The sequence below is a fragment of the Microbacterium testaceum StLB037 genome (genome assembly GCF_008763945.1).
Taxonomy (GTDB): Bacteria; Actinomycetota; Actinomycetes; order Actinomycetales; family Microbacteriaceae; genus Microbacterium; species Microbacterium testaceum_G.
Window position 1 is genome coordinate 855,547 of record NZ_VTQH01000001.1, and the last position, 451,202, is coordinate 1,306,748.

At 70.5% G+C, this 451,202-nt stretch carries 418 protein-coding genes, 7 tRNA genes and 3 pseudogenes (2 of these 428 only partly in view); 220 read left to right on the forward strand and 208 right to left on the reverse strand.

All coding sequences use genetic code 11. The annotated features are described in order from the left end of the window. The 3 genes from F9B98_RS04020 to F9B98_RS04030 all read right to left on the reverse strand — a co-directional run. Positions 1 to 943 carry the 5' end (the start) of a DNA-directed RNA polymerase subunit beta gene (locus F9B98_RS04020; protein ID WP_150953163.1) on the reverse strand. 2,555 nt of this gene lie to the left of the window's left edge, so 943 of the gene's 3,498 nt are visible here — the first part of the coding sequence; it begins with the start codon at positions 941 to 943; its stop codon lies off the left edge, out of view. Between the two features lie 272 nt (positions 944 to 1,215). Continuing rightward, on the reverse strand, positions 1,216 to 2,796 hold the full coding sequence (locus F9B98_RS04025) for an urea amidolyase family protein (RefSeq protein WP_191966734.1): 1,581 nt from the start codon (positions 2,794 to 2,796) through the stop codon (positions 1,216 to 1,218). Between the two features lie 11 nt (positions 2,797 to 2,807). Beyond that, the gene (locus tag F9B98_RS04030; RefSeq protein WP_150953166.1) at positions 2,808 to 3,560 is read right to left on the reverse strand and encodes a 5-oxoprolinase subunit PxpA; all 753 of its coding nucleotides are present in this window, start codon (positions 3,558 to 3,560) and stop codon (positions 2,808 to 2,810) included. Positions 3,561 to 3,601: 41 nt separating this feature from the next. Between F9B98_RS04030 and F9B98_RS04035 the strand changes: the two genes are divergently transcribed. From F9B98_RS04035 to F9B98_RS04045, 3 genes are all read left to right on the forward strand, one after another. Beyond that, entirely contained in the window at positions 3,602 to 4,468 is an 867-nt protein-coding gene (locus tag F9B98_RS04035) for a spermidine synthase (RefSeq protein WP_150953169.1), read from the forward strand. Between the two features lie 93 nt (positions 4,469 to 4,561). Beyond that, positions 4,562 to 5,089 carry a hypothetical protein gene (locus F9B98_RS04040; RefSeq protein WP_150955846.1) on the forward strand — a complete coding sequence of 176 codons (528 nt, stop codon included), beginning with the start codon at positions 4,562 to 4,564 and terminating at the stop codon, positions 5,087 to 5,089. 30 nt (positions 5,090 to 5,119) lie between these two features. Then, positions 5,120 to 5,608, forward strand: a complete 489-nt coding sequence (locus tag F9B98_RS04045; RefSeq protein WP_150953172.1) for a SprT-like domain-containing protein — start codon at positions 5,120 to 5,122, stop codon at positions 5,606 to 5,608. A gap of 186 nt (positions 5,609 to 5,794) precedes the next feature. Here F9B98_RS04045 and F9B98_RS04055 read toward each other — a convergent pair whose 3' ends face one another. Beyond that, on the reverse strand, positions 5,795 to 6,409 hold the full coding sequence (locus F9B98_RS04055) for a 2-phosphosulfolactate phosphatase (protein ID WP_150953174.1): 615 nt from the start codon (positions 6,407 to 6,409) through the stop codon (positions 5,795 to 5,797). An 81-nt stretch (positions 6,410 to 6,490) separates the two neighbouring features. Between F9B98_RS04055 and F9B98_RS04060 the strand changes: the two genes are divergently transcribed. After that, positions 6,491 to 6,991, forward strand: a complete 501-nt coding sequence (locus F9B98_RS04060; protein WP_150953176.1) for a hypothetical protein — start codon at positions 6,491 to 6,493, stop codon at positions 6,989 to 6,991. Between the two features lie 23 nt (positions 6,992 to 7,014). Here the strand turns inward: F9B98_RS04060 and F9B98_RS04065 are convergent, their stop codons facing one another. From F9B98_RS04065 to F9B98_RS04075, 3 genes are all read right to left on the reverse strand, one after another. Then, positions 7,015 to 7,665 carry a response regulator gene (locus F9B98_RS04065; protein ID WP_150953179.1) on the reverse strand — a complete coding sequence of 217 codons (651 nt, stop codon included), beginning with the start codon at positions 7,663 to 7,665 and terminating at the stop codon, positions 7,015 to 7,017. Continuing rightward, on the reverse strand, positions 7,662 to 8,879 hold the full coding sequence (locus tag F9B98_RS04070) for a sensor histidine kinase (protein ID WP_150953182.1): 1,218 nt from the start codon (positions 8,877 to 8,879) through the stop codon (positions 7,662 to 7,664). Before F9B98_RS04070 ends, F9B98_RS04065 begins: the two co-directional genes overlap by 4 nt. A gap of 101 nt (positions 8,880 to 8,980) precedes the next feature. Beyond that, positions 8,981 to 9,469 carry an Lrp/AsnC family transcriptional regulator gene (locus tag F9B98_RS04075; RefSeq protein ID WP_150953185.1) on the reverse strand — a complete coding sequence of 163 codons (489 nt, stop codon included), beginning with the start codon at positions 9,467 to 9,469 and terminating at the stop codon, positions 8,981 to 8,983. Between the two features lie 108 nt (positions 9,470 to 9,577). On the opposite strand from F9B98_RS04075, the gene F9B98_RS04080 reads away from it, so the two are divergent. Continuing rightward, a complete protein-coding gene (locus F9B98_RS04080) occupies positions 9,578 to 10,975 on the forward strand; it encodes a DUF6421 family protein (RefSeq protein ID WP_150953188.1) in 1,398 nt (465 codons plus the stop codon). 8 nt (positions 10,976 to 10,983) lie between these two features. Then, positions 10,984 to 11,697, forward strand: coding sequence for an SDR family NAD(P)-dependent oxidoreductase (locus tag F9B98_RS04085; RefSeq protein WP_150953191.1), 714 nt, complete (start codon positions 10,984 to 10,986; stop codon positions 11,695 to 11,697). Here F9B98_RS04085 and F9B98_RS04090 read toward each other — a convergent pair. After that, entirely contained in the window at positions 11,694 to 13,097 is a 1,404-nt protein-coding gene (locus tag F9B98_RS04090; RefSeq protein WP_150953195.1) for an MFS transporter, read from the reverse strand. The genes F9B98_RS04085 and F9B98_RS04090 overlap by 4 nt on opposite strands. Positions 13,098 to 13,364: 267 nt before the next feature. Then, entirely contained in the window at positions 13,365 to 16,547 is a 3,183-nt protein-coding gene (locus tag F9B98_RS04095; RefSeq protein WP_225310210.1) for a DEAD/DEAH box helicase, read from the reverse strand. Between the two features lie 120 nt (positions 16,548 to 16,667). Here F9B98_RS04095 and F9B98_RS04100 point away from each other — a divergent pair, with 120 nt between their 5' ends. Further along, positions 16,668 to 17,735: a threonine aldolase family protein gene (locus tag F9B98_RS04100; protein ID WP_150953199.1), complete on the forward strand. Its 1,068-nt coding sequence runs from the start codon at positions 16,668 to 16,670 to the stop codon at positions 17,733 to 17,735. A gap of 61 nt (positions 17,736 to 17,796) precedes the next feature. Here F9B98_RS04100 and F9B98_RS04105 read toward each other — a convergent pair whose 3' ends face one another. Both F9B98_RS04105 and F9B98_RS04110 read right to left on the reverse strand, forming a co-directional pair. Next, positions 17,797 to 19,719 carry a M3 family metallopeptidase gene (locus F9B98_RS04105; protein ID WP_150953204.1) on the reverse strand — a complete coding sequence of 641 codons (1,923 nt, stop codon included), beginning with the start codon at positions 19,717 to 19,719 and terminating at the stop codon, positions 17,797 to 17,799. Between the two features lie 80 nt (positions 19,720 to 19,799). Further along, entirely contained in the window at positions 19,800 to 20,414 is a 615-nt protein-coding gene (locus F9B98_RS04110) for an NUDIX hydrolase family protein (protein ID WP_150953207.1), read from the reverse strand. Between the two features lie 97 nt (positions 20,415 to 20,511). Between F9B98_RS04110 and F9B98_RS04115 the strand changes: the two genes are divergently transcribed. The 5 genes from F9B98_RS04115 (at position 20,512) to F9B98_RS04135 (ending at position 29,267) form a co-directional block, all read left to right on the forward strand. After that, entirely contained in the window at positions 20,512 to 21,180 is a 669-nt protein-coding gene (locus tag F9B98_RS04115; RefSeq protein ID WP_150953210.1) for an alpha/beta hydrolase, read from the forward strand. A 149-nt stretch (positions 21,181 to 21,329) separates the two neighbouring features. Then, on the forward strand, positions 21,330 to 22,973 hold the full coding sequence (locus tag F9B98_RS04120; protein ID WP_150953214.1) for an ABC-F family ATP-binding cassette domain-containing protein: 1,644 nt from the start codon (positions 21,330 to 21,332) through the stop codon (positions 22,971 to 22,973). Between the two features lie 91 nt (positions 22,974 to 23,064). Beyond that, positions 23,065 to 27,747 (forward strand): ATP-dependent helicase, encoded by a 4,683-nt coding sequence (locus F9B98_RS04125; protein ID WP_150953218.1) that lies wholly within the window; start codon positions 23,065 to 23,067, stop codon positions 27,745 to 27,747. After that, positions 27,740 to 28,516 carry a DNA-formamidopyrimidine glycosylase family protein gene (locus tag F9B98_RS04130; protein WP_150953221.1) on the forward strand — a complete coding sequence of 259 codons (777 nt, stop codon included), beginning with the start codon at positions 27,740 to 27,742 and terminating at the stop codon, positions 28,514 to 28,516. The genes F9B98_RS04125 and F9B98_RS04130 overlap by 8 nt, the downstream gene beginning before the upstream one ends. A gap of 343 nt (positions 28,517 to 28,859) precedes the next feature. Continuing rightward, positions 28,860 to 29,267 carry a transferase gene (locus F9B98_RS04135; protein WP_103207095.1) on the forward strand — a complete coding sequence of 136 codons (408 nt, stop codon included), beginning with the start codon at positions 28,860 to 28,862 and terminating at the stop codon, positions 29,265 to 29,267. Between the two features lie 233 nt (positions 29,268 to 29,500). Here the strand turns inward: F9B98_RS04135 and F9B98_RS04140 are convergent, their stop codons facing one another. After that, on the reverse strand, positions 29,501 to 29,890 hold the full coding sequence (locus F9B98_RS04140; protein WP_150953224.1) for a DUF1304 domain-containing protein: 390 nt from the start codon (positions 29,888 to 29,890) through the stop codon (positions 29,501 to 29,503). A 35-nt stretch (positions 29,891 to 29,925) separates the two neighbouring features. On the opposite strand from F9B98_RS04140, the gene F9B98_RS04145 reads away from it, so the two are divergent. The 4 genes from F9B98_RS04145 to F9B98_RS04160 all read left to right on the forward strand — a co-directional run bounded on the left by F9B98_RS04145 (position 29,926) and on the right by F9B98_RS04160 (position 33,503). Beyond that, entirely contained in the window at positions 29,926 to 30,654 is a 729-nt protein-coding gene (locus F9B98_RS04145) for a LysR substrate-binding domain-containing protein (protein ID WP_150953227.1), read from the forward strand. A 77-nt stretch (positions 30,655 to 30,731) separates the two neighbouring features. Continuing rightward, a complete protein-coding gene (locus F9B98_RS04150; protein WP_150953230.1) occupies positions 30,732 to 31,460 on the forward strand; it encodes a glutamine amidotransferase-related protein in 729 nt (242 codons plus the stop codon). 110 nt (positions 31,461 to 31,570) lie between these two features. Next, complete coding sequence (locus F9B98_RS04155; RefSeq protein ID WP_150953233.1) at positions 31,571 to 32,386, forward strand: tryptophan-rich sensory protein; 816 nt, start codon at positions 31,571 to 31,573, stop codon at positions 32,384 to 32,386. Between the two features lie 70 nt (positions 32,387 to 32,456). Then, positions 32,457 to 33,503: a sodium:calcium antiporter gene (locus F9B98_RS04160; protein ID WP_150953236.1), complete on the forward strand. Its 1,047-nt coding sequence runs from the start codon at positions 32,457 to 32,459 to the stop codon at positions 33,501 to 33,503. An 8-nt stretch (positions 33,504 to 33,511) separates the two neighbouring features. Here F9B98_RS04160 and F9B98_RS04165 read toward each other — a convergent pair whose 3' ends face one another. Together F9B98_RS04165 and F9B98_RS04170 are read right to left on the reverse strand one after the other, a co-directional pair. Then, entirely contained in the window at positions 33,512 to 33,697 is a 186-nt protein-coding gene (locus tag F9B98_RS04165; protein ID WP_150953239.1) for a hypothetical protein, read from the reverse strand. Positions 33,698 to 33,759: 62 nt separating this feature from the next. Further along, positions 33,760 to 35,904: an alpha-galactosidase gene (locus F9B98_RS04170; protein WP_150953242.1), complete on the reverse strand. Its 2,145-nt coding sequence runs from the start codon at positions 35,902 to 35,904 to the stop codon at positions 33,760 to 33,762. A 58-nt stretch (positions 35,905 to 35,962) separates the two neighbouring features. Here F9B98_RS04170 and F9B98_RS04175 point away from each other — a divergent pair, with 58 nt between their 5' ends. Beyond that, entirely contained in the window at positions 35,963 to 37,081 is a 1,119-nt protein-coding gene (locus F9B98_RS04175) for an ROK family transcriptional regulator (protein ID WP_150953247.1), read from the forward strand. A 50-nt stretch (positions 37,082 to 37,131) separates the two neighbouring features. Here F9B98_RS04175 and treZ read toward each other — a convergent pair whose 3' ends face one another. From treZ to F9B98_RS15855, 7 genes are all read right to left on the reverse strand, one after another. Next, entirely contained in the window at positions 37,132 to 38,883 is a 1,752-nt protein-coding gene (gene treZ, locus F9B98_RS04180; protein WP_150953250.1) for a malto-oligosyltrehalose trehalohydrolase, read from the reverse strand. Positions 38,884 to 38,974: 91 nt separating this feature from the next. After that, entirely contained in the window at positions 38,975 to 41,356 is a 2,382-nt protein-coding gene (treY, locus tag F9B98_RS04185) for a malto-oligosyltrehalose synthase (protein ID WP_150955852.1), read from the reverse strand. Between the two features lie 5 nt (positions 41,357 to 41,361). Further along, complete coding sequence (gene glgX, locus F9B98_RS04190; RefSeq protein WP_225310211.1) at positions 41,362 to 43,584, reverse strand: glycogen debranching protein GlgX; 2,223 nt, start codon at positions 43,582 to 43,584, stop codon at positions 41,362 to 41,364. An 81-nt stretch (positions 43,585 to 43,665) separates the two neighbouring features. Continuing rightward, the gene (locus F9B98_RS04195; RefSeq protein ID WP_150953253.1) at positions 43,666 to 44,154 is read right to left on the reverse strand and encodes a glutaminase; all 489 of its coding nucleotides are present in this window, start codon (positions 44,152 to 44,154) and stop codon (positions 43,666 to 43,668) included. Beyond that, positions 44,151 to 45,005 carry a transposase gene (locus F9B98_RS04200; protein WP_150953257.1) on the reverse strand — a complete coding sequence of 285 codons (855 nt, stop codon included), beginning with the start codon at positions 45,003 to 45,005 and terminating at the stop codon, positions 44,151 to 44,153. The genes F9B98_RS04195 and F9B98_RS04200 overlap by 4 nt, the downstream gene beginning before the upstream one ends. A gap of 21 nt (positions 45,006 to 45,026) precedes the next feature. Beyond that, on the reverse strand, positions 45,027 to 45,704 hold the full coding sequence (locus tag F9B98_RS04205; protein ID WP_150953261.1) for a GTP pyrophosphokinase family protein: 678 nt from the start codon (positions 45,702 to 45,704) through the stop codon (positions 45,027 to 45,029). A gap of 43 nt (positions 45,705 to 45,747) precedes the next feature. Next, the gene (locus tag F9B98_RS15855) at positions 45,748 to 45,891 is read right to left on the reverse strand and encodes a hypothetical protein (RefSeq protein ID WP_191966663.1); all 144 of its coding nucleotides are present in this window, start codon (positions 45,889 to 45,891) and stop codon (positions 45,748 to 45,750) included. 118 nt (positions 45,892 to 46,009) lie between these two features. On the opposite strand from F9B98_RS15855, the gene F9B98_RS04210 reads away from it, so the two are divergent. Then, positions 46,010 to 46,336, forward strand: coding sequence for a hypothetical protein (locus tag F9B98_RS04210; protein WP_150953265.1), 327 nt, complete (start codon positions 46,010 to 46,012; stop codon positions 46,334 to 46,336). A 3-nt stretch (positions 46,337 to 46,339) separates the two neighbouring features. On the opposite strand, the gene F9B98_RS04215 is transcribed toward F9B98_RS04210, so the two are convergent. Continuing rightward, positions 46,340 to 46,657 (reverse strand): ATP-dependent DNA ligase, encoded by a 318-nt coding sequence (locus F9B98_RS04215; protein ID WP_150953268.1) that lies wholly within the window; start codon positions 46,655 to 46,657, stop codon positions 46,340 to 46,342. A gap of 113 nt (positions 46,658 to 46,770) precedes the next feature. Here F9B98_RS04215 and F9B98_RS04220 point away from each other — a divergent pair, with 113 nt between their 5' ends. Beyond that, entirely contained in the window at positions 46,771 to 47,082 is a 312-nt protein-coding gene (locus tag F9B98_RS04220; protein WP_150953272.1) for a hypothetical protein, read from the forward strand. Here F9B98_RS04220 and F9B98_RS04225 read toward each other — a convergent pair whose 3' ends face one another. After that, positions 47,083 to 47,619: a MarR family winged helix-turn-helix transcriptional regulator gene (locus F9B98_RS04225; RefSeq protein WP_150953275.1), complete on the reverse strand. Its 537-nt coding sequence runs from the start codon at positions 47,617 to 47,619 to the stop codon at positions 47,083 to 47,085. Between the two features lie 135 nt (positions 47,620 to 47,754). On the opposite strand from F9B98_RS04225, the gene F9B98_RS04230 reads away from it, so the two are divergent. Next, complete coding sequence (locus F9B98_RS04230) at positions 47,755 to 48,243, forward strand: MarR family winged helix-turn-helix transcriptional regulator (protein WP_150953280.1); 489 nt, start codon at positions 47,755 to 47,757, stop codon at positions 48,241 to 48,243. A gap of 27 nt (positions 48,244 to 48,270) precedes the next feature. On the opposite strand, the gene F9B98_RS04235 is transcribed toward F9B98_RS04230, so the two are convergent. Beyond that, a complete protein-coding gene (locus tag F9B98_RS04235) occupies positions 48,271 to 48,510 on the reverse strand; it encodes a DUF3072 domain-containing protein (RefSeq protein WP_115915964.1) in 240 nt (79 codons plus the stop codon). A 78-nt stretch (positions 48,511 to 48,588) separates the two neighbouring features. On the opposite strand from F9B98_RS04235, the gene F9B98_RS04240 reads away from it, so the two are divergent. Both F9B98_RS04240 and F9B98_RS04245 read left to right on the forward strand, forming a co-directional pair. Next, on the forward strand, positions 48,589 to 49,554 hold the full coding sequence (locus F9B98_RS04240; RefSeq protein WP_150953284.1) for an alpha/beta fold hydrolase: 966 nt from the start codon (positions 48,589 to 48,591) through the stop codon (positions 49,552 to 49,554). A 98-nt stretch (positions 49,555 to 49,652) separates the two neighbouring features. After that, positions 49,653 to 50,756, forward strand: a complete 1,104-nt coding sequence (locus F9B98_RS04245; RefSeq protein ID WP_150953287.1) for an FUSC family protein — start codon at positions 49,653 to 49,655, stop codon at positions 50,754 to 50,756. A gap of 27 nt (positions 50,757 to 50,783) precedes the next feature. Here F9B98_RS04245 and F9B98_RS04250 read toward each other — a convergent pair whose 3' ends face one another. The 5 genes from F9B98_RS04250 to F9B98_RS04270 form a co-directional block, all read right to left on the reverse strand. Beyond that, entirely contained in the window at positions 50,784 to 52,025 is a 1,242-nt protein-coding gene (locus F9B98_RS04250) for an ADP-dependent glucokinase/phosphofructokinase (RefSeq protein WP_150953290.1), read from the reverse strand. 19 nt (positions 52,026 to 52,044) lie between these two features. Beyond that, positions 52,045 to 52,908 (reverse strand): ketose-bisphosphate aldolase, encoded by an 864-nt coding sequence (locus F9B98_RS04255; RefSeq protein WP_150953294.1) that lies wholly within the window; start codon positions 52,906 to 52,908, stop codon positions 52,045 to 52,047. A 35-nt stretch (positions 52,909 to 52,943) separates the two neighbouring features. After that, positions 52,944 to 53,843, reverse strand: coding sequence for a carbohydrate ABC transporter permease (locus F9B98_RS04260; RefSeq protein WP_225310212.1), 900 nt, complete (start codon positions 53,841 to 53,843; stop codon positions 52,944 to 52,946). Positions 53,844 to 53,845: 2 nt separating this feature from the next. Further along, positions 53,846 to 54,775, reverse strand: coding sequence for a carbohydrate ABC transporter permease (locus F9B98_RS04265; RefSeq protein ID WP_150953297.1), 930 nt, complete (start codon positions 54,773 to 54,775; stop codon positions 53,846 to 53,848). A gap of 73 nt (positions 54,776 to 54,848) precedes the next feature. Further along, on the reverse strand, positions 54,849 to 56,141 hold the full coding sequence (locus F9B98_RS04270) for an ABC transporter substrate-binding protein (protein WP_150953300.1): 1,293 nt from the start codon (positions 56,139 to 56,141) through the stop codon (positions 54,849 to 54,851). 233 nt (positions 56,142 to 56,374) lie between these two features. On the opposite strand from F9B98_RS04270, the gene F9B98_RS04275 reads away from it, so the two are divergent. Then, a complete protein-coding gene (locus F9B98_RS04275; RefSeq protein WP_150953303.1) occupies positions 56,375 to 57,181 on the forward strand; it encodes a DeoR/GlpR family DNA-binding transcription regulator in 807 nt (268 codons plus the stop codon). Here the strand turns inward: F9B98_RS04275 and F9B98_RS04280 are convergent, their stop codons facing one another. Beyond that, positions 57,182 to 58,306, reverse strand: coding sequence for a PQQ-dependent sugar dehydrogenase (locus F9B98_RS04280; protein ID WP_150953307.1), 1,125 nt, complete (start codon positions 58,304 to 58,306; stop codon positions 57,182 to 57,184). A 269-nt stretch (positions 58,307 to 58,575) separates the two neighbouring features. Here F9B98_RS04280 and F9B98_RS04285 point away from each other — a divergent pair, with 269 nt between their 5' ends. Genes F9B98_RS04285 through F9B98_RS04295 form a run of 3 tightly spaced genes read left to right on the forward strand, consistent with a single transcriptional unit; the run spans position 58,576 to position 61,872 of the window. Further along, on the forward strand, positions 58,576 to 59,232 hold the full coding sequence (locus F9B98_RS04285; RefSeq protein ID WP_150953309.1) for a hypothetical protein: 657 nt from the start codon (positions 58,576 to 58,578) through the stop codon (positions 59,230 to 59,232). A 16-nt stretch (positions 59,233 to 59,248) separates the two neighbouring features. Further along, the gene (locus F9B98_RS04290; RefSeq protein WP_150953312.1) at positions 59,249 to 60,958 is read left to right on the forward strand and encodes a LamG-like jellyroll fold domain-containing protein; all 1,710 of its coding nucleotides are present in this window, start codon (positions 59,249 to 59,251) and stop codon (positions 60,956 to 60,958) included. A gap of 44 nt (positions 60,959 to 61,002) precedes the next feature. Continuing rightward, positions 61,003 to 61,872 (forward strand): LamG domain-containing protein, encoded by an 870-nt coding sequence (locus tag F9B98_RS04295; protein ID WP_150953317.1) that lies wholly within the window; start codon positions 61,003 to 61,005, stop codon positions 61,870 to 61,872. A gap of 54 nt (positions 61,873 to 61,926) precedes the next feature. Here the strand turns inward: F9B98_RS04295 and F9B98_RS04300 are convergent, their stop codons facing one another. The 3 genes from F9B98_RS04300 to F9B98_RS04310 form a co-directional block, all read right to left on the reverse strand. Further along, on the reverse strand, positions 61,927 to 62,730 hold the full coding sequence (locus F9B98_RS04300) for a DUF1206 domain-containing protein (RefSeq protein ID WP_150953320.1): 804 nt from the start codon (positions 62,728 to 62,730) through the stop codon (positions 61,927 to 61,929). Between the two features lie 9 nt (positions 62,731 to 62,739). After that, positions 62,740 to 63,426, reverse strand: coding sequence for a phosphatase PAP2 family protein (locus tag F9B98_RS04305; RefSeq protein ID WP_150953324.1), 687 nt, complete (start codon positions 63,424 to 63,426; stop codon positions 62,740 to 62,742). A 69-nt stretch (positions 63,427 to 63,495) separates the two neighbouring features. Further along, a complete protein-coding gene (locus F9B98_RS04310; protein WP_225310213.1) occupies positions 63,496 to 64,176 on the reverse strand; it encodes a TetR/AcrR family transcriptional regulator in 681 nt (226 codons plus the stop codon). Positions 64,177 to 64,206: 30 nt separating this feature from the next. Between F9B98_RS04310 and F9B98_RS04315 the strand changes: the two are divergent. The 3 genes and pseudogenes from F9B98_RS04315 to F9B98_RS04325 all read left to right on the forward strand — a co-directional run. Next, a pseudogene (locus tag F9B98_RS04315) lies at positions 64,207 to 65,880 on the forward strand (amidase); the annotation flags it as partial. Positions 65,881 to 66,255: 375 nt separating this feature from the next. Beyond that, positions 66,256 to 69,114, forward strand: a complete 2,859-nt coding sequence (locus tag F9B98_RS04320; RefSeq protein ID WP_150953327.1) for an aminotransferase — start codon at positions 66,256 to 66,258, stop codon at positions 69,112 to 69,114. A gap of 26 nt (positions 69,115 to 69,140) precedes the next feature. Next, positions 69,141 to 70,169 (forward strand): agmatine/peptidylarginine deiminase, encoded by a 1,029-nt coding sequence (locus tag F9B98_RS04325; RefSeq protein ID WP_225310214.1) that lies wholly within the window; start codon positions 69,141 to 69,143, stop codon positions 70,167 to 70,169. Between the two features lie 323 nt (positions 70,170 to 70,492). Here F9B98_RS04325 and F9B98_RS04335 read toward each other — a convergent pair whose 3' ends face one another. The 6 genes from F9B98_RS04335 to F9B98_RS04360 form a co-directional block, all read right to left on the reverse strand. Continuing rightward, on the reverse strand, positions 70,493 to 71,665 hold the full coding sequence (locus tag F9B98_RS04335) for an ABC transporter ATP-binding protein (RefSeq protein WP_225310215.1): 1,173 nt from the start codon (positions 71,663 to 71,665) through the stop codon (positions 70,493 to 70,495). After that, a complete protein-coding gene (locus F9B98_RS04340; RefSeq protein WP_150953330.1) occupies positions 71,643 to 73,388 on the reverse strand; it encodes an ABC transporter permease in 1,746 nt (581 codons plus the stop codon). Before F9B98_RS04340 ends, F9B98_RS04335 begins: the two co-directional genes overlap by 23 nt. A gap of 15 nt (positions 73,389 to 73,403) precedes the next feature. Continuing rightward, positions 73,404 to 74,405 (reverse strand): ABC transporter substrate-binding protein, encoded by a 1,002-nt coding sequence (locus tag F9B98_RS04345; RefSeq protein ID WP_225310216.1) that lies wholly within the window; start codon positions 74,403 to 74,405, stop codon positions 73,404 to 73,406. A gap of 149 nt (positions 74,406 to 74,554) precedes the next feature. Continuing rightward, positions 74,555 to 75,247, reverse strand: coding sequence for a response regulator transcription factor (locus F9B98_RS04350; protein ID WP_150953336.1), 693 nt, complete (start codon positions 75,245 to 75,247; stop codon positions 74,555 to 74,557). After that, positions 75,244 to 76,212: a sensor histidine kinase gene (locus F9B98_RS04355; RefSeq protein ID WP_150953339.1), complete on the reverse strand. Its 969-nt coding sequence runs from the start codon at positions 76,210 to 76,212 to the stop codon at positions 75,244 to 75,246. The genes F9B98_RS04350 and F9B98_RS04355 overlap by 4 nt, the downstream gene beginning before the upstream one ends. Before the next feature lie 97 nt (positions 76,213 to 76,309). Continuing rightward, positions 76,310 to 76,399, reverse strand: a tRNA-Ser gene (locus F9B98_RS04360). Between the two features lie 336 nt (positions 76,400 to 76,735). On the opposite strand from F9B98_RS04360, the gene F9B98_RS04365 reads away from it, so the two are divergent. Next, on the forward strand, positions 76,736 to 77,689 hold the full coding sequence (locus F9B98_RS04365; RefSeq protein WP_150953343.1) for an L-lactate dehydrogenase: 954 nt from the start codon (positions 76,736 to 76,738) through the stop codon (positions 77,687 to 77,689). A gap of 167 nt (positions 77,690 to 77,856) precedes the next feature. Then, entirely contained in the window at positions 77,857 to 79,224 is a 1,368-nt protein-coding gene (gene radA, locus F9B98_RS04370) for a DNA repair protein RadA (protein WP_150953346.1), read from the forward strand. Between the two features lie 369 nt (positions 79,225 to 79,593). On the opposite strand, the gene F9B98_RS04375 is transcribed toward radA, so the two are convergent. From F9B98_RS04375 to F9B98_RS04400, 6 genes are all read right to left on the reverse strand, one after another. Next, positions 79,594 to 80,004 (reverse strand): dehydrogenase, encoded by a 411-nt coding sequence (locus tag F9B98_RS04375; RefSeq protein ID WP_150953349.1) that lies wholly within the window; start codon positions 80,002 to 80,004, stop codon positions 79,594 to 79,596. A gap of 185 nt (positions 80,005 to 80,189) precedes the next feature. Next, on the reverse strand, positions 80,190 to 80,906 hold the full coding sequence (locus tag F9B98_RS04380; protein WP_150953351.1) for a FadR/GntR family transcriptional regulator: 717 nt from the start codon (positions 80,904 to 80,906) through the stop codon (positions 80,190 to 80,192). A gap of 23 nt (positions 80,907 to 80,929) precedes the next feature. After that, positions 80,930 to 81,709 carry a 3-oxoacyl-ACP reductase gene (locus F9B98_RS04385; protein WP_150953354.1) on the reverse strand — a complete coding sequence of 260 codons (780 nt, stop codon included), beginning with the start codon at positions 81,707 to 81,709 and terminating at the stop codon, positions 80,930 to 80,932. 131 nt (positions 81,710 to 81,840) lie between these two features. Next, the gene (locus tag F9B98_RS04390; RefSeq protein ID WP_150953357.1) at positions 81,841 to 83,196 is read right to left on the reverse strand and encodes an aldehyde dehydrogenase family protein; all 1,356 of its coding nucleotides are present in this window, start codon (positions 83,194 to 83,196) and stop codon (positions 81,841 to 81,843) included. Further along, positions 83,193 to 83,969 carry a gamma-glutamyl-gamma-aminobutyrate hydrolase family protein gene (locus F9B98_RS04395; RefSeq protein ID WP_150953360.1) on the reverse strand — a complete coding sequence of 259 codons (777 nt, stop codon included), beginning with the start codon at positions 83,967 to 83,969 and terminating at the stop codon, positions 83,193 to 83,195. Before F9B98_RS04395 ends, F9B98_RS04390 begins: the two co-directional genes overlap by 4 nt. Further along, on the reverse strand, positions 83,950 to 85,305 hold the full coding sequence (locus F9B98_RS04400) for a glutamine synthetase family protein (protein ID WP_150953363.1): 1,356 nt from the start codon (positions 85,303 to 85,305) through the stop codon (positions 83,950 to 83,952). Before F9B98_RS04400 ends, F9B98_RS04395 begins: the two co-directional genes overlap by 20 nt. 146 nt (positions 85,306 to 85,451) lie before the next feature. Between F9B98_RS04400 and F9B98_RS04405 the strand changes: the two genes are divergently transcribed. Continuing rightward, the gene (locus F9B98_RS04405; RefSeq protein WP_150953366.1) at positions 85,452 to 86,990 is read left to right on the forward strand and encodes an amino acid permease; all 1,539 of its coding nucleotides are present in this window, start codon (positions 85,452 to 85,454) and stop codon (positions 86,988 to 86,990) included. A gap of 52 nt (positions 86,991 to 87,042) precedes the next feature. Here F9B98_RS04405 and F9B98_RS04410 read toward each other — a convergent pair whose 3' ends face one another. From F9B98_RS04410 to F9B98_RS04420, 3 genes are all read right to left on the reverse strand, one after another. Then, complete coding sequence (locus F9B98_RS04410; protein WP_191966664.1) at positions 87,043 to 87,717, reverse strand: hypothetical protein; 675 nt, start codon at positions 87,715 to 87,717, stop codon at positions 87,043 to 87,045. A gap of 60 nt (positions 87,718 to 87,777) precedes the next feature. Continuing rightward, positions 87,778 to 88,287, reverse strand: coding sequence for an amino-acid N-acetyltransferase (locus tag F9B98_RS04415; protein WP_150953369.1), 510 nt, complete (start codon positions 88,285 to 88,287; stop codon positions 87,778 to 87,780). 71 nt (positions 88,288 to 88,358) lie between these two features. Continuing rightward, positions 88,359 to 90,884 (reverse strand): ATP-dependent Clp protease ATP-binding subunit, encoded by a 2,526-nt coding sequence (locus F9B98_RS04420; protein WP_150953372.1) that lies wholly within the window; start codon positions 90,882 to 90,884, stop codon positions 88,359 to 88,361. Between the two features lie 190 nt (positions 90,885 to 91,074). On the opposite strand from F9B98_RS04420, the gene F9B98_RS04425 reads away from it, so the two are divergent. Further along, positions 91,075 to 91,701 carry a hypothetical protein gene (locus F9B98_RS04425; RefSeq protein WP_150953375.1) on the forward strand — a complete coding sequence of 209 codons (627 nt, stop codon included), beginning with the start codon at positions 91,075 to 91,077 and terminating at the stop codon, positions 91,699 to 91,701. Beyond that, positions 91,698 to 91,931 (forward strand): helix-turn-helix domain-containing protein, encoded by a 234-nt coding sequence (locus F9B98_RS04430; RefSeq protein ID WP_150953379.1) that lies wholly within the window; start codon positions 91,698 to 91,700, stop codon positions 91,929 to 91,931. Before F9B98_RS04425 ends, F9B98_RS04430 begins: the two co-directional genes overlap by 4 nt. A 21-nt stretch (positions 91,932 to 91,952) precedes the next feature. Here the strand turns inward: F9B98_RS04430 and F9B98_RS04435 are convergent, their stop codons facing one another. From F9B98_RS04435 to F9B98_RS04445, 3 genes are all read right to left on the reverse strand, one after another. Further along, the gene (locus tag F9B98_RS04435; RefSeq protein ID WP_150953382.1) at positions 91,953 to 92,681 is read right to left on the reverse strand and encodes a hypothetical protein; all 729 of its coding nucleotides are present in this window, start codon (positions 92,679 to 92,681) and stop codon (positions 91,953 to 91,955) included. A 73-nt stretch (positions 92,682 to 92,754) separates the two neighbouring features. Then, positions 92,755 to 94,221, reverse strand: coding sequence for a cardiolipin synthase (gene cls / locus F9B98_RS04440; RefSeq protein WP_150953385.1), 1,467 nt, complete (start codon positions 94,219 to 94,221; stop codon positions 92,755 to 92,757). A gap of 64 nt (positions 94,222 to 94,285) precedes the next feature. Beyond that, complete coding sequence (locus F9B98_RS04445) at positions 94,286 to 94,483, reverse strand: hypothetical protein (RefSeq protein ID WP_150953388.1); 198 nt, start codon at positions 94,481 to 94,483, stop codon at positions 94,286 to 94,288. Positions 94,484 to 94,617: 134 nt separating this feature from the next. On the opposite strand from F9B98_RS04445, the gene F9B98_RS04450 reads away from it, so the two are divergent. After that, complete coding sequence (locus F9B98_RS04450) at positions 94,618 to 95,781, forward strand: DUF4192 family protein (protein ID WP_191966665.1); 1,164 nt, start codon at positions 94,618 to 94,620, stop codon at positions 95,779 to 95,781. Here F9B98_RS04450 and lysS read toward each other — a convergent pair. From lysS to tilS, 13 genes are all read right to left on the reverse strand, one after another. Next, positions 95,732 to 97,252: a lysine--tRNA ligase gene (gene lysS / locus F9B98_RS04455; protein WP_150953394.1), complete on the reverse strand. Its 1,521-nt coding sequence runs from the start codon at positions 97,250 to 97,252 to the stop codon at positions 95,732 to 95,734. The two genes, F9B98_RS04450 and lysS, sit on opposite strands and share 50 nt — an antisense overlap. 78 nt (positions 97,253 to 97,330) lie before the next feature. Next, positions 97,331 to 98,185: a pantoate--beta-alanine ligase gene (gene panC / locus F9B98_RS04460; RefSeq protein ID WP_150953397.1), complete on the reverse strand. Its 855-nt coding sequence runs from the start codon at positions 98,183 to 98,185 to the stop codon at positions 97,331 to 97,333. Continuing rightward, positions 98,182 to 98,904, reverse strand: coding sequence for a DUF2520 domain-containing protein (locus tag F9B98_RS04465; protein WP_150953400.1), 723 nt, complete (start codon positions 98,902 to 98,904; stop codon positions 98,182 to 98,184). The genes panC and F9B98_RS04465 overlap by 4 nt, the downstream gene beginning before the upstream one ends. Next, on the reverse strand, positions 98,901 to 100,484 hold the full coding sequence (locus F9B98_RS04470; RefSeq protein WP_150953403.1) for a PH domain-containing protein: 1,584 nt from the start codon (positions 100,482 to 100,484) through the stop codon (positions 98,901 to 98,903). Before F9B98_RS04470 ends, F9B98_RS04465 begins: the two co-directional genes overlap by 4 nt. Next, a complete protein-coding gene (locus F9B98_RS04475; protein ID WP_150953406.1) occupies positions 100,481 to 101,098 on the reverse strand; it encodes a PH domain-containing protein in 618 nt (205 codons plus the stop codon). Before F9B98_RS04475 ends, F9B98_RS04470 begins: the two co-directional genes overlap by 4 nt. Continuing rightward, positions 101,052 to 101,537 (reverse strand): DUF3180 domain-containing protein, encoded by a 486-nt coding sequence (locus F9B98_RS04480; RefSeq protein WP_150953411.1) that lies wholly within the window; start codon positions 101,535 to 101,537, stop codon positions 101,052 to 101,054. The genes F9B98_RS04475 and F9B98_RS04480 overlap by 47 nt, the downstream gene beginning before the upstream one ends. Next, positions 101,534 to 102,061 (reverse strand): 2-amino-4-hydroxy-6-hydroxymethyldihydropteridine diphosphokinase, encoded by a 528-nt coding sequence (gene folK / locus F9B98_RS04485; RefSeq protein WP_150953414.1) that lies wholly within the window; start codon positions 102,059 to 102,061, stop codon positions 101,534 to 101,536. The genes F9B98_RS04480 and folK overlap by 4 nt, the downstream gene beginning before the upstream one ends. Then, positions 102,058 to 102,423, reverse strand: coding sequence for a dihydroneopterin aldolase (folB, locus tag F9B98_RS04490; RefSeq protein ID WP_150953417.1), 366 nt, complete (start codon positions 102,421 to 102,423; stop codon positions 102,058 to 102,060). The genes folK and folB overlap by 4 nt, the downstream gene beginning before the upstream one ends. After that, positions 102,423 to 103,214 (reverse strand): dihydropteroate synthase, encoded by a 792-nt coding sequence (folP, locus tag F9B98_RS04495; protein ID WP_150953421.1) that lies wholly within the window; start codon positions 103,212 to 103,214, stop codon positions 102,423 to 102,425. Before folP ends, folB begins: the two co-directional genes overlap by 1 nt. Then, on the reverse strand, positions 103,211 to 103,798 hold the full coding sequence (gene folE / locus F9B98_RS04500) for a GTP cyclohydrolase I (RefSeq protein WP_150953424.1): 588 nt from the start codon (positions 103,796 to 103,798) through the stop codon (positions 103,211 to 103,213). Before folE ends, folP begins: the two co-directional genes overlap by 4 nt. 6 nt (positions 103,799 to 103,804) lie before the next feature. Continuing rightward, complete coding sequence (gene ftsH / locus F9B98_RS04505; protein WP_150953426.1) at positions 103,805 to 105,808, reverse strand: ATP-dependent zinc metalloprotease FtsH; 2,004 nt, start codon at positions 105,806 to 105,808, stop codon at positions 103,805 to 103,807. A 147-nt stretch (positions 105,809 to 105,955) separates the two neighbouring features. Beyond that, entirely contained in the window at positions 105,956 to 106,507 is a 552-nt protein-coding gene (hpt, locus tag F9B98_RS04510) for a hypoxanthine phosphoribosyltransferase (RefSeq protein ID WP_150953429.1), read from the reverse strand. 36 nt (positions 106,508 to 106,543) lie between these two features. After that, positions 106,544 to 107,542: a tRNA lysidine(34) synthetase TilS gene (gene tilS, locus F9B98_RS04515; RefSeq protein WP_150953433.1), complete on the reverse strand. Its 999-nt coding sequence runs from the start codon at positions 107,540 to 107,542 to the stop codon at positions 106,544 to 106,546. 90 nt (positions 107,543 to 107,632) lie between these two features. Here tilS and F9B98_RS04520 point away from each other — a divergent pair, with 90 nt between their 5' ends. Then, positions 107,633 to 108,166 carry an inorganic diphosphatase gene (locus tag F9B98_RS04520; protein ID WP_013584174.1) on the forward strand — a complete coding sequence of 178 codons (534 nt, stop codon included), beginning with the start codon at positions 107,633 to 107,635 and terminating at the stop codon, positions 108,164 to 108,166. A 57-nt stretch (positions 108,167 to 108,223) separates the two neighbouring features. Here F9B98_RS04520 and F9B98_RS04525 read toward each other — a convergent pair whose 3' ends face one another. Continuing rightward, positions 108,224 to 109,663, reverse strand: coding sequence for a M23 family metallopeptidase (locus F9B98_RS04525; protein WP_150953436.1), 1,440 nt, complete (start codon positions 109,661 to 109,663; stop codon positions 108,224 to 108,226). A gap of 214 nt (positions 109,664 to 109,877) precedes the next feature. On the opposite strand from F9B98_RS04525, the gene F9B98_RS04530 reads away from it, so the two are divergent. The 4 genes from F9B98_RS04530 (at position 109,878) to F9B98_RS04545 (ending at position 112,605) form a co-directional block, all read left to right on the forward strand. Next, positions 109,878 to 109,950, forward strand: a tRNA-Glu gene (locus F9B98_RS04530). Positions 109,951 to 109,980: 30 nt separating this feature from the next. Next, positions 109,981 to 110,054 (forward strand) — tRNA-Asp (locus tag F9B98_RS04535). Positions 110,055 to 110,118: 64 nt separating this feature from the next. Then, positions 110,119 to 110,191, forward strand: a tRNA-Phe gene (locus tag F9B98_RS04540). A 350-nt stretch (positions 110,192 to 110,541) separates the two neighbouring features. Beyond that, positions 110,542 to 112,605 (forward strand): MDR family MFS transporter, encoded by a 2,064-nt coding sequence (locus F9B98_RS04545; protein ID WP_191966666.1) that lies wholly within the window; start codon positions 110,542 to 110,544, stop codon positions 112,603 to 112,605. Positions 112,606 to 112,681: 76 nt separating this feature from the next. Here F9B98_RS04545 and F9B98_RS04550 read toward each other — a convergent pair whose 3' ends face one another. The 3 genes from F9B98_RS04550 to F9B98_RS04560 all read right to left on the reverse strand — a co-directional run bounded on the left by F9B98_RS04550 (position 112,682) and on the right by F9B98_RS04560 (position 116,560). Beyond that, positions 112,682 to 114,265: an AMP-binding protein gene (locus F9B98_RS04550; protein WP_150953439.1), complete on the reverse strand. Its 1,584-nt coding sequence runs from the start codon at positions 114,263 to 114,265 to the stop codon at positions 112,682 to 112,684. A 103-nt stretch (positions 114,266 to 114,368) separates the two neighbouring features. Continuing rightward, complete coding sequence (gene chrA / locus F9B98_RS04555; RefSeq protein ID WP_225310217.1) at positions 114,369 to 115,544, reverse strand: chromate efflux transporter; 1,176 nt, start codon at positions 115,542 to 115,544, stop codon at positions 114,369 to 114,371. A gap of 59 nt (positions 115,545 to 115,603) precedes the next feature. Then, on the reverse strand, positions 115,604 to 116,560 hold the full coding sequence (locus F9B98_RS04560) for a Gfo/Idh/MocA family protein (RefSeq protein WP_150953445.1): 957 nt from the start codon (positions 116,558 to 116,560) through the stop codon (positions 115,604 to 115,606). A 113-nt stretch (positions 116,561 to 116,673) separates the two neighbouring features. On the opposite strand from F9B98_RS04560, the gene F9B98_RS04565 reads away from it, so the two are divergent. From F9B98_RS04565 to F9B98_RS04600, 8 genes are all read left to right on the forward strand, one after another. Then, positions 116,674 to 117,834 carry a polysaccharide deacetylase family protein gene (locus F9B98_RS04565; RefSeq protein WP_150953448.1) on the forward strand — a complete coding sequence of 387 codons (1,161 nt, stop codon included), beginning with the start codon at positions 116,674 to 116,676 and terminating at the stop codon, positions 117,832 to 117,834. A gap of 175 nt (positions 117,835 to 118,009) precedes the next feature. Further along, positions 118,010 to 119,137: a glycosyltransferase gene (locus tag F9B98_RS04570; RefSeq protein ID WP_150953453.1), complete on the forward strand. Its 1,128-nt coding sequence runs from the start codon at positions 118,010 to 118,012 to the stop codon at positions 119,135 to 119,137. 41 nt (positions 119,138 to 119,178) lie between these two features. After that, complete coding sequence (locus tag F9B98_RS04575) at positions 119,179 to 119,436, forward strand: glutaredoxin family protein (RefSeq protein ID WP_150953456.1); 258 nt, start codon at positions 119,179 to 119,181, stop codon at positions 119,434 to 119,436. 10 nt (positions 119,437 to 119,446) lie between these two features. Continuing rightward, positions 119,447 to 120,385 carry a hypothetical protein gene (locus tag F9B98_RS04580; RefSeq protein ID WP_150953460.1) on the forward strand — a complete coding sequence of 313 codons (939 nt, stop codon included), beginning with the start codon at positions 119,447 to 119,449 and terminating at the stop codon, positions 120,383 to 120,385. Between the two features lie 91 nt (positions 120,386 to 120,476). Continuing rightward, positions 120,477 to 121,661, forward strand: coding sequence for a kynureninase (locus F9B98_RS04585; protein WP_150955900.1), 1,185 nt, complete (start codon positions 120,477 to 120,479; stop codon positions 121,659 to 121,661). 62 nt (positions 121,662 to 121,723) lie between these two features. Next, positions 121,724 to 123,472 carry a cation:proton antiporter gene (locus F9B98_RS04590; RefSeq protein WP_225310218.1) on the forward strand — a complete coding sequence of 583 codons (1,749 nt, stop codon included), beginning with the start codon at positions 121,724 to 121,726 and terminating at the stop codon, positions 123,470 to 123,472. A 94-nt stretch (positions 123,473 to 123,566) separates the two neighbouring features. Next, the gene (locus F9B98_RS04595) at positions 123,567 to 124,319 is read left to right on the forward strand and encodes an SDR family NAD(P)-dependent oxidoreductase (RefSeq protein ID WP_150953463.1); all 753 of its coding nucleotides are present in this window, start codon (positions 123,567 to 123,569) and stop codon (positions 124,317 to 124,319) included. 257 nt (positions 124,320 to 124,576) lie between these two features. Further along, positions 124,577 to 125,053, forward strand: coding sequence for a dehydrogenase (locus F9B98_RS04600; protein WP_150953466.1), 477 nt, complete (start codon positions 124,577 to 124,579; stop codon positions 125,051 to 125,053). Positions 125,054 to 125,079: 26 nt separating this feature from the next. Here F9B98_RS04600 and F9B98_RS04605 read toward each other — a convergent pair whose 3' ends face one another. The 8 genes from F9B98_RS04605 to F9B98_RS04640 form a co-directional block, all read right to left on the reverse strand. After that, positions 125,080 to 127,443 carry an ATP-binding cassette domain-containing protein gene (locus tag F9B98_RS04605; protein ID WP_150953469.1) on the reverse strand — a complete coding sequence of 788 codons (2,364 nt, stop codon included), beginning with the start codon at positions 127,441 to 127,443 and terminating at the stop codon, positions 125,080 to 125,082. Positions 127,444 to 127,664: 221 nt separating this feature from the next. After that, entirely contained in the window at positions 127,665 to 129,212 is a 1,548-nt protein-coding gene (locus F9B98_RS04610; protein ID WP_150953472.1) for a DEAD/DEAH box helicase, read from the reverse strand. A 217-nt stretch (positions 129,213 to 129,429) separates the two neighbouring features. Next, positions 129,430 to 130,005, reverse strand: coding sequence for a DNA-3-methyladenine glycosylase I (locus F9B98_RS04615; protein WP_150953475.1), 576 nt, complete (start codon positions 130,003 to 130,005; stop codon positions 129,430 to 129,432). A gap of 97 nt (positions 130,006 to 130,102) precedes the next feature. Further along, positions 130,103 to 132,205, reverse strand: coding sequence for an acyl-CoA dehydrogenase (locus F9B98_RS04620; protein WP_150953481.1), 2,103 nt, complete (start codon positions 132,203 to 132,205; stop codon positions 130,103 to 130,105). Positions 132,206 to 132,453: 248 nt separating this feature from the next. After that, positions 132,454 to 134,493 carry a DNA helicase RecQ gene (gene recQ, locus F9B98_RS04625; protein ID WP_150953484.1) on the reverse strand — a complete coding sequence of 680 codons (2,040 nt, stop codon included), beginning with the start codon at positions 134,491 to 134,493 and terminating at the stop codon, positions 132,454 to 132,456. 95 nt (positions 134,494 to 134,588) lie between these two features. Beyond that, complete coding sequence (gene eccCa / locus F9B98_RS04630) at positions 134,589 to 138,593, reverse strand: type VII secretion protein EccCa (protein WP_191966750.1); 4,005 nt, start codon at positions 138,591 to 138,593, stop codon at positions 134,589 to 134,591. Then, positions 138,590 to 139,597 carry an RDD family protein gene (locus F9B98_RS04635; protein ID WP_150953491.1) on the reverse strand — a complete coding sequence of 336 codons (1,008 nt, stop codon included), beginning with the start codon at positions 139,595 to 139,597 and terminating at the stop codon, positions 138,590 to 138,592. The genes eccCa and F9B98_RS04635 overlap by 4 nt, the downstream gene beginning before the upstream one ends. Next, the gene (locus tag F9B98_RS04640) at positions 139,594 to 140,958 is read right to left on the reverse strand and encodes a hypothetical protein (protein ID WP_150953495.1); all 1,365 of its coding nucleotides are present in this window, start codon (positions 140,956 to 140,958) and stop codon (positions 139,594 to 139,596) included. The genes F9B98_RS04635 and F9B98_RS04640 overlap by 4 nt, the downstream gene beginning before the upstream one ends. 289 nt (positions 140,959 to 141,247) lie before the next feature. Here F9B98_RS04640 and F9B98_RS04645 point away from each other — a divergent pair, with 289 nt between their 5' ends. The 10 genes from F9B98_RS04645 to F9B98_RS04685 all read left to right on the forward strand — a co-directional run bounded on the left by F9B98_RS04645 (position 141,248) and on the right by F9B98_RS04685 (position 149,827). After that, positions 141,248 to 141,559, forward strand: coding sequence for a WXG100 family type VII secretion target (locus F9B98_RS04645; protein ID WP_055831852.1), 312 nt, complete (start codon positions 141,248 to 141,250; stop codon positions 141,557 to 141,559). A 29-nt stretch (positions 141,560 to 141,588) separates the two neighbouring features. Continuing rightward, positions 141,589 to 141,876, forward strand: a complete 288-nt coding sequence (locus F9B98_RS04650; protein WP_225310219.1) for a WXG100 family type VII secretion target — start codon at positions 141,589 to 141,591, stop codon at positions 141,874 to 141,876. 130 nt (positions 141,877 to 142,006) lie between these two features. Next, on the forward strand, positions 142,007 to 142,393 hold the full coding sequence (locus tag F9B98_RS15860) for a hypothetical protein (protein WP_191966668.1): 387 nt from the start codon (positions 142,007 to 142,009) through the stop codon (positions 142,391 to 142,393). An 11-nt stretch (positions 142,394 to 142,404) separates the two neighbouring features. Continuing rightward, a complete protein-coding gene (locus F9B98_RS04655; protein ID WP_191966669.1) occupies positions 142,405 to 143,706 on the forward strand; it encodes a S8 family peptidase in 1,302 nt (433 codons plus the stop codon). Then, the gene (locus F9B98_RS04660) at positions 143,703 to 145,109 is read left to right on the forward strand and encodes a hypothetical protein (protein WP_150953502.1); all 1,407 of its coding nucleotides are present in this window, start codon (positions 143,703 to 143,705) and stop codon (positions 145,107 to 145,109) included. Before F9B98_RS04655 ends, F9B98_RS04660 begins: the two co-directional genes overlap by 4 nt. Before the next feature lie 45 nt (positions 145,110 to 145,154). Further along, positions 145,155 to 145,475, forward strand: coding sequence for a WXG100 family type VII secretion target (locus tag F9B98_RS04665; RefSeq protein WP_150953507.1), 321 nt, complete (start codon positions 145,155 to 145,157; stop codon positions 145,473 to 145,475). Then, positions 145,472 to 145,759 carry a WXG100 family type VII secretion target gene (locus F9B98_RS04670; protein WP_150953511.1) on the forward strand — a complete coding sequence of 96 codons (288 nt, stop codon included), beginning with the start codon at positions 145,472 to 145,474 and terminating at the stop codon, positions 145,757 to 145,759. The genes F9B98_RS04665 and F9B98_RS04670 overlap by 4 nt, the downstream gene beginning before the upstream one ends. Before the next feature lie 76 nt (positions 145,760 to 145,835). Then, on the forward strand, positions 145,836 to 147,170 hold the full coding sequence (gene eccD, locus F9B98_RS04675; protein ID WP_150953515.1) for a type VII secretion integral membrane protein EccD: 1,335 nt from the start codon (positions 145,836 to 145,838) through the stop codon (positions 147,168 to 147,170). Positions 147,171 to 147,173: 3 nt separating this feature from the next. After that, complete coding sequence (gene eccB / locus F9B98_RS04680) at positions 147,174 to 148,502, forward strand: type VII secretion protein EccB (protein ID WP_150953518.1); 1,329 nt, start codon at positions 147,174 to 147,176, stop codon at positions 148,500 to 148,502. After that, a complete protein-coding gene (locus F9B98_RS04685) occupies positions 148,499 to 149,827 on the forward strand; it encodes a S8 family serine peptidase (protein WP_150953521.1) in 1,329 nt (442 codons plus the stop codon). The genes eccB and F9B98_RS04685 overlap by 4 nt, the downstream gene beginning before the upstream one ends. 39 nt (positions 149,828 to 149,866) lie before the next feature. On the opposite strand, the gene F9B98_RS15865 is transcribed toward F9B98_RS04685, so the two are convergent. Next, complete coding sequence (locus tag F9B98_RS15865) at positions 149,867 to 151,123, reverse strand: FHA domain-containing protein (RefSeq protein WP_191966670.1); 1,257 nt, start codon at positions 151,121 to 151,123, stop codon at positions 149,867 to 149,869. 52 nt (positions 151,124 to 151,175) lie between these two features. Continuing rightward, on the reverse strand, positions 151,176 to 151,370 hold the full coding sequence (locus tag F9B98_RS04700; protein WP_150953524.1) for a hypothetical protein: 195 nt from the start codon (positions 151,368 to 151,370) through the stop codon (positions 151,176 to 151,178). A 25-nt stretch (positions 151,371 to 151,395) separates the two neighbouring features. Here F9B98_RS04700 and F9B98_RS04705 point away from each other — a divergent pair, with 25 nt between their 5' ends. The 3 genes from F9B98_RS04705 (at position 151,396) to F9B98_RS04715 (ending at position 153,358) form a co-directional block, all read left to right on the forward strand. Beyond that, positions 151,396 to 151,917, forward strand: a complete 522-nt coding sequence (locus tag F9B98_RS04705) for a CGNR zinc finger domain-containing protein (protein ID WP_150953527.1) — start codon at positions 151,396 to 151,398, stop codon at positions 151,915 to 151,917. Between the two features lie 86 nt (positions 151,918 to 152,003). Further along, entirely contained in the window at positions 152,004 to 152,342 is a 339-nt protein-coding gene (locus F9B98_RS04710) for a GNAT family N-acetyltransferase (RefSeq protein WP_150953530.1), read from the forward strand. Then, a complete protein-coding gene (locus F9B98_RS04715; RefSeq protein WP_150953533.1) occupies positions 152,339 to 153,358 on the forward strand; it encodes a pirin family protein in 1,020 nt (339 codons plus the stop codon). Before F9B98_RS04710 ends, F9B98_RS04715 begins: the two co-directional genes overlap by 4 nt. Before the next feature lie 227 nt (positions 153,359 to 153,585). On the opposite strand, the gene F9B98_RS04720 is transcribed toward F9B98_RS04715, so the two are convergent. The 3 genes from F9B98_RS04720 to F9B98_RS04730 form a co-directional block, all read right to left on the reverse strand. Next, positions 153,586 to 154,986 carry a hypothetical protein gene (locus tag F9B98_RS04720; protein ID WP_150953536.1) on the reverse strand — a complete coding sequence of 467 codons (1,401 nt, stop codon included), beginning with the start codon at positions 154,984 to 154,986 and terminating at the stop codon, positions 153,586 to 153,588. A 326-nt stretch (positions 154,987 to 155,312) separates the two neighbouring features. Beyond that, complete coding sequence (locus tag F9B98_RS04725; RefSeq protein WP_191966671.1) at positions 155,313 to 158,813, reverse strand: S8 family serine peptidase; 3,501 nt, start codon at positions 158,811 to 158,813, stop codon at positions 155,313 to 155,315. A 221-nt stretch (positions 158,814 to 159,034) separates the two neighbouring features. Next, entirely contained in the window at positions 159,035 to 160,159 is a 1,125-nt protein-coding gene (locus F9B98_RS04730; RefSeq protein WP_150953542.1) for a M15 family metallopeptidase, read from the reverse strand. A gap of 131 nt (positions 160,160 to 160,290) precedes the next feature. On the opposite strand from F9B98_RS04730, the gene F9B98_RS04735 reads away from it, so the two are divergent. Beyond that, complete coding sequence (locus F9B98_RS04735; protein WP_150953545.1) at positions 160,291 to 161,394, forward strand: Rv2578c family radical SAM protein; 1,104 nt, start codon at positions 160,291 to 160,293, stop codon at positions 161,392 to 161,394. Positions 161,395 to 161,487: 93 nt separating this feature from the next. Here the strand turns inward: F9B98_RS04735 and F9B98_RS04740 are convergent, their stop codons facing one another. Together F9B98_RS04740 and F9B98_RS04745 are read right to left on the reverse strand one after the other, a co-directional pair. Then, positions 161,488 to 161,934: a hypothetical protein gene (locus F9B98_RS04740; RefSeq protein ID WP_150953548.1), complete on the reverse strand. Its 447-nt coding sequence runs from the start codon at positions 161,932 to 161,934 to the stop codon at positions 161,488 to 161,490. A 101-nt stretch (positions 161,935 to 162,035) separates the two neighbouring features. Then, positions 162,036 to 164,192 carry a DEAD/DEAH box helicase gene (locus F9B98_RS04745; RefSeq protein WP_150953551.1) on the reverse strand — a complete coding sequence of 719 codons (2,157 nt, stop codon included), beginning with the start codon at positions 164,190 to 164,192 and terminating at the stop codon, positions 162,036 to 162,038. Positions 164,193 to 164,571: 379 nt separating this feature from the next. On the opposite strand from F9B98_RS04745, the gene F9B98_RS04750 reads away from it, so the two are divergent. From F9B98_RS04750 to F9B98_RS16085, 3 genes and pseudogenes are all read left to right on the forward strand, one after another. Then, the gene (locus F9B98_RS04750; protein WP_150953554.1) at positions 164,572 to 165,204 is read left to right on the forward strand and encodes an antibiotic biosynthesis monooxygenase; all 633 of its coding nucleotides are present in this window, start codon (positions 164,572 to 164,574) and stop codon (positions 165,202 to 165,204) included. Beyond that, complete coding sequence (locus F9B98_RS04755) at positions 165,201 to 166,103, forward strand: aldose 1-epimerase family protein (RefSeq protein WP_150953557.1); 903 nt, start codon at positions 165,201 to 165,203, stop codon at positions 166,101 to 166,103. Before F9B98_RS04750 ends, F9B98_RS04755 begins: the two co-directional genes overlap by 4 nt. A gap of 244 nt (positions 166,104 to 166,347) precedes the next feature. Beyond that, positions 166,348 to 166,926 (forward strand): annotated as a pseudogene (locus F9B98_RS16085) (hypothetical protein); the annotation flags it as partial. 430 nt (positions 166,927 to 167,356) lie between these two features. On the opposite strand, the gene F9B98_RS04760 reads toward F9B98_RS16085, so the two are convergent. The 3 genes from F9B98_RS04760 to F9B98_RS04770 all read right to left on the reverse strand — a co-directional run bounded on the left by F9B98_RS04760 (position 167,357) and on the right by F9B98_RS04770 (position 171,346). Further along, complete coding sequence (locus F9B98_RS04760; RefSeq protein WP_150953561.1) at positions 167,357 to 170,518, reverse strand: efflux RND transporter permease subunit; 3,162 nt, start codon at positions 170,516 to 170,518, stop codon at positions 167,357 to 167,359. Positions 170,519 to 170,615: 97 nt separating this feature from the next. Beyond that, positions 170,616 to 170,981 carry a fluoride efflux transporter CrcB gene (gene crcB, locus F9B98_RS04765; RefSeq protein ID WP_150953564.1) on the reverse strand — a complete coding sequence of 122 codons (366 nt, stop codon included), beginning with the start codon at positions 170,979 to 170,981 and terminating at the stop codon, positions 170,616 to 170,618. Continuing rightward, a complete protein-coding gene (locus F9B98_RS04770) occupies positions 170,978 to 171,346 on the reverse strand; it encodes a fluoride efflux transporter FluC (RefSeq protein ID WP_225310220.1) in 369 nt (122 codons plus the stop codon). The genes crcB and F9B98_RS04770 overlap by 4 nt, the downstream gene beginning before the upstream one ends. 151 nt (positions 171,347 to 171,497) lie before the next feature. Here F9B98_RS04770 and F9B98_RS04775 point away from each other — a divergent pair, with 151 nt between their 5' ends. The 3 genes from F9B98_RS04775 to F9B98_RS04780 are packed head-to-tail and all read left to right on the forward strand — an operon-like array spanning position 171,498 to position 172,530. Continuing rightward, positions 171,498 to 171,968 carry a transporter substrate-binding domain-containing protein gene (locus tag F9B98_RS04775; protein ID WP_225310221.1) on the forward strand — a complete coding sequence of 157 codons (471 nt, stop codon included), beginning with the start codon at positions 171,498 to 171,500 and terminating at the stop codon, positions 171,966 to 171,968. Next, entirely contained in the window at positions 171,965 to 172,087 is a 123-nt protein-coding gene (locus F9B98_RS16220) for a hypothetical protein (RefSeq protein ID WP_263641777.1), read from the forward strand. The genes F9B98_RS04775 and F9B98_RS16220 overlap by 4 nt, the downstream gene beginning before the upstream one ends. Next, complete coding sequence (locus tag F9B98_RS04780; protein ID WP_191966672.1) at positions 172,084 to 172,530, forward strand: hypothetical protein; 447 nt, start codon at positions 172,084 to 172,086, stop codon at positions 172,528 to 172,530. Before F9B98_RS16220 ends, F9B98_RS04780 begins: the two co-directional genes overlap by 4 nt. Here the strand turns inward: F9B98_RS04780 and F9B98_RS04785 are convergent. Together F9B98_RS04785 and F9B98_RS04790 are read right to left on the reverse strand one after the other, a co-directional pair. Then, positions 172,505 to 173,470, reverse strand: a complete 966-nt coding sequence (locus F9B98_RS04785) for a DNA topoisomerase IB (RefSeq protein ID WP_150953573.1) — start codon at positions 173,468 to 173,470, stop codon at positions 172,505 to 172,507. The genes F9B98_RS04780 and F9B98_RS04785 overlap by 26 nt on opposite strands. A 4-nt stretch (positions 173,471 to 173,474) precedes the next feature. Further along, positions 173,475 to 173,744, reverse strand: a complete 270-nt coding sequence (locus tag F9B98_RS04790) for a Rho termination factor N-terminal domain-containing protein (RefSeq protein ID WP_150953576.1) — start codon at positions 173,742 to 173,744, stop codon at positions 173,475 to 173,477. A 174-nt stretch (positions 173,745 to 173,918) separates the two neighbouring features. Here F9B98_RS04790 and F9B98_RS04795 point away from each other — a divergent pair, with 174 nt between their 5' ends. Both F9B98_RS04795 and F9B98_RS04800 read left to right on the forward strand, forming a co-directional pair. Further along, the gene (locus tag F9B98_RS04795; RefSeq protein WP_150953579.1) at positions 173,919 to 174,764 is read left to right on the forward strand and encodes a DUF4097 family beta strand repeat-containing protein; all 846 of its coding nucleotides are present in this window, start codon (positions 173,919 to 173,921) and stop codon (positions 174,762 to 174,764) included. Beyond that, entirely contained in the window at positions 174,764 to 175,375 is a 612-nt protein-coding gene (locus F9B98_RS04800) for a PadR family transcriptional regulator (RefSeq protein WP_150953582.1), read from the forward strand. The genes F9B98_RS04795 and F9B98_RS04800 overlap by 1 nt, the downstream gene beginning before the upstream one ends. A 4-nt stretch (positions 175,376 to 175,379) precedes the next feature. On the opposite strand, the gene F9B98_RS04805 is transcribed toward F9B98_RS04800, so the two are convergent. After that, positions 175,380 to 175,895, reverse strand: coding sequence for a universal stress protein (locus tag F9B98_RS04805; RefSeq protein WP_150953585.1), 516 nt, complete (start codon positions 175,893 to 175,895; stop codon positions 175,380 to 175,382). A gap of 163 nt (positions 175,896 to 176,058) precedes the next feature. On the opposite strand from F9B98_RS04805, the gene F9B98_RS04810 reads away from it, so the two are divergent. After that, positions 176,059 to 176,241 carry a DUF3073 domain-containing protein gene (locus tag F9B98_RS04810; RefSeq protein WP_056225789.1) on the forward strand — a complete coding sequence of 61 codons (183 nt, stop codon included), beginning with the start codon at positions 176,059 to 176,061 and terminating at the stop codon, positions 176,239 to 176,241. A 134-nt stretch (positions 176,242 to 176,375) separates the two neighbouring features. On the opposite strand, the gene F9B98_RS04815 is transcribed toward F9B98_RS04810, so the two are convergent. From F9B98_RS04815 to purM, 4 genes are all read right to left on the reverse strand, one after another. Further along, positions 176,376 to 177,740 (reverse strand): hypothetical protein, encoded by a 1,365-nt coding sequence (locus F9B98_RS04815; RefSeq protein ID WP_150953588.1) that lies wholly within the window; start codon positions 177,738 to 177,740, stop codon positions 176,376 to 176,378. Positions 177,741 to 177,950: 210 nt separating this feature from the next. Beyond that, positions 177,951 to 179,168: a CynX/NimT family MFS transporter gene (locus F9B98_RS04820; RefSeq protein ID WP_150953591.1), complete on the reverse strand. Its 1,218-nt coding sequence runs from the start codon at positions 179,166 to 179,168 to the stop codon at positions 177,951 to 177,953. Continuing rightward, the gene (purF, locus tag F9B98_RS04825) at positions 179,165 to 180,640 is read right to left on the reverse strand and encodes an amidophosphoribosyltransferase (protein WP_150953594.1); all 1,476 of its coding nucleotides are present in this window, start codon (positions 180,638 to 180,640) and stop codon (positions 179,165 to 179,167) included. Before purF ends, F9B98_RS04820 begins: the two co-directional genes overlap by 4 nt. Before the next feature lie 6 nt (positions 180,641 to 180,646). Beyond that, complete coding sequence (gene purM / locus F9B98_RS04830; protein WP_150953597.1) at positions 180,647 to 181,789, reverse strand: phosphoribosylformylglycinamidine cyclo-ligase; 1,143 nt, start codon at positions 181,787 to 181,789, stop codon at positions 180,647 to 180,649. A gap of 93 nt (positions 181,790 to 181,882) precedes the next feature. Between purM and F9B98_RS04835 the strand changes: the two genes are divergently transcribed. Next, positions 181,883 to 182,494, forward strand: a complete 612-nt coding sequence (locus F9B98_RS04835) for a zinc-binding alcohol dehydrogenase (RefSeq protein WP_150953600.1) — start codon at positions 181,883 to 181,885, stop codon at positions 182,492 to 182,494. A gap of 95 nt (positions 182,495 to 182,589) precedes the next feature. On the opposite strand, the gene F9B98_RS04840 is transcribed toward F9B98_RS04835, so the two are convergent. Together F9B98_RS04840 and F9B98_RS04845 are read right to left on the reverse strand one after the other, a co-directional pair. Continuing rightward, positions 182,590 to 182,925, reverse strand: a complete 336-nt coding sequence (locus F9B98_RS04840; protein WP_150953603.1) for a potassium transporter Trk — start codon at positions 182,923 to 182,925, stop codon at positions 182,590 to 182,592. 292 nt (positions 182,926 to 183,217) lie between these two features. After that, positions 183,218 to 184,186, reverse strand: a complete 969-nt coding sequence (locus F9B98_RS04845) for a LacI family DNA-binding transcriptional regulator (RefSeq protein WP_150953606.1) — start codon at positions 184,184 to 184,186, stop codon at positions 183,218 to 183,220. Positions 184,187 to 184,334: 148 nt separating this feature from the next. Here F9B98_RS04845 and F9B98_RS04850 point away from each other — a divergent pair, with 148 nt between their 5' ends. The 6 genes from F9B98_RS04850 to F9B98_RS04875 all read left to right on the forward strand — a co-directional run bounded on the left by F9B98_RS04850 (position 184,335) and on the right by F9B98_RS04875 (position 191,357). Then, positions 184,335 to 185,816, forward strand: a complete 1,482-nt coding sequence (locus F9B98_RS04850; protein WP_150953609.1) for a mannitol dehydrogenase family protein — start codon at positions 184,335 to 184,337, stop codon at positions 185,814 to 185,816. Positions 185,817 to 185,860: 44 nt separating this feature from the next. After that, the gene (locus tag F9B98_RS04855) at positions 185,861 to 186,865 is read left to right on the forward strand and encodes an L-idonate 5-dehydrogenase (RefSeq protein ID WP_150953612.1); all 1,005 of its coding nucleotides are present in this window, start codon (positions 185,861 to 185,863) and stop codon (positions 186,863 to 186,865) included. A 67-nt stretch (positions 186,866 to 186,932) separates the two neighbouring features. Continuing rightward, the gene (locus F9B98_RS04860; protein WP_150953617.1) at positions 186,933 to 188,333 is read left to right on the forward strand and encodes an MFS transporter; all 1,401 of its coding nucleotides are present in this window, start codon (positions 186,933 to 186,935) and stop codon (positions 188,331 to 188,333) included. Positions 188,334 to 188,573: 240 nt separating this feature from the next. Beyond that, entirely contained in the window at positions 188,574 to 189,800 is a 1,227-nt protein-coding gene (manD, locus tag F9B98_RS04865; RefSeq protein ID WP_150953620.1) for a D-mannonate dehydratase ManD, read from the forward strand. Continuing rightward, positions 189,790 to 190,428 carry a bifunctional 4-hydroxy-2-oxoglutarate aldolase/2-dehydro-3-deoxy-phosphogluconate aldolase gene (locus F9B98_RS04870; RefSeq protein ID WP_150953623.1) on the forward strand — a complete coding sequence of 213 codons (639 nt, stop codon included), beginning with the start codon at positions 189,790 to 189,792 and terminating at the stop codon, positions 190,426 to 190,428. Before manD ends, F9B98_RS04870 begins: the two co-directional genes overlap by 11 nt. Beyond that, positions 190,425 to 191,357: a sugar kinase gene (locus F9B98_RS04875; RefSeq protein WP_150953626.1), complete on the forward strand. Its 933-nt coding sequence runs from the start codon at positions 190,425 to 190,427 to the stop codon at positions 191,355 to 191,357. The genes F9B98_RS04870 and F9B98_RS04875 overlap by 4 nt, the downstream gene beginning before the upstream one ends. 128 nt (positions 191,358 to 191,485) lie before the next feature. Here F9B98_RS04875 and F9B98_RS04880 read toward each other — a convergent pair whose 3' ends face one another. Further along, a complete protein-coding gene (locus tag F9B98_RS04880) occupies positions 191,486 to 191,842 on the reverse strand; it encodes a sterol carrier family protein (protein WP_056225751.1) in 357 nt (118 codons plus the stop codon). A 397-nt stretch (positions 191,843 to 192,239) separates the two neighbouring features. On the opposite strand from F9B98_RS04880, the gene purD reads away from it, so the two are divergent. From purD to F9B98_RS04900, 4 genes are read left to right on the forward strand one after another with little or no spacing between them, the layout of a single operon-like run. Then, entirely contained in the window at positions 192,240 to 193,511 is a 1,272-nt protein-coding gene (purD, locus tag F9B98_RS04885) for a phosphoribosylamine--glycine ligase (RefSeq protein ID WP_150953630.1), read from the forward strand. 55 nt (positions 193,512 to 193,566) lie between these two features. Then, positions 193,567 to 193,908 carry a hypothetical protein gene (locus F9B98_RS04890; protein WP_150953632.1) on the forward strand — a complete coding sequence of 114 codons (342 nt, stop codon included), beginning with the start codon at positions 193,567 to 193,569 and terminating at the stop codon, positions 193,906 to 193,908. A gap of 9 nt (positions 193,909 to 193,917) precedes the next feature. Then, positions 193,918 to 194,508 carry a class I SAM-dependent methyltransferase gene (locus tag F9B98_RS04895; protein WP_150953634.1) on the forward strand — a complete coding sequence of 197 codons (591 nt, stop codon included), beginning with the start codon at positions 193,918 to 193,920 and terminating at the stop codon, positions 194,506 to 194,508. Beyond that, on the forward strand, positions 194,508 to 195,014 hold the full coding sequence (locus F9B98_RS04900) for a hypothetical protein (protein ID WP_150953637.1): 507 nt from the start codon (positions 194,508 to 194,510) through the stop codon (positions 195,012 to 195,014). Before F9B98_RS04895 ends, F9B98_RS04900 begins: the two co-directional genes overlap by 1 nt. 299 nt (positions 195,015 to 195,313) lie before the next feature. Here F9B98_RS04900 and F9B98_RS04905 read toward each other — a convergent pair whose 3' ends face one another. The 3 genes from F9B98_RS04905 to F9B98_RS04915 form a co-directional block, all read right to left on the reverse strand. Further along, positions 195,314 to 196,888, reverse strand: coding sequence for an MFS transporter (locus F9B98_RS04905; protein WP_150953640.1), 1,575 nt, complete (start codon positions 196,886 to 196,888; stop codon positions 195,314 to 195,316). Continuing rightward, positions 196,885 to 197,508: a PadR family transcriptional regulator gene (locus tag F9B98_RS04910; RefSeq protein WP_150953643.1), complete on the reverse strand. Its 624-nt coding sequence runs from the start codon at positions 197,506 to 197,508 to the stop codon at positions 196,885 to 196,887. Before F9B98_RS04910 ends, F9B98_RS04905 begins: the two co-directional genes overlap by 4 nt. A gap of 151 nt (positions 197,509 to 197,659) precedes the next feature. Further along, positions 197,660 to 199,405, reverse strand: a complete 1,746-nt coding sequence (locus F9B98_RS04915; RefSeq protein ID WP_225310222.1) for a BCCT family transporter — start codon at positions 199,403 to 199,405, stop codon at positions 197,660 to 197,662. Between the two features lie 78 nt (positions 199,406 to 199,483). On the opposite strand from F9B98_RS04915, the gene F9B98_RS04920 reads away from it, so the two are divergent. The 10 genes from F9B98_RS04920 to nhaA all read left to right on the forward strand — a co-directional run bounded on the left by F9B98_RS04920 (position 199,484) and on the right by nhaA (position 210,429). Then, entirely contained in the window at positions 199,484 to 200,446 is a 963-nt protein-coding gene (locus F9B98_RS04920; protein WP_150955908.1) for a phosphoribosylaminoimidazolesuccinocarboxamide synthase, read from the forward strand. A gap of 178 nt (positions 200,447 to 200,624) precedes the next feature. Continuing rightward, positions 200,625 to 201,962 (forward strand): uracil-xanthine permease family protein, encoded by a 1,338-nt coding sequence (locus tag F9B98_RS04925; RefSeq protein ID WP_150953646.1) that lies wholly within the window; start codon positions 200,625 to 200,627, stop codon positions 201,960 to 201,962. A 317-nt stretch (positions 201,963 to 202,279) separates the two neighbouring features. Next, positions 202,280 to 203,332: a LacI family DNA-binding transcriptional regulator gene (locus F9B98_RS04930; RefSeq protein ID WP_150953650.1), complete on the forward strand. Its 1,053-nt coding sequence runs from the start codon at positions 202,280 to 202,282 to the stop codon at positions 203,330 to 203,332. Between the two features lie 61 nt (positions 203,333 to 203,393). After that, complete coding sequence (locus tag F9B98_RS04935) at positions 203,394 to 204,686, forward strand: extracellular solute-binding protein (protein ID WP_225310223.1); 1,293 nt, start codon at positions 203,394 to 203,396, stop codon at positions 204,684 to 204,686. Positions 204,687 to 204,747: 61 nt separating this feature from the next. Further along, positions 204,748 to 205,689 (forward strand): carbohydrate ABC transporter permease, encoded by a 942-nt coding sequence (locus tag F9B98_RS04940; RefSeq protein ID WP_150953659.1) that lies wholly within the window; start codon positions 204,748 to 204,750, stop codon positions 205,687 to 205,689. A gap of 1 nt (position 205,690) precedes the next feature. Continuing rightward, the gene (locus F9B98_RS04945) at positions 205,691 to 206,644 is read left to right on the forward strand and encodes a carbohydrate ABC transporter permease (RefSeq protein ID WP_150953662.1); all 954 of its coding nucleotides are present in this window, start codon (positions 205,691 to 205,693) and stop codon (positions 206,642 to 206,644) included. After that, a complete protein-coding gene (locus F9B98_RS04950; protein ID WP_150953665.1) occupies positions 206,641 to 207,582 on the forward strand; it encodes a PfkB family carbohydrate kinase in 942 nt (313 codons plus the stop codon). The genes F9B98_RS04945 and F9B98_RS04950 overlap by 4 nt, the downstream gene beginning before the upstream one ends. 1 nt (position 207,583) lies before the next feature. Then, positions 207,584 to 208,555, forward strand: coding sequence for a glycoside hydrolase family 68 protein (locus F9B98_RS04955; protein ID WP_150953670.1), 972 nt, complete (start codon positions 207,584 to 207,586; stop codon positions 208,553 to 208,555). A gap of 196 nt (positions 208,556 to 208,751) precedes the next feature. Further along, positions 208,752 to 208,979, forward strand: a complete 228-nt coding sequence (locus F9B98_RS04960) for a hypothetical protein (protein ID WP_150953673.1) — start codon at positions 208,752 to 208,754, stop codon at positions 208,977 to 208,979. Positions 208,980 to 209,097: 118 nt separating this feature from the next. Next, positions 209,098 to 210,429, forward strand: coding sequence for a Na+/H+ antiporter NhaA (gene nhaA / locus F9B98_RS04965; protein WP_150953675.1), 1,332 nt, complete (start codon positions 209,098 to 209,100; stop codon positions 210,427 to 210,429). 218 nt (positions 210,430 to 210,647) lie between these two features. Here the strand turns inward: nhaA and F9B98_RS04970 are convergent, their stop codons facing one another. Together F9B98_RS04970 and F9B98_RS16090 are read right to left on the reverse strand one after the other, a co-directional pair. Next, on the reverse strand, positions 210,648 to 213,224 hold the full coding sequence (locus F9B98_RS04970) for a bifunctional lysylphosphatidylglycerol flippase/synthetase MprF (RefSeq protein ID WP_191966673.1): 2,577 nt from the start codon (positions 213,222 to 213,224) through the stop codon (positions 210,648 to 210,650). 83 nt (positions 213,225 to 213,307) lie between these two features. After that, a complete protein-coding gene (locus F9B98_RS16090) occupies positions 213,308 to 213,748 on the reverse strand; it encodes a cation:proton antiporter (protein ID WP_225310224.1) in 441 nt (146 codons plus the stop codon). 378 nt (positions 213,749 to 214,126) lie between these two features. Between F9B98_RS16090 and F9B98_RS04980 the strand changes: the two genes are divergently transcribed. Both F9B98_RS04980 and F9B98_RS04985 read left to right on the forward strand, forming a co-directional pair. Continuing rightward, positions 214,127 to 214,801, forward strand: coding sequence for a response regulator (locus F9B98_RS04980; protein WP_150953682.1), 675 nt, complete (start codon positions 214,127 to 214,129; stop codon positions 214,799 to 214,801). After that, positions 214,798 to 215,877 (forward strand): sensor histidine kinase, encoded by a 1,080-nt coding sequence (locus tag F9B98_RS04985; protein WP_150953685.1) that lies wholly within the window; start codon positions 214,798 to 214,800, stop codon positions 215,875 to 215,877. The genes F9B98_RS04980 and F9B98_RS04985 overlap by 4 nt, the downstream gene beginning before the upstream one ends. 81 nt (positions 215,878 to 215,958) lie before the next feature. Here the strand turns inward: F9B98_RS04985 and F9B98_RS04990 are convergent, their stop codons facing one another. From F9B98_RS04990 to F9B98_RS05015, 6 genes are all read right to left on the reverse strand, one after another. Then, a complete protein-coding gene (locus F9B98_RS04990) occupies positions 215,959 to 216,972 on the reverse strand; it encodes a LacI family DNA-binding transcriptional regulator (RefSeq protein WP_150953688.1) in 1,014 nt (337 codons plus the stop codon). Positions 216,973 to 217,129: 157 nt separating this feature from the next. Then, positions 217,130 to 218,791: an HNH endonuclease signature motif containing protein gene (locus F9B98_RS04995; RefSeq protein WP_150953691.1), complete on the reverse strand. Its 1,662-nt coding sequence runs from the start codon at positions 218,789 to 218,791 to the stop codon at positions 217,130 to 217,132. Between the two features lie 309 nt (positions 218,792 to 219,100). Continuing rightward, complete coding sequence (locus F9B98_RS05000; RefSeq protein WP_150953694.1) at positions 219,101 to 220,555, reverse strand: glycoside hydrolase family 1 protein; 1,455 nt, start codon at positions 220,553 to 220,555, stop codon at positions 219,101 to 219,103. 29 nt (positions 220,556 to 220,584) lie between these two features. Continuing rightward, a complete protein-coding gene (locus F9B98_RS05005) occupies positions 220,585 to 221,490 on the reverse strand; it encodes a carbohydrate ABC transporter permease (protein ID WP_150953698.1) in 906 nt (301 codons plus the stop codon). Then, positions 221,487 to 222,575, reverse strand: a complete 1,089-nt coding sequence (locus F9B98_RS05010; protein WP_225310225.1) for a carbohydrate ABC transporter permease — start codon at positions 222,573 to 222,575, stop codon at positions 221,487 to 221,489. Before F9B98_RS05010 ends, F9B98_RS05005 begins: the two co-directional genes overlap by 4 nt. Positions 222,576 to 222,650: 75 nt before the next feature. Further along, positions 222,651 to 223,925, reverse strand: a complete 1,275-nt coding sequence (locus F9B98_RS05015) for an ABC transporter substrate-binding protein (protein WP_150953704.1) — start codon at positions 223,923 to 223,925, stop codon at positions 222,651 to 222,653. A gap of 244 nt (positions 223,926 to 224,169) precedes the next feature. On the opposite strand from F9B98_RS05015, the gene purS reads away from it, so the two are divergent. The 7 genes from purS to F9B98_RS05050 all read left to right on the forward strand — a co-directional run bounded on the left by purS (position 224,170) and on the right by F9B98_RS05050 (position 230,385). Further along, on the forward strand, positions 224,170 to 224,418 hold the full coding sequence (gene purS, locus F9B98_RS05020; protein WP_056225673.1) for a phosphoribosylformylglycinamidine synthase subunit PurS: 249 nt from the start codon (positions 224,170 to 224,172) through the stop codon (positions 224,416 to 224,418). Continuing rightward, on the forward strand, positions 224,415 to 225,122 hold the full coding sequence (purQ, locus tag F9B98_RS05025; RefSeq protein WP_150953707.1) for a phosphoribosylformylglycinamidine synthase subunit PurQ: 708 nt from the start codon (positions 224,415 to 224,417) through the stop codon (positions 225,120 to 225,122). The genes purS and purQ overlap by 4 nt, the downstream gene beginning before the upstream one ends. 86 nt (positions 225,123 to 225,208) lie before the next feature. Beyond that, positions 225,209 to 226,651, forward strand: coding sequence for a LuxR C-terminal-related transcriptional regulator (locus F9B98_RS05030; RefSeq protein ID WP_150953710.1), 1,443 nt, complete (start codon positions 225,209 to 225,211; stop codon positions 226,649 to 226,651). Between the two features lie 32 nt (positions 226,652 to 226,683). Further along, on the forward strand, positions 226,684 to 227,388 hold the full coding sequence (locus tag F9B98_RS05035) for a GntR family transcriptional regulator (protein ID WP_150953713.1): 705 nt from the start codon (positions 226,684 to 226,686) through the stop codon (positions 227,386 to 227,388). Positions 227,389 to 227,489: 101 nt separating this feature from the next. Further along, positions 227,490 to 227,984, forward strand: coding sequence for an ureidoglycolate lyase (locus tag F9B98_RS05040; protein WP_150953715.1), 495 nt, complete (start codon positions 227,490 to 227,492; stop codon positions 227,982 to 227,984). 2 nt (positions 227,985 to 227,986) lie between these two features. After that, positions 227,987 to 229,459, forward strand: coding sequence for an FAD-dependent oxidoreductase (locus F9B98_RS05045; protein ID WP_225310283.1), 1,473 nt, complete (start codon positions 227,987 to 227,989; stop codon positions 229,457 to 229,459). Further along, on the forward strand, positions 229,456 to 230,385 hold the full coding sequence (locus F9B98_RS05050) for a 2-hydroxyacid dehydrogenase (RefSeq protein WP_225310226.1): 930 nt from the start codon (positions 229,456 to 229,458) through the stop codon (positions 230,383 to 230,385). The genes F9B98_RS05045 and F9B98_RS05050 overlap by 4 nt, the downstream gene beginning before the upstream one ends. Positions 230,386 to 230,418: 33 nt before the next feature. On the opposite strand, the gene F9B98_RS05055 is transcribed toward F9B98_RS05050, so the two are convergent. The 6 genes from F9B98_RS05055 to F9B98_RS05080 form a co-directional block, all read right to left on the reverse strand. After that, positions 230,419 to 231,219 (reverse strand): lytic transglycosylase domain-containing protein, encoded by an 801-nt coding sequence (locus F9B98_RS05055; RefSeq protein WP_150953719.1) that lies wholly within the window; start codon positions 231,217 to 231,219, stop codon positions 230,419 to 230,421. Positions 231,220 to 231,318: 99 nt separating this feature from the next. Next, positions 231,319 to 232,530: an ROK family protein gene (locus tag F9B98_RS05060; protein WP_150953722.1), complete on the reverse strand. Its 1,212-nt coding sequence runs from the start codon at positions 232,528 to 232,530 to the stop codon at positions 231,319 to 231,321. A 135-nt stretch (positions 232,531 to 232,665) separates the two neighbouring features. Further along, on the reverse strand, positions 232,666 to 233,886 hold the full coding sequence (gene mmsB / locus F9B98_RS05065) for a multiple monosaccharide ABC transporter permease (RefSeq protein WP_150953725.1): 1,221 nt from the start codon (positions 233,884 to 233,886) through the stop codon (positions 232,666 to 232,668). A gap of 5 nt (positions 233,887 to 233,891) precedes the next feature. After that, complete coding sequence (gene mmsA, locus F9B98_RS05070; RefSeq protein WP_056225647.1) at positions 233,892 to 235,421, reverse strand: multiple monosaccharide ABC transporter ATP-binding protein; 1,530 nt, start codon at positions 235,419 to 235,421, stop codon at positions 233,892 to 233,894. Positions 235,422 to 235,552: 131 nt separating this feature from the next. After that, complete coding sequence (chvE, locus tag F9B98_RS05075; RefSeq protein WP_150953728.1) at positions 235,553 to 236,674, reverse strand: multiple monosaccharide ABC transporter substrate-binding protein; 1,122 nt, start codon at positions 236,672 to 236,674, stop codon at positions 235,553 to 235,555. 216 nt (positions 236,675 to 236,890) lie between these two features. Beyond that, on the reverse strand, positions 236,891 to 237,460 hold the full coding sequence (locus F9B98_RS05080; protein ID WP_150953731.1) for an NTP transferase domain-containing protein: 570 nt from the start codon (positions 237,458 to 237,460) through the stop codon (positions 236,891 to 236,893). Between the two features lie 51 nt (positions 237,461 to 237,511). On the opposite strand from F9B98_RS05080, the gene F9B98_RS05085 reads away from it, so the two are divergent. Genes F9B98_RS05085 through F9B98_RS05100 form a run of 4 tightly spaced genes read left to right on the forward strand, consistent with a single transcriptional unit; the run spans position 237,512 to position 241,342 of the window. Then, positions 237,512 to 238,480: an XdhC family protein gene (locus F9B98_RS05085; protein WP_150953736.1), complete on the forward strand. Its 969-nt coding sequence runs from the start codon at positions 237,512 to 237,514 to the stop codon at positions 238,478 to 238,480. After that, positions 238,477 to 239,775 carry an amidohydrolase family protein gene (locus F9B98_RS05090; protein WP_150953739.1) on the forward strand — a complete coding sequence of 433 codons (1,299 nt, stop codon included), beginning with the start codon at positions 238,477 to 238,479 and terminating at the stop codon, positions 239,773 to 239,775. Before F9B98_RS05085 ends, F9B98_RS05090 begins: the two co-directional genes overlap by 4 nt. Continuing rightward, on the forward strand, positions 239,772 to 240,398 hold the full coding sequence (locus F9B98_RS05095; RefSeq protein WP_150953742.1) for a helix-turn-helix domain-containing protein: 627 nt from the start codon (positions 239,772 to 239,774) through the stop codon (positions 240,396 to 240,398). The genes F9B98_RS05090 and F9B98_RS05095 overlap by 4 nt, the downstream gene beginning before the upstream one ends. Beyond that, positions 240,395 to 241,342, forward strand: coding sequence for a PDR/VanB family oxidoreductase (locus F9B98_RS05100; protein WP_150953746.1), 948 nt, complete (start codon positions 240,395 to 240,397; stop codon positions 241,340 to 241,342). The genes F9B98_RS05095 and F9B98_RS05100 overlap by 4 nt, the downstream gene beginning before the upstream one ends. Here the strand turns inward: F9B98_RS05100 and F9B98_RS05105 are convergent. Then, positions 241,326 to 242,582: an MFS transporter gene (locus F9B98_RS05105; RefSeq protein ID WP_150953749.1), complete on the reverse strand. Its 1,257-nt coding sequence runs from the start codon at positions 242,580 to 242,582 to the stop codon at positions 241,326 to 241,328. The genes F9B98_RS05100 and F9B98_RS05105 overlap by 17 nt on opposite strands. 386 nt (positions 242,583 to 242,968) lie before the next feature. Between F9B98_RS05105 and F9B98_RS05110 the strand changes: the two genes are divergently transcribed. From F9B98_RS05110 to F9B98_RS05140, 7 genes are all read left to right on the forward strand, one after another. Next, a complete protein-coding gene (locus F9B98_RS05110; RefSeq protein WP_150953752.1) occupies positions 242,969 to 244,219 on the forward strand; it encodes an amidohydrolase family protein in 1,251 nt (416 codons plus the stop codon). A gap of 27 nt (positions 244,220 to 244,246) precedes the next feature. Next, entirely contained in the window at positions 244,247 to 245,023 is a 777-nt protein-coding gene (locus F9B98_RS05115; protein ID WP_225310227.1) for an ABC transporter ATP-binding protein, read from the forward strand. Next, positions 245,020 to 245,910, forward strand: coding sequence for an ABC transporter permease (locus tag F9B98_RS05120; protein WP_150953755.1), 891 nt, complete (start codon positions 245,020 to 245,022; stop codon positions 245,908 to 245,910). Before F9B98_RS05115 ends, F9B98_RS05120 begins: the two co-directional genes overlap by 4 nt. Before the next feature lie 119 nt (positions 245,911 to 246,029). Beyond that, positions 246,030 to 247,205, forward strand: coding sequence for an ABC transporter substrate-binding protein (locus F9B98_RS05125; RefSeq protein WP_150953759.1), 1,176 nt, complete (start codon positions 246,030 to 246,032; stop codon positions 247,203 to 247,205). A gap of 237 nt (positions 247,206 to 247,442) precedes the next feature. Next, positions 247,443 to 248,774, forward strand: coding sequence for an FAD-binding oxidoreductase (locus F9B98_RS05130; RefSeq protein WP_150953762.1), 1,332 nt, complete (start codon positions 247,443 to 247,445; stop codon positions 248,772 to 248,774). Then, the gene (locus F9B98_RS05135) at positions 248,771 to 249,550 is read left to right on the forward strand and encodes a creatininase family protein (RefSeq protein WP_150953765.1); all 780 of its coding nucleotides are present in this window, start codon (positions 248,771 to 248,773) and stop codon (positions 249,548 to 249,550) included. Before F9B98_RS05130 ends, F9B98_RS05135 begins: the two co-directional genes overlap by 4 nt. A gap of 136 nt (positions 249,551 to 249,686) precedes the next feature. Continuing rightward, positions 249,687 to 250,907 (forward strand): MFS transporter, encoded by a 1,221-nt coding sequence (locus F9B98_RS05140; protein ID WP_191966675.1) that lies wholly within the window; start codon positions 249,687 to 249,689, stop codon positions 250,905 to 250,907. A 169-nt stretch (positions 250,908 to 251,076) separates the two neighbouring features. On the opposite strand, the gene F9B98_RS05145 is transcribed toward F9B98_RS05140, so the two are convergent. Both F9B98_RS05145 and F9B98_RS05150 read right to left on the reverse strand, forming a co-directional pair. Next, a complete protein-coding gene (locus F9B98_RS05145) occupies positions 251,077 to 252,453 on the reverse strand; it encodes an amidohydrolase family protein (protein ID WP_150953771.1) in 1,377 nt (458 codons plus the stop codon). Positions 252,454 to 252,619: 166 nt separating this feature from the next. Then, a complete protein-coding gene (locus tag F9B98_RS05150; protein ID WP_191966676.1) occupies positions 252,620 to 253,564 on the reverse strand; it encodes an alpha/beta hydrolase in 945 nt (314 codons plus the stop codon). 172 nt (positions 253,565 to 253,736) lie between these two features. On the opposite strand from F9B98_RS05150, the gene F9B98_RS05155 reads away from it, so the two are divergent. Further along, positions 253,737 to 254,444 carry an SDR family NAD(P)-dependent oxidoreductase gene (locus F9B98_RS05155; RefSeq protein WP_150953776.1) on the forward strand — a complete coding sequence of 236 codons (708 nt, stop codon included), beginning with the start codon at positions 253,737 to 253,739 and terminating at the stop codon, positions 254,442 to 254,444. 144 nt (positions 254,445 to 254,588) lie between these two features. Here the strand turns inward: F9B98_RS05155 and F9B98_RS05160 are convergent, their stop codons facing one another. Further along, positions 254,589 to 255,611 carry a methylenetetrahydrofolate reductase C-terminal domain-containing protein gene (locus F9B98_RS05160; protein ID WP_150953779.1) on the reverse strand — a complete coding sequence of 341 codons (1,023 nt, stop codon included), beginning with the start codon at positions 255,609 to 255,611 and terminating at the stop codon, positions 254,589 to 254,591. Positions 255,612 to 255,720: 109 nt separating this feature from the next. Here F9B98_RS05160 and F9B98_RS05165 point away from each other — a divergent pair, with 109 nt between their 5' ends. Genes F9B98_RS05165 through F9B98_RS05175 form a run of 3 tightly spaced genes read left to right on the forward strand, consistent with a single transcriptional unit; the run spans position 255,721 to position 260,048 of the window. Next, positions 255,721 to 256,335: a pyridoxal 5'-phosphate synthase gene (locus F9B98_RS05165; protein WP_150953782.1), complete on the forward strand. Its 615-nt coding sequence runs from the start codon at positions 255,721 to 255,723 to the stop codon at positions 256,333 to 256,335. A gap of 3 nt (positions 256,336 to 256,338) precedes the next feature. After that, positions 256,339 to 257,172 carry an FAD binding domain-containing protein gene (locus F9B98_RS05170; RefSeq protein WP_150953785.1) on the forward strand — a complete coding sequence of 278 codons (834 nt, stop codon included), beginning with the start codon at positions 256,339 to 256,341 and terminating at the stop codon, positions 257,170 to 257,172. Then, positions 257,169 to 260,048 (forward strand): molybdopterin-dependent oxidoreductase, encoded by a 2,880-nt coding sequence (locus F9B98_RS05175; RefSeq protein WP_150953789.1) that lies wholly within the window; start codon positions 257,169 to 257,171, stop codon positions 260,046 to 260,048. The genes F9B98_RS05170 and F9B98_RS05175 overlap by 4 nt, the downstream gene beginning before the upstream one ends. Positions 260,049 to 260,404: 356 nt before the next feature. On the opposite strand, the gene F9B98_RS05180 is transcribed toward F9B98_RS05175, so the two are convergent. The 7 genes from F9B98_RS05180 to F9B98_RS05210 all read right to left on the reverse strand — a co-directional run bounded on the left by F9B98_RS05180 (position 260,405) and on the right by F9B98_RS05210 (position 269,808). Next, positions 260,405 to 261,688: an allantoate amidohydrolase gene (locus F9B98_RS05180; protein WP_150953792.1), complete on the reverse strand. Its 1,284-nt coding sequence runs from the start codon at positions 261,686 to 261,688 to the stop codon at positions 260,405 to 260,407. 118 nt (positions 261,689 to 261,806) lie between these two features. Beyond that, positions 261,807 to 263,039: a pyridoxal-phosphate-dependent aminotransferase family protein gene (locus F9B98_RS05185; RefSeq protein ID WP_150953795.1), complete on the reverse strand. Its 1,233-nt coding sequence runs from the start codon at positions 263,037 to 263,039 to the stop codon at positions 261,807 to 261,809. After that, positions 263,039 to 264,703, reverse strand: a complete 1,665-nt coding sequence (locus tag F9B98_RS05190) for an AtzH-like domain-containing protein (RefSeq protein ID WP_225310228.1) — start codon at positions 264,701 to 264,703, stop codon at positions 263,039 to 263,041. Before F9B98_RS05190 ends, F9B98_RS05185 begins: the two co-directional genes overlap by 1 nt. Beyond that, complete coding sequence (locus F9B98_RS05195; protein ID WP_150953797.1) at positions 264,700 to 265,830, reverse strand: acetamidase/formamidase family protein; 1,131 nt, start codon at positions 265,828 to 265,830, stop codon at positions 264,700 to 264,702. The genes F9B98_RS05190 and F9B98_RS05195 overlap by 4 nt, the downstream gene beginning before the upstream one ends. Further along, complete coding sequence (gene allB, locus F9B98_RS05200; RefSeq protein ID WP_150953802.1) at positions 265,827 to 267,161, reverse strand: allantoinase AllB; 1,335 nt, start codon at positions 267,159 to 267,161, stop codon at positions 265,827 to 265,829. The genes F9B98_RS05195 and allB overlap by 4 nt, the downstream gene beginning before the upstream one ends. 50 nt (positions 267,162 to 267,211) lie before the next feature. Then, on the reverse strand, positions 267,212 to 268,048 hold the full coding sequence (locus F9B98_RS05205; RefSeq protein WP_150953805.1) for an aspartate/glutamate racemase family protein: 837 nt from the start codon (positions 268,046 to 268,048) through the stop codon (positions 267,212 to 267,214). Further along, positions 268,045 to 269,808: an NCS1 family nucleobase:cation symporter-1 gene (locus F9B98_RS05210; RefSeq protein ID WP_150953808.1), complete on the reverse strand. Its 1,764-nt coding sequence runs from the start codon at positions 269,806 to 269,808 to the stop codon at positions 268,045 to 268,047. Before F9B98_RS05210 ends, F9B98_RS05205 begins: the two co-directional genes overlap by 4 nt. Before the next feature lie 159 nt (positions 269,809 to 269,967). Here F9B98_RS05210 and F9B98_RS05215 point away from each other — a divergent pair, with 159 nt between their 5' ends. From F9B98_RS05215 to F9B98_RS05260, 10 genes and pseudogenes are all read left to right on the forward strand, one after another. Continuing rightward, positions 269,968 to 270,624, forward strand: a complete 657-nt coding sequence (locus F9B98_RS05215) for a helix-turn-helix domain-containing protein (RefSeq protein WP_150953811.1) — start codon at positions 269,968 to 269,970, stop codon at positions 270,622 to 270,624. 212 nt (positions 270,625 to 270,836) lie between these two features. Next, positions 270,837 to 271,364: a 2-oxo-4-hydroxy-4-carboxy-5-ureidoimidazoline decarboxylase gene (uraD, locus tag F9B98_RS05220; protein WP_150953814.1), complete on the forward strand. Its 528-nt coding sequence runs from the start codon at positions 270,837 to 270,839 to the stop codon at positions 271,362 to 271,364. Beyond that, positions 271,361 to 271,681 (forward strand): hydroxyisourate hydrolase, encoded by a 321-nt coding sequence (gene uraH, locus F9B98_RS05225; protein ID WP_150953817.1) that lies wholly within the window; start codon positions 271,361 to 271,363, stop codon positions 271,679 to 271,681. The genes uraD and uraH overlap by 4 nt, the downstream gene beginning before the upstream one ends. Positions 271,682 to 271,689: 8 nt before the next feature. Beyond that, entirely contained in the window at positions 271,690 to 272,874 is a 1,185-nt protein-coding gene (gene hpxO / locus F9B98_RS05230) for an FAD-dependent urate hydroxylase HpxO (RefSeq protein WP_150953820.1), read from the forward strand. A gap of 247 nt (positions 272,875 to 273,121) precedes the next feature. Next, positions 273,122 to 273,472 carry a carboxymuconolactone decarboxylase family protein gene (locus tag F9B98_RS05235; RefSeq protein ID WP_150953823.1) on the forward strand — a complete coding sequence of 117 codons (351 nt, stop codon included), beginning with the start codon at positions 273,122 to 273,124 and terminating at the stop codon, positions 273,470 to 273,472. Then, positions 273,414 to 274,472: pseudogene (locus tag F9B98_RS05240) on the forward strand (M20/M25/M40 family metallo-hydrolase); the annotation flags it as partial. The gene F9B98_RS05235 and the pseudogene F9B98_RS05240, both read left to right, overlap by 59 nt. Before the next feature lie 546 nt (positions 274,473 to 275,018). Next, on the forward strand, positions 275,019 to 276,062 hold the full coding sequence (locus tag F9B98_RS05245) for an amino acid ABC transporter permease (RefSeq protein ID WP_150953826.1): 1,044 nt from the start codon (positions 275,019 to 275,021) through the stop codon (positions 276,060 to 276,062). Next, entirely contained in the window at positions 276,059 to 276,841 is a 783-nt protein-coding gene (locus F9B98_RS05250; protein ID WP_150953829.1) for an amino acid ABC transporter ATP-binding protein, read from the forward strand. Before F9B98_RS05245 ends, F9B98_RS05250 begins: the two co-directional genes overlap by 4 nt. Before the next feature lie 117 nt (positions 276,842 to 276,958). Continuing rightward, the gene (locus tag F9B98_RS05255; RefSeq protein WP_150953832.1) at positions 276,959 to 277,939 is read left to right on the forward strand and encodes an ABC transporter substrate-binding protein; all 981 of its coding nucleotides are present in this window, start codon (positions 276,959 to 276,961) and stop codon (positions 277,937 to 277,939) included. A 67-nt stretch (positions 277,940 to 278,006) separates the two neighbouring features. Next, on the forward strand, positions 278,007 to 278,510 hold the full coding sequence (locus F9B98_RS05260) for a GNAT family N-acetyltransferase (protein WP_150953836.1): 504 nt from the start codon (positions 278,007 to 278,009) through the stop codon (positions 278,508 to 278,510). On the opposite strand, the gene F9B98_RS05265 is transcribed toward F9B98_RS05260, so the two are convergent. The 3 genes from F9B98_RS05265 to F9B98_RS05275 form a co-directional block, all read right to left on the reverse strand. Beyond that, positions 278,476 to 279,822 carry an APC family permease gene (locus tag F9B98_RS05265; protein ID WP_150953839.1) on the reverse strand — a complete coding sequence of 449 codons (1,347 nt, stop codon included), beginning with the start codon at positions 279,820 to 279,822 and terminating at the stop codon, positions 278,476 to 278,478. The genes F9B98_RS05260 and F9B98_RS05265 overlap by 35 nt on opposite strands. A gap of 267 nt (positions 279,823 to 280,089) precedes the next feature. Beyond that, entirely contained in the window at positions 280,090 to 280,599 is a 510-nt protein-coding gene (locus F9B98_RS05270; protein ID WP_150953842.1) for a GNAT family N-acetyltransferase, read from the reverse strand. Further along, positions 280,596 to 281,432, reverse strand: coding sequence for a DUF1684 domain-containing protein (locus tag F9B98_RS05275; RefSeq protein ID WP_150953845.1), 837 nt, complete (start codon positions 281,430 to 281,432; stop codon positions 280,596 to 280,598). The genes F9B98_RS05270 and F9B98_RS05275 overlap by 4 nt, the downstream gene beginning before the upstream one ends. Positions 281,433 to 281,571: 139 nt before the next feature. Between F9B98_RS05275 and F9B98_RS05280 the strand changes: the two genes are divergently transcribed. Then, positions 281,572 to 282,588 carry an LLM class flavin-dependent oxidoreductase gene (locus tag F9B98_RS05280; protein ID WP_150953848.1) on the forward strand — a complete coding sequence of 339 codons (1,017 nt, stop codon included), beginning with the start codon at positions 281,572 to 281,574 and terminating at the stop codon, positions 282,586 to 282,588. Between the two features lie 346 nt (positions 282,589 to 282,934). Here the strand turns inward: F9B98_RS05280 and F9B98_RS05285 are convergent, their stop codons facing one another. Genes F9B98_RS05285 through F9B98_RS05310 form a run of 6 tightly spaced genes read right to left on the reverse strand, consistent with a single transcriptional unit; the run spans position 282,935 to position 290,776 of the window. Then, positions 282,935 to 284,131, reverse strand: a complete 1,197-nt coding sequence (locus F9B98_RS05285; RefSeq protein WP_150953852.1) for a PLP-dependent aminotransferase family protein — start codon at positions 284,129 to 284,131, stop codon at positions 282,935 to 282,937. Then, a complete protein-coding gene (locus tag F9B98_RS05290) occupies positions 284,128 to 285,780 on the reverse strand; it encodes a dipeptide ABC transporter ATP-binding protein (protein WP_150953855.1) in 1,653 nt (550 codons plus the stop codon). The genes F9B98_RS05285 and F9B98_RS05290 overlap by 4 nt, the downstream gene beginning before the upstream one ends. Beyond that, a complete protein-coding gene (locus F9B98_RS05295) occupies positions 285,777 to 286,625 on the reverse strand; it encodes an ABC transporter permease (protein WP_150953858.1) in 849 nt (282 codons plus the stop codon). Before F9B98_RS05295 ends, F9B98_RS05290 begins: the two co-directional genes overlap by 4 nt. After that, positions 286,622 to 287,638 carry an ABC transporter permease gene (locus F9B98_RS05300; protein WP_150953861.1) on the reverse strand — a complete coding sequence of 339 codons (1,017 nt, stop codon included), beginning with the start codon at positions 287,636 to 287,638 and terminating at the stop codon, positions 286,622 to 286,624. The genes F9B98_RS05295 and F9B98_RS05300 overlap by 4 nt, the downstream gene beginning before the upstream one ends. Positions 287,639 to 287,681: 43 nt before the next feature. Continuing rightward, entirely contained in the window at positions 287,682 to 289,334 is a 1,653-nt protein-coding gene (locus tag F9B98_RS05305; RefSeq protein WP_150953864.1) for an ABC transporter substrate-binding protein, read from the reverse strand. A 26-nt stretch (positions 289,335 to 289,360) separates the two neighbouring features. Further along, on the reverse strand, positions 289,361 to 290,776 hold the full coding sequence (locus F9B98_RS05310; protein ID WP_150953866.1) for an FAD-binding oxidoreductase: 1,416 nt from the start codon (positions 290,774 to 290,776) through the stop codon (positions 289,361 to 289,363). Positions 290,777 to 291,052: 276 nt separating this feature from the next. Between F9B98_RS05310 and F9B98_RS05315 the strand changes: the two genes are divergently transcribed. From F9B98_RS05315 to F9B98_RS05330, 4 genes are all read left to right on the forward strand, one after another. Beyond that, positions 291,053 to 292,234, forward strand: coding sequence for an LLM class flavin-dependent oxidoreductase (locus tag F9B98_RS05315; RefSeq protein ID WP_150953871.1), 1,182 nt, complete (start codon positions 291,053 to 291,055; stop codon positions 292,232 to 292,234). Further along, on the forward strand, positions 292,231 to 293,583 hold the full coding sequence (locus tag F9B98_RS05320) for an NtaA/DmoA family FMN-dependent monooxygenase (protein WP_150953874.1): 1,353 nt from the start codon (positions 292,231 to 292,233) through the stop codon (positions 293,581 to 293,583). The genes F9B98_RS05315 and F9B98_RS05320 overlap by 4 nt, the downstream gene beginning before the upstream one ends. Continuing rightward, the gene (locus F9B98_RS05325) at positions 293,580 to 295,457 is read left to right on the forward strand and encodes an FAD/NAD(P)-binding protein (RefSeq protein ID WP_150953877.1); all 1,878 of its coding nucleotides are present in this window, start codon (positions 293,580 to 293,582) and stop codon (positions 295,455 to 295,457) included. Before F9B98_RS05320 ends, F9B98_RS05325 begins: the two co-directional genes overlap by 4 nt. A 66-nt stretch (positions 295,458 to 295,523) precedes the next feature. After that, positions 295,524 to 296,249, forward strand: a complete 726-nt coding sequence (locus F9B98_RS05330) for a GNAT family N-acetyltransferase (protein ID WP_150953881.1) — start codon at positions 295,524 to 295,526, stop codon at positions 296,247 to 296,249. 6 nt (positions 296,250 to 296,255) lie between these two features. Here the strand turns inward: F9B98_RS05330 and F9B98_RS05335 are convergent, their stop codons facing one another. Next, entirely contained in the window at positions 296,256 to 297,113 is an 858-nt protein-coding gene (locus F9B98_RS05335) for a PhzF family phenazine biosynthesis protein (RefSeq protein WP_150953885.1), read from the reverse strand. Beyond that, a complete protein-coding gene (locus F9B98_RS05340; RefSeq protein WP_150953888.1) occupies positions 297,110 to 297,625 on the reverse strand; it encodes a MarR family winged helix-turn-helix transcriptional regulator in 516 nt (171 codons plus the stop codon). The genes F9B98_RS05335 and F9B98_RS05340 overlap by 4 nt, the downstream gene beginning before the upstream one ends. Before the next feature lie 65 nt (positions 297,626 to 297,690). On the opposite strand from F9B98_RS05340, the gene F9B98_RS05345 reads away from it, so the two are divergent. Further along, positions 297,691 to 298,914: an FAD-dependent monooxygenase gene (locus F9B98_RS05345; protein ID WP_150953891.1), complete on the forward strand. Its 1,224-nt coding sequence runs from the start codon at positions 297,691 to 297,693 to the stop codon at positions 298,912 to 298,914. Between the two features lie 206 nt (positions 298,915 to 299,120). Here F9B98_RS05345 and F9B98_RS05350 read toward each other — a convergent pair whose 3' ends face one another. Next, positions 299,121 to 299,645 (reverse strand): adenine phosphoribosyltransferase, encoded by a 525-nt coding sequence (locus F9B98_RS05350; RefSeq protein ID WP_150953894.1) that lies wholly within the window; start codon positions 299,643 to 299,645, stop codon positions 299,121 to 299,123. A 161-nt stretch (positions 299,646 to 299,806) separates the two neighbouring features. Between F9B98_RS05350 and F9B98_RS05355 the strand changes: the two genes are divergently transcribed. Both F9B98_RS05355 and F9B98_RS05360 read left to right on the forward strand, forming a co-directional pair. Next, entirely contained in the window at positions 299,807 to 301,486 is a 1,680-nt protein-coding gene (locus F9B98_RS05355; protein ID WP_150953897.1) for a glycoside hydrolase family 13 protein, read from the forward strand. 26 nt (positions 301,487 to 301,512) lie between these two features. After that, positions 301,513 to 302,514 carry a LacI family DNA-binding transcriptional regulator gene (locus tag F9B98_RS05360; protein WP_150953900.1) on the forward strand — a complete coding sequence of 334 codons (1,002 nt, stop codon included), beginning with the start codon at positions 301,513 to 301,515 and terminating at the stop codon, positions 302,512 to 302,514. A gap of 70 nt (positions 302,515 to 302,584) precedes the next feature. Here the strand turns inward: F9B98_RS05360 and F9B98_RS05365 are convergent, their stop codons facing one another. Beyond that, positions 302,585 to 303,715, reverse strand: coding sequence for a DUF4190 domain-containing protein (locus tag F9B98_RS05365; RefSeq protein ID WP_150953902.1), 1,131 nt, complete (start codon positions 303,713 to 303,715; stop codon positions 302,585 to 302,587). A 79-nt stretch (positions 303,716 to 303,794) separates the two neighbouring features. Then, on the reverse strand, positions 303,795 to 304,988 hold the full coding sequence (locus tag F9B98_RS05370; protein WP_150953905.1) for an NAD(P)/FAD-dependent oxidoreductase: 1,194 nt from the start codon (positions 304,986 to 304,988) through the stop codon (positions 303,795 to 303,797). Positions 304,989 to 305,243: 255 nt separating this feature from the next. Between F9B98_RS05370 and F9B98_RS05375 the strand changes: the two genes are divergently transcribed. Both F9B98_RS05375 and F9B98_RS05380 read left to right on the forward strand, forming a co-directional pair. Then, positions 305,244 to 306,458 carry an amidohydrolase gene (locus F9B98_RS05375; RefSeq protein ID WP_150953908.1) on the forward strand — a complete coding sequence of 405 codons (1,215 nt, stop codon included), beginning with the start codon at positions 305,244 to 305,246 and terminating at the stop codon, positions 306,456 to 306,458. A gap of 127 nt (positions 306,459 to 306,585) precedes the next feature. Beyond that, positions 306,586 to 307,080, forward strand: coding sequence for a hypothetical protein (locus F9B98_RS05380; protein WP_150953912.1), 495 nt, complete (start codon positions 306,586 to 306,588; stop codon positions 307,078 to 307,080). A 98-nt stretch (positions 307,081 to 307,178) separates the two neighbouring features. On the opposite strand, the gene F9B98_RS05385 is transcribed toward F9B98_RS05380, so the two are convergent. From F9B98_RS05385 to F9B98_RS05395, 3 genes are read right to left on the reverse strand one after another with little or no spacing between them, the layout of a single operon-like run. Continuing rightward, positions 307,179 to 308,087, reverse strand: a complete 909-nt coding sequence (locus F9B98_RS05385) for a carbohydrate ABC transporter permease (RefSeq protein WP_225310230.1) — start codon at positions 308,085 to 308,087, stop codon at positions 307,179 to 307,181. Beyond that, the gene (locus F9B98_RS05390; RefSeq protein ID WP_225310231.1) at positions 308,084 to 309,013 is read right to left on the reverse strand and encodes a carbohydrate ABC transporter permease; all 930 of its coding nucleotides are present in this window, start codon (positions 309,011 to 309,013) and stop codon (positions 308,084 to 308,086) included. Before F9B98_RS05390 ends, F9B98_RS05385 begins: the two co-directional genes overlap by 4 nt. After that, positions 309,006 to 310,307 (reverse strand): ABC transporter substrate-binding protein, encoded by a 1,302-nt coding sequence (locus F9B98_RS05395; protein ID WP_150953915.1) that lies wholly within the window; start codon positions 310,305 to 310,307, stop codon positions 309,006 to 309,008. Before F9B98_RS05395 ends, F9B98_RS05390 begins: the two co-directional genes overlap by 8 nt. A 184-nt stretch (positions 310,308 to 310,491) precedes the next feature. On the opposite strand from F9B98_RS05395, the gene F9B98_RS05400 reads away from it, so the two are divergent. Next, positions 310,492 to 311,367: a neutral zinc metallopeptidase gene (locus F9B98_RS05400; protein ID WP_150953918.1), complete on the forward strand. Its 876-nt coding sequence runs from the start codon at positions 310,492 to 310,494 to the stop codon at positions 311,365 to 311,367. Between the two features lie 103 nt (positions 311,368 to 311,470). On the opposite strand, the gene F9B98_RS05405 is transcribed toward F9B98_RS05400, so the two are convergent. From F9B98_RS05405 to F9B98_RS05420, 4 genes are all read right to left on the reverse strand, one after another. Continuing rightward, on the reverse strand, positions 311,471 to 312,079 hold the full coding sequence (locus tag F9B98_RS05405) for a copper resistance protein CopC (protein ID WP_150953922.1): 609 nt from the start codon (positions 312,077 to 312,079) through the stop codon (positions 311,471 to 311,473). A 2-nt stretch (positions 312,080 to 312,081) separates the two neighbouring features. Beyond that, positions 312,082 to 312,825, reverse strand: a complete 744-nt coding sequence (locus F9B98_RS05410) for a YcnI family protein (protein WP_150953925.1) — start codon at positions 312,823 to 312,825, stop codon at positions 312,082 to 312,084. A gap of 66 nt (positions 312,826 to 312,891) precedes the next feature. Then, on the reverse strand, positions 312,892 to 313,482 hold the full coding sequence (locus tag F9B98_RS05415) for a hypothetical protein (RefSeq protein WP_150953928.1): 591 nt from the start codon (positions 313,480 to 313,482) through the stop codon (positions 312,892 to 312,894). 307 nt (positions 313,483 to 313,789) lie between these two features. Next, complete coding sequence (locus F9B98_RS05420; RefSeq protein ID WP_150953931.1) at positions 313,790 to 315,046, reverse strand: wax ester/triacylglycerol synthase domain-containing protein; 1,257 nt, start codon at positions 315,044 to 315,046, stop codon at positions 313,790 to 313,792. Positions 315,047 to 315,090: 44 nt separating this feature from the next. On the opposite strand from F9B98_RS05420, the gene F9B98_RS05425 reads away from it, so the two are divergent. Continuing rightward, positions 315,091 to 315,675 carry a GNAT family N-acetyltransferase gene (locus F9B98_RS05425; RefSeq protein ID WP_150953934.1) on the forward strand — a complete coding sequence of 195 codons (585 nt, stop codon included), beginning with the start codon at positions 315,091 to 315,093 and terminating at the stop codon, positions 315,673 to 315,675. Positions 315,676 to 315,756: 81 nt separating this feature from the next. Here the strand turns inward: F9B98_RS05425 and F9B98_RS05430 are convergent, their stop codons facing one another. Further along, positions 315,757 to 316,848, reverse strand: coding sequence for a VanZ family protein (locus tag F9B98_RS05430; protein ID WP_225310232.1), 1,092 nt, complete (start codon positions 316,846 to 316,848; stop codon positions 315,757 to 315,759). Positions 316,849 to 316,892: 44 nt separating this feature from the next. Here F9B98_RS05430 and F9B98_RS05435 point away from each other — a divergent pair, with 44 nt between their 5' ends. Both F9B98_RS05435 and F9B98_RS05440 read left to right on the forward strand, forming a co-directional pair. Further along, positions 316,893 to 317,741 carry a serine hydrolase domain-containing protein gene (locus F9B98_RS05435; RefSeq protein ID WP_150953937.1) on the forward strand — a complete coding sequence of 283 codons (849 nt, stop codon included), beginning with the start codon at positions 316,893 to 316,895 and terminating at the stop codon, positions 317,739 to 317,741. A 100-nt stretch (positions 317,742 to 317,841) separates the two neighbouring features. Further along, positions 317,842 to 319,920, forward strand: coding sequence for an APC family permease (locus F9B98_RS05440; protein WP_150953940.1), 2,079 nt, complete (start codon positions 317,842 to 317,844; stop codon positions 319,918 to 319,920). A gap of 35 nt (positions 319,921 to 319,955) precedes the next feature. On the opposite strand, the gene arfB is transcribed toward F9B98_RS05440, so the two are convergent. Next, on the reverse strand, positions 319,956 to 320,384 hold the full coding sequence (gene arfB, locus F9B98_RS05445) for an alternative ribosome rescue aminoacyl-tRNA hydrolase ArfB (RefSeq protein WP_150953944.1): 429 nt from the start codon (positions 320,382 to 320,384) through the stop codon (positions 319,956 to 319,958). A 396-nt stretch (positions 320,385 to 320,780) separates the two neighbouring features. Here arfB and F9B98_RS15870 point away from each other — a divergent pair, with 396 nt between their 5' ends. The 8 genes from F9B98_RS15870 to F9B98_RS05475 are packed head-to-tail and all read left to right on the forward strand — an operon-like array spanning position 320,781 to position 328,779. Further along, complete coding sequence (locus F9B98_RS15870) at positions 320,781 to 320,921, forward strand: hypothetical protein (protein ID WP_191966677.1); 141 nt, start codon at positions 320,781 to 320,783, stop codon at positions 320,919 to 320,921. After that, positions 320,918 to 321,007, forward strand: coding sequence for a K(+)-transporting ATPase subunit F (gene kdpF / locus F9B98_RS05450; protein ID WP_103211052.1), 90 nt, complete (start codon positions 320,918 to 320,920; stop codon positions 321,005 to 321,007). Before F9B98_RS15870 ends, kdpF begins: the two co-directional genes overlap by 4 nt. Positions 321,008 to 321,010: 3 nt before the next feature. Next, a complete protein-coding gene (gene kdpA / locus F9B98_RS05455; protein WP_150953947.1) occupies positions 321,011 to 322,693 on the forward strand; it encodes a potassium-transporting ATPase subunit KdpA in 1,683 nt (560 codons plus the stop codon). 2 nt (positions 322,694 to 322,695) lie between these two features. Further along, positions 322,696 to 324,828: a potassium-transporting ATPase subunit KdpB gene (gene kdpB / locus F9B98_RS05460; RefSeq protein ID WP_150953950.1), complete on the forward strand. Its 2,133-nt coding sequence runs from the start codon at positions 322,696 to 322,698 to the stop codon at positions 324,826 to 324,828. Between the two features lie 11 nt (positions 324,829 to 324,839). Next, positions 324,840 to 325,424 carry a potassium-transporting ATPase subunit KdpC gene (gene kdpC / locus F9B98_RS05465; protein WP_150953953.1) on the forward strand — a complete coding sequence of 195 codons (585 nt, stop codon included), beginning with the start codon at positions 324,840 to 324,842 and terminating at the stop codon, positions 325,422 to 325,424. A gap of 18 nt (positions 325,425 to 325,442) precedes the next feature. After that, positions 325,443 to 325,592, forward strand: coding sequence for a hypothetical protein (locus F9B98_RS15875; RefSeq protein WP_191966678.1), 150 nt, complete (start codon positions 325,443 to 325,445; stop codon positions 325,590 to 325,592). Continuing rightward, complete coding sequence (locus tag F9B98_RS05470) at positions 325,589 to 328,111, forward strand: ATP-binding protein (RefSeq protein ID WP_150953956.1); 2,523 nt, start codon at positions 325,589 to 325,591, stop codon at positions 328,109 to 328,111. Before F9B98_RS15875 ends, F9B98_RS05470 begins: the two co-directional genes overlap by 4 nt. After that, positions 328,108 to 328,779, forward strand: coding sequence for a response regulator (locus F9B98_RS05475; RefSeq protein WP_150953959.1), 672 nt, complete (start codon positions 328,108 to 328,110; stop codon positions 328,777 to 328,779). The genes F9B98_RS05470 and F9B98_RS05475 overlap by 4 nt, the downstream gene beginning before the upstream one ends. Before the next feature lie 270 nt (positions 328,780 to 329,049). On the opposite strand, the gene F9B98_RS05480 is transcribed toward F9B98_RS05475, so the two are convergent. After that, a complete protein-coding gene (locus F9B98_RS05480; RefSeq protein WP_150953962.1) occupies positions 329,050 to 329,526 on the reverse strand; it encodes a hypothetical protein in 477 nt (158 codons plus the stop codon). 215 nt (positions 329,527 to 329,741) lie between these two features. On the opposite strand from F9B98_RS05480, the gene F9B98_RS05485 reads away from it, so the two are divergent. The 3 genes from F9B98_RS05485 to F9B98_RS05495 all read left to right on the forward strand — a co-directional run bounded on the left by F9B98_RS05485 (position 329,742) and on the right by F9B98_RS05495 (position 332,117). Then, the gene (locus F9B98_RS05485; protein ID WP_150953965.1) at positions 329,742 to 330,983 is read left to right on the forward strand and encodes an aminotransferase class V-fold PLP-dependent enzyme; all 1,242 of its coding nucleotides are present in this window, start codon (positions 329,742 to 329,744) and stop codon (positions 330,981 to 330,983) included. Further along, complete coding sequence (sufU, locus tag F9B98_RS05490; protein ID WP_150953968.1) at positions 330,980 to 331,435, forward strand: Fe-S cluster assembly sulfur transfer protein SufU; 456 nt, start codon at positions 330,980 to 330,982, stop codon at positions 331,433 to 331,435. Before F9B98_RS05485 ends, sufU begins: the two co-directional genes overlap by 4 nt. A gap of 238 nt (positions 331,436 to 331,673) precedes the next feature. Next, positions 331,674 to 332,117: a hypothetical protein gene (locus tag F9B98_RS05495; protein ID WP_150953972.1), complete on the forward strand. Its 444-nt coding sequence runs from the start codon at positions 331,674 to 331,676 to the stop codon at positions 332,115 to 332,117. A 131-nt stretch (positions 332,118 to 332,248) separates the two neighbouring features. Here F9B98_RS05495 and F9B98_RS05500 read toward each other — a convergent pair whose 3' ends face one another. Together F9B98_RS05500 and F9B98_RS05505 are read right to left on the reverse strand one after the other, a co-directional pair. Further along, complete coding sequence (locus F9B98_RS05500) at positions 332,249 to 333,226, reverse strand: SRPBCC family protein (protein ID WP_150953975.1); 978 nt, start codon at positions 333,224 to 333,226, stop codon at positions 332,249 to 332,251. Between the two features lie 18 nt (positions 333,227 to 333,244). Then, positions 333,245 to 333,619: an ArsR/SmtB family transcription factor gene (locus F9B98_RS05505; RefSeq protein ID WP_150953978.1), complete on the reverse strand. Its 375-nt coding sequence runs from the start codon at positions 333,617 to 333,619 to the stop codon at positions 333,245 to 333,247. 299 nt (positions 333,620 to 333,918) lie between these two features. Here F9B98_RS05505 and F9B98_RS05510 point away from each other — a divergent pair, with 299 nt between their 5' ends. From F9B98_RS05510 to F9B98_RS05540, 7 genes are all read left to right on the forward strand, one after another. Beyond that, complete coding sequence (locus F9B98_RS05510; protein WP_150953981.1) at positions 333,919 to 334,182, forward strand: hypothetical protein; 264 nt, start codon at positions 333,919 to 333,921, stop codon at positions 334,180 to 334,182. Beyond that, positions 334,179 to 335,531 (forward strand): putative T7SS-secreted protein, encoded by a 1,353-nt coding sequence (locus tag F9B98_RS05515; protein ID WP_150953984.1) that lies wholly within the window; start codon positions 334,179 to 334,181, stop codon positions 335,529 to 335,531. Before F9B98_RS05510 ends, F9B98_RS05515 begins: the two co-directional genes overlap by 4 nt. A gap of 169 nt (positions 335,532 to 335,700) precedes the next feature. Then, positions 335,701 to 335,961, forward strand: a complete 261-nt coding sequence (locus F9B98_RS05520) for a hypothetical protein (RefSeq protein WP_150953987.1) — start codon at positions 335,701 to 335,703, stop codon at positions 335,959 to 335,961. An 83-nt stretch (positions 335,962 to 336,044) separates the two neighbouring features. Next, on the forward strand, positions 336,045 to 336,464 hold the full coding sequence (locus F9B98_RS05525; RefSeq protein ID WP_150953990.1) for a hypothetical protein: 420 nt from the start codon (positions 336,045 to 336,047) through the stop codon (positions 336,462 to 336,464). A 15-nt stretch (positions 336,465 to 336,479) separates the two neighbouring features. Beyond that, positions 336,480 to 336,764, forward strand: a complete 285-nt coding sequence (locus F9B98_RS05530) for a WXG100 family type VII secretion target (RefSeq protein WP_150953993.1) — start codon at positions 336,480 to 336,482, stop codon at positions 336,762 to 336,764. 134 nt (positions 336,765 to 336,898) lie between these two features. After that, positions 336,899 to 337,318: a hypothetical protein gene (locus F9B98_RS05535; protein ID WP_150953996.1), complete on the forward strand. Its 420-nt coding sequence runs from the start codon at positions 336,899 to 336,901 to the stop codon at positions 337,316 to 337,318. A 33-nt stretch (positions 337,319 to 337,351) separates the two neighbouring features. Then, positions 337,352 to 337,582: a hypothetical protein gene (locus F9B98_RS05540; RefSeq protein WP_150953999.1), complete on the forward strand. Its 231-nt coding sequence runs from the start codon at positions 337,352 to 337,354 to the stop codon at positions 337,580 to 337,582. Between the two features lie 126 nt (positions 337,583 to 337,708). Here F9B98_RS05540 and F9B98_RS05545 read toward each other — a convergent pair whose 3' ends face one another. Together F9B98_RS05545 and F9B98_RS05550 are read right to left on the reverse strand one after the other, a co-directional pair. After that, positions 337,709 to 338,782 (reverse strand): DUF4241 domain-containing protein, encoded by a 1,074-nt coding sequence (locus tag F9B98_RS05545; RefSeq protein WP_150954001.1) that lies wholly within the window; start codon positions 338,780 to 338,782, stop codon positions 337,709 to 337,711. A 9-nt stretch (positions 338,783 to 338,791) separates the two neighbouring features. Beyond that, complete coding sequence (locus F9B98_RS05550; RefSeq protein ID WP_150954004.1) at positions 338,792 to 339,541, reverse strand: DUF429 domain-containing protein; 750 nt, start codon at positions 339,539 to 339,541, stop codon at positions 338,792 to 338,794. 83 nt (positions 339,542 to 339,624) lie between these two features. On the opposite strand from F9B98_RS05550, the gene F9B98_RS05555 reads away from it, so the two are divergent. Beyond that, positions 339,625 to 339,996 carry a hypothetical protein gene (locus F9B98_RS05555; protein ID WP_150954008.1) on the forward strand — a complete coding sequence of 124 codons (372 nt, stop codon included), beginning with the start codon at positions 339,625 to 339,627 and terminating at the stop codon, positions 339,994 to 339,996. A gap of 4 nt (positions 339,997 to 340,000) precedes the next feature. Here the strand turns inward: F9B98_RS05555 and F9B98_RS05560 are convergent, their stop codons facing one another. Continuing rightward, on the reverse strand, positions 340,001 to 341,083 hold the full coding sequence (locus tag F9B98_RS05560) for a citrate/2-methylcitrate synthase (protein ID WP_150954011.1): 1,083 nt from the start codon (positions 341,081 to 341,083) through the stop codon (positions 340,001 to 340,003). Between the two features lie 52 nt (positions 341,084 to 341,135). Here F9B98_RS05560 and F9B98_RS05565 point away from each other — a divergent pair, with 52 nt between their 5' ends. Genes F9B98_RS05565 through F9B98_RS05575 form a run of 3 tightly spaced genes read left to right on the forward strand, consistent with a single transcriptional unit; the run spans position 341,136 to position 343,017 of the window. Further along, complete coding sequence (locus tag F9B98_RS05565; RefSeq protein WP_191966679.1) at positions 341,136 to 342,317, forward strand: citrate synthase; 1,182 nt, start codon at positions 341,136 to 341,138, stop codon at positions 342,315 to 342,317. Between the two features lie 38 nt (positions 342,318 to 342,355). After that, positions 342,356 to 342,607: a type II toxin-antitoxin system Phd/YefM family antitoxin gene (locus F9B98_RS05570; RefSeq protein ID WP_150954017.1), complete on the forward strand. Its 252-nt coding sequence runs from the start codon at positions 342,356 to 342,358 to the stop codon at positions 342,605 to 342,607. Next, positions 342,604 to 343,017, forward strand: coding sequence for a type II toxin-antitoxin system VapC family toxin (locus tag F9B98_RS05575; RefSeq protein WP_225310233.1), 414 nt, complete (start codon positions 342,604 to 342,606; stop codon positions 343,015 to 343,017). Before F9B98_RS05570 ends, F9B98_RS05575 begins: the two co-directional genes overlap by 4 nt. An 83-nt stretch (positions 343,018 to 343,100) precedes the next feature. Here F9B98_RS05575 and F9B98_RS16265 read toward each other — a convergent pair whose 3' ends face one another. After that, positions 343,101 to 343,226 carry an LPXTG cell wall anchor domain-containing protein gene (locus F9B98_RS16265; protein WP_225310284.1) on the reverse strand — a complete coding sequence of 42 codons (126 nt, stop codon included), beginning with the start codon at positions 343,224 to 343,226 and terminating at the stop codon, positions 343,101 to 343,103. Between the two features lie 4 nt (positions 343,227 to 343,230). Here F9B98_RS16265 and F9B98_RS16225 point away from each other — a divergent pair, with 4 nt between their 5' ends. Both F9B98_RS16225 and F9B98_RS05585 read left to right on the forward strand, forming a co-directional pair. After that, entirely contained in the window at positions 343,231 to 343,353 is a 123-nt protein-coding gene (locus tag F9B98_RS16225; protein ID WP_263641778.1) for a hypothetical protein, read from the forward strand. Positions 343,354 to 343,397: 44 nt separating this feature from the next. Further along, positions 343,398 to 343,757, forward strand: a complete 360-nt coding sequence (locus tag F9B98_RS05585) for a hypothetical protein (protein WP_150954023.1) — start codon at positions 343,398 to 343,400, stop codon at positions 343,755 to 343,757. Between the two features lie 82 nt (positions 343,758 to 343,839). Here F9B98_RS05585 and F9B98_RS05590 read toward each other — a convergent pair whose 3' ends face one another. Genes F9B98_RS05590 through F9B98_RS05600 form a run of 3 tightly spaced genes read right to left on the reverse strand, consistent with a single transcriptional unit; the run spans position 343,840 to position 346,368 of the window. Then, positions 343,840 to 344,667 carry an NTP transferase domain-containing protein gene (locus tag F9B98_RS05590; protein ID WP_225310234.1) on the reverse strand — a complete coding sequence of 276 codons (828 nt, stop codon included), beginning with the start codon at positions 344,665 to 344,667 and terminating at the stop codon, positions 343,840 to 343,842. Continuing rightward, complete coding sequence (gene glp / locus F9B98_RS05595) at positions 344,664 to 345,860, reverse strand: gephyrin-like molybdotransferase Glp (protein ID WP_150954029.1); 1,197 nt, start codon at positions 345,858 to 345,860, stop codon at positions 344,664 to 344,666. Before glp ends, F9B98_RS05590 begins: the two co-directional genes overlap by 4 nt. A gap of 49 nt (positions 345,861 to 345,909) precedes the next feature. Further along, entirely contained in the window at positions 345,910 to 346,368 is a 459-nt protein-coding gene (locus tag F9B98_RS05600; RefSeq protein ID WP_150954033.1) for a GNAT family N-acetyltransferase, read from the reverse strand. Between the two features lie 125 nt (positions 346,369 to 346,493). On the opposite strand from F9B98_RS05600, the gene F9B98_RS05605 reads away from it, so the two are divergent. The 4 genes from F9B98_RS05605 (at position 346,494) to F9B98_RS05620 (ending at position 350,555) form a co-directional block, all read left to right on the forward strand. Then, on the forward strand, positions 346,494 to 346,988 hold the full coding sequence (locus F9B98_RS05605; RefSeq protein WP_150954036.1) for a DUF1990 family protein: 495 nt from the start codon (positions 346,494 to 346,496) through the stop codon (positions 346,986 to 346,988). A 263-nt stretch (positions 346,989 to 347,251) separates the two neighbouring features. After that, positions 347,252 to 348,229: a carbohydrate ABC transporter permease gene (locus F9B98_RS05610; RefSeq protein ID WP_412177024.1), complete on the forward strand. Its 978-nt coding sequence runs from the start codon at positions 347,252 to 347,254 to the stop codon at positions 348,227 to 348,229. Continuing rightward, entirely contained in the window at positions 348,229 to 349,164 is a 936-nt protein-coding gene (locus F9B98_RS05615; protein ID WP_150955936.1) for a carbohydrate ABC transporter permease, read from the forward strand. Before F9B98_RS05610 ends, F9B98_RS05615 begins: the two co-directional genes overlap by 1 nt. A 29-nt stretch (positions 349,165 to 349,193) precedes the next feature. Continuing rightward, on the forward strand, positions 349,194 to 350,555 hold the full coding sequence (locus tag F9B98_RS05620; RefSeq protein ID WP_150954039.1) for an ABC transporter substrate-binding protein: 1,362 nt from the start codon (positions 349,194 to 349,196) through the stop codon (positions 350,553 to 350,555). Between the two features lie 255 nt (positions 350,556 to 350,810). Here F9B98_RS05620 and F9B98_RS05625 read toward each other — a convergent pair whose 3' ends face one another. The 6 genes from F9B98_RS05625 to F9B98_RS05650 are packed head-to-tail and all read right to left on the reverse strand — an operon-like array spanning position 350,811 to position 353,947. After that, positions 350,811 to 351,710, reverse strand: a complete 900-nt coding sequence (locus tag F9B98_RS05625; RefSeq protein ID WP_150954043.1) for an Asp23/Gls24 family envelope stress response protein — start codon at positions 351,708 to 351,710, stop codon at positions 350,811 to 350,813. Positions 351,711 to 351,728: 18 nt separating this feature from the next. Next, positions 351,729 to 352,316: a hypothetical protein gene (locus F9B98_RS05630; protein ID WP_150954047.1), complete on the reverse strand. Its 588-nt coding sequence runs from the start codon at positions 352,314 to 352,316 to the stop codon at positions 351,729 to 351,731. Further along, entirely contained in the window at positions 352,316 to 352,894 is a 579-nt protein-coding gene (locus F9B98_RS05635; protein ID WP_150954052.1) for a DNA/RNA endonuclease G, read from the reverse strand. Before F9B98_RS05635 ends, F9B98_RS05630 begins: the two co-directional genes overlap by 1 nt. Then, on the reverse strand, positions 352,894 to 353,286 hold the full coding sequence (locus F9B98_RS05640; protein ID WP_150954055.1) for a hypothetical protein: 393 nt from the start codon (positions 353,284 to 353,286) through the stop codon (positions 352,894 to 352,896). Before F9B98_RS05640 ends, F9B98_RS05635 begins: the two co-directional genes overlap by 1 nt. Next, complete coding sequence (locus F9B98_RS05645; RefSeq protein WP_056225276.1) at positions 353,283 to 353,471, reverse strand: DUF2273 domain-containing protein; 189 nt, start codon at positions 353,469 to 353,471, stop codon at positions 353,283 to 353,285. Before F9B98_RS05645 ends, F9B98_RS05640 begins: the two co-directional genes overlap by 4 nt. Next, a complete protein-coding gene (locus tag F9B98_RS05650) occupies positions 353,468 to 353,947 on the reverse strand; it encodes an Asp23/Gls24 family envelope stress response protein (RefSeq protein ID WP_150954058.1) in 480 nt (159 codons plus the stop codon). Before F9B98_RS05650 ends, F9B98_RS05645 begins: the two co-directional genes overlap by 4 nt. A 311-nt stretch (positions 353,948 to 354,258) precedes the next feature. Here F9B98_RS05650 and fdhD point away from each other — a divergent pair, with 311 nt between their 5' ends. After that, entirely contained in the window at positions 354,259 to 355,149 is an 891-nt protein-coding gene (gene fdhD, locus F9B98_RS05655) for a formate dehydrogenase accessory sulfurtransferase FdhD (RefSeq protein ID WP_150954062.1), read from the forward strand. A gap of 60 nt (positions 355,150 to 355,209) precedes the next feature. Next, the gene (locus F9B98_RS05660) at positions 355,210 to 357,531 is read left to right on the forward strand and encodes an FdhF/YdeP family oxidoreductase (RefSeq protein WP_150954065.1); all 2,322 of its coding nucleotides are present in this window, start codon (positions 355,210 to 355,212) and stop codon (positions 357,529 to 357,531) included. A 159-nt stretch (positions 357,532 to 357,690) separates the two neighbouring features. Here the strand turns inward: F9B98_RS05660 and F9B98_RS05665 are convergent, their stop codons facing one another. Together F9B98_RS05665 and F9B98_RS05670 are read right to left on the reverse strand one after the other, a co-directional pair. After that, entirely contained in the window at positions 357,691 to 358,521 is an 831-nt protein-coding gene (locus tag F9B98_RS05665) for a hypothetical protein (RefSeq protein ID WP_150954069.1), read from the reverse strand. 41 nt (positions 358,522 to 358,562) lie between these two features. Then, positions 358,563 to 359,552, reverse strand: a complete 990-nt coding sequence (locus F9B98_RS05670; protein ID WP_150954073.1) for a glycerate kinase — start codon at positions 359,550 to 359,552, stop codon at positions 358,563 to 358,565. Between the two features lie 226 nt (positions 359,553 to 359,778). Between F9B98_RS05670 and purL the strand changes: the two genes are divergently transcribed. Continuing rightward, positions 359,779 to 362,181 carry a phosphoribosylformylglycinamidine synthase subunit PurL gene (purL, locus tag F9B98_RS05675; RefSeq protein WP_412177025.1) on the forward strand — a complete coding sequence of 801 codons (2,403 nt, stop codon included), beginning with the start codon at positions 359,779 to 359,781 and terminating at the stop codon, positions 362,179 to 362,181. Positions 362,182 to 362,308: 127 nt separating this feature from the next. After that, positions 362,309 to 362,446, forward strand: coding sequence for a hypothetical protein (locus F9B98_RS15880; RefSeq protein ID WP_176776550.1), 138 nt, complete (start codon positions 362,309 to 362,311; stop codon positions 362,444 to 362,446). Between the two features lie 71 nt (positions 362,447 to 362,517). Here the strand turns inward: F9B98_RS15880 and F9B98_RS15885 are convergent, their stop codons facing one another. Beyond that, entirely contained in the window at positions 362,518 to 363,588 is a 1,071-nt protein-coding gene (locus F9B98_RS15885; RefSeq protein ID WP_191966682.1) for an epoxide hydrolase family protein, read from the reverse strand. 150 nt (positions 363,589 to 363,738) lie between these two features. Between F9B98_RS15885 and F9B98_RS15890 the strand changes: the two genes are divergently transcribed. Both F9B98_RS15890 and F9B98_RS05685 read left to right on the forward strand, forming a co-directional pair. Beyond that, the gene (locus F9B98_RS15890) at positions 363,739 to 364,731 is read left to right on the forward strand and encodes a hypothetical protein (protein WP_191966683.1); all 993 of its coding nucleotides are present in this window, start codon (positions 363,739 to 363,741) and stop codon (positions 364,729 to 364,731) included. A gap of 33 nt (positions 364,732 to 364,764) precedes the next feature. Continuing rightward, complete coding sequence (locus tag F9B98_RS05685) at positions 364,765 to 365,502, forward strand: hypothetical protein (protein ID WP_150954084.1); 738 nt, start codon at positions 364,765 to 364,767, stop codon at positions 365,500 to 365,502. 188 nt (positions 365,503 to 365,690) lie between these two features. Here F9B98_RS05685 and F9B98_RS05690 read toward each other — a convergent pair whose 3' ends face one another. Continuing rightward, on the reverse strand, positions 365,691 to 365,951 hold the full coding sequence (locus F9B98_RS05690; protein ID WP_150954087.1) for a DUF3253 domain-containing protein: 261 nt from the start codon (positions 365,949 to 365,951) through the stop codon (positions 365,691 to 365,693). Between the two features lie 47 nt (positions 365,952 to 365,998). Here F9B98_RS05690 and F9B98_RS05695 point away from each other — a divergent pair, with 47 nt between their 5' ends. Then, positions 365,999 to 366,730, forward strand: coding sequence for a YqjF family protein (locus F9B98_RS05695; RefSeq protein ID WP_150954091.1), 732 nt, complete (start codon positions 365,999 to 366,001; stop codon positions 366,728 to 366,730). Positions 366,731 to 366,866: 136 nt separating this feature from the next. On the opposite strand, the gene F9B98_RS05700 is transcribed toward F9B98_RS05695, so the two are convergent. The 4 genes from F9B98_RS05700 to F9B98_RS05715 all read right to left on the reverse strand — a co-directional run bounded on the left by F9B98_RS05700 (position 366,867) and on the right by F9B98_RS05715 (position 370,904). Further along, on the reverse strand, positions 366,867 to 367,772 hold the full coding sequence (locus F9B98_RS05700) for a glycine betaine ABC transporter substrate-binding protein (protein WP_150954096.1): 906 nt from the start codon (positions 367,770 to 367,772) through the stop codon (positions 366,867 to 366,869). Between the two features lie 133 nt (positions 367,773 to 367,905). Beyond that, entirely contained in the window at positions 367,906 to 368,910 is a 1,005-nt protein-coding gene (locus tag F9B98_RS05705) for an ABC transporter permease (protein WP_150954099.1), read from the reverse strand. After that, a complete protein-coding gene (locus F9B98_RS05710; RefSeq protein ID WP_150954101.1) occupies positions 368,910 to 370,223 on the reverse strand; it encodes a quaternary amine ABC transporter ATP-binding protein in 1,314 nt (437 codons plus the stop codon). Before F9B98_RS05710 ends, F9B98_RS05705 begins: the two co-directional genes overlap by 1 nt. Positions 370,224 to 370,598: 375 nt before the next feature. Continuing rightward, the gene (locus F9B98_RS05715) at positions 370,599 to 370,904 is read right to left on the reverse strand and encodes a chorismate mutase (protein WP_150954104.1); all 306 of its coding nucleotides are present in this window, start codon (positions 370,902 to 370,904) and stop codon (positions 370,599 to 370,601) included. 80 nt (positions 370,905 to 370,984) lie between these two features. Here F9B98_RS05715 and F9B98_RS05720 point away from each other — a divergent pair, with 80 nt between their 5' ends. Then, on the forward strand, positions 370,985 to 372,109 hold the full coding sequence (locus F9B98_RS05720) for an AI-2E family transporter (protein WP_225310235.1): 1,125 nt from the start codon (positions 370,985 to 370,987) through the stop codon (positions 372,107 to 372,109). Positions 372,110 to 372,123: 14 nt separating this feature from the next. On the opposite strand, the gene F9B98_RS05725 is transcribed toward F9B98_RS05720, so the two are convergent. Further along, positions 372,124 to 373,326 (reverse strand): lactonase family protein, encoded by a 1,203-nt coding sequence (locus F9B98_RS05725; protein WP_150954107.1) that lies wholly within the window; start codon positions 373,324 to 373,326, stop codon positions 372,124 to 372,126. After that, the gene (locus F9B98_RS05730) at positions 373,326 to 374,612 is read right to left on the reverse strand and encodes an adenylosuccinate synthase (protein WP_150954110.1); all 1,287 of its coding nucleotides are present in this window, start codon (positions 374,610 to 374,612) and stop codon (positions 373,326 to 373,328) included. The genes F9B98_RS05725 and F9B98_RS05730 overlap by 1 nt, the downstream gene beginning before the upstream one ends. A 444-nt stretch (positions 374,613 to 375,056) precedes the next feature. On the opposite strand from F9B98_RS05730, the gene F9B98_RS05735 reads away from it, so the two are divergent. From F9B98_RS05735 to F9B98_RS05745, 3 genes are read left to right on the forward strand one after another with little or no spacing between them, the layout of a single operon-like run. Beyond that, positions 375,057 to 376,079, forward strand: a complete 1,023-nt coding sequence (locus tag F9B98_RS05735; protein WP_150954114.1) for a zinc-dependent alcohol dehydrogenase — start codon at positions 375,057 to 375,059, stop codon at positions 376,077 to 376,079. Continuing rightward, entirely contained in the window at positions 376,076 to 376,837 is a 762-nt protein-coding gene (locus tag F9B98_RS05740) for an SDR family oxidoreductase (RefSeq protein ID WP_150954117.1), read from the forward strand. The genes F9B98_RS05735 and F9B98_RS05740 overlap by 4 nt, the downstream gene beginning before the upstream one ends. Continuing rightward, positions 376,834 to 377,481, forward strand: a complete 648-nt coding sequence (locus F9B98_RS05745) for a bifunctional 4-hydroxy-2-oxoglutarate aldolase/2-dehydro-3-deoxy-phosphogluconate aldolase (protein WP_191966684.1) — start codon at positions 376,834 to 376,836, stop codon at positions 377,479 to 377,481. Before F9B98_RS05740 ends, F9B98_RS05745 begins: the two co-directional genes overlap by 4 nt. 3 nt (positions 377,482 to 377,484) lie before the next feature. On the opposite strand, the gene F9B98_RS05750 is transcribed toward F9B98_RS05745, so the two are convergent. Then, complete coding sequence (locus tag F9B98_RS05750; protein ID WP_150954122.1) at positions 377,485 to 378,330, reverse strand: amidohydrolase family protein; 846 nt, start codon at positions 378,328 to 378,330, stop codon at positions 377,485 to 377,487. Beyond that, positions 378,327 to 379,316, reverse strand: coding sequence for an aldo/keto reductase (locus F9B98_RS05755; protein WP_150954124.1), 990 nt, complete (start codon positions 379,314 to 379,316; stop codon positions 378,327 to 378,329). Before F9B98_RS05755 ends, F9B98_RS05750 begins: the two co-directional genes overlap by 4 nt. Before the next feature lie 43 nt (positions 379,317 to 379,359). On the opposite strand from F9B98_RS05755, the gene F9B98_RS05760 reads away from it, so the two are divergent. Beyond that, a complete protein-coding gene (locus tag F9B98_RS05760; protein ID WP_225310236.1) occupies positions 379,360 to 379,689 on the forward strand; it encodes an L-rhamnose mutarotase in 330 nt (109 codons plus the stop codon). 1 nt (position 379,690) lies between these two features. Here F9B98_RS05760 and F9B98_RS05765 read toward each other — a convergent pair whose 3' ends face one another. The 5 genes from F9B98_RS05765 to F9B98_RS05785 form a co-directional block, all read right to left on the reverse strand. Then, complete coding sequence (locus F9B98_RS05765) at positions 379,691 to 380,449, reverse strand: FadR/GntR family transcriptional regulator (RefSeq protein WP_150954127.1); 759 nt, start codon at positions 380,447 to 380,449, stop codon at positions 379,691 to 379,693. Positions 380,450 to 380,459: 10 nt separating this feature from the next. Beyond that, complete coding sequence (locus F9B98_RS05770; RefSeq protein WP_150954130.1) at positions 380,460 to 381,623, reverse strand: mandelate racemase/muconate lactonizing enzyme family protein; 1,164 nt, start codon at positions 381,621 to 381,623, stop codon at positions 380,460 to 380,462. A gap of 31 nt (positions 381,624 to 381,654) precedes the next feature. Further along, positions 381,655 to 382,545, reverse strand: a complete 891-nt coding sequence (locus F9B98_RS05775; RefSeq protein ID WP_144783526.1) for a carbohydrate ABC transporter permease — start codon at positions 382,543 to 382,545, stop codon at positions 381,655 to 381,657. Then, a complete protein-coding gene (locus tag F9B98_RS05780; RefSeq protein WP_225310237.1) occupies positions 382,532 to 383,365 on the reverse strand; it encodes a carbohydrate ABC transporter permease in 834 nt (277 codons plus the stop codon). The genes F9B98_RS05775 and F9B98_RS05780 overlap by 14 nt, the downstream gene beginning before the upstream one ends. A gap of 113 nt (positions 383,366 to 383,478) precedes the next feature. Continuing rightward, positions 383,479 to 384,846: an ABC transporter substrate-binding protein gene (locus tag F9B98_RS05785; protein WP_150954136.1), complete on the reverse strand. Its 1,368-nt coding sequence runs from the start codon at positions 384,844 to 384,846 to the stop codon at positions 383,479 to 383,481. A gap of 121 nt (positions 384,847 to 384,967) precedes the next feature. Here F9B98_RS05785 and F9B98_RS05790 point away from each other — a divergent pair, with 121 nt between their 5' ends. From F9B98_RS05790 to F9B98_RS05820, 7 genes are all read left to right on the forward strand, one after another. Next, positions 384,968 to 385,915: a sugar kinase gene (locus F9B98_RS05790; RefSeq protein WP_150954139.1), complete on the forward strand. Its 948-nt coding sequence runs from the start codon at positions 384,968 to 384,970 to the stop codon at positions 385,913 to 385,915. Between the two features lie 53 nt (positions 385,916 to 385,968). After that, positions 385,969 to 386,694: a Pr6Pr family membrane protein gene (locus tag F9B98_RS05795; protein ID WP_191966685.1), complete on the forward strand. Its 726-nt coding sequence runs from the start codon at positions 385,969 to 385,971 to the stop codon at positions 386,692 to 386,694. Positions 386,695 to 386,725: 31 nt separating this feature from the next. Continuing rightward, positions 386,726 to 387,403 (forward strand): peptidylprolyl isomerase, encoded by a 678-nt coding sequence (locus tag F9B98_RS16105; RefSeq protein ID WP_318527701.1) that lies wholly within the window; start codon positions 386,726 to 386,728, stop codon positions 387,401 to 387,403. An 80-nt stretch (positions 387,404 to 387,483) separates the two neighbouring features. Next, complete coding sequence (gene argG / locus F9B98_RS05805; protein WP_150954142.1) at positions 387,484 to 388,926, forward strand: argininosuccinate synthase; 1,443 nt, start codon at positions 387,484 to 387,486, stop codon at positions 388,924 to 388,926. Positions 388,927 to 389,266: 340 nt separating this feature from the next. After that, entirely contained in the window at positions 389,267 to 389,872 is a 606-nt protein-coding gene (locus tag F9B98_RS05810) for a TetR/AcrR family transcriptional regulator (RefSeq protein WP_150954145.1), read from the forward strand. Further along, complete coding sequence (locus F9B98_RS05815; RefSeq protein WP_150954149.1) at positions 389,869 to 390,483, forward strand: hypothetical protein; 615 nt, start codon at positions 389,869 to 389,871, stop codon at positions 390,481 to 390,483. The genes F9B98_RS05810 and F9B98_RS05815 overlap by 4 nt, the downstream gene beginning before the upstream one ends. Further along, positions 390,480 to 392,417, forward strand: a complete 1,938-nt coding sequence (locus F9B98_RS05820; protein WP_150954153.1) for a YhgE/Pip domain-containing protein — start codon at positions 390,480 to 390,482, stop codon at positions 392,415 to 392,417. Before F9B98_RS05815 ends, F9B98_RS05820 begins: the two co-directional genes overlap by 4 nt. A gap of 104 nt (positions 392,418 to 392,521) precedes the next feature. Here F9B98_RS05820 and F9B98_RS05825 read toward each other — a convergent pair whose 3' ends face one another. Next, complete coding sequence (locus F9B98_RS05825; RefSeq protein WP_225310238.1) at positions 392,522 to 393,961, reverse strand: sensor histidine kinase; 1,440 nt, start codon at positions 393,959 to 393,961, stop codon at positions 392,522 to 392,524. Continuing rightward, positions 393,961 to 394,683, reverse strand: coding sequence for a response regulator transcription factor (locus F9B98_RS05830; protein WP_318527702.1), 723 nt, complete (start codon positions 394,681 to 394,683; stop codon positions 393,961 to 393,963). Before F9B98_RS05830 ends, F9B98_RS05825 begins: the two co-directional genes overlap by 1 nt. Before the next feature lie 133 nt (positions 394,684 to 394,816). Between F9B98_RS05830 and F9B98_RS05835 the strand changes: the two genes are divergently transcribed. The 3 genes from F9B98_RS05835 to F9B98_RS05845 all read left to right on the forward strand — a co-directional run bounded on the left by F9B98_RS05835 (position 394,817) and on the right by F9B98_RS05845 (position 397,809). After that, positions 394,817 to 396,313 carry an ABC transporter permease gene (locus F9B98_RS05835; RefSeq protein WP_150954161.1) on the forward strand — a complete coding sequence of 499 codons (1,497 nt, stop codon included), beginning with the start codon at positions 394,817 to 394,819 and terminating at the stop codon, positions 396,311 to 396,313. A 33-nt stretch (positions 396,314 to 396,346) separates the two neighbouring features. Continuing rightward, a complete protein-coding gene (locus F9B98_RS05840) occupies positions 396,347 to 397,048 on the forward strand; it encodes an ABC transporter ATP-binding protein (protein WP_150954164.1) in 702 nt (233 codons plus the stop codon). Positions 397,049 to 397,266: 218 nt separating this feature from the next. Continuing rightward, a complete protein-coding gene (locus F9B98_RS05845) occupies positions 397,267 to 397,809 on the forward strand; it encodes an SRPBCC family protein (RefSeq protein WP_150954167.1) in 543 nt (180 codons plus the stop codon). A 7-nt stretch (positions 397,810 to 397,816) separates the two neighbouring features. Here the strand turns inward: F9B98_RS05845 and mnhG are convergent, their stop codons facing one another. The 7 genes from mnhG to F9B98_RS05880 all read right to left on the reverse strand — a co-directional run bounded on the left by mnhG (position 397,817) and on the right by F9B98_RS05880 (position 405,284). Further along, positions 397,817 to 398,197: a monovalent cation/H(+) antiporter subunit G gene (gene mnhG, locus F9B98_RS05850; RefSeq protein ID WP_150954171.1), complete on the reverse strand. Its 381-nt coding sequence runs from the start codon at positions 398,195 to 398,197 to the stop codon at positions 397,817 to 397,819. Continuing rightward, positions 398,194 to 398,460 carry a monovalent cation/H+ antiporter complex subunit F gene (locus F9B98_RS05855; RefSeq protein ID WP_150954175.1) on the reverse strand — a complete coding sequence of 89 codons (267 nt, stop codon included), beginning with the start codon at positions 398,458 to 398,460 and terminating at the stop codon, positions 398,194 to 398,196. Before F9B98_RS05855 ends, mnhG begins: the two co-directional genes overlap by 4 nt. After that, positions 398,457 to 399,071, reverse strand: coding sequence for a Na+/H+ antiporter subunit E (locus tag F9B98_RS05860; RefSeq protein ID WP_150954179.1), 615 nt, complete (start codon positions 399,069 to 399,071; stop codon positions 398,457 to 398,459). The genes F9B98_RS05855 and F9B98_RS05860 overlap by 4 nt, the downstream gene beginning before the upstream one ends. Further along, on the reverse strand, positions 399,068 to 400,624 hold the full coding sequence (locus tag F9B98_RS05865; protein WP_150954182.1) for a Na+/H+ antiporter subunit D: 1,557 nt from the start codon (positions 400,622 to 400,624) through the stop codon (positions 399,068 to 399,070). Before F9B98_RS05865 ends, F9B98_RS05860 begins: the two co-directional genes overlap by 4 nt. Beyond that, a complete protein-coding gene (locus tag F9B98_RS05870; RefSeq protein ID WP_150954186.1) occupies positions 400,621 to 401,214 on the reverse strand; it encodes a Na(+)/H(+) antiporter subunit C in 594 nt (197 codons plus the stop codon). Before F9B98_RS05870 ends, F9B98_RS05865 begins: the two co-directional genes overlap by 4 nt. Beyond that, positions 401,211 to 404,138, reverse strand: a complete 2,928-nt coding sequence (locus F9B98_RS05875) for a Na+/H+ antiporter subunit A (RefSeq protein WP_150954188.1) — start codon at positions 404,136 to 404,138, stop codon at positions 401,211 to 401,213. The genes F9B98_RS05870 and F9B98_RS05875 overlap by 4 nt, the downstream gene beginning before the upstream one ends. A gap of 96 nt (positions 404,139 to 404,234) precedes the next feature. Continuing rightward, entirely contained in the window at positions 404,235 to 405,284 is a 1,050-nt protein-coding gene (locus F9B98_RS05880; RefSeq protein WP_150954192.1) for a LacI family DNA-binding transcriptional regulator, read from the reverse strand. 77 nt (positions 405,285 to 405,361) lie between these two features. Here F9B98_RS05880 and F9B98_RS05885 point away from each other — a divergent pair, with 77 nt between their 5' ends. Genes F9B98_RS05885 through F9B98_RS05905 form a run of 5 tightly spaced genes read left to right on the forward strand, consistent with a single transcriptional unit; the run spans position 405,362 to position 411,359 of the window. Continuing rightward, entirely contained in the window at positions 405,362 to 406,618 is a 1,257-nt protein-coding gene (locus F9B98_RS05885; RefSeq protein WP_150954195.1) for an MFS transporter, read from the forward strand. Positions 406,619 to 406,627: 9 nt separating this feature from the next. Continuing rightward, complete coding sequence (gene nucS / locus F9B98_RS05890; RefSeq protein WP_150954199.1) at positions 406,628 to 407,326, forward strand: endonuclease NucS; 699 nt, start codon at positions 406,628 to 406,630, stop codon at positions 407,324 to 407,326. A 43-nt stretch (positions 407,327 to 407,369) separates the two neighbouring features. Continuing rightward, the gene (locus tag F9B98_RS05895; RefSeq protein WP_150954202.1) at positions 407,370 to 408,074 is read left to right on the forward strand and encodes an HAD hydrolase-like protein; all 705 of its coding nucleotides are present in this window, start codon (positions 407,370 to 407,372) and stop codon (positions 408,072 to 408,074) included. Continuing rightward, positions 408,067 to 409,257, forward strand: a complete 1,191-nt coding sequence (locus F9B98_RS05900; RefSeq protein ID WP_150954205.1) for a hypothetical protein — start codon at positions 408,067 to 408,069, stop codon at positions 409,255 to 409,257. Before F9B98_RS05895 ends, F9B98_RS05900 begins: the two co-directional genes overlap by 8 nt. Positions 409,258 to 409,295: 38 nt before the next feature. Further along, entirely contained in the window at positions 409,296 to 411,359 is a 2,064-nt protein-coding gene (locus tag F9B98_RS05905; RefSeq protein ID WP_150954209.1) for a bifunctional lysylphosphatidylglycerol flippase/synthetase MprF, read from the forward strand. A 57-nt stretch (positions 411,360 to 411,416) separates the two neighbouring features. On the opposite strand, the gene F9B98_RS05910 is transcribed toward F9B98_RS05905, so the two are convergent. Continuing rightward, positions 411,417 to 411,623, reverse strand: coding sequence for a cold-shock protein (locus F9B98_RS05910; protein WP_150954212.1), 207 nt, complete (start codon positions 411,621 to 411,623; stop codon positions 411,417 to 411,419). A gap of 320 nt (positions 411,624 to 411,943) precedes the next feature. Here F9B98_RS05910 and F9B98_RS15895 point away from each other — a divergent pair, with 320 nt between their 5' ends. The 5 genes from F9B98_RS15895 (at position 411,944) to F9B98_RS05935 (ending at position 415,559) form a co-directional block, all read left to right on the forward strand. After that, positions 411,944 to 412,552, forward strand: coding sequence for a GntR family transcriptional regulator (locus F9B98_RS15895; protein ID WP_191966686.1), 609 nt, complete (start codon positions 411,944 to 411,946; stop codon positions 412,550 to 412,552). A 48-nt stretch (positions 412,553 to 412,600) separates the two neighbouring features. After that, the gene (locus F9B98_RS05920; RefSeq protein ID WP_150954215.1) at positions 412,601 to 413,029 is read left to right on the forward strand and encodes a GNAT family N-acetyltransferase; all 429 of its coding nucleotides are present in this window, start codon (positions 412,601 to 412,603) and stop codon (positions 413,027 to 413,029) included. Positions 413,030 to 413,033: 4 nt separating this feature from the next. Beyond that, complete coding sequence (locus tag F9B98_RS05925; RefSeq protein ID WP_150954218.1) at positions 413,034 to 414,338, forward strand: sensor histidine kinase; 1,305 nt, start codon at positions 413,034 to 413,036, stop codon at positions 414,336 to 414,338. Then, positions 414,335 to 415,030 (forward strand): response regulator, encoded by a 696-nt coding sequence (locus F9B98_RS05930; protein WP_150954221.1) that lies wholly within the window; start codon positions 414,335 to 414,337, stop codon positions 415,028 to 415,030. The genes F9B98_RS05925 and F9B98_RS05930 overlap by 4 nt, the downstream gene beginning before the upstream one ends. 196 nt (positions 415,031 to 415,226) lie before the next feature. Further along, entirely contained in the window at positions 415,227 to 415,559 is a 333-nt protein-coding gene (locus F9B98_RS05935; RefSeq protein WP_150954225.1) for a hypothetical protein, read from the forward strand. Here F9B98_RS05935 and F9B98_RS05940 read toward each other — a convergent pair. Together F9B98_RS05940 and F9B98_RS05945 are read right to left on the reverse strand one after the other, a co-directional pair. Further along, complete coding sequence (locus tag F9B98_RS05940) at positions 415,546 to 416,544, reverse strand: endonuclease/exonuclease/phosphatase family protein (protein ID WP_150954228.1); 999 nt, start codon at positions 416,542 to 416,544, stop codon at positions 415,546 to 415,548. The genes F9B98_RS05935 and F9B98_RS05940 overlap by 14 nt on opposite strands. Before the next feature lie 83 nt (positions 416,545 to 416,627). Beyond that, complete coding sequence (locus F9B98_RS05945) at positions 416,628 to 416,894, reverse strand: GlsB/YeaQ/YmgE family stress response membrane protein (RefSeq protein WP_144783590.1); 267 nt, start codon at positions 416,892 to 416,894, stop codon at positions 416,628 to 416,630. Between the two features lie 176 nt (positions 416,895 to 417,070). On the opposite strand from F9B98_RS05945, the gene F9B98_RS05950 reads away from it, so the two are divergent. Further along, positions 417,071 to 417,994 carry a DUF368 domain-containing protein gene (locus F9B98_RS05950; protein WP_150954231.1) on the forward strand — a complete coding sequence of 308 codons (924 nt, stop codon included), beginning with the start codon at positions 417,071 to 417,073 and terminating at the stop codon, positions 417,992 to 417,994. A gap of 195 nt (positions 417,995 to 418,189) precedes the next feature. Next, positions 418,190 to 418,465 (forward strand): hypothetical protein, encoded by a 276-nt coding sequence (locus F9B98_RS05955; RefSeq protein ID WP_150954235.1) that lies wholly within the window; start codon positions 418,190 to 418,192, stop codon positions 418,463 to 418,465. Positions 418,466 to 418,575: 110 nt separating this feature from the next. Here F9B98_RS05955 and F9B98_RS05960 read toward each other — a convergent pair. Further along, positions 418,576 to 418,659 (reverse strand) — tRNA-Leu (locus F9B98_RS05960). A gap of 153 nt (positions 418,660 to 418,812) precedes the next feature. Between F9B98_RS05960 and F9B98_RS05965 the strand changes: the two genes are divergently transcribed. Genes F9B98_RS05965 through pknB form a run of 7 tightly spaced genes read left to right on the forward strand, consistent with a single transcriptional unit; the run spans position 418,813 to position 427,745 of the window. Beyond that, entirely contained in the window at positions 418,813 to 419,550 is a 738-nt protein-coding gene (locus tag F9B98_RS05965; RefSeq protein WP_150954238.1) for an FhaA domain-containing protein, read from the forward strand. After that, complete coding sequence (locus F9B98_RS05970; protein ID WP_150954241.1) at positions 419,547 to 420,086, forward strand: FHA domain-containing protein; 540 nt, start codon at positions 419,547 to 419,549, stop codon at positions 420,084 to 420,086. Before F9B98_RS05965 ends, F9B98_RS05970 begins: the two co-directional genes overlap by 4 nt. A gap of 9 nt (positions 420,087 to 420,095) precedes the next feature. After that, a complete protein-coding gene (locus tag F9B98_RS05975) occupies positions 420,096 to 421,334 on the forward strand; it encodes a PP2C family protein-serine/threonine phosphatase (protein WP_150954244.1) in 1,239 nt (412 codons plus the stop codon). Further along, entirely contained in the window at positions 421,331 to 422,734 is a 1,404-nt protein-coding gene (locus F9B98_RS05980) for an FtsW/RodA/SpoVE family cell cycle protein (RefSeq protein ID WP_150954247.1), read from the forward strand. Before F9B98_RS05975 ends, F9B98_RS05980 begins: the two co-directional genes overlap by 4 nt. A 49-nt stretch (positions 422,735 to 422,783) precedes the next feature. Next, positions 422,784 to 424,238 carry a peptidoglycan D,D-transpeptidase FtsI family protein gene (locus tag F9B98_RS05985; RefSeq protein ID WP_150954250.1) on the forward strand — a complete coding sequence of 485 codons (1,455 nt, stop codon included), beginning with the start codon at positions 422,784 to 422,786 and terminating at the stop codon, positions 424,236 to 424,238. Continuing rightward, entirely contained in the window at positions 424,235 to 426,013 is a 1,779-nt protein-coding gene (locus tag F9B98_RS05990; protein ID WP_150954253.1) for a serine/threonine-protein kinase, read from the forward strand. The genes F9B98_RS05985 and F9B98_RS05990 overlap by 4 nt, the downstream gene beginning before the upstream one ends. 31 nt (positions 426,014 to 426,044) lie before the next feature. Then, a complete protein-coding gene (gene pknB, locus F9B98_RS05995; protein ID WP_150954256.1) occupies positions 426,045 to 427,745 on the forward strand; it encodes a Stk1 family PASTA domain-containing Ser/Thr kinase in 1,701 nt (566 codons plus the stop codon). Here the strand turns inward: pknB and F9B98_RS06000 are convergent. From F9B98_RS06000 to F9B98_RS06005, 3 genes are read right to left on the reverse strand one after another with little or no spacing between them, the layout of a single operon-like run. Next, positions 427,717 to 428,373 (reverse strand): anthranilate synthase component II, encoded by a 657-nt coding sequence (locus tag F9B98_RS06000; protein WP_150954259.1) that lies wholly within the window; start codon positions 428,371 to 428,373, stop codon positions 427,717 to 427,719. The genes pknB and F9B98_RS06000 overlap by 29 nt on opposite strands. Further along, positions 428,370 to 428,525 carry a hypothetical protein gene (locus tag F9B98_RS15900; RefSeq protein ID WP_191966687.1) on the reverse strand — a complete coding sequence of 52 codons (156 nt, stop codon included), beginning with the start codon at positions 428,523 to 428,525 and terminating at the stop codon, positions 428,370 to 428,372. Before F9B98_RS15900 ends, F9B98_RS06000 begins: the two co-directional genes overlap by 4 nt. After that, on the reverse strand, positions 428,525 to 429,322 hold the full coding sequence (locus tag F9B98_RS06005; RefSeq protein WP_225310239.1) for a class E sortase: 798 nt from the start codon (positions 429,320 to 429,322) through the stop codon (positions 428,525 to 428,527). The genes F9B98_RS15900 and F9B98_RS06005 overlap by 1 nt, the downstream gene beginning before the upstream one ends. A gap of 55 nt (positions 429,323 to 429,377) precedes the next feature. Here F9B98_RS06005 and F9B98_RS06010 point away from each other — a divergent pair, with 55 nt between their 5' ends. Further along, positions 429,378 to 429,617: a cell division protein CrgA gene (locus F9B98_RS06010; RefSeq protein ID WP_074694504.1), complete on the forward strand. Its 240-nt coding sequence runs from the start codon at positions 429,378 to 429,380 to the stop codon at positions 429,615 to 429,617. Between the two features lie 51 nt (positions 429,618 to 429,668). Here the strand turns inward: F9B98_RS06010 and F9B98_RS06015 are convergent, their stop codons facing one another. Then, positions 429,669 to 430,595, reverse strand: coding sequence for a rhomboid family intramembrane serine protease (locus F9B98_RS06015; protein ID WP_225310240.1), 927 nt, complete (start codon positions 430,593 to 430,595; stop codon positions 429,669 to 429,671). A gap of 18 nt (positions 430,596 to 430,613) precedes the next feature. Continuing rightward, positions 430,614 to 431,171, reverse strand: a complete 558-nt coding sequence (locus F9B98_RS06020; protein ID WP_150954265.1) for a peptidylprolyl isomerase — start codon at positions 431,169 to 431,171, stop codon at positions 430,614 to 430,616. Positions 431,172 to 431,271: 100 nt separating this feature from the next. Here F9B98_RS06020 and F9B98_RS06025 point away from each other — a divergent pair, with 100 nt between their 5' ends. Both F9B98_RS06025 and F9B98_RS06030 read left to right on the forward strand, forming a co-directional pair. Then, positions 431,272 to 431,844 (forward strand): hypothetical protein, encoded by a 573-nt coding sequence (locus F9B98_RS06025; RefSeq protein WP_056225083.1) that lies wholly within the window; start codon positions 431,272 to 431,274, stop codon positions 431,842 to 431,844. Further along, positions 431,841 to 432,314: an aminoacyl-tRNA deacylase gene (locus F9B98_RS06030; protein WP_150954268.1), complete on the forward strand. Its 474-nt coding sequence runs from the start codon at positions 431,841 to 431,843 to the stop codon at positions 432,312 to 432,314. Before F9B98_RS06025 ends, F9B98_RS06030 begins: the two co-directional genes overlap by 4 nt. Positions 432,315 to 432,317: 3 nt before the next feature. Here the strand turns inward: F9B98_RS06030 and F9B98_RS06035 are convergent, their stop codons facing one another. After that, a complete protein-coding gene (locus F9B98_RS06035) occupies positions 432,318 to 432,749 on the reverse strand; it encodes an NUDIX hydrolase (RefSeq protein ID WP_150954271.1) in 432 nt (143 codons plus the stop codon). Positions 432,750 to 432,825: 76 nt separating this feature from the next. On the opposite strand from F9B98_RS06035, the gene F9B98_RS06040 reads away from it, so the two are divergent. Further along, the gene (locus F9B98_RS06040) at positions 432,826 to 434,085 is read left to right on the forward strand and encodes an acyltransferase family protein (RefSeq protein ID WP_150954274.1); all 1,260 of its coding nucleotides are present in this window, start codon (positions 432,826 to 432,828) and stop codon (positions 434,083 to 434,085) included. A gap of 59 nt (positions 434,086 to 434,144) precedes the next feature. Here the strand turns inward: F9B98_RS06040 and F9B98_RS06045 are convergent. From F9B98_RS06045 to dnaA, 9 genes are all read right to left on the reverse strand, one after another. Further along, a tRNA-Ala gene (locus F9B98_RS06045) sits at positions 434,145 to 434,217 on the reverse strand. 13 nt (positions 434,218 to 434,230) lie between these two features. Further along, positions 434,231 to 434,304, reverse strand: a tRNA-Ile gene (locus F9B98_RS06050). Positions 434,305 to 434,369: 65 nt separating this feature from the next. Further along, complete coding sequence (locus F9B98_RS06055) at positions 434,370 to 434,771, reverse strand: DUF3566 domain-containing protein (protein WP_150954277.1); 402 nt, start codon at positions 434,769 to 434,771, stop codon at positions 434,370 to 434,372. Beyond that, positions 434,768 to 437,398, reverse strand: a complete 2,631-nt coding sequence (gene gyrA, locus F9B98_RS06060) for a DNA gyrase subunit A (protein WP_150954280.1) — start codon at positions 437,396 to 437,398, stop codon at positions 434,768 to 434,770. Before gyrA ends, F9B98_RS06055 begins: the two co-directional genes overlap by 4 nt. 48 nt (positions 437,399 to 437,446) lie before the next feature. After that, positions 437,447 to 439,486, reverse strand: coding sequence for a DNA topoisomerase (ATP-hydrolyzing) subunit B (gene gyrB, locus F9B98_RS06065; RefSeq protein WP_150954283.1), 2,040 nt, complete (start codon positions 439,484 to 439,486; stop codon positions 437,447 to 437,449). A gap of 119 nt (positions 439,487 to 439,605) precedes the next feature. Continuing rightward, a complete protein-coding gene (locus F9B98_RS06070) occupies positions 439,606 to 440,094 on the reverse strand; it encodes a DUF721 domain-containing protein (RefSeq protein ID WP_150954285.1) in 489 nt (162 codons plus the stop codon). Further along, a complete protein-coding gene (gene recF / locus F9B98_RS06075; RefSeq protein ID WP_150954286.1) occupies positions 440,087 to 441,241 on the reverse strand; it encodes a DNA replication/repair protein RecF in 1,155 nt (384 codons plus the stop codon). Before recF ends, F9B98_RS06070 begins: the two co-directional genes overlap by 8 nt. 46 nt (positions 441,242 to 441,287) lie before the next feature. Further along, positions 441,288 to 442,439, reverse strand: a complete 1,152-nt coding sequence (dnaN, locus tag F9B98_RS06080) for a DNA polymerase III subunit beta (protein ID WP_150954287.1) — start codon at positions 442,437 to 442,439, stop codon at positions 441,288 to 441,290. Positions 442,440 to 442,890: 451 nt separating this feature from the next. Further along, complete coding sequence (gene dnaA, locus F9B98_RS06085; RefSeq protein WP_412177026.1) at positions 442,891 to 444,612, reverse strand: chromosomal replication initiator protein DnaA; 1,722 nt, start codon at positions 444,610 to 444,612, stop codon at positions 442,891 to 442,893. Between dnaA and rpmH the strand changes: the two genes are divergently transcribed. The 7 genes from rpmH to F9B98_RS06120 all read left to right on the forward strand — a co-directional run. Then, positions 444,611 to 444,748, forward strand: coding sequence for a 50S ribosomal protein L34 (gene rpmH, locus F9B98_RS06090; protein ID WP_013584598.1), 138 nt, complete (start codon positions 444,611 to 444,613; stop codon positions 444,746 to 444,748). The genes dnaA and rpmH overlap by 2 nt on opposite strands. A gap of 8 nt (positions 444,749 to 444,756) precedes the next feature. Continuing rightward, complete coding sequence (gene rnpA / locus F9B98_RS06095; protein ID WP_150954294.1) at positions 444,757 to 445,095, forward strand: ribonuclease P protein component; 339 nt, start codon at positions 444,757 to 444,759, stop codon at positions 445,093 to 445,095. Beyond that, a complete protein-coding gene (yidD, locus tag F9B98_RS06100) occupies positions 445,092 to 445,448 on the forward strand; it encodes a membrane protein insertion efficiency factor YidD (protein WP_150954298.1) in 357 nt (118 codons plus the stop codon). Before rnpA ends, yidD begins: the two co-directional genes overlap by 4 nt. A gap of 2 nt (positions 445,449 to 445,450) precedes the next feature. Next, entirely contained in the window at positions 445,451 to 446,524 is a 1,074-nt protein-coding gene (gene yidC / locus F9B98_RS06105; protein ID WP_191966688.1) for a membrane protein insertase YidC, read from the forward strand. A gap of 15 nt (positions 446,525 to 446,539) precedes the next feature. Continuing rightward, on the forward strand, positions 446,540 to 447,043 hold the full coding sequence (locus F9B98_RS06110) for a protein jag (RefSeq protein WP_150954303.1): 504 nt from the start codon (positions 446,540 to 446,542) through the stop codon (positions 447,041 to 447,043). 8 nt (positions 447,044 to 447,051) lie between these two features. Continuing rightward, entirely contained in the window at positions 447,052 to 447,681 is a 630-nt protein-coding gene (gene rsmG / locus F9B98_RS06115) for a 16S rRNA (guanine(527)-N(7))-methyltransferase RsmG (RefSeq protein WP_150954304.1), read from the forward strand. 3,342 nt (positions 447,682 to 451,023) lie between these two features. After that, positions 451,024 to 451,202 carry the beginning of an AAA family ATPase gene (locus F9B98_RS06120; protein ID WP_318527703.1) on the forward strand. 748 nt of this gene lie beyond the right edge of the window, so the window shows 179 of its 927 coding nt (coding positions 1-179); its start codon is at positions 451,024 to 451,026; the stop codon falls past the right edge of the window.

Consider the following 451,202-nt stretch of genomic DNA (forward strand, 5'->3'; position numbering starts at 1 on the left):
TCAGCGGCTTGTCGAGACCGAGCTTCTGGTTGATCTTGTAGCGCCCCACCTTGGCCAGGTCGTAGCGCTTGGCGTTGAAGTAGAAGTTGTCGAGCAGCGCGCGCGCGGCCTCGGCGGCGACCTGCTCGCCCGGACGGAGCTTGCGGTAGATGTCGCGGAGGGCGTCTTCCTTCGTGAGGATCGTGTCCTTGGACAGAGTCTCTTCGATGGAGTCGAAGCCGGAGAACTCGGCGAGGATGTCTTCGCTGGTCAGGCCGAGGGCCTTGAGGAAGACGGTGACCGACTGCTTGCGCTTGCGGTCGATGCGCACGCCGACCTGGTCGCGCTTGTCGATCTCGAACTCGAGCCAGGCACCGCGCGAGGGGATGACGCGCGCCGACACGATGTCCTTGTCGGAGGTCTTGTCGGGCGTCTTGTCGAAGTAGACACCGGGCGAACGCACGAGCTGCGACACGACGACGCGCTCGGTGCCGTTGATGATGAACGTGCCCTTGTTGGTCTGGAGCGGGAAGTCGCCCATGAAGACCGTCTGGGTCTTGATCTCACCGGTCTGGTGGTTCATGAACTCGGCCTCGACGTACAGCGGGGCGGCGTAGGTCTTGCCGCGCTCCTTGCACTCTTCGATCGAGTACTTCTCGGGCTCGAGGTAGGGGTTCGTGAACGAGAGCTGCATGGTCTCGCTCAGGTCCTCGATGGGGGAGATCTCCTCGAAGATCTCCTCGAGTCCGCTGATCTCGGGGACGTCGGTGCGACCGGCGGCCTGAGCCTCGGCGACGCGCGCCTTCCATGCGTCGTTACCGACGAGCCAGTCGAACGACTCGGTCTGCAGCGCGAGCAGATCGGGAACGGTCAGCTTGTCGGAGATCTTCGCGAACGAGAGGCGAGATGCGCCGCGTCCGCTCTTCGGGGTGGTGGTGGTGGATGCGTTGCTCGCAGCAGCCAAGGGAATAACCTCCAGAAGCCCGGGCGAGGGGCTCGTGATTCCTTGTCGTCAGGTGGAGTGCGTTCCTGCCCCGAAAACCTGCTCGCCGCACACCGCGATGAAGCGGGGACGGGCAGGCTCAGCCGACCACCATATGAGGGCAGGGGGAATCGAGGAGCGCAAAGTCCAAGCATACGCGGGAGGACTCGCCGTGTCCAGTCCAATTCTTGACGCGTTCTCGGACCTGCGGTATAACCGCGTGCGCCCGTCCAGAATTCCGGGCGCCGCCCCGTTCACACCCGGCGAAATCGCACCCGATCACCCGGCCGCACCTGCGCGAGCGCGTCGAGGACGGCATCCGGGATCACCCCGATCACGGGGTATCCCCCGGTCACCGGACCGTCGGCGAGCAGGATCACCGGGCGCCCGTGCGGAGGGACCTGGAGGGCGCCCGGGCGCATGCCTTCGCTGGGGAGCTCGTCAGGGCGCGTGCGCTCGAGGACCGGGCCGTCGAGTCGGATGCCGACGCGGTCGATGTCGGTCGTCACGGTCCAGGTCGCATCGATCAAAGCATCGACGGCGGCGGGGGCGAACCAGTCCGCCCGCGGTCCGGGCCGCAGCCCCACCTCGAGCACGACCGGGGGGATCGACCACGGGAACCCGTCCACCACGGGCACGACACCGGTCGCCGCTCCCGCGTGCACGAGCTCGCCCGCGCGCAGGGGCGCAGGACCCAGCCCGGCGAGCACGTCGGTGGAGCGCGAGCCGAGCGCGGGCTCGGCGGCCACTCCCCCGCGAACGGCGAGGATCAGCCGCAGGCCCGCGCGGGCGGGGTCGATCGTCAGCTCCGCCCCCTTCGTGAGCCGCACCGGCGCGTAGGCCGAGACGCCGCGCCCGTCGACGCGCACCTCGGCCAGGGCACCGGTCACGGCGATCCAGCAGTCGTCTTCGGCCCGCGCCGAGAACGCCCCGAGCGTGATCTCGAGGGCCGCCGCCGACTCGTCGTTTCCGACGAGACGATTCGCGATGCGCAGGGCACCGCGATCCAGTGCACCCGAACGCGCCACCCCCAGCGCCGCCCGACCGGATCGACCGAGGTCCTGCACCGTGACGAGGGGTCCCGGGGCGACGATGCGCAGAGCGGGGCGCGACTCCCCGACGGGAGGGAGGACACGGGGCGAGGAACCGGAACGGGGCGGCGGTGTCGTGGCATCCGCTCGCCCGATCGTCCGAGTCGACTCATGAGGCCCCTGCCGCCCGGCGCCGCGCACGCGGTCGCGAAGCGGCACGAAACGCACGCGGGTGCGGGGCGGCAGCAGCACGGGGTCGGCGGCCTGGGGGTCGAACAGGGCCGCGTCCGTCGACCCGATCAGCCGCCAGCCGCCCGGGGTGTCGCGGGGATAGGCGCCGCTGAAGGCCCCCGCGAGACCCACGGATCCGGCGGGCACGCGTAGACGGGGGCGGTCGAGTCGAGGGACGTCGAACGGCCAGTCCGCGCTCACGAGGTAGGCGAAGCCCGGCGCGAACCCGGTGAAGGCCACCGTCCACTCCGCGGCGCGGTGGCGGGAGACGAGCTCGTCGACGGGGATGCCGAGCAGCTGGGCCGTGTCGTCGAGGTCGGCGCCATGGTAGCGCGTCGCGATCTCGACGAGGGGGCCGGGGGCGGCGGCATCCGAGTCTCTGATGGCGGTCGTCCGGACCCACGCGGCGACCGCCGCGGCCGAGGTGCGCTGCGGATCGAAGGCGACCAGCACGGTGCGCGCGGCGGGGACGAGGTCGTCGACGCCGTCGGGCGGATCCGCGGCGAGTGCGGCGTGCACGCGCACGGCCGCGGCGAGGTCGGCGACCTCGGCCAGCAGGGCCGTGTCGCCCATCGTCCGCAGCGTCACCACGGAGCGCGCACCTCGACGCCCGCGTGGTCCAGGGCCGCTCGCACGGCCCGCGCCATCGCGACGGCGGCGGGGGTGTCCCCGTGCAGGCACAGCGAGGCGGCCTCGACGGCGACGCGCGTGCCCTCGACCGTGTCGACCTCGCCCTCCCGCACCAGGCGGAGCGCACGGGCGGCGACGAGCTCGGGGTCGTGGATCAGATCACCCGGCGCTCCGCGCGGGACGAGGCCTCCCCGCGCGGTGTACCCGCGGTCGAGGAAGGCCTCGTGCACGAACGGAAGACCGGCGGATGCCGCGGCCTCGGCGATCGCGCCGGCGAGGCCGAGCACCGGCAGGGCGCGTCCGAGCCGTGCGGAGTGGTCCGCCACCGCCGCCGCGACCGCCTCGGCCTGCCGGGGATCGGCGGTGACCGCGTGGTACAGCGCGCCGTGCGGCTTGACGTAGCGCAGGTCGGCTCCGGCCGCGACGAGGGCAGACAGCTGAGCGGTCACGCTCGCATTCAGCTCCGCGGGCTCGGGCGAACGGGCGACGCGACCGAAGTTCGCGCGGTCGTCGTACGAGGGGTGGGCGCCGACGGCGACCCCGTGGCGCGCCGCTGTCTCGACCGACGCGCGCATCGAAGCGGCATCCCCCGCATGCCCGCCACAGGCGATGTTGGCGCTGGAGATCACCGCGAACAGGGCGTCGTCGTCGGCCGTCGGCACCCCGTCGACGGTCTCGCCCAGGTCGGCGTTGAGATCCACCCGCATGCGGCCACGGTACCGCCGCGCGGAGGGCCTAGCGTGGGGATATGGCCCGCATGCGCATCGAACCCGACGACGCCCCCACCGCGCGGTTGTCGGACGGCTCCCTCGCGCGCGTCTCGCCCTCGGGCTTCGTCTCGGGTTGGGAGCTCGTGGTCGACGGTACGCCGCAGTCGCACGTCGACCTCGACGACCCCACGCACCTGCACTTCGAGTACGTGGCGCGTATGGGCGCCGTGATCGATCGACTCCGGATGCCGGGACAGCCCCTCACAGCGGTCCACCTCGGCGCGGGCGCCCTCACGCTGCCGCGCTACGTCGAGGCGACCCGGCCCGGCTCGCGTCAGCAGGTCATCGAGCTCGAACCGGCGCTGTGGGACCTCGTGCGCGAGAACCTCCCCCTGCCGCGCGGCGCTTCGGTGCGCGTGCGCATCGGCGACGCCCGGGCGGGCCTGTCGAAGCTGCCCGCGGGGCTCACCGGCGCCGTCGACCTGCTCGTGAGCGACGTCTACTCCGGCGCTCAGACTCCCGCGCACCTCACGACCGTGGAGTTCTACCGCGAGGCGGCGGCGCTGCTCGCTCCCGAGGGCGTGCTCCTGGTCAACGTCTCCGACGGGCCGGGGCTCGCCTTCGCCCGCCGCCAGGTCGCCACGATCCGCGAGGTGCTGCCCGAGGTCATCGTCCTCGCCGAGGTGCAGGTGCTGAAGGGACGCCGCTTCGGCAACCTCGTCGTGGCCGCCTCCGCCGCCCCGCTCCCGGTCGAGTGGCTCCCGCGGCTGATGGCGGCCGGACCCCACCCGGCGAAGGTGGCGCAGGGCGCCGAGATCGAGGAGTTCATGCGCGGCTCGCGGGCGGCCACCGACGCCGATGCGACCGCGTCGCCCAAGCCCTCGGCATCCCTCTTCGAGAGATGATCCCGGCGTCTTCGCCCGCCGACCGCGTGGCGCTGCGGCGCTGACCGCCCGCTCGGCGCACACTGGAAGTCCTGCCGGACGAGAGGAGCGATGGTGAGCTACATCCACGGGTACGACCCCGACACCTTGCGCGAGGTCACCGACTCCCGCGAGTGCGCGGAGCGGCTCGAGGAGATCGGCTCCCAGCGCAGCCTGCACGCCCTGCTCGAGCGGGTGTGGTTGCTGAAGGTCCTCGACCGCTTCGACGAGGCCCTCGCCATCTCGGAGCAGTCGGTGCGCGTGGCCCGCATGGCCGGCACCCGGCGCGACCTGCTGCGCGCGCGCATCCTGCACGCCACGATCATGCAGTGCCGCGGGGCCTACGCCGCCGCCGAGCAGGAGCTCACCATGTGCGCCGAAGAGGCCGAGGGCCAGGGCTGGGCGAGCATCGCCGCCTTCGCGCTGCAGCACCGCGGCAAGGTGCACTACGACGAGGGCGACTACGACGCCGCCCGCCGCGACTTCAAGCAGGCGTTGTTCCTGCGCCAGAACGCCGGCGCCACCGACGCGCAGCTCGAGTCGACCCTGCTGGCGATCGACGCCGCCGAGCGTCGGCGCACGCGCGAGGTCGTCGCGAGCTGAGTGTCGTAGGTCCGTTCTAGGCTTCCGCTCATGTCCGACCTGCAGCGCGTCCGCATCTGGGCCGAGGCGTTGATCGCCCTTCACCTCGACGAATCGTGGACGTTCGCCTTCGACAACGCCAAGCGACGCGCGGGCCTGTGCGACTACGGCCGCAGGCGCATCAGCGTCTCGCGCTACCTGTCAGCGCGCTACGACGACGACACCAACCACCAGACGCTGCTGCACGAGGTCGCCCACGCCGTCGCGGGGGCCGCCGCCGGGCACGGGCCGGCGTGGAAGCGCACGGCGCGCGAGCTCGGGTACGTCGGCGGCACGACCCACGCCGGCGAGACCGCCACCGAACTCGCCCCGTGGGTGGGAACCTGCCCCGCGGGCCACGTCGCCTACCGGCACCGCCGCGCGACGCGGCCGACCTCGTGCGCGAAGTGCGCGCCGACGTTCGACCCGCGCTTCGCCCTGTCGTGGGTGCATCGCGACATCAGCCGCGCCACGCGCCTCGCGGCGTCGACCCCCCGGTAGTCGAGGTCTGGGGTCGGCCCGCGTGCACCGCCCCGTTCGGGCGCATCGCCCCGTTCGGGCGCGTCGCCCTGTCCGGGCGCATCACCCCGTTCGGGTGCACCTCCCCGTTCGTGTGTACCTCCCCGTTCGGGCGCGTCGCCCGTTCGAGCGCGTCGCCCGTTCGGGCGCACCGCCCAGCTCAGGCGCTCAGGCCGCGACGATCGCCCCGTCCCGGACGATCGGGACGACGGATGCCGCATCGCGCGCGGCCGCGGCGAGCACCGCCTCGCGCGCCCCGTCGGCGGCGAGCTCGCGGCCCGTTCCGCTGGCCGTGAGGAGGTGTCGCACCGCCCCGCCCAGGGCTCGGAAGCCCTCGCCCGCCACGGCGGCGTCGGGAGAGGCGTGATCGATCCCCAGGTCGCCGAGAGCGGCGACGACGGCGCCCGCGCCCAGGAGATCGTCGACCGCGAAGCGGAGGCCGTGTACGTCGGTGTGTCCCGCGGCGATGACGGAGATGCTGGTGCGCTCCCCGCGGGCCCGCTGCACCTCGAGCACGTGCGCGGCGACCGCGGCGGCATTGCGCACGCCGCCGAGGACGACGTGGGCGCCCGCGCGCGCGGCGGCGAGGACGAGCTCCTCGGCCGGGTCGCCGGGCAGGGGAAGCGTCCCGCCGTGTTCGGCGGCGTCGATCGCGCGCATCGACAGACCCAGCGTCTGCACGACGATCACGACGTGGGCCGGGGCCACGCGCTGCAGCCCCGACAGGCCCCAGTCCAGACGCACCTGGTAGTCGGACTGGGCGAGGGCGGGAGCGGATGGCATCCCTCGATCGTAAATCGCCCGGCACCGACACCCCGCGTCAAGCCGTGCCCGCCGATCGCCGGGGTCGGGCACGATCGACGCATGCGCATTCTGCTGAAGTTCGTCGTCGACTGCGATCCGGACGCCGCCTGGCGTGCCCTGCACTCCCCGCGGGCCGTGGCGGAGCTGTACGGCCCCCTGCTCGACGTCGAGGGGCTCGGCGAGATGCCGACCTCGTTCGAATCGGGCGACGACGTTCCGGTGCAGATGAGCGTCGCGGGGCTGCTGCCGGTCGGGCGCCAGTTGATCTCGGTCGCCGACCGCGAGACCACCGACGACCACGGCCGCGTACGCGTGTTCCGGGACTGGGGCGTGCCGCTGACCGGACCGCTCTCGGTCCTCGACGTCTGGGACCACCAGATGGCGGTGTCGGAGGCCCCGGGCGAGCCCGGACGCACGCTGTGGCGCGAGCGTCTCACGATCGGCGGAGCCGCGGCCCCGGCGCTCTGGCCCGCCCTGTGGGCGACGTGGCAGTGGCGTGCGGCGCGCATCAAGGCGCTCGCCCCGACCTGGGCGCACGACCCCGAGGACGACGCCAGCTGACGGGCGGGCGCGGGCGCTGACCCTCAGACGAGACCGTGCCGGTAGGCGAAGACGACCAGTTGCACGCGATCGCGCAGCGCGAGCTTGGTGAGGATGCGGCTGATGTGCGTCTTGACCGTCGCCTCGGAGAGGAACTCGCGCTCGGCGATCTCGGCGTTGCTGAGTCCCGCCGCAGCCAGGGCGAAGATCTCGCGCTCGCGGTCGGTGAGGGAACCGTAGGCAGCCGGCACCGGCTCCCCCGCCCCGCCGTCGGCGATGTGGGCGAAGAGCTCCCGCGTGGCCTCGGCGGCGATGACCGCCGACCCGGCGTGGACCGTCCGCACGGCCGAGAGGAGGAACTCGGGCTCGGAGTCCTTGAGGAGGAACCCGCTCGCCCCACCCTGGATCGCTCGGGCCGCGGCCTCGTCGAGGTCGAAGGTCGTGAGCACCACCACGCGCGGAGCGTCGGGCTCGCGCAGGATCTCGGCGGTGGCCGCGAGGCCGTCCATGACGGGCATGCGCACGTCCATGAGCACCAGGTCGGGCCGCGTCGCGCGCACGACCTCGACGCCCTCGCGTCCGTCCGAGGCCTCCCCCACGACCTCGAGGTCGGACTGGGAGTCGATCACCATCCGGATGCCGGCGCGGAACAGGGCCTGATCGTCGACGAGGACGATGCGGACGGGGGCGGTCATGACGACGGCTCCTCTCGCGGGTCGGGACGGTGCACCGTGCGGGCGTCCAGCGGCGCGCCGATCGGAAGGGTCGCGCGGACGACGAACTCACCGTACTCCGGACCCGCGGTGAGGTGCCCGCCGACGAGCTGAGCGCGCTCGCGCATGCCGATGAGTCCGTGTCCGCCGGACGCCGGCGACGGCAGGACGGGAGGGGATGCCGTGGCCCGGGCGTTTCGCACCGAGACCACGACGCGGTCGGGCCACCACCCCAGGTGCACGCGCACGCGCGGATCGACGCCGTGGCGCAGAGCGTTCGTCAGCGCCTCCTGCATGATGCGGTACACCGCGAGCTGGATGGCCGCGGGGGGTTCGCCGGGAGGCAGGGGATCGACCTCGACCTCGAGCGCGACCCCTGCCGCCCGCATCCGGTGGAACAGGGCGTCGAGGTCGGCGAGCGTGGGCTGCGGTCCCTCGGCCTGCGAGTGGCGCAACTGCGTGAGCAGCAGCCGCACGTCGGCGAGCGCCGCGCGTGCGGTCGCCGAGATCGTCGTGAGCGCCTCGGAGGTGGCCTGGGGATCGGATGCCGCGGCGTACCGCGCCCCGTCGGCTTGGGCGATGACGACCGCCAGCGAGTGGGCCACGACGTCGTGCATGTCACGCGCGATGCGCACGCGCTCCTGTTCGGCGATGGTCTCGGCCTCGGCGACGCGTTGAGCCCGACTGTTCGCGGCCGCCCGCATCGCCGTGCGCACGAGGGCGCCGCACACCCACGCGAGCATGAGGGCGAACCCCGCCGCGAGGAACAGCGCGATCACGGCGAACCACTCGTTGCCGTTCGGCGGAGCCTGCAAACCGCGACCCACCAGGTAGGTCGGCACCAGCGCCGCTCCCACGATCGCCGAGACGAAGCCGAACCAGAACACGCGTCGGGAGCCGTACGCCGCGGTGGTGTAGAGCACGGCGAAGATCGCGAGGTCGGACGGCGAGGGCTGCCGGCCGGAGGCCATCTGCACGAGAGCGGCCACCCAGGCGGCCGTCAGGGCGAGGGCCGGTTGGAGCCGTCGGAGCGCGACGGCGCCCGCGAAGGAGATCGCGACGAGAAACGCGACGACGTTGTCGATGGGGGTGGCGCTCGCGACGAGCTCGACGGCGATGGCCACCAGGAAGAAGACGACGGCGATGCCGAGGTCGGTGACCAGTTGATAGCGCGTGAGCGGGCGGAGAGCGAACATCACGGCCACGCTACGCGGGGCCACGGCGGCGCGGCATCCGTCGGGGGATGTATCCGCATCGGCCGTTGGGCGCAGGCGGGAGCGACGGGGGCCGTGGCGGATCAGGCCGGGAAGTCGGCGGGCTCGATCGGGCGCGCTTCGAAGAAGGTCTGCAGCACCACGGTCGTTCGAGTATTCACCTGGGCTGCGGCGCGGATGTCGCGGATCAGCTCCTCGAGGTCGCGCGGGGTGGGCACGCGGACGAAGAGCATGTACGCCGCCTCGCCCGCGATCGAGTGGCAGGCCTCGATCGGGGTCAGGTGGGCGAGGAGCTCGGGGGCGTTGTCGGGCTGGGCAGGGTCGAGGGGCGTGATCTCGACGAAGGCGGCGAGCGGGCGCCCGAGGGCCTCGGCGTCGAGGACGGGCCGGTATCCCTTCACGATGCCGCGCGCCTCCAGCCGGCGGAGCCGCGACTGCACCGCCGACACCGACAGGCCGACGCGCTCGGAGAGGTGGGAGAGCGTCGCGCGCGCGTCGAGGGAGATCTCGCGCACGATCGCCGCGTCGACGGAGTCCTCGAGGCGGGGGGCGCGGGCGGGGGCCTCGGTCATGCGCTCGACAGTACCAGCGAGCTCCCCCGCGGCCCTGGCGCACCCCGTAAGTTTTCCGTTAGTCTGCACGTTCAGCAGGAATATTTACAGCTTCGAATGGAGGATGCCATGACCATCGCCACGCCCACCCGTGCCACCGACGATCTGATCGGCGGCCACGGCGTCGACACGGTCGAGCAGACCCCCGCCTGGGCGCAGCTCAAGAACGCCGCCACCGCCCTCCAGTCGCTGCAGTCCAAAGACGGCTCCATCGAGGACACCGCCGCGGCGACTCCCCTGATCGACGACGTGGTCGCCGCCATCGAGGCCCTCGCACCCCTCTTCCCCCACGACGAGGCGTACCTCTCGGCATCCGTCGCCGACTTCCGCCGCTGGCGCGACGAGGGCCTCGGCGTGCCCGACTTCCTCGACTCCCTCGTGGCGTTCCAGCCTCAGGAGCACCGGGTCGACGGCATCCGTCATCTCGTCGTCTTCCCGATGTACACGCAGAACGGCTCCAGCGCCCGGCACGTCGAGGCCGTGCTGGTCGAGGCGATCTGGCCCGACTTCATCGCGCGCCTCGAGACCGAGTACACCAACCGGCTGTTCGTCTCGCTGCGCCTGATCGACTTCACCTCGGGATACGACACCAACTCGGCCGTGCTCTTCCCCGAGACCGTGGCGATGCGCGAGATCCCGACCTTCACGTGGGGCGCGATCTTCCAGGACCGCGAAGCCGCCCGGTACCGGCGCGTGACCCGCGCCGCCGCCGACATCACGAAGCTCGAGCTCCCCGACGCCGCCGCCCGCATGCTCGACGACCAGGCGCTCACGGAGCGGACGTTCGTCATGTGGGACCTCATTCACGACCGCACGCACATGCGCGGCGACCTGCCGTTCGACCCGTTCATGATCAAGCAGCGGATGCCGTTCTTCCTCTACTCGCTCGAGGAGCTGCGGTGCGACCTCACCGCCTTCCGAGAGTGCGTCTCGCTGCAGGCGCGCCTGTCCGCGCGCGACGACCTCGACGCCGCCGAGAAGGCGATGCTCGAGCACGCCGAGCTCGTGCAGTACGCCGTCATCTTCGACCGCATCTTCCGCTTCGCGATCACCGGCTCGCGCGTTCGCAACTACGACGGCCTCGGCGGCCAGCTGCTGTTCGCGTGGCTGCACCAGCGCCGCGTGCTGCACTGGACCGACACCTCGCTCGCCTTCGACTGGGACGAGGTGCCCGCCGCGGTCATCGCCCTCGCGGACGCGATCGACGAGCTGTACTGGCGCTCGATCGACCGCCCGAAGGTCGCTCACTGGCTCGCCGCGTACGACCTGGTGCGCGGGGTCGTCACGCCCCACCCCGCCTCGGCGTGGGCGCGCGGGCTGCCGGACGAGGTGCTCGCCGGCCTGCCCAAGGGCTACACCGACGCGGTGCTCGACGACGAGTTCCCGCTGTCGATGTTCTTCGAGGCGCTCGAGAAGAAGATGCGGCCCGTGATCGCGTCGACCGAGGGTATCCGCGGGACCGACTGACGACCCCGATGAGCAACACGACCATGGACTCCGCGGCCGCGCCCGGCGAGCTCGTGCGCGAGCGGCTCGTCCTGCTCGCGGGTGGCACGAGTGCGGCGGGCCGCGCGTGCGCTCGCGCGCTCGTGGCCGCCGGAGCGCGCGTGGTCGTGGTGGGCTCGCACGCCGGACGGCTGCGCGAAAGCGGCGAGAACGCGCCCGGGGCGGCGACCGAGCTGTGCGACCTCACCGACCCGGTTGCCGTCATCGCCCTGCGCGAGCGCGTGCACGCCGCGCACGGTCCGGTCGACGGGATCGTCCACCTCGTGGGCGGCTGGCGCGGCGGAGGCGGGCTGGCGGGCCAGAGCGACGAGGACTTCGACGTGCTGCTGCGCTCATTCACGGCCCTGCGTCACGTCAGCCGCGTCTTCGACGACGACCTTGGATCCTCGGATGTCGGTCGACTGGCGATCGTGTCGTCGACCGCCGTCGTCCGCCCCCTCGCCGGCGGCGCGAACTACGCCGCCGTGAAGGCCGCGAGCGAGGCGTGGACGCGTGCCGTCGCCCAGGGGTATTCGAAGGCGGCGCGCGACGCGGGGCGTCGGGTCACCGCCGCCGGCGTGGTCTTCCGCGTGAAGAGTCTGGACGGTCTCGAGGAGGCCTTGGCATCCGCCGTCGTCGCTCTGTGGGACGACGACGCCACCGCGTGGAACGACACGGTCATCGAGATCAGCGCGGGCGGTTAGGCGGGCTTCGTCTTCGCGTCCGCCTCTGCGGGCGCCGAGACGTCGGCGTTGACCTCGGCCGTCCGGTACTGCCGCGAGAGCGTCCGGTAGGAGCGGGTGAGGAACGCGAGCGAGGCCGCGATCACCATCACGACGCCCGAGATCGCGAAGACCAGGGCGATGCCGCGCGAGTCGCCCTCGCCGAGCAGCCAGCCCCAGGTCGCCCGCCCGCTCTCGCCGTTCATGTACGGGATGATGACGAATTGCGCGATCGGGGCGATGAGGAACGACGTGACGGGTGCGGCGGCCGACTCGAACGCCGCCGCGAAGCCGAAGACGCGCCCCTGGGTCTCGAAGGGGACGACCTTCTGGATGACGGTCTGCTCCGCCGCCTCGACGGGTGGGATCAGGGCCATGTACACCCAGATGCCGAGCGCGTAGAGCCACCACCACTCGCGCAGGGTGAAGAGCGCCCCGAGCACACCCATCGCGATGACGATCCAGAGCATCGTGCGGATGGGGTTCTTGCCGAGGCCGAACTTCGCGACGAGGCCTCCGCCGATGATGAAACCGGTCGCCGTGACACCGAGGACGACGCCCCAGATCTGCACGTCGAACATCTCGAGCCCGTACGGGTCCATGAGCGCCATGTAGACGCCGCCGATGAGGTTGTTGAACGTCGAGAAGACGATCAGCGCGAACAGCCCCGGCGCACGGCGAACGGCTCGGACGGCGCCGCGCAGGTCGACGACGGGGCCGGGCGTCTCGCCGGCGGCGGGACGCTCTTCGGGGATCCGGATGGTCAGCAGGTGCACGAGCGCGAGAGCCGTCAGGACGAGGGCGATCGCCAGCGTCCACCCCATTCCGAGAAACCCGACGGACAGACCGCTGAAGACGCTCGTCACGACGAAGGCGAGGCCCTGCACCGTGCCGACGAGTCCGTTCGCGTGGGCGTGACGCTCGACGGGGACGAGGAGGGTGACGGTCGTCGACAGGGCGATGTTGCGGAGGTTCTCGATCACGGCCCCGGCCAGGACGATGCCCGAGAACAGCCAGAACCACGGCTCCCCGAGATCGAGCAGGGTGGCCTCGGGGAACGCCAGCCAGAGCGCCCCCGCCAGCAGGAACGCCACGAGCGTCACGAACCCGGAGACGACCATCACCCGGTGCTTGCGGTGGCGGTCGATGAGCGAGCCGAAGACCATCGCGAAGACGGCGAGCAGAAGCATGTAGGCGCCGCCGACGATGCCGGTGGCGAGGACGGAGCGGGTCTCGAGGTAGACCCAGAACGTGAGGGCGAACCAGAGGAAGCTCGTGGTCACGTTGGCCGCGGCCGTGTTGACGAGCACCGCCAGGAAGGTGCGGTGCCCCGCGGACGCGACCGCGGCGGGCGGTGCTGCGGAGGCCGGACTCTCGGACATAGCGCCACGGTAGACCGGGGCTCCGACATTGACCAGGGCCGGGTCAGGGACCCTGGGGGGGCGGGTGCCCGGGGCTGGTCGGGTGCCCGGGGCTGGTCGGGTGCCCGGGGCGGGTCGAGTGCCCGAGCGGGGCGGGTCGGGTGCCCGGGGCGGGTCGAGTGCCCGGGTGGACCGTGGGCCGAAGGTCGGGGTCCCTGAGCCGAGGGCCGGTGGGCTGACGGCTGGCGTCTGGCGGCCCGGGGTGTCCATGCCCCGAGACTCAGCCGGTCAGTCGATGAGGCTCCGGATGTCGGCCGCCGTCAGACGCGTCGCCCCGCCGAAGGCCTCCCCCTCTCCCCCGTCGAGCACGCGAGAGAACAGATCGGCCTTCGCCTCGCGGAGGGCCACCACCTTCTGCTCGATGGTGTCGGCGGCGACGAGGCGGTAGACGATCACCGGTCGGGTCTGCCCGATCCGGTGGGCGCGATCGATGGCCTGGTCTTCGACGGCGGGGTTCCACCACGGGTCGAGCAGCACCACGTAGTCGGCCTCGACGAGGTTGAGCCCGACCCCACCCGCCTTCAGCGAGATGAAGAACGCCGGGTCGTCGCCGTCCCGGAAGCGGTCGATCTCGGACTGACGGTGCGTGGTGGCGCCGTCGAGATAGCCCGAGGCCAGCCCCGCCTCGGTGCATCTGTCACGCGCCGCGCGCAAGAACCGGGTGAACTGGCTCAGCACCAGGACGCGGTGCCCCTCGGCGGCGGCCTCGGCGACCAGGTCGACCAGGGCATCGAGCTTGGCGGAGGGTGCCTCGCCCTCGTCGACGAGCGCGGGGTCCAGCGCGAGCTGGCGCAGCATCGTCAGCGAGCGGAAGATGGCGAAGCGGTTGCCGTCGGCGTCGTCGAGGAGCCCGAGCAGCCGTTGACGCTCGCGATGGAAGCGCCGGTCGTACAGCTTGCGGTGAGCGGGATGGAGGGTCACCTCGACCACGGTCTCCTGCTTGGAGGGCAGCTCGGCGGCGACGAGCTCTTTCGTTCGCCGGAGCAGGAAGGGACGGATGCGGCGGCGCAGCAGATCGAGCCGGGCGTTGTCGGACTGCTTCTCGATCGGCGTCCGGTACATCGCCGTGAACGACTCCCGCGTTCCCAGGAGCCCCGGAGCCACGAGAGACATGAGCGCCCAGAGCTCGAGGAGGTTGTTCTCCATCGGAGTACCGGTGATGACGAGCGTGAACGGCACCGACAGCGCCCGCGCCGCGCGATAGCCTCGCGACGACGGGTTCTTGATCTGCTGGGCCTCGTCGAGAACGAGTCCCGACCACGCGACATCGGCGTACTGCTCCTGCTCCAGGCGGAACAGGGCGTAGCTGGTCACCACCACGTGTGCGCCGGCGGCTGCATCGGCGATCGGGCCCGCTCGCCGCGCCTGCGTCGACGTGACCGTCGTCACCCGGAGTCCCGGTGCGAAGGCCGCGCACTCGCGCGCCCAGTTGCCGACCACGCTGGTCGGCGCGACGATGAGGAACGGCGCCATCCCGGGGTCGTCCTCTCGGGCGGCCTCCATCATCGCGATCGCCTGCACGGTCTTGCCCAGCCCCATGTCGTCGGCGAGCACGCCGCCCAGACCCTGCGTCCGGAGGAAGTGCAGCCAGTCCAGACCGGAACGTTGATAGTCGCGCAGCGTCGCACGCAGCCCCACCGGCGGAGCGATGGGGGCGAGCGACGCCTCATCGGTGAGGCCGCGGACGCGCAGCCACCACTCCGCCTCGTGCGCGGCGAGCAACCCGAGTTCTTCGAGGTCGTCCCAGAGGCCGATGTTGTAGCGGTTGAGCTTCAGTTCGCCGTCCGGTCGATCGGCGAGCGTGCGCGCCTCGTCGATGACAGCGCGCAAGCGGTCGAAGGCCGGGGTGTCGAGGCGGACGTACGACCCATCACCCAGGAAGAGTGCACGGTGGCCGACGACGAGAGCCGTATACAGGTCGGCGAAGTCCACTTCGGCGTCACCCACCGTGACGCGCGCGTGCAGGTCGAACCAGTCGCTGCCGTCGTCGTCTCCGGTTCGCAGCTCGACGGAGGCCGGCTCGGTGGCCGCACGGTACGACTCGCCCCCCTCCGCGATCCGCACCCGGACGTGGTCGAGATCGCGCAGGCGCGGCACGGCCTCGACGACGAAGATCGCGGCATCGGCCGGAGCCAGCGGCCGGGGCGGGGTGGTGCCCGACGCGGACGGCTGCGGCAGCTCCACACCCAGCGCAGCCGATAGGCGCGACGCGGCATCCCATATCGCGGCCTCGTGCGCCTCGTCGCGCCGACCGTTCGTCGACGTTCGATCCCAGCGCGCCGTCACGAACGCCTGCGCCCCCCGGTGCTCGACAGCGAGCTCGAGAATCGGGCGGGGCGGCGGCGGCAGCTCGATCGTCCCCTTCGGCGAGACCACGGGCGCCTCCAGCTGGAGCCGGGGCAGGTAGTCGCGGAAGAAGGTGTCGGAGGCGGCGTCCACGGACAGCGCCCCCGTCCGCGCCAGTAGCCCTCGCAGAGCTCCCGTGACCGGAGCGGCGAGGCGGGCCAGCGTGAAGCGTTCGTCGTCACCGTCTCTGTCGGACACGTAGGCCAGCGCCACGGCGGGGTCACCCACCACCCACGAGGGCGAGGAGGAGATGTCGTCGTCGATGCCCTCGACGATCCCCCGGAGGTGCAGCGCCGAGCCACGGCGATCGATGGCGACGGCGGCGGTCTTCGCCGTCTCGAGGACGTGGACGGGGTGATGAGCGCCCGAGCCCGCGACCAGCGGCACGCCCGCCGCCATGACGGCCTCGAGCTGCATCCAGAGCGAATGGGGCGGCACGGCGGAGAGCGGCATCCACTCGTCGGAGAGGAACGCCCCGTTCCCGGAGCGGCCGAGACGGCCCAGGCTGTCGAGGGCCGCGCGCGCCCGCGTGTCGGCGGAGAGCGACGACAGGCCCGACCACCCGGCGCGCCCCTTGATCCAGGTGCCGCGGGTGCCCTTCATCCCGGGGCGCGCGGTCAGGGTCAAAGCGGTGCTGCGCCCGTGACCACCGCCGCGGCGGATGGCGAGGAACAGGCACAGCTCGGCCTCGGGCTCGTGCTCGATCCGCGCACCCACGGCGAGCAGCTCGTCCAACGATCGCTGCCACTCGGGGCGCGGGGGCCGACCCGCCGAGATCAGGCGATCGATGAGCACGACGGCTGCCGCGCAGCAGTGCTCGCACTCCGGGCCCCGCCCGCAGGAGCACCACCCCGACACGCGCGTGAAGTCGGTGGGGACCCGCAGTTCGAGATGCTCATAGCCCGCCGCGCCGAAAGACTGCGCCGAGACGACGACGACGCCGTCGAAGCTCTTCACGTCACCGACCTCGACCGAGCCGTAGACCAGGAGCCGATCCGCGCGCGTCATCGCCGCCGGAGAGAAGATCTCGCCGGCGATGCTGAGCGCCTCGGGGTCGATGTGCATTCCGCCATTCTTCCCGGCCCCACCGACACTCGAGGGCCCAGGCGGGGCCGGATGGGGACAACCCGCCGTGATCCGCGGGTGGGGAGGAGGGGCGAGTCCGACGGTCGTTACGCTGGAACGGTGACCACCCTCCACGACTCCTCGGTGCGCGGCTTCGCCTCCGACAACTACTCCGGCATCCACCCCGATGTCCTCGCCGCGATCTCCGCCGCCAATGACGGCCACCAGGTCGCGTATGGCGAAGACGTCTACACCGCCCGCCTCCAGGAGCTGTTCGTCTCGCTTCTCGGCGACGGCGTCGAGGCCTACCCGGTCTTCAACGGAACGGGCGCCAACGTCGTCGGCCTGCAGTCGATGCTCCCCCGCTGGGGCGCCGTGATCTCGGCATCCACCGCTCATATCAACGTCGATGAGGGCGGCGCGCCCGAGCGGGTGGGCGGGATCAAGCTGCTCACCGTTCCCACCGACGACGGCAAGCTCACCCCCGAGCTCGTCGATCGCGAAGCGTGGGGCTGGGGCGATGAGCACCGCGCCCAGCCGCTCGTCGTCTCGATCACCCAGTCGACCGAACTGGGCACGCTGTACAGCGTCGAGGAGATCCGCGAGCTCGCCGCCCACGCCCACGGACACGGCATGCGCCTGCACATGGACGGCGCGCGCATCTCGAACGCCGCCGCGGCCCTCGACGTCCCGCTGCGCACCTTCACCCGCGATGCCGGCGTGGACGTGCTCAGCTTCGGAGGCACCAAGAACGGCGCGATGATCGGCGAAGCCATCGTGGTGCTCGACCCCGAGGCGTCCACGGGGCTGACCTACCTGCGCAAGCTCGACATGCAGCTCTCCAGCAAGATGCGCTTCGTGTCCGCTCAGCTAGTCGCACTGCTCGAGAACGATCTCTGGCTGCGCAACGCCCGCCACTCCAACGCCATGGCTCAGCGTCTGCGCGCCGGTATCGAGGCGGGTCTCACCGACGGCTCGATCCAGGGCGTCGAGTTCACCCAGCCCACGCAGGCGAACGGTGTCTTCGCGACGCTTCCCGTCGGCGTCGCCGATCGGCTCCGCGAGAGCTTCCGCTTCTACGACTGGGACGAGCTGCGGCGCGAGGTGCGCTGGATGTGCTCTTTCGACACCACCGAGGCCGACATCGACGCGTTCGTCCAGGCGGTCGCGCGCGAGACGACCGCCTGACGCACCGCGAGGCGAGAGGGTCGCGGCATCCTGATCGGGATGCCGCGGCCCTCTCTTCTCATCAGGCGCCGGCGAGCCAGGCCCGGTAGGCGTCGAAGGTGGACTCCCGGCCCAGGAACGACTCCACGAGGTCGCGGGCGTCGCGGGTGCCGCCCGGCTCGAGGATCTCGCGCCGGTAGCGCGTGGCCGCCTCGACGTCGAACAGGTCGTCGCCGAAGGCGGAGAGCAGATCGCGCGCGATCACGAGGCTCCACTGGTACGTGTAGTAGCAGGCGCCGTAGCCGGTGAGGTGCCCGAAGCCGGCGTAGGAGTGCGAGCCGTCGAGCGGAGTGACGGGGCTGGCGGCGCGGTAGTAGCCGTCCACGGCGGCGGCGAGGTCGGCGGGCCGGTCGACGTGCAGGCGGTACGAGGTCGTCGCGTGCCCGAGCTGACGCGTGACCTCGAGGGCCCGGCCGAACGCGTCGGCCGTCCGCATGCGCGCGACGAGGTCGGCGGGGATCGGCTCACCCTCGTCGTTCACGGCGAAGGCGGCGAGCGCCTCGGCGTCCCACGCCCATTCCTCGAGCAGCTGGCTGGGCGCCTCGACGAAGTCCCACTCCGTCGCCACGCCCGTCCACCGCGCCCAGCTCTGATGGCCGCCGAGGATGTCGTGCACGAGGTGTCCGAACTCGTGGAAGAACGTCACCACCTCGTCGTGCTCGAGGAGACCGCGGGAGAAGTTGCAGAGCAGCACCGACTCGGGAAGCGACCGCCCGGAGATACCGGGGGCGAGACCGAAGCAGGCCGCGTGGTTGTACTTGCCGTCACGGGGGTGGAGGTCGAGGTGGATGCGGCCGAGTCGCTCCTCGCCGCGGACGACGTCGTAGGTGCGGACGTCGTCGTGCCACGAGGGCGCGTCGACCGGAACGTAGCGCACGTCGAGCAGACGCCCGGTCGTGTCGAGCACCCCATCGAGCACGCGGTCGAAGCGGAAGTACGACCGCACGAGCTGCGCGTCGACGTCGCACTCCTCGCGCTTGAGCGCGCCGAGGATGTACCAGAAGTCGGCGATCGTCACCGCCTCTGCACCGGGGTCGTCTCGTCGCAGACGGTCGAGCACGCGCGCGTACTCCTGAGCCGCCGCCGGGGCGACCGCCTCGGCCACGCGGTCGAGGAACGCGCGCACCGCGGCGCTCGACCCGATCATGCGCGTCTCGGTCTCGTAGTCCGCCCAATCGCCGTATCCGAGCAGGGCTGCGCGCTGGGCCCGCACCGACAGCAGCTCGGCGAGCACGGCTTCGTTGACGGGCCACGCGAGGTCGTTGTACGCGCCCATCAGCGCGTGACGCACGGACCGGTCGCGAGCGTATTCCCGTACCGGCATGAGGTCGGTGTACTCGGTCGTCAGCGCGACCATCCCGTCCTCGTCGGCCGGGTGCTCCGCGAGGAAGTCCGCGGGGAGGCCGTCGAGCGCGTACCCGGGGACGCGGACCTCCCGCCGACCCTCGCGGATGTTCCGGGAGAACGTCAACGACAGCTCGGTGTCGCGGTCGGTCAGCTCGCGAACGCGTTCCCGGTCGGCATCCGGGAGGTCCACACCTCCCCGACGGAAGTCGCGACGGACCTGCTCGAGGAAGCGCTGCTCGTCGGGGGCGAGCCCGGACGGATCGGCGTCCGCGAAAACCTTCCACAGACCGCGGTCGAGGAGTCGGCGGGACTGCACCGCGTCGACGGCCTGCGCCTGCTTCTCGGCCGCATCGCGCACCTCGGCATCGGGGTGCGACTCGCTGACGAGGTGCGAGGGCGCCGCGGCCTCGGCGAGCGCGACGTCCGCCTCGTTCCACAGCTCCAGTCGTTCGCGCAGGGACAGGTCGGGTTCGTCGACGAGACGGGCGTCGATCGCGGCGACGCGCTCGAGGCGTTCCGCGGGCCGCTCGGCGGCGAACGTCTTCCAGCCGTCGAGATCGCGAGGGAGGGACAGGGGTTCCAGGGGAGGATGCGCCATGCCTCGACCCTAGGCAGGGCCGCCGACACCGGCAACGGTGCGGGGGATGATTCCGCTGGGACCCGGGTCGGGGAGGAGGCTCAGCGCAGCGCGCCCACCGAAGCCAGCGCCTGGCGGATGAGGGTGCCGCGGCCTCCCTCCATCTCATCGGAGAGGGCATCGGATGCCGCTTCCTCGGGCGACAGCCACGTCACTTCGAGCGCGTCCTGGCGCGGCTCGCAGGTGCCGGTCACCGGGACCACGAACGCCAGGGCGACCGCGTGCTGTCGGTCGTCGTGGAAGGCGCTGACCCCGGGGAGCGGGAAGTACTCCGCCACCGTGAACGGGGTGGGCGACGGCGGCAGCAGCGGGAACGCCATGGGCCCCAGATCGTTCTCGAGGTGGCGGAAGAGCGCGTCGCGCACCGTCTCGCCGTAGCGCACGCGCCCCGAGACGAGCGTGCGGGTCATCTCGCCGAGGGGTGTCGCCCGCAGCAGGATGCCGACCTGGGTCACGGCTCCCATGCCGTCGGTGCGCACGGGCAGCGCCTCGACGTAGAGCATGGGCAGCCGGCGCCGCGCCTCGGCGAGCTCGACCTCGCTCAGCCAGCCCGGGTTGGGATGGGGACCCCCCGGGGTCCCTGAGAAGGACGCGGAGAGCGGCTCGCGCTCATCGCCGTTGTCGCCGGGTTCGGGATCGGGAGTGCGCACGGGCATGCTCCCTGTATATCAACGGTCCGCCCCGGATGCCGCGTGTCCGGCGCCTCGGCGTCGTTCCGGTCGCGATGTCGGAGGCCTTTGCGACAATGGCCGCATGAGCGCTCACCCGTCCCTCGATCCGTCCGTCGTCCGGTGGTCCGCCCCTCCCGCCGAGCGCGCCGGACGGCCGGTCCTGGTGATGCTGCACGGCTACGGGTCCGACGAGAACGACCTCTTCGGGCTGGTCCCGTATCTCCCCGAGGCGTTCGTCGTCGCGAGCGTTCGCGCTCCGCTCGCTCCGCCGTGGCCCACGCCGGGGGCGTCCTGGTACCCCATCGAGGGCCTCGACGGCCGCGACCCCGGGACGATCACCCTCGCCGCACACGCCGTCCTGGCCTGGATCCGCGAGGAGGTCGGTGCGGAGCCCGTCGGTCTGCTCGGTTTCTCCCAGGGCGGTGCGGTCGCCCTCCAGACCCTGCGCGTCGACCCCGAGGCCGTCTCGTTCGTCGTCGTGCTGGCCGGCTACGCCGCCTCCGGCGAACTCCCCGGCGACGCGGTTCTCGCCGAGCGTCGCCCGCCCGTGTTCTGGGGGCGCGGGGCCGCCGACGACGTCATCCCGACGACGCTCGTCGACGTCACGGCGCAGTGGCTCCCCGCCCACAGCGAGCTGAGCGGTCGCGTCTACCCCGGGCTGACCCATTCGGTCTCGCACGACGAGCTCGACGACGTCCGCGCCTTCCTCGACGCGCGTCTCGGCGAGCGGGCCCGACCCGCGACGAGCTGAGGAGGGTACCGCGACGGCCCGTCATGGGCTATCGTGGGCACCCCTGTCCCCGAGAACGAGGTCTCCTCCGGTGAAGAACGTCGACGCTTCCGCGCCCCTGTCCGCGCGCTGACCCGTCGACCCGCCGTCTTCTCGGCCTCCCTCCGCTGATGCGGACGGGTCCGGTGTCCGCGCACCCGCGTCATCGGAGTCTTCTCGTGTCATCCCTTCCTTCTTCTCTGCTGTTCGACCGCGTCCGGCTCGTCTGGCCCGACGGCACCGTCGCGCTCGACGACGTGTCGGGGGCGATCGGCGTCGGCCGCACGGGCCTCGTCGGTCGCAACGGAGCCGGCAAATCCACCTTGCTCCGCGTCGCCTCCGGGCTCATCGCGCCCACCTCCGGTCAGGTCTCGGCCTCGGGCGACGTCGCGATGCTCCCCCAACGTCTGGCCGTGGATCCGAGACGGTCCGTGGCCTCGCTGCTCGGGCTCGAGGAGTCGCTTCATGCGCTGCGGGCGATCGAGTCCGGCGACGTCGATCCGCGTCACTTCGACGCGGTCGGCGACGACTGGGACGTCGAGGCGAGGGCGCACGCCCTCCTCGCCGAAGCGGGCCTTCCCGCAGGCGCCCTCGACCGCACGGTCGCTCAGGTGTCGGGCGGGGAGGCGATGGTGCTCGCTCTGCTCGGTCTGCGCGACGCGAGAGCGGCCGTGACCCTCCTCGACGAGCCGACGAACGACCTCGACCGCGAGGCGCGTGCGCGCGTCGGCGAGCTCGTGCGGTCGTGGCCGGGTGCCCTCGTCGTCGTCAGTCACGACATCGGCCTCCTGGAGCTGACGGATGCCACGGCCGAGCTCTACGACCACACGCTGGAGGTCGTCGGCGGGCCCTACAGCGCGTGGCGCGCCCACCGCGACGCGGAGCAGGAGGCGGCGCTGCGCGCGGAACGCGACGCCGCGCAGGCCTTCCGCCGAGAGCGCCGAGAGCGCATCCAGGCGCAGGACACGCTGGCCACCCGCGCCCGCGTCGCGCACAAGGCGCAGGTCGAGAAACGCGTGCCGAAGATGTTCGCGGGGCTTCGAGCGAACTCCGCCCAGGTCAGCGCGGGTCGCCTGCGGACCGAGATGCGCGGCAAAGAGGAGGCGGCGCGCTCCGCGTTGACGAACGCCTCCGCGCGCGTCCGCGACGACGACGTCGTCCGCATCGACCTGCCCGACCCGGGCAATGCCGCCGGGCGTCGCATCCTCACGATCGGCGACGACGAGCGCGAGTGGATCGTCACCGGCCGCGAACGCGTCGCGCTGGTCGGGCCGAACGGCGCCGGCAAGACGACCCTGCTCGAGCGTCTCGTGCGCGGCGGCGAGTCCTCGGCATCCATTCGCTCCCGGACGTTCGTCGATCGGCTCGGCTATCTGCCGCAGCGCCTCGACGGACTGGACGACGACCGGTCCGTGCTCGCGAACCTCGAGGAGGCGGCGCCCGGCGTGCCGACGTCGGAGCTGCGCGACCGGCTGGCGCGGTTCCTGCTGCGCGGAGACACCGTCGCGCGGCCGGTGGCGTCGTTGTCGGGTGGCGAGCGCTTCCGCGTGGCGCTCGCCCGGCTGCTCTTCGCCGATCCGCCCCCGCAGCTGCTCGTGCTCGACGAACCGACGAACAATCTCGACCTCGACACGGTGGATCAACTCGTCGGGGCGGTACGGGCGTACCGGGGTGCGGTGCTCGTCGTGAGCCACGACGACGCCTTCCTCGCGCGGCTGGGACTCGATCTGCGACTCGAGCTGAGGGAGGGCGGGTTCCGTGAGGAGCCGCTGTGAGGCCGCGGCGACCGGGGATGGACGGGCTCGTTCCGCGGCGGGCGAACGTCAACCCCGACCCGATGTCGGAGGTCCGGGAGAGGATGTCGGCATGGCCGACGTGCTGGAGAGATTCGGTCCTGCGACGCAGGACTGGTTCCGTGGTGCCTTCTCGGCGCCGACCAATGCGCAGAAGGGCGCGTGGGAATCCGTGTCGTCGGGGCGCAACGCCCTCGTGGTCGCGCCCACCGGTTCGGGCAAGACCCTCTCGGCGTTCCTTTTCGCGATCGACCGCGTGTTCGGCGAGAAGGGCCCGGAGATTCCGGATGCCGCGCCCCCGGCGCGCGGAAAGCGTTCGGCACCGAAGGCACCCAAGGCACCCCCCACCACGACCCGCATCCTCTACATCTCGCCCTTGAAGGCCCTCGGCGTCGACGTCGAACGCAACCTGCGCTCGCCCCTCGTCGGCATCGGGCAGTCCGCTCGCCGCCTCGGTATCGATGTGCCGTCCGTGACGGTGGGCGTTCGTTCGGGCGACACCAGTTCGAGCGACCGTCGCAAGCTCGTCACCGCTCCCCCCGACATCCTCATCACCACGCCCGAGTCGCTCTACCTCATGCTCACCAGCCAGGCGGCCGAGACGCTGCGCGGCGTGCACACGGTGATCATCGACGAGGTGCACGCGGTCGCGGCCACCAAGCGCGGCGCGCACCTGGCGGTGAGCCTCGAGCGGCTCGACGCCCTGCTCGACGAACCGGCGCAACGCATCGGCCTCTCGGCGACGGTGCGGCCGATCGACGAGGTCGCCCGCTTCCTCGGCGGAGCGCAGCCGGTCGACATCGTCGCCCCCAAGGCGACGAAGGCCTTCGACCTCTCGGTCGTGGTGCCGATCGACGACATGCTCAACCCGCCGCCTCCCCCGGGGTCGCCGGCGCCCGACGAGACCGGCGACGGCGAGTGGTTCTCGGAGCGCCCCGAGAGCACCGAGATGGCCGGGTCGGTCTGGCCGCACGTCGAAGAAGCCATCGTCGACCGCATCCTCGAACGGCGCTCGACGATCGTGTTCGCGAACTCCCGGCGTCTGGCCGAACGACTGACCGGCCGGCTCAACGAGATCTATGCCGAACGGCAGGGCATCGACGTGCCCGAGCCGACCGTGCCCGCGGCCACCATGGCGCAGGCGGGCTCCTCGGCCGGGGTCGCCGCTATCCTCGCGAAGGCCCATCACGGCTCGGTGTCGAAAGAACAGCGCGCCCAGGTCGAAGACGAGTTGAAGTCGGGCGCGCTGCGGTGCGTCGTCGCGACCAGCAGCCTCGAGCTCGGCATCGACATGGGCTCGGTCGACCTCGTCATCCAGGTCGAGTCGCCGCCGAGCGCGGCATCCGGTCTCCAACGCGTGGGTCGCGCCGGCCACCAGGTGGGCGAGGTGAGCCGGGCGGCGCTCTTCCCCAAGCACCGCAGCGACGTGCTGCACACCGCCGTGGTCACCGAGCGGATGCTCGCCGGGCGCATCGAGGCGATCTCGGTGCCGCAGAACCCGCTCGACATCCTGGCCCAGCAGACGGTCGCGGCCAGCGCCCTGGGGTCGATCGACGTCGAGGAGTGGTTCGAGACGGTCAAGCGCAGCGCGCCGTTCCGCTCGCTGCCTCGATCCGCCTACGAGGCCACCCTCGATCTGCTCGCCGGGCGCTACCCCTCCGACGAGTTCGCCGAGCTGCGTCCCCGCCTGGTGTGGGATCGCGACGCCGGCACTCTCACGGGTCGACCCGGCGCGCAGCGCGTCGCCGTCACCAGCGGCGGCACCATCCCCGACCGCGGCCTCTTCGGCGTCTTCGTCGCGGGCGAGTCGCAGAACGCCCGCGTCGGCGAGCTCGACGAAGAGATGGTCTACGAGTCGCGCGTGAACGACGTGTTCACCCTCGGCACCACGAGCTGGCGCATCGTGGAGATCACCCACGACCGCGTGAACGTGCTCCCCGCCTTCGGTCAGCCCGGCAAGCTGCCGTTCTGGCACGGCGACGGCATCGGTCGCCCGGCCGAACTCGGCGAAGCCCTGGGCAAGTTCTCGCGCGACATCGCGGGTGCGGACCGCTCGAAGGCGGAGGAACGCCTTCGCGAATCGGGCCTCGACGACAACGCCATCACCAACCTCCTCGCCTACCTCGCCGAGCAGCGCGAGGCCACCGGCAGCCTGCCCACCGACAAGACGCTGACCGTCGAGCGCAGCCGCGACGAGGTCGGCGACTGGCGCATCATCCTGCACTCGCCCTACGGCATGCAGGTGCACTCGCCGTGGGCTCTGGCGGTGAACGCCCGCATCCGCGAGCGCCTCGGCGTCGAGGGCGCGGCGGTCGCGAGCGACGACGGCATCATCGCCCGCGTTCCGGATGCCGCGGCCGAGCCGCCCGGAGCCGATCTCTTCGTCTTCGAAGCCGACGAGCTCGAGCAGATCGTCACCGACGAGGTGGGCGGATCCGCCCTGTTCGCCTCGCGTTTCCGCGAGTGCGCGGCCAGAGCCCTGCTCCTCCCGCGGCTCAACCCCAACCGCCGTTCCCCGCTGTGGCAGCAGCGCCAGCGCTCGGCTCAGCTGCTCGAGGTCGCCAAGCGGCATCCGGCCTTCCCGATCATCCTCGAGACGCTCCGCGAGGTCCTTCAAGACGTCTACGACCTCCCCGCGTTGCTCCGCCTGACGCGGCAGATCGGCGAGCGCAAGATCCGCCTCGTCGAAATCACGACCTCCCAACCCTCGCCCTACGCGCGCGACCTCCTCTTCGGTTACGTCGGCGCGTTCATGTACGAGGGCGACTCCCCCCTCGCCGAACGGCGCGCGGCGGCGCTCTCGGTCGACCCGGCCCTGCTGAGCGAGCTGCTCGGCAAGGTCGAGATGCGCGAGCTGCTCGATCCCGACGTGATCGCCCAGTTCGAGCGGGAAGCGCAACGCCTCGACCCCGACCGCAAGGCCCGAGGCGTCGAGGGCGTGGCCGACCTTCTCCGCATCCTCGGGCCCCTCGATGCGACCGAGGTGGCCGCCCGACTCGACACCGAGGGAGATGCGCTCGTCGAGGCCGAGCACCACCTCGCCACCCTCGTCGACGACCGTCGCGCCATCCGGGTGACGATCGCCGGCGTCTCGCGCACGGCCGGTATCGAAGACGCCGGGCGCCTGCGCGACGCCCTGGGCGCCGCTCTTCCGGTCGGCATTCCGAATGCCTTCCTCGAGCCCTTCCCCGATCCGCTCGGCGATCTGGTCGCGCGGTTCGCCCGCACCCACGCTCCGTTCACGACCGACGCCATCGCCGAGCGCCTCGGCGTCGGGGTCGCCGTGGCCCGGCTGACGCTGCAGCGCCTCGAGTCCCAGGGACGTCTGGCGAGCGGATTCTTCCTCCCCGAGGCCTCCGGCGGGAGCCGCGGCGACGAGACCGAGTGGTGCGATGTCGAAGTGCTGCGCCGTTTGCGCATGCGCTCCCTCGCGGCCATCCGGGGCAGCGTCGAGCCGGTCCCGCCGGCCGCCTACGCGCGCTTCCTCCCCGTCTGGCAGCACCTCGGCCGCCCTCTCGAGGGCATCGACGGGGTACTCGCCGTGATCGAGCAGCTCGCCGGCGTGCCCATCCCCGCGAGCGCCTGGGAGTCGCTCATCCTCCCGTCGCGCGTGGCTGACTACACCCCCGCCCTGCTCGACGAGCTCACCGCCACCGGCGAGGTGGTCTGGTCCGGTCACGGCACGCTGCCCGGTCGGGACGGGTGGATCGCGCTGCATCCGGCCGAGGCGGCGCCGTTCACGCTCCAAGATCCCGAGGAGGCCGACGATCCCGCCCCCGATTCCCTCGAGGCGCGCATCCTCGCGGCACTCGAGGGCGGCGGCGCCTACTTCGCCGCGCAGCTGAAGCAGCTCGCGGGTGCCGAGAACGAGCAGTCCGTCAACGACGCGCTGTGGGCCCTCACCTGGGCGGGGCGAGTCACGAACGACACCTTCGCCCCCGTCCGCACCCTGCTGAGCGGCGGCGGTCAGTCGCACCGCGTCGCCCGTCGCGCCCCCCGCGCCCGGATGTACCGTGGCGCCACCATGCCGCGTGCCACGTCGGCGCCGCGCCCGCCGTCCCTGGGCGGTCGGTGGTCGCTGCTCCCCGACCGCGAGGACGACCCGGCCGCCCGCGCGACCGCCACCGCGAGCCTCCTCCTCGACCGGTACGGAGTGGTCACGCGCGGCGCGGTGCAGTCCGAGGGCGTGCCGGGCGGCTTCGCCCAGGTGTACCGCATCCTCGCCGGATTCGAGGAGGCCGGGCACTGTCGACGCGGGTACGTGATCGAGAAGCTCGGCGCCGCGCAGTTCGCGGCCTCGGCCACCGTCGACCGTCTGCGCGAGTTCGCCGCGGTCGCCGACCCGCCTCCCCTGCGCACGATGACGCTCGCAGCGACCGACCCGGCCAACCCCTACGGTGCCGCTCTCGGGTGGCCCGCGATCGAGGGGGTGACGCACCGGCCGGGCCGCAAGGCCGGCGGTCTCGTCGTGCTCGTCGACGGCGAGCTCACGCTCTACCTCGAGCGCGGCGGCCGCAGCGCCCTCGCCTTCACCGATGACGAGGCCGCGCTGCAGGCGGCGGCCCGCCACCTCGCCGAGACGGCGAAGAAGAGGCGGCTCGAGACCCTCACGGTCGAACAGGTGAACGGGGAGTTCGTCTACGGCACCGCGGTGGGACGCGCCCTCCGCGAGGGCGGTTTCGTCGAGTCACCCAAGGGCCTGACGCTGCGCAAGCTCACCGCCGGCGACACCCTCCGCGAGGCCGCCCGTGCCTGAGGGAGATACCGTCTACCGCGCGGCCGCCAAACTGTCGGCGGCCCTGGCGGGCAAGGTGGTCACGCGCTTCGACATCCGTGTGCCCGGGAGCGCCACCGCCGACCTGCGCGGCGAGACGGTGCACGAAGTCGCCGCGCGCGGAAAACACCTGTTGCACCGCATCGGCGGCTACACCCTGCACTCCCACCTCAAGATGGAGGGCCGGTGGGACGTCTACCGCCCGGGCGAGCGCTGGCGACGCCCCGCGTTCAAGGCACGCGCGATCGTCGGGGTCGCGGGAGCCGACGCGGTCGGCTTCGACCTCGCCATGGTCGAGGTGCTGCGCACGAGCGACGAGCACACCGTGATCGGGCACCTGGGCCCCGACCTGCTCGCCGACGACTGGGATGAAGACGAGGCGGTGCGTCGGGTCTCCGTCGACGACCGGGCCGCCCACGTGGCCCTCCTCGATCAGCGCAACGTTGCGGGCTTCGGCAACGTGTACGCGAACGAGCTGCTCTTCGTCCGGGGCATCGCGCCGACCACACCGGCCACCGAGATCGACGCCCGCGCGACGATCGCGCTCGGCGAGCGCATGATCCGTGCCAACCTGCCACGACCCGAGCGCACCTTCACCGGCGACAGCCGGCCCGGCCGTCGCTTCTGGGTCTACGGACGAGAGGGCGCGCCGTGCCGTCGCTGCGGCACCCCGATCCGCGCGACCTCGCTGGGCGCCTCGGCCACGAGCGAGCGCAACGTCTACTGGTGCCCCACCTGCCAGCCCGGCTGATCAGCCGCACACGCGCCTCGTGCACCGGCCCCGCCGCGACCGCCTCACCGCGCGACGCCGAACCAACGGTTCCGGTCGTGCGCTGCGCGCGGCATCCCATCCCTTCCGGACAGTCCCGCGGAACCGACCCTTTCCATCCCGCGTGTCAACCCGCCCGCCACCGCTCGCGCGGCATGCGAGAACTGGGGGACAACTCCACGCCGCACCCCGTGAGTCGCCTTTCCTCGACATCGAGGAAACCGATCCCGGTAACGGCGACGAAGAACCATTCGAGGGAATGAACGCCATTCCCGACCCGTTGTGATACATGTCGGCTCAACCCGATGGCCGACCGGAGGGGATCGTGGGAAAGAACTACATCGACATCGAAAACGACCACGGCGAGACGCTGCGCTACCGCAAGCACGTCAACGGTCGCGGACTCGTCGCGCACGGCGCGAAGGTCCACCCGTCGGCGCTGGTCGAGAACGGCGCCTACGTCGAACCCGGCGTGCAGATCGCCGCGGGTGTTCGTGTCGGCCGCGGTGCCTGGATCGAATCGGACGCCGTGATCGGACCGGAGGCCCACATCGAGCCGCACGCGCATATCTGCGCCGGCGCGGTGATCGGTGCGGGCGCTCACATCGGCGTCCGCACGCAGGTCGGCCACAACGCCCGCATCGCGATGGGTTCGCTCATCGGCGACGATGAGATCATCAACGACGGCGAAGCCGTCGCCACCGACCGACGGGGCTTGCGCTTGGCCGCGTGAGCATTTCGCCCGACATAAACGGCCCGCACGACTCCCCGGAGCGTGCGGGTTTTCGTTTGCGCGGGCGCCTCCCGCGGCGGCGAGAGCACACGATCCGGACGAGAGCACCCGCTATGTCGCGTGCCCTCGTCAGCGACGTGTGGTCTCGCGGCAGACCGTGCGCCCGGCGGACCGTGCCACCGGCGACCCGCCCCACCCGGGCGGAGGCGACCCGGCGGAACCGGAGGTGCCGCTCAGGCGAAGATCGCCAGGACCAGCCCGATCAAGGGGAGCGTGCCCTGGATGCTCGCCGGGCGCAGGTACTTCGCCCCCGAGGTGACGAGCACGAGGGCCGCCGCCAGCATCGACCCCAGCGAGAAGATCAGCAGCGTGCGACCGGCGACATCGCCGATACCGTTCACGATCCAGAACCCGATGCCGATGAACGCGCCGACGGCGAGGAACAGGTTGTAGAAGCCCTGGTTGTACGCCATCGGTCGCGTGGCATCCGCCGTCTGCTGATCGGCGATGCCGAAGACCTTCCACGTCTTCGGCTGCGTCCAGCGCACGCTCTCGAGCACGAAGATGTACACGTGGAGCAGGGCCGCGAGCCCCGCGAAGACGAGTGCCAGGATGCCGATCATGCCTCCCACGCTAGCGCCGCGGCTAGCCTGGAGCCATGGCGAAAGGCAGCGGGTCCCGCGGGCGCGGCGGAGCACCTCGACGGACAGGCCAAGGCAAGCCCGCCGCAGCGAACCGTCCGCGCACCGCGAAGCCGAAGCCCCCGGCCCCACGTCCGGCCCCGGCGCCTCCGGAGGAACCGCGCGAATTCGTCCTCGGCGCGATCCCCGGAGCGACCCCCGGCAAGTGGATCGGCCTGTGGCGCGAGCGCATGCCGCACGTCGCCCTCGAACTCCGCGAGATCGCCGTCGCCACCCAGGTCGCGGCGCTCGACGAGGTCGACGCGGCGCTCATCCGCCTTCCCGCCGCCACCTCCGACGAGGTGCACGTCATCCCCCTCTACGAGGAGGAGCCCGTCGTGGTCATGTCGACCGACTCCGCCCTGACCGCCGCCGACGAGCTCGAGATCGCCGATCTGCGGGGCGAGGTCGTCATCGCCGCCGCCGACGACGTCCTGCACCTTTCGATCCCGGATGCCGTACCCCCGGCGTTCGCGCCACCCGCCGACACCGCCGAGGCGATCGCGACGGTCGCTGCGGGGGTCGGTGTCGTCATCGTCCCGATGTCGCTGGCCCGCGCCCACCAGCGCCGCGACGTCGAATATCGCGTCCTGCGCGACGGCCCGCGCTCCACCGTGGCCCTCGCCTGGCTCCGCGATCGCACGACCCCCGACGTCGAGGCGTTCGTGGGCGTCGTACGCGGTCGCACGCTGCGATCCTCGCGCTGACGGGAATGCGCGGGGCCCGCGTTTCGCCCCGTGTCACCCCCCGGCTGCGAGAAGCGGCCCGCGCGTAGACTTTTCGGATGACCGGTTCTCTGCTCTATGTCTGCGTTCGCCCGCAGCGGGAGGCGGCCGTGGCCGAGTGGGCCTCGTTCCGCGACGGTCTGGGCGTGCGCGACGAAGATCTGGTCCACCACGATCTCGTCCGCGAGCCGCTTCCGGCGGATCTCGACCGGTACGCCGCCGTGGTCGTCGGCGGCAGCCCCTTCAACGTCACCGATCCCCACAAGACCGACGAACAGCGCCGCCTCGAGCGGGATCTCGAACGCGTGGCGGGCGCGGCCATGGAAGGTCGCACGAACGCGCTGTTCACGTGCTTCGGCATCGGCGTCGTCACACGTCTGCTCGGCGGTCGGGTGAGCCTGCTGCACCCCGAGGGCACCGGCCCCACCGACATCGTGCTCACCGACGCGGGCCGCGGCGACGAGCTCTTCGGCATCCTGGAACCGCGCTTCGAGGCACTGACCGCGCACAAGGAAGGCACGGCGAGCGTGCCGCCGGGCGCCGTCCTGCTCGCCGAGAACGACGCGTGCCCCGTCCAGGCCTACCGCGCCGGCTCCGGGTTGTGGGCGACGCAGTTCCACCCCGAGCCCACCACCGACGCCTTCGTGGCGCGCATGGTCGTGTACCGCGACGCGGGGTACTTCGACGCCGATGCGTTCGACGAGGTGTCGGCGCACGTGCGCACCGCCTCGGTCGAGCAGCCCACGCGCCTGCTGCGCGCGTTCGCCGCCCGCTCCGTCGCCGCCTGAGTCGTACCGCCCGGCACACGGTGCCGAGCGCCGTCGCCTGACCGTGCGTCCCGGCGAGGCGATGTCAACCCCGGTCGTCGAATTTACCTAGCTTTTCTAGTGTTCTATCCATGAACGCAACAGCTCAGTGGCGGGGAAGCGACCTCGCTCGTCAGATCGTCGTCCTCTCCACGGTGTCGTTCATGCTGATCGCCGCCGTGATCGGGGCCGGAGCCTTCGGCAACTCCGCGGTGCAGGACCAGCAGGGCGGCGCCCTCAACACCGACGGCTCGTACCTCGCCCCGGCGGGCCCTGCCTTCTCGATCTGGTCGGTCATCTACCTCGGCCTCATCGCCTACGCGATCTGGCAGGCGCTCCCCGGCCAGCGCACGAATCCGCGGCAGCGCGCGCTCGGCTGGCTCATCGCCCTGACGATGACCCTCAACGGCCTCTGGCTCGTCGCGGCCCGATTCGGCACGCTGTTCCTGACCGTCGTCGTGATCGTGCTGCTGCTGGCGGCCCTGGGCTGGACGTTCCGGGTGGCGGTCGCGACCCGCGAGCCTCGCGGGGGCATCGTCGACTCCGTCCTCATCGACGGCGTCACCGGCCTGCACCTCGGCTGGGTCACCCTGGCCACCGTCGCCAACACGGCGGCCTGGCTCACGACCATCGTTCCGGCGGAGTGGGAGAATGCGGCGGATGCCATCGGCATCGCCGTCCTGATCGTGGTGGCCCTCATCGGACTGGCGATCGCGTGGCGGAGCTCCTGGCGCGTCACCCCCGCGATCGCGCTCGCCTGGGGCCTGAGCTGGCTGGCCGTCGAACGTTTCACCGGGGAGCCGCAGAGCGCGCCGATCGGTGCGACCGCGATCGTGGTGGCCGCGATCGTCCTCCTGCCGCCCGTGATCGTCAGCGTGCTCCGCCTGCTGCGCCCGAGCGTCGACTGATCGCCTAGGTCCTCGGCATCCCTCCCGCAAGAGGGACGGATGCCGGGGACCGCAGGAGTGTAATCGAGCGGTGGACTCGTTGCCCTTCGCCCTGCTCGTCGTCATCTTCGTCGCCGCGGCGGCCGTGGTGTGGGTCGCGGGGATCCAGCTGTCGAAGGCCACCGACGTCCTCGATGCGCGCCTTCACCTGGGCAGCGCGCTCGGCGGCCTGATCGTGCTCGCCGTGGCGACCAACCTCCCCGAGATCGCGATCACCGTGTCGGCCGCGGTGTCGGGGAATCTCGAGGTGGCGGTCGGCAACATCCTCGGTGGCATCGCCCTGCAGACCGTGGTGCTCGTCATCCTCGACGCGTTCGGCAAGCGGGGGCGCGGCGTGAAGCCGCTCACCTACCGCGCGGCATCGCTCACCCTCGTTCTCGAGGGGGTGGTCGTCGTCGCGGTGCTCGCCGTCGTCATCGCCGGAAGCCAGCTGCCCGACGGGCTCGAGGTGCTGCGGCTGACCCCCGACGTCGTGCTCATCGCCGCCCTGTGGATCGTCGGCCTGGTCCTGGTGCAACGCGCGGGGAAGCACCTGCCCTGGCACGAGGACGGGCGTGCTCCGGACGCGAGCCCGAAGCCGTCGAAGACGGGCGGCGGCTCGAAGATGAGCACCCGCAAGGCGGCGATCGTCTTCTCGGTCTCGGCCCTGGCAACGCTGGTGGCCGGTGTCGTCCTCGAGCGCGCAGGAGACGCGGCATCTTCGCAGATCGGCCTCTCGGGGGTGCTGTTCGGAGCCACCGTGCTTGCCCTCGCGACCTCGCTCCCCGAGATCTCCACGGGCCTGCAGGCGATCCGACAGGGCGATGACAACCTCGCGATCAGCGACATCTTCGGCGGCAACGCCTTCCTGCCCGTCCTCTTCCTTCTCGCGACGGTCATCTCGGGCGTGGCCGTGCTGCCGCAGGCCGACGGGGCCGACATCTACCTGACCGCGCTGGCAGCCCTGCTGACCCTCGTGTACGTGGTCGGCCTGATCTTCCGCCCGCGACGGCGGATCCTCGGAATGGGCATCGACTCCTTCGTCGTGCTCGTCCTCTACGCCCTGGGCATCGCGGGGCTCTTCGCCGTCTCGGGCTGAGCGCCGACCTACGAGCGGCCGAGGTCGATCTGCCGCTGGATCTCCTCGCGCGCGCGTCCGAGCTCGCTGTCGGGCCGGTGCCGGGGCGACCCCCACCCTCCCGCCGAGCGCCGGACCGCGGCGAGGACCACGACGGCCGCGGCGATCACCACGAGGCCGCTGGTCGAGAGGGCAGCGACGAGTCCGGCATCCATGGTGCACTCCTTCGTAGGGTGCGTTCCACGCTCCCATCCTCAGCGCGAGCGGTCAACCCGGGTCACGCCGTCAGCTCCACCACCACCGCCTGCTGCGGGTTCTGCACGGGCGGACGGATCCCGGATGCCGCGAGCTGACGCCCCGTGAGGACGGTGTCGTGGTCCGCCCACGGCAGCGGCGACTGCGCGGGCTCCTGCACCAGGCCGCCCGGGGTCACCAGGCGCACCCGGTACGAGCGGTCGGGGTCGAGGCCCGGCAGGCGCACGCGTGCGGCGGGAGAGGCGATGAGCGTCTGCGTCTGCGCGATCGTGAAGAAGGCGCGGTTGCGGTCGGCCGAGACGACCCCGCGGACGTCGAGACCGGGATCGACCACGTCGACGTTCACGAGCCGCCCGGTGGCGACCAGCGGGCGCACGCGCCGGGCGAGAGCGACCCACTGCCCCACGGTGGCGCGATCGTAATCGTCGAGCGTGGTGAGATCCCACTCGATGCCGAAGTGGCCGAACAACGCGACGGCCCCGCTGAAGGCGAGCGAGACGGTGCGACCCGTGGAGTGCACGTGCGGGGTGGTCAGGTGCATGCCCATCATCTCGGGCGGGACGACCAGAGCGGTGTAGCGCTGCGTCTCGAGCCGCTCGACGGGATCGAGGCAGTCGCTCGTCCAGATGCGATCGGTCCGGTCGAGGATGCCCAGGTCGACCCGCGCCCCACCCGAGGCGCAGCTCTCGATCTCCAGACCCGGGAACGTGGCCTTGAGCTCGTCGATCAGCCGGTAGACGGCGAGCGTGTGCGCGTGGACCGCCGAGCCTCCGCCCGGTCCGGTCGCGGCATCCACGAGGTCGCGGTTGTGGTCCCACTTCACGTAGGCGATCGGGTACGCCCGCAGCACCTCCGTCATCCGTTCCAGGATGTAGGCGTACGCACCCGGGTGCGAGAGGTTCAGCACCTGCTGCTGGCGGGCCGAGGGCGGCAGCTCCTCGCGGCCGCGCAGGATCCACTCGGGGTGCGCGCGGGCGACGTCGCTGTCGGGATTGACCATCTCGGGCTCGAACCACAGCCCGAACTCCATGCCGAGGCCCACCACGTGATCGGCGAGTGGACTCAGCCCCTCGGGCCACACCCCCTCGTCGACGAACCAGTCGCCGAGTCCGGCCGTGTCGTCGCGCCGACCGCGGAACCATCCGTCGTCGAGCACGAACCGCTCGACACCGATCTCGGCGGCGACGTCGGCCAGTTGCCGCAGCTTCGGCAGACGGTGGTCGAAGTACACCGCCTCCCACGTGTTCAGCGTGATCGGACGGGGCCGCTCGGGGTGCTGCGGACGCGCCCGCCAGGTGTCGTGGAACCGCGCGGCGAGCTGGTCGAGACCGTCGCCCCACGAGCCATAGACGAGCGGAGTGGAGACCTCGGCGCCCGGCGCCAGCACGATATCGCCCCACGCGGCCATCTCGCCACCGGCGAGCAGGGCCTGCCCCAGCGGCAGCCGCTCGGCGAACACGTGCTGGTTACCGCTCCAGGCGACGTGGATGCCGTGCACCAGGCCCGCCTCGAACCCGAAGCCGGGGCGCCCGGCGGCGAGCAGCAGGGTCGCGTCAGCACCCGGACGACCGCGGCGGCTCTCGCGCAGGTGCGTGCCGAAGGTGAAGGCGTGGCGCTGCGACGAGCGCTCGCGCAGGTGCCGGCCGGTCGTGTCGAGGATCTCGGTGGCCTCCCACGGCAGCGGGAAGGTCGGCTGCAGCGTCGAGACGACGAGGTCGTCGGACCCGTCGTTGAGGACGGTGAGCTGCTGCGAGAACAGGCCCGCGGCATCCACCCGCAGCTCGGCGCGCAGGCGCAGAGCGCGCTGCTCGTCGACGAGGTGCAGCGTCAGCGCATCGGAGGAGGAGTCGACGGATGCCAGGGAGAAGACCGTTCCCTGCACGACGCCGCCGCGCCCGCCCTCGTACGCCGGAGCCCCGGGCCAGCCCGCCGCCGCGGTCGGCACGACCGTGAGTCGGGGCGTCCGGTCGATGCCCCCGGACACGCGCTGCGGACGGGCCGCCACGACCATGGACGACAGCGCGTCCTCGTCGAGGGCGCCGAGGTCGGGCCCCCAGTGGATGATGGCGGGCGCGGGCTGCGCGGTGAGGTCGACGACGACACTCGTGCCGCCCGCTCGGAGGTGCGCCGCCGAAGCGGCCTCGGGTGCGACGACGGTCTGCGACATGACATTATTTCTACCACGGAACAAATGTCTGCAGCCCGGGGCGACGAAGGGAGGCGCGATGCTCACCGAGAGCGAGGCCGCCGTCGCCCGCGCCGTGCTCACCCACGGCCCCCTCTCGCGCAGCGCCCTCTCCGCTCGCCTGCGCCTGTCGCCCCCGAGCCTCACCCGCCTGACCCGGCCCCTCGTGGACGCGGGCATTCTCGTCGAGCTCGACGAAGACGGCGACGGCTCGGTCGGCCGCCCCTCGCGCCCCCTCGACATCTCCCCCGCAGCCGGGACGTTCGTCGGCGTCAAGCTCACGGGCGACCACCTCTACCTCGTCGCTACCGACATCCGCGCCGCGGTCCGCGGGCGATCGGATCGGCCGCTCGCCGCCTCGACCCCGGGGGCGGTCGTCGACGCGATCACCGCATCCGTCGCCGACCTCGAGCCGAGCGACGTCCGCGGTCTCGGGGTGAGCCTGGGCGGCCACGTCGCGGCCGGGGTCGCGGTCGATGCCCCGTTCCTCGGCTGGAGGGATGTCTCCCTCGCCGACCAGCTCGCGGCGCGCCTCGGCATCCCGGTCACCCTCGAGAACGACGTCGTCGCCCTCGCCGAGGCCGAGCGCTGGTTCGGCGTGGGGCGCGACCTGCCGGGCTTCGCGATCGTGACCGTCGGCGCGGGGGTCGGCTTCGGACTGGTCGTCGACGGACGCACCGTGCGCACCCCCGACGCCGGCGCGGGCACCGTCGGTCACCTCCCCCTCGTCCCGAGCGGGCCCTCGTGTCCCGAGGGACACCGCGGGTGTGCGGCCGCCCTGCTGACCACGACCGCGATCTCGGCTCGGGTCTCACAAGCCCACGGCCGGCGCGTCGGGTACGACGAAGCCGTCTCACTCGCCCGTGACGGCGACCCCGCCGCCCGGAAGGTGATGGATGCCGCGGGCGATGCCCTGGGAAACCTGTGCGCCCTCGCCGCCAACCTGACGCTGCAGTCCGACATCGTGCTCGCCGGGGAGGGCGTCGAGGCCTTCGAGCTGGTCCGCGATCGGGTCGAGCGGTCTCTCGCGCGCGGCCGCGAGCGCTCGGCATCCACCGTCTCGATCCACCCCGACCGCTCGGGTTTCTCCGCGTGGGCGCGGGGAGCCGCGGCGGTGGCGATCCAGGCCGCGATGGGGCGCATCTCGCTCGACGGATGAACGACGAACGGCCCCGTCCCTCGCGGGATCGGGGCCGTTCGTTCATCTGCTCAGAGCGCCGGACCCACGATCGCGCTCGCGCCCGCGGGCACCGTCACCTCGGACCCGTCGAGCACGACGCCCTCGGCCGTGGCCAGCAGAACGCGGGTGCCAGCTGCCACGGACGCCATGGTCTCGGCATCCGAGAGGTTGACGATCACGACGAGATCGCGACGCCGGAGTTCGTAGACCCGCCCGCCCTCGGCCTCGCGGGCGGCGGCCGAGAGTCCTTCTCGCGAGGGGTCGGTCAGTTCGGAGCGTTCGCGACGCAGCTTGGCCAGCTCACGGTAGAGGCCGAGCAGCTGGGCGTGATCGCCCTCGCCGACCTCGTCCCAGTCGAGCTTGGAGTTCTCGAAGGTCGAGGGGTCCTGCGGGTCGGGAACGGTCGACTCGTCCCAGCCCATCTTCTCGAACTCCGCGATGCGCCCCTCGGCGGTGGCCTTGCCGAGCTCGGGCTCGGGGTGCGAGGTGAAGAACTGCCAGGGCGTGGTGGCGCCCCACTCCTCGCCCATGAACAGCATCGGCGTGCCGGGAGCGGTGAGCGTGAGCACGGCGGCCGCGGCGAGGTGGTCGTAGTCGAGCGTCTGCGAGAGACGGTCGCCCGCGGCGCGGTTGCCGATCTGGTCGTGGTCCTGCGCGAAGGTCACCAGGCGCCAGTTCGGCACGTCCTCGGGGATGGGCTTGCCGTGCTTCTCCTCGCGGAACGACGAGTACGTGCCGTCGTGGAAGAACCCGCCCTCGCTGACCTTCCGGAACGCGTCGAGGTCGGCGAAGTCCTCGTAGTATCCGATCGTCTCGCCGGTCAGGGCGACGTGCGCGGTGTGGTGCCAGTCGTCCGACCACTGGGCGGTCAGGCCGTAGCCGCCGGCCTCGCGCGGGAGGATGAGCTTCGGGTCGTTCATGTCGCTCTCGGCGATGGTCGTGAGCGGCACGCCGCGGTGCGCCGACAGGGCGTCGGTGCGCTCGGCGATCTCTTGCAGCACGTGCGGCTCGCGGTGGTCGAGCAGCGCGTGCACGGCATCCAGGCGCAGCCCGTCGACGTGGTAGTCGCTCATCCACATCAGCGCGTTCTCGACGATGTAGGCGCGCACGGCGTCTTCGTCGAGGTTGACCGAGTCGCCCCAGGTGTTGCGGCTGCCCTCGCGGAGGTACGCGCCGAACTCGGGCAGGTAGTTGCCCGAGGGTCCGAGGTGGTTGTAGACGACGTCCTGGATCACGGCGAGACCCGCCGCGTGGGCCGCGTCGACGAAGCGCTGGTAGGCCTCGGGCCCGCCGTACGCCTCGTGCACGGTGTACCAGAGGACCCCGTCGTAGCCCCAGTTCCAGGTGCCGTTGAAGCCGTTCACCGGGAGCAGTTCGACGTGCGTGATCCCCAGGTCGACGAGGTGGTCGAGGCGGCCGATCGCGGCATCCAGGGTCCCCTCGGGGGTGAACGTGCCGAGGTGCAGCTCGTAGATCAGACCGCCCGCGAGCTGCTTGCCCGTCCACGCGGAGTCGTTCCAGGCGTAGACCGAGGGGTCGAACCACGCCGACGCCTCGTGCACGCCGCCGGGCTGGCGCCGCGAGCGCGGGTCGGGGCGCAGCTCGTCGCCGTCGCCGAGCACGAAGCCGTACCGCTCGCCGTCGGCGAGGTCGACGGGAGCGGTCCACCACCCGTCGGCGGCGGAGGCCATCTCGATGTCCTCGACGACCGTGTCGCCGCTGTCGTCGAGCCGGCGCAGCCGCACGCGCTCTGCCTTCGGTGCCCAGACGTCGATGCTCATGTGCGTTCTTCCTTCGCGTGAGGTGCCAAGATGTGTCGCTTCGGACGCGCGTGAGGCGACGAATTCTGGCGTCTCACGCGCGAGAGACGGGTCAGGAGATCAGCAGAGCGACCGGGTAGGTCGCCAGCAGGTCGGCGAGGCGGGTCGGACCGCCCTGGTACTGCTTGCCCGTGAGCACGTCGATGACGAGCGTGTCGGGAAGCAGCAGCACGGTGTCACGCCATCCGCCCGCGGTGCGCAGTCCGTGGGGCAGCCGCGTCGCGACCGCCGACACCCCACCGCGATCGAACGCGACGACATGATCGGATGCCACTCCGGCGGCCTCCAGCGGACGGTACACGTCCAGCGGCACGTCGTTTCGCACCCGCAGCGCGCGAGAGGTCACGAGCAGCTTCGCGGCACCGGTTCCGTCGATGCGCGGGCGCACGGCATCCGTCCCGTCGATCGAGGCGAGCAGGCGACGACGCTCGGCGAAGTCCACCGGCCGACGGTTGTCGGGGTCGACCAGGGACTGCTCCCAGAGCTCGGAGCCCTGGTAGACGTCCGGGACGCCCGCGCCGAGGATCTGCAGCAGCTTGGCCGAGAGGCCGTTCGACCAGCCGTCGGGCGAGATCTCGTCGACGAACGCGCGCACGCGCTCGGCAGCGGGACCGGTTGCCGCGTCGACGACCGCGTGCATGCGCTCTTCGAAGGCCTCGTCCTGCTCCCACCAGCCGGTGACCTCCGACGCCTCGCGCGCCGCCTTCTCGGCGTAGGCGTGCAGGCGTTCCCGGTAGTCCTTCAGACCCTCGGGGGTGGATGCCGATGCCGGCCACGCCCCGACGATGGCCTGCCACAGCAGGGCGTCGAAGGGACCGTGACCGGTCGAGGCGATGCCGCGGAACTCCTCGAGCCGCGCGGCCCACTTCTCGGGGATCTCGGCGAGCACGGCGATGCGGGCGCGGGTGTCCTCGCCGCGCTTGGTGTCGTGCGTCGACAGCGTCGTCATCGCGGTGGGCCACGACGCGTGACGCAGCGCCTGCGCGGTGTGGAAGCCCGCGACGTCGAGGGAGAACTCCCCCGGGTCGCCGCCCACCTCGGTGAGCGAGCCCAGGCGCGTGTAGCGGTAGAACGCCGTGTCTTCGACGCCCTTGGCCATCACGGGTCCGGTCGTCTGCTGGAAGCGCCAGGCGACCTCGAGGCTCGTGTCGGCGAGCACCGGGACGAGCTTCTCGATGACATCGCCCAGCTCGGGGCGACGCACCTCGGCCTCGCCCGCGGCGGCGTCGAGGTGCCGACGGCCGGCGGGAAGGTAGGAGCGGTACACCGGGAAGCAGGCGAGGATCTCGGCGAGCGCGTCCTGCAGGACGTCGGCCTCGAACTCGGTGCGCAGCGCTTCGGGGAGTCCGCGCACCAGGCGACGGATCTCCGAGACCTGGATCGAGTCGGCGATCTTGCGCTTGGTGTCGTGGATCAGGTCGTGCCAGCCGGTGAGCGGTGCGAGACCGGTGTCGGCACGCAGGCGCGCGTCGAGGGCGTCGAGCGCCGCCTCGCCCGCGGGGTCGGTCAGCACGCGGTCGATCTCGGCGAGGGCGTCGTAGCCGGTCGTGCCGGCCGTCTTCCACCACGAGGGCAGTGCCTCGCCGTGCTCGAGGATCTTCTCGCCGAGCACGTAGCCGACCTCGCCCTCGCCCGCTTCTTCCAGCGCGAGCGCAAGTCGGTCGAGGTAGCCGCCCGGATCGACGAGCCCGTCGGGGTGGTCCACGCGCAGGCCGTCGGCGAGGCCCTCGCGCACCCAGCGCAGGATCTCGGTGTGCGTGGCGTCGAACACCTCGGGAAGCTCGACGCGCACGCCCGCGAGGGTCGTCACGGCGAAGAACCGACGGTAGTTGAGCTCGTCCGCCTCGTCCTGCCAGAACCGCAGCTCGAAGTTCTGCGCCTCGAGCAGAGCGCGGACGTCCGAGGTACCCGTGCCGGGGGCCACCGGGAAGGCGTGGTCGTAGTAGCGCACCAGCCCGTCGGGGGCGTCGTCAGCCGGGGTGGGGTCGTACGAGATCTCGTCGATGACCGCGTCGAGGTGGTCGCCGAGCACCGGCACGCGCACCTTGCCGGCACCGAACTCCCAATCGATGTCGAAGTCCTCGGCGTGCGCCGAGGCACGGCCCTGGCGCAGCACGTCCCACCACCACGCGTTCGTGCGCGGTTCCGAGACGCCCATGTGGTTCGGCACGATGTCGATCAGGATGCCGAGCCCCTGGGCCCGAGCAGCCTCGGCGAACCGGTCGAGACCGTCGGCGCCGCCGCGGGCCGGGTCGACGCGCGTGACGTCGACGACGTCGTACCCGTGGTCCGATCCGGGCGTGGCCTCGAGGATCGGCGAAAGGTATGCCCACGAGACCCCGAGGTCACGGAGATACCCCGTGACCTCGGCGGCGTCGTCGAGGGTGAACGATTCGCGGATCTGCAGGCGGTAGGTCGAAAGCGGATGCCGCATCTCGGTCACAGCTCCGGCTTGGGTGCCTGGCCGGGCAGGTCGTCGGTGCCGACCACCTGGATCTGCGCCGTGAGCGAGGCCGCGACCGAGTGGTCGACCTCGGGCTCGGGCAGGTGGTGCTCGCGCAGCACGATGAGCGACTTCGGCTCGAGCGGCAGCGTCTCGCCGGGGTTGAGCGGCTCGGTGTTCGCGCGCTCGCCCGCGGTGTCGACGTACGCGTCCCACTTGGGCGCGTACTCGAAGTCGGGAAGCTGGAAGTCGACCTGATCGTCGCCCGCGTTGAACAACACGAGGAAGTGGTCGTCGCTGATCGACTCGCCGCGGCGGTCGCGCTCGCGGATGCCCTGACCGTTGAGGAAGACCCCCACCGCCAGGCCGAAGCCGTTGTCCCAGTCCTCGGGCTGCATGAGCGATCCGTCGGGACGCAGCCACACCACGTCGGGGATCGGCGCGCCCTCCTCCATCTTCACGGGGCGGCCGTCGAAGAACCGGCTGCGACGGAAGGTGGGGTGCTGCTTGCGCAGACGGGCGAGGGCCGCGGTGAACTCGATGAGCGGGGTGTCGATGTTCGACCAGTCGACCCACGTGATCTCGTTGTCCTGCGCGTAGCCGTTGTTGTTGCCGCCCTGCGTGCGACCGAGTTCGTCGCCGTGCAGCAGCATCGGCACGCCCTGGCTCAGCAGCAGCGTCGCGATGAAGTTGCGCTGCTGCTGCGCGCGCCGCTTGAGCACCTCGGGGTCGTCGGTGGGACCTTCGACGCCCATGTTGCTCGAGCGGTTGTGCGATTCACCGTCGTTGTTGTCTTCGCCGTTGGCCTCGTTGTGCTTCTCGTTGTACGACACGAGGTCGCGCAGCGTGAAGCCGTCGTGGGCGGTGACGAAGTTGATGGATGCCACGGGGAAGCGACCTGAGTGCTCGTACAGGTCCGCTGAGCCGGTGAGGCGCGAGGCGAATTCGCCGAGGGCCTGGGGCTCTCCGCGCCAGAAGTCGCGGACGGTGTCGCGGTACTTGCCGTTCCACTCGGTCCACTGGGGCGGGAAGTTTCCGACCTGGTAGCCGCCGGGGCCCACGTCCCAGGGTTCTGCGATGAGCTTGACCTGCGAGACGATCGGGTCCTGCTGCACGAGCTCGAAAAACGCCGCGAGACGGTCGACCTCGTAGAACTCACGGGCGAGGGTCGAGGCGAGGTCGAAGCGGAAGCCGTCGACGTGCATCTCGAGCACCCAGTAGCGCAGCGAGTCCATGATCAGCTGCAGCGTGTGCGGGTTGCCCACGTTCATGCTGTTACCGGTGCCGGTGTAGTCGGTGTAGTAGCGCTTGTCGTCATCTTCGAGGCGGTAGTAGGCCTCGTTGTCGATGCCGCGCATCGACAGGGTCGGGCCCATGTGGTTGCCCTCGGCGGTGTGGTTGTAGACCACGTCGAGGATGACCTCGATGCCGGCGGCGTGCAGAGCCTTGACCATGGCCTTGAACTCCTGCACCTGCTGACCGTGATCGCCGGTCGAGGAGTAGGTGTTCTGCGGGGCGAGGAACGCGATGGTGTTGTAGCCCCAGTAGTTCGACAGCCCCTTCTCCTCCAGAGTGGAGTCGTTGACGAACTGGTGCACGGGCATGAGCTCGATGGCGGTGACGCCGAGCTTCTTGAGGTGTTCGATGACGGCGGGGTGGGCGATGCCGGCGTAAGTGCCGCGCAGCTCCTCGGGGACGTCGGGGTGCAGCTGGGTGAGGCCGCGCACGTGGGCCTCATAGATGAACGACTCGGCGTAGGGGATCTTCGGCTGACGGTCGCCCGACCAATCGAAGAACGGGTTGATGACCACGCCCTTCATCATGTGCGCGGCGGAGTCCTCGTCGTTGAACGAGTCGGGGTCGCCGAACTCGTAGCTGAAGACGGCCTGCCCCCAGTCGACCTGACCCTCGACGGCCTTGGCGTAGGGGTCGAGGAGCAGCTTCGCGGGGTTGAAGCGCTTGCCGTTCGCCGGGTCGTACTCGCCGTGCACGCGATAGCCGTACCGCTGCCCCGGTTGGATGTTGGGGAGATAGGCGTGCCAGACGAAGGCGTCGACGTCGATGAGCTCGAAGCACGTCTCCGTTCCGTCCTCGTCGAAGAGGCAGAGCTCTACCTTTTCCGCTCCTTCACTGAACAGGGCGAAATTCGTCCCGTTCCCGTCGTAAGTGGCCCCGAGGGGATAACTGGATCCTGGCCATACCTGCTGCACGTCGCTCACGATAGACCAGCGTCGTTTCCGCGAACGGCCGCCGTCATCGCTGTTGACAGTCCACCCTCCCCCGACTATGCGCGCGGGTCTCTATGCGCGTTCGGGGGGATGCCGCAGGAGCTCGATGCGCTCGTCGAGGTAGCGGCCGAGCGGCATGAGACCCCCGGCGCTGCTCCACCGCACCAGGAGCTCGCCGCCACGGACGGCCACGGGCGTCGACGAGGGGCCGACCGCGGCCGGGTCGATGCTCTCCCACCCGATGTGGATCGTCTCGCCCTCAGGCACTCCGCCCCGCGCCGCCGCGGCCGAGAGTTCGGCGCGGCGACGCTGCGACTCCGCGGCGAACCCCCGCCGGACCTCGGGGCGCGAGCGCACGATGTCACCGGTCGCGAGCAGGGCGTCGTCGGTCAGCAGCAGGGCCCCCAGGTGCCAGGCGGTGCCGCGCGGCGCGATCCGGGCCGCCCGGGGGATGCCGAGGAGTCGGCGTCCCTCGTGCAACTCGCCGAGCCGCTCGCGCGGGACGCCGGTCAGGCGGGCGCGAGCCTCGTCGAGGAGAGCGGAGAGGGCGGAATCGCTCATCGGTCGGATCCTCCGTCGCGTGCGGCTTCAGCCCGCTCGACGGCTTCCGCGGCGGCCCGCACGGCCTCGCGCGCACGGGTCTGCTCCCTCATCCGCTCGGCGAGTGCGCCGTCGGCTGCGTCGGCGTCCTTCTCGGCCCGCTCCAGATCGGCGCGGAGGCCGTTCACGCGCTCTCGAGCGCGCGTGGCCCGCTCGCTCGCCGTGTCCACGCGACGATCCGCGGCCGCGTTCTCGCGCTCGGCGTCGGCCTTCGCCCGCTCCGCCTCCCGCACGGCCCGTTCCGCGGCCTTGCGCGCGCGACGTGCGGCGAGGTCGTCGCGCGGGGTCTCGGGCAGCGTGAGCGTGTCGGGAACGGAGCCCGCCACCGCCTCCGCCAGTGCCCCCTGCGGCAGACCCGCCGGGTCGATCGCCGACACCAGGCGCCCGGTCAAGACGGCGGCGGCGGCCGCGGCGTCGACGACCGCGGCGTTGACGGTCTTCTCGACGGCGTCCGTCACCGCGGGACTCAGCGGGTTCCCCGCGGCGGCGGCCAGTTCTCCCGCCCGGCGCGCGAGGGCCGCGACCAGCTGCCGCCGTTGACGACCCAGTCGCCCGAGCTCCGCGGCATCCAGGTCGTCCTGCGCCTCGTGCAGTGCGCGCGAGAGCTCGACCGCTTCACCGAGCTGGCCGTCGCGCACCAGCAGGTTGACCGCCCACGCGGCCACCGTCGGTTTGCGCAGCTTCGCGACCTTGCGTCCGACGAGGCCGCCCTCGGCTGCGGCGCGCTCGTTGCGGGCAGCGGTGAACCGCGACGGGGGAAGGACGAACAGTTCGGCGGCGACCTCGTCCACGCGGGCGTCGTCGTCGCTCATCCCTCCATTGTGTCGTCCTCGTCAGAGCGAGACCACTCCGGGGTACGCGCCCCGGATCTCCCGGTGCAGGCGCTCCATCCGGGTGTCGAGCTCCGCGGCGGTGTCGGCGGCGTTCTTCAGCTCGGCGAGAAGGTCCTCCGGCACGAGGCGATCGTATTTGTAGTAGATCTTGTGCTCGAGGCTCGCCCAGAAATCCATCGCGATCGTGCGGAACTGCACCTCGACGGGCACGTCGACCCGGCCGGTCGAGAGGAACACCGGCACCTCCACGATCACGTGCAGGCTCTTGTAGCCGTTCGCCTTCGGGTGCGCGATGTAGTCCTTGACGTCGCGCACGGTGATGTCGTCCTGTCGGGTCAACAGGTTCGAGAGCCGGTACGCGTCGTCGATGAAACTGCACGTGACGCGGATGCCGGCGACGTCGGTGATGGCGGCGCGGATAGAGTCGAAATCCGTCTCGATGCCCTTGCGGCGGACCTTGTCGACCAGGCTGTCCGGCGACTTGACCCGACTCGAGACATGCTCGATGGGGTTGTACGCGTGCATCTCCTGGAACTCTTCCCGCAGGATCGAGATCTTCGTCTCCACCTCGGCGAGCCCGAACCGGTACTCCATGAGGAACCGCTGGAACTCGTCGCGCATGGCCCGCAGGGCCGCGCTCGAGACCGTGATCTGCTGCTCGTCCAGCGGGTCCGACATGGTGCCGACGATAACGAAGACGACTACGAGCCCGCTGGGAGCGTCACTTTCGCGGGGGCTCGGTCGCGGCCCGCGGGACCAGCTCGCCGTCGACGACGTCGATGGCGACGAGGTCTCGGAACACGTCCGGCAGATCGTCCGGGTCGTTCCACGATTCAGGATGCCGAGGTGTGGGGGGATTGATCACGGCGCCCTCCTTCCGTGCAGTGCCCCCACTGTGACAGGCGTCGTCGCCACGCCCGGTGGACTTGACACCTGGAATTCAGCGGCGTATCCCCGACACGCTCTGGCGTATCGTGGGCCGCATGGGGACCATTCACTACGGCGGAAGCGGCACGACCGTCCACATCGAGGACCGCGCCCTCGCGCACCTCAAAGTCGTCATCTCGACGAAGCTGCGCCGCGGCGAAAGCTTCACGCTTTCGTGGCGGCACCGCGACGACGAGGAGCGCGGGCGCAGCACGCTGTGGCTGCACCCCGCGATCCCGCTGCGCTTCGTCTTCGACGACAGCGAGCCGACCACGCTGAGCCGTGAATGGATCGAACGGCTCGCCGACTCGGCGAATTCGTCGGGCGGCATCATGCTCGTTCCCGAAGACATCGCCCCGGTCGAGCAGACGGAGAAGAGGTGAGCCTCAGCCCTCGTCGACGAGGGCGTCTTCGCTCGGCTCGGGCGTGATGGCCAGACCGTTGGGGCCCGAGGCCGCCAGCATGAGGTCCTCGACCCAGACGCGGTTGATGCGGGGCTGACGGCTGCCGTAGAAGTGGAACTGGATCGGCACCGAGGGGTGCATCCAGAAACTGCGGCGACCGCTGCCGTCGCCGACCTCGACGTCGAACATGAACGACTCGGAGCGCCGAAGCTTGTTCATCACGACGATGCGCAGGTGCGCAAGCGTGCGGTCATCGATGTCGACCGCGTTGGCAACGGTGTCGTAGATGAATCTACCCATGCCGACGAGCCTATCCGAGGAACGCACGTTCAGCCGCTTTCCGGGATGCCACGTCCTCGCATGCGAAATCAACCCCCGCCGAGCACGCGTCGGCGCGCGACTAGCGTGCTGGTGTGGGAACGCTCTACTACGGCGACGTCGCGACGCCGATCGAGATCGAAGACCGGGCTCTGGCGCACGTGAAGGTGGTCATCGCGACCAAGCTCCGCCGCGGCGAGAGCTTCACTCTGTCGTGGGTCCACGGACCCGACCAGGAAGTGGGGCGCAGCACCGTGTGGCTGCACCCGTCGATCCCCCTCCGGTTCGTCTTCGACGAGCCCGAGCCGGCGCTGCTCAGTCGCGCGTGGATCGAGGCGCTCGCGACCTCGGCGAACTCGTCGGGAGGGTTGCTGCTCGTCGACGAGCCGGAGTCGTCCGGCTCCTGATCACGCCTCCGCCGGGGCGTCGACCTCGGACTCCCCCGGGTGCGGGTCGACCTGGTCCACGGCATCCTGCAGCCGACCGAGGCACGCGATGACCGCGGCACTCTCTTCCGGAGTCATGTCCGCGACGGCGGCCATCATGCGGGTGTGCATCGAGCCGAGCGTGGCGCGAACCTCGTCGTCGCTCGCGGCGGTGGCGACGATGAAGATGCTCCGGCGGTCGGTGGGGTGCGGCACCCGCGTCACGTGGCCCGTCTTCTCGAGGCGGTCCACGATGGCGGTGGTCGACGCCGTCGAGACGCCGAGGTACCGGGTGAGTTCGCTGGGAGAGACCTGCCGCTTCTGGCCCGCCGCCTTGATGAGGTAGCGCAGGACGAGGAGTTCGTTCTCACCCATCGACATCGATTCGCGCGTGCGGCGGCGCATCGCGACCTCGGCGGCCCGGTACACGCGAAACGCCTGCAGGACGTCCACCGCGCGTCGCCGACGATCCTCGTCGCTCGCGCCGTACCAGTAGCGCGACTCGGCCCCTGTCTCCACCTGGGCATCCTATGTCAGGCCGCACGTCCAGCCCCCTGCCGGGCCGGTCGACGGGCGGGTAGCATCTAGGTAGAACGGCTATCTACTTGATCGGGATGAAAGACAGTAGCGAACCGAGAGACCTGAGGAGGCGAGATGGGCGAGGCGACTTCCGCGGACGACGTGGTCAGAGCTCTCAACGACCTCACCGACTCCGGCGTCGCGTCCGAGCGCGTGGCTCTGCACTCCCTCGGCATCGGCCCCAACGATGCGAAGGTGCTGCGCTTCCTGCTGCAGCGGACACCCGACGACGAGCCCGTCACGCCCCGGCTGCTCGCGTCGATGCTGGGGATCTCGTCCGCGGCGACCACCGCTCTGATCGACCGGTTGGCCGATGCGGGCTGGGTCGAGCGCGAACCCTATCCGGGAGACCGGCGATCGATCGTGGTGCGTGAGACGGTTCACGCCGACTCCCCCGCCCGCCGCATCCTGGCCGTGCGCAGCGATTCCGCCGCGGCGGCGGCTCACCGCCTCGGCCCGGCGGAGAGGCGGATCGTCGCCGACTTCCTGACGGACATCGCGCGCAGCGAGAAGCGCGGGATCGACGAGATGTCCGCAGACGACGAGGCGCCCCGCGGGTCCTGACGTGCAGGCCGCGGGACGCCCCGGGAGTCACTCGGTCGCGCGGCCGGTCTCGTTCTGCAGGCGGTCGATCTGCTCGGACGCCTCGGCCTTGGTCAGATCGGCGGGGATCTCCTCACCCGCCTCGCGCGCGAGCGTGTCGAGGTAGCTGCGCTGCGGGGCGGTCATCGGCTCGTCGCCGGTCACCCAGTCGGAGGGGTCTTTCTCGGCGGGGTTGTCGCCCTCGCGGACGGCACCCAGGGTCTCTTCTTCGCGGGAGGTATCGCTCATGAGGGAAGGCTAGGCCGCACCTCCGACACGGGAACCGGGATTGACAGCCCGCTCAGGCGGGTAGGGCATCCTGGTTCGATGCCCGAAGACTCGCGCCCCGCCGACGTCGCCGTCGACACCTTCCGCCGGGGGCGCTCCCGCACGCGCGTGACCCGCATGTCCACGGGCGCCCGGAACGGACGCCCCTTCGTCCTCATCGCCGGGATCGGCGTCGCGTCGACCTACTTCGAGTTCCTCGCCCCTCTGCTCGCCGAGAGGGGCGATGTCTACGCCCTCGACCTTCCCGGGTTCGGCGGGGTCCCGGCATCCGGAGAATCTCCCACCGCCGCGTACTTCGCCGACCAGGTCGAGGGTGTGCTCGACCACTACGGGCTGGAGGACCCCGTGCTCATCGGACACTCGATGGGCACTCAGGTGGTCGCCGAGGTCCTCGCCCGGCGCCCCGCCCTCGCGCACGCGGTGATGGTGAGTCCGGTCGTCGACGAGGCGGAATCGACGGCGATCGTGCAGGGCGTCCGGTTCGTCCAGTCGACGGTGCGGGAGTCGATGCACATCGCCCTGCTCGCGGTGTCGGCGTATCTGCTGTGCGGATTCCTCTACTTCTTCGAAGCCCTGCCGCACATGCTGCGCTACCGGATCTCGGACCGGATCGGGGCGGGGCATGCGTCGCTCCTGCTCATCCGCGGCGAGTTCGATCGCCCCTCGCCCCGCCGCCTGCACTCGCGCCTGGTCACCCGTGCCCGCCACGCCCGGCGGTGGGAGATCGAGGGTGCCGCGCACTGCGTCGTCAACAGCCACGCCGTCGGGGTCGCTCGCCTCGTCCTGCGCCACATCGACGACGAGCTGCCGGCGAGGGGACGGATGCCGGCGGCCCAGGCCGCGGTCCCTCCCGCCCGGCACGCCGACGTGACCATGGTGCTGGGGGCCATGGCCAGCCGCCTGGCGGAGTGGATCAGCGCCGCCCGCAAAGACGAGACCGGAGTCGAGCGCGCCAAGGCCCGCCACGCCCGCGTCCTGTGGGACGCCTACCGCCCCGGTCGCTGAGACCTAACCCCGCCGAGCCGTCGGAGCAACCCCCGCGACGGCTCGAGCGTCGGCGTCGAGCATGAGAGGGTGTCGACTCGCCCGCGCACCCCCCGCTCATGACCCTCCCCGCCGCTCTCGATCCCCGCCGCTGGTGGTCGGACGCGATCACCGCCGACCGGCTGCTGCTGGCCGCCAAGACCGCCGCAGCCGCCGCCCTCGCCTGGTATCTCGCTCCTTTCGTGCCTCTCGCGCAGAGCGAGTACTCGTACTACGCCCCGCTCGGCGTGCTCGTGAGCATGTACCCCACCGTCGCGCGCTCGGCCTCGAGCGGCGTGCAGGCCGTCGTCGGGCTCGCCCTCGGCATCGGACTGGGCCTCGCGAGCCTCGCCGTGGTGGGTACGGGCGTGTCCCGCATCGTCGCCGTCGCGGCCGTCATCCTCATCGGGGTGCTCCTCGCGGGCGTGCGCGCGCTGGGCGTCGGCCGCGACTGGGTGGCGATCGCGGGGCTCTTCGTGCTCCTACTCGGCGGTGCCGACCCCGACGGCTACTCGGTGTCGTATCTGGTCACGATGGCGTTCGGTGTGGTGGTGGGAGTCGTCGTGAACCTCGTCGTCGTCCCTCCGCTCAGGGTGAAGAAGGCCGACGACCGCCTGAGTCAGCTCCGCGACGCGCTCGGCGAGGCTCTCCGGGCCATGTCCTCCTCCCTCGCCGGCCGCTCCTTCGACCCCGAGGCGGCCGACCGGGCCGCCGCCGCGCTCGAGGGCACGCTCGTCGACGTGCGGGAAGAGGTCGAGCTCGCCGACGAGAGCCGCCGGTACAACCCGCGCGGCCGCCGCGTGAAGACCCCGCGCGACCTGGGGCGCCGCCGCTTGGACGCCCTGACCGGCACGGCGGACGCCACCCGCGAACTCGCCGCGGCGCTGGCGAGGCTCACCGCCGGCCCCGACGTCGACACCCGCCTTCCCGCCGACGTCCGCCGAATCCTCGCCGACGCGATCGACGCGGTCTCGCGGCTGGTGACCACCCCGCCCGAGCCCGAGGCCACCGCGGGCCAGGTGCGCGAGGCGGAGACCGCCCTCACCCGCTACACCGAGAGCCTGCGCGCCCTCGACGCGCACGAAGAGCCCCTCGACGCGTGGGAGGCCGCGGTGAGCCTCCGTCGCGTGATCGCGGCGTGCGGACCGTTCTCGGATCCGGATGCCGATACCGCGGCGCGCTGACCGTCTCGACGCTGCGGCAGGGCGAGGTCAGCGCGCCCGGCCGCCCACCGCATCGAGTGCTCGATCCAATGCGACCTCCGTGGCCCGCCGCGCGGCGGCCGGGACCGCGGCGAGGAAGCCGCCGACGAAGGTATCGCCCAGGCCGATCGTGGTGGGGTGGGCGGTGTCGACGACGTACGCCGGCACCCCGACGGCCCCGGTTCCGCTCAGGGCGTCCACCACCACGGTCCCCCCGGCGTGGCGCGGAAGCTTCGCGGTGACGTCGAGGTCGCCCGCGGTGCACGCGTCGCCGAGTCGATACCGGGTCGCCGCCGTGCGCACCGCGCTCTCGAGGCTCGACGCGTGCCGGGCCGCCGCGGGCCCCACGGCGAGCGCCCAGTACTTCGTGTGCACGACGAGCGCCCGTGCGGGGATGAGCCGGTGCGCCTCGGCGAGGGCCGTGGCGACGTCGGCGGCCGACAGCAGGTCCACGGGCCGCCCCAGGTACTCCTGCAGTTCGTCCTCGTTCATGCCGTAGACGTCGATGCGATCGAGCAGTCGTGCGCGCACGTGGGTCGAGAGCTCGCGGTGGTAGAAGCCCGCGTCCTCGTAGTACACCAGGGCATCGGCGGGAAGACGCCGCATGGCCGCGACGAGATCGTCGAGCCGGGCCTCGAGCAGGTCGGCATCCTGCATGGTGTTGAACCCCGACACGAGGAAAGCGGCGGCCCCCTCGAGAGCGTCGCCGAGCCCGTCGGCGATCGCCATCTCGCGATTGGGCGCATCGTTGGCGAAGATCAGGCGATTGGATGCCGGTGCCCTGACCTCTCCGTCGACGAGGCGCACCGTCGCCCCCTCGGGGTACTGCACGATGAGATGCGGATCGAGGGTGTCCCGCGTGGCCGACGAGACGACCCGCATCGAGGCCGGGAGCAGTCGCCGCACGTTGTCGTCGATGCTGACGAGATGCTGCACGGTGGGAACGCCGATGCGGTCGAGGGCGATCCCCGCGCGCACGCCCGTTCCCCCGAGCGTGACCGTGGTGTCGAAGTGCGCCGCGAAGGTCTCGACGATCTCCGAGGTCAGGACGAAGCGCTCGCCTCCCCCGCCCGAGGCGAGGAAGGCGAGCACCGTCACCACGAGCGCACGCTCGTCGATGATGGGCGTCGTGATGGTCAACTCGTCGAGACGGATGCCGTGCTCCGCGGCCAGGGCCGTGAGCACCTCGGCATCCCATCGGATCTCGTAGTCGACGGTTCCGCCGAGTCCGAGGACGAGGTCTTCCGCCATGGCGCTGTTCTCCGTCCGCTCAGTACAGGTCGGCCTTGCCGGCGGCGCCGAACAGGTCGATCTTCTCCGCGGCCGTGACCTTCATCGCGGCGATGCACTCGGGCTGGATCGCGTTGGGCTCGCGCAGGCGCCGGTCGGTGCCGAGCACCTCGCGCATGCGGTCATGGTAGGCCACCTTGATGTCGCTGGAGATGTTGATCTTGTTCACGCCCAGCTCGACCGCCCGGCTCAGCTCACCGTCGGGGTTGCTCGACCCGCCGTGCAGCACGAGCGGGATGCCGACGGCGGCCTTGATCTGCTCGAGCAGGTCGTGGCGCAGCTCGGGGTTCTTCTCGGCCGGGTACAGGCCGTGCGAGGTGCCGATGGCGATCGCGAGGCTGTCCACCCCGGTCTGCTCGACGAAGCGCACCGCGTCGTCGACGTTGGTGTAGATGATCTCGGCCGCGCCCGACTCGCCGTAGCTGTCGTTCGCACCGATCGTGCCGAGCTCGCCCTCGACCTGGACGCCCGCGGCGTGGGCGGCTTCGACGACCTTGCGCGTGAGCGCCACGTTCTGATCGAAGGGCTCGAGCGAGGCGTCGATCATGACCGAGGTGAAGCCCGCCTGGATGGCCTGCACGATCTGCTCGTACGTTCCGCCGTGGTCCCAGTGGATGGCGACGGGCACGCTCGAGCGGTGCGCGCGAGCGTGCATCGCCGGGATGAGGTCGGTCGTGATGTGCGAGACCTCGTCGGGGTGGATCGCGATGATGACCGGGGCGTTCTTCTCCTCGCTGATGTCCATGATCCCGGTGAACATCGCCCAATCGCTGATGTTGAAGGCCGGGATGGCGAAGCTGTGGGCGTTGGCCACGTCGAGGATGGACTTGCCGGTGTAGAGCACGGATTTCTCCTTGTTCGGGGTTGGGTAGGCGGGAGTCAGCTCTTCACCGAGCCGGCGGTGAGGCCGCTGATGAAGAAGCGTTGGAAGAAGAGGAAGAGCACCAGCACCGGGATCGAGCCGAGGATGCTCATCGCCATGATCTGGTTCCACTCGTAGGAGTGCTGACCCATGAGCAGCTGGATGCCGATCGGGACCGTGCGCATGTCGATGGTGCGCGTGAGGGTCAGCGCGAAGAGGAACTCGTTCCACGCGATCATGAACGTGTAGATGCCGACCGAGACGATCCCGGGGATCGAGATCGGCACGAGCACGCGCCACAGGGCCGTGAAGGAGCCGGCGCCGTCGACGCGGACGGCCTCGTCGAGCTCCTTCGGCAGGGTGTTGAAGTACCCCGTCATCATGATGATCGCGTAGGGCAGCGTGAACACCATGTAGGTGAAGATGAGGCCCGGGTAGGTGTTGTACAGGCCGAGTCCCACCATCAGCCCGAAGTACGGGATGAGCAGCGTGATGGGCGGGACGGCCTGGACGCTCACGATGATGACGTTGACGACGCGCTTGCCGCGGAATTCGAAGCGGCTGAAGGCGTAGGCCGCCTGGATGGCGACCAGCAGCGTCAGGATCGTCACCGCCCCCGCCACGACGTAGCTGTTGATGAAGAAGCGCACCGTTTCGGGGTTTGTGAAGATCGACACGTACGCGTCGAACGAAAAGGTGTCGGTGATGAGGCGCGGCGGCAGCTCGAAGATCTGCGTGTTCGACTTGAACGAGCTCGAGAGCATCCACAGCACGGGGCCGGCGGCGAAGACCGCGCCGAGGAGCAGACCGACGAGGACGCCGACCTTGGCGACCCGGCGACGGGCGACCGTGCTGCTGACGCGGGGGCGCGCGGTGGTGCTGCTGACGCGCGAGCGCGCGGTGGTGGTCGAGGCCATGGTCAGTCCCTCGCCTTCTGGTGGCGGACGTAGAGCACCGCGATGATCATCGACATCGCCAGGACCAGCACCGCCGAGGTGGAGGCCATCGAGAAGTCGTACTTCGCGAACGCGAGCTTGTAGGTGAAGGTGCTGAGCATCTCGGTGACGTCGATCGGGCCGCCGCCGGTGGTCAGCCAGATGAGCGCGAACTGCTGCGAGGTCCAGATGAGGTCGAGCAGCACGAGGCTGACGATGATCGGGCGCAGCTGCGGGATGGTGACGTTCCAGAAGCGCTGGACGGGGCTCGCGCCGTCGACGGTCGCCGCCTCGTACAGGTCGCTCGGAATGCCCTGAAGACCCGCGAGCAGGCTCACCATGAAGAAGGGATAGCCGGCCCAGATGTTGATGAAGGTGACCGTCCCCAGAGCGAGCTGCGGCGAGGCGAGCCACTCGATGTTCGTGTTCAGCAGGAAGTTGACGATGCCGTTGGGGGCGAGCAGCATGCGCCACAGCACCGCGATGACGGCGACCGTGAACAACCACGGCAGCACGTACAGGCCGCGGAAGATCGCCCGGGGCACGGCCCCGATGAGGCGGCTGTTGAGCAGGAGGGCGAACGACAGACCGAGGACGAGGTGAGCGGCGACGCTCGTGAGGGTGAAGAAGAGGGTGTTGCCCGTCGCCTTCCAGAACCCGGAGTCGGTGAGGATCGCGACGTAGTTGTCGACGCCCACGACCTCGGGGCTCTTGTTGAGGATGACGTTGTCCTGGAAGGAGTACCCGATCACCATGACGATGGGGACGATCATCAGGACGAACAACAGGATCAGGGTCGGCGAGAGGAAGGCGTAGGCCTCGCCGGCCCTGCGGAGTTGGCGGGTGCGGCGGGAGGCCGGTCGTCCGGTGACGATCACCTCGGTGTCGGGGGGAGTGAGGGTGCGCATGGTCATGATGTGCGGCTTTCGCTGGGCGGGATGCCGCACCGCGCTCGGGGGCGGTGCGGCATCCCGGTTCGAGGTCGGATCAGAACTCCGACGTCCATTCGTCCTGCGTCTTCGTGAGGGCGTCGCTCATCGACTGCTGACCGTCGAGCGCGGACTGGAACTGCGTGCCGAACTGGCGCATCAGCTCCTCGGCGACCGGGAGGCCGGTGAACTCGTTCGCCGGGTAGCCCTCCTTGTAGATGTCGAAGGCCGTCTTGAACAGCTCGTCGTCCTCGACGAAGGTCGGCACGCTCTCGGTGTTGCCCGGGAAGGCCTTGGCCATGGTCGACAGTTCGCTGTTGACGTCCTTGCTCATCAGGAACTGCACGAGCTTGAAGGCAGCGTCCTTGTGCTCGGAGTTCTCGGCGACGCCGATGCCCCAGGAGGCGTAAGGGATGCCGCGCTGACCGGAGAAGCCGTCCTCGGCGGGAACGGCCGAGATCGAGAATTTCAGGTCGGGGTTCGACTCGCGGATGAGGTTGATGTGCGCGAGGGAGTCGATCATCATGCCGACGCGACCGTTGGTGAACTCCTCGACCTTGTCCTGCTCCTTCATCGTGAACGACCCGGGGGCGATCACGCCGTCCTTCCAGAGCTGCTGGATGTAAGCCGTCGCCGACGACACGTCGGAGTTGGTCAGGTCGGGCTGGCCGTCCTTGAGCATCGAGCCACCCGAAGCCCACACCCACGACATGACGTCGTTCTGCACGCCGTTGGGCGCTTCGAGCGAGAGCGGGAGGACCCAGCCCGACACGTCGCCGCCGAGGGCCTTGATCTTCTTCGCCGCGTCGGCGAACTCGGTGCGCGTCGACGGCGGGGCCGAGACTCCCGCCTGCGAGAGCAGGCCGTCGTTCGTGAACATCGGGTAGACGAAGTTGACCACCGGGATCATGTACGTGCTGCCGTCGACCTTGATCTGGCTCGCCAGCTGGCTCTCGTCGTATCCCGACGAGCTCATCAGCTCGGACAGGTCGGCGATGACACCCTGCTTCGCGAAGTCGCTGACCCAGGCGCCGTCGAGCCCCACCACGTCGGGCATGGTGCCCGAGGCCGCTCCGGCGAAGAGCTGCTCCTTGGTCGAGGCGTAGGGCCCGCTCACCAGGTCGACCTTGATGCCGGGGTTCTCCTTCTCGAACTGGTCCATGAGTCCGCGGAACTGGCCGTCGCCCAGTTCGGGCTCCCACCACTGCGCGAACTCGATCGTGACGTCCCCGTCCGCGGAGGTGCCTCCTCCGCTCGACGAGCACCCCGCCATCGCCAGGAGGGTCGTGGCCGCTGCTGCGACACCGACGAGCTTGATGGCGTTCCGACGCCGGCGCCCGCTGTTGTCCATCGTTTCTCCTCGTTGAGATCTGCCGCATTTCGCGCTGTTCTGCGCGTTCTTGCGTCTTTCAGCATGAGTATGCGCTTACGTGCGACACACCGCAAGGGTGCGATGCAGATTCGTGACAATTGCGGCACGCAGGCGCGTGGAAAAACGCAAGCATCGCGCTGTGGATGCTGTTCTTTGCCGATTTCGCACAAATTCCGGAGACGATCCTGCGGCTCTGTGCTAGAGATGACGGCATGGACGCATCCACAGCCACGGTGAAGCGGCGCCTCCCGGCCGGGCGCAAGGCCGAGCTCGCCGCCTACGTCGCCGAGTCGGGTCAGGTGACCGTGGTCGATCTCGCCTCGCACTTCGGCGTCTCGATCGACACCGTCCGACGCGACCTGGACCAGTTGGACCGGGAGGGCATCGTCGTGCGCACGCACGGGGGAGCCGTGAGCGCGATGTCGGTGCCCGGACGCGACCGCGGGCTCGATGTGCGCCTGCAGATGCAGATCACCGAGAAAGAGCGCATCGCCGCGCTGGCCGTCGATCTCATCGAGGACGGCTCGGTGCTCATGCTCAATGCCGGAACGACGACGCTCGCCGTCGCCCGCGCTCTGCGCAACCACCGCGACCTCACGATCGCCACGAACAACCTGCGCATCCCCGCCGAGATCTCCCCCTCGGTGTTCCGCGACCTCTTCATCTTCGGCGGCGCCGTCCGCACGATCACGCAGGCGACGACGGGCCCGGTCACCCTCGCGATGAACTCCCACTCCCCCGAGGTCGACATCCGGTGCGACTACGCGCTCATCGCCGTCGGCGCCGTCGATGCCTCGGGCTTCTCCACGAGCAACCTCGGCGACGCGACGATGATGACCGAGATGATCCAGAAGGCCGACCGCACGGCGATCCTCGCCGACTCGTCGAAGCTCGATCGGCGCCTGTTCGCGCAGATCGCTCCTCTCGAGAAGGCGGACTACCTCATCACCGACGCCGCCCCCTCCCCCGACCTGGCAGCGGCTCTCGCGGAGGCGGGGGTCACCGTCGTCACCCCCTGATCACGACGCGGCCAGCTCCACACGCAGAATCCGGTCCGAGTCTCCACCGCCGCGGTCCGTGTCGCTCGTGACGAGCCAGAGGGCGCCGTCGGGCGCCAGGACCGCGTCGCGCAGCCGCCCGTACTCCCCCGCGAAGAACTCCCGCGCGGCTCCCGGATCGGCCGTCGATACCGCGCGGAGGCGTTCGCCGCGCAGGTTCGCGATCAGCACGGAGCCTTCGACCACGGCGAGACCGCTCGGACTCGCGTCCGCGGGCGCCCACTGCGCCACGGGATCCGTGTAGCGATCGTCGCCGCCGATCCCCTCGACGTCGGGCCACCCGTAATTCGCCCCCGGCTCGATCACGTTCAGCTCGTCCCATGTGTTCTGTCCGAACTCCGACGCCCACATCACGCCCTCGGCATCCCACCCGATCCCCTGGGGGTTGCGGTGGCCGAGGGTCCAGACGGGGGAGCCGGGGAACGGGTTGTCGGCGGGCACGTCGCCCTCGGCCGTGACGCGGAGGATCTTGCCGCCGAGGGAGTCGGCATCCTGGGAATTCTCCCGCTCGGCAGCGTCACCGGTCGTGACGTACAGCATGCCGTCGGGCCCGAAGGCGAGGCGCCCGCCGTTGTGCGTGCGGGCGGACGGGATGCCGGCGACCACCGTCTCCTCCGCGCCGAGGGAGTACGTGCCCGGCGCGCCTTCCAGGGGGAACCGGACGACCCGGTTGCCGTCGGAGGTCGTGGCGTAGGCGTAGAGGTGGGTGTCGTCCGTCGCGATCCCCAGCAGACCACCCTCGCCCCCGACGCGGACGTCGTCGACCTCGCCGACCACGCGCGTCTCGGTCCCGACGATCTCGAGGATTTCCCCGGTGTCGCGCTGGCTGACGAAGGCCGTGTCGCCGCGGAAGGCGACGGACCACGGGGTGGTCAGCCCCGTCGCGACGGGCTGAGGATCACCGGAGGGGAAGACGGCGGCCGCGCGCTCCGGCTCGCCCGGTGACGCCGCGGGAGCCGATGCGGACGGCGAGGGCGAACCGATCGACTCGACCTCGGGCGCACATCCCGCGAGAGCGGCCATCGACAGGGCCAGGAGGGCGCTCGCGCCGGCACGGCGCGGGTGGACGGGTGCGGTGCGGTTCATGCGGTCTCCTTCGACGGAACTCCCGGACTACCCGGCGAACCTGCGTGTCCGCCGGGGGTTGCTCGACTCGAAGGGCGATTCTCAGCCCCCGACGGGTGAACCACAGGGCGAAAGGGTAGCTCTCACCAGCCCCGACGGGTGCCCGGAGTGACGCGGATCACGCCCCTCACCCGCAGAATTCCGCGGCAATCGCCGCACGCGAGCCCGACGTCGGTCGATATACCAGACGCGTCCGTCCACCTTCGGCGGAACCCTCTCAAAGGAGCATCATGTCCGCACCCACTTCGCCGAAGCCGACCCGTCGGCGTCGGTTGGCCCTGCCGGTCGTCCTGGCCGGCAGCATCGCCTCGCTCGTCCTCGCGCTCGGGCTCTCGCCCACCGTCGCCGCGTTCACCGCGTCGATTCAGAACACCGTCGACACCGCCGGTGCCGGCGCGCTGACCATGCAGGAAGCCGATTCGAGCGGCAACGTCGTCTGCAACAGCACCGACGGATCCAGCGGCATCTCGAGCAACACCGCCACCTGCTCCACGATCAACAAGTACGGCGGGAATCTCGCCATGTACCCCGGTCAGACGGTGACGACGAACGTGACCATCAAGAACACCGGATCGATCGACGCGAAGTCGTTCACCCTGACGCCGGGCACCTGCGCGCAGTCCGCGACCAGCACGACCTACGGATCGGCGACGGACCTGTGCTCGCAGATGACCCTCGTCGTCAAGACCGGCAGCACCACGCTCTACTCGGGAACGGTCGCCGGCTTCACCGCGGCCGTGGACATCCTCAACAAGACCAGCACCACCTCGGTGGCCTCCGGCACGACGACCTCTTTCAGCTTCGCCGTCACCCTGCCGTCGACGGTCGGTCCGACCTACTCGAACCTGAAGGTCTCGCAGCCGCTGACCTGGCAGTTCACCTCCTGAGATCCCGACCGGCGCCGTGACTGAACTCCGGGAAGCCCCCGCCCATCGAGGCCGTCGCGGCGCCACCCTTCTGGCAGCGGTCGTGATCGCGCTCGTCGCGATCGCGGCCGCTGCCGCCCTTTGGATCACCGGAGCACGCCTGTTCGTCGTCGAGACGCCGAGCATGGCCGAGACCGCTCCCGTCGGCTCCCTCGTCGTGACGGAGCCGCGGACCCACTACGCCGTCGGCGATGTCGTCACCTACACGCACAACGACCGCACGATCACCCACCGCATCGTCGAGGCCGATGGAGACGTCTTCCACACCCGCGGCGATCTCAACGGAGCCGCCGACGCCTGGGACGTGCACCCCGACCAGATCGTCGGGGCCGCCGCCGTCATCCTCCCCGGCCTCGGTTTCCTGCTCAAGGCCCTGCCCTGGCTGATCCTCGGCGCCATCGTCGTCGAGGTCCTGACGCGCGTCCGCCCGCACCGTCGCACGTGGGTGTGGGCGGTGCGCCTGAACGGCTGGGCCGTGGTGACCACGGCGCTGACCCTGTGGCTCCGCCCCTGGTTCAACATGGTGCTGGTGCTGCTCGACTCCCGCGCCGACGACAGCGGTTCCGGCGCCCTCATGCACGTGGTGAACACCGGCATCCTGCCCATCCTCGTCGATACCACGCGCCTCGTCAGCGGGGAGCAGGCCACCGTGCTATCGACCCATCAGCTGGCGTCGGGCGCCTACGCGCTGACCCCGATCCCCGACCCCGACCTGCCGGCGCGGATCCTTCTCATCGTCCTGTGCCTCCTCCCTTTCCTCGGCTCGCTGCTCGTTCGCGAGCCCGATGCGGTACCGGAGGGCGGGGTGCGGGTGCGGCCCGACCGCCGTGCCCGAACGGTGCTCCTCCCGCTCGCGATCCTCACGGCGCTCGCCGTCATCGCCCTCACCTCGATCACGTCGACGCACGCGGCCTTCACCGCGTCGATCCGCAACAGCGCGGACACCGCCGGTGCGATGAATCAGAATTGCCGATTCGCCGTCACCCGAATCACCGCGGCGAACCCTTCCGATGTGTACGCGGCCTTCGCGTTGTCGGGCACCTCGACCACGTCGGAGACCGACATCTCGGGCAACGGACGCACGGGGACGTGGCGCAAGCCCCCGACGACATCGACATCGGTGGGCTGCCGCCACGATACGCCGGCGCAGTCCGTCACCTTCGACGGGTCGCAGTGCCTCTATGTCCCGGGTCTCGTGAACGACCCGAACACGTTCTCCCTCGAAGCGTGGTTCTCGACCACGACGGCGCCGAACGGCAAGATCGTCGGGTTCGGCACCTCGCCCGCTCCCGAGCAGGAGGATCACTGGGACCGGCACATCTACATCGACTCAGCGGGACGCCTCGTCTACGGCAACTTCCCCGACCAGTTCGCGCTCATTTCGACCCCCGCGGGCAAGAACTACGCGGACGGCGCGTGGCACGCGGTGGTCGGCACGCTGTCGAGCTCCGGCATGCGGTTCTACGTCGACGGCACCCTCGTCGGAACCGACAACACGATCCGCGGCCAGACGTACGACGGCTACTGGAAATTCGGATGCGGAAAGACGGACTTCTGGATGGGTCAGACGACGCCGTCGAACACAGCCCCGGCCTTCTTCACCGGCCAGATCCAGTACGGCACGATCTACACCCGCGTTCTCACCGCGACCGAGGTGAAGAACCACTGGTTGTCGGGCACGTGGTGACGCGTCGTTCGAGCCGCGCCGGCCCGGTCGTGTCGACAAACGGGGTGCGAGCGGCGTCGGACCGTCGCCCCTGGTCGACCCTTCTCCTCGTCGTCCTGACCACGCTCGCGGTCGTCGCGCTCCCCTCGACGACCCCGACGCAGGCGACCTTCACGGCGACGATCGCCAACGGGACCGTTACCGCGGGGGCCCTGGCCCAGAACTGCCGCTTCGCCGTCACGCGCATCGCCGCGACCGACCCCGCCGACCTCTTCGCGGCGTACGCGATCTCGGGGACATCCGCCGCATCCGAAGCGGACATCTCGGGCAACGGTCGCGAGGGGATCTGGCGGAACCCCCCGACCACCTCGACCTCGGTGGCCTGCGCGCACGACACCCCGCTGCGGTCCGTGGTGTTCGACGGCGCGCAGTGCCTCTCCGCGCCCGAGCGCATCCGCGCGCCCGACACGTTCTCGATCGAGACGTGGTTCTCCACCACGACGGCGCCGAACGGCCGGATCGTGGGCTTCGGCGACGACCTGGATCCCGCTCGAGAGGGCGGCTACGACCGACACATCTACATGGACGCGTCCGGGCGCCTCTACTTCGGTATCTCAGACGGTGGTTTCGTGGTCATCGCGACCCCCTCGGGAACGAGTTACGCCGACGGCACATGGCACGCGGTGGTCGGCACGCTCTCAAGCCAGGGGATGCGCTTCTACGTCGACGGCGCGCTGGTGGGAACGAGAGGCGACACCACCGCCGCAGGCTACAACGGGTACTGGAAGTTCGGCTGCGGAAAGACCCGCTATTGGCCGAACACGCCGAGCGACGCCCCGCAGTTCTTCACCGGTCGCCTGCAATACGGCGCCGTCTACGACCGCGCGCTCACCGCCACCGAGGTGGAGGACCATTGGTCGTCCGCCGCCTGGTGAGACGAGCGCGCGTCACGACGCACCCCGTGCGGCGGTACCCGGCGTGAGCGGCCGTCACATCCGGGCGTAGCGCGCCCGGGCGAAGCAGAAGAGTCCGTAGACGACGAGCCCCGCACCCACGAGCCACAACACGATCTGACCGAAGGGCAGACGCGCGAGCGAGCGCAGCGCCGAGTCGATGCCGCCGGCTGCGCTGGGGTCATGCGCGAAGGCCGCGACGATGAACAGCACGCCCGCGACTCCCACCGCGATTCCCTTCGCGATGTACCCGATCATCCCGAACGTGCGGATGCCCCGTCCCGTCGTCCCGCCCGGGCTCGAGATGTTCCTCATGAAGGCCTTCGTGATGCCGCGGACGACGAAGGCGACGCCGATCACCGCCACCGCGAGACCGACGACGACCAGCAGCACGATCCCCCCGGGAAGGGCGAGCAGCTGTGCGCTCAGGGTGCGCGACGACTCCGAGGAGTCGGAGTGTCCTCCTCGGACGATCGTGAACGCGGTGACGGCGATCGCCCCGTAGGCGACGGCGGTTCCCACGTACTTCGCCCGGTGCGCCCAGCGCTTCTTCTCGTCGGGGTCGCGTTCGGCGACGGCATCCGCGATCTGCCAGACGGCGAGGGCGATGAGCCCCACGATGATGACCCAGAGCAGCACCATGCCCGCCGGGGCCTCGGCCACCTGCTGCAGGGCGCCACTCTGGTCGGCGCTGTCGCCGCCGCTGCCGGTCGCGATGGACACCGCGATCACCCCGATCAGCAGGTGGAGCAGTCCCAGGACCACGTACCCCACGCGCGCGGCGGCGCGGAAGGCGGTCGAGTCCTGGGCTTTGTCGGCGGCGATGGAAGCGCTGGTCATCGGGGAACCCTAGCGCTCGGCCGACGCGGCGACCAGGCGTTGCGCTCGGCGGGCGCGCCACACTTCGATGAATGCCCAGACGAGGGTCGCGACCGCCACGCCCTCGAGAAAGCCCGCCGTGACGTCGCTCAACCAGTGGGCGTGCAGGTAGGTGCGGCTCCACATCATGAGCAGCACCCAGACGGCGCCCGCCGCCCAGATCCAGCCGCGGCGCAGGATCAGCGCGAGGGTCACCGCGATGGTGGTCGCCACGGCGGTGTGCCCGGAGGGGAACGAGGTCGCCTGGGTCTCGGCGAGCGAATCCATCGGGCGGGCTCGGGCGATGACAGCCGCGAGCGGCGCCCCGATGAGGACGACGAGGGCGATGGATGCCGCGACGTTCAGGGCGTCCCACGGTCTCTTGACCAGCAGGAAGACGATGGTGGTGGAGATGCCGATGACGATCATGCCGACGGTGCCGCCCACGGTCGCCGGGATCCACGCCACGATGACCGCGACCGGGTCGGCGAGCGCGGCCATGGCGTCGTCCCACCACTGATCGAACGCCAGCGGAGCGCCCCCGTCGAGGTCGACGGCGAGACGCAGCACGACGAAGAGCACGGTCGCGACGACTCCGGCGATCAGCGCGATCGGGCGTCTCGCGTCGGTCCGCGGTCGGTCGGGCAGGATCGCGGGCTCGTCGGTGGTGGCATCCATTCGGGAATCGTCCCAGGTCGCGCGCGCCACGAGGGAGGACTTGCCCCGAGGCCGGAAGGAGGTTCGGCGTCAGCGGGGCCGTGCCGAGGCGATGAGCATGTCGAGCCCCAGCTCGAAGGCGCGGGTGGCCACGGGGTCGTCGGGGTTTTCGTCGCCCAGCGTCTCGAAGGCCGCCGCGAAGCGCGGGAACGCTTCCTCCTGTCCCGTCGGATCGAACACGACGGGCGGTCCGGACATGTCGAGGACGCTGCCGAGGATGAACGACTCGAAGGCGGTCAGCAGCGGGATCACCTCGCGCGGCGTCCACCCGGCCCTCTCCGCCGCGGCCGCGAAGTCCTCGTACTGCGCCAGGAGCACCGGCGCCGAGGCGCGCTCGGTCATCAGAAGGGGCACCACCCGCGCGTGGACGGCGAAGGCTCGGCGGTACGAGCGCGCCCAGGCGCGTAGCGCGTCCTCCCAGGGCAGCTCTCGCAGGGGAGCGGAGTCGATGTGCGCCGAGACGAGCGCGCGCACGTCCTCGACCATCGCGGCACGGTTCGGAACGTGGTTGTACAGCGACGCCGGATTGACGCCCAGGCGCGCGGCGACGCGGCGCACGCTCGCGCCGTCGGGACCGTGCCGGTCGACCAGAGCGAGTGCCGTCCGGGCGATCAGGTCGCGGCTGAGCAGCGGTGTGTGCGGTCTGGCGATGGCGGTCTCCCCGGGTCGGTGCGAGCCTACGCGCGCGGGCCGCGGAATCCACTCTCGCACACGTAAAACAAACGGTGTATGTTTACCGCCATGATCCCCGAGGCCTTCACCGTCGTCGACGCCGACGTCTCCGCTCTGCGCGCCGCCCTCGACTCCGGCACCGTCACGAGCGTCGAGCTCGTGGCCCGCTACCTCAACCGCATCGCGGCCTACGACCGATCCGGCATCCGCCTCAACGCCGTCCCCGTGCTGAACCCGCGCGTCTTCGCCGAGGCCCGTGACGCCGACCGGCGCCGCGCACGGGGCGAGGTGCGGGGGCCGCTCGACGGCATCCCGTTCACCGCGAAAGACAGCTACCGCGTCAGCGGGCTCACCGTCGCCTCGGGCTCGCCCGCGTTCGCCGAGCTCGTCGCCGGCGACGACGCCTTCGCCGTCGAGCGACTGCGCGCAGCCGGGGCGGTGGTCCTCGGCCTGACGAACATGCCCCCGATGGCCGCCGGCGGCATGCAGCGCGGGGTTTACGGCCGCGCCGAATCGCCCTACAACGGCGACTTCCTCTCTTCCGCCTTCGGGTCGGGGTCGTCCAACGGCTCGGGCACCGCCACCGCGGCCAGCTTCGCCGCGTTCGGCCTCGGCGAGGAGACGTGGTCGTCGGGTCGCGCCCCCGCCTCGCACAACGCGCTCGTGGCCTACACGCCCTCGCGCGGCGTGATCTCGGTGCGCGGCAACTGGCCGCTCGTGCCGACCATGGACGTGGTCGTGCCGCACACCCGTTCCACGGACGACCTGCGCGTCGTGCTCGACGTCATCGTCGCCGACGACCCGGTGACCGACGGCGACCTCTGGCGCTCCCAGCCGTGGATCGAGCTGCCGCGCCCCTCCGAGGTGCGCCCCGACTCCTTCGCCGAGCTCGAACCGCTCCCTCTGGAGGGGGTGCGTCTCGCCGTGCCGCGCATCTACGTCAACGGCGACCCCGACAACGCCTCCCCCATCGTCACGCGCGACAGCATCATGCGCCTGTGGACCGACATGCGAGCCGACCTCGAGGCCGCGGGCGCCGAGGTCTTCGAGACCGACTTCCCCGTCGTCGACCGGTACGAGAAACTGCACCCCGGCGACGAGGACTTCCTCGACCGCGGCTTCGTGACCCGCGAATTCCTCGACGACGAGGTGGGAGACCTCGCGGTGTGGGCGATGGATGCCTTCCTCCGCCACAACGGCGACCTGGCTCTGAACCGCCTCGCCGACGTCGAGGCCGACCGCATCTTCCCCCACCCCCCGGGCGCCCTCCCCGACCGGTACGGCATCTGGCACTACGACATCTCCTACGACATCGGCGCGTACGTGACGCGCGCGCAGGAGTGGGAGCCCGACTGGCGCGACGTGCCCAGCCTCGAGGCGGGGCTGCGCGGGCTGGAGCACACGCGACGCGTCGATTTCGAGGAGTGGATGGATGCCGCCGGCTTCGACGCCGTGATCTTCCCCACGCAGTCCGACGTGGGTCCCGCCGACGCCGACGTGAACCCCGCATCGGCCGACGTCGCGTGGCGCAACGGCGTGTGGGTGTCCAACGGCAATCTCGTCCCCCGCCACCTCGGCATCCCGACCGTCACCGTCCCGATGGGGACGATGGACGACACCGGGATGCCGGTGGGCCTGACCATCGCCGGCCCGGCGTACAGCGACACCCGGCTCGTGCAGCTGGGTTCGGCCGTGACCGCCCTCGGCGAGCGCCGCACGACGCCGCCCCGCACCCCGGCCCTTCCGGACGAGACCGTCTTCGCCGAGGCGCGCCCGGTCGGTGCGGGCGAGCTGAGGGTGGTCGTCGACACCGTCGAGACCGAGATCGAGGGCGACGAGACCGTGGTGCGGTTCACTGCGACGCTCTCCGGCGGGACCGCGCACGACCACGCCGCGTACGTCGACGGCATGCGCGTCGAGACGATCCTCGACGGTGACCGCCTCAGCGCCGCGGCGCGCGTGGCGACCGCGGCCCACCGAGACGCGGCGAGCCCGTGGATCGCCCCGTACGGCCCCCTCGTCGTCGTGGTCGTCCGCGACGAGGCCGGTGCCGTCGCCGGCGACGTCGCCACCACTGACGCGTCCCCCTTCTGACACCCGAGTCCCCGAGGAACACCCATGACCGAGGTCTTCGACTACTTCACGCAGGTCGACCTGCCCACCCCGACCCTCGGCGACGACGAGGTGCGCCGCCTGTTCGGCGAGACCTTCGGCGTCGCAGTCGAGCTGCGCGCCCTCGGCAGCCAGCAGGACCAGAACTTCCGCGTGTTCCCCGAGGGCTCGAACGAGCCGCTCGGCGTGCTGAAGCTCAGCAATCCGGTGTTCAGCGAGGCCGAGATCGAGATGCAGGATGCCGCGGCCGCCGCCGTCGCCGCCCGCAGCCCGCACCTGCGCATCCCGAAGCTCGTCGCGGGCCCCCGCGGCGAGATGTCGACGTGGTGGGAGTCGTCGCAGGGCCGCATCCACGCCCGCGTGATCGAGAACATCTCCGGCCGCACCCTGAATGGCTCGGGCTATCTCTCCCCCGCCGTCGTCGCGGCGATGGGCGCCTTGTCGGGAGCGGTGAGTAGCGCCCTCGCCGACTTCACCCACCCCGCGAGCGGCCGCGTGCTGCAGTGGGACCTCCGCCACGCGGGCCGCGTGATCGACACGCTGCTGCCCGCGGAGCCCGATGCCGAGGTGCGCGCGATCGTGCAGCGCGCCTCGGACGCCGCCCGCACCGCCCTCGCACCCGTGCACGAGACCCTGCCGGTCCAAGCCGGCCACTTCGACGTGACCGACGACAACGTGCTGCGCGCCGACGGGTCCCTCGTCCCCGACGCCATCATCGACTTCGGCGACGTGTGCTCCTCGTGGCGGGTCGGCGAGATCGCCACCACCGTGTCGTCGGTGCTGCACCACGACGGCGCCTCCCCCGAGTCGGCCCTGCCCGCCATCCGGGCCTTCGACGACCTGCGGCACCTCACCGACGACGAGATCACCGCGCTCTGGCCGCTCGTCATCCTGCGCGGCGCCGTGCTCGTGCTCAGCGGTCGCGCACAGGTGCGCCTCGACGAGGACAACGCCTACGCCACCGACGGACTCGACCGCGAGTTCCGCATCCTCGTGCAGGCGGCATCCGTTCCCCTCCCTGTGATCACCGCCGCCACGCGAGCTGCCCTCGGCCGCCCCGCCACGGATGAGCCCGCGTGGACGGCCGCCCCCGTGCTGACCGCGACCGGTCATGTCGAGCTCGACGCCTCGACCGAGTCACCGCTGAACGATGCCGGGGCGTGGCTCGACGCCGCCACCCTCGACGCCGCCGCCCTCGACGCGCTCGACGCCGGCGCCGCGACGGTGACCGTCCCGGCCTGGCGGGCCCGGCTCGCGGGGACGACCGACCCGCTGCCCTCGACCGCCGCGTCCATCCCCACCGGGGTGGCCGTGTGGCTCGCGGAGCCGACGCCGCTCGCTCCCGGCGAGACGCACCGCTCGGGCGACGATCTGGTGTGGACCTCGGGCCGCGACTCCGTGACGATCACGGGTCCCGTCGATCCGGCATCCGGTGTTCTGCCCGCCCGCACCCCCTTGGTGGTGCGACGGGGCATCGACGGGGCGACTCCGCCGATGCGCGCCACGCCCGCCCTCGCCGCGGCCTGGCGCGAGGTGGCCGGAGACCCGGGTGCGGCTCTCGGCGTGCCCGCGGCGGCGCCGATCGACGACGACGTGCTCGAGCGTCGCCACGAGGTGCTCGCCGAGGTGCAGGAGCACTATTACGCCGCTCCCCCGCGCATCGAGCGCGGATGGCGCGAGCACCTGATCGATGTGAACGGCCGCGTCTACCTCGACATGGTCAACAACGTCGCCTCGGTGGGACACGCCCACCCGCACGTCGTCGCGGCGGGGTCGCGGCAGATGAACCTGCTGAACACCAACTCGCGGTTCCACTACCGCGCGATCACCGACTACGCCGACCGGATCGCGGCGACCCTTCCCGAGGGCTTCGACACGGTGTTCTTCGTCAACTCCGGCTCCGAGGCCACCGACCTCGCGATCCGCCTGGCGATGGCCGCGACCGGTCGCCCCGACATCGTCGCGATGCGCGAGGCGTACCACGGCTGGACCTACGCCAGCGATGCGGTGTCGACCTCGATCGCGGACAATCCGAACGCGCTCGCCACCCGGCCCGACTGGGTGCACACCGTCGACGCGGCCAACTCCTTCCGCGGGAAGTACCGGGGGACGGATGCCGGGAACTATGCGCCCGAAGCCGTCGCGGTGATCGACGAGCTCGCGGCATCCGGTCGTCCTCCGGCGGGCATGATCGCCGAGACGTACTTCGGCAACGCGGGCGGGGTGGCTTTGCCCGACGGCTACCTCACCGCGGTGTACGCCGCGATCCGCCGCCACGGGGGTCTTGCGATCGCCGACGAGGTGCAGGTCGGCTACGGCCGGCTCGGCGAGTGGTTCTGGGGCTTTCAGCAGCAGGGCGCCGTGCCCGACATCGTCGCCGTCGCCAAGTCGATCGGTGGCGGGCAGCCCGTCGGAGCCGTCATCACGCGCCGCGAGGTCGCCGACCGTTACCGCGCCGGCGGCTACTTCTTCTCATCCACCGGCGGCTCCCCCGTCTCCGCGGCCATCGGCATGGCCGTGCTCGACGTCATCGAGCAGGAGGGTCTGCAAGAAAACGCGCGGGTCGTCGGCGGGCACCTCAAGCGGCACCTCGAGGAACTCGGCGACAGGCACGAGATCATCGGCACCGTGCACGGTTCGGGGCTGTACCTCGGCGTGGAGTTCGTCCGCGACCGAGAGACCCTCGAACCCGCGACCGCCGAGACCGCCGCGATCTGCGACCGTCTGCTCGAGCTCGGCGTGATCATGCAACCGACCGGCGATTTCCAGAACGTCCTCAAGATCAAGCCGCCGCTGGTGATCACGCGCGCCTCGGTCGACGTGTTCGTCGACGCCCTCGACCGCGTCCTGACGACCGGTTTCTGACCCACCCGCCCGAGAAGGAGCACACCATGTGGCGCATGCCCGCCGAATCCACCCCGCACGAGCGCACATGGATGGCGTTCCCGCGCGAAGGCCTGACGCTCGGCGAGGGAGCGGAGTACCGCGAACAGGGGTATCAGGCCTGGACCGACGTCGCCCACGCGGTTGAGGAGTTCGAACCGGTGACCATGGTCGTCGACCCCACCGAGGTGACCCGGGCCCGCCGCATGCTCTCCTCCGCCATCGAGATCGTCGAAGCGCCCCTCGACGAGTTCTGGATGCGCGATATGGGGCCCACCTTCGTCACCGACCCCGACCGCCCGGGGACCCTCGGCGCCGTCGACTGGATCTTCAACGGGTGGGGAGCTCCCGACTGGGCCGAATGGCAGAAGTCCGCCGGCATCGCCCGCGTCGTCGCGGAACACCTGGGGGCCGAGCGCATCGACTCGCTCCTGGTGGCCGAAGGGGGCGGCCTGCACGTCGATGGCACCGGCACGGTCCTGCTCACCGAGACCGTGCAGCTCGACCCGCGCCGCAACCCCTTCGCCGACCGCGCGCGCGTCGAGGCCGAGATGGCCCGGACGATCGGAGCGACGGATGCCATCTGGCTCTCGCGCGGCCTGAGCCGCGATTACGACGACTTCGGCACCAACGGGCACGTCGACATCGTGGCCACCTTCGCCTCGCCCGAACACGTGCTCATCCACGAGCAGACGAACCCCGCCCACCCCGACTTCGAGGTGTCGGAGCTCGTGCGGCGCGAACTCGAAGCCGCGTTCGCCGAGCGGGGCCGCAGCGTCGCGATCAGCGGCATCCCGGCCCCGTCCGCTCTGCGTGACGACGAGGGATGGCTCGACTGGAGCTACATCAACCACCTCGTCACCAACGACGGCGTCGTGCTGTGCGGATTCGGAGACGCCGCAGCCGACGCGCGCGCCCGCGAGATCGTCGCCGACGCCTACCCGGGGCGACGCGTGGTCATGGTCGACGCCCGACCCATCTTCGACCGCGGCGGTGGCATCCACTGCATCACGCAGCAGCAGCCGCGGGTCGACTGAGACCAGCCGCGCGAGGAACGGATCCTCGGCGTTTTCCGCAGCGTCGATGAGGCGGGCGGTTCGCCCACGCCGGCGATGACGACGCTCCCCGTGAGCCGCCACGATCACCGTCCATGCGACTCGGACGGCGCCGTCACCACCGCCGAGGTCAACGCGGCCTCGAAGGGCTGACCCCGCGCGAGGTCCTCTCGAGCCCGCAGCACGAGAGGACGCGGGCTTTCCTGTCGAAGGTGTTGTAGCGGGAACGACGACGCGCTTCCGACGCGCACGGAGGGGGCGGGCCGAATCGTCGGCTCGCCCCCCTCAGCGATGCGTTCGTCGCGTCAGACGGAACGATCCGACCCCTTGGGGAGGAGCCACCCGCGGTCGGATGCGATGCTCACCCGCACGAAGTCCATGGGTCGCAGGATCTCGTCGACGGCGGGATCCGACACCGAAGCGATGATGCTGCCCGATTCGGTTTCGATCTCGTACTCGACGCTGTCGCCGTGGAAGATCGTGTTCAGCACCCGACCCACGTCGCCGTTGATCTCCGACGCGGACACTCGTGCGGACAGCCGCACCGATTCGGGACGGATCATCAGCAGCACGTCGCTGTCGAGGCCGACGTCGGGATGGCAGGCGGTGTCCAGCTCCTGCCCGAGGGCGACCACGCGCGTGCGGCCGTCGCGAGGGGCGCTCAGGACCGTGGCATCGAGGAAGGTGGCCCGCCCGATGAAGTCGGCGACGAACACGGATGCCGGTCGGCGGTACACCATGTCGGGGGTATCGATCTGCTCGATGCGCCCGCGGTTCATGACGACGACGCGGTCCGACAGTGTCATCGCCTCGTCCTGATCGTGCGTGACGAAGATGCTCGTGATCCCCAGGCGACGCTGCAGACGGCGGATCTCGTTGCGCATCAGCACGCGCAGCTTCGCGTCGAGGTTCGACAGCGGCTCATCGAAGAGGAGCACCTTCGGACGCATCACGAGCGCGCGTGCGAGAGCGACGCGCTGCTGCTGACCGCCCGAGAGCTGGTGAGGGGCGCGGTCGGCGTAGTTCATGAGGTTCATGATCGTCAGCACGGTGTCCACCTCCTCTTTCAGACGGGTCGCGGGCATGCGCTTGAGTTTGAGTCCGTACGCCACGTTCTCGCGCACGCTCAGGTGAGGGAACAGGGCGTAGGACTGGAAGACCATCGACATGGGACGGTGATTCGGTGCGACGCGGATCATGTCCGCGCCATCGAGCTCCAGCGACCCCGAGGTGGGCTCCTCGAAACCGGCGATCATACGCAGGGTCGACGTCTTACCGCAGCCCGACGGTCCGAGCAGGGTGATCAGCTCACCCGGCTCGATCTCGAGGCTGATCGCGTCGACAGCGGGTGCGTCGTCTTTCGACGCACCGTACCGCTTGGTCAGGTCGGTCAGGACGATGCGTCCGGATGCCGCGGGGTCCAGGCCCACGGCGGCAGCCAGAGCATCGGTGTCGTCAACGACTGTGTGTGCGACCACGGAAGATCACCTTTCGAACGAGGAAGTTGATGAGGAGGATGAGCGCCAGCACGATGACGATGAGCACCGTGCAGTAGGCGAACGCGTTGCCGAAGCGACCCGAGTCGACCTCGGCGAGGATCTGCGACGTCATGATCTTCAGACCCGGGGTCGTCAGGAACACGATGGGCGACAGGGTGGTCATCGATCGCGCGAACGCGAACGTCAGACCGGTCAGGAGCGCCGACTGGATAAGCGGAAGTGTCACCGTGCGGAACGTCGTGCCCGACCCTGCCCCGAGGGATGTGGAGGCCTCCTCGATGGCCGGATCGATCTGGCTGAGCGCCGAGATGCCCGCGCGCTGACCCGACGGCAGTGACCGCACGATGTAGACCATCACGATCGCGACCCCGCCGGCGAAGGCAGCCCCACCACCGGCGAGCGCCGGCAGGATCTGGACGCCGAAGACCGTGGTCGGTGTGAGATAGCAGAGGGCGTACCCGATGCCGAGCACGGTCCCCGGCACCGCGAGCCCCAGCATGCCGACGAAGTCCAGCAGACCCGCCGTGCGCTTGAGTTTGCGCACCACCAACCAGGCGATGAGCATCCCCAGGACGCCGGCGATGGGGGCGGCGATGAGCGCGAGCGTCGCGGTGTCGGTCATCGCTTTGGAGCCGATGCCCGTCAGCACGAAGGTGAAGTGGTCCAGCGTGAACTCGTTGTTCACCCCGGGGACTTTCACGAACCCTCCGAGCAGCACCGTCAGGTAGATGGTGATGATGAGTGCGCTGATGCCGAAGACCAGCGCGAGCACCGGAACGCGCACGCTCGACGCCGTGATGAGCTCGCTGTGGCCCGTGGGCTTGCCCGTCACCGTGACCACGCTGCGCTTCGACATCCAATACCGCTGGACGAGGAACACCAGCAGCGCGGGGACGAGGATGGTCAGCGCGTACGCCGCACCGGCTCCCGTGTCGAAGTCGCCCGTCACGGCGAGATAGGCGCGGGTGGACAGCACGGTGTAATCGCCGCCCAGGACCAGGGGGTTCGCCAGGTCGGCGATTCCTTCGACGAACAGCAGCAGGAAGGACCCGGCGAAGCCCGGTGCCAGCATCGGGATGGTCACCGAGAAGAAGACCCGGAGTTTGCTCGCCCCGAGGCCCGCCGCCGCTTCATCGAGGCTCGGGTCGAGGCTCTGCAGCATCCCCCGGAAGTTCATGTAGGCCACGGGGAAGAACGACAGCGACAGCACCAGGACGAGCCCGGGCAGCCCGTAGATGTCACCCTTTATCCCGAACAGGCCCGCGCTGATCGCTCCGTTACGCCCGAAGAGGGTGATGACGGCCGTGGCGACGGCGAACGGGGGCGCCACGATGGGCACCATGGCGAGAAGATGCAGCGCCCGCTTGCCGCGGAAGGCGAGGCGTACCTGGGCGTAGGCGAAGAGGAACCCGATCAGGGTGCCCACGACGCCGACGATCAGCCCGAGGACGACCGTGTTGACCACGATGCGCTGGTTGACGGGGTCGGTGGCGAGGCGACCCAGCACCGCCAGGCCGTTCGGACCGACCGCCGCGGTGATGAGCGTACCGACGGGGTAGCAGATGAGCAGGAGGAGAATCGCTGCCACGACCACCGCGATGGCGATGACCGGTCGGTCGGCGCGTCCGCGGCGGCGCGAGCGGGGAGGGGCTGCGGCGGACGTGGTGTGCGCGCCCACCGCAGCGTCGAGAGATGTCGTCATGTCGGTGCCGGGCCTCTACTCCTTCGGAGCGGGGGCCACCTCCGCGTCGAAACGCTGCGTCAACTGGTTGCGCGCCTCACCGGCCGCCTCGATGTCGAAGTGCAGCAGGTTCAGCTTCGACAGATCCACCATGTCGTCGGTGATCGTCGCGTCCGGGTTCGTGGGCACGCTGTAGCTTCCGACCGTCGCGGCGAGATCCTGCGCCTCGGCCGTCAGAGTCCAGTCGATGAACGCCTTGGCTCCCTCGGGGTTACGAGCGTTCTTGATCAGCGACACGGCGCCGACCTCGTACCCGGCCCCCTCCTTCGGGAAGGTGGTGGTGAGGTTGGTGAAACCTTCATTGATGAACTTCTGGCAGTCCTGAGCGAAGATGATCCCCGTCGCGACCTCGCCTCGCCCGGCCATCTGACCGGGAGCGCTGCCGCTCTTGCTGTACTGCAGGATGTTCGAGTGCAGCTTGCGGAAGTATCCGAGGGCTTCGTCCTGGTCGCCGCCGTCCAGGTCGACCTGCGACCAGAGCGCCGCGTAGGCGGTTCCCGAGGTGCCCGGGTGGGCCATCGCGATGTTGCTGCGGAACTTCGGGTCGAGGAGGTCCGCCCACGACGCGGGAGCGGACGCACCGATCTCCTTCAGGATGTCGGTGTTGGAGCAGAAGCTCAGTGCACCCACGTACACACCGGTCCAGAGACCGTCGGGGTCCTTGTACTCGGCGGGGATGGCGTCGGCGTTCGGGGAGTCGTACGCCTCGATGAAACCGGCCTGCTCTGCGGCGAGGTGCCCTTCGGCTCCCCCTCCGAACCAGGCGTCGAATTCGGGGGTGTCACCGGTCGCCGTCAGGCGGGCGACAGCCTCGCCGCCGCTGAGTCGGACGTAATTGGCGGCGTAACCGGTTGCGGCGGTGAACTGGGCCGCAACGACCTGGCACCAGTCTTCCTGCGGGCTGCAGATGAAGGTGACGGGGTCTTTGCCGCTGCCGTCACCGCCCGCGGACGTCGCGCAGCCGGAGAGAGCGAGCATGCCGACAGCCGCTGTGGCGGCGGCTGCGTAGATTCGGCGATCCATCGTAGAGAACTCCTTTGTTTTCGGGATGTGCTCACACTAGGAATCGCGCGGGGTTCAGAACGTGACGAAGCGGTGACGCTCGGTGACAGTCGCGTCACCGAACCTCACTCGGTACGCAGGAGGTAGCCGGCTCCTCGGACGGCCTCGATCACCGCCGAGCTTCCCGGAACCGTGGAGTCGAGCTTGTGCCGGAGTCGATAGATGGCCGCCTTGATCATCTCCCGGCTGCCCAGCCGGTCGGACTCCCCCCACCCCAGCAGGAGGAGCTGACCGAAGTCGAGCACGACGCCGGGACGCGCCACGAGCGCGCTGAGCAGTTTGAACTCGTTGATCGTGAGCGCGATGCTCTTCGCGTCGATGACGGCGCCGTGATTCGTCGGGTCGAGCGTGATCACTCCGGCCGCCGTCGGCGCGCTCAGTAACGCGTCGTTGCGCCTGACGAGACGTTGAGCCCGCAGCGCGAGCTCGCGCGGATGGTAGGGCTTGGCGACGTAGTCGTCGGCATCCGCTTCGAGACCGGCGATACGGTCGGCGGCCTCCCCCTTCGCGGTCACCAGGATGACGGGGATGTCCCATTGGGCTTTGATCCGCCGGCAGAGGGTGATGCCGGAGACACCGGGGAGCATCACGTCGAGGAGGACCAGATCGGGCCTCACCTGGGAGAGCCGTTGCCAGACCACCTCGGCCGACACGAAGGCCTCGGTGCGGAAACCCTGCGTCTCGAGCGCGAAGGTGGCGATATCGAGCATCGCGCGTTCGTCGTCGACGACGAAGGCGAGGGGGCCGTTCTCTGTCATGCCGCCCCCATCGCGATACCCCGCGGGCGACCTCTCGCGCGCCATCGTCCGAGCGACGGGTGTGCGCGCCGCCCCTCATCCGGCGGGTTCAGGGGCAAGGCCAGCATCATCGTCGTTCCCTTGCCGGTGATCGTGTCGACGTAGATGCGTCCCCCGTGCAGCTTCACGAACTGCTGAGAGATGAAGAGCCCGATGCCCGTGCCGTTTCCGAGCGGGCGCCCGCTGACGAACCGCCGGAACAGCTGCTCCCGCTGGGCCTCGGTCATGCCCGTCCCGCTGTCGCTGACGGAGATGAGTACCTCGTCCTCCCCGGGGGCGATGCGGACCTCGACCTCACCGCTCGCAGCGATGCTGGTGGCGGCGTTGTTGATGAGGTTGATGATGACCTGGCGCACGAGTTGCGCATCGACCGGCGCACTCACCGGGGCACCCGGCGCGACGAGGACGATCGTCGCGTCGGAGATCTGCGAGAGTTCCTCGACGACGTCCCTGACGAGGACGCGCAGATCGACCACGGCACGATCGAGGGTGAACAGCCCCGCCTCCAAGCGGGCTCGAATCAACATCTGCTCGGCGAACGTGTGCATGCGCACGGCGTTGTCGCCGATGCGACGCACGAATTTGCGTTGCGCAGGTGTCAGGGTGCCCGCGCTTTCCTCGGCGAGGAGTTCGGCGGCCCCCTGGATGATGGCGAGGGGCGTTCGGATCTCGTGGCTGAGCACCGCGGCCTGGTCGGCGCGCCGCGAGTCGAGGTCGGCGAACTCCGACAATCGACGCCGATCCCGACGTCGCTCGACGACGAGCACGACGATGATGATGACCATCGAGACCGACGCCCCCACCACGCAGGCCTCGCCCCAGGCGGGCTCGTCCAGAAGATGCAGCACGACGGCGCCGACGATCGCGGCGAGCGTGGCAGCGCCCGAGCCGACGAGCAGCCCGGTCTCCCCGGTGAGACCCTTCATGGTTCGAGCCTACGTCCGCAGGGATCTCCGCGCCCCCAGGATGCCGCTGCGGAAACGCGAGAACGGCGCCCCGTGAGGGACGCCGTTCTCGGTGATCTGGCGGTGACGGTGGGATTTGAACCCACGGTAGGGGTGAACCTACACAACATTTCGAGTGTTGCACCTTCGGCCGCTCGGACACGTCACCGCCGAACAGCTTACGACAGAGTTGCGGATGCCGCGAATCGGCGCCGCTCCACGGCCCGCGCGTCCGCCGGTCGGCGCGTGCTGCGCTCCGTATATACCGCGGGTCCGCCCCGGCCCCCGGCCCCGCCCGAGCCTCGCGACCCTGAATTCTCCGGAGCCCGGCCCGGGGACCCGGCCCCGCAAACCGTGGGCCCATCCCACCGCCCCGACCCGGGGGCAGTCCGAAGCCCGGGGGTTCCGCGCTCCGTCCGCGCGAGCCGGGAGCCCGCGGCATCCGTTCATCCACCGTCGAATAACCCCGCTGGAAGGTGCCCGCGCCCGCTGCCAGGATCGAGCCATGAGCGTGATCGAGAACTCGAAGCTGACGGTCGTGGGGGCCGGGAGCGTGGGCGCGAGCGTCGCGTACGCGGCCCTCATCCGCGGGTCGGCGCGGCACGTCGCCCTCTACGACATCGCCGCCGAGAAGGTCGAGGCCGAGGTGCTCGACCTCGCCCACGGCACGCAGTTCACGGGGTCGAGCGACATCACGGGCGGCGCCGACGTCGCGGTCGCCGAGGGCTCGCACGTCGTCGTCATCACCGCCGGCGCCAAGCAGAACCCCGGCCAGACGCGCACCGAGCTCGCCGCAACGAACGCCCGCATCATCGGCGACATGATGCCGAAGCTCCTCGAGGTCGCCCCGAACGCCGTGTACGTCATCGTCACGAACCCGTGCGACGTGCTCACCGTCCTCGCTCAGCAGGCGACGGGGCTGCCGGCATCCCGCATCTTCGCCTCCGGAACCGTGCTCGACACCTCGCGCCTGCGGTGGAAGATCGCCCAGCGCGCCGGGGTCGCGACCTCGAGCGTGCACGCCTGGATCGTCGGCGAGCACGGCGACACCGAGTTCCCGCTGTGGTCGACGGCGACGATCGGCTCCGTCCCCATCACGCATTTCGAGCTGCCCGATGGCACCCGCTTCGACAAGGCCGAGCTCGACGCGATCGCGGTCGACGTGCGCGACGCTGCCTACAAGGTCATCAAGGGCAAGGGCGCGACCAACTACGCGATCGGCCTGTCGAGCACTCGGATCGTCGAGGCGATCCTGCGCGACGAGCACGCGATCCTCCCGGTCAGTACGGTGCTCGACGACTTCCACGGCATCGGCGGCACCGCGCTGTCGGTCCCCTCGATCGTCTCGGCGCGCGGGGCCGTGCCCCTGCCCGCGACCCCGTTCTCGACCGAGGAGCTGACGCTGCTGCGTCGTTCCGCCGACGCCCTGACGACGGTCGCCGAGTCGTTGCGCGGCTGAGCCACCGGCCCCCACCGCTGCGATAAACGCGGGCTGCACCGAGAAACGCCCTCCGAGAGCGTTTTCCAGTGCAGAGGGCGTTTATCGGAGGTGCGGTGGCCTCGGTTCGATTCCGGATGCCGGGACCCCGACGCGGCGATGTCAGAGGCCCCGCGTAGCCTGGGCGCATGGCATCCCGACGTCCCGCTGCAGCCCCCGCGCCCTACCGGTGCACCGAGTGCGGATGGACGACGCTGAAGTGGGTCGGACGCTGCGGCGAGTGCCAATCCTGGGGAACCGTGGTCGAGGCGGCGGAGCAGACGGGCATCGTCCGCTCGATCACGCCGGTCGTTCCGGGGGCCGGGCGCGTCGCCCGCCGCATCACCGAGATCGACACGCAAGACGCCCCGCGCCGCACGAGCGGGGTCGGCGAGTTCGACCGCGTGCTGGGCGGCGGCATCGTCCCCGGCGCCGCCATCCTGCTCAGCGGCGAGCCGGGCGTGGGCAAGTCGACGCTGCTGCTCGAGGTCGCGGCCCAGAGCGCGCGCGCCGGGCGACGCGTGCTGTACGCGAGTGGGGAAGAATCCGCGGCCCAGGTGCGGCTGCGCGCCGAGCGCACCGGCGCCCTGCACGACGAGCTCTTCCTCGCGGCCGAGACCGATCTCGCCACCATCCTCGGCCACATCGACCAGGTCGAGCCGGGCCTGCTCATCGTCGACTCGGTGCAGACGGTGTCGTCGGCGCACAGCGACGGCGCGGCCGGTCAGCCCGCGCAGGTGCGCGAGGTGGCATCCGCCCTCATCCGTGTCGGGAAAGAACGGGGCCTGCCGATCATCATCGTCGGCCACGTCACGAAAGACGGCTCGATCGCCGGTCCCCGCATCCTCGAGCACCTCGTCGACGTCGTCTGCCACTTCGAGGGCGACCGCCAGACGTCGCTGCGCTTCGTCCGCGCGCTGAAGAACCGCTTCGGCCCCACCGACGAGGTCGGCTGCTTCGACATGACCGGCACGGGCATCGCCGAGGTCGCCGACCCGAGCGCGCTGTTCCTCGGTCACGGCGAACCCGAACCCGGCACCTGCGTCACCATAGCGATGGAGGGGCGGCGCGCCCTTCCCGTCGAGATCCAGGCGCTGGCCGTGCGCCAGACCGCCCCCAACCCGCGCCGCATCGTCAACGGCGTCGACTCGTCGCGCGTCGCGATGGTGCTCGCGGTGCTCGAGAGCCGAATGGGGCTGACCCTGTCCGACCGCGATGTCTACGTCTCGACGGTCGGCGGCGTGCGCCTCGTCGAACCCGCGGCCGACCTCGCCATCGCGATCGCCGTCGCGAACGCCGTGAAGAACCGCAAGGTCTCGAAGCGTCTCGCCGCCATCGGCGAACTCACGCTCACCGGTGAGATCCGCAACGTCACCCAGGCCGCCCAGCGCGCGTCCGAGGCCAAGCGCCTCGGCTATCACACGGTGCTCGACGCCTCGTCCCGCAAGCTCGCGCAGGCCCTCAACGAGCTGCAGGTGCGGGGCATGCCGCGCGACGACAGCGAACCGGGGTTCTGACGGAGGCCACCCGCACCCCCGAGCTGATCAGGGACGGGATCGTCGGCGCGGGCTGAGCCCGAGGTCAGATACGCGGGCCGAGGCCGGGGGTCTGCCGCGCGGGCTGAGGCACGGGTAAGCGGCACGGACTGAGCCCGGGGTCAGCGGCACGGATCGAGGCCGGGATCGTCGGCGCGGGCTGAGCCCGGGGTCAGCGTCCCGGAGGAGCCGACCGGCGACGGCGGTGCGGGGAGGTCATTCCCAGCACGGCGGGGATGACAAGTCCGGCGGCGCACACGGCACCGGCGATCAGGTACTCCATGGCCCCGAGTCTTGCACGCGTCGCCCGCACACGCGAGTCCGAACGCGCACCCGGAACCTTCCCGCGCCTCAGGCGTCGAGCGCGGCGATCAGGTCGGCTGGCGATGCCTGGATGGGGTGCGGCCCGGCGATGTCGATGAACACCGTGGTGATGGCATCCTGATGCGTTCCGAGGAACGTCCGCAGCCACTGCGGAGACTGCAGGGCCACGTGGGGCGGCAGTGTCTCGGGCTTGTGGGCCGCATCGCTGAACAGCAGAAGGGCCACCTGCCCGGTGTTCGGGTCGCGGTAGGTCCACACCTCGCCGACGCTGAGCGGGTTGTCGGCGTCTCCCGCCGTCATCAGGGGCACGACCGTCGGCCCGTGGCGCAGAGCGAAGGCGATCGCGGCCATGTCCTGCGTCTGCAGGGCATCCGTCAGCGCGGTGTTCTTGAAGTCCATGTCGAGCTTCTTCCCCTTGCGCTTCTTGCCTGCGGCCATCCTCCGAGCCTAATCGCGGCGGGCGCCCCGGCCGCATCGAGAGTTCGGGGCGGATCCCGTCGTTCGGGGCGGACATCCCCCGCCCCAGAGTGCAGGATCCGCCCCAAACCTCGCTCCCCACCGGGCCGCGCGCCTGGGGGCCTCTCACACGGCGCCAGAAACACCCGGCCGAACCGCGGCAAGCTTTACGCCAAGAACCCCCGCAGCAACGCCTCCGACCCGGCGAGGTGGTCGCGCATCGCCGCGTGGGCGGCATCCGGCCTCCCGGCGAGGATCGCCGACACCACCGCGGCGTGCTGCGCGGTCGAGTGCTCGATGTTGCGCGGCAGCAGGGGGAAGGTGTCGAGCCAGGCGTTCACGCGCGCGCGGTTGTCGGCTACGAGGGGAGGGAGCGAGGGGATGCCGGCGAGCTCCGCGATCGTCAGGTGCAGGAGCGTGTCGAGTCGGCGGTAGTCCTCCCCGTCGGCGAGCGCGGCCGCTTCGTGTCGCGCCCACAACACGTCGCGCTCCTCGGCGGACAGCGACCGCGCGGCCGCCGCCCACGCCGCCCCGGGCTCGAGCACTCCCCGCAGGGCGATGACGTCCGCGAGCTCGGCGGCCGAGACCACCGCCGGTTCCGACGGCCGGGGCACGGGGTCGACGACGAAGGTGCCGCCGTAGCGACCTCGCCGGGTCTCGAGCCACCCGGCATCCGAGAGCTCCCGCAGAGCCTCGCGGACTGTGTCGCGGCTCACCCCGTACAGCGCGGCGAGCTCGCGTTCGGCGGGAAGCGACTCCCCCGGCGCGACGAGCCCGAGGCGCACGGTCTGCACGATGCGGGCCGTGGTGTCTTCGAGCGCGTTCCCGCTGCGAACGGGTCGATAGACGGCCCGCCGCAGGTCGTCCAGGGGCGCCTCGCTCACCCTCTCAGCCTGTCACGTCACGCTCAGAGCGGGGTCACGTAGGCGTTGGTGATCCCCCCGTCCACCACGAACGCCGTCGCGGTGATGAAGGACGCGTCGTCGGATGCCAGGAAGGCCACGGCCGCGGCCATCTCCTCCGGCTCCGCGAAGCGGCCCATCGGCACGTGCACGAGGCGGCGCTGCGCGCGCTCGGGGTCCTTGGCGAAGAGCTCCTGCAGGAGCGGGGTGTTGACCGGTCCCGGGCACAGCGCGTTGACGCGGATCCCCTGGCGCGCGAACTGCACGCCGAGCTCGCGGGTCATCGCGAGCACACCGCCCTTCGACGCGGTGTACGAGATCTGCGAGGTCGCCGAGCCCAGCAGCGCGACGAACGAGGCGGTGTTGATGATGGACCCACGACCGGCCGGCACCATGTGCCGCAGAGCCGCGCGCGAGCACAGGTACACGCTCTTGAGGTTCACGTCCTGCACTCTGTCCCAGGCGGGGAGCTCGGTCGTCTCGATCGAGTCGTCGTCGGCGGGCGAGATGCCGGCGTTGTTGAAGGCGATGTCGACGCCGCCGAGCTCGGCGGCGACACCGTCGAAGAGGGCGTTCACGGAGTCCTCGTCGGCGACGTTCACCTGGCGGAAGACACCGCCCACCTCGGTGGCGGCGGCCGTGCCGGTGGTCTCGTCGAGGTCGGCGATCACGACGCGCGCGCCCTCCGCCGCGAACCGGCGGGCGGTGGCGAGGCCGATGCCGCTCGCTCCTCCCGTGACGATGGCGACGCGATCGCGCAGACGCTGGGTGAGGTCGATGGTCATGGTGCGGTGGTTCCTTTCACGCCGAACCGTGTCCCACTTATGGCTGGTTCAGAGCCTCTGAAGAAGCGAGAAGTGGGACGAGGGGTGTCATAACGGGGACGAGGGGGCAGGGGCAGAGGAGGGCGGGGCGGTCACTCGGTGGCGTAGAAGACGTTCTTCGTCTCGGTGAAGTGCTCGGCGGCATCCGGACCCAGCTCGCGACCGAGGCCCGAGGCCTTCATGCCACCGAAGGGCGTGGAGTAGCGCACCGACGAGTGCGAGTTCACCGACAGCACGCCGCTGCGCACACCGCGGGAGACCCGGATGCCGCGGCCCAGACTCTCGGTCCAGATCGAGCCGGCGAGACCGTAGGCGGTGTCGTTGGCGAGGCGGATGGCATCCGCTTCATCGTCGAACGGCAGCACGGCCAGCACGGGACCGAAGACCTCGTCGCGCGCGATCCGGTCGCCCGGCTGCGCGAGCACCACGGCGGGGGCGAACCAGAAGCCGTCCCCCTCGGGCGCCGATCCGCGGAACGCGACGTCGGCCCCGTCGAGGAATCCCTGGACGGAGGAGCGGTGGGATGCCGAGATGAGCGGCCCCATCTGGGTGTCTTCATTCATCGGGTCACCGACCTTCCACGACGCGACCGCCGGCTCGAGCATCTCGAGGAAGCGGTCGAAGACGCTCCGCTGCACGAGGAGGCGGCTGCGCGCACAGCAGTCCTGACCGGCGTTGTCGAACACCGAGCCGGGTACGCCCCCGGCGGCCTTCTCGAGGTCGGCGTCGGCGAAGACGATATTGGCGCTCTTGCCGCCGAGCTCGAGGGTCACGGGCTTGAGCAACTGCGCGCAGCCGGCCGCCACCTCGGTGCCGACCTCGGTCGATCCGGTGAAGACGACCTTGTGCACGTCGGGATGTGAGACGAAGCGCTGACCCACGACCGAACCCGAGCCCACGATCGCCTGGAACAGGCCCCGCGGGAGCCCCGCCTCGAGCGCGAGCTCCCCGAGCCGCACGGCGGTGAGCGGGGTGAGCTCCGCAGGCTTGAGCACCACGGCGTTGCCCGCCGCGAGCGCGGGGGCGAAGCCCCACGCTGCGATGGTCATGGGGAAGTTCCACGGCACGATGATCCCGACGACGCCGTAGGGCTCGTGGTAGGTCACATCCAGGCCGCCGGCGACCGGGATCTGCGACCCGATCAGGCGCTCGGGCGAACCGGCGTAATAGTTCAGCACCTGGGCGACGTGCTGGGCCTCCCACCGCGCGGAGCCGATCGGGTGCCCGGAGTTCTGCACCTCGAGAGCGGCGAGCTCCTCGACGTGCGTCTCGACCACCCGGGCGAAGGCGCGCAGCGCATCGGCCCGGGCGACCGGGGCCAGGGCGGCCCACGCGCGCTGCGCGCGGACGGCGTCGGCGACGGCGGCATCCACCTGCGCGATGTCCGCCCTCTCCAGGGTGGTGATCGGCGCCCCGGTCGACGGGTTCGTGACGGTGAAGGTGCTCATACGGTGACTTCCTGGTGCTCGGGGGAATGTGAGGCGCGGTGTCGCGCGGCGGCGGCGACGAGCCCGAGGAAGAGCCGCCGATCCTCGGCGTTCTCCTCCGGATGCCACTGCACGGCGACCAGGTAGTCGTCGCCGTCCACCTCGACCGCCTGCACGAGCCCGTCGTCGGTCCGCGCGGTGACCCGCAGGCCGTCGGCGACGCGGTCGACGCCCTGATGGTGGTAGCTGTGGACGGTGAGCGGCCCAGCCCCGACCAGACCGGCCAGCCGGGTGTCGGCATCCACCTCCACCGTGTTCTCGGCGAAGACGCCGCCACCGATCCGGTAGCGCTCGGTGCCGAGCGCCTCGGGCAGGTGCTGGTGCAGCGTGCCGCCCATCGCGACGTTGATGAGCTGCAGTCCCCGGCAGATGCCGAAGACCGGGATGCCGCGCTCCCGCGCCCCGGCGAGCAACGCGATCTCCCACGCGTCCCGGTCGGCGCGAGCGGGGTCGGTCAGTGGGTGGCGTTCGGCACCGTAGAGCTCGGGCTGCACGTCGAGACCGCCGGTGAGGATGAGCCCGTCGAGGCCCTCCAGCACCGCGTCGGCGGCCTGCTCGGGCCGCGGCTGCGGGGGCAGCAGCACGGCGGTGGCGCCCGAGGCGGTCACGGCGTCGAAGTACTGCTGCGGCAGGAACGAGGCGCGCACATCCCACACGCCCTGCTTCGCGCGCTCGAGGTAGGTGGTGAGCCCCACCACGGGGGTCCTGCTCGGATCAGAGGCGCTCGAAACCACGCACCCGCTCCCAATCGGTCACGGCGGCGTCGAAGGCCTCGACCTCGATGCGCGCCTGGTTCAGGTAGTGCTCGACGACCTCGTCACCGAAGGCCGCGCGGGCGATGCTCGACTCGGAGAAGAGACGGGCGGCCTCGCGCAGGGTCGTCGGCAGGGTGTCGACGCCCGCGGCGTAGGCGTTGCCGGTGAGCGGTGCGGGCAGCTCCAGCTCGTTCTCGATCCCGTACAAGCCCCCCGCGATGATCGCCGAGATCGCCAGATACGGGTTCACGTCTCCCCCGGGCACGCGGTTCTCCACCCGCAGCGAGGAGCCGTGACCGACCACGCGCAGGGCGCACGTGCGGTTGTCGACGCCCCAGGCGACACCGGTCGGGGCGAACGATCCCTTCGCGTACCGCTTGTACGAGTTGATCGTGGGCGCGTACAGCAGCGTGAATTCGCGCAGGGTGGCCAGGATGCCGGCGATCCAGTGCCCCATCAGGGGGCTGAACCCGTGCTCGCCGTCACCCGCCATGACCGCCGCGCCGTCGTCGCCGCGCACGGAGAGGTGGATGTGGCAGCTGTTGCCCTCGCGCTCGTTGAACTTCGCCATGAACGTCAGCGACTTGCCGTGCCGGTCGGCGATCTCCTTGGCCCCGTTCTTGTAGAGCGTGTGATTGTCCGCGGTCTCGAGTGCCTCGGCATAGCGGAAGGCGATCTCCTGCTGGCCGAAGTTGCACTCGCCCTTCACGCCCTCGCAGTACATGCCCGCTCCGTCCATGCCGAGGCGGATGTCGCGCAGCAGCGGCTCGAGCCGGGTGGTGGCGAGAAGGTTGTAGTCGACGTTGTAGTCGGTCGAGGGCGTCAGCTGCGTGTACCCCTTCGCCCAGGCGTCGCGGAACGAGTCGTCGAAGACGATGAACTCCAGCTCCGTCCCGGCGTAGGCGGTGAGCCCGCGCTCGGCGAGCCGTGCACGCTGCGCGTTCAGGATTCCGCGGGGCGACTGCGCGACGTGCGCGCGGTCTTCCCACGCGAGGTCGGCGAAGACGAGCGCCGTTCCGGGCTGCCAGGGAATCGTGCGGAGGGTCTCGAGATCGGGGACGAGCAGCATGTCGCCGTAGCCCTTCTCCCAACTCGACATCGCGTAGCCGTCGACGGTGTTGAGGTCGACGTCGACCGAGAGCAGGTAGTTGCACGCCTCGGCTCCGTGCCCGCGCACCTCGTCGCGCCAGAAACGCGCGGCGACGCGCTTGCCGACGAGCCGCCCCTGCGCGTCGGGAAAGGCGACGACCACGGTGTCGATCTCGCCCGCCTCGATCGCGGCGTCCAGTTCTTCGCTGCTGAGATTGCCCGCCATGGTCTCCCTCTCGCGGTGTCCACGCCCCCTCGAGCGCAGGACGTAACGAGGAACTTACACGTCAAAGGTAGACAGGTCGACCAATAGAAGGCCATGATTTCCCGCAAGGCGACCCCGAAGCCTGTCCGCACCCGTCTGGAGGTCCCATGTCCACCTCGAGCAACTCCCATAAAAAGGTCGCCGGAGCCACCTATACCGCCACCGACGCCACGTACTTTGAGAAACGCACACTGAAACGCTCGGCCGGCGTGTGGGGTCTGTGGGGTCTCGCCGTCGCCGCCGTCATCTCGGGCGACTTCTCCGGCTGGAACTTCGGCATCGGCTTCGCCGGCTTCGGCGGCATGCTCATCGCCTTCGTCATCCTCGTGGTGATGTACTACGGCCTCACCTTCTCAATCGGAGAGATGGCCGCCGCGATGCCCCACACCGGCGGCGCATACTCGTTCGCACGCTCCGCGATGGGCCCGTGGGGAGGCCTCGCGACCGGCCTCGCCGAGACGATCGAATACGTCGCCACCACCGCCGTCGTCGTCTACTTCTCGGGGCAGTACGCCGACTCGGCGCTCGAGCTGCTGACCGGGGTGAGTCTTCCCGCCTTCGTCTGGTGGATCATCCTCTACGCGCTGTTCATCGCCCTCAACGCCGCCGGGGCGAACATCTCCTTCGGCTTCGCCATCGTCGTGTCGATCATCTCGATCGGCATCATCGTGGTCTTCGGCGCGATGTCTCTCTTCACCGGTGCCTTCGACTGGGGCTCGCTGTGGAACATCGCCCCCACCGACGGCAACACCGAGTTCCTCCCCTTCGGCGTCGGGTCGATCCTCCTGGCGCTCCCCTTCGCGATGTGGTTCTTCCTCGGCATCGAGGAACTCCCCCTCGCCGCCGAGGAATCGCACGACCCGGCCCGCGACATCCCGCGCGCCGGCCTGTGGGCACGCGGCACCCTCATCGTCACGGGCCTCATCGTGCTGTTCCTCAACACCGGTGTCCTCGGCGCGGAAGAGACCGGCGGCTCGCTCGAGCCCCTCCTCGACGGCTTCCGCGCGATGGTCGGCGACCAGGCCGCGGCCCTGCTGTCTCTCCTCGCGCTCGTCGGGCTCCTGGCATCCCTGATGGGGATCATGTTCGCCTACGGGCGCAACATGTACTCGCTCTCGCGCGCCGGGTACTACCCCCGCTGGCTGTCGCTCACCGGAGCGCGCAAGACCCCCTGGGTGGCGCTCGTCTTCGGAGCCCTGCTCGGCTTCGTCGCCCTGGTCGTCGTGCAGGCGGCCGGTGGAGACTCCAGTCCCGCGGGTGCGATCGTGCTGAACATCGCCGTCTGGGGTGCCGTGCTGGCGTACTTCCTGCAGATGGTCGCCTTCATCGTGCTGCGGCGGAAGTTCCCGAACGCGGTGCGCCCGTACAAGAGCCCGTGGGGCCTGTTCGGCGCCTACTCGGCCGCCGTCATCGCCGCGGTCGTTTTCTTCGGACTGCTTTTCAACCCGACGTACCTGCTCGCCATCGTGGCGATCATCGTCGTCTACGCCGTGATCTTCATCGCCTTCGCCGTCTACGGACGCCACCGTCTCGTGCTCTCCCCCGAGGAGGAGTACGCCCTGTCGGGCGGGCTGCACGGCGACCCCCAGAAGGAGGGCTACGACGCCATGGAGGGCGAGGTGTTCGGGAAGAACCCCCGGTCCTGAGACCGGGAACGACGAGGGGCGGATGCCAACCGGCATCCGCCCCTCGTGACGTTCAGCGCAGGATGAACGACGCGGTGCCGGACGAGGGGATGCCGCCGATCGACACGCTCAAGTGGTACGTCGATCCGCCGCCGGGAGCATAGGGCCGTTCGCCGCCGCACGAACTCACCGAGGAGCGCGTACGGTCCCAGGTGAGGGGCGCGGAGCTGGTGACGACCTGCCCCGCGGCCAGCGTCACCTCCATGTCGCTCGGCTCGGACTGGCAGTCCGTCGAGCGCCACCAGACGTCCGACCCGCTCGTCACGGTGAACGACTGCGCGCTGGTGCCGACGTTCATCGTGCACGGGTTCGCGCTGGTGTTGGTGAGCTTGATCGAGAGCTGGGGGTTCTCGCCCTGTCCGTACTCGCTCTTGTCCGACAGCGCCTCGACGGTGATGTCGCCCGCCGTGCACTCGACGGGCCCGGCGGGAGCGGTCGGCGTCGGCGAGGCGGAGGGTGCTGCGGAAGCGGGCGCGGACGCCGCGGGTGCGGTCGTCGACGCCGCGACGGCGGAGCTGCTCGCGGCGGGGGCGGGGGTCGCCTCGGCGGTGGGAGCGGCACGCCACGGGGGAGCCGCCACGAGCCACACGACGAGGCCGATCACCAGCAGCGCGAGGAGCCCTGCAGCGAGACGACGACGACGGTAGACCGCCGGGGACTGCCTCCGCCTACGGGGGGCATCGGTCATGCTTCCAGGGTAGGCGGCGCGGCTGGACGCTCGCGCCACGGCACGCTCAGCGGCGCGAGCTCACAGCTGCTTCAACATCCGGGTGTTGCCGAGCGTGTTCGGCTTGACGTGCGCCAGATCGAGGAACTCGGCGACGCCCTCGTCGGGGCTGCGCACGAGTTGCGAGTACACGTCGGGGTCGACGACCTGCTCGCCGATCTCGGCGAAGCCGCGACGGGTGAAGAAATCGACCTCGAAGGTCAGGCAGAACAGCCGGGAGACACCGAGCTCGCGCGCGCGGTCCTCGAGCGTCTCGACGATCGCGCGTCCGACCCCGTGGTGCAGCCAGTCGTCGTGGACGATGAGCGTGCGGATCTCGCCGAGGTCCTCCCACATCACGTGCAGCGCACCGCACCCGATGACCACGCCGTCGGCCTCGGCCACGACGAACTGCTGCACCGAGCCGTAGAGCACGACGAGGTCTTTGCCCAGCAGGATGCGCTTCTGCACGAACGGCTCGAGCAGTTCGTGGATGCGTCGGACGTCGGCGGTTCCGGCGGGGCGGACGACGAACGGCGCGGGAGAGGTCATCGTCCCAGCGTACGCCGCAACGACGAAGGGCCCGGATGCCGTGGCATCCGGGCCATTCGTTCGCTACGCGATCAGTTACCCGCGAGAGTGTCGGGGGTGGCGGCGATCTCGCCCGCCGTTCCGACGCCGATCGCGACCTTCTCGCCACGCGGGCTGGTCTCGAACGAGAACTGTCCGTTCTCGACGCCGACCTTCACGTGGTCGCCCGACTCGAGCTCTCCGTGCAGGATCTTCTCGCTGAGACGGTCCTCGACCTCGCGCTGCATGGCGCGACGCAGGGGACGAGCACCGAGGGTCGGGTCGAAGCCGATCTCGATGAGCTTGTCCTTGGCGTCGTCCGACAGCTCGACGGTCATGTCGCGGTCGAGCAGACGATCGGCCAGACGCTTCACGAACAGGCCGACGATCTGACGGAGTTCGTCCTTGTTCAGCTGCGGGAAGACGATCACGTCGTCGACGCGGTTGAGGAACTCGGGCTTGAAGTGCCGCTTGAGCTCTTCGTCGACCTTGCCCTTCATCCGCTCGTACGAGGTCTGCGCGCTGCCCTCGACTTGGAAACCGACCGGGCCACCGGCGATCGCCGACGAACCGAGGTTCGTCGTCATGATGATCACGGTGTTCTTGAAGTCGATGACGCGACCCTGACCGTCGGTCAGGCGACCCTCTTCGAGGATCTGCAGCAGCGAGTTGAAGATGTCGGGGTGAGCCTTCTCGATCTCGTCGAAGAGGACGACCGAGAACGGCTTGCGGCGCACCTTCTCGGTGAGCTGCCCACCCTCTTCGAAGCCGACGAACCCGGGAGGGGCACCGAACAGACGCGAGACGGTGTGCTTCTCGCCGAACTCCGACATGTCGAGGGAGATCAGCGCACCCTCGTCGTCGAAGAGGAACTCGGCGAGCGCCTTGGCGAGCTCGGTCTTTCCGACACCCGTGGGGCCGGCGAAGATGAACGAGCCGCTCGGACGCTTGGGGTCCTTCAGACCCGCACGCTGACGACGGATCGTGCGCGAGAGGGCCGCGATCGCCTCTTCCTGGCCGATGACCCGCTGGTGCAGGGCCTTCTCCATGAACATGAGCCGGCTGGACTCCTCCTCGGTGAGCTTGAACACCGGGATGCCGGTCGCCTGGGCGAGCACCTCGGCGATCAGGCCCTCGTCGACCACCGCGTGGGAGGCGACGTCACCCGAGCGCCACTGCTTCTCGAGGCGCAGACGCTCGGCGAGCAGCGACTTCTCCTCGTCGCGCAGAGCCGCGGCCTTCTCGAAGTCCTGGTCCTCGGAGGCCTGCTCTTTCTGCTCGCGGACCTTCGCGATCTTCTCGTCGAACTCGCGCAGCTCGGGCGGCGACGACAGGATCGACAGACGCAGGCGGGCGCCGGCCTCGTCGATCAGGTCGATGGCCTTGTCGGGCAGGAAGCGGTCGGAGATGTAGCGGTCGGCGAGGTTCGCGGCGGCGACGATCGCACCGTCGGTGATCTGCACCTTGTGGTGCGCCTCGTAGCGGTCGCGCAGCCCCTTCAGGATGTTGATCGCGTGGGGCAGGCTCGGCTCGGCGACCTGGATCGGCTGGAAGCGGCGCTCGAGAGCGGCATCCTTCTCGAAGTGCTTGCGGTACTCGTCGAGCGTGGTGGCACCGATGGTCTGGAGCTCACCGCGGGCGAGGAGGGGCTTGAGGATGGATGCCGCGTCGATCGCACCCTCGGCGGCTCCGGCACCCACGAGGGTGTGGATCTCGTCGATGAAGACGATGATGTCGCCGCGCGTGCGGATCTCCTTCGTGACCTTCTTGAGCCGCTCTTCGAAGTCACCGCGGTAGCGGGAACCGGCGATGAGCGAGCCGAGGTCGAGAGAGTAGACCTGCTTGTCCTTGAGCGTCTCGGGCACATCGCCCTTGACGATGGCCTGCGCCAGGCCCTCGACGACGGCGGTCTTTCCGACGCCGGGCTCGCCGATGAGGACGGGGTTGTTCTTCGAGCGGCGCGACAGGATCTGCATCACGCGCTCGATCTCCTTCTCGCGCCCGATGACGGGGTCGAGCTTGTTGTCGCGCGCGGCCTGCGTGAGGTTGCGTCCGAACTGGTCGAGAACGGCCGAGCCGCCCTGCGCTCCCGACGACTGCTGCTCGCCGGCGCCGGTCGCAACGCCCGCGGGCTCCTTGCCCTGGTAGCCCGAGAGCAGCTGGATGACCTGCTGGCGGACCTTGTTGAGGTCGGCGCCGAGCTTGACCAGCACCTGCGCGGCGACGCCCTCGCCCTCGCGGATCAGACCGAGCAGGATGTGCTCGGTGCCGATGTAGTTGTGGCCCAGCTGCAGCGCTTCGCGCAGAGACAGCTCGAGCACCTTCTTCGCACGGGGCGTGAAGGGGATGTGGCCGGTCGGCTGCTGCTGCCCCTGGCCGATGATGTCCTGCACCTGCTCGCGGACGGCGTCGAGCGAGATGCCCAGCGACTCCAGCGCCTTGGCAGCAACACCCTCACCCTCGTGGATGAGGCCCAGGAGGATGTGCTCGGTTCCGATGTAGTTGTGGTTGAGCATCTTCGCCTCTTCTTGGGCGAGTACAACCACACGACGAGCACGGTCGGTGAATCTCTCGAACATCCTCAGTCCCTCCAAAAATGGGCTGACAGGCACGCCTCCGCGCGCCGTACATCGAGAGTAACCAGCGGTCGCAGGCCTGAGCCCCGTGTTCGCCGTGGGCATACCGCCGTGACGTCCGGTCTTGCGTAACACATCGATAGTCGTTAGTTTATCGATAACCGATAATAACGATCATCGATAAGGAGCGATCATGGCATCCCCCCGCCCCGCCTCGCGCGTCCTCTCCCGCGCCGACACGTTCGGCTTCGTGCTGTTCCTGATCGGCGGTGTCGCGATCGCCGTCGCCGCCGTCGTACAGGCAGTGGGAGACATCGCGCGCGCTCTCCCCAACCGTGACATCACGCTCTCGGCTCCGTTCCTCGCCACCGAGGCGCAGGCGCCCTTGGGCCCCGACGGAACACCGGTGACCGTCACCGTAGACACCGCGTCCGTGACGGTCGAGTCCCTCCAACCCGCCGCCCTCGGTGCGCTCGTCATCAGTCACGCGCTGTTCGCCGTGGCGATGGTGACGGTGGTGACTTTGCTGCTCATCCTCTGCTTCGGCATCCTCCGCGGCCGGATCTTCTCCCGTCGTCACACGGCGCTCGTGACCGCCGCGGGCATCGTCGCCATCGCGGGGATGTACCTCGTGCCGTTCTTCCACAACATGGCGGTCAACGGAGCCCTCGCGCTCCTGTCCGGAGGGACCTACGATCGCGGCGTCATCGGAACCGTCGATCTCTTGAGCATCTTCGCCGTCGCCTTCGTCGTCGCACTCGCCGGCACGGTGTTCGCCATCGGCGACCGCCTGCGACGGGACACCGAGGGTCTCGTATGACCCCCGCTACCACGGACGACGGCCCCACGGGCATCCATTGCCGTCTCGATGAGCTGCTCGAGGCCCGCGGCATGACGCTCACCCGCCTCAGCGAGCTCGTCGGGGTCTCGGTCGTGAACCTCTCGGTGTTGAAGAACGACCGCGCCCGGGCGATTCGTTACTCGACGCTGTCAGCGATCTGCCGGGCCCTCGAGTGCGAGGTCGGCGACCTCCTCGTCGTCGAGCACTGACGCCCGCCCCGACGACCGGCGTCAGCGCGTGCCGAGCACGGGGATGGGCGCGTCGGTGGTGACGCCGCCGCCGGAGAGCACGAGCGACGCCGCACCCGAGCCCGCCTCGCGTCCGATGTCGGCGAGGGTGACGCGCGGGCCCATGTCCATCGTGCAGACCTGGTCGGCCGGCGGCGTGGCGAACTGGACGGCGACTTCGGATCCGGCCGCGGTGACCGCCTCGACCGAGGGGACGCACGACGAGCTGCCGTAGGTCACGATCGCGACGAGCGAATCGTTCACCCAACCGGCCGACGGTGTGAACTCGGCGGGGGTCGCGGGAACGGGGTCGAGCCCGGAGAGGAGCGCCCTCCCCTCCACCTCCCCCGTCACCGCGACGGCGAGGTCGGTGCTCGGCTCGACGCCCGCTGGGAGGCTGACGAGGGTCGCCCTCGGTGCCATGTCACGTGTGCAGTTCTCCCGCGGCGATGCGGCGAGGTCGACGGTGATCGTCGTGCCGGACGCGCTCGGCTCCCCGCTCACGACCGGCGGACACGTGGAGCTCCCGGTCGTGACGACGGCGACGGATCGGCCACCGTCCACCCACGCCGCCCCGATCTCGGCGGAGAGCGTCGAGCCCGTGGCATCCGGCGTCGAGGAGGCTCCGCCCGAAGAAGGCGCAGACGCTCCCGTGGCGCATCCGGTGAGGGCGCCGGCGGCGAGGAGCCCGGCGCCGATCAGGCCGAGCACGGTCAGGCGGTGACGGGTCATGAGAACCTCCGGGGCGAGTCGCGATCCATGATGTCGGAGATACCTGGATGCCGGCGGCGAGCGCCGCGAGGCGTCACTGCAGGGCGGACGTGAGGCGGGCCAGGTTGTCGAGGATGGTCGACCGCAGGGGCTGCCGACGCCACTCCTCGATCGTGAGCTGGCGGCTCAGCGTGCGGTAGTGGTCTTCGACCTGACGCATGTCGCGGACGAACTCCTCACCGCGGACGAGCAGCGACACCTCGAGGTTGAGACCGAACGAGCGCATGTCCATGTTGCTCGAACCGATGACGGCGACCTCGTCGTCGATGGTGACGCTCTTGCTGTGCAGGATGTACGGCTTGCGGTACATCCAGATGACGACGCCGGCGTGCAGCAGCGCCTCGTAGTAGCTCCGCTGGGCGTGATAGACCATCGCCTGATCGCCCTCTTCTGAGACGAAGAGCTCCACGTGGACGCCCCGCTGACACGCGGTGGTGATGGCGAGCAGCAGGGCCTCGTCGGGGACGAAGTAGGGGCTGACGATGATGATGCGCTCTTTCGCGGCGAACAGCAGCCCGAGGAACAGCTTCAGGTTGTTCTGGAAGTCGAACCCGGGGCCCGAGGGGACGACCTGGCAGTCGAGGTCTCCGGGACCGGAGGTCACGCTGAACAGGTCGATCTCGTCGCGGAGGGTCTCATCGGTCTCGCTGTACCAGTCCGAGAGGAACACCGCGTTGATGCTCGCGACCACGGGGCCCTCGACCCGCACCATCAGATCGACCCAGTGCAGGCCCCGACGGATGTTCTTGCGGAGGTTGTACGAGGAGTCCGTGACGTTCTGCGAACCCATGTAGGCGACGTCGCCGTCGATCACGAGGAGCTTGCGGTGGTTGCGCAGATCGGGCCGCTGGTAGCGACCGCGCAGGGGTTGAACGGGCAGCATGAGGTGCCAGTGCGCGCCCATCGCGTCGAGGCGGCGGAGGGTCTGCTTGTAGAACGGCTTTCCCCGGTTCGCCCAGTGATCGAGCAGAACGCGCACCACGACGCCGCGCTCCGCGGCCTCCTCGAGGGCCCGGAAGAAGTTGTCGGTCGACTCGTCGGTCTGCAGGATGTAGAACTCGACGTGCACGTAGCGCTCGGCCGTGCGGATGGCCTCGGCCATGGCATCCAGGCTTCGCTGGTAATCGGCGATCAGCGTGGCGGCGTTGTCTCCCGCGATCGGCATGGCACCGAGGTTGCGGTTGAGCTGGACGAGCGCGCGGAACCACTGCGGAGCGTGGGGACGGAGGGTGCCGAAGTCGAGCGACGCGCTGGTGTCGTGGATGTACTGGTTGATCGCTGCCTGCTTGCGTCGCCGTTTGCGCGGGAGGCGCGGGTTGCCGATCAGGAGGAAGAGGAAGACCCCGACGAAGGGGATGAAGTAGATCGCCAGCAACCAGGCCATCGCCGCCGTCGGACGACGGTTACGCGGGACGATGATGATCGCCGCGATGCGCACCACGAGATCGACGACGAAGAGCGTGATGACGAGCCAGCTCGCGTCGAACGTGGCGTTGAGCACGGGTCCTCCTGGACGGGTTGTGGACCCAGCGTAGCGACGGCCTCCGACAGAGGCCGGGGACTTGTCAGGCCGCGGGACCCTCGCCCGAGCGCGCGACCGGCGGGAGACCGCGCTTGGCGCGCTCCTCCGCTTCGATGCGGGAGTAGACCTTGCGCTCGGTGCGGTCCATGCGGATGACGTTGCGAAGGATGAAGAAGAACACCACGGACACCACGAGGGTCGGCAGAATCGCCCACAGCATCGCGGTCCAGGTCTCGTCCATGGTTTCGAGGATACCCGCGCAGTCTGAGCGTGCGATCCGCGGAGGCTCCTCCCCAGCAGACCGAAGCCGGGATTCATCCACCATCGAGCTATCCGGCGCCGCGGGAGATGCGCCCCCTCCGCGACGCTCATGCCATGACTCCCACCGTCGTCTCCGTCACCTCGTCCGCCGCGTTCCTCGCCCTCGTCCCGAGACTGCTCGAATGCACCCCGCGCAGGAGCCTCGTGCTCGTGCCCTTCGCTGAAACCCGGTCGCTCGGGGCGATGCGCGTCGATCTTCCGCCCGCTGACGAGTCCACCTCGCACGAGAGCATCGCCTCGACCGTGATCGGCATGGCCTGCAAGGTCACACGGACGGATGCCGTGGCGATCGTCGTCTACACCGACGACGTTCTCGCCGACCTGCCGGCCCTCCCGCACCGCCCCCTGGTCGACGCGGCCATCGCCCGTGCGGACATCTGCGGGCTCCGGGTCGTCGACGCCCTCGTCGTGGGTGCGGACGGGTGGGACAGCTATCTGTCCCCCTCGTCGTCGATGCCGCATGCGCTGAGCCAGATCAGCGAGTCCGCACCGGACGACCCCGCCTTCACGCTCGCCGACGACCAGTTCGCGGCTGCGCAACTGCCGATCATCGACGCCGATACGTCGCTGCGCGTGGCGAGGTCGTTGCAGAAGATCGAGCGCGTCCTCGGCGGCGCTCACGAGCGGCGTCCGCTCCCCCAGCTGAAGCGCGCGGCTGCCGCCGATGCCGCCGCCGCGGCGATGGCGGATCCGCCCGTCCTGCTCGAGGACGCCCTGGCCTCGGCGCCGTCCGATCTCGACGCCGCGCAGCTCGCCTCCGTCGGGTTCTGTCTCGCCCGACCCGCGCTGCGCGACGTGGCGCTGATGCAGTGGGTGGCCGACCTCGTCACCGGCGATGCCGTGCTACACGCGCAGACGGCGTTCCACCGCGGGAAGCCGTTTCCCGAGGACCTCGCCCGACCGATGTGGGGAGAGGGAGCGCAGCCCGACCCCGACCGCCTGCGCCGCGCCCTCGAGCTCTGCCGTCACGTCGCCGCGGCCGTGCCTCGAGATCGTCGCCCGGGCGCGCTGTCAGCGTGCGCGTGGCTCGCCTGGGCGGGCGGACGATCCTCTCACGCCGCCGCCTACGCCGAAGCGGCCCTCGAGATCGACGCGAACCACGGTCTGAGCGCGATCGTGCTCGACGTCATCGACGCCGGTCGGCTCCCCGACTGGGTGTTCGATCGCCCTACTTCACGAGCGGGAACAGGATCGTCTCCCGAATTCCCAGGCCGGTGATCGCCATCAGCAGACGGTCGATGCCCATGCCCATGCCGCCGGTGGGGGGCATGCCGTGCTCGAGGGCGCGCAGGAACTCCTCGTCGATGGGCATGGCCTCGACGTCGCCCCGGGCGGCGAGTTTCGCCTGCTCGGTGAAGCGATGACGTTGGATGACCGGGTCGACCAGCTCGGAGTAGCCGGTCGCGAGCTCGAAACCCCGCACGTAGAGATCCCACTTCTCGACCACGCCGGCGATCGAGCGGTGCTCGCGCACGAGAGGGCTGGTGTCCACGGGGAAGTCCATGACGAACGTGGGACGTGTCAGGCCGCTCTTGACGAAGTGCTCCCACAGCTCCTCGACCCATTTGCCATGGGTCTCGTGCGGAGGGGCGTCGACCCCGGCCTCGGCTCCGAGTGCCCGCAGGTCGTCGAGCGGTGTCTCGGGGGTGATGGTCCGGCCCGATGCCGCAGACAGCGAGTCGTACATCGAGATGCGGTCCCACTCGCCGCCCAGGTCGTACTCGGTGCCGTCGGCCCACGTGACCGTCGTCGATCCGGCCACCGCGACGGCGGCGTTCTGGATCAGCGTCTGCGTGAGATCGGCGATCCCGTTGTAGTCGGTGTAGGCCTGGTAGGCCTCGAGCATCGCGAACTCGGGGCTGTGCGTGGTGTCCGCGCCCTCGTTGCGGAAGTTGCGGTTGATCTCGTACACGCGGTCGATCCCGCCGACCACGGCGCGCTTCAGGTACAGCTCGGGGGCGATGCGCAGGAAGAGCTCCGTGTCGAAGGCGTTCGAGTGCGTCGTGAAGGGGCGAGCGCTCGCCCCGCCGTGCTGCACCTGGAGCATCGGGGTCTCGACCTCGACGAAATCGCGCTCGGTGAACGTGCGTCGCAGGCTCGCGTTCACCTTGGCCCGGGCGAGCACGGTCTCTCGCGCCCGGTCGCGCACGATGAGGTCGAGGAAGCGGCTGCGGACGCGGCTCTCCTCGCTGAGCTCGGTGTGGAGGTTGGGCAGCGGCAGCACCGCCTTGGCCGCGATCGACCACTCGGACACCATGATCGACAGCTCGCCGCGCCGGCTCGAGATGACCTCACCCGAGACGAAGACGTGGTCGCCCAGGTCGACGAGCTCCTTCCACGTCTGCAGCGACTCCTCGCCCACGCTCGCCAGCGAGACCATCGCCTGGATGCGGCTGCCGTCGCCGGACTGCAGCGAGGCGAAGCAGAGCTTGCCCGTGTTGCGGCTGAAAACCACCCGACCGGCGACGCCCGCCGTCTCGCCGGTCTCGGCGCCGGCCTCGAGGTCGCCGAAACGAGCACGCAGCTCGGGGATGGTGGTCGTGACCGGCACGGACACCGGATACGGGCCGCCCGCGGCGTCGGAGCGATCCGCGAGCAGGCGCTCGCGCTTGGCCAGGCGTACCGCCTTCTGTTCGAAGACCTCGTCTTCGGTCGGTTCGGCGGCGTCGTTCGCGGGCGCGTCGGTCATCAGGGAGGCTCCTCGGGGTCTCCTCCAGTCTATTCGCCGTCCTCCGCGACCCCGTGGCCGCAGCCGGGTCGCCCCGGCTCAGCGCAACGAGATCTCCGCGTTGTCGATGAAGCGGTGGCCCCCGACGGTGGCGGCGATGAGCGCGAAGGCGCGGCCCCGGTGTCCGTCGTCGACGGGCAGGAAGGTCTCGGGGTCGACCACGCTCAGGTACTCGAGCGTGATGCGCGGCTCGCCCATGAGCGCCGACTGGGCCGCCGCGATGCACGCGTCGACACCCAGATCGGCGTTGGAGGCCGCGGCCTCGAGCGCTCGCGGCAGCGCCCCCGCCGCGCGGCGGTCGGCGCCGTCGAGCAGGGCGACCCGGCTCGACACGGGAAGGCCGTCGTCGGTACGCACGGTCGGAACGGTCGCCACGTCGATGGCGAAGTCGAGGTCGCGCACCATGCGGCGCACGAGGAAGATGCGCTGGAGGTCGCGCTCGCCGTACACCGCGACGTCCGGTCGCACCAGGTGGAAGAGCTTCGCCTCGACGGTGAGCACCCCGTCGAAATAGAACGGACGCACCCGCCCCTCGTAGCGCAGACCGATATCCCCCGCCGAGACGCGCGTGGTGGCCGTTCCCGCGGGAAGGAACTCCTCGGCCGTGGGAGCGAAGACGACGTCCACACCGAGATCGGCGAGCACGCGCGCATCGGCCTCGGGCGAGCGGGGATAGGCGGCGGTGTCGTCCGGCGTGCGGAAGCGCAGCGGATTGACGAAGGTCGACACCACCACCGTGTCGGCGCGGTCGCGGGCCTCACGGATGAGGTCGACGTGGCCGTCGTGCAGGGCGCCCAGGGTCGAGACCAGGGCGACGCGCGGGCCGGCGTCCGAACGATCTGCGCCTCGGATCTCCCCGAGTCGGGTGCGCAGATCCTGCAGGGTGCGGATCATCCGTCGATCGTAGCGGGGCCGTCGAGCTCGCTGCGGCGCCCGCCCTCGACCAGCGCCTGGTCGACGCTCGATCGCACGAGCGCCGAGAGGTACGCACCCGGATTCTCGATGCCGACGCGCTCCAGCAGAGCGGACGATTGCCGAACGATCGAGCGCGAGAACTCCGTCGCCGTCGAGATGGCCTCGGCGTACATTGCGCGGTCGTCCTCCGCGATCACCAGGGGCTCGCACCCGAGCTCGACCGCGAGCGCCTGCGCGATGGGCAGCACCGGCGCGGGGGCGGTCACGGCGGCGTACGACTGGGCCAGCTGCCGCAGGTCGATCGACGAGACTCCCGTGAACGCCATCGCGGGGTGGATGGCGAGAGGGATCGCGCCCCGTCGGGCCGCCGGTTCCAAGACGCGCGCACCGTATGCGGGGTCGGTGTGCAGCACCAGCTGGCCGGGCTGCCAGGAGCCGACCTCGGCGAGGCCGGAGACGAGCCCGGGGAGCTGGTCGTGCGGCACCGCGACGACCACGAGCTCGCTGCGTCGAACGACCTCGTCGGCGGTGAGCACGGGCAGCCCCGGCAGGATCGCCTCGACGCGATCATCGTCGGAACCCGACGTGATGCCTGTCAGTGCATGGCCCGCGCCCGCGAGAGCCGCAGCGATCACCGGGCCGACGCGTCCGGCCCCGATAACCCCGACACCGAGGCGCCCGTCACGCTCGCCGCTCATCCGGCCCACCGATGGGTGCGGTCGATCGCCGCCGCGTCGACACCGGCGCGCGCCGTCCGCTCGAAGAGGTCGAGGGCGTCGTCGCGGTCGAGAACGCCCAGCGAGGTCTGGACGTTGCCGGCGATCACGTGGGCGACGAGACCGGCCGTTCCCGTGGCCCGGGCCACGGGCCCCTGACGCAGCCCGATCGACTGCAGTCGCGCGAGGGGGACGACGCTCAGGGAGCGCCACACCCATCCGCGGCGCAGCAGCAGGGCGTCGGCGGTGAGCAGCGCGCCGTTGCGGCGCCAGGAGAGCGGCCGCAACCATCGAGCCCGCCTCGGGGTCGTCACGTAGGGATCATCGTCCACCGGACCCAGGATGCCGTCGCGGAACACGAGTGTCCATTCCTCGGCCGACAGCCCGGGGGCGAGGATGCGCAGGACGCGTTCGACGTCGGCGCGCGTTCCGATCGGAAGCACCGCGGCGAGCTGGTCGTTGCTGGTGTCGGTCGAGGACCGTCCCGACAGGCGGTTCACCGAGATCGTCCACCAGCCGAAGGGCCGCCACATGAGGGGTTGGCGCACCTCGATCGCGTGCACGCGACCCGGCGGCACGACCTCCGACACGGTCGTGAACAGTCCGAACGTCACCCGGACCCCGTCCACGGTCGGAGCGATGGAATAGCGCAGCCCCTGGGCGATCGACCGCACGTAGTACGCGCCGAAGGCGAGGAACATCGGGACGACCGTGAACAGCAGCCAGAGCGTCGACAGCGACGCCGCGACGACGATCCCCGCGACGAAGGCGACGAGGACCAGGCTCGATCCGCTCAGGACACGGGATGCCACGAGCCGGCCGAACGGGATGCGCACGATGCTCTCGGGCTCGGCGTCGGAGAGGTCCTCGCCGTCCACGAGGCCCTGCAGGCCCGAGCCGACCGCGTCCGCTGCCTGACGGGCGAGCGAGGCGCGCACGCCCGGCTCCACCCGGCCCTCCGCGAGACGGCGACCGGATGCCAGCCGCAGGATGTCGCCGCGGATGGCCTCGGCATCCTTCCCGGACAGGTATTCGAGCTTGACGTTGGCATCCAGGCCCGCTCCGACCACCTCGAGCTTGGCGAGCCCCAGCAGGCGCGCGACCATCGGCCGCGTCAGGTTGACCCCCTGCACGCGGTCGAGAGGAGCCCGGCGATGCGTGCGGAACAGCACGCCGGAGCGCACCTCGACGTCGTCCTCACCGATGCGCAGGGTGTGGAAGCGCCACGACAACCGGAACAACACGAGCAGCACGACGAGCACGACGAGCGCCGCCCCGCCGGCGAGCAGGATGAGGTTGTTCGCGAGGAGGAAGTCGACGGGGTCCGGGGGAAGCTCTCCCGGGGGCAGCTCGCTGAAGACGGGGAAGACCCACTCGACGAGACGTTCCCGCAGGTTCGCCACGATCACCCCGATGATCACGAGCAAGGTCAGCCCGCCGCGCAGGAGCGGCGTCAGCGGGTGGAGGCGGTGCCACTCGCCGTCGCTGTACGGCGAGCGGACGACCGGGCGCGCGCGAAGCGGCGCGTCTCCGGGCTCGCCGGCGGGGTCCGTGTCGGTCACAGCCCGGTCCGACGGGTCTCGGCCACGGCGACGAGCGTGTCGCGCAGGTGCTCGGCCGCCTCCTGCGTAAGTCCGGGGATCGTCACGCCCGTCGAGGCCGCGGCGGTCACGAGCTTGAGCTGCGCGATGCCGAAGCCGCGGTCGAGGGGACCGTGGGTGATGTCGACGAGCTGCATGCGCCCGTACGGCACGGCCACGACTCGCTGCCAGAGGATCCCGCGGCGGAAGACCAGATCGTCCCGACGCAGCTGATACCCGAAGGACCGGGCTTGGCGGGGTGTGATGACGAGACCAACGGCGACGACGAGCAGGATGACCCCCGCGGGGATCCACTGCCACTGCACGCCCGTGATCGCCTGGGCGACGATCGCGGCGGCCAGCACGAGCACGAACACCGCGCCCTGCGAGATCAGCTGAACCCGGACGTAGGCGCGAGCGAGCTGGTACCAGGTTCCATCGCCCAGAGGCAGGCGGCGCGGGGAACGCGCCTCGAGGACGCGGTCGTAGGTCCGTTCGCCGAGGACGGCGTGGTCGTCCGCCCGCTGCCCGCCCGCGTCGCCCGGGTCGTCAGACCCCGACGGGTCCTGCGGGGGTGTTCCCTGGGGCGTCGTCATCGTCGTCCTTCCGGATGGTGCAGAGCTGCTCGGCCACGAGCCCCGCGACGACGAGGATGACAGCGCACACGAGCGTCGCGATGATCGTTCCCATCGAGCCTATCGAGGGCACTACCGGCCGGCTCACCAGGAAGGCCAGCAGACCGCCCGCGAATCCCGCCGCTGCCGCGCCGAGGATCGACGACGCCTTCGCCAGCATGGCGATGCGCAGGGCCCGGAACGGGTCGATCCGCCGCGGGCTCCGGCCGCGCGTCGCGCGGAAGATCGGAACCGCGAGCACCACGATGATCGCGCCGAGCAGCGCGAGGATCGTCGGCAGGCTCGCGGCCGGCGCGAAGGTCGCCCGCCCCATCGCGGTGAGCGAGGAGTCGAGCAGGAACCCGAGCACGAGCCCCACGATGACGGCGATCGACAGGATGCCGGCTCCCGTGCGCTTCACGCGGCCCCCTCCCTCAGTCGGGCGAGCAGGTCGGCGACCCGGCCCCGACCCGGGATCTCGGCCCCCGGGTCGACCGACAGCCACGGCGCGAGCACGAACTCCCTCTCGTGCGCGCGGGGATGCGGGACGACGAGGTCGTCTCGCGTGATGATCTCGTCGCCATAGGCGATCAGGTCGAGATCGAGGGTCCGATCGCCCCAGCGCTCGCGGCGCACACGGCCGTGCCGCGCTTCGATCCGATGCAGCGACGCGAGCAGCTCCCCGGGAGCGAGCCGCGTCTCGAGCAGCGCGACGGCGTTGAGGTAGCGGGGCGCGTCCTCGTCCTCGCCGTCGAGCGTCACGGCGACGGTCTCGATCGGGGCGGACACGCGGACGTCTTCCGTGAGAGACAGACGCCGCAGCTCGTCGACCGCCGCGGCCAGCGTCTCGTGCCGATCACCGAGGTTGGCCCCCAGCGCCACGACGGCGTGCACGGGCGCGGAACGCGGGGCGGCGTCGAGGCCGTGCGCCAACCGCACGTTCACGAACGCGACCTCGAGATCGTCACGGCCACATCGCCGAACGGGACGGTGATCGGCGCCTGCGGCTTGTGCACCGTGATGGTGACGGCGTCGACGCGACCGTCGGCGAGGACCGCGTCCGCCAACCGCTGCGCCAGCGTCTCGAGCAGATCGACCGGGTCGCCCTCGACGATCTCGACGAGGCGCTCGGCGAGTTCGCCGTAGTGGACCGTGTCGACGACGTCGTCGGTCTCGGCGGCGCGCCGCAGCGACAGCGACAGCGTCGCGTCGACCACGAACTCCTGCCCGTCGCGCTTCTCGTCGGGGTAGACCCCGTGGTACCCCACGGCCCGCACCCCCGTCAGCGTGATCCGATCGGCATCCATCAGGCCTCCCAAGCGCGGGCGACGGCGAGCGCGTCGCGGGTGGTCGGTACATCGTGCACGCGGACGGCCCACGCGCCGGAGCGCGCGGACAGGGCGCTCGTGACAGCGGTGGCGAGGTCGCGCCGGGCGAGGTCGGCGTCCTCGCCGATCACCTCGCCGAGGAACCGTTTCCGACTCGTCCCCACGAGCACACGCAGCCCGAGCTCGACGAACTCGGGCAGCGCGCGCAGCGTCTGCCAGTTCTGCGCCCCGCGTTTGCCGAAGCCGATGCCGGGGTCGATGATCAGGCGTGACCGCTCGAACCCCGCGGAGACGGCCGATTCGACCCGCTCGGCGAGCTCGGCCGAAACCTCGCGCGCGAGGTCGACGTAGTCCGCCCGGGCGTACATCTCGGTCGACGGCCCGCGCCAGTGGCCGAGGGCGAGGTCGGCGTCGGTCTCGGCCACGGCCGCGAGCATGTCGGGGTCGGCGAGCCCGCCGGAGACATCGTTCACGAGCCGCGCGCCCGCCCGCACCGCGGCGACCGCCGTGGCGGCGTTCATGGTGTCGATGCTCACGAACGAGCCCTCGGATGCCAGCGCCTCGACGACCGGCAGCACTCTCCGCTGCTCGACGCGCGGCGCCACCCGCTCCGCGCCGGGCCGGGTGGACTCCCCGCCGACGTCGAGGATCTCGGCGCCCTGCTCGCGCAGGAGGCGGGCGTGGGCGAGGGCCACGTCGGGGTCGAGGTAGCGCCCGCCGTCGCTGAACGAGTCGGGCGTGACGTTGACGATCCCCATGATGAGGGTCACGCGCGCGCCCCGATCAAGGCCACGAGCTCGGCACGCGCGACCGGGTCGCCGTAGACGCCGCGGGCGGCGATCGTCACGGTCGAGGCGTCGAGCTGCCGCCCCCCGCGCATCGTGACGCACTCGTGCACGGCGTCGAGCACCACGAGCACCCCGCGCGCGTCGAGCGACGTGGCGATGACATCGGCGATCTGCTCGCCGAGGCGCTCCTGCACCTGCGGACGCGCGGCGAGGATGTCGATCACCCGCGGAAGGGCGCCGAGGCCCACGACCTCTTCGCCCGGGAGGTACGCCACATGCGCACGCCCGCGGAACGGCAGCAGGTGGTGTTCGCACATCGACCGGAAGGCGATGTCCCGCAGCATCACGGCCCCGGAGGGGAGGGTGTCGGGCGCCGGCCCGCGCGAGACCGAGATGGTGTGCTGCAGCGGGGCCGCGGCATCCTGCTTCACTCCTGCGAAGAACTCGGCCCAGGAGTCGGCGACGCGCGTCGGGGTCTGGCGGAGCCCGGGGCGATCGGGGTCCTCCCCGATCGCCTCCAGGAGCTCTCGCACCAGGACGGCGACGCGTTCACGATCGACGGCCACGGCGCCTCAGGCGGTGGCCGGGCGCGTCTGTCCGCTCGGACGGGGCTGCGCCTTCGTCGCGGCCTGCGCCTCCGCCTCGGCGGATGCCGCGATGCCGGCGGGCTGCGAACGGCGGGGCACCTCGACGGGCGGCTGCGACGACACCGGGCGGTCACCCGACGACAGCCACTGCGGGCGCGGAGTCAGGCGCTTGACGTCGGTGAAGATCTCGGCCAGCTCGTTGTGGTCGAGGGTCTCCTTCTCGAGCAGCGCGAGCGCGAGGCGGTCGAGCACGTCGCGGTTGTCGTTGATGACCTGGTACGCCTCGTTGTGCGCCTGCTCGATGAGCGCGCGCACCTGGGCATCGACGCGCTCGGCGATGCGCTCCGAGAAGTCGCGGCCGTGGCCCATGTCGCGGCCCATGAAGACCTCGCCCGACGAGCCGCCCAGCTTGACCGGGCCGACCTCGTTGGTCATGCCGTACTCGGTGACCATCTTCCGGGCGATGCTCGTGGCCTTCTCGATGTCGTTCGACGCGCCCGTGGTCGGGTCGTGGAAGACGATCTCCTCGGCGACGCGGCCGCCCATGGCGTAGGTCAGCTGGTCCTGCAGCTCGTTGCGGGTGACGGAGTACTTGTCGTCGAGCGGCAGCACCATCGTGTAGCCGAGGGCCTTGCCGCGCGGGAGGATCGTGACCTTGGTGACGGGGTCGGTGTGGTTCATCGCCGCCGCCGCGAGCGCGTGTCCGCCCTCGTGGTAGGCCGTGATGAGCTTCTCTTTGTCCTTCATGACGCGGGTGCGACGCTGAGGACCCGCGATCACGCGGTCGATGGCCTCGTCGAGGGCGCGGTTGTCGATCAGCTGCGCGTTCGAGCGGGCCGTCAGCAGCGCGGCCTCGTTGAGCACGTTCGCGAGATCGGCACCGGTGAACCCGGGGGTCTTACGCGCGACGACCTCGAGGTCGACGGAGTCCGAGAGCGGCTTGCCGCGACCGTGCACCTCGAGGATGCGCTGGCGACCCTTGAGGTCGGGAGCGTCGACGCCGATCTGGCGGTCGAAGCGGCCCGGGCGCAGCAGAGCGGGGTCGAGGATGTCGGGGCGGTTGGTCGCCGCGATCACGATGACGTTGACCTTGGGGTCGAAGCCGTCCATCTCGACGAGCATCTGGTTCAGAGTCTGCTCGCGCTCGTCGTGACCGCCGCCCATTCCGGCGCCGCGGTGGCGACCGACGGCGTCGATCTCGTCGATGAAGATGATGGCCGGGGAGCTCTCCTTGGCCTGGTTGAACAGGTCGCGCACACGGCTCGCGCCGACACCGACGAACATCTCGACGAAGTCCGAACCCGAGATCGAGTAGAACGGCACCCCGGCCTCACCGGCGACGGCGCGGGCGAGCAGGGTCTTACCGGTACCGGGAGGGCCGTACAGCAACACGCCCTTCGGGATGCGGGCGCCGACCTCTTCGAACTTCTTCGGGTCCTTGAGGAACTCCTTGATCTCGTCGAGCTCCTCGATCGCCTCGTCGGAGCCGGCGACGTCCTGGAAGGTGACGGTGGGCGTCTCTTTGGTCACGAGCTTGGCGCGCGACTTGCCGAACTGCATCACCTTGCTGCCGCCGCCCTGGGCGCTCGAGAGCAACCACCAGAAGAGCAGACCCAGGAGCAGGATCGGGATCATGAGCCCGAGCAGGCTGTCGAACCAGCTGGCCTTGGGAACGACGTCGTTGAAGCCGTCCGAGGGGTTGGCCGCATCGATCGCGCTGGCGACCTCGTTCGCACGGGCCTGGCTGAAGTAGAACTGCACGTCGTTCGCGCCCTCGAAGGGCTGCGACAGCTTCAGGTCGACGCGCTGATCCGGATCGTTCGTCACGACCTGGCTGACGGTGCCGCCCTTGAGCAGGTCGAGGCCCTCTTTGGTCGAGATCTGACGGGCACCGCTGAGGTTGGAGATCAGTGAGAAACCGATGACCAGAAGCAGACCGACCAGCAGAACGTAGATGATCGGATTTCGCGTGATCTTCTTGAAATTCATGGTGGGCGAGCCCAGCCCTTTCGTGTGCTCCGCAGAAATGCGGTCGCATCAGGCTAACGCGCGACGACTATGCCGGGCCTGTGCGTTCGTCATGGGCGTACAAGGCTCCGGATGCCACCCGCCCGCAGCCGCGACGACGCCGCGCGGTCAGGAGTAGACGTGCGGCGCCAGCACGGCCACGTCACGGAGGTTGCGGTAGCGCTCGGCGTAGTCGAGGCCGTACCCGATGACGAAGTCGTTGGGGATGTCGAACCCGACGTACCGGCAGTCGACCTCGACCTTCATCGCGTCGGGCTTGCGCAGCAGCGCGAGCACCTCGACGGACTCCGCGCCACGCGAGGCGAAGTTCTCGAGCAACCAGCTGAGGGTGAGGCCGGAGTCGATGATGTCCTCGACGATCAGCACGTGCTTGCCCGTGATGTCGGTGTCGAGGTCTTTGCGGATCTGCACGACACCGCTCGAGCGGGTCGATGCGCCGTACGACGACACGGCCATCCAGTCCATCGACACGTGGATGGGAAGGTGACGCGCGAAGTCGGCCATGACCATGACCGCGCCCTTCAGCACGCCCACGAGGACGACGTCGCGTCCCTCGTAGTCGGCGGCCACCTGCGTCGCGAGTTCCGCGAGCTTCCCGTGGATCTGCTCCTCCGTGAGGAGGACTTCGCTGATGTCGTCGGAGATGTCGGCCGCGCGCATTCGGAAAGTCTACGTCGGTCGGATGGATCGGTCGGATCAGGATGCCGTCCGCGCGACGACCTCGATGCGCGCGCCGACCCGGCGGGCCAGGCATCCGGGCAGGTCGATGGGCCCCTGCCCCCTCCAATCGGTGGCCAGGCGCGTGACCTCGAGGGTCTGCGCGCGGGAGAGCGAGACGCCGAACTCGCTGTCGACGACGTAGCGGACGATCCTGTTGCGTAGGGCCGCGGGGTTCGCGGCGAGAGCGGCGACCGAGATCGAGATCCCCGCTTCGGCGTGCTCAACGATGTCTTCGATGGTCTCGTCGATCATGCTCTGGAACGCCTCGGCATCCTCTCGGAGCTGCTCGGCCGTGCGGGCGAGAGCCTCGGCGACCCCCGGTCCGAGCTCGGACTCCAGCATCGGCATCACCCGGTCGCGCACGCGCACGCGGGAGTACGCGGGGTCGACGTTGTGCGGATCGTGCCACGGCTCCAGCCCCTCCGCGGTGCAGGCAGCGACGGTCGTGCGCCGACGCACCGACAGCAGGGGGCGCGTCCACACCGGACCCGTGGCATCCCGTCTCTCGGCGGGCATGCCGGCGAGGCTCAATCCTCCGGACCCGCGCGCGAGACCGAGCAGCACGGTTTCAGCCTGGTCGTCGAGCGTGTGTCCGAGCAAGACGACGTCGGCCCCGATCTCGGCCGCCGCCGCCGCCAGGCCGGCGTACCGGGCCGCCCGCGCGGCCGCCTCAGGCCCATCGCTCGCGCCCACCTCGACGCGTACGACGCGGGCGTCGAGACCGAGACCGCGTGCCGTCTCCGCGGCGGCGGAGGCTACGGCATCCGACCCCTTCTGCAGACCGTGGTCGATCACGACGGCTTCGGCCCGGATGCCGGCTCGCGCGGACTCGAAGGCCGTCGCCGCCGCGAGCGCCAACGAATCAGGTCCGCCCGAGAGCGCGATCACGACGGGGCCCTCCACGCGCTCGAGGACGGCGCGGACCGCTCGGCGCACCTCGGCGACGGAGGGGTCGAGTCCGGGGCGGTGATTCATCCCCCCACGCTAGCGGGGCCGCGACATCGGCCGCCGACCGCGCCCGACTAGGCTGGGCCGCGGAAATCCACAGATCTAAGGAGCACGAGTATGGGCGCGTACGACGCCGTCATCGAGATCCCCCGCGGCAGCCGCGTGAAGTACGAGGTCGACCACGGCACCGGCCGTGTCTACCTCGACCGCATCCTCTACACGGTGTTCGGCTACCCCGCCAACTACGGCTTCTTCGAGAACACCCTCGGCGAGGACGGCGACCCGCTCGACGTGCTCGTCCTGCTCGATCGCGAGCTGCACCCCGGCATCCTCGCCAAGGTGCGCCCCGTGGGCGTGCTCAAGATGAGCGACGAGGCCGGTGGCGACGACAAGGTCGTGGCCGTGCTCGCGAAGGATCCCCGGTGGGACCACATCCAGGACGTCGGCGACATCGACGAGTGGACCAAGAAGGAGATCACCCACTTCTTCGAGCACTACAAGGACCTCGAGCCTAACAAGTGGGTCAAGGTCGACGAGTGGGCGGATGCCGCCGAGGCCGAGCGCCTGGTGGGCGAGGCGTTCACGCGCTTCGACGAGCACGACGCGCAGACCAAGACGCAGGGTTCGGGCGAGGCGCCCAACACCCTCTGATCTTCTGCAGACGAAAAACCCCCGGTCCATCGACCGGGGGTTTTGTCGTGGGCTCGCTCAGACCGAGACGCCGCGGGCCCGCAGCCAGGGCGCGGGGTCCGTGGTGCCGCCGCCGGGAGGGTAGACCTCGAAGTGCAGGTGGCAGCCGAAGGAGTTGCCGGTCTGACCGGTTGCGGCGATCTGCTCACCGGCCGAGACGCGCTGACCGTATGACACGTAGATGCCGCCGTTGACGATGTGGCCGTAGCCCGTGCCCGATCCGTCATCGTGCTGGATGCGAATGTAGTTCCCGAACCCGCCGTTGACGCCCGCGTAGGTCACGCGACCGGCGGCCGCGGCGTAGATGGGCGACCAGCAGCTCGCGCCGAAATCGAGGCCGAGGTGCCAGGTGCTCGCGCAGTAGCTGGAGTTGCACTGACCGGACCGGGGGCCGTAGCCCGACGACGTGTACGCCGACGAGGGGCGCGCCCAGCCGGAGCCGCCGACGCTTCCGCCGCCACCGCCTCCGCCGCCGCCTCCGCCGCCTCCGCCGCCTCCGCCACCGCCGCCTCCGCTGTTCTGGGCGTCGCGGGCTGCCTGCTCGCGACGCGCACGCTCGGCGGCGTCACGGGCGGCGGCTTCTTCGCGCGCCTTGCGCTCGCGCTCCTCGCGCGCCTTGCGCTCGGCCTCGACACCCGCCTGGTACTCGGCGACGGTCTTGGCCGTGGTGTCCTGCAGGGCGGCCAGCTGCGCCTCGAGCACGGCCTGGTTGGCCTGCTGCGCGGCGAGGGCTTCTTGCGCCGCCTGGGCGGCCTGCTGGGCCGCGGCCATCTTGTCTTCGGCGATCTTGCGCAGACGGTCGCGCTCGGCGGCGGCATCCGTCGCCTGGTTGCTGAGGTTCTTCGCGTTGTCGCGCGCCGCGACGGCCGCGGCGTACACCGACTTGTTGCGCTCGAGCAGCTTGTCCATCGTGCCGAGACGAGCGAGAAGGTCGTCTGCGGACGCAGCGGAGCCCGAGAAGAAGAGGTCGAGCGAGGTGTCGTCACCGCCGGAGCGGTACAGCTGCGCGGCGACCTTGCCGGCCTTGCTCGCCGCCTCGGTCGCCTTCGCGGCCTCCGAATCGGCCTGCTGCTGGATGAGCTGAGCGCGGTAGTCGGCGTCCTGGTAGGCCTGCTGCGCGGCGAAGTACTCGTCGGACCGGGCCTGCACCTCGGCCTGCGTGCGGGCGACCTCGGACTGCAGGCCCTGGATCAGTCCCTGGATGCGCGAGATCTCGCCGGCCTTGGCGGCCTCGTTGGCCTTGGCGGCTTGCACGTCGTCCCACGAGGGGTAGTCGGCGGCCATGGCGGGCGAGGCGAAGCCCGTCGACACCGCGCCGAAAGCGCCGAGCGCGACAGCACCGAGGGCGCCGTACTTCAGGGCACTGCGCCGATCGAAGGTCGGCCACAGGCGCCGCTGCTCCGTCGCCGAGGGCGCGCAGCCGCAGTCGTCTGTCTCGTCAGAGGGTACGAGCGTCACGGGACTACCTCATCTCACCGGGTCGCAACTCGGCTAACAGTAGCAACACGAGTCACACGCACAACAGGGCGAGTTCCCGCTGTCGCGGCCCATCCTGCGCCCTCGACACGCGCGGGCGCAGCACGCCACGCCCCGAATTGGCAATCTCGCTCGTTGTGAAGTAGGCTCGGTCGTCGGCAAGCGAGGATGAAATCGCGAGGTTTCAGGCTCATCCGGCCCCATCGTTTAGCGGCCTAGGACGCCGCCCTTTCACGGCGGTAGCACGGGTTCGAATCCCGTTGGGGTCACTTTCCGGTGAAGTACAATTGAACATGCATGGCCCTGTAGCGCAGTTGGTTAGCGTGCCGCCCTGTCACGGCGGAGGTCGCGGGTTCAAGTCCCGTCAGGGTCGCTCCACAGCGACGGGCCTTCTTTCGAGAAGGCCCTTCGTCTAGGAAGCGGCAGACATGCCGCTCGGCTCTGTAGCTCAGTTGGTAGAGCGCACGACTGAAAATCGTGAGGTCACGGGATCGACGCCCGTCGGAGCCACGGTCCCTCATGAGGCTTCTACTCATGGGGGACTTTTTCGTTCCCGGATGCCGCTCTGCGTCGGCATCCCCTCCCCTCCCCCGCCTCATGGCCCGGGGTCTCGCGCCGCGCCGAGAACAGGACGCGCGCCGAGAACAGGCCGTTCCACGCGAAATCCCCCTGTCCCCGTGGCATCCCCCTGTTCTCATGACGGCCGGAACCCGCCGCCGACGGACCGGCACATAGCGTCTGCACAGCGGAAGTGGTTTCGGACACTGTCGGACAGCGCTACTATTTGTTGACTTTCAGCAAATACCTGGCGCCCGACTGAGCTTCCGAGCCGTCCGCCAGGCCTTCTCGAAGAGGCCCCGATGTCCGACATCACCACTCGCACCCGGCGCGCCCATACGGCCGCCACCGACACGGTCATGACCCACCGCATGATCATGTTCGTGATCTTCGGTCTCATGGCCGGCATGTTCCTCTCCGCCCTCGACCAGACCGTCGTCGGCACCTCGATCCGCACGATCGGCGACGACCTGCAGGGCCTGAGCCTGCAGGCCTGGGTCACCACGGCCTACCTCATCGTGTCGACGATCTCGACGCCCATCTACGGCAAGCTCTCCGACATCTTCGGTCGGCGCCCGCTGTTCCTGATCGCCATCCTGATCTTCATCATCGGGTCGGTGCTGGCGAGCTTCTCGACCTCGATGGTCGAGCTCGCGGCCTTCCGCGCCATCCAGGGCCTTGGCGCCGGTGGCCTGATGTCGATGCCGTTGGCGATCATGGGCGACATCCTCGCCCCGCGCGAGCGCGCGAAGTACCAGGGGTACTTCCTCGCCGTCTTCGGCATCTCGAGCGTCATCGGCCCGCTCGTCGGCGGCCTGTTCGCCGGCGCGAGCGAGATCCTCTTCATCACCGGATGGCGCTGGGTCTTCCTCATCAACGTGCCGATCGGCATCGTCGCGCTGGGTGTCGTCTGGCGCTTCCTGCACATTCCGAAGCAGCCGCGCCATTCCGTGCGCATCGACTGGTGGGGTGCCACCACGGTCATCGTCGCGCTCGTCCCGCTGCTGCTCGTGGCCGAACAGGGCCGCGAGTGGGGCTGGGGCTCGCCGATCGCGATCGCCTGCTACGTCGTCGGAGCCCTCGGCGTCGCGGCCTTCGTCATCGTCGAGACCCTGATGAAGGACGACGCGCTCATCCCGCTGAAGCTCTTCCGGTCGCCGACCTTCTCGATGGCCACCATCATCGGCGTGCTCGTCGGCTTCGGCATGTTCGGCGCGATGCTGACCCTGCCGCTGTACCTGCAGCTCGTGCTCGGCTCGACGCCCACGCAGAGCGGGTTCGAGATGCTGCCGATGATCCTCGGCCTCATGATCGCCTCGATCACGAGCGGACAGATCATCGCCCGCACCGGGCGATACCGCATGTTCCCGATCCTCGGCACCGCGCTCATGTCGGTCGGCTTCTTCCTGCTGACCTTCCTGAAGTACGACAGCCCCTACTGGCACGTCGCGATCGCGATGCTCGTGATCGGTCTGGGCCTCGGTCAGCTGATGCAGACGCTGACCATCGCGAGCCAGAACTCGGTGGGCCTGCGCGACATGGGCGTGGCCACGAGCGGCTCGACGTTCTTCCGCCAGATCGGTGGAACGCTGGGCACCGCGGTGCTGCTGTCGCTGCTGTTCACGCTCGTGCCGACCAACATCGTCGGCTCGTTCTCCGACCGCTCCACGCTCACCGATGCGCTCGACGCCGCCCTCGATCCCACGGTGTCGTCGGCCCCCGCGAACGAGAAGATCATGTCGACGATCTACGCACCGATCGTCACCCAGGCGACCCAGGCGACGACGCAGCAGCTTCAGCAGGGAGTGCAGCAGGCGACGGATGCCGCGACCCAGGCTGTCGCCGCGCAGGTCGCCGCGGGGCAGATCCCCGCCTCGGCGCAGGCTCAAGCGACGCAGGCCGCCGTGACGCGGGCCGTTCAGGGCGCCGCGACGCAGATCCAACAGCAGGTGCCCGTCGCGCGAGTGGCGGCGGACGGGACGGTCACGCTCGACTTCTCGAACGCGACCGAGCGCGCCGCGTACGTGGACACGGTGGCGACCGCCCTCGAGGACCGCTTCGCCGCGGGGGACGAGAACGCCTCGGTCGGCAGCTCGACCCTCGACGACACCTCGTTCCTGGTCGGCGCCGACCCGCGGTTGACCAAGCCGATCCTCGTCGGCTTCAACTCCTCGTCGACGACCGTCTACTGGACCGCGATGGGCGTGGTGCTGCTCGCCTTCGTGCTGTCGCTGTTCTTCCGCACCCCGCCCCTGCGATCGAAGTCGGCTCTCCAGGAGGCCGCCGACGAACGCCGAGGCAAGGACAAGGAAGAAGAGGACGCGGATGCGGCCGCGGCTCAGACCGGAGCACTGATCGCGCCCTGACACCGGTTCGCCCGCGAGGAGGGCGGGGTCGTCTTCGGACGCCCCGCCCTTCGTGCTTCCCGGCGCGGGCGCCGCCTCAGGCGGTCTCGCGCGCCCGCAGGTCCTTGCGCAGGATCTTGCCCGAGGTGGATTTCGGGATGATGTCGATGAACTCGACCCGGCGCACCTTCTTGTGCGGCGCCACCTCCCCGGCGACGAAGGCCATCACGTCGGCGGCGCTCAGACCGGAGTCGGGGGCCGCCACGACGAACGCCTTCGGGATCTCCTCCCCGTCGTCGGCGCGCACGCCGATGACCGCGGCATCCTGAATCTGCGGGTGAGACAGCAGCAGGGCCTCGAGCTCCGCGGGGGCGATCTGGTAGCCGTGGTACTTGATGAGCTCCTTGAGGCGATCGACGATCGTGAAGAACCCGTCGACATGGTGCACGCCGATGTCTCCGGTGTGGAGGAAGCCGTCGGCATCCAGCGTCTCGGCGGTCGCGTCGGGGCGGTTCAGGTAGCCGAGCATGACGTTCGGCCCGCGCACCCAGATCTCTCCGGGGGCGGTGAACCCGTCGTCGCCGTGCTCCTCGAGGTCGGCCCCGGTCTCGGGGTCGACGAGCCGGGCGTCGCACCCCGGCAGCAGCACGCCGACCGAGCTGACGGGCATGTCGGAGTCCGCCGGGATCGCGTGCGAGACGGGGCTCAGTTCGCTCATTCCGTAGCCCTGGAAGAAGCGGGCGCCGATGCGCCGGCCCGCGGTCTCGGCCGTCTCGCCGTCGAGCGGAGCCGCGCCGGAGAACACGCTGTGGACGCTCGAGAGGTCGAACTGATCGACCGCCGGGTGCTTCGCGAGGGCGACGGCGATGGGCGGGGCGATGAAGAGGAAGGTGCAGCGTTGGTCCTGCACGATCCGCAGGAACTCCATCAGGTCGAAGCGCGGCATGGTGACGAGCGTCGCCCGCTGACGCAAAGCGAGGTTCAGCAGCACGGTCATGCCGTAGATGTGGAAGAAGGGCAGCACGGCGAGCACGCGATCATCGGGACCGATCTCGATCACCGGCCGGCACTGGTGCACATTCGCGACGAGGTTGCGGTGCGAGAGCATGACGCCCTTGGGAACGCCCGTGGTCCCCGACGAATACGGCAGCACGGCGACGTGGGTGGCGGGGTCGAAACGCACCTCGGGAGGGGTGCGCCCCTCCGCGAGCAACGAGCGGAGGTCGGGGTGCCCCTCCGCCCCGTCGAGGACGATCACGTGGTCGTCCGGAATGCCCACGGCCTGCGCCGCCTGGTGCGCCTGCGACAGCAGCGGCGTCACGGTCACGAGCCAGGTGGCCGCGGCATCCCTCAGCTGTTTCTCGATCTCGCCCGCGGTGTAGAGGGAGTTGACGGTCGTCACGATGGAGCCCGCTCGCAGGATGCCATGGAACACCGTCGCGAAAGCGGGCACGTTCGGGCAGAGCATCGCGACGACCGTCTCGGTGTCGGCACCGCGGGCGGCGAGGGCCCCCGCGAAGGCGTCGACCTGGGCGCGCAGGGCACCGTAGGTCGTCTCGGCGCCGCTGGCCGGATCGACCAGCGCGACGCGACCGAGGTCGGACTCTTCGAGCGAGCCGAACAGATAGTCGTAGATGCTCTGGTCGGGGATCTCGATGCTCGGGTACGGGCTCTGGAACACGGTTCTCTCCCTCGAAAACGCCGGCGGCTTCGTCGCCGTGCGCTCATCCTGGCATCGGTGGGACGCGGTGTCATCCCGGACGGCATCGGCTCTCGGCGCCCGCTCAGGTGAGTGCGAGCACCACTCCCCCGGCGGCGCCCACGAGCACGACGGCCCACGCCGGTACGCGGAACGCCGTGAGCAGGACGAAGCCGACCACGGCGAGCAGGAACGCTCCCGCGCTGGTCACCGCCGTAGTGAAGACCGGGGTGTACAGGGCGGCCCCCAGGATGCCGACGACCGCGGCGCCCGCGCCCCGCATCGCGGCCCGCACCCGGGGCCTGTCGCGCACGGCGTCCCAGAACGGCAGCACCGCGACGAGCACGAGGTATCCGGGGGCGAAGATCGCGGCGAGCGCGAGCGCCGCACCCGCGATACCGCCGGGGCCGACGGAGGACAGCGCGCCCAGGTAGGCCGAGAACGTGAAGAGCGGGCCGGGCACGGCCTGGGCCGCCCCGTACCCGCTGAGGAAGGCCTCGGGCGACACCCACCCGGTCTCGACCACGCCGGCCTGCAGCAGGGGGAGCACGACGTGTCCGCCGCCGAACACGAGGGCGCCCGAGCGGAAGAAAGCGTCGACGAGGGAGACATCCGCCGACCCGGTCACCGCAGCCAGGATCGGGAGCCCCCCGAGTCCCCCGGCGAAGAGGACGAGACACGTCACCGCGACCCCGCGCGGAACACCGAACGCCGGCAGTGCGGGCGCGAAGGGTTCCGGCGCAGCGCCGAGGAGCAGCAGCCCGCCGAGCACGCCCACGGCGAGCGCGCCGAGCTGGCCCGGCGCTCCCGGCAGAAGGAGCGCGAGCGCGAGACCCGCGACGGCGAGACCCGCGCGCGGGGCGTCGGGGGTGAGGGTGCGGGCCATGCCCCACACCGCCTGGGCGACGATGGCCACCGCCACGATCTGCAGGCCCGACAGTACGCCCGCGGCGATCGGGCCCCCGAGCAGGGACGCTCCGCCCGCGAACGCGACGAGCAGGACGGCCGAGGGCAGGGTGAAGGCGACGAAGGCGGCGAGCGCCCCCAGGATCCCGGCGCGCTGGAGCCCCATCGCGAAGCCGACCTGGCTCGACGCGGGGCCGGGAAGGAACTGGCAGAGGGCGACGAGGTCGGCGTAGGCGCGGTCGTCCATCCACTTCCGCCGCACGACGAGGTCGTCACGGAAGTAGCCGAGGTGCGCCACCGGGCCGCCGAACGAGGTGACGCCCAGGCGTAGGAAGGCGAGGAAGACCTCGCTCACTCGACCAGACCTCTGCACCCGCCCATCCTTCCCCCGCGGGGGAAACGGCGGGTGAATCGTCACGCCGTGTCAGAGCGCAGCAGCTCGTCCACGAGCGTCAGAGTGAGGCCCGTGAGGTGCTGGTCCTCGGCGATGTCGGCGCCGGCCACGGCGTCGCGGAATCGCTCGACCTCGCCCACCATCGGGTTCGACGGGGCTTCGACCTCGACCACCTCGACCTCGCCGTCGCGCGGCGTCAGGGTCAGCCGTCGGGGAGCGTCGATCGCGTCGATGGACAACGACGCGTCCTCGCCCTGGAGCTCGCTCGGCAGGGACGTGTCGGTGATCTTCGACCATGCGATGTCGGCGACGAAGCCGTCGTAGGCCGCGAGCGCGCTGCCGAGCCCGTCGGTTCCCGACGCGATGCCCACGCGCACGCCGTCGATCGAGCGCGGGGCGCCGAAGAGCCGGACCAGGGCGTGCAGCGGGTACACCCCGAGGTCGCGCAGGGCGCTTCCGCCCAGGGCCGGGTCGAAGATGTTCGTCTGCTCGCCCGCGAGCACGTGGTCGTACCGCGCGGAACGCTTCTCGTACCGGAACGAGACGCGGCGCAGCGTTCCCAGACGCGGCAGCAGACCTCGAACCGTCTCGAGCCCGGGGTCGTAGCCCGAGCGCATCGCCTCGAGCAGCACCACACCTCGTTCGCGGGCATGCGAGACCGCGGCATCCCACTCCCCCGCCGACAGCACGGCGGGCTTCTCCACGAACACCGGGATGCCGGCATCCACCGCCTCCCGTATCTGCTCCGCATGCAGTGCGTTGGGGCTGGCGAGGTACACCGCGTCGACGTCGTCCGCGGCAAGCAGGTCGGCGAGCCCGACGGCGGTGTGCGGTGCCCCGATCGTGTCGGCGAACGCCCTCGCCCGCTCCGCGTCGCGGGATGCCACCCGCGTCACCTCGACGCCCTCGACGACGGCGACCGCCTCGGCGAAGCGCTCTGAGATGGAACTGGTGCCGATGATTCCGATGCCGGTCATGGATTCATCTTCGCAAAGCGGCGCGCCGTCACGGGGTGCGCGATACGTCCCACGGGAGCGGGAAACGTGCCGATAGGATCGCGCCGATCCACTCGCCCGAAGCCCGAGGCCCCATGAACATCACCCGCGCCGAGCACCGTCGTCGCGCCTCTCGCCGTGTCCGTCGTCGTCGCACGATCAGCGCCGCCATCGCGGTCGCGCTCATCGGCGTCGGTGTCGCCGCGGTGGCGTGGACCCGCGTTCCCCCGTCGTCTCCCGAGGTCGCCGAGACCACCGCGAGCGCCACCCCCTCGCCGACGCCGACGCCGACCCCGACCCCCACGCCCCTCACCCCGGCCCAGTCCCTGCTCGCCTCCTCCTCCGACCCGAACACGTGCGCGGTGTCGTTCGCCGGCGACGGGATCACCCTCGACCCGCAGCTGCAGGCGCAGGGCGCGCGCTACCAGAACCTACCGATCCCCCACGCCGAGGGCCGCGTCTTCGCCGGGTGGTACGAGGCGGCGTCCGATGCGACCGCCCTGACGCAGAGCGCCCGGCGCAACGGCGCCGACCTCGTCTCGTGCACCGACCGGCAGCGGACGCTCCACGCGGGGTGGACGACACCCGAGGCGAATAAGGCCGAGGCCGCCGGCATCCCGATCCTGATGTACCACCAGTTCACGCGGAACCCGCAGGGCGAGGACAACTGGCTGCGGCTGAACTATGCCTACATCGGCGATTTCGACGCGCAGATGGCCCACATCCAGCAGTCGGACTTCTACCTCCCGACCTGGGACGAGCTCAGCGCGTTCATCGACGGGAAGCTCTTCCTGCCGAAGCACTCGGTGGTCATCACCGACGACGACGCCGACAGCACGTGGCTCGAGCTGGCCGCCCCGATCGTGAACGACCGGAAGCTGCTGACCACCTCGTTCGTGATCACGTCGGCGCGCACCGAGGGCACCCCCAATCCCTTCGTCCTGCAGCGCTCGCACACGCACGACATGCACCGCGCCGGCGCGAACGGCAAGGGGCGGATGGTCAACGACGACGCCGACACGATCGCGGCGGATCTCGATCGCTCGGCGCAGATCCTGGGCGCGAAAGAGGTCGTCGCCTACCCCTACGGTCACTACAACGACACGACCAAGGAGGGCGTGCGCCGGGCGGGATTCGAACTCGCCCGGACGATCGAGCACGGGTACGTGCGCATCGGCACCGATAAACTCGCTCTGCCCGTCATCCGTGTGGACTACGGAATGACGGTCGACGATCTCAAGAAAGAGATCGGCTGACCTCCGACAACCGGAGAATACCGAGAGGGAATGCCCGCGTCATGCGGCATGTCCTAGGGCCCACTGAGGTGGGCATCCGTGATCTCTCAGGTAAGTACGCCAGACTTTGAGATCGGGCACGCGTCGGCCGGTCTGCGCTGTTCATTTCTGTCTTACCGAGAAAACGCGAGCACCTATGGACCTTTCCGTCATCGTTCCGACCTTCAACGAGGGTCCGAACGTCGCCGAGCTCGTCCGACGGACCACGCAGGCGTTGCTCGGACGGACGGTGGAGGTCATCTTCGTCGACGACTCCACCGACGACACCCCCGACATCATCCGGGCCGTGGCTGCGGCATCCGAGATCCCGGTGCGTCTGATCCACCGCGACAACCCGGTGGGCGGTCTGGGCGGGGCCGTGGTCGAGGGCATCCGCGCCGCGGAGTCCGACCGGTGCGTCGTGATGGACGGCGACCTGCAGCACCCGCCGGAGGTCATCGCCGACATGCTCGCCCGGGCGGAGGTCGGCGATGCCGATGTCGTCGTCGCCTCCCGCTACGTCGCCGGCGGCACCTCGGACGGTCTCGCCAACGCCGTGCGCACCACCGTGTCGCGCGCGTCGACGCTGCTGACCAAGGCGATGTTCCCGCGCAAGCTCGCCAACTGCACCGACCCGATGACGGGGTTCTTCCTCGTGGACCGTCGCGCTCTCGAGATCGAGACGCTGCAGCCGCGCGGCTTCAAGATCCTGCTCGAGATCCTCGCCCGCAAGCAGATGCGCGTGGCCGAGGTCCCCTTCTCGTTCGCACCCCGCTTCGCGGGTGAGTCGAAGGCGTCGTTCAGCCAGGGCATGCGCTTCCTGCTGCAGCTGACGATGCTCCGCTTCGGGCGCATGTCGGCGTTCGCCGTCGTCGGCGGGCTCGGCGCCCTGGCCAACCTCGCGATCATGTGGGGACTGCAGGCGTTCGGGATGCAGTACCTGATCGCCGCGGTCGTCGCGAGCATCGTGACGATCATCGCGAACTTCATCGCCCTCGAATATCTCGTGTTCGCCGACATGCGCGCCGAGTCCGGGCTCATGCGGCACCGCTTCATCAAGTCGTTCACCTTCAACGGCGTCGAGGCGATCATCCGCATCCCCGTGATCTGGGTTCTCGTCAGCCAGGCGCACATGCCCAGCGTCATCGCCGCGGCCCTGACCCTGATCGCCGCGTTCGTGGTGCGCTTCGTGTTCCACGCGCTCGTGGTCTACGCCCCCAAGAAGAGCCGCGTCGGCAAGGCCGTCCGCTCCATCGAGCCCCTCGAAGACGAAGTCACCGCCTGAGCCACGGCGCCGCCCGGCGCCTCCCGGCGTACGCTGGAGGCATGTCCTCCGACGCACCCATCCGTATGTTCGGCGCCGACTGGTGTCGCGATTGCCTCCGCACCAAGAAGCAGCTCGACGAGCTCGGCATCGACTACGAGTACATCGACCTCGTTGCCGACCCTGCCGCAGCCGACGTCGCCAAAGAGATCTCCGGCCGCACGAGCATCCCCGTGGTCGTCTACCCGGATTCCAGCCACCACGTCGAGCCGTCGAACGCCGACGTCGAGAGCAAGCTCCGCGAGCTGTCGCTGATCTGATCGCGACGGCGTGACCCTCTCCGCCGCGTGGCCCGTGCGTCGCGCGCTCACCGCTGAGACGGGGAGCGCGCTGCCCGCGTTCGTCGATCATCACGTGCACCTGCACCTGATCGATTCCGCGACTTTGCCGCGTCGAGGGATCGCCGCCGTCGTCGACCTCGGCGGCGATCCCTTCGCCCTCGCTCGACGATCCGACGGCCTTCCGCGCATCTCGTTCGCCGGGGCCTTCCTCACCGTTCCCGGTGGCTACCCCGACGGTCGGTCGTGGGCACCCGCGGCGATCGTGCGATTCGTCACCGATGCCTCGCGGCATCCGGGAATCGACGGCGGGGTCCGCACCGCGGTGGATGAGCAGGCGGATGCCGGGGCCTCGGTCATCAAGATCGCCCTCCACGCCGACGCCGGGCCGGTGATGACGGACGAGACCCTCGCCGCCGTGATCGCCTCGGCCGCCGAGCGGGGCTTGCCGGTCGTCGCGCACGCGCAGGGACCCGGGCAGGTGGACCGCGCGATCGAGGCGGGCGTGTCCGTACTCGCGCACACGCCGTTCGACGCTCCCGTCTCGCGGCGCACCGTCGCGCGCGCCGTCGCCGCGGGCCAGGCGTGGATCTCGACGCTCGACATCCACCGCGGCGCCGACCGGGAGCGCGCCATCGCCAATCTCCGCGCCTTCGCCGCCCGGGGCGGGCGTGTGCTGTACGGGACCGATCTGGGCAACGGCTCCCTCCCCGTGGGCGTGAACCGGCGCGAGCTGCTCGCGCTCACCGCGGCAGGCGTACGCGGTGACGCCCTCGTGTCCGCGCTCACCGACCCGTGGCCCCGCTCGAGTCCCCTCGACGCCGTGTCGACCTTCGTCGCCGGCGCCGCCCCCACCGATGACGACGACGTCGCGACCTGGCTGAGCCGGGCGAGCGTCGTCCCGACCGAGGAGTTGACCCGTGTCGACTGACCCCTCCCCCGATTTCGGCTCCGTCGATCGTCTCGAGGTTCCGCACCACTCCTTCGCGGCCGAGGCGCAGCGACTCGACGACACCGACCCCCTGGCCCCTCACCGCGATGCGTTCGTGGGCAGCGACAGCTCGCTGGTCTACTTCGACGGCAACTCCCTGGGCCGACCGCCCCGCGCCACCGCTGACCGGCTCGCGCGCTTCGCCACCGAAGAGTGGGGCGGCCGCCTCATCCGCGGGTGGGACGAAGCGTGGATGGAGCTGCCGTTCGCGATCGGCGACCGGATCGGGGCTTTGGCGCTCGGCGCAGCATCCGGTCAGACGGTCATCGGCGACTCGACCACCGTGCTGCTGTACAAGATGCTGCGTGCGGCCCTCGACGCGCAGACGAACCGCGACCCGGAGCGCATCGAGATCGTCGTCGGTCGCGACGACTTCCCCACCGACCGCTACCTCGTCGAGGGGATCGCCGCCGAACGCGGAGCGCGAGTCGTCTGGATCGACGTCGACACGACACGGGGAGTGGATGCCGACCTGCTCCGCGCCGCGGTCGGCCCGCGCACCGCGGTCGTGCTGCTGAGCCACGTCTCGTACCGCTCGGGCTTCCTCGCCGACGGCGCCGACCTCACCGCGATCGCCCACCGCGCCGGGGCGCTCGTGCTGTGGGACCTGTGCCACTCGGCGGGCTCCGTGCCCGTCGAGCTCGACGCCTGGGGGGCCGACCTCGCCGTCGGCTGCACGTACAAATACCTCAACGGCGGGCCCGGGTCGCCCGCCTTCGCCTACGTCGCCGCGCGTCACCACGCCGGCCTGACGCAGCCCGTGCAGGGGTGGATGGGCGCCGCCGACGTCTTCTCGATGGGTCCGCAGTACCTCCCGGCCGAAGGGATGCGCCGCTTCCTGTCGGGCACTCCGCCGGTGTTGGCGATGATCGCCATGCAGGACACCCTCGACCTTCTCGAGAGCGCCGGGATCGCGCAGGTGCGCGCCAAGTCGGTCGCCCTCACCGAATTCGCGGTGCGGGTGGCCGACGGCATCCTGAGTCCGCTCGGTGTCCGGCTCGCCTCCCCGCGCGACGCGGCGGAGCGGGGCGGGCACGTCACGCTCTCGCACCCCGCCATGCGCGCCGTGACCGCTCGCCTGTGGAAAGACGACGTCATCCCCGACTACCGCGACCCGCACGGACTGCGCATCGGCCTCTCGCCGCTGTCGACCAGCTTCGCCGAGACCTGGACGGGGATGCAGGCCGTGGCCGAGGCGGTGCGCGCCGAGGGCTGAGATCCAGCGGCTTGCTGGCTCGCTGAGGGGGACCGCCGCGCGCGGAGGGCTAGCCTCGAGACGTGATCGATCCCCTCATCCTCGTGCTCGCCGGGGTGGTGGTCGTCGCTCTCGCCACGGTGATCGGGCCGCGCTTCAACGTCGCCGGCCCCCTGGTCCTGCTCGCGATCGGCGCCGGGGTGAGCCTGCTGCCCTTCGTCGCTCCCTTCTCGGTGAACCCCGAGGTCATCCTCGTCGGGGTGCTCCCGCCGCTGCTGTACTCGGCGGCGGTGCAGCTGCCGGCCATCGAGTTCCGCCGCGACTTCGCGCCCATCGCCGGGCTCTCGGTGCTGCTCGTCGTGTTCAGTTCGCTCGTTCTCGGCGTCTTCTTCTGGGCCGTCATCCCCGACCTCGACCTCGCTCTCGCGATCGCCCTGGGCGCCATCCTCAGTCCCACGGATGCCGTGGCCACCTCGATCGCCAAGCGCTTGGGCATCTCCTCGCGCGTGGTGACGATGCTGGAGGGCGAGAGCCTGCTCAACGACGCGACGGCCCTGGTGCTGCTGCGCACGGCCGTGGCCGCCGTGGCATCCGGATTCGCGTTCGGCGACGCTCTCGCCGACTTCGCCTGGGCCGTCGTCATCGCGCTCGTGCTGGGCGCGGCCATCGGATGGGCGAACCTGCGCGTACGCGAGCGCGTGTCGAACTCCGCCGCGAACACGGCCCTGAGTTTCACGATCCCCTTCCTCGCGTACCTGCCGACCGAGCACCTCGGCGGCTCGGGACTCGTCGCCGCGGTGGTCGCGGGCATCGTCACCGGGCAGGGCGCCGCACGGCGCTTCACGCCCGAGCAGCGCATCAGCGACCGGCTGAACTGGCGCACGGTCGAGCTCATCCTCGAGGGCGGGGTCTTCCTCGTGTTCGGCCTCGAGCTGAAGGACATCGTCGGTGCGAACCTCAAGGAGCACGAGGGCCTGTGGCACGGAACGTGGCTGGCGCTCTCGGCCCTGGGGATCGTCCTGCTCGTGCGCGCCCTCTACGTCACGGGGCTGATCGGGCTGCAGGCCGGGCGCAGCCATCGTCACGACCGTCGTCAAGGGCGCATCGAGGGGGCGCAGCAGCGCCTCGACCGCTTCGAAGAGGCGTACCGCGAAGCGCCCGAGCAGTTCGGTGAACGCGGCGCCGACCCCGTGCGAACCGAGCGGCGCATCGGCTGGATGCGCACGCGCATCTCGCGCACTTTGGCCGACCTCGACTACTACCGCGACTCCCCGCTGACCGCTCGGCACGGCACCGTGATCGTGTGGGCCGGCATGAGGGGGGTCGTGACCCTGGCTGCGGCGCAGACCCTTCCGGAGATCACCCCGCAACGCCCGCTGCTCATCTTCGTCGCGTTCCTCGTGGCGCTGTTCAGCCTGGTCCTCCAGGGCGCGACGCTTCCGGCCGTCGTGCGGGGCGTCGGCCTCGCCGGCGACGGCGGCGAGGGACCCACGCGCGACGAGCAGAGGGCGTTGAATGCCGAGCTCCGGGATGCCGCGAGCTCGGCGGTGCAATCCGGATCGCTGTCTCGGCGCAGCGGCGAGCCGTTCCCGGCCGACCTCATCGAGCGGGCGGGAGCCCGCCTCGTGCAACCTCCGGACGACGACGAGGACACGACCGCACGGGTGCACGATCTGCTCGAGCTGCGACTCGCCTCGATCGAGGCGATGCGCGAGCGCCTCGGCGATCTGAGCCGCGACGGGCGCTTCAGCACCGCGGCGCTTCGACACGCTCTCGCCGAGCTCGACGCCGATCAGCTCAGCCTCGAATTGCGCCTCGACGGCGGCGACTGAGGCGGAATACCGCGGCGACCGTGGGCGTTTTCATTCACGCGCATGCGGTCGCCGCGAAAGCCGGGGCGACTCGACGGCGGGAGAGAAGGACCCCATGAGCAGGTTCGATCAGAAGGTCGCCCTCGTCACCGGCGGAGGCAGCGGAATCGGAGCCGCGATCGCGCGGCAGCTCGGCGCGGAAGGCGCCTCGGTGGTCGTCACCGACATCAACCTCGAGGCCGCCGAGCGCGTCGCCCAGGAGATCACCGCCGCGGGAGGCGCCGCCACCCCCTTCGCCCAGAACACCGCGAAATGGGAGGACTCCGAGGCAGCGGTGGACTTCGCGAAGAAGACCTTCGGCGGCCTGCACCTCGCCGTGAACAACGCCGGCATCGGCGCTGCACCCCAGAACATCGGCGACTACGACATCGCGGCGTGGGATCGCGTGCGCTCCGTCGACCTCGACGGCGTCTTCTACGGCCTGCGGTTCCAGCTCCCCGCGATCGTCGCCTCCGGGGGCGGGGCGGTCGTGAACATGGCATCCGTGCTGGGTTCCGTCGGCATCGCCCAGAACGCCGCGTACGTCGCGAGCAAGCACGCGCTGATCGGCCTGACGAAGGTCGCGGCCCTCGAGTACACCGCCCAGGGCGTCCGCACGAACGCCGTCGGCCCCGGCTTCATCGACACTCCCCTGGTCCGCTCGAGCCTGTCGCCCGAGGCGCTGACCCACCTCGAGAACGAGCACGCGACGGGCCGCCTCGGCACCGACGCCGAGGTCGCCGCTCTCACGCTGTTCCTGCTGAGCGATGAGGCGTCGTTCATCTCGGGCAGCTACCACCTGGTCGACGGCGGGTACTCCGCCCACTGACTCGGCTCTTGCGGGCCCGTCGCGCGCGTCGCGGCGGGCCCGCCGTGTTTGCCGCAGTCTGGCGCCCCGCGGCAGGCGCGTTGGGGGGTCAGTGCGCCTACCGGGGACCATGTCCCACTCTCGGCTGCCTGAGGGCACCCCGGACGGCGCTTTCTGGGACATCCCCCGACAGGAGTGGGACGCGGGAGTCAGGGGCGGCGGGGCCCGGCGGGGGGGGATTCGCAGGGTCGTGCGGCACAATGGACGCGGAGGTCTCCATGAGCGATTCGATCCCGACGCTGCCGTCATCCGTGGATGCCGCCGGGACCCATCCGGTGCCGCTCGCGCACGACGCGGCCGACTGCCCGAAGTGCTTCACCGAGCTGCAGAGCGACCGTGATTGGTGGCGCGCGCGTCCCGCTGGTTCGCGTTTAGTCGGACTCGTGGTCTCTCGCCCGGACATGGCGACGGTCAAGCAGCAGCGCGACGACCTCACGCGCTTCGGCGTTCCGATCGAGGGGTTCCGCCACCCCGCGCCCGAAACGCTCGAAGGGTGGGCCAACCGGCTCGACCGCTTCTTCGGGACGCTGACCCGGGGCGACGTGCTCGTGGTCGCCAGCGTGCACGCGCTCGGACTCACCCGCGAAGACGAGACCCGCGCCGTCGCCGACCTGCGTCGACGCGGAGTGATCGTCAAGGTGCTGTCGCACGGCGATCGCCACCTGCACGACGCGACGCTCCCCTCACGCGGCTGAGGCGCTCGCTCTCCGCCCGCCGCCGGTCAAGGCGCGAGCGCCCGTCGCCGGTCAGGCCCCACGTAGCGCGCCAGGTGCTCCCCCGTCAGGGTCGAGCGCTCCGCGACCAGTTCGGCCGGGGTCCCTTCGAACACGATGGCACCCCCGTCGCGACCAGCGCCGGGCCCCAGGTCGATGATCCAGTCGGCGTGCGCCATCACCGCCTGGTGGTGCTCGATCACGACGACGGTGTTGCCGGCATCCACCAACTGATCCAGCAGACGCAGCAGGGTGTCGACATCGGCGAGGTGCAGACCGGTCGTGGGTTCGTCGAGGACGTAGACGGCGCCCGCTTTGGCCATCGAGATGGCGAGCTTGAGCCGCTGCCGTTCTCCGCCCGACAGAGTGCTCAGCGATTGGCCGAGCGTGAGGTAGCCGAGACCGACGTCACGGAGGCGGCTGAGAACGGCCACGGCCGGCCCCTTCGTGAGGAACTCTCCCGCTTCGACGACCGACATCGCGAGGACCTCGGCGATGTTCTTGCCGTCGAGCGTGTACTCGAGGACGTCGTCGGAGAAGCCCGTGCCCGCGCAGAGCTCGCACACCGTCTCGACCGTCGACTGGAACCCCAGCTGCGTCACGATCACCCCGAGGCCGCGGCACGCGGGGCACGCGCCCTCGCTGTTCGCGCTGAAGAGGGCGGGCTTGACGCCATTCGCCTTGGCGAAGGCGGCCCGGACCGCGTCGAGGATACCGGTGTAGGTGGCCGGGCTGCTGCGCCGCGATCCCTTGATCGCGGTCTGATCGACGACGACCACGTCGTCGAAGGCGGGCAGGTTGCCGTGGATGAGTGACGACTTGCCCGACCCGGCGACGCCGGTCACCACGGTCAGGACCCCGCGGGGGACGTCGACGTCGACGGCGCGGAGGTTGTGCTGCGTCGCCCCGCGGATCGGCATGGCCCCGGTGGCGGAGCGCACGGTGTCCTTCAGTCGCGCCCGGTGATCGAGGAAACGACCCGTCAGCGTCTCGGATGCGCGGAGACCCGCCACATCGCCCTCGAATTGAACGGTGCCGCCCTCGCGCCCGGCGCGCGGGCCCAGGTCGACGACGTGGTCGGCGATCTCGATCACCTCGGGCTTGTGCTCCACGACGAGCACGGTGTTGCCCTTGTCGCGCAGCTGCAGCAGCGTCTCGTTCATGCGCTGGATGTCGTGCGGGTGCAACCCCGCGGTCGGCTCGTCGAAGACGTAGGTGATGTCGCTGAGGCTCGAGCCGAGGTGGCGGATCATCTTCGTCCGCTGCGCCTCTCCTCCCGACAGCGTCCCGCTCGCGCGATCGAGGGAGAGGTAGCCCAGACCGATGTGCACGAAGGCGTCGAGCGTCTCGCGCAGTCCCTGGACGAGGGGAGCGACCGTCGGGTCGTCGACCGTGCGCACCCAGGCGGCGAGATCGGTGATCTGCATGGCCGCGGCATCCGCGATGTTGACCTCGCCGATGCGCGACGAACGCGCGCCTTCGTTGAGTCGCGTTCCCCCGCACGCCGGACAGGCGACGAAGGTGACGGCGCGATCGACGAACGCGCGGATGTGCGGCTGCAGCGCGTCGCGGTCTTTCTGCAGCATGCTCTTAGTGACCTTGGGGACGAGACCCTCGTAGGTCATGTTCGTGTTCGCGATGCGCACCTTGGTCTGCTCTTTGTAGAGGAAGTCCTGTCGCTCCTGCTCAGTGAACTCGCCCACAGGCTTGTCGGCGTCGACGAAGCCCGACTCGCTGAACACGCGCACCATCCACCCGTCGGCGGTGTAGCCGGGGACGAGGATGGCGCCGGCGTTGAGCGACCGCGTCGGGTCCACGAGCTGGTCGAGGTCGATGTCGCTGACCTGGCCGAGGCCCTCGCACTCGGGACACATCCCGCCGGTGATCTCGAACGACCGGCGCTCCTTCTGCCCCTTCTTCGCCCCTGTCGCGATCGTGACCGCCCCCGCCCCCGAGACGGACGGGACGTTGAACGAGAACGCCTGCGACGAGCCCACGTGCGGTTGCCCGAGCCGGCTGAAGAGCACCCGCAGCATGGCGTGCACATCGGTCGCGGTGCCGACGGTGGAGCGGGCGTTGGCGGCCATGCGCTCCTGATCGACCCGGATGGTGGCGCTGAGGTTCTCGAGCGCGTCGACATCGGGCCGCGACAGCTCGCCCATGAACTGCTGCACGAAGGTCGGGTACGTCTCGTTGATGAGACGCTGCGATTCGGCCGCGATCGTGCCGAATACGAGCGACGACTTGCCCGACCCGCTGACCCCGGTGAACACCGTCAATCGACGCTTCGGCACGTCGAGATCGACGTTCTGCAGGTTGTTCTCGCGCGCACCGCGCACGCGGATGACGTCATGGGTGTCGGGACCGTTCATGCGCTGCTCCTCGGGTCGTCCCCCAGTGTGGCGGAGACCTCCGACATCCGCGAGACGTCGAGGGGCAGCGCGTGCACGACGGCGGAGCGTTTCGGCGGCGCGCCGCTCGGAGGCCGTCGGCGACGGCGTGCCGCGCACGGCATCCGCGGCCGTGTTCGGCGCGACCCCTGAAACGCCGGTGCCCCCGCAGACGGATCTGCGGGGGCACCGATGCGATGGACTCAGCCCTGCGCGCGGCGGTTCGTGCGAGGGTTGCGCGCGCCGACGACCATGCCCGTCGTCGGAGTTCCGGATGCCGAGCGGCCCGCGCCCTGCGTACGCGAGGCGCCCGCACCGGCACGCTGTCCGCCGCCGGCGCCCTGGCCGCGGCCGGCACCCGAGCGCTGGCCCTGGCCGCGACCGCCCTGGGGCGCGTGACCCGCTACGGCGGGCGCATCGGCGGACTGGCCGCTGCCGCCGCGGCCGCGACGACGGCGGCCGCCACCGGCCGACGCGGCATCCCCACCCTGCGCGCGCTCGGCGCGCTTGCGCTGAGCGTTCGCGCCCTGCGAGCGTCCGCCACCCTGGGGCTGCGCGACGACCGGCTCGGGCTTGACGTAAGGGGCGACCTCGCCGACCAGGGCGACGACCTCGGGCGAGGTCGGGGTCACCGGCGTGGGCGTGGCCGAGATCTTGGCCTTGCGCAGGATGTCGAGGGTGTCGCGACGCTGCTCGGGCAGCATGATCGTGACGACATCGCCGGCGGTGCCGGCACGGGCGGTACGGCCCGAGCGGTGCAGGTACGCCTTGTGCTCGACGGGCGGGTCGACGTGCACGACCAGCTCGACGCCGTCGACGTGCACGCCGCGCGCGGCCACGTCGGTGGCGACGAGCACCTTGGCGCGGCCGTCGCCGAAGGCGGCGAGGTTGCGGTCGCGCTGCGGCTGCGAAAGGTTGCCGTGCAGGTCGACCGAGGGGATGCCGGCCGCGGTGAGCGCCTTCGCGAGCTTCTTGGCCTGGTGCTTGGTGCGCATGAACAGGATGCGGCGCGCGGTGCCCGAGGCGAGCGTCTGAACGAGCTCCTTCTTGGCGTCGGCGTCGGCGGGGGCGAAGACGTGGTGGGTCATCGCGGCGACGTGCGAGTGCGCCTCGTCGACCGAGTGCAGCACCTCGTTGCGGAGGAACCGCTTGACGAGCTTGTCCACGCCGTTGTCGAGGGTGGCCGAGAACAGCAGGCGCTGACCGCCGGCGGGCGTGCGAGACAGCAGACGCGTCACGCCGGGGAGGAAGCCGAGGTCGGCCATGTGGTCGGCCTCGTCGAGCACGGTGATCTCGACGTCGTCGAGGCTCGCGTGGCCCTGGCCGATGAGGTCTTCGAGGCGACCGGGGCACGCGACGAGGATGTCGACGCCGCCGTTGAACGCATCGACCTGACGCTTCTGATTGACGCCGCCGTAGACGGTGGTGGTGACCAGGCCGTAGGCGGCCGCGAGGGGCTTGATGACCTCGTCGATCTGGTTGGCCAGCTCGCGGGTCGGTGCGAGCACGAGCGCGCGGGGCTTGCGGCCGCGGCGACGGTCGTTCTTGCCGGCGAGGCGGGCGACGAGGGGCAGCGAGAAGGCGAGGGTCTTACCCGAGCCGGTCTTTCCGCGGCCGAGCACATCGCGACCGGCGAGCGTGTCGGGCAGGGTGTCGGCCTGGATGGGGAACGCGTCGTTCTTGCCCTGCGAGGCGAGAACGTCGACGAGGGGTGCGGGCACGCCGAGGTCGGCGAAAGTCTGGGACGTCATGAATACTCCAGCCGCGGCGCGGGCGCACACGGCGATTCGGGATGCCGCGATGCTGCGGCTGCAAGGGCGAAGGCGCCGGGTGGCGCATCCGTTCGCCGTGAAGGTCAAAGGCCCGAGAAGAAGGGGCCGGTGCGTTCGACGACGCGGGGAGCGAAAGCTCCTGGGTCGAGTCTACCGGTGCGAGGCTCCCCGGAGCGCCACGACCGCGTGGAGAGGGTCAGGACGCGGTCGCCCGCCAGCACCCGGCCACGTGATCGTCGACCATTCCGGAGGACTGCATGAGCGCGTACATCGTGGTGGGCCCGACGAAGCGGAAGCCGCGTCGACGCAGCTCTTTGCTCATCGCGGTCGACTCCGGCGTCACGGCCGGTACCTCGGCGAACGTTGCCGGCGGCTCGTGTGACGCGGGAGCGAACGACCACAGCAGGGCGTCGAGCTCGCCCTCGCCCATGCCCGCCACGATGCCGGCGTTGCCGATCACGGCCTCGATCTTTCCGCGGTGGCGGATGATGCCGGCATCCTGGAGCAATCGCTCGACGTCGTCGGGGCCGAACCGCGCCACGGCCGTCGGCTCGAAGCCGTGGAAGACCTCGCGGAAGCGCGGACGCTTGCGCAGGATCGTGATCCAGGCGAGACCGGCCTGAAAGCCCTCGAGGCTGAGCTTCTCGAACAGCGGGCGGTCGCCGCGCAGCGTCGTTCCCCACTCTTCATCGTGGTAACGCTGGTACTCCGCGTCGGCACCGGCCCACGCGCAGCGGAGGACGCCGTCCGAACCGGTGAATAGGTCGCTCATGTCTCCAGGCTAGAGCGGGGCTCCGACATCGGACGGACCGCGCCCGAGCGCGAAGCGGACGGCGGCGCCCCCCTCCTGCCGCCGCCCGCCTCGCGCGTCACTTCGCGGGCTTCTTCTCCGGAACCGGAGCGGTGCCCGCTGCCCTCTGGGCCGCGTAGTAGGCGGCCGCTTCGTTCTGACGGTCGTCCTCCACGCCCGACGCGATCGAGGCGCGGACGTGCTCGGGGCCGTAGCCGAACGCGTCGACGAGGTCCTGCGCGTGGGGACGGAGCCGCGCGCAGAGCCGGTCGATGTAGCTCGACACGGCCGCGCCGCGCTGCGTCGACAGGCGCCCGTTGATCAGGTACCAGGCGAGGTGCTTCTCGATCAGCTGCAGACCGAACAGGTCGCGCAGCCAGGTGAGCACCTTCAGCGTGTCGCGGTCGGTGACGCGATTGACGGCGTCGGTGAACGCCTCCCACTGAAGCAGCTCGCCGTGGGCGCGCGCCGCCTCGATCAGCTGCGCCTGGTTCTCGTTGAACAGTGCGGCCGCGTCTTCACGCGACAGCTTGGATGCCGGACGCAGGCGCCCCGCGATGTCGGCGATCATCTGCTGGACGCGGCCGGCGAGCAGCTCGTGCTGCTGATCGGCGCGCAGCCCCTTCTCCACCGACCGCGCGGTCGAGCCGAAGTCGCTCACGGCCTGGCCCAGCTGGCGCATGCCCGCACCGTGGAAGAGCTTGCCCGCCGTCTGACCGACGGCGAAGGCGGCGAGCTGCTTGGCATCCTTGCCCTTGAACTGCTTGGCGTAATCGGCGAGCAGACGCTTGCCGACGAGCTGGAGCAGGATGTTGTTGTCGCCCTCGAAGGTGACGTAGATGTCGAGGTCGGCGCGCAGGCCCACGAGACGGTTCTCGAAGAGGAAGCCCTGTCCGCCGCACGCCTCGCGCGATTCCTGCAGGGTGTCGAGGGCGTGCCACGTCGACAGCGGCTTGAGCGCGGCGGCGAGCGTTTCGAGGTCTTCGCGGTCGGCATCCGTGTCGAGGCGTCCGCTGAAGACGCCGTCGAACTTCTGCAGGAACTCGTCGTGCGCGAAGATCTCGGCGTAGGTCGTCGCCAGGCGCGGGAGCAGACGGCGCTGGTGCTTGCCGTAGTCGAGCAGGGTCACCTCGGGGGTGCCGGCGCCGGAGTCGAACTGGCGACGCTGGTTTCCGTAGGTGATCGCGATGATGAGGCCGATGGCCGACGCCCACGCGGCGGCGCCGTCGAGCGAGACCCGACCCTGCACGAGGGTGCCGAGCATCGTGAAGAAACGGCGGCCGGGGCTGGCGATCTCGCTCGAGTAGGTGCCGTCGGGGGCGACGTCGCCGTAGCGGTTGAGGAGGTTCGTGCGGGGCACGCGGACGTGGTCGAAGTGCAGACGGCCGTTGTCGATGCCGTTCAGACCACCTTTGAGACCGTCGTCCTCTCCGCCGATGCCGGGGAGGAAGTTGCCCTCGTCGTCACGCAGGGGCACGTAGAAGCAGTGCACGCCGTGGTTGACGTTGTCGGTGATGAGCTGGGCGAACACCGTCGCGGCCTTGCCGTGCACCGCCGCGTTGCCGAGGTAGTCCTTCCACGCTCCGCGGAAGGGCGTGTGGATGACGAACTCCTCGGTCTCGGGGTCGTAGGTCGCCGTCGTGCCGATCGCCGAGACATCCGAGCCGTGACCGGTCTCGGTCATCGCGAAGGCACCGGGGATCTCGAGGCTCATGATGCCGGGGAGCCACTTGTCGTGGTGCTCACGCGTGCCCAGCTGCAGCACGGCGGACCCGAACAGGCCCCACTGCACGCCCGACTTGATCTGCAGGCTGGGGTCGGCGGCGACGAGCTCCTCGAAGCCGGCGATGTTCGCACCGTTGTTCTCTTCGCCGCCCAGGTGCTTGGGGAAGGCGCGGTGAACGGCCTTGTTCTGCACGAGAAGGTGCAGCTGGCTGAGGGTGCGCTCGCGGTGCGCGTCCATGCCCAGGCTGTCGTCGCGCCACAGCGCGGGGTCTTTGATCATCTCGCGCGCCTGGCGGCGGGTATCGCCCCAGGTGCCGAGCAGCAGGTCGGTGACCCGCTCGACGTCGATGCGGGCTTCGGACGCCTCCGCCGCGGTGTGGGCGGCGGTCGGGGCGCCCCCGACGGGGGTACGCGTGCTCGTGGCGGGCGTGGTGGGACGGACGGCGGCGTCGGTCATTCTCGGCACCTTTCGACGTTGTAAAGGACTCTCTCCACGGTAGGTGTCCCACAACGTCAACCCAAACAGCCTGTGCGATCCACACAATGCTCGCTCGGCCCGTCTCGCCAGGTCGTTGTGGGTGGTCAACATTCCCGTGAGCGCGCTGAGCGCGGGCCGGGGCAGAGGCGCGGGTCGGTCGCGGGGTGGCGGGCCGGGGCGGTCGCGGGATGGCGGGCCGGGGTGGTCGCGCCGGGTCGCGCGGCGCGTCAGTTCGCGGCGACCACCGTCAGGATGCCGTCGCCGTAGGCCTCGCGCTTCTTGGCGCCGATGCCGGTGATGCCGTCGAGGTCGCCCACCGAGCTCGGGCGTGCGGCGGCGATCGCGCGCAGGGTGGCGTCTCCGAACACGATGTACGCGGGCACCCCCTGCTCGCGGGCCTTCTCGGCGCGCCAGGCGCGCAGCGCCTCGAAAAGGTCGCGGTCGCCCGCGGCCACGTCGTCGGCGCTGCTCTTGCGCGCGCGATTCGAGCCCCCGCCTCCGCCCGTGCGCCCGAGGGCGTCGCGACGCAGTGGCACCGGGGTCTCGCCGCGGAGGACCCCGGCGGATGCCTCGCTCAGCGCGAGCGTGCCGTACTCGCCCTGGGCGACGATGATCCCGCGAGCGAGGAGCTGACGGATGACGCTTCGCCAGTCCTGATCCGACAGGTCGGCGCCGAGGCCGTAGGTGCTGAGCCGGTCGTGACCCTGCTGCGCGATGCGCTCGGTCTTGGCCCCGCGCAGGATGTCGATCAGGTGCCCGGCCCCGAAGGCCTGGCCGCGCTCGCGCTGGAGCCGCACGATGGTCGACAGCAGTTTCTGGGCGGCGATGAGTCCATCCCAGGTGTCGGGCGGAGTGAGGCACGTGTCGCAGTTTCCGCACGGCTCGGAGCGCTGCCCGAAGTAGTCGAGGAGGTTCTGCCGGCGGCATCCGACCGTCTCGCACAGGGCGAGCATGGCGTCGAGATGCTGCCCGAGACGCATCTTGTACGAGCGGTCGCCCGGCGACTGGTCGATCATGCGGCGCTGTTGGACGACGTCGCCGAGCCCGTACGCCATCCACACGGTCGAGGGATCGCCGTCGCGGCCGGCACGACCCGTCTCTTGGTAGTAGCCCTCGACCGACTTCGGCAGGTCGATGTGCGCGACGAAACGCACGTCGGGTTTGTCGATGCCCATGCCGAAGGCGATCGTGGCGACCATGATGACGCCGTCGTCGCGCAGGAACCGAGACTGATTCGCCGCGCGCACCGACGCGTCGAGACCCGCGTGATACGGCAGGGCGTCGAGGCCCTGCGCGCTGAGGTAGGCCGCCGTCTGCTCGACGCTCTTGCGACTCAGGGCGTAGACGATGCCCGCCGACCCCTCGGGCTGCGAGCGGATGAACTGCACGAGCTGCCGCCGCGGGTCGACTTTGGCGTCGATGCGGTACTGGATGTTGGGGCGGTCGAAGCTCGCCACGAACCCGCGGGCATCGCGCAGGCGCAGACGCTCGACGATCTCTTGAGCGGTGGCCGGTGTGGCGGTCGCCGTGAGCGCCATGCGCGGGACGTCGGGGAAACGATCGGCGAGGTCGCCGAGGGCGAGGTAATCGGGGCGGAAGTCGTGCCCCCACTGCGACACGCAGTGCGCCTCGTCGATGGCGATCACGCTGAGGCGGCCGCGGGCGAGGAAGGAGAGTGTCTGCGCGCCGTTCAGACGCTCGGGCGCGACGTAGAGCAGGTCGAGCTCACCCGCGAGATACGCCTGCTCGACGGCCTGCCGTTCGGCCGGCGCCTGCGTGGAGTTGAGATAGCCCGCGCGCACGCCGTTGGCGATGAGGGCCTCGACCTGGTCGTGCATGAGCGCGATCAGGGGGCTGACGACCAGCCCCGTGCCGGGCCGCACGAGGGCGGGGACCTGATAGGTGACGCTCTTGCCGCCACCGGTGGGCATGAGCACGACGGCGTCTCCGCCGTTCACGACATGCTGCACGATCTCGGCTTGATCGCCCCGGAAGGCGTCGTACCCGTAGACCTCGTGCAGCACCTCGCGGGGATCGCGCCCCGTGAAGTCGCGCACGGCGGGTAGCTCTCGCGCTGTGCCGGTCACCGCGGCGGCGCGCGCGAACGACGATGACGGGTCGACGGGCGGCGGGGGCGCGTCGAAGTCCTCGGGCGGCGCGAACTGATCGGGGTCCCAGTCGGCGCCGGCGTACGGGTCTTCGGGAAGGTCGTACGGCTCGGGCGGCGCGTCGGCGTACGACTCGGATGCGGCGCCGGGATAAGTCACCCCTCAACGGTAACCCGGGCCACCGACACGCACACCGCCCCGGCATCCATCGGGGGAAACCGGGGCGGGAAGGGCTCCTGGGGAGGAACCGCGGCTCAGTGCGACGGCGGCGAGAACACCAGCTGCGCGGCGAGCAGGCCGTGCTCGCGGCTGACGATCTGCGCCCGGCCGGGGGCCGCCCGCTCGGGCTTCACACGGCCGATGAGCGCCCCTTCTTCCGGATTTCCGCCGAGCAGGATGCCGGTGACGCCCAGGTCGGTGAAGCGCTGGATGATCGGGTCGTACGCCGCGCGGCTCGCTCCACCCGAACGACGGGTCAGGATGACGTGCAGGCCGAGGTCGCCGGCCTGCGCGAGCAACGGCTGCAGCACCGCGATGGGGTTTCCCTGGCTGGTGGCGACGAGGTCGTAGTCGTCGATGAGGATGAACCCTTCGGCGCCCTTCCACCAGCTACGCTCGCGCAGCTGGGTCGGCGTGACGTCGGGCCCGGGGATGCGCGTCGAGAAGTACTGCGCCAGGTCGTTCATGCCGCCCGTGGCCAGGTCGTGCGAGGTGAGGTACGCACCCAGGTAGTCGTCGGGGATCTCGCCGAGCAGCGCGCGGCGGTAGTCGACGACGAAGATCTTCGCCTCGGCGGGCGTGTAGAGCCGCTGGATCTCTTTGGCCACGCCGCGCAGGAAGGACGACTTGCCCATCCCCGAGTCGCCGTAGACGAACAGGTGCGGTTCGACGCGGGGGTCGATGCCGAAGGGCGACAGCTGCGCTTCTTCGATACCGAGCAGCATCCGGCGATCGCCCGGCTCGGTGAGAACGCGCACCTCGTCGAGCGAGATGTTCTCGGGCAGCAGGCGGAGCTTCGGCCCCGGCTGTCCGTGCCACGCGTTCGCGACCTTGCCGATCATGTCGGCGACCCCGTCCGCGATGGTCGCGGGATCGTCCGACCCGTCGATGCGCGGCACCGACGTGAGCATCTGCAGCTTCGACACGGCGAGACCTCGACCGGGCTGACCCACGGGGACGTTGGCCGCCTGCTTGCGGTCGACGTCCGAGTCGGTCGGGTCGCCCAGGCGCAGCTCGAGGCGCGTCTGGATGAGGTCTTTCAGGTTGGCGCGGATCTCGAGCCACCGGTTCGCGGTGACCACCACGTGCACGCCGAAGCTGAGACCGCGCGCGGCGATCGTCTGCACGCGCGCTTCGAGCGGCTCGAACTCCGACCTCAGCGTCGACCAGCCGTCGACGATGAGGAACACGTCGCCGAAGCCGTCGTCGAGACGCCCCTCACGGCGGCGTGAGCGATACGTGTCGATCGAGTCGACGGCGTTGCGGCGGAAGTACTGCTCGCGCGCGTCCAGCACGGCCTCGACCTCGGCGATCGCGCGGCGCACGGCCTCGGGCTCGGTGCGCGTGGCGACCCCCGAGACGTGCGGATGCCGCTGCATCGCGGTGAAGCCGCCGCCGCCGAAGTCGAGCACGAAGAACTGGAACTCCTGCGGGGTCCCGGTGAGCGCCAGAGCCGAGACGAGGGTGCGCGCGAGGGTCGACTTGCCGCTCAGCGGCGAACCGACGATCGCCACGTGGCCGGCGGCACCCCCGAGCGAGACGGTGAGGTGGTCGCGGCGCTGCTCGAGCGGGATGTCGACGACACCGATCGGCACCGTGAGGCCGCCGACGTCGCGCCAGCGACGCGAGACGAGCCCCAGGGCCGGATCCTCGGCGAGGTCGGGCATGAGTTCGTCGAGCGGCGCGGGGTCGGCGAGCGGAGGGAGCCACACCTGATGCGCCTCGGGCCCGCGATCCTTCATGCGGTCGACGGCGATCTGGAAGGTCGAGCGCTTGTCGGTCGCCGGGGTCGCCATCGCCGAGGGATTGGCATCCGTCGACTCTTCGGCAGGGTCGTCGTCGGGCTGCGCCAGGGCGGTGAAGACCTCGACGCGCGCGGGGCCCGTCGCCCCCGAGTCGGGGTCGTTCGCGAGGAGCCGGGCATTGCCCTTCGGGCGCCCCGAGACGTACGCCGCGCGGAACTGCACGAGGTTCTCGGTGTCGCTCTTGAGGAAGCCCACACCGGGCTCCTGCGGAAGCGTGTACGCGTCCGGCGTGCCGATGATCGTGCGCGATTCGGCGGCCGAGAAGGTGCGCAGACCGATCCGGTATGACAGGTACGTGTCGAGACCGCGCAGCTTCCCCTCTTCGAGACGCTGGGATGCCAGGAGCAGGTGCACGTGCAGCGAACGACCGACGCGACCGATGTTCAGGAAGCTGTCGACGAACTCGGGCTTGGCGGTCAGCAGCTCGGAGAACTCGTCCACGACGACGAGGAGGGCGGGCAGCGGCGCGAGATCCGACCGGCCGCCGAGGCGAGCGGTCTCGTACTCGCCGACGTTGGCGAAGTTGCCCGCGGCGCGCAGCAGTTCCTGGCGCCGCACGACCTCGCCCTGCAGGGCGTCCTGGAAGCGGTCGACGAGCGCGAGCTCGCTGCCGAGGTTGGTGATGACCGCCGACACATGCGGCATCTCGGCCATCCCGGCGAACGTCGCGCCACCCTTGAAGTCGACGAGCACGAAGTTGAGCTGCTCGGGAGAGTGCGTCATCGCGAGCGCGAGCACCAGCGTGCGCAACACCTCGGACTTGCCCGACCCGGTCGCACCGACCATGACACCGTGCGGGCCCATGCCCTGCGACGCGGACTCCTTCAGGTCGAGGATGAGCGGGGTGCCCGAGGGCTCCTGACCGATCGGGACGCGCAGGCGGTCGCGCTCGAGGCGGCGCGTCCACGCCTGATCGAAGTTCACCGTCCGCACGTCGGGCAGCCCCAGGAGCTCGGTGAGCTCCAGCTGCCCCTGCGTGGTCGGCGCGTCGACGACCACCATGGGCGCCGGCCGCAGCGGCATGAGCCGACGGGCCGTGGCCTCGGCTTCGGCGACGGTCATGGCATCCGGGAGGAAGGTCTGTGCGCGACCGGCTCCGTCGATGAATTCGGCAGGGGCGACGACCGGCTTCGACTCGGCGCGACGGCCCCGCGCGACGACGGGCGCCTCGGCGAGCGCGACGCGCGCCACGTGGGGGTCGTCGAGTTCGTCCCAGCGCGTGGGCAGATCGATCACGGTGACGCCCTGCGCCCCCTCGAGCCCGACGAGCGGGCTGTTGGTCGGGGTCTCGACGCCGTCGACGATCAGCACGACGTGCGGGGTCACGCCGCCGCCGGGGGTGAACCGCGGTCGGGTGGACAGCTGCGGGGGCAGCATGTCGACGAGTTCGTCGAGGGATGCCGAGATCATGCGCGCGGGTCCGAGTCGGTCCTGCACGCGCGACGACATGGCATGCGGAAGCCACTTCGCCCAGTCCCAGGACGGCATCTGCGCGGGACCGGCGAGGATCGCGATGATGACGTCCTCGGGGTCGTGCAGCGTCGCCGCCGAGGCCACGAGCGAGCGCGCGAGGCTGCGGACGGCCTCTTCGTCGGAGCCGACGAGCTCGATGCGCGCGTAGTCGCCGAGGGGGAAGCCCAGCGGCAGGTCGCGCTGCATCTCGTGGGTCAGCATGAACCGGTGCGCGGCCGAGGCGGCGACCGGGTCGAGTTGCGCGAGGGGCGGGAGCTCCGGCGCCTCGAGGGTCAGACTCAGCGGCTGGTCCGTCACGCCGATGCGGGCGAGCAGGAACGTCTCATCGCCGGGCTGGCGCTCCCAGACGCGCGATCGCTCCTCGGCGATGAAGGGGAGGGCGGCGGGGGCCGGCATGATCCACCCGCCGTGGCGACGCTGCTTGCGCGCGGCCACGCGCACGGTGTCGCGGAGGTCGGAGAGGTAGGCGAGGTACTCGCGTCGGTTGCCGAGCACCTGCGCGTTGCGCTGAGCGCGCTGGCGCCATCCGTTGACCGCGACGAAGCCGAGCGACGACAGCAGGAACATCCCGCCGATGAGGAAGCCCGTGGGCCCGCTGTTCGAGATGGTCACCATCACGATCGCCCCCACGCTGCCGAGCATCGGCAGGAGAGAGGTCAGGATGCCGCTGCCGCCCTCGTTCGGCACGAGCTCGGGCGGCGGCTGGAGCACGATCCGCCCGTTGGGAAGCGACGGCGGGGCGATGCGCGGACCCGTGCTCACACCGGACCTCCGATCAGACGACTCAGGGTGAAGACGCGTTCGCTGAGGCGCACACGCGTGCCGTCCTCGAGCAGGGTGCGGGAACCGGGGCGCAGGACGTGGACGGTGCCGTCGTCGTCGATCAGCTCGGATCCGTTCGTCGACCCCGTGTCGGTGACCCATGCCGTCTCGCCGTCGTGCTCGAGGCGCAGGTGCGTCTTCGAGATCAGGCGGTCGGGATCGTCGACCGGGATCAGGATGTCGTCCGGGTGGTCGGCGACGGGGGCCCGGCCGAAGTTGACGGCGGCCGGCAGGTCGAACTGCTCGCGCTGACCGGTGTCGAAGACCACGAGCAGTTGCGCGCGGCCGACGCCCGGGGTGCGGGCGGGGGCCGCCGGCGAGGGCGCGACCGCTTCGGGCGCGATCGCCGCGGGGCGCTCCCCCGCGACGACGGGCGCATCGATCGCGACGATGGGGGCGTCCCAGGCGGGCGCGAGGGGCAGGGCCGCCGCCGACGAATCCATGCGCAACGGTTCGCGGACGGCAGCGGTGCGCTGGACGGTGGGTTCCGACAGGGCGCGGGGTTCAGTGGCATCCGGAGTCTGCTTTCCGCGGGGCACGGACAGCAGGACGGTCCCCGCAGCACGATCGGCCCAGGAGCGCCGCCGGCCCGAGGCGTCGAACGCCGCCGAGGCGACGACGACCCAGGCACCCGCGAGGAGGACGAAGCCACCCAGCACCACGAGGAGTCCGCGAACGAACGCCCGGCCCGCGCCCGGGACCACGGGCTCCTCGACGCGCGAGGTGCGCAACCCGAAGAGCAGCGACCCGGGGGTGGCTCCGCGTCGCGCCTGCAGGATCCACAGGCCGAGCAGGGCTTCCGCGGCGACCGCGACCCCCAGCACGGGAGACGCGAGAAGGGATGCCACGCCGGAGGCGATCACCACGAGGGCCGCGTCGACACTGAAGGCTCCGACGCGCACCCCCACCGTCGCGGGCACGCCGAACGGCGTCAGCTGCGTCATGTCGCCATCATCGCACGCGCGATCTCCACTGCTCCGGCGGCGAGCATGCCCGCCGGAAGAGACAGCGCCGTAGCCAGCGCCTCGAAGATGTCGCCGGTGCGCGACCAGCCGAGCGATCGCAGGCCGCGACCGACCGGCACCACGAGCAGGGCCGAGCCCAGGGCGATGACGAGCAGGATCCCGGCGGACACGACGAGCATCTCGGGCGAGACCCGCGGCAGGAGCGCCACGAGCACGGCGACGATGACGGCCACGGCTCCCGCTCGCTCGACCCACCGCAGGAAGGGCACCGTGCTGCGGCGCGAGCCCAGCAGAAGAGCCAGAACCACCGTGGTGGCGAGGGCGATGCGGCCTCCGAGGACGACCGGGTTGTCGGTGTCGAAACTCGGCAGCGCGGTGAGGGCGCTGGCGGCCCCGGCGGAGATCAACAGCACGACCCCGATCGTGAGGCGCGCGGTGGAGCGCTCGACCAGCGCGTCGGCGTCGTCGGCTTCGATGGTGCGGACCTCGTCGGGGAGGTGCTGCCGCACTGTCCAGCGCGTGCTTTGGAAACGGCCGTAGTCGATGAAGGTTCCGGGGGCGACGTCGACGAGGCTGGACTGCAGCACGCGCTGAGCGACCGGCACGAGGCCGAGGGTCACGGCCGCCGGGGCCGAGGGGTCGAGGTGCATCAGCAGCGACAGTCCCCACACCGCGGCGAGCACGAGGAGGACGATGGTCGCCGTTCGGCTCTGCGCGCGGAGGGTCTCGGTCGCCCCCACCACGCCGATGACGCCCGCGACGATCGCGCCGGCGAGGAGTCCGGTGAAGACGGCCACCAGCGAGCCCGAGGCGGGAAGGGGCGGAACGACGGCGACCCCGCCGCCGAAGGCCAGGGCGATCACGCCCACCACGGGGGCGAGGATCGCGGTGCGTGATCGGGCGCGCGTGGCGAAGACGGAACCGGCGATAGCCGCCCCGAGCAGAGCCAGCACCGCGACGGGGCCGAGAGCGGCCGAGGGCAGGGCGTCTCCGTCGGCCAGACGGAGGAGGGCCAGGATGCCACCCCCCGCCGCGAGCACCCACGAGACGGCCGATACGCGCACCGCGTTCGGGGCGGCGGCGGCACGGGCCACCGCGTCGGGGAGCGAGGCGCCCGGGTCGACGAGCACGAGCACGACACCGTCGTCGAGAGAGGACATCGACGTCGTCCGATCGATCTCACGGCCGGCGATGCCCACCACCCGCGTACCGCGGACGGCGTCGGAGCCGGCGGCGCGCAGCACGTCGTCGACGCGAGCGCGGAGAGGAACGACCAGGTCGAGTCGGGAATCGCCGTCGATCAGCGCGACGCGTCGCCCCTGCATCACATCCGCGCTCAACGGTCCCCCTCGTGCTCGCGCCTACCGGCGCGCCGGCCGCAACCGCACCAGCGTAGCCGCCTTCCACGGCCGGGCGGAGTCCTTTACGCGCGTCACCGGGGATAAAGATGAGAGTTTTGTCATCTTTCAAATCGGGCTATTGGCTTGAACCGGGGGAAGGCATTACGTATGTTCGATCTCCGGTGGGGGCTCCGGTTTCTCGCCGACGCCGTGTGCGGGTCCGTGATTCCCGTGCGCTTATTCGATCCGCAACGCCCGGGCGCGCCCGGAGGAACATCGAGGAGACACAGTGGCAGATCTCATCGCAGCCCAGGAGGGTGCGCTTCGTCGAGGGGCCGAAGCGGTCAACACCGCGAAGTCGGGCATCGACGAGCAGGTGCGCAAGGTTCGCACCGAGCTCGACCAGGTGGCCGGTTTCTGGACCGGTGCCGCAGCCGGCTCGTACACGCAGCTCATGCAGCGTTGGAACGAAGAGACCACCAAGCTCAACAACGTGCTCGTCACGCTCGAGGACGCCCTCCGCGGCACCGAGCGCGACCAGGCCGCGTCCGAAGAGTCGCACCAGCAGACCATCGGCAACCTGGGCTCCCTGCTCGGCTGACCCCGCTCGACACGAAAGAAGGAACTCTCATGCAGTCCATGTCCGTTCGTCCCGAGCAGGTCATCGCGCTCTCGGGTCAGATCCGCAACGGTGCCTCCGGCATCCGCACCCGCCTCGACGAGCTCGAGTCGCAGGTCAACGCCCTCCGCTCCTCGTGGGATGGTGAGGCGCAGACCGCTTACGACCAGGCTCAGGCCCAGTGGACCCAGTCCATCACCCGCCTGAACGAGCTCCTGCAGCAGATCGCCGGCAAGACCGACGAGATCGCTCAGGGCTACACCTCGACCGACAAGTCCGCCGCCGGCCGCTTCGTCTGAGTCGCCTCGAGCCGGCGGTCGCTGAGGCGGCCGCCGGCTCTTGCGGCCCGTTCGGGCCGCCCCACATCTCTTTCGGCGGCGTCAGCCGTCTGACCGCACCCTCTCGATCGCGAAGAAACGAGTGATCCTCATGGCCAACGTGATCCGTCTCGACGGCGACCTTGCCAACTACAACGCGCAGTTGGTCAACTCGGTCTCCGACGACCTCCCCTCGCCGGCTGCGGTTAGCCAGGTGGACGGGCCGTCGCAGGGAGCGGCGGCTGCGGAGTTCATCGGACACCTTCGGACACGAGCTCAAGAGCTCGCCGCCGAGGTCGCAGCGGTGCAGGAATACGTCCGGAAGAACGCTCAGGCCCTCACCACCGCGGTCGCGACTTTGCGCGAACGGGACGAGCTGAGCGCGACGGAGGCGGCGCAGACCACATCCTTGATCGAGACCGCCTCCGCGCCGGTCGCCGGCGCCTCGGCAACCGGCGGCGCGGCGGGAGTTCGCGGCGCACTGGGTGTGCCCCAGTGATCAGGTCGGTCGTGGTGCGTGTCCTGGCAGTTCCGACGCTGATCCTTTGCCTCGTCGGCGGTTCCGCGGTTGCGGCCACCGCCGCCTCCACCGCTTCTGCGACAGGACAGCAGAATCTCGACTACTGGTGGGGACAGTACGGCGTCGACCAAGCGCACGCGGCGGGGCTCACCGGCAGCGGCGTCAAGGTCGCTGTCCTGGAGGACCAGGTCAATCCCGACCTTCCCGTCTTTCAGGGCACTAAGTTTCGCGTGTCCACAACTCCCGTATGCGTGAACAATCCGACGGTGGTGACGTCCGATGCCAACGAGGCTGCGGTGCACGGCTCGACCATGGCTGCTTACGTCATCGGAAACGGCACGGGGGCGGGTGCCGTGCGGGGAATCGCACCCGATGCCGACCTCACGTTCTACGGTTACGGTGCAGACGACGGTCCCGAGTGCGAAACCGCTGATGGGAACAAGCTGACGAACTTCGGCGCCGGAGTCAAGATGGCCGTCGACGACGGCGCGAAGATCATCTACACGGCCGTCGGTGGCTCGGCGAGACAAGACGACGCTCCCGCGATCGCCTACGCCCTTGCACGCGGAGCAATCGTCATCTCCGCCTCCATCAATCCGCTTCTGCTTGGTGCGCGAGAGGGTGACCAGGGCGCGTTCAACGGCGTGGTATCCACAGCCGCCATCGACCGCGACGGCAACCTGCAACAACTCGATGGCGCCCCGTTCGTCGTTCCGCAAACCACCGTGGTGGCGGCGGGTTTCGGCCTGCCGACTGTCGGGAAGACGGGGGATTGGCAGACGGGAAGTACCGGAACGGGGTCGTCATTCGCGGCACCGATCGTCGCGGGGATGCTGGCGCTTGCAGCGCAGAAGACCCCGGAAGCCTCCGGGAGCCAGCTTCTTCAGGCCCTGATTTCCACGACGAATGCCGGGCAGCACACCCCATCACGGACGGATGATGGTTATGGCTATGGGGCCGCGTGGTTGTCGACTCTCCTGTCCGTGGATCCGCTCACTCTCCCGGACTCGAACCCCCTCATGGACAAGGCGTTCGGGTTCGGAGCGCCCACCGCGGAGCAGATCGCCACGGCGCAAGCCAACGGTTACAGCCCCGAAAAGCGCGCGAGCTCCGCAGATCAGCTTCGCGAGCAGAACGATGCCGCCGCGTCCGGAACGCCCCAGCTCGACGTGTCGTCGATCGTCCTGTGGGTGATCCTCGGCCTGGCGGTGCTTGTCGTCGCCGCGATCGTCGTCACTGTTCTCATCATCACCAGTCAGCGTCGGAAGGCGCGGAAGGAGCAGGCAGCATGACCGGCCCCTGGGAAGAAAGTCTCCGCGAGTTGGCCGAGCCCCCCGTTCGATGGGGACTCACCTCGCATGCCGAACTGAACGAAGCGCTTTTGACCCTGAAGAAGGTCGTCGAACGGGTGGGCTACGAAACCGGGATCGCCGGCCTTTCAGGCGACGCCGCCAGCGAAGCGTTTACCCACACGGCTGGAGAGATTCAGAAGCAGATCGATTACATCACCGGCCCGCTGACCGAGCGCGTCGAGGACGCGAACCGCGTCCGGGATGACGCCCGAGCCGCGCTAGCGGCGCTGCCAGCGGGAAGTATGAACGGTCAGCAAGAAATGGTCGTTCGTGGGGCCGCCATGGGGACGACGTTCATGCTGGGTCCCATCTCATTCTTGGCAGGGGAAGGCGCCGTCGGACTCGCCAACTCCTACCTTGCACAACGCAGAGAAGACGCCGCGAAGGCGGCCATGACGACAGCCGCAGACAATCTGGACCAAGTCGAGGTCGCGAGTCCTCCCAAATTCGCGCCTCGCTCCTTCACTGACACCGGTGGAGGTGAAGACGGCGGCGGCCAGGGCGGCAGCACCGGGGGCGGGGGCGGCGGTGGTCGCTCCGGTGGCCGCAGTATCGAGCAATACCCTCAATGGAATCCGAACCCCACCGTGACGAACCCCGGTGGCAACGACAGCGGAGAGCCACAGCCCGAGTACCACACTCTGCCGTTGCCGACCGAGATCGGGCCGCGACCGCATGGCCCGATCCACGGCGACCTCCCCATCGTCGACCTCGACAACATCAAGCCCGAGCCCACTCCGGACGGCTCGATCATCGGCACTCCGACCCTGCCCGGGGCCATCCCCTCGGCGCCCGGAGGAGGCCTTCTCGGGGGTTCCGGCGGCGCGGGAGCGGGCATCGGCTCGGGTCTCGGCGCGGGTCTGATCGCCGGCGGCGGCGGTGCGGCCGCACTCGGCAGCATTGCGCGTGGCGCGGGCGCTCCGGGCGGCAGCCTGTTCAGCGGCGCCGGCGGAACGGCGACTTCCGGTGCCGCAGGTCGCTCGGGTGGCCTGCTCGGCAAGACCGCCGCTGCCGGATCTGGTCTCGGCACTCGTGGCGTCGGCGGAATGGGCGGTGCTGCCGGAGGCGGCGCGCCCGCACAATCGACGGCGAAGGGTGCCGGGATGCGAGCCGGTGGCGTCGGTGGCGGAGGCTCGGCTGGCGGCGCAGCCGCTGGCGGCGGAGCTCGCGGTGCCGGTGCCGGCAGCCGTGGCGTCGGCGGAATGGGCGGGCCCGGCTCTCGCTCCGACCGTCGCGACGAGGCATCCCGCGGGCTCGGCGGTCCCATCGCTCCTCGCATGGAGGACGATGAAGAGATCGGCCCCCGCTCCGAGAACGCCCAAGCCGGCGGACGCGACGAGTGACCTCGTCCCCCGACGAACTGAACAGGTCCCCTAGGAGAGAACGACATGTCTGACCGCATTTCCGCGGAAGAGGGAGCCCTCGCCCGGGGCTCCGAGGTGGTGAACGGCGCTCACGCCGACATCGCCGACAGCACCAGACGGGTGCTCGCGGAACTCGATGAGTTGCGCGGCAACTGGTCGGGCGACGCAGCACGCTCCTACGGCATCCTTGTCGAGGAATGGACGGCGGGGGCGCGGAAGCTGAACGACGTGCTCATCACTCTCAGCGCCGCGCTCCAGGCCACGGCCCGCGACCAAGAATCCGTCGAAGAAGAACATCGCACGACCATCCACGGTCTCGGAACGATGCTGGGAGGCCCGTCATGAGCGACTTCCGCGTCACACCTGAGTCGCTGCACGCTGCGGCTGCTCGACTCCGCTCCGAGAGTGCGCGCATCGACGCCACCCTCGGCGGTCTCGACAGCGAGGTCGCTCGACTGCGGGGACAGTGGGAGGGTGCCGCACAGGCGGCGTACAACAACGCGCAGCAGCAGTGGAGCGCCACGCTCGAGCAGATGCGCGGCGTGCTCCAGCGCATCTCGAACGCGACCGACTCGATCGCCGACGACTACGTCAGCGCCGATCGCGCGTCGGCGGCGCGTTTCCACTGAATTGCGACCCCTGCCCCACCGATAGGATTTCGGGGTCTGACCGCAGGGGCTTCGGTCCAGAAAGAGGGGGCCGCGGATGGCTGACGTCATGAATGCGACACGGGCGCTGTTGCGGTTGTCCGTGCAGAGCGAAGGGCGCCGACTCGACATCGCGATCCCCGCGCAGGTGCCCGTGATCGAGTTCCTGCCGGGCTTCGCCCGGTCGCTCGGTGTACTCGACCCGTCGATGACCTCGGCGGGCTACGCGCTTCAGCGGTCCGACGGCACCAGCGTCGACCCCTCGCGCGGGGCCGCCGCTCAGGGCATCGTCGACGGCGAAGTCCTCACCCTCGTCCGCGGCGGGCTCGTGGCACAGCCGCGGGTCTACGACGACATCGTCGAGGCCGTCATCGACGCCACCACCCAGCAGAACCGCCCGTGGACCACGCGCGATAATGCGCGCACCGCCCTGGCCGTCAGTCTCGCGCTCCTCGGCGTCTGCGCCGTCCTCCTGCTCGCTGCCGGCCGCACCCTGCCGTTCGGCGCTCTCGTCGCCGGCGGCGGCACCGTCGTGCTGCTCGTCGTCTCGGCCGTCGTGTCGCGGCTCGGTCAGCGCGAGGCGGGCCAGGGACTCGGCATGGCGGCATCCGTCTTCGCTGCCGTCGCCGGCTTCCTCGCGATCCCCGCCTCTCTCGACATGTGGGGTGCGCCCCTGGCGGCAGCCGGCGGGGGAGCCTTCGTCACCGCCGGCATCTCGCTCGCCCTCACTCGCGACCGTGCCGAGCTGCAGCTCGCGCCCCTGGTGGCCGGAGGCGTCGTCGGCGTCGCGGGCACCCTCGCCGCTTTCTTCCCCGCAGCCGCCGTGTGGACCCTGATGGTCGGCGTCGTCGCAACACTCGGGGGCGCGCTGCCCTGGCTCGCTCTCGGAACGACGCGGCTGCGCGTCGTCTCTCCGCAGAGCGATGCCGAGATGTTCGCCGACCCCCAGCCGATCGACGCCGACGACATCGCGGCCCGTGTCGCTCAGGGCAGGCGCATCCTCATCGGCCTTCGCCTCGCTCTCGCCGTCGCGGTTCTCGTCGCCACTCCTCTCGTCGCGGCGCAGAACGCCACGGGTGCCCTGGTCTGCGCTCTCGCATTCGCCGGGATGATGTTCCCCTCGCGCCAGACCTTCGCCCGTTCCGGAGTGCTGACCGTGATGGCGACCGGCATCGTGGGCCTCGTCGTGGCCGGCGTCGTCGCGTCGCTCGCTCAGCCCGGCCTGCGCGTCGGCATCCTGATCGTGCTCGCTGTCGCCACCGTCAGCGTCGTCACCGTCACGCTGCTCGCGCCCAAAACCCGCCTCCGGCTCATCCGCCTCGCCGACACCGCCGAACTGCTCGTGCTGGCCGCTCTCCTGCCCCTCGCCGTCATCTCGTCCGGTCTGGCCTGACGCATGGCGACAAAGGGCGATCTGATCGAGGCGCAGAACTTCTCGCGCCGCCGCCTCCTCACCGCCTTCGTCAGCGGTGCCCCCGGGGGGAAAGAACTGCAGCCGAGCTCGCCGCTGCGCGCCGTGATCGCCGCGATCGCCCTCACCGTGATCGTCATCCTCGTCGGGGTGTTCTACGGCCTCATCCGGCCGGGCCTGCCGACCGGATGGGAGAACGGCAAGCTCGTGCTCGTCTCCGACACGGGGGCCCGCTTCGTCACCGTCGAGGGGGTGCTTCACCCCGTGATCAACACGGCGAGCGCACGCCTGCTGTTGCCGGCGAACGAGTACGGCGTGATCTCCACCGATTCGACGACGCTCGACGGAACCCCCGTCGGCGACACCCTCGGCATCACCGGCGCGCCCGATGAACTGCCCCCCTCGTCGGGGCTGGTCAATACGGGCTGGAGCGCCTGCGTGTCGGACGACGCCGGTCTCGACGTCCGCATCTCCCCCTCGACCGGCCCGACCCCCGCCACCGACCGCGCGGTCGTCGTGTCGGTCGACGGCATCCTGCACGTGGTGCAGGGCGGCCGCAGTTTCGCCGTCTCGAGCGAGGTCGCCGACGCCGTGCTGCGCGCGGCGGGCATCTCGTCACTGTCTCCCGTGACCGTCCCGGCATCCTGGCTCGATCTGTTCACCGCCGGAACGGCGCTCACCCCCATCACCCTGCAGAACTACGGCCAGCCCGTCGCCAACACCTCGCTGCGCGTCGGTCAGGTGGTGCGCCAGGCCGGAGCCCCTGAAGACGAGCGGTTCCTCGTGCAGACCGGGGGCGTCCTCGAGTCGCTGTCCCCCCTGGCCTGGCAGCTGTACCAGCTGGGCAGCGGTGGCGCGCTGAAGGGTCAGGTCACCGAGGTGACCGCGGACGAGATCCGCAGCCTCCCCACGGCCACGCAGGGCCTCGGCGACGAGTGGCCCCGCGTCGGTTTCGAGACGGTTCCCGCCGGCCAGCGCCCCTGCGCCGTCCTCGTCGGCGGCGACGGGCAGGCGACGACGACCCTGGCGACGCAGCCGACCTCGGCGGCCGTGACCGCCGGAGTGCGCGTCGACCCGAGCCACGGCGCCCTCGTGCGCGCCGGCGGTCGCGGCGATCAGAACACGAGCATCCTCACGCTGGTGGATGCCACGGGCACGGCGTTCCCTCTCCCGGGTGCGACCGACGACACCGTCGCGCGCCTCGGGTACTCGACCGGCGATGTGGGCTCGATCCCCGACGGGTGGACGGCGCTGCTTCGAACCGGCCCGTCCCTCAGTGAGAGCGCCGCGCAGCAGACGCCGGAGACGAAGTGACCCCGCGCTCGCGCGTGGCTCGCCTGATCGTCCTCGCGACCACGGCGGCGACGCTGTTGATCGGCGTCACCTCCCCCGCCTCCGCGGCCGGGCCCGCGGCCGGTGTGCGGACGGCGACCTCCGGCAACCAATGCGCGGCCGACACGCGCATCCCCGAGACGCCCGCGGCCCTCACCTCGCTGCAGAGCACAGCGGCGTGGGCGCTCACGCGCGGGTCGGGGATCACCGTCGCGGTCGTCGACTCCGGCGTGGCCCAGAACCCCCATCTCGACGGCGTCGTCGTTCCCGGCGTCAACCTCGTCCCGGACGGTTCGGACGCCACCGGTCGTACCGACGACTATGCGCACGGGACGGTGATCGCGGGGCAGATCGCGGCGCAGCTCATCGCCGGATCCGGGGTGCAGGGGCTGGCCCCCGAAGCGAAGATCCTGCCCGTGCGCGTGTACGCCGGGGTCGAGAAGCAGCTCGTCGAGGCGGGCTTCGGTCCGAACACCGCGCGGATGGCCGAGGGAATCCGCTACGCCGCCGACCAGGGCGCCCAGATCATCAACGTCTCGATCAGCACCACGGAGAAGAATTCTGCTCTCGCGGATGCCGTGGCCTATGCGCAGCAGCGCGGCAGCCTCGTCGTGGCGAGCGCGGGCAACCGGATGAACGACGATTCCCCCGAGCAGGACGATAAGGACGGAACACGCTACCCCGCGGGCTTCTCGGGCGTCGTCGGCGTCGCCGCGGTCGGATCCGGAGGCGTGGTCACCAAGGCCAGCATCCACGGGCCGCACGTGAGCCTCTCGGCCCCCGGGCAGTCGATCGCCTCGGCCTGGCCTCTGGGCGGCGACTGCGTCGTCGGGGCGGACGAACCGGCGACGAGCTGGGCCGCGGCCTACGTCTCGGCCGCGGCTGCACTCGTGGCATCCGCTCATCCGTCCGAGACGCCCGCGCAGTGGGCGTATCGGCTCGAGGCGACGGCCGTGCGCGCCCAGCCCGACGTCCGCTCGAACATCTCGGGCTGGGGCGTCGTTCAGCCCTACGACGCCATCGTGATGGTGCCGGGTACGGGTCTGCGCGGGCCGAAGAGCCCCTTCGTCGCCGCGAGTCCCTCCGCCTCGCCGAGCGCCACGCCCGAGGCGGTGTCGGTCGTGATCGGACCGGGGCCGGATGCCGCTGCCATCGCGACGGCGACGGGCATCGGCGTGGTCGGCCTGATCGCTCTCGGCGCGATCGGTGCTCTCGCGATCTACGTCAGTCGCCGACGCGAAGAGACCGCGCCGCCGCGCGCGGCACCGACGGGCCGCGGCCTGTACGGCCCCGAGGATCCGGAGTAGCCCGAGGGGACCCCGCCCGCGCGGCGTCGGACGCCGCGTTCAGACCGCCGGGGCGGGCCGCAGCTCGAGGCTCGCGTCTCCCAACCGGAAGCGCGACGTGGCCACCGCGGTGGCCCCGCCGGCGACGCGCTCGACGCGCCCGTCGTCGTGGATGAGGGTGACGCCGTTCGTCGAGTCGAGGTCGGTGACGCTCCACCCCGTGACCGCCCAGTCCAGTCGCGCGTGTTGCTTCGACATCGTGCGCGTGGCATCGGCGACGGCGACGTACTGCACCGTCTCTTCCGCGCCGCTGGGCTTGCGGCCCAGGATCACGGTCCGTCGCGTCAGCGACACCGGCGAGCCATCGGGCAGAGTGAGCGTCCACTCCCCGCGCCGGCGAGAACGCGGACGGGCGGTCTGCTCGAGCTCGTCCAAGGCGGCTGCGGGCGCGGACTCACCGGCCTCCAGGGGCGGCGCCGTGGAATCCGTCGTCTCGGCCACGCGGTCGAAGCCGCTCTCTGCGGACGGCGGGGCAACCGGCTGCTGAGCCACGGAGGGCGGGGCCGCCGACACCGAAGCAGGTGCCGCCGCCGGGGCGGGAGCCGCCACCGGGTCGTGAGTCGCCGGTGCGGGAGCCGCCGCCGGAACGGAAGCCACCGGAGCGGGAGCCGCCGCCGGAACGGGAGTCGCCGGTGCGGGAGCCTCCGCCGGAACGGGAGCCGCCGCCGACCGCCGCCGCGACGGGTGAAGAGAGGTCTGCTCGAACGGCTCCTCGCCGATGTCCACGGGCCCCGGCAGCACGGGAACCGCGATCGGCTCCGCTACCACGGCGGTCGAACGCCGCCGCCCCGCCGTCGCGACCGCGGCAGCCGGCGTTCCCGGAACGGTGGAGATGGGACCGGATGCCGTCTCACTCGGCGCCACCGTGCGCTCCGGGGCGATCTCGCCGGCAGGCGCGGCATCCGTTCGAGGACGAACCGAGAGAGTCGTGGCCCACAGGGGCGGGAAGATGACGGCCAGGGCGGTCGTGCCCGCCCCGCGACCGGCGGTCTCGCCGAGGCGGTGGGCGGCCGTGGCCTTGAGGACGAGACCGTAGATACTGACGCCGGGGATCACGAGCAGGACGGCGCGGACCGGGTCGAGCCGGCCCAGGCGGAAGAGCTCGGCCTCGTTCACGAGCGGGATCCAGGCTCGCCACGGCTCTCCCCCGTGCGTGGCGAAGACGCGCGAGAGCCCGATGGCGTACCAGACGTGCAGAGCGATCACCGGCACGAGGATCGCGCCCGCGATCACCGCGATCAGGCTCAGAGCTAGCATGCATCCTCCGTCAGCAGTCTGCTTCGACGCTACCGTGCGGTGCAGCGCCTCGTCAGCCGATCTCGCGCGTGAGTGCCGTCGGCGGACCGACCGGAGCGGCCTCGAGGTCGACGCGGCGTGCGGCGCATCCGACGCACCGGACGTAGCGCAGGCGTCCGGTACTGGTGACGTGCGCCGATTCCGTGATCCACGCGTGCTCGTGGACGGATGCCGTGGCGGTGAGCGGGACGGTGCGCGAGGCGTTCATGAACTCAGCGTGATGTAATGCCGTTATGCATCTCAACCCTTACGGGGAGTACGCCGTCCTGCTCGCGGCATCGCTGGCGAACGACTGGCCCGCCGACCGCGCGGGCATCGAAACGCGCACCATCGAGATGGGGATGACGATGCGGTTCCCCGTCGCCGCCGACGATCACTCCGGCACCCGCGCCGTCATCGACGAGTGGCTGCGAGTAGTCGACGAGACCGACCCCGACGCGCGCGCCGCTCTGCTGAACGCGCAGATGGCGGCCGTGACGGCCTACCCCCGTCTCACCGATCACGACGGCGAGGGCTGGCACCTTCACTACCGCGACAGCGACGAGGCCCTCCCGCGCGTGCTCGCCGCCGTCATCTCGGTGGGAACCTCGCTGCACCTCGTCACCCGCGGCATGAACCGCCTCGGCCGGTGCGCCGCCGACCCGTGCACGAACGTCGTCGTCGACGTCACGCGCAACGGCCGCCAGCGTTACTGCTCGGTCCGGTGCGCCAACCGCGCCGCCGTGCGGCGGCACCGCGCTCGCGAGCCGCTCTAGCAAACGGCATCCGGGATGCCACGGGGATGGCGGAACACCCGCGCCCGCACGTACGTTGCTGTGGGTACCGACGACAGGAGACCCCCATGGCCGACGAACTGACCGTGACCCGCAACGACGACGCCCGCCGCTACGAGATCCACGTGGGCGACGAACTCGGCGGGTTCCTCGACTTCCGCGCGGTCGACGACGATCGCACCGTGCTCCCCCACACCGAGATCGACCCCGCATTCACGGGCCGAGGCCTCGGGTCCGCCCTCGCGAGCGAGGCGTTGTCCGACCTCGCGCGTCGCGGCGGCAGCGTCATCCCCTCGTGCCCGTTCGTCGCGCACTACCTGCGCGAGCACGACGTGCCCGGCCTCGTGGTCGAGTGGCCCGACGAGGACGACGCCGCCGACTCGGCAGGATCCGGCGAACCCTCGTGACCCGACTCGACGTCGCCCCGCCCGAGTCCGAGGGACCGGTCGACTGCGACGGCCCGCGCGCTCTCGTGGTGGCGGCGCGCGAGGTGCCGCTGGGCGGTGTCCGCGGCATGGAGGTGCACCGCACCCTGCCCCACCGCGCCCTGCCGATGGTCGGCGCGTGGTGCTTCCTCGACCGCTTCGGCCCGCAAGACACCCTCATGCGCGTCGAACCGCACCCGCACATCGGCCTGCAGACGGTGACGTGGCCGATCATCGGCGAGGTCAGACATCGGGATGCCGTGGGCAGCGACGTCGTGGTCCGCCCCGGCGCCCTGAATCTGATGACGAGCGGCGCGGGCATCGCCCACTCGGAGTATTCGGTGGGAGAGGGCCCGATCCCGCTCGACGCGCTGCAGCTCTGGGTCGCTCTCCCCGAATCCCGTCGTCACGGTGACCCCGCGTTCGAGCGCCACGAGGACCTCCCCGTCCTCGACCTCGGCGAGGGTGCCGACGCGGTCGTCGTGATGGGCGAGCTCGGCGGGGTGACTTCACCGGCGACCGTGCACACCCCTCTCGTCGGCGCCGAGCTTCGACTGCCGGCGGGGGTCGACGTGCGCGTCCCCCTCCGCCCCGGCTGGGAGTACGCGATCTGCGGAATGATTGGAACCGTCGAGGCGGCGACGGGAATGGATGCCGTCGACGCCGACGCCGCACGACGGCCGGAGTCGTCGCTGGCGTCCGGGCCTATGGCATCCGTCGATCACACCCGACTGCTCTACCTCGGCAAGGGCCGCGACCACCTCGACCTGCGCAGCGCTGACGGCGCGCGGGTGTTCCTCCTGGGCGGGGAGCCGTTCGAGGCCGACATCGTCATGTGGTGGAACTTCGTCGGCCGTTCGCACGACGAGATCGTCGAGGCCCGCGAGGCGTGGGAAGCTCAGGCGGCGCGCTTCGGAACCGTGATCGACCACGGCCCCGAGCGCATTCCCGCGCCGCCCCTGCCGGCGGTGCGGCTCACGCCGCGGAAGCGGCGGTGATCAGCACGATCGAGGCGCGGTCCCCGCGAACGACGAGATCGGTCGCTGCGAGGCATCCGATCTGATCAGCACGAGAGGTTTCCCACCCAGAAGGACGGGCTGCTCCAGTTGTTCCGACGATGGCCTACGAGATCGCTTGGCACCCCCGGGGTGGCACCCGCGCCACCTTCTGCGGCCCACCGCGCGAGCACGTGACCGCCGGACCGCCGCGCCGACGGCCCCGCCGCTCAGCAGGACGCGGGCTTGACGTAGATCGGGGCCCCCGACCCGCCGTTCCACGCCATCTGCCCGGGCGACGTTCCGACGTCGGTGCTGCGGGAGTAGAAGTACGGCGAGTTGTAGATGTACACCTGCTGCCCGTCGCGCTTGGAGATGGTGACCGAGCCGTTCCAGTTCGCCAGGCGGTGGAAGTCGGAGTTGTTCTGCGACGACAGGGCGGGTCTCTCGTCGCTCTTCTGCAGCACACCCCCGCTCAGCCACATCACGCCGACGTTGCTGGTGCCGTTGAACGTGCGGGCGAACGCCCCGCCCTGCTCGACGTCGGTTTGTGCGCCCGAGCCCACCTGCTCCCACCCCGCGGTGCTGGTCCACTTCCACACGTCGCCGCTCGAGGTGATGGCGCAGACCGCCCCGTCTCGGTAGGGGCTCGCGCTTCCCGCCCCGCTCGAGGCGTATACGCGGACGAAGCCCGTGTTCTGGCCACTTCCGATCGACTCCGGCCCCACCTCCGACCAGAGCACGCCTCCGACGATCCAAAAGCCGGTGGTCCGCGCCTGCCCCGACAGGACGGCGATCTGACTCGCGTCGGTCGAGGCGCCCGTGCCGACCTGCGACCACGGATTCGTGCCATCCCCGCGCCAGACGTCGCCGTTGCTCTTGACCGCGACCGCGTACGACCCGAGGGCGATCACGCCGACGAAGTCGACGTTGTCGCTCGACGAGATGTCGGGTTGGCCGTTGGTGCCCAGCGTGAGGACGCCGCTCTGGATCCAGAGCGCGCGAGCGGCGTTCTCGATCGTGGTCATCTGGCCCGCGCCGGTGGCCCCGCCCGATCCCTGCAACGCCCACCCGCCGGTGCTCTTGCGCGCCCAGATGTCGCCGTTCTGCCGGGCGGCGACGAGCCCCGTGCCGTTGACGTAGACGCGGAGGAAGTCGGTGCCCGACGGTGCGCTGCTGTACGCATCGACGAGCGTTCCCGCCGCGAGCACCTCGACATCCGCGGCCGCGACCTGCCCGGCCGCCGAAGCGGTGATCGTGCCGACGCGGTTGCCGACGACGATGTCGCCGGCCGGAACCGTGGCGTCGCCGTTCGAATCCGTGACGTAGCTGCCGCTGCCGTTGGCCCACGTCCAGCCGCTCGGGAGCGTGAACTGCACGAGCTGGCCCGCGTTCGACGAGGAGGAGTCGAGATGGACGACGACCGCGCCGCTCGTCGCCTGGCAGGCCGTCGTCGACGCGGGCACCTGCGTGAAGGACAACCGCTCTCCGGAGGCGGCGTACGCGGGAGTCGCCGTCATCGCGGCGATCGCGGGGACGCTCCACGCCGCTGCCTGCAGAACGGTGCGCCGCCGCAGAGAAAACGCCGACGACGGAGCGCCCGGCGCCGGATCGGGAGGGGAGTCGTTCATCGGGGTGTCCTGTCGGGGAGGCTGACGTGGGGCGGGCGGAAAAAGTCGTGACGCTTTCGTCGCCGAACGGCGTCGCCGCGCACAGGGCACGAGGCCGCCACCTGTGGAAACCCTGCCGACACCACCTGAGCCGCACAGGGGCGGTGGAGCGACTTCACCTCCCGGAGCCGGTTTTTTCAACCTCGTCGCATGTCAGCATTCGTGCGCGAACGCAGGTGCTCACCCGCTTCACCCGACTCGCCCCTCCCAGACGGGCAAGCTGTTCCCCCGAAGACGCACCGCGGCGCCCGAGCCGAAGCCCGGACGCCGCGATGGGACGCTGCTGCTTAGCGCAGCACGGTGAACGCGCTGCTCGCGCGCGAGGATTCGACCGTGGCGCTTCCGCCGTAGACCGCCTTCACGAGCTTGGCCCCGCGGGTCTGCGGGTCGAGGGTGATGGTCGCCTTGCCGTCCTGCAGGGTGGCGACGTAGTCCTTCCCCACCACGGTGACGGTCACCTCGCCCTGCGGCGTCGGACCACTCTGCGCACGCACCTGCACGGTCAGGGTGAACGTGTCACCCGTGCGACCGACCCACGGAGAGGCGGTGACCGTCGTGAAGGAACGCACGACCACCGGCACACTCGCGCTGTCGGCGGTACCCGTGAGCCCCGTCGCGGGGTCGGTCGCGCTGACCCGCACCGTCAGGACGCGTCCCTGATCAGCACGCTGCACGCGGTACGTCTGCGACGTCGCCCCCACGATGGGCTCGCCGTCGCGCAACCACTGGTACGCCGTCGTCACGTCGGCGGGATCCCACGTGCCCGGGGTCGCCCGGAGGGTCCGGCCGATCGACGCGGTACCCGACACCGTCGGCGCCTCGACGGCGACCGGGGCCGCCACGCCGGAGTCGACGGTGAGCACCGTCTGCACCTCGGACTCGCCGTAGCGGACCACACCGAGATACCGGGTCTCGGGCGCCAGCCCCTGCCACGACAGGTCGTACGACGCCGCCTCACCCTGCTGCACGGGGAGGGGGTTCGGCGAGGCGGTGAGCTGCCCCTCCCCGCCCGGAGTGACGTTGGCGTACGTCATGTCCCAGGTGAAGGGATCGGTGAACGAGTAGATGTTCGCCTCGATCAGGTACGTGCCCGGAGTGGGGTTCGGCAACGTCACCCGCTCGTCGGCCGAGGCCGTCGCGGAGGTGAACCGCTCGTAGTAGCGCAGGTCGTCGGGGCTGACCACGCGCGAGACGAACAGGTCGAGATCGCTCCCGGTGTCGTCCGACGAGTTCAGGTCGAAGCGCGAGAGGGTCGTCCCCTCGGGCACCTCGACGGTCCACCGCACGTACCCGTCGGCGTCACCGGAGTCCTGGTTTCCGGTGTGGCCCTCGACGGGGTTGTCGGCGTCGGTCAGCAGCGTCTGCTTCGCCAGACCCGACAGCGTCAGCGGCAGCTCGCCCCCGACACCCGGCAGGATCTCGACCGTGGTCGATCCCGACAGACCCGTGCCCGACACCTCGGCCGGGGCCTCGGCGGTGGCGGGGCGCACGGCGATGGGCGAGCGCACCTGCGTGCCGTCGCCGGTCCAGGTGAGGAAGCCGCTCGTCCACTGTTCGGCCGCGGCGTCCGTTCGCGAGAAGGTCACGGTGAACGTCTTCTGCTCGTCCGCCGCGCCGAACGTGAGCGTCGACGGCTCGACCGTGGCATCCACTCCGGGAATGTCGATGGATGCCGAGAACGTTCCGGCCCTCGTCGAGGTCACCGTGCGCGTGACGGTCTGCGGCTTCGCGAGCGAGCCGATCGAGATCGACGCGAGGTTGAGGTCGCTGCCGTCGATCGGGGCGACACCGAAGTCCTCCAGACCCTTGCCCTGCAGGAACGCGGCCCAGTCGGCCGGACCGTTGAGGTACAGCAGGCCCGGGTCGAAGTACTTCGTCGGGTCGACGTGTCCCGCGCCCTGCGCGAACGGATCCTGAGCGGGGGCACCCTCGGCGTCGACGGTGTCGTACGCGGTGGTCATCATCGCGGACTTCACCTCGGCGGGAGTCGCGAGCGGACGCTCGCCCAGGTACAGCGCACCGAGACCGGCGACGTGGGGCGACGACATCGACGTGCCCGAGAGGAACTCGAACGTCGGGGTGGCGCCGGGCGCGTTGGCGGCGGCTGCGAGGATCGCGACACCGGGGGCCGACACGTCGGGCTTGAGGATGTCGCTGCCGTCGGCGAGCATCGGGCCGCGGCTCGAGAAGCCCGCGACCTGGGGCGTGGGCGTCGTCTCGCCCGTGACGTTCTCTCCCACGAGGGTCGCGGTGGCATCCGCCGTACCGCGCACGTAGGCGAGCAGAGCGTCGCGGTACCGAGCGTCGATGTGCACGGTGGGCACCGAGTGGAAGTCGTTGTCGACCGAGGCCGGCGTGACGTTGACGAGGATCATGCCCACGCCACCGGCATCCTTCACGGCTTGCGACTTTTCGACGCGCGCGTTCTGTCCGCGATCGCACACGACGATCGTGCCGGCGACCTTCGCGGGGTCGAGCGATCCGATGAGGCACAGCGCGGCATTCGCCGGATCGGCTCCGGATGCCGCGACGTCACCCGCGTAGACCACGGGAGCCGTGACGTCCTGACCTTCGCGGACCGAGACCGTCGCGCCGGCGGCCTGGAAACCGTCGGGCAGCTTCACAGTTCCCTCGTAGGTCGGGATCGTGGATGCCGCGACCGTGGTGTACCAGGGCGAGGCGTGGTCGGCGGTGGAGGCACCGGGGCCGGAGTTGCCGGCCGAGACCGAGACGAACACGCCGGCGGCTGCGGCGTTGAAGAACGCCTGATCCTCGAGGGCGAGGGTGGTGGTGGCCGCCCCTCCGCCGATCGAGTAGTTGATGACGTCGACGCCGTCGGACACCGCGGCGTTGATCGCGCCGAGCAGGTCGCTCAGGGCGCAGACGTCGTCGGTGGTGACGAGCGGGTCGGGACCCGCCCAGCACGCCTTGTACGCGGCGACCTTGGCGGCCGGGGCGACGCCCGAGATGGCGCCGAAGTCGACACCCTCGACGCTCGCGTCGACGCCGTTGTTGCCCGCTGCGGTGCTCGCGGTGTGCGAGCCGTGCGCGTCGCCGTCGCGCGGCGAGCGGTAGTCGGCCTCGAAGGTGAAGCCGGTGGCCGCCGCCCCCTGGTCGAAGTAGCGCGCGCCGACGAGCTTGGTCGAGTAGTCGGAGAGCGACCAGCCGTTGCCCTCGGCCACGCGCGTCGAGCGGAAGTCCGTGCCGTCGCCCTTGCGGAAGACCACGTCGTTGCCGTCGAGGTAGGGCTCCGAGCCGGCGGTGGTGCCGAGCTGCTCACCCGCGAACGCCGGGTTCTCGGGCGCGATACCGGTGTCGATCACGCCGACGACGACGCCCTCGCCGGCGGAGCCGATACCGCCGACGCGGTTCCAGACGCCGTTGTCTCCCTCGAGTCCGAGGAACTCGGTCGACGGGACGGCCACCGGGTGGCGGATCTCGTCGGGGACGACCTTCTGCACGCCCTTGGTCGCGGCGAGCTTGGCGGCCTGGTTCGGGTCCATGCTCGCGCTGAAGCCGTTGACGGCGATCGTGTAGGTGGCGTCGGGGCGGACGCCCGCCTCGTCGGCGACGTTCTGCTGCCGCTCCTCGAGGAAGGCGGAGTACTTCCGCGCTTGCGGGGTGTCGGTGTCGAGTCGCGCTTCGTCGGACTTGGTGGCATCCAGGCCCGGCTCGCCGCCCTCGTAGGTGGCGACGGGGGCTTCGTCGAGGACGACGATGTACCGGCCCGTGGCCGACTCGATGGGTGTGGGAGGCGTCACCCCCTCGCCCACATCGGCAGCCTGCACGGCTGTGGCTCCGGCAACGGTAAACAGTCCGGCCAGGGAAATGGCCGCGACCGAACGCAGGGTTCGACCCATGGTGCGCTCCAAACGGGGGGATGAATGAGCGATCTGCGCGACAACGGTGGCGCGCGTTGCACAAACATAACTCAGAGCGGTTTCATCACCAACGTTCAGTTTGCACGGAGTGCAAAGACGGGGGCGCGGTGAGGCCGCCGCGCCAGGCGTCAGTACGTCGGTGCCGCCGGCAGACCGAAGAACTCCTCGAGGGTCGTGAAGCCGCCCTCGTGGTAGGCCCGGGCGAGCTCGGGACCGATGTAGCGCAGGTGCCACGCCTCGGGCTCGTACCCGCTCACGCTCTCGCGCCCCTCGGCGTATCGGGTGATGAATCCGTACTCCCACGCGTGCTCGCGCACCCAGGCGCCCTGCGGTGAGGCAGCCACGTCGTCGAGCGTCTTGCAGGAGCCGTTGCAGGGGACGATGTCGACGGCCATCCCCGACTGGTGCTCGCTGAAGCCGGGTCGCGCGCTCTCGCGATCGGCCTCGGCCACGCCGCCGATCGCGACGCGTCCCGCGTAGGTCGACTTCTGCGTCGTGTACGAGCGGTAGGCGCTGAGGTAGCCGATCTCGCCGGCCCCGGCCTCGGAGGCGGCCTTCACGAGAGAGGTCAGCGCCCGAGCGGCGGGGGCGCGCAGAGCGGAGTCCTCGAGGGCGCGCACGTTGTCGGGCATGACCAGGTCGCTCGGCTGGTAGTCGACGGGGTCGTACGGACGCTGCTTGTTGACGACGAGCCATTCGCGGTTCGGGTCCGAGAGCGAGACGCAGGGGGCGATCCCGGATGCCACCGCTGCGCGGAACGCCTGCCCGCCGCCGGCCGCGTCGATGACGGCGGCGTCGTCGCCGGAGGCGAGTGCTGCGGTGAAAACGGGGTCGTCGCAGGGGGTCGCGGTGGCGGCGACGGCCGTCAGTTGCGGGACGGGAATGCCGTCGTCGGCGACGGGCGGAGGACCGTCGATCTGTGCGACGGCCTCGGTCGCCGCGTCGGGTTCTCCGCCGGAGGCCGCCGCCCCGATCGCCACCGCACAGCCGGCGACGACGATCACGGCCGCGGCGACCACGGCGAGACGCCGCCGCAGGAGCACCGGAGCGAGTCGGCGTACGCCGCTGCGGCCGGGCCGTGCGGCGTCGGGCGCGGGGGTCTCGCGACGACGCTCGCGGCGGGTCGGAACCGCCGACTCGACGGGGGTGTCCTCCACGGGCGCCGCGGGAAGGGCCAGCGCCGCAGTCGCGAGTCGCTCGGCCTCGGCGCGCGCGGCGCGGCGGGGCGAGGACTCGGGATCGTGGCTGGTCATCACCCCTATTCTCGCCCGCGCATGCGGAGCGGTCGACCCGGGGTACCGACGAGGGAGAACTCGTCGACATCACTGTCGATCCGACAGCATGCGACGTTGCCATTTTCTCGAACATGTGTTCGACTGGGCGTATGAGATGGCAGGGCCAGCAACTGGGAGTCGACGACACCTCCGCGCTCCCCGGCATGGAGCGGATGGACGGCCTCGTCCGGTCGATCACGACCCCCGAGTTCGCCGGGATGACGTTCCACGAGGTGCTCTGCAAAAGCGCCTTGAATCGCGTTCCCGGCGCCTCGGCGATGCCGTTCGACTGGACCGTGAATCCGTATCGTGGCTGCAATCATCAATGCATTTACTGCTTTGCTCGAAAAACACATGAATACCTCGACCTGGATTACGGGGCCGACTTCGACTCGCAGATCGTGGTGAAGGTCAACGTCGCCGACGTCCTGCGCACCGAGCTGCGCCGGGGGTCGTGGGCGCGCGAACCGGTGATGCTCGGGACGAACACCGACCCCTATCAGCGCGCCGAGGGGCGGTATCGCCTCATGCCCGACATCGTCGGTGCCCTCACCGACAACGGCACCCCGTTCTCGATCCTCACCAAGGGGACGTTGCTGCGTCGTGACCTGCCGCTGCTGGCCGAGGCCTCGCAACACGTCACGGTCACGTTGGCGATGTCCATCGCCGTGTTCGACCATACGCTCCAGCACTCGATCGAACCGGGCACTCCGAGCGCCGAGGCGCGACTCGAGACCGTGCGCGCGGCGACCGCGGCGGGCTTCCGCGTGACGGTGTTCCTCATGCCGATCATGCCGCACCTCACCGACTCGGTCGCGGCCCTCGACGACGCCCTGGCCCGTATCCGCGAGGCCGGTGCCGCGCGCGTCGTCTACGGCGCCCTCCACCTGCGGCCCGGGGCCAAGCAGTGGTTCTTCCAGTGGCTCGAGCGCGAGCATCCGCACCTGGTGTCGTCGTACCTCGGGCTGTACCCGGGAGTTTCGACGACGGCGCCCAAGGCGTACCGCACGTGGCTCGGCAAACGCATGCGTCCCCTGCTGCGCATGCACCGTCTCGACGGGTGGGACGAGGACGACCATCCTCGCGGGCGTCCCCAGCCCGGGTTGGCCGCACGGACACCGCCCGCCAGCAGCCTCGGTCCGATCCGTCTCACCGGGGTCTCGGCATCCGCTCGTCCGCGCGTCGCACCCGCGAGCGAGCCGACGCTGTTCTGAGCTGCGGGGAGCGGCGGGAGTCAGCAGGAAGCGGGCCGCCCACAGGTAGGCCAGTTGGCCGGGTTCGGTGGATGCCGCGAACCCTACCCGCTTTCACGGACCGTAGTACGACTCGAAACTCCAGACGTCGCCGTCGGCCTGCGCGATCACGCAGCCCTCCACGCACATCGCGACCCGTTCGACGGCGGTGTTCGCCTGGGAGGGCGGAGCGTCCAGCGGGTTCGCCACGAACGAACCCGTGGAGGTCACGGACATCTCGGTCGTCGCGGTCAGCCCCGCCGCGGTCGCCGTGAGAGGCGCCGACCGGTCGCCGACGACGATGTCGCCCGCGGGGACCGTGGCGTCCCCCTGCGCGTCGGTCACGTAGCCCCCGCTGCCCGTCGTCCAGCTCCAGCCGCTCGGGAGCGAGAACTGCACGAGCTGGCCCGCCGTCGCGGACCCCGAGAGCCGGGCGACGATCGAACCCGTCGTGCGGTGACAGGCGACCGTCTCGTCGGGCACCTGCGTGATCGAGAGGTTTCGTGCGGGGACCGCGCGCATTTCACCCCTCCGCTCTCGAGATCGCCGGGGTCCCGGCATCCGGAATGCACGAAACCCCCGTCGCGGCGGGAACCGGGCGACGGGGGTTTCGGCCGCGGGTGTTACGCGTCGACGTTCGACAGCTGACGGCCCGAGAGCTCCTCGAGCACGTCGTCGCCGAGCTGCGTGTCCTCGAAGGGAGCCTCGATCTCGGCGCGGTCGAGCAGCTCGGTCATGCGCCGACGACGCTGGCGCGTGATCAACGTGACGACGGTGCCGCTGCGACCGGCGCGACCCGTGCGGCCCGAACGGTGCAGGTACGTCTTGTACTCGTCGGGAGCGTCGGCCTGGATGACCAGGTCGATGTCGTCGACGTGGATGCCGCGGGCGGCGACGTCGGTGGCGACGAGCACGTTGACGCGACCCGAGGTGAGCTTCTCGAGGTTGCGCGTGCGCTTCTGCTGGTTGAGATCACCGTGCAGGGCGACCGCGGCGATGCCGGCCTCGTCGAACTGCTCGGCGAGCATCTCGGCATAGGCGCGGGTGCGGGCGAAGACGAGCGTCTTGCCCTCGCGGTCGACGAGCGAATCGAGGATCTGCGCCTTGTCGCGGTGCTCGATCACGAGGACGCGGTGCTCGATCGTGCTCGAGTCCTGGTCTTCACCGGCGACCTCGTATACGGCGGGCTCGATGAGGAACTCATCGACGAGGGCCGCGACCTCACGGTCGAGCGTGGCCGAGAAGAGAAGCTTCTGGCTGCCCTCGGCGGTGGCGCGGAGGATGCGCTGCACGGGCTCGAGGAAGCCGAGCTCGCACATGTGGTCGGCCTCGTCGAGCACGGCGATCTGCACATCGGACAGGTCGAGCTTGCCCTGGTTGAGCAGATCCTCGATGCGGCCGGGGGTGCCGATGACGATGTCGACGCCCTTCTTCAGCGCGCCGACCTGGCGCGCCTGCGGCACACCGCCGTAGACCTGCGTGGTGAACAGGCCGACGCTGCGGGCGATGACCTGGACCGTGCGGTCGATCTGCAGGGCGAGCTCGCGAGTGGGGGCGAGGATGAGCGCCTTGGGGGCGCGCCCGAACTCACGACGCTTGCCGGCCTGCGCGCGCAGGATGCTCTCGACCAGCGGCGCGCCGAAGGCGATGGTCTTGCCCGAGCCGGTGCGGCCGCGAGCGAGGACGTCGCGGCCCTCGAGGATCGGAGCGACCGTGGCCGCCTGGATCGGGAAGGGCTTCTCGGCGCCGAGACCGGCGAGGGCGCGGACGATGTTGTCGCCCAGCCCCAGGTCGGCGAAGCCGGCGTCGGTCACGGTCGCGGCATCCACGGCCTCGGCCTGCAGACGCTCGTGCACCACGTCGACGCGCTGCTCGTGCTCGGCGGAGCGCTTCGGAGTGCTGTTCCAGTCGCTGCGGCTGGGGCCGTCGTTGCGACGGGGGCGGTCGTCGAAGGAGCGCGCGGGGCGGTCGTCGAACGAACGGCGGGGGCGCTCGTCACGGTCGAACGAGCGCGCGGGACGGTCGTTGCGGTCGAACGAGCGCGTCGGACGGTCGTTCCGGTCGAACGAACCGGCCGGACGGTCGTCGAACGAACGGGTCGGGCGGTCGCTCCGGTCGAACGAACGGGCCGGACGGTCATTGCGGTCGAAGGACCGCGCGGGACGCTCACCAGCTTCACGACGGGGACGCTCGTCACGGTCGAAAGAACGAGCCGGACGGTCGTTCCGGTCGAACGAGCGGACAGGACGCTCGTCGAACGAGCGACGAGGGCGCTCGTCGCGGTCGAACGAACGGGCCGGACGGTCATTGCGGTCGAAGGACCGCGCGGGACGCTCACCAGCGTCACGACGGGGACGCTCGTCGCGGTCGAACGAACGGGCCGGACGGTCGTTGCGGTCGAAGGACCGCGCGGGACGCTCACCAGCGTCACGACGGGGACGCTCGTCACGGTCGAACGAACGAGCCGGGCGGTCGTTCCGGTCGAACGAACGCGCGGGACGGTCGTCGAACGAACGGCCCGGACGGTCGTCGCGCGCCGACGTGCGGATGTTGCGGGCCTCGGTGCGGCCGGCGCGGTCGGCCGCGTTCCAGCGACGCTTATCGGGGGTCGCCTCCGACTCGGGACGGTAGCCGCGGTGGTTGGGGCTCTTGCTGCCGGGCTTGGCGGGACCCTCGGCACCGGGGCGACGCTTGCGGTCCTGAAACGAGGTCTTGGCGCCGTAGCGGGGCTCGAAGTTCTTCGCGGCGCGACCGCCGGCGGGCTTCTTGTTCTTGGGCATGGAAAACTTCCTGGGTTCTGTTCGCGCGAAACAGCGGCACCGCTCGTGGCGGTGCGAAACCCGGACTGTCGTCGGCCGGGGGCCAGTTCACTAGTGATGGTCGAGGCCGCGATCGCGTCCTGTCCATCGGCCCCTTGGACTCACAAACCCATCCGCGCATCACGCACGGTGTCCAGAGCCGACCGCACCACGTTACCGGTCGCGCCTGGGAATGGCATCCATGCCCCTGCCCGTCATGAGAACAGGGCGAGCGAGGAGAACAGGGCGATTTCGCGCTGAACCACCTGTTCTCGCGACACCCTCCTGTTCTCGTGACAGACCGGACCTCTCGTCGCGGCGGACGCCGACGGACGCGGCGCACCTGACGGAAGATAGACGCATGGCAGACACCGACGCCCACCCCATCACGGTGGCGATCGAGCGGCGCATCGACCCGACGCGCACCGCCGAAGCGACCTCCTGGATGCAGGCCGGCACCGACCTCGCGACCGCTTTCCCGGGCTTCCTCGGCTCGGGCTGGGTGCGCGCGGGCGAAGACAGCGACCTCTGGTACATGCTCTACCGATTCCGCGACATCACGACGCTCGAGGAGTGGGAGAGCTCGACGCAGCGCCAGTGGTGGCTCGACTCGGGCCGCCCGTTCGCCCGCGAGGAGCGCAGCGAACGCCGCACCGGGATCGAGGGCTGGTTCGACGCCCCCACCGGATCGGTTCTCGAGGCGGCGACGGCGACGGATGCCGGGACCCAGCCGATCCACCAACCGGTGCCCGCGGCTCCCCCGCGCTGGAAGCAGGCGGTGACGATCTGGGTCGGCTTCTTCCCGACGAACCTCGCGGCGTCGTGGCTGTTGGGTTTCGTTCCGGGCTTCGCCGAGATCCCGCTCGTGCTGCGCGTGCTCGCCACGACCCTCATGCTCACCCCCGTCATGACCTACGCGGTGCTCCCGTGGGTCACCCGCCTGCTGCGGCCCTGGCTGCAGCGTCCGCCCCGCACGCGAAAGGCCTCGTCATGACCGCCGACCCCACGGGACGCCGCTTCCACCTCCGCGGCCCGCACTCCTCCGCCGAGATCACGCAGGTGGGCGCCGCGCTGCGCGCGCTCACGGTCGACGGCGTCGACCTGGTGCCCCGCTATCCCGACGACCTGCCCACGCCCGCGGCATCCGGAGTCGTCCTCGTCCCGTGGCCGAACCGCATCCGCGACGGCAAGTACACCTTCGGCGGCGACGACCTGCAGCTCGCCATCAGCGAGCCGAAGTTCGGCAACGCCAGCCACGGCCTCCTGCGCTTCGGCACGTACCAGGCGGTCGAGCACACCGAGGAGCGGCTCGTCCTGGGTGCCGACGTCGTTCCGCAGACGGGGTACCCGTTCCACCTGCGCACCCTCGTGACCTACCAGCTGGAAGCGGACGGTCTGCGCGTCACCCACGACATCGAGAACGTCGGCGCGACGGCGGCGCCGGTCGCCCTCGGGGTCCACCCCTACCTGCAGATCGGCGGGGTCCCGACCGAAGACCTCGTGATCCACTCGACCGGCACGACCACGCTCGTGCTCGACGAGCGCAACATCCCCGTCGACGAGGTGCCGGTCGGCCCCGGCACGGATCTGCGCGCGGGCGTGCGGTTGGGAGACGCGGCGCTGGACAACGGCTACCGAGGGATGGATCGGGATGCCGCGGGCCACGCGACGCACACCCTCACGTCCCCCGACGGCCGGCGTCTGACGCTGTGGCAGGACGAGGGGTTCCGCTGGGCGCAGGTGTTCACGACAGATCGCTATCCGGGACACCCCCTGGCCGTCGCCATCGAGCCGATGACCGCACCGGCCAACGCTTTCGCCACCGGAATCGATCTGGAAACGGTCGAGCCGGGTGCGCGAATGACGAGGAATTGGGGCATCACCTTCGCCTGAACCCCCCTTCTTGTCCCCCAAATGGGGGACAAGCAAATGCGCATATGACCTGGGAATTTCCCAGGCAAGCCCTTTCCCAGGAAAGCGGCGCGAACGATACCATGAGGCCTGACGGATTCCGTCGTAGCCGGGGGAGGCAAAGGAACAAGGTTTCCCGCGGTTTGTACCCGAACGAGCCGACGGGGGCCGGGGATCTCGCGATGAGGGGGGATCGCCGTTCCGTCCAGAGGAAAGATCCCCCATCATGAGCACCTCGCTCCGCTTCGCCGACCCTGTTTCCTTCTCGGTGCCGCTGCTCAGCGGTTTGACGCGACGCCTGCGCACGCTGCCGTCGCTGCACGTCGGCGCCGCAGCCCTCGCCGTGCTCGTCGGCGGGCTGCTGCTCTCGATCGCCACGACGAGCGACCCGCTGTGGTGGCAGCTGCATTTCAGCCAGCTGGGGATCTTCGGCGACCTGTCGAGCGCATTCTTCAATACGACGCTCAAGGTGAGCGGAATGATCGTCGTGGTCTTCGCCTTCTGCGTGCGTCGTGATGTCGTGCGCCTCGGTCGCGGCCCCGTGCGCCGCGGCGCAGCGACCGCCGCATTCATCTGCCTGAATGTCGTCGGCGTCAATCTCGCGCTCGTGGGCTGCATTCCCCTCAACACCGACAAAGACCTTCACGACAAGGTCGCAGGATCGATGGTGCTGGGTTTCCTCGCTCTGCTGGTGAGCGCGCCGTTCCTGTTCCACCGTCTCGGCAAGCTCATGGCCATCGGCACCGGCGTCGCGACCGTGTGGCTGATCATCTCGATCACGCTCTTCGTGTCGGCCACGATCAACCTCGCCCTGTTCGAGACCATCTCGTGCGCGGCGATGTTCGCGTGGTCGGGCATGTTCACGCGCATCCTCGCCTCCGCGGCGACGGGCGCCGCATCCGAGCAGACCGTCGCGTCCGACGTCGCGCCCACGCTCGCCTCGCGACAGCACACGCCGGCCCGACGCGCCCGCCGCTCGCCGGCGCGGGCGACGATCGCCGTCCGACTCTCGCGCCCCACCGGCGTCCGGCGTCCCTCGCGCGCGACGCTGACCCTCCACTCCCCTCGCACCGCGACTGTGGCGCGCCTGCACGGCGCGGTTCTCGACCCCGCGGGGACCGCGAGCGTCACCGACAGCGTCACCGCCTGTACGCCGACCCGCGACCGTCGGCGTGTCTCGACGCTGACCGCACCGCCGTCGGGACGCCGACAGACGGCATCCCGACGACCGGGGGTCAGTGCTTCTCGCGCAGCTCGCGGCGGCTCAGCGGGTGCCCGTCGTCGGCCGTCGGCGCGACGGGCTCTGCCTCTCGCGCCGCCCGCCGCTCGCGGCGCCGCTCGCTCGCTCCTTCGATGAGGTTGTAGAGCGTCGGCAGCACGAGCAGCGTCAGCACGGTCGACGACACGAGTCCGCCGATCACGACGACCGCGAGCGGCTGCGAGATGAAGCCGCCGTGTCCGGTGATCCCGAGCGCCATCGGCACCAGGGCGAAGATCGCCGCGAGGGCCGTCATGAGGATCGGGCGCAGGCGTCGCGCACCGCCGATGACCGTGGCCTCGAGAACGCTCAGGCCGCGGGCGCGGTACTGGTTCACGAGGTCGATGAGCACGATCGCGTTGGTCACGACGATGCCGACGAGCATCAGCGCGCCGATCATGCCCGCGACCCCGAGCGGCACCCCGGTGACGAGCAGCATGAGGATGGCTCCGGTCGCCGCGAAGGGCACCGACACGAGCAGCTCGAGCGGCTGTCGCAGCGACTTGAAGGTCGCCACCATCACGACGTAGACGATGAGGATCGCCGCGAGCAGGGCGAGGCCGAGCTGACCGAAGGCATCCGCCTGGTCGGTGACCGAACCGCCCACCTCGGCGGTGGCGCCCTGCGGCAGGGCGGTGTCGGCGAGCGCCGCGTTCACCGTCGACGAGGAGCTGCCGAGGTCGTCGGTCGTGGGGGTCACGGTGATGGTGGCCGTCTGCAGACCGCGCGCGGTCGAGATGGAGGGCGGGGTCTGGCTCTGCTCCACCGTGGCGATCTCGTCGAGACGCACGGTGCCGCGCGCACTGGGGATCTCGAGCGCCCGCAGATCGTCGATCGTCTTCGGCGAATCAGCGGTGGCGACGTAGACGGTGACCCCGCGCCCGTCGATCTCGACGGTGCCGGCCTGCCGCGGCTGCTGAGCTGCCGAGACGAGGGCGCCCACCGCGCGCTCCGAGAGCCCGCGCTCCGACGCGGCGTCGCGGTCGACGCGCACCGAGATGAAGGGAAGGGATGCCGAGAGGCTGCTGGTGACCTGGCCGATGCCGTCTCGCCCCTGCAGGCTCGCCACCACCGCGTCGCTCGCCTGCTGCAGCGACTGACCGTCGGCCGCGGTGACGTCGACGGTGATGCCGGCCGAGCCGAGTCCGCCCCCGGAGGCCGCGACCTGGATGTCGCCCGCGTCGGGCAGCGCCTCGAGCTCGGTACGAACGCGGTCGCGGAGCTCGACCTGGTCGACGCCCGACTCCGAGGTGATCGAGTACGTGATGCCCGAGCCTCCGCCCGAGAACGCATCGCGCAGAGCGGAGCCGCTCGAGCCGATCGAGGTCTGCACGGTCTGGACGCCGGCGGTGTCGAGCAGAACCGCCTCGACCTTCTGGGCCGCCGCGTCCTCGGCATCCAGGCTCGGGGCGGAGCCGATCCTCTGCGTCACGGTGAAGGTGTTCTGGCCGGAGTCGCCGAGGAAGTCGGTCTTGAGCAGGGGGACCGACGCGAGCGTTCCGCCGAGCACGAGAACGGCGAGAGTGAGGGTGACCCACGAGTGCTTCAGCGTCCAGCGCAGCACCGGGACGTAGGCCTTCTGCAGGCGCGAGGGCGGCGCGGTCGGCGATTCGGGGTCGACCGGGTTGCCCTCGGCATCACGGATCACCGTTCCGGGCCGCAGGAACCACGACGCGAGCACGGGCACGATGGTGAGCGAAACGAGCAGCGACGCCGCCATCGCGATCGTCACGGTCAGCGCGAAGGGCCGGAACAGTTCGCCGGTCACATCCCCCACGAAGGCGATCGGGAGGAAGACCGCGACGGAGGTGATCGTGGACGCCGTGATGGCCGCCGCGACCTCGCGCACCGCTCGCACGATCGTCGGGATCTTGTCGGCGTCGCCGACGTAGTGCCGCTTGATGTTCTCGATCACAACGATCGAGTCGTCGACGACGCGGCCGATCGCGATGGTGAGGGCACCGAGGGTCAAGATGTTCAGCGAGTAGCCGAACGCCTGGAGCCCCACGAAGGTGATGAGCACGCTCGTCGGAATCGAGATCGCCGTCACGAGCGTCGAGCGCACCGACAAGAGGAAGACCAGGATCACGATGACGGCGAAGACGAGACCGAGGAGCCCCTCCTGGGCGAGAGCCTCGATCGACTGCTCGACGAACGGCGCCTGGTCGAACACGACCGTGAACATCGCGCCCTGGCCGAGCTCGGATTCGAGGCCGGGAAGCGCCGCCAGCACTCCCCGCGAGACGTCGACGGTGTTGGCGGCGGGGAGCTTGGTGACGGCGATCGTCAGGGCCGGCTGCCCGTCGACCCGCGACAGGGTTGTCACGGGGTCGGGCTCGAGCGCGACCGTCGCGACGTCGCTGATCTTCGTCTGGCCCGCCTGGAACTGCGCGGCGTCGGTGGGAACGAGCGGGAGCGCGGAGATCTCGTCGACGCTGGTCAACTTCGATCCCGTCTGCACGGTGAGTGTCTGATCGCCCTCGGTCAGCGAGCCGCCGGGGAAGAGCACCCCGTTCGCGTCGAGGGCGTCGGTGATCGCCTGCTGACTGAAGCCGCGCTCGGCGAGCTTCGTCGTGTCGGGGGTGATGGTCACGCGCTGGGCGGTCCCGCCGACGATCTGGGCGCCGTTGACGCCCGCGACGTCTTCGAGGTCGGGCACGACGCTGTTCTGAAGGATCGACTGCGTCGCCTGCGCGTCGGTGAATCCCGTCACAGCGAGCTGGATGACGGGGAAGTCGTCGATGCTCGCCGAGGCCACGGTGGTGTCGGCCGAGTCGGGCAGCTGGTCTTTGATGCGCGCGATCGCGGCCAGGATCTTCTGCTGGGCCCCCGCGAGGTCGGTGCCGTAGGTGAACTTCGCCGACACGATCGACGAGTTCGTCGTGCTCGTCGCGGTGGTGGATTCGAGCCCCTCCACGCCGCGGATGGCGTTCTCGATCGGCGTCGACACGTCGGTCTCGACGACCTCGGGCGAGGCGCCCGGGTAGGTCGTGACGACGGCGAGCTGCGGGAACTCGATCGAGGGGATGAGCTCCTGCTTGAGGCTGGTCAACGCGAGCCCGCCGAAGATCGCCGCGACGATCGTGACGAGGGCGATGAGGGCGCGGTTCTTCAGGCTCAGGACGGCCAGATACGACACGGGGAGACCCTCCGGGTAAGTCCGATACAGGAATGTATCGAAGCTCAGTATCCCATGCCCCTCCGACGCCCGGTCCGATGCCCGGCTCGCCGCGCGCTCAGAGAGCCGAGCCGATCGTCAGCCCCAGAGCCGCCGCGATCACCGACCCGACGAACGACGCCACCGCGTACGTCACGGCGGTGCGCGTGCGCCCCTCTCCGGCGAGGAGGGCGGTGGTCACGGCCACGGCGCTGAAGGTCGTGTAGCCCCCCAGCAGCCCCGTCCCCAGGATCCATCGCCACGCTTCGTCGGCGGGGAGAGGGCTCAGGATGCCGAGCACCAGCGCCCCGGTCAGGTTCACGACGAGAATGCCCCAGGGGAATCGCTCCCCCGTCCGCTGACGCACGGCGACATCGAGCAGGTACCGCAGGGCCGCCCCGACGCCCCCGGCGAGCGCCACGGCGAGGAAGACGAGCGGCATCATCGGCTCACCCGGCCACGCCCGAGGAGAACCCCACCCCAGGCCGCCGCCGTGCCCACGATCACCGTCGCCACACCCCACCACAGCAGGGCGAGATCGGCCGACTCGACGGCGAGCGAGCTGTAGGTGGTGAACCCGCCGAGGATGCCGGTGCCGATGAACAGCTGCACCCGCTGCGCGCGCGAGGATTCCGGCATCCGGGCCCTCCAGCCGTAGAGAATGCCGATCGCGAACGCCCCGACGACGTTGATGATCGGCACGAGGGCGGGGCCGAGGTCTTCGCCGAATGCGAGGGTGAGTCCCGCGCGCACCGCGGTGCCGATCGCGCCGCCCACGGCGACCAGGACGACATCCCGCCATATGCTCACCGCGCCACCATACGCCCACGGCGGCCATCGGCCGGGAGTCGTCCGGCCGCCGTCTGCAACCCCCGAGACAGCACGGGTCGCCCGCGAGCAGGATGCGGGCGGCGAAGGGAGCGCGATGCGACGAACCGCGATGCGACGAACACTGCGTGCCGTGACCGCTGCGGCCGTCACCGTGCTGATGCTCTCGGGCTGCGGCATCCGGATTCCCTCCGACCCCAAGGGGACACTCGACGCCGTCGAGGGAGGGGTGCTGCGGGCGGGGGTCTCGCCCAACGGCGAGTGGGTGCGCGCGGGTGCGGACCGACCGGCCGGAATCGAGGTCGAGGTCCTCACGGAGTTCGCCCGCTCGCTCGGTGCGGAGGTCGAGTGGACGGTGGGCTCGGAGGAGTCGCTCGTGCGCGGCCTCGAGGAGGGCGACCTCGATGTCGTCGCCGGGGGGATCACCGAACAGACCCCGTGGACGAACAAAGCGGGCATCACCCGTCCCTACGCCGAAGCGCCGCTCGACGACGGGTCGAGCGTGAAAATCGTGATGCTCGTGCCGCTCGGCGAGAACGCCTTCGTGTCGAGGTTGGAGACCTTCCTCGTCGACGAGGCCGAGACCCGGGGGATCGCACCGTGAGCGGGGAAGGCGTCCACTTCGGTCAGACGCGGCTGCCCGACCGGCAGGCCGAGGTCCTCCGCCGAGCCGTGCGCCTGGAGTGGATCACGGTCGGCTTCCTGGTGAGGCCGACTGGATGACCTCGGCGGGAACCATCGTGGGCGTGCTCGGCATCGGCATCGGCCTGTGGTGGATGGACGCCGCGGCCGCGATCTTCATCTCGGTCAGCATCGTCCACGACGGCGTCGGCAATCTGCGCGCCGCGGTCGTCGACCTCATGGACGCGCGCGCGACGACCTTCGACGACAAGGGCCCGCACCCGCTGGCGGAGCGCGTGGACCGGTACCTCGCCGAGCTCCCCTGGGTGTCGGCGGCGGGGACGCGCGTGCGCGACCAGGGCCACGTCTTCCACATCGAGGCCTTCGTCGTCCCACGCAAGAAGAAGATGTCGCTCGACGACATCGAACGCGCGCGCGAAGGCTGTGTCGCCCTGGACTGGAAGGTGCAGGACGTCGTGATCGTGCCCGTACCGCAGCTGCCCGACGTCGTCGAGCCGGTCACTCCCCCAGGATCAACCGCCTGATCGCGGCGTCCTTCGACCCGCCGAGCTCCATCGTCCGACCCTTGCGGTACAGCGAGAACACGCGCGGGTCGATATAGCTCGCCTTCGCGACGGCCGGGGTGTTGCCCAGGGCCTCTGCAGTGGCACGGACCGCCGCGACCTCGGCCTTCTTGCGTTCGTTCTTGCCGCCCGTCGTCCCCGCCTTCGCGAGCGACTCGGCCGCGAGGATCGTGCCGCGCAGCGTCCGGAAGTCCTTCGCGCTGAACGGCCCGCCCGTGAGCGAGCGCACGTAGCCGTTCACGTCGCCGGGAGTGAGCGGCACGCGTCGGCGCCCGCGCTTGAAGCTCAGCAGCGCGGCGCGCGAGCGCCCGAGGGCGAGTTCTTCGACGATGGATGCCAGCTCCGCATCGCGCAGCGAGAGCTCCGCGCGTTTGCCGCTCTTCGCGGGGAACGACAGGCGGATCAGGTCGCCGTCGACCGTGGCATCCCGCCTCTGCAGGGTCGTCAAGCCGCGGCTGCCGTTCGTCACGAAGTACCGGGCGTTGCCGACGCGCGGGGCGACCAGGTCGAGGAAGCGGAACGACACCGCCAGCACCCGCTCGCGGTCCGCCTCGGCACGGCGGAGCGACTGGGTCACGCGGGCGCGCGCCCGGGGCAGGGCCTCGGCGAGCTGCAGCGCGCGGGCGAACTTGCCCTTGTCCTGCCGCTTGGACCAGTCGGCGTGGTAGGTGTACTGCCGCCGCCCGGCCTCATCGGTGCCGACGGCCTGGATGTGCGCGTTGGGTTCGCGCGCGATCCACACCTCACGCCACGCGGGCGGGATGACCAGACCCCGCGCGCGTTCGGCCTCGCGCTCCGGGACGGACGCCCCGGTGTGGTCGACGAAGCGGAAGCCCGATCCGGAACGCACTCGGCGGTAGCCGGGGTCTTCGTAGGGGCGTACGCGGACGAGTCGCGCCATCGCGTCAGTGGTTGCGGAGCATGTCGATGAGCTCCGCCTTCTTCTTGCCCGAGTACCCCGTCAGACCGAGGTCCTTGGCGCGCTTCTTCAGTTCGGCGACGGTGCGGTCCTCGTAGTTCTCGGCGTGACCGCCCTTCTCGCCGACCTTGTCGCGCCCCTGAGCAGCCGCGGCGTTCGAGATGCGCGCGGCCTTCTCTTTCGAGTCCCCCTGCTTGCGCAGCTCCTCGTACAGACCGGGGTCCTTCAGGCTGTTGGATCCTCGCCCTTGCGGCATGACCGTCTCCTTCCGTCGGGGATCCTGACGCTACGGGCGAGCTCGATCCGCGGCGATCGGGGTTGACAACGCGCTGCCGGCCGAATCGGGTCCTCCACGCGAGGGGTTGACGAACTCGAGATATATCGCGATACTCGCCCTAACGCGATATATCGCGAGTGAGGAGAAACCGCCATGGAGAAATGGATCGTCCACCCCGGCGAGACGCGCGTCATCGACATCGATTCGGTGCGCGAGCTGAAGATCGGCCTGGTCGGTGGCCAGGTCGACGTCATCGCGCACGACGAACCCGACGCCCGCGTCGAGGTGCACGGGGTCACCGTCAAAGACCTGCGCATCGAGATGGTCGACGGCCGCCTCGAGATCGATCACCCGCAGCTGCGGTGGGACAACTTCCTCGAGGTGTTCCGCAACTTCGGCGCGGGCGGCCCGAAGGCCGAGGTCAGTGTCGCGGTCCCCCGCACGGTCGCCCTGACCCTCGGCGTCGTGAGCGCGAGCGCTCTGGTCTCGGGCCTGCGCACCGACGTGCGCCTGAACACCGTTTCGGGCGACATCATCGTCGACGGACTCGCGGGAGACGTCGACCTCAACGCCGTCTCGGGCGACGTGCAGGTGCGCGAGCTCGACGGCGCCCTGAGCGCCAACAGCGTCTCGGGCGACGTCGCCGCCACCGGCCGCATCACCAAGGCCTCGATCGACACCGTCTCGGGTGCGATGCTCGTCGATTCGACGGGACCGACGCACGCGATCTCGCTCAACTCCGTCAGCGGCACCGCCACGATCCGCCTCGACCGCTCCCTGGCCGCCAACTACGTGTCGCGCTCGGTCAGCGGTCGCGTCCAGATCGACGGTCAAGTGCGCTCGGGCAAGGGTCCGACCAACTACACCGGTTCGACCGGCGCCCTCGCGGGCTCGTTCGTCGACGTCCGCGCCAACACGGTCTCGGGCGAGATCACGGTGCTCCGCCGCGGAATCTCGGGCCTGCGTCCCGAGGAACTCGCCGGAGAGGAGGAGTGGTGATGAGCCCCGTCTTCTCGCACGGCGACCTGCGCCTGTACATCCTCAGTCTGCTCGACGAGGCTCCCCGCCACGGCTACGACCTCATGCAGGCTCTCTCGGAGCGTACGGGTGGGACGTACTCCCCCTCCGCCGGCACCATCTACCCGCGCCTGTCCAAGCTCGAGGAAGAGGGCCTGGTCACCAAGACCGTCGACGGCCGGAAGACCGTCTACGAGATCACGGATGCCGGTCGCACCGAGGTCGCGACGCGTTCGGGCGACCTGGAGGGCATCCAGGCCGGTCTCGCCGACAGCGTCCGCCTGATCGCCGACGAGGTGCGCGGCAGCGTCCGCGACGCCATGCGGAGCCTTCGCGCCGACCTCGCCGCCGCCTCGCGCGAAGAGCGGGAGCATGCGCAGTCGCAGTCGACCCCGGTCGACGACGCGCGATCGCGCAGCCGCGAACAGCTCTCTCGCGCCGATGCCGCGATCAACGAGTTCCGCGGGCGCGTGCGCTCGGAACTGCGGGCGCACGTGGCGCGCGGCGGGGAGCTCGCGGCATCCGGAGTCGATGAGATCGAGTCGGCGCTGGCGCAGGCGTCCGACGCGGTCGCGCGGGCGATGCGCGGCTAGGCCGTCACTCCCACGGCAGCTGATCCTCCGCGCCGACCGGTTCGCCCTGCGGCACCACGAGAACCGGTCGGCGCTGGCGGTGACTCAGCCGCGCAGCCACCGAGCCGGTGAGGAACTCGCGCAGCGATTCGCCGAGGCCGCGCTTGCGGGTGCCGACCACGATGACCGATGCCTCGACCTCGTCGGCGAGCTGGATGAGCGCCAGGGCCGGATCGCCGATGACCTGGCGCACGCTCCACGAGACACCGCTGCCCGCCAGCGCCTCGGTGGCCATGCGGCGCACCTCGTCGAGCGCGGCCTTGGCCGCGACCCCGGCGACGTCGACGGTGGACGAGTGCACGTACCCGTCGGGGTCTTCGAAGGCCACGAAGCGCGTCGTGTCGACATAGGCGACGACCAGCTCGGCGTGGGCGAGCGCCGCGTAGTGGGCGGCCTCGCGCACGACGCGGACGGACTGCCCGGGCACGACACCCGCGATCACGGTGCCGTTTCCGGCGTGCGCACGGGGCTGGTCGGTCATGGCGGCTCCTCTCGACGACGGCGGTGGACCCGGCCGCCGGCGCTCGACGGCTCGGCCGGAATGCGCCGTGATATCCTGGGTGTTACTCTTACCGGCTCGGTCCGGAACCGCAATACGCAGGGCCCACAGCCGGCCCTCGACGTCGATCGTGAGGGGGTCTCGCATGGGGCGTGGCCGTCAGAAGGCGAAGAACACCAAGATCGCCCGTGAGCTGAAGTACGACACCTACTCGGTGAACTACTCGGCTCTCGAGCGCGAGTTGGGTGCACCCGCTCCGGGTGAAGACGCGTACGTCGACAAGTGGGCCGACCAGTACAGCGACGAGTACGACAACGAGAAGGCCTGACGCCTTCCCGCTCGTTCTCGTACCGCTCGCACGTCGGTGCACGGTCGTGTGATCGTCGTACCCGCTGAGTGTCGTACCCGCACGCCAGATACGCCGAAGGGCGGCGACGGTTACGTCGCCGCCCTTCGCTCGTGTCAGCAGCTGCTGCGCGGGGTGATCCAGTACGGCGTCTTCGACGACCCGTCGACCGCGAACTGGCCCGCGCCGGGGGCGGCGTCCGTCGTCAGCTGCTCCCAGGTCGTGGCGTAGTCCCACATCCACAGCATGCGGTTGCCCTTGGCCGCGAGGACGAACTCGCCGTTCGACGTTCCTGCGAGCCGCACGAAGTCCTCGTTGTCCGAGATGCTCGCCGGGCCGTCCGCGTACCTGAGTTCGCCGTTCGAGATCCACATCGGGGCGTCGTTGTACCAGTCCGTCTCGTCCGGCGCCTTGTCGCGAAGATAGGTCCCCTGTCCCGCGGCGGTCGAGGCGCCGGTGTCGACGGCTTCCCACCCCGCGGCCTCGGTCCAGGTCCACAGGGCTCCCGTCGCGCCGACGGCGACGGCGCCACCGCCGCTGGAGTACAGACGAAGAAAGCCGGAGTTCTCTCCCGCGGGGAGCGAGGCGGGAGCGGAGTCGGCGTAGATGACGCCGGACTTCAGCCACAGCGCGGACGGCGTCGGCGACACCAAGACCGCGAGCTGGCTCGGGCCGGTCGCCCCTCCCGCACCGAGGAAGACGAACCCGTTCGCGTCGTCGTACTTCCACACGTCGCCGTTCGAGCGCACGGCGACGCCGATGGAGGCCATCGCGAAGACACGGGTGAATCCGTCGTTGCTCTGCCCGCCGAGGGTGTCGGGCGCGCTGCCGAACATCAGCTCTCCGCCGCGGATCCACCACGCCCCTTGTCGCGCGGTCGTGCGCAGGTAGGCCGCCCGATCGATGCCGATCGCCGCCCCCGTGCCCACGGAGGTCCACGCCGCGGTGCTCGTGGCGCGGCTCCAGATGGCCGTCGACGCCGAGACGACGACCGCGCCGTCCTGGTTGGTCGCGACGCGGATCATCTCGGTGTTGTCCGCGGTGGGGATACCCGCTGCGACATCGGCGGCGGTGGAGGTCAGGGGCCCGGTCAGCGTCAACGGGAGCACCGCGGACGCGGTCGCCGAACTCCAGGTCGCCTGCACGCTCCCGTCGCCGACGCCGGCGACGATGTCGCCCGCGGGGACCGTGACGACTCCCGCGCCGTCGGACACGTACGAACCGCTCCCGCGGGCCCACGTCCACCCGGACGACAGCGTGAACTGCACCAGCTCGCCCGCCACGCTCGAGCCCGTCAGCTGGGCGGTGAGGTCTTCGGTCGTGGCCCGGCAGCTCGTGCTCTCTTCGGGCACCGCGGCGAAGGCGATCTGTCCGCCCGAGGCGGCGTAGGCGGGGACGGCCGTGGCGGCGACGATCGCCGGCACCGACCAGGCCGAGGCCTGCAGCAGCGTACGTCGGGAGAGAGGGGTGTCGGCGGGCATCGGCAGTTCTTTCGTCGGGCCCATCATGGGCGGGGTCACCGCTCAGGATGACGCAGCGCGACGCACCTCGAATCACCCGCGAATGGGCCGGAAGCGATAGAGCGGTCACCACCGACGCGCCCTCTCTGCGCGCACGCCGGACGACCCCGACGGTGACCCGAATGCAACCTCACCCGCAGGTTCACCCGTATCGACAGGACTGTTCGTCAGCTACCAGGTCAGCCCCGTGCGCCGCTCCCACGCTTCCTCCACGCTCTCGCGGCGCACCATGATGATCGCCGCGGGGACGACGAGCAGCAACGCGACCCCGATCAGCACGAGTCCCGCAGTCCACCCACCGGTGAGCTCGTGGGTCACGCCGATGGCGAGGGGCATCAGCGCCGCGAAGCCGTATCCGACGCTCTGCACGAAGCCGCTGAGGGCGACGGTCGTGTCGTGCGAGCGGGTGCGCAGGCCGAACAGCGTCAGCGCGAGCGGGAACATCAGCGGCGGGATGCCGATGAGCACCACCCACAGCACCGTCGCCGCCGAGGGTGCCACCAGCAGGCCGATGACGCCCGTCAGTCCGCCCGCGACGGCGACCACGTAGAACGGCGTCGTGCGACCCAGGCGCGCCACGAGCAGCGGCACGAGAAGCGACACCGGTAGCCCCATGAACGAGAAGAGGGCGAGCAGTCCGCCCGCTTCCGCGGCATCCACTCCCGCGACGTCGATGAGCAGGGGCGGCATCCATGCGAACATCGCGTACGCGACCGAGGAGTTGACGCCGAACGTGATGACCAGGGCCCAGGTCTGCGGCACCCGCACGATCCGCGACAGCACGGCCGCGCGCGGCTCGTCGACCGCGTCACGACGCGACGCCCGCGCACGCAGGTTCAGAGCGACCCACGGGGCGACCGCGACCAGCGCCACCACGGCCCAGGTCACGAACGAACCGCGCCATCCCACGGCGTCGGCGAGGGGCACCGCCACGAGCGGAGGCGTGAAGGTCGCCACCGCCATCGCCGTGCTGTAGACGGTCGTCATGACGCCGATGCGCTCGGGGAAGTACTTCTTGACCACGGTCGGGATCAGCACGTTCGCCACCCCCACCGCGGCGAACACCCCCGCCGTCGCGCCGAGCAGCGACCACGCATCGACGGCGACCGCACGCAGCACCAGCATGAGCGCCGCCGTGGCCGCCGCGATCAGCACCGAGCGCTCGAGCCCCAGACGTCGTTCGATCGCCGGGGTCACCATGCCGGCCAGGGCGAAGGCGACCGGGGGCGTCATGCCGATCAGTCCCACGACCGCGGCGGGGAGGGGGAACTCCTCGCCGATGCGCGTCAGCAGGGGCGAGAGCGAGGCGACGGCGATCCGCAGCGTCAGCGCGAGCAGCACGATCGCCGTCGCGGCGAGGGCGATGGTTCCCGCGCGACGGCGGGTCAAGACTCCTGACTGCCCTCGACCCAGGCGAGGTACTCCTCCGACACGGTGCCCGTGACGTACCGCCCGTCGAAGCAGCTCATGTCGAGGTCGACCAGGTCGGTGCCCTCCATGATCGCAGCCTTCAGGTCGTCGACCTCCTGGTACACGAGGTAGTCGCAGCCAAGCTCTTCGGCGATCTCGGGGATCGTCCGGCCGTGGGCCACGAGCTCATGACGCGAGGGCATGTTGATGCCGTACACGTGGGGATACCGCACCGGCGGGGCGGCCGACGCGAACGTCACGCTCTTGGCCCCGGCATCCCGAGCCATCTGGATGATCTCGCGACTGGTGGTGCCGCGCACGATCGAGTCGTCGACCAGCAGCACGTTCTTGCCCTGGAACTCCGTCGACATCGCGTTGAGCTTCTGGCGCACGCTCTTCTTGCGCACCGCCTGCCCCGGCATGATGAAGGTGCGGCCGACGTAGCGGTTCTTGTAGAAGCCCTCGCGGTACTCGATGCCGAGCTTGCGGGCCACCTGCATCGCCGCCGGACGCGCGGAGTCGGGGATCGGCATGACCACGTCGATCGCCCCCGCGGGGGTGTACTTCGCGACCGTGTCGGCCAGGCGCTCGCCCATGCGCAGGCGCGTCTCGTAGACCGAGACGCCGTTCATGACCGAGTCGGGGCGGGCGAGGTAGACGTACTCGAACGAGCACGGCGCGAGCGTGGGATTCTCGGCGCACTGCTGCGCGTGCAGCGTGCCGTCGAGCGTGATGAATACCGCCTCGCCGGGGAGCACGTCGCGCACGACCTCGAAGCCGGCGTTCTCGAGCACCAGCGACTCCGACGCCACGATGTACTCGTCGCGTGGCTCTCCGCCCGGCACGTGGGCCGCGGCACGCTTGCCGAGGATGAGGGGCCGGATGCCGAACGGGTCGCGGAACGCGAGCAACCCGTACCCCGCGATGAGGGCGATCGAGGCGTACGAGCCCTCGACGCGCTCGTGCACGCGTGAAACGGCGCGAAACACCTGGGCCGGGTCGAGGTCGGGACCGGTGATCTCGGACTGCAGCTCGGAGCCGAGGATGTTCACGAGCAGCTCGGTGTCGCTGCTGGTGTTGAGGTGACGGCGGTCCTTGTGGAAGAGCTCGGTGGTCAGCTCGCGCGTATTCGTGAGGTTGCCGTTGTGCACGAGCACGATGCCGTACGGCGCGTTGACGTAGAAGGGCTGCGCCTCTTCTTCGTTCGACGCGGTGCCCTTGGTGGCGTACCGCACGTGACCGAGACCGATGTCGCCGAGCAGGGCGCGCATGTCGCGGGTGCGGAAGGCCTCGCGCACCTGGCCGCGCGCCTTGTGGATGTGGAACACGCCGCTGGACTCGGCCGTGGCCATGCCCGTGGAGTCCTGTCCCCGGTGCTGGAGGAGCAGGAGCGCGTCGTAGATCTCCTGGTTGACCGGGCCCTGCCCGGCCATGCCGACGATGCCGCACATGGGGTGTTAGATCGCTCCGTTCGCCGGCGCACCGGCATCCGCGTAGGTTCCGACCAGGCGCACCGCGCCCCCGTCGACGCCCTTCGCGCCCTGTTCGTACTCGCCGTCCGGGCGCGCGCCGTCGCGGACGACGCCGACCTGCCACGTGGCGATTCCGTCTGCCTGCAGCGCCGCGGTCGCGGCATCCGCCACCTCGGGGGCGACGACGGCGAGGAAGCCGATGCCGAGGTTCCACGTCCCTTCGGTCGCGGTGAGCTCGAGCCCGCCCATCTCCGCGAGCACCCGGAACACCGGCGAGGGGCTCCAGGTCGAGCGGTCGACATCGACCCAGCTGTCCTGCGGGAGCACGCGCGCGAGGTTGGCGGCGATCCCGCCCCCGGTGACATGACTGAGCGAATGGATGCCGGCACCCACCGCCCCGTCGTCGAGCAGGCGCAGCAGCGGCGAGGTGTACAGGCGCGTGGGCTCGAGGAGCGCCTCGCCCCAGGTGCCGCCGAGCTCGGCCGAGGCCGCGCCGTAGGCGATGCCCGCACCGGTGATGATGTGGCGCACGAGCGAGTAGCCGTTGGAGTGCAGGCCGCTCGAGGCGAGGGCCAGCACGACGTCGCCCGCTCGGACGCGATCGGCGCCGAGCATGCGGTCGGCCTCGACGACGCCGGTCGCCGCGCCCGCGACGTCGTAGTCGTCGATGCCGAGCAGGCCCGGGTGCTCGGCGGTCTCGCCGCCGACGAGCGCCGTGCCGGTCATCGCACAGCCGCGGGCGATGCCCGCGACGATGTCGGCGATGCGCTGCGGGACGACCTTGCCGCACGCGATGTAGTCGGTCATGAACAGCGGACGGGCGCCGACCACGACGATGTCGTCGACGACCATGCCGACGAGGTCTTCGCCGATCGTGTCGTGCTTGTCGATCGCCTGCGCGATCGCGACCTTCGTGCCGACGCCGTCGGTGCTGGTCGCGAGCAGGGGGCGCGTGTAGTCGCGCAGCGCGGAGGCGTCGAAGAGACCGGCGAAACCGCCGACCCCACCGAGCACCTCGGGCCCGTGCGTGCGACGCACGGCCGACTTCATCAGTTCGACGGCGAGATCTCCGGCGGCGGTATCGACGCCTGCGGCGGAGTACGGGTTTTCGTGGGGAGCGGAAGCCACCGCAACAGACTACCCGGGGCGGACACGCGCGGGCACCGCGGTCCCGGCGCAAGGCCCATCCCTCGGACTCCTCCCGCTCCTTACAATGACGCCATGACGGGCGGTCGGCCGGAGTGGGTGATCCGCGAGGACGCGGCGCAATCGGTACTCGTCGCGCTCTATCTGCGCCAGGTTCTCGGCATCCGTTCTCCCGAAGAACTTCCCGCGCTGCGACGCGTCCCCCCGCCCTGGGTGGATGAGCGGACGGATGCCACGCAAGCGCAGCTCGAACGCGAGTGGCGCGAATACTGGGCGATGACGGTGGAGCCGCAGGCGCACCCCTCCCCCGTGCCGCTCGAGCTGATCGACGGGTTCGAGACGCTGGTGACCCTTCCGGTCGAGGGCTCGGAGACGCTGCGCGCGGCGATCCGGGCGCACGCCGACGACGCCGTCGACTTCGCCCGGCTCGCCCACGACCGGTATTCCCGCGAGGCCGCTGCCCGGCCCGGGGTGTCGTACCGCGCCTACGCGAGCGCGATCGCCGCGCACGAGCGGACGGTCGGCCGGCGCGCGCACTCGTTCGAGCTGAACGTGCAGGTGCTCCCGTTGGCGCAGCGGGGCGTGTGGTGGATCGGCTCGCTCACCGTCGCGGTGACCGACGGCTTGCGCGGCGACGTCGCCGCCTTCGACGCCGCGATCCACCCGATCATCGCCGAACTGGCCTGACGGGCGGGTGGGCGCGCTGGCGGACGGCCGGGCTTGGGCGGGTGGGGGCGCCGGGTCAGGGCTCCGGCGGACGGCCGGGTTCGGGCGGCCGGGGCTCAGGCGCCGTGCTGCTCGTGCGCGACGGTGACCTGGCGGGTGCGCCCGCCGACCGTGCGCTCGAAGATCAGCGCGACGACCGCGCCGACCGCGACGCCGAGCACCACGAAGATCAGCGCGGTGAAGCCGAAGACCTGCATCTGCGAGTACACGACCTGCGTGTAGGGGCTGATGTCGGACCCGTCGATGAGGACGGTGAGCAGCAGAGCGACGAGGATGCCGAGGAACGCTCCGGCCGCCAAGAACACGCCGTACTTCGGGGCGCGACGGACCGTCAGCGTCTGTCGCTCGTCGTGAGAGGAGGACGGTCGTTCGGGGGCGGGCTGCTCGGCCATATGCCCATTCTCCCACCGCCGCGCCGTCTCGGGGTCGCTGTCTCTCGCCGTCGAGAAGGGCCGGGGTGCGGCGGGCCGGGCGAGGGCCGGGCCCGGGGCCCCAGGCGGGATAAACGCTCGCTGCACTGGGAAACGCCCTCCGCGAGCGTTTGCCAGTGCGGTGAGCGTTTATCTGCGGGGTGCGGGCGGGGACTGCCGCCGAGATCACACGAACGGCTCGAGATCACAGCGAATGGGCGCCGGTTGCCGCGTGATCTCGTGCGGACCGTGTGTTCTGGTGAGGGCAGGGGGGTCACCGAGGAGCGCGCGGAGGGGCCGTCGAACCGCGCACGATCAACTGCGACGGCAGCACGGTCTCTTCTGGAGAGACGGTGCCCCCCATGGCCTGCAGCAGGAGATCGACGGCCAGGGCCCCCGCGCGGGTGATGGGCATGCGCACGGTGGTGAGGCTCGGCGTGACGGCACCGGCGAGCTCGATGTCGTCGATGCCCACGAGGCTGACGTCGTCGGGGCACGCGCGACCGAGCTCGGCCATACCGGCCTCGAGACCGAGTGCGACGAGGTCGTTGTAGGCGATGACCGCGGTGGCACCGCTGGCGACGGCCGCCGCTGCTCCCGCTCGTCCGCCCTGGATGGATGCCGCGTGGTTGCTCAACCGTGTCAGGCGGATGCCGAACCGCTCGCACGCGCGCGCCACGGCGTCGGCGCGCTGCTCGTCGGCCCATGAGCCGTGCGGCCCCGACGCATAGGCGATGTGGTCGTGCCCCAGGGCCGAGAGGTGTTCGACCGCCTGGGTCGGGCCGCGCTCGGCGTCCATCACCACGCACACGGCGCCGTCGATGACGCGGTTCACGATGACGTGCGGCGTCTCGCCGACGAGATCGAGCACCTCTCGCTCGGGGAGGCGGGGCGAGCACAGCAACAACCCGTCCGTGCGACACCCGAGCTCGATTGCCTCGCGTTCACGGCGCAGATCCTCGTCGGCGTCGAACAGCACGATGCGGTGACGTCCGTGCCAGGCCTGACCCTGTATTGCCTTGAGCAGGGTCGCGTAGACCGGGTTCGCGGCATCCGGGACCACGACGGCGATCGTGCGCGTGCCGACCGCAGCCTGAGTCGTCGCGTACCCCAGCTCGGCCGCGGCCCGGCGCACGCGGTCCAGAGTGGCGGGTGCGAGCCGGTCGGGCTCGCCGAAGGCGCGCGACGCCGTGGCGATCGACACGCCCGCGTGCCGTGCCACCTCGGTCAGATTCGCCGCCATCCCCACCGTCTCTCTGCGTTCGTTCCATCATCGTGCATGCCGACCTGAAAACCTTTGACAAGTTTGTACAAACCCTGCACACTGCTTACATGCCGATCATCGACGATCTCCCCCGGTCGAGCCCCGCCGCGCAGACGGGAGCGCGCGCGTGAGCGCCCGACTCGAGCGCAGCGACGCGACGGCCGCGCCCTCCGGCGCCGGCATCGTGCACCTCGGACTCGGCAGTTTCCACCGCGCCCATCAGGCCGTCTACACCGCCGCCGCGATGCGCGCGGAGGGCGGCGGCTGGGGCATCGTCGGCGTCGCCTCGCGCTCGCGCCGGGTCGTCGACGCCCTGCACGCGCAGGATCACCTGTACTCCGTGGCGACGATCTCGCCCGCCGGCACGACCCTCGACATCCCCGGGGTGCACACCGATTCGTATGTCGCCGCCGACGACCCGGACCGCGTGGTGGCCGATCTCGCCGACCCGCGCATTCGCATCGCGACGCTCACGGTGACCGAGAACGGCTACAGCTACTCCAACGCCACCCAGCGCCTCGACGTCGCCGACCCCCTCGTCGCCGCCGACCTGAGCGGAGCCGCGCCTCGCTCGACCATCGGACAGCTCGCCCGCGGACTGCAGCGCCGGGCCGCGACGGGCGGTGAACCGATCGCGATTCTGAGCTGCGACAACCTCCTGTCGAACGGCTCGCACACCGAGAAGCTCGTGCGGGCCTTCCTGCAGGAGCTTCCGGATGCCGAGTCGGCCGACGCCCTGGCCTACCTCGACCGCGCGGTGACCTTCCCCTCGAGCATGGTCGATCGCATCGTCCCCTCCACCACCCCCGAGCTCACCGATCGCGTCGCCGCCCTCCTCGGCGTCCGCGACGAGGTGCCCGTGCCCGCCGAACCGTTCACGATGTGGGCGATCGAAGATCGCTTCGCGGGCGGTCGCCCCGCGTGGGAAGCCGGAGGCGCGGTGTTCACCGACGAGGTGGGCGCGTACGAATTGCTCAAGGTGCGCCTGCTCAACGGCACGCACTCTCTGATCGCCTACCTCGGCGCCCTGCGCGGGGTTCCCACGATCCCGGATGCCATCGGCCTGGCCGACGTCGAAGCCGCCGCCACCGCGATCCTGCGGGGCGAGTACGAGCCCTCGGTCACCGCCCCGCGCGGTGTCGACATCGCCGCGTACGAGCGCGACCTGTTCGCCCGCTGGGGCAACAGCGCTCTCGGACACCGCACGAGCCAGGTCGGCTCCGACGGATCGGTCAAGCTCGGCCAGCGTATCCCCGGCCCGGTCGCCCAGGCGTTCGAGCGGGGAGAGTTCCCTCACCTGATCGCCCTCACCGTGGCCGCGTACCTCGCGTGCATCGCTCCGCCCGCGGGCTTCGACCCCGGCCCTCACGCTGCGGCGATGACCGATCCGGCGCGGGAGCGCCTCACCGCCGTCGCCGCCCGCGGCGGCCGCGACCTCGCCGCCCGCGCGATCGTCGAGCTGCAGCTGTTCGGCGAAGACCTCGCACACCGCACCGCCTTCGTCGACCGCGTCGGCGACCTTCTCGACACGATCGTCGAGCGGGGCATCGACAGCGCGATCGCCGAGAGTCTCTCGGCATCCGGCACCTTCGCCCCCACCTCCCCCTGAACCCACCCGCGCCCACCCGGGCGCACAGACTCGAAGGAGACGCGATGAAGCTCCTCGCGATCCACGCCGCGGAGGACATCCGCTGGGAAGACCGTCCCACCCCCGAACCCGGTGACGGCGAGGTGCGGCTGCGCGTGCGCTACGTCGGCATCTGCGGGTCGGACCTGCACTACTACTTCCACGGCAAGAACGGCGAGTACGCGGTGCGCGAGCCCCTGACCCCCGGTCACGAACTGTCGGCCGAGGTCGACCTCGACCCCTCGGGTCGCCTCGCGCCGGGCACGCCCGTCACCGTGCACCCCGCGCGCTTCGGCCCCTCGGTGCCGGGCCTCGAGGAGCGCCCGCACCTGCGCGCGGGCGGCGACTACCTCGGCAGCGCCGCGGGCTTCCCGCACCGACAGGGCGGAGCCGCCGAGCTGCTCGTGGTCGAGGAGCACATGATCCGCGTGCTGCCCGAGGGGCTGTCGCTCGAGCGCGCCGCCCTCGCCGAGCCCCTGGCCGTCGCCATTCACGCGGTGAGCCTCGCGGGCGACCTCTCGGGCAAGCGGGCGCTCGTGATCGGCTCCGGCCCCATCGGCCTGCTCGTCGCGGCAGCCGCCGTGCACGCGGGAGCCGACCTGGTCGCCGCGAGCGACGTGCGCCCCGAGCCCCTCGAACGCGCTCGCGCCCTGGGCGCGGCCGAAACCTTCCTCGTGGGCACCGACACGATCGAGAACGAGTCGTTCGACGTCGTCTTCGAGTGCTCCGGCGTCGGTGTGGCCCTCACCCAGGCCGTCCGCGCCGCTCGCCGCGCCGGCACCGTCGTGCAGGTGGGCATGCTTCCGGACGCCGAGCTCGGGGTGAACCTCGCCCCGATGCTCGCGAAGGAGCTGACGCTGCGCGGGGCCTTCCGCTTCTCGAGCGAGATCGACGACGCCATCGCGATGCTCGCCTCGACCGACGCGCTCGACACCGTCGTGTCGCACGTCGTCCCCGCCGCCGACGCGGTCAGCGCGTTCGCCGTGGCGCGGGACTCCTCGGCATCCGCCAAAGTCCTGCTCGCCCTCTGAGCGGGCCCCTGAACATCCCCCGACACCCAGCGATCCCGCTACGCATCACCTACGAAGGAGTAATCCGATGAGCAGCTCATCCGCCCCCGGCGTCGACGCCTCGACGTCGCCGCCCGTCGCCAAACGGTCCGTCGGCGACCTCGCCCGCGCCGCCGTCTCGGGCTGGCTCGGCACCGCGCTGGAGTTCATGGACTTCCAGCTCTACTCGCTCGCCGCAGCCCTCGTGTTCAGCCAGATCTTCTTCGCCGGCGGCGACGCCGCGATGGCGGTCGTGCTCGCGATGGCGACCTACGGCGTGGGCTACGTGGCCCGCCCGGTCGGCGCGTTCTTCTTCGCCCGCATCGGCGACAAGATCGGCCGCAAGCAGGTGCTGTTCTACACGATCCTGCTGATGGGCGCCGCGACCACCCTGATCGGCGTGCTGCCCACCTACGAGCAGGTCGGCATCCTCGCCCCGATCCTCCTGGTGGTCCTCCGCCTCGCGCAGGGCTTCGGCGCCGGTGCCGAGATCTCGGGCGCGGGCGTCATGCTCGCCGAGTACGCCCCCGACAACCGCCGCGGCATCGTCGCCTCGCTCGTCGCGCTCGGCACCAACTGCGGAACGCTGTTCGCCTCGGGCATCTGGGCGATCCTGCTCGCCGTGATGATGGAGAGCGACGTCATCGCGTGGGGCTGGCGCATCCCCTTCATCGGCAGCGCCGTCATCATGCTCTTCGCCCTGTGGGTGCGCTTCAACCTCAAGGAGAGCCCCGTCTTCGAGGAGCGCACCGACGTCGTCGACGGTAAGGCGCTCTCGCGCGCCGAGCTGCACAAGGTCGCCACCGAGACCAACGACATCCGCACGCTCGAGTCGCTGCAGAAGAAGCCCCTCAAAGCCGTGCTCGTGTCGTTCTTCCTGCGCTTCGGTCAGGCCGGCAACTCCGGCATCGTGCAGACGTACCTCATCTCGTTCATCACGATCACCCTCGCGATCTCGAAGGAGGTCGGCCCCGAGATCGTCATCGTCTCGTCGCTGATCGGCTTCCTCACGATCCCGCTCGTCGGCTTCCTCGGCGACAAGTTCGGCCGCCGCCGCATGTACATCGTCATGTCGGCGCTGTCGCTGGTGCTGATCGTGCCGACGCTGCTGATGATCAACTCCCGCGAGGTCGGTGCGATCTTCGTCGGCTACGCGCTCATCCACAACATCTCGGTGCTGGGCCTGGCGTCGATGGAGAACATCTCGATCCCCGAGATCTTCGGCGCCCGCAACCGCTACACCCTCACCGCTGTCGTGCGCGAGATCGCCGCGATCGTCGCCACGGGCATCGGTCCGGTCATCGCCGCCGCGTGGGTGGCCGCCGCCACCGGCAGCATCGTGCCGATCATGGTGCTCATGGGCGTCTTCACCGCGTCGGCCCTGGTCGCCGCGATCGTGGCCCCCGAGTGGACCGGTCGCGATCTGCGGGATCCTCGCCCCGCGATGTGATCCCGCGCGGGGGCGCTCTCGGGCGCCCCGTGCCCCGGGCGGGTTCGTGACGGCGGACCCGCCCGGCATCCCTCCCCTCCTGCGCGTCCCCTCGGGGCGCCGGACATGGCCCCGGGTCCACGTTCGACGCCCCGGGACCATGTCCGGCGCCCCCGTGTGTGCGGCGCTGCCACCTCCAGCGCCCCGGGGCCACGAATCGCGCCCCACTCCGACCCGCCCCCTCCGCCAGAAAGTCCGCATATGAGCATCGCCTCCGTCGACGTCATCGTCACCAGCCCCGGCCGCAACTTCGTCACCCTGAAGATCACCACGAGCGACGGCGTCGTCGGCTGGGGAGACGCCACCCTCAACGGCCGCGAGCTGTCGGTGGCGTCGTACCTCTCCGACCACCTCGCCTCGATGCTCATCGGCCGCGACGAGGACCGCATCGAAGACACCTGGCAGTACCTGTACCGCGGGGCGTACTGGCGCCGCGGACCGGTGACCATGGCCGCGATCGCCGCGGTCGACATGGCGCTGTGGGACATCAAGGCCAAGAAGGCCGGGATGCCGCTGTACCAGCTGCTCGGAGGCGCGAGCCGCGACGGCGTGCGCGTCTACGCCCACGCCTCGGGCACCGATTTCGAGGCCCTCTCGAACGCCATCACCGGGTACCGCGAGCTCGGCTTCACCGCCGTGCGCGTGCAGACGGGCGTCCCCGGCCTCGGACAGATCTACGGCGTCTCGGCATCCGGTCCCGGCGTGCGGTACGACTACGAGCCCGCGAAGCGCTCGGGCGACCGCCCCGCCGAAGAGACCTGGGACACGCGCCAGTACCTCAACCACATGCCCGGGGTCTTCTCGAAGATCCGCGAGGAGTTCGGCACCGACCTGCGCATCCTCCACGACGGCCACCACCGCATGTCGCCCATCGAGGCGGCGCGCTTCGCCAAGGACGTCGAGCCCTACGACCTGTTCTGGCTCGAAGACGCCACCCCCGGCGAAGACCAGACGGCGCTGCGCCTCATCCGCCAGCACTCGACGACCCCGCTCGCGATCGGCGAGGTGTTCAACACCGTGTACGACTACCAGACGCTCATCACCGAGCGCCTGATCGACTACGTTCGCTCGGCCGTGACCCACACCGGCGGCATCACCGCGATGAAGAAGCTGCTGGACTTCGCCGCGATCTACGGCATCCGCTCCGGCATCCACGGCCCCACAGACATCTCGCCCGTCGGCATGGCGGCAGCCCTTCACCTCGACCTCGCGATCCACAACTTCGGCATCCAGGAGTACATGCCGCACAACGAGCAGACGCTCGAGGTGTTCCAGACCTCGTTCACCTTCGACAAGGGCTTCCTGCACCCCGGCGACCAGCCGGGCCTCGGCGTCGAGCTCGACGAAGAGGCCGCCGGTGCGTTCGAGTACACGAAGGCGTACCTGCCCGTGAACCGCCTGCTCGATGGGACCGTCCATGACTGGTGAGCTTCCCTTCCGCACCGTTTCGTCGAAGCTCATCGTCGTCGCCCGGGCTTCGGCCGCATCGGACTACGCGCCCGTGCTGGCCTCGCTCGCCGCGGCGGGGGTGCAGAGCATCGAGCTGACCCTCACCACCCCCGGTACCTTCGACGCATTCACCGACCTGCGCTCGTCTTTCGACGGCGACCTCGGGATCGGCACGGTCACGGACCTCGACCAGCTCGAGCGCGCGATCGCCGTCGGCGCGGACTACGTCGTCACCCCGATCACCTCGACCGCCCTCGTCGAGCGCGCCGTCGCCGCGGGCATGCCGATCGTCCCCGGCGGTCTCACTCCCACCGAGCTGTTCGCGTCGTGGTCTGCGGGCGCGTCGGCGGTCAAGGTGTTCCCCGCGGGTCAGGTCGGCCCCGGCTACCTGAAGGACCTGCGCGGACCGTTCCCCGACATCGTCGTCATCCCCTCGGGAGGGGTGGATGCCGACAGCGCGGCCGCCTGGCTCGCGGCGGGCGCCGTGGCGGTCAGCGTCGGCGGACCGCTGCTCGGCGACGCGTTCCGCGGCGGCGACCTGGGCGCGCTCCGCGAGCGCGCCGAACGGTTCGTCGCGGTGTGCGCAGGATCGGACGCAGCCGCGTGACCCGCGTCGTCACCCTCGGCGAGACGATGGCGCTCGCCCGCACGACCGAGGTCGGCTCGCTCCGGCATGCCGCGGGCCTCGCCCTCGGCATCGGGGGCGCCGAGACCAACGTCGCCGTCGGCTTACATCGCCTGGGCGTCGACGCCGCGTGGCTCGGCCGCGTCGGTGACGACCCCCTCGGCGAGCGCATCGCGCGAGAGCTACGCGGAGAAGGACTCGACGTGCGCGCGATCGTCGACGCCGAGGCCCCGACGGGCCTGATGCTCAAGGAACGCCCGTCCGCGGCATCCACCGCCGTCCACTACTACCGCCGTGGGTCGGCGGGGTCGCGTCTCGCGCCCGACGACGTTCCGGCGGGATGGATCGAAGGCGCCGATCTGCTGCACGTCACGGGCATCACGCCCCTGCTGTCCGACACCGCCCGCGCCACCGTGCTCGCGGCCGTCGCGCGCGCCCGCGCGGCCGGCGTTCCCGTCAGCTTCGATGTCAACTACCGCTCCGCCCTGGCCGCCCCGGAGGTCGCCGGCCCGATCCTCCGCGAGATCGCGACGATGTCGACCCTCGTGTTCGGCGGGGTCGAGGAGTTCGCCCTGATGACCCCGGATGCCGCGGAGTCGCTCCTTGATGAGGGAGTGGCGCAGGTGGTGGTCAAGCGCGGCCCCGATGGTGCGGTGGTTTTCACCCCCGACGGTGCCACCGAGGCTCCGGGGTTCGTGATCGAGCCGCTCGACACCGTCGGCGCGGGCGACGCGTTCGTCGCGGGCTACCTCAGCGCCCACCTCGAGGGCCTCGACGTGACCGACACGCTGGTGCGCGCCAACGCCTGCGGCGCGATGGCCTGCCTCGTTCCCGGCGACTGGGAAGCAGCCCCCACGCGCCGCGATCTCGAGCGCTTCCTCGCCGGCGGCGGGGACCCGGTGCGGCGCTGACGCGGGCGCCGACCACCGCTCGAGATCACACGTTCCGCCCGAGCGCATACGACTTCGCACGGCCCGTTCCGGTGATCTCGGGCGGATCGTGTGCTTTCGACGGTGGGCCGCGGATGCCGGGGCCCGACTTAGGGCCGCAGTGGCAGCAGAGCGCTGAGGTCGGCGCGGACGCCGGAGGCGACGATGCGGCCGGCGGTCACGGCATCCGCCCACTTCTCCTGGCCCGTGGCGACGGCGATCCACGTCGCGGCGTCGGTCTCGACCACGTTCGGGGGCGTGCCGCGGGTGTGCCGGGGCCCCTCGATCACCTGCACGGCGCCGAACGGCGGCACGCGCATCTCGACCGAGTTGCCGGGAGCCTTCTCGACGAGCAGCTGCAGCAGGTAGCGCACGGCCGTGGCGGTCGCGGGGCGCGGGGCGTCTCCGGCGGCGACGGCGGCGAGCGCGGCACGGCCGTCTCCGGTCTCGATGCGGCGGGGAGGCATGGCATCCACGCTACTCGCGGCGGGTCGGTGCGGGCCGTGGGCGGTGTCGAGGCGTGTGTTCCGCCCGTAGAACCTCAGCGATTCGCACACATTCAGCGGCATCCGGCCCTCGCGGAGTGAGCTTGCGCAGATAACTGAGCCTGCGCGCATCTCCCGCGCACCGAGGCCCGCCTGCATAACCTCAGCAATCCGCACAAACTCAGTGGCATCCGGCCCCCGAGGGCTGATCCTGCGCAGATCGCTGACCCACGCAGCACGCCCCACGAGGAACGAACACAACCTCCGCGATTCGCACAACCTCACACGCACCCCGCCCCCACCGACTGAGCGTGTGTGAATGACTGAGCAAGCGCGCACCGACGCGAGGGCGAGACCCCGCGCTCGGTAGGCTGTCCGCGTGAGAATCCTGGTCCTCGGTTCGGGCGCGCGCGAGCACGCCATCATCCTCGCGCTGCGCTCCGAGGAGGAGTCGCACGCGATCTTCGCCGCCCCCGGCAACGCCGGGATCGCGCGCGAGGCGCACCTGGTCGACCTCGACCCGATGGACCCCACCGCCGTGCTGACCTTCGCCAAGAGCGAGGCGATCGACCTCGTCGTCGTCGGGCCCGAGGCTCCCCTGGTCGCCGGCGTCGCCGATCCTCTGCGCGCGCACGGCATCCCCGTGTTCGGCCCGGGCAAGGCCGCGGCACAGCTCGAGGGCTCGAAGACCTACGCGAAGCGGATCATGGATGCCGCGGGCGTCCCCACCGGAGGAGCCGTCCGCGCTCACGATACGGCCACCGTCGAAGCCGCCCTCGACCGGTTCGGTGCCCCCTATGTCGTCAAGGCCGACGGGCTCGCCGCCGGTAAGGGCGTCATCGTGACCTCCGACCGCGCCGCCGCCCTCGACCACGCCGAGACCTACCTGCCCACCGGCGCGGTGCTGGTCGAGGAGTTCCTCTCCGGCCCCGAGGTGTCGCTGTTCTTCCTCAGCGACGGCGACCACGTCGCCCCCCTCAGCCCCGCCCAGGACTTCAAGCGCCTGCGCGACGGCGACGAAGGCCCCAACACCGGCGGCATGGGCGCATACTCGCCGCTGCCGTGGCTGACCGAGCGCTTCGGCGGAGAGGACGAGTTCGTCGCGCAGGTCACGCGCGACATTGCCGAGCCCGTCATCCGCCAGATGGATGCCGAGGGCACCCCCTTCATCGGGCTCCTCTACGCCGGGCTCATCCTCACCGAGCAGGGCGTGAAGGTCATCGAGTTCAACGCCCGTTTCGGTGACCCCGAGACGCAGGTCGTGCTCCCCCGTCTCATCGACCCCCTGTCGCGCCTGCTGCTGGCGGCGGCCTCGGGCACGCTCGAGGACGAGCCGCGTCCCGCATTCGCGGAGGCCACCGCCGTCACCGTCGTGCTCGCGAGCGAGGGCTATCCCGAGGCGCCCCTCACCGGCCGAGTATTGACGGGCATCGACGAGGCCGAGGAGGTCGACGGCGTCCACGTGGCTCACGCCGCGACCGCGCTGCGCGACGGCGACCTCGTCGCGACGGGCGGGCGCGTGCTCAGCGTCGTCGCGACCGGCACGACCTTCGGCGAGGCACGCGAGGCGGCCTACACGGGGCTCGAGCGCATCGGCCTCGAAGGCGGGCAGTACCGCACCGACATCGCCGCGCGGGTGGCGCAGGACTGACCCGCCCGCCGCTTCCTTCTCGACCCGGGCCGCGCGCGCCACTAGCGTGTGGGCCATGGTCGACAGGGATGCCATGGCGCGAGGCCGCGAGATCTTCGACCCGATCGCCGCACGCCAGTGCGACCTGCCGGGCGTCGACATCGGGCGGATCTTCGGAACCGAAGGGCTGCGCATCCGCGAGAAGGTCTTCGCGTTCGTCGTCCACAACGGCTCGCTCGTCGTGAAGCTGCCCGAGGAGCGGGTCGGTGAGGTCGTCGACGAGCGGATCGCGGGTCCCATGGTCATGCGCGGGCGTCCGTTGCGCGAGTGGGCCGAGGTCCCGATCGAGACCGGAGCCGACCGCTGGGGGCAGCTGATCGACGAAGCGCGGGTCTTCGTCGACGCGATCACGCCGTAGCCTCGACCGATGAGTGCGACCGCGTACGACGCCCGGGCCGACGAGTACATCGCCGCCCTCGGATCGATCGATGCCGTGCACCCGGTCGACCGGAGCGTCGTCGAGGCCTGGGCCGCCCGCGTCACCGGCCCGGTGCTCGACGCCGGGTGCGGTCCCGGCCACTGGAGCGCACACCTGGACCGACTGGGCCTCGACGTACGGGGTGTCGACCTCGCGCCGCGGTTCATCGCGCACGCGCGGGCGGCGCACGCCGGCATCCGGTTCGATGTCGGCTCGATCGACGAGCTCGAGGCGGCGGACGGGGAGTTCGGCGGCATCCTGTCGTGGTTCTCGACGATCCATCACGAGCCTGCTCGCATCGACGTACCGCTGCGGGAATTCGCCCGAACGCTCCGCCCGGGCGGACGGCTGCTCCTCGGGTTCTTCGTCGGCACGGAGGTCGAGGCGTTCGAGCACGCCGTCGTCCGCGCCTACCGCTGGCCCGCGGCGGAACTGGGGCGGAGAGCGGATGCCGCGGGCTTCGACGTTATCGAGACGCACACGCGCGAGACCCGCGGCGAGCGACCGGTGGGCGCGATGCTCTGCGAGCGGCGGGCTTGATGAGTGCGCGACGGGTTCTCGCGATCGGACTGAGTGCCGTGATCCTGGGGCTCGCGGGTTGCTCTTCAGAGGGGCGCCAGGAGATTGACGGGGTGCTCTGGCGGCAGACCATGGCGCACGAAAAGTTGGGGGCGCTCCTCGATGTCTCGCAGCGGGAGACCGAGACCGTGCTCGCCGGCCTCCGAAGTGCCACTTGGGATCGCGAGACGCAGGCGCCACCCGATGTCAGTGGGGGCGGGATGGTCGTCTACGACCTGGATATCGCCGAGCCAGCGGCCGCCTTCTCTGTCTTCCTCGCGTCGGGCCCCCGGCCGGACGTCCCCCGCGATGGCGGCGGGCTCTACCGGGGCCCGAGTGAGGTCTACACCTGCTGGGATGTGACCGCGACGTTCGATCTCACGCCCGCGACGACGACACGAGAACTGCGCACGGAGTGCCCGCCGACCCTCGTCGAGCAATTATTGGACGACGCAGCCTTCGTCCGGCGCGACGCGTTCGACGGCTGAGCTGATTCTGCCGAGCCGGCCCGGCGTCGGCGTCCCCCCCCCCCCCCCCCCCCAACTCCGCGTCGGTCGGGTGTTGCGGGTCGGGTTCTCACGGCGGCGCCCGCGCACCGACGCGCCCGAGGCGCAGCGGGTCGTCGCTCCGCTTCGCACCGGGCGTCCGCAGGGGCACGTCCTCGCATCGCGAGCAGAGGCTCTTCGCGGGACGCGGGATCGGGTCCGCGGCATCCGTGAATCATCCCTCCCGACGAAGCACCGAACGCCGCCGCCCCGCGACGGACGACGGCGTTCGAGCGCGCGGGTTATTCTCCCGCAGCCGCGGGTGCGGCCTGCGCCGCCTGCGCCGGAGCCGCATCGCGCGGAGCACCGTGCGGACGGATCATCGACGGCCGACGCATGAACAGCACCGCGACGAGGCCGAGGCCGATCACGATGATCGGCAGCACGAGCGACTGGCCCATCGCGTTCGAGAAGCCCTCGACGACCTGAGGGGGCAGCGATCCCGATCCGAAGCTCGCGGACGCGTCCGCGGCTCCGGGCAGGTTCGCCTCGAGGCGCGCCTGCATGAACGCGGCGATGGATGCCGAGCCGATGACCGATCCGACCGTGCGGGTCGTGTTGTAGATGCCGGCACCGGCGCCCGCCTGGCGCGGCGGAAGATTGCGGGTGGCCGTCGTCGCGAGCGGACCCCACATGCCGGCGTTGCCGATGCCCATGAAGACCGAGGGGATGAGGAACATCCAGATCGGGGCGTCATTCAGGATGAGCGCCAGGTACAGCCCGAGAGATCCGCCGACAAGGAACAGGCCCGGAACGAGCAGGAACCGCGGGTCGGTGCGGTCGAGCAGCTTGCCCGCGAAGGGGGCGAGCACGCCCGACAGGATCGCGAGCGGCACGAGCAGCAGCGCCGACTCGGTCGGGGTGAGGCCGCGGGCCAGCTGCAGGTAGAACATCTGCGGTAGCGCCATGCTCGTCACCGTGAAGCCGACGGCCGCGATCGCCAGGTTCGCGACCGAGAAGTTACGGTCGCGAAAGAGGTCGAGGGGGACGAGGGGCTCGCCCGTGCTGCGCGCCTGCGTCCAGACGAACACCGCCATGACGACGACGCCCGCGGCCACCATCGCCCAGATCCACGCGGCCCACGAGTAGTGCTCGCCCTCTTGCAGGCCGAACACGATGAGGAACAGACCCACGGCGCTCAGCACGACGCCGAGGATGTCGAACTTGTGCGCGGTGCGCGGCAGCTGCGGCACGAGGATGACGGCGGCGACGAAGCCGATGATGCCGACGGGGATGTTGATGAAGAAGATCCACTCCCACCCGAGGCCGTCGACGAGCAGGCCGCCGGCGAGGGGGCCGACGAGGGTCGCGACACCGGCGGTGGCGCCCCACAGGCCCATGGCCGCTCCGCGGTTCTGCGGCGGGAAGGTGCGGGTGATGACGGCCATGGTCTGCGGCGTCATCATCGCCGCCCCCAGGCCCTGCACGGCGCGAGCGGCGATCAGCACCTCGAGCGAGGGGGCCAGGCCGCACGCCAGCGAAGCGAGGGTGAACAGCGCGAGGCCGGTGAGGTAGATGTTCTTCGGGCCGAAGCGGTCGCCGAGGCGTCCGGTGATCAGCAGCGGAACGGCGTAGGTCAGCAGGTAGGCGCTAGTGACCCACACGACGTTGTCGAGATTGTTGGTGTTCGGGTCGAGGGCCGCCTTGATCGCGGGGTTCGCCACCGAGACGATCGTCGTGTCGACGAGGATCATGAAGAACCCGATGACGAGCGCCCAGAGGGCGGGCCAGGGGCTCTTGGCCGGGGTCTTGAACGATCCGGTGCGGATCGACCCGGAGGAGGGGGATGCCGCGGAGGCGGCGCGGGAGTCGGTCATGGGGTGGTCTCCTTCGAGACGCGATGCTTCTTCTTGATGTGTTCGGGGATTTCCGCGATGCCCCAGGCGAGGGAGCGATCGGCGAGGCGCGCACGCAGGGAGTCCTGCCACGCGAGTTCGGCGTGGAGCAGAGCGGACTGCCGCTGCAGCTCGACGAGGAATTGTTCGGGGGTCTCGCGCTCGGCCGCAGCGGTCAGCCCGTCGTGGTGCTCCTCGACGGAGGCGACGAGTTGCGCGCGCCGCTGGTCGAGCAGATCGGTGACTTCGGCGCGCTCGAGGTTGTGGGCTTCGGAGAGGGCGACACGGAACTCGCTCGGCCGGTCGATGCGGGGCAACTCCGCGCGCACCCATTCCTCGACGGCCCGATGGCCGGCATCCCGGAGCGTGTACGTGGTGCGCTCGGGACGATTGCCGTCGCGATCGACGCCGACCTCCGCGAGCAGTCCGTCGCGTTCCAGCCGGGCGACGGTGTGGTAGATCGTGCCCTTCTGCAAGGGCACGAGACGGTCGTCGCGGCGTTCCTTCAGCAGGCGTACGAGCTCGTACGTGTGCATGTCGGCCTCACGGAGCGTGGCCAGGATCATGACGGCGACGGGGGTGAGACGGCTGGTCTCCGGCATCCGTCCTCCTCATGGTCCGTTTTGACTAGTCCAGATGGACTATACGCTCTTCCCGACCGACGCGCGAGCGCGCCGAGACTCGTCGACGATCGAGAAACGCCGCGCCCGTCGAGAGGCGCGGCGTCTTCGAGGGAATCCCGGATGCCGGCGGTCAGACCGGCGAGGAGTCGCGGGGCGTCTTCTCCGGTGCGGTGATCGGCTCGGCGGATGCGGGCGCGACGGGACGGGGGTGGCGCCAGCGGATCGGGATGCCGAAGATGCCGCGTTGATTCGGCTCCTCGACCTCGAGGCCGTAGTGCGAGCCGATCGAGTCGCGCAGCTGCGCCCGCTCGGCCTTGTCGTACGCGCGCATCTCGCGGCGGAAGGCCGTGACGGTGGCCCAGCAGATCGCGAGCAGCACGAGACTGAACGGCAGGGCGATGCTGATCGCCGCGGTCTGCAGCGCCTGCAGTCCGCCGGCCAGCAACAGGGCGAAGGCGATGAGCGAGGTCGCGAGGGTGAAGAAGATGCGCACCCAGCGCTTGGGCTCCTCTTCGCCGCCGGTGGCGATCATGCCCATGACGAGCGCACCCGAGTCGGCCGAGGTGACGAAGAAGATCCCGATGAGGATGAGGAAGCCGATCGAGAGGAAGACCGTGCCCGGCACGCCCTGGAGCATCTGGAACAGCGCCGTCGAGACGTTCACCGCCCCGTCGGCCCCGACCAGCTGCACCGTACCGGTCAGCTCACCGTAGATCGCCGTACCGCCCAGGACCGTGAACCACAGGATGCCGACGAGGGTGGGCACCAGGATCACCCCGGTGACGAACTCGCGCACCGTGCGGCCGCGCGAGATGCGCGCGATGAAGATACCGACGAAGGGGGCCCACGAGATCCACCAGCCCCAGTAGAACGCGGTCCACGCGCCCTGCCAGGCGACGCCGTCTTCGCCGGAGTAGGCGCTCGTGGTGAACGACAGGCTCACGAAGTTCTGGATGTAGTTTCCGATCGACTGCACGACGTCGCGCAGGAGGAACTCGGTCGGGCCGGCGAACAGGAGGTACAGCATCAGCAACCCGGCGAGGACGAGGTTGATGTTCGACAGCCACTTCATACCCTTGCCGACACCCGAGAGCACCGAGAACAGCACGAACGCCGTGATGATGCCGATGATGATCGCCTCGCTGATCGCCGAGGGAGTGACCAGGTTCAGGTAGTCGAGGCCCGCGCTGATCTGGATGACGCCGAGGCCGAGCGAGGTCGCGACGCCGAACAGCGTGCCGACCAGGGCCGCCACGTCGACCGCGTTGCCCCAGCCGCCCTGCACGAGACGCGCGCCGAGCAGCGGCTCCAGGGCCCAGCGGATCGTGCGCGGACGCCGGCGGCGGTGGAAGGCGTAGGCCAGAGCCAGACCGATCACGACGTAGATCGACCACGCGTGCACTCCCCAGTGCAGGAACGTCTGCGACATGGCCTGCTGCGCCAGCTGGTTCGGCGTGCCCTCGACGCCGGGACGCGGGTCGGCGAAGTGGCTCAGCGGCTCGCTCACCCCGTAGAAGACGAGGCCGATGCCCATCCCCGCGGCGAAGAGCAACGAGAACCAGGACATGGTCGAGAACTCGGGCTCGTCATCGTCCTGTCCGAGCTTGATGTTGCCGAACCGGCTGAACCCCATCGCCATAGCGAACACGACGAAGAACGCGGCGATCAGCACGTAGTACCAGTTGAACGCCGAGACGATGAATGTCTGCACGGCACCGAAGGTCGCCTCGGCCGCGCTCGGGAAGATCATGGCGAAAGCGATGAACGCTCCCGCGATGGCGGCGGCGGGCCAGAACACCCACCCGCGGATGGTCTTGTGACGACTACCCAGGTGGGGATCGATGTTCACCGCGGTGTCAGGGGCTGCCTCGGTCATTCCATCGAGGCTAGCCAGGGGGACCGCCGCGAATGGGGGGCAGGCGCCGGAAGCGGCGTTGTGACAGAATCCGCGATGATGCGCCGCGCGCGTACCCGCGATAATGAGCGGGTGACCACCGCTCCCCCGCTCGAGCTCCCCGGCTTCCGCCACACCTACTCCGGCAAGGTCCGCGACCTGTATGTGCCGGCAGACACCGTCGAGGGCGAAGCTCCCGCGCACCTCCTCGTCGTCGCCAGCGACCGCGTGAGTGCTTTCGACCACGTGTTGTCTCCCGGCATCCCGGACAAAGGCGAACTGCTCACGACGCTGAGCCTGTGGTGGTTCGACCAGCTCGCGGGCGCCGACGGAGGCCGCTCGATCCCGAATCATCTCGTGGCCGACCATGCCCTGGTGGGCGAAGAGACCGTGACTCTGATCCCGGATGCCGTGCAGGGGCGCGCGATGCTCGTCCGTTCCCTCGACATGCAGCCGATCGAGTGCGTCGTGCGCGGCTACCTCACCGGCTCGGGCTGGGCGGAGTACCGGGCCGAGGGGACGGTCTGCGGCATCCCTCTCCCCGAGGGCCTGAACGACGGCGACCGTCTTCCGGAACCGCTCTACACGCCCGCGTTCAAGGCACCGATGGGCGAGCACGACGAGAACATCACCTTCGAGCGCTCGGCCGAACTCGTCGGAGCCGAGACCGCCGAGGCCCTGCGCGAGCTGTCGCTGGAGATCTACCGCCGCGCCTCCGCCACCGCCGAGGCGCACGGGCTCATCCTCGCCGACACGAAGTTCGAGTTCGGCTACGACGACGACGGGGTTCTGACCCTGGCCGACGAGGTGCTCACCTCGGATTCGTCTCGATACTGGGATGCCGGGGCCTGGCGCACCGGCTCGACTCCGGCCGAACGCATGGCGAGCTTCGACAAGCAGATCGTGCGCAACTGGCTCGCGGAGAACTGGGACAAGCAGGGCGAGCCGCCCGCCCTTCCCGCCGAGATCGTCGAGCGCACCCGCGAGCGCTACGCCGAACTGCTCCGCCTGCTCACGTCCTGACCTGACCCGCCGCGATGCCGCCGACATCACGGGACGTCGGCGGAACCACCCCGCGAGATCACGTGACCTCGCCTGAGCAACCCGCGAGATCACGCGACCTCGTCGAGAGCACACGCCACGGCGTGTGAGCTCGACGAAAACACGTGATCTCGGCATCCACCCCCTCCCAAGGAGACACATGTTCCGCTGGAAGCTGCACGGCAACGGCCGCACCGTCGAGCCCGGGGCCGTCGTCGCCCCCGGCGAGCGCCTGAACTGGGGCGCGACGATCGCGATCGGGCTCCAGCACGTCATCGCGATGTTCGGCGCGACCTTCCTCGTGCCCGTGCTCACCGGCTTCCCGGTGTCGACGACGCTGCTGTTCTCGGGCGTGGGCACCCTGCTGTTCCTGCTCGTGACGAAGAACCGCCTCCCCAGCTACCTGGGCTCGTCGTTCGCATTCATCGCTCCGATCACGGCGGCGACGGCGACGGCGGGCACCGGATCAGCCCTCGCGGGCATCGTCGCGGTCGGCGTGCTTCTCGCCATCATCGGCTTCGTCGTGCAGTTCGTCGGCCTGGGCTGGGTCGACAAGGTCATGCCCCCGGTCGTCGCCGGAGCGATCGTCGCGCTGATCGGCTTCAACCTCGCGCCCGTCGCCTGGTCGAACTTCAAATTGCAGCCCCTGCCGGGCACGATCACGCTCGTCGCCGTGATCCTCTTCAGCGTGCTGTTCCGCGGCTTCCTCGGCCGTATCTCGATCTTCCTCGGTGTGATCGTGGGCTACGTCGCCACGGTGCTCATCCAGGCCGCTTCCGGCGAGACCCTCATCGACTTCGGCGCCGTCGAAGCGGCCCCGTGGGTGGGCCTGCCGACCTTCCAGATCGCCGACTTCTCCACCCCCGCGACCTGGTCGGTCATCGCGATGTTCCTCCCCGTCGTGCTGGTGCTCGTGGCCGAGAACGTCGGTCACGTGCGGGGTGTCGCGGCGATGACGGATGCCACGGCCAACCGCTCCACCGGTCGCGCCCTCATCGCCGACGGTGTCGCCACCACGCTCGCCGGTGCCTTCGGAGGCTCGGGAACGACCACCTACGGTGAGAACATCGGCGTCATGGCCGCGACCCGCGTCTACTCCACCGCGGTCTACTGGGTCGCCGGCCTCACCGCCGTCGTGCTGAGCCTCTCACCCAAGGTCGGCGCGGTGTTCAACACCATTCCGGCGGGCGTCCTCGGCGGCGTGACCACCGCGCTGTACGGCCTGATCGGCATCATCGGCATCAAGATCTGGGTCGACAACCGCGTCGACTTCTCGCGCCCGGTCAACCAGTACACCGGGGCCGTGGCCCTGGTGCTCGCGATCGCCGGCTTCACGATGGACATCGGGCAGTTCGAGCTCGGCGCCATCGTCCTCGGTTCCGTCGCGGCGCTGGTGATCTACCACCTCGGCAACGCCATCGCCCGGGCGCGCAAGACCGGCGCCGACGACGGTGGCCCGATCCCCGCTGTGGGCCCGCTGGGCGGCGACCCGCGCTGACGCCCGAGCCGGCCGACGGACGGCCGGGTTGGCCGCGCACCGGCGGCGTCACCTGAACGCCGACCTCACCCGCCTTTCGCGAGAAGACCCGCGATTCGACCGAATCGCGGGTCTTCTCGACGAACGCGAGTGATCTCGTCGAACGAGGCCGGGTTCGCCGGTCCGTCACCCGGCACGCACGCCCCACCCACCACCTCGCGGCACCGTTGCCGGACCGTTACTTGACACTGAGGCGCAGCAGACCGCACACTGATCTCGGTCGCTGATAAATCGGTTTATCAGCAAGATAAATCGATTATCCAAAGGAGGGTGACGCCATGGCCCGTGTGCGTATCGCAGATGTCGCGAAGGCCGCCGGCGTCTCTCCCGCCACCGTCTCGCTCGTCCTCAACGACGCCGAATCGCGCATCTCCGACGAGACGAAGGATCGCGTGCGCCGCGTCGCCGACGAGGTCGGCTACTCCCCCAACCCGATCGCGCGGAGCCTGCGCACACGCGTCACCGGGACCATCGGGCTCGTGTCGGACCGCATCGCGACGACACCCTTCGCCGGCCGCATGCTCGCCGGAGCGCAGGAGGTCGCGCGGGAGAACGGCCGGCTGGTCATCCTCGTCGACACCGACGGGCACCCCGAGATCGAGTCCGACGCGATCTCGACCCTGGTCAACCACCGCGTGGACAGCATGGTCTACGCCTCCATGTACCACCGCGTGCTCCCGGCTCCCGCGGGCCTGCCCGCCGGCACGGTGTTCCTCGACTGTCGCCCCGAGGGGGGCGGCTACCCGGCCGTCGTGCCCGACGACTACGCCGGCGGCCGCGCGGCGACCGCCGAGTTGCTCGAGGCCGGACACCGCCGCATCGCCTACATCGACGACGGCGACGACGACCGCCCGGTGGCCGCGCAACTGCGCCTGCAGGGGTACCTCGACGTGCTCGCCGAAGCCGGCATCGAGCCCGACCCGGCCCTGCACGTCTTCGCTCCCACCTCGGCCGCGGGCGGTCAGCGGGCGATCGCCGAGCTGTACGACCTCCCCGAGCAGCAGCGCCCCACCGGCGTCTTCGCCTTCAACGACCGGATCGCGGCCGGAGTGGTCATGTGGGCCCACCGTCACGGCATCCGGATCCCCGAAGACCTGTCGGTCGTCGGCTACGACGACCAGCAGCTGGTCGCGGCGGAGCTGGATCCGCCCCTGACCACCGTCTCGCTCCCCCACGCGGCCATGGGCCGCTGGGCCATGGAGGTCGCCCTCGGCCTCCGCGAGGCAGACACCGAATGCCCCCACCTCATGGACTGCCCGATCGTTCGTCGGGCTTCCGTCGGCCCTCCCGCGCACCTCGGCAGCGCGCGGGAACCCCGGGTCGCGGACTGACGCCTCCCGGCGTCCTCTCACGATGGCGACAGCGATGTCGCCGCACACCGAAAGGAACACGATGAAGAAGTCCTTCATCCCGCTCGCCGCGATGGGCGTCGCTGCCGCGCTGGTCATGACCGGCTGCGGTCAGGCAGGCAAGGGCAGCACGACGACCGAAGACGGTCGCACCGTGCTGACCATGTGGACCCACTCCGCGGGCAACCCCGCCGAGCTGGCGGTCTACCAGCAGATCATCAGCGACTTCAACGCCTCGCAGGAGAAGTACGAGGTCAAGACCGAGTCGTTCCCGCAGGGCGCGTACAACGACGCGATCGTCGCCGCGGCGGCATCGGGCGACCTGCCGTGCCTTCTCGACCTCGACGGTCCGATCATGCCCAACTGGGCCTGGGCGAACTACCTGCAGCCGCTGAACATCTCGAGCGACATCACCGACAAGCTCCTGCCGACCGCGGTCGGAAAGTACAACGGCGAGATCTACTCGGCCGGCTACTGGGACGCCGCCCTCGGCATCTTCGCCCGCAAGTCGGTCCTGGATGCCAATGGCATCCGGATTCCCACCATGGACCAGCCCTGGACCGCCTCCGAGTTCGACGCGGCTCTGGCCACCCTGAAGGCCGCGGGCTACGACACCCCCATCGACATCGGCGCGGAGGACAAGGGCGAGTGGTGGCCCTACGCCTACTCGCCGTTCCTGCAGAGCTTCGGCGGCGACCTGATCGACCGCTCCACCATGCTCACCGCCGACGGCGCCCTCAACGGGGCGGATGCCGTGAAGTGGGGCGAGTGGTTCCAGTCGCTCTTCAAGAACGGATACGCCAACAGCGGCGGCACCGTGGGCAACCAGGAGTTCGTCGACGGCAAGGTCGCGCTCAGCTACACGGGCGTGTGGAACGGTCTCGCCGCGGTGGACGCCGTGGGCGACGATCTGCTGATCCTGCCGCCGCCGAACCTCGGCAACGGCCCCAAGATCGGTGGCGGTTCGTGGCAGTGGGGCATCTCGTCGTCGTGCAACGACGCCGACGGTGCGCGCCAGTACCTGGAGTTCAGCTTCAACGACAAGTACATCACCGAGTTCGCCGACCAGCAGCTCGTGATCCCGGCCACCGAGGCCGCCACCGAGGCGTCGAAGTACTTCAACTCCACCGACGGCGCCCTGCGTCCGTTCGCGGAGTTCTCGAAGGAGTACGCGGTGCTGCGCCCCGAGACCCCCGCGTACGCGGTGATCTCGACCACGTTCGAGACCGCGGCGAAGGACATCATGAACGGCGCCGACGTGAAGTCGGCCCTCGATGCCGCCGTCACCGAGATCGACACCAACATCTCGTCCAACGACGGCTACGGCGCGAAGTAACGCCGAGCCTGCGGTGGGGGTCCGTCCGGGCCCCCACCGCACCCGGGAAAGAAGAATCCTGATGACCGTGTCTCCCCCGGTCGCCGCGGCGAAGCAGCCGCGCCGATCCCTCCGCCGCATCCGCTCCTCGCGCGGACGCGAAACCTGGGCCGGCCTGGCGATGATGGCTCCCGCCGGGCTCCTGCTCCTGCTGTTCCTCATCGTCCCCGTGCTGTTGGCCTTCACGCTGTCGTTCACAAACGCGCGCCTGATCTCGCCGAACCCGCCGCGTTTCGTCGGACTCGACAACTTCTTCCGCGCCTTCACCGCCGACCCCGTCTTCCTGCAGTCGGCGCTGAACACCTTCCTCTTCGCGCTCGTGGTCGTCCCCGTGCAGGCGGGCCTCGGCCTGCTGCTCGCGATCCTCGTCAATCAGCGTCTGCGCGGCACCACGTTCTTCCGCGTGGTGTTCTTCATCCCCGTCGTCACCTCGATCGTCGTGGTCTCGATCCTCTGGCGCTTCATGTACCAGAGCGACGGGCTGATCAACTCGATGATCGACACCGTCACCTTCGGCGCGCTGAAGGGCGCCGACTGGCTGAACGACCCCAGCACCGCCCTCGGTGCGATCATCGTCCTGTCGATCTGGCAGGCCGTGGGCTTCCACATGATCATCTGGCTCGCGGGGCTGCAGACGATCCCCGAGGAGCTCTACGAGGCCGCCCGCATGGACGGCGCGAGCCGCTGGCACCAGTTCGCCCACGTCACCTGGCCGGGGCTGCGTCCGACCATGGTCTTCGTCCTCGTCACGATCACGATCGCCGCTCTCGGACTCTTCGTCCAGGTCGACGTGATGACCCAGGGCGGCCCCCTCAACTCGACGTCGACCGTCGTGTTCCACGCGGTGCGCAAGGGCTACGAGCAGCAGGAGATCGGCTACGCCGCCGCCATCTCGCTCCTGTTCTTCGTCGCCGTGCTGATCATCGCGCTCATCCAGCGCTGGTTGACCCGAGAGAAGAACTGACATGACCGGCACCCTCGAACGCCCCGGGCGCACTGTTCGCGCCGCGCGCGCCACCGCTCCCGCTCGAGCGCGCACCCGCTCGTCGGAGGGCCGCAAGGGCCGCATCCTCACCTACGTGTCGATGTCGATCCTCGCGCTGTTCTTCCTGTTCCCCCTCGTGTTCATGTTCGTCTCGAGTCTCAAGCCCGACGCGCAGATCCTCCGCGACATCAACTCCCCCGCGGCGTTCCTCCCGACCGGCGACATCAGCCTCGACAACTACTTCGGCGTGTTCGACCGCGTCCCCGTAGGGCAGTTCCTCTTCAACTCGATCCTGGTGACGGTGCTGACCGTCGGGCTCGGCCTGATCGTGAACTCCCTCGCCGGCTTCGCCCTGTCGCGCCTGCGCTGGAAGGGCCGCGTGGTCGTGCTGGCCCTCATCATCGCGACGCTCATCGTGCCCTTCGAGACGATCGCCGTGCCGATGGTCTACTGGGTCAACCAGCTGCCCACCCTGGTCATGGAGGGCGGCGTGCTGAAGTACGACTTCGGCTGGCTGAACACCTACCAGGTGCAGATCGTCCCGTTCATCGCGAACGCGTTCTCGATCTTCCTGTTCGCGCAGTATTTCTCCACGATCCCGCCGTCCCTCGACGAGGCCGCGCGCATCGACGGCGCGAGCTGGTTCACGATCTACCGCCGCATCATCGTGCCGCTGTCGGGCCCGGCGTTCGCGACGGTCGCGATCCTGACCTTCCTCCCCGCGTGGAACCAGTACCTGTGGCCCCTCATGGTCGTGCAGAAAGAGAACCTGCGCCCGGTCATGGTCGGCATGCAGTACTTCTTCCAGCTCAACACCGCCTGGGGTGAGGTCATGGCCTACACCTCGCTCATCACCCTTCCCGTGCTGATCGTGTTCCTGGTCTTCCAGCGCGCGTTCGTCAGCAGCATCGCCGCGAGCGGCGTGAAGGGATGACCCGCGATCTCGATGTCGTCGTGCTCGGCGAAGCACTGATCGACATCGTCACCACTTCCGCCGGGGCGGCCGAGCGCCCCGGCGGAAGCCCCGCCAACGTCGCCGTCGCCCTCGGTCGACTCGGACGACGCGCCGCCCTCGTGGCACGCGTCGCCGACGACGAGCGAGGACACGTGCTGACGCGGTGGCTTTCGGCATCCGGAGTCGCTCTCCACCCCGCCGGATCTCCCGACCGCACCGCCACCGCCCACGCCGTCATCGACGAGCGGGGGAACGCCACCTACGACTTCGACATCGACTGGGCGCTTCCCGCGCGCGTCGAGGTCCCCGCCGCGCGGATCTTCCACACCGGCTCGGTCGCGGCCACCCTCGCCCCCGGAGCCGATGAGGTCCGAATCGCCGCCGACCGCGTCCGAGGCGCGGCTCTGGTCAGCTACGACCCGAACATCCGCCCGGCACTGACCGGCGGAGTCGACGACGCCCGATCCCGCGTGGAGGCGCTCGTCGCCCTGAGCGACGTGGTCAAGGCCAGCGCCGAGGACGCCGAGTGGCTCTACCCGGGCGTCGCCCCCATCGACGTGGCCCGCGGATGGGTCGCTCGCGGAGCGGGTCTCGCCGTCATCACGGACGGGGATGCCGGCTCCCTCGGCGTCACCGCGCACGCCGAGGTCCGGATCCCCGCGGTGGCGACCGTCGTGGTCGACACCGTCGGAGCGGGCGACACCTTCATGGGAACACTGCTCGACGGCATCCTGGATCTGCCCGCCGCCGGCGTCGACGACCTGCGCGCTGCGGTGCGAGCGCTCGATGCCACCACCCTTCCGCCCCTGCTCCACCGTGCCGCAGCCGCCGCCGCGATCACGGTCGGTCGCGAGGGGATGGACCCCCCGACCCGAGAAGACCTGCAGCAGTCCGCTGCCCCGAAAGAGAGTGCCTGACGTGTTCGACCTCGCCGATTCCTACGTGTGGGATTTCTGGTTCGCCGACGACGGTGACCGCTACCACCTGTTCTTCCTCTACGCCTCGCGCGCCCTGCACGACCCGGAGGACCGCCACTATCGCGCCTCGGTGGGCCACGCCGTCTCGACCGACCTCGTGTCGTGGGAACGCGTCGCCGACGCCCTCGTGCGCGGCGGTGCCGAGGACTTCGACGCGCTCGCCACGTGGACCGGGTCGACCGTGCGCCGCGAAGACGGCACCTGGTTCCTCTTCTACACCGGCTCACGCCTGGGCGAAGACGGACGCAACGTGCAACGCATCGGATACGCGACCAGCGACGATCTCTTCACCTGGCACAAGAACCCGGCGAACCCGGTCCTCGAGGCCGACGGAGAGATCTACGAACGCCTCGCCACCACCGCCTGGCACGACGAGGCCTTCCGCGACCCGTGGGTCTTCGCCGATCCGGCAGGCCGCGGATGGCACATGTACGTCACCGCCCGCGCACCCCGGGGACCCCTGAACGGCAGCGGCGTCGTCGCGCACGCGACCTCGCCCGACCTCGAGACCTGGACGCTGCAGGCTCCCGTCAGCGAGCCCACCGACCAGGGCTTCGGCCAGCTCGAGGTCACCCAGGTCGAAGAGGTCGACGGCCGTGCCGTGCTGTTGTTCTCGTGCATGCCGGCGCAGGCGATGGATGCCGTGCGCGCCCGCCACCCCCGCGGTGCCGTGTGGGCGGTGGCCGCAGACAGCGTCCTCGGCCCGTTCGACATCGGCGCCGCCACGCCGATCACCGACGACGACCTGTACGTGGGACGACTCATCAAGGACCGCGCGGGGGTCTGGCAACTGCTGGCCTTCCGCAACGTCGGCTCGGACGGCGCTTTCGTCGGCGGCGTGACAGACCCCATGCCCGTGGGCTGGGACGGCGACCGTCTCGTCGTGAAGCAACCGGCGAGCCTGGCGGTCTGACCCGCGGACACCACGGACGCGCACGCTGCTTTTTTTGGGGGGGCGTGCGCGTTCGTCGTCCGTGCGGTCCGCACCGCAGTGCACGCCCTGTCCTCGCCCGCAAGAGGGGATGCCGGGACGCGAGCAGTCGGTAACGTCGGGCGCCCGGCGAGGCACCGACGACCGCCTCGCCATCGATGACGAGAGAGGCACGCTCATGGCATCCGACATCTCCGACCCGTCGCAGGCCGCCGCCGACGAGAACTCCTACGAAGGCGCCGACGTCGAGGTCTCGCCGACCGACGCCCCCGCGAACGGAGACGGTTACGACGGTGACGCCACGCCCGGCGGCCTGGGAACCGACGGCACCATCCCCGACGACCCGAACGGCGTCGCCGCGGGGCACTCCGACACCGCGTCGCACTTCAACCCCGAAGAGGACTGACTACGCGCGAACCGGCGGCACCACACCGCCGGTTCGTGCGCGTCCTGACGGTAAACTGGCCGATGGTGCGTCGGGAAGTCTGGTCGACATTTCGTCGATCGACCCCTCAGGAGCCCTCATGAGCCACGACACCACGCGCGCGCCGCACTGGCCCGGGTACGCCGAGGTCCACCGCGTCACCACGCTCCTCCGACGCGAATCGGTCGGTGGAATGCTGCTGGTCGTGGCGGCGATCGTCGCGATCGTGTGGGCCAACTCCCCCGCATCGGACGCGTACTTCGCGGTGCGGGACTTCCGGTTCGGCTACGAGCCGTGGCACCTCGAGCTGAGCGTCGGGTCATGGGCCGCGGACGGTCTGCTCGCGGTCTTCTTCTTCCTGGTCGGCCTCGAGCTCAAGCGCGAGATCGTCAGCGGGAGCCTCCGCCGCTTCAACACGGCCATCGTGCCCGTCACGGCGGCGTTCGCGGGCGTCGCCGTCCCCGCCCTCATCTACGTCGCGATCGTGCACACGCAGCCGAGCCTGCTGGCCGGTTGGGCGATCCCCACCGCGACCGACATCGCCTTCGCGGTGGCCGTGCTCGCGCTGGTCGGTTCGCACCTGCCCGGCCCCCTGCGCATCTTCCTGCTGACCCTCGCGGTGGTCGACGACCTCATCGCCATCGCGATCATCGCGATCTTCTACACCAGCGACATCGCGCTGCTGCCGCTGGCGGTGTTCGCGATGCTCGTCGTCGTCTACGGTGTGATCGCGCACCGGTGCCGCGCCTGGTTCTCGCGCCACGCGTGGGGCGCGTGGGTCGTGCTGCTGCCGATCGGCTTCGCCGCGTGGGCCTTCCTGCACGCCTCGGGTGTGCACGCCACCATCGCCGGTGTCGCCCTCGCTTTCACCATCCCCGTCGCCGCCTCGCGCCGCCAGCCCGAGCACCACGGCATGGACCTCGCCGAGCTGTTCGAGCATCGATTCCGCCCGCTCTCGAGCGGCATCGCGGTGCCGATCTTCGCGTTCTTCGCCGCGGGGGTCGCCGTCGGCGGGGGCGAGGGCATCATGCGGGCGCTCACCGACCCCGTGACCATCGGTGTGGTGGCCGGTCTCGTTCTCGGTAAGCCGATCGGCATCCTGCTCGGCGTGCGCATCCTGACCCTCGTGACGAAGGTGCGGCTCGATCCGGCGCTGAAATGGATCGACCTCGCCGGGGTCGGCCTGCTCGCGGGTATCGGCTTCACCGTGTCGCTGCTGATCGCCGAGCTGAGCTTCCCCGACGGCTCACCCCACACCGACGACGCGAAGATCGCGATCATGGCGGCCTCGCTCCTGGCATCCGTCCTCGCATCCTCCGTGCTGCTCGTGCGTAACCGGCGTTACAAGCAGCTCGCTCTTGATGAAGAGGTGGATGCCGACGGCGACGACGTCCCCGACGTGTACCAGCTGCCGCGGCCCGACGCCCGCTGAGCCCCGCGCGCGACGTCACCAGAACAGGCGGCGTGCCGAGAACAGGGCGATTCGCGCGATCGCGGCCTGTTTCCGTGGCATCCCCTGTTCTGGTGACAGCACCCACCGCAGCGCCGCCGGGTCGCGAGAACAGGCCACGGCACCGAGAACAGGGCGATTCCCGCCACAAAGGCCTGTCCCTATGGCATCCCCCTGTTCTCGTGACGAGACGCACCGCGTCAGCGCCCCGCCCCCTCCCGCGGCCGACGCAACTGCGCGGCCAGCGCGGCGGCGGAGCGCAGCGTGAGCCCGGGGATATAGCACCGGACGAGGGCGAGGGCGATGGCCGGGATCTGAGTGGCATCCGGGTAGATCATCCACAGCGGCGCGAAATCGGGCTGGAACTTCTTCTTGAAGTTCGCGAGCGACCGGAAGCCATACGCGGGCTCGAGCAGGGCGCTGATCACGTCGAGTCCGCGCTCCAGGGCGCTGCGGTCAGCGTCGTCTGCGGTGGAGTGCCGCGCGAGGGGTGAGCCCGACAGGCTCATCACGGTCATGTCGTCCTCCCGGAGCCGCTCCACGGCCTGGCCGATGAGGAACTCCATGATCCCGGGCATCGCGTCGTCGCGTCGACGCATGACGTCGAGGGCGTACCCGGCGATCGCGCCGTCGCGGTGGATCGGGATCCAGCTGGTGAACGCGGTGATGCGCCCCGCCCCGTCGCGCGCGACCAACAGCCGCACCTCGGGATCGTCGAGCTGGTCGGTCGAGCCGAGGGTGAAGCCCATCTCGGGGATCGTCTTGTCGGACACCCACGCCTCGGAGATGTCGCGGATCTGCCCGCGATCGAGGAACGACAGCTCGCTCCACCGGGCCCAGCGCGCGCTCACTCCCTCGCGCGCCGCGCGGTTGGTCGCCGTCCGCACGTCCTGACGCTTCTTACCGGCAGGCGTCCACGTGCGCGGGTCGAGGAACGCCTCTTCGGCGACCTGCAGCGACGACCAGCCCAGCAGGGCGAGCCGCTCGCGCTCGGCGTCGTCGACGCTGTAGAAGACGGGCGTCCAACCCTGCTCCTCGCAGAACGCCGCGAACTCCGCGCCGACGGACGCGTCCTCGCGGTCGGGGCCGAAGGGACCCCCCAGGGTCACCGCGAAGCCCCCGCGCACGCGGTACGCGATCGCCGCCTCCGCTTCGGCGGCGAACCAGTAGACGTTGCCCTCCCACAGGGTCATGTGCCCGAGCGTGTCGCCCGACCCGGCCGCGAGCAGAGCCCGCGCGCGCTCGCGGTCGGGCGCCGTCTCGGCAGCTCCCGACCGCACGACGAAGCGCGCGGTGGCCGCGACCGCGGTCAGCCAGAACAGCGACGGCGGCAGGTACCACGCGGCCTGCGCGGCGCCCGTCATCGGCACGAAGACGAGCGCCTCAGGCGGCAGCAGGGAGGGCGGCACGAGACGCAAGGGAAGCGTTGCGAGCACGGTCGTCACGTTCGGCCGGGGACGGAAGTCGGCGGACGACATCAGGATGCCGACGAACGCCAGGCCCATCGTGCCCAGGGCGGCGAACACCACGGTGCGCGCGAACGTCCGACGTACCGCGCGGGTCGACCGGATCTGCGCCGCCGCGCGGAAGCGCACGAGCAGCACGGCGACCACCAGCGGGAGGGCGGCGCCGACGACCATGCCCACGACCGTCTGCCAGACGTCGGCGGCGTCGTAGGCCGCGCGCACGGTCGCGAGCTGCTCGAGGGTGTCGGTCTCGCTCAGCAGGAGCAGGATGCTCATCGCCACGAAGGTCAGCGCGTTCACGCCCACGGCGAGGTGCAGGGCACCGCGGCGACCGCGCAGCACGCCCCAGGCCGCGATCAGCAGCACCAGTTGCGGCAAGGCCGCGATCCACCCCGACGCGGGCTGCAGCTCGGCGTAGACCGAGGCGAGCGCCGGGCACGGGGCGTTCGTCGACCCGATCGCGCAGACGACGCCGTCCGCGACGTTCAGCGGGTCGAACGACAGCCAGCTGTAGACCGAGAGCACTCCGGCGCCCGACCCCCACAGGGTGGCCACGACCGGCCCGATCGCGGTGATGGCGGTGAGCGCGGCCAGCAGCACGCGCTTCTCACGCAGGGAGCTGCGAGGGATGCCGACGGCCCGCGTCCCGCCGAGCACGAGTCCCGCCGCCATGCCGACCGGCAGAGCGATGAGGGTGTAGAGATCCGACGCCGACGCGGCGTAGAGGAACATCGTCACGGCGAGGATCACGCCACCGATCCGGATGCGACGGCGCCACAGCGGCGAGGCGAAGCAGCTCGCGGCGATCGCGACGCACAGCAGCGCGGCGATGGGCGGCGCCCCGGTGTCGGGGGTGACGTTCAGCGAGACCTCGGGGATGACGTTGTCTTCGAACCACCCGATGATCTCGCCGATCGCGCAGACGACGAGCCCGCCGCCCACGAACGCCGCGAGCAGACGTCGTGTGCCCATGAGCCCCTCGGCCAGGCCGCAGGTCACGAGGGTCAGCAGCACGATCACGACGAGCACGGCCGGGTCGTCGACCCGCACCAGGGCGAGGAGCATGTCGCGCAGATCGAACGGACCGGCCTCGAACGTGCTCTGCGTCGCGATCGTGATGCCGCTGACGACGAGGATCGCCAGGGTCACGCCCATCGTTCCGACCCGACGGCGCAGCAGCCCGCCGATGTCCCACCGCGGCGCACCGCGCTCAGGGCGCGGGGCGCGCGCCGTATCGGGGGCCGCCTGCACCTTGTCCATCACCGCGACCATCGGTCCTCCCCGAACGTGCGCATCGCCGACCACCGGCATCCTGTCCATGCTCGCGAGAACCCACCGGCACGCGCATCAGCCGGTCGGCCCGCTCCTCGGGCCGATCGGGTGGTCCGACCGGATCAGGCGGCGGCGACGCGCGCCGGCCAGAACCGGCGCACCAGCAGCGGACCCGCGACGCCGTGCAGGACGACGCTGCCGAGCACGACCATGCACGTCGCCGCCAGCACGAGGAATCCCTCCTCGCCGGGCAGCGCGTTCGCGGCGATGAGACCGAAGACGATGGATGCCGCGCCCCGGGGTCCCATCGCGGCGACGAAGAACCGTTCCTTGCGGGTGGCCTCGCTGCCGACCAGGGCGAGCAGGACGGGGAAGAACCGGCCCACGGTCAGGGCCACGAGAGCGAGGACGATCGCCGGCCACCAGTCGTACGTCTCGCTCAGCAGCACGATCGAGGCGAACCCGAAGGCCAGCCACAGCAGCAGATTGAGCAGCCACGAGAGGTCGTCGAGCAGGGCGATCTCGACGGAGGGCGCGTCGACGAAGAGCAGGTACGCCAGCACGATCTCGGCGAAGAAGAGGGTGGCCTTCGATTCGAGGAACAGCTCGCCCTGGACCGGCAGCAGCGCCGCCGAGCAGGCCCAGCCCGGTCATGACGATCGGTCCGTTGACCGTGGCCCTGCGGAAGACCCGGCTCCACAGCGCTTAGACCGGCAGCGCTAGACCGACGACGAGCAGAGGGACGGACACGGGGGGACTCCTCGATCTGGGCGGGAGCGCAAGGGCGACGGCGGGCGCCATGCGGGCACGCCGCCGGCGAGACCAGTGTGGCGCAGACGCGGCGCCTGCGCCCGGGGCTGACCGGGTACCTTCGTCGTCCGGTCGGGTAGACCGGCGTTTCCCCTCTCCCCCGGGGCGCTCGCGATCCCTAGCCTGGTCGCATGGCATCCCACGCCTCTCCGCTCATCCGCGTCGCCGTCATCGACGACGAGGCGCTCATCCGCTCGGGTTTCTCGCACATCCTCAGCGCGGCCGACGACATCGAGGTCGTGGCGACCGCCGACGGCGTCCAGGCGATGGAGGTCCTCGCCGAGGCCCGCCCCGACGTGGTGCTCCTCGACATCCGGATGCCGGGACGCAACGGCCTCGAGGTGCTGCGCGACATCCGCCGGGCGGGGTGGGACATGACCGTGGCGATCCTGACGACGTTCGACTCCGACGACCACATCGCTTCGGCCCTCGACGCCGGCGCGGCCGGGTTCCTGGTCAAGGACACCGATCCGCGGCAACTGCCCCAGCTCGTGCGCACCCTGCACGGCGGCGGGGTGGTGTTCTCGCCCACCGTCAGCCGCGCGGTGGTGGCGGGATACCTCCGCCCCGAACACGCCGCCGACACCCACCTGATCGAGGCGCTGAGTCCGCGCGAGCGCGAGATCCTCGTGCAGTTGGGGCGCGGGCTCTCGAACATCCAGATCGGCGCGGCGATGTTCCTGAGCCCCGCCACCGTCAAGGCGCACATCAGCACGATCCTCGGCAAGCTCGGTGTCGACGGACGCGTCCAGGCGGCCCTCGTCGCCGAGCGCGCGGGCCTGCTGCGCGACGAGGACGCACGATGAGGCGCCGCGATGTGCTGATCGATCTGGGCCTCGTCGCCGTGGCCGCCCTCGACGGCGTGCTCGGGTTGTACACGACCGACCCGCTCGACCTCGCCCTCACGCTCATCGGAGCCGCGGGCCTGCTGCTGCGCCGGAAGATCCCCCTGCTCTCCCTCGCGCTGGCGCTGCCCGCCCTCTTCCTCACCGGTGGGCCGATCGCCTCGGTGATCGCCCTGTACACCGTCGCGAGTACGACGGGCATGGTGTGGCTGATCGTCGCGACCGCCGTCACCTTCCTGGGCCTCGGCCTGTCGTGGGACAGCTTCACCTCGGTGAACGAGCACGTGCTCGCCCTCGTCTACGCCACGATGACCTCGGGCGGCGCCGTGGCGCTCGGCCGGCTCCGGCGCAATCAGAGCAGGCTCTCGGCGAGCTTGGACGAACTGCGCCGCGCACGGGCCGATGAGAACCGTCGCGTGGCCCGCGAGGCCGTCGCCGAGGAGCGCGCCCACCTCGCCCGCGAGATGCACGACGTCGTCTCGCACCAGGTGAGCCTGATCACGGTGCAGGCGGGCGCGCTGATGGTGCGGACCAACGACCCCGAGGTCGCCGAGACGGCCGACACCATCCGCACTCTCGCCTCCACGACCCTCGCCGAGCTGCGTCAGATGCTGCTCGTGCTGCGCGCCGACGGGCCCGAGGCCGCACCCCTCGGCCCGCAGCCGACGCTCTCGCACCTCGACGAGATCCTGCACCCCGCCGATCTCGAGGTCGACGCCCGCATCGACCTGCGCGAGGGGCTCCCGCCCGCCACCCAGCGCGCGGTCTACCGCACGATCCAGGAGGGGCTCACGAACGTGCGCAAGCACGCCCCGGGCTCTCGCGTCACGGTGACCGCGACGAGTACCGACACCGGCGGCGTGCAGGTCGTCCTCCGCAACGCCGCCTCCCCGGCCCGGCGCCCCGACCCGGCCCCCACGGCCCGCCTCGGCCACCTCGGCCTCTCGGAGCGCGCGCACATGCTGGGCGGCTCGTTCCGTGCCGGCCCCCTCGCCGACGGCGGGTACGAGATCGACCTGCGCCTGCCGGGATCCTGACGACTCTTCACGCGGGCGTGGCCCCGCACCAGAACGCGCACGGCATCGACCCCGACACCGCCGAGTGGGCGTAGTAGAGTCTCACGCCGATGCGCGCTCGACGACCTCGATCGGCAGGATCGTAGCGTGCGCCGCGGGGCGACCGGCGAGGATGTCGAGCAGAACGGATGCCATGTGCCGGCCCTGCGTCAATGACGGCTGCCGGACCGTGGTCAACGCCGGCACGACCGCGGTCGACACCGCAGAGTCGTCGAAGCCGATGACCGCCACGTCACGCCCGGGCTCGAGACTCCTGTCGCGCAGCGCCGTGTAGACGCCGCGGGCCATGAGGTCGCTCGCGACGAAGACGGCTTCGGGGGTGACCCCGCTCGAGAGGATGCGGTTCATCGCGAGGGCACCGCCCATCTCGGTGAAGTCTCCGCTCTCGACGGCTACCGGCTCCAGACCCGCCTCCGCCATCGCGCGGCGGAATCCCTCGAGGCGGTCGATACCCGCGGGCATGTCCGACGGGCCCGACACGGTGGCGACGCGACGGTGTCCGCGCGCCAGCAGGTAGGCGGTGGCCACACGGCCACCCTCGACGTTGTCGACGTCGACGTAATAGTCCTCGGCGCGAACGCGCGCGGGGCGCCCGCCGTAGACCACCGGGACGACGTCGGCGACGCGGTCGAGGAAGGTGTCGCTGGTGTGGTGCGACGCGACGATCGCGCCGTCGACGCTGCCGCTGCGCAGGTATCCGAGCGCTTTGGCGCTGGCGTCGTCGCTCGCGATGAGCATGTTCATGATGTAGTCGGACTCCCCGATCACTTCGCCGATGCCCGCCACGATCGAGGCGAAGAACGGATCGCCGAAGAAGCGGTCGGTCTGCTCGGGGATGACCAATGCGATGGCGCGGGTCTGGCGACTCGCGAGCGAGCGCGCCGCGCGGTTCGGCACGTACTGCAACTCGTCGATCGCCCGACGCACGGCCTCGAGAGCGGAGGGCGAGACGGCCGTGGAGCCGTTGACGACGCGCGAGACGGTCGAGCGCGACACTCCGGCGCGCGCGGCCACCTCTTCGATCGTGGCGGTACCCCGCACGGATGCGAGATCCATCGCTTTCCCTCCTTCGGGACGGCGGCATTGCACCGCGCTCGGGTAGCCGGGTGCGCTCCGCGCTGAAGCGAGCGTACTGCGCAGACGACCGTGCTGCTCGACCCTCAGACCGAAACGAGGGGTCGGCCCTTCCCGCGCGAAGCGGGGACGGCTGCGCTTAGAACGGGGGTGGGTCGGTGTCGTAGGCGCCTCCGAGGGGGGAGGTCCAGGTGGTGGGGGCGTCGGGTGGGTGGTCGATGTCCCAGCGGGTTTCGTGGCGGAGGCGGTGGTGGTGGCGGCATTTGGGGTCGAGGTTGTCGTCGTCGGTGGTGCCGCCGTCGGCCCAGGCGGTGAGGTGATCGATGTCGCAGTCGCGTGCGGCGCGGTTGCAGCCGGGAAAGACGCAGGTGGGTGAGGTGATCCCCAGCCACCGGCGCAGTGCGACAGGTACCCGATAGGTCTTGCGGTCGAGCACGAGCGGTGCGCCGGTGACCGGGTGGGTCAGCAGCCGGATCCAGGAGGTGGCGGTGCCGGCGAGGCGCCGGGCGGTGTCGAGGTCGATGGGTCCGTACCCCTCGAGGGTGGCCGGTTCGGTGTCGTGACCGAGGAGCGTGAGCGCGGGAATCGTGACGATGACGGTCGCCGGTGGGGCGGAGCGGAACGTGCGTGGGGCGTCCGGGGCCAATCCGGTTGGTGCCACGGATGGGGCGGCTGCGTTCTCGGCCGAGGCGTCAGCGGTCGACGGCACGGACGGGGCGTCCGCATTCGCGTTCGGGGCGTCTGCGGGAGGGGCCGTCGTCGCCTCTGCCGGGGCGTCCGTCATCGTGATGAGGTCGGCGAACGCGTCGGCGCGGAGTTGGGCGAGGGTGCGTTCTTCGTCGTTCGCAGCACGCACGTGCCGGGCAGCTTTGTCGAGGCGGGACATGACAGCGTGCGCACGGTCAGCGGGGAGCAGTGCGTGCAGGGAGGCCATGCCATCCAGCTCGGCTCTCATCCACACCCCGCGGTCCTCGGCGGCGCGGCGGTGACGGGCCTCGATCGATTCAGCGTGCACGCGTTCACGGATCGCGCGGGCTGCGACGGCGAACTTCGCCGGGGTCAGCACCAGCGCGGGCGGGCACGCCTCGTCGTCGAAACGCGCGAACGCGTCGGCGTCACCGGCGGGCAGGGTCGACGCCAACCGCGCCGCATCCACCGCGTGCCTCTCGGACAGGCGCCCCTCACCGAACGCGGCCCACAGCTTCGGGCACCCCACCGCCAACGTCCGCGCGTGCGCGGCCCGCGTGCGAACGGTCTGCTCGGACAGGTGCAGACGCACCGCGATCTCGGCGACCGCGGCGCGCTCGGCGAGATCGACGCGGTCCCGCCGCACGGCCCTAGGGGTGCGGCCCCGGGGATCCTGCCACGCACGATCGAGCGTGGGGTCGGGCCCGACCCACGGTGTCGGATCGAACGCGGCGTCGTCGAGGATCGCCAGGATCAGGCGGTACTCCTCCGCCGTCGCCCGCTGCCGCTCCGCGACCACATTCTCCAGGTGCCCCACCCGCCCATCGACATCCGACACCGCCAGAAACACGCTGTCGAGCGGGTGCGCGACGTCGTCCCCTTCCCACGCGTCGACGTCACCGGCACCATCGAACGGAAACACCTGCCCCGCAGACACAGGCACGTCGCCGGGCGCAGGGGTGTCGGCATCCGTCCACCATTCGACATCGCCGCTCTCCCGGAAAGCCGCCCATTCCGCCTCGAACTCGAGCTCGTCATCGCTCGGCCACGGCGCTCCATCGCACTCCCGAAGCGCCGGCGTCGGCCGGTGCGCGGAGGGTGCGGGGCGGGTCATGGCAGAACGCTACCGCCGACCTCCGACATTGGATCGGGGCGATATCGAGGGCCAGCTGTTCGCCGACACCCCCGCATGGTCGAGCCGTTATCCCCGGCTCGGCAACGTCCGAGACGCCCGTTCGGCCCCATCGCCTGTCCCGCCGTCGAACACAGCGCGACGCAGCCCCGCTCAGGATCCACCGTCCCGTTGCACCCGCCAGGGCGCGCGCAGCAGAAGCCGCGTGCCCAGCAAGGGGGCATGCGGCTTCTGGGGCGCGTTATGCGTCGCGTATGGGCCGTTGCGTGACCGGCCCCGGAGAGGTGAGCGTCAGCCCACGGGCGCCGGCTCCAGCGCGCGATCCGCGATCACCCGGGCGTACGCGAGCCCCGAGTCCTTGATCGTGCGCTCCTGCGTGGCGTAGTCGACGTAGACGATGCCGAAGCGCTTCTCGTAGCCCCAGGCCCACTCGAAGTTGTCCATCAGCGACCAATAGAAGTAGCCGCGGACGTCGACGCCCTTGTCCACGGCATCCAGAACCGCTCCGAGGTGCGCTTCGACGAACTCGACGCGCTCGACGTCGTGCACGCGGGCCTCGCCGCCGTCGCTCGAGAGCTCGTCGTCGTACGAGGCGCCGTTCTCGGTGACGTAGAGGGCCACACCGGCCTCGGCCGAGTAGTCCTCGCTGACCCGCTCGAGAAGGCGCGTGAGCCCCTCGGGCTGCACCTCCCAGTGCATGTTGGTCCGGCGCAGGCCACGGTCGTGCCAGTACAGGTTCTCGTGCGCGGGGAAGGGCTTGCCGACCGGGCGCGGCGTGGGTGCATCTCCCGCCGGCGGGTCGACCTCGGGGGGCGTGCCGCCGACGAACTCACCGTGGTAGTAGTTCACGCCGAGCGAATCGATGGGCGTCGAGATGATGTCGAGGTCGCCGGGCTGCACGGCCTCCTGCCAGCGGGCGACCGCATCGGCGTCGGTGTCGCGGAAGTCCTTGATGATGTCGGCCGGATACTGCCCGCGGAAGATCGGGTCGAGGAACCAGCGGTTGAACTGTCCGTCCACGCGACGTGCGGCGTCGAGGTCGGCCGGGTTGGCCGGGTCGACGGCATCCGCCACCGTGAGGTTCAGCGTGAGCCCGAGGTTCAGCGAGGAGTCGCGGGCGCGGAGCTCGCGCACGGTCTGTCCGTGACCCAGCAGCAGGTGATGGGCGGCGAGCATGCCCTCGGCCTGGGAGAAGTGCCCGGGCGCGTGGATGCCCGCGGTGTAGCTGAGGAACGACGAACACCACGGCTCGTTCAGCGTCGTCCACACGTTCACGCGATCACCGAGCGCATCGTGCATGTCGAGCGCGTACTCGGTGAACTTCTCGCTCGTCTCGCGGACGGTCCAGCCGCCCTTCTCCTCCAGCGCCTGCGGGAGGTCCCAGTGGTACAGGGTGAGCCAGGGCAGGATGCCGGCATCCAGCAGCTCGTCCACGAGGCGCTTGTAGAAGTCGACGCCCTTCGCGTTGAGCGCTCCGCCGTCGGGGCGGACCCGTGACCACGAGGTCGAGAAGCGGTACGTCTGCAGCCCCAACTTCTTCATCAGCTGCACGTCGCCCGCGTAGCGGTGGTAGTGGTCGCACGCGACATCGCCGTTGTCGGCGTTGATGACGGCGTCGGGCACACGACTGAACGCGTCCCAGATCGATGCGGTGCGGCCGTCTTCGAAGGCCGCCCCCTCGATCTGGTAGGCCGCGGTGGCGGCGCCGAAGAGGAAGCCTTCGGGGAACGAACGAGTGTGGGACATGGATCGGGTTCCTTCCGTGGGCGCGAGGGTCATCCCTTGACCGCCCCTTGCATGATGCCACTGACCAGCTGCTTGCCCGCGAAGACGAACAGCAGCAGTAGCGGGATCGTCGACAGCAGCACGCCCGCGAGGACGATGGAGTAGTCGACGAAGTAGTTGGACTGCAGCAGCGACAGGGCCACCGGCAGCGTGGGGTTCTGGCGATCGAGCACGATGAACGGCCAGAAGAAGTTGTTCCAGGCGCTGACGAACGTGAAGAGCCCGAGCATCGCGGCGGCCGGACGCGCGGCCGGCACCCCGACCGTCAGGAACGTGCGGAACGAGCTCGCCCCGTCCACGCGCGCTGCCTCGATGAGCTCATCGGGCACCGCCTGGCGCAGGTACTGCGTCATCCAGAACACCCCGAAGGCGCTTGTGAGCGACGGGATGATGATGGCGCCGAGCTGACCGGTCCAGCCGAGCTCGCTGAAGAGGATGTACAGCGGCACGACGCCCAGCTGCATGGGCACGGCCATGGTCCCCACCACGAACACGAGCAGCCACGGGCCACCGCGGAACCGCAGCTTCGCGAAGGCCCAGCCCGCGAGGGTGGAGAAGAAGACGACGGATGCCGCGATCAAACCCGAACTGATGATGGAGTTCAGCAGCGCGGGCCAGAAGTTGACGGCCGAGTCGCCGATGACGGATGCCGCGTTGGCGAAGAAGTTGCCACCGGGGATCCAGGACCGATTCGCGTCGCGAATGGTGGACGAATCCCCCGAACCGATCAACAGCGACCAGTAGAACGGGAACACGCTGGCCAGCAGCACCGCACCGAGGGTGGCGTAGACGATCCAGCCGGGGCGGGATCCGCGCACGGGTCGCGGGCGGCGACGCACGGGACCGGGGAGGTCGCGATCGATCACGGGCACGGGAGCCGGGGTGACGGCGGTCATCGACCCGCCTCCTTTCTCGGGGTGGACAGGCGCGCGGCATCCGCTTCGAGTCGCACCTTCGCGGCACGAGCCTGCGCGCGTCGTTCGCGACGGGATCGCGGGTCGCGGCCCCCTTCGTCGCGCACGAGCGAGCGCGTGACGAACAGGTTGATCGCGCCGATGGCGAGGATGATGAGGAAGAGGATCCAGGCCAGGGCCGCGGCGCGGCCGAAGTTCCATTCGCCCCAGCCGACGTTGTACAGCCACAGGGTGACCGTCAGCCACTGATTGTCGGCGCCGCCGGTGCCGTACTGGTCGTACATGCGGGGCTCGTCGAAGATCTGCAGGCCGCCGATGGTGGCGGTGATGATGACGAAGACGAGGGTCGGCTTCAGACTCGGCAGCGTGATCGAGAAGAACTGGCGGATCTTGCCCGCACCGTCGACCGTCGCCGCTTCGTAGTACTCGCGCGGGATGGCCTGCATCGCCGCGAGGAGGATGAGGGTGTTGTAGCCGGTCCAGCGGAAGTTGACCATCGTGGCGATCGCGATGTGGCTCGCGAACGCGTCGGAGTGCCAGGGCACGGCCGGGAGGCCGAGGTTCTGGAGCGTGGTGTTCACGACGCCGTATTGGTCGCCGAACATGTTGCTGAAGATGAGGGCGACGGCCACGGGGGCCATCACGTAGGGCACGAGCACGCTCATGCGCCAGAACGTCTTGGCGCGGATGTTCTGGTCGAGCATCGCCGCGATGAAGATCGCGAGGATCAGCTGCGGGACGCTCGAGAGCAGGAAGATGCTGAAGGTGTTGCGCAGGGCGATCCAGAACTTGGGCTGCGAGAGCACCCAGGCGTACTGGTCGAAGCCGATGAACTCGCCCGAGTTACGGACCAGATCCCAGTCCATGAACGAGATGACCGCGGTGTAGGCGATCGGGAAGAGACCCGTGATCGCGAACAGGATGAAGAACGGCGAGATGTAGAGGTACGGCGAGAGCTTCAGGTCCCATGCGCTGCGGCGCTGACCGAAGCCGAGCCGCCGGGGCTGTCGCTCGCCCGCGGGTCCCGACGCCGCGGCTCGCGTGGGCCGCTCGAGAGTGCTTGTCACGGTGGTGTCTCCTCCTCGAGACGAGGGGCGGATGCCGGGGGCCGTTGCTGTCCCCCCGGCATCCGCCCGCATCGGTCAGGACAGGGCGTCGACCTCGGTCGCCCACTGCTGCCACGACGTGGCGGCATCCTGGGTTCCGTCTTCCACTCGCGTGAGCGCCTTCTGCATGGCGTCGTTGATCTGGAAGTAGAAGGTGCCCTTGTACGGCGAGACCTTCACGGCCTGCGCGCGCTCGGAGAGCATCTCGCCCACGGGGGCGTTGTTGAAGTAGGCGTTCGTGCTGCCGAGCAGGGCGTCGGCCGAGAGGGCGTCGGTCTGGCTCGGGAAGGTGCCGGCGTTCTCGAACGCCTTGACCTGGGTCTCGGGGTCGGTCAGCCAGTCGGCGAGCTCCTGGGCCGCCTCGACGTTCTTGCCGTTGCCCGGGACGGTCAGGTACGAGCCGCCCCAGTTGCCGGCGCCGCCGGGGAAGACGTTCGCGATGTCCCATCCCTTCACCTCGGGGGCGTTGCCCTCGATGACGCCGAGCATCCAGCCGGGGCAGAGCATGGTGGCGAACGCGCCGTTCGACAGACCCGCGAACCAGTCGTCCGACCACTGGCCGAGGTGCGCCGACTGCGTCGCGCTGGCCTTGAGGACCTGGTCGTAGATCTTCTTCACCTCGGGGTTGCTCGTCGCGGTGATCTCGCCGTTGTCGGGGTTCTCGTACGCCGCCTCGACCTGGTTGATCGCACCCTGGTAGGTCCCGCCGGCGGAGTCGAAGAACGCCTTGCCCGTCGCTGCGACGTAGGTGTCGCCCGCGGCGAAGTACGTCGACCAGTCGCCCTGGAGCATCTTGGCGACCTCGGCGCGGTCGGTGGGAAGCCCTGCGGCGGCGAACAGGTCGGAGCGGTAGCAGACGCCTTCGGGGCCGATGTCGGTGCCGTAGCCGACGAGGTTGCCCTCGGGGCTCGTGGCGGCCTCGACCTTGTAGTCGAGCCAGCGGCTCTTGAGGTCGTCGGGCACGGGCGCCAGCAGGTCGGCGTACTCCATGACCTCGGGCAGCCAGTCGACCTCGATGGCCTCGATGTCGGCGAGACCGGTTTTGCCCAGCTTCTGGAAGTAGTTCTCGCGGGCCTCGTTGCTGGTCGCGGCCTTGTTGTGCACGATCTTCACGTTCGGGTGCGCGTCCATGTACTCCTGCAGGAGTGCATCGGTGTACCCGAAGTCGTTGAAGGTGGCGATGGTGAGGGTGACCTCGCCGTCACCGCCCGAGGCGGAACCCCCGGCGCCGGAGCAGCCGGCGAGGACGAGGGCAGAGGTCGAGGCGACGGCGGCGACGAGAGCCACCCGACGCAGGGCACGGGTTTTCACAGATCACTCCTTTGTGGTGGGTGCTGATCGGCGCTTAGGAGGGCTCCTGCGGCATCGCGTGGGAGCGCTCTCACCGATCGGGGACGACGCTATGGGATCGCTCCCACGAGGTCAAGAGGACGCTGTGAGATCGTTATGAAGCGGGCTGGCGGGACCGCGCTCGACCACCCCTCCACCCCGACGGTGACGGCCGCGCGCCTCGCGTAGACTGGCCTCACTACGCCACCCGACTCTTGGAGCTGCAGTGCCCACCATCGTCGTCGACGTCATGCCCAAGGCCGAGCTTCTCGACCCCCAGGGAAAGGCCGTGGCCGGCGCCCTGTCGCGCCTGGGTGAGCACCGTTTCTCCGACGTGCGCATCGGCAAGCGCTTCGAGCTCACCGTCGAGGGCGAGGTCGACGAGGCCACCCTGGCTCGTGCCCGCGAGCTCGCCGACGAGATGCTCTCGAACGCCGTCATCGAAGACGTGGTCAACATCGAGGTGGTCGAGTGACCGCGCGCATCGGGGTCATCACCTTCCCCGGCTCGCTCGACGACCGCGACGCGCAGCGCGCGATCCGTCTCGCGGGCGCCGAGCCCGTCGCCCTGTGGCACGGCGAGCACGACCTGAAGGGCGTCGACGCCCTGGTCCTGCCCGGCGGCTTCAGCTACGGGGACTACCTGCGGGCCGGCGCGATCGCCGCCTTCGCGCCGATCATGGCCGAGGTCAAAGACGCCGCCGGCAAGGGCATGCCCGTGCTCGGCATCTGCAACGGCTTCCAGATGCTCGTCGAGGCGCACCTTCTGCCCGGCGGCCTCATCCGCAACGCCCACCAGCAGTTCATCCGCCGCGACCAGCGCCTGCGCGTCGAGAACGCCTCGACCGCATGGACCAGCGACTTCGCCGAGGGCGACGAGATCGTCATCCCGCTGAAGAACGCCGACGGCGGATACATCGCGGATGCCGAGACCCTGGCGCGCGTGAACGGCGAGGGGCTCGTGACCTTCCGGTACCTCGGTGTGAACCCGAACGGCTCCCTCGACGACATCGCCGGTCTGACCAACGAGCGCGGCAACGTCGTCGGTCTCATGCCGCACCCCGAGCACGCGGTCGAGCCGGGCTTCGGTCCGGGCACGTCTGCGGCGATGCGCTCGGGCGTCGACGGCCTGGGCTTCTTCACCTCGGCCATCGCGGCCGTGGTGGGCGCCGCCGCCTGATCGCGCGCTCGAGCCCACCCCAGTGATCTAAACTCGGAGGGTTCGCGGGAGAACCGTCACCTCCCGCGCGTCAGCGGGAGGGTCGGATGAGCGACGGCGATGAGGTCGGGACCGCTGCGGTCCGTGCCGCCGCCTCACGCGTGTCCGCACACCTCGTTCCGGGCGATGGACCTCCCCTCCTCCGCGATCTGGCGCTCCTCGCCGAGGTCGACCCCGGGCCACCGCCCCGCGCATGGACTGAGGCACACGCGCGCCTGCTCTCGGCCGTTCTGATCGCCCGCGCCCGCACCGACGCTCTCGGCGAAGACGTGAATTTCGTGGAGCGGTATTTCGAGGACGGTCGCCTCACGCGTCCGGCACCGCTGTCGTCGTCCGCCCGCGCCGACCTCTACGCGAGCGTCGCTGAATATCTCGGAGCCGTCGGTTGGCCACAGGCCGCCGCCGGTTTCGCCTCGGACGCTCTGATCTTCGCGACCTCACCCGGTGAGCGCTTCCGCGCCCTCTGCGCCCTGGCGCAGGCCCTCAGCCTGAACGCGGAGTTCCCCCGCGCGACCTCGGTCGTCGCGGAGGCGCGAGAAATCTTCGTGGGCGAAGGATGGGCCCCGGAAGACTTCTCGCTCTGGCTGCTGTATTCGGACGCCCTGCTCGCCCTAGGGCGGGCCGATCCGGCGCGCGGATTGCAGCTCGCGCAGGAGGCTGAGGAAGCACGCCCCGACGATCCGTACTGGCTTTTCGCTGCGGAACTCATCCGGCTCACGGCGCACTGGGTCTTGGGCGACATCCCCGGCGCTTTGGCGAAGGCGCGACGGTTGCTCCACGGGTCGGGGCGCGCGCGGAGCTATCGGCACATGCGTGAGCGGCTGCACGGAATGTGCAGCGGTCTGCTCGCGCTGCAGGGAGAGTACGCGGAAGCCCTGGGCGTCCTCGAGCGGCAGGAAAGCCACGCAGGACACACCATCTGCTTCCCCAATCTGCGGGCGACCGTACTGCTGCAGGTGGGGCGCGATCAGGAACTGATCGATGCCACGGACACGTGCGTCACGATGGCGGACCACTGTCTCTTCGCTCTCCCTTCCCTCCTCACGAGGCGTGCCGTCGCCTTCCTCCGCCTAGGACAGCAGAAGAGGGCAGCCGCGAGCATGGCGTCAGCCCTTCCCCTCATCGAGCGAACGGGCGGCCCCCAGTTCACGTTCTCGATGCTCCTCGCCGGCGAGGTGACGCAGCTGCTCGATCTCGTCGCCGCCGAACGCCCCGACCTCGCCGCCGAGGTCGCTGCGGCGCGCGCGGCTCTTCCGCACCCCGAGGCCGCGGAGAGCGAGCCCGAGACCGCGGACCCGCAGCGCGAACTGACGGTCACCGAACGCGAGCTGTCGCGCCTGCTGCTCACCGACCTGTCGCTCACGCAGATCGCCCAGCAGCGCGGAGTCTCTGTCAACACCGTCAAGACGCAGGTGCGCTCGATCTACAGCAAGTGGGGCGTCTCGAACCGCCAAGCCCTCGCCCGGATGCTCCGCTCGGCGCGGGGGTGATCGCCCCGAGGTCGATCGGGGAAGATGAGTCCGTGCGCGTACCCGATCCCGATCCGATCATCGAGGGCATCCTCGGCCTCTGGAGCAGCGAGGCAGCCGCGCTCCCCTCCGAACCGCGCCTCGCCGAGATGCTCGGGGCGAGCCGCAACTCGGTGCGCGAGGCGCTCGTGCGCCTCGAGGAGCGCGGATACGTGCACCGAACGCAGGGAGCACGGACCACCCCGAACCGCCGTCTCGCCGGGGTCGGCCGCCGTATCGACCAGCAGTTCGACCACTCCCTGTCGATCCGATCCGCGGGGTACGAGCCCTCGCTGGAACTCGTATCGTCCGACCGTCTCGAGCTGAGGCCCGGTGTCGGCCGCTTCGACGACCTCCCCGACGGCACGGTCGTGCTGCGCACGGTCAAGGTGTGGCGCGCGGACGGTGCTCCCTACGCCCTGGCGGAAGACCTCGTTCCCGTCCGGCGAGAGGCGGACCTCGACCCCCATCGCCCGGTGTTCGACCTCGCCGAGGCCGCCAACGGCGTCCGGGTGGCCTGGGAGACGGTGTGGATGGAGGCTGTCGGACTGGATGCCGACCGGTCGAGGCTCCTGTCGAGCTCGACCGGCACGCCGGTCATCGAGATGACCTACTGCGGGTACGGAGCCGACGATTCGATCGGGTACTGGTCGCGCGAGGTGCAACTTCCCGCACCGGAGGGGCTGCGCAACGCTCTCATCCGCCGCGTGCGGTCGTGAGCGTTTCACGGGCGTAACGACGTGGTGAACATGTAGGACAAGCATCTCTCGCTCTTGTTGGACAAGCGTACGGTCGGATCACCCGACGAAAGCGAGCCGCCATGACCGACGCCCTCACCGTCCACCGCCTCACCGCCGACGCGCTCACCCCCGCCGCCTTCGAGCCCTTCGGTGTCGTCCTGACGCCGATGGAGGACGGCACCCCCTTCACCGCCGAGGAAGCGGTGCTCGATGTGTCCAACGGCATCCCTCGCTTCTATCTCATGCACCTCGACGACAAGGCGCCGGAGTTCGTGCGGGTCACCCGTCACCTCGAGACCACGCAGACGCTCATGGCCGTCGGAGATGTCGAATGGACGATCGCCGTCGCCGCCCCCGGTATCGAGGCCCCGACGCTCGACGATCTCCGCGCCTTCCGCGTCCCGGCTCGCACGGCGATCACGATGCGCAAGGGCACCTGGCACGCGGGCCCGTTCTTCGCCGAATCGAGCATGGACTTCGTCAACCTCGAGCTCGACGACACCAACGTCACCGACCACCACAACCACCGCTTCGACGACGCCCTCGGCGTTCGCGTCGTGATCGACGGGGAGTGAGCATGCTCACCCCGCTTCCCGACGCCCCGGCGCGCCTCGCGGCACTCGAGCGCGAGGCGGCGCACCAGAGCGCTCTGAGCGCCGGCGACGGGCGCTCCTGGGTGGGCGCGCGCGACGGCATCCGCCCGGTCGTGATCGTGGGCGCGGGGCAGGCGGGGCTCGTGCTGGCCCGCGGCCTCCGGCGTCGCGGGATCGACGACGTCGTCGTGGTCGATGCCGCACCCGCCGATGCGGCAGGCCCCTGGACCACCTACGCGCGCATGCACACGCTGCGCACGCCGAAGGACATCGCGTGGCCCACCTGGGGCACCCCGGCCGTGAGCCCGCGCGCCTGGTTCGAAGCCGTCTACGGCGTCGACGAGTGGGACGCGATCGAGTTCTTCCCGACCGTCGCCTGGCACGGCTTCCTGCGGTGGTACCGGGAGGTGTCCGCGCTCACCGTGGTGCCCTCGACCCGCGTCCGCTCCCTCACCCCGACGACGGCGGACGGTCCGATCGAGGTGCACCTCGAGGGGCCCGACGGCGAGTGGATGCTGCCCGCCCAGCACGTCGTGCTCGCCACCGGCATCGAGGGCGCGGGCGGTCGGCACATCCCCGCCCTCCTGCGGGGGCTGCCCGCCGAGCGCGTGCACCACACGCACGATGCCATCGACTTCGCCGCACTCGCGGGCCTGCGCGTCGGCATCCTGGGGGCGGGTACGGGGGCGTTCGACAACGCCGCCACCGCCCTCGAGCACGGCGCCGCCCGCGTCGACGTGCACATGCGCCGACCGGCGATGCCGCAGGTCAGTCCCTATCGTTGGATGGAATTCGCGGGCCTCATCGAGAACTACGCCTCCTTCACCGACGCGCAGAAGTGGGCCTTCAACGTCCACCTGTCGGCGGTCGATCAACCCGCCACGCAGAACGCGCTGTGGCGCGCCCACGCCTTCGACTCCTTCCGCTTTCTCACGTCATCGCCGTGGGAGACCGTGGAGTGGACGGGCAGCGAGATCGCGGTGACGACGCCGCATGGCATCCATCACTATGACGTCGTCCTCGCCGCGACGGGGATCGTCGCGGATCTCGCGCAGCGCGCGGAGCTGGCGGGCATCGCCCCGGATGCCGTGCTCTGGAGCGACCGGCTGAACCCCGCGTCCGCGGCGCAGAATCCAGGCCTCGCGGCGTTCCCGTACCTCGACGACGACTTCGGCCTCGTCAGCAGGAGCGCGCCCGAGGGGTCGGCGCTCTCGCGGATCCACCTGTTCAACCACGGTGCGCGCCTGAGCCACGGCATGCTCAGCCACCAGATCCCCGGCCTGGTCGGCGGGGCCACGAAGCTCGCCGCGGCCCTGTCGCGACGGCTGTTCGTGCGGGACTCCGAGGCGCTCCTGCGCGAGTACCTGGCGTACGACGTGCCGGTCGGGGTGCACATCGGCCGGCGAGCGCAACCACCGAGACCCACCGAAGCCCCGGGAGTAGCGTCTCTCCGGTGACGACCTCGACCCCCCTCCTCGTGTCCGTGCCCACCGACGAACTCCGCGACGACCTGGGCCAGCTGCCCGAAGGCGTGGAGGTGGTGGTGTGGGACATGAGGGGACCGGCACCGCGCGATCGCTTCGACATGGTCGTGCCGCCGTACATGACCGGGGACGACATCATCGAACGCCTGTCCGAGATCGAGGTCGGCCTCGTCCAGGGCCAGTCGATCGGCTACGACAACGTCGAGGGGCGCCTGCCCGAGGGCCTCGTCTTCGCGAATGCCTCGAGCGTGCACGAGACGGCCACCTCCGAGCTCGCCGTCACCCTGACCCTCGCCGCCCAGCGCCGCCTGCCCGACTTCGTCCGCGCACAGGATCGGGGCGAGTGGACCGGCGGCGGCGCCCCCGGTCTCGCCGACGCCCGCGTGACCCTGCTCGGCTTCGGCGGGGTCGGTCGCGCGATCGCCGCACGCCTGAAGCCGTTCGAGGTCTCGCTGCGTGCGGTCGCCTCGCACGGACGTCTGCAAGACGAGGTGGAGGTCTTCCCCCTCGGAAAGCTCTACGAGGTGCTCGCCGACACCGACATCGTCATCGCCTCGCTCCCGGGCGGCGACACGACCCGCCACGTGATCGACGACCGCGCGCTCTCGGCCCTGCCCGACGGCGCCCTGATCGTGAACGTCGGCCGCGGCCCCCTCATCGACACCGACGCCCTCGTCGACCACGTGCGCCGCGGCCGCATCCGCGCCGCCCTCGACGTCACCGACCCCGAGCCCCTCCCCGAGGGCCACCCCCTGTGGAGCCTCGACGGCGTGCTCATCGCCCCGCACGTCGGAGGGGCGACGGATGCCATGCGCCCCCGCATCGCGCGCTTGGTGCGACAGCAGATCGAGCGCCTGCACCGCGGCGAGGAGCCGCTGAACGTCGTGCTCGGGGGCTGATCTCGCCGAGATTCCCCCAAGCGTCGGCGGGGATCAGCCCGCGAGGCGCGCGTAGTCGTTGGCCGCGGCGGCGACGTCGTCGACGTAGCTGTCGAGGTGGTTGTACGAGAACACGGCTCGACGCCAGCCCGCGGCGCTGGTCATCTCGCCCGACGCGCACAGGTACCTCGCCGCCGCGAAGGCGGCGTCATCGATCTGGTTCGGGTCTGCGGTCCCGTCGCCGTTCGCGTCGGCGCCCCATCGCTCCCACGTCGCGGGGATGAACTGCAGCGGGCCCACCGCGCGATCCCACGCAGCGTCACCGTCGAACCGGCCCCCGTCGGTGTCGGGGATCGCCGCACTCGCCGCCCCGTCGAGCGCAATCCCGCGGATCGGCGGGTCGGGGTACCCGTCCGCCCCCAGCATCCCACCCGAGTGGGCCCCGTGCGCCGACTCGATCGCCCCGAGTCCCGCGAGGGTGTTCCACCCGAGCCCGCACCCGGGCTGCTCTCGCTGAACGGTCAGGGCGGCCGAGGCGTAGGCCCGGAGGGCGCGTTCCGGGATGCCGGTGCGCCCGGCCACCGCGGTACTCCACTGCGCGTCGACGGGAACCGTCGTCGGCGTTCCCGGGTTCGACGGGCGGGCGGCCGGGGCGCCGGCGTCCGTCGCGGTCGAGGTGACCGCAACCGAGGCGGGTGCCGCGGAGACGGGCCACGGCACCGCAGGACGCGCCCGCTCGGCGTCGCGTGCGATCGCCTGCGCCTGAGTGAACAGGATGCCGACGACCGTCAGCGCCGCGAGCAGCGCGAGCACCCACGGCCAGATGGGCCAACGCGGGGCCTGCGTGAGGTCCACGGACACCTCCCGGCGCCCGTCGGGTCGAGCGCACCCCGAGAAGCTAGACCGCGGGGGCGACGCGGCGGTGAACGCGCGGGATACGACCGATAGCAGCGGTCAGCCGCGGAAGCCGGCGGGGTTCGCCAGCAGGTCGGCGAACGCGAGCTCGGCCGGGCCCACGAGCATGAGGCGCGAGCGCAGATGCGCCCTCTCGAGGCGGATCGTGCGCCCCTCGGCGCCCAGCGGGTGCACGCGCACGGCGTCGGCGAGGCGTTCGCGACTCACCGACAGCAGGGCACCGAGATAGCCCGAGAGCACCACGGTCTCGGGGGCGAAGGCGTTGACGAAGTTCGTCAGGGCGAGCGAGAGCATCTCGACCTGGCGGGTCACCTCGGTCATGACCCGCGGGTTGCGGGCGACGCCGAGCTCGACGTCGAGTTCGTCCTCGTCGAGTTTGCGGCGCCCGAGGAGCGGTTCGAGGATGTCGAGGCTGACCTCGGCCTCGAGGCACCCGCGGCGTCCGCACACGCACGCGCGCCCGCGGGGATCGACGACGGTGTGGCCGAGCTCACCGGCGTAGCCGGACGTACCGCGCAGCAGCGTGCCGTCGATGATCAGCCCGCCGCCGATGCTGTGCATCGCGCCACCGAGATACAGCAGGTTGCCCACACCCACGCCCACGCCGAACCGCGACTCCGCGAGGGCGCCGATGCTGGCGTCGTTGCCGGCGGCCACCGGCATCCCGAGCTCATCGCTCAGGCGGGCCGAGACCGGGTCGCGCTTCCATCCGAGGGTGGGCGAGACCAGGACCGACCCGTTGGCGTTGACGAGTCCGGGGACCGCGAGGCCCGCTCCGACCACCCGGTAGTGGCGGTCGATGTCGGCACGCATCGCCTCGACCGACGAGGCGACGATCTGCACGAAGCGCTTGGGTGCGGGGGCGCTCGCGGTGTCGTGCCGGAGTCGGGCGTGCACCACCCCGCCGAGTCCGACGAGGGCCACGGTCACCGCGTGCGGTTCGGCGCGGACGCTCAGGGCGGCGACGTGGTCTTCGGGCTCGAGGTCGAGGGTGGGGCGGCCGACCTTGCCGGTGCGCTCCCCGCTCGGGGCCTCGCGGACGAGGCCGAGCTCGGTCAGCTCCATCACGAGACCGGTGACGGTGGAGCGGTTCAGGCCCGTCGTCGCGCCCAATTGGGCGCGTGAGAGCGCTCCCCGGGAGTGAAGAAGCGACAGGACGGACGAGAGGTTCTGCTGACGGATCAGGTCGTTCGTCGTACGGCCAGCCGGCGGCGCGAGCGGGGTTGCGGGCTCGAACACTGCAGGGGTCATGAGAGGCGCACCTCCCCCATCATCCCATCGAGGGGATCGGGATCCTCACGCGTGCGACGCACGGCGACGCGAAGGGGACGACGGCCGGAGCGGCCGGGATGGGGAGCCGGCCGCGGGGCCAGGCTCCCCATCCGGTCACGCACCGCCGTTGCGTCGCTTGTTGAAGATGTCGAACGCGACGGCCAGCAGCAGCACGATGCCTTTGATCGCCATCTGCCACGCGGCATCGACGCTCAGGATCGACAGTCCCATGTTCAGCACGCCCATGACCAGACCACCGACGACCGCGCCGACGACGGTACCGATGCCGCCCTGGACGGCCGCGCCACCGATGAACACCGCCGCGATGGCATCCAGCTCGTAGTTCTGGCCGGCCGAGGCCACCGCACCACCGGCGCGCGCCGTGCTGACGACGGCGGCGAGACCGGCGAGGGCGCCCATGTTGACGAAGATGAAGAAGTTGACCCACTTCGTCTTCACGCCGCTCATGACGGCGGCGAAGAGGTTGCCGCCCATGGCGTAGATGTGGCGACCGAAGGTCGTGCGGTTGAGCACGAACGTGTACGCCAGCACCAGCACGGCCAGGATGATCAGCACGATCGGGGTGCCGTTGTAGGCGGCGATCGTGAAGGCGGTGGCCATGATGGCGATCACGGCGACGACGTTCTTCGCCCAGAACGACCAGACGACCTCGCGCGGCAGCTCGAGGCGGCGCAGCGTCGCGCGGGTGCGCAGCTGCTGCACGACGAGCAGGACGCTCGCGACGGCGCCGAGGGCGAGGGTCAGGGCGTCCCAGTTGCCGAGGTATCCGAGGAACGGCGGCAACCAGCCGGCGCCGATCGCGGTGAACCCCTCGGGCAGACCGCTGATGGTGCCGCCGGTGAGCAGCACGAGCGTGAGCCCGCGGAACAGCAGCATGCCGGCCAGGGTGACGATGAACGCGGGGATGCCCACGAAGGCGACCCAGAAGCCCTGCCACGCGCCGACGACGGCGCCGACGACGAGCGAGAGCAGGACGGCGACGAACCAGGGCAGACCCCATTGATTCATCGCGATCGCCGCGATCGCGCCGACCATCGCCACGACCGAGCCGACCGATAGGTCGATGTGGCCGGCGATGATGACCATGACCATGCCGATCGCGAGGATCAGCACGTAGGCGTTCTGCTGGATGAGGTTGTTGACGTTTCCGGGCATCAGCAGGCGGCCGCCGGTGAGCACCTGGAACAGCACGATGATGATGACCAGGGCGGCGAGGATGCCGAACTGACGGAAGTTGATACGCGACAGGATGCCGCGACGTCGCGGCCCCGGCTGGGTCGGCGCCTCGACCGTCTGGGTGGATGCGGTGGCCATTGCTGTCAGTTCCTTCCGGCGGTCATGTGCCGCATGAGGTTCTCCTGCGTGGCGTCGTCGCGGCTGACCTCGGCCGTGATGCGCCCCTCGGAGATCGTGTAGATGCGGTCGGAGAGGCCGATGACCTCGGGCAGCTCCGACGAGATGACGATGACGGCCTTACCCTGGGCCGCGAGTTCGTTGATGATCCCGTAGATCTCGTACTTCGCCCCGACGTCGATGCCCCGGGTGGGCTCGTCGAGGATCAACACGTCGGGTCCGGTGAACATCCACTTCGACAGCACGACCTTCTGCTGGTTGCCGCCGGAGAGACGCCCCGTGATCGCGGCGACGCTGGGGGCCTTGATGTTCATCTTGTAGCGGTACGAATCGGCGACCTTGTACTCGCGGTACCGGTCGACCACCCCGAGGCGGGCGAGCCGGGCGAGAGCGGATGCCGAGACGTTGACCTGGATGTCGCCGATGAGGTTGAGGCCGTACTTCTTGCGGTCCTCGGTGGCGTAGGCGATGCCGTGCTTGATCGCGGCGTCGACCGTGCGGACGTCGATCTGCTGACCGTTCTTGTAGACCTCGCCCGAGATGCCCGTGCCGTACATGCGCCCGAAGATGCTCATCGCGAGCTCGGTGCGACCGGCGCCCATGAGGCCGGCGAAACCGACGATCTCGCCGGCGCGCACCATGAAGGAGGCGTCGTCGATGACCACGCGCTCGGTGTCGACGGGGTGGTGAACGGTCCAGTTCTCGACGCGGAACAACTCGTCGCCGATGTCGGGTTCGCGCGGCGGGAAGAGGCTGTTCAGGTCGCGGCCGACCATGGCGCGGATGATGCGGCCCTCGTCGGTGTCGGCGTCGGAGCGGTGCATCGTCTCGATCGTGCGACCGTCGCGGATGATCGTGATGCGGTCGGAGATGCGCAGCACCTCTTTGAGCTTGTGGCTGATGATGATGCAGGTGATGCCCTGCGTCCGCAGCTGGTCGATGAGATCGAGCAGGTGGGCGGAGTCGTCGTCGTTCAGCGCGGCGGTGGGCTCGTCGAGGATGAGGAGCTTCACCTCTTTCGCGAGCGCCTTGGCGATCTCGACGAGCTGCTGCTTGCCGACGCCGAGCTCGAAGATCTTCGTCGCGGGGTTCTCGCGCAGGCCCACGCGCTTGAGCAGCTCGGCCGCCGCGGTGTTCGTGGCGTTCCAGTCGATGACGCCGCGGCGCGACTTCTCGTTGCCGAGGAAGATGTTCTCGGCGATCGAGAGGTACGGGCTGAGCGCCAGCTCCTGGTGGATGATGACGATGCCGGCGGCCTCGCTGTCGTTGATCGAGCGGAACGCCATCTGCTCGCCCTCGAGGGTGATGCTGCCCTCGAAGCTGCCGGCGGGGTAGACGCCGCTGAGCACCTTCATCAGCGTCGACTTGCCCGCGCCGTTCTCGCCGCAGATCGCGTGGACCTCGCCGCGGTAGACGTCGATCGACACGTCTGCCAGCGCGGGAACCCCGTTGAACGACTTCGAGATCCCCGACATGCGCAGGATCGGTTCGGTCATGGTGTGTGCTGTCCCTCCGCCGCCCCACAGGCGGCCTTTCGACTCCGCCGCCCTCGGGCGGCATCTCGGCTCCGCCGCCCAGGGCGGCACGGGAGCGGCGGGGCGGGCGAACCCGCCCCGCCGCCGGTGGATCAGAGTCCGACGTCGGACGCCTTCAGGAAGCCGGAGTCGATGAGCTTCGACTGCACGTCGTCCTTCGTGACGACCTCGGGGGTCAGCAGGTAGGACGGGACGACCTTCTTGCCGTTGTCGTAGGTCTTGGTGTCGTTGACCTCGACCTCCTTGCCGTCCTTGATCTCCTGGATCATCGTGAAGACGCGGTCACCGAGGGCACGGGTGTCCTTCCAGACCGTCATCGCCTGCGCGCCGTCGAGGATCGCCTTGACGTTGGCCTTGTCGGCGTCCTGACCGGTGATGATCGGGTAGTCGGCGCCGGGGGTGTAGCCGGCCGACTTCAGCGACGCCTCGATACCGATGGCGAGGCTGTCGTTGGGCGAGAGCACCACGTTGACCTTCTTGCCGTCGCCGTAGAACGACGAGAGGCGGTTGTCCATCTCGGACTGCGCCTTGTCGGAGGCCCAGCCCTGGATGCCGATCGACGCCCAGGCGTCGTCGCTCGCGGGCGACTTGCCGCTGGGAACGACCAGCTTTCCGCTGTCGACGTAGGGCTTGAGCACGTCCCACGCCCCGGCGAAGAAGAACTTCGCGTTGTTGTCGTCGGGGCTGCCGGCGAAGGGCTCGAGGTTGTAGGGGCCCTTGCCGTCCTTGAGGCCCAGCTGCGCCTCGATGTACTGGCCCTGCAGGGTGCCGACCTTGTAGTTGTCGAACGTGGCGTAGTAGTCGACGTTCTCGCTGCCGTTGATGAGGCGGTCGTACGCGATGACCTTGGCGTTCTGCGCCTTGGCCTCCTGCAGAACGGGGCCGAGGGTCGAGCCGTCGATCGCGGCGATGACGAGGATCTTCGCGCCACCTGAGATCTGGTTCTGGATCTGGCTGATCTGCTGGTCGGTCTTGTTGTCGGCGTACTGCAGGTCGACGGTGCACCCGGCATCCTGGAGCTTCTTCTGCAGCTGCTCGCCGTCGTTGATCCAGCGCTCGAGGCTGCGGGTGGGCATCGCGATGCCGACGTTGCACTCGGTCGATCCGCCGCCCGCGGCGTCCCCTCCGCCGTCCGCCGGACGGGTGGAGCTGCACGCCCCGAGACCCACGGCGAGTGCGGCGATGGCCGCACCGGTCAGGATTTTCTTCAGCATGTGATCTGCGTTCCTCTCTGAACAGCAGGGACCCTTCGATCCGTACCCGCGCCCTCCCCGGCGTCGGATCGGGTACGTCTTCGTTCCCGGCACTCTGGTCCGTCGAATTATGACGGCTCCGAAAAAATATCCATCGGAGGGGGTTTTGTCTATAGCCGCGTCAAAATTCATCCAGCCCGTGATCGGACCGTGATCCCGCGCCGCGAAGGCCCGCCGTCAGCGCTCGTCGCGATCGGCGCCCGACCACAGATCGCCGCACTCGACGAGCTGGGCCTCTTGCGCGATGAGGTACGGGCGCGCGCCGATGTCGCCCCGGATCGCGGCAGCCAACGGACCCCAATGGTCGCGCCCGAGAAGCACCGGGTGGCCGGGGGCCCCGTCGTACGTCGCCTGCACGAGGGCGTCCGCGCCGAAGCGGCGCACGACCCGCGCAACGGCCGCGGGCGGAACCTCGGGGGTGTCGACGGGCAGCACCACGACGGAAAGAGCGGGACCGGATGCCACGGCAGCCAGCCCCGCGCGCAACGACGCCGCGACACCCGAGGCCCAGTCCGCGGCTCGCACGATCGAGACACCGGCGGGGACGAGAACCGCCGCCGCGTCGGCCTCGGCGCCGAGCACGACCGTGACATCGTGGCATCCGCCCTCGCGCAGCGCCCGCGCGGCGAGCGCGACCCACGGGGTTCCGGCGGGAGTGCGGGCGAGGGCCTTGGGCCCACCGAAACGTCGCCCGGCGCCCGCGGCCAGCACGAGGCCCGACACGGTTCCGACGGGCGCTGCGGGCATGGTCACGACAGCGTAGCGTGCGCGAAACACGCCCCGATTACGGTCGCACCCATGCTCGAACTGGCCGCCGACCTGGTGCCGCTGCTCGACGCGGGCGTGCCCGTGGCGGCCGTCACGGTCACCGCGGTCGTGCGCAGCGCACCGCGAGGCGTAGGCGCGACGCTGGCCGTCACGAGAGACGCGCGGGTGATCGGATCGATCTCGGGCGGCTGCGTCGAAAGCGACGCGGTCATGCTCGGTCTCGACGCGCTGCGCACCGGGACCGTGCGCCGAGCGCGCTTCGGCTTCGGCGACGACGACGCCATCACCCCGATCGCGGCGGGACTCGCGTGCGGAGGGGCCGTCGACGTCGTCGCCTACCGGGTCGAAGACGCCCATCGCCCCGCTCTCGAGGCAGCCCGGAACGGCCGAGACGCGACGCTGAGCCTCGACCTCGGCGGTGACGAACCGCTCGTGATGCATCGCGCCGCTCCCCCGCACCTGATCATCCTCGGCGCGGGCGAGCACGCGGCGGCGCTGTGCCGACTGGGCGCGGCCGCAGGCTTCGCGGTGACCGTGTGCGACGACTGGGCGCTCCTGGTGACCCGCGAGCGCTTCCCCGACGCGACCGACCTCGTCGTCGCCGCGCCCCACGACTTCCTGGCGACGCTTCCCGCCCCCGACGCGCGCACGGCCGTGTGCGTCCTCACCCACGACGAGCGCCTCGACGTGCCGGCGATCCGCGCGGCCCTGCGCCTGCCCGTGGGTTTCGTCGGGGCCATGGGGGCCCGCGCCACCGTCTCGCGCCGAGCGGCACTGCTCCGTGCCGCCGGAGTGACGGATGCCGAGCTCTCGCGCCTGCATTCCCCTCTCGGCCTCGACCTCGGCGGACGCTCCCCGGAAGAGACGGCCCTGTCGGTGATCGCCGAGATCGTGGCATCCCGAAACGGCGCCGACGCCCGACCGTTGCGCGAGGCCGCCGGTCCCCACCTGCACGCGATGGCGGGCGGCGCCGGCTTCTGCGCGGTGAGGAGCGCGTGAGCGTCGTCGTCGTCCGCGGGGCCGTCGCCGTCGTCGAGGACTCCGGGCGCGTGCGGTCGGGCGACGTCACGATCGTCGACGGGATTGTGACACCGACGGCTGATACGACGGATGCCGAGATCATCGACGCCACCGGCTGCGTCGTCACGCCCGGACTGGTCAACGCCCACCACCACCTGCTGCAGACGGCGTTCCGCACGCTTCCGGGCACGCGCGGCATCCCGATGCGCGACTGGCTACCGGCGATGGCCGCGGCCTACGCCGAGGCGGGGGTCGACCCCGAGCTGACCGGCCTCGCCGCCCGCGCGGGTCTGGCCGAGGCGCTGCTGTGCGGGGTGACGACCGTCGCCGACCACCACCTGACCTGGCCGGTCGGGGCCGACACGGTCGGGATGGCCCGGGCCGCCGCCTCCGCGGCAGGCGACCTCGGTGCCCGCCTGGTGTTCGTGCGCGGGGCGGCGCGCGACGACCCGCAGACCGCGGCCTCCTCGGCGGAGGCCATCGTCGGTGCCCTCGTGCCGAGCGCGCCGGGAGGCGTCTCGCCCGACGGGATGCTGCAGATCGCCGTGGGCCCTGCCGGGGTGCACAGCGACTCGCGGGAGACGTTCGAGCTGCTCGGCGAGGTCGCTCGTCGCCACGGGCTGCGCCGCCGCACGCAGGCCAACGAGGTCGTCGACGTCGAGATCGCCCTCGACCGCTATGGAAGACGCCCCCTCGACCTGCTCGAGGAGTGGGGCTGGCTCGCCCCCGACGTCACCCTCGCCCACCTGTGCGACGTGTCCGATGACGAGATCGCCCGGGTCGCGGCATCCGGGGTCTCCGCCACCCACGCCCCCGGATGCGACGTGCCCATGGGCTGGGGCGTGGCGCCGGTGCGCCGATTGCTCGACGCCGGGGTCGCCGTCGGCCTCGGGACGAGCGGCGGGGGCAGCAACGACGCGGGCCACCTGCTCGCGGACGCGCGCCTGGCCCTGCAGGTGTCGGCTCTGGTCGGGCCTCAGCTGCCGGCATCCGAGGTGCTGGGCATGGCGACCGCCGGATCGGCCGATGGACTGGGGCGGCCCGAGCTCGGCCGGCTCACCCCCGGATCGGCCGGGGACCTGTGCCTCTGGGACGTCTCGGGCGTCGCCGACGCCGGCGTGGCGGACCCGATGGCGGGACTGCTCTGGGCCTCGCCCGGGCGGCGGCCCCGGACCGTCGTGGTCGCCGGACGCGTCGTCGTCGACGAGGGGCGACTGGTGCGTGCCGACGAGCGCGAGGTCGTCGCCCGACTCCTCGAGAGGGTGAAACGATGACCACCATGGCTCCCGTGATGGATACCCCCAGCAGCGACGAACGCCTCGGCGCTCACCTGCGCGGCCTGCGCAAAGCGCGCGGGTTGACCCTCACCCAGCTCGCCGAGGCCGCGACCCTGTCGCATCCGTTCCTCAGCCAGCTGGAGCGCGGGCTCGCCCGGCCGAGCATGGCGAGCCTCGAGCGCCTCGCACGGGCGCTGGGGACGAGCCGCGTCGAGCTGCTCGCCGGATCGGAGCCGCCGCGCGCCGACCACGACGCCGAACCGTCGTTCGTCGCCGCCGACGAGGGGGTCATCGGGCCGTACGCCGAGGGCACCGCCCGACTGCTCGCCGAGGGGCCGCGGCGGTTCGAGCCGCTCGAATTCACCGGGTCGAACGCCGAGCCCGGCGACCACTACGTGCACGACGAAGACGAGTTCCTCACCGTTCTCGAGGGGTCGATCGTCATCTCGTTCGGCGGCTTCGGCGAGCGCACCCTGCGCGTCGGCGACTCGGTGTACTGCCGGTCGGGCACGCCGCACCGGTGGCACTCACCCGACGGCTCGACCTACCGGTTGCTCATCGTGAAAGAGCTCGTACACGGCGGCGCCGCCGACGACGCGATCGAACAGGAGGACACGTGAGCGCAGGAGTCACGTTCGAAGCCGTCGTACGCGAGCGGCGCGAGGCCGCGGACGGCGTCGTGGTGCTCGACCTCGAGCGCACCACGGGGACGCTGCCCCACTGGTCTCCGGGAGCGCACATCGACGTCGTGCTGCCCGGCGGGATCGAACGGCAGTACTCGCTGTGCGGCTCGCCGAGCGAACGCGGCACGTGGCGCATCGGCGTCCTGCGCGAGCGCGAGGGATCGGTCTGGCTGCACGAGAACGCCCGCGTCGGGACGGCCCTGCGCGTACGCGGCCCCGCCAACCACTTCCTCTTCGCGCCCACCGCGGGCCGGTCGTACGTCTTCGTCGCGGGCGGAATCGGCATCACCCCGATCGTGCCGATGATCGAGGCGGCCGCGGCGGCCGGGTCCGAGTGGACCCTGCTCTACGTCGGGCGCTCGCGCACGACGATGGCCTTCGTCAGCGAGCTCGAGGAGCAGTACGGCTCTCGCGTCGAGGTGTTCGCGGCCGACGAGGGCCGGCGACTCGACCTGTCCGCCCGCCTCGGCACCCCCGTGGCGCGTACGGTCGTGTACGCGTGCGGCCCCGCCCGCCTTCTCGAGGCCCTGGATGCCACGATGTCGGTCTGGCCGCGCGGAAGCCTTCACGTCGAGCGGTTCGAAGCCAAGGTGCTCGGCCCGCCGGTGTGGACCGAGCCGTTCGAGGTCGACCTGATGATGTCGGGGCTGACGGTCACGGTTCCGCCCGAGCGATCGGTGCTCGACGTCATCGAGGAGCAGGGGATCGTCGTCCCCTCGAGCTGCCGCGTGGGTACGTGCGGCACGTGCGAGGTCTCCGTGATCGACGGCGACATCGAGCACCGCGATTCGGTGCTCTCCCCCGAGGAGCAGGATGCCAACCGCTCGATGATGCCGTGCGTCTCGCGCGCGGCGTGTGCGCGGATCACGCTGGAGCTGTAGCCGCTCCGACGTCAGCGCGTCCCGCGGAAGCCGCGACCGGGGGAGCCCAGACGGCAGCGGCCACGAGCGGAGCAGCGAGCAGCACCCACGCCGCGAAGGGGGCGGCGGCCCAGCCGAGCAGGGTGCCGACGACGACGTTCCCGACGAGCACGGCGATCCCCCCGCACGTCGAGAGCAGACCGAAGAACGACCCGGTGGGACGCGCCCCGGCGAATCGCGGGACGAGCCCCTGCGCGGTGGGGTTGGTCGTGAGGTGCCCGACGATGACCAGACCCGCGGCGGCGAACACGCCGACGACATGTCCGGTGCGGTCGAGGGGAAGGACGGCGCTCGCGGCGACGACGGCGAAGCCCGCAGCCGAGAGCGCATAGCCGGCGCGCAGGGCTCGAGCCGGGCCCACGCGGTGGCACCAGCGCGACACCGGCAGCTGCAGGACGAGCGTGAGGGCCGAGGCCCACGCGAACATCGCCGCGACCACCGCGGGCCCGGCGTCGAGGCGCGCAAGCTGGAGCGGCAGGGCCAGGTAGAGCTGGTTGAACGCCAGCAGGTCGGCCGCGTGCAGCCCCGAGAACGCGACGAAGCGACGGTCGCGGAGCGACCACCAGCGCCCGTGGATCCCCCGCTCGGTCGCGGAGGGCGTCCGACGCGGCAGGGCGATCGCGAGGAACACCGCAATCAGCACGAAGAGGGCGGCCCCGGCCAGGGCCACCACCACGAAACCCCATCCCAGCAGAGCCGCGCCCAGCAGCGGGCCGAGCACCGCACCGAACTCGCCCGCGACGCTCAGCCACGCGAACAGCGAGGCGCGGGATCTCGCACCCGCCGGGGCGCGGCGCTGCTCGGCATCCGCCACGAGGATGTTGACCCCCGGGGAGAAGAGGGCGCCGCCGAGGCCCGTCAGCACGGTTCCCGCGATGAAGAGGGCGATCTGCGGAGAAGGGGTGAGCAGCGACAGGGCGAGGGTGCCGAAGCCCAGCACGCGCACGGCGCACCCGGTGAGGATCGTCCGTCGCGCGCCGAAGCGGTCGGCGAGCACCCCGCCGACGAGGAACATGCCCTGCTGGGCGAAGGTGCGCACTCCCAGGATCAGCCCCACCGCCGCGGACGCCAGCCCGAAGTCGTCCGTCAGCACGAGCGCGAGGAACGGGACGACGGCGAAGAAGCCGACGTTGAACATCAGCTGCGTCCCCAGCAGCACCGGCGTGCGGGCAGCGCGGGGCGGGGCGGGGGTGACGTGCACGGCGATCTTCCGGGGGTGGGGGCGTTCGGCGCCCGAACGATCCTGTCATCCCCGCGGGTGGGCTCGCGACGCGGCGACGGCGACGGCGACGGCGACGGCGACGAGAACAGGAGAGGCGACGAGGACAGGCCGATCGAGCGGAATTCGGCCTGTCCTCGTGGCATCCCCTGTTCTCGTTGCACCCGACACGACGGATGCCGCCGCCTGTCCGACAACTTTGTCGAGAGGGTCACGCGGGGGAAATACAGCGGAAACGCGTGGTTCCTAGCATCGGAACATCGCCGGATGTTGGTCACACCAACACTGACGCAGCCGCCTCGAGCGGCTCGCCCCGCTGCTGTGGCTCCCGTCTCGACGCCTGTCTTCTCGACCCTCCGGAGGCCCTCGTGTCTGCCGCTCCACCCGTCTCCATCGCCGCTCTGCGCGGTGTGCGCCTCGCCTCCGGCGCGGTCGTCGACATCGCGATCGACGGCGACGAGGTGCTCGCGGTGGTGCCGACCGGCAGCCCCCTCCCCGACACCGATGGCGAGGTCCTCGACCTCGACGGCTACCTGGTCACCGCCGCCGGTGCCGAGCCGCACGCGCACCTCGACAAGTCCCAGTCGTGGGATGCCATCGATCCCCCGTTCGGCGACCTCGAGCGCGCGATCGAGAGCTGGCACGCGTTCGCGACGACCCTCGACGAGGACGACACGCTGCGGCGCGCGCGCTCCACGGCGCTGCGGATGCTGGCATCCGGGATCACTTCCGTCCGGACTCACGTCGACCTCCTCCGCGGCGAGGACGCACTGACCGGAGTGCGCGCGCTCGTCCGCCTGCGCGCGGAGCTCGAAGGCCTCATGGACCTCGAGCTCGTGGCGCTCGGCGGGCCGACGATCCCGGATGCCGTCTTCGAGGCGGCCCTGGTCGCGGGAGTCGACCTGGTGGGAGGCGCACCCCACCTCGCGGACGACCCGATCGCCGACCTCGAGCGGCTCGTCGCCCTCGCCCGGCGCCGCGACGTGGGTCTCGACCTGCACACGGACGAGAGCCTCGCGGGAGCCGACACCCTCTCGGCCTACGCCCGCGCCGTCACCGGCTGGCACCGTCCGCGCACCGCCGGGCACTGCGTGCGCCTGAGCATGATGCCGACGACCGACCTCCTCGCTCTCGCCGACGAGGTGCGCGCGGCCGACATCGGCGTGATCGCCCTGCCCATCACCAACCTGTACCTGCAGGGGTGGGAGGCCGACCACGGCGTGCCGCGCGGGATCGCGCCGATCGGGCGCCTCCGGGCCGCGGGCGTGCGCGTCGCCGCCGGAGCCGACAACGTGCGCGACCCCTTCAACCCCGTGGGCCGCTGCGACCACCTCGAGACCGCATCGCTCCTCGTCAGCGCGGGCCACCTCGCCCCCGCGGACGCCGTGGACGCCGTCACCGTCGGCGCCCGCGACGTGATGGGCCTGCCGTTCGCGGGCCCGGTCGCCGGAGCCCGTGCCGACCTCGTCGCGGTGAGAGCCGACTCGCTCGGCGACGCCGTGGCCTTTGCCAGCGCCGACCGCGTGGTCCTGCACCGCGGCCGGCTCGTCAGCCGAACCACCGTCACCACCCTCACCGCCGTCCCCACCCCGACCGCCGCGCCCGCGACGGCCTCCTGACCACCCGAACGGAAAGCGAGCGCCCCCGTGACCTTGGCCTCTCCCGCTCCCGCAGACGTCGCGGCATCCACCGCCCCTCTGCTGGACTTCCGGAACGTCGCCATGACGTTCCCCAACGGCACCACCGCCCTCTCCGGCGTCGACCTCACCGTCGAACGCGGCGAATTCGTCAGCGTCGTCGGCCCCTCGGGCTGCGGCAAATCGACCCTTCTGCGTATCGCCTCGGGTCTCGAGACCGCGAGCGAAGGCACCGCCCACGTCGGGACCGACCGCATCGGCTACGTCTTCCAGGACGCCACCCTGCTGCCCTGGCGCGATGTGCGCTCCAACGTCGAACTGCTCGCCGAGCTCAACTGGCAGCCCAAGCGCGTGCGCGGGCCCAAGGCGCAGTGGGCGATCGACCTGGTCGGCCTGAACGGCTTCGAGAAGCACCTGCCCAAGCAGATGTCGGGCGGCATGAAGATGCGCACCTCGCTCGCCCGCTCGCTCACGCTCGACCCCGAACTGTTCCTGTTCGACGAGCCGTTCGGCGCTCTCGACGAGATCACCCGCGAACGCCTGAACGACGAGCTGCTGAAGATCTTCGTCGCCCAGAAGTTCGGCGGCCTGTTCATCACCCACTCGGTCTCCGAGGCCGTCTACCTCTCCACCAAGGTCGTCGTGATGTCGGGTCGCCCCGGCCACCTCGTCGACACCTTCGAGGTCCCCTTCGACATGCCCCGCGACCCCGAGATCCGCTACACCGGCGAATTCGCGAAGCTCGTCGGCGAGGTCTCCCACGCCCTCCGGGAAGGACACTCATGAGCACCACCTCCGCAGAGCCCGTCGTCTCCGAGACGGTCGAGCCCACGGCATCCGTTCCCCCCGTCGAGACACCCCGCGCGCGAACGACCAAGACCCGACGCGGCTTCGGTTCGCGGGCCGCCCTCATCGGCCCGCCCCTCGGCGTCCTGGTCGTGCTGCTGGGCATCTGGTACGCGATCTCGATCACGCTGAGCGCGTCGGGCAAGGGCTTCCTCATGCCCATGCCGCACGAGATGTTCACCTCGGGCTTCTTCAACCCGCAGGTGGGCGCCGACATCTGGGTCGCGCTATTCCGCACCACGGGCGTCGCCCTCACGGGCCTTGCGATCGCGATGGTCATCGGAATCGGCTGGGCCATCGCCATGTCGCTCGCCCGGTGGGTCGAGCGCTCCACCTACGCCTACGCGGTGGTGCTGCAGTGCATCCCGATCCTCGCGCTCGTGCCCCTGGTGGGCTTCTGGTTCGGCTACGAGTTCCTCGCCCGCGTGATCGTCTGCGTGCTGATCTCGCTGTTCCCGATGGTGTCGAACACGCTGTTCGGTCTGCAGTCGGTCGACAAGTCGCAGCGCGAGCTCTTCCGCCTGCAGAAGGCCGACAAGTGGACGGTGCTGACCAAGCTCACCCTGCCCGCCGCCCTCCCCTCGATCTTCGTCGGCATGCGCACCTCGGCCGGGCTCTCGGTCATCGGCGCGATCGTCGGCGACTACTTCTTCCGCCGCGGTGAGCCGGGCATTGGCTCGCTCATCGCCAACTACCAGTCGCGACTGCAGAGCGCCGAGCTGTTCGCGGCGATCCTCGCGGCCTGCCTGCTGGGCGTGGCGATCTTCGCCTTCTTCGGCTGGCTGTCGAAGGTGGCCGTGGGCCGCTGGTACGACAGCACCCTCTGACCAGACCTCCCCGACCTCCGGATGCCACGGCTTCCCCGGCGCGAACGCGCGGGGGCGGCATCCGGCGTACCCGAAAACCCGCACCCGAGAGCTCCACCCGTCACAGAAAGCGAACCAGCATGCAGCGCTCCACCCTTCTTCGCGGCACCGCCGTCACCGGCGCCGTCGCGATCGCCCTCACGCTCAGCTCCTGCGCCGGCAGCGCCGCGGAGACCGCCCCCTCGGCCGACCTGAAGATCGGCTCCGTCGATCTCTCGGCCGACTGCCCCTCGACGGTCGTCATCCAGACGGACTGGAACCCCGAGGCCGAGCACGGTCACCTCTACGAGATGATCAAGGACGACTACACCATCGACGCCAACACCAAGGCGGTCACCGGCCCGCTCATGTCGGACGGCGAGTACACCGGCGTCAACCTCGAGATCCGCGCCGGCGGACCCGCGATCGGCTTCCAGACGGTGTCGGCCCAGATGTACCAGGACGACGCGATCACCCTCGGGTACGTCAGCACCGACGAGGCGATCCAGCTCTCGAGCACCACCCCCACCAAGGCCGTCTTCGCCCCGCTCGACATCAGCCCGACGATGGTCATGTGGGACCCGGCGACCTACCCCGACGTCAAGACCATCCAGGACGTCAAGCCCGCGCTCGAGAAGAACAAGGGCGTGTGGCGCTACTTCGACGGATCGGCCTACATCGAGTACCTCAAGAGCGCCGGCCTCGCCTCGTCGGACGTGCTCGACGGGTCGTACGACGGCACCCCGTCGAACTTCGTCGCCGCGGGCGGCAAGGACATGCAGCAGGGCTTCGCGTCGGCCGAGCCGTACGTGTACCAGAACGAGGTCTCGGCCTGGGGCAAGCCCGTCAAGTTCGCGCTGATCCACGACGCCGGCTGGCAGACCTACCAGTCGTCGGTGTCGGTCAAGGCCGACAAGTTCGACGAGCTGACCCCGTGCCTGTCGAAGCTGGTCCCCGTGCTGCAGAAGGCCGGTGTCGCGTACTACAAGGACCCGTCCGCCGCGAACGACCTCATCCTCAAGCTCGTCGACGAGTACGCCACCGGTTGGACCTACACGCAGGGCGTGGCCGACTACTCTGTGAAGACGCAGAAGGAGCTGGGCCTGGTCGGCAACGGCACCGACTCCACCTACGGCAACTTCGACGACGGCCGCTTCGAGGACTTCTTCACCAAGGCGAGCAAGGTCTACACCGACCTCGGCACCCCGCCGGCATCCGGCTACACCGTCGGCGACCTCTACACGAACGAGTTCATCGACAAGAGCATCTCGTTCTGATCCTCCGGCCCGGTCCGCCTCGTGCGGGCCGGGCCGCTGGTCGGCGGTCGCCGTGAGCGGCCTCCCCGACCCGAGGTCCCTGAGCCCGTCGAGGGGCGCGCCCGTCGAGGGGATCGCGACCCCACATCACGCCCGGTGGCTTCGACAGCCTCACCCACCCCCGACCCGGGTCCCAGAGACCCACCGACCGCGCCGCGCCGCCGGCATCCGCCCCACCGTTCCACCCGGAGACACCCCATGAGCGACACCGCCACCCGCGTCCTCTCCCTCGAGGACGAACTGCTCGACCTGCTCGGCCCCGCGGCCGTGAGCACCGAACCCCGCGTCCGCGAACGCGCCAGCGTCGACGGCTCGCCGATGTCGCCGATCATCGCCGCGAAGCTTCCGCTCGGTCTCGCCGACCTCGTCGTCTTCGCCGCCGACGCCGAGCAGATCGCCACGGCCGTCGCCGCGGCATCCCGTCACGGTGTCCCCATCACCGTGCGCGGCAAGGGCACCGGCAACTACGGCCAGGGCATCCCGATGCAGGGCGGCCTGGTCATCGACACCACACGCGCCAAGGCCATCGTCGAGGTCGGCGACGGCTTCATCACCGCCGAGGCCGGCACCCCGATGGTGCTTCTCGAACAGGCCGCGTGGGCGAGCGGTCAGGCGCTGTGGATGTACCCCTCCACCGCCCAGTCGACGATCGGCGGGTTCCTGTCCGGCGGCTCCGGCGGCACCGGATCGATCGAGCACGGCTCGAACGACCGCGGCTTCGTCGCCGCCCTCGACGTCGTGCACGCCGACGGCAGCGCCGAGATCCACCACGTCGAGGGCGACGAGGCCCAGAAATACGTGCACAACTACGGCACCGCGGGCGTGATCGTGCGCGCGACCGTCCGCCTCGAACCCCTGCGCGAGTGGCGGGGGTTGTGGGCGAGCTTCCCCGACTTCGCCGGCACCCTCTCGGTCGTGCAGACGATCGGCAACCTCGACCCCTCGCCGCGGCTGGTGTCGGGCGACGGGCCCGAGATCTCGGCATCCCTCCCCTCCGACGAGGCGATCCCCGAGGGGCGTTCGAGCCTTCGGGTGATTCTGGATGCCGCGCAGATCGACGCCGTGACCGCGATCATCGAGGGCGCCGGGGGCCGTGTCGAGGCCGTGCGCGAGGGCCCGCAGGCGAGCATCCGCCTGTCGATGCTCAGCTACAACCACCCGATCGAGTGGTACCAGAAGAGCCAGCCGCACGAGGTGTTCCACCTCGAGGTCGCGGGCGCCCCGCTCGCCGACGACATCGAGGCCGTCGAGTCGGTGTTCGCCGGTGGCAAGCTGCACGTCGAGTCGACGAAGGCCTTCCCGATCGGCATGCTGGCGGCCCCCTACGTGAGCGAGGAGGACGTCTACCGCGGCATCGCCGAGCTCAACGCGATCGGTGTCGGCGTGCACAACCCGCACCAGTGGAACGTCGACTTCAACGTCGAGCAGACCGCCGAGACTGCCGCCGTCACCGACCCGAACGGCCTGCTGAACCCCGGCAAGCTCAACCCCGACTACACCGGAGCGCGCAAGGGAGCGATCATCTCATGACCCGTCTGCTGGCCGAGCTGAGCGGGCCCGCGGCCGCCGAGGCCCTCACCTCCCGGTCGATCGTGGTCCTCCCCACGGGGGCGATCGAGCACCACGGACCACACCTGCCCCTGGCGACGGATGCCATCGTGGCCGAGGCCTCCGCAACCGCCGCGGTCGCGCGGGCCGCCGCACAGGGCCTCGACGTCTGGCAGCTGCCAACGCTGTCGATCACGAAGTCCGACGAACACTCGTGGGCGCCCGGAACGCTGTGGCTGACGCCCGAGACGATGATGCAGACCATCGTCGACATCGGCCGGTCGCTGCTGACCACCCGGGCCCGCACCCTGGTGTTCCTCAACGGCCACGGGGGCAACGTCGCGCTGCTCAACGTCGCGAACCGCGAGCTGCGCCGCCGCTTCGGCCTGCGCACCTTCTTCATGCCCGCGGCGCGGGTGCCCTCGTTCACCGGCACCGACGGCGGGCCCGACGAGCACGGCACCGGCATTCACGCCGGCCACGGCGAGACGAGCATGATCATGCACCTGCGCCCCGAGCTCGTCGACGCCTCGAAATTCGAGGCCACGGTGCCCGCGCACATCGGCGACTTCCGGCACATCGGGTTCAACGGCAAGCCGGTGACCTTCGGGTGGCTGTCGAACGACTTCGGCCCCACGGGCGTGCTCGGCGACCCGACCGGCGCGAACGCCGCGCACGGTGCGGAGCTGTTCGAGGACAGCGTGTCGTTCGTCGTCGAGGCGCTCGAGGAGATCAGCCGATTCGACTACACCGCGTGAGTCGCTCGGATCGGGCGCAACTCCTGCACATGCGATCGTTCCGTGAGGCAATCGGCCCGGTCGGTCCGTCGTGCAGGAGTTGTGCCGCACCCGGGTCGGATTCGATTCCGGATGCCGTGGTCTCGGCGGTGCGCGCGTGAGCGTCACCGCCGAGACCGGCCAGGGCGTCCGGGCCTACGGCCAGGTGCTGCGTCTGCCCGGAGCCCGCAGCTTCGTGGCCGCGGGCATCCTCGCGCGCTTCCCCCGTGCGACGCTGTCGCTGGGCATCATCCTGCTCGTCTCGGCCGTCACCGGCAGCTTCGCCTCGGCCGGGCTCGTCGTCGCACCCCTCGTCGGGGGTATGGCCCTCGCCGCGCCGGTGTGGTCGTCGCGCATGGACCGCCACGGCCAGGCCCGCGTGATCCTCGCGTCTCTCGGATGCCTGGTGCTCGCGGCATCCGGGTTCCTCGCCCTCGTCCTCACGGGGACACCGTTCTGGACCTGGCTCGTGGCCGCGTTCGTCACGGGGGCCGCGACGCCCGATCTCACCTCGGCCGTTCGCGCGCGGTGGACGGTGCTCGCCCCGCCGTCGCAGCGGACCGCCGCCCTGGCCCTCGAGACGATCGCCGACCAGATGGTGTTCATCTCGGGCCCGCCCGCCATCACCGCGGTGGCCGCCGCGATCGACCCCGCCGTGGGGATGCTCGGCTCGCTCGGTCTCGGCGTGATCGGCGGGGTGTGGCTCGCGACGCAGCGGGGCACGCAACCCGCGCCCACGCCGCCCGGTCCCCGGCGCGGGCTGGTGCTTCCGCCCGCGGGGGTGATCCCGATCGCGATCGCCTGCATCGCGCTCGGGGGCGTCTTCGGATCGTTCGACGTCAGCCTGGTCGGGTGGGCCGAGCTCAGCGAGCGGCCGTGGCTCGCGGGCCCGGCCTTCAGCGCGCTGGCCGTGGCCATCGCGATCGGATCGGTCATCACGGGCGCGCGCACGTGGAGGCTGTCGCCCGCCGCACGCTACATCCTGTTCGCGGCGCTCGCGTGCGCCGTCGCCCTCGCCCTGCCGTTCGCGCAGGGGTCGGCGCCGGTGCTGTTCGCCGTGATCCTGCTGCTCGGGCTCGCGGTGTCGCCGGTGATGGTGTCAGGGATCCTCGTGGCATCCGCCCGCGCGCCCGAGGGCCGCGTGACCGAAACTCTCGCCTACCCCACCGCAGCCATGTCGCTCGGCGTTCCGATCGGCGGCGTGATCGCCGGAGCGGCTCTGGATGCCACGGGCCCGGCCGCCGCGCTGACCACGATCGCGGTGTCGCTGGCGCTCGCCGCGGTGATCGCGGCGGCGGGTGAGGCACTGCTGCGGGTCGCCCGCCGCGCCGAGGGCTGAACCGCGAGGGAAGGGGCCGTCAGCGGCGGGAAGCGGCGGGCGTGCACAACGGCGGATGCCGGCAACGACACGCTGACTCGGCACGGTCGGGGCGCGGCGTGTCGGGCATCGCGTCCGCGGTTGTGCACGGGCCGCAACCGCCCGGGCGGCGGCGTCGAGGGGAAGCTGGTCAGAGGATGACGCCGAACTCCTCGGCCAGGGCCGGCAGCTGCGCGTGGAGCACCCGCGAAGCCTCGACCGCGAGCGGGTTGGTGGAGACGCCGCGGTCGTTGACGAGCTTTCCGCCGACGTAGACCTGCTGCAGGTTGCGCAGGCCGCAGGCGAGCACGTAGCTGCGGACGGGGTTCCACAGCGGTCCGACGTCGGGCAGCCGCGGGTCGACCACCACGAAGTCGGCGAACTTTCCCACCTCGAGGCTGCCGACGCGGTCGTCGACACCCATGATCTCGGCTCCGCCGAGGGTGTGCAGGCGCAGCACGCGCTCGGGCATCATCGACAGCGGGTCGTGGGTGCGGGCGCGCTGCATGAACATGCCCATGCGCATGTTCTGCCACGGGTCGGCGACGTCGGTGCAGGCCTGGTCGTCGAGGCCCATGCCGACCTTCATGCCCTGCTCGAGCATCTCGGGCACGTGGGCGATACCCGACGCGAGACGCCCGTTCGACGCGGGCTGCCACGACATGGATGCGCCGCCGGCAGCGGCATCCGCGATGATCTCGGGCGTCGTCTGGATGAAGTGCCCGAACATCATGCCCGGGCGCAGCGCGCCGGCGTTCTTGTACAGCTGGAACTTGGTCTGCTGGTGCTCGATCGCCTCGTAGGTCTCGAGGAAGTGCGCCTGGTTGGTCACGCCGAAGCGGTCCATGACGGCGACCTCGATCTCGGCGGCGTCGGGCCGCGTCGACCACTGCACCTGGCCCATGATCGAGGCACCGAGGGCGATGTCGGGATCCATCGCGAGCACGTGGTCGAGCGACGCCTCGAAGCGCGCGAAGATCTCGTCGTCGGTGCCGACGGTGGCATCGAGGGCGATCGAGTCGACGAAGCGGAGCCCCGCGTCGTGGCATCCGTCGGCCTGTCGGGTGTGCCAGGCATGATCGCGCAGGATGCCGCCCCCGTCGGCGCGCTTGCCCTCGACCATCGGCTCCCAGGGCAGGAGCGGGTCGGTGAAGTTGTAGGCCGTCGTCACACCGTTGGCGAGGAAGTCGAGCGAGCCGTGCAGCGTCGCCCAGTAGATCTGGTCGGGCGAGGCGTTGTTGAGCACGCTGAACATCGAGGTGCACCAGCCGTAGAGCGTCTGGTCGACGCCGAGTCCGCGCGAGCCGCTCGTGAAGAGATGGCTGTGGCTCGAGACGAACCCGGGAGCTACGAACTTGCCGTCGACGTCGAGGATCTCGTCGGCCGTCGTGCCCGGCGCGGGGTCGCCGGCGCCGATCGCGGTGATGCGCCCGCCCTCGACGAGCATGTAGCCGCGCTCGATGTAGCCGGGGTCGTCGGTGCCCGCGGGGACCGTGATGAGACGTGCGTTCGTGACCAGGAGCGACATGTTGATGACGGTAATAATGGCGTGTTTCCGCGGTGTTCCGGGCCGGTGGCGGGTTGTTTGCGGGGTTGCCGGGGCGCACCGATGTCCCCAGAGTGGCGGCCTGGACAGGCCGCAGGCCGCACGAAGTGGGACACGACCCCGCCGAAAGGGGGACGAGGTCAGGCACTCACGCGAACGCCGCCCTGACCGCCGGTGCGACCCGCGCGAGCACCTCGTCGCGAGCGGGCGTTGAAGGAAACACTAGGAACAGGTGCGGCACCCCCGCGCGCCGCACGAAGTCGACCGAGACACCCGACGCCTCCAGCCGGTCGGCGTACTCCTCCGCCTCGTCGGACAGCGGGTCGACCTCGGCCGCCACGATCACCGCCGGCGCGGAACCGGCGAGGTCGGCGGCGCGCAGCGGCGCGGCTCCGACGGGCACCGGGCCCGCGGCATCCCGAACGTACAGCCCCCAGTACCACTGCATGCCGCGCGCGGTCAGCGGCAGGTTCTCGGTATGCGCGAGGTAGCTCGGCCGGGTCGGGTCGGGAGCGTCGAGCACGGGGCACAACAGCACCTGACACCGGATGCCGGGACCCCGGCCCTCCCGCACGCGCAGCGCGAGCGCCGCGGCGAGGTTGCCGCCCGCGCTGTGGCCGGCGACGCCGAGGCGGGCCGGGTCGACGAGCCCGCCCGCCCCGGTCGCAGCGAAACGCAGCGCCTGGTCGAGGTCGTCGAGACCCGCCGGGAACGGGTGCTCGGGCGCGAGACGGTAGTCGGCGCTGAGCACCTGGGTTCCGGTCGCGAGGGCGAGGGCGCGGCACAGGGCGTCGTTGTTGTCGAGGTTCCCGGCGACCCATCCGCCGCCGTGGGCGAAGACCAGGGTTCCGCAGTGCCCCGCGCGCGGGCGGTACAGGCGCAGGGCGAGGCCGTCGTCATCGAGGTCGATCGACTCGAGAGCGTCGTCGTCGGGCAGGCGCACCCACGACGGATTCGCGCGGAGCTCGGCGATCCGCGCGGCGTCGTCGCCCTCGGCATCCGTCGCTCCCGAGGGGATCGTGCCGGCCTGGGCCGCGAGTCTCTCGAGGTGCGCGCGCACGGCGGGGTCGGTGATGGCGGGGTGAACGGGCACGTCTCTCCTGGGGCTCAGGGCGGGTGATGTGCCGAGCGTAAGACTCCGGATGCCGACGACCCGGCGCGACCGCGGAAGCGTTACGCCGCGGAAACACGCACGTCTCGCGCGGGTGCACCCGCCGGGCGTACCGTGCGGCCGAGGGCGACCCGACGCCCGCGGGAGGAGCACCATGTCGCAGCGTGTGATCGTCACGGGAGGATCGGGCGGCATCGGTGCCGCGATCGTCGAGCGGTTCTCGGCGGACGGCGCCCGGGTCGCGGTGCTCGATCGTCGCGCTCCCGCCGAGGACGCGGCATCCCTCTTCTTCTCCGTCGACCTGCGCGATCCCCTCGACACCCGCCGCGCGGCCGGGGAGGCGATCGAGGCGCTCGGCGGGATCGACGTGCTCGTGAACTGCGCGGGGGTGTTCCAGCACGTCTCGCTGCTCGACATCACGGTCGACGACTGGGATCTCGTGCTCGACATCAACGCGCGCGCGACGCTCGTGACGATGCAGGCCGTCGCTCCGGTCATGCTCGAGGCGCGGGCGGGCTCGATCGTCAACATCGCGAGCATGGCCGCCAAGCAGGGCGGCGGTGGCGAGGGGCACTACGCCGCGTCGAAGGCCGCGGTCGTCGCGCTCACGCGGGCCGGAGCGCAGGAGTGGGGATGCCACGGAGTGCGCGTGAACGCCGTGTGTCCGGGGTACGTGCTCACCGACATGGGCGCCGACACCCGATCCGACGACGACGTGCGGGCGTGGAGCGCGAAGTCGCCGCTGGGGCGGCTCGGCGCGCCGGAAGATGTGGCGGGGGTGACGCACTTCCTCGCGTCGCCCGCGGGCGGGTATCTCACCGGTCAGGCGATCAACGTCACCGGCGGGATGATCATGCACTGAGGCGGGCGGTGATCCGCCCGGGGCGCGCGAAGCTCCTGCGAACCGTCGGCGGCGCCGGCTCGGCCCGCGGGGACTCGGCGCGCCGAGACACCCGAGCGGCGGAATCCCACGAGCACGGCCCGCTCGAGGCCCACGGCCAGACAGTCACCGGAGCCGCCGAGACACCTCGGCGAGTGCCTCGGCGTAGGACTCCTCGGCGCCGTCGCGCCCGCCCGACAGGTTCACGCCGACGACGCCGGGCAGCGCAAGCATCTGCTCGGCGAGAGCGACGGCGAGGGCGATCCCCTCGGCCCGTGGGTCTCGGGCCCCGCGCACGCGCTCGAGGAACCCCTCCGGCAGCACCAGAGTCGTGAACGATTCGAGCAGGTCGGCCGAGGCGTGGTCGACGACGACGGGGACGCACGGGATGAACCGGACGCCGCCTCCCGCCTCCTCGACGAAACGCCGGACGGGCTCCGCACCCCCGGCGTGGTTCACGAAGCAGACGTCCGCCCCGGCCCGCACCTTCTCGCGCAGGCGCGCGGCGCGGCGGTCGACCGGCGGTGCCGCGGGTGAGGCGGCGACCGAGACGACGTGCCCCGCCGCGCGAGCGAGCGCCGTCGCCTCGGTGGAGTCCAGGTCGAAGACGGGAGCCGCGTCGGGGCGGTGACCGGTGCGCGTGTGATCCCCGGTGACGCAGTGCACGCCCGCCACCCCCTCGACCGCGAGAGCGGCGAGCTCCCCCTCGATCGCGACCCGGTTGCGGTCGCGCATGTTGAGGCCGGTCCACACACGCAGCCCCCGCCGCTGCAGCAGATGCGCACGGTAGGCGGGAGGGAACTGGACTCGCGCGCTTCCCGCGTCGCCGGCGAGGACGGCATCCACTTCTCCCGCCAGGATCTCCGCGCACGTGTCGATCGACGAGACGCTGAGGGCGCGAGCGGGCAGGTCCGCCACCACCCACGGCCGGGTGTCGAGGGCCGCGAGCGTCTGCGCTGCCGCGGCCGTCCGCGGCGCCGGCGCCGGAACCGCCGCACGGTCGACCCCCGTCCACGGCACGGTCGGTCGGTTCAGGAACGCGCAGCGGTGCGTCGCGTCGATCTCGCACGACCCGTCGAAGCCGACCCCGCCGCAGGGGCCGTACTCCATCCGCTTGGGGCAGGCATCGATCAGGGGCAGCAGGGTCATGACCGGAGTGTAGGAACCGCGTGTTTCGCCGAATGTTCATGGCGGCAACATCGCCGAAACGCGCCGTGCCTACGCTCGGGCCTACCCGCTGCAGCCCCCGGAGGTGGCCATGATCACGGCCGGCACCACGTTCGGTTCCGACGTCGATGACATCGATGCGCTCGTCGACGACCCGCTGGCTCTCGTGCAGCGGTGGCTGCCTCCCCACGACGGCGAGCTGCGGCCCCTCGCGGCGCTCTCGACGATCGGGCTGGACGGCCTCCCGTCGCTGCGCCACGTGCTCGTCAGCGACAGGGATGCCACGGGCGTCTTCTTCCACACCGACTCGGCCAGCGCGAAGGTCGCCGAGATCGCCGCGAACCCGGTCGCCGCGATGGCGGTGGCGTGGCCCGAGGTCGGGCGCCAGCTCGTCGTGCGCGGGATCGTCGAGCGGGTGAGCGCGGCCGAGGCGGCGGCGGTCTACCGCGAGCGCTCCCGGTATCTGCAGCTGCTCGCCTGGGTGAACACCCACGAGAACGCGCACCTGCCGGTCGAGGCGCGGCACCACCTGTGGGCGGAGTTCGCCGAGGCCCATCCCGAGCTCGAGCCGCCGGAGCGGTGGGCCGGGTTCCGTCTGCGTCCGCTCACCCTGACCTTCTGGCGCGGCGACCCGATCGGGCAGAGCACGCGTCAGCACTACACGCTCGCCGACGGCCGCTGGTCGGGCCGGATCCTGGCGGGCTGAGCCGTGGACATCACCACCGTCACCTCGTATCGCGCCGCGCGCTCGCGCGCCGACCTCGCCCTCGCGCCCGGAGAGGTCGTCATCGCCGGGGGCACCTGGCTCATGAGCGAGCCGCAGCCCGGCACCACCGGCTTCGTCGACCTCACGACCCTCGAGTGGCCTGACCTCGAGATCACCGAGGACGGCCTGCGCATCGGCGCGACCTGCACCATCGCGCGACTGCTCGCCTGGGTCGAGAACGAGGCTCCGACCGCCTGGACCTCACTCGCGCTCGCCCGCCCCGCCGCCGACGCCCTGTTGGCCTCGTTCAAGATCTGGAACACCGCGACCGTCGGCGGCAACGTCTGCCAGGCCTTCGCGGCCGGCGCGATGATCGCACTGCTGTCGACCCTGGATGCCACGGCCCTGATCTGGACGCCCGGAGGCGGCGAGCGCCGGATCGCGGTCGCCGATCTCGTCGTCGACAACGCCGCGACCTCCCTCGCGCCCGGCGAGGTCGTGCGCGCCCTCGACATCCCCGCGCGGGCCCTGGAGGCGCGGGTCGGGCTGCAGAAGATCGCCCTGGCCGAGCTCGGCCGCTCCGGTGCCGTGGTCACGGCCCGCGTCGACCCCGACGGTTCCGCGGTGTTCGTCGTGACGGCCGCGGTGCGCCGACCCCGCGTCCTGCGCTTCGCCCAGGTTCCCGGAGCGGGAGAGTTGCGGGATGCCGTGGCATCCGCCCCCCTCTTCTACACCGACCCGTTGGGCAGTGCGGATTGGCGCCGGGGCGTGAGCGTGGTGCTCGCCGAGCGCCTGCGTGCGCGCTTCGCGCGTGAGCTGCAGGAAGGTGCCGCGTGAGGTTCGAGGTCAACGGAACCGCCGTCGAGGTCGACCCCCGCCCCGGTCAGAGCGCCCGCACCCTGCTGCGCGAGGCGGGCCACGTCGAGGTGAAGAAGGGGTGCGACGCGGGCGACTGCGGCGCGTGCTCGGTGCTGCTCGACGGGACGCCGACGCACTCGTGCATCATCCCGGCGATGCGGCTCGAGGGCCGTGCGATCACCACCGCGGCGGGCCTCGCCCCCGGCGACGAGCTGCATCCGGTGCAGGAGGCTCTGGCCACGGGCTTCGGCTTCCAGTGCGGTTTCTGCACGCCGGGCATGAGCGTGACGGCTTCGACGCTGACCCCCGACGACCTCGGTGACCTCGACCGGCGCATGAAAGGCAACCTCTGCCGGTGCACCGGATACCGCCCGATCCGCGAGGCGATCCGGGCGTCGGTGCTGGGACCGGTGCGCGAGACCGGGACGAGCTGCGGGGTGGAGGCCGAGGCGCCCGCCGGCTGCGCCGGTGCATGCACGGGGCACGACACACCTCCTGCAGATCCGCCCCAGACGGCTGCCTCGACGCCCGCGCCCGCCGATCTGCAGGAGTTGTGCACGCCGACCGGGGCAGCGGCATCCGTCACCGGCCGCGTCGGCACCTCGGTCATCCCCGAGGCGGCACGCCGCATCGTCCAGGGTCGCGAGCCGTTCACCTTCGACGAGCCCGTGCCCGGCGGCCCGCCGCTCATCCTGCGGGTCGTGACCTCGCCGCACGCGCACGCGCGGGTCGTCTCGATCGACTCCGCCGATGCCCTCGCGATCCCGGGGGTCGTGGCCGTCTTCACCCACGCCGACGTGCCCGAGGTGCGGTACTCGACCGGTCGCCACGAGCACCGCACCGACGATCCCGACGACACGCGCATGCTCGACGACGTCGTCCGCCACGTCGGTCAGCGGGTGGCGGCGGTCGTCGCCGAGACGGCCGAGGCCGCGGATGCCGGATGCCGCGCGGTCCAGATCGCGTACGAGGTGCTGCCCGCGGTCTTCGACCCCGACGAGGCGCGCCGCCCCGGCGCTCCTCTGCTGCACCCCGAGCGGACGCCCGACGAGCGGGTGATGGCGGCCGAGCGCAACGTCGTGGCCGGGTTCCACGTCGGTCACGGCGGCGACATCGACGCGGCCCTCGCCGCGAGCCACACCACGGTCACCGGCGAGTGGCGCTCCTCGCGCGTGACGCATGCGGCTCTCGAGACGCACGGCGCGGTCGGCTGGCTCGACGACGACGGTCGCCTCGTGATCCGCTCGTCGACCCAGGTGCCCTTCCTCGCCCGCGACGAACTCGCGCACGTGTTCGGTCTCGAGCGCGACCGCGTGCGCGTGTACGCGACCCGTGTGGGCGGGGGCTTCGGCGGCAAGCAGGAGCTCTTCACCGAAGACCTCACCGCCCTCGCGGTGCTGAAGCTGGAGCGCCCCGTCGCCTACGAGTTCTCGCGCACCGACCAGTTCGTCCGGGCTTCCCTTCGGCATCCGATGCGCGTTCGAACGACGCTGGGGGCGGATGCCGACGGCACCCTGACCGCGATGAAGCTCGACGTGCTGAGCGACACGGGGGCCTACGGCAACCACGCGATCGGGGTGCTGTTCCACTCGTGCGCCGAGTCGACGACCCTGTACCGCGTGCCGACGAAGTGGATCGACGCCGAGGCGGTCTACACGAACAACCCGCCGTCCGGCGCGTTCCGCGGGTACGGCCTGGGGCAGGTGGTGTTCGCCGTCGAGTCGGCCATGGACGCCCTGGCGCAGGAACTCGACATCGACCCGTTCGACCTGCGGCGGATCAACGCCGTCCGCGAGGGCGACTCCCTGCACCCCGACGACGGCGAGGAGCCGCTCGAAGAGGACCTCATCTGGGGCAGCTACGGCCTCGACCAGTGCCTCGACCTCGCCCAGGGCGCCCTGCGGCGCGGGAACGGGGTCGAGGCGCCCGAGGGCTGGCTGGTCGGCGAAGGGATGGCCGCGGCGATGATCGCGACCATGGCCCCGCGCGGACACATCGCCCACACCAGCGCGACCCTGCGCCCCGATGGCACGTACCTGCTGCGCGTCGGCACGGCGGAGTTCGGCAACGGCACCTCGACCGTGCACCGCCAGATCGCGGCCACGGTGCTCGAGGCCGCCCCCGAGCGACTCGAACTGTGGGCCGCCGACACCGACGCGGTGCGCCACGACACGGGAGCCTTCGCCTCGGCGGGGACGGTGGTCGCGGGCAAAGCCCTGTACGGTGCCTGCCTCGCGTTGAAGCGGCGGATCCTCGCCATCGCCGCCGATCTCGCGGGCGCGGATGCCGCGGACGCCGAGGTCTCGGCATACGGGATCTCGTTCTCCGGCGAGACGGTGACGTGGGCCCGGATCGTCGCTGCGGCGGGTGCGGACGAGCTCACCGCGGACGGGGCGGAGTTCGGCGATGTCCGCTCGCTCGCGTTCAACGTGCACGCGGTGCGCGTGGCGGTCGACCCCGAGACGGGAACCGTGAGGGTGCTGCAGTCGATCCAGTCGGCGGATGCCGGAGTCGTCATCAATCCCGCCCAGTGCCGCGGCCAGATCGAGGGCGGCGCCGCGCAGGCCCTCGGCGGCGCGCTCTATGAGGAGGTGTACCTCGAGGACGGCGTCGTTCAGAACCCGGTGTTCCGCACGTACCGCGTGCCGCAGTTCGCCGACGTCCCCGACACCGAGGTGTACTTCGCCGAGACCGACGACACCCTCGGACCCTTCGGCGCGAAGTCGATGAGCGAGTCGCCGTACAACCCGGTGGGTGCGGCGATCGGCAACGCGGTGTCGCGCGCGCTGGGGCGGCGGGGGTACGAGCTGCCGTTCTCGCGGGACCGGGTGTGGAGGCTCGCCGGCGGGGAGTGAGCGCCGGGGGCGCGTGGGCCCCGGGGTGCCCCGAGTTCGGGGCGTGCTTTCACGTCTGGGGCGCAGAATTCACGCCCCGAACGACGAGATTCGCCCCACACCCGCGGCCGAGGCGTGGCGATGCGTCTCGCGGTGGACTGTCGCTGCGCGGGGCCCTCGCCCTCGGTTCGCAGGTGGCCCCGGGGCCACTTTTCTCGCCCCGGGGCCACGAACACCGCCCCACCGCCGGACGATACGCGCCCCGCGGCCACGGCCCACGCCCCGGCCACTGGGTTTGGGGCGGGTTCTTCCGTTCGGGGCGTGGAATTCCACGCCCCAAACGGAACATCGCGCCCCAAACGCAAGAGGGCCGCGCGTCAGCGCTGCTCGGCGCCCAGGTGCAGCACGGCCTCGGCCAGGGCGCGGATGCCGGCGGCCACGTCCGCCCCGGCCACCGCCTCGTCGGGGTGGTGGCTGATGCCGTCGGGATTGCGGAGGAACAGCATCCCCACGTCGGTGATCGCGCCGATCGACATCGCGTCGTGGCCGGCGCGGCTGAAGAGCGTGGGGGCGTCGCCGCCGATCCCGGCGCGCACGACGTCCTGCAGCAGCGGGGCGCAGAAGACCGCGGGCGCACTGTGCACCTCGCGGGCGGTCCAGCCCAGACCGCGTCGACCCATGATGGCGTCGAGCTCGCGCGAGATCTCATCCCACACGTGGTCGCGAGTGGCGTCGAACTCGCCGCGCAGGTCGAGCGAGAGGTGCGCCTCGCCGGGCACGACGTTGACGGCGCCCGGGAAGGCCTCCAGCTGACCGACCGTGCCGACGATGTGGTGCTCGCCGCGGCAGATCCGCTCGACCGCCAGCGCGGCCTCGCTCGCCCCGAGCAGAGCGTCGCGCCGCATGTCGTAGGGCGTGCCGCCCGCGTGCCGCGCCTCGCCCTCGACGACGAGCTGGAACCGCCGCGCCGACGCGATCGACGACACCGCGGCGAGGGCCTGTCCGCTGCGGTGCAGCTCGGGCCCCTGCTCGATGTGCGCCTCGAGGTACCCGACGAGCTCGTCGGGGCGACGCGCGGCCTCGCCCACGCGGCCCGGATCGAGTCCGAACTCGCGGAAGGCTTCGCGCAGCGTCGTGCCGTCGGCGTCCGCCACCTCCCACCACGACGGATCCCACTGCCCGGCCACGGCCGACGAACCCAGCAGCGCCTTGCCGAAGCGCGTGCCCTCTTCGTCGCTGAAGGCGATGACCTCGAGAGCGAAGGGGAAGGGACTGGATGCCGCGCCCTCGGCGTCGACGCGACGGCTCAGCCGCACGACCTCGAGCGCCATCAGCACGCCGACGATGCCGTCGAAGCGTCCGGCATCCGGAACCGTGTCGAGGTGAGAGCCCATCAGCAGCGCCGGCGCATCGGGTTGCCCGGGCGGGGCGAGGCGTCCGACCTGGTTGCCCGCGGCGTCCTGCCGGGTGGTCATGCCGAGCTCGCGCATCCACTCGGCGGCGAGGCGGTTGACCCGCGCGTGCTCGGGCGAGAGATAGACGCGGGTGATCGAGCCGGGCGTCGAGGTGACGCGGGCGAGCTCTTCGCAACGCCCCATCACTCGTCGCGCCGCCGACGCGATGCGCTCCTGCGAGACCTGGAGGCGAGTGGATGCCGTCATGCGCGGGCCCCGCGCGGGTCGCGGCTACAGCCGCGGGCGGTCGCCGCCGCGCGTCCACATCGGCCGACGCCACGAACCGTCGGAGCCTCGCGCGTCACGACCTCGACGGCGGGCCCCGTCACGCCCCGGCCCCCGCGTAGACGCCCTGCGCAGCCTCGACCCCGCCGCCGGCCGCGACCGCGGCACCGTGCCGGCGCAGCACCGCCTCGAGGGCGGCCAGGGTGGTGAGCACGGCGTCCGTGCGCGCGTTGTAGCCCATCGTGCCGATGCGCCAGACGCGGCCGTGCAGCGGTCCGAACGACGTGCCGATCTCGATGCCGAAGTCGCTCAGCAGCTCGCTGCGCACGGCGTCGCCCACGACGGCATCCGGAATCTCGACCGCCACCACGTTCGTCATCTTGTGCGCGACGTCGCCGAAAACGGTCAGGCCGAGACCCTCGACCCCCGCGAGCATCGCATCGCCGTGCAGTCGGTGACGCGCGATGACCTCGTCGCGACCCTCGAGCAGCAGCACTCGGGCGCACTCGCGCGCGCCGTAGAGCATGGTCGTCGCTTCGGTGTGGTGGTTGAGGCGGCGCGGCCCCCAGTAGTCGAGGATCATCGCCAGGTCGAAGTAGTTCGAGCGGATGAAGTCCGATGCCGAGTCGTCGCCCTCTTCGCGGATGCCGGCCTCGACGCGGGCGCGCGAGCGCACCACCTCGACGGCACGCTCCGACAGGCTGATCGGCGCGGAGCCCGACGGCCCGCCGAGGCACTTCTGCAGGCCGGCGGTCGCGGCATCCAGTCCCCAGGCGTCCATCTCGAAGGGGTTGCCGCCGAGCGAGGCGGTGGCGTCGGTGTAGAACAGGGCGCCGTGGGCGCGGCAGATCTCGCCGATCTGATCCAACGGTTGGAGCATCGTGGTCGAGGTGTCGCCCTGCACGCACGCGACGAGGTGCGGCTTCACCCGCTCGATCGCCTCGCGGATCGCCGACACCGGGAACACCTGCCCCCACGGCACCTCGATCGTGTGCACCTCGGCGAGCGCGCGCTCGGCGATCTCGGCCAGCAGGTGCCCGAAGCGGCCGAACACGGGCACCAGCACGCGATCACCCGGGCGGATCAGCGAGACCATCGCGGCCTCGATGCCCGCGCGCGAAGTGCCGTCGATGAGCAGGGTCGCGTCGTTCGCGGTGCCCCAGACCTGGCGGTACAGCTCCTGCGTCTCGGTCATGGTCGCCGTCATGAACGGGTCGTACTGCCCGACCAGCGGCGCCCCCATCGCGCGCAGCACGCTCGGGTAGGCCGAGATGGGACCGGGGCCCATCAGCAGGCGCGCGGGCGGGTCGATCGGGCCGGGGAGATGGGACATCAGGACTCCGTGGTGCGGGGGCGGGTGGATGCGAGCGCGGCGAAACGCCGAGCCAGGCGGACGAGCGCGATGTCGGTGCCGGCGCGCGAGACGAGGCACACACCGACCGGGGCGCCGTCGACGGTGAGCAACGGCACCGACACCGCGGGGAGCCCCGCGATCGCGGCGGGCGCCGTCATGCGCAGGGTCGCGGCGCGGACGGCGTCGACGTCGGCCGTGCGCTGGGGCGCGGGACCGGGCACGGTCGGGAAGATCATCACGGCGCCGTCGACGAGTTCGGCGAGATGCGCGGCGATCGGCTCGAGGTCCTCGCGCGCGGCGGCTTCGTCGGCGGCGGTGATGCGCGACGCGACCTCGAAGCGCTCGGCGACGGCCGGGCCCACGGCCCCGGGATGCGCGCGCAGCCACTCTCCGTCGTTGCGCCAGGCCTCGGCACCCTGCACCGTGCGGAACGCCGTGAACGCGGCATCCAGGTCTCCGCTCGACACGGCACGGAAAGGCGGTGGATCGTCGGATGCCGCGAGGGCGGCGAGCAGTCGGCTGAAGGCCTCGCGGGTCGCCGGCTCCGCGCAGTCGAGGATCTCCTCGGGAACGACGAAACGCCAGGGCAGGTCGTCGGCCGAGGCGCCGAGGACGTTCTCGGTCGACGTCGAGCCGTCGTAGCTCAGGCACCAGTCCGCCACGCGGTGCAGGGTCTCGCCGTCGCGCGTGAGCCAGCCGATCGTGTCGAACGACTGCGCGAGCGGCAGCATGCCCTGCCGGGGCACGAGGTCGTGGGTCGTGCGCAGGCCCCAGAGCCCCTGGTACGACGCCGGCACGCGGATCGACCCCGCGGTGTCGGTGGCGAGGCCGATATCGGCGTGGCCGAGGGCGACGGCGGAGGCCGGTCCGCTCGACGAGCCGCCGGGCAGCGCCCCGACCACCGCGCCGTTGGGCGGGGTGCCGTAGTGCACGTTGTCGCCGGCGATCGAGTAGGCGAACTCGTCGGTCCGCGCGATGCCGCGCAGCGATGCTCCCGCGCGCAGCAGGTCGGCGACGGCCGGGGCCGTGGCCTTCTCGGGCCGCGCCTGTTCGAGGTAGGTCGGGTTGCCCGCGCCGATGCGGAAGCCGGCGATCGCGAAGAGGTCCTTCACCGCCACGGTGAGCCCCGCGAGCGGCCCCGCCCACGCTCCCTGGAGGAAGGGGTCGCCGACGCTGCGCCAGATGGTGCGGTCGAGCGGGGGTGTGCGCGGGGCGACGTGGGCGGCGGTGATGAGCCACCGACCGTCGATCCGCTGCCAGACCTGCGTCTGCAGGCCGCGGCCCCCGCCGTGGAAGCGCGAGACCGACATGAGCAGGGCGCTGTCGGGCCCGAGCGGGCGGTAGTGAATGTCGGTGATGTCGCGCGGAGGAACGCCCCCGCGCAGCGCGCGGAACCCGCTGATCGCGTCGTGCCCGACGAGAAGTCCCGCCGGGTCGCCGCGCAGCGTGTCGGGTCCGGGCGCGAAGAACGCGTCGAGGGCGTCGAGGTCGTTCGCGACGATCGCCCGCTCGTAGGCATCGAACGCCGCGCGCAGGTCGGCGGGGATCGCCGCGGAGTCGGGTGTTCCGGGCGCCGAGTCGGCGGGCGCCGACCCGGCGGGGGCCGTCGCGGTCCCGGTCGTCGGGGTCGTGGCATCCGTCATCGCTTCTCCTCCGGATCGGACGCCAGCGCCGCCGGCTCCGCGGCTGCGACCCCCGCGAAGTCGGCCTCGCGGATGCGCGCGTGCACCCCCGAGACGATGTCGACCACCTGCGAGATGTCGAAGTCGGTCGCGGCCGACAGGTACGCATAGGCGAGGTGCTCGTCCATGCCCCATCGGCCGTTCAGCAACGCAAGCGAGGAGCGCACGCACGCGCGCATCGCGGCGTCGAGGTCGGGGTCCATGCCGGTGGGCACGAGGTATTCGGGCGTGCGCACCAGCGGTCCGGTCACCTCGCCGAACGCCGCACGGGCGGCCTCCGCAGGGATCACCTCGAACCGCAGCGTCGCGCGCAGCGACGCCTCGAGAGCGGTGAGCGCCACCTCGCCGTCGCCCTGCGCGAAGTGCGGGTCGCCGACGTACGCGAGCGCGCCCTCGACCTGCACGGGGAGGAACAGCGTGGTCCCCTCGACGAGCAGGTTGATGTCGATGTTGCCGCCATGGGTTCCGGGCGGAACGGAATGCGGGCGTTCGTCGCCGGTGACCGCGACCCCCATCGTGCCGAGAAACGGCGCGAGCGGGAACGACACGACCGGATCCCCACCCTCCATGAGGGGAAGAGTGCCGTGCAGGACGCCGTCGTGCTCGGCGACCGCGGCGAAGACGCTGACGTTGTGCTCGCCGCGCGGCAGTTCGCCGACGAGGGCGCCCTTGCCGTGCCGGTTCGAGATTACCCCGTACGGCACGCGCGGAACGAGCGCCTCGACCGTGATCTTCAACAGATCGCCGGGGTGCGCACCCTTCACGTGCACCGGGCCGACGACGACGTGCGGGCCGTCGGCGAAGGGATCTCGAGCGACGGATGCCGCGATCTCGATCGCATCGTGGAGCACGGCGTCGGCGGAGACACCGTGCGAAGAGAAGAACGCGGCGGGGTCTTTGCCCTGGTCATCGAGGATGCCCTCGTGGCTCACGGTGTCGAAGGTGACGCTCTCGCCCGAGGCGATCTCGAGCACGGCGGTGTCTGCCGCGCATGGGAGGCGCCCCCACAGCACGGTGTCGAGGGTCGCGGCGACGTAGTGGTCGCCGGGGATGGGGCCGACGCCCGGCTGAAGGATCGGCACGCTCATGCCCGCACCCCCGCCGCCGCGCGCAGCAGCTCGCGGCCCTCGCGTTCGGTGACGGCGGCTCCGCGTCGGTACACCGACGCCCCCCGCAGCCACGTCTCGCGGACCACGCCGGTGAGCGTCTGCCCATGCCACGGCGAGACGGGATTGCGGTACTCGAGGGCCGCGGCATCCACCGTGAACTGCTCGTCGGGGGCGAAGGCGACGAGGTGCGCGGGAGCGCCGACCTCGATCACGCCGAGCCCCTCGAGCCCCGCGATGCGGGCGGGGCCGGTCGTCATCAGCGGGAGAAGCGATTCGAACGCGAGCCCGCGGGCCCGGCCGGTGGAGTGCACCGCCGACAGGCCCGTCTGCAGCCCCGCGATCCCGCCCCATGCGAGGCCGAAGTCGGGATTGCCCTTCAACTCGACCGTCGCGGGAGAGTGGTCACTGACGATCGCGTCGATCGTCCCGTCGACGATGCCCGCCCACAACAGATCGCGGTTGTCTCCGCCGCGGATCGGCGGGCAGCACTTGAACGCCCCCGCGCCGTCCGGCACGGCCGAGGCGTCGAGGGTGAGGTAGTGCGGGCACGTCTCGACGGTGAGGCGGACGCCCTCGGCCTTCGCCGCGCGGACGGCATTCAGCGCTCCCCCGTCGGACACGTGCACGATGTGCGCCCGCGCGCCCGTGCGACGGGCGGCGTCGATGACGCGGAGGATCGCGGCGCGCTCGCTCAGCGGCGGGCGGCTCGCCTCGAAGTCGCTGTAGCGCGGGCCGAGGGCTCCGTCGGCGTGCAGGTGGGCCGGGTCTTCGGCATGGACGATCAGCAGCCCGTCGAACACGGCGAGCTCGGCGAGACACCGCTCGAGCTGCTCGGCGTCGAGGTGGCCGAACTCGTCGATCCCGCTCGGCGACAGGAAGCACTTGAACCCCACGACCCCGGCGTCGGCGAGCTCTCGCAGCGATCCGATGTTCTCGGGCACCGCGCCGCCCCAGTAGGCGACGTCGACGGCGAGCTTTCCCACGGCGGCCCGGCGCTTGGCATCCAGGGCCTCGACGGTGGTGGTGACGGGGAGGCTGTTCAGCGGCATGTCGACGACCGTCGTGACGCCTCCCGCCGCCGCCGCGGCGGTGCCCGTCGCGAAGCCCTCCCACTCGGTGCGGCCGGGCTCGTCGAGGTGCACGTGCGAGTCGACCAGTCCGGGCAGCAGCACCGCGTCGGAGGGGAGGACGGTGTCGGCCGAGGCGTCGAACGGGTCGAGACGCGCGATCAGACCGTCGTCGATCACGACGGTGGCGGGCGTGAACGCCCCGCCGAGGAAGACGCGGCGGGCGGCGATCCGGGTGCTCATGCCGTCACGGTAGGCCGCTCGCGTTTCGCGAATGTAACCGTCATCAACATTCACGCGAACACCTCGGCGGGGACGACGTTGTGGGGCGATGTCGGTGGCCCCGGGGCGTCGGACATGGCCCCGGGGCCACCGGCGGACGGGTGCGCCGGCGCATCGCGCTCGCCCCGCGCCCCGGGGCCACCCGCGGACTCCCGGGGCGGCCGCGCGTACTCGTCGCGCTTGCTCGTGCCCAGGCCCATGCGCACCATCCCGGACGCCATGCCCACCGCCGCCGCGACCCCGTCGACGACCGGCACCCCGACGCGTGCCGTGAGCTCGGCGCACAGGTCGGCCATGCCCGCGCAGCCGAGCACGATGACGTCGGCGCCGGAGGCCGCGGCATCCGCGCTGAGTTCGGCGATCGTGGTGACGGCGGCGGATGCCGCGTCCTCGAGATCGAGCACTGGAATCCCGCTGGCCGCGAGCGAGACGCACGCCCGCTCCATGCCGTACCGCGCGACCAGGTCGTGCGCCCGCCCGAGCGTGCGGCTGAGCGTCGTGACCACCCCGAAGTGCCGCCCCGAGACCGCCGCGAGGTGCATCGCGGCTTCGGCGATCCCCACCACCGGGGCGTCCACCAGCTCGCGGGCCGCGTCGAGACCCGGGTCGCCGAAGCACGCGATGACGTACGCGTCGGCGGGGTCGGCTCCGTCGCGGTCGGCGGCGATCAGCTCGACCACGGCCGCGGCGGCGGCGATCTCGTCGGTGTGGCTCTCGATGGCGGCGGCCCCGACGCTCGGGCACACCGCGTCGACGCGGACGTCGGGCCCCGCCACCCCCCGGGCGGCGTCCGCGATCTTCGCGGTCATCGCCCGGGAGGTGTTGGGGTTGATGAGCAGGATCCTCACGCGAGCGCCTCGCGCGGGCCCGCGGCCGGCCGGCGGAGCGACGGCACCGTGCCGCGCTCCGGATCCGCGGCGTCCGGGGCCGTCTGTTCGAGCACTGCGGCGGCGATCGGTGCCGATACTCCGGAGCCCGGCACGGGTGTCTCGGCATCCCGAGCCTTCTGCGCGAGCACGGGAACCTCCTCGACGACCGGGGCCTCGGCCACCGCGTCGACTGTGCCGTCGGAGATGCCCTCGGTCTCGCCTTCGAACGTCGGGACGCGGGGGTCGAGGCGCTCGAAGAGGAGGAAGAGGACGTAGCCGAGGCCGCACCCGATGAACCAGCTGTAGTCGCTGACCCACGAGACGTTGAACAGACCCAGGTCCGCGAAGAGCTTCGGGAAGATCGCGATGAGCACAGTCGGAACCCCCGCGGCGATGACGGCCTTGACCGCGTTCGGGTTGAAACCGTTTCGGTACCAGTAGGGCCCGGCGGCATCCATCGTGAACATCGCGTCGACCTTCACGCGCTGGCGGGCCGCGATGTAGTACCCGGCGATCAGGATGCCGAAGAGCGGGCCGATCAGCGCACCCAGCACGCCGAGCGAGTAGTGGATGGCGTCGGCGTTGGAGTACCAGTTCCAGGGCATGAGGAACGTCGAGCCGACGGCGGCGATCATGCCACCCGCGCGCCACGAGATCTTCTTGGGGGCGACGTTGGAGAAGTCGAAGGCGGGCGAGATGAAGTTCGCGACGATGTTGATGCCGACCGTGGCCGTGACGAAGGTCAGGCCGCCGAGCAGGATCGCGAAGGGCGTGTCGATCTGCTCGACCGTCTTGATCGGGTCGGTGATGAGCGAGCCGAACACCGGCACGGTGGCCGAGGCGGTGATGACGGTCAGGAGCGAGAAGAAGAGGAAGTTGATCGGCAGCCCCCAGAGGTTGCCCTTCTTCACCGCGGCGAAGCTCTTGCCGTAGCGGGCGAAGTCGCCGAAGTTGAGCATCGGGCCCGAGAAGTACGACACGACCAGCGCGATCGCGGCGAACATCACCGGGATCGAGGCCCAGAAGTCGAGCTGCACCGTCGACAGGGTGAACGAGATGTTCTGGATGCCGGCCTGCGACACGAGGTACACGGCCAGCACGATCATCACGAGGTAGACCGCGGGACCGGCCCAGTCGATGAAGCGGCGGATGACCTCCATGCCGTTCCAGAAGAGCAGGAACTGCGCGGTCCACAGGATCGCGTACGAGATCCAGCCGAGTGCGGACAGCCCCGCGAACGACACGTCGAGCAGGGCCGCGGAATCCGGGATGAACTTCAAGAACACGATGTTCAGCGACTCGGCCGCGAGGAAGGTCTGTACGCCGTACCAGGCGATCGCGATGAGTCCGCGGATGATCGCGGGGATGTTCGCGCCCCGGATGCCGAAGACCACGCGGTTGATGACCGGGAAGGGCACGCCCGTCTTCTGGCTGGGCTTGGCGACCATGTTGGCGAAGACCTGCACGATGACGATGCCGGCGATCAGCGCCACGAGCACCTGCCACGACTGCAGACCGAGGGCGAAGAGCGAGCCTGCGGTGACGTATCCGCCGACGGAGTGCACGTCACTCATCCAGAAGGCGAAGATGTTGTACGACGACCACTTCTGTTTGCGCAGCGGCGCGAGGTCTTCGTTGGCGAGACGGTCGTCGTAGTGGGGCTTCATGTTGCCGCCCCCGTGGGGGTGGCCGGCGGCCTCCACGAGATCGTGGGGTCCGGTGAGCGGGGTGGAAGTCATGTCATTCCTCTCAGGGCGATGGATGCCACGACGTGGAGTCCGCGGCCGGAGTGGAGCTCTGATGTGAAGTTATGGGTTCACACACCCGCGACGGTTTCGCTCATGTAACAGGTATGTGAAGTCGCTCCTTCACGTCAGCCGCGTCTTTAGACTCGGGGCATGCCGCAGCCGCCCCTCGCCGAAGACGTCGATCAGGACGACGCCGCCCTGACCGGCTCCGCGCCCGAGGGCATCGCGACGGCCGAGCCCTCGGCATCCGTCGGCGCGCGCATTCGCGACCTGCGGCAGACGCGCGGCATCTCCGCCCGGGCGCTCGCGAAGACGCTGGGGATCTCCCCGAGCGCCGTGTCGCAGATCGAGCGCGGCGTCATGCAGCCGAGCGTCTCGCGCCTGATCGCCATCACCGACGCCCTGGGCGTGCCGCTCGTGGCGGCCTTCGATCCGGCATCCGACCGCCCTGCTCCGGCCGTCGGGCCCTCGGGCTTCACGCTGCAGCGCGCGGGGCAGTCGCCCGACATCGTGCTCGATAGCGGGGTGTCGTTCCGGCGTCTGACCCCCGGCACCTCGCCCGGCGTGGACTACTTCGAGTCGATCTACCCGCCCGGGGCCTCGGCGCACGGCGCCGACGGACTGTTCCACCACGAGGGCTACGAGGTCGGCACGGTCGTCTCGGGCGAGCTGACCATCGACTTCGAGGCCGAGCGCGTGATCCTGCGGGCGGGGGATGCCATCAGCTACCCCTGCTCGGTCCCCCACCGCCTGCACAACACGGGGTCGACGGATGCCGTGGCGCACTGGCTGATCGTGCACGCCTGAGGCCTGGTCGAGTTGGTCGGGGCGGCCCGGCCCGCCCGCGCGCGACGAGAACAGGCAACGGCACCAGAACAGGGCGGAATCTGACAGATCCGCCTGTTCTCGTCGCGCCCCCTGTTCTCGTGACGGGTCGCCGCACCGGAATGTTCCCCACAGCAACATCGCCGACACATCGCGCCACAGCCCCGTAACGCGGTCGGCCTAGCGTGACCCGCATGCACCTGCACGACTTCCATGCCCTCGATGAGGCGGATGCCACGGCCGTCGCCCGCGTCTGGGCCGACGTTCCGGGGTGGGTCGACGCCGTCGTCGCGGGTCGCCCGTATGCCAGCGTCGACGCCCTCGCCGCCTACGCCGGAGACCTCGCCTCGGCCTGGTCCCCGGACGACCTCGAGGCCGCCCTGCACGCGCACCCGCGCATCGGGGCGAAGGTCGCGGGCGACGGTGCCGAGGCCGCGGCATCCCGTCGTGAGCAGGGTTCGATGGCATCCGCCGCCGACGACGATGTGGCGGCCATCGCCGCGGGCAACGCCGCCTACGAGGAGCGGTTCGGTCGCGTCTTCCTCATCCGCGCCGCCGGTCGCACCCCGAGCGAGATGCGGGCCGAGCTCGAACGGCGCCTGTCGAACGACCCCGACGCCGAGACCATCGAGGCCACCCGCCAGCTCGCCGAAATCGCTCTGCTGCGCCTGCGCACGACCTTCGCCGACGACGCCCCCGCCGAGCCGGAGGCCGCGGAATGACGCACCTCACCACCCACGTCCTGGACGCCACGGCCGGCGCGCCCGCGGCCGGGGTCGCCGTGACGCTCTCGCACCTCGACGGCGCGACCATCGACTCGGCGGTCACCGACGCCGACGGGCGCCTCTCGCTCGGCCCCGACGTGCTCGCCGACGGCGACTACGCGCTGACGTTCGCAACGGGGGCCTACTTCCGCGCGCGCGGGGTCGCCTCGTTCCACCCGGTCGCGACGATCGCGTTCACGGTCAGCGGCGAGGCGCACCTGCACGTGCCGCTGCTGCTGAGCCCATTCGCCTACTCGACCTACCGCGGCAGCTGAGGAGCGTCATGAAGGTCATCGTCATCGGCGCGGGTGTCGGCGGAAGCTCCGCCGCCCTGGCCCTGCAGAAACTCGGCCACGAGGTCGTCGTGTACGACCGCATGCGCGAGAACCGTCCGGTCGGTGCGGCTCTGTCGCTGTGGTCGAACGGCGTGAAGGTGCTGAATTGGCTCGGTCTCGGCCCGCAGGTCGCCGCGCTCGGCGGGCGCATGGACGACATGGCCTACTACGACGGTCACACCGGCGACGAGCTCTGCCGCTTCAGCCTCGCCCCCGTGACCGCGCAGACCGGCCAGCGCCCCTATCCCGTCGCCCGCGCCGACCTGCAGCAGCTGATGATGGACGCCGTCGGCGCCCAGAACATCAGACTCGGGATGCCGCTGACCTCGGTGTCCGAGACCGACGGCGTCGTGACCGCCACCTTCGCCGACGGCTCCACCGACACCGCCGACCTGCTGATCGGGGCCGACGGCGCCCGGTCGCTCGTGCGGGATTACGTCACCGAGCCCACCGGCATCCGTCCCGAACGCTCGTATTCGGGATATGTGAACTACAACGGCCTCGTGACGGCCGACGAGCGGATCGGGCCCCTGGATCAGTGGACCACCTACGTCGGCGACGGCAAGAGGTGCGCCGTGATGCCCGTCGCGGGCGACCGCTTCTATTTCTTCGTCGACGTGCCCGGGCCCTCGGGCGTGGTCGAGGACCGCATGGCGGCGCTCGAGCACGCGTTCGGGTCGTGGGGCGCTCCCGGGGTGCGCGCGCTGCTCGACGGCATCGACCCCGACGAGTCGCTCAACCGCGTCGAGATCTGGGACATCGACCCCTTCGACACCTGGGTGCGGGGGCGCGTGGCGATTCTGGGAGATGCGGCGCACAACACCGCCCCCGACATCGGTCAGGGCGCGTGCTCGGCGCTCGAGGACAGCTTCGCGCTCGGCATCGTGTTCGCCACCTCGACCCTCGGCGTCGAGGACTCGCTGAAGCGCTACGAGCGCATCCGCACCGAGCGGGCCGGCGACCTGGTGCTGCGCGCCCGCAAGCGCGCGCACGAGACCCACGCCTTCGATGTCGCGGCGACCCAGGCCTGGTACGACGGTCTCCGCCACGAGGACGGGACGGGCGTGATCCGCGGCATCGTCGGCAACATCGAGGGCAGCCCGGTCGAGCTGGGCGCGAGCGTGCTGCGCTGAGAGGGGGCGGCGCACCCAATGCGGGCTGCCCTTCCCGTCCGTCATCCCCGTGGAGGGATGGCACAAGGCCGACGACGACGGGCATGACATCAGCGGCCACGCCGGCGACCACTCTGAGACACCTCGCCAAATCGCCACCCTGAGCGCGACGGTATGTCACCGTGTGACGTGCCCCCGCCTGCCCCGGCGACGCCGCGTGGCACCGTGGAGGGGACGATCCGCACCGCTCACGCCGCCGGGAGGCACCATGTCCGAGTACTTCGACCGCACCGCCGACAAGACCTTCACCAAGGTCTACAAGGCCGAGACGCCCGACATCCTCGCCGCGTTCGCCGCGTTCGACCAGGCCGTGTTCGCTCCCGAGGGGCGCGCGATCCCGCTGAAGTACCGCGAGCTCATCGCGCTGGCCGTCGGCATCACGACCCAGTGCGTGTACTGCATCGACGGGCACTCGCAGAACGCCGTGAAGGCCGGGGCCACCGAAGCCGAGCTCGCCGAGGCCGCCTGGGTCGCGATCGCCATCCGCGCGGGCGGCGGCTATGCGCACGGACGCCTGGCGTTCAAGCTCGCCGACGACGCCCGCCCGCACGAGCACTGACTCCGTGACCGCCGCGCCCTCGCCCCACGCTGCCGAGACCGGAGCACCGCAGCCCGGCCCGCTCGAGGCCGAGGCGCTCGAGCACATCCGCGCACTCATCCGGATCGACAGCGTCAACACGGGTGAGGCGGCGACCATCGGCGACGGCGAGACGCGCGCCGCTCTCTATGTCAAAGAGCACCTCGACGAGGTCGGGTACGAGACGGTCCTGGTGGAACCGCGCCCGGGCCGGGCCAGCGTCATCGCGCGCCTACCGGGTTCGGATCCGGATGCCGAAGCCCTCATCGCCCACGCCCACCTCGACGTCGTACCGGTCGACGCCGACGACTGGACGCACCCGCCCTTCGGCGCCGAGATCCATGACGGCCTGCTCTACGGTCGCGGGGCCGTCGACATGAAGGACTTCGCCGGCATGCTGCTCGCCATCGCCAGGGCGTTCCGCCGCGACGGGATCGTTCCGCGACGTGACCTGATCTTCGCGTTCTTCGCCGACGAAGAGGCCGGGGGCGTCTGGGGCGCCCGATGGATCGTCGAGAACCGCCCCGAGCTCTTCGCCGGAGCCACCGAGGCGCTGAGCGAGGTCGGCGGCTTCTCGATCCCCCTCCCCCACGACCGCCGCGCGTACCTCGTCGCGACCGCCGAGAAGGGCGTGACGGTCGCGACGCTGACCGCGCGCGGGGCCGCGGCGCACGGCTCCCGACCCACCGCCGACAACGCGGTGGTGCGCGTCGCGCGCGCCGTCGCCGCGATCGGCGAGCACCGCTTCCCCGTCGTGCGGACCGCCACACTCGAGCGCTTCTTCGAGGTCTACGGCCGCGCCAGCGGTGAGCCCCTCGACGGCGACGATCTGTCTCGCCTGGGGTTCTCGGCATCCGTCATCGATGCGGGGGCGCGCAACACGGTGTCGCCGACCGTTCTCGCGGCCGGGGGCAAGATCAACGTCATCCCCGCCTCGGCGAGCGCGACGCTCGACGTGCGCGTGGTGCCCGGGCAGGCGGACGCGCTGCGCGAAGAGCTCGCGGCCGTCGTCGGCGACGACATCGAGGTCACGTGGGCGCGAGATCCCGGCGATCGAGGCCCCCGCCGAGGGGCGGCTGATGGACGTGCTGCAGGATGCCGTGACCGCCGAAGACCCCGACGGCACCGTCGTGCCGTACCTGCTGCCCGCCAGCACCGACAACAAACACCTGAGTCGTCTCGGCATCCGGGGCTACGGCTTCGTGCCGCTGCGCGTGCCCGCCGACTTCGACGTGTTCGGGCAGTTCCACACGGCCGACGAATGCGTGCCGGTGGAGGCCCTGTTCTTCGGGACGCGCGTGACGGCGCGGATTCTGCGGGACGCGTAGGGCCCGCGTCCGCAACCGGCGACCGTACCGCCCCGAGGGCGTCGACCGCCGACGTGTTACCCCGCGTGGCGGTGGGTGTCGGCGCGTGGCGGGGCGTTTCGACGTGTGAAACGGCGCCTCGCGGGCCGTTCGACCCCGTCATAGCGTTTCGGGCACCCACCGGCACCCCGTGCCGTTTCGGACAGCCCGAGGAGCACCTCATGACCACCACCGCGCCGGCCCCCGCCGACCGCTCGACCGCGCCTGCGACACCGCCCGGGTCGACCGCCCAGGTCGATCTCGCCACCATCGCGGTCGTCCCCACCCGGCACTGGTGGCGCTGGACCCTCAGCGCCCTGCTGCTGTTCGTCGTGGCCCAGTTCGCCTGGAGCCTCGTCACGAACGACCGCTACATGTGGGGCACGTTCGCGCAGTACTTCTTCTCGGAGCCGGTGCTGATCGGCATCGGTTACACGCTCTCACTCACCGCGATCTCGGCCGTCGTCGGCTTCTCGCTCGGCACACTGCTGGCGCTCGGCCGGCTGTCGGCCTCACCCCTGCTGAGTTCGGTGGCCTGGGGCTACATCTGGTTCTTCCGCTCGGTGCCCCTCGTCGTGCAGATCATCGTCTGGTACAACCTCGGCTACCTCTACCCGACGCTGGGCCTGGGCACCCCCTTCACCACCGACTTCTGGATCGTGGAGTTCCCCACCGTCCAGCTGGTCAGCGCATTCGCCGCCGCGATCCTCGGACTCGGGCTTCATCAGGCGGCGTACTCGGCCGAGATCATCCGCGGCGGGCTCGTCTCGGTCGACCCCGGTCAGCACGAGGCGGCTGCGGCGCTCGGGATCCCGGCATCCCGTCGTCTTTTCCGCATCATCCTGCCGCAGGCGATGCGTTCGATCGTCCCGAACGCCACGAACGAGATCATCGGACTGGTCAAGGGCGCGTCGGTGGTGTTCGTCATCGCGATCCCCGAGCTGTTCTACGCCGTGCAGGTCATCTACAACCGCAACAGCCGCGTGATCCCGCTGCTGCTGGTCGCGGTCGTCTGGTACACCCTCATCACGACGATCCTGAGCATCGCGCAGTACTACATCGAGCGCTACTACGCCCGCGGCTCGGCCCGAGCCCTCCCCCCGACTCCCGTGCAGCGCGCACGCACCTGGGTGAGCACGCAGTGGGCGCGACTCGGCGACTCCCCCGCTCCTCCGAGAGGGCCGGATGCCGAGACCCCCACCGCCCCGAAGGGAGGCCGGGCATGAGCGCGGTCACGGCGACGAGCGGCCTCGTCGAGGTGCACAACGTGCACAAGAGCTTCCACGGGGTCGAGGTGCTGAAGGGCATCGACCTCACCGTCGAGCCCGGCGAGGTCGTGGCCCTGCTCGGCCCGAGCGGCTCGGGCAAGTCGACGCTGCTGCGCACCATCAACCACCTCGAGACGGTGGACGCCGGCTCGGTCACGGTCGACGGCGAGTTCATCGGCTACGAGCTGCGCCACGGCAAGCTGCACGAGCTGCGCGAGCGCGAGATCCTGCGGCGGCGAACCCAGGTGGGGATCGTGTTCCAGAACTTCCACCTCTTCCCGCACCTGACCGCCCTCGAGAACATCACCGAGGCGCCGCTCGCGCTGGGGCGCGTCGGCAAGGTCGAGGCGCGCGAGCTCGCCCTCGGTCTGCTCGAGCGGGTGGGGCTCGCGCACAAGGCCGACGCCTACCCCCGCCAGCTGTCGGGAGGGCAGCAGCAGCGGGTCGCGATCGCCCGCGCCCTCGCCCTCCAGCCCAAGGTGCTGCTGTTCGACGAGCCGACCAGCGCCCTCGACCCCGAGCTCGTGGGCGAGGTGCTCGACGTCATCCGCGACCTGGCGAAGCTCGGCACCACGCTCGTCATCGTCACGCACGAGATCGGCTTCGCCCGCGAGGTCGCCGACCGCGTGGTCTTCCTCGACGGGGGCCGCATCGTCGAGCAGGGCACGCCCGACGAGGTGCTCACCCGGCCCCGGCACGCCCGCACCCGCGAGTTCCTCGCCAAGGTGCTCGGCTGACGCACCCGCTCCCTCCCGGTGGCTCCGACGCGCTCGGCCACCTCGCCCCACCGACTCACCCGACCCGCGACGCGACACCGGCGCCGCGGCATCCACACCCTCACAAGGAGACACAGCATGGCTCTCAGCAAGAAACAGGGGATCGCCCTCGGCGTGATCGCCGCAGCCCTCGTCGCCGTCGTCGGCGTCGGCGTCACCGTCGGCCTCAACCGACCGGCCGACGCTGTCGCGGCGCCCGAGCCCTCGGCATCCGCCACGAACACCCCCGCGGAATGGGTGCACACTGACGCTGTCCCCGAGGCCGTCGCGGCGCTCACGGCGAGCGGCTTCACCCCCATCGAGCCGGGCAAACTGACGGTCGCCGTCGGCGCGTTCGTGCCGCCGCTCAGCTACGTGCCCGAGGGCGAGACGCTGCCGTCGGGCACCGAGCCGAACATCGGCTCGCTCATCGCCGAAGGCCTCGGCCTCGAGTACAACCCCGCCGTGGTGGCCTGGGCGGACTGGCCCCTCGGCATCCAATCCGGAAAGTACGACCTCATCACGGCCAATGTCACCGTGACCGAGGAGCGCAAAGAACTGTACGACTTCGCCAGCTACCGGCAGGACCTGCTGGGCTTCGCCGTTCGCGCCGACAGCTCGATCGCGAAGATCGAATCGCCCGACGACATCTCGGGCCTGAAGATCGTGGTCGGCTCGGGCACCAATCAGGAGAAGGTGCTGCTGAGCTGGAACGAGAAGCTGCAGGCGGCCGGCAAGGCCCCCGCCGAGCTGCAGTACTACGACGACACCGCCGCCTCGACCCTCGCCCTGCTGTCGGGACGCGTCGACGCGACGTTCGGGCCGAACGCCACGGCCGCATGGGCGGCGCGCGACACCGGCGAGACGAAGATCGTCGGCGAGGTTCCGGGCGGCTATCCGCTGCAGGCCGGGATCGCCGCGGGCACGAAGAAGGGTAACGGGCTCGTCGAGCCGGTGCAGATCGTGCTGAACGACCTCATCAAGACGGGGAAGTACGCCGAGGTCCTGAAGGCGTGGAACCTCACGTCCGAGGGCGTCGAGACCTCGCAGATCAACCCGCCGGGACTCCCGAAGTCCTGACCCCCGCGCACGGCCCGGTCTCGTTGACCGGGCCGTGCCGTGCGTTCACCGGAGAAGAATGGATGCCATGACCACGACCCCCACCGTCCGTCTCGTCGACCCGCGCGAGTACGCGGAGGCCGGGCGGATCACCGCCGAGGCCTACCGCGCCAACTACGACGGACTGTCGGAGGCCTACCTCGCCTCGCTCGCCGACGTCGCCGGACGGGTGGAGCAGGGGGAGGTGTGGGTCGCGCTCGACGGCGACGAGATCGTGGGGACCGTGTGGACGCCGCGGCCCGGCGAGCGTCTCTCCGAACTCGCGCAGGAGGGCGAGCTCGACTTCCGCCAGCTCGCCGTCGCGCCCGCAGCGCGCGGACGCGGCATCGGCGAAGCGCTCACCCGGCACGTCGTCGCGCTGGCGCGCTCGCGGGGCGCGGAGCGCGTGGTGATGAACAGCGGGCCCGAGATGCTCGGCGCCCACGCCCTCTACCTCAAGCTCGGCTTCCGCCGCCTGACCGAGCGCGAGCACCCGGTCGAGGTGGAACCCGGACGGGTCATCGACCTGCGGGCGTTCGGGCTCGACCTGTAGCCGGCTCCTCGCGACGCCGACCCCACCGGGCGAGGAAGTACAGGCCGACGCCGACCGCGACGAGCACCGCGCCGAAGATCCACACGGTGAGACTCTGCTGGCTGAGCAGCAGCAGGCACGAGGCGATGCCCAGCACCGGGACGAACGTCCACACGCGGAAATGCTCGTGCTCGACGCGGTCACGACGCAAGACCAGTACCGACACGTTCGCGCTCAGGAAGACGAAGAGCAGCAGCAGCACGACGGTCTCGGCGAGGAGCGTGAGGTCCCCGACGAGGGTGAGAAGCATCGCGACCAGGGTCGTGGCGAGGATCGCTACCCACGGCGTGCGGCGCTTCGGCAATACCCGCGACAGCGCCCGGGGCAGGAGGCCCTGCTCCGCCATGCCGTAGGTCAGGCGACTGGCCATGATCATCGTCAACAGAGCGCCATTGGCGACCGCGATGAGCGCGATGAGGCTGAACAGCCAAGAGGGGACGGCGACGCCGCTCGCCTCGACGACCGACAGCAGCGGGCCGCTGGAGTCCGCCAGCTGCTCGGGCGGCAGGGCGATGCTGCTGGCGAGGCCCACGAGCACGTAGACCAACCCCGCGGCGCCGAGCGCGGCGAAGAGGGCCCGCGGGTATATCTTCGAGGGCTCCTTGACCTCCTCGATCATGTTGGCCGAGGTCTCGAACCCCACGAACGAGTAGTAGGCGATGATCGCCCCGGCCAGCACGGCCGTCGCCACCCCGACGTCCTCGGGCACCTGGGTCACGCGCGAGACGTCGCCGCCACCCCGGGCGAGCAGCACGCCTACCACCACGACCACGATCGCGAGACCGCTCACCTCGATCGCGGTCATCACGAAGTTGGCGCCCATCGATTCCCGGATGCCGCGCGCATTGAGCGCCGCGACGATGCCGAGGAACACGATGGCCACCGGCACCACGGGCAGATCGACGAAGGTCGCGAAGTACTCGCCCGCGAAAGCGATCGAGAGGCCCGCGGCGCTCGTGACCCCCGCCGCGAGCATGCAGAAACCGACGAGGAACGACACCAGCGGGTTCTTGAACGCGCGTTCCGCGAAGACCGCGGCCCCACCGGCGCGGGGGTACTTCGTGACCAGCTCGGCGTAAGACCCGGCGGTGAGCAGGGCCAGCAACAGGGCGGCGAGCAGGGGCGCCCAGAGCATGCCGCCGACTCGCTCCGACAGCACACCCATCAGCGCGTAGATCCCGGCGCCCAGGACGTCGCCGAGGATGAAGGCGAACAGCAGGGGGCCACCGATTCCGCGACGGAGGGTGGAGGGCGCGGGGGTCTCAGTCTTCATTCGGCCGACCGTAGGTTCGCCGGCGGGGGTTCTCGAAGCGGGTTGACAGGAGCGGGGTCGTGGGCGGCGGGTCGTGCACGCTCTGCGATCTGCACAGGCTCAGTCGGCATCCCGCGGGTCGAACTGAGGATGCGGGAATCGCGGAGCGAGCGCGCGCGGGCGCGGCGCCGGACGCCGGTTGCGCAACCTCAGCGATCCGCACAAACTCAGTCGGCATCCCGCCCATCGAACTGAGGATGCGCGAATCGCTGAGCGAGCGCGCGCGAATCAGCCCGTCAGCACCTTCTCGAAGCAGCGCGAGGCCGGGAACCGCACGTACGGCGGGTAGATGTCGATCGGGCGGTAGCCGAGCCGCTCGTACAGGGCGATGGCCTCGGGCTGCCGGTCGCCCGTCTGCAGGATGAGCCGCGCCGCGCCGCGCTCGCGGCCGAGTCGTTCGAGCTCGCCCATGAGCGCCTGGCTCGCACCGCGACCGCGCGCGCGTGGGTCGACGAACACGCGCTTGACCTCGAGTTCATCGCCGAGCTGGCGCAGTGCGGCGTGCCCCACGGCGTGGCCCTCGGCATCCTGAACGAGGATCACCTCGACCATCGTGGCCGGGTCGACGGCGAAGTCCTCGGCAAGCAGGGCGCGGGTCTCGTCGTCGAAGGCCGCGTACACCTCGGCGTAGCGCGGGCCGACCTCCTCGTCCATCGCCGCGCGCAGGGCCGCGGCGCGCTCGTCCTCCCACGGGACGTTCTCGATCGCCCACGCGCCGGTGCTCGTACGGCCCGTCATGAGCGGGCCGCCTGGATGCCGGCATCCGTCGCCACTCCCTCGGCGCGGGAGAGAGGCGTCTTCTCGCCCGCCTCGACGGCGAACGGCAGACGGTTCTCGGCCGGCGGCAGGGGGCAGGTCGCGAAGTCGGTGTAGGCGCAGGGGAGGTTCGTCGCGCGGGTGAAGTCGATGACGGTGCGGCCGTCGGCATCCGGGGCGGGAACCGTGACCGAGCGATTCGCCGCGTAGGTCGTGACTCCGCTGGTCGCGTCGGTGAAGAGGACGAGCAGGTCGCCGGGACGGTGGCCGGGGAATGCGACGAGACGGTGAGGGATGCCATCGCGCTCGAAGACCAGCTGACCCGGGGCGTCATAGACGTGCGTCAGACCGTCGACGGCCGCTCCGACCTCGTATGACCGCTGCTGCGGATACGCCTCGAACCGGGCGTCGACGCGCCAGTTCGGATCGGCCGGATACGCGGGTGTCCCCGCGTACCGCGCGAGGTAGTCCGCGTCGGGGCGACGAGGTCGCAGCAGGTCGCGGCCGCCGCGGCGGGCCACCTCGATGACCCCGCCGTCGAAGCCGACGGTGACGTCGCCGCGCTCGGTCAGGGGCCCGAACGCGTGCCGGCCGCGGACCGTCTCGCCGTCGACGTCGAGAGCCTCCGCCTCGGCGAGCTCGACGACGGGGCCGTCTTCGCCGGTGCGCCAGATTCCCGGAAGGCCCGGGATGCCAGTGGGCCGCTCGCTCAGCCAGTACAGGCCCGTGATGGCCAGGAATCCGTGCGGGTCGGCGCGGCGACGCTCGTGCGCCTCGTGCCAGGCGTTCCACTGCTCGGCGAAGGTGTCGGTCATCGTTCTCCCTCGGGACGAGTGCTCCTCCAGCATGCATCCCGTCGCGCCGCTCGCCGCGCGCGAAGGAAACGCGGCGTCACCGGCTGTCATGGAACGTCGCCGTCGGTGTGGTCTCGGTATGCGGGTCTAGCGTGACGGTGTGACCCGACCGCTGCGCTCCCTCGGCTTCCTCACCATCGGCCTCTTCGACCGGGACGACCCCCGCGCCGGGCACGAGACGACCCTGTCGATCATCGAGCGGGGCGAGCGGCTCGGCTTCGACAGCGCCTGGCTGCGCGACCGGCACCTGCAGTACGGCATCTCGTCCCCCGTCGCCGTGCTCGCCGCGGCCTCGCAGCGCACGAGCCGCATCCGGCTCGGCACGGCCGTGATCCCGCTCGGGTGGGAGAACCCGCTACGGCTCGCGGAAGACCTCGCCACGGTCGACGTGCTCGCGGGCGGGCGTCTCGAGCCCGGCTTCTCGGTCGGCCCGCCCCGACGTCTCGACGAGATCGCCCCCGCGCTCTACCCGGACACCGCCGAGCACGAGGACTTCGGGTACGAGCGGCTGGCCCGACTGCGCCGCTACCTCGCCGGAGACCGGGTGAGTCCCTTCGCCGGCACGGAGGGGATCGAGGAGTACTCCGAGCGTGTGGAGCCGCACTCCGCAGGGCTCGCCGGTCGGCTCTGGTACGGCGCCGGCAGCCCGGCCTTGACGACCTGGGCGGCCGAGAACGGCTTTCACCTGCTCACAAGCAGCGTGATCCAATCGACGAGCTCGACCGACTTCGACGTCGAGCAGGACGCGCAGATCCGCCTGTACCGCGAGACGCACCCCGACGGCGAGAACGCGCGGGTGTCGCAGGGGCTCGTCGTCGTGCCCACCGACACCGCCACGCCCGAACAGCGTCGGCGGTACGAGGCCTACGCCGAGTCGCGACGCGGGAGGGTCGGCATCCCTCAGGGTCCGCGCGGGCTGCTGTTCGCGGAGGACCTCGTCGGCACGTCGGAGCAGATCGCGGAGCGGCTGTTGTCGTCGCGGTCGTTCCCTCAGGTCGACGAGGTCGCGTTCGCGCTGCCGTTCGACTTCGCCGCGGCCGACTACGAGCAGATCCTCGAGGACATCGCGGGGCGGCTGGGGCCGTGGTTGGGGTGGGCGCGGGCGGACGCGTCATAAGCTCAGCGATTCGCGCGGGCTCCGTCGGCATCCATTCGATCGGGCTGAGGTTGTGCGGAACGCGGAGGTGGCGCGAACCGCGGGAGGCTCGCGGCGGGAGGGCTCAGGCGCACACAAGCTCAGTCATCTGCACAACCTCAGCCCCGAAGACCCCAGAACGACTGAGGCTGCGCGAATCGCGGACACTGCGCGTCGCGAAGGTCGCGCGAACCACGAGACCGGCGCGGCGGGAGGGCTCAGGCGCACACAAGCTCAGTCATCTGCGCAACCTCAGCCCCGAAGGCCCCAGAACGACTGAGGCTGCGCGAATCGCGGACACTGCGCGAACCGCTGGAGAAAGACGGCGTCAGCGCTGCCGCGCCACCGCCCGGGCCAGCCGCGCCGCGGCCTCGCGCAGCCGCTCCTCGCCCGTGTCGCCGTAGGCCAGGCGGAGGTGCCGGTCGGCATCCGTGCCCGGGCCGGAGGGGAAGAAGGAGCCCCGCTGGTACTCCACGCCCTCGGCGCCCGCGTCGGCGGCCAGGCGGTCGGGGTCGACGCGGTCGTCGCGCAGGCGCGGCCAGAGGAACAGTCCGCCCTCGGGCACGGTGACCTCGAACTCCCCGGGGGCTTCGGCCTCGAGCGCCGCGGCCAACGCGCGGGCGCGGGTCCCGTAGAGCGACCGCGCGCGCCCGAGCACGCGGTCGAAGAGTCCCGCGTCGCTGGTCAGCAGCTCGGCGATCACGGCCTGCACGAAGGTCGAGGAGTGCGAGTCCTGACGGCTGCGGAGGGCGACGGCATCCGGGATCAACCTCTCCGGCAGGACGACCCAGCCCAACCGCAGGCCGGGGCCGAGCGTCTTGGTGAAGGTGTTGACGTGGATGACGTGGTCGGAAGCGTGGAACGGCGCGAGAGACTCGGGCTCGCCGGCGAAGCGGAGCTCGCGGTACGGGTCATCGGCGAACACGACGAAGCCGTACCTCTCGGCGAGCTCGACCAGCTGGCGCCGCCGCGCGGTGGGCAGCGACGACTGCGAGGGATTGTGGAACTCGGGCACCGTGTAGACCGCGGCCGGGCGCGCCCCGGCGTGAAGCTGCGCGGCCAGCGCGTCGATGTCGAGACCCTCGGCACCGACCGGGATGGGCAGCACCCGCGCGTCGGCCAACTGCAGACCGCGCAGGAACAGCGGGAACACGGGGTTGTCGACCGCCACGAGGTCGCCCCGCTCGAGCACCGCCTGCACGGCGATCGCCAGACCGTGGAAGCCGCCGTTGGTGATGAGGACCCGCTCGACGGCGACGCCTTCGCGCGCGGCGATCCACTCGCGCAGCGCCGGGATGCCCTCGGTCCGCGAGTACTGCAGCGCCGGCGCCCCGGGCTGCGCGAGGACGCGGGCGGTCGCCTCGGCGAGTTCCGCGGTGGGCAGGACGGAGGGATCCGGGATGCCGCCGAGCAGCTCGATCGCGTCGGGGCGGCGATCGCGCAGGGTCTGGTCGCCGAACCCCTGGGGCGCGGTGAACGCCTCGATCAGCGCGGGCCGGGCACGGGGCAGGGAGAGGAGGGTCAACGGGGGCTCCGGGGGTAGGGGGACGGGATGGCGTCGACCAGCGCGCGCGTGTACTCCTCGCGCGGGTGCGAGAGCACGTCGGCGACGCGGCCGGCCTCGACGACCCGGCCGTCTTTCAGCACCGAGACGGTGCCGGCGATCTGCCGGACCAGCGCCAGGTCGTGCGAGACGAACAGGTAGGTGAGACCGCGCTCGCGCTGGAGGCGGCGGAGCACGTCGAACACCCCGGCCTGCACGGTCACGTCCAGGGCCGAGGTCGGCTCGTCGAGCACGATGACGTCGGGCTCGAGCACCAGGGCGCGCGCGATCGCCACGCGTTGGCGCTGGCCGCCCGACAGCGCGTCGGGGCGGCGGCGGGCGAGGTGGGGCGACAGGCCCACGGCATCCAGGGCCTCCGCCACCTTCCCGGCCCTCTCGGCACGCGTGCCGACGCGGTAGCGGTCGAGCGGCTCGCGCACGATACGTCCGACGCTCCAGGTGGGATCGAGCGAGGTGAAGGGGTTCTGATAGACGAGCTGCAGATGACGACGGATGCCGCGGAGCTCCGCCGCCGTGCGGCCCGTCACCGCCGCGCCGTCGATGAGCACCTCGCCGGCGTCGAGGTCTTCGAGCCCGAGGAGGAGGCGCACCGTCGTGGTCTTCCCCGAGCCCGACTCCCCCACGAGCGCATGGGTCGTGCCGGCGGGGATGCGGAACGACACCCCCGACACGGCGGGACGGGCGCTGCCGTCGTAGCTCTTCGATACCTCGCGCACCTCGATGCGCGCCGAGGCGGTGTCGGGGATCCACGCGTCGACCCCGCGGTCACCGTCGTCGCGGCGGTAGCGGTCGGGGTTCAGGGCCGGAGCGTCGGCCTGCAGCTGCACCGTGTACGGCGAGGTCGGCGCCGCGAAGACCTCGCGAGTGGGGCCGGCCTCTTGCACGCGCCCGTCCTTGAGCACGACGATCTCATCGGTGCGCTCGGCGGCGATCGCGAGGTCGTGCGTGATGAGCAGCAGCCCGATGCCGAGGTCGCGGCGCAGCTCGTCGAGCAGGTCGAGGATGCGCTTCTGAATCGTGACGTCGAGGGCGCTCGTGGGCTCGTCCGCGACCAGCAGCTCGGGCCGCGGCAGCACCGCCAACCCGATGAGCACGCGCTGCAGCATGCCGCCCGACAGCTGGTGCGGGTAGGAGTCGTACACGCGACGCGGGTCGGGAAGCCCGACGCGGGCGAACACGTCGAGCACCGCGCGGCGCTGCTCGCCGGCATCCGCGAGACCCGAGAGAGCCGCCGCCTCGTGCGCCTGGGAGCCGACGGTGCGGACGGGGTTGAGCGCGTGCGCGGGATCCTGCGGGACGAAGCCGAAGCGACGACCCCGGAACGGCCGGAACCGTGCTTCCGCGAGCCCCAGCACCTCAGCGCCGTCGAGTTCCACGCGCCCGCTCGCACGTCCCGTGCCGCGCGGGAGCAGCCGCAGGATCGACCGGGCGATCGTGGATTTGCCCGAGCCCGACTCTCCGATGAGCGCGAGACTGCCGCCCCGGGGGATCGCGAACGACACGTCGTGAACGACGGGAACGCGGCCGTACGAGACCGACAGATCGGTCACGTTCAGCAGGGCGGGGGTCGCCAGCGGAACGTCGTCCGCGCGGGACAGGGCGAGGGTCATGACGTCCTCCGGAGCCAGCGGCTGATGCGGTTGATCGAGAGCACGGTCGCCACCGTGACCAGCGCCGGCCAGAGAACGAGCCAGGGCGCGCGCGGATAGTCCTTGCCCGCGGAGATGAGCAGACCCCAGTCGGATGCCGGCGGCGGATCGCCGTAGCCCAGGAACGCCAGCCCCGCGATCACGAGGATCGACAGCCCGAACTGCAGCACGGCCAGGGGGATCAGCGAGCGCGAGGCGTTCGGCAGCACGTGGCGGAAGAGCACGTGCAGGTTCGACCCGCCCTGGAGCCGCGCCGCCTCGACGAAGACCGATGAGCGCACGCGCAGCACCTCGGAGCGCATCACCCGGGCGAACACCGCCACCGCCGAGACGCCCGTGGCGATCGCGGCGTTGATGGTCTGGAACCCGAGCGAGCTGACGATCACGACCGCGAGCAGGAACGCCGGGATGGCGAGCAGCACGTCGACGAATCGCGCGAGCACGACGTCGGTCCACGAACCGAGGAAGCCCGCGAGCAACCCGATGAGTCCGCCGATGACGACACCGATCGCGACGGCCACGAGGGCGCTGGTCACCGAGGACTGCGCGCCGTAGACGATGCGGGTGAAGAGGTCGCGGCCCAGGTGGTCGGTGCCCAGCAGGTGGGCGGCGCTGGGCGCCTGGAGCTTGTCGGCGGGCACGCCCTGCGCCGGGTTCTGCGAGGTGAACAGCGCGGGGGCGAACGAGAACGCCAGCACGACGGCCACGACCGCGAACGACGCGAGGACGCCGACGGGAACGGAGAGGCGGATGCCACGAACCCGGGCGGTCCTGGAGCGCTGCGCGAGCAGGGGTGCGGCGGTCATACGATGCTCACTTCCTCGCGCAGGGGCGTCGTCGGCTCGTCGCGGGGCGCGACCGAGACGGGACGGCCGCTGCGCCCCACCGCCACCCGCGGGTCGAGCAGGGGGTAGGCGAGGTCGGCCAGGAGGTTCACGACGACGAAGACGACCGCGGCGAGCGAGACCACGGCCTGCAGCACCGGCAGATCCTGACTCGCCACGGCCGATTCGACCAGGGTGCCGATGCCCACGCGCCCGAAGATCGCCTCGGTGATGAGGGCTCCCCCGAGCAGCTCGCCCACGATGAGCGCCAGCACCGTCACCGTCGGAAGCGCCGAGGGCTTGACCAGGTGACGCAGGAACAGCGCCCCCGACCGCAGTCCCCGCGACCGTGCGACCGCGACGTACTCCTGCCGCGACTCGTGATCGAGAGAGGCGATGAGCACCTCGGCCAGCTGGGCGGACACCGGGATGCCGAGGGCCACCGCCGCGAAGAAGGTGCCCCACGGCGTCTCGGTGTCGATCATGCTGAACAGCCCGAGGCCGAACGCGAAGACGTGGATCAGCAGCAGTCCGATCACGAAGTTCGGCACCGACAGGAACAGCGACGGCAGCGAGCGGAGCACCCCCTGACCCCAGCGCGGGGGCAGGAACTGCGTGCCGTAGGCGATGGCCACGGCCAGCACCACCGCGACGAGGAGGGCCGCCGCGGCCAGGCTCAGGGTCGACCCGAGCGCATCGAGCACCAGCCCGCTGACGGGCAGGTTCGAGCGGAGCGAGACGCCCAGGTCGCCCACGACGAAGCGTCCGAGCGAGGAGCCCAGCTGCACCCACCACGGCTGGTCGAGCCCGTAGTACGCGACGATGCGCGCGATGTCGTCTTCGGTGAAGCCGTTGTCGGGGTTGCGCAGCGTGCTCGTGACGGGGTCGCCGGGCAGGATGCTGATCACGACGAACGTGAACAGGTACGCCAGCAGCACGACGACGATCGCCTGTCCGGTGCGCCGCAGCGCGAAGCGGCCGTAGGTGCGCAGCATGTCCTCCTCCTCTCGGGTCGATCTGGCCGGGTGACGGTGCGCGTCAGCCGTTGAGCCACGCGTTCAGGTAGTACGCGTACGCGAGGCCGTTGTAGGTGACGCCGCTGACCTCGGGGGCCTGGACGTACACGCGCTGCACGATCTGCGTCAGCGGCACGAAGTAGGCCTGGTCGAGCACGTACCCCTGAAGCTCGTCGGCGACCTCCGCCCGAGCCTCTCGATCGGTCGCGGTGGCGATACGGGTGGAGAGGTCGTTCAGCGTCGCGTCCGAGGTGCCGAGTCGGAACCAGTCCTCGTCGCCCTTCTTCTGCGAGGTGAGGACCCCGGCGACGGCTCCGACGTCGACGAAGCTGCGGGTGATCTCGGTCGCGGGCACCGTCGTGTTGCCGATGACCTTCTGGCTGTAGGTCGGGACGTCGTAGGTCTCGAGGTTCACCTCGAACCCCAGGGCGGTGAGCTGCTGATCGACGAGCTCATCGACCGATTGCGAGGCCTGCAGGTACGGGTTGGGGTAGAGCGTGAGCGACAGCTTCTTCCCGTCCTTGGTCCGCACGCCGTCGGAGCCCTTCACCCAGCCCGCCTCATCGAGGAGGGATGCCGCTTCGGCGGCGTCGTACGAGAAGTCGGCGGTGTGGTCGGTCGCCTCGGGCACGGTGCTCTGGAAGAACGACTCCGCCGCATGCCAGTCCGAGGTGTAGACGGTCGAGAGGATCTCGTCGCGGTCGATGCCGTGCTGCACCGCTTGACGCACCTTGATGTCGTCGAACGGGGCGACGGAGGTGTTCAGGGCGTAGCCGTTGACGAAGCCGAGGTAGCGGGGCGTCTCGACGGTGAGCCCCTCCTGCTTCAGGGCGTCGAGGTCTTGCGGGCTGGCGTTGTAGGCCACCTGCGCCTGACCGGACTCGACCGAGGCGGTGCGCAGCGTCGGTTCGGCGACCTGCTTGTAGGTGATGGTGTCGAGGTAGGCGGCGCCCTCGTGGCCGACCGCTTCGGGGCCCCAGTCGTAGTCGTCGCGCTTCTTCAGCACGACGCTGTCGCCCTCGGCGACCTTCTCGACGACGAACGGGCCGCTGCCGATGTCCTGGGTGAGATCCGCCTGCTGGGCGGCGGGAAGCGCCAGGGTCTCGGGCGAGAGCAGGATCGAGCCGTGGTACGCCAGCGTCGGGATGAAGCTGAGGGTCGGCGCCGAGAACGAGACCGTGACCGTCGTGGCATCCACCGCCTGAGCGCCTTGGTAGTTGGCGGAAGGGAACAGGCCGATGCGGTTGATGCCCTCGTCGGGGCGGCCCTTGGCCCAGATGTCGATGTTCGCCACGACCGCGGCCGCGTCCAGCGGCGTGCCGTCCGAGAAGGTGACGCCCGGCTTCACGTGAAGGGTGAACTGCGTCTTGTCGGCGTTCTCGTCCCAGCTCTCGGCGATCCAGGGGCTGAGGTTGCCCTCGGCGTCGACGTAGACGAGCTTGTCGGTGACGTTGCCCCAGATCTGGCCCTGGTAGCTCGAGATCGAGCTGTTGTTCGGGATCCAGGTCGCACCGAGCGAGTCGATGAGGAAGACGAGGTCGCCGCCGGTCTTCGGTTCGGCGTCGGCGGGAGCGGCGGTCGATGCCGCACCGCAGCCGCTGAGCAGGAGGGCACCGACGGCGAGGGCGGAGGCGAGGCCGAGCAGGCGTCGGCGGGGACGGTGAGCGGTGGTCATGGGGATCCTCGAGCTGTGGGGACGGGTTACAGGGCTTTGCCGGGGTTGAACAGACCGGCGGGATCGAGCGCGGTCTTGACGGCGAGCTGGGCCGCGCGCACGCGCACCGAGAGTTCCTCCGCGGCGAGGGCTCGCTTGACGGTGCCGATGCCGTGCTCACCGCTCACGGTCCCCCCGACGGCGAGCGCCGCGCGCACGACGGCGTCGGCGGCGTCGTGGACGGCGGCCGGTACGGCGGTGGGGTCTACGCCCGCGGGGATGGGCAGCGAGATGACCGGGTGGAGGTTGCCGTCGCCGGCGTGCGCGACGGCGCTCACGCCGACCCCGAACCGGTCGGCGATCGCGGGGAACCCCGCGAACACCTCGGCGATGCGCGACTTGGGCACGGCGACGTCGCCCCCGGCGAACCACGTGTCCGCGTCGAAACGTCGGCCCGAGCGTCGCAGTTCCCAGAGGGTCTCGGCATCCGTCTCGCTCTCGACCTCGACCCGCGCGCCCGCCGCGACGAGCGCGGTGGTCAGTTCGGCGGTCTGCTCGTCGATGCCGAAGCCGTCGAGTTCGATCAGCAGCAGAGCGGCGCCCCGGGCACGCAGGCCCGAGTCCTGCGCCGCGTCGATGCCGTCGAGGGTGATCTCGTCGAGGAACTCGATGACGCTCGGACGCACGCGCGAGGCCGTGATGGCCCCGATGGCTGCGGCACCCGCGGCCGTGGAATCGAAGAACGCCGTGAGCGTTCGGCGCGCGACCGGGAGCGGGCGGATACGCACGGTCGCCCCCACCACGATGCCGAGCACGCCCTCCGACCCGACGAACAGCGAGACGAGGTCGAGCCCGGTGACGCCCTTGATCGAGCGGTGTCCGACCGAGACGAGGCTTCCGTCGGCGAGGACGACGTCGAGGGCGAGAACCGACTCGCGCGTGACGCCGTACTTGGCGCACCGCAGGCCCCCGGCGTTGGTGGCGATGTTGCCGCCGATGGTCGAGATGCGCCAGCTCGCGGGGTCGGGGGCGTAGAACAGGCCGAGGGGGGCCAGTCGCTCGTTGAGCGAGGCGTTGAGCACGCCGGGTTCGACGACGGCGACCTCATCGGCGGGAGACACCTCGACGATGCGGTTCAGCCGTTCGGTCGAGACGACGAGCTGATCGGAGAGGGCAGTCGCGCCGCCGGAGAGACCCGTGCCGGCCCCGCGCGGCACGACACTGACGCCGTGTCTGGCGGCGAGGCGCACGAGCTGCCGGACCTCGGTCACCGAGGTGGGGAACGCCACCGCGGGGCCGTCGACCACGGGGGCGCCGGTTCGCGGCGTGGTGCCGGCGTCGTGCGCGAACTCCGCCGTCGCCGACGAGGGCGGGCGCACCTCGATTCCAGGCGCCTCGTCACGCAGATCGTCGAGCAGGGCGGACAGGACCGGGGACGGGGCGATCGCGGTGGGGACGCTCATGGCGGCACCTTTCAGAACGGGGCGGGAGTGCAGCCGAAGCTAGGCGGAAGCGCACCGACGCTCATCCCGGGGCGACACCGTCCGTCGCGAGACGTCACCGACCGACATCGTGTGTCGCGTGGCGTCACAGTCGGGCGATGGGCGGGGTGCTGACGGTAGATTCCGCCCCCGCCGTCGCTTCGTGACGCTTCGAGGCGTTTCGTTACGTCACGCGTTGAGACCCGCCGCGCTCCGGGCGACAGTGAGCAGCACGCCGCCCCGAGAGAAGGAGCCCCGATGCCCGACCGCATCCACCTCGCCGTCGCCCTGGACGGCGCCGGCTGGCACCCGGCCGCGTGGCGCGAGCCCACGGCCCGGCCCACCGAGCTGACCTCGGCCGCCTACTGGCGCGAGATCGCGCGCACCGCCGACGGCGCGGGGCTCGTGCTGGCCACGATCGAAGACGCGCTCAGCCTGGGCGGCAGGTCCTTCGAACCGGATGCCGAGACCCGCCGCGACCGCGTCCGTGGACGCCTCGACGCGGTGCTGTTGGCGTCGTTCCTGGCCCCGGCCACGTGGCGGATCGGCCTCGTCCCCACCGCCACGACCACCCACCCCGAGCCCTTCCACCTCGCCACCGGCCTGCAGACCCTCGACCACGTCAGTCGTGGCCGCGCCGGCGTTCGGCTCGTCGCGGGGTCGACGGCGCAGGAGCGGAAGAACTTCGGGCGCCGTGCCGACGGACCGGCCGGGTTGCCGGCATCCGGTCGCGTCGAAGACGACCCCGCGCTGCTCGCCGCCTTCCGCGAGGCGGGGGAGGTCGCCGACGTCATCCGACGGCTCGCCGACTCGTGGGAAGACGACGCTATCGTGCGCGACCTCGATACGGGCAAGTTCCTCGACCGCGAGCGCGTGCACAACGTCGAGTTCGAGGGCGAGTTCTTCTCGATCACGGGGGCCTCGATCGTGCCGCGGTCTCCTCAGGGCCAGCCGCTCATCACGGCGCTGGCACACCAGACGATCCCCTACCGCTTCGCCGCGGAGCACGCCGACCTCGTGTTCGTGACCCCCTCCGACGCGGGCGCCGTGGCCGGCATCCTGAGCGAGCTCGACGGCGGCGACGACCTGCGCGTCTTCGCCGACCTGCTCGTTCTCGTCGGGGAGACGCGCACCGCGGCCGAGGATGTGTGGAACCGCCTGCAGGAACGCGCCCCGCTGACGACGGACGCGCGCGTGGTGGTCGGCACCGCGGACGACGTCGTGGACGAGATCCGCGCGCTCGCCGACGCGGGCGTCGACGGCATCCGCCTGCGGCCCGCGCGCCTGCCGGGCGACCTCGACGCGATCGCGGACCGGGTGGTTCCCGCGGTGGCCGCCGCCGGCATCCTGCTCCCCGACGATGGCTCGCCCACTCTGCGCGAGCGCCTCGGGCTCCCCCGCCTCGCCAGCCGCTACGCCCGTCAGGAGGTCGGCGCATGACCCGCCGCCAGATCCATCTCGCCGCGCACTTCCCGGGCGTGAACAACACGACCGTGTGGACCGACCCGAGCGCCGGGAGCCAGATCGACTTCTCGTCGTTCGAGCACTTCGCCCGCACGGCCGAGCGCGGCTTCTTCGACTACCTCTTCCTCGCCGAGGGACTGCGCCTGCGCGAGCACCGCGGGCAGCTGCACGACCTCGACGTCGCGGGACGCCCGAACACCCTCGCGATCTTGACGGCGCTGGCCGCGGTCACCGAGCACATCGGACTTGTCGGCACGCTCAACACGACGTTCAACGAACCGTATGAGCTCGCCCGGCAGCTCGGCACGCTCGACCTGCTGTCGAACGGCCGCGCCGGATGGAACGCGGTGACCAGCTCCGACGCGTTCCACGGCGCGAACTTCCGCCGCGGCGGCTACCTCGACCACGCCGACCGCTACGTGCGAGCTTCGGAGTTCGCCGCCCTCTCGAAGGCGCTGTGGTCGTCGTGGAGCGACGGGGCGATCGAAGCGGATGCCGCGAATGGAATATTCCTGCGCGACGACGCGATCGAACGGGTACGGCACGAGTCGCGGCTGTTCGACGTCGACGCGGTGTTCGATGTGCCGCGCTCTCCCCAGGGACGACCCGTCATCGTGCAGGCCGGCGACTCCCCCGACGGCCGCGACTTCGCCACGCAGCACGCCGACGTGATCTTCTCGCTGCACACCGCCTTCGACGACGCGCAGCAGTTCTACCGCGATGTGAAGGGGCGCCTCGCCGCGAACGGCCGCGACGAGGACTCGCTGAAGATCCTGCCCGCGGCCACCTTCGTGCTCGGCGACACCGCCGACGAGGCCCGCGAGCGCTCGCGCGAGATCGCGCTGGCCCAGGTGCGCCCGCAGACCGCGATCACCTACCTCGAGCAGATCTGGAACCGCGACCTGAGCGGGTACGACCCCGAGGGTCCGCTTCCCGACCTCGAACCCGACACGGGAGTCGAGACGGCGCAGGGCTTCGCCGGCCGGCACGCGGCGATCCGCGCGCGCGTGGGGCAGCTACGCGAGCAGGCGCGGGCCGAGAACCTCAGCATCCGCGAGCTCGTCATCCGCCTGACCGCGAAGCACACCTTCGTCGGGACGCCCGAGCACGTGGCATCCGAGATCGACCGCTACGTGCAGGAGCGCGCGACCGACGGGTTCACGGTGGTCGGACACCTCACCCCGCACGGACTCGACGATTTCACCGAGAGGGTCGTTCCGCTGCTGCAGGAGCGCGGCTCGTACCGCCGCTCGTACGACGAGGGAGCGACGCTGCACGACCTGCTCGGCCTGCCGCCGGTCCACGCGAGCGCCGCGGTGCGATGACCGAGCTCGTGATCGTCGGGGCAGGGCCGCGCGCGGTCATGCTCGTCGAGCGACTGCTCGCGCGACGCGCGACGGCTCCGCTGCGCATCACGCTCGTCGACCCCTTCCCGCCGGGCGCGGGCCGCATCTGGCGGCGCGAGCAGTCCCCTCTGCTCAAGCTCAACTCGATGGCGCGCGACGTGACCGTCTTCACCGACGAGTCCTGCACGATCGCGGGACCGATCCGCTCGGGCCCCTCGCTCATCGAGTGGGCCGAGAGGGTACGAGCGGGCGCGCTCCCCGACGTCTCGATCGACGCCCCCGAGCTGGATGCCGAGTTGCGCAGCCTCCGCCCCGACTCCTTCCCCACGCGGCGTCTGCAGAGCGCGTATCTCGACTGGTTCTGGCGTCGCACGGTCGCCATCGCCCCGCCCGGGGTCGAGGTGCGGTGGCACGAGGGCACCGTGCAGTGGGTCGACGACACGACCGACGGGTACGAGATCGCCCTCGCCGACGGCATCCGTCTGCTCGCCGACGTGCTCGTCTACGCGATGGGCCACAACGCGCGCGAACCCGAGGGCGAGGCGATCGCGTTGCGAGAAGCCGCCGCGGGCGCGGGGCTGACGTACGTCCCACCCGCGTTCACCGCCGACGCCGACCTCGGCGTCTTCGATCCCGGGCAGGACGTGATCGTGCGCGGCATGGGACTCGCCGCGGTCGACACCGTGGTGCTGCTGACCGCGGGGCGGGGCGGTCGCTTCGTCGACGCCGCCGGCGGCGGGCTCCGTTACGAGCCCTCGGGCCGCGAGCCGCGCCTGCACCTCGGATCCCGCCGGGGCGTTCCCTACCGCTCCAAGGTGTCGTCGCAGCTGCAGGGCGACCCGCCCGTGCGCGAGGTGCTCACCCCCGCCGCCGTCGCCGACCTGCTCGCACGCCCCGGAACCATCGACTTCCTCGACGACGTCTGGCCGCTCATCGCGCGCGAGCTCGTCTGGGGCCACTACCGCGAGCTCTTCACGGGTCACCCCGAGCGCGTCACGACGACGTGGGAGGCCTTCCGCGACACCCTTCGAGAAGTGGATGCCGACACCTCGGCCCTGCGTCGCGCCGTCGCCGCGGTGGTTCCCGATCCCCTGGATCGCTTCGACGTGCGCACGCTCGACGTACCCCTGGGGGAAGAGATATTCGCCGACGCCGCGGACGTGCACGAGCGGGTGCGCCGGCACATCGTCGACGACCTGCACCTGCGCACGAGTCAGGAACGGAGCACCGCGCAGGCGCTGTTCCTCACGATCCTGTCGTCGTTCCTCGGGCTCTCGGACATCCCGACCGAGCGGTGGAGCGCTCGCTCCCGCGCGGTCGACCTGCCGGTGACCTGGCACGCGTTCTTCAGCTACGTCGCCTCGGGGCCGCCCGCACACCGACTGGAGGAGTTCCTCGCGCTGGCCGAGGCCGGGGTCGTGCGCTTCCTCGGCCCCGACATCGCGGTGCGCGTCGACGCCGACCGGGGCTTCGTCGCCTCGTCGCCGCGGACGGACGGCGACGTAAGCGCGCGCGGACTGATCGACGCATGGCTTCCCGCCGCGACGGCGTCGGCGAGCGAGAACCCCGCGCTGCGCGAACTCGCGAACCGCCACGGCCGCGAGGTGCACGTGTCGGACGCGTCGTTCACCGGCTCGCTCGGGCGCATCGACGTCGACGCCGACGGCCGCGTCATCGCGCGGGACGGGCAGCCCCGCGCGGGGATGTTCGCGATCGGACCCTTCACCTCGTCGATGGAGGCCGGCGCCTTCACCCGCCCGCGCTCCGACTCGCTGTCGCTGCGCCAGACCGACCGCATCGCCGGAGCCGTGGCCGCGGCCCTGTCGACTCGCGCCACCGCCGGAGTGCGCTGAGTCCACGCGGAATGCCGAGCGCCCGACGCTGTTGTCTTACGTGCACCTCCCCCCAGAACGGACGCCATGACCCCCACCACCGCCGCCGTCCCCCTTCCCGCCCCCCACGCCGACGCCACCGTGCTCGACAACGCGGCGTGGCACTCCCTCGCCGGACCCCACGCACGCTTCGCGATCGGCGGCGACCTGGTGAAGCGCTATCCCGATGACGTCGCGCCCTTCGTGGCCGTGCGCACGTGGGACGACCCGAACGTGTGGGACGCCCTGCGCGAGCTCGTCGGCCCCGGCGCCGACGTGGGCCTGTCGGGCTTCGACGGTGAGATCCCCGCGGATTGGCAGTGGGTCGGCGGCGGAGAGGGCGTGCAGCTCGTCGAGACCGACGCCCTGCAGACCCGGCCCGACGCCGAGGCGATCGAACTGGGCGCCGACGACGCCGCCGACATGATCGACATCGTCGCGCGCAACCAGCCCGGCCCGTTCCGGCCCCGTACGTACGAGCTCGGCCGCTATATCGGCATCCGTCGCGAAGGCCGTCTCGTGGCGATGGCCGGGGAGCGTCTGCACCCCACTGGATGGACGGAGATCAGCGCCGTCGCCGTCGACGCCGACCACCGCCGCCAGGGTCTCGCGTCTCGGCTCGTGCTCGACGTCGCCTTCCACATCCAGCAGCGCGGGGACCGCGCGATGATGCACGCCGCCGCGAGCAACGTCGGCGCGATCGCCGCATACGAGCGCCTGGGCTTCGCGCTGCGGCGCCGCAATCGGTTCGCGGCGGTGCGCACGCCGGCGTGACCAGGGTCAGCGCTCGAGCGGCGTCGCCGTCCCGCTGACGCGCACCCCGCCGCGTGTCGGGACGTCGACGTGCAGCTCGCTCGGCCGCCCCACATGCCGTCCCTGGTGGATGCGGAACGAGAACGGGGCGCGACGCCCCACGCGGTCACGCAGGTATGCGCCGAGCGCGGCCGCGGCCGATCCCGTCGCCGGATCTTCGGTGATGTCGCCGACGGGGAAGAGGTTGCGGGCCTCGAACACCTCGGCATCCGGGCTCTCGGCGTGCACCACGGTGACCGTTCCCGCCCAGCCGCGCTCGTCCATCAGCGCGCGAAGGGCCGCCGGATCGAACCCGAACGCGTCGAAGCGCTCGCGCGAGGCCACCGCGACGACCGGATGCGTGTTGCCCGCGAACGACTGCGCCAACGGCAGGCGCGCGTCGAGCTCGCTATCGGACAGGCCCAGGATGCCGAGCAACCGCCGCCCCACCTCGGGTTCGAGATCGCTCTGCATCGGGTCGACGCTCGTGAAGCCCGCGGTCACGCGCCCGTCGGCGTCGCGCGTGGTCTCGAGCGCGATCTCGCCGGCCCGGGTGTCGAAGACGAAGTCCCCCGAGCCCTCGGCCTCGGCGAGCGCGACGGCGGTGGCGATCGTCGCGTGGCCGCAGAAGGGCACCTCGGCGCCCGGGGAGAAGTACCGCACCCGTGCGCGACGGCCCTCGCGCGCGGTGACGAAGGCCGACTCGGGGTAGCCGAGGTCGGTCGCGACGGCCTGCATCTGCGCATCGTCGAGGCCCGCGGCATTCAGGATCACTCCCGCGGGGTTCCCGCCGCCGGGCTCGGCGGCGAAGGCGAGCAGGTGCAGGATGACGGGGCGCGAGGTCATGCGTCGATTCTGGTCGACGCCGGCTCCGCCCGCAGACGGGTGTTGGCGGCGGTCGCCGCCCGGGTCATGCGCTCGAGGAACGCGTGGATCGTCTGGAGATCGGCATCCGGGGTCCCGCGGACGGCGGTGGCGATCTCGGCGCCCGCGAAGCCGAGGAATCGCTCGGTTCCCTCGAGGGCGGTGGCGGTGGGGCGCACGACGACGCGACGACGGTCGTCTCCCTCGCGGTGGCGCGTGACGTATCCGGCGCGCTCGAGTCGGTCGATCAGCACCGAGACGGCGCCCGAGGTCATGCCGATCTGCCGGGCCAACACCGCGGGCGACACCGGGTTGCCGGACTGGGCGGCCCAGACGACCTGGCCGAGGGCTTCGGCATCCGTCACGGGAAGACCCATCCACGTCGACAGGTGCCTATTCAGCTCGTCGGATGCCATCGCCCACTCGCGCAAACCGTGCATCACCCCGACCTCGACGTCGGACCAGGACATGGCGAGGGAGTTCAACGCGGTCATGCAATGACTTTACAGTCAAGCGACTTTGTCGTAAAGCTATCCTCACCGACTCTCGAGGAGACCTCATGACCGCACCGCACGCCCTCATCACCGGCGCCAGCATCGCCGGACTGTCCGCCGCCTGGTGGCTGCGCACGATCGGCTGGGGGGTCACCGTCGTCGAGCGGGCCTCGAGCTTCCGCGGCGGCGGGCAGAACGTCGACGTGCGCGGCGTCGCGCGCGAGGTCCTCGATCGGATGGACCTGACCGACGCGATCCGGGCGAAGAACACCACCGAGACCGGCACGGTCATCGTCGACGCGGACGACCGGGTCATCGCGGAGCTCCCCTCGGACGGACCCGACGGCGCGACCGCCGAGCTCGAGGTGCTGCGGGGCGACTTCGCGCGGGCGATCCTCGACGTCCTCCCCGCCGGCGTGCGGTTCGTCTACGGCGAGAGCGTGACCGAGGTGGACGAGCACCGGCCCGATCGCGTGAGCGTCGCCCTGGGCAGCGGCGAGCACATCGAGGCCGACCTGCTCGTCGTGGCCGAGGGCGTCCGCTCCGCCACGCGCGATCTGCTCTTCGCGGAGTCGGAGGTCGATGCCGACCCCCTCGGCATCACGATGGCCTTCGGCACGATCCCGCGTACGGCCGACGACGATGACCGGTGGCGCTGGTACAACGCGGTCGGCGGACGCCAGGTGCACCTGCGCCCCGACCCCTACGGAACCATCCGCGCGATCTTGTCGTATGCGGGCGAGGACGACCTGGTGGGGCGCGACCGCGACGACGCCCTACGCGTGCTGCGCGAGCGCTACGCCGACGCGGGGTGGCGAGCGGAGCGCGTGCTCGACGGATTCGACTCCTCCGACGACGTGTACATCGACGAACTCACGCAGATCCGAATGCCGGGATGGCACCGCGGCCGCGTGTGCGTGATCGGCGACGCGGCGTGGTGCGTGACGCCGATGGGCGGGGGCGGAGCATCGCTCGCGCTGACCGGGGGGTACGTCCTCGCGGCCTTCCTCTCGCAGATCGAGGGGCACCCGGACCGCGACCGGCTCGACGAGGCACTCGCCTCGTTCGATGCGTGGATGCGGCCGCTGGTCGACGAGATCCAGGGCATTCCGCGCGGGATGCTCAAGCTCGCGTACCCGCACACGCGGCTGGGGCTCGCCGCGCGCAGCGTGGTCATGAAGGTGATGACCACGCCGCCGCTCTCGCACCTCACCGCGAAGGTGACGCAGGTGGCGGACACCGACCGGGAACTGCCGGAGGTGCGGGAGCGGGCACGCGGCGGCGCGTGAGGGCGCGGCCCGGGCCCACGCGTGCCGGGGCGGTGAGGTGCCGGGGCCCATTCTCCGGGGCGGTGACGTGCCGCTCTCCGGAAGATCGCGGCATCCGTACCCCCGGCTCCGCCCGCTGCCGCCGGATCCCCGCCCGAATCACCGGAGCGCGGCTCGCCAGCAGCACACCCGCGCGGCGGCGGGGCCGGCCGACGGGCACTCCCGCGTCAGACGTGGAAGACGGAGTGCAGGTCGCCGCCGAGGGCTTCGCGGCCGCCGAGTCCGTCGATTTCGAGCAGCGTCGCGATGCCGATGACCTCGCTGCCCACGGCCTCGAGCAGCTCGCGGCCCGCGCCGAGGGTGCCACCGGTGGCGAGCACGTCGTCGAGCAGCAGCACGCGCGCGCCGGCGGCGGCGTCGTCGTGCATCTCGATCTGGGCCGAGCCGTATTCGAGGTCGTACGAGACGGTGGCCGCGGGTCGGGGCAGCTTGCCGGCCTTACGGATCGGCATGAGCCCCACGTCGGCGGCGATGGCCGCGGCCCCGGCGAGCAGGAAGCCGCGCGCCTCGACTCCCGCGACGGCGTCGAAGCGGCCGGCGAACGGTTCGATCAGCGCCTCCACCACGACCCGCAGCGCCGCGGCGTCGGCGAGCAGCGGCGTGATGTCGCGGAACACGATCCCGGGCTTGGGGTAATCGGGGATGCTCGTGATGAGCGATTCAGCGCGGGCGAGGGCAGAGGCGTCGGGCACCGATACAGCCTAATCGCGCATTCGCGCGCGGTCCTCGGACCTCACCGTCCCCTCGCGTGATCGCCCGGCACGGGCGGGCCGAGCAGGCGGGAACGGAAGGCTCGAATTCACCCGGCCCCGGGGTTGACCCCACTGCAAGCGCTTGCACTAACGTGGACGCCATGACTTTCACGCAGGAAGACGCGCGCGCCGATCTCGTCGCCGCTCCCGGCTCCGAGTGGTGGCGCACCGCCGTCATCTACCAGATCTACCCCCGTTCGTTCGCCGACGCCTCGGGTGACGGCCTCGGCGATCTGCCCGGCGTCACCGCGCACCTCGACGACCTGAAAGACCTGGGGGTGGATGCCATCTGGCTCAGCCCCTTCCAGACCTCGCCTCAGAAGGACGCGGGGTACGACGTCGCCGACTACCGCGACGTCGACCCGATCTTCGGCACCCTGGCCGACTTCGACACCATGCTCAGCGCTGCGCACGAGCGTGGCATCCGGGTCATCGTCGATCTCGTGCCGAACCACTCCAGCGATCAGCACGTGTGGTTCCAGGAGGCGCTGAAGGCCGCCCCCGGCAGCCCCGAGCGGGCGCGGTACATCTTCCGCGACGGGAAGGGCGAGAACGGCGAGCTGCCCCCGAACAACTGGGAGAGCGTCTTCGGCGGCGGCATGTGGAAGCGCGTGACCGGGGCCGACGGCACCCCCGGCCAGTGGTACCTGCACATCTTCGACGAGAGCCAGCCCGACTTCGACTGGACCAACGAAGAGGTGCGCGCGGAGTTCCGCGACATCCTGCGCTTCTGGCTCGACCGCGGGGTCGACGGTTTCCGCGTCGACGTCGCGCACGGGCTCATCAAGGCCGAGGGCCTGCCCGACTTCACACCCGACCCCGAGGGCGGCTCGATGGGCGGCGACGCCGAAGAGGTGCCGTACTGGGGTCAGCCCGGCGTGCACGACGTGTGGCGCGAGTGGCACGAGGTTCTCGCCGCGTACGACGGCGACCGCGCCCTGTGCGCCGAGGCGTGGCTGCCGACCGTCGAGCAGACGGCCCTCTGGGTGCGGCCCGACGAGATGCACCAGGCGTTCAATTTCCACTACCTCGAGACGACCTGGGATGCCGCGGCCCTCCGCGATGTGATCACCGAGTCGCTGCGCGCGTACGGTGAGGTCGGCGCCCCCAGCACCTGGGTCCTGTCGAACCACGACGTCGTGCGACACGCCTCGCGCCTCGCGCTGACCGCCGAGAACCCGCAGGGTGCCGGCATCGGACCGAACTCCCCCGGCCAGCCCGACCCGGTGAAGGGCCTGCGCCGTGCGCGCGCGGCGACGTCGATGATGCTCGCACTGCCCGGCTCGTCGTACCTGTACCAGGGCGAGGAGCTCGGCCTTCCCGAGGTCATCGACCTGCCCGACGACGCGCGTCAGGACCCCACGTGGTTCCGCACGAACGGCGAGCGATACGGCCGCGACGGCTGCCGCGTGCCGATCCCGTGGACCGCCGACGCCCCCGCGTACGGCTTCAACGACACGGGCGCGTCGTGGCTGCCCCAGCCCGCCGAGTGGGCCGAGCTCGCGCACGACGTGCAGGTCGACGACCCGTCCTCGACGCTGACGCTGTACCGTTCGCTCCTCGCCGAGCGCCGCGACCGCGACCTCGGCGCCGGTCACCTCGAGTGGCTCGACGAGTACGGCGACGAAGTGGTGGCGTTCCGCAACGGCTCGTTGCTCGTCGTCGCCAACCTCGGCGACGCGTCGGTCGACCTCCCCGAGGGCGAGGTGCTCATCGCGAGCGGCCCCCTCGACGGCGAGCGCCTGCCGACCGACACGACCGTCTGGATCGCGGCGGCCTAGGTCGCGGCATCCGGAATCGCGAGACCGTGGTCGGTATCGATGACGTCGCCCGCGCGGCGGGGGTGTCGACGGCCACGGTTTCGCGTGCTCTGAGCGGGCGCGGACCGGTGTCGACCGCGACGCGCGACCGGGTGCTGGCTGCGGCCGACGAGCTCGGCTACGTCGTCTCGGCGGCCGCGTCGAGCCTGGCGACCGGACGAGCGCGCGCGGTCGGGGTGGTCGTGCCGTTCCTCGACCGGTGGTTCTTCAGCACGGTGCTGGCGGGGATCTCCGACGCCCTCGTGCGCGAGGGCTACGACATCACGCTCTACAGCGTCAGCGCCGACCCGGTCGAGCGCCGCCGTGTCTTCGACGACCACCTGCGTCGCCGCCGCATCGACGCGGTCATCACGATCGCCCTCGAATTGGATACCGACGAGTCGTCGTCGCTGCGCGGCCTCGGCGTTCCGATCGTCGCGATCGCCGGTCCGAACCCCCTGCTGACCACCCTGACGGTCGACGACCTCGCCGTGGGTCGGCTGGCGACGGATCACCTGCTGGCCCTCGGCCACCGACGCTTCGCGCACATCGGAGCGGATGCCACGACCGCCGCGGGCACCACGGTGCCGGGGCTGCGCCGTCGGGGCTTCGAGGAGCGACTGGCGGCAGCGGGCATCGCCGGGGCCCGGGTCGAGCCGGCCGACTTCACCATCGAGGGCGGTTCCGCCGCGGCGACCCGCGTCCTCACGGCTGAGAACCCGCCGACCGCGCTGTTCTCCGCGTCGGACGAGATGGCCATCGGGGCCATCCTCGCCGCGCGCGAGCTCGGCCTGCGCGTGCCCGATGACGTCTCGATCATCGGGGTCGACGGTCACGAGCTGGGGCACTGGTTCTCGCTCACCACCGTCGACCAGTTCGCTCGCGGCCAGGGTGAGCGGGCCGCGGAGGCGGTGCTGGGCGCACTCGACGGCGCCGAGCCGGGACGCGGCCTGGGCACGCTGCCGTACGAGCTGGTCGATCGCGGCTCGACCGCGCCTCCGCGAGCCTGAGTCGCGCTTTCGCGACCTTCGCGGCGGTCGACGTCTGAAGACGGCGCGCGACCCCCGGTCTCCCGGGCCGTCAGCGCCCGGAGCCGGCGAGCGAGCCGGTGCTGAGCTCGGTGGCCGGATCGAACAGCAGGCACGAGACTTCGCGGTCGCCCGACGCCCACGTCTGCTCGGTCGGACCCACGAAGTAGTAATTGAGCGTCGAGTCGTTGTACGAGACGCCGACGTAACCGGGATACGCCGCCTCGCAGCCCGCGTAGGCGGCTTCCTCGATCGCGGCATCGCCGGGGAAGGCGCCGTCAGCGAGATCGAACCCGGCGAAGATCTCGAACGCGTGCGGCTGCGCGCAATCGACGACGTTGTTCGCGCCGATCACCCCGCCCGGCAGGGCGTCGAGGCACGCGCCGAGCGTCAGGACCGACGGATCGACGGCTGCCTGCTCGTCGGGGGCGATGGTGACATCGCCGTCCTGAGGGAAGCCGAAGGGGTCGTTCGCCTCGTTCGCGGCTCCGATGATCGTGAGGATCACCAGGGCCAGCCCCACCAGGAACACGACGACGCTGAGGATTCCGCCGGCGATGATGCCGCCGATCGCCAGGCCCCGGCCCTTCTCGCCCGTGCGCTTGATCTGCGCGAGGGCGACGGCACCCGCGACGATTCCTCCGATCGGCACGACGAAGCCGAGGACGAGGGCGACGATCGCCACCACGTTGGTCCGGTCGGTCGGCACCGGGGCGGGAGCGGATGCCGGGGGCGCCGCGACCGCGGTGGAGGCGTAGCCCGGGTAGCCGTTCACGTATCCGCCGCCGGCCGCGGCGACCGACACCCCCTCGGCGGGAGCGGCCACCGTCAGCAGTCCCTGCTGCGCGAGGCGCGCGCCCGCGAGTCGAGCGGCCTCGCGCACCACGTCGCCGGACTTCGCCGCACCGATGGCGCCGCCCTTGAAGAAACCGCCGACCGCGGAGTGCTCGAACGCGGCGAGGGTGCCCTCGTCGATCTCCGACAGGTGCACGTCGAAGCGGACGTGCATGTCCTGACCGGCGAACGCCCCCGCGACGATCGTCGTGCCGAGGCTTCCGCGTTCGACCTCGAGCGACCCCGACGCGGTCGGCTGCACCGTGAAACCCTGCTCGGCCAGCGCCGCTGCGAGAGCGTCGCGCGCGCGATCGATGGGAAGGGAGAGACGCAGTTCAGCGGACGCCATGGGTGCTCCTGTGCTCACGCGCCACGCCGATCGGTGCGCCGGTCCAGGTTAGCCCGCGGGGCCCCGCCCTGCCGAGGAGTCAGCGGATTCGACCGACCAGGTCGTCGCGCGTGAGCGTATCGGCCTCCGCGAGCACCGAGCGGGCGGCATCCCGAGCCTCTTCCACGTTCCAGAGCAGCACGCCCACGACGCGATCGTCGTCGAGATAGTAGACGACGCCGCGATCGGGTTCGATCCAGTCCTCGACCGTCTCGAGCGAGGAGTCGAGAGTGCCGACCGCCTCGTACCGAAGGCCGAACACCGCCGAGTAGTAGTAGGGCGTGTGCGTGTAGGGCTCGGCGGCGCCCGCGAGGTTGCGCCCGGCGGCCTTGCCCTGCTCGTTGGCGTTGTCGACGTGCTCCACGCGGCGGCGACCGAGAAGGCGGTCGGGGTAGCTGGCCACGTCGCCGGCGGCGTAGACGTCGTCGGCCGACGACCGCAGCTGCGCGTCGACGTGGATGCCGTCGTCGACCGTGAGCCCGGCCTTCTCGGCCAGGTCGGTCGCCACCTCGATGCCCAGACCGCTCACGACGGCATCGGCGCGCACCTCGTCGCCGTTCTCGAGCTGCAGGCGGGCGCCCGTGGCATCCGCTTCTCCTCCGGCCACCTTCGAGCCCGAAACGATCTCGACGCCGGCGTCGCGGAACAGCTTCTCGAAGCGCTCCGCGAGGGCTGCGGGGAACACCGCGTCGCCAAGCACCGAGCCGGTGTGAATCAGCACCGTGTCGACGTCGTTCTGGACGAGGGCTGCGGCCAGCTCGGAGCCGATGTAACCGCCGCCCACGACGGCGATGCGGTCGACGTCCGTCGCGAGGGCGCGCAGGCGCCGGTAGTCCTCGGCGGTGCGGAAGGTCAGCGCCCGCTCGCCGTTCGAGCGATCGTCGACGGGCAGGGGCACCGGCTTTCCGCCGGTGGCGATGAGCAGTTTGCCGTACGAGAACGTCTCGCCCTCGGCATCCACCTCGTGTGCGTCCGGGCGGATCGCCGTGGCGCGCGTGCGCAACCGGATGTCGGCGCCGGTGTCGTCGGAGGTGCCGAGTGGCACCTTCTCCCAGGTGAACTCGTCGTCGGTCCACAGCTTCTTGCTCAGGGCGGGGCGCGTGTACGGCTCGTCGACGTCATCGCTCAGGATGCCGATGGATCCGTCGGCGTCGATCTCGCGGATGCCGCGGGCGGCGGTGTCGGCGACCATCCCGCCGCCGACGATGAGGTAGTCGAAGTGTGTGGTGGTCATGGCGAAAGCGTGACCGTCGAACCTGGCCGCAGCGGATGGGTTGCGTCGGGGGCGGGGCATCCGGTAGCGCCTGTCGGACGGCGAGACCGCTGATGCATGACGCAGGAGATCCGCGGGCGCCGGCACGTGATGACGCGGTTATGGGGGCGTCGAGGGGGTGGATCTCCTGCGTCGTGTCGCCGTGCCGCCGCGACGGCGACTCGGAGCGCCGCGCGAAACCCGCGCCGCTGTCGGGGTGCGAACTAGGCTCGGGGCATGAGCGTCGACCTCGAGAGCCTGTACACCGACCTGCACGCCCACCCGGAGCTGTCGTTCCAGGAGACGCGCACGGCCGGCATCATCGCGCGACACCTCGCCGATCTGGGTCTCGACGTCGAAGAAGGCGTCGGTCGCACGGGTGTAGTCACGCGCATCGACAACGGCGACGGACCCGTCGTGTGGCTGCGCGCCGACATGGACGGCCTGCCCGTCGAGGAGCAGACCGGTCTCGCCTACGCCAGTACCGCCCGCGGCACCGACCCGGCGGGCAATGCCGTCCCGGTGATGCACGCGTGCGGCCACGACATGCACGTGACCGCGCTGATCGGCGCCCTCGAGCGCCTCGTCGCCACCCGCGACGAGTGGTCGGGGACCGTCGTCGCCGTCTTCCAGCCCGCAGAAGAGTACGGCGCGGGGTCGAAGGCGATGATCGCCGACGGCGTGCTCGAGCGATACCCGAAGCCCGACGTCGTGCTCGGCCAGCACGTCACGCCCCTTCCCGCCGGCGTCATCGGCGTGCGCCCCGGCACCCAGATGGCGGCATCCGACGGCCTCACCGTCGTGCTGCACGGTCGCGGAGGTCACGGCTCACGCCCGCACTCCACGATCGACCCGGTCGTCATGGCCGCTGCGACCGTCATGCGCCTGCAGACCGTCGTCTCGCGCGAGGTCGACCCGCGCGACGTCGCGGTGGTCACCGTCGGCTCGATCCACGCGGGGTCGAAGAACAACATCATCCCCGCCGAGGCGAAGCTCGAGCTGAGCCTGCGCTACCCCGACGACGCCGCGCGCGAGCGCGTCATGACGAAGGTCGAGCGCATCATCCGTGCCGAGGCCGAGGCCTCGGGCGCCGAACAGACGCCCACCATCACGACCGACCACACCCTGCCGCCGACCATCAACGACACGGATGCCACGGCTCGCCTCACCGCGGCGTTCCAGCGCTCGTTCGGTGAGGGGGCGGTCGTCGACCCCGGCATGTTCACCGGGAGCGAGGACGTGTCGTGGTTCGCCCGCGAGTCGGGCGCCCCCCTGGTGTTCTGGTTCTGGGGCGGTGTCGACCCCGAGACCTTCCAGAAGGCCCTCGCGGGCGGCACCATCGAACGCGACATCCCGACGAACCACTCCCCCTACTTCGCCCCGGTCATGCAGCCGACCATCGATCGCGGCGTGGAGAACCTCGTCGTGGCGGCGCGGGAGTTCCTGGGCTGAGAGCGGGGCGTCACGGCCTCCGCTTCGTTCGGCCTCAGGCGGCCGAGCCCCTCCTGACCGCGGACGATGGTGGACGCGTTCGTCAGACCGTGTGAGGGTGGGAGGACGCCCACCCCCGGAGGACGCTGTGACCACGACGGAGAACACGACACCGCTCCTTCCCGGAGCGGCGCTCGTCGTCGGCATCCGCTCGTTGCTCATCTGGGCGATCATCGCCTCGGCCGTGATGGGGACGTTCCTGCGCGGCACGCACCAGAGCTGCTCGGGCGGAATCGCAACCGATGGGCAGGGCTTCATCACCAACGACGGGAGTCCCAGCGACATCGAACCGCGCTGCGGCGTGGCGACGTTGAGTCCGAGCCCGCTCGTCTTCCTCCTGCTGGCGGCGATCGTGGTGGGCACGCTCACGCTCATCCTGCGCCGCGCGGTCGATGAGGACCACGCCTTCCGCATCCTCAACAATGCGCGGATGGCGATCGTGATCCTCACCCTGGTCGCCATGGCAGTCGGTTGGATCGCGGTCATGACACTGCGCGTCGACGACTGGAGCTCGTACGCGGTGTTCTCGCCCCAGCCGTTCGCGCAGTTCGAGGTCGAGAGTTGGCTTCTCACGCAACGGTGACGGCCGCTGGGCCCGCGGCATCCGGTCCCCTCGACAAGCTCAGGGCCTCCGTCGGCTGGGGGACGTCCCGCCGGCTCCGGGCCCGTCCACTCGACACGTCACTTGATGCCGCTGCGCGCGAACCCCGCCACGAAGTACCGCTGGAACACGAGGAACACGATCGCGATCGGCACCACGTTCAACAGGGCGTAGGCCATCGTGGCACCGTAGTCGCTGCCGAACTGGCCCTGCAGGTACAGCAGACCGATCGGCAGGGTGAAGAGGCGGTTCTCACGCAGGGCGATCAGGGGCCACGCGAAGTCGTTCCACGATGACAGCAGGCTCATGAACACCAGCACCGCGATGAGCGGCTTCGACAGTGGCAGCACGACCCGCAGGAAGGTCTGCAGGTGCCCGGCGCCGTCGAGGCGCGCGGCCTCGATCAGTTCGCGCGGGATGCCGAGCATGAACTGGCGCGCGAGGAACAGCCCGAACGCCGAGGCCGACACCGGCAGGATCACCGCCCAGTAGGTGCCGTACAGCCCGGTCGCGGTGACGATGCGGAAGAGCGACACCATGATCACCTGCACCGGGAGCACGAGGGTCGCCAGGGCCACGAAGAACAAAGCGGTCGACCCGCGGAAGCGCAGCTGCGCGAACGCGTAACCGGCCAGCAGGCTCGTGGTGACCGAGATGAGGGTGACCACCACCGCGATCGCGACCGAGTTTCCGAACCACGTCGCCACGGGGAACGATGCGAACACGCGCTCGAAGTTCTCGAGGGTCACCTCCCGCGGCCACAGGCGCAGCTCCCGCCCGCCCAGCAGCTCGGCACGCGACGAGAAGGCGACGGCGAGCATCCAGTACAGCGGCGACACGGCGGCAAGGCCCACCACCGCGACGATGATCGTGCGGACGATCGCACTCCCCCGCCGCGCCCGGTTCGCGGCACGCCGACCCGGGGACACGGAGGGTGGGGCGAGGGGGGACGCGGATGCCGTGGCATCCAGGCGCTCGTCGATGCTCACTCGACCACATCCTTGGTGCGGGAGGCGCGGTACTGCGCCGCGGCGAACACGAGGGCGAACAGGAACAGCACCATGCCGATCGCGGCGGCGTAGCCCTGGTCGCGGGTGACGAACCCGGTCTCGTAGGCATAGGTCACGAGCACGCTCGTCGCGCCACCTGGGCCGCCGCCGGTGAGCACGAACACGATGTCGAAGACCTGGAACGAGAAGATCACGTTCAGCACGACGAGGAAGAACGACGTCGGTCCGAGCAGCGGAACCGTGACGTTGCGGAAGCGCTGGAAGCGGTTCGCGCCGTCGAGGGTCGCCGCCTCGTAGAGGTCGGGGCCGATGCCCTGGAGCCCCGCGAGATAGATGAGCATGTTGAACCCCGTGCGCCACCACACCGTCGCCAGCACGATGGTCGCAAACGCCGGTACCGGGTCGGATTGCCACGTGACGGGCGAGAGGCCCACGGCGGTGAGGATTCGGTTCAGGATGCCGGAGTTCTGATCGAACACGAGCACGCCGATCAGCGCGGTGGCGACCCCCGAGACGGCCATCGGCAGGATCAGCAGCGAGCGCCACAGCGGCCGGGCCGGCAGCGCCGTATTCAGCAGCGTCGCCGCGACCAGGCCCAGGAGCATCGACAGCGGCGTGACGAGCAGCGTGAACAGCACGGTGTTGCCGAGCGCCCGCCAGAAGAGCGGGTCGCCCACGAGGCGCGCGTAGTTGTCGAGGCCCGCGAAGGTGCCGTCGCCGAAGCCGTCGGTGCGTTGCACGCTGACCACGAAGGCGCCGACGAGCGGTACCAGCACGAAGATCAGCAGCAGCGCGTAGTTCGGCGCGATGAACCCGTAGGCCGCGAGGGCTTCGCGCCGGGCGCCGGGGCGACGCGGACGCGAGGCGCCCCGCGCCACCGGACGTGCGGCGAGGGTGTCAGCCACCGGTGGCCGCACCGATCCCCGACTGGAGCTTCGTCACCGTGGTCGCGGCATCCTGGGCTCCGGTGAAGGCCAGGTCGAGCTGCTCCTTCAGCACCGGGATGATCGCCGACATCGACGGGCTCGCCACCTGCGCGACGTCCTGCGGCTGCACGAGCGAGGCCTGACCGGCGAAGACCGGGGCGAGCTCGGGCCGCACGTCGAAGCTCAGCTGGTCGTTCAGCAGGTCGCCGCGGGTGGGGAGGAGGGATGCCGCACGGCAGAAGTCCCGCATGGGGTCGGCGTTCGTCACGAACTCCAGGAACGCCGCGGCCAGCTCGGGCTGCTGCGTATTCGCGGTCGCCACGAGCGCGTTGCCGCCGAAGTCACTGCCGGCGCGAACGTTGCGCGGAGCGTAGGTCGCCGTCCATTCGAAGTCGGCCGTGGTGTCGGCATCCGGGATCTGGAAAGCCCCCGACCAGACCATCGCGACCGACTGCGAGAACCACGATTCGGCCGCGTAGCTCGAGGAGGCGATGGTGTTGTTGGCGGGCACGTAATTCTTGGTGAAGAACGAGCTCGAGAACTCCACGGCCTCGCGCGCGGCGTCGGAGTCGATCGCCGGCGTCTTCTGGTCGGACTCCAGGAACGCGCCGTCGGACTGGAAGAGCAGGCTGAGCCAGCGGGTGACGCCGTTGCCCTGCCAGTTGTAGGCCCACGGCCAGCGGTCGGCGGGCAGACCCGCCCGCAGCCGCTCGCCGAGGGCGTCGAGCTGATCCCAGGTCCAGGCGTTCTCGGGCGAGGTGGGGATCTCGGACGCGTCGATCCCGGCCTGACGGAACAGGTCGAGGTTGACGAGGATCGCCGACGTGTCGGTGTGGTGCGGCAACCCGAAGGTGCCGTCGCCGTTCTGCACCGCGGCCCAGGCCTGCGGAGTGAACTGACTCTGGCGGTCGGCCGAGAGGAGGGGCTTGAGGTCGAGCAACTGCCCGCGCCCGGCGTAGGCGCCGAACGTGTAATACGGCACGCGGAAGATGTCGGGCGGGTTGCCCGCCTGCAGCTGCGCGTCGATATTGGTGAACATCTGCTCGTACGGCACGGCGTTGAGCTCGACGGTCGCGCCCTCGTTGGCCGCCTCGAACGCGGCGATCGCGGCGCGGAAGCCGGCGAGCTCGGCGTCCGTCCCCCAGGTGGTGAAGGTGAGGGTGCCCTGGCGTTTCTCGGCCGGGGCGGTCTGCACGAATCCGCATCCGGCGAGGAGGAGCGGCAGCGCGAGCGCCCCCGATCCGGCGAGGAAGGCACGGCGTGACACGGTCATAGCGATCTCCAGGATCTCTCCATGAGAAGCGGACGCCGGGGCCGCGCTGCTCCTCGCGCCCGACGGTACGCCGCTCGCACGCCCGTGACGGGGGGTTGCGAAAGCAGCCGGAGTCTGTGCACCCGCTGAGTGCCCGAAGTCCAGCCCCCTCGAACCGGGCGGGCCGGCGCGTAGCGTGACCGCCGTGACGTTCAACGACAATGCCCGCGTGGGCGGAAACTCGGCCAAGCGCCGGGGAGGGACCGTGGCGGCCGTCGGCGGCGGGGCCGTAGGCCTCGGCGCGGTGGTCGTGCTGCTCATCTCGATGTTCACCGGAACGGATCTGACGGGTCTGCTCGGCGCGGGCGGCGGCGACGCGGCTCCCGGGAGCGGAGGCGAGCGGATCGCGAGCTGCGAGACGGGTCAGGATGCCAACGAGAACGACGACTGCCGCTTGGCCGCCGCCTCGCTGAACATCGACCAGTTCTGGTCCGAGCGCCTCGACGGGTACCGCCCGCCGCAGCTCGTCATCGTCGACCGGCAGACGGGGAGCTCGTGCGGCACCGCCTCGAACGCGACGGGTCCGTTCTACTGCCCGCCCGACGAGACGGTGTTCGTCGATCCGACCTTCTTCTCGATCCTGCGCGCGCAGTACGACACGACCGCCGGCCCCCTGGCGCAGCTGTACGTGCTCGCGCACGAGTACGGCCACCACGTGCAGAACCTCACCGGCGTGATGGAGCAGTACCCGAACAACGGCACCGGCGCCGACAGCAACGGCGTGCGGACCGAACTGCAGGCCGACTGCTACGCGGGAGCCTGGGTCGCCGCCGCCGCGGAACAGGTCGATGAGAACGGCACCCCCTACCTGCAGCCGCCCACCGAGCAGCAGATCCTCGACGCCCTGTCCGCCGCCTCGGCGGTCGGCGACGACCACATCCAGGCCGAGGCGGGCCAGATCTCGAACCCCGACAGCTTCACCCACGGATCGAGCGCGCAGCGCACGCGCTGGTTCGACGAGGGTCGCCAGGGCGGCGTCGACGCCTGCGACACCTTCTCCGTGCCGGGCGGGAGCCTGTAGGTCCCCCTCGAGATTCCGACTCCGGATGCCGGAACCCGGCGCACCGACCCCGACCCCGCGGGACAGCGGGTGGGGTGGATGCGCCGGGTCGTGGCATCCGGAATCACTCGGTGCCGGAGGGCTCCTGCTCCTCGCGCGGGCGGCGGCTGAGGATCACGACGACGATCACGCCCACGAGCACGACCGCTCCGCCGCCGACCAGCAGGCCGACGGTCAGTCCCGACATCCCGCCCGAGGTCGCCCCGGCGGCGACCGGGGTCTCCGCCGGGGCGGCGCCCTGCGCGCTCGCGCACGGTGACGAGTCCGCTCCGGCCGACACGCTCTCGCCGGCGTAGGTGAACGGGATCTCGCCCGACACGGGATGACCGTCGGACGAGACCGCGCGCCACTCGACGGTGTAGTCGCCGGGAGCCCCGAGCGCGACCGGGAGGCTCAGCGTGGGACCGGCGAGGCTCACGCACTCGCTCTCGTAGTGCTTGCCGTCGGGCCCGACGACGATGACGATGTTCCCGCCGTCGTAGCCGAGCAGGTTGGCGCTGAAGTTGAGCGTGACCTCCGACAGCGACGAGACGCTCGAGCCCTCCGCGGGGGTCGACGACACGAGACTGTCGTGCGCCGACGCCGCCGTCGCCCCGCCGAGGGCGGCGGTCACCGCCGTAGCGACCACCACCGCCCCGACCAGGGCCCGGCGCAGAGCGTTCCGGGTGCCCATGCTCAGCTGCGCTTCGGGCGACGCGCCACGGCGAGGGCGCCGAGGACGGCGCCGGCGATCGCGATCACGAGGGCGGCGATGCTGAGACCCAGCGACAGCCCCGAGGAGTCGCTCGTCTGAGCTGCGGCCTCCATCGAGTGGTCGTCCATGGACGGCGCGGCCGAGGCGCTGCTGTGTCCGCCGTGACCGCTCGCGGGCGGGGTGTCGTTGATGTACAGCACCGGCGCGGGCTCGAGCGTGTCGTCGGCCGCGACCTGCTCGGGGGTGTTCGTCCAATCGACGACCGAGCCGTCGGAGTAGGTCTGCACGGCGGGGAGCACGAGGTGCCCGGTGTCGGGGATGGGCCCGAGAACCGCCGAGAAGATCTGGAACTGGTTCTGGCCGATGCCCACACCGGGATCGGCCTGCCACACGATCTTCAGCGGAGCGTCGGAGACGGTGTTGCCGTCGACCTCGACCGGTGCCGGCAGCGACCCCTTCTCGACGGTGGCGGTCCAGCCCGGGACGGGCTGCACGAGCACCGAGGTCAGCGGGGTGTCGGTCGGCAGCGTGACCTCGAGCTTGACGGTCGAGGCCGTCTCGGACTCGGTGGGGACGCGGAAGTTGACCGTGGCGTAGCTGCCGGGGGTGGCGGTGTTGGGGTTGACGGTGACGTGGGCCGAGGCCGCCAGGGGAACGGCGATCGCCAGGGCCGCACCGGCGGCGAGGCCGACGAGGGCGCGGCGAAGGGTGGTCTTTCGAGACATGGTGCTGCTTTCTGAGGGTGCGCACGCCGAAGGGGCGCTTTCACGCGCGGAGGATGAGGGTCGGGATCAGGCCGCGAGCGGCGGACCCCGATGCCTCATCGACGACAGCACGGTCATCGCCGTCGTCAGCAGCAGCGGCTCGGGCGCCGAGACGACGGCATCCGTCCGCGGAGGAAGACCCCGGAAGGGCCGCAGCGCCGACAGCGCCGCGACGAAGAACCGGGCGATCGCCTGCACCGCACGCTCGCCCCGGCCGAGGGCGACGACCGTCACGACTGCGGCGACGGCGTGCGCGGCCCACATCCAGGGCGACTCCGTGCCGTGGGCTGACGCGCTGTGCGCTCCGGCGGCGCTGAGGACGGATGCCGTGCCATGGTGGACGGCCGGGACGAAATCGCCCTGCAGGTCGAGGACGAGCAGTGCGTGGAACAGCGCTTGACTCAGCACGACCGCGAGCGACAGGCGCGTCCACGACATCGCGCGACCCGCGAGCATCACGCAGACCGGGGCCGCGAGGCACAGGGCCAGCACGATGTTGACCAGGGGCGGCCGCTCGGCCGAGACCGCGGAGTGCGACAGGGTCGCCACGAACGTCGCGACCGCGGCGGCGGCCATGCCGCGCCCCGCCCGCTGCGCGCGCCCTGCTCTCGACGACATCTCACTCCTCGCGTCCAGCCTAGGCGGCGGGGGCGGGCGCGACGGCGGGGGTTGTCGCGGCGTCGAGACACCGGGTTCGGTCGGAGGGGGGGCAGGACGAGTCGGGCCCAAGCGCGGGCTCGGCCCGGGCGAGCCACGGGCCCGGCCTGTGCACAACTGCGGGCGGTTCTTGCGACGCGCCGCGCGTCGGCCGCTGGGCGCGGCGTGTCGGCCGAGAAATCCGCCGTTGTGCACGGCCGTCGTACCCCACCGGTGCGCCCGGATCGCCGAGCCCCGGAGCGCCGAGCCCCGGCCGAGGCGTCCCGCCCTACGCGCCGGATCCCGCGCGCAGCGCCTCCCACGCGTCGTGCGCGGCGTCGGCGAGCAGCTCGACATCGGGCACGGCCTCGGGATCGACGCAGAAACCCACGCCGAGCCACCGATCGTTCGAGATCGCCGCGACGCGCAGGGCGTGCCGGGGGCCGGGCTCCGACGAGGTGTACACGTGAGCCACGCGGCGCCCCCCGACCGCGACCGGCACGCGGGGGCCCGGGACGTTCGAGATCGCCAGCGCGAACTCGCGCGGGTCGTCGGCGAGCCCGCGGGCGAAGGCTCCGACGGGGCCGCCCGCAACGAGCGCGTGGAACAGCTCGTCGAGCGAGCGGGCGTCGTGGCCTCTCTTCCGCTCGCGGGTCTGCGCGCTGAGCAGATCCAGTCGCCGCAGATCGTCGGGCTCGTGGAGGTGCAGGCCCACGTCGATGAAGGAGTCGCGGTTGCCGGATGCCGCGGCGTCCTCCCCCCGCTCGTGCAGGCTCACGGGGATCTGCGCGTTCATCCGCGGCGTATGGCCGTGGTGCAGGAGGCGTCGGCGGATCGCGCCCGAGATGACCGCGAGGAGCACGTCGTTGACGGTCGCGTGCCCGGGCCGCGAGGCACCGACGGCGCGGGCCTCGGCGAGCGGGACGTCGACGAACGCCAAGGCGCGCCGAGCCGTGATCGGCCGATCGAACGGCGACCGCGAACCCGGGTGGCCGAGCTCGCGGATCAGGGTCAGTGGCATCCGCTCCCATTCGCTCCAGCGCGGCGGCCGCGCGTCGGGATCGCGGATGCCCACCTCGTGGGCGGGGGCGTCGTGCGGCTCGAACACGACCGACTCGAGGAACCGGACCGCGGTCAGGCCGTCGGCGAGCGCGTGATGCAGCCGCACGGCGAGGGCTTCGCGCCCGTCGGCGAGCGGTCCGATCACGTCGATGGTCCACAGGGGGCGCGAGCGGTCGAGCGGCTCCGACATGAGGCGGCCGACCACCGCCCGCAGTTCCGCGGGGTCGGCCGCGCGGTGCTGTCGAACGTGCTGCGCCACATCGACCGCGGGGGCCGGCGCCCACGACGGCACTCCGCCGTCGTCGACGACCACTTGGCGCCCGCGCGGGAACGCCGGGAGCCGTTGCGCGACGCTCGCTCGCAACGTGTCGAGGTCGAGAGCGTCCCCGGGCTCGAGGAGGAGGAGCTTGAGCGCGTGCCCGTGCACGGTGCCGGACTCCAGCGCCAGGATGCGCGCGTCGGCGGCCGACAGCGGCTCGTTCATGACGTAACGGTAGCGGGCGCGGCCGTTTTGGGTAGCGTCGGGGAATGGCAGATGACGCGATCCACGACACCGACTCCGCCCGGGCCTACGGCTCCGGCCTGTTGCGCGGCGAACGCGTCCGGCTGCGCGCGCTCGCGGACAGCGACCTCGACCCGCTCGTCGAGTGGTGGCGGAACAGCGACAGCGCCGTGCTGCAGCAGGCGACCGTGGCCCCTCGTCCCGCGGCATCCCTTCGTGAGATGTTCCAGGCGTGGAGCCGCAACGACTCCCCCGGCGGGGCGGGCTTCAGCATCGACGACGAGACCGGGCGGCTCATCGGCCACGCGACGATGTGGGGAGCCGCCCTCCCGGCGCGCATCGCCACCTTCGCGATCATCCTCGGCCCCGACGCGGTCGGACGCGGATACGGCACGGATGCCACGCGCGCCATGCTGCGGTACGCGTTCGACGAAATCGGCGTGCACAAGGTCGAGCTGCGGGCCTGGGCGTTCAACGGCCGCGCGATCCGGGCGTACGAGAAGGCCGGATTCGTACGCGAGGGGGTGCGGCGCGCGGTGGCGTTCCACGGCGGACGCTTCCACGACGAGGTGCTCATGGGGGTCCTCGCCGAGGAGTTCGGCGCGCGCTGAGCACTTCTCAGTCGGCGAAGCCGCCCCCGGCGTCGCGGCGCGCGTGCAGCATGCGGGAACTACTCCCGACGGCAAACCCTGTCATCGGGTGCGAAGAGTATGATCCACCGTCGGGCTCACCACTCCCGCACGGTCGTCGACCAGGCGCCGCCGGCCGATCCAGCCGGTGAGCCCGCGACCGTCGGGCCACGCGAGCAGGAGCGCGGCGGTGGCGAGCGCCAAGAGGAACGCCGTCAGCGACCAGGGCGTCGGCAGTTCGGCGAGGAGCGTGTACATCCCGGCTCCGGTCGCGAAGCGCAGGGGGCGCGCGACCCAGGCGGGCAGCACGCCGTTCGTGAACCGCACGCGCGTCGCGAGGTCGCCGATCGAGCGCCCCGTCGCCGAAATCACCGCGAGCCAGAGACCCGCCGACGCGAGCGTCCCCGACAGCGAGGCCACGTCGTCGGTCGAGATCGGCGACGCCTCGCCCACGAGCAGCACGAGCACGGCCTGCACCACAACGGCCACGGCGAAGCCGACGAGCCAGACGCCCACGACGTCGCAGACGAGTCCCAGCAGACGGCGCCGGCGCGTCACGCGGCGCGGGGTCTCGGCATCCGGAGCTCTCTCCACACCCCGGTGCTGCGCCGGGACGACGAACGCGAGGATCGAGCCGAGGAGCGCGCCGCTGGTGTTCGCGATGAGGTCGTCGACATCGAAGACGCGGTACGCGCAGGGGAAGAGGCCCCACACACCGGTGAGCTGGGTGGTCTCGATCAGGCCCGAGGTCGCGAAGCCGACGAGACCCGCGATCAGGATGCCGCGCCCCCCGAGCACCCGCAGGAAGAACCCGAGCGGGGCGAACAGCAGCACGTTCAACGCCACCTGCAGGACCACGGGGTCGGTGAGGTAGCGCCCTGACACGGCGACGGCGGCGCGCACCTCGTCGACGAACGCGAAGGGGTGCAGGTTGACGCCCGCGCAGCGGTAGACCTCGGTGTCGGGCACGGGGATGAGCGTGTACGTCCAGATCGCCCAGAAATACACGGCCGCCCCGGCCCACAGGAGTGAGCGCCCCACCGTGAGCCGGCCGCGGCGACGGTAGCTGACCGCGACGAACGGCACGAAGGCGAGGACCGCGACCACCGCCCCCGCCACGACGGCGAGCAGACCCGAGCCCACGATGTTGTCCACCCCGAGAGCCTAGGCAGAATCGGCGGGGCCCGTAGCCTGGGCGGATGACCCGCGCCGACGACCTCCGCGACGCGCTCGTCGCCCGCGTCGACGCCACCGGCTTCGCCGCGCACGGCCTGCACGTGCGCGTGGGCGACGACGTCGCGACGCACCGCTGGACGCCCGACGTGCGCGAGGAGATCCACTCGGTCGCGAAGGCCGTCGCGGTGCTGGCCGCGGGCATCGCCGCCGACGAGGGGCTCGTCTCGCTCGATGAGCCGGTGCGCTCGATGCTTCCCGCCGCGACGGAAGTGACCCTTCGGGACCTGCTCTCGATGTCGAGCGGGATCGATCTGCCGTGGTCCGAGACGATGATGAGCGACTGGCCCGACCTCGCCGCCGAGTTCCTCTCGCGCCCCTCGAACGGCCGGGTCTTCCAGTACTCGAACGCCAGCACCTACACCGCGATGGCCGCCCTGTCGCAGCGGGTCGGCGATATCGAGGAGTACCTCCGCCCGCGCCTGTTCGCGCCCCTCGGGTGGAGCGACCTCACGTGGCGCCGCTGCCCGAACGGTCGCGTCCTCGGCGGCGAGGGCCTCGAACTGCGCACCGACGAGCTGGCGCGCCTCGGCCTGCTCCTCCGCGACCGCGGCGTCATCGACGGCCACCGCGTGGTGTCGGAAGGAATCGTGGATGCCATGCACTCGGGGTGGATCGACACCGGCAGCCCCGGCGCCGGTTACCGTCGATACGCCCTGTCGGGGTGGGACGGGCCGGGGGACGTCTGGCGCCTGCACGGGGCGCACGGACAGCTCGTCGTCTTCGCCCGCGACGCCGTCGTGACGGTGACCGCGCACGATCACGGTGGCGCCGATGCCGTCGCGGAAGACGTCGGGAATATCGCGGCCGAGTGAGCGTTTCCTGCTTTGCAGGAATGCGCGACGGGATCACGGTCTGACGACCATGCGCTGAACAGCGTGCGCGTCGGATTGCGCATGGCGTCCAGTGCGCGTAATGTCGCGCGCCGTGACTGACGAAAGTCGCGTTGACGGCGAAGAGACGCCGATCGCGAAACGCATCCTGATCGGCGAGCCCCTCACGTCGGAGAAACTCGACGAGCAGCTCCTCCCGAAGAAGATGGCGCTGCCGATCTTCGCCTCCGACGCCCTGTCGTCCGTGGCCTATGCGCCGCAGGAGCTGCTGATGATCCTGCTCATCGGCGGGACGGCCCTGCTGACCCTCAGCCCGTGGGTCGCGGTGGCCGTCGTGACGCTGCTCGTCGTGGTCGTGCTGAGCTACCGGCAACTCATCAAGGCCTATCCCTCGGGCGGCGGCGACTACGAGGTCGCGAGCAAGAACCTCGGCGAGGTGCCCGGCGTGATCGTCGCCGCGGCCCTGCTGGTCGACTACGTGCTCACCGTCGCCGTGTCGGTGGCATCCGGAGTCGACAACATCATCTCGGCCCTGCCCGAATTGAATCCGTTCCGCGTCGAGATCGCCGTCGGCTTCGTCATCCTCATCGTGATCGTGAACCTGCGCGGTGTGCGGGAGGCGTCGAGCGTCTTCGCGATCCCGACCTACCTGTTCATCGGGTCGGTCGGCGTGATGATCGTCGTCGGCCTCATCCGCACGTTCCTCGGCGATGCGCCTCACGCCTCCAGCGCAGACTACGGCGTCCAAGCGGAGTCCCTGACCCAGGCCGCGCTCATCCTGCTCATCCTGCGGGCGTTCTCCAGCGGATGTTCCGCGCTCACCGGCGTCGAGGCGGTGTCGAACGGCGTGCCGGCATTCCGCATGCCGAAGATCCGCAATGCCCAGACGACGCTGACGATGATGGGCGGCATCGCCATCGTGCTGTTCGCGGGCCTGACGATCCTCGCGCTCATCTCGGGCGTGCACTATGCCGAGAACCCCTGCCACCTCATCGGGTTCGACTGCGCGAACAACCCGCAGCCGAGCCTCATGGCGCAGGTCGCCGCGGCCACCTTCGGCATGGGCAGCATCCCGTTCTTCATCATCCAGGCCGCCACGGCGTGCGTCCTCCTGCTCGCCGCGAACACCGCATTCAACGGCTTCCCGCTGCTGGGATCCGTGCTCGCGCGCGACGGCTACGCCCCGAAGGCGCTGAACACCCGCGGCGACCGCCTGGTCTACTCGAACGGCATGATCATCCTCGGCATCGTCGCCATCGGCGTGCTGATCGTGTACCAGGCGAACCTCACCACGCTGATCCAGCTGTACATCATCGGTGTGTTCGTGTCGTTCTCGCTGGGCCAGATCGGCATGGTCAAGCACTGGCGGCGCGTGCTGCGTGGCCTGAAGACCCTCCCGCCCGAGGCCGCGAAGCAGCAGTCCGCCGCGATCGAGCGCCGCTCGGCCGTCTCGGGCCTGTGGATCAACTCGGTCGGGGCGGGCATGACCGTGCTCGTGCTCCTGATCGTGACGATCACGAAGTTTACGCACGGCGCGTGGCTGGTGTTCATCGCCATCCCGATCCTCGCGGTGCTGATGATCGGTGTGAACCGGTACTACCGCGACGTCGAGCACGAGATCCGCATGGACGACACCGTGCACTTCGGCTCGTCGGGCGACGTGGCGATCGTGCTGGTGAACCGCCTGCAGAAGCCCGTCATGAAGGCGATCGACTACGCCCTCGCCGCCAATCATCAGAAGACCCTCGCGGTTCACGTCGCCATCACCGACGAGGACGCGGCGAAGCTGCAGAAGGAATGGGCCGAGCACGACATGCCCATCCCGCTGGTCATCATCGACTCGCCGTACCGCACCTACACCTCGCCGGTATCCACGTTCATCAAGAAGTACCGCGAGAACAACGGCTCAGCGGTCGTCACGGTGTACCTGCCGCAGTTCATCGTGGGGCACTGGTGGGAGTCGATCCTGCACAACCGCCGCTCGCGCCGCCTCGCGCAGCAGCTCATGCTCGTGCACGGCGTCTCGATCACCCTGGTGCCGTGGCTGCTCGACTCGTCCGAGCTCATCTACGGTCGGCGCTCGCGCCCCCTGCCGGGCCAGCAGCGCAGCGGTCGCCCCGTCGCCGAGGTCTCGGCGCACAAGTCGAAGAAGACGCCCTAGCCACCGGGCGTGCGGGCGGACGGGACGAGGCGCGCTCAGTCGGTCGGGCGCCGGCGCATCTTCTTCACGTCGGTGCGGCGCTGCTTGGCCTGCAAGCGGCGCTCAGTCGACCCACGCGTGGGCTTCGTCGCTCGCCGCGGTGGGGCGGGCGGGCGCACGGCATCGGCGACCAGGGCGGCGAGCCGGGCCCGCGCGGCGTCGCGATTGCGCAGTTGCGCCCGATGTTCCGAGGCCGCGATCGTCAGCACGCCGTCGACTAGGCGGTCGCCGAGTCGCTCGAGCACCCGCTCGCGCTGAACCCGCGACAGAACGGCCGAGCGGGCGGCATCCCATATCAACTCCACCCGCGAGTCGGCCGTGTTCACGCCCTGACCGCCCGGGCCCGACGAGCGCGAGAACCGCCACGACAGCTCCGCCGCGGGGATGGTGAGCCCCGCGGTCACGCGCACGTCCGTGTCGGCCATGCCTCCATCATGCGTCGGTGGGCCCTGTGGAGAGGTAGCCCTCGCGATAAAACGCAGGACATCCGGCCCTCGCGGTGCCGATCCCGCACGGCCGACGGCATCCGACCGCCGATACTCCCGCGTTGCGTCGTCCCCTCCGCGGTGAACCGTCCCGGACGGCTCCGGCATCCGGGACGGCGCTCCGGCTCCGGTGCGTCCACCTCACCCCGTACGAGTAAGCACCCCGTGCGCGTGAGCGCTCCGTCCCCGTAAGCACCCCGTATGCGTCCGTCGGCGACCCGTAGGGAAAGCGTTAGGACGCCCGGATGCCACGACCCGGCGGAGTTGTATCGACACACGTAGCCGCCCCGCGGCGCCCGCGGATCCCCGCGGTACAGACCCGAACCTGGAGTCGTCGTGCTCGATGTCGTCTTCCTCGCCGTGACCGTCGCGCTGTTCGCGCTGGTCGCGCTCGTCGCCAAGGGGGTCGAGAAGCTGGGCCCCGAGGCCCGCCCCTCGTCCGCCCGCCCGACCTCACGAGGGGGCGAGCAGTCGTGATCGTCTTCTCGATCCTCGCCGCGGTCCTCGCGGTCGCCGCCGTCGTGTACCTCGTGGTCGCGCTCGTGCGTCCGGAGAAGTTCTGACCCATGGATTCCGGAACCATCTGGTCGATCGTCCTGACAAGCCTCACGCTCATCGTCGCCCTGGGCCTGGCGTATCGCCCCCTCGGTGACTACATCGCCCGCATCTACACCGGCGAGCGCGATCTCGCCGTCGAGCGCGGCACGTACCGCGTGATCGGCGTCGACCCCCGCAGCGCCCAGACCTGGCAGGCGTACCTGCGCTCGGTGCTGCTGTTCTCGTTCGTCGGCGTCGTGTTCGTCTACGCGATCATGCGCCTGCAGGCGGTGCTGCCGCTCTCGCTCGGCTTCGACGCCCCGAGTGAGGCGCTGTCGTTCAACACCGCGGTGTCGTTCGTGACGAACACCAACTGGCAGTCGTACGGCGGAGAGACCACCCTTGGCTACACGGTGCAGTTCGCCGCGCTGACGGTGCAGAACTTCGTCAGCGCCGCCGTCGGCATCGCCGTCGCCGTGGCCCTCGTGCGCGGCTTCGCCTACCGCCGCAGCGGCGTGATCGGCAACTTCTGGGTCGACCTCGTCCGCGGCACCTACCGTCTGCTGCTGCCCTTTTCGATCGTCGCGGCCGTCGTTCTGCTCGCCGGTGGCGTGATCCAGAACCTCTCCGGATTCACGGATGCCACGACGGTGGCGGGAGCGGCACAGTCCATCCCCGGTGGCCCGGTGGCCTCGCAGGAGGCCATCAAGCTCCTCGGCACCAACGGCGGCGGCATCTTCAACACCAACTCCGCCCACCCGTTCGAGAACCCCACCCCCTGGACGAACCTCTTCGAGATCTTCCTCATGCTCGTGATCCCGTTCTCGCTCCCCCGCGCCTTCGGTCGGATCGTCGGCGACAACCGCCAGGGTTACACGATCCTGGGCGTGATGGGCGCGATCTTCGTGGCATCCGCGGCCCTGCTCACCTGGGCCGAGCTGGCCGGTGGCGGCACGGCCCCGACGCTCGCGGGCGGCGCGATGGAGGGCAAGGAGGTGCGCTTCGGCATCTTCGGCTCGACGCTCTTCGGCACCACCAGCACGCTCACCTCGACCGGTGCCGTCAACTCGATGCACGACAGCTACACCGCTCTCGGCGGCATGATGCCGATGATCAACATGATGCTCGGCGAGATCGCCCCCGGCGGCGTCGGCTCGGGCCTGTACGGCATGCTCATCCTCGCCGTGATCGCCGTCTTCGTCGGCGGCCTGCTGATCGGTCGCACGCCCGAGTACCTGGGCAAGAAGATCGGGCCGAGGGAGATCAAGCTCGCGAGCCTGTACATCCTCGTCACGCCCACGCTCGTGCTCGCCGGAACCGCTCTGAGCTTCGGGGTTCCCGGCATCCGAGACGATGTCGAGAGCACGTCGATCCTCAACCCGGGCGTGCACGGCCTGAGCGAGGTGCTCTACGCCTTCACCTCGGCGGCGAACAACAACGGCTCCGCCTTCGCCGGTCTCACCGCGAACACCCCGTGGTTCAACACCGCGCTGGGCGTGGCGATGCTGCTCGGCCGGTTCCTGCCGATCGTGTTCGTCCTGGCCCTGGCCGGTTCTCTCGCTGCCCAGGATGCCGTGCCCTCCACCGCCGGAACGCTGCCGACGCACCGCCCGCAGTTCGCGGGTCTGCTCGCCGGCGTGGCCGTGATCGTCACGGCGCTCACCTACTTCCCGGTCCTCACCCTGGGGCCCCTCGCCGAAGGACTCTCCTGATCATGTCCGCCACCCTGACCCACGACCCCGCGCCCGTCGAGGCGCCCGCCGCCCCGCGCCGCGCGTTCAGCGCCGCGCAGGTCGTCGCCGCCCTGCCGGGCGCCGCGAAGAAGCTCAACCCCGCCGCGCAGTGGCGCAATCCCGTGATGTTCCTCGTCTGGGTGGGCGCCGCCCTGACGACGCTCATCGCGATCGCCGAGCCGTTCCTCGGCGGCTCCGACGGGTCGCTCCCCTTCGGCTTCACCTGGGGCATCGCCGTGTGGCTGTGGCTCACGGTGTTCTTCGCGAACATCGCCGAGTCGGTCGCCGAAGGCCGCGGCAAGGCGCAGGCGGCGACCCTGCGCAAGACGCGCACGACGACCTCGGCCCGCCGCGTGGTCGCGTACGCGGCCGACGACCCCGGGGCTCGAAACGCCGCCACCGAGGACGTCCCCTCGGGCGACCTCCGCGTCGGCGACATCGTGCTGGTCGAGACCGGTGAGCTCATCCCCGGCGACGGCGACATCGTCTCGGGTATCGCGACGGTCGACGAGTCGGCCATCACGGGCGAGTCCGCCCCGGTCGTGCGCGAGTCGGGTGGCGACCGCAGCGCCGTCACCGGCGGCACGCGCGTGCTGAGCGACCGCATCGTGGTGAAGATCACCTCGAAGCCGGGCGAGACCTTCGTCGACCGCATGATCGCCCTGGTCGAGGGCGCGTCGCGTCAGCGCACACCCAACGAGATCGCGCTGAACATCCTGCTCGCGAGCCTGTCGATCGTCTTCGTCGTCGTGGTGCTCGTCCTGAACCCGATCGCCTCCTACGCGGCATCACCGGTGTCGATCCCGGTCCTGGTCGCGCTGCTGGTCTGCCTGATCCCCACGACCATCGGGGCACTGCTGAGCGCGATCGGCATCGCCGGTATGGACCGCCTCGTGCAGCGCAACGTGCTCGCGATGTCGGGCCGCGCGGTCGAGGCCGCGGGAGATGTCACGACCCTGCTGCTGGACAAGACGGGCACCATCACCTACGGCAATCGCCGCGCCTCGGCCTTCGTTCCTCTCGACGGCGTCGGCGGCCCCATGCTCGCGGAGTACGCCTCGCTGTCGTCCCAAGCCGATCCCACGCCCGAGGGCGTCTCGGTGGTCGAGCTCGCCGCGGCCCAGGGCATCGTCGCCGAGATGCCCCGGGGTGCGGAGCCCGTGCCCTTCACCGCCCAGACCCGTATGAGCGGCCTCGACCTGGTCGACGGCACGCAGGTGCGCAAGGGCGCCGCATCGGCCGTGGTGGCCTGGCTCGCGGCATCCGGTTCCCCCGTTCCCGAGGCTCTGCGGGCTCAGCTGCAGAGCGAGACGGATGCCATCTCTCAGTCGGGCGGCACGCCCCTGGTCGTGGCGACTCTCGGCGCGGGGCAGGGCCGCGTGCTCGGTGTCATCCACCTCAAGGACGTCGTCAAGGACGGCCTACGCGAACGCTTCGGCGAGCTGCGCGCGATGGGGATCCGCACCGTGATGATCACGGGCGATAATCCCCTCACCGCCAAGGCGATCGCCGCCGAGGCGGGCGTCGACGACTTCCTCGCCGAGGCCACGCCCGAAGACAAGCTCGCCCTCATCCAGCGCGAGCAGGAGGGCGGCAACCTCGTCGCGATGACCGGCGACGGCACGAACGACGCCCCCGCGCTGGCGCAGGCCGACGTGGGCGTCGCGATGAACACGGGCACCTCGGCCGCGAAAGAGGCCGGCAACATGGTCGACCTCGACTCCGACCCGACCAAGCTCATCGACATCGTGCGCATCGGAAAGCAGCTGCTCATCACGCGCGGAGCCCTGACCACGTTCTCGCTCGCCAACGACATCGCGAAGTACTTCGCGATCATCCCGGCGATGTTCATGGGCGTGTTCCCGGGACTTGCGGCGCTGAACGTCATGGGGCTGCACTCCCCGGCATCCGCCGTCACGAGCGCGATCATCTTCAACGCGATCGTGATCATCGTGCTCATCCCCCTCGCCCTGCGCGGGGTGACCTACCGCGCCGCGAGCGCGTCGAGCATCCTCAGCCGCAACCTGCTCGTCTACGGGCTCGGCGGCGTCATCGTCCCCTTCATCGGCATCAAGCTCATCGACCTCGTCGTGAGCCTGCTCCCCGGTTTCTGAAAGGCCCCGTCATGCGCACCACCCTGCGTACCACCGCCGTCGCCGTCCGTGCGATGGTCGCCTTCACCCTGCTGCTCGGCGTGGGATACATGCTGCTGATCACCGCCGTCGGCCAGGTCGTCCTGCCGTTCCAGGCGAACGGGTCGCTCATCGAAACCGCTGACGGACAGGTCGCCGGCTCCCAGCTGATCGGGCAGTCGTTCCAGGATGCCGACGGCACCGCGCTCCCGCAGTACTTCCAGTCGCGTCCGTCCGCCGCGGGCTACGACTCCTCGGCCTCGACCGGCACCAACCTGGGCCCGGAGAACAGCGCCCTCATCGCCTCGATCGAGGAGGGCCGGAGCACGTTCGCATCGCTGAACGGCGCGGGCTCCATCCCCGCCGACGCCGTCACCGCCTCGGGCTCGGGCCTCGACCCCGACATCTCCGTCGAGAACGCCGAGCGCCAGGTCGAGCGGGTGGCGCAGGCCCGCGGTATCCCGTCGTCCGAGGTCTCGGCCCTGGTGGCGGAGCACACGCTCCCGCGCGATCTGGGATACCTCGGCGACCCGCGCGTGAACGTCGTCGAGCTCAATCGCGCGCTCGACGCCCGCTGAGAGACGAGAATCGCTGTCATGACCCTGTCGCCCGCCGCCGCCGTCGCACCCACCGTGCGGCGGCGGCGCGGTGTGCGCGAGGCGGTGGCCGAGCCTGTCGAAGCGTCCGCGGGGGTCCCGGGCTTTCCGACGAACTCTGCGACCCGCGACCTGAGGAGCGCGGCGTGAAGCGCGGTCGGCTGCGCGTGCTGCTGGGCATGGCGCCCGGCGTCGGCAAGACGTACGAGATGCTCGAGGAGGGCCGCCGGCTCCGCTCCGAGGGGCACGACGCCGTCATCGCGATCGTCGAGACGCACGGCCGCGCCGCCACCGCAGCGCAAGCCGAGGGCCTCGAGGTGGTGCCGCGCCGAGCCGTCGCGCACCGGGGGGTCGCGCTCGACGAGATGGACCTGGATGCCGTTCTCGAGCGGCATCCGCGCATCGCCCTCGTCGACGAACTGGCGCACACCAACGTCCCCGGCTCGCGCAACGACAAGCGCTGGACCGATGTCGAAGAGCTGCTCGATGCCGGCATCGACGTGATCACGACCGTGAACGTGCAGCACATCGAATCCCTGAACGACGTGGTCGAGAAGATCACCGGCGTCGTGCAGCGCGAGACGGTCCCGGATGCCGTGGTCCGAGCGGCCGATCAGATCGAGGTGGTCGACCTCGCACCGCAGTCCCTGCGCGACCGTCTCGCGGCGGGGTCGGTGTACCCGGCGGAGCGGATCGACGCCGCCCTGTCGAACTACTTCCGCCTCGGCAACCTCACGGCGCTGCGCGAACTCGCGCTGCTGTGGCTGGCCGACGAGGTCGACTCGGCGTTGCAGCGATACCGCACCGAGCACGGGATCGAGGGGTCGTGGCAGGCGCGCGAGCGCGTGGTCGTGGCCCTGACCGGCGGCCCCGAGGGCGAGACGCTGCTGCGCCGCGGGGCCCGCATCGCGGCGCGATCGGCGGGCGGGGAGCTGCTCGCGGTGCACGTGTCGACGCAGGACGGACTGCGCGCGAGCGCGCCCGGCGCTCTCGCGGAGCAGCGCGCGCTCGTCGAGACCCTCGGCGGCACGTACCACCAGGTCGTGGGTGACGACGTGGCCACCGCCCTGGTCGACTTCGCGCGGTCGGTGAACGCCTCACAGCTGGTCATCGGCGTGAGCCGTCGCGGGCGGCTGGGTGCGGCCCTGACCGGTCCGGGCATCGGGTCGACGGTGATCCGCGCCTCGGGCGACATCGACGTGCACATCGTGAATCACGCGCGCGCGGGCGGGCGGTTCGCCCTCCCCCGGCTCGCGGGCCCCGCGCTGAGTGCGAAGCGGCGCATCCTCGGGTTCGTCACCGCGCTGGTCGGCGGACCGCTGCTGTCACTGCTCATGATCGCGACCGGTTCCGACGAATCGATCACGGCCGACGTGCTGGCGTACCAGCTGCTCGTCGTCGTCGTCGCGCTCGTCGGCGGCATCTGGCCGGCGGTCTTCGCGGCCGTGTTGTCGGGCGTCACCCTCGACTTCCTCTTCATCGCGCCGATCTACACGATCACCATCAGCGACCCCGCGCACGCGCTGTCGCTGACCCTCTACGTCGTCATCGCCGTCCTGGTCAGCGTCGTGGTCGACCAGGCCGCCCGCCGCGCGCGGGCCGCACGCCGGGCGGCAGCGGAGTCCGAGATGCTGGCGACGATCGCCGGCAGCGTGCTGCGGGGAGAGAGCGCGGTGCCCGCTCTGGTCAGCCGGGCCCGAGAGGCTTTCGGTCTGGCCGGAGTGCGCCTGATCGCCGCCGACGGGTCGGTGCTCGCCACCGACGGAGAGCCGGTGCGCGACGATCGCGCGGTGTCCGTCCCCGTCGGCGACGGCCGCGCGACCCTCGAGCTGCACGGCGGCGACCTCGACGCCTCGGAGCGCCGTCTGCTCGACGTCGTCGTCGCGCAGCTCGCGGCCGCCCTCGAGCGCACCGATCTCGCCGAGACGGCCGCCGAGGCCGGTGCCCTCGCCGAGACCGACCAGGTGCGCAGCGCCCTGCTCTCGGCGGTCAGCCACGATCTGCGCCGGCCCCTGGCCGCCGCCGTCGCCTCGCTCGGGGGCCTGCGCGCTGCGGGCGACCAGCTGTCGGACGACGACCGGCGCGAACTGCTCGAGACCGCCGACGAGAGCCTCGCGACCCTGTCGGTGCTCGTCACCGACCTGCTCGACGTCAGCCGCGTGCAGGCGGGCGTGCTCGCGGTCTCGCTCACGCCGACCGACGCCGCGGGCGTCGTGCTCATGGCCCTCGACGAGCTCGACCTGGGTCCCGACGACGTCGAGCTCGCCCTCGACCCCGACCTGCCGATGCTCAGCGCCGACCCCGTGCTGCTGCAGCGCGTGCTCGTCAACGTGCTCACCAACGCCCAGCGCTACACGCCCGACGGCGAGCGCGTCCGCATCGCCACGAGCCGCCTCGGCGGCACCGCCGAGATCCGCGTGATCGACCACGGGCCGGGCATCGCCGCCGACCGCCGCGAGGACATGTTCTCGCCCTTCCAACGCCTCGGCGACACCGACAACACCGCCGGTCTTGGCCTCGGCCTCGCGCTCTCGCGGGGCTTCGCCGAGGGGATGGGCGGAACACTCACACCGGAGGACACCCCCGGCGGCGGCCTCACCATGGTCGTGGCACTGCCCGTCGCGGATGCGGAGGTCATGGCATCCGGAATCTCGAGGAGGACGCCGTGAAGGTACTCGTCGCCGACGACGACCCGCAGTTGGTCCGCGCTCTGCGCATCACGCTCGCCGCGCACGGTTACGACGTGGTCGCCGCGGCCGACGGCGCCGCCGCGATCACCCTCGCCGCGCAAGCGCACCCCGACATCGTGCTGCTGGATCTCGGGATGCCGCACCTCGACGGCGTGCAGGTGATCCACGCGCTGCGCGGGTGGACGACCGCGCCGATCATCGTCGTCTCGGGCCGCACCGGCTCGGCCGACAAGGTCGAGGCGCTCGACGCCGGCGCCGACGACTTCGTGACCAAGCCCTTCCAGATCGACGAGCTGCTCGCGCGTCTGCGCGTGCACGCGCGCCGGTCGGTGCCCTCGGCGGGAGACGCCGTGGTGCGCTTCGGCGACGTCGAGGTCGACCTCTCGGCCAAGGCCGTGCTGCGCGCGGGCGCACGCGTGCACCTCACGCCGACCGAGTGGCGGATGCTGGAGTTCCTCGCCCGCAACCCGGGGTCGCTCGTGACGCGGCAGACCCTGCTCAAGGAGATCTGGGCCAGCGAGCAGGTCGCCGACTCGGGCTACCTGCGGCTGTACATGTCGCAGCTGCGCAAGAAGCTCGAGGCGGATCCCTCGAACCCCGTGCACCTGCTCACGGAGCAGGGGATGGGGTACCGGCTGGTCGTGTGAGCGGCGCTCGGGCCACGCCGACCTCCGGGGCGGCGCGGCGCGATGTGCCGCGCTCCGGAGGACTCGAGCCGCAGCGGCCCCTCCGCCGCTCGTGAACCCGCGAACGCCCGCACCCACCGGAGCCCGGAACGCCCACCTAGGCGCACCGAACCGGAACCGAGCAGCCTCGCCCGTCCCCGGCATCCCACGCCTCGTCGTCGCCCTCCGCCGCCAGGAACTCCGCTTGCACGCGGGCGCACCGCGATGCGAAGACGATCGAGTGCAACAGCATCAGCGCAGTTCCCCGACCGTGTGGCATCCGGGACAGGGGAAGGCGATGCGGTCGCCGGCGCGGACGTCGCCGGGCAGCACGACTGTGCCGCACGGCTCTTCCCCGTGGGCGTCGACGACGGCGAACGGTTCGTCGTAGGCGTGGGACACCCGACCGATCAGCCGCGCCTCGCGCCAGACCGCCTCGAGTCCCGCGACGCAGGCGTCGAGGCGCAGGGTGTCGGGCGAGGCCTCGGTCACCGTCGCCACCACGACGGTCGTCGACAGAACGGCGGATGCCACCCCGCCCGACGCCGGGATCACCGCGGGGCCCGTGCAGACGCAGGGCGTGCCGCAGATGTCGGCGTAGCGACCGACCGACATCGCCCGCACGGTGACGTCGTCGAGCGTGGGCGCGGAGCCGGCGGGCCAGGCCGCGGCGTCGAAGGGCGCCGGGATGCTGGAGCGGAGGGTGGGGAACAGGGTCGTGAGGGTCATGGCATCCGGTCTACGCCGCGTCGGCGGCCGCATCCGTCGCGCTGACGGTTCCCGAACGGCCACGGTCCCGTTCCTCACTGTTCGCTTGCGAAGCGGGCGTGTGGGCCCCGACGGCGGGAGCAGCCTCGGGCCGCGGAGCCCGCCCACCCCCCGCACCAACCGGCACGGACCGCCCGCACGGCACCCACCCACCCTCCGCGACGTAGCCTGGAGGGGTGAGCCTCCCCTTCGACGTCGCCGCCGTGCGCGCCGACTTCCCGATCCTCGAGACCGAGATCGACGGCCGGCCCCTGGTCTACCTCGACTCCGGCGCGACGAGCCAGAAGCCGCGCGCCGTGCTCGATGCCGAACGCGAGTTCCTCGAGCGGGCGAATTCCGCCGTGCACCGCGGTGCCCACACCCTCGCGGCCGAGGCCACCGAGCTGTTCGAAGACGCCCGCGTCACGGTCGCCGAGTTCGTGGGCGCCGAGCCCGAGCAGCTCGTCTGGACGAGCGGCGCCACCGCCGGACTCAACCTCGTGGCGGGCTCTCTCGGGTACGCCGGACGCCTCCGCGAGGGCGACGAGATCGTCGTGACCGAGGCCGAGCACCACGCCAACCTCATCCCCTGGCAAGAGCTCGCCGCACGCACCGGCGCGCGCCTGCGCCACATCCCCGTGCTCGACGACGGCATGCTCGACCTCCACGCGGCGGCCGACCTCATCGGCGAGCGCACGAAGGTGGTCGCCTTCCCGCACGTATCGAACGTGCTCGGCATCGTGAACCCCGTCGCCAAGCTCGTGACCCTCGCTCGCGGTGTCGGCGCATTGACGGTGCTCGACGCGTGCCAGTCGGCACCTCACCTGCGCCTCGACCTGCCGGCATCCGGAGTCGATCTCGCCGTGTTCTCGGGCCACAAGGTCTACGGGCCGTACGGCATCGGGGCGCTCTGGGGCCGCGACGAGGTGCTCGAGGCACTGCCGCCGTTCACCACCGGCGGGTCGATGATCACCACCGTCACCCTCGACAAGGCCGAATACCTGCCCCCGCCGCAGCGGTTCGAGCCCGGCACGCAGCCGGTGTCGCAGGCGGTCGCCCTCGCCGCCGCGGTTCGCTGGCTCGGCGCGCACGACCTCGACGCCGCGCACTCGCACGAGGCCGCGCTCGAGACGCGCATGCGCGAGGGGCTGCGGTCGATCGACGGCATCCGTCTTCTCGGAGACACGGATGCCGCGGAGCGCGTCGCCCTGCAAGCCTTCGAGGTCGAGGGTGTCCACGCACACGACGTGGGTCAGTTCCTCGACTCGCGCGGCGTCGCCGTGCGCGTCGGACACCACTGCGCGCAGCCGCTTCACCGCCGGTTCGGCATGACCGCGTCTGTGCGCGCGAGTGCCGCCATTCACACCACGGAGGCCGAGATCGACACCTTCCTCGACGCCGTCTCGGGCGTGCGCGGGTTCTTCGGAGCGGGCGCATGAGCGGGCTCGAGTCGCTGTACCAGGAGCTCATCCTCGACCACGCGAAGAACCGCCGCGGCTTCGGCCTGGCCGACCCCGGCGCGCGCAGCGCCACCGTGCACCAGCGCAACCCCATCTGCGGCGACGAGATCACGCTGCGGGTCTCGGTCGAAGGCGAGCGCATCAGGTCGGTGACGTGGGAGGGCGCGGGCTGCTCGATCTCGCAGGCGTCCGCGTCGATGCTGGCGGCGCTCTTGCAGGAAGACGGCGGAGACGAAGGGATGCCACGCGCCGACGCCGAAGCCCTGATCGCGTCGTTCCGCGAGTCGCTGCGGTCCCGCGGCAAAATTCCCCTCGACGAGGAGACCTTCGCCGACGCCGCTGCCCTGTCGGGGGTGTCGAAATTCACCGCGCGCGTGAAGTGCGCGATGCTCGCGTGGGTCGCCCTCGAGGAGGGGCTGCGGCAGGCCTGAGGGCCGCACAACCTCAGCGATCCGCGCAACCTCAGTCGGCATCCGCCCGGCCGAACTGAGATTGCGCGAATCACGGAACCTTCGCGGCTCCCCCGCCCCCGCCCCGCACAACCTCAGCAATCCGCACACCCTCAGTCGGCATCCGCCCCTCCGAACTGACACTGCGCGAATCGCGGAGACTACGCGCGGCCCCAGGCCCGCGCTAGCCTTCCGGCAGGCGAAAAGAGAGGCGGATGCCATGGCCACAAGCGGAGCAGGATTCAGCGACGAAGAACGCGCGGCGATGAAGCAGCGCGCCGAGGAGCTGAAGGCCATGAAGGGCCTGAAGGGCGCGGCGAAGCTCGAGAAAGAGAACGAGGCCTGCCTCGAGGCGATCGACAAGCTCGAGGGCGTCGACCGCGCGGTCGCCGAGCGCCTCCATGTCATCGTGCTCGAAGAGGCCGCGCACCTGAACCCGAAGACGTACTACGGCTTCCCGGCGTATGCGAAGGACGGCAAGGTCGTCGTCTTCTACCAGCCGACCTCGAAGTTCAAGACGCGTTACGGCACGGTCAGTTTCGACGACAGCGCGCAACTCGACGACGGGCCGATGTGGCCGGTGTCGTTCGCGGTGGTCGAGGTGACGGCCGAGGTCGAGCAGCGTATTCGCGAGGCCGTGCGCCGGGCGGCTCCGGCGGCCTGAACCGGGCCGCCCCGCTCGCAGAACGGCGCGAAGCTCGCAGAATTTCGGCGGAATTCTGAGATAAGGGTGCCATTCTGCGAGCTACCGCCCGCGCGCGTGGCGCCCGCCGCGCCACCCCGCCGCGGCCCCGGTCACCCGAGAACGACCCGCTCCATCCGCCGGAAGCTCTGCTCCATCCCCTCGACCATCCCCGTGGCGAGCACGGCGTCGCGGGTCTCGGCATCCGGATACTCGATCAGCAGGGTCACCAGCGTCGCCCCGTCCTCCTCGTAGAGCGACAGGTCGTTGATCGTCGAGGGGTAATCGGTGCCGGTCATGTGCTCGGTTTGCACCATGCGGCGCGGCTCGTCGAGCAGCAGGATCTCGCCGTCGAAGCCGAAGGCCTCGCCCTCGGTGCCGGGCTCGGGCTCCCACGCGATGCGGTACGCGCCGCCCTCGCGCCGGTCGACCTCGCGGTGGGTCATGCGCCATCCGTCGGGCCCGAGCATCCACCGCCGCATCAGCTCGGGGTCGACGTGGGCCCGCCAGACGAGCTCGCGCGGTCCGTCGATGAGCCGCGTGATGCGCACGTGCTGGTCGTCGAGGATCTCGAGCCGCGTGCCCTTGCCCTGCGCGAACTCCCGCAGCCCCTGCAGGACCGCGTCGAGCTGGTTCATCGCGAGGGTCGAGCCTTCGACGGCGCCCATCGCGACGACCTGCTCCAGTGCCGCGGCCGATGCGAAGTGACTGACGTTGGTGAGGCGCGAGCCCTCGGGGGTGGCGACGAACGAGAACACCATGCGCATCGACGGCATACCCTCGATGGGGTTGCCGTCCTCGTCGGCGAAGGCGTCGATCACCTCGAAGCCGCGCGGCTCGTCGATCGCGGTGAACTCCCACGAACCGCCGGCCCGCTCCCGCTGGGGCGAGGTCATGTGGTACTTCGCGTACCCGCCCACGCGGAAGTCGAAGGCATCGAAGGTCGCCGGCCACCCGGGAGGACCCCAGAAGCGCTCGAGCTGGCGCGGGTCGGTGAACACGGCCCACAGCCGCTCGGGGCCGACCGGAAAGTCGGCGACCAGGGTCATGGTGAGCGCTTCGGCGTCGCTCTCGACGGATGTGACGGGCATGACGACTCCTTCGTCGGTTCAGTTCTCGGTGGGTTCGGAGGGAGGGAGGGATGCCGGCACCCCGGCGTCCTCGAGCAGGATCGCGTCGAGCCGGTCGATGCGGCCGCGCCAGAGGTCTTCGTACGAGCGCAGGAGCTCCTGCACGCGGGCCAGGGCGGAGGGGTCGGCGGCCACGAGTCGCACCCTCCCTTCCGCGCGCTTGGTGATGAGCCGCGCGTCGGCGAGCACGGCGATGTGCTTGGACACGGCGGCGAACGACATCGCGTACGCCGCCGCGAGCTGCGTCACCGACTGCTCGGAGACCAGCGTGCGCCGCACGATGTCGCGCCGGGTCGCGTCGGCGAGGGCGTGGAAGACCCGGTCGATGTCGGCGTCGCTCTGTTGTTCAACCATTTGGTTGCAAAATAACGTGGAGTGCAGCGTTCCGCAAGGGCGCCAGTGTTCGATCGGGTGAACGAGCGCACTCGGATGCTGCTGTGAACCAGCCGGATGGGAGGATCGGGCGCCGCCCGGTCCTCCCGACGTTCGCACCGACAGCGAACCTTTTGGGCCCTCGGTTCGGACGAGGCGCCGGCGCTCCTCCGCCTCGCGCGGGTGATTCACGGGCGCCGTCGCGGTGAAATCAGCGCTCGCGTCCGCTCCCGCGGGGCACGCTGGCTACTGCCCATATACCGTCACCGAGGGGGGTAGTCATGTCGATGTTCTCCGTGGAACCCGCGGCCTTGCGCGCGGCGGCGAAGCAGCTGAGTGGCGCGAGGCAGGCTGAACGTACTCCGCAGTGGCCGCCGCTGCCAGACTTCGGGGAGCAGGTCCTCCAGGCTGCCGCCCGAGCCTTCGCTCAGAATGTCGTTCCGGTGTGGTCAACCCGGGCGGAAGAGTTCGACGAGGTTGTGGAGCGATTGCTGGCGTCCGCTGACGCATACGAACAAGCGGATCTCGACGGGGTTCCTCGATGACGGAACTCGGCACGACGCATGACCCCGTCGCATTGATTCCGGGCTCGCCCGATGGCATCGCAGATGCGGCAACGGCTTGGCGCGCCGCCGGCCAGAGCGCGTCGCGGCTCAGCGAGTCGGTTTTCAGAGTTTCCCCCGCGGACTCTTGGACGGGGTCGTCGGCGGAAGCGTTCGAGCACCGCCGGACGGCTATCGCCGACAGCTGGGCCGCGATGGGTGAAGCACTCGCTTTGAGCGCGGCAGCGTGTGACGCCTACGAGGCCACGCTGCGTTGGGCGCAGAAACAGGCAGCCGAGGCGATCCGTCTCTGGAACGAGGGCCAGGCGTCCACGCGGAACGCGCTGATTGCTCATCGCGAGCAGGAGAGAAGTGCGGGCGGACTGTCCATCGTGCCGACCTTCGTCGACCCGGGCGACGCCGCTCGGATCGCAGCCGCCGAGGTCCTGCAGACGGCGCGCGCGGCGGTGCAAGAGGCCGCGTCCGCGGCAGCCAAGCAGCTCCGGATCGCGCGTGAGGCAACTCCGGAGAAAGGACTTTGGGGAATCTTGCTGACCGGAGGACCAGCGCTCGCTCTGACGGATCAAACTCCCCGAGCCATATCCGACCAACTAGTGATGTCGATCCTCAAGCGCTTGTCGCGACCCGACGATGAACGAGTCGCAGAACTCTTGAAGCTGCACCCCGAATGGGTCTCGCTGCTCAGAGATCATCAACCCGCTCCTGAGGTGCTTGCGAAGTGGTGGAGCGATCAAGATCCCACCGTGCAGCATGCTTTGCTGTCCTCCGCCCCCGCGATACTGGGTTCGCTGGGCGGCCTCCCTCCTGCTGTCCGCGTGGCAGCGAACAAAGCGAATGCGGCCGCTCGAATCGACGTCATCGAAAGCGCTCTCGAGGCCTCGGACGTCACCAGCGACGACCGTGCCGCACTGGAACGAGAGCGCCAATACCTCGTGGACGCGGTCAATGGTGAGGTGCAGCTCTACCTGTTCGACCCCGAGCGTGATGCCATCATCGAGATGGTCGGCCAGCTCTCCGACACGACATCAGCCGCTGTGACATACGTCCCGGGGACTTTCACCACGATGGACAGCTTCTACCAGGAGCAGGTGCAATCGGTCGCCGGGTGGCTGAATCGACAAGATCCGAAAATCGTGGCGTTCGTGTGGAAAGAGGGCACGTTCCCCGGGGGGGGGCACATCGCCGTTGGGGTCGGGAGTTCTCGTCGACTCTCCCGCTGCGGCCGGATTCTTGGAGGCGAACGACCCGAAACTCGCGGATGGGCAGGCCAAGCTGCTGGCCGAGTTTCAGCAAGAGATGAGAGTCTCAGACGCGCGACTCTCTGGGGTTGAACAGGTCGGCATGGGTCACTCGTGGGGGCTCGTTCCGATCACCGGCTCCGAAGCGGACGGTGTTCATTATGATCAGGTGCACTCGCTGGCCGGCGCCGGAATGCCACCGGGGTGGGCGCCCGCTCCCGGCACTTCTTACGATCATTGGGGCTACACGGACGCACTGAGCATGGCTCAGCAGCTGGGGGTGGTGTGGGATGGGCAGAATCCGAACACGAATGCCGCTTTCGGCTCCCATGTCTACGCGAGAGACGGGGACTTCGCGTTGCCTATCGGGGACCCGTCGGTCCCTCAGGTGTACGGAATGGGCGCAGAACAGCCGACGTTCCGTGGCTCCGTTTCACCAGCGGAGAATCACAACCTGATCGCGAGCGACCAGTCGGAAAACCAGAAGGCCCTGGAAGACATTCTCCGAGAGGTGATCCAATGAGACGAGGACTTGGGCCCCTGATCTTCGGCCTGGCCATCACAGGTGCGCTCAGCGGCTGCTCGACGACGACAAGTGGGGGCACGGTGGACGAGACCTTGGACGTGTACGGCGCTAAGGCGGTTGCGCAATCGATGGAGAACGAGTTGGCCGGCTATGTACCTGCCGGCAGTGTGTCATCAGCGGAGCAGCTTGACAAAGGTATCCTGCTGAGCTGCGGCCCCGACGGCGTGTACCAATGGACGGGACACAACTATTTGACTCTCTCCGGTCCGATCGATGTTCAGGAGACGGTGGACGAGATCGCGCAGACCTTCGCGAGCAAACCGACGTTCGCGGCGCAAGTCGAGATGACGCGAGACGGTGCACCTCGCGCGCGGGTGGTGGGTCCCGCTGGCTCGTCCTACTCGCTCACCCTCAGCGTCGATCGCTCCCGCATCGAGATCTTCTCCTTCTCGCCGTGCTTCCGGCTGCCCGATGACATGAGCCGGCGCGCAGATTACTGAGCGGGGAGAGTGCACATGCAGATCAAGCTCGACCCCGCGAGGCACCGCTCGTTTCTCGACGAGATCAACGCGAGCATCTCGGCCATAGACGGCGAGTTGAGCCGCCTCGATGCATCAGTGAAGACGCTCCAGTCGGCCTGGTCCGGAGAAGCGCGCGATGCCTATCGCGTCGCTCAATCGGAGTGGTCCCGTTCGATGCGCGAGCTGCGCGCGTCACTCGATCATGCACGCGAGGGGGCTGCGGACGCGGGAAGTAAGCTGCGGGCCGCCGACGAGGGTGTTCGCGGACTCTGGGATTGAGGCCCCAGCCAGAAGACCTCGGAAGACGCGCTTCGAAAGGTGATGCAGTGAGACGAGGACTCAGCCCCCTGATCTTGGCTCTGGTCCTTACCGGTGCGCTCAGCGGGTGCGCGACAGCGACGAGCGGGGCCGCGGTGGACGAGACCCTGGACGTGTACGGCGCGAAGGCGGCCGCACAGTCAATGGAGAACGAGCTAGCGAGCTACATCCCGGCGAGCAGCGTGGCCTCGACAGAGCAACTCGACAAGGGCATCCTCTTCAGCTGCGGCACTGACGGAATCTATCAATGGACCGGGCACAACTACCTGACTCTTTCCAGCCCGGTCGACGACAAGAAGATCGTGGACGAGGTGGTGGCAGGATTCGCTGATCGGCCGCCATTCTCGGCGCTGGCAGACACAACATACGACGGCGCCCCCTCCGCGGTCGTCGTGGGGCCCGCAGGCTCGTCTTACTTGCTCACGCTCAGCGTTGATCGCTCCCGTATCGAGATCTTGTCCTTCTCGCCGTGCTTTCGGCTGCCCGATGACATGAGCTCGTTCGCGGAGTATTGAACGGGGAAAGTGCACATGACGCTTTCTAGCCCGGTGGACGACAAGAAGGTCGTGGACGAGGTGGTGGCAGGATTCGCTGACAGGCCGCCATTCGCACCGCTGGCCGACAAGACACACGACGGCGCGCCCTCCGCGCTCGTCGTGGGTCCCGCAGGCTCGTCTTACTCGCTCACCCTCAGCGTTGATCGCTCCCGCATCGAAATCTTCTCGTTCTCGCCGTGCTTCCGGCTGCCCGACGACATGAGTCGGCGCGCAGACTACTGATCAGCAAGAATCCTCAGGGGCTCTGCGATGACGCCATCAGTGCCGGCACCCTCGCTTCGCCCGGCCCCGAGGACCACACGCTGGCGGCCGCGAAGAGCGGCCACCCGCAGGATCACGGCCCACAGGTCAGAGGTGCCGCCAGTTCCCCTCGTGATCCGCGGTGACGAGCACCAGGAAGTCGACGACCAGCTGGGCGACCGCGCCCGTCTCATCGAGTCCCCAGTACACCGGGTACTGGCCGTCGCCGTACCCGGATTCCGCGACGATCCCCACGTCGTGGGAACCGAGCGCGAGCTCCTGCACGCTCGGCGACGGCGCGTGCATGTACTCGGTGAACGCCGCTGCCTTGGCCCGGCGGCTCATCGTCGCGTACGCGGGCAGGTCGACGATGCAGGCGGAGCCGGCGTCGACGCCGAAGAAGTGCCCCGGGCCGGACGGCAGATCGGCGGGATGCCAGGTCACCGGCATCCGTTCGCTGAAGCGCACCCGCAGGACGGCGTTGCGACCGAAGCCGGTCATCCGCTCGACGGGGTACGACCCCGGGGCCACGCTGCGGGCGAGGGGGCGCGCGTCGTCGTTGTCGTAGCCGAAGTCGAGCACCGCGAGCACGCCCGATGAGGTGACGAGCGTTCCCACCGGCGAGATGCGCACCTCCGATGATTCCTCGCTGCGCCGGTGGACGACCGTGCGCTCGGTGAAGTTGCGGACCTCGTCGAGGCCGCGCTGCTCGTCGGGCAGGTCGTCGAGGCGAGCGTCCGGCGTCGCGTCGGCGGCGAGGGCGCGAGCCTGCTCCGCACCCGAGAACGGGGTCCGCGGATCGTCGAAGTGCTGCTCGATCGAGCTGATCTTCCACCCGCGCCCGTCGCGCTCGAGAACGTCTTCGTGCTTCTTACGCGTCTGCGATTCGATCATCTCGGTCAGCACGAACGCGCGGTCGCCCTCGACCTCCGAACGCACGATCCGTTCGACGGCCACCCCGTACTGCGGCGGCGTCCCGAAAGACGAGTCCAGGCGAACGCGGTCTCCGGCGACGTGATCTCGCGTCAGGGGAATCGTGAGATCCCGCCATTCGGCGAACGCATCGCGCCTCGTGGCGCGGTCCTCGAACGCGGGCGCCGCCCGCCGCCACTGCGCGTCGTAATCCTCAAGAAAACGCTGCACGCGCTTCTCGGCCGCCTTCGCCCCGCGATCGCCCCACATGCCGCCAGCCTAGGTCGCCGCAAGTCCCTCGAACGGTCCGTCCGGCAGCACGACCCACCCCTCCCGCCGGGCGACGGAGAGCATTCCGGATGCCGGACGCTCGAACGACCCGAGAGCTCCGGCGCGCGTGGCCAGAGCGGCGATGACGGCGTCGAACGCGTCGGCCTTCGAGATCGCGAGAGAGCCGAACCCGCCGAGGTCGAGCCACGGCGCGCGCCGGGTCAGCGCGTCGAGCAGAACGGCCCGGCGGGTGGCATCCACTCGGTATCCGCTCGTGTCGAAGCCCCACAGGCGCAGCGATCCGCCGGGGTAGACCTCGAAGAGGCGGCCCTCGGCCGCGCGGTCGACGGGGAATCCGACCTCGGCGAGCCGCCGCAGCAGTCCCGCACCGCGCAGCGCCGTGACCCCCAGCCGGTCGGTCGAAACGCTCAGCGGCCAGCGGCCGATGCGCTCGCGCACGACGTGGTCGGTGTGGCGGTAGACGAGCGAGCGACGCCAGTCCGCACCGCCGTCCACCGGTCCGAGCAGCGGGTCCCCGTCGGCGTGATGCGCCTGCACGAAGTCGACGAAGGCGTCCGGCCAACCGAGGGGGCAGTCGACGCCGAGCCACGCATCGCCGGAGGAGACGGATGCCACGATGTCGGCATCCTGGATCCCGATCTCCAACCGCGTGAGCCGGGCCGCGCCGTCGGACCAGACCATCTCGGCGAGGGCGGTGCCGGGGGCACCCGCGGCCAGGTCGACTCCGACAATTCTCATCCCGTCGAGCCTATGCGCCGTCGCTGGGTGCGCGGCCCGTCAAGACCTCCCCGATTGCCCCCGCGACCTGGGAGGATCGGGGCATGGCAGACGACGACCTCCCCGATTCGCTGGAACCGGCCGTCGACATCCCTCCGCGTGAGGAACCGCCGGCACCTCCGACGCCCAAAGGCGACCTGCGCGTGGCCTCGGTCGTCGCGATCGTCACCGGCGTCGTCGTCATCGCCTGGTACCTCTTCATCGCTACGGCGAGCACGATCGCCGAGATCGAGAACCTGCCGGTCATCCAGATCGGCATGTGGGTGCTGGCGCTGGTGTCGTTCGTCTGCGGCATCGTGAGTCTGAATGCGCGCATGGCGCGCGAGCTCGCCGCCGCGGGGTTCATCGCGGGGGTCGCCGCGGGACTGCTGTCGGTGACGATCGGGCTGTTCAGCGGCCTCGAGCTGCTGGGCTGACCGCTCAGCCCGCGAACGGCCGCCCCACGTAACGCGCCGCCGGCCGGATGATCTTCGGATCCCGCGCCTGCTCGAGCACGTGCGCGGTCCAGCCGATGGTGCGGGCCAGGGCGAAGGTGGGGGTGAACATCGCGCGCGGGATGCCGCACTGCTCCATCACCACGGCCGCGTAGAACTCGACGTTCGCGTGCAACGGCCGCTCGGGCCGGCGCTCCGCGAGCTGCCGCTCCGCTTCGTGCTGGAAGGCGAGCGCCTGGGCGACGCGGTCACCGCCGAGGCCGAGCGCGACTTCGCGCAACAACTCGGACCGGGGGTCCGCGGTGCGGTACACAGCGTGCCCGAAGCCCATGAGCCGGTGCCCCGCCTCGAGCTCCCCCGCGATCCAGGCGGCCGGGTCGCCGCCCGCGCGGTCGAGGCTGTCGAGAGCGCGGGCCGGAGCCCCGCCGTGCAGGGGTCCCGACAGCGCGCCGAGCGCGCCGGAGAGACAGGATGCCAGGTCAGCCCCCGTCGACGCGATGACCCGGGCCGTGAAGGTCGAGGCATTGAAGCCGTGGTCCATCGCCGCGATGAGGTAGGCCGACAGCGCGCGCTCGTGTTCCGCGTCGGGCTCGCGGCCCGTCACCCGCTCGAGGTAGTCGGCCACGACGCCTCGCCCGCTCGGGGCTCCGGGCGCGAGGGCGAGCGGGGCCAGGGCGGCGCAGGCGATCGCCTCGTCGAGCCGCGCGTCGGGAGCGAGGTCGTACAACGGCGCCGAAGAGCGAGCGGACGCCACGAGCGTCCACACGGCGCGCAACGCCGCCAACGGCTGATCGGTGCGGGCCGTGACCGCAGCGATCAGCTCGGGCAGGGCGGGATCGGCCTGGGCCGCCGCGACGCGGGCGGAGAAGGCGGCTCGGGTCGTGGCATCCGGAATCTTCCCCACCACCAGCAGGTGCCAGACGTCTTCGAACGACCGCGTGCGCGCCAGATCCACCGCCGAAAAGCCGCGGTAGTGGTAGACGCCGGCGTCGCCGTCAACGTCGCTGATGGTCGTCTCGGCCGCGACGACGCCGTTCAGGCCGCGGGGCACATCGATCAGATCGCTCATGCGCTCAGTGTGCGAACATGACGAACACAGCGTCAACGTTGATCGGATCAAGATGACCGCGCCCCTCCCCCGCCTCTCCGCCGCTCAGGTGGCCGCTCGCCTCGGCGTCAAACCCGAGACCGTGTACGCCTACGTGTCGAGAGGGCTCCTCCGCCGCGAGCGCGATGCCCGCGGCTCGACCTTCGATGCGCTCGAGGTCGAGGCCTTCGCCGCCGGTCGCCGCCGCTCGACCGTGCGGACGCCCGCTCACCCCACGACGGGCATGCCCCTCGGGGTCGTGCAGACCGACGTTGCTGACATCGAAGACGACGAGCTGCTCTACCGGGGGCGGCGTGCCCGCGACCTGATGCACCAGCCCTTCGCGCAGATCGTCGCCTGGCTCTGGGCAGCGGAGCGGGTCGACGCCCCCGATCCCGCGATCGGCTGCGCCCGCGCGATGGTCGAGGCGCTGCCCCTGCACGCGGGGCCGATGGATCGACTGCGCGCCGCCCTGACCGGGTTCGCCGCCGATGATCCAGTCCGCTACGACGCCTCGACCGCGTCCGCCCACCGCATCGGGTGGACACTCCTCACCGGCCTGCCGGTCGCCCTCGGCGGGCACCCGCACGTCGATGTCGCACGGTCGCTGGTCAGCGCGTGGGACCCGTCAGCGGCCCTCGCGACGATCACCGCCGTCAACGCCGCCCTCGTCCTGCTGATCGACCACGACCTGGCCGTGTCGACCTTCGCCGCGCGCGTTGCGGCGTCGGCCCGTGCCGACGGATATGCCGCCGTGAGCGCCGCCCTCGGCGCGGCCGACTCCCCGCTGCACATCTCCGCGGCCACCCGCACGGCACGTCTGCTCACACGCGTGCGACGCGGGCAGGAACCCGAGCGGGCGCTGACCGACGCGCTGCAGGAGGGCAACGGCATCCCGGGCTTCGGTCATCCGCTCTACACGGGGGGCGATGACCGGGCCGCGGCGCTGTTCCCGCTCCTGGCCGCTTTGCCCGACGGGGATCGGACGATGGATGCCGTGCGGCGGCTCTCCGACGTCGTCGCCCACCGCGCGGGGTTGCGGCCCAACGTGGACCTCGCGCTGGCGGCCTTGGCATCCGGAGCCCGACTCCCCGAGGACGCGGCGAGCACGATCTTCGTGCTGGGGCGGATCGCGGGGTGGATCGCGCACATCGCCGCGGAGTACGCCGAGCCGGCGATGCGGCTGCGACCGCGCGGGGAGTATGTGGGGCCGTGAGGGTGGAACCTAGCCATATTCCTGGCTAGGGTGCACGCATGATGTACAACGTCCTGGAGGCGCGGAACAGCCTCTCGAAGCTGATCGCCGACGTCGAGTCGGGCGCCGAGGTGACGATCGCTCGACGAGGTGTCCCGGTCGCCAAGATCGTGCCGATCGATTACGTGCCCGGGCGCGCAGGCAACGCTTTCGCGCGGTGGCTCGAGGAGCATCCCCTGACACCCGAGCGAGCACGTCCGGTCGAAGAGATCGAGGCGATCATCGCCGAGAACCGGGCCGCCGGGGCGTGATCTACGTCGACAGTTGCCTGGTGATCTACGCTATCGAGCGCGACGACGAGATCGGTGACTGCACGCGTACCGCCCTCGCGCGTGCCGACGAGCCGCTCGCGACAAGCCCCCTGGTCATGATGGAGGCGTTGGTGAAGCCGATGCGGGCCACCGATGCCGAGGCGCAGCTGACCATGTGGAGCGCTTTCGACGCCTTCGAGCTGCTCCCGGCGGAGCCCGACGCGTTCCTCGACGCCGCGCTGCTGCGTGCTCGCTACCGCGGGCTGCAGACGGCCGACGCCCTGCACCTCGCGATCGCCCGGCAGGCCGGGTGCAGCGCCCTCTGGACCAACGACTCACGCCTGTCGGTCGCGTCAGGCGGTCTTGCCGTCGACATCCTCGATGGCCGAGATGCGGACCGGGTTTCCTGATGCGCCGCACTGTGCGGGAGAGCCCATCCGTACCTCGGGCGAACGCGGGCCGAGCTCACGCGGAGTGAGCTCGGCCCGAGTCATCAGCGACGGTCGTCCGCGGACTGTCGGCGACGGCGGATGAGGAAGAGCGCCACGACTCCCGCGGCGATCAGGGCGATCCCCAGCGGGACGAAGGGGAACGTTACCTGGCCACCCGTGTAGGCCAGGGTCGTGCTGGCGTCGGCGGAGCGTCGGCCCGTGGTCGCGGCGGGTGTGGAGCCAGTTGGCGTCGCCGCCGCGGTCGCGGTCTCGATCGGCGTGGGAACCGGCGTCGCCTGGGGCGTCGACGTCTAAGAATTGCCGCGATCGCGGCTGCCACCGCCGCGATCGCCGGCGGGGTGGTTCTTCTGAGCATCGCGATCTCACCGGAGCAACCGCACGCCGACTTCCAGGTGGTCGCCGAAGACGATCGGTCTCTCGACGTGTCCTTCCGCGTCGACGCGGAGAGCTGGCGCGCGGATCGGATCGTGATCGCCCTCGAGGGCGCCACCCTCGTGTCGACGCCGCCCGAATGGAACTGTGTGGTGTCGGCCGCGTCCGCCGACTGCGCCCCTTCGTCAGGCCCCATCGACGGGCGCATCGGCGTCTCCACGGACTCGGCGGCCGCAGCCGCCTACCGCCTCTCCATAGACGCGACCTCGGGCGGCTTCCACATCGACGGCGACTCGAACGGGCCCCTCGGCGTCCGCGGACGCTGACTTGTCCGGCTCCCGGGCCCGCACCGTCGACCGCGTCCGCCTCGACGCCGGTGACCCGGCGGGCTGCACGGGCGGAGTCCGCTCAGCGGTGCTCCCACCCGCGGGCCAGCTCGACCACGGCCGCGACGGCGGCCTCGGTGTCGGCGGGTGAACCACCGGCGCGACCGGCGACCAGCCCTGCGACGAACGCGCTGAGCGGCGCCGCCGGTCGGGCCACCCCGTTCGCGACGTCGCGCGCCAGATCGAGGATCAGCGAGATGGGGATGTCGCGCTCGGCCAGGCTGAAGCGCTCGGCCAGAGCCGCACTCCAGTCGTTCAGCGCCTCGGGCGGCAGGGTACGGGAATCGGTCATGGTTCCTCCTCGGGCTACCCGGAGATCGTCCCACGTGTCGATGTCGCGTGTCAGAGCCGCGTCCGCATCGATCGCCCTGACCCGCAGCCCGCCCAGCAGTGCGCGCATCGAGGCGTCGCGTCCCTTCTCGGGGAGACCGGATGCCGCTTCCCGCAGCGCCGCGGTCCGGTATCGACCGATCAGCCACTGCCGACGCCCGTCGTCGAGGCAGGCACCGTCGGCATCCGGGGTCAGCTCGTCGGGCAGCAGGTCGACCGCGGCTCGAACGGTCGGCAGATCGCACGCGAGCACGAAGACCTCGTCGGCCTCCACGCGGGTCAGGGCGGCGACGATCGCCGCGACCGGTCCGCCGAAGGGCGGGTCTTCGCGCACCCACTCGACGTCGAGGTCGTCGTCGAGCACGGGTGCAGCCACGACGATCCGCTGTGCGCCACGAGAGCGCACGGCGGCGACCGCCGCGTGCAGCGGCGTCGTGCCGTTCACCTCGAACAGGGGCTTCGCCGCCCCGTCGACCCGCGAGGCGCGTCCGCCGGCGAGCAGGATGGCATCGACGCTCACCACAGCAGCACCTCGACCTCGTCGCCCGCGGCGGTCACCCGCGTGCTCGGGGGGATCACCGCGAGGCCGTTCGCGTCGCCGAAGCCGCGCGTTCCACGCTCGACCGGCTCGGCCACCGGATGCGCGGGGTCCGTCGTCTCGATGCGCACGGGAACGTACTGCGCACGCTCGGGCCGCGCGCGCCACTCGGTGGCGAACGGCACGACGGCTCGGGCGCGGCCGGGCTCGTGATCGCCCTCGAGCGCGCGAAGCGCCGGACGCACGAAGAGCTCGAACGACACCGCCGCGCTTACGGGGTTGCCGGGGAGTCCGAACAGCAGGGTGCCCGCGGGGGTGCGCCCGAAGCCCTGCGGCTTGCCCGGCTGCATGCGCACGCGTTCGAACCGCATGAGATCGCCGAGGGTGTTCTTCACGACCTCGTAAGCCCCCGCGCTGACCCCGCCCGAGAACACGACGACATCGGCACCGGCGGCCTCGGCGGAGGCGATCGCGCGTCGCGGACCGTCTCCGCTGTCGTCGACGCTCGTGCGCAGCACGACCTGGGCCCCCGCCTCTTCGGCGAGCCCGGCGAGCAGCACGCTGTTCGACTCGGGGATCTGCCCGCGCCGCAGCGGCGTTCCGGCGGGTCGCAGCTCGGACCCCGTCGACACGATCGCCACCCGCGCGGCGCGCGCGACCGAGACGGTTCCGATCCCGGATGCCGCGATCGCACCGACCCGCCCCGCGGTCAGCCGCACGCCGGCGGCGACGACGAGCGATCCGGCCCGCACGTCGGACCCGCGGGAACGGATATGCGCGCCGCGGCCGCGGGGTGCCGTGAGCACTGTCACCGGGCCGAGGCCGCCGTCGAGCCCGTCGGCGGTCTCTTCGAACGGCACCACGGCGCTCGCCTGGGTAGGAAGGGGCGCTCCCGTCATGATGCGTACCGCCTCGCCGGCCGCGATCGGCGGGTCGAGGTCGGTGCCCGCCGGGAGGTCGGCGACCACGCGAAGGGTCGTCGGCACGTCGTCGATGTCGTCGGCGTGCACGGCGAAGCCGTCCATCGCGGAGCAGTCGAACCCCGGCACATCGACCGCGGCGTGCACCGCGGCCCGCAGCACGCGGCCCCGCGCGGCGGCGATGTCGCGCTGCTCGGGCTCGAGCGGCACCACCGCCTCGAGGATCGCGGCGAGGTGCTCGGCGACGTCGATCACGCGAGCGGACCGGGGAGTGTCGAGACCATGCCCTCAGCGTAGGCGTGCGTCAGAGGTCGTAGCGGTGCGGGATCGCCCCGTCTGTCTCCCGGTAGGGGACGAAGCCCATCGCCCGGTAGTAGGCCAGGGCGGGCTCGCTGTCGGCGCCGATCGTGGCATCGATGTGCTTCAGCCCCGCGCCATGCGCCGCGTCGACCGTACGCGCGAACAGGCTGCGCCCGATGCCGCTGCGCCCGAGATCGGGGTGAATGTGGGTGCCGATGATGCCCCAGCCCTCTTCGACCCCATAGGGGTTGCCGGGCCACGCCCGCTTGAGCGACTGAAAGCCGACGACCACGCCGTCTCGCACGGCGACGGTGCACGCGACGGAGTGCTCGGCGTCGAAGTAGCGCTCCTCGACGAAGGCGGCGTCGACCGGCCACGATCGCAGGCCCGCGCGGTGGATGGCGTTCTGCACCTCGACCATCGCGTCGATGTCGTCGGGACGAGCTTCGCGGAAGTCGATCATCGCGCCATCCTCGCACCGCCCGCGGTGCGCATGTGAAGGTGCCGCGCCGGTTTCACCCGAAGGAGGCGAAGAGCTGGTGCGCGCAAGGCCCGCGGCGATCGAGAGACGGCGCCTAGGCTGAGCGCATGGACGAGCTGACCTACGACGAGGTCGGCGCGACCGCGGGCGAGATGCCCCCGGGCTACCACCACGTGCGCGAACGGCGCGTGATCGGCCACGGCCCCGCGGCTTTCGCGCGAGCCGCCGACGCCCTCCTCGCGGGAGACGCGCAGCGCCGCGCCGGTGCTCGGGTCGAGCTGTCCGACACCCCGATGCGCCAGGGCACGCACGTGACGATGCGCCTGGGTGTCGGCATCCTGAGCTTTCGTATTCCGTGTCTGGTTGTGTGGGCCGAGCGGACCGAGACCCTCGCGGGGTTCGCCTACGGCACGCTGCCCGGTCACCCCGAGCGGGGTGAGGAGCGGTTCACCCTGACGCTCGCACCATCGGGTGAGGTGGTGTTCGACATCGCCGCGTTCTCGTCGCCCGGACGCTGGTTCACGCGTCTCGGTGCCCCCGTCGGCTGGCGGGTGCAGTCCTGGATGACGAAGCGGTACCTCCGCGCGCTCGACGCGCGCTGATCCCGGCACCCGTGCCGGGCCGAGACCACACGATCGGTTCGACGTCACAGGATCCGATCCGCCCAAACCATGCGATCTCGGGCGGATCGTGTGATCTCGCGCCGGGGGAACGCCGCTTATCCCACGTTCTCCCGCGCTTGGCAACGCCCTGGACCTCTTCTCGGCACTTCTCGACCCTGGCGAAGCGCTTCTCGACGACGAGGGCGCGTGCGAGAGGAGACCCCCATGAGCATCGAGACCACCGCCCCCGACCGGTTCTTCCGGTGACGCTCTCCCCCGCCCGACCCCGAGACGACGACACCACCGATCCACCCGGCTCGAAGCGCCGCGCCCCGCGGCAGAAGGTGAAGTACAACCGCCGCGAAGCCCTCGCCGGCTACCTCTTCATCTCGCCCTGGATCCTCGGGTTCCTGATCTTCACGGCCGGGGCCATGATCTACAGCCTCGTCATCTCGTTCTCGAGCTACAACCTGGCCACGGGCGCCGCGCGACCGGTCGGCACGAACAACTACGCCCAGCTGTTCGAAGATCCGCGGGTCGCCGTCTCGCTCGGCAACACGCTGTTCTACGCGGTGATGGCGGTTCCACTCGAGATCGCCTTCGCCCTGTTCCTGGCGCTGCTACTCAGCCGCGTGGGCCGCGGGGCCGGGATCTTCCGCACCCTCTACTACCTTCCGAAGATGACCCCCGCCGTCGCCACCGCCGCGGTGTTCTTCCTGCTGCTCAACGGCAACTCGGGGGCGATCAACCAGGCGCTCGGCGCGGTCGGCATCCAGGGGCCGCAGTGGCTCGTCGACCCGGCCTGGGTGAAGCCGAGCATCGTCATCATGGCGCTCTGGACCGTCAGCGGAACGATGGTCATCTTCCTCGCGGCCGTCAAGAACGTGCCCGTCGACCTCTACGAGGTGGCACAGATCGACGGCGCGGGGCCGGTCCGCCGCTTCTTCTCGATCACGCTGCCGATGATCTCGGGGGCGATGTTCTTCAACGTCATCGTCCTGACGATCGCGGCGTTCCAGGTGTTCGACCAGGCGTACCTGCTGTTCTGGCGCGACCAGAGCAACGCCTCCCCCGAGGCCTCCCTTTTCTACGCCATCTACCTGTTCCAGCAGGCGTTCCGGCAGTTCAACTTCGGCTTCGCGGCGGCGATGGCGTGGCTGTTGTTCGTCATCATCCTGCTCATCACGCTCGCGCAGGTGCGCCTGGGCAATCGGTTCGTCTACTACGAGGGGGACCGATGATGGCCAACACCCTGCAGACCCCGGGAGTCGCTCAGGCCCGACCCGAGCTGGTCGTCCCCCCGCGCAGCCGCTGGCGGCGGGCGCTGCGCCAACCGAAGACCCTGGCCGGCCGCGTCGTCCTCGCCGCTGTGCTGGTGCTGTTCGCGCTGCTGTTCCTCTACCCCTTCGCGTGGCTGCTCGCGGCGAGCCTGAAACCGCGCGGCGAGGTGTTCGACAATGCGCTGATCCCGAAGACCTTCAGCCCCGGCAACTACGCCGAAGTATGGAACCAGCTGCCCCTGCTGAGCTGGATGTTCAACAGCATCGCGATCGCCCTGCTCGCGGCCACCACCGTCGCGGTCATGAGCTCGATCGTCGCCTTCGGCTTCGCGTACTTCCGCTTTCCGGGTCGGGGCCTGCTGTTCGGCCTGGTGCTCGCGACGATGATGCTGCCGGGCGCGGTCACGATGATCCCGATCTACTTGATCTGGAAAGAGACGGGACTGCTCGGCACCTGGGTGCCGCTGTGGGGCATGAACCTCTTCGGCTCGGCCTTCTACATCTTCCTTCAGCGGCAGTTCTTCCTCGGCGTCCCGCGGGAGCTGTTCGAAGCGGCGCGACTCGACGGCTGCAGCGCGTGGGGCCTGTTCTGGCGCATCGCGATGCCGCTGTCGATCCCCTCGTTCATCATCGTGTTCCTGTTCGAGTTCCAGGCGAGCTGGAACAACCTGCAGGCAGCGCTCATCTACCTCAACGCCGGCAGCGTCGAGGACTTCACGGCCCCGCTCGGCATCGCCTACGCCATGACGAAGTACAGCCCCAGCGCGGGAGGACAGGGCGACTACCAGTACGTGATGGTCGCGTCGCTGCTCGTGACCCTTCCGATGCTCATCATCTTCGCCTTCGGCCAGCGGTACTTCGTCGAGGGCGTCGCCACCCAGGGCCGAAAAGGCTGACCATCCCCCCGTCCACGAAAGGACCCCTCATGCGCAATCGCACTCTCGTCGGCGTCGCCGCCGGCGTGGCATCCCTCGCCCTTCTCACCTCGTGCAGCGGGGGCGGCGAGAATCCCGCCGCCGACATCGACTTCGGGGCGACCCCGAGCGGAACCCTGGCGGCGTGGGGGTTCGAGAACGCCGACGACGTGGGTCAGTCCCGCCTCGACTACGCGGCCGGCCAGCTCGACGGGGTGGAGGTGACCCTGGATGCCACGGCCTTCGACGCCCAGAAGTTCACCACCCGCATCGCGAGCGGTGACGTGCCCGACGTCGTGCAGATGGATCGCCGGTACGTCACGACGTATGCCGCTCAGGGACTGCTCATGCCGCTCGACGCATGCTTCGAGGCGAAGGGCGTGAATCCGACGGAGCGGTGGTACCAGAACGTCGTCGACGACGTCACGTATCAGGATGCCGTCTACGCGGTGTCGCAGTTCTACCAGCCGCCCGCGATCCTGCTGAACATGAACGTGCTGAACGAAGCCGGGGTCACTCCCGAGGAGCTCGACACTTCGAAGATGGACGGTCTGCTCGCCGCGGTCGGCAAGATCTACCAGGCCTCGGGGTCGAACCCGACGCGCCTGGGCTTCGACCCCGTCGCCACCGGTCAGGGCGGCCTGTGGGTGCTCGGGATGGGCGGCCAGCTCATCAACGACACCGGCACGCCCACCCTCGACGACCCCTCGAACGCTGCGGGCATCGACGCGCTGAAGCGCATAACTGACGCCCAGGGGGGCTACGCCGCGGTGAAGAGCTTCACCGACTCGTTCGACACCTTCGGCGACGCCAACCAGTTCGTGAAGAACCAGGTCGGCGCGCAGATCGCGAACCAGTGGTACCCGAACGTGCTGGGCGCCTACCGCGATCAGATCTCTCTGCAGGCGGTTCCGTTCCGGGATGCCGAGGGCCAGCCCTTCTCGCTCGCCTCGGGCACCGCGTTCGTGATCCCCGCCGGCGCGAAGAACCCTGCCGCGGCCTGCGCCTGGATGACCGACCTCACCTCGACCGACGCGTGGATGGCCGCGGGTTCGGCCCGCGCGTCGACCATCGAGAGCAAGGGCGGGCTCAACACGGGTCTGTTCACCGGGTCACCCGAGGCCGACGAGATGATCCGCGATCAGTTCGTGGTTCCGACCGGTGATGCCGGATTCGACCAGGTCATCTCGACCTACTACGACGTGGTCTCGTCCGGCCGGTCGTTCGGTTCGTCTCCCGCGGGCCAGGACATCCAGAACGAGCTGAACAACGCCATCACCGCGGTGCTCCTCGGCGACAAGACGACCGAGCAGGCCCTCGCCGACGCGCAGCAGGCCGCTCAGCGCGCGTTCGACAACGCGACGGCGCAGTAGGTCGGGCTGCCGGGCCGGGGGGTGCCGGGCGGGGCGGGTGCCGGGTCGGTGCCCGCCCCGCTCGCGTGCACAACCCCGCGCCCGCCGGGCCGCCGTGCACAACTCCGGAAGATCGGGGGCCCCGGCCGCACCGACCCGCGGATTCCCGGCCCCACGCCCCCGCCGCGGCCGCGAACTTCAGGAGTTGTGCACGCCCCCGGCGGGCGAACCGAAGGCCCCGCCGAAGCGGGGCCTGTGGTTCTTCCTTCGCAGCGGTCAGGCGCGGGGGCGCTCGTCCTCCACGACCGACTGCACGCTGTCCGTGGCCGGGGTCTCGTCGTCGGCGCGCACCTCGTCGGCGGCGATGGCGATGTCGATCGCGGCGTCCTCGAGCGCCTCGGCGACCACGTCGCTGACGTCCCCGCGGTCATCCTCGCGAGCCTCGGCGGGCACATCGCGGCGCTCGGGCTCGAGACCCTCGGTGACGCGATCGGCGGCGTCGATGTCCGACTCGGCGTCCGCGGCGACGACCCGCTCGCGCGCCTGGCGGACGGTCTCGTCCACGGCGGCTGCGGCGCCCGCGGCGACGTCCTTCGTCTTCGCCACGGCGGCGTCGACGGTGTCGGACGCCCGCGCGGCGACATCCTTCGACCGCGCACGCACGTCATCGGCCGCCTCCGACGCCCGGGCCTTCGCGTCGTCGGCGATAAGGGAGGCGCGGTCGGCGACGTCCTTCGCCTTGGCCTTCGCGTCATCGGCCAGCTCCGAGGCGCGGGCGGCGACGGCATCCGCCTTCCGTTCCGCCTCGTCGACCACGTCACGGTCGAAGGGACCGAAGACGCCGGTGACGACGACGTCGACATCGATCGTGCCGCGGCCGAGCGGTTCGAGAGCCGTCTTCACCGCGGTGCGCACGGCGTCCGACACCTCGTGGAGCTTGTGCGGGTAGTCGACGACCAGCGAGATGGTCGCCGTCACCGCGTCGGCGCGGTCGGTGTCGATCTTCACGCCGGGCGCGGTGCTGGCCAGTCCCACGCGCTCACGGACGGCGTCCGACGCGCGTCCCAGCAGGCTGCCGAGGGCGTGGACGCCCGGGACGGAACCGGCGGCGGTGGCCGCGAGGGTCGCGGCGGCGTCGAGGTCGGGCGGGTCGATGGTCGCATCGATGGTGGACATCACGTCTCCTCGTGGGTGTCAGTGAACGCGGGTGTTGTCGCGCGCGAGCTTCGCGCGCAGACCCGAGTGGATGGAGATGTAGGCGCGCAGGTTCTGGCCCGTGAGCGCGGCCAGGTTCGTGACCAGCGTGTCGACGTGCTCGGCGACCTCACGCGGCGACGTGTTCTGACGCGGGGTGACAGCCACGTGCAGGACGGACTGCTTGGCGACCTCGCCGGCCGTGATGCGGGACGAGAGGATCTCGTCGCGCTCGCCCAGCGCGTTCTTGAGCGCCTCCGAAGCGAAGCCGTCGGTGACGGTGATGCGTCCCTCGTCGGTCGCGCTGCCGGTGGACTGCAGCGGGGCCTGGCGACGACCGCGCACGGCGGCCGAGGCGATGAGGATGAGGATGATCGCCAGCACCACAATGGCGGCGACGGCGCCCCAGCCGGCGGACTCACGACCCAGCGACTCGAGCCAGCCCTGGAATCCGCCCATGACGGAGGTCCACGTGTCGGGACCGCCCGGGAGCAGTCCCACCGCGAGAGCGAGAGCACCCAGCCCCAGCAGCACCACGGCGACCAGGAAGAGCAGGAAGCGGTTCAGACCGCGTCGCGTCGCGTTCATCAGGACTCCTTGGTGTCGGGACGGTGCACGCGCAGGTGCGTGCGCACGGCGGGCGAGAGCTTGTACAAGGTGACTTCCTCCTCGACGATGCGGCGCAGCTGCGCCTCGTCGACGGGGATGCCGACCGGGGGCCGCACCGTCACGTCGACGGCGCGGTGGGCCACGCCCACGACGATGTCCTCGCGGGCGATGCCGGACTCGTTGCTGAGGTGCTGGGCGAGGGCGGATGCCACGACGCCGTTGTCGACGACGACGGCCCGCTCCCCCCACGACATCTCGTGGCGCGAGAGGCGCCCGGGCTTGAGCGCGAGGACGAGGACGATCAGGCCGAGGACGGCCAGGATGACGCCGCCGACGACGAAGGCGACCGGCATGAGCGCGGTGGGCGCGGCGACGACGGCGTTCAGGGCCTCGCCGGGGGCGACCAGCAGCGGCTGGGCGCCCGAGAGGTCGAGGATGATCTCGACCGCGGCGTACGCCAGGGCGAGGATCAGCAGCACGACCACAACGAGCATCGCGGTGGTGCGGGGCGAGTGGGTTTCGCGACGCACCACGGTGCGGAGCACGGTGTCAGTCATCACAGCACTCGCTTTCGCTGGGGGGCGGAGGCGCCCGAGATGGTGAGGTCGACGCGCGAGATCTCGCGCCCGAACAGGTGGGTCAGACGCGAGCGCAGCTCGGTCTGGGCGACGCGCGCGGCCTCCAGCACGGGAGTCGCGGCGCGCACGGCCTCGGTGTCGTCGAGGCGGGGGACGGGGAACGCCGTCGTCACGCGGACTGCGGCGGTGTCGCGGGCCGAGACGATCTCGACGCGGACGTTCTTGGCATCCACGCCGACGATGTCAGCGGCGGCCCGTTCGGCCGTCTTCTGCAGAACGCGGTCGGAGATCGTCACCCGACCGGCGGGGAGGCCGGGGCCGGCAACCGCGGTACGGTTGCCGACCCCGGGGGAAGCGGTGACGGTGGTCACGATGTGCTCCGACCCTTGAAGGCGTTGACGATGTTGCCGAAGTCGAGTTCACCCGCCGTGATGCGGGCGACGACCACGCCGATCGCCATGAAGAGGGCGACGAGGATGAATCCCCAGAAACCGAAGATCAGAGCGCTGAGGGCCAGCACGAGGCCGACCAGGGCGCCCTTCGTCGTGGCGCTCACTGGACGCGCTTCTCAGACTCGGCGTCGTTGTTGTCGTCGCCCGGGATGTGCACGTCGTTCACGTCGACGTTGACCTCGACGACCTCGAGGCCGACGAGGCGGTTGATGGCACCGGCGACGCGGGCGCGGACCTGGTCGGCGACCTCCTGGATAGGGGCGCCGTACTCGACGACGATCGTGACGTCGGCCGCGGCCTGCGTCTCGCCGACCTCGACCTTGACGCCCTGCGTCAGGTCGGTGGCGTTGATCGCGTCGCGGATGGCGCCGAGCGCGCGGGCTCCGCCCCCACCGAGGGCGTACACGCCGTTGACCTCACGGGCCGCGATACCGGCGACCTTGGCGACGACGCCTTCGGCGATCGTGGTCTTGCCCTCGGTGTGGGCCTCCTGGCCACGACCGGCGAGGGGACGGTTCACGCGCGACGCCGACTGGGGGACGTTCTGCGCAGCGGGGGTGGTGGGGGCGTTCTCAGCCATGTCCGTGCCTTTCGAATGTCTGGACCCGGGTGTCCGGGGTGGGCGCTTCGGCCTACATGACTAAGACGTACCGGCCCGAGGAATCGTCACGCCGGACTTGAAAAAGTTGCCGAATTCTGTATTCGAATGAATGGGATGGCCGATTTCCGCAGGATCTCGCGGGTGAGCACGTGCCCAGCGCGCGGTCGCCGCGACCTGACGGAGGAGAGAAAATCCGCCGCCTTCGCATCTCGACCGGGCGGGCTGCGATGTCGGAGGCCCGGCGTACGCTCATCCCATGTCCCCCTTCTGCTCTCCGGCGCGGTCCTGACATGGGCCGTCTCACCGCCTCCCGCCGCGTGACGCGCATCACCCTCGAGGGCGCTCATCGACAGAGACCGGATGCCGTGGCGGTCGAAGAACCGCTCGAGATCCGCGTCGCGGGGTCGCCGTTGGCGGTCACGATGCGAACGCCCGGCCACGACGTCGAGCTCGCAGCGGGTTTCCTCGTGTCCGAGGGCGTCATCAGCCGGGGCGACGAGTTCGCGCGCGCGATCCACTGCGGCGGGCCGGGCACCGGCGGGGCCGACGGCAACACCTACAACGTCCTCGACCTCACCCTCGCGCCGGGTGTGGCCCTCCCCTCCCCCGACATCGCGCGCTCGTTCTACACGACGAGCTCGTGCGGGGTGTGCGGCACCGCTTCGATCGACGCCGTCGAGAAGGTGTCGACCTACGACGTGTCCACCGACGCGCTGTCGGTCTCTCCGCACGAGGTCGCCGCTTTCCCCGATCGCCTGCGCGAGCAGCAGAAGACGTTCGACAAGACCGGCGGCCTGCACGGCGCGGCCCTCTTCGACGCGGCCACCGGCGAGCTGCTCGTCGCCCGCGAAGACGTCGGCCGGCACAACGCCGTCGACAAGGTCGTCGGCTGGGCCCTGCTGAACGACAGGTTGCCGCTGCGCGGGACCGTGCTGCAGGTCTCGGGTCGCGTGAGCTTCGAACTGGTGCAGAAGGCCGTCATGGCCGGCATCCCGATGCTGTCCGCCGTCTCGGCGCCCTCATCTCTCGCGATCGAGCTCGCGGAGCGCGCCGGCCTGACCCTCGCCGCCTTCGTGCGCGGCAACAGCATGAACCTGTACACGCGCGCCGATCGCGTTCGCGTACCCGAGCCGGCGGCATCCACAAGCCCCTCCGCCGAAAAGGTGGCGAGCGTACGCTGACGCCAGGCGCGCGGTGTGTGGATGCCACCGACTCAGCGCCGGATTCCACGGAGGGTGAACATGGGTGAATCGTTCGGGCTGGTGACCGAGGAACCGCGCCAGGGAGGCCTCGGCCCGCGGGTCGACGGCGAGTGGTCGAGCACGGGTCCCTACGAGCACCCCGCCGCAGGCTGGGGCGCCGCCCTGACCGTCGGCAAGGTGCTGCTCGAGCAGCGACAGCCGGTCGCCGGCACCAAGGCGATGTTCACGATGAATCACCCGAAGAGCGGTTTCGACTGCCCCGGGTGCGCGTGGCCCGACGACAAGGGCGTCGCCCTCGACATCTGCGAGAACGGCATCAAGCACGTCACGTGGGAGATGACGCACAAGCGCGTCGGCAAGGAGTTCTTCGCCGAGCACTCGGTGAGCGAGCTGTCGCAGTGGAGCGATTTCGAGCTCGAAGACGCCGGGCGCCTCGTCGGCCCGATGGTCTACGACGCCGAGAGCGACCATTACGTGCCGATCTCGTGGAACGACGCCTTCCGCCTCATCGCTCGGGAGCTGACCGCTCTCGACTCCCCCGACCAGGCCGCGTTCTACACCTCGGGTCGCCTCAGCAATGAGGCGTCGTTCCTGTATCAGCTGTTCGCGCGCGAGCTCGGGACGAACAACCTCCCCGACTGCTCGAACATGTGCCACGAGGGTTCTGGCCGCGGGCTCACGGCATCCCTCGCCACCGGCAAGGGCACGGCCGACCTCGAGGACTGGGAGGCGTGCGACGCCCTCTTCGTGCTCGGGGTGAACGCCGCCTCCAACGCCCCGCGCATGCTCACGAGCCTCGCCGAGGCCATCGACCGCGGCGCCCAGGTCGTGCACGTGAACCCGCTGCGCGAGGTCGCCGGCACCCGCACGATCGTGCCGCACGAGATCGTCGACATGGCGACTTTCAACAGCACGCCCACGAGCACGATGAACCTGCAGGTGCGCCCGGGCGGCGACCTCGCCCTGGTCCGCGGCATGGCCAAGGTGGTCTTCGAGGCGTCCGAGACCGACCCCACCGCCCTCGATCAGGCGTTCCTCGACCAGTACACGACCGGGCTCGAGGCGTACCGCGCGCTCGTCGAGGCGACTCCGTGGTCCACGCTCGTCGAGCAGGCGGGGCTGACCGAGGCCGAGATCCGCGCCGCCGCCGACGTCTACCTCGCCTCGAAGGCCTGCGTCATCAGCTGGTGCCTCGGCGTCAGCCAGCACCAGCACGGCGTCGACACTGTGCGCGAGATCGTGAACCTGCTGCTCCTGCGCGGCAACGTCGGACGCAAGGGCACCGGCCCCTCGCCCGTGCGCGGCCACAGCAACGTGCAGGGCAACCGCACGTGCGGCATCAACCACAAGCCCACCGAGGAGTGGCTCGCCAAGCTCGACGAGGTCTGCGGCATCACCTCGCCCCGCGAGCCGGGCCTCGACACCGTGCACACGGTCGCCGCTCTGCACCGCGGCGACCTCAAGGTCTTCCTCGGCATGGGCGGCAACTTCGTGCGCGCCGCTCCCGACACCGCACTCACCGCCGAGGGCATGAGCCGGTGCGAGCTGACCGCCCACGTCAGCACCAAGCTCAACCGCAGCCACCTCACACACGGCAAGAAGGCGCTGATCCTCCCCTGCCTCGGCCGCACCGAGCGCGACGAGCAGGAGTCCGGGCTCCAGTCCATCTCCACCGAAGACGCGATGAGCTCGGTCATGCTCTCGCTCGGCTCCCGCAAGCCCGCCTCGCCCCACCTCCTCAGCGAGCCCGAGATCATCGCGCGCCTCGCGCGGGCGACCATGCCCGACTCCGCGACGCCCTGGGAGTGGTACGTCGGCGACTACGACCGGATCCGCGACACGATGGCCAAGGTGTTGCCCGGCTTCGAGGGCTTCAACGAGCTCGTGCGCCAGCACTACGGCTTCCGTATCCCCCAGCCCGCGCGGGAGCGCGACTTCCAGACGCCCTCCGGCAAGGCCGAGTTCTCGGATGCCGCGCTGCCCGACGTCATCCCCGAAGAGGCCGACGTGCTGGTGCTGCAGACCATGCGCTCGCACGACCAGTGGAACACCACGATCTACTCGGCCGACGACCGCTACCGGGGCGTTCGCAACATCCGCGAGCTCGTCTTCATGCACCGCCGCGACATGAAGGAGCGCGGGATCGCGGAGGGCGATCTCGTCGACATCGTCGCGACCTCGCGCGACGGGTCGGTGCGCAGCGTCACGGCCTTCCGCGCTTTGGAGTACGACACCCCGCGCGGCAGCGCCGCCGGCTACTTCCCCGAGCTGAACGTGCTGCTCGGTCCCGACGACTACAGCCGGCAGAGCGACCAGCCGCTCATGAAGGACATCCGGGTGCGCATCACGAAGACCGTCTGAGGCGGCGCACGTTCGTCGCAGAAACGCGCTTTCCTCGCAGCCTCGCGCCGAGATCCTCCGAGAAAGGCGTGTTTCTGCGAGTTCGGTGACGCCGCGAACGGCGCCTGTGCCTACACGGGCGTCGAGAACCGTTCCCGACAGGACGCGAGGAACCGAGCGTCAGCCGGGCACCCGCCGAAGGTCCCCGTGAGCGACTCCGTCCCCTGCTCGCTCAGCCAGCTCAGTACGTACGGGAGCGGGGCGCCGGGGGTACTCGCGGACGCCATCGCCGGCGCGCTCAGCTCCGCGGCGAGCTGGGTCGCCTGATCGGCGGTCAGGTGCGCGACGTAGAACGTCGGCTGGTTCGGGCCCGCCGAGGGCGCCTCGAGGAGCACCTCGGCATCCGGATGATCGCGAGCGACAGACACGACCTCCCGGAACCCCGTCCATCGTGGTGTACGCCGGGACGTACACCAGACGGAATCGCTCGCTCGACGACGAGACGGTGAAGCTGCCGCCCTCCGCGAACAGCGCCGTCGACGACAGGGAGGCGATGAGCGGTTCGAGGTCGTCGAGCGTCGCCGCCACCGCGGACGGCCAGCCGGTGCTCGCCGTGACGCCGGCAACTCCGGGAACGGATGCCGCGTCGAGGACATCGCCCAGAGCGTCGACGGATGCGCCGGGCCGCACCGTGAACAGCCACTTCGGCACCGGAGACACGTCCGGGTCGACCTGCACCGCCGCCGGGTCGTCGGCGTGCAGGGTCACTTCCCGCTGCGTCTGAGTCACGGCATCCTGCAATCGGCCGGCGAAGCGCTCCACGTCGTCCTTCGACGCCTCGGTGCGGATCGTGATCCCCACGGGGCCGTCGGGATCACACGTCACGACGATCGGATCCGCGCACAGCGCGATGTACGGGTTCTCCGTCGACTCCTCGGCCGTGCAGCCCGCTGTCGCGAGCGTGAGCCCCAGGCAGACGAGAACCGCGGCACGGCGGGAGGAGAGGCGCATACCCGCCATCCCACCACGGGGCCCCTGGTTGCCGCGCGCCGTCACAGCCCCATCGACTCCAGCGCCTGCGCCGTCGTTCGGCGCACAGCCGCGGCGGGGTCGCCCCACGCGAGGGTCGTCCCGACCGTGCCGACCAGCGAGAACACGGCCGCGACGTCGACGTCCGCGGCCCCGGCCACCACGAGCGCGGGAACACCCCGCGCGGCGGCCGCAGCCAGCACGTGGCCCGGACCCTTGCCCGCGCGACTCGTGGCATCGAACGCGCCTTCGCCGGTGAGGACGAGGTCGGCCGCGGCGAGCGCGCCATCTAATCCGAGAACGTCGGCGACGTGCGCCGCTCCATCGACGAGGTCTGCGCCCGCGGCCCACAGCGCGCCCGACAGCCCGCCGGCGGCACCCGCGCGCGGAACGTGTCGCGGGTCCCGACCGAACCGGGTCGCGAGCCACTCGGCGTCGTCCCCGAGCCGCGCGGTGAGGCGCTCGACCATCTCGGCGTCGGCTCCCTTCTGCGGCCCGAACACCCGCGCGGCGTCCGCGAACACGACCGTCGTGTCGGTGAGCACGACGACCCGTCCCGGCGCGAAGGGCGCGCGATCATCGAGGGCCTCGAGGGCTCCCCGCCCGCCGTCCGTCATGGCCGATCCGCCCGTCCCCACGAGGATCCGAGCCGCGCCCGCGTCGAGCGCCCGCGCCAGAAGCTCGCCCACGCCGCGGCTGTTCGCGGCCCAGGGATCGTTGGCATCCCGTCCTCCGACGAGGACGAGACCGGATGCCATGGCCGACTCGATGACGGCGAGGTCACCGTCGAGACGCCAGCCGGCGTCGACCGGCCGGTCAAGCGGTCCGGTCACGACATCGCGACGGTTCGCACCCCCGAGGGCGTCGAGCGTGCCGTCGCCCCCGTCTGCCATGGGGACGACGACGAGTTCCGCGTCGGGCCACCGCTCGCGGACGCCCGCGGCCATGGCATTCGCCGCCTCCCTCGCGGTGAGCGTGCCCTTGAACTTGTCGGGGGCGATGACGACGCGCATGCGCTCCTCCCCCGTGCTCGAGATGTTCGTCGGCCAGCCTAGGCCGGGGCCTCGGCGCAACCTCAGCGATCCGCACAACTTCAGCCCGTGTACCGCGAAACCCACTGACACTGCGCGAATCACTGAGAATGCGGAGGACCCTCGGATGCCGGAACCCCGGCCACACCGCCCTGACCCAGGAGGTCACGCAACGCGCCCGGGAACCGCGCCCCGGGCGACCCCGGCGATGTCGGCGGTCCCAACTAGACTGACTCCCGTCCGGCCCCTGCGATTCTTGGAGCTCAGCCGCGTGACCACCCCGAACCCCGCCGCCCGTACCGCCCTCGCCGATACGGTCGAGAACGCGATCGCCACGCCCGAGAAGGACCAGCCGTACGGCGCCCTCGGCCTCAAGAGCGACGAATACGCCAAGATCCGCGAGATCCTGGGCCGCCGCCCTACGAGCGGCGAGCTCGCGATGTACTCGGTCATGTGGAGCGAGCACTGCTCCTACAAGTCGAGCAAGATCTACCTCCGCCAGTTCGGCCAGAAGGTCAGCGACGAGATGAAGACCCGCCTGATGGTGGGCATGGGCCAGAACGCCGGCGTCGTCGACGTGGGCGAGGGCTGGGCGGTGACCTTCAAGGTCGAGTCGCACAATCACCCCAGCTACATCGAGCCCTTCCAGGGCGCGGCCACCGGCGTCGGCGGCATCGTGCGCGACATCATCTCGATGGGCGCTCGCCCGGTCGCGGTCATGGACCAGCTGCGCTTCGGCGCGATCGACCACCCCGACACCCCGCGCGTGGTCCACGGCGTGACCAGCGGCATCTCGTTCTACGGCAACTGCCTGGGCCTGCCGAACATCGGCGGCGAGACCGTCTTCGACGCGGTGTACCAGGGCAATCCGCTCGTCAACGCCCTCGCGGTGGGCGTCATGCGCCACGAAGACATCAAGCTCGCCAACGCCACCGGCGTGGGCAACAAGGTCGTGCTGTTCGGCGCCCGTACGGGCGGCGACGGTATCGGCGGCGCGAGCATCCTGGCATCCGACACCTTCGCCGACGGCGGACCCACCAAGCGCCCCGCGGTGCAGGTGGGCGACCCGTTCGCCGAGAAGGTGCTCATCGAGTGCTGCCTCGAGCTCTACCGCGACGACCTCGTCGAGGCCATTCAGGACCTCGGCGCCGCCGGCATCTCGTGCGCCACGAGCGAGCTCGCCGCCAACGGCGACAGCGGCATGAAGGTCGAACTGTCGAAGGTGCTGCTGCGCGACCCCTCGCTGACGCCCGAAGAGATCCTCATGTCGGAGTCGCAGGAGCGCATGATGGCGATCGTCGCGCCCGAGAAGCTCGACGCCTTCCTCGCCGTCGTCGGCAAGTGGGACGTCGAGACGAGCGTCCTCGGCGAGGTCACCGGAGACGACCGCCTCGTCATCGACTGGTACGGCGAGCGCATCGTCGACGTCGACCCCTCGACCGTCGCGGTCGACGGACCCGTCTACGAGCGCCCGGTCGCCTACCCCACCTGGATCGACGCCCTGCAGGCCGACTCCGCCACGAAGTTGGAGCGGGCGACGGATGCCGACACCCTCCGCGACCAGTTCACGACCCTCGTCGCGAGCCCCAACCTCGCCGACACCTCGTGGATCACGAACCAGTACGACTACTACGTGCTCGGCAACACGGCCCTGAGCTTCCCCGACGACGCCGGCATGATCCGCGTCGACGAAGAGACCGGTCTCGGCTTCGCGATCGCGACCGACTGCAACGGCCGGTACAACCAGCTCGACCCCTACAACGGCGCGAAGCTCGCCCTCGCCGAGGCGTACCGCAACGTCGCCGTCACGGGCGCGGTGCCCACCGCCGTCACCGACTGCCTCAACTTCGGCAGCCCCGAGAACCCCGAGGTCATGTGGCAGTTCAGCCAGGCCGTCGAGGGTCTGAGCGACGGCTGCCTCGAGCTCGGCATCCCCGTCACGGGCGGCAACGTCTCGTTCTACAACCAGACCGGTGACCAGCCGATCCACCCGACCCCGGTGGTGGGCGTCCTCGGCATCATCGACGACGTCGCAGCCCGCATCCCGAGCGGATGGCAGGATGCCGGCGAGAACCTTTACCTGCTCGGCACCACCGCCGACGAGCTCGACGGCTCGCAGTGGGCCGGCACGATCCACGACCACCTCGGCGGCCGACCGCCGAAGGTCGACCTGGCGCAGGAGCGCAAGCTCGCCGAGCTCCTGCAGGCCGCAGGCTCCCAGTCGCTCGTCTCGAGCGCGCACGACCTGTCGTCGGGTGGTCTGGCCCAGGCCCTCGCGGAGGGCGTCATGCGCTTCGGCGTCGGCGCGCGCGTCTGGCTCACCGAGCTCATGGAGCGCGACGGAGTGGATGCCACGGCGGCCCTCTTCAGCGAGTCCACCGGCCGCGTGCTGGTCAGTGTGCCGCGCGAAGAGGACGTGAAGTTCCGCGGCCTGTGCGACGGTCGCGGCTACCCGGTGCTGCGCATCGGCGTGACCGACATCGAGCCCGGCACCGAGGCGACCCTCGAGATCCAGGACGTGTTCACCGTTCCTGTCGCCGAGCTGCGTCGCCTGTCGAACGAGACGCTGCCCGCGGTCTTCGGCCCCACCGTCGCGGAGCCCGTGGCCTGAGGACGCTCACGGAGCCGCGACGATCGCGCGACTCGCTCGACGCCTGACCCCGGCCCCGGCCCCGACCACGACCACGACCACGACCACGACCACGACCAACCGATTGCCGGCCGAGAGGAGACGCGCGATGACCGATGACGACGACGACATGACCGTGTTCAGCGACAAGCGCCAGAAGCGCGTCAAGATCACCGCGTGGGTCGTGATCGGTGCGCTGATCCTCACCGGCGGCGGCGCCACCGTCATCTCGCTGATCCTCGGCTGAGGCCCGCGATCCCCGCGTGAGGGGTCATCTTCTGTCGCCTGGCGAGAGCCGCGGCGACAGAAGATGACCCCTCACACGTCCTCGACCAGGGCGCGGAGGTCGGCGGCGAGCATCGCGGGGTGCTCCATCGCGCCGAAGTGGCCCCCCGACGGGAAGCACGTGAACCGGACGGTCGGGTACCAACGCCGGGCGAACGACTCGACGCCGTGGTCGATGTCGTGCGGGAAGAGACCGAACGCCGTCGGCACGCTCACCCGCCCGGTCGGCGGGAAGCGCCGCCGATCGAAGTACACCCGAGCAGCGCTACCGGCCGTACGGGTGAACCAGTGCACCGACAGGTTCTCGAGGATCAGTTCGAGGGGGATGCGCTCGAACACGTCGCCGTCACCCCAGGCCTGGAACTTCTCGAGGTACCAGCTCGCAAGTCCCGCCGGCGAATCCGTGAGCGCGGCGGCGAGCGTCTGCGGCTTGGTGCGCTGCTCGGCGGCGTAGGCACCCTCCGCGGTCTCCCAGGCGGCAGCGGCATCCGCCCACTCCCTCTCTTCGGTCGTCAGATCGGGATCATCGAGCGTGTGCCACAGTGGCACGTCCGAGAGATGCAGGGCCGTCACGCGCTCGGGGGCGAGCGAGGCGACCTGGTCGGCGATGGCGGTGCCGAGATCGCCGCCGTGCACTGCGAACGACCGCACGCCGATCTCGTCGAGCGCCGAGAGGAGGCGGTCGGCGTTCCAGCGTGGGCCGCCCTCGTCGCGACCCGCCGGGTCGCTGTACCCGAACCCGGGGATGCTGGGCACGATCACGTCGAGCTCGGCGAGGTGCTCGACCACCCCGCGGAACCGCACGAAGCTGTCGGGCCACCCGTGGATGAGCACGATCGCCGGCGCGCCGGGTGTGCCTGAGCGCCACAGGTGCACGCGACGGCCGGCGTCGCCGACGAGCAGGTGCTGCTCCGCCCGCAGCCGCTGCTCGATGAGGTCCCAGTCGAACTGCGCCCAGGCATCGAGCACGCGGCGCAGCGCCGACGGACGTGTGCCGCGCGACCAGTCGTCGCCCACGTCGTCGGGCCATCGTGTCGCGGCGATGCGTCGTCGCAGATCGTCGATCTCGTGAGCCGAGGTACGCGGGTCGAGGCGGGTGATCACGACCCCACCCTGGCACGAGCCGCACGGGCGCGGCCAGGGAACGCATCCTGCGGAGGACCGGGGTCGCACAACTGCGCCCGACCGTCCGCGGTTGCGGATTCCGGCTCGACACCCAGCCCCCTGTCGGAGGCCCGGCATAGCATGGGCCCCGTGGAACCGCTTCTGGCCCTTCTGGTCGACTGGTGGTGGATCGGCCCCGCGGCGGCCGGTGCGGGCACCGTCGGCTGGCTCGGTGTGCGCCGGTCCCGACAGCGGGCTCTTCCTGCCGGCACGACGACCACGACCGACCGGGCCGTCCGCGCCTGGTCCTCGCGTCCCCTCGGCAAGGCAGCGGCTCGCCGCCTCGAGCTCGATGCCGCGATGCTCGACCTGCAGACCGCCCGCTCGGCGGTCACCCGCGGTCGCGCCGAGATCAAGGTCGCCGACGCCGAGGTCGTGCGGGCCCAGGCTGAACGTGCCGCCTCGCGCGTCTCGAATGACACCGTCGCCGCCGCCCGAGCGCGCCTTGCCGACGCGCAGCGCGACCTGCGTGCCGCGGTGGCCGAGGTGCGCGCGCGTCGCGCCGGAGTGAAGGCGGCGAAGGCCATGCTTCCGGCGATCCGTTCGGGCAGTGCGCCGCTTCCCGTCGCGCGCCTGCTGGCCGAGCACGACGCGATCCTCGCGCGATGGATGGCGTACGAGACCGACCCCGGCCTCGCCATCGACTTCCCGCAGATGAGCGACTCCCGCTCGCCGCTTCTCGCCGAGTTCCTCCGCGCGCACGAGAAGGCGCAGTGGCTCCGGCCGGCCTCGGTGCAGACGCGCCTGGCTCCCGCCGACTTCCTCGCGTACCGCGACGCCGTGCGCCGCACCGGTCACGCTTTCGACCGCGCCGAGCGCGCGGCCCGCCGTGGCGGGAGCGAGCAGGCGGGCGTCGAGGGCAACGATGCGTGGAGCCGTGTGGCATCCGATCTCGCCGAGACGGCCCAGCGCGCCCTCGCCCGCTCGATGGAGTCGATGGGGCGAGCAGCCGCCCGCAACTGGAACGAACGCGGAGCGAAGCGCGCGCAGAAGAAGACTCCGGATGCCGACGGCCATCCGCCCCGAAACGGTCCGGTGTGGCCGCCTCCCGCACGAGACCGGCCGCGGCCGCCCGCTTCCTGAGAGCGGCCGAGAACAGCGGCGTAGCATGGCGCCGTGAACGAGTTCTGGAACTTCGCCGGGCACTACTGGTGGCTCGTCTTCCCCCTCTTCGGGATGACGATGGGCGCCATCAACGCGCGCGTGAAGCACCGCGAGGTCACCGCACGGCGTCGGCACCGCGAACAGCTCGAGCTGATCCGAGCGCAGGGTGGCTCCGCGGTCTCCGGCCCTGCGGCCCCCGCACCTCTCGCCGCGCCCGGCGACGGACAGCAGCGCGCCGTCGAGGCCCAGGACGCCGTGACCCACCGCTGGCTCGAGTACGAGCTCGACGCCGCGAAGCTCATCACCTATCCGGCCATGAGCGACGGACGCCAGCCGCTGACGGCCGCGTTCCTGCGCGCCAAGAAGGTCGCCGACAACCTGCGCCCCGCCGAGGGCGAGACGCTCACGCCCGAACGGCTGCGCGAGTACCGCGATGCCGTCACCGATTACGAGGTCGCGTTCGACGTGGCCGAGCGCGATGCGCGCCGCGTGAAGGACGCGGCGTTCACCGCCGACGAACGCAAGCGCCTCGACACGGCGAAGCAGCTCCTGACCGTCGCGACCGACCAGGCCGCGTCGCCGAACGAACGCCAGCTCGCCTACAAGCGCGTTCGTGAAGAGCTCGACGGACTGATCCTGCTGTCCGACGAGGCGGTCGACGTGCTCGAGAAGAAGATCGCGCTCGAGCTCCCCCGCGGTGCCGACCCCGCCCCGCGCGCCTCGACCACGCCGCCCGAGCCCGCGCTCTGACGACGGCGGGTGCGACCGCGCGCCATCGCGTGGGGACGCCGGGGGCCCGGCATCCGGAGTCGGGTTCGGCGAGGCGTGCGTGCGGCGAGGTCGCAGATGGGCGCTTTTCTCGCAGATCCGTCGCAGATGTCTGCGAGATCCGTGCGTTTCTGCAATTGCCGCGCGTTCGGGCCCGTCGGGCAGACGGGTCAGCGAGCGCGACGGATGCGCACCGGCCCGCGGGCGGTGGCCACATCGACCACCTCGCCCTTCTGCGTGACCTCGACCTCGCCGAGACCCACCAGCTCGCGGGCCGCGTCGCGCGCCGGCTGCATGAGCTCGCGCCACTCGTCACCGCCGACCGCGCGGGCGGCCTCGGACGGGCAGATCGTCTTGTCGGCCTCGCGTGCGGCGAGCAATTCGCGGATGGATGCCACGAGCCGAGGGTCTGCACCAGATGACGGGGCCATCTGTCCAGTGTCCCTCCGCGCCGAGGCGTCGGGGTCAGAATGACCCGGTGATCACCGAGCGCCATGCCCCCGACCTGCCCGGACGCGCCGTCATCGCCCAGCGCTGGAACCGCGCGGTCTTCGTGCACTGGCGGATCGACCCGGCCGAGGTCGCGCCGTTCCTGCCGCCGGGGACCCGGCCGGATGTGCACGACGGGTCGGCGTGGGTGGGACTCGTGCCGTTCGTGCTCAGCGAGTTCCGGTTCCTCCCGCTTCCGCCCGTGCCGCTTCTGGGCACCTTCACCGAGATCAACGTCCGCACCTACGCCGTCGACGACGAGGGCCGGCGCGGGGTGGTCTTCCGCACGCTCGAGGCCGAGCATCTCGCGCCCGTGCTCGCCGCCCGCGCCCTGTTCGGCCTGCCGTACCGCTGGGCCCGCGCGGGGGTGCGCGCCGAGGGCTCGCGCATCGAGTTCCGGTCGCGGCGGCACGGGTCCCGGCATCCGGGAACCCGCGTGCGGGCCACCCTGGGCACCGAGGCGGTGGATACGCCGCTGTCGCGGTTCCTCACCGCCCGCTGGGGTTTCCACGAGCGGCACCTCGGCCGCACGATCTGGGCCGCGAACGCGCACGAGCCCTGGCCGCTCGTCGGCGCCGAGCTCGACGTGCTCGACGACGACCTCGTCGCCGACTCCGGCTTCCCGCAGCTCGCCGGGCGCACACCCGACTCGGTGCTCGCGATGCCCGCCGACCACCCCGGCTTCATCACGCGCTTCACGGGCGCGCACGCGATCGGCTGACCGGGCGGGCGGCGCGCAGCTCGCAGAACGACGCCGTCCTCGCAGATCCCGGGCGAAACCTGCGAGAAAGCGCCCAATCCGCGAGAAAAGCGAAGCGGCCCCCTCCGCACCGGAGAGGGCCGCCCGACGCGACAGGTCAGTCGCGCTGCGTCGAGAACGCCGAGGAGTTCTGCTCGAGCCAGGCGTCGACGGCTTCGGCCTCGCGGCCCTCGCCGTACTCGTTGACCACGAGGTCTTCGAGCGAGCCGTACTGCTCGTCGTCGAGTTGGATGCCGGCGATGAGCTCAGCGGCATCCGGGTACTTTTCGGCGAAGCCGGCCGTGCCGAGGAAGTGCAGCGCCTCGGGGTCGCCCATCAGCCCCTGGGGGTCGGCGAGGTCCTTGACGTCGTAGGCGTCGTTCGCCCAGAACGGGCGCCACAGCGTCACGGCGATGTCCTTCTGCGCAGCGATGGCGTTGTCGAGCTCGGTGAGCATCGCCGCGGTCGACGAGGTCACCAGCTCGAAGTCGCCGTCGAGCCCGTAGCCGGGGAGCATGGTCTCCTGCGTCTGCGTGGTGAGACCCGCCCCCGGCTCGATGCCGTAGATGCGGCCGTCGAAGCGTCCGGCGTTGTCCTTCAGCTGCTCGATCGAGTCGATGTCGACGTAGCTCGGCACCGCGATCGTGAGCTTGGCGTTGTCGTAGTACGCGCCGAGGTCGTCGATCTTGTCGCCGTAGCGGTCCATGTACGACTTGTGCGTCAGCTCGGGCCAGGCCGAGGGGTAGATGTCGACGTCGCCCTGGGCGAGGCCGGTGTACAGCGGGCCGGCCTCGGTGAGGGTCTGCATCTCGACCTTGTAGCCGAGCTTGCCGAGCTGGTCCTCGAGCAGGTACGCGGTGCTGAGGCCGTCGGTCCACGAGGGCAGGAAGCCGAGCGTGATCGTGCCCTTCTCGCCGCCGTCGCCCGAGCCGCCTTCGGCCTGGTTTCCGCTGGCGCAGCCGGCGAGCAGCAGGGCTCCCGCCGCGCCGAGGGCGAGGGCGGAGGTGAGGTGTCGCTTGTTCATTGCTGTGTTCTCTTCCTTTTCGTATGTGATTCCGTGGGTCCCTCCCCGCGTGAGGGGTCGTCTTCTGTCGCCTGGCGCGCGCCTGAGCGACGAGAAGTGACCCCTCACGCGGAAGAGGGAGGGATGCCGGGACTCAGCGCCCCGACGACACCGGCGCACGACGGGGTGAGGCCTGCTCGCGCTCGGCCTCGCTCGCGGCATCCGTCGAGGTGGTGTCGACGTGCGGCGCTGCGGTGGCTCCGGCCGTGACGGCCGGGGCCGGACGCGCGGCCCGGCGGCGCGCGAGCACGCCCAACAGCGATCCGCGGTTGTCGGCGCGGTTGCCGAGGGCCGCGGTGAGCCGGTCGAGGTACACGGCGAGGACGACGACGCTGAGGCCCGCCTCGACGCCCTTGGGCAGGTTGACCGTGGAGATCGACTGCACGACCTCCTTGCCGAGGCCGTCGGCTCCGACGATGCCGGCGACGACCGCCATCGACAGCGCGAGCATGATGACCTGGTTGACGCCGGCCATGATGGTGGGCATCGCGAGCGGCAACTGGATGCCGCGCAGGATCTGCCCCGGGGTGGCACCGAACGCGTGCCCGGCCTCGACCGTCTCGGAGTCGACCCCGCGGATGCCGAGCTCGGTCAGGCGCACGCCCGGCGGCAGCGCGAAGATGACGGTCGAGACGACACCGGGGACGACGCCGATGCTGAAGAACGTGATCGCCGGGATCAGGTAGACGAAGGCCGGCATCGTCTGCATGAAGTCGAGGATCGGCTTGAGCACCGCGCGAACGGTGGCGTTGCGCGCCGACCAGATGCCCAGCGGCACCGAGATCGCCACGGCCACGACGGTCGCCACGAGGACGAGGGCGAGCGTCTGCATCGCGGTGACCCACTGCCCCATCGCGAGGATGAGCGCGAACCCGATCACGGTCCCGAGCGCGAGCTTCCACGAGCGCAGCAGCCACGCGAGGGCCGCCGCGACGACGATGACCACGATGATGGGCGCTGCCAGCAGCACGTCGCTGAGCCCGCCGACGAGAAAACGCACGACCAGGGCGACGACGTCGAACAGGCCCGAGAGATTGTCGCGGACCCAGTCCACGCCGGCATCAACCCACGATCCGACCGGAATGCGGAACCCGTCCATCAGCGCACCCCCTCGATCCCGGATGCCGGGACCCCGGCGGGGGTCTCCTCGAGCACCGCGTCGATCTCGGCGGAGGGAAGGGGCTGGGGAAGCACGGTGAGCTCCTCGGTGGCGGTGGGGCCGGGGCCGAGCGCCGCGAGCAGTGTCACGCGCGGGATGACCCCGGCGAGACGCCCGTCGGCGTCGAGGACGGCGAGGGGAAGGGGCGACTCGACCGAGGGGACGAAGAGGTCCATGAGCACGTCGTCGACGCCCACGCTCTGCGGCAGGGGCTTGAGCCTGCCGAGCAGGGAGTTCTCGCCGGCGCGCACGAGCTTCATGGCGTCGCGGTCGGTGATGATGCCGAGCGGCTTGCGGTCGCGATCGGTGACGTAGACGGCCGACATGTAGGCGTCGCGCATCTGGCGCAGCGCCGTGCGCGGGCCCGCCGAGGCGTCGACGCGCGGACGCGGACGCTCCATGACGTTGCCGGCCGTGAGCACGCGGGCGCGGTCGACGTCTTGCACGAACTGCTCGACGTAGTCGTTCGCGGGGTCGGTGAGGATGTCTTCGGGCGTGCCGATCTGCACGATGCGCCCGTCGCGCATCACCGCGATGCGGTCGCCGAGGAACATCGCCTCGTTGAGGTCGTGGGTGATGAAGACGATGGTCTTCTTCAGGGTGCGCTGGAGTTCGAGCAGCTGCTCCTGCATCTCGCGACGGATGAGCGGGTCGAGGGCGCTGAACGCCTCGTCCATCAGCAGGATGTCGGTGTCAGCCGCGAGCGCGCGAGCGATGCCGACGCGCTGCTGCATTCCGCCCGAGAGCGCGGAGGGGAGCTTGTCGCCCCAGCCCTCCAGGCCGACGAGCGCGAGGATCTCGTTCGCTTTGGCGAGGCGCTCGACCTTGCCGACGCCGCGGAGCTCGAGGGGGTACGCCACGTTCGCCGCGACCGTGCGGTGCGGCAGCAGCGCGAAGTGCTGGAACACCATGGCCAGGCGGTCCCGACGGAGCGAGCGCAGACGCGACGCGCCGACGCCGGTGAGGGCGTCGCCCTTCACCTCGACGGTGCCGGCGGTGGCCTCGTGCAGGCCGTTCAGCATGCGGATGATCGTGGACTTGCCCGAGCCGGACAGCCCCATGATGACGAAGATCTCGCCGGGCTGCACCTCGAAGCTGGCGTCGATGACGGCGGCGGTCCCGTCGTCGGCCACGTCTTCGCGTCGGGCACCGGAACGGAGCTTGTCGACGGCGGCCTGAGGGGCGCGTCCGAAGACCTTGAACAGGTTCTTCGCGGCGAGTGCGGGCGCCGCGGAAGCAGGCGGATGGGTCACTGTGTGCACCTCGGCGGCCTTCGGGTGGCCGCAGCGGTCACGCCCGGGTGGCAGCCGTCGGCACTCTCCGGGGGTGGAGCGCGTCAGCGCCGGATATCGGATCCCGCGCTCAGGCCGCCGACCGTACGCTCACCGAGTCGACTCCCCCGAGTCGTCACCGGCGACCGCGGACTGGTCGGGTGGGCGGCCCGAAAACGGGCCTGCACAAACGTTTCACGGTGATGGAATGGCTGGCAAATCGCCCGCGACCTTGCGATCCCGGATGCCGTGTGGCACGCGCGCGCGTGTGGGCGAGGCCTCGCGGGAGCGTCGGGTCACGAACGGCCGATGTCAGCCCGGGCGTGTCGCCGGGGCCGAACGCGGGACGGACCGGGCTCAGCCGGCCTCGGGCTCCGCGGCCGCGGAGCGGTGGTGGCGGATGACCTCCGCCACGACGAAGTTGAACCACTTCTCTGCGAAGGCGGGGTCGAGGTCGGCCTGTTCAGCCAACTGCATGAGCCGCGCGATCTGCTGCTCTTCCCGAGAGGGGTCGGATGCCGGCATCCCGTGCTTCGCTTTGAGGACCCCGACCTGCTTGGTGCAGCGGAACCGCTCGGCGAGCAGGAAGATCAGGGCCGCGTCGATGTTGTCGATGCTTCCGCGGAGCCCCTGCAGAATCGTCGAAGGATCGTTCTCGGTCATGTGTCCTCCTCAACCGCTCCGACCCTACCGCCCGCCGCCGGCCTCCGAGCACGACTCTCGGGGAGTCCTACAGTGTGAGCATGAGCCGATCCACGCGTCCCGACCCCACCGCCGTCGGCGCCGAGGCGGGCGCTCCCACCTCGCGCGACAAGCCGGTCTGGTCCGCCCTCTCCCGTCCGTACGCGGCCGGGTTCTTCCTGACCCTCGGAGGGCTGACCGCGATCCTCCTCGGCATCGCTCTGTCGAACCTGTCGACCGTGCTCGTCTACATCGCGATCGCGCTGTTCGTGGCTCTCGCCCTCGACCCCCTCGTGCGCTTCCTCGTGCGCCGCGGACTTGCCCGCGCGTGGTCGATCGTGATCGTCTTCGGGGGGCTCGCGGTCATCCTCGCCGGCGCCCTGTGGTTGCTCATCCCGCCGATCGTGCGCCAGGTGGAGCAGTTCGTCGGCGACATCCCGACCTTCGTCAACGACCTCATCGACAGCGACGCGGTCCGCTGGGTCGAGAACAACTTCGGCGACAGCCTCGGCGACGTGCTCAAAGAGGTCCAGGGCTTCGTCACGAACCCCGCCAACATCGCCGCCATCGGCGGTGGCCTCCTGCAGGTCGGCGTGAGCATCGGCACGTTCATCTCGGGCGCGATCATCGTGCTCGTGCTGAGCCTGTACTTCCTGGCATCCCTGCCGAAGATGAAGAACTCGCTCGTTCGTCTCACCCCCGCCCGCAGCCGGGAGACCGTCGCCGACATGACCGGCCAGATCACCGACTCGGTCGGTGGCTACCTCGCCGGGATGGTCGTGCTCGCCCTGTGCAACGCGGTGTTCGGTTTTATCGTGTTGACGATCCTCGGCCAGCCGTTCGCGGCGCTGCTCGCCGCCCTCGCGTTCGGCATCACGCTCATCCCGCTCGTCGGTTCGGTGCTCTTCTGGGCGACGGCGACGGTGTTCACGCTCATCGTCAGCCCGACGGCCGGCCTCATCTTCGCCGCCGTCTACCTCGTGTACATGCAGATCGAGGCATACATCCTCACGCCGCGCGTGATGAACCGCACGATCTCGATCCCCGGAGCTCTCGTCGTGATCGGCGCCCTCGTCGGTGGCACGCTGCTGGGCCTGCTCGGAGCGCTTGTCGCGATTCCCGTGACCGCCTCGGTGCTGCTCATCATCAAGCAGGTCGTCATCCCGCGCCAGGATGCCAAGAAGTAGGGCGTGACGCCGGCTCAGCGCATCGGCAGCAGGCGCGTCGGCGACGGCGACGGGGTGCGGTGCCGCACCCGGCCGGGAATGCCGGTGCGGCCGTCGAGCGGCAGCGACACGATCTCGTGCGCCAACTGCCCCGCGACGAGCAGGGTGTCGTCGACGACGACGTGATGCCGCGGCCAGTGGGTGCCCGTCTCGGCGAGCGCGAGGAGCTGCAGCTCTTCCCCGTGCCCGCGCACCGAGAGCACGCCCACGGTGTCGCTGCCCCGGACGCCGGCGTACAGCGTCGACCCGTCGCGGCTCGCCGAGAGCTCCGCCGCCGTGTCGGTGTCGAGGGTCCCGAGCAGCGGCTGGCCCGAGATCACGTGCCAGCGCCCGGCGCGGTCCGGCGCCAGGACGAACACCTCGCAGCTGAGTTCGGTCACGACGTAGAGATGGCCGGAGGGATGCCAGAGCCCGTGCCGCGGGCCGCTGCCCTTCGGCAGCGCGACCTCCTGCACCGCGCGCAGGCCGCCCTCGTGAGCACGCCAGAACCGGACGAGGTCGTAGCCCATATCGGTCGTCGCGATGAGGCCCCCGGGCAGGAAGACCGCCTGATGGGCCCGCGAGACGCGCGCTCCCGCCGCGGCCTCCTCCGACTCGGCGTCAGTGAGGGGCGCATCGTCGTAGTCGGGGACGAGATGGGCGTACTCGTCGCCCGCGGCTTCGCGGAGGGCTCGCGCGGCGGCGGCCAGATCGGGCACGACCGCGCCCGAGACCCGGGCTCCTGTGGAGACCGTGCCCTCGTCTGACGACGATCCGTGGGGGTCGGTGGCCTCGGCCGCGACGACCGGACGCGACGGGCGACCCTGCGCATCCAGCGCGATGCGCACGACACGTCCGTCTCCCCAGCAGCTCGCGACGAGGAACGAGGCGTCGGGAGCGACCGCGACATGGCACACCGCGCCCCCTGCCTCGACGGGCGGGCCGAGCGGTATCAGCCGCGTCTCGCTCGTGCGCCGGAACGCCTGGACCGTGCCGTCGAACTCGACGGCGGCGTACACGACGTCGTCGTTCGAGGGATGGGCCGCCACCCACGACGGCGACCCCGGCACCGCGGCTGCGGTCGCGACCATGCCGAGGGGGCCACCAGCGCCCGGGGCGTCGGACTCCCCCGCCTGCAGGATGCCGATGCCCTCCGCCGACCCGGTGTCGGGGGCGTAAGCGCCGACCCAGAGACGCATCAGTCGATGAGGTCGTGACGAACGATCACCTGGTCGCGGGCGGGGCCCACGCCGATGACCGAGATGCGCGTGCCGCTCATCTTCTCGAGAGCGAGCACGTAGTCCTGGGCGTTCTGCGGCAGGTCCTCGAAGGTCCGCGCGGTCGAGATGTCCTCGCTCCAGCCCGGGTAGTACTCGAGGATCGGCTTCGCGTGGTGGAAGTCGGTCTGGTTCACGGGCAGGTCGTCGAACCGCTCGCCGTCGACGTCGTAGGCGACGCAGACCGGGATCTGCTCGAGGCCGCCGAGGATGTCGAGCTTGGTCAGCACGAGGTCGGTGATGCCGTTGATGCGCGTCGCGTACCGCGTGATCGGGGCGTCGTACCAGCCGACCCGGCGGGGGCGGCCCGTGGTGGTGCCGAACTCGAAGCCGCGCGAGCGCAGCCAGTCGCCGCTCTCATCGAACAGCTCGGTGGGGAAGGGACCCGAACCGACGCGCGTCGTGTACGCCTTGACAATGCCGACGATCCGGTCGAGCCGGTTGGGGCCGACGCCCGAGCCCGTCGATGCGCCACCGGCGGTCGCCGACGACGACGTCACGAAGGGGTAGGTGCCGTGGTCGACGTCGAGCATGGTGGCCTGGCCGCCCTCGAAGACGACGACGTCGCCCGCCTCGAGAGCGTCGTTCAGCAGGAGCGAGGTGTCGGCGACCATCGGGCGCACGCGCTCGGCGTACGAGAGCAGGTCGTCGACGATCTCGTCGGCCGTGATCGAGCGGCGGTTGAAGATCTTCACCAGCAGGTGGTTCTTCTGGTCGAGGGCGCCCTCGACCTTCTGGCGCAGGATGTTCTCGTCGAAGAGGTCCTGCACGCGGATGCCGACGCGGTTGATCTTGTCGGCGTAGGCCGGGCCGATGCCGCGACCGGTGGTGCCGATCATGCGCTTTCCGAGGAAGCGCTCGGTGACCTTGTCGAGCGTGCGGTGGTACTGCGTGATGATGTGCGCGTTGGCGCTGATCTTGAGGCGGCTCGTGTCGAGGCCGCGGGCGTTGAGGGCCTCGAGCTCGTTGAAGAGCACCTCGAGGTCGACCACGACGCCGTTGCCGATCACGGGCGTGACGCCCGGAGACAGGATGCCGCTGGGCAGCAGGTGAAGCGCGTACTTCTCGTCGCCGATGACGACGGTGTGCCCGGCGTTGTTGCCGCCGTTGAACTTCACCACCCAGTCGGTGCGCTCACCGAGCAAGTCGGTGGCCTTGCCCTTGCCTTCGTCGCCCCACTGGACGCCGACGATCACGATTCCGGGCATGTGCGCTCCTCGCGTCTGATTCCGGCGGTACACCCCATCCTATCGAGCGGGTCCGACACGGCCCGTGCGCGCGTGATCGCTCGCGCTGGTCCGTGAAAACATGAGCCCAAGGCATCATACGTAGTATGATTGCGGCATCCACCGCTCGCGCTTTCCGCGCAGGACGAAGGGGACCCCGATGACGCGGCCGACCGACCTTCCTCGTATCGACGCCATCGATCCGGCGCACTCTCCGCTCGGAACCACGGGCGACGACCGCGGCGGGATCGAGGCAACCGTCTTTCCTCCCATTCCCCGCCTGCTCGAGCGGACCGGGCGCCCACATCGACGACCGTGTCGCGGGGTCACGCACTCTCCGGCGACGTACGCCACGACGACAGGGTCGTGATGGTGTCACCCCCATCGGACCCGAGGCCTTTTCATCCCACAACCCAAGGAGAAGCCATGCGCGCAGCCGCGTACACCGGCGACGGAGTCGTCTCCGTCACCGACGCCACCCCGACCGATCCCGGACCCGACGACGTCGTCATCGACGTCGCCTACGTGGGGGTGTGCGGCACCGACCTGCACATCATCCACGGCTCGATGGACGGCCGCGTCTCGCGCCCGCTCGTCTTCGGCCACGAGATGAGCGGCACGATCCGCGCGCTCGGGGCCGACGTCACGGGGTGGAACGTCGGTGACAGCGTCACCGTGATGCCCCTGGACTGGGACGGCACCTGCCCCGCGTGCCGCAACGGCAACCAGCACATCTGCCAGAACCTGGACTTCATCGGCATCGACTCCCCCGGCGCCCTTCAGCAGACCTGGACCGTGCCGGCATCCACTCTCGTCCCGCTTCCGGCGAGCCTGTCGCTGCGCACCGCGGCCCTCATCGAGCCCGTCGCCGTGGCCGTGCACGACGTGCGCCGCTCCGAGCTGCGTGCGGGCGATCGCGCGGTCATCATCGGCGGGGGTCCGATCGGCGTGCTCATCGCCTCGGTCGCCCGCCAGGCCGGGGCCGAGATCGTGGTGCTCGAGCTGGATCCCGCCCGTCGCCTGATGATCGAACAGCTGGGCTTCACCACTGTCGACCCGAGCGCCACGGACGCCACGGCATGGGTCGAGGAATGGACCGGCGGCGCCGGGGCCGACGTCGTCTTCGAGGTGTCGGGGGCCGCCGCCGCGGTGCGCTCGGCGACCACCTTCGCGCGCGTGCGCGGCACGATCGTCATCGTGGCGATCCACCCGATGCCGCGCGAGATCGACCTGCAGCGCGTCTTCTGGCGCGAGCTCCGCCTCCTCGGCGCGCGCGTCTATCAGCGCATCGACTTCGAGCGCGCCATCGAACTCCTGGACTCGGATGCCATCGACGCCGAGGCGGTCATCACCTCGGTGTATCCATTGACCGGTGTCACCGACGCCCTGGCCGAGTTGCAGAGCGGGCGCGCCCTGAAGGTCCTCATCGACGTGCAGGCCGACGCATGAACGCCTCGCCGTTCGACCTGTCGGGTCGCACCTCCGTCGTCACCGGCGCTTCCCGGGGCATCGGCCTGAGCATGGCCGACGCCCTGGCCGCGGCCGGGGCCGACGTGATCGCCGTCGCATCCCGCCCCCTGCCCGAGGGCAGCGCCGTCGAGCAGGCCGTCACCGCGCACGGCCGCCGCTTCACGGCCCGCCACGCCGACTTCTCGGACGTCGACGCCGTCGTCGCCCTCGGCGAGGAGCTCTCCGGTCTCGACGTCGACATCCTCGTGAACAACGCCGGCACGATCGAACGCGCCCCGGCGGCCGAACATCCTCTCGACGCGTGGCGACGTGTCATCGACGTCGACCTCACCAGCCACTTCGCGCTCACGCAGAAGCTCGCAGGCCCCATGCTCGACCGCGGCGACGGGCGTGTCATCTTCACCGCGAGCCTGCTGAGCTTCCAGGGCGGCATCACCGTCCCCGGGTACGCGGCCGCGAAGTCGGGCATCGCCGGCCTCACGCGCGCGCTGAGCAACGAGTGGGTCGGTCGCGGGGTCACCGTGAACGCCATCGCGCCGGGCTACATCGCCACCGACAACACGCAGGCGCTGCAGGACGACCCCGACCGTTCGCGCAGCATCCTCGAGCGCATCCCGGCCGGGCGGTGGGGTCGCGCCGACGACCTGGGCGGGGCCACGGTCTTCCTCGCGTCGGCCGCGGCGGCCTACGTGTCGGGCATCGTCCTCCCCGTCGACGGCGGATGGCTCGCCCGATGACGTCGGTGCTCGACGGTGTGCAGATCGTCACAGTGCTCACCGCCCCCTCCGTCTCTGCCGCGCTCGTCGCCGGGCACGCCCTCGAGCGCGCGGGGATCACCTGCGTCGAGGTCACTCTCCGCACGGACGCGGGAAGGGATGCCATCGACGCCCTGTCCCATGAGACCGGTCTTATCATCGGCGCGGGCACGGTGCTCACCGCCGAGGAGGTCGCTACAGTGTCGGCCGCGGGAGCGCGTTTCGTGGTGAGCCCCGGGCTCGACGAGGAGGTCGTCGAAGCGACGAGGGCGGCGGGCCTGGCATCGCTGCCCGGGGTCGCCACGGCCTCCGAGCTCCAGCGAGCGCTGCGAATGGGCATCGACACCGTCAAGTTCTTCCCGGCCGATCGCCTGGGCGGGCTCGACACGATTCGCGCCCTCGCGGCCCCCTTCCCCCGCGTGCGGTTCGTTCCGAGCGGCGGAGTCGGCGACGGCAATGCGGCGGAGTACCTCCGGCATCCCTCCATCGCTTCCGTCAGCGGTTCGTGGGTCGCTCCCCCGTCGGCAGTGGCCGCAGAGGACGCGGGGGCGATCGAGAAGGCCGCGTCCGCCGCCGTCTCCGCGCTCGTGGCGGCGGGGATCACGGCGCCCGGCCGCGTCGGGTAGCGCTCAGAGTCCGTAGACGCGCGCCGCCGTTGCACCGAGCACGGCGGCGCGCTCGTCTTCGCCGAGCGACGAGATCGCCTCGGCGATCGCGCTCGAGGCGCGCTCGTAGCCGCCCGCGAGGATGACGACCGGCCAGTCCCCGCCGTACATCAGCCGGTCCGGGCCGAAGACGTCGAGCGCGTCGTCGATGAACGGCTCGATCTGGGCGGGTGTCCACGCATCGAGCGGCCCCACCGACGACGACAGACCCGACAGCTTGGCGACGCTCCGCTCGTCGGCGGCGACATCGGCGAGGGCCGCCCGCCACTCCCGTCGCCCCTGGGCGGACCCACCCACCGGCGGCTTGCCGAGGTGGTCGAGCACGATCCGGAGGTCCGCGACACGATCACGGAGCCGGACGATGTCGGAGAGCTCGTCGTGCGCCGACGTGACGACGTCGAGGGGCAGACCCGCGCGCGCGACCTGCGCGACGTTCTCGACCTGGTGATCGCCGAGGATCCACCCGCGCGAGCCCTTCACGTGCATGAGGTTGCGCAGGCCCACGATCGCGGGCTTCCGGCGCAACGCCCCGAACTGCTCCGCGAAGGCGTCCGGCCGAGCCCCCAGGTCGGCCCACCCCACGACCCCGCGCACGCGCGGGTCGCGGCGCGCCTGGTCGAGCATGTTGTCGGTGTCGGCCGCGGTGTCGGCGGCTTGGACGAGCACGACGCCCTCGATGCCGTGCGCATCTAGCGTCGGCCCCAGGTCCGCGACCGCCATCGTGCGATGGATCTGCGGCACCGAGGCATCCGGCCAGTCGTAGGGGGCTCGTTCGAGATCCCAGACGTGGACGTGGGAGTCGATGATCATCGTCCGGCGGCCTCGGTCGCAGCGGCGAGCGCGGCGGCCCGTGCGTCCAGGCGCTCCCAGAGTTCCCCGGGGATCTCAGCCTCGACCCGGTCGACCCCGCTGACGATGTGATCGACGGTCCTGGCCCCGAGGACGACGGAACGCACGGCGGGGTGGCGCAGCGCGAACTGCACGGCCGCATCGGGGAGGGCGACCCCGTACTCGCGGCACAGGTCCGCCATGTCGCGCGCTCCCTCGATGAGCGTCTGCGGCGCTTGCGCGTAGTTGAAGCGCGCGTCCTCCGGGACGACCGAAGAGCTGAGCAGGCCGGAGTTGTACACGCCGGCGGCCACCACGGCGACGTCGTACTCCAGAGCCAATGGGAGAAGCTCGCGTTCCGCGGTGCGGTCTAGGAGCGTGTAGCGCCCCGCGATCATCACGATGTCGATGTCACACTGCCGGATGAATGCGGCGGGCATCTCGGCCTGGTTCATCCCGACGCCGATCGCACCGACGACGCCCTCGTCGCGCAGTTCCCGGAGGGCCTCGATGCCCGTGGTCGACGCGGCCTTCCAGTGCTCGTCGGGGTCGTGGAGGTAGGCGATGTCGATCCGGTCGACACCGAGCCGCTCGAGACTCTCGTCGATCGATCGCCGGATTCCGTCGCGGCTGAAGTCCCACACGCGCTTCGTCGCCGCGGGGACGATGAAGCCGTCGTCGTCGAGCGCGCCCCGCCCGGCGGGATTGTCGACCAGCAGCCGACCGGCCTTGGTCGACAGGACGTACTCGTTGCGCGGCCGGTTCCGCAGGACGGCACCCATACGGCGCTCCGAGAGCCCCAGCCCATAGTGCGGGGCGGTGTCGAAGTACCGGATGCCGCGCTCCCACGCCGCGTCGACGGCTGCGGCCGTCTCTTCGTCGGTCGTCTCGCGGAAGAGGTTGCCGAACTGCGCTCCCCCGACGCCGAGAGGGGTCAAAGGCAGGCGCGAGAGACGGGTCGCGGTCATGGAAACTCCCTTGTTCGATAAAATCATACGTAGTATGTCTGCTATGGCAAAGGTGCAGCGTTGCAGTTCGGTGATCGGTCTTCGCGAGTCGGCGATCGATGAGTACGAAAGACATCACCGAGAGGTGTGGCCCGAGGTCCTCGCCGCGATCTCGGCCGCCGGCATCCGGAACTACTCCATCTACCGATACGGCACCCTGCTGTTCTCGTACTGGGAATACGAGGGAGACGATTACGAGGGCGACCTCGCGGCGATCGATCAGGTTCCCGCGTGCGTGCGCTGGAACGATCTGATGGCGACGCTCCAGGTTCCCGTCGACGGAGCGCGGCCTCGAGCGTGGCTTCCGGTACCCGAGGTCTTCCACCTCGACTGACTCAGGGGTGGAGGTGGTGATCGCCGTCGGGGAGTCGGCGACGACGCCAGGAGCCGAGGATGTGCTCCTCCATCGCGACTCGAGCGGCGGTGGCGTCTCCCGCCTCCATAGCGGCGAAGACCCGCTCGTGCTCCGCCAGCGTGCGCTCGACAGCGTCTTCGGGGTTGTTCCCCTCCCAGCGGAGCGATTGCCGGGGTCGCACGAAGAACGAACGCGCGATGGTCGCCGCGATGCGGTTCCGGCTGGCGGACATCGTGGCGAGATGGAAGTCCTTATCGGCCTCGAGGAAAGCCGGGTTGTCGTCCTGCAGCCGACGCATGTCTTCGAGGTGACCGCGGATCACGAGCAGGGAATCCGCGTTCCCGCTGCTGGCGACTTCGCTCGCCATCACGCCCTCGAGGGCCGCCCGCACCACGCTCACCTCGTCGAGCACGCCCAGGGATTCGTCGTGCCGCACCAACGCGTCGAAGACATCGGGGTCGAGGACGTTCCAGTCGTTGAAGTGACGCACCTGGGTGCCGCGCCCCTGAGCCACGACGACCAGGCCCTTCTCCTGAATGCGCTTGATGCACTCGCGGATGACCGTGCGACTGACGCCGAATTCGTCGCAGAGCGCTTGCTCGGGGGGAAGGAACTCGCCCACCGCCACTGTGCCTGTGACGATCATCTCGACCATCTCTTCGAGAACACGCACGCCGATGCGATCGATCTGGCCCCGCTTCGGATTCGCAAGCTGCGCATCGAAGGGGGCGGAGGGCATGATGAGCACTTTACTCCGGCGCCGTCTCCCGGGGCGGGAGGCGCACACCCAGTTCCAGCCCCGCTCGACTGCTGCGCACGTGCGGCCCACCGGCCCCGCCCCACACGAAGTTCGTCGTCCCGTCGAGGACCGACGAGTCCAATGCGACTCCGCCACCGGGCCGGTCACCCAGGACCAGACCGCCGTCGGCAATCTCGAAGTCGACGCTCACGCCGTCCGGAACCCGCGGTGACGTCACCTCCGTGAGGAGATGGTTGGGCAGAGCCGTCGCGACACTCGCCACCGCGTAGTTGGACGTCATCCCGATGGGGCTCACCGGCAGATCACGCGCGTGGGCGGCGATCGCCACACGCAGTGCGTGCGTGACGCCCCACACCGCCGAAGACTGGACGATGTCGACCGCCTGCGCGTCGAAGAGCTGCCGATACTGCTCGAGCCCGGTGAGGTTCTCACCGGTCGCCACCGCCGGGGCGATGGTGTCGCGCAGACGACGCAGACCCTGGGCGTCCCATCGACGCAACGGCTCCTCGATCCACGAGAGCTCGACGGTCTCTTCGAGGTGCCGGATATACCGCACGGCCTGCGGCAGGTTCCACGATTCATTCGCGTCGAGCATGAGCAGCGGCTCATCGGTCGTCCGCCCCAGGATGTCGCGCACGAGGGCGAGACGGTCGGCGTCATGGGCGACGTCGCGCCCACCTTTGAGCTTCGCGGACGTGAAGCCGCGCTCGCTCATGTCGAGGTAGTAGGCGTCGAGCCCCTCTGAGGTCAGGGCGATGTCCAGCCCCGAGGCGTACCCCGGAACGAAACGGTCGCGCCCACCCAACAGACGCCAGAGAGGCTGGTCGGCCGCCTTCGCCTTGATGTCCCAGAAGGCCGAGTCGAGCGCGCCGATACCGCCGAAGACCGCCCCACCGTGACCGTTCTTGAACATGCGCGAGATCATCCGGTCGTACAGCGACGACGTCGCACGAGGATCCTCGCCCTCGACGGCCTCGAAGAGCTGGGGGATGCCGTCGTGCATACCCATTCCGATGCCCTCGATGCCTTCGTCGGTCTCGACGACGACGATCGGCAGAGCCGTCCGACCGGACTCGATGAAGCCGTTGACGTCGCCGACCGGGCGACCCCAGTCGAGGGTGGTGTTGATGAGCCGATAGCCGGTGATCTTCATGGCTGTGCTTCTTTCATCCCGCGCTGCGGGGTCATTCTTTGGTTCCGCCGGCCGTCATGCCCTCGACGAGGAACCTCTGCGAGAAGAGGAAGACGATGAGGATCGGGGCGACCGACACGAGAGTCGCCAGCGCCATGACGGGCAGGTCGAGCGTGACCGAGGCTGCGGAGGTCGGATTGAACAGGGGCACGTTCGACAGCAGCTCTGCGAGACCCACCTGGATGGGCGCTTTGCGGCCGGGCTCCATCACGAACGGCAGGAAGTAGTTGTTCCAGTTGCCGACGAGGTTGAAGAACCCCACGAGCGCGATCACGGGCGTCGCGAGCGGGAGCGCCACGGACCGGAACACGCGCAGCTCGCTGGCGCCGTCGATACGCGCCGCGTTGAGCAGATCTTTCGACACGCTCGTCGTGAAGTAGATGTACGTGAGGTACACCCCGAACGGGAAGAACGAGAACGGCAGGATGACGGCCCACGGCGTGCCGACGAGCTTGAGGGCGCTCATCTCGAGGAAGACCGGGAGGACGAGGGCGGTGTTCGGGATGAGCATGACGACGAGCGTCACGACGAGCAGAACCCCGCGCCCGCGGAACTTCGTCATGGCGAGGGCGTAGCCGGCGGGAATCGTCACCACGAGGGTGAGCACGAGCGCCACTCCCGTGTACAACGCGGCATTGCCGGTCCACTGCCAGATGACGCCGTTCTGGAACTCGGCGAGTCGCGCCCAGTTGTCGGCGATCGTGGCGAACGAGCCGAAGCTGAAGGGCGGCTGGCCCGTCAGTTCGGTGGAGGACTTGGTCGGGGCCAGCAGCAGCCACACGATCGGCAGGCCGAAGACCACCGCGAAGAAAAGGATGACGACGGTGACCAGCGACCGGCCCAGGAAACGGGCGGGGGTCACGGCGCGCTTAGTCGCGTTCAAAGAGTCCTCCTCGGAAGACGAAGAAGGCGGCGAGACCGGCCGCGACGACGAGCAGGAGCAGCGAGATGGCGGCCGAGCCGTTGAAGTCGTTCTGGCGGAAGGCGTAGAGGTAGGCGACCTGGTTCAGGGAGTAGTCGAGGCCGACGACCCCCTTGCTGGCCTGAGACAGCACCCGCGGCTCGACGAAGAGTTGGGTGCCCGCGGCGAGGGACATGACGGCCATGTAGGAGATCCACTTGCGCAGGAGCGGGATCTGGATGTGCCACGCGGTGGCGATCGGCCCGGCGCCGTCGATCCGCGCGGCTTCCATGACCTCCACGCTGATGTTGTTCAGCGCTCCGTACATGATCACGATCCAGCCGCCGGCGCCAGCCCAGAAGGCGATCACGGTGAACACGACGGGGAGGTTCCCCTCGTTGCCGACCACGTCGACGAAGGTGTTGAACCCTAGGGCGCGGAGCAAGCCGCTGACCGGGCTGACCGTCGGATCGAGCATGAACAACCACAGGAGCACGCTCGACGCCCCGGCGAGCGCGCCGGGGATGTAGAAGATGAACCGGGCGGCGGACGAGAGCCAGCGGACGCGAATCGCGTGCACGATGACCGCGAGGATCACCACGATGATCACGAGACTGGTGAGCCAGATGGCCACGAACGCGGCGACATGTCCGACCGCGGGGAGGAAGCGATAGTCGGCGACGACGCGCTGGAAGTTCTCGAACCACACGAACGCGCCGTCGCGGGTGAAGGCGAGGAAGGCGGCGTACAGGGTCGGGAAGACCCCGAACGCCAGGAGAAGGAGGACGTAGCCACCGATCATCAGGTAGGCAAACGTCGATTGGGCTCGACGTAGGGAGAGCATGGTCACTTCCGTTCGGGTGAGGGCTGGCCGCAGCGCGGTTCGACTGCGGCCAGCCCGAGGGAGGAGGGCGCTTACTTAGCGACCGTGTAGCCCTGCACCTGCGCCTGATTGTCCATTTCCGTCTGCCAGGCGTCGGTCACACTCGCGACCGTCTTACCCGCGGTGATGGCCGGAAGAACGACCTTCGAGAAGGCAGCCTCGATGCTGAAGCTCGGGTAGCCCCAGCCCTGCCACACCGACGATGCCGCCCCGGAGATGTTCTTCTGGAAGTCGCCGACGTAGAAGTTGCTCGCCGCCTGCTCCTTCAGCCATGCGTCGGCGGCGGACTGATAGGCCGGCAGACCTGCCGCGAGCTTCACCGCGTCGTCGGAGCTGGTCACGAAGGTGAGGAACTTCTTGACGGCGTCGAGGTTCTTCGAGTGGCTCGAGCCATACCACACACCACCACCGACGTTGCCGGTGACCTTGTCTCCGTCCGACCAGCTCAGAGCCTGTCCCACGCCGACGGTGCCGGCCGTGTAGTTCAGGCTCTTGTCGTTCTGGAACAGCGCGCCCGAGTACCAGGCCGGGCCGGGGATGCCGAGCAGCTTGTCCTTGTACTTCGTGACGAAGTCGGTGCCGAAGACGCTGTCGGTGACCAGGGTCTTGTTGGCGAGCATGTGGTCGATGAGGTCGGTGACCTTCTCGGAGTTCGGGTCGGCGAAGTTCGACGTGAAGGTGTCGCCGGAGACCTCGAAGATCGGGGCCTCACCACCCCAGTAGTAGACGTACGGCGCTTGGAACGAGTCGCCCACCGAACCGAGGATGTAGCCGGGGTGCTCGGCGGCGACCTTGTCGCTGAGCGTCTTGTAGTCCTCCCACGTGGTGGGGATGGTGTAGCCGAACTGGTCGAAGAGGGCCTTGTTGTACCAGAACACCACCGGGGCGAGGTCGTTGCGCAGGCCGTAGACGGTGTCGTCGACCGTCATCGGGCCGAGTGCGCCCTTGGTGAAGCCGTCGAGGAAGCTCTGGTCCATCAGACCCTTGTTGAGGGGAGCGGCGAACGCTTGGACGCCGTTGTTCTCCTTCGAGGCCCAGGACGTGTCGTTCTGCTGGCTGGAGAAGACCACGTCGGGCCACCCTTCGCCGGACTGGTCGAAGAGCGCGACCTTCTGCTGGAACGATCCGGAGCCGCCCGAGCCTCCGTCATAGGTCTCGATGTTGAGCTTGACGTCGGGATTCGCCGTTTCGAAGGCTTTCGCGATGGGCTCACGCGAAGAGTCGACCCAGACCGTGATGGCGCTGGACGGGTCCTGCTCGGCGGCGGTGAAGCCGTACTGGGTATCGGCATCGCCCCCGCTCGAGGCCGGGCTGCACGCGCTGAGCGCGAGGGCGGAAACGACGGCGAGACCGCCGGCGAGGGCGAGGCGGCGGCGAGCGCCGGGGAAGTGCTGCGGCATTGCAAAGCTCCTGTCTTCTTCGACGAGGTCGGGTGACCGTACGCTAGCATAGAACATACGTCATATGTTTGAGCAAGACGTGAACATCACGAACGTGCAACGACGATCACGAGGGAGTGAGATGGCATCCGTACTGACATTCGGCGAGACCATGGGGTTGATCCGTGGCGAGGACCTCGGCGGGTGGGAGAACGTCTCGCGGGCGACCGTGGGCATCGGGGGCGCCGACAGCAACGTGGCGATCGGTCTGCGGAGGCTCGGGGTCGACGTGACGTGGATCGGACGCGTCGGCGATGATGCGCTCGGTCGACGCATCGAGCGTGAGATCCGCGGCGAAGGTGTGTGTACTCGGGCCATCGTCGACGGCACCCGGGCCACGGGCCTCATGCTCAAAGAACGACGGACACCCGCGCACAGCCGTGTGACGTTCTACCGTGGCGGAAGTGCCGGCAGCGCCCTCGCGCCGAGTGACGTGGGCGATGACGAGATCGCTGCGGCCTCGGTCGTGCTGGTAAACGGCGTGACGGCGTCGCTCTCGGACTCGGCTCGCGCGGCCGCCCTGTCGGTGGTCGCCCGCGCGAGGGCGAACGGTGTCACCGTGGCCTTCGACGTGAACCACCGACCGTCCTTATGGGCCGGACGCGACCCGCGTGGACTGTACCTCGACCTCGCTCGAGCGAGTGATCTCGTCTTCGCCGGCGACGACGAAGCACGACTCCTGCTCGGGAACGACGAGCAGGACGCCCTGTCGCTCTCCGCCGAGATGCTCGCGCTCGGACCCTCGCAGGTGGTGGTCAAGAGTGGGGCCGCCGGCGCTCTCGCCCGGGAGGGCGAGGCGGTCGCGACCTCTCCCGCCGTGCGGATCGATCCCGTCGACACCGTCGGCGCGGGCGATGCGTTCGTCGCGGGGTACCTCGCGGCCCTCCTCGACGGCTCGCCTCTCGCCGAACGCGTCTCGCTGGGCGTGCGCTGCGGCGCTTTCGCGTGCCTCGGGCCGGGCGATTGGGAGAGCCTGCCCCGACGAGCCGATCTGGCGCTGCTGAGCGGAGCGGACCCCGTCGAGCGCTGAGCCGCCCGCCGCAACCCCGGACCCCGCGTTCGCTCCCTCACTAGCCTGGGGCGATGCAGAGATCGCGGGGATGGGCGAGCGGGTGGAACGCGGCGCGGGTGGCGATCGCCGTGCTGATCCTCGTCGCGGTGGGAGCGCAGTTCTCGTCGTCGGTGGCCGAGGCGGTGGCGCGCGACCGCGACGTGGCGACCGTGACCGCGAACTTCTTCAGCTTCTTCACGATCCTCTCCAACGTCTCGTCGGCGGTCGTCCTGGTGCTTCTGGGCGTGCGGTTCTTCGCGCGCGGCCGACGGCTCGAGGGCGATCCGCCCTCTCTCGCGACGGCCCTCGCGTTCGTGTCGACGTACATGATCGTCACGGGCGTCGTCTACAACCTGCTGCTGCGCGGCATCCCCCTCCAGCCCGAGACCGTGCCCTGGTCGAACGAGGTCATGCACATCTGGGGTCCGCTCTTCCTGCTGCTCGACGTTCTGCTCGGGCCGACGCGACGCCGCTTGCCGTGGTCTGCGGCGTTCGCCGCGGCGATCTTCCCCGTCGTGTGGATCGTCTACACGCTCCTGCGCGCGCCCCTGATCACGAACCCGACGACCGGGGCGCCGTTCTGGTACCCGTACCCCTTCCTCGATCCGAACACCGGCGGGTGGGGCAGCGTCGCGGTGTACATCGTCGTCATCGCCGTCGCCATCATCGCCCTCGCGGTCGGTGTCGTCGCGATCGGTCGGGCCCGTGGCATCCGGATGCCGATCGACCCGGCGCACGCGGAGCCGTCCCTGTCCTGACGGGCACAGGTCGACGTTCTACCCTGGACGCGTGCGCACTCGACTGATGTCTGCGGCCCTCGCCGCTTCCGCCCTGCTTTTGCTCGCCGGCTGCGCCGGAGGCACCACGTCCGCACCCGCTTCGGCGGAGAGCGCGTCGAGCTCGAGCGCCGCCTCGGGCGAGTGCTCCTACCCCACCTCCGGGCAGCCCTCCGTCGACGTCACCCCGCCGGCCGCGGGCACCGAGCGCCCCACGGGCAACGTCGAAGCGACGCTCGAGACCTCCGCCGGGGCGATCCCGATCACGCTGAACGGCGAGCGCACGCCCTGCACGGTCGAGAGCTTCGTCTCCCTCGCCCAGCAGCAGTACTTCACCAACACCGAGTGCCACCGCCTGACCACGTCGGGCATCTTCGTGCTGCAGTGCGGCGACCCGACCGGAACGGGACGCGGCGGCCCGGGCTACCGCTTCGACGACGAGCTCGACGGTAGCGAGACCTACCCGGCCGGCACCGTCGCGATGGCGAATGCGGGTCCCGGGACCAACGGGTCGCAGTTCTTCCTCGTCTACGCCGACACGAAGCTGCAGCCGAACTACACGGTCTTCGGCACCATGTCGCCGGAGGGTCTCGAGGTCGTGAAGAAGATCGCCGCGGCGGGCACGGCCGGCGGCGCGGCCGACGGCGCTCCCGCGACCCCCGTCACCATCACCGGCGTGACGATCGGCTGACGCTCCTCCCCATCGCTTCGGGGCGCCCGATCCTCCCCCGGAGTCGGGGCTCGGCATCCCTCCGCCCTAGAATCGAGGGCATGTCCAAGGTCTTGCAGTCCCTTCCCGTCGGCGAGCGCGTCGGCATCGCCTTCTCGGGTGGTCTCGACACCTCGGTGGCCGTCGCGTGGATGCGCGACAAGGGCGCCGTCCCCTGCACCTACACCGGTGACCTGGGTCAGTACGACGAAGACGACATCGCGTCGATCCCCGGCCGTGCCACCCAGTACGGCGCCGAGGTCTCGCGCCTGGTCGACTGCAAGACGGCGCTCGTCGAAGAGGGCTTCGTCGCCCTCGCCTGCGGCGCGTTCCACATCCGCTCGGGCGGCCGCACGTACTTCAACACCACGCCGCTCGGTCGCGCGGTCACCGGCACCCTGCTCGTGCGCGCGATGAAAGAAGACGGTGTCGACATCTGGGGCGACGGCTCCACCTACAAGGGCAACGACATCGAGCGGTTCTATCGCTACGGCCTGCTCGCCAACCCGGCGCTGCGGATCTACAAGCCCTGGCTCGACGCCGACTTCGTCACCGAGCTGGGCGGGCGCAAAGAGATGAGCGAGTGGCTCGTCGCGCACGACTTCCCCTACCGCGACAGCGTCGAGAAGGCTTATTCGACGGATGCCAACATCTGGGGCGCCACGCACGAGGCCAAGACCCTCGAGCACCTCGACGTCTCGCTCGAGGTCGTCGAGCCCATCATGGGCGTGCGCTTCTGGGACCCCGAGGTCGAGATCGAGACCGAAGACGTCACCGTCGAGTTCGAGGCCGGTCGCCCCGTCGCCATCAACGGCACGCGCTTCGCCGACCCGGTCGAGCTCGTCCGCGAGGTCAACGCCATCGGCGGTCGCCACGGCCTGGGCATGAGCGATCAGATCGAGAACCGCATCATCGAGGCGAAATCGCGCGGTGTGTACGAGGCCCCCGGCATGGCGCTGCTGTTCCTCACCTACGAGCGCCTCGTGAACAGCATCCTCAACGAAGACACCCTCGCCACGTACCACGAGCAGGGTCGCCGCCTCGGTCGCCTCATGTACGAGGGCCGCTGGCTCGAGCCGCAGTCGCTGATGCTGCGCGAGTCGATCCAGAAGTGGGTCGGGTCGACCATCACCGGGTCGGTCACCGTGCGCCTGCGCCGTGGTGAGGACTACACGATCCTGAACACCGTGGCATCCGGAATGTCGTACTCGCCCGAGAAGCTCTCGATGGAGCGCGTGGGCGACGCCGCCTTCGGCCCGGTCGACCGCATCGGCCAGCTCACCATGCGCAACCTCGACATCGCCGACTCGCGCGCCCGCCTCGAGCAGTACGCCGCGATGGGCCTGCTCGGCGGACCGACCGGCGAGCTCGTCGGCGACGTCGCCGCCGGCGGCGCGCAGGACATCATCGAGTCGGCTGCTCCGCTCGACGCCGCCGAAGAGCGCCTCGCCGACGCGACCGACGCCGCGGGCGAGGGTGCCGCGTTCGACGCCGGCACCGACTGACCGATCCTTCCACGAGAGCCCGCGGCGCCCCTCCGGCCCCGCGGGCTCTCGTCGTCGCACGGCGCACCCGCCCCGCACCCCCCTCTCCCGCGCCCTTCTCCCCCTCGCCCTTCTCCCGCGCTCCGCGCGCGCGAGTCGCCACTTTCTGTCGCTTGCCGCGGTCTCAAAGCGACGATTCTTGGCGACTCGCGCGGTGGGGCAGCCCGTGCGCGTGAGGGGGCAGAAAGTGTCGCCCAGGCCGCGTCTGGGCGACAGAAACTGACCCCTCACGCGGGAGGGCGCCGACGCAAGGACAGGAAGTTGCACACGGGCGTGCACTTTCGGCGTACACTGGTCGTCCGTGAGCACTCCCACCCGCCGCGACGCCGTCGAGAACCGCGCCGGCATCCTCGACGCCGCCACCGCGGCCATCGGCCACGACCCGCGCGCCTCGATCGACACGATCGCCCGCCGGGCCGGCCTCTCGCGACGCGCCCTGTACGGCCACTTCGACGACCGCAACGCCATCGTGCGCGAGGTCATCGCCGCCGGCGCCGTGCGCTTCAACGCCATCGCCGATCGCGTCGACGACGCCGACTCGCGCGTGGCGCTCGCCCGCCTGGCATCCGAACTCTGGCGCGAAGCCGCCCACGTGCAGGCCGCCGCCGCGCTCGCCCTCGACGACGCCCACCTCGCCGAGACCTCCGACGCCCTGGCCCCCCTTCGCCGCCGCATCGACCAGATCGTGCGCCGCGGGCAGGACGCCGATGAACTGCGGACTGACCTGCCCGCCCCGACCCTCGCTCGCCTGCTCGAAGAGACGGGCCGCATGGTCGTCTCTCGGGTGGATGCCGGCTCCTCGACGGCCCGCTCGATCGCCGTGTGCGCGGTTCTGAGCATCGCCGGTCTGTCGTGGACCGAGGCGCGCGCCCTGCTCGAACAGCACCCCGACCTGGAGGCGCAGTGAGAATCGTCCTGAACGCCGTCGCCAAGGGCCGCGCGCAGAGCGCCCTGCCCGAGACCTCGACCGCGTACGAGACCGGCAGCGCGACCCTGGTCGTCGCCGAGACCGAGCAGCGTCCCACGGTGCTGGGCCTGGTGGCATCCGGTCGCATGAAGGTCGACAGCGGAACGGTCACGATCGACGGCCGCGCCGACGCGTCGGCCATTCGTCGCCGCGTCGCGCTCGTCGACGCCCCCGTGGTGTCGGAGCCCGAGCCGAATGTCACCGTCACCGGCGTCGTCGCCGAAGAGCTGATGTTCGCCGGGCACGCGCCGAATCCGTTCGCGGCGGCGCGTTGGCTCGAAGGTATCGGGCTGGAGTCGCTCGCCCCCATGGCGATCGGCAACGTCGAGCCCGCGGCCCGCGTGCGTCTGCTGCTCGAGCTCGCGGCGCTGCGCACCGACGTCGAGGGACTCGTTCTGGTCGCCCCCGACCGCCACGGCGGCGAGCCGCTCGCCTGGTGGCGGATCGCGCGGGAGTTCGCCGAGCGCGGGTATGCCGTGCTCGTGGTCGCGGGGCACGCCTCGAAGTCCGCGATCGACGCCCTCGACGAGACGGTGGAGGCCGCCCGATGAAGATCCCGCAGATGATCGCGGCGGAGCTGCGCCGCCTCACCTCGACGCGCATGTCGGTGATCGCCCTCATCGCGCTGCTCGCCGTGCCCATCCTGTACGGCGGCCTGTACCTCTGGGCCAACCAGGACCCCTACGGCAACCTCTCGAACGTCCCCGTCGCCCTCGTGGTCGACGACCGCGGCGCCGACGTCAACGGCCAGCAGCGCAACCTCGGCGACGAGGCCGCCGAGCAGCTGCTCGACAGCGACACCTTCGAGTGGCACCGCGTCTCGTCCGACCAGGCCGACGCCGGTCTGCAGGCGGGCGACTTCGACTTCGTCGTCACCCTTCCGGCCGACTTCACCGAAGCCGTCGCCTCCCTGTCGAGCTCGACGCCGCGCCAAGCCGACATCGAGTTGCGCACGAACGACGCCAACAACTACCTCGCCTCCACGATCGGCTCGCAGGCCGTGGCCCGCATCCAGTCGTCGGTGGCCAAGAAGGTCGTCGACGAGGCGGGTCTGTCTCTGCTCGACGCCCTGAACGCCATCCGCGTCAAGCTCGTGGATGCCACGAACGGAGCGACCCAGCTCGTCGACGGTCTCGCGAGCGCGAAGAGCGGATCGTCGCAACTCGCGACCGGCTCGACCACGCTCGCCGACGGCGCCGCGACACTGGCCGACGGCAACGCGCAGCTCTCCGCCGGTGCTAACCAGCTGCGCGACGGCACCGCGCAGCTCCGCGACGGCTCCGCCCGCGTGGCCGAGGGCGCCCAGCAGGTCGCCGGGGGCGTCGACCGCCTCGATACGGTGGCTCGACAGGTCGGTTCCGTCGCGGGTGAGGCCGCCGCTCAGCTGCCCCAGGCGCGCACCGACATCGCGAAGGCCCTTGCCGACGCGGGTCTCGACCAGGCCCGCATCGACCAGATCCTCTCGCGCCTCGACCCCGTCGGCGATCGCCTCACGGCCGCCAACGGCCGCGTGCAGGACACCGTGAACCAGATCAACCAGCTCGACGACGGCGCCCGGCAGGTCGCTTCGGGTAGCGCCGCCCTGGCCAGCGGCGCCGCCAGCGCCGCCGACGGTGCGTCGAGCCTGGCGGAAGGCGCCGCGACCGCGGCATCCGGGGCCTCCCAACTCCGCGACGGATCCGCCCAGCTCCGTGACGGCGCGACCCAGCTCGACGGCGGCATCGCGCAGCTCTCGGCCGGTGCGACGCAACTGCGCGACGGCCTCGCCGCGGGCGTGAACCAGATCCCCGACTCCGACCAGGCGACCCGGCAGGCGCAGGCCGCAGCCATCTCCGACCCCGTCGCGGTCGGCTCGACCTCGGTCACCAAAGCCCAGAATTACGGCGCGGGACTGGCCCCGTTCTTCGCGGCCCTGGCCGGATGGATCGGCATCTACGCGCTGTTCCTCATCGTCAAGCCGGTGTCGAAGCGTGCGGTGACGGCGCTGCGCTCGCCCGTCCGCGTCGCCCTCGCCGGGTGGCTGACCCCCGCGGGGCTCGGCGCGCTGCAGATGGTGGGGCTGTTCACGGTCCTCGCCTTCGCCCTGCAGTTCTCGTTCGCGAATCCGTGGGCGGCCCTCGGCATCCTGCTGTTCGCGTCGGCGACCTATGCGGCGATCGTGCTCGCGCTGAACGTCTGGCTCGGGTCGGTGGGTCAGTTCCTCGGCCTCGTGCTGATGGTGCTGCAGCTGGTCACCGCGGGCGGCACGTTCCCGTGGCAGACCCTGCCCGGGCCCCTCGCGGCGCTGCACCACGTGCTGCCGATGGGATACGTCGTGGATGCCATGCGGCAGGTCATGTACGGCGGCGACGTGGGCCGCGTCGGCCAGGACCTGATCGTGCTCGGCGCGTGGATGCTCGGCGGGGTCCTGGTCGCGGCGATCGGGGTGACACGCATGACGCACCACCGCACCCTGCGCGACCTGCAGCCGAGCCTGATCGGCTGACGCGGCCTTTCCTCTTCGCGTGAGGCGCCAGAATCTGTCGCTTGGGAGCGCCCCCAAGCGACAATTCCTGGCGCCTCACGCGGGGGTTCGGGGGGTGCCGGGGCTCAGGCGGGCAGGCGCACCTCGAACACCGTCCGGCCAGGCCGACTCTGCACCGAGATCGAGCCGCCGTGCGCCGCGGTGATCGCCTGCGCGATCGAGAGCCCCAGGCCCGTACTTCCGGCATCGCGGTTGCGGGAGTCGTCGCCCCGGGCGAAGCGGTCGAAGAGCCGCTCGGCGACCCCCGGGTCGATCCCCGGGCCGGTGTCGGTCACCCGCAGCACGGCCTCGCCGCCGTCGCGCGCGAGCGAGAGCGTCACGGTCGTGCCGGCCGGCGTGTGCGTCTGCGCGTTGCGCAGCAGGTTCGCGACCACCTGGCGCAGGCGATTCTCGTCGCCCGTGACCGAGATGAGGTCGTCCGAGACGTCCAGGCGCCACTCGTGCGTCGCATCCGCCGCCTGCGCGTCGCTCACGGCGTCGACGGCGAGCAGCGTCAGCTCGACCTCGTCGCGGCGCAGGGGCTGGCCGGCATCCAGTCTCGCCAAGAGCAGGAGATCATCGACGAGGGATGCCATGCGCCGGGCTTCCGACTCGATCCGATCGAACGAGCGGGCCTGGGTCGGCGTCATCGGGGCGTCCTCGCCGAGCGAGAGCTGGGCGTAGCCGCGGATGCTCGCCAGGGGCGTGCGCAGCTCGTGGCTCGCGTCGGCGATGAAGCGCCGGAGCTGGTCTTCGCTGTGCTGCCGCGCCTCGAGCGAGGCCTGCACGTGCCCGAGCAGGTCGTTGAGCGAGGAGCCGACCCGGCCCACCTCGGTGTCGACGCGGGTGTCGACCGCGGCGACGCGATCGGGGATCTCGACGGTCCCCGCGCTGAGCGACAGGGTCGAGACGCGCTGCGCGACCGCGGCGACCCGATCGAGCGGGCGCAGGCTCCGGCGCACGAAGAGCGAAAGGCTCAGCACGGCGACGAGCAGGGTCGCGGCCGACACCGAGACCAGGATCGCGGTCAGCGCCGACGTGGTCTCGGTCACCTCGGCCTGCGAGTTCCCGGCGACGACCGTGACGCCGTCGCTCTCGGCCGCCGCGACGCGGAACTCACCCAGGTCACCGCCGAGATCCACGGTCGTGGGCGTGCGGTCGGTGGGAACCGACGAGCGCAGCAGGGCGATCTGCTCGTCGGTCAGCTCGACCTCCGTGCCGTCGCTGCGCGTGTAGCCCGAGAGTTGCGCCGAGCCGTCGGCGTCGATCACCGCCTGCAGGGTGCCGATGCGCGGCGCCGGGTTGTCGGCATCCCGTTCCGGAGGACGCCGCGCCCCGAAGGGCGCGGCCGATCCTTCGCGTCCGACCATGAACGACAGCCCCTCGCTCACCTGCTGATCGAGGCGTTCCAGCGTGAACGAGCGCAGCGCGATCACCGTGGCCAGGCCCATCACCAGGAAGGCCACCGCGACGAGCACGCTCGTTCCCACGACGAGGGTGCGCCGCAGCGTCCAGCGACCGCGCATCAGACGGTCTTGATCGAGTACCCCACACCGCGCACGGTGTGGATGAGCGGGTCCCCGAGGGTGTCGATCTTCTTGCGCAGGTACGAGATGTAGATCTCGACGACACTGCCGTTGCCGCCGAAGTCGTAGCTCCACACCTGGTCGAGGATCTGCGCCTTGCTGAGCACGCGTCGCGGGTTCTGCATGAGGTAGCGCAGCAGCTCGAACTCCTTCGCGGTGAGCTTGATCGGGATGCCGCCGCGCTCGACCTCGTAGGACTCCTCGTCGAGCGTGAGGTCGCCCACGCGCAGCCGCGGATCGGCGTCGGCGACCGCGGCGACGTGACGGCGGGCCATCCCCCGCAGCCGCACGACGACCTCCTCGAGGTTGAAGGGTTTGGTGACGTAGTCGTCGGCCCCTGCCGAGATACCGGCGATCCGATCCTCGACGGCGTCCTTCGCCGTGAGGAAGAGCACGGGCGCGTCGTTGCCCGCGGCGCGGATGCGCGTCAGCAGCTCCATGCCGTCGAGCCCCGGCATCATGATGTCGAGCACGAGCAGATCGGGACCGAACTCCCGGATCTCGGCGAGCGCCTGCTGCCCGTTCGCGGCGGTTCGGGCATCCCACCCCTCGTTCTCGAGGGCCATGCGCAACAGATCGCTCAGGTTGGCCTCGTCGTCGACGATGAGCGCCCGGACGGGTGAGCCGTCGGGGCGGGTGAGGGGCTGGGGGCGGGATGCCATGACAGCCAGCATGCACGCTCGACCACGTCCGCGTCACCCGGCATACCTCCTTCATAGAAACGGTGAGGGAGCGGTGAGGGTGGCGTTCCTACGGTCGAGCAGACGGCCGCACCCCGCGTCCGGAAGGAGAAGCATGTACGGCACCTACCTGCGGCGCGAACTCGCCGGCCGCACCAAACAGACCGTGATCGTCGCGGTCGGACTCGCGATCGCCATCGCGCTCGTGATCGTCGTCAACGCCCTCTCGGCGGGCGTCCGCGACGCCCAGTCGCAGGCGCTGGCGTCGGTGTACGGCGTCGGCACCGACCTCACCGTCACGGGCGCGCAGAGCGAGCCGGGCCAGGGCGGCGGCTCGCGCTTCGACTTCGGCGCCGGCGAGGGCGCCAGCGCCGACGGCACGACCACGCTCAGCCAGTCGCGGCTCATGACCGACATGCGCCGCGGCACGCTCGACGCCTCGACCGTCTCCACGGTGTCGGGCCTCGACGGGGTGTCGGCCGCCACCGGGGCGCTCGCCCTGACGAACACGACCTTCTCGGGTCAGGTGCCCGACCGCAGCGCCCAGTCGGGTACGGAATCCGGCCAGGCGCCGGGGCAGGGCACGTCCGGCATGGGCGAGGCTCCCGCGGGAGGACCCGGTGGCGACGGGGGAAGCGCCTTCGGCGTGGATTCCTTCAGCGTGCTGGGCGTCGACCCGGCGGCATCCATCGGCCCCCTCTCCTCCGTCACGGTGACCCAGGGCCGCGCGCTCACCTCGGCCGACGCGGGAACCGACGTCGCGGTCGTCGACGCCACCTATGCGACCAGCGCGGGACTCGCGGTCGGCGGCACGGTCGAGGTCGCGGGTACGGCGATGCAGGTCGTGGGGATCGTCGCCTCGACCTCGGCCGACGCCGACACCGCGGCGAACGTCTACCTCCCCCTCGACGTCGCGCAGACCCTCGCCGGGACCGGTGACGTCGTGTCGACGGTGTACGTGCAGGCCTCGTCGGCGGATGCCATCGGCGCGGTGCAGAGCGAGGTCTCGGCCGCGCTTCCCGAGGCCACCGTCAGCTCGCAGTCGGAGCTCGCCTCGACCGTCTCGGGGTCGCTGTCGAGCGCGTCGTCCTTGATCTCGAACCTCGGCACCTGGCTCTCGGCCGTCGTGCTGCTGGTCGCCCTCGCCCTGGCCGTGCTTTTCACCATCTCGGGCGTGGCCCGACGGACCCGCGAGTTCGGAACCCTCAAGGCGATCGGATGGTCGAACGGGCGCATCGTGCGGCAGGTCGCCGGAGAGTCGCTCGTGCAGGGGCTCCTCGGCGGGGCCGCGGGGCTGCTGCTCGGACTCGGCGGCATCCTGCTCATCAACGTCATCGCCCCGACGATCTCGGTCGGTTCCGGCACGACGGGAACCGGCTCGGGTGGCCCGGGCGGTTTCGGGGGCACGGGCGGTCCGGGTGCCGGCGGACCCGGCGGCTTCGGGCAGGCCGCGGCGCAGGCCACCGACATCGTGCTCAGCGCCCCCGTCACCCCGGTCGTGGTTGTCGCGGCGGTCGGGATCGCCGTCCTCGGCGGCGTCCTCGCGGGAGCCTTCGGGGGCTGGCGCGCCGCTCGTCTCAGTCCCGCCGCCGCCCTCCGGTCCGTCGCGTGAGCGGCATCCCCCACTTCTTCGAAGGAGAACACCATGACCACTCTGATCGCCACCACGACCGCATACAGCCTCAGCGGCGTGACCCGCACCTACCGGCAGCGTGATCGCACCGTGCAGGCCCTCGCCGGCGTCGACCTCGACATCGCCGCGGGCGACTTCGTCACCATCCAGGGCCCGACCGGCGGCGGCAAGTCGACGCTGCTGCAGATGCTCGGCGCCCTCGACCGCCCCTCGAGCGGATCGGTCTTCCTGGGCGAGGTGGACATCGCCCGAGCCTCGAACGCGGAGCTGGCGAAGCTGCGCGCCGAGGCGATCGGGTTCGTGTTCCAGGGCTTCAACCTCATTCCGACCCTGACTGCCGCCGAGAACGTCGACATGGGCCTCGAACCCCTCGGCCTCGACCGCGACGAGCGCCGTCGCCGCGTGACCGAGGCGTTGACCCGCGTGGGGCTCGCCGACCGCGCCGATCACCGCCCCGGCGAGCTCTCGGGAGGCCAGCAGCAGCGCGTCGCGATCGCGCGGGCGGTCGCCAAGCAACCGCGCGTGCTGCTCGCCGACGAACCGACGGGCAACCTCGACGAGCGCATGCGCGACGAGATCCTCGACGTGCTCGCGGAACTCAACGCCGAGGGACTGACCCTGGTCGTCGTGACCCACGACTCCGCCGTCGCCCGCCGCGCGCGCCGCCGCCTGCGCCTCGCCCAGGGCACGGTGACCGACATCACCCGCGGCTGAGCGGGCGCCAACAAGCGCTCGCTCCCGCCCGCCCAGGCCGCGCCCCCCCGCGCGCGCCTGGGCGCCACGCGCGTGAGGGGTCGGTTCCTGTCGCCTGGAGCACCTCCCAGGCGACAGGAACTGACCCCTCACGCGAGGAGGAGGGGCGGTGCGTCAAGGGGCGCGGGCGGGATCGCGGCGGCGGAATAGGGTCGAGGCACGCCGACCGAGGGGATGCCATGCCCGCCCGCAACACACGCGTGATGCGCTGCACGCCCGACGATCTGTTCGCCGTGCTCTCCGACGGCTGGCTCTACCCCGTCTGGGTCGTGGGCGCGGCGCGCATGCGCGACGTCGACGAGCAGTGGCCGCGCGAGGGATCGCGCATCCACCACTCGCTGGGGGTCTGGCCCGTGATGATCCATGACGAGACCGAGATCGTCCAGTGGGATCCCCCGCGCCGACTGCGTCTCAGGCCGGAGGCCGGCATCCTGGGCCGTGGGGTGATCCGCATCGACGCCCGCCCGTACGGCGACGGCACCGCGGTGACGATCGTCGAAGAGCCCGTTTCGGGCGCCGCGTCTCTGCTGCCCCGCCTGCTGTGGAAGCCGCTGCTCGTCGCGCGCAACCACGAGTGCCTGAACCGTCTCGCGTTCCTGGCCGAGGGCCGGCGCGAAGAGCGGGAGGCGCGCGAACTCGACCACCGCACCGAGACGCCCGACCCCGCCGAGGGCACCCCCTCGCCGCAGGCGCGCGAAGACGTGCGCGAAGCGGGGGTCTGAGCGCGCGTCAGCTCTCGGGGCGGGATTCCGCGCCCGTCGATCCGGGCTGCTCCGTGCTGTGGTGCAGCTCGTCGACGTAGAGGTTCTCTTCGTCGGTGGTCCGGTTGCGGTACGCGGCCCGGCCCACCATGTGCGCCGCGAGCGGCGCGGTCGCGAACTGGATGAGCACGATCGGGATGCCGAAGGCGAGCACCTCCCACGTGCGCGACGACAGCGCCACCGCGGTCACGATGAGCAGAACCCCCAGAACCTGCGGCTTGGTCGCCGCGTGCAGACGAGTGGGGACATCGCGCCACCGCAGCAGACCGATAGTCGCGGTGAGGCAGAGGATCGCACCGAGCAGAACGAGCGCGAGCGCCACGGTGTCGAGCACGTCGTCGAGGGTCATCTCGGGTTCTCCTTCCGAGCGACGAAGCGGGCCACGGCGATCGAGCCGAACACCCCGACCGCGGCGATGATGAGCATCGCCGGTAGCGAGCGCGCGTGGTGGTTGATGACCATGTCGGCGCCGAGGATGCAGAGCACCTCGGTGAGCAGCACGTCGGCGGCGACCGCCCGGTCGAGGATCGAGGGGCCGATGACGAGCCGGATGAGCGCCAGCACCGCCGCGACGGCGAAGACGACGAGGATGACCACGACGAGGATGTTCACAGCAGGGTCCTCCCGTCGCGCGGACTCTCGGCTCCGTGGCGGGCATCGACGTCCGCCTCGGCGATCTTGGCGCGGAGCTCCTGGAGCTCCTCCTTCGAGCCCACGGCACGCGTGATACGCGCTTCCCACCCGAGCACGACGCGGCGCTGGTGCTCGGCATCCGCGTCGCTTCGCACCCCGATGGTGTGGAGGAACAGCGTGCGGTTCTCACGATCGACGTCGACGATGAGCGAGCCCGGGATGAGGGATGCCGTGACGGCGGTGTGCGCCATGATCACGTCGTCGTCGACACGCAGGGGCACGGCGATGATGGCCGCGCCGGGCTGACGCCGTAGATCCAGCACCTGCCACGCGACGATCAGCGAGCCCTTGATGACCGCGCCGAGGAAGGTGACGACGAAGACGAGGCCGTACCAGAGGTTGATGCGACCCGACAGCTCGACAGGGGGCAGGCGGAAGACGCGCGTGACGAAGACCGCCATGACGAGTCCCGTGAGGAAGGCGAGCCAGGTGAACTGCCCCCACAGCAGCATCCACAGCGCGACCAGCCACACCAGGAACGGCAGCTGGTGCAGGAACAGCGAGATCTGCGAACGGCGGCTCGGACTCATCCTTGACCCGCCTCCTCCTGGACCTGCACGAGGCTGACCCCGTCGGTGATGTCGACGCCGGCGCGCAGGCACATGTCGAGCAGGGGGCCGGCGAACACGGTGAGCGATACCGTGACCACCACCATGCCGACGGTGGCGAGGGTCATGATCTTGGGCGTCGTACGCCGCTCGGTCGAGATGGTGGCCGCGGGGGCGTTGCCGAGATAGGCGATGCGCTCGGTCGTCTCGGTCGAGTCGTCGTCCTCGCGCCAGAACGACAGGTTCCACGCGCGCATGAGGGCGTAGAGGGTCAGGATCGAGGTGACGATGCCGCCGACGATGAGCACCATCATGACGGGCGTCCCCACCTGCGCCGCTGCGTCGAAGAGGGCGTACTTGCCGATGAACCCCGAGAACGGCGGGAGGCCGCCGAGGTTGATCGCCGGGATGAAGTACAGCACCGCGAGCAGCGGAGCCGCACGCATGAGCCCCTTCACCTTGAGGATCGAGGTGCTGCCTGCGCGGCGCTCGATCAGGCCCACGGCGAGGAACAGGGTCGTCTGCACGATGATGTGGTGGACGATGTAGTAGATCGTCGCTCCGACCGCGAGCGGCGTGTTGATCGCCAGGCCGAAGATCATGTACCCGATGTGGCTCACGAGCGTGAACGACAGGATGCGCTTGAGCTCGGCCTGAGCGACCGCGCCGAGGATGCCGACGATCATGGTCGACAGCGCGACCATCATCAGCAGGAAGTTCAGGTCGTTGTCGACGAAGAGCTGCGTCTCGGTGCGGATGATCGCGTAGACGCCGACCTTGGTCAGCAGGCCGGCGAACACCGCCGTGACCGGCGCCGGGGCCGTGGGGTACGAGTCCGGCAGCCAGAACGACAGCGGGAAGACGGCCGCCTTGATCGCGAAGGCGAGCAGCAGCATGAGGTGCAGGATCGTCTGGGTGTCCTGGGGCAGCAACGACATCCGCTCGCTGATCTGCACCATGTTGACCGTGCCGAGGGCACCGTAGACCATCGCGATCGCCGCGAGGAAGAGGATCGACGACACGAGCGAGACGACGATGTAGACGACCCCGGTGCGGATGCGCGACTCGGTACCGCCCAGGGTGATGAGCACGTACGAGGCGACGAGCAGGATCTCGAAACCGACGTAGAGATTGAACAGATCGCCGGCGATGAAGGCGTTGAAGATACCCGCACCGAGGATCAGATAGGCCGGGTAGAAGATCGAGACCGGTGTGTCCTCGTCGTTGTCGGCCGCGCCCTGGCCGATCGAGAACAGCAGGACCGCGAGCAGCACGACGCTCGTGACGACCACCAGGAGCGCGGCGAGCACATCGACGTAGAGCACGATCCCGAACGGGATGTCCCACGCGGCGATCGCCACCGCGATGGGCCCCGTCATGTCGACGGTGACGAGCAGGATCGCGCCCAGCACGAGCACGGCTGCGAGAGAGGCGACCGACACCACGATCTGCGTCTTCTTGCGACGGCCGAAGATGAGGTTGATCGCGGCGCCGATGAGCGGGATGCCGACGAGCAGGGGCACGAGGGCGCTCACGAGCGATCACCGTCCTGGGGGTCGCGGGGGGCGTCGGTGTCGTCGTCGTCCGCGGGATCCGTGTCACGGGACACGGCGACCCGGTCGACCGGGGCGTCGTCGACCAGCTGCGACAGATCGCCCTGGTGCAGCACGCGGATGGGCGCGGCCACGTCGCCGACGAAGTCGGTGGTGACATCGTCGTCGTCGGAGCGCGATTCTTCGTCCATCGCGTCCTCGGGCTCGTTCGCCGTGCGGGCGCGCAGCGCGACGTCGTCGGCGTCATCGATGACCGTGTCGGCCTGACCGAGCTGCCAGGAGCGGTAGATGAGGGCGAGCAGGAATGCCGAGATGCCGAACGTGATGACGATCGCGGTCAACGTCAGGGCCTGGGGAAGCGCGTCGGACATGTCCGCGGCATCCGTCTGCCCTCCGTCGTAGAAGGGGGCCCGGCCGGGCGCGCCCATCACGATCAGGAGCAGGAGGTTGGCGGCATTGCCGAGCAGGAGGAACCCGATTAGCACGCGGGTGAGGCTGCGCTCGAGCATCGCGTAGACGCCGCACGCGAAGAGCACGGCCATGACGATGATGAGGACGAGGGAGATGCTCATGCCGTCTTCACCTCGGCATCCTCGGGAAGCTGCGACTGGCGGTCGACCTCGGCGCCGAGGCTGCGCAACACATCGAGCACCAGGCCGATGACCACGAGGTAGACGCCGACGTCGAAGATCGTGCTCGTGACGAACTCCCAGTGACCGATGATCGGCAGCTCGCCCTCGAAGGTGAAGCTCTGCAGCGGCGCGAACCCGAAGAGCATCGGCACGAGGGCGCACAGCACGGCGATCGCCATGCCCGCGCCGAGGAGTCGGCCCGCATCGGTGGGGGCAGCGGCGCCGAGCTCCCAGCGACCGCCGGCGATGTAGCGCATGACCAGGCCCATGCCCGCGACGAGCCCCCCGGCGAATCCGCCGCCGGGGAGATTGTGACCGGCGAAGAGCAGGTAGAGCGACACGATCATGATCGAGTGGAAGAGCACCCGGATGATGATCTCGAGCAGGATCGAGCGGTTTTCGGGCTGCACCTTCGCGCCCGAGATGAGCCAGGCGCGCGGAGCGCCGGTCTCGCCGACGCGCTGCGCCCGCACGCCGCTGTCGGTCTCGACGAGGGGGCGGCGACGCCCGAGGCCCACGCGCGAGCGAGCGGTGCCCGATCGGCGCGCGAGGTTGTCGCTGCGGTTGGTGATGAAGACGAGGGATGCCACGCCGGTGGCGGCGAGGACCAGCACCGAGAGCTCGCCCATGGTGTCCCAGCCGCGCAGGTCGACGAGCGCGACGTTCACGACGTTGCGGCCGTGACCGATCTCGTACGCCAACGGCGGCCACTCGAGCGAGACGGGGAGGTCTTGGCGCGCACCGGTGGCCACGATCGCGACGAGGGCCATGGTCAGACCCACGCCCGCGCCCAGGATGGCCCGCGCGATCGGGGCGACGGACTCGTTCTGCTCACCCATGCGGGCGGGAAGCCGCCGCAGCACCAGGGCGAAGACGACGAGCGTCACGGTCTCGATGAGCACCTGGGTCAGCGCGAGATCGGGGGCGCCGCTGGTCGCGAAGAGGACGACCATGCCGAGCCCGGTCACCGAGACGAGAGCGACGCCGGTGTAACGCTTGCGGGCACGGACGGCCAGGATGCCGGCGGCGATCATGATGGGCGCCGCGATCAACTGCGCGGGCGACTGCCACGCGTCGAGCTGCGCGCGCCACTCACGGGATGCGAGCAGCGCTGTGCCCTCGGCGACCACGAGCACGACGAAGATCGTCCCGACGTAGAAGGGCAGCGATCCGCGCTGGAAGCGGGCGGTGACCCACTCGGAACTGAAGTCGACGCCCCGCAGCGCGACGTTGTAGACGTCGTTCGCGGTGAACGGCAGCGCACGGCGACGCTTGTGCAGCTGCGTCTTGCGCACGACCCAGAAGATCGCGGCACCGAGCGCGAGCGTTCCGAGCGAGATGAACAGCGCGGGCTCGAGACCGTGCCAGAGCGCCAGGTGGTACGGGTACTCGGGGGCGGCGACGCCGGCGGTGGCCTCGGGGAGGCCGTCGGCGTAGGGCGCGAGCCAGTGGTCCACGATCGGCGAGAGGAAACCGAGGGCGAGAGAGGCGGCTGCGAGCAGCACGGGGGCCGACAGGAAGCCGATGGGCGGGTCGGGCCATTCGGTCGTCTCGACGTCGCGCTTGGTCCAGTAGGCACCCCAGAGGAACCGGATGCCGTACGCCGCCGTCAGCGCCGAGCCCAGGACGATGCCGATCAGGGCGACGAGCCCCCACGCCGCGCCCCCCTCGGCCTCGTGCAGCAGAGCCGTCAACGCCGTCTCTTTCGCGACGAAACCGAGTGTGGGAACGACGCCCGCCATCGAGAAGATCGCGATGAACGAGGCCGTGGCCATGACGGGCGCCTGCCGGCCGAGACCGGAGAGCTGACCGATGTCACGGGTGTTGAGCTGGCGGTCGATGACGCCGACGACGAGGAAGAGGCACGACTTGAACAGAGCGTGGCTGAGCACGAGCGCGACGCCGGCGAGAGCGGCATCCCTCGTCCCGTACCCGAGCATCACGGTGAGGAAGCCGAGCTGGCTGACCGTGCCGAAGGCGAGGATGCGCTTGAGGTCGCGCTCGCGTAGGGCCTGGAACCCGCCCAGCAACATCGTGAACACGCCGAGCGCGATGAGCGTCGGGCGCCAGAAAGGCGTCTCAGCGAAACCGGGGGCGAGGCGCGCGATCAGGTAGATGCCGGCCTTCACCATGGCGGCGGCGTGCAGGTAGGCGCTGACCGGGGTGGGAGCGGCCATGGCGCCGGGGAGCCAGAAGTGGAACGGGAAGATGGCCGACTTGCTCAGCGCACCCACGAGCAGGAGCAGCACCGCGATGTCGACGACCGTGCCGGTGGGCGGGTCGGCCAGGATCGTCGAGAGGCTGGAGGTGTCGGACTGGACGACCAGCAACACCACGCCGATGAGCATGACGAGGCCGCCGAGGGTGGTGACCAGCAGCGCCTGCAGGGCGGCGCGACGGCTCGCGGCACGGCCGTGGTAGTAGCCGATCAGCAGGTACGACAGCACGCTCGTGGCTTCCCACAGCATGACCAGCACGACGATGTCGTCGGTGAGCACGAGACCGTACATCGCTCCGGCGAAACCCAGGAGGACGGCCGAGAACTGGCCCACTCCCTGGGTCTTTCCGCGGAAGTACCAGCGGCAGTAGAGCATCACGAGGGCGCCGACCCCCGTCACGACGAGGGTCAGCAACCACCCGAGCACATCCATGCGCATCGAGAGCGAGACTTCGATGGCGGGAATCCAGCGATATTCCTCGAACGGAATGTCGCCGCCGAAGACCGCGGGAGCCAGGACGATCGCGTGGGCGAAAGCAAGCGCTGGAAGCACCGCCGCGACGTAGAACGCGCGAGCGCCGACGCGCGAGACGAGCCACGGCAGGAGGAGGGGCACGGCCGCGAAGGCGCCGAGGAAGATCAGCACAGTCGGGCCTCCTCGGGGTCGACGGGCGGATGCCCGGGCTCTCGGGGTGTCGGAACTATTCTATGCGGAGCATGAGAGTTCCAGCACCGCGGGACCTCATGTGCTAGGCGGACGAGCGGTCGTGGTGCCCTCGCGGAAGGTGCACGTCAGGTCGAGACCCGAAGGCGATTCGTCCTCGAGCATCGCCGCGACGGCTTCACCGGCGGCGCGCCCCTTGGCGGTGGCGGGCTGGACGAGCGTGGTCAGCACGTGCGGGGCCAAACCGTCGACGACGACCCCGTCGAATCCGGTCACGCTCACGTCATCGGGCACCCGCAGCCCCGCCTCTTCGGCGGCACGGATGACTCCGGCGGCCAGCAGGTCGCTCTGCGCGATCACCGCCGTCGGCCGACGCCCGGGATCGGCGAAGATCGCGCGCCCGGCGATGGTCCCCTCATCGATCGAGCTGGTGGCGGCGGCCACCGCCGGGGCGTCCGGGAACACCGCGCGAGCGCCGGCGAGGCGGTCGGCGGTGACGTCCACCCGCACCTCGGCGTCGCCGGCGAGCCAGCCGCGCCGACGAGCTGTGTCGGTCGGGAGCGTGACGATGACCACGTCGCGATGACCGAGCGCCTCGAGGTGCCGCGCGGCCGCGCGCTGCGCCTCGGTGTTGTCGAGCAGCACCTGTGGAACGCCCTCGCCGGCATCGCCCTCGACCACGACGACCGGGATGCCGCGGCCTTTGACGATCTCGAGGGAGTCGCGCATGCGCGGGCTGCAGCCGATCAGCACCGCGGCGTCGATCGGAGCGGTGTGCAGCGAAGGTTCGCTCACGGTCTCGCCGTCGTCGCGCAGGAGGAGCAGCGCCGCGCCGAGACGCGAGACGCCGTCGGCCAGGCCGTCCATCATGTGCGTGGTGACCGGATCGAGGAACGCCGTGCCGAGGTGCTGGTCGAAGACCACGCCCACGATGCCCGAACGCCCCCGGCGGAGAGAGGCGGCGCGGGGGTCGGGTCCGGTGTAGCCGAGGCTCTCGGCTGCGGCGAGCACGCGAGCGCGCGTGGCCTGCGACGTCGGCGTCTTGCCGCTGAAGACGACCGAGGCGGTCGACGCGGAGACGCCGGCCTCTCGGGCGACGTCGCTGATGGTGGCGCGACGAGTGCTCACGGGGCGATGCTACCCGGCGACACGCTTGGCGCCGAATCGATTCGATCGATGTCGAATCGATTCGGTACAGTGACCCCATGCACTCGACGCTCACCCGGTCCCAGCTCGTCCGCTGGCACATCGCGATCTGCGCCATCTTCCTCGCGAGCGGGCTCAGCATCTCGACGTGGGCGTCCCGGGTGCCCGCCATCCGCGAGTCGCTCGGCATCGAGAACTCCGGCGTCGGCCTTTTGCTGCTGGGCATGGGCGTGGCATCCATCATCGGTCTGTCGGTCGCGCCCGCCGTGATGGCCCGCATCGGCGCACGCAGCGGAATGCTCGTGGCCCTGCTCCTCGTCGGCGTCGGCCTCGCGATCATCGGCTTCGGCGCCGACTCCCTGCAGGTCTTCGCCGTCGCCCTCCTCGGACTCGCCCTGTTCGGGTTCGGCAACGGAGCAGTCGACGTGATGATGAACGTCGAGGGCGCCGCGCTCGAGAAGGCCACCGGCCGCACGATCATGCCCCTGCTGCACGCCTTCTTCAGCTTCGGCACCGTGATCGGCGCGGGCCTCGGCTTCGTTGCCGTCAGCCTCGGCATCCCGGTGATCGCGCACTCCGTGGCCATGGGTGTCGTGATCATCGTGGTCGCCTTCGTAGCGGTCGCCAACGTGCCGCGAGCCGAGGTGGCGATGGACGCCCCCGCCGACGAGGAGCGCGCGCACTGGCGCGAACGCCTGGCCGTCTCCCTCCAGGCGTGGCGCGAGCCGCGGACGTACACGCTCGGCGTCATCATGCTGGGCATGGCCTTCGCCGAGGGCAGTGCCAACGACTGGCTCCCCTCCGCGGTGGTCTATGGGCACGGCGCGCCCGAAGAGGCGGGTCCGGCCGTGCTCGCGGTGTTCTCGGTCGCCATGACCATCGGTCGCATCGCCGGGGGTCCGGTCGTCGATCGACTCGGTCGCGTCCTCGTGCTGCGCGTGCTCGCCGGCACCGCCGCCGCGGGTCTGCTGCTGTTCATCCTGGCCCCCTACGGTCCGCTGGTTTTCATCGGCGCGGCCCTGTGGGGCCTGGGCGCCTCGCTCGGCTTCCCGATCGGCATGTCCGCCGCCGCCGACGACCCCGCCAAGGCCGCCTCCCGCGTGGCCGCGGCGGCGACCATCGGATACGTGGCCTTCCTCTGCGGCCCCCCGATCCTCGGGTGGATCGGTGACCACATCGGGCTGTTGAACACGCTGCTCATCGTGGTCGGGTTGATCGTGGCATCCGGTCTCTTCTCCGGCGCGGCGAAACCGCTCGTCGTGGCCGAGAAGGCGGAGTCCGAGCCCGCCCGACGCGATTCGGCGGGACGCAATTAGGCTGGGCGGGTGCGTCTCGTCATCGCCCGTTGCTCCGTCGATTACACCGGCCGCCTCAACGCGCATCTCCCCCTCGCCACCCGCCTGCTCGTGCACAAGGGCGACGGCAGTCTGCTCGTGCATTCCGACGGCGGCTCGTACAAGCCGCTCAACTGGATGAGCCCGCCGTGCTCGCTCACCCTCGAGCAGCCCGATGAGGTCGATGTCGAAGACGGCGTGATCGAGCGCTGGCGCGTGACGCACGCCAAGACCGGAGACGCCCTGCTGGTGCGCATCCACGAGATCATCCACGACACCGCGCACGACCTCGGCGTCGATCCGGGCCTGATCAAGGACGGCGTCGAAGCCGACCTGCAGCGCCTGCTGGCCGAGCAGGTGTCGGTGGTCGGTGAGAACCTCACCCTCGTGCGCCGCGAGTACCCCACCGCGATCGGCCCCGTCGACCTGCTCCTGCGCAACGACGACGGCACGGGGACGGTCGCGATCGAGGTCAAGCGCCGCGGCGACATCGACGGGGTCGAGCAGCTCACGCGCTACCTCGAGCTGCTCAACCGCGACCCCCTGCTCGCCCCCGTCACGGGCGTCTACGCCGCGCAAGAGATCAAGCCCCAAGCGCGCGTGCTCGCCACCGACCGCGGCATCCGGTGCCTCGTCCTCGACTACGACGAGATGAAGGGCGTGCAGTCCGGCGCCCCGCGGCTCTTCTGACGCGGCGAGCGCCGCGCGCGGGCAGCGCCGGTAGCGTGGACGCATGTCTGCACGCTCTCCCTTCTCCTGCGTCCTGTGGGACGTCGACGGAACCCTCGTCGACGCATCGGAGGGCATCCTCCGCCGGTTGACGATCACTCTCGAGCACTTCGGGCGCACGCCCCCCGTGCGCGGAGAGCTGTCGCGCTGGATCGGTCCGCCGATGTTCGAGTCGTTCCAGGTGAACGTGGGGATGACGCCCGAGCAGGCCACCGAGGCCGTCAGCTTCTATCGCGGCCTCAACAAGAGCGAGGGCTACACCGTCAGCGCGCGCCTGTACCCGGGAGTGGAGCAGCTCGTGCACGACCTGCACGCGGCGGGCGTCCCGCAATCCACGGCCAGTTCGAAGCCCGAGGTGCAGGTGGTCGCGCTCATGGACCACTTCGGTCTCGCCCCCTCCCTCGAGGCGATGGTCGGCGCCACCCTCGACGAGCGCACCCTGAGCACCAAGGCCGATGTCGTGCGTGAGGCGCTGCGGCGCCTCGAGGCCGCCGGGGCCGACACCTCGCGACCCATCCTCATCGGCGACCGTCACCACGACGTGGAGGGCGGGGCGGATGCCGGTGTGCCGGTGATCTTCGTCCGGTGGGGCTTCAGCTGGCCCCACGAGGCGGAGGGCGCCCAAGCCGCCGTGGACGACATCGACGAATTGCGCGCTCTTCTGCTGATCGACGACCCGTCGGGGACGGGCCCCTCCGCCGGTGTCTGAGCTCGACGGGGTCGTCCCCGCGGTCGTCGCGCTCCTGGCGCTCGCGCTGGTCGTGGCGGTGATCGTGATCGCGGTGCGCGTTTCCCGTCGATCCCCCCGTGCTCGCGCCGCCGCCGCACAGGCGGTGGGCCAGGCATCCGAGGCGCTCCTCCGCCTCGATGACGCCGTCGACGAGCTCGACGCGGCGTTCCGGACCGCCGACGCGGTGGATGCCGCGGACGAACCCACCGACCTGCGTCGTGCGCGCGCCGCCGCTCTCCGAGCCCGCGACCGCGGGTTCGCCGAGGTTTCCCGACTCGAGGCCGACACGGGAGTGGCCGCCGTGCGCCGCGACGACGCGCGCCGACTGCGCGCCGGGCTCGATCAGCAGCTCGACCGCGTCACGCGCGCCCGGGCGCAGCTCGACGAGTGGGCCCGCGCGCACCGACCCGCGCCCGCGCTGCTCACCGCCGCCCGTCGTCGCCGCGACGAGCTTCTGGCGACGATGGGTGACCCCGAGCCCCTGGTCGCCGCCCTCCGCGCCCGCTTCGCCGCCGAAGACCGCGATGACGCCGAGACGGCCGCCCTCGCGGCATCCGAGGCGATCCGCGATGCCGACGCCGCGATCGAGCGCGCGTCCGTCGCCCCCGAGGGCGACCACCTCACCGCAGCGACCGCCGCCCTCGCCCGCGTGGAACGGCAGCTGCGTGCCGTCGAGGACGCGCACCGCATCACCCTCCAGGCCGCCGAGAACGCCCCGGCCGAGCTCGCGGCCGCGCGGGGCGAGATCGACGCGGCGATCGAGCTGGCGTCGAGCCGATCGCCCGAGACGCGTCCGGAAGCCGTCGAACGTCTGCGCTCGGCCTCGCGCGACCTCGAGGCCGCCACCGCGGACGCCGCCGCACGACCCCGACGGGCGATCACCGTCGTCGCACGGGCCCGCCAGGTGCGCGACGAGGTGCTCTCCGACTCCGCGAGCCCGCGCCAACGCGTGGAGGCCGCTCGCGCCGCCCTCCCCGGAACCCTCGCGTGCGCGCGCGCCGCTCTCGCCGCCGCCGACGCCCGAGACACCGCCGGCCCGATCGCCGACCGTCTCCGTCGCGAGCACGCGCGCCGCGAGCTCGCCGCCGCTCGTGCGGCGACCGACGCCGAGCAGGCCCTCGCCCACGCCCGTGCCGCCTGGCACGCCGTGTCCCGCTCCTGACCCCGATCTCGGCGGAGCCGTGCCCTATCGTGAGCGGCATGGGGGAGCACACGACACTCCGACGGGCGACGCAGCTCACGCGCCGTCTGCCGGCCACGCTCGGTCTGATCGGCATCCTGATCGTCGCGGGGGTCGCGACCGGTGCCCTCTGGCAGCCGTTCGCCTCCTCCGATTCGTTCGACGCACTCGCGTACGGCCTCCCCGCCCTCGAGGCCGGTCGGTGGTGGACCCCCCTCACCGGCACGTTCGTCGTCGCCGCGCCGTGGCTGTACCTCGTCGGCATCCCGACTCTGCTCGGTATGGGGTACCTCGAGATCCGCCGCGGGAGCCGCATCGCGGCCGCGTACTTCGCCGTGGGTCAGCTGTTCTCGATCTTCGCCGCGGCGCTCTTCCTCTGGCTGGCGGCCCTTCTGCCCTGGCCGTGGGCGCAGGCGCAGGCGATGACCCTCGACGTCGGGCCGTCGGGTGGCCTCTTCGCGTGCCTGGCCGCCGCTCTGGCTCTGCTGCCCTCGCCCTGGCGCCTCCGGGCCTGGACGGTCCTGATCGCGGGGCTCGCGCTCACCTTCCTCTATTACGGCTCTCTCCCCGACCTCGAACGCGTCCTCGCCGTCGCCCTGGTGCTGGGCGTCGACCGATCGCTGCGTCCTCAGCGCGTGAGCGTGCGCGAGCAGCGACTGATCGCCTTCGTGGTGCTGTGCGCCCTCGGCGCGTTCGAGATCCTCGGCTACCTCGCCCCCATGACCGGGCCGTTCGGCTCGTCGGAGGCGACCTCGGGGTCGTGGGTCGACGTCGCGGTGAACACGGCGCTCGTCCTCGTCATCGCCACGGCCCTGCGCCGGGGTCGACGCTGGGCGTGGGTCGTCGTGATGATCTACAGCGCCCTCAACCTGCTGCTGGTGCTCCTGCTGTTCGGCATCCTGCTGCTGTCGGGTCTCACCGAGATCGAAGCGGACCTGGATGCCGACTTCACCAGCGTCCTCGCCTCTTCGGCGCTGTGGCTCGTGGCATCCGTCTACTTCTTCCTGGTGCGAGCGGCCTTCCGCGCGCGTCCGCGCGCCGCCCTCGGGGAGACCCCTGCACCCTCGGTCGACGAGGTGAAGGCGGAGCTGCGCACGAGCGGCGGAGGCACGCTGTCGTGGATGACGACGTGGGAGGGGATGTCGTACGCCCGCTTCGACCGGGGGATCGTCGCCTACCAGCGTCGTTCGGGCGTCGCCCTTGCCCTCGGCGATCCGCTCGGACCCGTCGCCTCGCGCGCCCTAACCGTCCGCTCGTTCATCGACGCCGCCGAGGCGGCGGGTCTGGCCCCGTGCTTCTTCAGCGCCGGAGAGACGACCGCCGAGGCGGTCCCGAGCGGCTGGAGACGCCTCGTCGTCGCCGACGACACCGTGGTCGATCTCCCGGGCCTGCAATTCACCGGCAAGGCCTGGGGGGCTGTGCGCACCTCGCTCAACCGCGCCGAGCGCGAGGGGATGACCTTCCGCCTGTCGACGCTCGCCGAGGAGACCTGGGGCGTGCGTCAGCAGCTGCGCGCCATCTCCGAGAGCTGGGTGGGCGACAAGGGGCTCCCCGAGATGGGGTTCACCCTGGGCACGCTGCACGAGGCCGCCGACCCCGAGGTGCGCCTCGCCCTCGCCGTCTCACCGCAGGGCGACGTCGACGGGTTCTTGTCGTGGCTTCCGATCTGGGGCGAGGGCGAGATCCGCGGGTGGACGCTCGATCTCATGCGCCGACGCGATGACGGCTTCGGACCCGTCATGGAGTTCCTCATCGGCGCATCCGCGCGGCAGTTCTCCGCCGAGGGTGCCCAGGTCGTGTCACTGTCCGGCGCCCCGCTGGCGCACGAGTATCCCGCGGATGCCGGCGCCATCGCCGACCTGCAGGACCGCATGGCCGCGATGCTCGAGCCCGTCTATGGCTTCGCCTCGCTGCACCGCTTCAAGCAGAAGTTCCACCCGCGCTACGAGACGATGTACCTGCTCTACCGCGACGAGGCCGATCTCACCCGCATCGGCGCCGCGTTGACCCGGGCCTTCCTTCCGCACGCGACGCTCGGTCAGTTCGCGGCGGCGGGCGTCGATCTCGTGCGCCACGAACGATGAAGGCCCCGGTGCACGCCGAGTGCGACCGGGGCCCGACCGACCGGAGCCGGTGAAGGATCAGAGGGGACGGATGTTCTCCGCCTGCAGGCCCTTGGGGCCCTGCGCGACGTCGAACTCGACGCGCTGGTTCTCTTCGAGCGAGCGGTAGCCGGCCGACTGGATCGCGCTGTAGTGCGCGAAGACGTCCTGGCTGCCGTCATCGGGGGCGATGAAGCCGAAACCCTTCTCCGAGTTGAACCATTTGACCGTGCCCTGCGTGCTCATCGTTGTGCCGTTTCCCGCTCGAGCCGGCGCCGAGCGCGCCGATCTGTGCCTTCACGTTATCGGCCGGGATCGCTCATCGCGAGGCACCGTGACACAAACGTTGCGCGGGGCGGAACACGGGGACATACGCCGTAAGCCCATACGACGCCCGGGCTGAGCAGGGCTCGAAGCCCGGGCGTCGACGGATCCCCCCGGATATGTCACGCGAGGCGTGACGGCGATCACTTTACCGGCGTCCCGGCTCGCGCGCGACACGAAAACGAAGAATCAGGAAGTTCCTTTCACCTTCTGTGATAACCGGGGGCCGTAAAATCCGGCTGATGGATAGTCGCCGGCGTGCTTCCGCCCTCGTCGACGAGGCCTACCGGGCCCTCGGCGAGGCCATCGTCGACGGTCGATTGAAAGCCGGCGACCGCCTCCGCGACGTCGAGCTGGCGGCCCTCATGGGTATTTCGCGCACCCCCGTCCGCGAGGCCCTGCAGCGGCTGGAACGCATCGGATTGGTCGAGGTCGCCGCCAACCGCTACACGCGCGTCGCCGCCCTCACCGATCGCGCCCGCGGTGATATGCGCGAATACGCCGCGCACACCATCGCGGCCGTGATGCACGTCGCCCTTCCCCGGTGCACGGACGAGGAATTGAGCGAGACCGCGCGCATCGTCGAAGAGATGCGTTCCGCCCTTTCCTCGGAGGAATACGTCGCCTCGACCATGGCGCTCGCGTCGCATCTCGTGGCCATTTCACGCAATGTCGTCTTCCAGAAGACCTTCGTGCAGATCGACCTCGTCCTGCGACGCAATCTCGAGGGGTGGACCAGCGTCACCGACAGTACGCGCGACACCCTGTTCCGCCATCTGCTCGACCAGATCGCTCGCCGTGACACCAATGGCGCCACCTGGACGTTCCTCGCTCTGCACGGTTTCGCCTGAGCGCACAAGAGCCCCGCGCCCTCGCACACCGACCGTTAGCGTGACGGCATGCCCCACATCGAGCTGCGCGCCCTCGACGACGACGACCGGGATGCCGCTTTCCAGGCGGTCGCGGCCAGCACCTCGGGGTGGCCGCGTGCCGCCTTCGACGACCGCGCGGCCTTCGACCGGTGGGCGGGCGACGTCACGGTCGACGCACGCGCGATCATCGAGGACGGCGCCGTGGTGGGCGTAGCCGCGGCACTCGATGTCGACGGCGATCGCGAGATCCTGCTCGCCGTCGCACCGTCGTCCCACGACGACACCTCGACCGAGGCCCTCCGCCTGCTTACCGCCCAGGAACCCGAGCGCCCGCTCTATGCCTGCGTCTCCGCCACCGACGACCCCTCGCACGCGGTTCTCGCCCGCATCGGATTCGTCGAGCACGAGCGCGACGGCGACGACGTGGTCTACGTGTTGCCGCCGACGCTAGAGTGACGCGGTGCCGACGCGTGACGAACAGACGCCCCCCAGGACGACGGACACCCGGGGTTTCACCCGCATCCTGAGCCGTCCCCGAGCGATGGGGGCCTTCGTCGCCATCGTCTTCGTCGTCACCGTCGTGCAGTCGTTGTCCGACCCGCTCGCAGCGGTGATGCAGGGCGACGTCGTGTGGGACTACCGCATCCCCTTCGGGGTCGTGATCGCTCTGGTCGTCGCCGGGTGCGCCGCACAGAGCGCCCTCCTTCTGCTCTCCCCCCGGTTCCCCGTGATCGCAGTGCTCGGCGCGGCGGGGTGCTACCTCGCCCTGGTGGCCGGCCTCGACATTCCGCGATGGCTCGTCGCGCTTCCCCTCGTCGTCGGTGTGGCCATGTTCTTCCTCGCCGCGCAACGGCGGCCCTCCGTTGCGGCCCTGTGGACGGGGACGGTCATCGTCGCCTCCGTCGGCGTCCTCGCCCTCTGGTCGACCTCGACGGGAGCGCCCGCGGCCGTGGCCTGGAGCTTCGTCCTGAGCTCGGGGATCGCCTTCGCCGCACCGGTCGCCGGCGGCGCGGCGCTCGGTGTCTGGTGGGCGCGACGCGTGCGGGGCCTGCGTCGAGCGCGCGCCGATGTCGCGGCGGCCGCCGCCGAGCAGGAAGCCGAGCTCGAACGGGCGCGCTTGCGCGAGCGGGCGCGCATCGCCCAAGAGCTGCACGACGTCGCCGGTCAGCACCTCGCCGGACTCCTCTCGCTCGCCGACGCCGCGGTCGACATCGACGTCCTGGACGCCGCCCAGGCGGCCACGCTCATCGCGGAGATGCGGGCCGAGGGACGATTCGCCTCCGCCAGTCTCTACGCGGCGCTGCGAGACCTGCGCGCCGAGAGCGACGCGCGCGCCGAGCCGACCCTCGACCTCCGCTCCCTCGACGACCTGCTCGCGTACTGGTCGTCGCGAGGCATGAACGTGGTCACGCGCGTCCACGCCGCCGTCGACGACCTCCCCGCGATGGTGTCAACGACCGCCTACCGAGTGGTCCAGGAGGCCTTGACCAACGCCTGCAAGCACGCGCCCGGAGCGGCGGTGTCGGTCGACGTGCGCGTTTCGCCGACGTCGATCCGGGTCGCCGTGGGCAACGAGGCCGGCCGGACCTCAGCGGCATCCGATCTGCCCACAGGGCTCGGCTGGGGACTGACGGGGATGGCCGAGCGCGTCGACCTCCTGCACGGCAGCCTCACCGCGGGTCCCGTCTCGACGGGTGGCTGGGCCGTCATCATGGAGGCACCGCTGACGGCACACGAACCCTCGGCCCCCGTCCTGACGACATGACCACGGCGGGCACCGACATCCGGGTCCTGATCGTCGACGACAACCGCACCGTGCGTCGGGGGATCCGGCTCCGACTCGAGAACGCGGCGGGCATCCGCGTCGCGGGCGAGGCCTCCAACGGCCGCGACGCCGTCGTCCTCGCTCACGCCGAGCGCGCCGATGTCGTGTTGATGGACCTGCACATGCCCGGCATGAACGGGATCGAGGCGACCCGGCTGATCACGGCCGACAAGCGGGACGGATGCCGTGTCATCCTCCTGACGAGCGAGGTCTCGGACGCGTTCATCGTCGATGCGATCGAGGCGGGGGCGAGCGGATACCTGCTCAAGGGCCACGACAGCGACCAGCTGCTGCCCGTGATCCGAGGAGCGGCGGCCGGCACCGCGACAATCTCGCCCCGCGTCGCGCCGCGGCTGATCCGTGAGCTGCGCGAGTCCCGCAACGCCTCGACCGAGCCCGACCAGGTCGCCCTGCTGACCGCTGCGGAACGACGGGTCGTGGGTCTGCTCAGCAGCGGCGTCACCTCCACCGAAGACATCGCGAAGAGGCTCAGCGTGTCGGTGAACACCGTGCGCAGCCAGACCGCATCGGCCCTGCGCAAGCTCGACCTCGACGATCGGACCCAGCTCGCGCTGTGGGGTGCCCGCAACGGTCTCCCGCGGGGCGGCGCCTCGTCCGATCGGATGAAATAGCCGGACCCCACCCGCACTGCGACCGGGAGCCCGAGTCGGCCACGGCGAGCGCGCGACGCCGATCGAGGCCAGACTGAGGGCACAGCGCGAGGAGACTCCGCTGCTGCGTCCGCGCGGGGTCGGAGTTGTTGGGGGCGGCCCCGCGCGGCAGGCAGCGATCATCGACCTCCCGTCCCCGCTGTGTTGGGCTGGAGCGATGACGGGCGAGTGGGCGTGGAGCATCCTCATCGTCGTCGGCGCGGCCCTGTGGTTCTGGTCAATCCGACTGACCGTGCGGGCCTACCGGGACGAACGCCTGCCGATGTGGACGAACCCCCGGAAGGCCCCGGGTCGCGCCGTCGCGGCCCGCGCCTTCGGTACCGGACTCACGATGTTCGGGGTCGGCATGACCACGGGCGTCGTCGACACCGAGCCCTGGATCGCTGCGGTCCTGGCGGGCGCGTTCTTCGCCGTGGTCTTCGTCGCGCCCCACGCGATCTCGGTCGCCGTCCACAACTCCCGCGTGGACCGAGGCATCACTCCCGCGTGAGCGTTGCGACGAGGGGGCGGTGATCGCTGCCCGCATCGTCGAATGCCTCGAGGACGGCGAAGCCGTTCACCCTCCACGCCGAACCGACCAGCACGTGGTCGATCGGAGCGGCGAGCCCGACGGGCAGTCGCACGGGCCAGGTTCCCGCGGCGGCCGAACCCGCTTCGGCGGCAGCATCACGGCATCCCCCGATCGTCCCCCCGTCGACGCCGAGACCGGTGAAGTGATCGACCGTCGAGTTCAGGTCGCCCGCCACGATCACGTCGCTCTCGGCGCATCTCGCCGCGATCCACTCGAGACCGCGCTCCCACTGGTCGGTGACCTCCGACAGGGGCGGCATGGGGTGCGCGGCGACGAGCGTGGGGCCCGAGCCGTCGACGGATCGCCAGACCCCGCTCGGCAGACCGACGGTGGAGCCCACTCCCGCGTCGAGCTCGTAGGCGCCCAGAGCGCGCGAGATCAGGATCGAGGTGGGGATGGTCTCGCCGTCCGGTGTCGCGGCGACGGTGTCGTGCGTCATCGAGATGCCCTCCCGCTCCAGGATGCCGACCACCTCGGCCGCCGCGACCGCATCGGTCTCGGGGAGGCTCACCACGTCGGCACCGGTCTCTCGCACCATGCGGGCGATGGTCTCGGGGGTGACCGAGCCGCCGTAGGTGTTCCACGCCGCCACCGTGAGTTCTCCCGGCTGCGGGGGCGTCCCCCCGCCGCGCGCCAGGAGGACCGCCGCGTTCCCGAGGGAGGCTGCGGCGAGCGCGATCGCGAGAGCAGCGGCCACCGACCACCGCCGACGCCAGACGGCCAGGCCCGTCACGAGCAGCGCGAGGATTCCGAATCCCAGCGCGAGCAGCGCGCGCAACGAGATGGCGTTGGCGACGAAAGGCAGACGATGGATGCCGAACCCCTGCGGCCACACCACGAGAAACGCCGCCACCGATCCGCCCGCGAGAACGAGGAGGAAAGGGAGGCGGCGACGTTTCGGCATCCTGCCCAGTAAAGCGGCTGGAGGGCGACGACACACGAAAAGCCCGGGACGCGGTCCAATCGCCCCGGGCTTTACGGTGAGGGTCAGCGTGCGGTGCGGCGACCGACGATCAGGCCGTAGATGAGCAGAACGATGACCGAGCCGCCGATGGCGAGCAGCCAGGTGCGCAGCTCGAAGAAGCCGCCGAGGTCGACACCGAAGATCGCGGTTCCCAGGAATCCGCCGAGCAGAGCGCCGACGACGCCGAGCACGAGCGTGATGAGCCAGCCGCCACCCTGCTTGCCGGGGAGGATGAGCTTGGCGATGGCGCCGGCGATCAGGCCGAGGAGAAGAAATCCGAAGAATCCCATGATGTGTTCCTTTCGCGAGTGTGAACCGATGCCCGCTCGAGGCGGGACTCTCGTCGCATCCAGCTTCCTCCCAGGAAGCGAATCTGCGGGGTGGGTTGCATAAGCCGCGCATTTCTGGTGCAGTCGCGCGTCCGCGCGAATGGCTTTCCTCGGCGGCCTCGCCTAGCGTTGTCCGAATGGCCGACACCCTTGCCGACCGACGTTCGCTCTTTCGCCCCGTGGGAAACCTCGTGCGCGGCACCCTCATCGGGGCGGTGGAAGTCATCCCCGGGGTCAGTGGGGGCACCGTCGCCCTCATCGTGGGGGTGTACGCGACGCTCATCGACGCGGCGAGCCACGTGGTCCGCGGAATCGTCGCGAGCACCGATGTCGTCCGCGGCCGTGGTCTCGCGCGCAGCGCCGCACATTTCGGGGCCGTGCGCTGGGGCGTCGTCGCCCCCGTGCTGATCGGGATGGTCCTCGCCGTCATCGTGGGCGCCCAGGTGCTCGCGCCCCTGGTGAAGGCGTATCCGACCGAGACCCGCGCCGTCTTCGGCGGCATGATCGCGGCATCCCTTCTCATCCCCGTCCGCATGCTCGGACGGGAATGGACGTGGCGTCTGGGGCTGCTCGCCCTTGTCGCCGCCGCGGGGGCGTTCGCGCTGACCGGACTCCCGACGGCCACCATGGCCGAGCCGCCCCTCGTCGTCGTCGCGCTGGCGGCGTCGGTCGCGGTGTGCGCCCTGGTGCTGCCCGGTCTGTCGGGTGCCTTCCTGCTGTTGGTGTTCGGGCTCTACGAGACGACGCTCGTGGCGCTGAACGAGCGCGATCTGCCCTACATCGCGGCGTTCGCCCTCGGCGCCGTCGTGGGTCTCAGCCTCTTCGTGAACGTCCTGCGGGTGTTGCTGCGGCGCTACCACGCCCTCATGCTCGCGATGATGACGGGGCTCATGCTCGGCTCGCTCCGCGCGCTCTGGCCCTGGCAGGACGAGTTCGGCCAGGCCTCAGCGCCGGGTGCCGACGTCGGCGCGATCACCCTTCTCGCGGCGGCAGGGGCGGCAGTCGTGCTCCTCGTCGTGGCGATGCAGGCGGGCGTGGCGCGCGGTCGTCGCCCGGCCTGACTCGCCGGGTCCCGCCCGGGCAGGGGGTGCCACACGGGGAGGGGCCCGCTTCACCCCTGCGGGTCGGAGGGCGCCCCGTGAGCAGCACGATCCGAACGAACGGCCCCTCACCGTCCGCGCCCGAGGGGACGCCGCGCCGAGACCGGGCTATTCCCTCCGCCGTCGAGAACGGGCCGGGATCGCCCTGATCGCTGCGTGCTGGGTTTCGGTCTCTACGTCCTGGCGTTCGGATCCATCGCGTGGTTCCGCTTCGCCGCGCCGCTGCTGGCCACCGAGGAACACCAGCTCCGCGTGAGCGGTGTCGAGCCGCTGAGTCCCGGCGTGTTCTCGATCCACCTCTCCGTCCTGCCCGATCTGCTCGACTCGGACCTCTTCATCTGCGGTCCCGAGAAATGGGCCGACCTCGTAGTCCGCGATGCGCGGGCCGCGGGCCTCCCCGCCCGACGGATCCACGTCGAGAGGTTCGCGTGAAGGCGAGGACGAAGGGCGCGAGGGGTCCAGCCCTCACGGGTCCACCGCCCTCGCACTGCCGCACGAAACGACGAAGGCCCCGGGATGAACCCGGGGCCTTCGTCGTTCTGTGCGCGAGGGGGGACTTGAACCCCCACGCCCTTGCGGGCACTGGCACCTGAAGCCAGCGCGTCTACCTATTCCGCCACTCGCGCGTTGCGTGACACGGGATGCCACGCGACCAACTTCCCGAGAATATCACGGCCGCGACCGCGTCACGAAACGCGGCGCTCGAAGCCCGCGTCCATGACCTCCCCAGCCGTGCTGACTACGATGTGCCTACTGGTCTGCCTGCCTGAAGGAGTCTCGTGGGGCTACTCGACAGTTTCGAGAAAGGTCTCGAACGCGCCGTCAACGGTGCGTTCGCGAAGACCTTCCGCAGTGGCATCCAGCCGGTGGAGATCGCTTCGGCTCTGCGCAGCGAGCTCGACAAGAAGGCCGTGGTCGTCACGCGTGAGCGCATCCTCACGCCGAACACCTTCGTGGTGCGCCTCTCCCCCGCCGATGACGAGAAGATGAGCGCCCTCGGCTCGACGCTCATCTCCGAGCTCGACACCCTGGTCAAGAAGCACGCCCGCACCCAGGGCTACTCCTTCGCCGGCCCGGTGGCCATCTCGATCGAGCGCGACGGTTCGCTGTCGACGGGAACCCTGCGCGTCGACTCGCAGACCACGGAAGGCCGGATCGCGTGGCGCGGCGTGGTCGACATCGACGGCACGCGTCACCCGCTGACCGCCGCCCGCACGGTGATCGGTCGCGGTAGCGACGCCGACATCACGATCCCCGACGCCGGCACGAGCCGCAAGCACGTCGAGATCCTCTGGGACGGCGAGCGCGCCATGGTGCGCGACCTCGGGTCCACCAACGGCACGACGCTCAACGGTCGTAAGGTCACCGAGGCCGCGCTTCCGCCCGATTCGACGATCTCGATCGGCCGCACCAATATCGTGTTCCGTGTGGTCGCTCAGGCGCAGCCGCCGCGACGCTCTTCGGCGTCCGACGCCACGAGCATCTTCGACGTCCGGGAACGGGGACCCCTCTCATGAGTCAGTTGACTCTCCTTCTTCTCCAGGGCGGCTTCCTCGTCCTGCTCTGGTTCTTCGTGTTCGGCGTCGTGTATTCGTTGCGCGCCGACCTCTTCGGCGTCAAGGTTCGTAAGCTCCCCGAGCCCGCGGCATCCCCCGCTCCCGCGGCAGCCGCCCCGACGGCCGCGCCCGATGCGGTGACCACGCAGGTCAAGCGCCCCTCCGCTCCCGCCCCGGCCCCCGTGGGGGGTCTGGCGACCACCTCCACCGTCTCGCGGATCGTCATCACGAGCGGACCGAAGGCCGGACTCGAACTGCCCCTCGGCACCGAGCCGCTGACGATCGGTCGCTCCAGCGAGTCGGGTCTGGTCATCCGTGACGATTACACCTCGAGCCACCACGCCCGCCTCGTGCTCTGGGGCGAGCAGTGGATGCTCCAGGATCTCGATTCGACCAACGGCACCTCCCACGACGGCGTCCGCGTGGCGGCACCGGTCCAGGTGAAGGTGGGAGCGCCCATCAGGGTCGGCGCGACGACGTTCGAGCTGAGGAAGTAACCCACACCGATGGTGTTCCAAGGCTCGAGCGCGGCCATCTCCCACACGGGCAAGGTGCGCTCCAACAACCAGGACTCCGGCTACGCCGGGTCCAACCTCTTCGTGGTCGCCGACGGCATGGGCGGGCACGCGGGCGGTGATGTCGCCTCGAGCCTGGCGATCCGCCGCCTCACCGAGCTCGATCAGCCCTTCCCCTCCCCCACCCAGGCCGAGCAGGCCATCCGCGACTCCCTGGCCGACACGGCGGCCGAACTGATCGACACCGTCGCTCGCCGCCCCGAGCTGGCCGGCATGGGCACGACCGTGAGCGCTCTGGTCATGGTCGACGACTACGCCGTCATCGGTCACATCGGCGACTCGCGCATCTACCTGTACCGCGACGACACGCTCACCCAGATCACGGCCGACCACACCTTCGTGCAGCGTCTGGTCGATTCGGGGCGCATCACCCCCGAAGAAGCGCGCTACCACCCGCGTCGATCGGTGCTCATGCGCGTGCTCGGCGACATGGATCCCGACCCCGAGGTCGACAGCTTCATCATGCCGACGCAGGACGGCGACCGGTGGTTGCTGTGTTCCGACGGGCTGTCCGGTGTCGTCGACGACGCCCACACCGCCAAGACGCTCGCGCTCGGCATGCCCCCGGCCCGCACCGCCGACGCCCTGTTGAAGCAGGCGCTCGACGGCGGCGCCCCCGACAACGTCACGGTCGTGCTGGTCGACGTCGGCGGGCAGCACCCCGTCTTCATCGGCACCCCCACGATCGTCGGCTCCGCCTCCAACCCCAGCGGTATGGTCGTGCCGGCCGCCCGGCCCGGCCGCTCGGGCTGGCTCCACCACGCCCGTCAGGTCGCGAACGAGCCCACGCACTTCGAGCCGGCCGCCGAGTTCCTCGAGGAGCTCATCGAAGAAGACCGCCGTCGTGCGCGCCGTCGTCGTTTCGGCTGGCTCGCCGCCCTGATCTTGGTGCTCGCCGGCATCGGCGTGGGCCTGTTCGCCGGATACAACTGGACGCAGACGCTCTACTACGTCGGCGCCGACGACGATTCGGTCGTGATCTACCGCGGCATCCAGCAGTCGATCGGTCCGCTCTCGCTGTCGACGGTCTACGAAGACACGAATATCCCGCTGAGCGACCTGTCCGACTTCGATCGGCAGACCGTCCAGGCCACCATCTCCGCCCCGTCGCTGAACGACGCGGAGAAGATCGTCGAACGCCTGCGTCCCGCGGCGGAGGGAAGCGGATGACCGATCAGAAGCTCACCCGTTCCGGCGATGCCGTGTCCACCGACACGGCCGTCATGCGCGCCCTGAAGAAGATCCGCGTTCCCGCCAAGCAGCGCAATCGCGAGCTGGGCCTGCTCCTGTTCGCGATCGTCGTCTACGGCGGCGCGGTCGTGCTCGTGCAGCTGGGCGTGAGCAGCACCGTCGAGACCGGTTATCTCACGATCGCCGCGATCCCGGCCGTGCTCGCCCTGGTCATGCACATCGTGCTGCGCCTGCGCGCGCGCGACGCCGACCCCTTCGTGCTGCCCATCGCCACCGTCCTCACGGGCCTCGGTATCGCGATGATCTACCGCATCGACCTGGCCGAGAAGGCGAGCGGGTGGGATGCCACGGGCAACCGCCAGATCGCCTGGGCGGCCATCGCGATGGTCGCGGCTCTCGCCGTGCTGATCTTCGTGCGCAACTACCGCGTGCTCTTCCGGTACACCTACCTGTTCGGCCTCGTCGGCATCCTGCTCCTGCTCCTGCCGTTCGTGCCGGGGCTGGGCACCGACCAGAACGCCGACGTGTGGGTGTCGCTCGGCTTCGTGTCGTTCCAGCCGGGCGAGCTCGCCAAGATCTGCCTCGCGATCTTCTTCGCCGGCTACCTCGTGCGCACGAGGGAGAGCCTCACCTCCACCGGCACGCGCTTCCTCTTCATGACGTGGCCGCGCGCGCGCGAGCTCGGCCCCGTGCTCATCATCTGGCTCGTCTCGCTGGGCATCATCGTCCTCCAGCGCGACCTGGGCACCGGCCTGCTCATCTTCGGCATGTTCGTGGCGATGCTCTACGTCGCCACCGGAAAGACCAGCTGGGTGCTGATCGGCCTGGTGCTGGTCGCGAGCGGTGCGTTCCTGGCATCCCGAGTCCTCCCGTACGTCAACGGTCGCTTCGCCAACTGGCTGAACGCCTTCGACCCCGAGGTCATCAACCGCGACGGCGGCAGCTACCAGCTCGTTCAGGGGATCTTCGGCCTCGCGCACGGCGGTCTGTTCGGCACCGGTCTCGGGCAGGGCCGGCCGTACATCACGCCGCTCTCGCAGAGCGACTACATCGTCCCGAGCCTCGGCGAGGAGCTGGGCCTCGTAGGCCTGTTCGCGATCCTCGCGCTCTACATGGTGTTCACCAGCCGCGGCATCCGCATCGGGCTCGCGGGACAGGACGACTTCGGCAAGCTGCTGGCCACGGGCTTCTCGTTCACGATCGCGCTGCAGGTCTTCATCATGGTCGGCGGTGTCACCCGCGTGATCCCGCTGACCGGCCTGACCACCCCGTTCCTCGCGGCCGGTGGATCGTCGCTGATCGCGAACTGGATCATCGTGGCGTTCCTGCTGCGCATCTCCGACGCGGTGCGCAGCCGCCCCCGGGTGGTGATCGGCTGATGCTCCACCCGTCCGCCCCCACCGACACCCCGATCCTGGAGGAGGCACCGTGACCAAAGAACTCCGTCGCCTCAGCATCGTCATGCTGGCGATGTTCCTGGCCCTGTTCGCCTCGACGAGCATCATCCAGGTCGCTCAGGCCAACTCGCTCACCAACACCTCCGGGAACACCCGGGCGCTGTACGACTCGTACCAGATCCAGCGCGGCTCGATCATCGCCGGCGGGACGGCGATCGCCTCGTCGGTCCCGTCCGACGACGTCTACAGCTGGCAGCGTCAATACACGGATGCCGAGATGTGGGCGCCCGTCACCGGATACATGAACCCGGTGCTCGACGTGAAGACCCAGATCGAGTCGGCCGAGAATAGCGTGCTGAGCGGCTCGGACTCGAACCAGTTCTTCTCGCGCATCGATCGGGCCATCACCGGTCAGGCACCGCGCGGCTCGAACGTCGAGCTCTCGCTCGATCCGAAGGTGCAGAAGGCCGCGTGGGACGCCATGGGCGATCTCCAGGGTGCCGTCGTCGCGATCGAGCCCTCCACCGGCCGCATCCTCGCGATGGTGTCGAAGCCCAGCTACGACACCAACACCCTCGCCTCCCACGACACGGACGCCGTCAACGCGGCGTACGACCAGCTCGTGGCCGACCCGAGCAAGCCGATGGACAACCGGGCCATCGCGGGCAACCTCAACCCTCCGGGCTCGACCTTCAAGCTCGTCGTGGCCTCCGCCGCCCTGGCATCCGGTCGCTACACGCCCGACTCGGCCTTCCCGAACGTCGCCGCGTACACGCTTCCGCAGTCCACCAACGTCGTCAGCAACGCCGGTGGGGGCACCTGTGGCGAGGGCGACACCGTCACGATCGCCACCGCCCTGCGTCTGAGCTGCAACATCCCGATGGCGGAGCTCGCGGTGGAACTCGGCGCCGACGCCATCCGCGCCGAGGCCGAGAAGTACGGCTTCAACAAATCGTTCGACATGCCGCTGGAGTCCACGGCGTCGACCTACCCCACCTCGCCGAACGCGCCGCAGACCGCCCTGAGCGGCTTCGGCCAGGGCGATGTGCGCGCTACGCCGCTGCAGATGGCCATGGTGTCCGCCGGCATCGCGAACGACGGCGTGGTGATGAACCCGCGGATGGTCGATCGCGTGATCGAGCCGAATCTGTCGGTCAAAGACGAGGCCAGCAGCAGTGAGTTCGGCCGGGCTCTCGAGTCTTCGGTCGCCGCGCAGATGGTCACCATGATGACGGCGAACGTCCAGGACGGCGCGGCATCGAATGCAAGAATAGACGGGGTCGCAGTGGCGGGTAAGACCGGCACCGCGGAGAACGATTCCCGTCCCTACACTCTCTGGTTCACCGGCTTCGCACCGGCGGAAGACCCGAAGGTCGCCGTCGCCGTGGTCGTCGAAAACGGTGGAGGCCAGGGGCAGAACGGGAGCGGCAACGAGATCGCCGCCCCGATAGCGAAGAAGGTCATGGAGGCGGTGCTGGGTAAATGAGACCGACGCAGGGTGTGACCTTCGGAGGACGCTACGAGCTCGATTCGCGTATCGCGATCGGCGGGATGGGCGAGGTCTGGGAGGCGACGGATCACGTCATCGGACGCACCGTCGCGATCAAGATCCTCAAAGACGAGTACATGGGCGACCCCGGCTTCCTCGAGCGCTTCCGCGCCGAGGCCCGCCACGCCGCACTCGTCAACCACGAGGGCATCGCGAGCGTGTTCGACTACGGCGAGGAGGACGGCAGCGCCTTCCTCGTGATGGAGCTCGTTCCGGGCGAAGCCCTGTCGACGATCCTCGAGCGCGACGGCTCCCTCTCGACCGACAAGACCCTCGACGTCGTCGCCCAGACGGCCGCCGCCCTGCAGGCCGCGCACGCCGCGGGTCTCGTCCACCGGGACATCAAGCCGGGAAACCTGCTCATCACGCCCGACGGACGCGTCAAGATCACCGACTTCGGCATCGCCCGCATCGCCGACCAGGTACCCCTCACCGCCACCGGTCAGGTCATGGGCACCGTGCAGTACCTCTCGCCCGAGCAGGCGTCCGGTCACCCCGCGTCGCCCGCGACCGACACGTACTCGCTCGGAATCGTGGCCTACGAGTGCCTCGCCGGCAAACGCCCGTTCACGGGCGAGTCGCAGGTCGCGATCGCCATGGCCCAGATCAACGAGCAGCCCGCGCCGCTGCCGCCCACCGTGGCGCAGCCGGTGCAGAACCTCGTGATGGCCATGATCGCCAAGAAGCCCGACGACCGTCCGGCGTCGTCCGCGGCCGTCTCGCGCGCCGCCACGGCGCTTCGTCGCGGCGACCTCGCCGCCGCCGCGGCGGCGGTTCCGGCGATCGCCGGGGGTGCCGCCCTCGCCGATGACGCCACGCAGCTTCTGACCGCCGGCGGACAGACCTCGGCCACCACGCGCCTCATGCCCGCTCCCGCGGCCGCCACGTCGCTCCTGACCGAGGAGCACACCGAAGAAGACCCGGCTCCGCAGAAGAAGAAGCGCAGCCCGTGGACGTGGCCGCTGATCGCCCTCATCGCGCTGCTCGCGTTGGTGCTCATCGGCACCCTCTTCACGCTGCTGTCGAACCAGGGCGAGCCCGACGCCGCTCCCTCGAGCCCCTCGGCCACCGTCTCGACGACTCCCTCGTCCCCCCCGTCTCCCTCGCAGACCCCGACGCCTTCGGCCACCCTCGTCGACGTCGACGCGCTGAACCTCGTCGGCAAGACGTGCGATGAGGCGCGAGAGATCCTGCGCGATGCGAATCTGGGCGCGCGGTGCACGCCGGGGAACGCCGCCGCCAGCGCCGATCAGGTCGGCAAGATCTACACCGTCGATCCCACCGGGCGCAACGCGCAGGGAACCGAGATCGAGGTCACGTACTACGGAGACGAGACGCCCCTCTCGGCTCCGGGCACCCCTGCCCTGCCCGGGACGTCCGTGGCAGCCGGCAGCGACATCCAGGTCTCGTGGCAGCAGTACTCCTGCCCCTCGGGCACGGGTTCCGTCACGTCGTACAACTTCACCGCGACGAATGGCACCTTCGACGCCACCGGCCAGTCGACGGCCGTGTTCCCACCCGATGCGCGCAACGCGAAGCTGACGGTCAACAACGCCGCCGGTCAAACGCTGCGCGTGACCTACACGGTCAGCTGCTCGGGAGCCGGCGACCGCACCGCCGGACCCTCGGGTGAGGCGTCGGCGACGATCACCGGCGGCAGCACGCCGTCGGCGTCGCCGACCTCGGCCGCGGTTCCCACCGTCAAGCCCTGATCCCCCATCCCCCACGCCAGGAGCTCCACCCGTGACCACTGAGACGCGCGTCCTTTCCGGGCGCTACCGCGTCGACGACCTGATCGGTCGCGGCGGCATGGCCAGCGTCTACCGCGGATACGACCAGACGCTGGGCCGCACGGTGGCCATCAAGGTGCTCAAGGCCGATCTGGCGGGGGATGCCGCGTTCCGCACGCGCTTCCGCCTCGAAGCTCAGGCGGCGTCGCGCATGGCGCACCCGACGATCGTCCGCGTCTTCGACGCCGGCGAAGACGTCGAGATCGGCGCGGACGGGCAGGAGCGTCCGGTCCCGTACATCGTCATGGAGCTCGTGCACGGTCGTCTTCTCAAGGACGTCATCGCCGCGGGCCCTGTCCCCACCGACGACGCGTTGCGCTACGTCGACGGCATCCTGGAGGCTCTCGAGTACTCCCACCGCGCCGGCGTCGTCCACCGCGACATCAAGCCCGGCAACGTGATGATCACCGAGTCCGGCCGCGTGAAGGTCATGGACTTCGGTATCGCGCGGGCGGTGTCCGATTCGTCGTCCACGGTGGCCGAGACCACCGCGATCGTCGGGACGGCGGCGTACTTCTCACCCGAGCAGGCCAAGGGCGAGTCGGTCGACGCGCGCGCCGACCTCTACTCCACCGGCGTCGTGCTCTACGAACTGCTCACCGGTCGTCCGCCCTTCCGGGGCGACACTCCGGTCGCCGTCGCCTACCAGCACGTCAGCGAGGCTCCGGTCCCGCCCAGCGAGATCGTCGAGTCCGTGCCGCGCGCTCTGGATGCCATCGTGCTCCGCGCGCTCGCGAAGGATCCGTTCCAGCGCCCGCAGGATGCGGCGAGCTTCCGCGAAGCCCTCGATGAGACGGTCGACGGCAAGGGCCCCACGAAGCGCCAGATGTCGGCGCTGTCGAACGAGCTGTACGGGCCGAACCCCCGCCAGGCAGCCGAGACCGCTCGCTCCCTGCGCCAGCTCAGCACCGACACGACGATGCGCCGGACGCAACCCGGCCCTCCCGTCGCATGGATCTGGGCGGGCGTCACGGTGCTCGCGGTGCTGCTGGTCGCCGTGCTCATCTGGGTCATGCAGATCCAGCCGAGCGACGACGTGCCCAGCAGCGCCTACACGGTCCCGAACGTCGTGGACATGTCGTACGACCGCGCCGTCGAGACGCTCGAGGCGCAGCAGCTCACCGCCAGTCGGGTGAACGAGTCCGACGAGAAGGTCGCGGCGGGCAACGTCGTCAGCACGGTGCCGGAGGCCGGAACCAACGTCACCGCCGGTCAGCGGATCACGGTCTACGTCTCGACCGGACCCGATACGGCGACCGTTCCGAACCTCGACGGGATCACCGAGAGCGAAGCGCGCACCTCGCTGCAGAGCGCCGGACTGTCGGTCGGTTCGATCCGGCGTCAGGACGACCCCGCCCTCGCCGCGGGTACGATCATCTCGTCGAGCGTGGCGTCGGGTGCCGAAGTCGCGAAGGGCACGACCGTGAACCTCGTGGTGGCCAGCGGTCAGGTCGTCATCGTCGATTACACCGGCTACACCGTTGACGGTGCCAAGCGTGAGCTGGAGTCCGACGCGAAACAGCTGACCGTGAAGACGCAGGAAGACCCCGGCTGCAAGGCGGCGGCGATTCCGACAGTCAAGACGCAGTCGCTGGCCCCGGGCGAAGTCCCCGTGCACAGCGAGATCACGCTGACGGTCTGTACGGGCTCCTGACCCCGCGCGGGCGCAGTCGCGCGCCGCGGTCGGCGGCTCCGATCAGGCCCGCGCTCTCGAGCCAGCGTCCAAGGAGGACGTGGCCCCCCTCGGTCAGCACGCTCTCGGGATGGAACTGCACGCCCTCGACCGGCGCGTATCGGTGGCGCACCCCCATGATCACGCCCCCGTCGGTCTCAGCCGTGACCTCGAGCTCGGCGGGCAGCGACCCGGGGTCGATCGCGAGGGAGTGGTAACGGGTCGCCACGAACCCGTCGGGGAGGTCGGCGAAGACGCCCTCGCCCCGATGCCGGATGACGCTCGTGATCCCGTGCAGGAGTTCGGGCGCATGCCCCACCCGCCCTCCGAAGGCGGTCGCGATGGCCTGGTGGCCGAGACAGACCCCGAGCAGAGGGATGCCGCTGTCGAAGGCCGCACGCACGACGGCGACGGAGTGCCCGGCGTCGTCGGGGTGACCGGGTCCTGGTGAGACGAGGATCGCATCCGCTTCGCGCGTCATTCGTTGCGGCAGAGCGGGCTCGTCCGCACCGACCAGCACGGTCTCGGCGCCGAGGTCGCGGACGTAGCCGGCGAGGGTGTGGACGAAGCTGTCGCGGTTGTCCACGACGACGACGCGCCAGGGGCTCACTCGACCGTGACCTCCTGGGGATAGACGAGGTCGCTCACCCAGGGGAACACGTAGAAGAACAGGCCGTAGAGCACGGCGGCGAGAAGAACCAGGACGATCAACAGACGCACCCACCACGGACCGGGGAGGATGCGCCACAGGGCTCCGTACATCAGGATGCTCCAGAGGTCAGGGAGGTCGGCGGACCGGCGTCGGTGCGCGGGGTGAAGGACTCGAACACGCCGTAGCCGATCGCCCGCTCCGAGAAGCCGTATCGCGGACTGCACGTCGTCATGGTGATCACGCGATCGGTCGCCTCGATCTGCGGCTGCTGGGGTGTCGGCAGCAGGACGTTGACGCCGTCGGGGCGCACGTACTCCAGATTGCGGAACCGGTAGGTATACCAGCCGCCCTCGGTCTCGACCACGATGGCATCGCCGATGCGCAACGAGGGCAGGTCCGCGAAGGGTGCTCCATGGCTACCACGGTGGCCGGCGATGGCGAAGTTGCCGACCTGACCCGGCATCGCCGTGTCGGGGTAATGCCCGAGGCCGATGGGGTCGAGCGTGCGAGACGAGCTGACGCCGCCGGCGACCTTGAAGTGGTAGTCCGAGCCGAGGCGGGGGATCCACACGACGCCGAAGACCTGGGCGTCGCCCGGCTGGTCGAGAGCGGGCGGGTCAGCCGTGGGAGGCGCGGACGGCTGCGCCGGAGCGGAGGCGGTCGCGGACGGGGCCGGCACCGGCGGGGGGTCGGCGTTCCACTGCTCGCTGAGCTGCCTGCCTTCGTCCTTGAACTGGGCACCGATGATCGCGTCGCCGATCCAGAGCTGCCACACGACGAACAGCAGCACGAGCACGCCCGCCGTGACGAGGAGATCCCCGATGACGCCGATCACCGACACCCGGCGACGGGTCGCGCGCCCGCGTCGTGAGCCCCGACGGGTCTGCGGCTGATCAACGGTCTGCACGGGGTGCAGTCTAGTTCCGCGGGATTGCGGGCACCTGACCGTTAGACTGTCCGGCATGGCTCGAACTGGCAAAGGCGAAGACCCGATCGCTGAGCGCAACGAAGGCGGATCGGCTCCGAACCCGGTGTGGTTCCTGCCCATCATGATCGGCCTCATGCTCATCGGCCTCGTGTGGGTCCTGGTGTTCTACCTCAGCAACTCGCAGTTTCCGATCCCGGGCATCGGGCCGTGGAACCTCGTCATCGGCTTCGGTATCGCCTTCATCGGGTTCCTCATGACCACGAAGTGGCGCTGACTTACACAGGTGTAATTCATCCCCACCTGTGGATGGGCCTGTGGATAACCGTCAGACGAAGAACACGGCCGGGATCGCGAGCAGCGCGATCAGCACGACAGTGAGCCCGACGAGCAGGCCGATCTGCAGGCGCTTGCGAGTCGCAGCGCGCGTGCGCGCATAGATCAGCCCCACGCCGGCCCCGGTGACGAGGCCGCCCAGGTGCGCCTGCCACGAGATCCCGACCGCCGCGAGCGATCCGGCGAAGTCGCCGGAGCCGACCGCTCCGATCGCCGCGATCACGAACGGCCACGCGAAATTGATGCCGATCAGTATCGCGATCACGCGGATATCCGCGCCGATGTGGCGGCCGATCACGAGCAGCGCACCGAAGAGGGCGAAGATCGCCCCCGAAGCGCCCACCGTCCACACACCGGGCGCGAGGAGCGCGACCGCGACGGAGCCGCCGAGCGCGCCGATCAGATACAGCGCGAGAAAGCGTGCGCGTCCCAGCAACGGCTCGAGACTGCGTCCGATGAACCACAGCGCGAGCATGTTCAGCCCGACGTGGAAGAAGCCGCTGTGGACGAGTGCGACCGTCAGCAATCGCCACGGCTGGACGGCGCCCGCCTGCGGGAGCACGAAGAGGCTGTTGAAGGCGAGCAGGTTGGTGATGATCCCGCCCACACCCGGAATCAGTCCGATGATGTAGACGAGCCCGGTAACAGCGATGATGCCGAGCGTCATCTGCGGTCGACCGGCCGAGACCACCGACATGGGCCGAGAGGCCCAGCGGCGTTGCGCCTTCTTCTGGGCCGGGGTCTGCGATGCGCGCTGCTGCGCCATGCACTCCGGGCAGATGACGCCGACGGCGGCGGGTGTCCGGCACTCCGAACACACGGTGCGCATGCACCGCTGGCACAGCACGAAGCTCTGCCGGTCCGGATGCCGGTAACAGAAGTTGTCGCTGTTGCGACGAAACTCGTCAGTCGTGGACACCCGCCGCCGCCTGGGAGGTCAGACCGAGACGACGTCGACCGACTGGAGCACGACGGGCTCGATCGGACGGTCGCCCGCGGCGGTGGGGACGGACGCGATCTTGTCGACGACGGCCTTCGACTCGTCGTCGGCCACCTCGCCGAAGATGGTGTGCTTGCCCTGGAGCCACGGCGTGGGGTCGGTCGTGATGAAGAACTGCGAGCCGTTGGTTCCCTCGGGCTGACCGGTGATGGCGTTGCGGCGCAGACCCGCGTTGGCCATGGCCAGCTTGTAGGGCTGCGTGAAGTCGAGCTCGGGGCTGATCTCGTCGTTGAAGTTGTAGCCGGGTCCGCCGATACCCTGACCGAGCGGGTCGCCGCCCTGGATCATGAAGTTGGGGATGATGCGGTGGAAGATGACGTCCTTATAGAGGGGTCCCTCGCCCTTGGCACCCGTGGCGGGGTTCGTCCACTCCTGGGTTCCGTCGGAGAGCCCGACGAAGTTGCGGACGGTACGCGGAGCGTGGTCGCCGAACAGGTTGACGACGATGTCGCCGTGGTTGGTGTGCAGGGTCGCGACGGCGGTGTGGTTGGCCATGGGTACATTCTCTCAGAGTTATCTGCAAGGGTCGGCGGTGCCGGCGACCCGTTCTGGCAAGATGAACGAACGTACATCCCATCGACAGGGAGGATGAGCCGTGGGCCTCAGCCGCAAGAGCAAGAAGGAACTGCGCAAGCTCCAGAAGCACGCCGCCAAGGTGTGGGAGTCGCAGCAGGTGCTGCTGGGCGAGAGCGGGAAGGTCGCTCGTGAAGCCGGCCACCAGCTCGGTCGCTTCAGCCGCGAAGACCTCGTCCCCGCCGTGCAGGACGGGTACAACAAGTACGCCGCTCCGTACGTCGACAAGAGCGTGAAGTACAGCAACCGCTTCCTCAGCCACAAGGTGGTTCCCGCGGCCGGTGCCGTGGTCGGCGGAGCGATGTCGGTGTGGGATGCCGCGGGCGACACCCGCGACCGCCTCGCGAAGGGTCGCGGCTTCGAACTCGACACCCACAAGTACGCCAAGCGTGCCGAGAAGTACGGCAAGCAGGCGTCCAAGCGCCTCGCCAAGAAGCTTCCGTCGCAGCACGACGGCATCGGTGCCGGTGGCGTCATCGCCATCATCCTCGGCGTCGTGGCCGCCGCGGGCGTCGCGTACGCCGCGTGGCAGACGCTGCGGGCCGACGACGAGCTGTGGGTGGCCGACGACCCGCTGCGCGCACCGGACGCGTGAGCGACCCCACCATCAGAGTCAGAGAGGCCGCGCGCGAGCGCGGCCTCTCTGTCGATGTGCGTGAGCGCCCCGCCGCCTCGAGCCTCGACGAGGCGGCCGAGCTGCTCGGCATCCCCTCCGCCTCGATCGTGAAGACGCTGGTCGTCAAGCGCTCGGACGATACCTACCTGTTCGCCCTCGTGCCCGGCGACCGCGCCATCTCGTGGCCGAAGCTGCGCGCGGTGGTCGGTGTCAACAAGCTGCGCCTGCCGGAGCCCGAGCTGGCCCTCGCCGCCACCGGGTACGAGCGCGGCACCATCGTCCCAATCGGCAGCACGACCGACTGGCCCGTCTATGCCGACGAACGGATCGTCGGCACGCGCATCGCCATGGGCGCCGGCGCGCACGGCTACAGTCTCTTCGTCGAGGCCGACGACCTCATCGCCGCCTACGGTGCGATCGTCGCCGACATCACCGCCGAACGCGCCTGACGCTCACGAGCCGAGGATGCCGGCCATCCGCAGAGCGACATCGACGAGTTGCACCCGGCGGAGCTTCCGGGTGGCCGCGAGGGTGAACCACTCCGCGCGATCGGTGGATCCGTCGGTCTCGAACCGCAGTCGGCCGCCCACGACGCGGGCCCTGTAGACGATCCGCAACGCGTGCAGCGGGCCTTCGGCCCCCTCCGTCAGTCGAGCGTCGGCGGGGATCACCCGGGAGTGGATGCCGAGCAGCCCCTCGACAACGACACGGAATCCCGTCTCCTCGCGTACCTCGCGGCGAACCGCCTGAGCGGGGTCCTCGCCGTCTTCGAGGCCGCCGCCGGGAAGGGTCCACGCCCCGCGCCGGCCGTCGATCCAGTGAGCGAGCAGCACGCGGTCGTCTGCGTCGGTCACGACGGCGTACGCGGCCACGCGCATATCCATGACCAGACTCTAGCGACCGACTTCACCCGCGTGTCGCGGTTGACCAGGACCATCGGGATCGCGCCACCATGGTGCCATGCGCACTGAGCTCTCCTCCTCGAAGCCCGACGTCTCGCGCCGCGACCTCACCCTGGACCTCGCTCGCGTCACGGCCGTCTGCTTCGTCGTCGTCGTCCACCTGCTGCAGGTCGGCGTGGGGTACGGACCGGACGGGGCGATCGTCACCTCACGCCCGGCGGAGATGCAGCCGTGGTTCGACGCCGCGACGTGGTTCGGGCAGATCATGCCGCTGTTCTTCGTCGTCGGGGGCTTCGCCTCCGCGGCGGGATGGGCCACCTGGCAGAGTCGGGGCGGGAACGCCCGCGGGTTCATCCGATCGCGCACGCTGCGGCTCGCTCAGCCTGCCCTGCCCCTCTTCCTCGTCGTGGCGGTCGTCCTCGTCGGAGCCTCCCTCGCGGGGATCGACCCCTCGCTGGTCGACGCCGCCGTCGTCGGGGTGGGGATGCCCCTGTGGTTCCTCGCCGCGTACCTCTTGTGTCAGGCCGTCGTTCCGCTGACGTTCCGCTGGCACGAGCAGGCACCACGGGGCACCCTGTTGGTGCTGCTCATCGCGGTGGTGGCCGTGGACGCCCTGCGCTTCGGCACCGGGGTGGGTGAGCTGGGGTACCTGAACCTGCTGTTCGTGTGGCCGCTCATCCAACAGCTGGGCTTCTGGTACCGCGACGGCTGGTTCGATCGTCGCTCCCCCCTCTCCCTCATCGGCATCGCGGCCGGCTGCTACCTCGTCGTCGGGGCCGTCGTGGTGTGGGGGCCCTACTCGAACAACATGCTCGCGAATCTCAACCCGCCCACCCTCCCCCTCGTGCTGTTCGGTCTCGCGCAGGCCTGCCTGCTGAGATTGGCCAAGCCCGTCCTCGCGGCGCTCATGCGCACGAGGATCGCTCAGGCGGTGGTGTTCGTGATCGGCTCGCGGCTCATGACGGTGTACCTGTGGCACCTGCCCGTCATCCTCATCGTCTCGGGCATCGCCCTTCTGATCCCGGGTGCCGCCCCGACCCCGGCGAGCTCGGAGTGGTGGGCGACGCGTCCCCTCGTCTTCCTCGCGACGGCCGTCGTCCTCTGGCTGCTCTCCCTGGTCCTCGTGCGCTTCGAAACCCTGGGTGAGCTGCCTCCGACCCCGGGCGCATTCATCCTCACGATCGCATGGGCGTGCGCGTTCCTTCCGCCCTTCGCGGTCACGCTCCAGGGCATGAACACGGTGCTGGCCATCGGCGGGGCGGTGCTGTACTCGGCATCCGTCCTCCTCCTTCGCCGAGAGCGACGACGCGGGGCCTGATGACGACGGGGAAAAGACGAGAAGCCGGTCCTGATGGACCGGCTTCTCGTTCTCGAGTGTGGAGCCTAGGAGATTCGAACTCCTGACATCCTGCTTGCAAAGCAGGCGCTCTACCAGCTGAGCTAAGGCCCCGCGAGGGAAAGGGTGGGGCTACCAGGACTTGAACCTGGGACCTCTTCATTATCAGTGAAGCGCTCTAACCGCCTGAGCTATAGCCCCGTCTCGCTGACGTGATGTCAACCTCGAAGACTTTACCGGACTTGCGAGGTTTTGACGAATCGGCGTCAGTTCGAGGTGAAGCCGACGAGCAGGCCGCCGGTCACCTTCACCGCGAGGTTGTAGATCCCCGCCATGACGGCGCCCAGCACCGTGACAATGACGAGGTTCAAGATGGCGATGATGGCCGCGAAGGCCATCACCTGGGGAAGACCCACGTACTGCGACAGGGTCGCCCCGCCGTCGGTGAAGCTCGTGAAGAACTCATCGAGCTTCGTCAGCAGCGTGGCCTGAACGACCAGGTAGATGAGGAAGTACGACACGACCGTCACGATCGCCAGCGCCACAGCCGCCAGGAACGACAGCTTCACCGCCGACCAGAAGTCGATGTACACCAGGCGCAGGCGGACCTGCTTGGCGGGGGTCTTGTGAGTCGACTTCTTGGCGAGCTTGTCGGCTACCGTGCTCATGCGTCAGTACTTTCCTCGGGGGTCTCGGAAGAGGAGGCGTCGGCCTCGTCCGCGGGAGAAGCGGCGGGCTCCGTGGTCGTCTCCGTCGTCTCGGTCAGGTTCCGCTCTGCGTTTCGGGCGATGGCGATGATCCTGTCATCACCTCCGGCTCGTGCGAACACGACACCCATGGTGTCGCGTCCCTTGGCGGGGACCTCGGCCACGGCAGAGCGTACCACCTTGCCGCTGGCAAGAACCACGAGGACCTCGTCGCCCTCGGAGACCATCATCCCGCCCGCCAGGACGCCCCGGTCGTCGGTCAGACGGGCCACCTTGATCCCCAGACCACCGCGATTCTGCATGCGGTACTCGGTGACGGCGGTGCGCTTGGCGTAGCCCCCCTCGGTGACGACGAACACGAATTCGTCGTCCTTGGCGACGGATGCCGAGAGCAGACTGTCGCCCTCGCGGAAGTCCATGCCCTTCACGCCCGACGTCGACCGACCCATCGGCCGCAGCGCACTGTCGGTGGCGGAGAACCGCAGCGACTGGCCGAGGCGGCTGATGAGGAGGATGTCGTCGCCCTCGTCGACCAGCATCGCGCTGACCAGCTCGTCGGCGGCACCCTGCTCGGCCTCGTCGCCCTCGTCCGCGACCTGACCGCGGAGCTTGATGGCGATGACGCCGCCCTGGCGGTTGGTGTCGTACTCGTCGAGGCGCGTCTTCTTGACCAGGCCGTTGCGCGTGGCGAGCACGAGGTAGGTGGCCACGCTGTAGTCGCGGATGTCGAGGATCTGCGCGATCTCTTCGTCGGGCTGCAGGGCGAGCAGGTTCGCGACGTGCTGACCCTTGGCATCCCGACCCGCTTCGGGAACCTCGTAGGCCTTCGAGCGGTAGACGCGGCCCTTATTGGTGAAGAAGAGGAGCCAGTGGTGCGTCGTGGTGACGAAGAAGTGCTCGACCACGTCGTCGGCGCGCAGCTGCGCACCCTTCACGCCCTTCCCGCCACGGTGCTGCGAGCGGTAGTTGTCGCTGCGCGTGCGCTTGATGTACCCGTCGCGGGTGACGGTGACGACCATCTCCTCTTCGGCGATGAGGTCTTCGATCGATACATCGCCGTCGAAGCCGTGGAGGATCTCGGTGCGACGGTCGTCGCCGAAGCGGTCGGTGATCGCCGTGAGCTCGTCGCGGATGATCGTGCGCTGGCGGGCCGGGGTGGCGAGGATGTCGTTGTAGTCGGCGATGCGAGCCTCGAGCTCGGTGGCTTCGTCGACGATCTTCTGACGCTCGAGGGCGGCGAGACGACGCAGCTGCATGTCGAGGATCGCCTGCGCCTGGACGTCGTCGATATCGAGGAGCTTCTGCAGACCCTCGTTGGCATCCTGAGCCGTGGGCGAACGGCGGATGAGCGCGATGACCTCGTCGAGCGCGTCGAGCGCCTTCAGGTAGCCGCGCAGGATGTGCATGCGCTCTTCGGCCTTGCGCAGGCGGTAGCGCGTGCGACGGACGATGACCTCGACCTGGTGGTCGATCCACAGGCTGATGAAACCGTCGAGCGAGAGCGTGCGGGGCACGCCGTCGACGATCGCGAGCATGTTCGCGCCGAAGTTCTCCTGCAGCTGCGTGTGCTTGTACAGGTTGTTCAGCACGACCTTGGCGACGGCGTCGCGCTTGAGCACGACCACCAGACGCTGACCGGTACGACCCGAGCTCTCGTCGCGGATGTCGGCGACACCCGTGATCTTGCCCTCGCGCGCGAGATCGCCGATCTTGACCGCGACGTTGTCGGGGTTCACCTGGTACGGCAGCTCGGTGATCACGAGGCACGTGCGGCCCTGGATCTCCTCGATGTTGACGACCGCGCGCATGGTGATGGAGCCGCGGCCGGTGCGGTAGGCGTCCTTGATGCCACGGGTTCCGAGGATCTGAGCTCGCGTGGGGAAGTCGGGCCCGGGGATGCGCTCCATGAGCGCTTCGAGCAGCTCTTCGCGCGTGGCATCCGGGTTCTCGAGAGCCCACAGGGCTCCCGCGGAGACCTCGCGCAGGTTGTGCGGCGGGATGTTCGTCGCCATACCGACCGCGATGCCGACCGAGCCGTTGACCAGCAGGTTCGGGAAACGCGAGGGCAGGACCGTGGGCTCCTGCGTCTGACCGTCGTAGTTGTCCTGGAAGTCGACGGTCTCTTCTTCGATGTCGCGCACCATCTCGAGCGCGAGGGGAGCCATCTTCGTCTCGGTGTAACGCGGGGCGGCCGCGCCCTGGTTGCCGGGCGAGCCGAAGTTGCCCTGCCCGAGGGCGAGGGGGTAGCGCAGCGACCACGGCTGCACGAGGCGAACGAGAGCGTCGTAGATGGGAGCGTCACCGTGCGGGTGGTAGTGGCCCATGACCTCGCCGACCACACGCGCGCACTTCGAGAACGACTTGTCGGGGCGGAAGCCGCCGTCGTACATGCCGTAGATCACGCGTCGGTGCACGGGCTTGAGACCGTCGCGCACGTCGGGCAGGGCACGACCGACGATCACGCTCATCGCGTAGTCGAGGTAGCTCCGCTGCATCTCGAGCTGGAGGTCGACCTGGTCGATCTTGCCGTGGTCGTGCGCCGGCTCGCCGCGGACGTCTTCGGGCTCGGGCGTGATGTCGTCAGCCATGTCTTCTCAGTTCCGTGATGCGTGTTCGTCGATCGGCGCGGGGCGCGATCAGATGTCGAGGAAGCGGACGTCTTTGGCGTTGCGCTGGATGAAGCTGCGACGCGACTCGACGTCTTCGCCCATGAGGACCGAGAAGATCTCGTCGGCCGCCGCGGCGTCGTCGATCGTGACCTGCTTCAGCGTGCGGGTCTGCGGGTCCATCGTCGTCTCCCACAGCTCGTGGTCGTTCATCTCGCCCAGACCCTTGTAGCGCTGGATGCCGTTGTCCTTGGGGATACGGCGACCGGAGGCCTGACCATCGACGAGCAGGGCGTCGCGCTCGCGGTCGCTGTACGCGTACTCGTGCGGGTGGTTCGACCACTTCAGGCGGTACAGCGGCGGCTGGGCCAGGTAGACGAAGCCGGCCTCGATGAGCCCCCGCATGTAGCGGAAGAGCAGCGTCAGCAGCAGCGTGGTGATGTGCTGGCCGTCGACGTCGGCATCGGCCATGAGCACGATCTTGTGGTACCGCGCCTTGGCCATGTCGAAGTCCTCGCCGATGCCCGTGCCGAAGGCCTGGATCATCGCCTGGACTTCTTTGTTGCCCAGGGCGCGGTCGAGGCGCGCGCGCTCGACGTTGAGGATCTTGCCGCGCAGCGCCAGGATCGCCTGGGTGTGCGGGTCGCGACCCTGCACGGCGGAACCGCCGGCCGAGTCGCCCTCGACGAGGAATATCTCGCTGATCGAGGGGTCCTTCGAGGTGCAGTCCTTGAGCTTGTCGGGCATCGCGGCCGACTCGAAGACGCTCTTGCGGCGTGCCGTCTCGCGAGCCTTGCGCGCCGCGAGCCGTGCGGTGGCGGCGTCGATCGCCTTGCGGATGATGTTCTTCGCCTGCGCGGGGTTGCGGTCGAACCAGTCGCCGAGCTTGTCGCCGACGACCTTCTGCACGTAGGCGCGAGCCTCGGTGTTGCCGAGCTTCGTCTTGGTCTGGCCCTCGAACTGGGGCTCGGAGAGCTTGACCGAGATGACCGCGGTGAGACCCTCGCGGATGTCGTCGCCGGTGAGGTTGTCGTCCTTCTCTTTGAGGAGGTTGTTCGCGCGGGCGTAGCGGTTGACGAGGGTCGTCAGCGCGGCGCGGAAGCCCTCTTCGTGCGTCCCGCCCTCGTGGGTGTTGATGGTGTTGGCGTAGGTGAAGACGTTCTCGGTGTACGCCGTCGTCCACTGCATCGCCAGCTCGAGGGCGATCTTGCGCTCGGTGTCCTCGGCCTCGACCTCGATGATCTCGTCGTTGACCACGTCGGCCTTGCGCACCCGGTTGAGGTGCTCGACGTAGTCGACCAGACCGCGCTCGTAGAGGAACGTGTCGTGGCGGGCGTCGGTGACCTCTTCGCCGGGCTCGCCCTCGGTGATGACCGACTGGGGGCGCTCGTCGCGCAGGCCGATGCGCAGCCCCTTGTTGAGGAACGCCATCTGCTGGAAGCGCGTCCGCAGCGTGTCGTAATCGAAGTCGATGGTGTCGAAGATCGTGGCATCCGGCCAGAAGGTGATCGTCGTACCGGTCTCGTCGCTCTCTTCGTCCTTCGACAGCGGAGCGAGCGGCACGCCGCCGTCGCGGAACGACTGGCGCCACACGTGGCCCTGGCGTCGGACCTCGACCTCGAGACGCGTGGACAGGGCGTTCACGACAGACGAGCCGACACCGTGCAGACCGCCGGAGACCGCGTATCCGCCGCCGCCGAACTTTCCGCCGGCGTGCAGCACCGTGAGCACGACCTCGACGGTCGACTTGCCCTCGGTGCGGTGCATGTCGACCGGGATGCCGCGACCGTTGTCGACCACGCGCACGGCGCCGTCGCTGAGGATCGTGACCTGAATGGTGTCGCAGTACCCGGCCAGCGCCTCATCGACGGAGTTGTCGACGATCTCTTGCACGAGGTGGTGGAGGCCGCGCTCACCGGTGGAGCCGATGTACATACCCGGGCGCTTGCGGACGGCCTCGAGGCCCTCGAGCACCTGGATGGCGTCTGCCCCGTACTCGTTGGGAACCTTCTTCGCCGCGGTGGGGACTTCGGGTTCCTCGGAAACGCTGTCGGGGTTTTCGGACGTCATGGGTACGCGCGCTCCAGATCGATTCGTCGGAACCTCCATCCTATCGCGGAAGGGCTCCCGAAATGGCTTGTACGCCCCTACGCGGGGATAAATCGCGTCGAGTCGGGATCGACCATGACTCAGCCGTAGGTATCGCGCGGGCCGCGGCCTGGAACGGCTCTGGGCCCCCATTTCCACGAGGGGACGTCGGGGCCCACGAACCGGATCGCCTCGACGCCTGCCTCCGGGAAGCGTCGGAGGATCTCGGAGAGGATCTGCGCGCGCATGAACTGCAGCTGCTTCGCCCACGCCGTCGAATCGGCCTGGACCGTCAGCGTGCCCGCGTCCAGGGCCACCGGACGGGTGTGCGCGGCGGTGTCGGCTCCGGCCACCTCGTCCCACGTGCGCACCAGGTCTTCGCGCGAGAGTTGGGGTTCCCACCCGGCGGATCGGGTGAGGGCGGAGATCACGTCGCCGAGACCGCGGGGATCGCGGCCGGGGCTGAAGGGGGCGTTCTCGCCGTCGTCGACGCGACGCCGACGCTTCTTCTTGCGGTACGGCGATGGTTCCAGGCCCCGCAGGCGCAGATACGTCGACATCGTCTCGGGGATCTCGGCGTCGTCACTCATCGTCGGCCTCGTGGATCCGCCCGGCGTCGACGCGCACCACATGCGCGCGCAGGCCCGCGGGGACGTCTTCTTCGACGGCCGAGGTCACGATGACCTGCTCGTAGCCGCCCGCCAGATCGGCCAGACGGCTGCGGCGACCCGCATCGAGCTCGGCGAACACGTCATCGAGGATCAGCACGGGATCGCCCAGACGCGACTCGGCGCGGAGGAGTTCGGCGGATGCCAGCCGGAGGGCCAGAGCGACCGACCACGACTCGCCGTGCGAGGCGTAACCCTTCACCGGCAGCCCACGCACGCGGAGCACGAGGTCGTCGCGGTGGGGTCCGACCAGGGTGAGTCCGCGGTCGAGCTCGGCGGAGCGTTTCGCCGCAAGAGCCGCTCGGAACTGATCGGCGAGGGGCTCGCCTGAACCCGCAGCGTCGACGGCGTCGCCCTCTTCGGGGTCGCCACCGCCCACCGACAGCGCCCACGACAGACGCGGTTCGTGATCGGCGCCGGCGATCGCCGCATAGGCACGGGCGACGGGATCGGAGAGATCGGATGCCAACGCGCTCCGCGCCTCGATCACCTCGGTCCCCAGGGTGACGAGCTTGTCGTCCCAGACGTCGAGAGTGCTGAGAGCGTCGCCCCGGATCCCGCGCGCCCGCGCCGACTTCAGCAGGGCGCTGCGCTGGCGCACGACCCGCTCGTAGTCGCCGAGCACCGCGGCCATGCGCGGACTCCGCTGCACGATGAGCTGGTCGGCGAACCGCCGGCGGGACGACGGGTCGCCACGGACGATCTGCAGGTCTTCGGGAGCGAAGAGCACGACCTGCGCGTACCGGGGCAGCTCTGAGGTGCGCACGTTCACGCCGTTGACGCGGGCCTTGTTCGCCCCCTGGCGGTTCAGCTGCAGTTCGAGCAGCACGCGTCGATCACCGTGAGCGAGGCGTGCGCGCACGATGGCGGCATCCGTTCCGTCTCTCACGAGAGGCGCGTCGCTCGAGACCCGGTGGGAGCCGAGAGTCGCGAGATACGCCACCGCCTCGACAAGATTCGTCTTGCCCTGGCCGTTGCGGCCGACGAAGACGTTCGCCCCCGGGGAGAGCGCGACGTCGGCTTCCGCGTAATTGCGGAAGTCCCTCAGTCCCAGCTGCTCCACGATCACCGAGTCAGACTACCCGCCACCTCCGACACGGCAGCGAGGGCCGGACTCAGCGCAACAGCAGGTTGGGCTGCAAGAGGTACTTGAAGGTGCCCTTGCCGCCCTTGTCGACCGACGTCTGCGGGGTGATCAGCACGGGGCTGAGCTTGTTCGCGTTGTCGCTCGAGGTGAAGGTGATGCGCGTGAACTCGCTGCGGACGGCGCCCAGAGACTCGATCAGGTATTGCGGGTTCAGCCCCAGCGTGACCTCGTCGCCGACCAGCGTCGCGTCGACGGATTCGGTCGCGCGCGCCTGCTCGGTGCCGGCGGCATCCATCGAGACCCCGTCGGGACCGAAGGTGAATCGCAGCGGAGCCGAGCGATCGAGCACGAGGGCGACGCGGCGCACGGCCTCGACGAGCTCGGCCGTGTTGACCACGCTGTGGTGCTCGGTTTGTGCGGGGAACAGGCGACGGACCGGCGGGAAGTTGCCCTTGATGAGCAGCGAGGTCACCGTCTTGTTGCCCGACGAGAACGCGATGATCTCGCGATCACCCGAACCGGAGAACGCGATCGAGATGTCACCGCTGTGGGCGAAGGTCTTCCCGACCTCCTGCAGGGTGCGTGCCGGCACGAGGGCGGAGGTGGTCTCGTCCGTCGCGGCCGCTCCGCCGTCCCACGGGATCTCGCGAAGGGCGACGCGGTAGCGGTCGGTCGCCACGAGGCTCAGTCGCGTGCCGGAGACCTCGAGCTGGACACCGGTCAGTACGGGTGTCACGTCGTCGCGTGAGGCGGCGAAGGCGACCTGGGCGATCGCGGTCGCGAACTCGTCGGCGGGGACCAGACCCGATTCGCCCGAGACCTCGGGGATGGCGGGGTACTCCTGCACCGGCATCGATGCGAGGGTGAAGCGGGCGGAACCGCACGTGAGCAGAATTCCGCCGTCGTCGTCGACGGCGATCTGGATCGGTGCGTTCGGAAGCCGGCTGGCGATGTCGCTGAGGAGTCGGCCGTGCACGAGGATCGTGCCGGGCTCGTCGACGGTCGCTTCGATCGTGGTGCGCGCGGATGCTTCGTAGTCGAACGCGGCGAGAGTGAGTCCCTGCTCGTTGGCCTCGATCAGCACGCCGGCCAGGATCGGCTGCGGATTGCGCTGAGGCAGGAGCTTGACCACGAACGAGACGGCTTCGCTGAACACATCGCGATTGACGTGGAACTTCACGGGCGCTCCCTTGACGGCGGGTATGGCTTACCCATGCTAGTGCCCACTTCCCGCACGCCCCGTCGAGCGACGTCGCCACGGCAAGGTCATCGAATCTCTCTTAACAATGGAAAAGGATCTTCATCTTGTTAACAGCTGTGGAGAGTGTGGATAAGTCGCGACCGGCCTGTTAACAGCAGGGATCGGCAGCCCTGTTAACTGTGGACGGCTTGCGGAGAGGCTGTCGAGTTAACGTCGGGTCGATGTGGGTGTGAGACGCGTTCCTCCACAGCGTTAACAGCTCAGTGCACAGATCATCCCGAGGAAATTCGAGTTATCCACAGGTTTTCCACACTGTGCAGAACCCCGGTCAAAACACCCTCTGCACAGCCTTTTACGCCCGGTCAGCGGCCGAAAAAGAGAAAGGGCCCGAAACCACGGTCGTGGTCGGGCCCCTGCCGGAGGCGGGCGTTCAGCGCATGCGTCCGAGCTGGCTCGTGATCTCCGAGACCTGGTTGAAGATCGAACGGCGCTCCTTCATGAGGTCGCTGATCTTCTTGTAGGCGTACATCACGGTCGTGTGATCGCGGTTGCCGAAGAGCTGCCCGATCTTCGGCAACGACAGGCTCGTGCGCTCACGGCAGAGGTACATCGCGATCTGTCGCGCGGTTGCCACGGCCTGCGAGCGGCTCGATCCGTAGAGGTCGTCGACGGAGAGCTTGAAGTACTGCGCGGTCGCCGTGATGATGTCGGTCGGCGAGATGACGTTGGCGTCGTCCTGGTCGATGATGTCGCGCAGCACCGTCTGTGCGAGCGACATGTCGAGCGTCGAGCGATTGAGGCTCGCGAACGCCGAGACGCGGATGAGGGCGCCTTCCAGTTCGCGGATGTTCGAGGAGACGACCGTGGCGATGTACTCGAGGACGTCGTCGGGGATGAGCAGTCGCTCGCTCTGCGCCTTCTTGCGGAGGATGGCGATGCGCGTCTCGAGATCGGGGGCCTGGACGTCGGTGATCAGACCCCACTCGAACCGGCTGCGCATGCGGTCTTCGAAGCCGGTGAGCTGCTTCGGCGGCAGGTCGCTCGTGATGACGACCTGTTTGTCGTGATCGTGCAGTGTGTTGAAGGTGTGGAAGAAGGCTTCCTGCGTCTCGGCGCGTCCCTGGAGGAACTGGATGTCGTCGATCAGCAGGATGTCGACGTCGCGGTATCGCGCCTGGAACGCCGAACCTCGGTTGTTGGCGATCGAGTTGATGAAGTCGTTCGTGAACTCCTCGCTCGAGACGTAGCGGACGCGGATGCCGGCGTACATGCTCGCCGCGTAGTCGCCGATCGCGTGGAGGAGGTGGGTCTTGCCGAGTCCCGAGTCGCCGTAGATGAACAGCGGGTTGTAGGCCTTCGCGGGTGCTTCGGCGACGGCCACCGCCGCCGCGTGGGCGAAGCGGTTGGACTGTCCGATGACGAAGTTGTCGAAGGTGTACTTCGGGTTGAGGCGGGTGTCGTTGCGCGAGGCGGGGACGATCGGCTCGGGAGCCTGCTCGATGACGGTCGAGTTGACGGGGACCGCCTGGAGGGGGCGGTCTTCGCGCGGTGCCGCGGACGAGCTCCGCTGGGTTTCGATGACGTCGGGGTTCACGACCACACGGAACGTGCCGATCTGGGGGTCGTCGCCCTGAACGTGAGCGAGAGCCTCCATGATCGAGACGCGCATGCGCTTGTTGAACTGCGCCGCCGTCAGGTCGTTCGGTACGTCGAGGTAGAGCGTGCCGCCCATCACCCCCTGCGGAACGGCGAGGTTGAGGAACCCGTGCAGCTGAGGCGTGACGCGCTCGTCGGTGAGAAGGTGGTCCAGCACGGACGACCAGACGGGCACATCCGGTACTTCGTGCAGAGACATATCCCCTCCGGGATCTAGACGCGACAGATGCCCGACGCCGTGCGTCGAACCTGTGGATAACTTCCGTGGCCACGCTAGTTCGCGGCCCATCCGGAGCAAAATCCACTGTAGGACTCGGTCGCGTGTCTTTGCCACGCTTGTGGACAACCCCTGGGGATAATGAGCGGTCGCGATCTCGGTTTGAGTTAACGCCGCGCTCGACGTAGCCTTAGTCGGTTGACTTATGCCTACACGGCAGTCCCGACCCCCGTCCCCGGCAGAAGAGCATCGGGCGACATCACCTCCGGAGTGACCCATGAGCAAGCGCACCTTCCAGCCCAACAACCGCCGCCGCGCCAAGAAGCACGGCTTCCGCGCCCGTATGCGTACGCGCGCCGGCCGTGGCATCCTCGCGGCCCGTCGCGCCAAGGGCCGCACCGAGCTCTCGGCCTGACGGACCCGGTGCTCGCGAAGCCGAACCGACTCACCCGCGGATCGGACTACAAAGCCACGGTCCGACGGGGCACTCGCTGTGCCGGAGCGCACACCGTGACCTACGTCGGAACCTCGGCTGAGACTGATCTGCCCCGGTTCGGCTTCATCGTGAGCCGCCAGGTCGGCTCCGCGGTCACCCGTAACACCATTCGCCGCCGCCTCAAAGCGGTGTGCGCCGAGGCGCTCCCGTCTGTTCGCGGGGGCGCCTCGATTGTCATCCGTGCACTGCCCTCGGCGGCGACCGTCGATTATCCGACGCTTCGCGCCGACGTGGTGCGATGCCTCGAGCGAAAAGCATCGGTATGAGTGCCTCGACTCTCCCGACCTCGTCCACGGGGGCCGGCCGGCTCACGATCGACGGTGTCGTGGCATCCATTCCCCTCCTCCCCCGCAATGCGGGGCTGGCCCTGTTGCACGCGTATCGGGCGACCATCTCGCACGTCTACGGCGACGTGTGCAAGTACTACCCGTCCTGCTCCGCCTATTCGGTGGGCGCCGTGCAGCAGCATGGACTCGTGAAGGGCATCGCGTTCACCGCGGCCCGCCTCGCACGCTGTCATCCCTGGGCTCAGGGTGGCATCGACGACGTCCGTCCTCATCGGGCCTTCCGCCACGAACTCACTCGGCACGGATTCGTCGTGCCCTCCCGAAAGGACTGATCGTGCAATTCGATCTCATTGGGACCATCCTCTGGCCGCTGAAATGGATGGTCGAACTCGTGCTGGTGGGGTGGCACGCCCTGTTCACGGCGCTGGGCATGGCCCCGGCGGCCGGTCTGACCTGGGTGCTGTCGATCGTCGGTCTCGTTCTCATCGTCCGTGCCGCTCTGATCCCGCTCTTCGTGAAGCAGATCAAGAGCCAGCGCAAGATGATGGAGATCGCGCCCGACCTGCGCAAGGTGCAGGAGAAGTACAAGGGCAAGCGCGACCAGCTCTCCCGTGAGGCCATGAGTCGCGAGACCATGGCGCTGTACAAGAAGCACGGTACGACGCCCGTCTCGAGCTGCCTGCCGCTGCTCGTGCAGATGCCGATCTTCTTCGCGCTCTTCAGCGTGCTGAACGACGTCTCCAAGCACGCCGCCGTGGGTCAGGGTGGCGTGGGCCTGCTCACCCCCGAGCTCACGACCGAGTTCTACGACGCGCGCCTGTTCGACGTGGCATCCATGCACGTCAACCTCGTCACCGCCTGGGGGCAGGCGGATGGTCAGGTCACCGTCGCGATCCTGCTGACGCTGGTCGTGCTCATGATCGCGTCGCAGTTCTTCACGCAGCTGCAGATCATCTCGAAGAACCTGTCGCCCGAGGCCAAGACCGGTCAGGCGTACCAGATGCAGAAGATCATGCTCTACATCCTGCCGCTGGCCTTCATCTTCTCGGGTGTCTTCTTCCCGCTCGGTGTCGTCATCTATTGGTTCGTCAGCAATCTGTGGACGATGGTGCAGCAGTTCGTGGTCATCCGTGAGATGCCGACTCCCGGTTCGGATGCCGCGAAGGCTCGCGAAGAGCGTCTGGCACGCAAGGGCAAGGCGATCGACTCGTCGGGCAAGGTCGTGCCGATCGAGAAGTACCGCGCCGAGCAGCAGCGTCTGCTCGAGGAGACCGAGAAGGCACGTGCGGCTCAGCCGAAGCGTCAGCAGCCGGTCGGCAAGCAGCGCGCGAAGAAGCAGCAGTCCGCCAAGAACACCGGTACCGCGGGTGGATCCGCGGGCAACGCCGGCTCCGCACCCGCCTCCTGAGAACCGGAGATCACGATGACGACGTCCGATCAGATCGCACCCGACCAGACCGCCGCCACCGAGGAGCAGCTCGAGCAGGAAGGCGACATCGCCGCCGACTACCTCGAGGGACTGCTCGACATCGCCGATATCGACGGCGATCTCGCGATGGACGTGCGCGCCGGGCGTGCCTACGTCTCGGTGGAAGCCGAGGACGATGCCGCGCTGTCGACCCTCTCGCACCCCGACACGGTCCAAGCCCTGCAGGAGCTGACGCGTCTGGCGGTGCAGAACTCGACGGGTCGATTCTCGCGGCTCATCCTCGACATCGGCGGTTCGCGCGACGCCCGTCAGCGTCAGCTCGAGAACCTCGTCGACCGGGCGATCGCCCGCCTCGATGAGGGAGCCTCGCAGGCCTCGCTGCCGGCGATGTCGAGCTACGAGCGCAAGCTGGTGCACGACATCGCGGCTGACCGTGGCTTCACGTCGGAGTCCTTCGGCGAGGGCGCCGATCGACACACCGTGCTCCGCCGCGGCTGAGTGACAGGATGCCGGAACAGCTCGAGACCGAGCCGCGCGCCGCGCTGACACTGTTCGGCGAGAACATCGAGAAGGCTCGGCGATTCACGGCGAATCTCGCCGCGCACGGCGAGGAGCGGGGCCTGATCGGTCCTCTCGAGGTGCCACGTCTGTGGACCCGTCACATCCTGAACAGCGCGATCGCGGCGCCCTACTTCGAGGGGCGGGCGGTCGACGTGGGGTCGGGTGCGGGCCTGCCGGGGCTCGTGCTCGCCATCGCTCGACCTGACGTCGAGTGGACGCTGATCGAGCCTATGGAGCGTCGTACGGCGTGGCTGTCGGAGCAGGTGGCGGAGCTCGAGCTGCAGAACGTCACGGTCGCGCGCATGCGTGGCGAGGAGTGGGCTCAGGGTCGAGTCTTCGACGTGGCCACGGCACGTGCGGTGAGCGCCCTGAGGACGTTGCTTCCTTTCACCGCTCCCCTGGTTCGTCCCGGCGGCCGCTTGGTCTTCCTCAAGGGCGCCAATGTCGGCGCCGAGGTGGAGGCCGCCGCGAAGCAGGTGCGGAAGTATGGCCTTACCGACGTTTCGATCGAGGTCGTCGGCGAGGGTGTCCTCGAGGAGCCGACGCGGGTATTTCTCGCCACGGTCAGTCGCTGACGGCTCGCATGTAGACATGCCCTGCTGCGGCGTGTTCACCTGTGCCTTTCCTATGCGCGTGTGACCGCGGAGCGATCGGCGGGGCCGTCGATCGCTCTCGTGCTCAGGTAGTGACGAGACGACCCCGGAGGCTTCGACTCGCGGGGTGACCCTCATGCCTTCGGTGGACTTCATCGTGTGCCCGCGTGTCGCGTGGGCTCACGGTCTCGAGGTGCGGTCTCTCACGGCGGGCTTCTCCGCCCCCCGGTGGACCGAAGGATCCTCATGACGAGCGGCCCCGTCTGCGGTCAGCAGTCGGGACAGCTCGGGAGGGATGGGTCGAAGTCGTGTCCCGCCCTGGTCGCACACGCCGTGTTTCCGCGATTCAGGAGCTCACTAAGTTGTTGTCAGTGAGGATGGCCATCGCAAACGATCGCGTCGAGGGCCCTGGGGTGGCAGGGGTTTTTCGGGTGGGGCTCAGAAACTGGTGTCGCGGGATCGCCTCACGAGATCAGCCCGGGTGGGCTTTCGCAGAAGACGCGACCGGTGGCCACGGTCAACGACTGCGCGTGGCGCCCAGCCCGGACGAGCACAGTGCGGCCACGATTCCCTTCGCAGCCGCCGACGGTGGGAGTTTTCATCACCGCCCGGTCGTGTCTGTTCGTGGCGCGGGTCTTTCGGAGGCTTGTTCTGTGTGAAGCGATCTGCGGTGACGTAGAGATGATGTGCGTGACATGCGGTGAGATGCTTCGCAGCCCGTGAGGACATCGGCATCGGTGTCAGCCACTCCCCCGTGGGTGCCGTTGTGAGCCGGGTATCAGGGCTGAGGCTGTACGTGTCGATTTTCGCGTCTGTCTCGATCATGGTGTCGTCGCGCGATGGCCTCGCGGTGACACGTAGTGATGCTGGGGCTGTGCAGACCCGCTTCACCGGTAGGTCTGCTCACTCGCCAGCCATCACAGGTTGCTCCGTTGCGTCGAAGTCTCGGATCTAACGGCAGTGGGCCGCATGCGATTGCGATGGTCGGCTCGGCTCTCCCCGGCTTGGGGAAACGTGCCATTGTCTGTTGCGTAACGCCCAAATGTTTCACGTGAAACGTCCTCCCCAGCTCGGCGTGCGCATCACAGACGTCAGCGCTGCCGCATGGGCAAACGACGATGCCAGCGGCGTCAATTGCCGGGCCAGCATCCGCCCGCGGAGCACAGCGATCATCTCGGTGCTCTCAACTGTCGTCAGAGGTGACGGCGGAGAGCCATCGGAATCAGGACGTTTCACGTGAAACGCAATGGCGGGCCGCTGCTCTCAAAGTTACGTCGATGATGCAAACGACCCTGATGTGCGGGGTCTGGAGAGTGTGCTCATTGGAGCGCCTGACAGTTCCGTCGGGTACGCAGTCCCCTGGTCCGGACTCGGGGCGCTGGGGTTCGAGGCCCCTGAAGTCACCGGCCAACGCGTCCTCTACTCTTTTGGCGTCGACAACCGGGTATCAGCCATCCGATCGCGTCAAAATCGGCGCACCGTAGGGATGGTGTCGACGCGCTCACGTTTCACGTGAAACACGATGACAAGCAATCTCAGCCCCGGGGCGCAACCCCGACTTGCGCGGTATGCGCGGAAAGGCGCGTGTCCCTTTGGCTGGATATAGGACCAACCGCCCATTGCGCTCGCGGGATCTGGGTATGACAGCGGTCCCCCACGACGTGTCGACTTTGATGAATCAGGTAGGGACCAATGCTCGGCAATTCCATCTCCCGCTGGACAGAGCAACACCATGTTTCGACGGTGGACGAGCCATAGTGCGTGGACATCCGAAATCCCGGCATGCGGACCGAAACACGCCGTCCGTGGGGGAACCTGTTGGTCGGCGAATAAAGGAGGTGAAGCCGCCGGTATTGGGTGGTTAGGGGCTGAGATCAATCGACATGTGGGTTCGGAGCGACGAGGGGAAGGTGGACAGCGCACGGTGCGATCGCGTATCGCGTGCTCGCATGGAGTGGAGCGTTCGGCGGGATCGGAACGACGTGACGGCGCACGCGAAGGACGCGATCGATTGAGCTCTCGGCAGAGTCGAACGGAGACCGCTCACCCGCCCGGGCCGGCGTGGCATTGAGGGATACGGCTTCAGTCGGTGCGCATGCAAGCGAGTGCACTCGGACCCGTCGGACTGTGGCTCAGGCCGGGGCTGGGCACGCGCGAATTCGCGGACGGCCTCCTTCACACAGATTCGCCCGTGCGGTCCCGGCTTCGGCCGCCCTCGGCCCGCCGCGGGAAAGACCGTTCAGGGATCCGCTCGCCTGCACGCGCCAGCCGTGACCTCTGGGCGGGACTGCGCGACCCCCGGCGGGAGGTCCGCTGACGCCTATGTGTGACCGCTCGGGCCCTCGAGGTGGTGGGCGGCGTTCGTCTGGGCGCCGAAACGCGTCGGTCACGGCGGCATCGTGGAACTCGATCCGGCGTCACCCCTCCGAATGACCGCGCCGTTCGATGAGCGGCTGGTGTCGTTGAAGGTTCTGAGCTTCGATGCGTCGTGACGTGGTGCGTCTCGGACTGTGGGCCGTTGGCGACGAGAATGCGGCGGCCATGATGCGGAACACCAAGGTAAGACCTGACGAGACTCAAGGGTTGATCGAGGCGTTATCGCCCGTTTCCATCCGCCTTCGGAGCGGCCTGCCGCGCTCGTCACGCATCGACCCCGGCATGCCCACCGCGTGGAGATGCGTGGACGCGGATCAGCGCCCGCGAGGGTCGCCCTCTGACCCCGAGCATCGCTCTGCAGTGACACTCGTTGATACGTCTGACTGCCGGCGGAGATCGTACAGGTGCGGCACGTTCGCACCGCCCGCAGGTGTCTTGACCTGCTCAACTCGCAGGACAGGCGGCGCAGCCTGCGCGTGGCTGATACAACGCGCTTCGTCACCGCCGGTTCGGTGTGTGTGACGACCGGGGTTGGCCGGTCTGCCTTCTGCACGGCAAGGAGTTCGCTCGCCGGCAGCCTCGTGTTTCACGTGAAACATTCGCCCGCTCGCGGTGCGACCCACGCCCCAGGCATAACGTTGCGCACGGCACGCGGCGGCAGTTCATGGGGAGTCGGCTTGTCGAACGAAGCGACCCCCGGTCCTTCGACCTTGTCGAGCTTCCGCAGCGGCGATGTTTCACGTGAAACGGTCGAGGCGCAGTTGGGCGCGTGCGGATGCGGCCGTCGCCCCGTAAGTCTGCTTGACGCCGCCCCCCGCGCCAGCTGCATTCCCCCGCGCGCCCCGCCGACGCGCCGGAGCTTTGGCGCCTGCGAACCCCCTCCGTCCGCCCCGCTGTCACGCGACCGAGGGTCCGCGGGTAGACTGGGCGAGTTGTCGACGGAGAGGTGTGTTTCACGTGAAACAGTCCGATGAGGCTCCTGCATCGTCTTCTTTTGACGACTCCCCCATCGCTCGCGAGATCGCCAATCTCTCCGCGCGTCGCCGCACCCTCGAGGAGACAACGGTCGAGCTGTCCGGTCGCACACGAGTCTTCACGGTCTCGAATCAGAAGGGCGGGGTGGGGAA

What these genes read in the sequence shown, in the direction of transcription:
- F9B98_RS04025 (WP_191966734.1), bottom strand. Translation starts at nt 2,796, where the DNA reads ATGGGCGACACGGCCCTGCTGGCCGAGGTCGCCGACCTCGCCGCGGCC.
- F9B98_RS04030 (WP_150953166.1), bottom strand. Translation starts at nt 3,560, where the DNA reads ATGCGGGTGGATCTCAACGCCGACCTGGGCGAGACCGTCGACGGGGTG.
- F9B98_RS04035 (WP_150953169.1), top strand. Translation starts at nt 3,602, where the DNA reads ATGGCCCGCATGCGCATCGAACCCGACGACGCCCCCACCGCGCGGTTG.
- F9B98_RS04045 (WP_150953172.1), top strand. Translation starts at nt 5,120, where the DNA reads ATGTCCGACCTGCAGCGCGTCCGCATCTGGGCCGAGGCGTTGATCGCC.
- F9B98_RS04055 (WP_150953174.1), bottom strand. Translation starts at nt 6,409, where the DNA reads ATGCCATCCGCTCCCGCCCTCGCCCAGTCCGACTACCAGGTGCGTCTG.
- F9B98_RS04060 (WP_150953176.1), top strand. Translation starts at nt 6,491, where the DNA reads ATGCGCATTCTGCTGAAGTTCGTCGTCGACTGCGATCCGGACGCCGCC.
- F9B98_RS04065 (WP_150953179.1), bottom strand. Translation starts at nt 7,665, where the DNA reads ATGACCGCCCCCGTCCGCATCGTCCTCGTCGACGATCAGGCCCTGTTC.
- F9B98_RS04070 (WP_150953182.1), bottom strand. Translation starts at nt 8,879, where the DNA reads ATGTTCGCTCTCCGCCCGCTCACGCGCTATCAACTGGTCACCGACCTC.
- F9B98_RS04075 (WP_150953185.1), bottom strand. Translation starts at nt 9,469, where the DNA reads ATGACCGAGGCCCCCGCCCGCGCCCCCCGCCTCGAGGACTCCGTCGAC.
- F9B98_RS04080 (WP_150953188.1), top strand. Translation starts at nt 9,578, where the DNA reads ATGACCATCGCCACGCCCACCCGTGCCACCGACGATCTGATCGGCGGC.
- F9B98_RS04085 (WP_150953191.1), top strand. Translation starts at nt 10,984, where the DNA reads ATGAGCAACACGACCATGGACTCCGCGGCCGCGCCCGGCGAGCTCGTG.
- F9B98_RS04090 (WP_150953195.1), bottom strand. Translation starts at nt 13,097, where the DNA reads ATGTCCGAGAGTCCGGCCTCCGCAGCACCGCCCGCCGCGGTCGCGTCC.
- F9B98_RS04095 (WP_225310210.1), bottom strand. Translation starts at nt 16,547, where the DNA reads ATGCACATCGACCCCGAGGCGCTCAGCATCGCCGGCGAGATCTTCTCT.
- F9B98_RS04105 (WP_150953204.1), bottom strand. Translation starts at nt 19,719, where the DNA reads ATGGCGCATCCTCCCCTGGAACCCCTGTCCCTCCCTCGCGATCTCGAC.
- F9B98_RS04110 (WP_150953207.1), bottom strand. Translation starts at nt 20,414, where the DNA reads ATGCCCGTGCGCACTCCCGATCCCGAACCCGGCGACAACGGCGATGAG.
- F9B98_RS04115 (WP_150953210.1), top strand. Translation starts at nt 20,512, where the DNA reads ATGAGCGCTCACCCGTCCCTCGATCCGTCCGTCGTCCGGTGGTCCGCC.
- F9B98_RS04120 (WP_150953214.1), top strand. Translation starts at nt 21,330, where the DNA reads ATGCGGACGGGTCCGGTGTCCGCGCACCCGCGTCATCGGAGTCTTCTC.
- F9B98_RS04125 (WP_150953218.1), top strand. Translation starts at nt 23,065, where the DNA reads ATGGCCGACGTGCTGGAGAGATTCGGTCCTGCGACGCAGGACTGGTTC.
- F9B98_RS04140 (WP_150953224.1), bottom strand. Translation starts at nt 29,890, where the DNA reads ATGATCGGCATCCTGGCACTCGTCTTCGCGGGGCTCGCGGCCCTGCTC.
- F9B98_RS04145 (WP_150953227.1), top strand. Translation starts at nt 29,926, where the DNA reads ATGGCGAAAGGCAGCGGGTCCCGCGGGCGCGGCGGAGCACCTCGACGG.
- F9B98_RS04150 (WP_150953230.1), top strand. Translation starts at nt 30,732, where the DNA reads ATGACCGGTTCTCTGCTCTATGTCTGCGTTCGCCCGCAGCGGGAGGCG.
- F9B98_RS04155 (WP_150953233.1), top strand. Translation starts at nt 31,571, where the DNA reads ATGAACGCAACAGCTCAGTGGCGGGGAAGCGACCTCGCTCGTCAGATC.
- F9B98_RS04165 (WP_150953239.1), bottom strand. Translation starts at nt 33,697, where the DNA reads ATGGATGCCGGACTCGTCGCTGCCCTCTCGACCAGCGGCCTCGTGGTG.
- F9B98_RS04170 (WP_150953242.1), bottom strand. Translation starts at nt 35,904, where the DNA reads ATGTCGCAGACCGTCGTCGCACCCGAGGCCGCTTCGGCGGCGCACCTC.
- F9B98_RS04175 (WP_150953247.1), top strand. Translation starts at nt 35,963, where the DNA reads ATGCTCACCGAGAGCGAGGCCGCCGTCGCCCGCGCCGTGCTCACCCAC.
- treZ (WP_150953250.1), bottom strand. Translation starts at nt 38,883, where the DNA reads ATGAGCATCGACGTCTGGGCACCGAAGGCAGAGCGCGTGCGGCTGCGC.
- treY (WP_150955852.1), bottom strand. Translation starts at nt 41,356, where the DNA reads ATGCGGCATCCGCTTTCGACCTACCGCCTGCAGATCCGCGAATCGTTC.
- F9B98_RS04195 (WP_150953253.1), bottom strand. Translation starts at nt 44,154, where the DNA reads ATGAGCGATTCCGCCCTCTCCGCTCTCCTCGACGAGGCTCGCGCCCGC.
- F9B98_RS04200 (WP_150953257.1), bottom strand. Translation starts at nt 45,005, where the DNA reads ATGAGCGACGACGACGCCCGCGTGGACGAGGTCGCCGCCGAACTGTTC.
- F9B98_RS04205 (WP_150953261.1), bottom strand. Translation starts at nt 45,704, where the DNA reads ATGTCGGACCCGCTGGACGAGCAGCAGATCACGGTCTCGAGCGCGGCC.
- F9B98_RS04210 (WP_150953265.1), top strand. Translation starts at nt 46,010, where the DNA reads ATGGGGACCATTCACTACGGCGGAAGCGGCACGACCGTCCACATCGAG.
- F9B98_RS04215 (WP_150953268.1), bottom strand. Translation starts at nt 46,657, where the DNA reads ATGGGTAGATTCATCTACGACACCGTTGCCAACGCGGTCGACATCGAT.
- F9B98_RS04230 (WP_150953280.1), top strand. Translation starts at nt 47,755, where the DNA reads ATGGGCGAGGCGACTTCCGCGGACGACGTGGTCAGAGCTCTCAACGAC.
- F9B98_RS04235 (WP_115915964.1), bottom strand. Translation starts at nt 48,510, where the DNA reads ATGAGCGATACCTCCCGCGAAGAAGAGACCCTGGGTGCCGTCCGCGAG.
- F9B98_RS04240 (WP_150953284.1), top strand. Translation starts at nt 48,589, where the DNA reads ATGCCCGAAGACTCGCGCCCCGCCGACGTCGCCGTCGACACCTTCCGC.
- F9B98_RS04245 (WP_150953287.1), top strand. Translation starts at nt 49,653, where the DNA reads ATGACCCTCCCCGCCGCTCTCGATCCCCGCCGCTGGTGGTCGGACGCG.
- F9B98_RS04250 (WP_150953290.1), bottom strand. Translation starts at nt 52,025, where the DNA reads ATGGCGGAAGACCTCGTCCTCGGACTCGGCGGAACCGTCGACTACGAG.
- F9B98_RS04260 (WP_225310212.1), bottom strand. Translation starts at nt 53,843, where the DNA reads ATGGCCTCGACCACCACCGCGCGCTCGCGCGTCAGCAGCACCACCGCG.
- F9B98_RS04265 (WP_150953297.1), bottom strand. Translation starts at nt 54,775, where the DNA reads ATGACCATGCGCACCCTCACTCCCCCCGACACCGAGGTGATCGTCACC.
- F9B98_RS04270 (WP_150953300.1), bottom strand. Translation starts at nt 56,141, where the DNA reads ATGGACAACAGCGGGCGCCGGCGTCGGAACGCCATCAAGCTCGTCGGT.
- F9B98_RS04275 (WP_150953303.1), top strand. Translation starts at nt 56,375, where the DNA reads ATGGACGCATCCACAGCCACGGTGAAGCGGCGCCTCCCGGCCGGGCGC.
- F9B98_RS04280 (WP_150953307.1), bottom strand. Translation starts at nt 58,306, where the DNA reads ATGAACCGCACCGCACCCGTCCACCCGCGCCGTGCCGGCGCGAGCGCC.
- F9B98_RS04285 (WP_150953309.1), top strand. Translation starts at nt 58,576, where the DNA reads ATGTCCGCACCCACTTCGCCGAAGCCGACCCGTCGGCGTCGGTTGGCC.
- F9B98_RS04300 (WP_150953320.1), bottom strand. Translation starts at nt 62,730, where the DNA reads ATGACCAGCGCTTCCATCGCCGCCGACAAAGCCCAGGACTCGACCGCC.
- F9B98_RS04305 (WP_150953324.1), bottom strand. Translation starts at nt 63,426, where the DNA reads ATGGATGCCACCACCGACGAGCCCGCGATCCTGCCCGACCGACCGCGG.
- F9B98_RS04320 (WP_150953327.1), top strand. Translation starts at nt 66,256, where the DNA reads ATGACCGAGGTCTTCGACTACTTCACGCAGGTCGACCTGCCCACCCCG.
- F9B98_RS04325 (WP_225310214.1), top strand. Translation starts at nt 69,141, where the DNA reads ATGTGGCGCATGCCCGCCGAATCCACCCCGCACGAGCGCACATGGATG.
- F9B98_RS04340 (WP_150953330.1), bottom strand. Translation starts at nt 73,388, where the DNA reads ATGACGACATCTCTCGACGCTGCGGTGGGCGCGCACACCACGTCCGCC.
- F9B98_RS04345 (WP_225310216.1), bottom strand. Translation starts at nt 74,405, where the DNA reads ATGCTCGCTCTCTCCGGCTGCGCGACGTCCGCGGGCGGTGACGGCAGC.
- F9B98_RS04350 (WP_150953336.1), bottom strand. Translation starts at nt 75,247, where the DNA reads ATGACAGAGAACGGCCCCCTCGCCTTCGTCGTCGACGACGAACGCGCG.
- F9B98_RS04355 (WP_150953339.1), bottom strand. Translation starts at nt 76,212, where the DNA reads ATGAAGGGTCTCACCGGGGAGACCGGGCTGCTCGTCGGCTCGGGCGCT.
- F9B98_RS04365 (WP_150953343.1), top strand. Translation starts at nt 76,736, where the DNA reads ATGAGCGTGATCGAGAACTCGAAGCTGACGGTCGTGGGGGCCGGGAGC.
- radA (WP_150953346.1), top strand. Translation starts at nt 77,857, where the DNA reads ATGGCATCCCGACGTCCCGCTGCAGCCCCCGCGCCCTACCGGTGCACC.
- F9B98_RS04375 (WP_150953349.1), bottom strand. Translation starts at nt 80,004, where the DNA reads ATGGCCGCAGGCAAGAAGCGCAAGGGGAAGAAGCTCGACATGGACTTC.
- F9B98_RS04385 (WP_150953354.1), bottom strand. Translation starts at nt 81,709, where the DNA reads ATGACCATCGACCTCACCCAGCGTCTGCGCGATCGCGTCGCCATCGTC.
- F9B98_RS04390 (WP_150953357.1), bottom strand. Translation starts at nt 83,196, where the DNA reads ATGAGCACCTTCACCGTCACGAACCCGTCGACCGGGGCGCCGATCACC.
- F9B98_RS04400 (WP_150953363.1), bottom strand. Translation starts at nt 85,305, where the DNA reads ATGGCGGGCAATCTCAGCAGCGAAGAACTGGACGCCGCGATCGAGGCG.
- F9B98_RS04405 (WP_150953366.1), top strand. Translation starts at nt 85,452, where the DNA reads ATGTCCACCTCGAGCAACTCCCATAAAAAGGTCGCCGGAGCCACCTAT.
- F9B98_RS04410 (WP_191966664.1), bottom strand. Translation starts at nt 87,717, where the DNA reads ATGACCGATGCCCCCCGTAGGCGGAGGCAGTCCCCGGCGGTCTACCGT.
- F9B98_RS04415 (WP_150953369.1), bottom strand. Translation starts at nt 88,287, where the DNA reads ATGACCTCTCCCGCGCCGTTCGTCGTCCGCCCCGCCGGAACCGCCGAC.
- F9B98_RS04420 (WP_150953372.1), bottom strand. Translation starts at nt 90,884, where the DNA reads ATGTTCGAGAGATTCACCGACCGTGCTCGTCGTGTGGTTGTACTCGCC.
- F9B98_RS04425 (WP_150953375.1), top strand. Translation starts at nt 91,075, where the DNA reads ATGGCATCCCCCCGCCCCGCCTCGCGCGTCCTCTCCCGCGCCGACACG.
- F9B98_RS04430 (WP_150953379.1), top strand. Translation starts at nt 91,698, where the DNA reads ATGACCCCCGCTACCACGGACGACGGCCCCACGGGCATCCATTGCCGT.
- F9B98_RS04435 (WP_150953382.1), bottom strand. Translation starts at nt 92,681, where the DNA reads ATGACCCGTCACCGCCTGACCGTGCTCGGCCTGATCGGCGCCGGGCTC.
- F9B98_RS04445 (WP_150953388.1), bottom strand. Translation starts at nt 94,483, where the DNA reads ATGGACGAGACCTGGACCGCGATGCTGTGGGCGATTCTGCCGACCCTC.
- F9B98_RS04450 (WP_191966665.1), top strand. Translation starts at nt 94,618, where the DNA reads ATGACTCCCACCGTCGTCTCCGTCACCTCGTCCGCCGCGTTCCTCGCC.
- lysS (WP_150953394.1), bottom strand. Translation starts at nt 97,252, where the DNA reads ATGACCGACGCGCCCGCGAACGACGCCGCCGAACCGACCGAAGACGAG.
- panC (WP_150953397.1), bottom strand. Translation starts at nt 98,185, where the DNA reads ATGATCCGCACCCTGCAGGATCTGCGCACCCGACTCGGGGAGATCCGA.
- F9B98_RS04465 (WP_150953400.1), bottom strand. Translation starts at nt 98,904, where the DNA reads ATGAGCGGCGAGCGTGACGGGCGCCTCGGTGTCGGGGTTATCGGGGCC.
- F9B98_RS04475 (WP_150953406.1), bottom strand. Translation starts at nt 101,098, where the DNA reads ATGACGACGCCCCAGGGAACACCCCCGCAGGACCCGTCGGGGTCTGAC.
- folB (WP_150953417.1), bottom strand. Translation starts at nt 102,423, where the DNA reads ATGGATGCCGATCGGATCACGCTGACGGGGGTGCGGGCCGTGGGGTAC.
- ftsH (WP_150953426.1), bottom strand. Translation starts at nt 105,808, where the DNA reads ATGAATTTCAAGAAGATCACGCGAAATCCGATCATCTACGTTCTGCTG.
- hpt (WP_150953429.1), bottom strand. Translation starts at nt 106,507, where the DNA reads ATGCGCGCGGCCGACATCTCCGACGACATCAGCGAAGTCCTCCTCACG.
- tilS (WP_150953433.1), bottom strand. Translation starts at nt 107,542, where the DNA reads ATGAATCACCGCCCCGGACTCGACCCCTCCGTCGCCGAGGTGCGCCGA.
- F9B98_RS04520 (WP_013584174.1), top strand. Translation starts at nt 107,633, where the DNA reads ATGGGCGCGTACGACGCCGTCATCGAGATCCCCCGCGGCAGCCGCGTG.
- F9B98_RS04545 (WP_191966666.1), top strand. Translation starts at nt 110,542, where the DNA reads ATGTCCGACATCACCACTCGCACCCGGCGCGCCCATACGGCCGCCACC.
- F9B98_RS04560 (WP_150953445.1), bottom strand. Translation starts at nt 116,560, where the DNA reads ATGACCGGCATCGGAATCATCGGCACCAGTTCCATCTCAGAGCGCTTC.
- F9B98_RS04565 (WP_150953448.1), top strand. Translation starts at nt 116,674, where the DNA reads ATGAACATCACCCGCGCCGAGCACCGTCGTCGCGCCTCTCGCCGTGTC.
- F9B98_RS04570 (WP_150953453.1), top strand. Translation starts at nt 118,010, where the DNA reads ATGGACCTTTCCGTCATCGTTCCGACCTTCAACGAGGGTCCGAACGTC.
- F9B98_RS04575 (WP_150953456.1), top strand. Translation starts at nt 119,179, where the DNA reads ATGTCCTCCGACGCACCCATCCGTATGTTCGGCGCCGACTGGTGTCGC.
- F9B98_RS04595 (WP_150953463.1), top strand. Translation starts at nt 123,567, where the DNA reads ATGAGCAGGTTCGATCAGAAGGTCGCCCTCGTCACCGGCGGAGGCAGC.
- F9B98_RS04600 (WP_150953466.1), top strand. Translation starts at nt 124,577, where the DNA reads ATGAGCGATTCGATCCCGACGCTGCCGTCATCCGTGGATGCCGCCGGG.
- F9B98_RS04605 (WP_150953469.1), bottom strand. Translation starts at nt 127,443, where the DNA reads ATGAACGGTCCCGACACCCATGACGTCATCCGCGTGCGCGGTGCGCGC.
- F9B98_RS04610 (WP_150953472.1), bottom strand. Translation starts at nt 129,212, where the DNA reads ATGACGTCCCAGACTTTCGCCGACCTCGGCGTGCCCGCACCCCTCGTC.
- F9B98_RS04615 (WP_150953475.1), bottom strand. Translation starts at nt 130,005, where the DNA reads ATGAGCGACCTATTCACCGGTTCGGACGGCGTCCTCCGCTGCGCGTGG.
- F9B98_RS04620 (WP_150953481.1), bottom strand. Translation starts at nt 132,205, where the DNA reads ATGACCGACGCCGCCGTCCGTCCCACCACGCCCGCCACGAGCACGCGT.
- F9B98_RS04635 (WP_150953491.1), bottom strand. Translation starts at nt 139,597, where the DNA reads ATGACGCAGCTGACGCCGTTCGGCGTGCCCGCGACGGTGGGGGTGCGC.
- F9B98_RS04650 (WP_225310219.1), top strand. Translation starts at nt 141,589, where the DNA reads ATGCAGTCCATGTCCGTTCGTCCCGAGCAGGTCATCGCGCTCTCGGGT.
- F9B98_RS15860 (WP_191966668.1), top strand. Translation starts at nt 142,007, where the DNA reads ATGGCCAACGTGATCCGTCTCGACGGCGACCTTGCCAACTACAACGCG.
- F9B98_RS04660 (WP_150953502.1), top strand. Translation starts at nt 143,703, where the DNA reads ATGACCGGCCCCTGGGAAGAAAGTCTCCGCGAGTTGGCCGAGCCCCCC.
- F9B98_RS04665 (WP_150953507.1), top strand. Translation starts at nt 145,155, where the DNA reads ATGTCTGACCGCATTTCCGCGGAAGAGGGAGCCCTCGCCCGGGGCTCC.
- F9B98_RS04670 (WP_150953511.1), top strand. Translation starts at nt 145,472, where the DNA reads ATGAGCGACTTCCGCGTCACACCTGAGTCGCTGCACGCTGCGGCTGCT.
- eccD (WP_150953515.1), top strand. Translation starts at nt 145,836, where the DNA reads ATGGCTGACGTCATGAATGCGACACGGGCGCTGTTGCGGTTGTCCGTG.
- eccB (WP_150953518.1), top strand. Translation starts at nt 147,174, where the DNA reads ATGGCGACAAAGGGCGATCTGATCGAGGCGCAGAACTTCTCGCGCCGC.
- F9B98_RS15865 (WP_191966670.1), bottom strand. Translation starts at nt 151,123, where the DNA reads ATGCTAGCTCTGAGCCTGATCGCGGTGATCGCGGGCGCGATCCTCGTG.
- F9B98_RS04700 (WP_150953524.1), bottom strand. Translation starts at nt 151,370, where the DNA reads ATGAACGCCTCGCGCACCGTCCCGCTCACCGCCACGGCATCCGTCCAC.
- F9B98_RS04705 (WP_150953527.1), top strand. Translation starts at nt 151,396, where the DNA reads ATGCATCTCAACCCTTACGGGGAGTACGCCGTCCTGCTCGCGGCATCG.
- F9B98_RS04710 (WP_150953530.1), top strand. Translation starts at nt 152,004, where the DNA reads ATGGCCGACGAACTGACCGTGACCCGCAACGACGACGCCCGCCGCTAC.
- F9B98_RS04720 (WP_150953536.1), bottom strand. Translation starts at nt 154,986, where the DNA reads ATGAACGACTCCCCTCCCGATCCGGCGCCGGGCGCTCCGTCGTCGGCG.
- F9B98_RS04730 (WP_150953542.1), bottom strand. Translation starts at nt 160,159, where the DNA reads ATGACCAGCCACGATCCCGAGTCCTCGCCCCGCCGCGCCGCGCGCGCC.
- F9B98_RS04735 (WP_150953545.1), top strand. Translation starts at nt 160,291, where the DNA reads ATGAGATGGCAGGGCCAGCAACTGGGAGTCGACGACACCTCCGCGCTC.
- F9B98_RS04740 (WP_150953548.1), bottom strand. Translation starts at nt 161,934, where the DNA reads ATGCGCGCGGTCCCCGCACGAAACCTCTCGATCACGCAGGTGCCCGAC.
- F9B98_RS04745 (WP_150953551.1), bottom strand. Translation starts at nt 164,192, where the DNA reads ATGCCCAAGAACAAGAAGCCCGCCGGCGGTCGCGCCGCGAAGAACTTC.
- F9B98_RS04750 (WP_150953554.1), top strand. Translation starts at nt 164,572, where the DNA reads ATGGCAGACACCGACGCCCACCCCATCACGGTGGCGATCGAGCGGCGC.
- F9B98_RS04755 (WP_150953557.1), top strand. Translation starts at nt 165,201, where the DNA reads ATGACCGCCGACCCCACGGGACGCCGCTTCCACCTCCGCGGCCCGCAC.
- crcB (WP_150953564.1), bottom strand. Translation starts at nt 170,981, where the DNA reads ATGATGCCGCTCGTCTTCCTCGCCGTGGCGCTCGCCGGGGGCGTCGGG.
- F9B98_RS04780 (WP_191966672.1), top strand. Translation starts at nt 172,084, where the DNA reads ATGACCTCGGCGGGAACCATCGTGGGCGTGCTCGGCATCGGCATCGGC.
- F9B98_RS04785 (WP_150953573.1), bottom strand. Translation starts at nt 173,470, where the DNA reads ATGGCGCGACTCGTCCGCGTACGCCCCTACGAAGACCCCGGCTACCGC.
- F9B98_RS04790 (WP_150953576.1), bottom strand. Translation starts at nt 173,744, where the DNA reads ATGCCGCAAGGGCGAGGATCCAACAGCCTGAAGGACCCCGGTCTGTAC.
- F9B98_RS04795 (WP_150953579.1), top strand. Translation starts at nt 173,919, where the DNA reads ATGGAGAAATGGATCGTCCACCCCGGCGAGACGCGCGTCATCGACATC.
- F9B98_RS04800 (WP_150953582.1), top strand. Translation starts at nt 174,764, where the DNA reads ATGAGCCCCGTCTTCTCGCACGGCGACCTGCGCCTGTACATCCTCAGT.
- F9B98_RS04805 (WP_150953585.1), bottom strand. Translation starts at nt 175,895, where the DNA reads ATGACCGACCAGCCCCGTGCGCACGCCGGAAACGGCACCGTGATCGCG.
- F9B98_RS04810 (WP_056225789.1), top strand. Translation starts at nt 176,059, where the DNA reads ATGGGGCGTGGCCGTCAGAAGGCGAAGAACACCAAGATCGCCCGTGAG.
- F9B98_RS04815 (WP_150953588.1), bottom strand. Translation starts at nt 177,740, where the DNA reads ATGCCCGCCGACACCCCTCTCTCCCGACGTACGCTGCTGCAGGCCTCG.
- purF (WP_150953594.1), bottom strand. Translation starts at nt 180,640, where the DNA reads ATGTGCGGCATCGTCGGCATGGCCGGGCAGGGCCCGGTCAACCAGGAG.
- F9B98_RS04835 (WP_150953600.1), top strand. Translation starts at nt 181,883, where the DNA reads ATGACGGGCGGTCGGCCGGAGTGGGTGATCCGCGAGGACGCGGCGCAA.
- F9B98_RS04840 (WP_150953603.1), bottom strand. Translation starts at nt 182,925, where the DNA reads ATGGCCGAGCAGCCCGCCCCCGAACGACCGTCCTCCTCTCACGACGAG.
- F9B98_RS04845 (WP_150953606.1), bottom strand. Translation starts at nt 184,186, where the DNA reads ATGGCGGCGAATCTGACCGAGGTGGCACGGCACGCGGGCGTGTCGATC.
- F9B98_RS04855 (WP_150953612.1), top strand. Translation starts at nt 185,861, where the DNA reads ATGAAGCTCCTCGCGATCCACGCCGCGGAGGACATCCGCTGGGAAGAC.
- F9B98_RS04860 (WP_150953617.1), top strand. Translation starts at nt 186,933, where the DNA reads ATGAGCAGCTCATCCGCCCCCGGCGTCGACGCCTCGACGTCGCCGCCC.
- manD (WP_150953620.1), top strand. Translation starts at nt 188,574, where the DNA reads ATGAGCATCGCCTCCGTCGACGTCATCGTCACCAGCCCCGGCCGCAAC.
- F9B98_RS04870 (WP_150953623.1), top strand. Translation starts at nt 189,790, where the DNA reads ATGACTGGTGAGCTTCCCTTCCGCACCGTTTCGTCGAAGCTCATCGTC.
- F9B98_RS04880 (WP_056225751.1), bottom strand. Translation starts at nt 191,842, where the DNA reads ATGCCTCCCCGCCGCATCGAGACCGGAGACGGCCGTGCCGCGCTCGCC.
- F9B98_RS04890 (WP_150953632.1), top strand. Translation starts at nt 193,567, where the DNA reads ATGGTCGACAGGGATGCCATGGCGCGAGGCCGCGAGATCTTCGACCCG.
- F9B98_RS04895 (WP_150953634.1), top strand. Translation starts at nt 193,918, where the DNA reads ATGAGTGCGACCGCGTACGACGCCCGGGCCGACGAGTACATCGCCGCC.
- F9B98_RS04900 (WP_150953637.1), top strand. Translation starts at nt 194,508, where the DNA reads ATGAGTGCGCGACGGGTTCTCGCGATCGGACTGAGTGCCGTGATCCTG.
- F9B98_RS04905 (WP_150953640.1), bottom strand. Translation starts at nt 196,888, where the DNA reads ATGACCGACTCCCGCGCCGCCTCCGCGGCATCCCCCTCCTCCGGGTCG.
- F9B98_RS04910 (WP_150953643.1), bottom strand. Translation starts at nt 197,508, where the DNA reads ATGCCGGAGACCAGCCGTCTCACCCCCGTCGCCGTCATGATCCTGGCC.
- F9B98_RS04915 (WP_225310222.1), bottom strand. Translation starts at nt 199,405, where the DNA reads ATGACCGAGGCAGCCCCTGACACCGCGGTGAACATCGATCCCCACCTG.
- F9B98_RS04920 (WP_150955908.1), top strand. Translation starts at nt 199,484, where the DNA reads ATGCGCCGCGCGCGTACCCGCGATAATGAGCGGGTGACCACCGCTCCC.
- F9B98_RS04925 (WP_150953646.1), top strand. Translation starts at nt 200,625, where the DNA reads ATGTTCCGCTGGAAGCTGCACGGCAACGGCCGCACCGTCGAGCCCGGG.
- F9B98_RS04930 (WP_150953650.1), top strand. Translation starts at nt 202,280, where the DNA reads ATGGCCCGTGTGCGTATCGCAGATGTCGCGAAGGCCGCCGGCGTCTCT.
- F9B98_RS04935 (WP_225310223.1), top strand. Translation starts at nt 203,394, where the DNA reads ATGAAGAAGTCCTTCATCCCGCTCGCCGCGATGGGCGTCGCTGCCGCG.
- F9B98_RS04940 (WP_150953659.1), top strand. Translation starts at nt 204,748, where the DNA reads ATGACCGTGTCTCCCCCGGTCGCCGCGGCGAAGCAGCCGCGCCGATCC.
- F9B98_RS04945 (WP_150953662.1), top strand. Translation starts at nt 205,691, where the DNA reads ATGACCGGCACCCTCGAACGCCCCGGGCGCACTGTTCGCGCCGCGCGC.
- F9B98_RS04950 (WP_150953665.1), top strand. Translation starts at nt 206,641, where the DNA reads ATGACCCGCGATCTCGATGTCGTCGTGCTCGGCGAAGCACTGATCGAC.
- F9B98_RS04960 (WP_150953673.1), top strand. Translation starts at nt 208,752, where the DNA reads ATGGCATCCGACATCTCCGACCCGTCGCAGGCCGCCGCCGACGAGAAC.
- nhaA (WP_150953675.1), top strand. Translation starts at nt 209,098, where the DNA reads ATGAGCCACGACACCACGCGCGCGCCGCACTGGCCCGGGTACGCCGAG.
- F9B98_RS04970 (WP_191966673.1), bottom strand. Translation starts at nt 213,224, where the DNA reads ATGCCGGTGGTCGGCGATGCGCACGTTCGGGGAGGACCGATGGTCGCG.
- F9B98_RS04980 (WP_150953682.1), top strand. Translation starts at nt 214,127, where the DNA reads ATGGCATCCCACGCCTCTCCGCTCATCCGCGTCGCCGTCATCGACGAC.
- F9B98_RS04985 (WP_150953685.1), top strand. Translation starts at nt 214,798, where the DNA reads ATGAGGCGCCGCGATGTGCTGATCGATCTGGGCCTCGTCGCCGTGGCC.
- F9B98_RS04990 (WP_150953688.1), bottom strand. Translation starts at nt 216,972, where the DNA reads ATGGATCTCGCATCCGTGCGGGGTACCGCCACGATCGAAGAGGTGGCC.
- F9B98_RS04995 (WP_150953691.1), bottom strand. Translation starts at nt 218,791, where the DNA reads ATGACCCGCCCCGCACCCTCCGCGCACCGGCCGACGCCGGCGCTTCGG.
- F9B98_RS05000 (WP_150953694.1), bottom strand. Translation starts at nt 220,555, where the DNA reads ATGTCCCACACTCGTTCGTTCCCCGAAGGCTTCCTCTTCGGCGCCGCC.
- F9B98_RS05005 (WP_150953698.1), bottom strand. Translation starts at nt 221,490, where the DNA reads ATGACCGCCGTCACCCCGGCTCCCGTGCCCGTGATCGATCGCGACCTC.
- F9B98_RS05030 (WP_150953710.1), top strand. Translation starts at nt 225,209, where the DNA reads ATGAGCGACGGCGATGAGGTCGGGACCGCTGCGGTCCGTGCCGCCGCC.
- F9B98_RS05040 (WP_150953715.1), top strand. Translation starts at nt 227,490, where the DNA reads ATGACCGACGCCCTCACCGTCCACCGCCTCACCGCCGACGCGCTCACC.
- F9B98_RS05045 (WP_225310283.1), top strand. Translation starts at nt 227,987, where the DNA reads ATGCTCACCCCGCTTCCCGACGCCCCGGCGCGCCTCGCGGCACTCGAG.
- F9B98_RS05060 (WP_150953722.1), bottom strand. Translation starts at nt 232,530, where the DNA reads ATGACCCCTGCAGTGTTCGAGCCCGCAACCCCGCTCGCGCCGCCGGCT.
- mmsB (WP_150953725.1), bottom strand. Translation starts at nt 233,886, where the DNA reads ATGGCCACCGCATCCACCCAGACGGTCGAGGCGCCGACCCAGCCGGGG.
- mmsA (WP_056225647.1), bottom strand. Translation starts at nt 235,421, where the DNA reads ATGACCGAACCGATCCTGCGCATGTCGGGGATCTCGAAGTCGTTCAAC.
- chvE (WP_150953728.1), bottom strand. Translation starts at nt 236,674, where the DNA reads ATGCTGAAGAAAATCCTGACCGGTGCGGCCATCGCCGCACTCGCCGTG.
- F9B98_RS05080 (WP_150953731.1), bottom strand. Translation starts at nt 237,460, where the DNA reads ATGCCCGCAGCGCCCGTCGGAACCGTGTCGGGCCTCGTGCTGGCCGCG.
- F9B98_RS05085 (WP_150953736.1), top strand. Translation starts at nt 237,512, where the DNA reads ATGCTCGAACTGGCCGCCGACCTGGTGCCGCTGCTCGACGCGGGCGTG.
- F9B98_RS05095 (WP_150953742.1), top strand. Translation starts at nt 239,772, where the DNA reads ATGACCACCATGGCTCCCGTGATGGATACCCCCAGCAGCGACGAACGC.
- F9B98_RS05120 (WP_150953755.1), top strand. Translation starts at nt 245,020, where the DNA reads ATGAGCACCACCTCCGCAGAGCCCGTCGTCTCCGAGACGGTCGAGCCC.
- F9B98_RS05125 (WP_150953759.1), top strand. Translation starts at nt 246,030, where the DNA reads ATGCAGCGCTCCACCCTTCTTCGCGGCACCGCCGTCACCGGCGCCGTC.
- F9B98_RS05130 (WP_150953762.1), top strand. Translation starts at nt 247,443, where the DNA reads ATGAGCGACACCGCCACCCGCGTCCTCTCCCTCGAGGACGAACTGCTC.
- F9B98_RS05135 (WP_150953765.1), top strand. Translation starts at nt 248,771, where the DNA reads ATGACCCGTCTGCTGGCCGAGCTGAGCGGGCCCGCGGCCGCCGAGGCC.
- F9B98_RS05145 (WP_150953771.1), bottom strand. Translation starts at nt 252,453, where the DNA reads ATGTCGCTCCTGGTCACGAACGCACGTCTCATCACGGTCCCCGCGGGC.
- F9B98_RS05155 (WP_150953776.1), top strand. Translation starts at nt 253,737, where the DNA reads ATGTCGCAGCGTGTGATCGTCACGGGAGGATCGGGCGGCATCGGTGCC.
- F9B98_RS05160 (WP_150953779.1), bottom strand. Translation starts at nt 255,611, where the DNA reads ATGACCCTGCTGCCCCTGATCGATGCCTGCCCCAAGCGGATGGAGTAC.
- F9B98_RS05165 (WP_150953782.1), top strand. Translation starts at nt 255,721, where the DNA reads ATGATCACGGCCGGCACCACGTTCGGTTCCGACGTCGATGACATCGAT.
- F9B98_RS05180 (WP_150953792.1), bottom strand. Translation starts at nt 261,688, where the DNA reads ATGACGGCATCCACTCGCCTCCAGGTCTCGCAGGAGCGCATCGCGTCG.
- F9B98_RS05185 (WP_150953795.1), bottom strand. Translation starts at nt 263,039, where the DNA reads ATGTCCCATCTCCCCGGCCCGATCGACCCGCCCGCGCGCCTGCTGATG.
- F9B98_RS05190 (WP_225310228.1), bottom strand. Translation starts at nt 264,703, where the DNA reads ATGACGGATGCCACGACCCCGACGACCGGGACCGCGACGGCCCCCGCC.
- F9B98_RS05195 (WP_150953797.1), bottom strand. Translation starts at nt 265,830, where the DNA reads ATGAGCGTGCCGATCCTTCAGCCGGGCGTCGGCCCCATCCCCGGCGAC.
- allB (WP_150953802.1), bottom strand. Translation starts at nt 267,161, where the DNA reads ATGAGCACCCGGATCGCCGCCCGCCGCGTCTTCCTCGGCGGGGCGTTC.
- F9B98_RS05210 (WP_150953808.1), bottom strand. Translation starts at nt 269,808, where the DNA reads ATGACTTCCACCCCGCTCACCGGACCCCACGATCTCGTGGAGGCCGCC.
- F9B98_RS05215 (WP_150953811.1), top strand. Translation starts at nt 269,968, where the DNA reads ATGCCGCAGCCGCCCCTCGCCGAAGACGTCGATCAGGACGACGCCGCC.
- uraD (WP_150953814.1), top strand. Translation starts at nt 270,837, where the DNA reads ATGCACCTGCACGACTTCCATGCCCTCGATGAGGCGGATGCCACGGCC.
- uraH (WP_150953817.1), top strand. Translation starts at nt 271,361, where the DNA reads ATGACGCACCTCACCACCCACGTCCTGGACGCCACGGCCGGCGCGCCC.
- hpxO (WP_150953820.1), top strand. Translation starts at nt 271,690, where the DNA reads ATGAAGGTCATCGTCATCGGCGCGGGTGTCGGCGGAAGCTCCGCCGCC.
- F9B98_RS05235 (WP_150953823.1), top strand. Translation starts at nt 273,122, where the DNA reads ATGTCCGAGTACTTCGACCGCACCGCCGACAAGACCTTCACCAAGGTC.
- F9B98_RS05245 (WP_150953826.1), top strand. Translation starts at nt 275,019, where the DNA reads ATGACCACCACCGCGCCGGCCCCCGCCGACCGCTCGACCGCGCCTGCG.
- F9B98_RS05250 (WP_150953829.1), top strand. Translation starts at nt 276,059, where the DNA reads ATGAGCGCGGTCACGGCGACGAGCGGCCTCGTCGAGGTGCACAACGTG.
- F9B98_RS05255 (WP_150953832.1), top strand. Translation starts at nt 276,959, where the DNA reads ATGGCTCTCAGCAAGAAACAGGGGATCGCCCTCGGCGTGATCGCCGCA.
- F9B98_RS05260 (WP_150953836.1), top strand. Translation starts at nt 278,007, where the DNA reads ATGACCACGACCCCCACCGTCCGTCTCGTCGACCCGCGCGAGTACGCG.
- F9B98_RS05265 (WP_150953839.1), bottom strand. Translation starts at nt 279,822, where the DNA reads ATGAAGACTGAGACCCCCGCGCCCTCCACCCTCCGTCGCGGAATCGGT.
- F9B98_RS05270 (WP_150953842.1), bottom strand. Translation starts at nt 280,599, where the DNA reads ATGACGGGCCGTACGAGCACCGGCGCGTGGGCGATCGAGAACGTCCCG.
- F9B98_RS05275 (WP_150953845.1), bottom strand. Translation starts at nt 281,432, where the DNA reads ATGACCGACACCTTCGCCGAGCAGTGGAACGCCTGGCACGAGGCGCAC.
- F9B98_RS05290 (WP_150953855.1), bottom strand. Translation starts at nt 285,780, where the DNA reads ATGACCCTCGCCCTGTCCCGCGCGGACGACGTTCCGCTGGCGACCCCC.
- F9B98_RS05295 (WP_150953858.1), bottom strand. Translation starts at nt 286,625, where the DNA reads ATGACCGCCGCACCCCTGCTCGCGCAGCGCTCCAGGACCGCCCGGGTT.
- F9B98_RS05300 (WP_150953861.1), bottom strand. Translation starts at nt 287,638, where the DNA reads ATGCTGCGCACCTACGGCCGCTTCGCGCTGCGGCGCACCGGACAGGCG.
- F9B98_RS05305 (WP_150953864.1), bottom strand. Translation starts at nt 289,334, where the DNA reads ATGACCACCGCTCACCGTCCCCGCCGACGCCTGCTCGGCCTCGCCTCC.
- F9B98_RS05310 (WP_150953866.1), bottom strand. Translation starts at nt 290,776, where the DNA reads ATGAGCGTCCCCACCGCGATCGCCCCGTCCCCGGTCCTGTCCGCCCTG.
- F9B98_RS05315 (WP_150953871.1), top strand. Translation starts at nt 291,053, where the DNA reads ATGCCCGACCGCATCCACCTCGCCGTCGCCCTGGACGGCGCCGGCTGG.
- F9B98_RS05320 (WP_150953874.1), top strand. Translation starts at nt 292,231, where the DNA reads ATGACCCGCCGCCAGATCCATCTCGCCGCGCACTTCCCGGGCGTGAAC.
- F9B98_RS05325 (WP_150953877.1), top strand. Translation starts at nt 293,580, where the DNA reads ATGACCGAGCTCGTGATCGTCGGGGCAGGGCCGCGCGCGGTCATGCTC.
- F9B98_RS05330 (WP_150953881.1), top strand. Translation starts at nt 295,524, where the DNA reads ATGACCCCCACCACCGCCGCCGTCCCCCTTCCCGCCCCCCACGCCGAC.
- F9B98_RS05335 (WP_150953885.1), bottom strand. Translation starts at nt 297,113, where the DNA reads ATGACCTCGCGCCCCGTCATCCTGCACCTGCTCGCCTTCGCCGCCGAG.
- F9B98_RS05340 (WP_150953888.1), bottom strand. Translation starts at nt 297,625, where the DNA reads ATGACCGCGTTGAACTCCCTCGCCATGTCCTGGTCCGACGTCGAGGTC.
- F9B98_RS05345 (WP_150953891.1), top strand. Translation starts at nt 297,691, where the DNA reads ATGACCGCACCGCACGCCCTCATCACCGGCGCCAGCATCGCCGGACTG.
- F9B98_RS05355 (WP_150953897.1), top strand. Translation starts at nt 299,807, where the DNA reads ATGACTTTCACGCAGGAAGACGCGCGCGCCGATCTCGTCGCCGCTCCC.
- F9B98_RS05365 (WP_150953902.1), bottom strand. Translation starts at nt 303,715, where the DNA reads ATGGCGTCCGCTGAACTGCGTCTCTCCCTTCCCATCGATCGCGCGCGC.
- F9B98_RS05370 (WP_150953905.1), bottom strand. Translation starts at nt 304,988, where the DNA reads ATGACCACCACACACTTCGACTACCTCATCGTCGGCGGCGGGATGGTC.
- F9B98_RS05375 (WP_150953908.1), top strand. Translation starts at nt 305,244, where the DNA reads ATGAGCGTCGACCTCGAGAGCCTGTACACCGACCTGCACGCCCACCCG.
- F9B98_RS05395 (WP_150953915.1), bottom strand. Translation starts at nt 310,307, where the DNA reads ATGACCGTGTCACGCCGTGCCTTCCTCGCCGGATCGGGGGCGCTCGCG.
- F9B98_RS05405 (WP_150953922.1), bottom strand. Translation starts at nt 312,079, where the DNA reads ATGGGCACCCGGAACGCTCTGCGCCGGGCCCTGGTCGGGGCGGTGGTG.
- F9B98_RS05410 (WP_150953925.1), bottom strand. Translation starts at nt 312,825, where the DNA reads ATGTCTCGAAAGACCACCCTTCGCCGCGCCCTCGTCGGCCTCGCCGCC.
- F9B98_RS05415 (WP_150953928.1), bottom strand. Translation starts at nt 313,482, where the DNA reads ATGTCGTCGAGAGCAGGGCGCGCGCAGCGGGCGGGGCGCGGCATGGCC.
- F9B98_RS05420 (WP_150953931.1), bottom strand. Translation starts at nt 315,046, where the DNA reads ATGAACGAGCCGCTGTCGGCCGCCGACGCGCGCATCCTGGCGCTGGAG.
- F9B98_RS05425 (WP_150953934.1), top strand. Translation starts at nt 315,091, where the DNA reads ATGGCAGATGACGCGATCCACGACACCGACTCCGCCCGGGCCTACGGC.
- F9B98_RS05435 (WP_150953937.1), top strand. Translation starts at nt 316,893, where the DNA reads ATGACCCGCGCCGACGACCTCCGCGACGCGCTCGTCGCCCGCGTCGAC.
- F9B98_RS05440 (WP_150953940.1), top strand. Translation starts at nt 317,842, where the DNA reads ATGTCGCGCGCCGTGACTGACGAAAGTCGCGTTGACGGCGAAGAGACG.
- arfB (WP_150953944.1), bottom strand. Translation starts at nt 320,384, where the DNA reads ATGGCCGACACGGACGTGCGCGTGACCGCGGGGCTCACCATCCCCGCG.
- kdpA (WP_150953947.1), top strand. Translation starts at nt 321,011, where the DNA reads ATGGATTCCGGAACCATCTGGTCGATCGTCCTGACAAGCCTCACGCTC.
- kdpB (WP_150953950.1), top strand. Translation starts at nt 322,696, where the DNA reads ATGTCCGCCACCCTGACCCACGACCCCGCGCCCGTCGAGGCGCCCGCC.
- kdpC (WP_150953953.1), top strand. Translation starts at nt 324,840, where the DNA reads ATGCGCACCACCCTGCGTACCACCGCCGTCGCCGTCCGTGCGATGGTC.
- F9B98_RS15875 (WP_191966678.1), top strand. Translation starts at nt 325,443, where the DNA reads ATGACCCTGTCGCCCGCCGCCGCCGTCGCACCCACCGTGCGGCGGCGG.
- F9B98_RS05480 (WP_150953962.1), bottom strand. Translation starts at nt 329,526, where the DNA reads ATGACCCTCACGACCCTGTTCCCCACCCTCCGCTCCAGCATCCCGGCG.
- sufU (WP_150953968.1), top strand. Translation starts at nt 330,980, where the DNA reads ATGAGCGGGCTCGAGTCGCTGTACCAGGAGCTCATCCTCGACCACGCG.
- F9B98_RS05495 (WP_150953972.1), top strand. Translation starts at nt 331,674, where the DNA reads ATGGCCACAAGCGGAGCAGGATTCAGCGACGAAGAACGCGCGGCGATG.
- F9B98_RS05500 (WP_150953975.1), bottom strand. Translation starts at nt 333,226, where the DNA reads ATGCCCGTCACATCCGTCGAGAGCGACGCCGAAGCGCTCACCATGACC.
- F9B98_RS05505 (WP_150953978.1), bottom strand. Translation starts at nt 333,619, where the DNA reads ATGGTTGAACAACAGAGCGACGCCGACATCGACCGGGTCTTCCACGCC.
- F9B98_RS05510 (WP_150953981.1), top strand. Translation starts at nt 333,919, where the DNA reads ATGTCGATGTTCTCCGTGGAACCCGCGGCCTTGCGCGCGGCGGCGAAG.
- F9B98_RS05515 (WP_150953984.1), top strand. Translation starts at nt 334,179, where the DNA reads ATGACGGAACTCGGCACGACGCATGACCCCGTCGCATTGATTCCGGGC.
- F9B98_RS05520 (WP_150953987.1), top strand. Translation starts at nt 335,701, where the DNA reads ATGGCTCAGCAGCTGGGGGTGGTGTGGGATGGGCAGAATCCGAACACG.
- F9B98_RS05530 (WP_150953993.1), top strand. Translation starts at nt 336,480, where the DNA reads ATGCAGATCAAGCTCGACCCCGCGAGGCACCGCTCGTTTCTCGACGAG.
- F9B98_RS05545 (WP_150954001.1), bottom strand. Translation starts at nt 338,782, where the DNA reads ATGTGGGGCGATCGCGGGGCGAAGGCGGCCGAGAAGCGCGTGCAGCGT.
- F9B98_RS05550 (WP_150954004.1), bottom strand. Translation starts at nt 339,541, where the DNA reads ATGAGAATTGTCGGAGTCGACCTGGCCGCGGGTGCCCCCGGCACCGCC.
- F9B98_RS05555 (WP_150954008.1), top strand. Translation starts at nt 339,625, where the DNA reads ATGGCAGACGACGACCTCCCCGATTCGCTGGAACCGGCCGTCGACATC.
- F9B98_RS05560 (WP_150954011.1), bottom strand. Translation starts at nt 341,083, where the DNA reads ATGAGCGATCTGATCGATGTGCCCCGCGGCCTGAACGGCGTCGTCGCG.
- F9B98_RS05565 (WP_191966679.1), top strand. Translation starts at nt 341,136, where the DNA reads ATGACCGCGCCCCTCCCCCGCCTCTCCGCCGCTCAGGTGGCCGCTCGC.
- F9B98_RS05570 (WP_150954017.1), top strand. Translation starts at nt 342,356, where the DNA reads ATGATGTACAACGTCCTGGAGGCGCGGAACAGCCTCTCGAAGCTGATC.
- F9B98_RS05600 (WP_150954033.1), bottom strand. Translation starts at nt 346,368, where the DNA reads ATGATCGACTTCCGCGAAGCTCGTCCCGACGACATCGACGCGATGGTC.
- F9B98_RS05605 (WP_150954036.1), top strand. Translation starts at nt 346,494, where the DNA reads ATGGACGAGCTGACCTACGACGAGGTCGGCGCGACCGCGGGCGAGATG.
- F9B98_RS05615 (WP_150955936.1), top strand. Translation starts at nt 348,229, where the DNA reads ATGGCCAACACCCTGCAGACCCCGGGAGTCGCTCAGGCCCGACCCGAG.
- F9B98_RS05620 (WP_150954039.1), top strand. Translation starts at nt 349,194, where the DNA reads ATGCGCAATCGCACTCTCGTCGGCGTCGCCGCCGGCGTGGCATCCCTC.
- F9B98_RS05625 (WP_150954043.1), bottom strand. Translation starts at nt 351,710, where the DNA reads ATGTCCACCATCGATGCGACCATCGACCCGCCCGACCTCGACGCCGCC.
- F9B98_RS05630 (WP_150954047.1), bottom strand. Translation starts at nt 352,316, where the DNA reads ATGAACGCGACGCGACGCGGTCTGAACCGCTTCCTGCTCTTCCTGGTC.
- F9B98_RS05635 (WP_150954052.1), bottom strand. Translation starts at nt 352,894, where the DNA reads ATGACTGACACCGTGCTCCGCACCGTGGTGCGTCGCGAAACCCACTCG.
- F9B98_RS05650 (WP_150954058.1), bottom strand. Translation starts at nt 353,947, where the DNA reads ATGGCTGAGAACGCCCCCACCACCCCCGCTGCGCAGAACGTCCCCCAG.
- fdhD (WP_150954062.1), top strand. Translation starts at nt 354,259, where the DNA reads ATGGGCCGTCTCACCGCCTCCCGCCGCGTGACGCGCATCACCCTCGAG.
- F9B98_RS05660 (WP_150954065.1), top strand. Translation starts at nt 355,210, where the DNA reads ATGGGTGAATCGTTCGGGCTGGTGACCGAGGAACCGCGCCAGGGAGGC.
- F9B98_RS05665 (WP_150954069.1), bottom strand. Translation starts at nt 358,521, where the DNA reads ATGCGCCTCTCCTCCCGCCGTGCCGCGGTTCTCGTCTGCCTGGGGCTC.
- F9B98_RS05670 (WP_150954073.1), bottom strand. Translation starts at nt 359,552, where the DNA reads ATGCGCGTCGTCATCGCCCCCGACAAGTTCAAGGGCACGCTCACCGCG.
- purL (WP_412177025.1), top strand. Translation starts at nt 359,779, where the DNA reads ATGTCGGCGGTCCCAACTAGACTGACTCCCGTCCGGCCCCTGCGATTC.
- F9B98_RS15880 (WP_176776550.1), top strand. Translation starts at nt 362,309, where the DNA reads ATGACCGATGACGACGACGACATGACCGTGTTCAGCGACAAGCGCCAG.
- F9B98_RS05690 (WP_150954087.1), bottom strand. Translation starts at nt 365,951, where the DNA reads ATGGCCCCGTCATCTGGTGCAGACCCTCGGCTCGTGGCATCCATCCGC.
- F9B98_RS05700 (WP_150954096.1), bottom strand. Translation starts at nt 367,772, where the DNA reads ATGAACAAGCGACACCTCACCTCCGCCCTCGCCCTCGGCGCGGCGGGA.
- F9B98_RS05705 (WP_150954099.1), bottom strand. Translation starts at nt 368,910, where the DNA reads ATGGACGGGTTCCGCATTCCGGTCGGATCGTGGGTTGATGCCGGCGTG.
- F9B98_RS05715 (WP_150954104.1), bottom strand. Translation starts at nt 370,904, where the DNA reads ATGACCGAGAACGATCCTTCGACGATTCTGCAGGGGCTCCGCGGAAGC.
- F9B98_RS05720 (WP_225310235.1), top strand. Translation starts at nt 370,985, where the DNA reads ATGAGCCGATCCACGCGTCCCGACCCCACCGCCGTCGGCGCCGAGGCG.
- F9B98_RS05725 (WP_150954107.1), bottom strand. Translation starts at nt 373,326, where the DNA reads ATGCGTCTCTGGGTCGGCGCTTACGCCCCCGACACCGGGTCGGCGGAG.
- F9B98_RS05730 (WP_150954110.1), bottom strand. Translation starts at nt 374,612, where the DNA reads ATGCCCGGAATCGTGATCGTCGGCGTCCAGTGGGGCGACGAAGGCAAG.
- F9B98_RS05735 (WP_150954114.1), top strand. Translation starts at nt 375,057, where the DNA reads ATGCGCGCAGCCGCGTACACCGGCGACGGAGTCGTCTCCGTCACCGAC.
- F9B98_RS05740 (WP_150954117.1), top strand. Translation starts at nt 376,076, where the DNA reads ATGAACGCCTCGCCGTTCGACCTGTCGGGTCGCACCTCCGTCGTCACC.
- F9B98_RS05745 (WP_191966684.1), top strand. Translation starts at nt 376,834, where the DNA reads ATGACGTCGGTGCTCGACGGTGTGCAGATCGTCACAGTGCTCACCGCC.
- F9B98_RS05750 (WP_150954122.1), bottom strand. Translation starts at nt 378,330, where the DNA reads ATGATCATCGACTCCCACGTCCACGTCTGGGATCTCGAACGAGCCCCC.
- F9B98_RS05755 (WP_150954124.1), bottom strand. Translation starts at nt 379,316, where the DNA reads ATGACCGCGACCCGTCTCTCGCGCCTGCCTTTGACCCCTCTCGGCGTC.
- F9B98_RS05760 (WP_225310236.1), top strand. Translation starts at nt 379,360, where the DNA reads ATGGCAAAGGTGCAGCGTTGCAGTTCGGTGATCGGTCTTCGCGAGTCG.
- F9B98_RS05765 (WP_150954127.1), bottom strand. Translation starts at nt 380,449, where the DNA reads ATGCCCTCCGCCCCCTTCGATGCGCAGCTTGCGAATCCGAAGCGGGGC.
- F9B98_RS05770 (WP_150954130.1), bottom strand. Translation starts at nt 381,623, where the DNA reads ATGAAGATCACCGGCTATCGGCTCATCAACACCACCCTCGACTGGGGT.
- F9B98_RS05780 (WP_225310237.1), bottom strand. Translation starts at nt 383,365, where the DNA reads ATGATCGGTGGCTACGTCCTCCTTCTCCTGGCGTTCGGGGTCTTCCCG.
- F9B98_RS05785 (WP_150954136.1), bottom strand. Translation starts at nt 384,846, where the DNA reads ATGCCGCAGCACTTCCCCGGCGCTCGCCGCCGCCTCGCCCTCGCCGGC.
- F9B98_RS05790 (WP_150954139.1), top strand. Translation starts at nt 384,968, where the DNA reads ATGGCATCCGTACTGACATTCGGCGAGACCATGGGGTTGATCCGTGGC.
- F9B98_RS05795 (WP_191966685.1), top strand. Translation starts at nt 385,969, where the DNA reads ATGCAGAGATCGCGGGGATGGGCGAGCGGGTGGAACGCGGCGCGGGTG.
- argG (WP_150954142.1), top strand. Translation starts at nt 387,484, where the DNA reads ATGTCCAAGGTCTTGCAGTCCCTTCCCGTCGGCGAGCGCGTCGGCATC.
- F9B98_RS05820 (WP_150954153.1), top strand. Translation starts at nt 390,480, where the DNA reads ATGAAGATCCCGCAGATGATCGCGGCGGAGCTGCGCCGCCTCACCTCG.
- F9B98_RS05825 (WP_225310238.1), bottom strand. Translation starts at nt 393,961, where the DNA reads ATGCGCGGTCGCTGGACGCTGCGGCGCACCCTCGTCGTGGGAACGAGC.
- F9B98_RS05830 (WP_318527702.1), bottom strand. Translation starts at nt 394,683, where the DNA reads ATGGCATCCCGCCCCCAGCCCCTCACCCGCCCCGACGGCTCACCCGTC.
- F9B98_RS05835 (WP_150954161.1), top strand. Translation starts at nt 394,817, where the DNA reads ATGTACGGCACCTACCTGCGGCGCGAACTCGCCGGCCGCACCAAACAG.
- F9B98_RS05840 (WP_150954164.1), top strand. Translation starts at nt 396,347, where the DNA reads ATGACCACTCTGATCGCCACCACGACCGCATACAGCCTCAGCGGCGTG.
- F9B98_RS05845 (WP_150954167.1), top strand. Translation starts at nt 397,267, where the DNA reads ATGCCCGCCCGCAACACACGCGTGATGCGCTGCACGCCCGACGATCTG.
- mnhG (WP_150954171.1), bottom strand. Translation starts at nt 398,197, where the DNA reads ATGACCCTCGACGACGTGCTCGACACCGTGGCGCTCGCGCTCGTTCTG.
- F9B98_RS05860 (WP_150954179.1), bottom strand. Translation starts at nt 399,071, where the DNA reads ATGAGTCCGAGCCGCCGTTCGCAGATCTCGCTGTTCCTGCACCAGCTG.
- F9B98_RS05870 (WP_150954186.1), bottom strand. Translation starts at nt 401,214, where the DNA reads ATGAGCATCTCCCTCGTCCTCATCATCGTCATGGCCGTGCTCTTCGCG.
- F9B98_RS05885 (WP_150954195.1), top strand. Translation starts at nt 405,362, where the DNA reads ATGCACTCGACGCTCACCCGGTCCCAGCTCGTCCGCTGGCACATCGCG.
- F9B98_RS05895 (WP_150954202.1), top strand. Translation starts at nt 407,370, where the DNA reads ATGTCTGCACGCTCTCCCTTCTCCTGCGTCCTGTGGGACGTCGACGGA.
- F9B98_RS05905 (WP_150954209.1), top strand. Translation starts at nt 409,296, where the DNA reads ATGGGGGAGCACACGACACTCCGACGGGCGACGCAGCTCACGCGCCGT.
- F9B98_RS05910 (WP_150954212.1), bottom strand. Translation starts at nt 411,623, where the DNA reads ATGAGCACGCAGGGCACGGTCAAATGGTTCAACTCGGAGAAGGGTTTC.
- F9B98_RS15895 (WP_191966686.1), top strand. Translation starts at nt 411,944, where the DNA reads ATGGATAGTCGCCGGCGTGCTTCCGCCCTCGTCGACGAGGCCTACCGG.
- F9B98_RS05920 (WP_150954215.1), top strand. Translation starts at nt 412,601, where the DNA reads ATGCCCCACATCGAGCTGCGCGCCCTCGACGACGACGACCGGGATGCC.
- F9B98_RS05930 (WP_150954221.1), top strand. Translation starts at nt 414,335, where the DNA reads ATGACCACGGCGGGCACCGACATCCGGGTCCTGATCGTCGACGACAAC.
- F9B98_RS05935 (WP_150954225.1), top strand. Translation starts at nt 415,227, where the DNA reads ATGACGGGCGAGTGGGCGTGGAGCATCCTCATCGTCGTCGGCGCGGCC.
- F9B98_RS05940 (WP_150954228.1), bottom strand. Translation starts at nt 416,544, where the DNA reads ATGCCGAAACGTCGCCGCCTCCCTTTCCTCCTCGTTCTCGCGGGCGGA.
- F9B98_RS05945 (WP_144783590.1), bottom strand. Translation starts at nt 416,894, where the DNA reads ATGGGATTCTTCGGATTTCTTCTCCTCGGCCTGATCGCCGGCGCCATC.
- F9B98_RS05950 (WP_150954231.1), top strand. Translation starts at nt 417,071, where the DNA reads ATGGCCGACACCCTTGCCGACCGACGTTCGCTCTTTCGCCCCGTGGGA.
- F9B98_RS05970 (WP_150954241.1), top strand. Translation starts at nt 419,547, where the DNA reads ATGAGTCAGTTGACTCTCCTTCTTCTCCAGGGCGGCTTCCTCGTCCTG.
- F9B98_RS05975 (WP_150954244.1), top strand. Translation starts at nt 420,096, where the DNA reads ATGGTGTTCCAAGGCTCGAGCGCGGCCATCTCCCACACGGGCAAGGTG.
- F9B98_RS05980 (WP_150954247.1), top strand. Translation starts at nt 421,331, where the DNA reads ATGACCGATCAGAAGCTCACCCGTTCCGGCGATGCCGTGTCCACCGAC.
- F9B98_RS05990 (WP_150954253.1), top strand. Translation starts at nt 424,235, where the DNA reads ATGAGACCGACGCAGGGTGTGACCTTCGGAGGACGCTACGAGCTCGAT.
- F9B98_RS15900 (WP_191966687.1), bottom strand. Translation starts at nt 428,525, where the DNA reads ATGTACGGAGCCCTGTGGCGCATCCTCCCCGGTCCGTGGTGGGTGCGT.
- F9B98_RS06010 (WP_074694504.1), top strand. Translation starts at nt 429,378, where the DNA reads ATGGCTCGAACTGGCAAAGGCGAAGACCCGATCGCTGAGCGCAACGAA.
- F9B98_RS06020 (WP_150954265.1), bottom strand. Translation starts at nt 431,171, where the DNA reads ATGGCCAACCACACCGCCGTCGCGACCCTGCACACCAACCACGGCGAC.
- F9B98_RS06035 (WP_150954271.1), bottom strand. Translation starts at nt 432,749, where the DNA reads ATGGATATGCGCGTGGCCGCGTACGCCGTCGTGACCGACGCAGACGAC.
- F9B98_RS06040 (WP_150954274.1), top strand. Translation starts at nt 432,826, where the DNA reads ATGCGCACTGAGCTCTCCTCCTCGAAGCCCGACGTCTCGCGCCGCGAC.
- F9B98_RS06055 (WP_150954277.1), bottom strand. Translation starts at nt 434,771, where the DNA reads ATGAGCACGGTAGCCGACAAGCTCGCCAAGAAGTCGACTCACAAGACC.
- gyrA (WP_150954280.1), bottom strand. Translation starts at nt 437,398, where the DNA reads ATGGCTGACGACATCACGCCCGAGCCCGAAGACGTCCGCGGCGAGCCG.
- gyrB (WP_150954283.1), bottom strand. Translation starts at nt 439,486, where the DNA reads ATGACGTCCGAAAACCCCGACAGCGTTTCCGAGGAACCCGAAGTCCCC.
- F9B98_RS06070 (WP_150954285.1), bottom strand. Translation starts at nt 440,094, where the DNA reads ATGAGTGACGACGCCGAGATCCCCGAGACGATGTCGACGTATCTGCGC.
- rpmH (WP_013584598.1), top strand. Translation starts at nt 444,611, where the DNA reads ATGAGCAAGCGCACCTTCCAGCCCAACAACCGCCGCCGCGCCAAGAAG.
- dnaA (WP_412177026.1), bottom strand. Translation starts at nt 444,612, where the DNA reads ATGGGTCACTCCGGAGGTGATGTCGCCCGATGCTCTTCTGCCGGGGAC.
- yidD (WP_150954298.1), top strand. Translation starts at nt 445,092, where the DNA reads ATGAGTGCCTCGACTCTCCCGACCTCGTCCACGGGGGCCGGCCGGCTC.
- F9B98_RS06110 (WP_150954303.1), top strand. Translation starts at nt 446,540, where the DNA reads ATGACGACGTCCGATCAGATCGCACCCGACCAGACCGCCGCCACCGAG.
- rsmG (WP_150954304.1), top strand. Translation starts at nt 447,052, where the DNA reads ATGCCGGAACAGCTCGAGACCGAGCCGCGCGCCGCGCTGACACTGTTC.